General features: G+C 61.0%; 409 protein-coding genes, 15 tRNA genes, 3 pseudogenes and 1 riboswitch (1 of these 428 only partly in view). Of the genes and pseudogenes, 291 read left to right on the top strand and 136 right to left on the bottom strand.

What is annotated here, in order from left to right:
• Positions 1 to 347 precede the first annotated feature (347 nt).
• Positions 348 to 421, top strand: a tRNA-Met gene (locus ACWICV_RS05010).
• 116 nt (positions 422 to 537) lie between these two features.
• Here ACWICV_RS05010 and ACWICV_RS05005 read toward each other — a convergent pair.
• Both ACWICV_RS05005 and ACWICV_RS05000 read right to left on the bottom strand, forming a co-directional pair.
• Positions 538 to 1,269 (bottom strand): PspA/IM30 family protein, encoded by a 732-nt coding sequence (locus tag ACWICV_RS05005; RefSeq protein WP_105656844.1) that lies wholly within the window; start codon positions 1,267 to 1,269, stop codon positions 538 to 540.
• Between the two features lie 70 nt (positions 1,270 to 1,339).
• The gene (locus tag ACWICV_RS05000) at positions 1,340 to 3,325 is read right to left on the bottom strand and encodes a TPM domain-containing protein (RefSeq protein WP_400288324.1); all 1,986 of its coding nucleotides are present in this window, start codon (positions 3,323 to 3,325) and stop codon (positions 1,340 to 1,342) included.
• Between the two features lie 319 nt (positions 3,326 to 3,644).
• Between ACWICV_RS05000 and ACWICV_RS04995 the strand changes: the two genes are divergently transcribed.
• The 4 genes from ACWICV_RS04995 to ACWICV_RS04980 all read left to right on the top strand — a co-directional run bounded on the left by ACWICV_RS04995 (position 3,645) and on the right by ACWICV_RS04980 (position 7,910).
• The gene (locus tag ACWICV_RS04995) at positions 3,645 to 5,183 is read left to right on the top strand and encodes a S1C family serine protease (RefSeq protein ID WP_400288322.1); all 1,539 of its coding nucleotides are present in this window, start codon (positions 3,645 to 3,647) and stop codon (positions 5,181 to 5,183) included.
• A gap of 190 nt (positions 5,184 to 5,373) precedes the next feature.
• A complete protein-coding gene (locus tag ACWICV_RS04990) occupies positions 5,374 to 6,195 on the top strand; it encodes an electron transfer flavoprotein subunit beta/FixA family protein (RefSeq protein ID WP_400288321.1) in 822 nt (273 codons plus the stop codon).
• A gap of 12 nt (positions 6,196 to 6,207) precedes the next feature.
• Complete coding sequence (locus tag ACWICV_RS04985) at positions 6,208 to 7,152, top strand: electron transfer flavoprotein subunit alpha/FixB family protein (RefSeq protein WP_400288319.1); 945 nt, start codon at positions 6,208 to 6,210, stop codon at positions 7,150 to 7,152.
• Positions 7,149 to 7,910, top strand: coding sequence for a PIG-L deacetylase family protein (locus ACWICV_RS04980; RefSeq protein WP_105661499.1), 762 nt, complete (start codon positions 7,149 to 7,151; stop codon positions 7,908 to 7,910). Before ACWICV_RS04985 ends, ACWICV_RS04980 begins: the two co-directional genes overlap by 4 nt.
• 91 nt (positions 7,911 to 8,001) lie before the next feature.
• Here the strand turns inward: ACWICV_RS04980 and ACWICV_RS04975 are convergent, their stop codons facing one another.
• The 3 genes from ACWICV_RS04975 to ACWICV_RS04965 all read right to left on the bottom strand — a co-directional run bounded on the left by ACWICV_RS04975 (position 8,002) and on the right by ACWICV_RS04965 (position 10,088).
• Complete coding sequence (locus ACWICV_RS04975; protein ID WP_400288317.1) at positions 8,002 to 8,559, bottom strand: hypothetical protein; 558 nt, start codon at positions 8,557 to 8,559, stop codon at positions 8,002 to 8,004.
• Positions 8,560 to 8,682: 123 nt separating this feature from the next.
• Positions 8,683 to 9,144 (bottom strand): tRNA (cytidine(34)-2'-O)-methyltransferase, encoded by a 462-nt coding sequence (locus ACWICV_RS04970; RefSeq protein WP_105656838.1) that lies wholly within the window; start codon positions 9,142 to 9,144, stop codon positions 8,683 to 8,685.
• 44 nt (positions 9,145 to 9,188) lie between these two features.
• Positions 9,189 to 10,088, bottom strand: a complete 900-nt coding sequence (locus tag ACWICV_RS04965) for a J domain-containing protein (RefSeq protein WP_454090658.1) — start codon at positions 10,086 to 10,088, stop codon at positions 9,189 to 9,191.
• Positions 10,089 to 10,205: 117 nt separating this feature from the next.
• On the opposite strand from ACWICV_RS04965, the gene ACWICV_RS04960 reads away from it, so the two are divergent.
• The gene (locus ACWICV_RS04960) at positions 10,206 to 11,105 is read left to right on the top strand and encodes a diacylglycerol/lipid kinase family protein (protein WP_400288315.1); all 900 of its coding nucleotides are present in this window, start codon (positions 10,206 to 10,208) and stop codon (positions 11,103 to 11,105) included.
• Here the strand turns inward: ACWICV_RS04960 and ACWICV_RS04955 are convergent.
• Positions 11,074 to 11,832, bottom strand: coding sequence for a pyrimidine reductase family protein (locus ACWICV_RS04955; RefSeq protein WP_105661497.1), 759 nt, complete (start codon positions 11,830 to 11,832; stop codon positions 11,074 to 11,076). The genes ACWICV_RS04960 and ACWICV_RS04955 overlap by 32 nt on opposite strands.
• Positions 11,833 to 11,844: 12 nt before the next feature.
• Positions 11,845 to 12,771 carry a dihydropteroate synthase gene (gene folP, locus ACWICV_RS04950; RefSeq protein WP_400288313.1) on the bottom strand — a complete coding sequence of 309 codons (927 nt, stop codon included), beginning with the start codon at positions 12,769 to 12,771 and terminating at the stop codon, positions 11,845 to 11,847.
• Between the two features lie 112 nt (positions 12,772 to 12,883).
• On the opposite strand from folP, the gene ACWICV_RS04945 reads away from it, so the two are divergent.
• Genes ACWICV_RS04945 through mnmA form a run of 3 tightly spaced genes read left to right on the top strand, consistent with a single transcriptional unit; the run spans position 12,884 to position 16,091 of the window.
• Entirely contained in the window at positions 12,884 to 13,693 is an 810-nt protein-coding gene (locus tag ACWICV_RS04945; RefSeq protein ID WP_400288311.1) for a hypothetical protein, read from the top strand.
• 29 nt (positions 13,694 to 13,722) lie between these two features.
• Positions 13,723 to 14,958: a cysteine desulfurase family protein gene (locus ACWICV_RS04940; protein ID WP_454090659.1), complete on the top strand. Its 1,236-nt coding sequence runs from the start codon at positions 13,723 to 13,725 to the stop codon at positions 14,956 to 14,958.
• Positions 14,955 to 16,091 (top strand): tRNA 2-thiouridine(34) synthase MnmA, encoded by a 1,137-nt coding sequence (gene mnmA / locus ACWICV_RS04935; RefSeq protein WP_332730890.1) that lies wholly within the window; start codon positions 14,955 to 14,957, stop codon positions 16,089 to 16,091. Before ACWICV_RS04940 ends, mnmA begins: the two co-directional genes overlap by 4 nt.
• 677 nt (positions 16,092 to 16,768) lie before the next feature.
• Here mnmA and ACWICV_RS04930 read toward each other — a convergent pair.
• Positions 16,769 to 17,128, bottom strand: coding sequence for a hypothetical protein (locus ACWICV_RS04930; RefSeq protein WP_402470775.1), 360 nt, complete (start codon positions 17,126 to 17,128; stop codon positions 16,769 to 16,771).
• Between the two features lie 227 nt (positions 17,129 to 17,355).
• Here ACWICV_RS04930 and ACWICV_RS04925 point away from each other — a divergent pair, with 227 nt between their 5' ends.
• From ACWICV_RS04925 to secA, 13 genes are all read left to right on the top strand, one after another.
• The gene (locus tag ACWICV_RS04925; RefSeq protein ID WP_332498154.1) at positions 17,356 to 18,987 is read left to right on the top strand and encodes an ABC transporter substrate-binding protein; all 1,632 of its coding nucleotides are present in this window, start codon (positions 17,356 to 17,358) and stop codon (positions 18,985 to 18,987) included.
• A 146-nt stretch (positions 18,988 to 19,133) separates the two neighbouring features.
• A complete protein-coding gene (locus tag ACWICV_RS04920) occupies positions 19,134 to 20,225 on the top strand; it encodes an ABC transporter permease (protein ID WP_105656828.1) in 1,092 nt (363 codons plus the stop codon).
• 2 nt (positions 20,226 to 20,227) lie between these two features.
• Entirely contained in the window at positions 20,228 to 21,214 is a 987-nt protein-coding gene (locus ACWICV_RS04915) for an ABC transporter permease (RefSeq protein ID WP_400288306.1), read from the top strand.
• Positions 21,211 to 22,905, top strand: a complete 1,695-nt coding sequence (locus ACWICV_RS04910) for an ABC transporter ATP-binding protein (protein WP_332498152.1) — start codon at positions 21,211 to 21,213, stop codon at positions 22,903 to 22,905. Before ACWICV_RS04915 ends, ACWICV_RS04910 begins: the two co-directional genes overlap by 4 nt.
• 110 nt (positions 22,906 to 23,015) lie before the next feature.
• Positions 23,016 to 23,387: a chorismate mutase gene (locus ACWICV_RS04905; RefSeq protein ID WP_105656864.1), complete on the top strand. Its 372-nt coding sequence runs from the start codon at positions 23,016 to 23,018 to the stop codon at positions 23,385 to 23,387.
• Positions 23,380 to 24,444 (top strand): hypothetical protein, encoded by a 1,065-nt coding sequence (locus tag ACWICV_RS04900; protein ID WP_454090660.1) that lies wholly within the window; start codon positions 23,380 to 23,382, stop codon positions 24,442 to 24,444. The genes ACWICV_RS04905 and ACWICV_RS04900 overlap by 8 nt, the downstream gene beginning before the upstream one ends.
• Before the next feature lie 136 nt (positions 24,445 to 24,580).
• The gene (mtrA, locus tag ACWICV_RS04895) at positions 24,581 to 25,261 is read left to right on the top strand and encodes an MtrAB system response regulator MtrA (protein WP_105656824.1); all 681 of its coding nucleotides are present in this window, start codon (positions 24,581 to 24,583) and stop codon (positions 25,259 to 25,261) included.
• Positions 25,258 to 27,078: an MtrAB system histidine kinase MtrB gene (gene mtrB / locus ACWICV_RS04890; protein ID WP_105656823.1), complete on the top strand. Its 1,821-nt coding sequence runs from the start codon at positions 25,258 to 25,260 to the stop codon at positions 27,076 to 27,078. The genes mtrA and mtrB overlap by 4 nt, the downstream gene beginning before the upstream one ends.
• Complete coding sequence (locus ACWICV_RS04885; protein WP_105656822.1) at positions 27,078 to 28,781, top strand: LpqB family beta-propeller domain-containing protein; 1,704 nt, start codon at positions 27,078 to 27,080, stop codon at positions 28,779 to 28,781. The genes mtrB and ACWICV_RS04885 overlap by 1 nt, the downstream gene beginning before the upstream one ends.
• 69 nt (positions 28,782 to 28,850) lie before the next feature.
• Positions 28,851 to 29,639 carry a ComF family protein gene (locus tag ACWICV_RS04880; protein ID WP_454090661.1) on the top strand — a complete coding sequence of 263 codons (789 nt, stop codon included), beginning with the start codon at positions 28,851 to 28,853 and terminating at the stop codon, positions 29,637 to 29,639.
• Positions 29,640 to 29,808: 169 nt separating this feature from the next.
• Entirely contained in the window at positions 29,809 to 30,507 is a 699-nt protein-coding gene (hpf, locus tag ACWICV_RS04875; protein WP_105656863.1) for a ribosome hibernation-promoting factor, HPF/YfiA family, read from the top strand.
• Between the two features lie 20 nt (positions 30,508 to 30,527).
• Positions 30,528 to 31,700, top strand: coding sequence for a winged helix-turn-helix domain-containing protein (locus tag ACWICV_RS04870; RefSeq protein WP_402470791.1), 1,173 nt, complete (start codon positions 30,528 to 30,530; stop codon positions 31,698 to 31,700).
• 133 nt (positions 31,701 to 31,833) lie between these two features.
• Positions 31,834 to 34,482, top strand: coding sequence for a preprotein translocase subunit SecA (gene secA, locus ACWICV_RS04865; protein ID WP_332594663.1), 2,649 nt, complete (start codon positions 31,834 to 31,836; stop codon positions 34,480 to 34,482).
• Here the strand turns inward: secA and ACWICV_RS04860 are convergent.
• On the bottom strand, positions 34,479 to 35,003 hold the full coding sequence (locus ACWICV_RS04860) for an Rv3235 family protein (protein ID WP_400288294.1): 525 nt from the start codon (positions 35,001 to 35,003) through the stop codon (positions 34,479 to 34,481). The two genes, secA and ACWICV_RS04860, sit on opposite strands and share 4 nt — an antisense overlap.
• A gap of 40 nt (positions 35,004 to 35,043) precedes the next feature.
• Positions 35,044 to 35,766, bottom strand: coding sequence for a hypothetical protein (locus ACWICV_RS04855; protein ID WP_146112239.1), 723 nt, complete (start codon positions 35,764 to 35,766; stop codon positions 35,044 to 35,046).
• Positions 35,767 to 35,822: 56 nt separating this feature from the next.
• On the opposite strand from ACWICV_RS04855, the gene ACWICV_RS04850 reads away from it, so the two are divergent.
• From ACWICV_RS04850 to ACWICV_RS04830, 5 genes are all read left to right on the top strand, one after another.
• Positions 35,823 to 36,449 carry a hypothetical protein gene (locus tag ACWICV_RS04850; protein ID WP_454090662.1) on the top strand — a complete coding sequence of 209 codons (627 nt, stop codon included), beginning with the start codon at positions 35,823 to 35,825 and terminating at the stop codon, positions 36,447 to 36,449.
• A 90-nt stretch (positions 36,450 to 36,539) separates the two neighbouring features.
• On the top strand, positions 36,540 to 37,205 hold the full coding sequence (locus ACWICV_RS04845) for a CpaB family protein (RefSeq protein WP_400288290.1): 666 nt from the start codon (positions 36,540 to 36,542) through the stop codon (positions 37,203 to 37,205).
• Complete coding sequence (locus ACWICV_RS04840; RefSeq protein ID WP_332594667.1) at positions 37,202 to 38,449, top strand: AAA family ATPase; 1,248 nt, start codon at positions 37,202 to 37,204, stop codon at positions 38,447 to 38,449. Before ACWICV_RS04845 ends, ACWICV_RS04840 begins: the two co-directional genes overlap by 4 nt.
• Before the next feature lie 125 nt (positions 38,450 to 38,574).
• Positions 38,575 to 43,368, top strand: a complete 4,794-nt coding sequence (locus ACWICV_RS04835; protein WP_400288288.1) for an NAD-glutamate dehydrogenase — start codon at positions 38,575 to 38,577, stop codon at positions 43,366 to 43,368.
• A 9-nt stretch (positions 43,369 to 43,377) separates the two neighbouring features.
• Entirely contained in the window at positions 43,378 to 44,865 is a 1,488-nt protein-coding gene (locus ACWICV_RS04830) for a sensor histidine kinase (protein ID WP_105656813.1), read from the top strand.
• A gap of 76 nt (positions 44,866 to 44,941) precedes the next feature.
• On the opposite strand, the gene ACWICV_RS04825 is transcribed toward ACWICV_RS04830, so the two are convergent.
• A complete protein-coding gene (locus tag ACWICV_RS04825; protein WP_454090664.1) occupies positions 44,942 to 46,669 on the bottom strand; it encodes a LysM peptidoglycan-binding domain-containing protein in 1,728 nt (575 codons plus the stop codon).
• Between the two features lie 206 nt (positions 46,670 to 46,875).
• Between ACWICV_RS04825 and ACWICV_RS04820 the strand changes: the two genes are divergently transcribed.
• Positions 46,876 to 47,229 (top strand): Rv2175c family DNA-binding protein, encoded by a 354-nt coding sequence (locus tag ACWICV_RS04820; protein ID WP_105656811.1) that lies wholly within the window; start codon positions 46,876 to 46,878, stop codon positions 47,227 to 47,229.
• Positions 47,230 to 47,329: 100 nt separating this feature from the next.
• On the opposite strand, the gene ACWICV_RS04815 is transcribed toward ACWICV_RS04820, so the two are convergent.
• Positions 47,330 to 48,436: a polyprenyl synthetase family protein gene (locus ACWICV_RS04815; protein WP_400288285.1), complete on the bottom strand. Its 1,107-nt coding sequence runs from the start codon at positions 48,434 to 48,436 to the stop codon at positions 47,330 to 47,332.
• A 162-nt stretch (positions 48,437 to 48,598) separates the two neighbouring features.
• Between ACWICV_RS04815 and dinB the strand changes: the two genes are divergently transcribed.
• From dinB to nrdR, 24 genes are all read left to right on the top strand, one after another.
• Positions 48,599 to 49,765 (top strand): DNA polymerase IV, encoded by a 1,167-nt coding sequence (dinB, locus tag ACWICV_RS04810; protein WP_400288283.1) that lies wholly within the window; start codon positions 48,599 to 48,601, stop codon positions 49,763 to 49,765.
• A 182-nt stretch (positions 49,766 to 49,947) separates the two neighbouring features.
• Positions 49,948 to 50,331 carry a DUF3040 domain-containing protein gene (locus ACWICV_RS04805; protein ID WP_105656808.1) on the top strand — a complete coding sequence of 128 codons (384 nt, stop codon included), beginning with the start codon at positions 49,948 to 49,950 and terminating at the stop codon, positions 50,329 to 50,331.
• A 529-nt stretch (positions 50,332 to 50,860) separates the two neighbouring features.
• Positions 50,861 to 51,274 carry a division/cell wall cluster transcriptional repressor MraZ gene (gene mraZ, locus ACWICV_RS04800; protein ID WP_038990697.1) on the top strand — a complete coding sequence of 138 codons (414 nt, stop codon included), beginning with the start codon at positions 50,861 to 50,863 and terminating at the stop codon, positions 51,272 to 51,274.
• A gap of 170 nt (positions 51,275 to 51,444) precedes the next feature.
• The gene (rsmH, locus tag ACWICV_RS04795) at positions 51,445 to 52,437 is read left to right on the top strand and encodes a 16S rRNA (cytosine(1402)-N(4))-methyltransferase RsmH (RefSeq protein WP_454090665.1); all 993 of its coding nucleotides are present in this window, start codon (positions 51,445 to 51,447) and stop codon (positions 52,435 to 52,437) included.
• A 1-nt stretch (position 52,438) separates the two neighbouring features.
• The gene (locus ACWICV_RS04790; RefSeq protein ID WP_105656806.1) at positions 52,439 to 53,209 is read left to right on the top strand and encodes a hypothetical protein; all 771 of its coding nucleotides are present in this window, start codon (positions 52,439 to 52,441) and stop codon (positions 53,207 to 53,209) included.
• Positions 53,210 to 53,283: 74 nt separating this feature from the next.
• The gene (locus ACWICV_RS04785; RefSeq protein WP_332727142.1) at positions 53,284 to 55,098 is read left to right on the top strand and encodes a peptidoglycan D,D-transpeptidase FtsI family protein; all 1,815 of its coding nucleotides are present in this window, start codon (positions 53,284 to 53,286) and stop codon (positions 55,096 to 55,098) included.
• Positions 55,092 to 56,684 carry a UDP-N-acetylmuramoyl-L-alanyl-D-glutamate--2,6-diaminopimelate ligase gene (locus tag ACWICV_RS04780; RefSeq protein ID WP_105656805.1) on the top strand — a complete coding sequence of 531 codons (1,593 nt, stop codon included), beginning with the start codon at positions 55,092 to 55,094 and terminating at the stop codon, positions 56,682 to 56,684. The genes ACWICV_RS04785 and ACWICV_RS04780 overlap by 7 nt, the downstream gene beginning before the upstream one ends.
• 50 nt (positions 56,685 to 56,734) lie before the next feature.
• Positions 56,735 to 58,192, top strand: a complete 1,458-nt coding sequence (locus ACWICV_RS04775; RefSeq protein WP_400288277.1) for a UDP-N-acetylmuramoyl-tripeptide--D-alanyl-D-alanine ligase — start codon at positions 56,735 to 56,737, stop codon at positions 58,190 to 58,192.
• The gene (gene mraY, locus ACWICV_RS04770; RefSeq protein ID WP_105656803.1) at positions 58,189 to 59,292 is read left to right on the top strand and encodes a phospho-N-acetylmuramoyl-pentapeptide-transferase; all 1,104 of its coding nucleotides are present in this window, start codon (positions 58,189 to 58,191) and stop codon (positions 59,290 to 59,292) included. Before ACWICV_RS04775 ends, mraY begins: the two co-directional genes overlap by 4 nt.
• Positions 59,274 to 60,818 carry a UDP-N-acetylmuramoyl-L-alanine--D-glutamate ligase gene (gene murD, locus ACWICV_RS04765; protein WP_402470821.1) on the top strand — a complete coding sequence of 515 codons (1,545 nt, stop codon included), beginning with the start codon at positions 59,274 to 59,276 and terminating at the stop codon, positions 60,816 to 60,818. Before mraY ends, murD begins: the two co-directional genes overlap by 19 nt.
• Before the next feature lie 43 nt (positions 60,819 to 60,861).
• Positions 60,862 to 62,115 (top strand): putative lipid II flippase FtsW, encoded by a 1,254-nt coding sequence (gene ftsW, locus ACWICV_RS04760; RefSeq protein WP_400288274.1) that lies wholly within the window; start codon positions 60,862 to 60,864, stop codon positions 62,113 to 62,115.
• 99 nt (positions 62,116 to 62,214) lie between these two features.
• A complete protein-coding gene (murG, locus tag ACWICV_RS04755; protein ID WP_454090666.1) occupies positions 62,215 to 63,336 on the top strand; it encodes an undecaprenyldiphospho-muramoylpentapeptide beta-N-acetylglucosaminyltransferase in 1,122 nt (373 codons plus the stop codon).
• A gap of 4 nt (positions 63,337 to 63,340) precedes the next feature.
• A complete protein-coding gene (gene murC, locus ACWICV_RS04750) occupies positions 63,341 to 64,738 on the top strand; it encodes a UDP-N-acetylmuramate--L-alanine ligase (protein ID WP_454090667.1) in 1,398 nt (465 codons plus the stop codon).
• Between the two features lie 62 nt (positions 64,739 to 64,800).
• Positions 64,801 to 65,535, top strand: a complete 735-nt coding sequence (locus tag ACWICV_RS04745; RefSeq protein WP_332730616.1) for a cell division protein FtsQ/DivIB — start codon at positions 64,801 to 64,803, stop codon at positions 65,533 to 65,535.
• 219 nt (positions 65,536 to 65,754) lie between these two features.
• Complete coding sequence (gene ftsZ / locus ACWICV_RS04740) at positions 65,755 to 66,954, top strand: cell division protein FtsZ (protein ID WP_105656797.1); 1,200 nt, start codon at positions 65,755 to 65,757, stop codon at positions 66,952 to 66,954.
• 20 nt (positions 66,955 to 66,974) lie between these two features.
• Positions 66,975 to 67,697, top strand: coding sequence for a polyphenol oxidase family protein (locus ACWICV_RS04735; protein WP_454090668.1), 723 nt, complete (start codon positions 66,975 to 66,977; stop codon positions 67,695 to 67,697).
• A gap of 125 nt (positions 67,698 to 67,822) precedes the next feature.
• Positions 67,823 to 68,374, top strand: a complete 552-nt coding sequence (locus tag ACWICV_RS04730; RefSeq protein WP_105656795.1) for a cell division protein SepF — start codon at positions 67,823 to 67,825, stop codon at positions 68,372 to 68,374.
• A 23-nt stretch (positions 68,375 to 68,397) separates the two neighbouring features.
• Entirely contained in the window at positions 68,398 to 68,694 is a 297-nt protein-coding gene (locus tag ACWICV_RS04725; RefSeq protein WP_105656794.1) for a YggT family protein, read from the top strand.
• Positions 68,695 to 68,924: 230 nt separating this feature from the next.
• Entirely contained in the window at positions 68,925 to 69,674 is a 750-nt protein-coding gene (locus ACWICV_RS04720; RefSeq protein WP_105656793.1) for a DivIVA domain-containing protein, read from the top strand.
• A 97-nt stretch (positions 69,675 to 69,771) separates the two neighbouring features.
• Positions 69,772 to 70,353: a signal peptidase II gene (lspA, locus tag ACWICV_RS04715; protein WP_332485981.1), complete on the top strand. Its 582-nt coding sequence runs from the start codon at positions 69,772 to 69,774 to the stop codon at positions 70,351 to 70,353.
• A complete protein-coding gene (locus ACWICV_RS04710; protein ID WP_105656791.1) occupies positions 70,350 to 71,294 on the top strand; it encodes an RluA family pseudouridine synthase in 945 nt (314 codons plus the stop codon). The genes lspA and ACWICV_RS04710 overlap by 4 nt, the downstream gene beginning before the upstream one ends.
• Before the next feature lie 106 nt (positions 71,295 to 71,400).
• Positions 71,401 to 74,964 (top strand): DNA polymerase III subunit alpha, encoded by a 3,564-nt coding sequence (gene dnaE, locus ACWICV_RS04705; RefSeq protein WP_105656790.1) that lies wholly within the window; start codon positions 71,401 to 71,403, stop codon positions 74,962 to 74,964.
• 77 nt (positions 74,965 to 75,041) lie between these two features.
• Complete coding sequence (gene hisD, locus ACWICV_RS04700; protein WP_332727140.1) at positions 75,042 to 76,394, top strand: histidinol dehydrogenase; 1,353 nt, start codon at positions 75,042 to 75,044, stop codon at positions 76,392 to 76,394.
• Positions 76,395 to 76,478: 84 nt separating this feature from the next.
• Positions 76,479 to 76,967 (top strand): transcriptional regulator NrdR, encoded by a 489-nt coding sequence (gene nrdR / locus ACWICV_RS04695; RefSeq protein WP_105656788.1) that lies wholly within the window; start codon positions 76,479 to 76,481, stop codon positions 76,965 to 76,967.
• A gap of 82 nt (positions 76,968 to 77,049) precedes the next feature.
• Here nrdR and map read toward each other — a convergent pair whose 3' ends face one another.
• Positions 77,050 to 77,925: a type I methionyl aminopeptidase gene (gene map, locus ACWICV_RS04690; RefSeq protein WP_105656787.1), complete on the bottom strand. Its 876-nt coding sequence runs from the start codon at positions 77,923 to 77,925 to the stop codon at positions 77,050 to 77,052.
• A 133-nt stretch (positions 77,926 to 78,058) separates the two neighbouring features.
• On the opposite strand from map, the gene ACWICV_RS04685 reads away from it, so the two are divergent.
• Positions 78,059 to 78,253, top strand: coding sequence for an SPOR domain-containing protein (locus tag ACWICV_RS04685; RefSeq protein ID WP_454090669.1), 195 nt, complete (start codon positions 78,059 to 78,061; stop codon positions 78,251 to 78,253).
• Between the two features lie 110 nt (positions 78,254 to 78,363).
• Here the strand turns inward: ACWICV_RS04685 and panB are convergent, their stop codons facing one another.
• Positions 78,364 to 79,200 (bottom strand): 3-methyl-2-oxobutanoate hydroxymethyltransferase, encoded by an 837-nt coding sequence (gene panB / locus ACWICV_RS04680; protein ID WP_133834276.1) that lies wholly within the window; start codon positions 79,198 to 79,200, stop codon positions 78,364 to 78,366.
• A gap of 136 nt (positions 79,201 to 79,336) precedes the next feature.
• Between panB and glnA (ACWICV_RS04675) the strand changes: the two genes are divergently transcribed.
• From glnA (ACWICV_RS04675) to ACWICV_RS04660, 4 genes are all read left to right on the top strand, one after another.
• On the top strand, positions 79,337 to 80,677 hold the full coding sequence (gene glnA, locus ACWICV_RS04675) for a type I glutamate--ammonia ligase (protein WP_105656784.1): 1,341 nt from the start codon (positions 79,337 to 79,339) through the stop codon (positions 80,675 to 80,677).
• A gap of 52 nt (positions 80,678 to 80,729) precedes the next feature.
• Positions 80,730 to 83,756: a bifunctional [glutamine synthetase] adenylyltransferase/[glutamine synthetase]-adenylyl-L-tyrosine phosphorylase gene (locus tag ACWICV_RS04670; RefSeq protein WP_454090670.1), complete on the top strand. Its 3,027-nt coding sequence runs from the start codon at positions 80,730 to 80,732 to the stop codon at positions 83,754 to 83,756.
• An 8-nt stretch (positions 83,757 to 83,764) separates the two neighbouring features.
• The gene (locus ACWICV_RS04665; protein ID WP_454090671.1) at positions 83,765 to 84,247 is read left to right on the top strand and encodes a DUF1990 family protein; all 483 of its coding nucleotides are present in this window, start codon (positions 83,765 to 83,767) and stop codon (positions 84,245 to 84,247) included.
• Positions 84,248 to 84,352: 105 nt separating this feature from the next.
• Complete coding sequence (locus ACWICV_RS04660; RefSeq protein WP_454090672.1) at positions 84,353 to 84,823, top strand: nucleoside deaminase; 471 nt, start codon at positions 84,353 to 84,355, stop codon at positions 84,821 to 84,823.
• A 162-nt stretch (positions 84,824 to 84,985) separates the two neighbouring features.
• On the opposite strand, the gene glnA (ACWICV_RS04655) is transcribed toward ACWICV_RS04660, so the two are convergent.
• Positions 84,986 to 86,410 carry a type I glutamate--ammonia ligase gene (glnA, locus tag ACWICV_RS04655; RefSeq protein WP_400288257.1) on the bottom strand — a complete coding sequence of 475 codons (1,425 nt, stop codon included), beginning with the start codon at positions 86,408 to 86,410 and terminating at the stop codon, positions 84,986 to 84,988.
• A 274-nt stretch (positions 86,411 to 86,684) separates the two neighbouring features.
• On the opposite strand from glnA (ACWICV_RS04655), the gene ACWICV_RS04650 reads away from it, so the two are divergent.
• Positions 86,685 to 87,122 carry an RDD family protein gene (locus tag ACWICV_RS04650; protein ID WP_400288256.1) on the top strand — a complete coding sequence of 146 codons (438 nt, stop codon included), beginning with the start codon at positions 86,685 to 86,687 and terminating at the stop codon, positions 87,120 to 87,122.
• A 70-nt stretch (positions 87,123 to 87,192) separates the two neighbouring features.
• Here ACWICV_RS04650 and ACWICV_RS04645 read toward each other — a convergent pair whose 3' ends face one another.
• The 3 genes from ACWICV_RS04645 to lipB all read right to left on the bottom strand — a co-directional run bounded on the left by ACWICV_RS04645 (position 87,193) and on the right by lipB (position 89,816).
• The gene (locus ACWICV_RS04645; RefSeq protein ID WP_105656779.1) at positions 87,193 to 87,942 is read right to left on the bottom strand and encodes a DUF4191 domain-containing protein; all 750 of its coding nucleotides are present in this window, start codon (positions 87,940 to 87,942) and stop codon (positions 87,193 to 87,195) included.
• 166 nt (positions 87,943 to 88,108) lie between these two features.
• Positions 88,109 to 89,107, bottom strand: a complete 999-nt coding sequence (gene lipA, locus ACWICV_RS04640) for a lipoyl synthase (RefSeq protein ID WP_105656778.1) — start codon at positions 89,105 to 89,107, stop codon at positions 88,109 to 88,111.
• A 34-nt stretch (positions 89,108 to 89,141) separates the two neighbouring features.
• Positions 89,142 to 89,816 (bottom strand): lipoyl(octanoyl) transferase LipB, encoded by a 675-nt coding sequence (gene lipB / locus ACWICV_RS04635; protein ID WP_286134117.1) that lies wholly within the window; start codon positions 89,814 to 89,816, stop codon positions 89,142 to 89,144.
• 45 nt (positions 89,817 to 89,861) lie between these two features.
• Between lipB and ACWICV_RS04630 the strand changes: the two genes are divergently transcribed.
• Positions 89,862 to 91,406 carry a serine/threonine-protein kinase gene (locus ACWICV_RS04630; protein WP_454132754.1) on the top strand — a complete coding sequence of 515 codons (1,545 nt, stop codon included), beginning with the start codon at positions 89,862 to 89,864 and terminating at the stop codon, positions 91,404 to 91,406.
• A gap of 78 nt (positions 91,407 to 91,484) precedes the next feature.
• On the opposite strand, the gene ACWICV_RS04625 is transcribed toward ACWICV_RS04630, so the two are convergent.
• The 4 genes from ACWICV_RS04625 to ACWICV_RS04610 all read right to left on the bottom strand — a co-directional run bounded on the left by ACWICV_RS04625 (position 91,485) and on the right by ACWICV_RS04610 (position 96,987).
• Positions 91,485 to 91,835 carry a hypothetical protein gene (locus ACWICV_RS04625; protein WP_105656775.1) on the bottom strand — a complete coding sequence of 117 codons (351 nt, stop codon included), beginning with the start codon at positions 91,833 to 91,835 and terminating at the stop codon, positions 91,485 to 91,487.
• Positions 91,836 to 91,946: 111 nt separating this feature from the next.
• Positions 91,947 to 93,692, bottom strand: a complete 1,746-nt coding sequence (gene sucB / locus ACWICV_RS04620) for a 2-oxoglutarate dehydrogenase, E2 component, dihydrolipoamide succinyltransferase (RefSeq protein ID WP_402470847.1) — start codon at positions 93,690 to 93,692, stop codon at positions 91,947 to 91,949.
• A 117-nt stretch (positions 93,693 to 93,809) separates the two neighbouring features.
• Positions 93,810 to 95,189: a dihydrolipoyl dehydrogenase gene (gene lpdA, locus ACWICV_RS04615; protein WP_454090674.1), complete on the bottom strand. Its 1,380-nt coding sequence runs from the start codon at positions 95,187 to 95,189 to the stop codon at positions 93,810 to 93,812.
• 283 nt (positions 95,190 to 95,472) lie between these two features.
• Entirely contained in the window at positions 95,473 to 96,987 is a 1,515-nt protein-coding gene (locus ACWICV_RS04610; protein ID WP_105656772.1) for a leucyl aminopeptidase, read from the bottom strand.
• A 254-nt stretch (positions 96,988 to 97,241) separates the two neighbouring features.
• On the opposite strand from ACWICV_RS04610, the gene ACWICV_RS04605 reads away from it, so the two are divergent.
• From ACWICV_RS04605 to ACWICV_RS04590, 4 genes are all read left to right on the top strand, one after another.
• Entirely contained in the window at positions 97,242 to 98,204 is a 963-nt protein-coding gene (locus ACWICV_RS04605) for a proteasome assembly chaperone family protein (RefSeq protein ID WP_332485992.1), read from the top strand.
• Positions 98,201 to 99,463, top strand: coding sequence for an MFS transporter (locus ACWICV_RS04600; RefSeq protein WP_332594676.1), 1,263 nt, complete (start codon positions 98,201 to 98,203; stop codon positions 99,461 to 99,463). Before ACWICV_RS04605 ends, ACWICV_RS04600 begins: the two co-directional genes overlap by 4 nt.
• 85 nt (positions 99,464 to 99,548) lie before the next feature.
• On the top strand, positions 99,549 to 100,652 hold the full coding sequence (locus ACWICV_RS04595) for a DUF4192 family protein (protein ID WP_332594677.1): 1,104 nt from the start codon (positions 99,549 to 99,551) through the stop codon (positions 100,650 to 100,652).
• 254 nt (positions 100,653 to 100,906) lie between these two features.
• Complete coding sequence (locus tag ACWICV_RS04590) at positions 100,907 to 102,118, top strand: RNA polymerase sigma factor (RefSeq protein WP_400288249.1); 1,212 nt, start codon at positions 100,907 to 100,909, stop codon at positions 102,116 to 102,118.
• Between the two features lie 125 nt (positions 102,119 to 102,243).
• Here ACWICV_RS04590 and ACWICV_RS04585 read toward each other — a convergent pair whose 3' ends face one another.
• The gene (locus ACWICV_RS04585; RefSeq protein ID WP_105656767.1) at positions 102,244 to 102,468 is read right to left on the bottom strand and encodes a DUF7455 domain-containing protein; all 225 of its coding nucleotides are present in this window, start codon (positions 102,466 to 102,468) and stop codon (positions 102,244 to 102,246) included.
• A gap of 221 nt (positions 102,469 to 102,689) precedes the next feature.
• Here ACWICV_RS04585 and ACWICV_RS04580 point away from each other — a divergent pair, with 221 nt between their 5' ends.
• Positions 102,690 to 104,798 carry a DNA gyrase/topoisomerase IV subunit B gene (locus tag ACWICV_RS04580; RefSeq protein ID WP_400288247.1) on the top strand — a complete coding sequence of 703 codons (2,109 nt, stop codon included), beginning with the start codon at positions 102,690 to 102,692 and terminating at the stop codon, positions 104,796 to 104,798.
• Between the two features lie 70 nt (positions 104,799 to 104,868).
• Here the strand turns inward: ACWICV_RS04580 and ACWICV_RS04575 are convergent, their stop codons facing one another.
• Together ACWICV_RS04575 and ACWICV_RS04570 are read right to left on the bottom strand one after the other, a co-directional pair.
• Positions 104,869 to 105,831, bottom strand: coding sequence for a M56 family metallopeptidase (locus ACWICV_RS04575; RefSeq protein WP_454090675.1), 963 nt, complete (start codon positions 105,829 to 105,831; stop codon positions 104,869 to 104,871).
• A gap of 23 nt (positions 105,832 to 105,854) precedes the next feature.
• Positions 105,855 to 106,226: a BlaI/MecI/CopY family transcriptional regulator gene (locus ACWICV_RS04570; RefSeq protein ID WP_066144398.1), complete on the bottom strand. Its 372-nt coding sequence runs from the start codon at positions 106,224 to 106,226 to the stop codon at positions 105,855 to 105,857.
• A gap of 397 nt (positions 106,227 to 106,623) precedes the next feature.
• Here ACWICV_RS04570 and ACWICV_RS04565 point away from each other — a divergent pair, with 397 nt between their 5' ends.
• From ACWICV_RS04565 to cydC, 3 genes are read left to right on the top strand one after another with little or no spacing between them, the layout of a single operon-like run.
• On the top strand, positions 106,624 to 108,222 hold the full coding sequence (locus ACWICV_RS04565; protein WP_454090676.1) for a cytochrome ubiquinol oxidase subunit I: 1,599 nt from the start codon (positions 106,624 to 106,626) through the stop codon (positions 108,220 to 108,222).
• Positions 108,223 to 108,246: 24 nt separating this feature from the next.
• Entirely contained in the window at positions 108,247 to 109,272 is a 1,026-nt protein-coding gene (cydB, locus tag ACWICV_RS04560; protein ID WP_400288245.1) for a cytochrome d ubiquinol oxidase subunit II, read from the top strand.
• A 27-nt stretch (positions 109,273 to 109,299) separates the two neighbouring features.
• Positions 109,300 to 112,629 (top strand): thiol reductant ABC exporter subunit CydC, encoded by a 3,330-nt coding sequence (gene cydC, locus ACWICV_RS04555; protein ID WP_454090677.1) that lies wholly within the window; start codon positions 109,300 to 109,302, stop codon positions 112,627 to 112,629.
• Positions 112,630 to 112,700: 71 nt separating this feature from the next.
• Here cydC and ACWICV_RS04550 read toward each other — a convergent pair whose 3' ends face one another.
• Entirely contained in the window at positions 112,701 to 115,334 is a 2,634-nt protein-coding gene (locus ACWICV_RS04550; RefSeq protein WP_454090678.1) for a DNA gyrase/topoisomerase IV subunit A, read from the bottom strand.
• Between the two features lie 98 nt (positions 115,335 to 115,432).
• Here ACWICV_RS04550 and ACWICV_RS04545 point away from each other — a divergent pair, with 98 nt between their 5' ends.
• The 3 genes from ACWICV_RS04545 to ACWICV_RS04535 are packed head-to-tail and all read left to right on the top strand — an operon-like array spanning position 115,433 to position 119,919.
• The gene (locus ACWICV_RS04545) at positions 115,433 to 118,093 is read left to right on the top strand and encodes a bifunctional acetate--CoA ligase family protein/GNAT family N-acetyltransferase (protein ID WP_400288240.1); all 2,661 of its coding nucleotides are present in this window, start codon (positions 115,433 to 115,435) and stop codon (positions 118,091 to 118,093) included.
• A 51-nt stretch (positions 118,094 to 118,144) separates the two neighbouring features.
• Complete coding sequence (locus ACWICV_RS04540; protein ID WP_105656760.1) at positions 118,145 to 118,732, top strand: DUF5998 family protein; 588 nt, start codon at positions 118,145 to 118,147, stop codon at positions 118,730 to 118,732.
• A gap of 2 nt (positions 118,733 to 118,734) precedes the next feature.
• Positions 118,735 to 119,919: an alkaline phosphatase family protein gene (locus ACWICV_RS04535; RefSeq protein WP_454090679.1), complete on the top strand. Its 1,185-nt coding sequence runs from the start codon at positions 118,735 to 118,737 to the stop codon at positions 119,917 to 119,919.
• An 89-nt stretch (positions 119,920 to 120,008) separates the two neighbouring features.
• On the opposite strand, the gene sepH is transcribed toward ACWICV_RS04535, so the two are convergent.
• A complete protein-coding gene (gene sepH / locus ACWICV_RS04530; RefSeq protein ID WP_454090680.1) occupies positions 120,009 to 121,076 on the bottom strand; it encodes a septation protein SepH in 1,068 nt (355 codons plus the stop codon).
• 260 nt (positions 121,077 to 121,336) lie between these two features.
• Here sepH and ACWICV_RS04525 point away from each other — a divergent pair, with 260 nt between their 5' ends.
• The gene (locus ACWICV_RS04525; RefSeq protein ID WP_454090681.1) at positions 121,337 to 121,636 is read left to right on the top strand and encodes a DUF4193 family protein; all 300 of its coding nucleotides are present in this window, start codon (positions 121,337 to 121,339) and stop codon (positions 121,634 to 121,636) included.
• A gap of 87 nt (positions 121,637 to 121,723) precedes the next feature.
• Here the strand turns inward: ACWICV_RS04525 and ACWICV_RS04520 are convergent, their stop codons facing one another.
• Positions 121,724 to 122,257: a DUF3093 domain-containing protein gene (locus ACWICV_RS04520; protein WP_454090682.1), complete on the bottom strand. Its 534-nt coding sequence runs from the start codon at positions 122,255 to 122,257 to the stop codon at positions 121,724 to 121,726.
• 140 nt (positions 122,258 to 122,397) lie between these two features.
• Between ACWICV_RS04520 and dut the strand changes: the two genes are divergently transcribed.
• From dut to ACWICV_RS04500, 4 genes are all read left to right on the top strand, one after another.
• Positions 122,398 to 122,856: a dUTP diphosphatase gene (gene dut / locus ACWICV_RS04515; protein WP_400288234.1), complete on the top strand. Its 459-nt coding sequence runs from the start codon at positions 122,398 to 122,400 to the stop codon at positions 122,854 to 122,856.
• Positions 122,857 to 122,894: 38 nt separating this feature from the next.
• Positions 122,895 to 123,596 carry a DUF3710 domain-containing protein gene (locus ACWICV_RS04510; protein WP_402741168.1) on the top strand — a complete coding sequence of 234 codons (702 nt, stop codon included), beginning with the start codon at positions 122,895 to 122,897 and terminating at the stop codon, positions 123,594 to 123,596.
• 3 nt (positions 123,597 to 123,599) lie between these two features.
• On the top strand, positions 123,600 to 123,974 hold the full coding sequence (locus tag ACWICV_RS04505; protein ID WP_400288232.1) for a hypothetical protein: 375 nt from the start codon (positions 123,600 to 123,602) through the stop codon (positions 123,972 to 123,974).
• Between the two features lie 61 nt (positions 123,975 to 124,035).
• A complete protein-coding gene (locus ACWICV_RS04500) occupies positions 124,036 to 124,767 on the top strand; it encodes a DUF3159 domain-containing protein (RefSeq protein ID WP_454090683.1) in 732 nt (243 codons plus the stop codon).
• Here ACWICV_RS04500 and ACWICV_RS04495 read toward each other — a convergent pair.
• Complete coding sequence (locus ACWICV_RS04495) at positions 124,764 to 125,429, bottom strand: potassium channel family protein (RefSeq protein WP_105656752.1); 666 nt, start codon at positions 125,427 to 125,429, stop codon at positions 124,764 to 124,766. The two genes, ACWICV_RS04500 and ACWICV_RS04495, sit on opposite strands and share 4 nt — an antisense overlap.
• Before the next feature lie 16 nt (positions 125,430 to 125,445).
• Entirely contained in the window at positions 125,446 to 126,123 is a 678-nt protein-coding gene (locus tag ACWICV_RS04490) for a potassium channel family protein (protein WP_133834263.1), read from the bottom strand.
• 145 nt (positions 126,124 to 126,268) lie between these two features.
• On the opposite strand from ACWICV_RS04490, the gene ACWICV_RS04485 reads away from it, so the two are divergent.
• The 3 genes from ACWICV_RS04485 to acnA all read left to right on the top strand — a co-directional run bounded on the left by ACWICV_RS04485 (position 126,269) and on the right by acnA (position 132,516).
• Positions 126,269 to 128,263, top strand: a complete 1,995-nt coding sequence (locus ACWICV_RS04485) for an APC family permease (protein ID WP_426734040.1) — start codon at positions 126,269 to 126,271, stop codon at positions 128,261 to 128,263.
• A 30-nt stretch (positions 128,264 to 128,293) separates the two neighbouring features.
• Positions 128,294 to 129,616 (top strand): class I SAM-dependent RNA methyltransferase, encoded by a 1,323-nt coding sequence (locus ACWICV_RS04480; RefSeq protein ID WP_400288227.1) that lies wholly within the window; start codon positions 128,294 to 128,296, stop codon positions 129,614 to 129,616.
• A 191-nt stretch (positions 129,617 to 129,807) separates the two neighbouring features.
• Positions 129,808 to 132,516, top strand: coding sequence for an aconitate hydratase AcnA (gene acnA, locus ACWICV_RS04475; RefSeq protein WP_400288226.1), 2,709 nt, complete (start codon positions 129,808 to 129,810; stop codon positions 132,514 to 132,516).
• Positions 132,517 to 132,613: 97 nt separating this feature from the next.
• Here the strand turns inward: acnA and ACWICV_RS04470 are convergent, their stop codons facing one another.
• The gene (locus tag ACWICV_RS04470; RefSeq protein ID WP_400288224.1) at positions 132,614 to 133,228 is read right to left on the bottom strand and encodes a class I SAM-dependent methyltransferase; all 615 of its coding nucleotides are present in this window, start codon (positions 133,226 to 133,228) and stop codon (positions 132,614 to 132,616) included.
• Positions 133,229 to 133,412: 184 nt separating this feature from the next.
• Here ACWICV_RS04470 and ACWICV_RS04465 point away from each other — a divergent pair, with 184 nt between their 5' ends.
• The 6 genes from ACWICV_RS04465 to ACWICV_RS04440 all read left to right on the top strand — a co-directional run bounded on the left by ACWICV_RS04465 (position 133,413) and on the right by ACWICV_RS04440 (position 138,384).
• Positions 133,413 to 134,177 (top strand): phosphotransferase, encoded by a 765-nt coding sequence (locus ACWICV_RS04465; protein WP_400288222.1) that lies wholly within the window; start codon positions 133,413 to 133,415, stop codon positions 134,175 to 134,177.
• Positions 134,178 to 134,346: 169 nt separating this feature from the next.
• Positions 134,347 to 136,314 carry a 1-deoxy-D-xylulose-5-phosphate synthase gene (gene dxs / locus ACWICV_RS04460; protein WP_105656856.1) on the top strand — a complete coding sequence of 656 codons (1,968 nt, stop codon included), beginning with the start codon at positions 134,347 to 134,349 and terminating at the stop codon, positions 136,312 to 136,314.
• Positions 136,315 to 136,379: 65 nt separating this feature from the next.
• On the top strand, positions 136,380 to 136,931 hold the full coding sequence (locus ACWICV_RS04455; protein ID WP_454090684.1) for a DUF402 domain-containing protein: 552 nt from the start codon (positions 136,380 to 136,382) through the stop codon (positions 136,929 to 136,931).
• A gap of 28 nt (positions 136,932 to 136,959) precedes the next feature.
• On the top strand, positions 136,960 to 137,529 hold the full coding sequence (locus ACWICV_RS04450; RefSeq protein ID WP_133834259.1) for a hypothetical protein: 570 nt from the start codon (positions 136,960 to 136,962) through the stop codon (positions 137,527 to 137,529).
• Positions 137,530 to 137,535: 6 nt separating this feature from the next.
• Complete coding sequence (locus ACWICV_RS04445; protein WP_133834258.1) at positions 137,536 to 138,027, top strand: GNAT family N-acetyltransferase; 492 nt, start codon at positions 137,536 to 137,538, stop codon at positions 138,025 to 138,027.
• Positions 138,028 to 138,048: 21 nt separating this feature from the next.
• Positions 138,049 to 138,384, top strand: coding sequence for a hypothetical protein (locus ACWICV_RS04440; RefSeq protein WP_400288215.1), 336 nt, complete (start codon positions 138,049 to 138,051; stop codon positions 138,382 to 138,384).
• Between the two features lie 145 nt (positions 138,385 to 138,529).
• On the opposite strand, the gene argG is transcribed toward ACWICV_RS04440, so the two are convergent.
• Positions 138,530 to 139,957, bottom strand: a complete 1,428-nt coding sequence (argG, locus tag ACWICV_RS04435) for an argininosuccinate synthase (protein ID WP_400288213.1) — start codon at positions 139,955 to 139,957, stop codon at positions 138,530 to 138,532.
• 135 nt (positions 139,958 to 140,092) lie between these two features.
• Between argG and ACWICV_RS04430 the strand changes: the two genes are divergently transcribed.
• Complete coding sequence (locus ACWICV_RS04430; protein WP_400288746.1) at positions 140,093 to 141,067, top strand: aldo/keto reductase; 975 nt, start codon at positions 140,093 to 140,095, stop codon at positions 141,065 to 141,067.
• 74 nt (positions 141,068 to 141,141) lie between these two features.
• Here ACWICV_RS04430 and ACWICV_RS04425 read toward each other — a convergent pair whose 3' ends face one another.
• Positions 141,142 to 141,615, bottom strand: coding sequence for a Rieske (2Fe-2S) protein (locus tag ACWICV_RS04425; RefSeq protein WP_400288211.1), 474 nt, complete (start codon positions 141,613 to 141,615; stop codon positions 141,142 to 141,144).
• 997 nt (positions 141,616 to 142,612) lie between these two features.
• Here ACWICV_RS04425 and ACWICV_RS04420 point away from each other — a divergent pair.
• Complete coding sequence (locus ACWICV_RS04420; RefSeq protein ID WP_400288210.1) at positions 142,613 to 144,304, top strand: sodium:solute symporter family protein; 1,692 nt, start codon at positions 142,613 to 142,615, stop codon at positions 144,302 to 144,304.
• Positions 144,304 to 144,435 (top strand): putative transporter small subunit, encoded by a 132-nt coding sequence (locus ACWICV_RS04415; protein ID WP_219844114.1) that lies wholly within the window; start codon positions 144,304 to 144,306, stop codon positions 144,433 to 144,435. The genes ACWICV_RS04420 and ACWICV_RS04415 overlap by 1 nt, the downstream gene beginning before the upstream one ends.
• 200 nt (positions 144,436 to 144,635) lie before the next feature.
• Here the strand turns inward: ACWICV_RS04415 and ACWICV_RS04410 are convergent, their stop codons facing one another.
• The 8 genes from ACWICV_RS04410 to msrB all read right to left on the bottom strand — a co-directional run bounded on the left by ACWICV_RS04410 (position 144,636) and on the right by msrB (position 154,025).
• Positions 144,636 to 146,759 (bottom strand): 3-hydroxyacyl-CoA dehydrogenase NAD-binding domain-containing protein, encoded by a 2,124-nt coding sequence (locus tag ACWICV_RS04410; RefSeq protein WP_454090685.1) that lies wholly within the window; start codon positions 146,757 to 146,759, stop codon positions 144,636 to 144,638.
• A gap of 10 nt (positions 146,760 to 146,769) precedes the next feature.
• On the bottom strand, positions 146,770 to 148,020 hold the full coding sequence (locus ACWICV_RS04405; protein WP_402470893.1) for a thiolase family protein: 1,251 nt from the start codon (positions 148,018 to 148,020) through the stop codon (positions 146,770 to 146,772).
• 158 nt (positions 148,021 to 148,178) lie between these two features.
• Entirely contained in the window at positions 148,179 to 149,429 is a 1,251-nt protein-coding gene (locus ACWICV_RS04400) for an HRDC domain-containing protein (protein ID WP_332486048.1), read from the bottom strand.
• Between the two features lie 46 nt (positions 149,430 to 149,475).
• Positions 149,476 to 150,114: a DUF3000 domain-containing protein gene (locus tag ACWICV_RS04395; protein ID WP_400288204.1), complete on the bottom strand. Its 639-nt coding sequence runs from the start codon at positions 150,112 to 150,114 to the stop codon at positions 149,476 to 149,478.
• Between the two features lie 61 nt (positions 150,115 to 150,175).
• On the bottom strand, positions 150,176 to 151,237 hold the full coding sequence (locus ACWICV_RS04390; protein WP_402470897.1) for a threonine aldolase family protein: 1,062 nt from the start codon (positions 151,235 to 151,237) through the stop codon (positions 150,176 to 150,178).
• Between the two features lie 82 nt (positions 151,238 to 151,319).
• Positions 151,320 to 152,024 carry an SDR family oxidoreductase gene (locus ACWICV_RS04385; RefSeq protein ID WP_400288201.1) on the bottom strand — a complete coding sequence of 235 codons (705 nt, stop codon included), beginning with the start codon at positions 152,022 to 152,024 and terminating at the stop codon, positions 151,320 to 151,322.
• Positions 152,025 to 152,046: 22 nt separating this feature from the next.
• On the bottom strand, positions 152,047 to 153,432 hold the full coding sequence (locus tag ACWICV_RS04380; protein WP_332486054.1) for a DUF6421 family protein: 1,386 nt from the start codon (positions 153,430 to 153,432) through the stop codon (positions 152,047 to 152,049).
• A gap of 149 nt (positions 153,433 to 153,581) precedes the next feature.
• Positions 153,582 to 154,025, bottom strand: a complete 444-nt coding sequence (gene msrB / locus ACWICV_RS04375) for a peptide-methionine (R)-S-oxide reductase MsrB (protein ID WP_105656732.1) — start codon at positions 154,023 to 154,025, stop codon at positions 153,582 to 153,584.
• 62 nt (positions 154,026 to 154,087) lie between these two features.
• On the opposite strand from msrB, the gene ACWICV_RS04370 reads away from it, so the two are divergent.
• A complete protein-coding gene (locus ACWICV_RS04370; protein ID WP_332594949.1) occupies positions 154,088 to 155,311 on the top strand; it encodes an alpha/beta hydrolase family protein in 1,224 nt (407 codons plus the stop codon).
• An 85-nt stretch (positions 155,312 to 155,396) separates the two neighbouring features.
• Here the strand turns inward: ACWICV_RS04370 and ybaK are convergent, their stop codons facing one another.
• From ybaK to ACWICV_RS04355, 3 genes are read right to left on the bottom strand one after another with little or no spacing between them, the layout of a single operon-like run.
• Positions 155,397 to 155,900, bottom strand: coding sequence for a Cys-tRNA(Pro) deacylase (ybaK, locus tag ACWICV_RS04365; protein WP_400288198.1), 504 nt, complete (start codon positions 155,898 to 155,900; stop codon positions 155,397 to 155,399).
• A gap of 57 nt (positions 155,901 to 155,957) precedes the next feature.
• Positions 155,958 to 156,398 (bottom strand): SufE family protein, encoded by a 441-nt coding sequence (locus ACWICV_RS04360; RefSeq protein WP_105656729.1) that lies wholly within the window; start codon positions 156,396 to 156,398, stop codon positions 155,958 to 155,960.
• Positions 156,395 to 157,309 carry a sulfurtransferase gene (locus ACWICV_RS04355; protein WP_332594951.1) on the bottom strand — a complete coding sequence of 305 codons (915 nt, stop codon included), beginning with the start codon at positions 157,307 to 157,309 and terminating at the stop codon, positions 156,395 to 156,397. The genes ACWICV_RS04360 and ACWICV_RS04355 overlap by 4 nt, the downstream gene beginning before the upstream one ends.
• A 214-nt stretch (positions 157,310 to 157,523) precedes the next feature.
• On the opposite strand from ACWICV_RS04355, the gene zapE reads away from it, so the two are divergent.
• The gene (gene zapE, locus ACWICV_RS04350; RefSeq protein ID WP_400288195.1) at positions 157,524 to 158,564 is read left to right on the top strand and encodes a cell division protein ZapE; all 1,041 of its coding nucleotides are present in this window, start codon (positions 157,524 to 157,526) and stop codon (positions 158,562 to 158,564) included.
• 24 nt (positions 158,565 to 158,588) lie between these two features.
• Here zapE and ACWICV_RS04345 read toward each other — a convergent pair whose 3' ends face one another.
• The 9 genes from ACWICV_RS04345 to ACWICV_RS04305 all read right to left on the bottom strand — a co-directional run bounded on the left by ACWICV_RS04345 (position 158,589) and on the right by ACWICV_RS04305 (position 161,125).
• On the bottom strand, positions 158,589 to 159,776 hold the full coding sequence (locus ACWICV_RS04345; RefSeq protein ID WP_454090686.1) for a benzoate/H(+) symporter BenE family transporter: 1,188 nt from the start codon (positions 159,774 to 159,776) through the stop codon (positions 158,589 to 158,591).
• Positions 159,777 to 159,921: 145 nt separating this feature from the next.
• Positions 159,922 to 160,131, bottom strand: a complete 210-nt coding sequence (locus tag ACWICV_RS04340) for an antitoxin (protein ID WP_133834248.1) — start codon at positions 160,129 to 160,131, stop codon at positions 159,922 to 159,924.
• Between the two features lie 237 nt (positions 160,132 to 160,368).
• Positions 160,369 to 160,444 (bottom strand) — tRNA-Gly (locus ACWICV_RS04335).
• 19 nt (positions 160,445 to 160,463) lie between these two features.
• Positions 160,464 to 160,539, bottom strand: a tRNA-Gly gene (locus ACWICV_RS04330).
• A 45-nt stretch (positions 160,540 to 160,584) separates the two neighbouring features.
• A tRNA-Val gene (locus tag ACWICV_RS04325) sits at positions 160,585 to 160,656 on the bottom strand.
• Positions 160,657 to 160,710: 54 nt separating this feature from the next.
• Positions 160,711 to 160,783, bottom strand: a tRNA-Gly gene (locus ACWICV_RS04320).
• Positions 160,784 to 160,828: 45 nt separating this feature from the next.
• Positions 160,829 to 160,900 (bottom strand) — tRNA-Val (locus tag ACWICV_RS04315).
• 27 nt (positions 160,901 to 160,927) lie between these two features.
• Positions 160,928 to 160,998, bottom strand: a tRNA-Cys gene (locus ACWICV_RS04310).
• Positions 160,999 to 161,052: 54 nt separating this feature from the next.
• Positions 161,053 to 161,125 (bottom strand) — tRNA-Gly (locus tag ACWICV_RS04305).
• Positions 161,126 to 161,317: 192 nt separating this feature from the next.
• Here ACWICV_RS04305 and ACWICV_RS04300 point away from each other — a divergent pair.
• The 13 genes from ACWICV_RS04300 (at position 161,318) to hisF (ending at position 172,568) form a co-directional block, all read left to right on the top strand.
• Positions 161,318 to 162,160, top strand: a complete 843-nt coding sequence (locus tag ACWICV_RS04300; RefSeq protein ID WP_286172228.1) for a PD-(D/E)XK nuclease family protein — start codon at positions 161,318 to 161,320, stop codon at positions 162,158 to 162,160.
• A 93-nt stretch (positions 162,161 to 162,253) separates the two neighbouring features.
• Positions 162,254 to 162,817 carry a peptide deformylase gene (def, locus tag ACWICV_RS04295; protein WP_133834247.1) on the top strand — a complete coding sequence of 188 codons (564 nt, stop codon included), beginning with the start codon at positions 162,254 to 162,256 and terminating at the stop codon, positions 162,815 to 162,817.
• Positions 162,818 to 162,820: 3 nt separating this feature from the next.
• Positions 162,821 to 163,753: a methionyl-tRNA formyltransferase gene (gene fmt, locus ACWICV_RS04290; protein WP_454090687.1), complete on the top strand. Its 933-nt coding sequence runs from the start codon at positions 162,821 to 162,823 to the stop codon at positions 163,751 to 163,753.
• Complete coding sequence (locus tag ACWICV_RS04285; protein ID WP_434691063.1) at positions 163,750 to 165,273, top strand: transcription antitermination factor NusB; 1,524 nt, start codon at positions 163,750 to 163,752, stop codon at positions 165,271 to 165,273. The genes fmt and ACWICV_RS04285 overlap by 4 nt, the downstream gene beginning before the upstream one ends.
• A gap of 28 nt (positions 165,274 to 165,301) precedes the next feature.
• Positions 165,302 to 165,964, top strand: coding sequence for a ribulose-phosphate 3-epimerase (rpe, locus tag ACWICV_RS04280; protein WP_454090688.1), 663 nt, complete (start codon positions 165,302 to 165,304; stop codon positions 165,962 to 165,964).
• A gap of 41 nt (positions 165,965 to 166,005) precedes the next feature.
• Positions 166,006 to 166,143, top strand: a riboswitch (FMN riboswitch).
• A 115-nt stretch (positions 166,144 to 166,258) separates the two neighbouring features.
• Positions 166,259 to 166,960, top strand: a complete 702-nt coding sequence (gene pnuC / locus ACWICV_RS04275) for a nicotinamide riboside transporter PnuC (RefSeq protein ID WP_105661574.1) — start codon at positions 166,259 to 166,261, stop codon at positions 166,958 to 166,960.
• A 15-nt stretch (positions 166,961 to 166,975) separates the two neighbouring features.
• Positions 166,976 to 168,016, top strand: a complete 1,041-nt coding sequence (gene ribD, locus ACWICV_RS04270) for a bifunctional diaminohydroxyphosphoribosylaminopyrimidine deaminase/5-amino-6-(5-phosphoribosylamino)uracil reductase RibD (protein WP_105656720.1) — start codon at positions 166,976 to 166,978, stop codon at positions 168,014 to 168,016.
• A 34-nt stretch (positions 168,017 to 168,050) separates the two neighbouring features.
• Entirely contained in the window at positions 168,051 to 168,674 is a 624-nt protein-coding gene (locus ACWICV_RS04265) for a riboflavin synthase (protein ID WP_454090689.1), read from the top strand.
• Positions 168,674 to 169,921, top strand: coding sequence for a 3,4-dihydroxy-2-butanone-4-phosphate synthase (gene ribB / locus ACWICV_RS04260; RefSeq protein ID WP_454090690.1), 1,248 nt, complete (start codon positions 168,674 to 168,676; stop codon positions 169,919 to 169,921). The genes ACWICV_RS04265 and ribB overlap by 1 nt, the downstream gene beginning before the upstream one ends.
• A 36-nt stretch (positions 169,922 to 169,957) precedes the next feature.
• Positions 169,958 to 170,449 carry a 6,7-dimethyl-8-ribityllumazine synthase gene (ribH, locus tag ACWICV_RS04255; RefSeq protein WP_332594955.1) on the top strand — a complete coding sequence of 164 codons (492 nt, stop codon included), beginning with the start codon at positions 169,958 to 169,960 and terminating at the stop codon, positions 170,447 to 170,449.
• 72 nt (positions 170,450 to 170,521) lie between these two features.
• Positions 170,522 to 170,785, top strand: a complete 264-nt coding sequence (locus ACWICV_RS04250) for a phosphoribosyl-ATP diphosphatase (protein WP_038991810.1) — start codon at positions 170,522 to 170,524, stop codon at positions 170,783 to 170,785.
• Positions 170,786 to 170,927: 142 nt separating this feature from the next.
• On the top strand, positions 170,928 to 171,776 hold the full coding sequence (hisG, locus tag ACWICV_RS04245; protein ID WP_105656716.1) for an ATP phosphoribosyltransferase: 849 nt from the start codon (positions 170,928 to 170,930) through the stop codon (positions 171,774 to 171,776).
• Positions 171,777 to 171,797: 21 nt separating this feature from the next.
• Positions 171,798 to 172,568: an imidazole glycerol phosphate synthase subunit HisF gene (gene hisF, locus ACWICV_RS04240; protein WP_105656715.1), complete on the top strand. Its 771-nt coding sequence runs from the start codon at positions 171,798 to 171,800 to the stop codon at positions 172,566 to 172,568.
• 54 nt (positions 172,569 to 172,622) lie between these two features.
• On the opposite strand, the gene ACWICV_RS04235 is transcribed toward hisF, so the two are convergent.
• From ACWICV_RS04235 to ACWICV_RS04220, 4 genes are all read right to left on the bottom strand, one after another.
• Complete coding sequence (locus ACWICV_RS04235) at positions 172,623 to 173,423, bottom strand: hypothetical protein (protein ID WP_402470926.1); 801 nt, start codon at positions 173,421 to 173,423, stop codon at positions 172,623 to 172,625.
• A 110-nt stretch (positions 173,424 to 173,533) separates the two neighbouring features.
• Positions 173,534 to 174,175: a DUF6318 family protein gene (locus tag ACWICV_RS04230; protein ID WP_402470929.1), complete on the bottom strand. Its 642-nt coding sequence runs from the start codon at positions 174,173 to 174,175 to the stop codon at positions 173,534 to 173,536.
• A gap of 229 nt (positions 174,176 to 174,404) precedes the next feature.
• The gene (locus ACWICV_RS04225; protein ID WP_454090691.1) at positions 174,405 to 175,037 is read right to left on the bottom strand and encodes a hypothetical protein; all 633 of its coding nucleotides are present in this window, start codon (positions 175,035 to 175,037) and stop codon (positions 174,405 to 174,407) included.
• A 102-nt stretch (positions 175,038 to 175,139) separates the two neighbouring features.
• The gene (locus tag ACWICV_RS04220) at positions 175,140 to 175,781 is read right to left on the bottom strand and encodes a TIGR03085 family metal-binding protein (RefSeq protein WP_454090692.1); all 642 of its coding nucleotides are present in this window, start codon (positions 175,779 to 175,781) and stop codon (positions 175,140 to 175,142) included.
• 134 nt (positions 175,782 to 175,915) lie between these two features.
• Between ACWICV_RS04220 and hisI the strand changes: the two genes are divergently transcribed.
• The 12 genes from hisI to pyk all read left to right on the top strand — a co-directional run bounded on the left by hisI (position 175,916) and on the right by pyk (position 191,275).
• Positions 175,916 to 176,317, top strand: a complete 402-nt coding sequence (gene hisI / locus ACWICV_RS04215) for a phosphoribosyl-AMP cyclohydrolase (protein ID WP_105656852.1) — start codon at positions 175,916 to 175,918, stop codon at positions 176,315 to 176,317.
• Between the two features lie 103 nt (positions 176,318 to 176,420).
• Positions 176,421 to 177,992: an anthranilate synthase component I gene (locus ACWICV_RS04210; protein ID WP_332727224.1), complete on the top strand. Its 1,572-nt coding sequence runs from the start codon at positions 176,421 to 176,423 to the stop codon at positions 177,990 to 177,992.
• A complete protein-coding gene (locus tag ACWICV_RS04205; RefSeq protein ID WP_133834236.1) occupies positions 177,989 to 178,579 on the top strand; it encodes a Trp biosynthesis-associated membrane protein in 591 nt (196 codons plus the stop codon). Before ACWICV_RS04210 ends, ACWICV_RS04205 begins: the two co-directional genes overlap by 4 nt.
• A gap of 156 nt (positions 178,580 to 178,735) precedes the next feature.
• Complete coding sequence (locus ACWICV_RS04200) at positions 178,736 to 178,984, top strand: HGxxPAAW family protein (protein WP_105656709.1); 249 nt, start codon at positions 178,736 to 178,738, stop codon at positions 178,982 to 178,984.
• 1 nt (position 178,985) lies between these two features.
• A complete protein-coding gene (gene trpC, locus ACWICV_RS04195) occupies positions 178,986 to 179,810 on the top strand; it encodes an indole-3-glycerol phosphate synthase TrpC (RefSeq protein WP_454090693.1) in 825 nt (274 codons plus the stop codon).
• Positions 179,811 to 179,920: 110 nt separating this feature from the next.
• On the top strand, positions 179,921 to 181,252 hold the full coding sequence (gene trpB, locus ACWICV_RS04190; RefSeq protein WP_402470938.1) for a tryptophan synthase subunit beta: 1,332 nt from the start codon (positions 179,921 to 179,923) through the stop codon (positions 181,250 to 181,252).
• On the top strand, positions 181,253 to 182,035 hold the full coding sequence (gene trpA / locus ACWICV_RS04185; RefSeq protein ID WP_105656706.1) for a tryptophan synthase subunit alpha: 783 nt from the start codon (positions 181,253 to 181,255) through the stop codon (positions 182,033 to 182,035).
• Positions 182,035 to 183,033, top strand: a complete 999-nt coding sequence (lgt, locus tag ACWICV_RS04180) for a prolipoprotein diacylglyceryl transferase (protein WP_454090694.1) — start codon at positions 182,035 to 182,037, stop codon at positions 183,031 to 183,033. The genes trpA and lgt overlap by 1 nt, the downstream gene beginning before the upstream one ends.
• Positions 183,034 to 183,125: 92 nt before the next feature.
• Positions 183,126 to 183,290 carry a hypothetical protein gene (locus ACWICV_RS04175; protein ID WP_181149008.1) on the top strand — a complete coding sequence of 55 codons (165 nt, stop codon included), beginning with the start codon at positions 183,126 to 183,128 and terminating at the stop codon, positions 183,288 to 183,290.
• A 305-nt stretch (positions 183,291 to 183,595) separates the two neighbouring features.
• Complete coding sequence (gene gltB, locus ACWICV_RS04170) at positions 183,596 to 188,215, top strand: glutamate synthase large subunit (RefSeq protein WP_454090695.1); 4,620 nt, start codon at positions 183,596 to 183,598, stop codon at positions 188,213 to 188,215.
• Entirely contained in the window at positions 188,208 to 189,677 is a 1,470-nt protein-coding gene (locus ACWICV_RS04165) for a glutamate synthase subunit beta (protein WP_400288163.1), read from the top strand. Before gltB ends, ACWICV_RS04165 begins: the two co-directional genes overlap by 8 nt.
• A gap of 86 nt (positions 189,678 to 189,763) precedes the next feature.
• Positions 189,764 to 191,275, top strand: a complete 1,512-nt coding sequence (gene pyk, locus ACWICV_RS04160; RefSeq protein WP_133834232.1) for a pyruvate kinase — start codon at positions 189,764 to 189,766, stop codon at positions 191,273 to 191,275.
• A 181-nt stretch (positions 191,276 to 191,456) separates the two neighbouring features.
• On the opposite strand, the gene ACWICV_RS04155 is transcribed toward pyk, so the two are convergent.
• Positions 191,457 to 191,541, bottom strand: a tRNA-Leu gene (locus ACWICV_RS04155).
• A gap of 189 nt (positions 191,542 to 191,730) precedes the next feature.
• On the opposite strand from ACWICV_RS04155, the gene ACWICV_RS04150 reads away from it, so the two are divergent.
• The 4 genes from ACWICV_RS04150 to ACWICV_RS04135 all read left to right on the top strand — a co-directional run bounded on the left by ACWICV_RS04150 (position 191,731) and on the right by ACWICV_RS04135 (position 194,756).
• A complete protein-coding gene (locus ACWICV_RS04150; protein WP_105656703.1) occupies positions 191,731 to 192,348 on the top strand; it encodes an ANTAR domain-containing response regulator in 618 nt (205 codons plus the stop codon).
• A 290-nt stretch (positions 192,349 to 192,638) separates the two neighbouring features.
• Positions 192,639 to 193,871 (top strand): inorganic phosphate transporter, encoded by a 1,233-nt coding sequence (locus tag ACWICV_RS04145; RefSeq protein WP_105656702.1) that lies wholly within the window; start codon positions 192,639 to 192,641, stop codon positions 193,869 to 193,871.
• Positions 193,868 to 194,116, top strand: coding sequence for a hypothetical protein (locus ACWICV_RS04140; protein ID WP_105656701.1), 249 nt, complete (start codon positions 193,868 to 193,870; stop codon positions 194,114 to 194,116). Before ACWICV_RS04145 ends, ACWICV_RS04140 begins: the two co-directional genes overlap by 4 nt.
• 94 nt (positions 194,117 to 194,210) lie before the next feature.
• The gene (locus tag ACWICV_RS04135; protein WP_400288160.1) at positions 194,211 to 194,756 is read left to right on the top strand and encodes a dihydrofolate reductase family protein; all 546 of its coding nucleotides are present in this window, start codon (positions 194,211 to 194,213) and stop codon (positions 194,754 to 194,756) included.
• An 84-nt stretch (positions 194,757 to 194,840) separates the two neighbouring features.
• Here ACWICV_RS04135 and ACWICV_RS04130 read toward each other — a convergent pair whose 3' ends face one another.
• Positions 194,841 to 195,326, bottom strand: a complete 486-nt coding sequence (locus tag ACWICV_RS04130; RefSeq protein WP_454090696.1) for a hotdog fold thioesterase — start codon at positions 195,324 to 195,326, stop codon at positions 194,841 to 194,843.
• A gap of 85 nt (positions 195,327 to 195,411) precedes the next feature.
• Between ACWICV_RS04130 and polA the strand changes: the two genes are divergently transcribed.
• A complete protein-coding gene (gene polA / locus ACWICV_RS04125) occupies positions 195,412 to 198,024 on the top strand; it encodes a DNA polymerase I (RefSeq protein ID WP_400288744.1) in 2,613 nt (870 codons plus the stop codon).
• A 93-nt stretch (positions 198,025 to 198,117) separates the two neighbouring features.
• Here the strand turns inward: polA and ACWICV_RS04120 are convergent, their stop codons facing one another.
• Positions 198,118 to 198,339 carry a hypothetical protein gene (locus tag ACWICV_RS04120; RefSeq protein WP_400400540.1) on the bottom strand — a complete coding sequence of 74 codons (222 nt, stop codon included), beginning with the start codon at positions 198,337 to 198,339 and terminating at the stop codon, positions 198,118 to 198,120.
• Here ACWICV_RS04120 and ACWICV_RS04115 point away from each other — a divergent pair.
• The 4 genes from ACWICV_RS04115 (at position 198,326) to ACWICV_RS04100 (ending at position 203,644) form a co-directional block, all read left to right on the top strand.
• The gene (locus ACWICV_RS04115; protein ID WP_400288155.1) at positions 198,326 to 199,009 is read left to right on the top strand and encodes a polysaccharide deacetylase family protein; all 684 of its coding nucleotides are present in this window, start codon (positions 198,326 to 198,328) and stop codon (positions 199,007 to 199,009) included. The genes ACWICV_RS04120 and ACWICV_RS04115 overlap by 14 nt on opposite strands.
• 69 nt (positions 199,010 to 199,078) lie before the next feature.
• Entirely contained in the window at positions 199,079 to 200,392 is a 1,314-nt protein-coding gene (locus ACWICV_RS04110; protein ID WP_400288153.1) for a GNAT family N-acetyltransferase, read from the top strand.
• A gap of 218 nt (positions 200,393 to 200,610) precedes the next feature.
• The gene (gene rpsA, locus ACWICV_RS04105; RefSeq protein ID WP_013349277.1) at positions 200,611 to 202,086 is read left to right on the top strand and encodes a 30S ribosomal protein S1; all 1,476 of its coding nucleotides are present in this window, start codon (positions 200,611 to 200,613) and stop codon (positions 202,084 to 202,086) included.
• A gap of 247 nt (positions 202,087 to 202,333) precedes the next feature.
• Entirely contained in the window at positions 202,334 to 203,644 is a 1,311-nt protein-coding gene (locus tag ACWICV_RS04100) for a hypothetical protein (protein WP_454090697.1), read from the top strand.
• 28 nt (positions 203,645 to 203,672) lie between these two features.
• On the opposite strand, the gene ACWICV_RS04095 is transcribed toward ACWICV_RS04100, so the two are convergent.
• The 3 genes from ACWICV_RS04095 to ACWICV_RS04085 all read right to left on the bottom strand — a co-directional run bounded on the left by ACWICV_RS04095 (position 203,673) and on the right by ACWICV_RS04085 (position 207,267).
• Positions 203,673 to 205,349: an HNH endonuclease signature motif containing protein gene (locus ACWICV_RS04095; protein ID WP_400288150.1), complete on the bottom strand. Its 1,677-nt coding sequence runs from the start codon at positions 205,347 to 205,349 to the stop codon at positions 203,673 to 203,675.
• A 62-nt stretch (positions 205,350 to 205,411) separates the two neighbouring features.
• Positions 205,412 to 206,596, bottom strand: a complete 1,185-nt coding sequence (locus tag ACWICV_RS04090; protein WP_454090698.1) for a class I SAM-dependent methyltransferase — start codon at positions 206,594 to 206,596, stop codon at positions 205,412 to 205,414.
• Positions 206,593 to 207,267: an IMPACT family protein gene (locus ACWICV_RS04085; RefSeq protein WP_332595161.1), complete on the bottom strand. Its 675-nt coding sequence runs from the start codon at positions 207,265 to 207,267 to the stop codon at positions 206,593 to 206,595. The genes ACWICV_RS04090 and ACWICV_RS04085 overlap by 4 nt, the downstream gene beginning before the upstream one ends.
• A gap of 25 nt (positions 207,268 to 207,292) precedes the next feature.
• Between ACWICV_RS04085 and coaE the strand changes: the two genes are divergently transcribed.
• The 5 genes from coaE (at position 207,293) to ACWICV_RS04060 (ending at position 212,139) form a co-directional block, all read left to right on the top strand.
• The gene (gene coaE, locus ACWICV_RS04080) at positions 207,293 to 207,889 is read left to right on the top strand and encodes a dephospho-CoA kinase (RefSeq protein WP_400288147.1); all 597 of its coding nucleotides are present in this window, start codon (positions 207,293 to 207,295) and stop codon (positions 207,887 to 207,889) included.
• A 2-nt stretch (positions 207,890 to 207,891) separates the two neighbouring features.
• A complete protein-coding gene (locus ACWICV_RS04075; protein ID WP_105656691.1) occupies positions 207,892 to 208,140 on the top strand; it encodes a hypothetical protein in 249 nt (82 codons plus the stop codon).
• Between the two features lie 72 nt (positions 208,141 to 208,212).
• Positions 208,213 to 210,300 (top strand): excinuclease ABC subunit UvrB, encoded by a 2,088-nt coding sequence (gene uvrB / locus ACWICV_RS04070; RefSeq protein WP_133834225.1) that lies wholly within the window; start codon positions 208,213 to 208,215, stop codon positions 210,298 to 210,300.
• A 245-nt stretch (positions 210,301 to 210,545) separates the two neighbouring features.
• Positions 210,546 to 211,586: a TerC family protein gene (locus ACWICV_RS04065; protein ID WP_402470976.1), complete on the top strand. Its 1,041-nt coding sequence runs from the start codon at positions 210,546 to 210,548 to the stop codon at positions 211,584 to 211,586.
• A 100-nt stretch (positions 211,587 to 211,686) separates the two neighbouring features.
• Entirely contained in the window at positions 211,687 to 212,139 is a 453-nt protein-coding gene (locus ACWICV_RS04060; RefSeq protein ID WP_454090699.1) for a MarR family winged helix-turn-helix transcriptional regulator, read from the top strand.
• An 81-nt stretch (positions 212,140 to 212,220) separates the two neighbouring features.
• On the opposite strand, the gene ACWICV_RS04055 is transcribed toward ACWICV_RS04060, so the two are convergent.
• A complete protein-coding gene (locus ACWICV_RS04055; RefSeq protein WP_454090700.1) occupies positions 212,221 to 213,507 on the bottom strand; it encodes an alpha/beta fold hydrolase in 1,287 nt (428 codons plus the stop codon).
• Entirely contained in the window at positions 213,507 to 213,995 is a 489-nt protein-coding gene (locus ACWICV_RS04050; RefSeq protein WP_133834222.1) for a GNAT family N-acetyltransferase, read from the bottom strand. The genes ACWICV_RS04055 and ACWICV_RS04050 overlap by 1 nt, the downstream gene beginning before the upstream one ends.
• Before the next feature lie 62 nt (positions 213,996 to 214,057).
• Between ACWICV_RS04050 and ACWICV_RS04045 the strand changes: the two genes are divergently transcribed.
• The 3 genes from ACWICV_RS04045 to ACWICV_RS04035 all read left to right on the top strand — a co-directional run bounded on the left by ACWICV_RS04045 (position 214,058) and on the right by ACWICV_RS04035 (position 215,827).
• Positions 214,058 to 214,810 (top strand): metal-dependent hydrolase, encoded by a 753-nt coding sequence (locus ACWICV_RS04045; RefSeq protein WP_105656685.1) that lies wholly within the window; start codon positions 214,058 to 214,060, stop codon positions 214,808 to 214,810.
• A 78-nt stretch (positions 214,811 to 214,888) separates the two neighbouring features.
• Complete coding sequence (locus tag ACWICV_RS04040; protein ID WP_454090701.1) at positions 214,889 to 215,182, top strand: hypothetical protein; 294 nt, start codon at positions 214,889 to 214,891, stop codon at positions 215,180 to 215,182.
• Between the two features lie 15 nt (positions 215,183 to 215,197).
• Positions 215,198 to 215,827, top strand: coding sequence for a hypothetical protein (locus ACWICV_RS04035; RefSeq protein WP_454090702.1), 630 nt, complete (start codon positions 215,198 to 215,200; stop codon positions 215,825 to 215,827).
• A 16-nt stretch (positions 215,828 to 215,843) separates the two neighbouring features.
• On the opposite strand, the gene ACWICV_RS04030 is transcribed toward ACWICV_RS04035, so the two are convergent.
• The 3 genes from ACWICV_RS04030 to ACWICV_RS04020 form a co-directional block, all read right to left on the bottom strand.
• A complete protein-coding gene (locus ACWICV_RS04030; RefSeq protein ID WP_400288138.1) occupies positions 215,844 to 216,035 on the bottom strand; it encodes a hypothetical protein in 192 nt (63 codons plus the stop codon).
• A 74-nt stretch (positions 216,036 to 216,109) separates the two neighbouring features.
• Complete coding sequence (locus tag ACWICV_RS04025; protein WP_400288136.1) at positions 216,110 to 216,577, bottom strand: NUDIX domain-containing protein; 468 nt, start codon at positions 216,575 to 216,577, stop codon at positions 216,110 to 216,112.
• A complete protein-coding gene (locus tag ACWICV_RS04020; RefSeq protein WP_105656681.1) occupies positions 216,577 to 219,111 on the bottom strand; it encodes a DEAD/DEAH box helicase in 2,535 nt (844 codons plus the stop codon). The genes ACWICV_RS04025 and ACWICV_RS04020 overlap by 1 nt, the downstream gene beginning before the upstream one ends.
• A 77-nt stretch (positions 219,112 to 219,188) precedes the next feature.
• Here ACWICV_RS04020 and ACWICV_RS04015 point away from each other — a divergent pair, with 77 nt between their 5' ends.
• A complete protein-coding gene (locus tag ACWICV_RS04015) occupies positions 219,189 to 219,980 on the top strand; it encodes a trans-aconitate 2-methyltransferase (RefSeq protein ID WP_105656680.1) in 792 nt (263 codons plus the stop codon).
• A gap of 47 nt (positions 219,981 to 220,027) precedes the next feature.
• Here the strand turns inward: ACWICV_RS04015 and ACWICV_RS04010 are convergent, their stop codons facing one another.
• Both ACWICV_RS04010 and ACWICV_RS04005 read right to left on the bottom strand, forming a co-directional pair.
• Positions 220,028 to 220,669: a phosphatase PAP2 family protein gene (locus ACWICV_RS04010; protein ID WP_454090703.1), complete on the bottom strand. Its 642-nt coding sequence runs from the start codon at positions 220,667 to 220,669 to the stop codon at positions 220,028 to 220,030.
• A 112-nt stretch (positions 220,670 to 220,781) separates the two neighbouring features.
• Positions 220,782 to 221,435 (bottom strand): MBL fold metallo-hydrolase, encoded by a 654-nt coding sequence (locus tag ACWICV_RS04005; protein ID WP_454090704.1) that lies wholly within the window; start codon positions 221,433 to 221,435, stop codon positions 220,782 to 220,784.
• 82 nt (positions 221,436 to 221,517) lie between these two features.
• On the opposite strand from ACWICV_RS04005, the gene ACWICV_RS04000 reads away from it, so the two are divergent.
• The 3 genes from ACWICV_RS04000 (at position 221,518) to ACWICV_RS03990 (ending at position 224,017) form a co-directional block, all read left to right on the top strand.
• Complete coding sequence (locus ACWICV_RS04000; protein WP_105656678.1) at positions 221,518 to 221,895, top strand: GntR family transcriptional regulator; 378 nt, start codon at positions 221,518 to 221,520, stop codon at positions 221,893 to 221,895.
• Positions 221,896 to 222,935: 1,040 nt separating this feature from the next.
• Positions 222,936 to 223,322, top strand: coding sequence for a hypothetical protein (locus ACWICV_RS03995; RefSeq protein ID WP_402470993.1), 387 nt, complete (start codon positions 222,936 to 222,938; stop codon positions 223,320 to 223,322).
• A gap of 167 nt (positions 223,323 to 223,489) precedes the next feature.
• Complete coding sequence (locus tag ACWICV_RS03990; protein ID WP_454090705.1) at positions 223,490 to 224,017, top strand: hypothetical protein; 528 nt, start codon at positions 223,490 to 223,492, stop codon at positions 224,015 to 224,017.
• Positions 224,018 to 224,155: 138 nt separating this feature from the next.
• Here ACWICV_RS03990 and ACWICV_RS03985 read toward each other — a convergent pair whose 3' ends face one another.
• Positions 224,156 to 224,701: a GNAT family N-acetyltransferase gene (locus ACWICV_RS03985; RefSeq protein WP_454090706.1), complete on the bottom strand. Its 546-nt coding sequence runs from the start codon at positions 224,699 to 224,701 to the stop codon at positions 224,156 to 224,158.
• 730 nt (positions 224,702 to 225,431) lie between these two features.
• Between ACWICV_RS03985 and uvrA the strand changes: the two genes are divergently transcribed.
• From uvrA to secG, 12 genes are all read left to right on the top strand, one after another.
• Positions 225,432 to 228,302 (top strand): excinuclease ABC subunit UvrA, encoded by a 2,871-nt coding sequence (gene uvrA / locus ACWICV_RS03980; RefSeq protein WP_454090707.1) that lies wholly within the window; start codon positions 225,432 to 225,434, stop codon positions 228,300 to 228,302.
• 86 nt (positions 228,303 to 228,388) lie between these two features.
• A complete protein-coding gene (locus tag ACWICV_RS03975; RefSeq protein ID WP_332498358.1) occupies positions 228,389 to 229,093 on the top strand; it encodes an HAD hydrolase-like protein in 705 nt (234 codons plus the stop codon).
• The gene (locus tag ACWICV_RS03970; protein ID WP_105656671.1) at positions 229,094 to 229,765 is read left to right on the top strand and encodes a lysophospholipid acyltransferase family protein; all 672 of its coding nucleotides are present in this window, start codon (positions 229,094 to 229,096) and stop codon (positions 229,763 to 229,765) included.
• Positions 229,766 to 229,768: 3 nt separating this feature from the next.
• Positions 229,769 to 231,712, top strand: coding sequence for an excinuclease ABC subunit UvrC (uvrC, locus tag ACWICV_RS03965; RefSeq protein WP_454090708.1), 1,944 nt, complete (start codon positions 229,769 to 229,771; stop codon positions 231,710 to 231,712).
• A gap of 9 nt (positions 231,713 to 231,721) precedes the next feature.
• Positions 231,722 to 232,615: an RNase adapter RapZ gene (gene rapZ, locus ACWICV_RS03960; protein WP_105656669.1), complete on the top strand. Its 894-nt coding sequence runs from the start codon at positions 231,722 to 231,724 to the stop codon at positions 232,613 to 232,615.
• A gap of 5 nt (positions 232,616 to 232,620) precedes the next feature.
• Positions 232,621 to 233,646, top strand: coding sequence for a gluconeogenesis factor YvcK family protein (locus ACWICV_RS03955; RefSeq protein WP_105656668.1), 1,026 nt, complete (start codon positions 232,621 to 232,623; stop codon positions 233,644 to 233,646).
• Between the two features lie 27 nt (positions 233,647 to 233,673).
• On the top strand, positions 233,674 to 234,654 hold the full coding sequence (gene whiA, locus ACWICV_RS03950; RefSeq protein ID WP_105656667.1) for a DNA-binding protein WhiA: 981 nt from the start codon (positions 233,674 to 233,676) through the stop codon (positions 234,652 to 234,654).
• Between the two features lie 60 nt (positions 234,655 to 234,714).
• Positions 234,715 to 235,344 carry a superoxide dismutase gene (locus ACWICV_RS03945; protein ID WP_105656666.1) on the top strand — a complete coding sequence of 210 codons (630 nt, stop codon included), beginning with the start codon at positions 234,715 to 234,717 and terminating at the stop codon, positions 235,342 to 235,344.
• A gap of 184 nt (positions 235,345 to 235,528) precedes the next feature.
• Positions 235,529 to 236,536, top strand: coding sequence for a type I glyceraldehyde-3-phosphate dehydrogenase (gene gap, locus ACWICV_RS03940; protein ID WP_105656665.1), 1,008 nt, complete (start codon positions 235,529 to 235,531; stop codon positions 236,534 to 236,536).
• Positions 236,537 to 236,552: 16 nt separating this feature from the next.
• Complete coding sequence (locus tag ACWICV_RS03935; protein WP_400288116.1) at positions 236,553 to 237,782, top strand: phosphoglycerate kinase; 1,230 nt, start codon at positions 236,553 to 236,555, stop codon at positions 237,780 to 237,782.
• Positions 237,783 to 237,784: 2 nt separating this feature from the next.
• Complete coding sequence (tpiA, locus tag ACWICV_RS03930; protein ID WP_105656663.1) at positions 237,785 to 238,600, top strand: triose-phosphate isomerase; 816 nt, start codon at positions 237,785 to 237,787, stop codon at positions 238,598 to 238,600.
• Positions 238,601 to 238,622: 22 nt separating this feature from the next.
• The gene (secG, locus tag ACWICV_RS03925; protein WP_105656662.1) at positions 238,623 to 238,874 is read left to right on the top strand and encodes a preprotein translocase subunit SecG; all 252 of its coding nucleotides are present in this window, start codon (positions 238,623 to 238,625) and stop codon (positions 238,872 to 238,874) included.
• Positions 238,875 to 238,940: 66 nt separating this feature from the next.
• Here secG and ACWICV_RS03920 read toward each other — a convergent pair whose 3' ends face one another.
• From ACWICV_RS03920 to tkt, 9 genes are all read right to left on the bottom strand, one after another.
• A complete protein-coding gene (locus ACWICV_RS03920) occupies positions 238,941 to 239,636 on the bottom strand; it encodes a potassium channel family protein (RefSeq protein ID WP_400288113.1) in 696 nt (231 codons plus the stop codon).
• A complete protein-coding gene (locus ACWICV_RS03915; RefSeq protein WP_400288111.1) occupies positions 239,629 to 240,990 on the bottom strand; it encodes a TrkH family potassium uptake protein in 1,362 nt (453 codons plus the stop codon). Before ACWICV_RS03915 ends, ACWICV_RS03920 begins: the two co-directional genes overlap by 8 nt.
• A gap of 229 nt (positions 240,991 to 241,219) precedes the next feature.
• The gene (locus ACWICV_RS03910) at positions 241,220 to 242,203 is read right to left on the bottom strand and encodes an FAD-dependent oxidoreductase (RefSeq protein WP_400288109.1); all 984 of its coding nucleotides are present in this window, start codon (positions 242,201 to 242,203) and stop codon (positions 241,220 to 241,222) included.
• Between the two features lie 91 nt (positions 242,204 to 242,294).
• The gene (gene pgl, locus ACWICV_RS03905) at positions 242,295 to 243,035 is read right to left on the bottom strand and encodes a 6-phosphogluconolactonase (protein WP_400288107.1); all 741 of its coding nucleotides are present in this window, start codon (positions 243,033 to 243,035) and stop codon (positions 242,295 to 242,297) included.
• Complete coding sequence (locus ACWICV_RS03900; RefSeq protein WP_400288105.1) at positions 243,025 to 243,966, bottom strand: glucose-6-phosphate dehydrogenase assembly protein OpcA; 942 nt, start codon at positions 243,964 to 243,966, stop codon at positions 243,025 to 243,027. The genes pgl and ACWICV_RS03900 overlap by 11 nt, the downstream gene beginning before the upstream one ends.
• Positions 243,963 to 245,483, bottom strand: coding sequence for a glucose-6-phosphate dehydrogenase (gene zwf / locus ACWICV_RS03895; RefSeq protein WP_332594699.1), 1,521 nt, complete (start codon positions 245,481 to 245,483; stop codon positions 243,963 to 243,965). The genes ACWICV_RS03900 and zwf overlap by 4 nt, the downstream gene beginning before the upstream one ends.
• A gap of 6 nt (positions 245,484 to 245,489) precedes the next feature.
• Positions 245,490 to 247,064: a glucose-6-phosphate isomerase gene (locus tag ACWICV_RS03890; RefSeq protein WP_400288103.1), complete on the bottom strand. Its 1,575-nt coding sequence runs from the start codon at positions 247,062 to 247,064 to the stop codon at positions 245,490 to 245,492.
• Positions 247,065 to 248,168, bottom strand: coding sequence for a transaldolase (gene tal, locus ACWICV_RS03885; protein WP_402471021.1), 1,104 nt, complete (start codon positions 248,166 to 248,168; stop codon positions 247,065 to 247,067).
• An 18-nt stretch (positions 248,169 to 248,186) separates the two neighbouring features.
• Entirely contained in the window at positions 248,187 to 250,301 is a 2,115-nt protein-coding gene (gene tkt / locus ACWICV_RS03880; RefSeq protein WP_454090709.1) for a transketolase, read from the bottom strand.
• Between the two features lie 809 nt (positions 250,302 to 251,110).
• On the opposite strand from tkt, the gene ACWICV_RS03875 reads away from it, so the two are divergent.
• From ACWICV_RS03875 to ACWICV_RS03865, 3 genes are all read left to right on the top strand, one after another.
• On the top strand, positions 251,111 to 252,058 hold the full coding sequence (locus tag ACWICV_RS03875; protein ID WP_105656652.1) for a heme o synthase: 948 nt from the start codon (positions 251,111 to 251,113) through the stop codon (positions 252,056 to 252,058).
• 213 nt (positions 252,059 to 252,271) lie between these two features.
• The gene (locus ACWICV_RS03870) at positions 252,272 to 252,622 is read left to right on the top strand and encodes a PadR family transcriptional regulator (protein ID WP_454090710.1); all 351 of its coding nucleotides are present in this window, start codon (positions 252,272 to 252,274) and stop codon (positions 252,620 to 252,622) included.
• A complete protein-coding gene (locus tag ACWICV_RS03865; protein WP_454090711.1) occupies positions 252,606 to 253,562 on the top strand; it encodes a DUF1700 domain-containing protein in 957 nt (318 codons plus the stop codon). The genes ACWICV_RS03870 and ACWICV_RS03865 overlap by 17 nt, the downstream gene beginning before the upstream one ends.
• A gap of 61 nt (positions 253,563 to 253,623) precedes the next feature.
• Here ACWICV_RS03865 and ACWICV_RS03860 read toward each other — a convergent pair whose 3' ends face one another.
• Genes ACWICV_RS03860 through ACWICV_RS03850 form a run of 3 tightly spaced genes read right to left on the bottom strand, consistent with a single transcriptional unit; the run spans position 253,624 to position 256,309 of the window.
• On the bottom strand, positions 253,624 to 254,562 hold the full coding sequence (locus ACWICV_RS03860; protein ID WP_400288093.1) for a COX15/CtaA family protein: 939 nt from the start codon (positions 254,560 to 254,562) through the stop codon (positions 253,624 to 253,626).
• A 32-nt stretch (positions 254,563 to 254,594) separates the two neighbouring features.
• Positions 254,595 to 255,359, bottom strand: a complete 765-nt coding sequence (locus ACWICV_RS03855) for an ABC transporter permease (RefSeq protein WP_105656649.1) — start codon at positions 255,357 to 255,359, stop codon at positions 254,595 to 254,597.
• On the bottom strand, positions 255,356 to 256,309 hold the full coding sequence (locus tag ACWICV_RS03850; protein WP_454090712.1) for an ABC transporter ATP-binding protein: 954 nt from the start codon (positions 256,307 to 256,309) through the stop codon (positions 255,356 to 255,358). Before ACWICV_RS03850 ends, ACWICV_RS03855 begins: the two co-directional genes overlap by 4 nt.
• Positions 256,310 to 256,499: 190 nt before the next feature.
• On the opposite strand from ACWICV_RS03850, the gene ACWICV_RS03845 reads away from it, so the two are divergent.
• From ACWICV_RS03845 to ACWICV_RS03820, 6 genes are all read left to right on the top strand, one after another.
• Positions 256,500 to 257,285, top strand: coding sequence for a helix-turn-helix transcriptional regulator (locus ACWICV_RS03845; RefSeq protein ID WP_105656647.1), 786 nt, complete (start codon positions 256,500 to 256,502; stop codon positions 257,283 to 257,285).
• Positions 257,282 to 258,742 (top strand): Fe-S cluster assembly protein SufB, encoded by a 1,461-nt coding sequence (gene sufB / locus ACWICV_RS03840; protein WP_133834195.1) that lies wholly within the window; start codon positions 257,282 to 257,284, stop codon positions 258,740 to 258,742. The genes ACWICV_RS03845 and sufB overlap by 4 nt, the downstream gene beginning before the upstream one ends.
• A gap of 2 nt (positions 258,743 to 258,744) precedes the next feature.
• Entirely contained in the window at positions 258,745 to 260,025 is a 1,281-nt protein-coding gene (sufD, locus tag ACWICV_RS03835) for a Fe-S cluster assembly protein SufD (RefSeq protein WP_454090713.1), read from the top strand.
• A 61-nt stretch (positions 260,026 to 260,086) separates the two neighbouring features.
• Positions 260,087 to 260,845 carry a Fe-S cluster assembly ATPase SufC gene (gene sufC / locus ACWICV_RS03830; RefSeq protein WP_105656644.1) on the top strand — a complete coding sequence of 253 codons (759 nt, stop codon included), beginning with the start codon at positions 260,087 to 260,089 and terminating at the stop codon, positions 260,843 to 260,845.
• 10 nt (positions 260,846 to 260,855) lie between these two features.
• Positions 260,856 to 261,200, top strand: coding sequence for a metal-sulfur cluster assembly factor (locus tag ACWICV_RS03825; protein ID WP_454090714.1), 345 nt, complete (start codon positions 260,856 to 260,858; stop codon positions 261,198 to 261,200).
• A gap of 147 nt (positions 261,201 to 261,347) precedes the next feature.
• Positions 261,348 to 261,632 (top strand): metal-sulfur cluster assembly factor, encoded by a 285-nt coding sequence (locus ACWICV_RS03820; RefSeq protein WP_105656642.1) that lies wholly within the window; start codon positions 261,348 to 261,350, stop codon positions 261,630 to 261,632.
• A gap of 17 nt (positions 261,633 to 261,649) precedes the next feature.
• Here ACWICV_RS03820 and ACWICV_RS03815 read toward each other — a convergent pair whose 3' ends face one another.
• The 6 genes from ACWICV_RS03815 to ACWICV_RS03790 form a co-directional block, all read right to left on the bottom strand.
• Positions 261,650 to 262,813 carry a thiolase family protein gene (locus tag ACWICV_RS03815; RefSeq protein WP_400288084.1) on the bottom strand — a complete coding sequence of 388 codons (1,164 nt, stop codon included), beginning with the start codon at positions 262,811 to 262,813 and terminating at the stop codon, positions 261,650 to 261,652.
• Positions 262,810 to 264,249, bottom strand: coding sequence for a class I adenylate-forming enzyme family protein (locus ACWICV_RS03810; RefSeq protein ID WP_454090715.1), 1,440 nt, complete (start codon positions 264,247 to 264,249; stop codon positions 262,810 to 262,812). The genes ACWICV_RS03815 and ACWICV_RS03810 overlap by 4 nt, the downstream gene beginning before the upstream one ends.
• Before the next feature lie 4 nt (positions 264,250 to 264,253).
• Positions 264,254 to 264,835 carry a biotin transporter BioY gene (locus ACWICV_RS03805; RefSeq protein WP_400288081.1) on the bottom strand — a complete coding sequence of 194 codons (582 nt, stop codon included), beginning with the start codon at positions 264,833 to 264,835 and terminating at the stop codon, positions 264,254 to 264,256.
• Between the two features lie 45 nt (positions 264,836 to 264,880).
• On the bottom strand, positions 264,881 to 265,486 hold the full coding sequence (locus ACWICV_RS03800; protein ID WP_400288079.1) for an energy-coupling factor transporter transmembrane component T family protein: 606 nt from the start codon (positions 265,484 to 265,486) through the stop codon (positions 264,881 to 264,883).
• Positions 265,483 to 266,172 carry an energy-coupling factor ABC transporter ATP-binding protein gene (locus ACWICV_RS03795; RefSeq protein WP_454090716.1) on the bottom strand — a complete coding sequence of 230 codons (690 nt, stop codon included), beginning with the start codon at positions 266,170 to 266,172 and terminating at the stop codon, positions 265,483 to 265,485. The genes ACWICV_RS03800 and ACWICV_RS03795 overlap by 4 nt, the downstream gene beginning before the upstream one ends.
• A gap of 148 nt (positions 266,173 to 266,320) precedes the next feature.
• Positions 266,321 to 267,037 (bottom strand): LysE family translocator, encoded by a 717-nt coding sequence (locus ACWICV_RS03790; RefSeq protein WP_400288077.1) that lies wholly within the window; start codon positions 267,035 to 267,037, stop codon positions 266,321 to 266,323.
• Between the two features lie 155 nt (positions 267,038 to 267,192).
• Here ACWICV_RS03790 and ACWICV_RS03785 point away from each other — a divergent pair, with 155 nt between their 5' ends.
• Positions 267,193 to 267,639: an Lrp/AsnC family transcriptional regulator gene (locus ACWICV_RS03785; RefSeq protein ID WP_400288076.1), complete on the top strand. Its 447-nt coding sequence runs from the start codon at positions 267,193 to 267,195 to the stop codon at positions 267,637 to 267,639.
• Here the strand turns inward: ACWICV_RS03785 and ACWICV_RS03780 are convergent.
• Positions 267,636 to 268,853: an MFS transporter gene (locus ACWICV_RS03780; RefSeq protein WP_400288074.1), complete on the bottom strand. Its 1,218-nt coding sequence runs from the start codon at positions 268,851 to 268,853 to the stop codon at positions 267,636 to 267,638. The two genes, ACWICV_RS03785 and ACWICV_RS03780, sit on opposite strands and share 4 nt — an antisense overlap.
• A gap of 248 nt (positions 268,854 to 269,101) precedes the next feature.
• Here ACWICV_RS03780 and ACWICV_RS03775 point away from each other — a divergent pair.
• Positions 269,102 to 270,861: pseudogene (locus ACWICV_RS03775) on the top strand (FAD-binding dehydrogenase).
• 80 nt (positions 270,862 to 270,941) lie between these two features.
• Here ACWICV_RS03775 and ACWICV_RS03770 read toward each other — a convergent pair.
• Both ACWICV_RS03770 and ACWICV_RS03765 read right to left on the bottom strand, forming a co-directional pair.
• A tRNA-Arg gene (locus ACWICV_RS03770) sits at positions 270,942 to 271,015 on the bottom strand.
• Positions 271,016 to 271,035: 20 nt separating this feature from the next.
• The gene (locus ACWICV_RS03765; RefSeq protein ID WP_332486824.1) at positions 271,036 to 271,254 is read right to left on the bottom strand and encodes a hypothetical protein; all 219 of its coding nucleotides are present in this window, start codon (positions 271,252 to 271,254) and stop codon (positions 271,036 to 271,038) included.
• On the opposite strand from ACWICV_RS03765, the gene ACWICV_RS03760 reads away from it, so the two are divergent.
• From ACWICV_RS03760 to ettA, 3 genes are all read left to right on the top strand, one after another.
• Positions 271,253 to 272,017 carry a CPBP family intramembrane glutamic endopeptidase gene (locus tag ACWICV_RS03760; protein WP_454090717.1) on the top strand — a complete coding sequence of 255 codons (765 nt, stop codon included), beginning with the start codon at positions 271,253 to 271,255 and terminating at the stop codon, positions 272,015 to 272,017. The two genes, ACWICV_RS03765 and ACWICV_RS03760, sit on opposite strands and share 2 nt — an antisense overlap.
• 91 nt (positions 272,018 to 272,108) lie before the next feature.
• On the top strand, positions 272,109 to 272,558 hold the full coding sequence (locus tag ACWICV_RS03755) for a single-stranded DNA-binding protein (protein WP_454090718.1): 450 nt from the start codon (positions 272,109 to 272,111) through the stop codon (positions 272,556 to 272,558).
• Positions 272,559 to 272,671: 113 nt separating this feature from the next.
• A complete protein-coding gene (gene ettA, locus ACWICV_RS03750) occupies positions 272,672 to 274,354 on the top strand; it encodes an energy-dependent translational throttle protein EttA (RefSeq protein ID WP_105661447.1) in 1,683 nt (560 codons plus the stop codon).
• Positions 274,355 to 274,422: 68 nt separating this feature from the next.
• Here the strand turns inward: ettA and ACWICV_RS03745 are convergent, their stop codons facing one another.
• The gene (locus ACWICV_RS03745) at positions 274,423 to 274,929 is read right to left on the bottom strand and encodes a flavin reductase (protein WP_434690756.1); all 507 of its coding nucleotides are present in this window, start codon (positions 274,927 to 274,929) and stop codon (positions 274,423 to 274,425) included.
• Between the two features lie 132 nt (positions 274,930 to 275,061).
• Here ACWICV_RS03745 and soxR point away from each other — a divergent pair, with 132 nt between their 5' ends.
• Positions 275,062 to 275,568: a redox-sensitive transcriptional activator SoxR gene (gene soxR, locus ACWICV_RS03740; protein ID WP_454090970.1), complete on the top strand. Its 507-nt coding sequence runs from the start codon at positions 275,062 to 275,064 to the stop codon at positions 275,566 to 275,568.
• 109 nt (positions 275,569 to 275,677) lie between these two features.
• Positions 275,678 to 277,414, top strand: coding sequence for an MOSC domain-containing protein (locus ACWICV_RS03735; RefSeq protein ID WP_454090719.1), 1,737 nt, complete (start codon positions 275,678 to 275,680; stop codon positions 277,412 to 277,414).
• 25 nt (positions 277,415 to 277,439) lie between these two features.
• Here ACWICV_RS03735 and ACWICV_RS03730 read toward each other — a convergent pair whose 3' ends face one another.
• Positions 277,440 to 278,339: an acyl-CoA thioesterase gene (locus ACWICV_RS03730; RefSeq protein WP_454090720.1), complete on the bottom strand. Its 900-nt coding sequence runs from the start codon at positions 278,337 to 278,339 to the stop codon at positions 277,440 to 277,442.
• A 173-nt stretch (positions 278,340 to 278,512) separates the two neighbouring features.
• Here ACWICV_RS03730 and ACWICV_RS03725 point away from each other — a divergent pair, with 173 nt between their 5' ends.
• A complete protein-coding gene (locus ACWICV_RS03725; RefSeq protein ID WP_454090721.1) occupies positions 278,513 to 279,172 on the top strand; it encodes a hypothetical protein in 660 nt (219 codons plus the stop codon).
• A 56-nt stretch (positions 279,173 to 279,228) separates the two neighbouring features.
• Here the strand turns inward: ACWICV_RS03725 and ACWICV_RS03720 are convergent, their stop codons facing one another.
• From ACWICV_RS03720 to pepN, 3 genes are all read right to left on the bottom strand, one after another.
• Complete coding sequence (locus ACWICV_RS03720; protein WP_105659199.1) at positions 279,229 to 279,747, bottom strand: globin; 519 nt, start codon at positions 279,745 to 279,747, stop codon at positions 279,229 to 279,231.
• Positions 279,748 to 279,759: 12 nt separating this feature from the next.
• Positions 279,760 to 280,236, bottom strand: a complete 477-nt coding sequence (locus ACWICV_RS03715) for an OsmC family protein (protein ID WP_454090722.1) — start codon at positions 280,234 to 280,236, stop codon at positions 279,760 to 279,762.
• Between the two features lie 81 nt (positions 280,237 to 280,317).
• On the bottom strand, positions 280,318 to 282,873 hold the full coding sequence (gene pepN, locus ACWICV_RS03710; RefSeq protein ID WP_454090723.1) for an aminopeptidase N: 2,556 nt from the start codon (positions 282,871 to 282,873) through the stop codon (positions 280,318 to 280,320).
• A 289-nt stretch (positions 282,874 to 283,162) separates the two neighbouring features.
• Between pepN and ACWICV_RS03705 the strand changes: the two genes are divergently transcribed.
• From ACWICV_RS03705 to ACWICV_RS03645, 13 genes are all read left to right on the top strand, one after another.
• On the top strand, positions 283,163 to 283,636 hold the full coding sequence (locus tag ACWICV_RS03705; protein WP_105659202.1) for a ribose-5-phosphate isomerase: 474 nt from the start codon (positions 283,163 to 283,165) through the stop codon (positions 283,634 to 283,636).
• A 2-nt stretch (positions 283,637 to 283,638) separates the two neighbouring features.
• A complete protein-coding gene (locus ACWICV_RS03700) occupies positions 283,639 to 284,607 on the top strand; it encodes an Fpg/Nei family DNA glycosylase (RefSeq protein WP_454090724.1) in 969 nt (322 codons plus the stop codon).
• A 186-nt stretch (positions 284,608 to 284,793) separates the two neighbouring features.
• A tRNA-Gly gene (locus tag ACWICV_RS03695) sits at positions 284,794 to 284,867 on the top strand.
• 810 nt (positions 284,868 to 285,677) lie between these two features.
• Positions 285,678 to 285,752, top strand: a tRNA-Pro gene (locus tag ACWICV_RS03690).
• Between the two features lie 142 nt (positions 285,753 to 285,894).
• Positions 285,895 to 285,969, top strand: a tRNA-Pro gene (locus ACWICV_RS03685).
• Positions 285,970 to 286,125: 156 nt separating this feature from the next.
• Positions 286,126 to 286,200, top strand: a tRNA-Pro gene (locus ACWICV_RS03680).
• 87 nt (positions 286,201 to 286,287) lie between these two features.
• Positions 286,288 to 287,619: a trigger factor gene (tig, locus tag ACWICV_RS03675; protein WP_105658461.1), complete on the top strand. Its 1,332-nt coding sequence runs from the start codon at positions 286,288 to 286,290 to the stop codon at positions 287,617 to 287,619.
• Positions 287,620 to 287,842: 223 nt separating this feature from the next.
• Complete coding sequence (locus ACWICV_RS03670; RefSeq protein ID WP_286134321.1) at positions 287,843 to 288,466, top strand: ATP-dependent Clp protease proteolytic subunit; 624 nt, start codon at positions 287,843 to 287,845, stop codon at positions 288,464 to 288,466.
• 47 nt (positions 288,467 to 288,513) lie between these two features.
• Complete coding sequence (locus ACWICV_RS03665; protein WP_105658463.1) at positions 288,514 to 289,173, top strand: ATP-dependent Clp protease proteolytic subunit; 660 nt, start codon at positions 288,514 to 288,516, stop codon at positions 289,171 to 289,173.
• Positions 289,174 to 289,340: 167 nt separating this feature from the next.
• Complete coding sequence (gene clpX / locus ACWICV_RS03660; RefSeq protein ID WP_454090725.1) at positions 289,341 to 290,633, top strand: ATP-dependent Clp protease ATP-binding subunit ClpX; 1,293 nt, start codon at positions 289,341 to 289,343, stop codon at positions 290,631 to 290,633.
• Positions 290,634 to 290,673: 40 nt separating this feature from the next.
• The gene (locus tag ACWICV_RS03655; RefSeq protein WP_400342447.1) at positions 290,674 to 291,282 is read left to right on the top strand and encodes a mycothiol-dependent nitroreductase Rv2466c family protein; all 609 of its coding nucleotides are present in this window, start codon (positions 290,674 to 290,676) and stop codon (positions 291,280 to 291,282) included.
• An 898-nt stretch (positions 291,283 to 292,180) separates the two neighbouring features.
• Positions 292,181 to 293,188 (top strand): trypsin-like serine peptidase, encoded by a 1,008-nt coding sequence (locus ACWICV_RS03650; RefSeq protein WP_454090726.1) that lies wholly within the window; start codon positions 292,181 to 292,183, stop codon positions 293,186 to 293,188.
• A 70-nt stretch (positions 293,189 to 293,258) separates the two neighbouring features.
• Entirely contained in the window at positions 293,259 to 293,453 is a 195-nt protein-coding gene (locus tag ACWICV_RS03645) for a hypothetical protein (protein ID WP_146112904.1), read from the top strand.
• 56 nt (positions 293,454 to 293,509) lie between these two features.
• Here the strand turns inward: ACWICV_RS03645 and valS are convergent, their stop codons facing one another.
• The gene (gene valS, locus ACWICV_RS03640; protein WP_105658467.1) at positions 293,510 to 296,131 is read right to left on the bottom strand and encodes a valine--tRNA ligase; all 2,622 of its coding nucleotides are present in this window, start codon (positions 296,129 to 296,131) and stop codon (positions 293,510 to 293,512) included.
• Positions 296,132 to 296,590: 459 nt separating this feature from the next.
• On the opposite strand from valS, the gene ACWICV_RS03635 reads away from it, so the two are divergent.
• From ACWICV_RS03635 to ACWICV_RS03580, 12 genes are all read left to right on the top strand, one after another.
• On the top strand, positions 296,591 to 297,355 hold the full coding sequence (locus tag ACWICV_RS03635; RefSeq protein WP_332486850.1) for an SDR family oxidoreductase: 765 nt from the start codon (positions 296,591 to 296,593) through the stop codon (positions 297,353 to 297,355).
• Positions 297,356 to 297,385: 30 nt separating this feature from the next.
• Positions 297,386 to 298,126 carry a sirohydrochlorin chelatase gene (locus tag ACWICV_RS03630; protein ID WP_400288044.1) on the top strand — a complete coding sequence of 247 codons (741 nt, stop codon included), beginning with the start codon at positions 297,386 to 297,388 and terminating at the stop codon, positions 298,124 to 298,126.
• 67 nt (positions 298,127 to 298,193) lie between these two features.
• On the top strand, positions 298,194 to 299,894 hold the full coding sequence (locus ACWICV_RS03625; protein ID WP_105661442.1) for a nitrite/sulfite reductase: 1,701 nt from the start codon (positions 298,194 to 298,196) through the stop codon (positions 299,892 to 299,894).
• Positions 299,891 to 300,613, top strand: coding sequence for a phosphoadenylyl-sulfate reductase (locus ACWICV_RS03620; protein ID WP_454090727.1), 723 nt, complete (start codon positions 299,891 to 299,893; stop codon positions 300,611 to 300,613). The genes ACWICV_RS03625 and ACWICV_RS03620 overlap by 4 nt, the downstream gene beginning before the upstream one ends.
• A 10-nt stretch (positions 300,614 to 300,623) precedes the next feature.
• Positions 300,624 to 301,547: a sulfate adenylyltransferase subunit CysD gene (cysD, locus tag ACWICV_RS03615; RefSeq protein ID WP_105658472.1), complete on the top strand. Its 924-nt coding sequence runs from the start codon at positions 300,624 to 300,626 to the stop codon at positions 301,545 to 301,547.
• A 1-nt stretch (position 301,548) separates the two neighbouring features.
• Positions 301,549 to 302,844 (top strand): sulfate adenylyltransferase subunit 1, encoded by a 1,296-nt coding sequence (locus ACWICV_RS03610; RefSeq protein ID WP_454090728.1) that lies wholly within the window; start codon positions 301,549 to 301,551, stop codon positions 302,842 to 302,844.
• Positions 302,831 to 303,925, top strand: a complete 1,095-nt coding sequence (locus ACWICV_RS03605) for an ABC transporter substrate-binding protein (protein ID WP_454090729.1) — start codon at positions 302,831 to 302,833, stop codon at positions 303,923 to 303,925. The genes ACWICV_RS03610 and ACWICV_RS03605 overlap by 14 nt, the downstream gene beginning before the upstream one ends.
• A complete protein-coding gene (locus ACWICV_RS03600; protein WP_400288038.1) occupies positions 303,925 to 304,668 on the top strand; it encodes an ABC transporter ATP-binding protein in 744 nt (247 codons plus the stop codon). Before ACWICV_RS03605 ends, ACWICV_RS03600 begins: the two co-directional genes overlap by 1 nt.
• Positions 304,640 to 305,497, top strand: coding sequence for an ABC transporter permease (locus ACWICV_RS03595; protein WP_454090730.1), 858 nt, complete (start codon positions 304,640 to 304,642; stop codon positions 305,495 to 305,497). Before ACWICV_RS03600 ends, ACWICV_RS03595 begins: the two co-directional genes overlap by 29 nt.
• Positions 305,490 to 306,269 (top strand): uroporphyrinogen-III C-methyltransferase, encoded by a 780-nt coding sequence (gene cobA / locus ACWICV_RS03590; RefSeq protein WP_454090731.1) that lies wholly within the window; start codon positions 305,490 to 305,492, stop codon positions 306,267 to 306,269. Before ACWICV_RS03595 ends, cobA begins: the two co-directional genes overlap by 8 nt.
• A gap of 17 nt (positions 306,270 to 306,286) precedes the next feature.
• Complete coding sequence (locus ACWICV_RS03585; RefSeq protein WP_454090732.1) at positions 306,287 to 307,741, top strand: FAD-dependent oxidoreductase; 1,455 nt, start codon at positions 306,287 to 306,289, stop codon at positions 307,739 to 307,741.
• A gap of 212 nt (positions 307,742 to 307,953) precedes the next feature.
• On the top strand, positions 307,954 to 308,976 hold the full coding sequence (locus tag ACWICV_RS03580; protein WP_454152481.1) for an exonuclease domain-containing protein: 1,023 nt from the start codon (positions 307,954 to 307,956) through the stop codon (positions 308,974 to 308,976).
• A gap of 133 nt (positions 308,977 to 309,109) precedes the next feature.
• On the opposite strand, the gene ACWICV_RS03575 is transcribed toward ACWICV_RS03580, so the two are convergent.
• The 5 genes from ACWICV_RS03575 to helR form a co-directional block, all read right to left on the bottom strand.
• A complete protein-coding gene (locus tag ACWICV_RS03575; RefSeq protein WP_400288031.1) occupies positions 309,110 to 309,553 on the bottom strand; it encodes a DUF2871 domain-containing protein in 444 nt (147 codons plus the stop codon).
• On the bottom strand, positions 309,546 to 311,648 hold the full coding sequence (locus ACWICV_RS03570; protein ID WP_454090734.1) for an MMPL family transporter: 2,103 nt from the start codon (positions 311,646 to 311,648) through the stop codon (positions 309,546 to 309,548). Before ACWICV_RS03570 ends, ACWICV_RS03575 begins: the two co-directional genes overlap by 8 nt.
• A 112-nt stretch (positions 311,649 to 311,760) precedes the next feature.
• Positions 311,761 to 312,378: a response regulator gene (locus ACWICV_RS03565; RefSeq protein ID WP_454090735.1), complete on the bottom strand. Its 618-nt coding sequence runs from the start codon at positions 312,376 to 312,378 to the stop codon at positions 311,761 to 311,763.
• The gene (locus ACWICV_RS03560; protein WP_454090736.1) at positions 312,375 to 313,622 is read right to left on the bottom strand and encodes a sensor histidine kinase; all 1,248 of its coding nucleotides are present in this window, start codon (positions 313,620 to 313,622) and stop codon (positions 312,375 to 312,377) included. Before ACWICV_RS03560 ends, ACWICV_RS03565 begins: the two co-directional genes overlap by 4 nt.
• A 30-nt stretch (positions 313,623 to 313,652) precedes the next feature.
• The gene (gene helR, locus ACWICV_RS03555; protein ID WP_454090737.1) at positions 313,653 to 315,812 is read right to left on the bottom strand and encodes an RNA polymerase recycling motor ATPase HelR; all 2,160 of its coding nucleotides are present in this window, start codon (positions 315,810 to 315,812) and stop codon (positions 313,653 to 313,655) included.
• Between the two features lie 428 nt (positions 315,813 to 316,240).
• Between helR and ileS the strand changes: the two genes are divergently transcribed.
• The 4 genes from ileS to ndk are packed head-to-tail and all read left to right on the top strand — an operon-like array spanning position 316,241 to position 321,744.
• A complete protein-coding gene (ileS, locus tag ACWICV_RS03550; RefSeq protein WP_454090738.1) occupies positions 316,241 to 319,501 on the top strand; it encodes an isoleucine--tRNA ligase in 3,261 nt (1,086 codons plus the stop codon).
• A 56-nt stretch (positions 319,502 to 319,557) separates the two neighbouring features.
• A complete protein-coding gene (locus ACWICV_RS03545; protein ID WP_454090971.1) occupies positions 319,558 to 320,853 on the top strand; it encodes a bifunctional folylpolyglutamate synthase/dihydrofolate synthase in 1,296 nt (431 codons plus the stop codon).
• The gene (locus tag ACWICV_RS03540) at positions 320,853 to 321,287 is read left to right on the top strand and encodes a DUF4233 domain-containing protein (RefSeq protein ID WP_105658487.1); all 435 of its coding nucleotides are present in this window, start codon (positions 320,853 to 320,855) and stop codon (positions 321,285 to 321,287) included. Before ACWICV_RS03545 ends, ACWICV_RS03540 begins: the two co-directional genes overlap by 1 nt.
• 40 nt (positions 321,288 to 321,327) lie before the next feature.
• The gene (gene ndk, locus ACWICV_RS03535; protein WP_105658488.1) at positions 321,328 to 321,744 is read left to right on the top strand and encodes a nucleoside-diphosphate kinase; all 417 of its coding nucleotides are present in this window, start codon (positions 321,328 to 321,330) and stop codon (positions 321,742 to 321,744) included.
• 63 nt (positions 321,745 to 321,807) lie between these two features.
• Here ndk and ACWICV_RS03530 read toward each other — a convergent pair whose 3' ends face one another.
• Both ACWICV_RS03530 and ACWICV_RS03525 read right to left on the bottom strand, forming a co-directional pair.
• Entirely contained in the window at positions 321,808 to 322,014 is a 207-nt protein-coding gene (locus ACWICV_RS03530) for a hypothetical protein (protein ID WP_402473329.1), read from the bottom strand.
• 352 nt (positions 322,015 to 322,366) lie between these two features.
• Positions 322,367 to 323,656, bottom strand: coding sequence for an AI-2E family transporter (locus ACWICV_RS03525; RefSeq protein ID WP_402473326.1), 1,290 nt, complete (start codon positions 323,654 to 323,656; stop codon positions 322,367 to 322,369).
• A 243-nt stretch (positions 323,657 to 323,899) separates the two neighbouring features.
• Here ACWICV_RS03525 and ACWICV_RS03520 point away from each other — a divergent pair, with 243 nt between their 5' ends.
• Positions 323,900 to 324,118: a hypothetical protein gene (locus ACWICV_RS03520; protein ID WP_332489125.1), complete on the top strand. Its 219-nt coding sequence runs from the start codon at positions 323,900 to 323,902 to the stop codon at positions 324,116 to 324,118.
• 75 nt (positions 324,119 to 324,193) lie between these two features.
• Here ACWICV_RS03520 and ACWICV_RS03515 read toward each other — a convergent pair whose 3' ends face one another.
• Both ACWICV_RS03515 and ACWICV_RS03510 read right to left on the bottom strand, forming a co-directional pair.
• Entirely contained in the window at positions 324,194 to 324,781 is a 588-nt protein-coding gene (locus ACWICV_RS03515) for a GNAT family N-acetyltransferase (protein WP_332489126.1), read from the bottom strand.
• Positions 324,782 to 325,041: 260 nt separating this feature from the next.
• Complete coding sequence (locus tag ACWICV_RS03510; protein WP_332489127.1) at positions 325,042 to 325,665, bottom strand: vitamin K epoxide reductase family protein; 624 nt, start codon at positions 325,663 to 325,665, stop codon at positions 325,042 to 325,044.
• A gap of 606 nt (positions 325,666 to 326,271) precedes the next feature.
• Between ACWICV_RS03510 and ACWICV_RS03505 the strand changes: the two genes are divergently transcribed.
• The 15 genes from ACWICV_RS03505 (at position 326,272) to ACWICV_RS03435 (ending at position 341,497) form a co-directional block, all read left to right on the top strand.
• A complete protein-coding gene (locus tag ACWICV_RS03505; RefSeq protein WP_400288739.1) occupies positions 326,272 to 329,115 on the top strand; it encodes an Rne/Rng family ribonuclease in 2,844 nt (947 codons plus the stop codon).
• Positions 329,116 to 329,343: 228 nt separating this feature from the next.
• Positions 329,344 to 329,652: a 50S ribosomal protein L21 gene (gene rplU, locus ACWICV_RS03500; protein WP_013349163.1), complete on the top strand. Its 309-nt coding sequence runs from the start codon at positions 329,344 to 329,346 to the stop codon at positions 329,650 to 329,652.
• 48 nt (positions 329,653 to 329,700) lie between these two features.
• Positions 329,701 to 329,955 carry a 50S ribosomal protein L27 gene (gene rpmA / locus ACWICV_RS03495; protein ID WP_013349162.1) on the top strand — a complete coding sequence of 85 codons (255 nt, stop codon included), beginning with the start codon at positions 329,701 to 329,703 and terminating at the stop codon, positions 329,953 to 329,955.
• A 124-nt stretch (positions 329,956 to 330,079) separates the two neighbouring features.
• Positions 330,080 to 331,669 carry a GTPase ObgE gene (gene obgE, locus ACWICV_RS03490; RefSeq protein ID WP_400288012.1) on the top strand — a complete coding sequence of 530 codons (1,590 nt, stop codon included), beginning with the start codon at positions 330,080 to 330,082 and terminating at the stop codon, positions 331,667 to 331,669.
• 3 nt (positions 331,670 to 331,672) lie between these two features.
• Positions 331,673 to 332,830, top strand: a complete 1,158-nt coding sequence (proB, locus tag ACWICV_RS03485; protein WP_400288010.1) for a glutamate 5-kinase — start codon at positions 331,673 to 331,675, stop codon at positions 332,828 to 332,830.
• Between the two features lie 16 nt (positions 332,831 to 332,846).
• Positions 332,847 to 334,133 carry a glutamate-5-semialdehyde dehydrogenase gene (locus ACWICV_RS03480; RefSeq protein WP_332727761.1) on the top strand — a complete coding sequence of 429 codons (1,287 nt, stop codon included), beginning with the start codon at positions 332,847 to 332,849 and terminating at the stop codon, positions 334,131 to 334,133.
• Between the two features lie 118 nt (positions 334,134 to 334,251).
• Positions 334,252 to 334,464, top strand: a complete 213-nt coding sequence (locus ACWICV_RS03475) for a hypothetical protein (protein ID WP_105658498.1) — start codon at positions 334,252 to 334,254, stop codon at positions 334,462 to 334,464.
• A gap of 2 nt (positions 334,465 to 334,466) precedes the next feature.
• Positions 334,467 to 335,072, top strand: a complete 606-nt coding sequence (gene nadD / locus ACWICV_RS03470; RefSeq protein ID WP_105658499.1) for a nicotinate-nucleotide adenylyltransferase — start codon at positions 334,467 to 334,469, stop codon at positions 335,070 to 335,072.
• An 82-nt stretch (positions 335,073 to 335,154) separates the two neighbouring features.
• Positions 335,155 to 336,537 carry a hypothetical protein gene (locus ACWICV_RS03465; protein ID WP_332595295.1) on the top strand — a complete coding sequence of 461 codons (1,383 nt, stop codon included), beginning with the start codon at positions 335,155 to 335,157 and terminating at the stop codon, positions 336,535 to 336,537.
• A 57-nt stretch (positions 336,538 to 336,594) separates the two neighbouring features.
• Complete coding sequence (gene rsfS, locus ACWICV_RS03460) at positions 336,595 to 336,975, top strand: ribosome silencing factor (protein ID WP_105658500.1); 381 nt, start codon at positions 336,595 to 336,597, stop codon at positions 336,973 to 336,975.
• A 72-nt stretch (positions 336,976 to 337,047) separates the two neighbouring features.
• Positions 337,048 to 337,120, top strand: a tRNA-Ala gene (locus ACWICV_RS03455).
• A 111-nt stretch (positions 337,121 to 337,231) separates the two neighbouring features.
• Positions 337,232 to 338,968: an HNH endonuclease signature motif containing protein gene (locus ACWICV_RS03450; protein WP_332503153.1), complete on the top strand. Its 1,737-nt coding sequence runs from the start codon at positions 337,232 to 337,234 to the stop codon at positions 338,966 to 338,968.
• Positions 338,969 to 339,147: 179 nt separating this feature from the next.
• Positions 339,148 to 340,167: a magnesium and cobalt transport protein CorA gene (locus tag ACWICV_RS03445; protein WP_332488796.1), complete on the top strand. Its 1,020-nt coding sequence runs from the start codon at positions 339,148 to 339,150 to the stop codon at positions 340,165 to 340,167.
• The gene (locus ACWICV_RS03440; RefSeq protein WP_332595112.1) at positions 340,149 to 340,808 is read left to right on the top strand and encodes a GyrI-like domain-containing protein; all 660 of its coding nucleotides are present in this window, start codon (positions 340,149 to 340,151) and stop codon (positions 340,806 to 340,808) included. The genes ACWICV_RS03445 and ACWICV_RS03440 overlap by 19 nt, the downstream gene beginning before the upstream one ends.
• 14 nt (positions 340,809 to 340,822) lie before the next feature.
• Entirely contained in the window at positions 340,823 to 341,497 is a 675-nt protein-coding gene (locus tag ACWICV_RS03435) for a DNA alkylation repair protein (RefSeq protein WP_105658503.1), read from the top strand.
• 33 nt (positions 341,498 to 341,530) lie between these two features.
• Here the strand turns inward: ACWICV_RS03435 and ACWICV_RS03430 are convergent, their stop codons facing one another.
• The 3 genes from ACWICV_RS03430 to ACWICV_RS03420 form a co-directional block, all read right to left on the bottom strand.
• Positions 341,531 to 342,907 (bottom strand): amino acid permease, encoded by a 1,377-nt coding sequence (locus ACWICV_RS03430; protein ID WP_105658504.1) that lies wholly within the window; start codon positions 342,905 to 342,907, stop codon positions 341,531 to 341,533.
• On the bottom strand, positions 342,904 to 343,965 hold the full coding sequence (gene hisC, locus ACWICV_RS03425) for a histidinol-phosphate transaminase (protein ID WP_332499062.1): 1,062 nt from the start codon (positions 343,963 to 343,965) through the stop codon (positions 342,904 to 342,906). The genes ACWICV_RS03430 and hisC overlap by 4 nt, the downstream gene beginning before the upstream one ends.
• A 209-nt stretch (positions 343,966 to 344,174) precedes the next feature.
• Complete coding sequence (locus tag ACWICV_RS03420) at positions 344,175 to 344,708, bottom strand: Lrp/AsnC family transcriptional regulator (RefSeq protein ID WP_286172087.1); 534 nt, start codon at positions 344,706 to 344,708, stop codon at positions 344,175 to 344,177.
• Between the two features lie 108 nt (positions 344,709 to 344,816).
• Here ACWICV_RS03420 and ACWICV_RS03415 point away from each other — a divergent pair, with 108 nt between their 5' ends.
• From ACWICV_RS03415 to ACWICV_RS03400, 4 genes are all read left to right on the top strand, one after another.
• Complete coding sequence (locus tag ACWICV_RS03415; RefSeq protein ID WP_454090739.1) at positions 344,817 to 345,665, top strand: SDR family NAD(P)-dependent oxidoreductase; 849 nt, start codon at positions 344,817 to 344,819, stop codon at positions 345,663 to 345,665.
• A 75-nt stretch (positions 345,666 to 345,740) separates the two neighbouring features.
• Positions 345,741 to 346,616, top strand: a complete 876-nt coding sequence (locus tag ACWICV_RS03410; protein ID WP_105661415.1) for a VOC family protein — start codon at positions 345,741 to 345,743, stop codon at positions 346,614 to 346,616.
• A gap of 10 nt (positions 346,617 to 346,626) precedes the next feature.
• The gene (locus ACWICV_RS03405; RefSeq protein ID WP_105661414.1) at positions 346,627 to 347,625 is read left to right on the top strand and encodes an epimerase; all 999 of its coding nucleotides are present in this window, start codon (positions 346,627 to 346,629) and stop codon (positions 347,623 to 347,625) included.
• A gap of 9 nt (positions 347,626 to 347,634) precedes the next feature.
• Positions 347,635 to 348,261: a pentapeptide repeat-containing protein gene (locus tag ACWICV_RS03400; RefSeq protein ID WP_454090740.1), complete on the top strand. Its 627-nt coding sequence runs from the start codon at positions 347,635 to 347,637 to the stop codon at positions 348,259 to 348,261.
• Here ACWICV_RS03400 and ACWICV_RS03395 read toward each other — a convergent pair.
• Positions 348,245 to 349,165, bottom strand: a complete 921-nt coding sequence (locus ACWICV_RS03395) for a LysR family transcriptional regulator (RefSeq protein ID WP_105658510.1) — start codon at positions 349,163 to 349,165, stop codon at positions 348,245 to 348,247. The two genes, ACWICV_RS03400 and ACWICV_RS03395, sit on opposite strands and share 17 nt — an antisense overlap.
• A gap of 78 nt (positions 349,166 to 349,243) precedes the next feature.
• Between ACWICV_RS03395 and ACWICV_RS03390 the strand changes: the two genes are divergently transcribed.
• Both ACWICV_RS03390 and ACWICV_RS03385 read left to right on the top strand, forming a co-directional pair.
• Positions 349,244 to 350,968, top strand: a complete 1,725-nt coding sequence (locus ACWICV_RS03390; protein WP_402473299.1) for an FAD-dependent oxidoreductase — start codon at positions 349,244 to 349,246, stop codon at positions 350,966 to 350,968.
• Positions 350,969 to 351,067: 99 nt separating this feature from the next.
• Entirely contained in the window at positions 351,068 to 351,688 is a 621-nt protein-coding gene (locus ACWICV_RS03385) for an AmiS/UreI family transporter (RefSeq protein ID WP_454090741.1), read from the top strand.
• Here ACWICV_RS03385 and ACWICV_RS03380 read toward each other — a convergent pair.
• Positions 351,685 to 353,367, bottom strand: a complete 1,683-nt coding sequence (locus tag ACWICV_RS03380; protein WP_402473296.1) for an ABC-F family ATP-binding cassette domain-containing protein — start codon at positions 353,365 to 353,367, stop codon at positions 351,685 to 351,687. The genes ACWICV_RS03385 and ACWICV_RS03380 overlap by 4 nt on opposite strands.
• A 30-nt stretch (positions 353,368 to 353,397) precedes the next feature.
• Between ACWICV_RS03380 and ACWICV_RS03375 the strand changes: the two genes are divergently transcribed.
• Complete coding sequence (locus ACWICV_RS03375; RefSeq protein ID WP_332595379.1) at positions 353,398 to 353,808, top strand: hypothetical protein; 411 nt, start codon at positions 353,398 to 353,400, stop codon at positions 353,806 to 353,808.
• Here ACWICV_RS03375 and ACWICV_RS03370 read toward each other — a convergent pair.
• Positions 353,805 to 354,650 (bottom strand): 3-hydroxyacyl-CoA dehydrogenase, encoded by an 846-nt coding sequence (locus ACWICV_RS03370; protein ID WP_181148916.1) that lies wholly within the window; start codon positions 354,648 to 354,650, stop codon positions 353,805 to 353,807. The two genes, ACWICV_RS03375 and ACWICV_RS03370, sit on opposite strands and share 4 nt — an antisense overlap.
• A gap of 178 nt (positions 354,651 to 354,828) precedes the next feature.
• Between ACWICV_RS03370 and ACWICV_RS03365 the strand changes: the two genes are divergently transcribed.
• Positions 354,829 to 357,366 carry an esterase-like activity of phytase family protein gene (locus tag ACWICV_RS03365; RefSeq protein ID WP_454090742.1) on the top strand — a complete coding sequence of 846 codons (2,538 nt, stop codon included), beginning with the start codon at positions 354,829 to 354,831 and terminating at the stop codon, positions 357,364 to 357,366.
• A 73-nt stretch (positions 357,367 to 357,439) separates the two neighbouring features.
• On the opposite strand, the gene ACWICV_RS03360 is transcribed toward ACWICV_RS03365, so the two are convergent.
• Positions 357,440 to 357,787 (bottom strand): hypothetical protein, encoded by a 348-nt coding sequence (locus ACWICV_RS03360; RefSeq protein WP_105658525.1) that lies wholly within the window; start codon positions 357,785 to 357,787, stop codon positions 357,440 to 357,442.
• Positions 357,788 to 357,904: 117 nt separating this feature from the next.
• Positions 357,905 to 358,693: a hypothetical protein gene (locus ACWICV_RS03355; RefSeq protein WP_105661401.1), complete on the bottom strand. Its 789-nt coding sequence runs from the start codon at positions 358,691 to 358,693 to the stop codon at positions 357,905 to 357,907.
• A 59-nt stretch (positions 358,694 to 358,752) separates the two neighbouring features.
• Here ACWICV_RS03355 and ACWICV_RS03350 point away from each other — a divergent pair, with 59 nt between their 5' ends.
• Positions 358,753 to 359,814 (top strand): PLP-dependent cysteine synthase family protein, encoded by a 1,062-nt coding sequence (locus ACWICV_RS03350; RefSeq protein ID WP_332488758.1) that lies wholly within the window; start codon positions 358,753 to 358,755, stop codon positions 359,812 to 359,814.
• On the opposite strand, the gene ACWICV_RS03345 is transcribed toward ACWICV_RS03350, so the two are convergent.
• Positions 359,811 to 360,170: a cupin domain-containing protein gene (locus tag ACWICV_RS03345; protein WP_454090743.1), complete on the bottom strand. Its 360-nt coding sequence runs from the start codon at positions 360,168 to 360,170 to the stop codon at positions 359,811 to 359,813. The two genes, ACWICV_RS03350 and ACWICV_RS03345, sit on opposite strands and share 4 nt — an antisense overlap.
• 84 nt (positions 360,171 to 360,254) lie before the next feature.
• Here ACWICV_RS03345 and ACWICV_RS03340 point away from each other — a divergent pair.
• From ACWICV_RS03340 to ACWICV_RS03295, 10 genes and pseudogenes are all read left to right on the top strand, one after another.
• A pseudogene (locus tag ACWICV_RS03340) lies at positions 360,255 to 360,641 on the top strand (Cmx/CmrA family chloramphenicol efflux MFS transporter); the annotation flags it as partial.
• Between the two features lie 265 nt (positions 360,642 to 360,906).
• Complete coding sequence (poxB, locus tag ACWICV_RS03335) at positions 360,907 to 362,631, top strand: ubiquinone-dependent pyruvate dehydrogenase (RefSeq protein WP_454090744.1); 1,725 nt, start codon at positions 360,907 to 360,909, stop codon at positions 362,629 to 362,631.
• A 75-nt stretch (positions 362,632 to 362,706) separates the two neighbouring features.
• A complete protein-coding gene (locus ACWICV_RS03330; RefSeq protein ID WP_454090745.1) occupies positions 362,707 to 363,444 on the top strand; it encodes a YggS family pyridoxal phosphate-dependent enzyme in 738 nt (245 codons plus the stop codon).
• A 514-nt stretch (positions 363,445 to 363,958) separates the two neighbouring features.
• Positions 363,959 to 364,189: a glutaredoxin-like protein NrdH gene (nrdH, locus tag ACWICV_RS03325; RefSeq protein ID WP_013349130.1), complete on the top strand. Its 231-nt coding sequence runs from the start codon at positions 363,959 to 363,961 to the stop codon at positions 364,187 to 364,189.
• Positions 364,190 to 364,231: 42 nt separating this feature from the next.
• Positions 364,232 to 364,717, top strand: coding sequence for a class Ib ribonucleoside-diphosphate reductase assembly flavoprotein NrdI (nrdI, locus tag ACWICV_RS03320; protein WP_105658531.1), 486 nt, complete (start codon positions 364,232 to 364,234; stop codon positions 364,715 to 364,717).
• Complete coding sequence (gene nrdE, locus ACWICV_RS03315) at positions 364,714 to 366,852, top strand: class 1b ribonucleoside-diphosphate reductase subunit alpha (protein WP_105658532.1); 2,139 nt, start codon at positions 364,714 to 364,716, stop codon at positions 366,850 to 366,852. The genes nrdI and nrdE overlap by 4 nt, the downstream gene beginning before the upstream one ends.
• A 214-nt stretch (positions 366,853 to 367,066) precedes the next feature.
• A complete protein-coding gene (nrdF, locus tag ACWICV_RS03310) occupies positions 367,067 to 368,041 on the top strand; it encodes a class 1b ribonucleoside-diphosphate reductase subunit beta (protein WP_105658533.1) in 975 nt (324 codons plus the stop codon).
• 532 nt (positions 368,042 to 368,573) lie between these two features.
• Positions 368,574 to 368,933, top strand: coding sequence for a hypothetical protein (locus tag ACWICV_RS03305; RefSeq protein ID WP_133833298.1), 360 nt, complete (start codon positions 368,574 to 368,576; stop codon positions 368,931 to 368,933).
• Positions 368,934 to 369,383: 450 nt separating this feature from the next.
• Entirely contained in the window at positions 369,384 to 370,655 is a 1,272-nt protein-coding gene (locus ACWICV_RS03300; RefSeq protein WP_400289280.1) for an MFS transporter, read from the top strand.
• Positions 370,656 to 370,689: 34 nt separating this feature from the next.
• Positions 370,690 to 370,965 (top strand): FAD-dependent monooxygenase, encoded by a 276-nt coding sequence (locus ACWICV_RS03295; protein WP_400289278.1) that lies wholly within the window; start codon positions 370,690 to 370,692, stop codon positions 370,963 to 370,965.
• A 304-nt stretch (positions 370,966 to 371,269) separates the two neighbouring features.
• Here the strand turns inward: ACWICV_RS03295 and ACWICV_RS03290 are convergent, their stop codons facing one another.
• Complete coding sequence (locus ACWICV_RS03290) at positions 371,270 to 371,473, bottom strand: cold-shock protein (RefSeq protein ID WP_013349123.1); 204 nt, start codon at positions 371,471 to 371,473, stop codon at positions 371,270 to 371,272.
• 677 nt (positions 371,474 to 372,150) lie between these two features.
• Entirely contained in the window at positions 372,151 to 373,086 is a 936-nt protein-coding gene (locus ACWICV_RS03285; protein ID WP_400289275.1) for an NAD(P)/FAD-dependent oxidoreductase, read from the bottom strand.
• Positions 373,087 to 373,162: 76 nt separating this feature from the next.
• Between ACWICV_RS03285 and ACWICV_RS03280 the strand changes: the two genes are divergently transcribed.
• Both ACWICV_RS03280 and ACWICV_RS03275 read left to right on the top strand, forming a co-directional pair.
• The gene (locus ACWICV_RS03280) at positions 373,163 to 373,738 is read left to right on the top strand and encodes a helix-turn-helix domain-containing protein (RefSeq protein ID WP_332595150.1); all 576 of its coding nucleotides are present in this window, start codon (positions 373,163 to 373,165) and stop codon (positions 373,736 to 373,738) included.
• Positions 373,739 to 373,810: 72 nt separating this feature from the next.
• Complete coding sequence (locus ACWICV_RS03275; protein ID WP_105658249.1) at positions 373,811 to 374,629, top strand: thioesterase family protein; 819 nt, start codon at positions 373,811 to 373,813, stop codon at positions 374,627 to 374,629.
• On the opposite strand, the gene ACWICV_RS03270 is transcribed toward ACWICV_RS03275, so the two are convergent.
• Positions 374,626 to 375,240: a uridine kinase gene (locus ACWICV_RS03270; RefSeq protein ID WP_400289273.1), complete on the bottom strand. Its 615-nt coding sequence runs from the start codon at positions 375,238 to 375,240 to the stop codon at positions 374,626 to 374,628. The genes ACWICV_RS03275 and ACWICV_RS03270 overlap by 4 nt on opposite strands.
• Positions 375,241 to 375,335: 95 nt before the next feature.
• Here ACWICV_RS03270 and ACWICV_RS03265 point away from each other — a divergent pair, with 95 nt between their 5' ends.
• The gene (locus ACWICV_RS03265) at positions 375,336 to 376,073 is read left to right on the top strand and encodes a lipoate--protein ligase family protein (protein ID WP_448937294.1); all 738 of its coding nucleotides are present in this window, start codon (positions 375,336 to 375,338) and stop codon (positions 376,071 to 376,073) included.
• 59 nt (positions 376,074 to 376,132) lie between these two features.
• On the opposite strand, the gene ACWICV_RS03260 is transcribed toward ACWICV_RS03265, so the two are convergent.
• Complete coding sequence (locus tag ACWICV_RS03260) at positions 376,133 to 376,411, bottom strand: glutaredoxin domain-containing protein (protein WP_105658252.1); 279 nt, start codon at positions 376,409 to 376,411, stop codon at positions 376,133 to 376,135.
• A gap of 127 nt (positions 376,412 to 376,538) precedes the next feature.
• Between ACWICV_RS03260 and ACWICV_RS03255 the strand changes: the two genes are divergently transcribed.
• Positions 376,539 to 377,267 carry an SOS response-associated peptidase gene (locus ACWICV_RS03255; RefSeq protein WP_105658253.1) on the top strand — a complete coding sequence of 243 codons (729 nt, stop codon included), beginning with the start codon at positions 376,539 to 376,541 and terminating at the stop codon, positions 377,265 to 377,267.
• Here the strand turns inward: ACWICV_RS03255 and ACWICV_RS03250 are convergent.
• The 4 genes from ACWICV_RS03250 to ACWICV_RS03235 all read right to left on the bottom strand — a co-directional run bounded on the left by ACWICV_RS03250 (position 377,264) and on the right by ACWICV_RS03235 (position 380,208).
• Positions 377,264 to 377,776 carry a hypothetical protein gene (locus ACWICV_RS03250; protein WP_105658254.1) on the bottom strand — a complete coding sequence of 171 codons (513 nt, stop codon included), beginning with the start codon at positions 377,774 to 377,776 and terminating at the stop codon, positions 377,264 to 377,266. The genes ACWICV_RS03255 and ACWICV_RS03250 overlap by 4 nt on opposite strands.
• Positions 377,777 to 377,872: 96 nt before the next feature.
• Positions 377,873 to 378,502 carry an MBL fold metallo-hydrolase gene (locus ACWICV_RS03245; RefSeq protein ID WP_105658255.1) on the bottom strand — a complete coding sequence of 210 codons (630 nt, stop codon included), beginning with the start codon at positions 378,500 to 378,502 and terminating at the stop codon, positions 377,873 to 377,875.
• On the bottom strand, positions 378,502 to 379,587 hold the full coding sequence (locus ACWICV_RS03240) for an S-(hydroxymethyl)mycothiol dehydrogenase (RefSeq protein ID WP_105658256.1): 1,086 nt from the start codon (positions 379,585 to 379,587) through the stop codon (positions 378,502 to 378,504). Before ACWICV_RS03240 ends, ACWICV_RS03245 begins: the two co-directional genes overlap by 1 nt.
• 177 nt (positions 379,588 to 379,764) lie before the next feature.
• Positions 379,765 to 380,208, bottom strand: a complete 444-nt coding sequence (locus tag ACWICV_RS03235; RefSeq protein WP_181148903.1) for a DUF1772 domain-containing protein — start codon at positions 380,206 to 380,208, stop codon at positions 379,765 to 379,767.
• 80 nt (positions 380,209 to 380,288) lie between these two features.
• Here ACWICV_RS03235 and ACWICV_RS03230 point away from each other — a divergent pair, with 80 nt between their 5' ends.
• From ACWICV_RS03230 to ACWICV_RS03215, 4 genes and pseudogenes are all read left to right on the top strand, one after another.
• Positions 380,289 to 381,215: an AraC family transcriptional regulator gene (locus ACWICV_RS03230; RefSeq protein WP_454090746.1), complete on the top strand. Its 927-nt coding sequence runs from the start codon at positions 380,289 to 380,291 to the stop codon at positions 381,213 to 381,215.
• A 93-nt stretch (positions 381,216 to 381,308) separates the two neighbouring features.
• On the top strand, positions 381,309 to 381,617 hold the full coding sequence (locus ACWICV_RS03225) for a hypothetical protein (RefSeq protein ID WP_286134296.1): 309 nt from the start codon (positions 381,309 to 381,311) through the stop codon (positions 381,615 to 381,617).
• A 36-nt stretch (positions 381,618 to 381,653) separates the two neighbouring features.
• A complete protein-coding gene (locus ACWICV_RS03220) occupies positions 381,654 to 385,109 on the top strand; it encodes a DNA polymerase III subunit alpha (RefSeq protein WP_400289265.1) in 3,456 nt (1,151 codons plus the stop codon).
• A 103-nt stretch (positions 385,110 to 385,212) separates the two neighbouring features.
• Positions 385,213 to 385,593: pseudogene (locus tag ACWICV_RS03215) on the top strand (nucleotidyltransferase family protein); the annotation flags it as partial.
• 6 nt (positions 385,594 to 385,599) lie between these two features.
• Here the strand turns inward: ACWICV_RS03215 and ACWICV_RS03210 are convergent.
• Complete coding sequence (locus ACWICV_RS03210) at positions 385,600 to 386,040, bottom strand: VOC family protein (RefSeq protein WP_400289263.1); 441 nt, start codon at positions 386,038 to 386,040, stop codon at positions 385,600 to 385,602.
• Positions 386,041 to 386,299: 259 nt separating this feature from the next.
• Entirely contained in the window at positions 386,300 to 387,667 is a 1,368-nt protein-coding gene (locus ACWICV_RS03205; protein ID WP_400289261.1) for an MFS transporter, read from the bottom strand.
• Positions 387,668 to 387,747: 80 nt separating this feature from the next.
• Between ACWICV_RS03205 and ACWICV_RS03200 the strand changes: the two genes are divergently transcribed.
• From ACWICV_RS03200 to ACWICV_RS03170, 7 genes are all read left to right on the top strand, one after another.
• On the top strand, positions 387,748 to 388,383 hold the full coding sequence (locus tag ACWICV_RS03200; RefSeq protein ID WP_454090747.1) for a winged helix-turn-helix domain-containing protein: 636 nt from the start codon (positions 387,748 to 387,750) through the stop codon (positions 388,381 to 388,383).
• A gap of 120 nt (positions 388,384 to 388,503) precedes the next feature.
• Positions 388,504 to 390,519 carry a threonine--tRNA ligase gene (gene thrS, locus ACWICV_RS03195; RefSeq protein ID WP_105658264.1) on the top strand — a complete coding sequence of 672 codons (2,016 nt, stop codon included), beginning with the start codon at positions 388,504 to 388,506 and terminating at the stop codon, positions 390,517 to 390,519.
• 23 nt (positions 390,520 to 390,542) lie between these two features.
• Complete coding sequence (locus ACWICV_RS03190) at positions 390,543 to 391,109, top strand: HIT family protein (RefSeq protein ID WP_105661379.1); 567 nt, start codon at positions 390,543 to 390,545, stop codon at positions 391,107 to 391,109.
• Positions 391,110 to 391,263: 154 nt separating this feature from the next.
• The gene (locus tag ACWICV_RS03185) at positions 391,264 to 391,878 is read left to right on the top strand and encodes a hypothetical protein (protein WP_400289257.1); all 615 of its coding nucleotides are present in this window, start codon (positions 391,264 to 391,266) and stop codon (positions 391,876 to 391,878) included.
• Between the two features lie 197 nt (positions 391,879 to 392,075).
• Positions 392,076 to 392,978 (top strand): pyridoxal 5'-phosphate synthase lyase subunit PdxS, encoded by a 903-nt coding sequence (gene pdxS, locus ACWICV_RS03180; RefSeq protein ID WP_105658267.1) that lies wholly within the window; start codon positions 392,076 to 392,078, stop codon positions 392,976 to 392,978.
• Between the two features lie 686 nt (positions 392,979 to 393,664).
• A complete protein-coding gene (locus ACWICV_RS03175) occupies positions 393,665 to 394,681 on the top strand; it encodes a DUF4236 domain-containing protein (RefSeq protein ID WP_454090748.1) in 1,017 nt (338 codons plus the stop codon).
• 855 nt (positions 394,682 to 395,536) lie between these two features.
• Positions 395,537 to 396,157 (top strand): dihydrofolate reductase family protein, encoded by a 621-nt coding sequence (locus tag ACWICV_RS03170; RefSeq protein ID WP_400289256.1) that lies wholly within the window; start codon positions 395,537 to 395,539, stop codon positions 396,155 to 396,157.
• 73 nt (positions 396,158 to 396,230) lie between these two features.
• On the opposite strand, the gene ACWICV_RS03165 is transcribed toward ACWICV_RS03170, so the two are convergent.
• Together ACWICV_RS03165 and ACWICV_RS03160 are read right to left on the bottom strand one after the other, a co-directional pair.
• Positions 396,231 to 396,998, bottom strand: a complete 768-nt coding sequence (locus ACWICV_RS03165; protein WP_454090749.1) for a GNAT family N-acetyltransferase — start codon at positions 396,996 to 396,998, stop codon at positions 396,231 to 396,233.
• Positions 396,998 to 399,010 (bottom strand): M3 family metallopeptidase, encoded by a 2,013-nt coding sequence (locus tag ACWICV_RS03160; RefSeq protein ID WP_454090750.1) that lies wholly within the window; start codon positions 399,008 to 399,010, stop codon positions 396,998 to 397,000. Before ACWICV_RS03160 ends, ACWICV_RS03165 begins: the two co-directional genes overlap by 1 nt.
• A 76-nt stretch (positions 399,011 to 399,086) precedes the next feature.
• Between ACWICV_RS03160 and ACWICV_RS03155 the strand changes: the two genes are divergently transcribed.
• Positions 399,087 to 400,304, top strand: a complete 1,218-nt coding sequence (locus tag ACWICV_RS03155; protein WP_400289252.1) for a CapA family protein — start codon at positions 399,087 to 399,089, stop codon at positions 400,302 to 400,304.
• 1 nt (position 400,305) lies between these two features.
• Here the strand turns inward: ACWICV_RS03155 and ACWICV_RS03150 are convergent, their stop codons facing one another.
• Positions 400,306 to 401,001, bottom strand: a complete 696-nt coding sequence (locus tag ACWICV_RS03150; RefSeq protein ID WP_400289251.1) for a DUF6226 family protein — start codon at positions 400,999 to 401,001, stop codon at positions 400,306 to 400,308.
• Positions 400,985 to 401,818 carry an aldo/keto reductase gene (locus ACWICV_RS03145; protein WP_454090751.1) on the bottom strand — a complete coding sequence of 278 codons (834 nt, stop codon included), beginning with the start codon at positions 401,816 to 401,818 and terminating at the stop codon, positions 400,985 to 400,987. Before ACWICV_RS03145 ends, ACWICV_RS03150 begins: the two co-directional genes overlap by 17 nt.
• Positions 401,819 to 401,977: 159 nt before the next feature.
• On the opposite strand from ACWICV_RS03145, the gene pdxT reads away from it, so the two are divergent.
• From pdxT to ACWICV_RS03100, 9 genes are all read left to right on the top strand, one after another.
• Positions 401,978 to 402,589, top strand: a complete 612-nt coding sequence (gene pdxT / locus ACWICV_RS03140; RefSeq protein ID WP_105661372.1) for a pyridoxal 5'-phosphate synthase glutaminase subunit PdxT — start codon at positions 401,978 to 401,980, stop codon at positions 402,587 to 402,589.
• A gap of 3 nt (positions 402,590 to 402,592) precedes the next feature.
• Positions 402,593 to 403,351 carry a YebC/PmpR family DNA-binding transcriptional regulator gene (locus tag ACWICV_RS03135; protein ID WP_400289246.1) on the top strand — a complete coding sequence of 253 codons (759 nt, stop codon included), beginning with the start codon at positions 402,593 to 402,595 and terminating at the stop codon, positions 403,349 to 403,351.
• A 3-nt stretch (positions 403,352 to 403,354) separates the two neighbouring features.
• Entirely contained in the window at positions 403,355 to 403,954 is a 600-nt protein-coding gene (gene ruvC, locus ACWICV_RS03130; protein ID WP_105658276.1) for a crossover junction endodeoxyribonuclease RuvC, read from the top strand.
• Positions 403,955 to 404,062: 108 nt separating this feature from the next.
• Positions 404,063 to 404,680: a Holliday junction branch migration protein RuvA gene (gene ruvA / locus ACWICV_RS03125; protein ID WP_105658277.1), complete on the top strand. Its 618-nt coding sequence runs from the start codon at positions 404,063 to 404,065 to the stop codon at positions 404,678 to 404,680.
• Positions 404,681 to 404,706: 26 nt separating this feature from the next.
• Complete coding sequence (gene ruvB / locus ACWICV_RS03120) at positions 404,707 to 405,756, top strand: Holliday junction branch migration DNA helicase RuvB (RefSeq protein ID WP_105661370.1); 1,050 nt, start codon at positions 404,707 to 404,709, stop codon at positions 405,754 to 405,756.
• A gap of 187 nt (positions 405,757 to 405,943) precedes the next feature.
• A complete protein-coding gene (gene yajC / locus ACWICV_RS03115; RefSeq protein ID WP_105658279.1) occupies positions 405,944 to 406,354 on the top strand; it encodes a preprotein translocase subunit YajC in 411 nt (136 codons plus the stop codon).
• Positions 406,355 to 406,414: 60 nt separating this feature from the next.
• The gene (gene secD / locus ACWICV_RS03110; RefSeq protein WP_400289244.1) at positions 406,415 to 408,139 is read left to right on the top strand and encodes a protein translocase subunit SecD; all 1,725 of its coding nucleotides are present in this window, start codon (positions 406,415 to 406,417) and stop codon (positions 408,137 to 408,139) included.
• Positions 408,132 to 409,100 carry a protein translocase subunit SecF gene (secF, locus tag ACWICV_RS03105; RefSeq protein WP_105658281.1) on the top strand — a complete coding sequence of 323 codons (969 nt, stop codon included), beginning with the start codon at positions 408,132 to 408,134 and terminating at the stop codon, positions 409,098 to 409,100. The genes secD and secF overlap by 8 nt, the downstream gene beginning before the upstream one ends.
• A 238-nt stretch (positions 409,101 to 409,338) precedes the next feature.
• The gene (locus tag ACWICV_RS03100; protein ID WP_105658282.1) at positions 409,339 to 411,606 is read left to right on the top strand and encodes a RelA/SpoT family protein; all 2,268 of its coding nucleotides are present in this window, start codon (positions 409,339 to 409,341) and stop codon (positions 411,604 to 411,606) included.
• Between the two features lie 27 nt (positions 411,607 to 411,633).
• Here ACWICV_RS03100 and ACWICV_RS03095 read toward each other — a convergent pair whose 3' ends face one another.
• Positions 411,634 to 412,257, bottom strand: coding sequence for a hypothetical protein (locus ACWICV_RS03095; RefSeq protein WP_400289242.1), 624 nt, complete (start codon positions 412,255 to 412,257; stop codon positions 411,634 to 411,636).
• A gap of 60 nt (positions 412,258 to 412,317) precedes the next feature.
• Positions 412,318 to 413,676 carry a DUF349 domain-containing protein gene (locus ACWICV_RS03090; RefSeq protein ID WP_133833327.1) on the bottom strand — a complete coding sequence of 453 codons (1,359 nt, stop codon included), beginning with the start codon at positions 413,674 to 413,676 and terminating at the stop codon, positions 412,318 to 412,320.
• 143 nt (positions 413,677 to 413,819) lie between these two features.
• On the opposite strand from ACWICV_RS03090, the gene hisS reads away from it, so the two are divergent.
• From hisS to ACWICV_RS03070, 4 genes are all read left to right on the top strand, one after another.
• On the top strand, positions 413,820 to 415,142 hold the full coding sequence (gene hisS, locus ACWICV_RS03085; protein WP_400289240.1) for a histidine--tRNA ligase: 1,323 nt from the start codon (positions 413,820 to 413,822) through the stop codon (positions 415,140 to 415,142).
• A gap of 89 nt (positions 415,143 to 415,231) precedes the next feature.
• On the top strand, positions 415,232 to 417,019 hold the full coding sequence (gene aspS, locus ACWICV_RS03080; protein ID WP_105658286.1) for an aspartate--tRNA ligase: 1,788 nt from the start codon (positions 415,232 to 415,234) through the stop codon (positions 417,017 to 417,019).
• Between the two features lie 165 nt (positions 417,020 to 417,184).
• Positions 417,185 to 418,306 carry a hypothetical protein gene (locus ACWICV_RS03075; protein WP_454090752.1) on the top strand — a complete coding sequence of 374 codons (1,122 nt, stop codon included), beginning with the start codon at positions 417,185 to 417,187 and terminating at the stop codon, positions 418,304 to 418,306.
• Complete coding sequence (locus ACWICV_RS03070) at positions 418,299 to 418,628, top strand: PadR family transcriptional regulator (RefSeq protein ID WP_255164399.1); 330 nt, start codon at positions 418,299 to 418,301, stop codon at positions 418,626 to 418,628. The genes ACWICV_RS03075 and ACWICV_RS03070 overlap by 8 nt, the downstream gene beginning before the upstream one ends.
• Here ACWICV_RS03070 and dtd read toward each other — a convergent pair.
• Positions 418,625 to 419,062 carry a D-aminoacyl-tRNA deacylase gene (dtd, locus tag ACWICV_RS03065; RefSeq protein WP_400289236.1) on the bottom strand — a complete coding sequence of 146 codons (438 nt, stop codon included), beginning with the start codon at positions 419,060 to 419,062 and terminating at the stop codon, positions 418,625 to 418,627. The two genes, ACWICV_RS03070 and dtd, sit on opposite strands and share 4 nt — an antisense overlap.
• 55 nt (positions 419,063 to 419,117) lie before the next feature.
• Here dtd and ACWICV_RS03060 point away from each other — a divergent pair, with 55 nt between their 5' ends.
• The 27 genes from ACWICV_RS03060 to ACWICV_RS02930 all read left to right on the top strand — a co-directional run bounded on the left by ACWICV_RS03060 (position 419,118) and on the right by ACWICV_RS02930 (position 447,471).
• Complete coding sequence (locus ACWICV_RS03060; RefSeq protein WP_400289235.1) at positions 419,118 to 420,524, top strand: replication-associated recombination protein A; 1,407 nt, start codon at positions 419,118 to 419,120, stop codon at positions 420,522 to 420,524.
• 184 nt (positions 420,525 to 420,708) lie between these two features.
• Positions 420,709 to 421,335 (top strand): 30S ribosomal protein S4, encoded by a 627-nt coding sequence (gene rpsD / locus ACWICV_RS03055; protein WP_105658291.1) that lies wholly within the window; start codon positions 420,709 to 420,711, stop codon positions 421,333 to 421,335.
• A 125-nt stretch (positions 421,336 to 421,460) separates the two neighbouring features.
• Positions 421,461 to 421,832 (top strand): DUF948 domain-containing protein, encoded by a 372-nt coding sequence (locus ACWICV_RS03050; RefSeq protein WP_400289118.1) that lies wholly within the window; start codon positions 421,461 to 421,463, stop codon positions 421,830 to 421,832.
• Positions 421,833 to 421,912: 80 nt separating this feature from the next.
• Positions 421,913 to 422,122 (top strand): hypothetical protein, encoded by a 210-nt coding sequence (locus ACWICV_RS03045; protein ID WP_105658293.1) that lies wholly within the window; start codon positions 421,913 to 421,915, stop codon positions 422,120 to 422,122.
• Between the two features lie 19 nt (positions 422,123 to 422,141).
• On the top strand, positions 422,142 to 424,832 hold the full coding sequence (alaS, locus tag ACWICV_RS03040; protein ID WP_400289115.1) for an alanine--tRNA ligase: 2,691 nt from the start codon (positions 422,142 to 422,144) through the stop codon (positions 424,830 to 424,832).
• Positions 424,825 to 425,298 carry a Holliday junction resolvase RuvX gene (ruvX, locus tag ACWICV_RS03035; protein ID WP_219844133.1) on the top strand — a complete coding sequence of 158 codons (474 nt, stop codon included), beginning with the start codon at positions 424,825 to 424,827 and terminating at the stop codon, positions 425,296 to 425,298. Before alaS ends, ruvX begins: the two co-directional genes overlap by 8 nt.
• A gap of 45 nt (positions 425,299 to 425,343) precedes the next feature.
• Positions 425,344 to 426,798, top strand: a complete 1,455-nt coding sequence (mltG, locus tag ACWICV_RS03030) for an endolytic transglycosylase MltG (protein WP_454090753.1) — start codon at positions 425,344 to 425,346, stop codon at positions 426,796 to 426,798.
• 73 nt (positions 426,799 to 426,871) lie between these two features.
• On the top strand, positions 426,872 to 427,711 hold the full coding sequence (locus ACWICV_RS03025; protein ID WP_454090754.1) for a shikimate dehydrogenase family protein: 840 nt from the start codon (positions 426,872 to 426,874) through the stop codon (positions 427,709 to 427,711).
• 29 nt (positions 427,712 to 427,740) lie between these two features.
• A complete protein-coding gene (aroC, locus tag ACWICV_RS03020) occupies positions 427,741 to 428,940 on the top strand; it encodes a chorismate synthase (RefSeq protein ID WP_454090755.1) in 1,200 nt (399 codons plus the stop codon).
• A 13-nt stretch (positions 428,941 to 428,953) separates the two neighbouring features.
• The gene (locus tag ACWICV_RS03015; RefSeq protein WP_454090756.1) at positions 428,954 to 429,442 is read left to right on the top strand and encodes a shikimate kinase; all 489 of its coding nucleotides are present in this window, start codon (positions 428,954 to 428,956) and stop codon (positions 429,440 to 429,442) included.
• Between the two features lie 79 nt (positions 429,443 to 429,521).
• Positions 429,522 to 430,613, top strand: coding sequence for a 3-dehydroquinate synthase (gene aroB, locus ACWICV_RS03010; RefSeq protein ID WP_105661293.1), 1,092 nt, complete (start codon positions 429,522 to 429,524; stop codon positions 430,611 to 430,613).
• A gap of 4 nt (positions 430,614 to 430,617) precedes the next feature.
• Positions 430,618 to 431,148: a tetratricopeptide repeat protein gene (locus ACWICV_RS03005; RefSeq protein ID WP_105658301.1), complete on the top strand. Its 531-nt coding sequence runs from the start codon at positions 430,618 to 430,620 to the stop codon at positions 431,146 to 431,148.
• Between the two features lie 110 nt (positions 431,149 to 431,258).
• On the top strand, positions 431,259 to 431,819 hold the full coding sequence (efp, locus tag ACWICV_RS03000) for an elongation factor P (RefSeq protein ID WP_013349066.1): 561 nt from the start codon (positions 431,259 to 431,261) through the stop codon (positions 431,817 to 431,819).
• Complete coding sequence (gene nusB, locus ACWICV_RS02995; protein WP_105658302.1) at positions 431,819 to 432,229, top strand: transcription antitermination factor NusB; 411 nt, start codon at positions 431,819 to 431,821, stop codon at positions 432,227 to 432,229. The genes efp and nusB overlap by 1 nt, the downstream gene beginning before the upstream one ends.
• Positions 432,230 to 432,940: 711 nt before the next feature.
• Complete coding sequence (gene pyrR / locus ACWICV_RS02990) at positions 432,941 to 433,510, top strand: bifunctional pyr operon transcriptional regulator/uracil phosphoribosyltransferase PyrR (RefSeq protein ID WP_105658359.1); 570 nt, start codon at positions 432,941 to 432,943, stop codon at positions 433,508 to 433,510.
• Positions 433,507 to 434,469 (top strand): aspartate carbamoyltransferase catalytic subunit, encoded by a 963-nt coding sequence (locus ACWICV_RS02985; protein WP_105658303.1) that lies wholly within the window; start codon positions 433,507 to 433,509, stop codon positions 434,467 to 434,469. Before pyrR ends, ACWICV_RS02985 begins: the two co-directional genes overlap by 4 nt.
• Positions 434,470 to 434,480: 11 nt before the next feature.
• Positions 434,481 to 435,785, top strand: a complete 1,305-nt coding sequence (locus ACWICV_RS02980) for a dihydroorotase (RefSeq protein ID WP_454090757.1) — start codon at positions 434,481 to 434,483, stop codon at positions 435,783 to 435,785.
• Positions 435,778 to 436,284 (top strand): PH-like domain-containing protein, encoded by a 507-nt coding sequence (locus ACWICV_RS02975; protein WP_105658305.1) that lies wholly within the window; start codon positions 435,778 to 435,780, stop codon positions 436,282 to 436,284. Before ACWICV_RS02980 ends, ACWICV_RS02975 begins: the two co-directional genes overlap by 8 nt.
• Positions 436,285 to 437,454, top strand: a complete 1,170-nt coding sequence (gene carA, locus ACWICV_RS02970; RefSeq protein WP_400289104.1) for a glutamine-hydrolyzing carbamoyl-phosphate synthase small subunit — start codon at positions 436,285 to 436,287, stop codon at positions 437,452 to 437,454.
• The gene (gene carB, locus ACWICV_RS02965; protein ID WP_454090758.1) at positions 437,454 to 440,732 is read left to right on the top strand and encodes a carbamoyl-phosphate synthase large subunit; all 3,279 of its coding nucleotides are present in this window, start codon (positions 437,454 to 437,456) and stop codon (positions 440,730 to 440,732) included. Before carA ends, carB begins: the two co-directional genes overlap by 1 nt.
• The gene (pyrF, locus tag ACWICV_RS02960) at positions 440,725 to 441,567 is read left to right on the top strand and encodes an orotidine-5'-phosphate decarboxylase (RefSeq protein WP_133833341.1); all 843 of its coding nucleotides are present in this window, start codon (positions 440,725 to 440,727) and stop codon (positions 441,565 to 441,567) included. The genes carB and pyrF overlap by 8 nt, the downstream gene beginning before the upstream one ends.
• 147 nt (positions 441,568 to 441,714) lie before the next feature.
• Positions 441,715 to 442,050 (top strand): integration host factor, actinobacterial type, encoded by a 336-nt coding sequence (mihF, locus tag ACWICV_RS02955; RefSeq protein WP_013349055.1) that lies wholly within the window; start codon positions 441,715 to 441,717, stop codon positions 442,048 to 442,050.
• 3 nt (positions 442,051 to 442,053) lie between these two features.
• Positions 442,054 to 442,620 carry a guanylate kinase gene (gmk, locus tag ACWICV_RS02950; protein ID WP_105658309.1) on the top strand — a complete coding sequence of 189 codons (567 nt, stop codon included), beginning with the start codon at positions 442,054 to 442,056 and terminating at the stop codon, positions 442,618 to 442,620.
• A gap of 8 nt (positions 442,621 to 442,628) precedes the next feature.
• Positions 442,629 to 442,889 carry a DNA-directed RNA polymerase subunit omega gene (rpoZ, locus tag ACWICV_RS02945; RefSeq protein WP_286134300.1) on the top strand — a complete coding sequence of 87 codons (261 nt, stop codon included), beginning with the start codon at positions 442,629 to 442,631 and terminating at the stop codon, positions 442,887 to 442,889.
• Between the two features lie 102 nt (positions 442,890 to 442,991).
• Positions 442,992 to 444,218: a bifunctional phosphopantothenoylcysteine decarboxylase/phosphopantothenate--cysteine ligase CoaBC gene (gene coaBC / locus ACWICV_RS02940; RefSeq protein WP_332730725.1), complete on the top strand. Its 1,227-nt coding sequence runs from the start codon at positions 442,992 to 442,994 to the stop codon at positions 444,216 to 444,218.
• A 76-nt stretch (positions 444,219 to 444,294) separates the two neighbouring features.
• Positions 444,295 to 445,500: a methionine adenosyltransferase gene (metK, locus tag ACWICV_RS02935; protein ID WP_105658312.1), complete on the top strand. Its 1,206-nt coding sequence runs from the start codon at positions 444,295 to 444,297 to the stop codon at positions 445,498 to 445,500.
• 9 nt (positions 445,501 to 445,509) lie between these two features.
• On the top strand, positions 445,510 to 447,471 hold the full coding sequence (locus ACWICV_RS02930; protein WP_454090759.1) for a primosomal protein N' family DNA-binding protein: 1,962 nt from the start codon (positions 445,510 to 445,512) through the stop codon (positions 447,469 to 447,471).
• Here the strand turns inward: ACWICV_RS02930 and ACWICV_RS02925 are convergent.
• Both ACWICV_RS02925 and ACWICV_RS02920 read right to left on the bottom strand, forming a co-directional pair.
• On the bottom strand, positions 447,468 to 448,364 hold the full coding sequence (locus ACWICV_RS02925) for an alpha/beta fold hydrolase (protein WP_454090760.1): 897 nt from the start codon (positions 448,362 to 448,364) through the stop codon (positions 447,468 to 447,470). The genes ACWICV_RS02930 and ACWICV_RS02925 overlap by 4 nt on opposite strands.
• Before the next feature lie 10 nt (positions 448,365 to 448,374).
• Entirely contained in the window at positions 448,375 to 449,382 is a 1,008-nt protein-coding gene (locus ACWICV_RS02920) for a sugar-binding transcriptional regulator (protein ID WP_332486174.1), read from the bottom strand.
• 106 nt (positions 449,383 to 449,488) lie between these two features.
• On the opposite strand from ACWICV_RS02920, the gene ACWICV_RS02915 reads away from it, so the two are divergent.
• Genes ACWICV_RS02915 through glpK form a run of 3 tightly spaced genes read left to right on the top strand, consistent with a single transcriptional unit; the run spans position 449,489 to position 453,494 of the window.
• A complete protein-coding gene (locus ACWICV_RS02915; protein WP_454090761.1) occupies positions 449,489 to 451,168 on the top strand; it encodes an FAD-dependent oxidoreductase in 1,680 nt (559 codons plus the stop codon).
• A 59-nt stretch (positions 451,169 to 451,227) separates the two neighbouring features.
• Positions 451,228 to 451,956 carry an MIP/aquaporin family protein gene (locus ACWICV_RS02910; protein WP_105658317.1) on the top strand — a complete coding sequence of 243 codons (729 nt, stop codon included), beginning with the start codon at positions 451,228 to 451,230 and terminating at the stop codon, positions 451,954 to 451,956.
• 17 nt (positions 451,957 to 451,973) lie between these two features.
• Positions 451,974 to 453,494, top strand: coding sequence for a glycerol kinase GlpK (glpK, locus tag ACWICV_RS02905; RefSeq protein ID WP_454090762.1), 1,521 nt, complete (start codon positions 451,974 to 451,976; stop codon positions 453,492 to 453,494).
• A 120-nt stretch (positions 453,495 to 453,614) separates the two neighbouring features.
• On the opposite strand, the gene ACWICV_RS02900 is transcribed toward glpK, so the two are convergent.
• Positions 453,615 to 455,501 carry a hypothetical protein gene (locus tag ACWICV_RS02900; protein ID WP_454090763.1) on the bottom strand — a complete coding sequence of 629 codons (1,887 nt, stop codon included), beginning with the start codon at positions 455,499 to 455,501 and terminating at the stop codon, positions 453,615 to 453,617.
• A gap of 289 nt (positions 455,502 to 455,790) precedes the next feature.
• On the opposite strand from ACWICV_RS02900, the gene leuS reads away from it, so the two are divergent.
• The 4 genes in view from leuS to ACWICV_RS02880 are tightly spaced (at most 15 nt apart) and all read left to right on the top strand, a layout consistent with a single transcriptional unit that may run on beyond the window.
• The gene (gene leuS / locus ACWICV_RS02895) at positions 455,791 to 458,280 is read left to right on the top strand and encodes a leucine--tRNA ligase (protein ID WP_454090764.1); all 2,490 of its coding nucleotides are present in this window, start codon (positions 455,791 to 455,793) and stop codon (positions 458,278 to 458,280) included.
• Between the two features lie 9 nt (positions 458,281 to 458,289).
• The gene (locus tag ACWICV_RS02890) at positions 458,290 to 459,228 is read left to right on the top strand and encodes a DegV family protein (protein ID WP_454090765.1); all 939 of its coding nucleotides are present in this window, start codon (positions 458,290 to 458,292) and stop codon (positions 459,226 to 459,228) included.
• A gap of 15 nt (positions 459,229 to 459,243) precedes the next feature.
• The gene (locus tag ACWICV_RS02885) at positions 459,244 to 459,891 is read left to right on the top strand and encodes a helix-hairpin-helix domain-containing protein (protein WP_454090766.1); all 648 of its coding nucleotides are present in this window, start codon (positions 459,244 to 459,246) and stop codon (positions 459,889 to 459,891) included.
• Positions 459,888 to 461,373, top strand: the 5' portion of a protein-coding gene (locus ACWICV_RS02880; protein WP_454090767.1) for a ComEC/Rec2 family competence protein. Its footprint extends 782 nt past the window's final position; 1,486 of the gene's 2,268 nt are visible here — the first part of the coding sequence; its start codon is at positions 459,888 to 459,890; its stop codon lies off the right edge, out of view. Before ACWICV_RS02885 ends, ACWICV_RS02880 begins: the two co-directional genes overlap by 4 nt.

The following is a 461,373-nucleotide window of genomic DNA, read 5'->3' as shown; positions in this document are numbered from 1 at the left end:
ACGGAGATCCGGAAGGGTCTCCGTTTTTGGTTTAACCGGATTTCTCAGGACGGCGCCAACGGGTGAGCGTGGCCAAGCGCCAGTAGGCACATGATCGACTTCCCGATGGGGGAGCAACTAATATGTCCGCATCCACTGGGCCGAGGCGGACAGGCAGCGGACCCATGGCGTTGATTTTGTTTCGAGCCCGCCGGATGGTCCTGAAAAGTTTTCCCTTGCCCCTGGGGAGATGCCGTGGGGAGTGGGGCGATTTCCCTGCTTCACGAGCCAGGGGTCTCTTGGTGACGCAATGCACTATCCCAGGATTGGCCAAGTCATTCACTGATTGGTAATGTTGTATTTACCGACGCGGGGTGGAGCAGTTCGGTAGCTCGCCGGGCTCATAACCCGGAGGTCAGAGGTTCAAATCCTCTCCCCGCCACGAAAGTGGAAGCGGAGATCCGGAAGGGTCTCCGCTTTTGGTTTAAGCATTAATGAAGTTGGCTGGCAATGCTTTCGCACTGCCAGCCAATTGAGACAGTTCAGAGAGCAGAAAGTTTAGCTCTCCAAAGCATCGGTTTGTTTGGCCTTCAGAGCGGCCAGACGGGCTTCCACCTCGGTCTGCTCACCCAGATCTTCCAAAGACTCGAACTGGGAGTCCAGGCTTGATGCCTGCAATTCTGCAGCACCGCGAACGCGGGCTTCTTCGCGACGAACCTTTTCTTCGAAGCGACCAATTTCGCTGGACGGATCCATGATGTTCACGGACTTGATGGCTTCATTGACCTGGTTTTGAGCGTGTGCCGACTTGGAACGGGCGACCAGCTCGTCGCGCTTGCTTGCCAGTTCGGTACGCTTTTCCTTCATCATGTTCAAGCCGCTTTTGAGCTTGTCCACGATCTCGCGTTGCGAAGCGATCGTCGGCTCGGCGGTCTTCATCTCGGACTCGGCCTGCATCTGGCGCTGGATGGCGACCTTAGCCAAGTTGTCGAACTTCGAGGCATCATCGGCATTGCCTGCAACACGGAACTCTTCTGCCTTGTTGGATGCTGCCAGAGCCTTGTTGCCCCACTCGGAAGCTGCCTGCTCGTCTTCGCGGAAGTCGTCTTCCAGCATGCGCAAGTTGCCGATGGTCTGGGCAATCGCCTGCTCTGCTTCAGCAATATTGTCGTTGTAGTCGCGCACCATCTGATCCATCATTTTCTGGGGATCTTCAGCTGAGTCGAGCATTGCATTGATATTGGCCTTGGCCAACTGGGAAATGCGTCCGAAGATTGACTGCTTGATCATGGTTGGACCTTTCTGTCCGTCAAGAAAACACTATGAACTTGAAACCTTCTGGTGAAACTGGTCCGGCAAGCTAGAAGTTGCCGCCTCCTCCGCCTCCGAAGTCACCTCCTCCAAAGCCGCCTCCGCCGCCACCGAAGCCACCGAAGCCGCCCCCGCCAAAGAAACCTCCACCGTCGCCGCCATCGGAATGACCGCCATGGCCTCCGCCGCCGAGGATGGTATTGATCAGGATGCCTCCGAGCATCGCGCCACCGATGCCATCAAACATCCCGCCCCCGCGGCCACGGCCGTAGTTCCCGTAACCGCGCGAGTCGCCGAAGCCGTCGAATCCGCTAACGTCGCTTTCGGCCATCTGCGCAGCTTGGTCAGCTAGCTGAATGGCACGCTGTGCGGAACCTACAGCACGCAGCGGATCGCTGCCAGAAAGCGAGCGCGCCTCATCGAAGGTGCGCTGGGCCTCAGCAAGGCGGGTTCGAGCTGAAGAGCGGACGCCGCCGCGACGGGCACGGATGTAATCGTCGGTACCGCTGATGCGCGACGCTGCGGTGTGCAGCAACGAATCCAGTTGTGCACGGGCTGATTGTTCCTGCTGGGCCTGGTTACGCGTACTTGAAAGAGCTTCTGAAAGCGGGCGAACGGACTCATCGAGCTGGGTGATCAAAGCCAGCGGGTTGTATTTGCCGCTGCTCAGTGCTTGCTTGGTATTCGCCAGAGTGCTTTCGACACCGGCCGCGGCGCTGGAAAGGCGGGGATTTGCTCCGTTGCCCACGAAGGCGTTCGCTTGAGCCAGGTCGCGTTCGGCCAGCGCCATTGCGGACTTCAAGTCTTGCTGGGCCTGCCCCAAGGCTTCGCCAGCCTTGTTGATGGCCTTGAGCAGTACATCGGCCTGGTCGTGGGCTTCTTCCGCATTCTGGATCAAGATCGCGGCATTGGATCGGTCAGTGGCCAGTTTCTCTGATGCCTGCTTCAAGGCGGAAGAAGCAAAGGTCAGGCGCTCGGCGGCCTGGTCGGCGTTGTCCTTGATCTGCGATACTGCGCTGGCGTCATATTGGCCGGCAAGGCGTTCCAAGTCTGCCACGCGGGCCGACAGCCTCTGGTTGAGCGGTTCCTGGTTCGCCGATACCTCTGTAATGCGATCCTCGGCATTCTGCTCCAGCTGGCGCAATTGCTTGAACTCGTCGGCATGGGCCTGCAGGGAACTGTTGACCTTCTGGCAACGGTCGATGATTTCATTCAACCATGAACGCTGATCTTGCTCGGTATCGGGGATATCGTCATCCAACTGCTGCTGCAGGCGGAAAGATTCAGTCAGGTGGTTCTTGGCTTGTTCAATATCCTCCACATAGACCTGGACAGCCTGCTTGCCGTATTGTGCTTCGGCGAAGCCCAATTCTTGCTGCGAAGAACGGATCGAGTCATCTGCAGCCACCAGCAATTGGTCTGCCTGCAAACGGAGCTTGTCCAGGGGGACCAGTTGCTGCTGCGGAGCAGGGGCGCCGTACTGTCCTGGGTGTTGGCCTTGGCTCTGGCCGAGCTGCGCGCTCTTCTTCTTGCTGCGCCGTGAAAGGAAAAGGAACCCAACCACAGCAACGGCACCAATGGCCAGTACGACGGTTAGGAAACCACCGCCAGAGGATGAACCATCTGGGCTGCCTCCACCTTCAACGCTGCGCATGCCAGCGATGGCCCCCTCGACTGCACCGGCCCAGTTTTTCTCACTGAGTGCCGGGCTGATTTGGCTGCTGTAGATTTCAGTATCGGCTTTGGCAATCGGACCGCCTTCGGCGCCAGCAAAATATGCTTGGCGGGTCTCGGTTGCCACCACCAGGATGGAGTCAGCGCTGCCCAAACCCTTTTGGTTGGCAACTTCGGCAGCCCATTGATCTGCCTGGTCTGGGTTGGAGAACTCGTCGACGAATATCGCAAACAGGTTTAGTCCGGTATTGCTGCGAAGTTCCTTAATTTCGGATTCCAAACGCGCTTCGTCGGAGCCGAGCACGCCTGAAGAATCGACGACGAAGTCGCCAGGTGGAATCGTTACAGGCGATTCAGCCATCGCAGGTGCCGATAAGCCGAAAGAGGCTACCGTTGCCAATATTGCTCCAGCAATGAGCCGTCGAGCTTTCATACGCATGTCTTGTTCCCCACCTGAAATGCATCAGTCAATCTAAAATCGGGAGAATCCCGATCTGGTGATCCCCGAGATTGGGTTCACACTTATGATTGATTCTATTTGCCCTAATGAACAACGTCTACGACATTCAGCTGGCAGAATAGTTAACTCACAGCCGGTGCTCAGACACCACAATTCGATGCCACAGACCAGAGTTGGATAATAGAACTCAAGAGATTCGACAGTTCGAAAGAGGCAAGCCATGAGCCAGACACCGAATGAGCCACGTGGGAACGATGCGGGCGATTCAGCAGAGCCAGATTCAGCAGAGCCAATTAACGACACCAATAACGACCCAATTGCTTCGGCCGAACCTACGGTGCGCTACCCGCGAGTGAATCAGGCTCCAAGCGCCAGCGAGAATCCAACCAGCGTTTACCCCGCGCCGTCCGTTGACAGAACGCAGAACGCGGCCCACTCCCACGGACAGAATTCCGACGCCCAGCAAGTCCAGAGCGGCTCTCCCTACGGTTCCCCTTACGGCCTTCCGTCCAACGAGCCTGCGAATTACCCGATCCCGCCCGAGAAGCCTTCCAAGGACAAGAAGTCCTTCTCTGGCAGCACGCTCATCGCCGGAATGGTTGCCGCGGCCTTGGTAGGTGGCGTCACTGCCGCTGGCACGACCTACCTGATGAATGACGACGCGGGGTCTTCCTCGGTGAGCAGTTCGCCGCGTGAGGGCGTGGTGATCAACAACCCGGACAAGGTCACCGAAGTCACCGCGGCTGCCGCCAAGGCAAGCCCCAGCGTGGTGACCATCGAGGTTTCCGGCAACGGTTCGGGCGGTTCCGGATCGGGCATCGTCATGGACGACAAGGGCAATATTCTGACCAACACCCACGTGGTTACCCTGGGTGGCGAAGTTGCCAATCCCAAAATTTCGGTCCAGATGAACGACGGTTCAGTGCATAGTGCCACCGTGGTAGGCACAGATCCTCTATCGGACCTGGCAGTCATCAATATCCAGGCCGACGGCCTGGTGCCTGCCACCGTGGGTTCCTCGGCCGAGCTGAATGTCGGGGATACCGCTGTCGCTATCGGCGCGCCGCTGGGTCTAAGCGGCACCGTCACCGACGGCATCATTTCCACCTTGAACCGCACCATCTCCATCGCTTCTTCGGCCGTTCCGAAGGAAAGTGACCAGAGCGAGGGCGGGGATGGCAACCAATTCAACTTCCAGTTCCCGGGACAGGAACAAGAGCAGCAGCGTTCAAGCGGTTCGATCTACGTAAACGTCATCCAGACTGACGCGGCGATCAACCACGGCAACTCCGGCGGCGCATTGGTCAACGCCAATGGTGAAATCATCGGTGTCAACGTTGCTATTGCCTCGGCAGGTAACAGTGAAGAAGGCGGATCGATTGGCGTGGGCTTCGCGATCCCTATCGACTACGCAAAGCGTGTTGCCCAGGAACTGATCGATAACGGCGTGGCTACCCACGGCCTGCTCGGAGCCACGGTGACCCCGCAGGGCGCAGCTGGATCCAACCAGCAGAACGCTTCGGCGTTCTCGGTGGGTGCCCGCGTTGTTGAAATTAGCCCTGACTCGGCAGCTGATAAGGCCGGCCTGAAGTCCGGTGACGTGATCACCGGCGTCAACGGCCGTGCAGTCCAGGACTCGCAGACCGTGACCGCGGCCATCCGAGAGATTCCCGCCGGGGGAGAAGTGGAAATCAGCTACCTTCGCAATGGCAAGGAACAGACCGCAACAGCAACTGTCGGAGCGCTGTCAAATAACTAAACAAATCGTCATGATGACGCTGTGAAACAAGTGTCGCGGGCTGGTGATCGACTAGCCCGCGTCACTTGTTGATCTGAGAGCGATAAACACCCAGTGAACTGCATTGTGTCGATACGATAGACACTGAAGGAATTAGCCTGCCCCGGTGCCCCGCACCGGTGCGGGCATCGAAGCTCGTAGGAAGGCGCGAATGAGCGAGGAAAGCACCACTCCACTGAAAATAGTGGTCCTGGTCAAACACGTCCCAGATGTTCAATTTGACCGTCATATCGATTCGGGAACGCTGCGCCTTGACCGTGCAGAATCAGTACTCTCCGAACTTGACGAATACGCCGTGGAAGCTGCTGTTTCCATCGTGGAAGCCAACGGCGGATTCACCGCCGGGCATGAAGTCATCGCCGCGACCATGGGCGGCAAGGGATCGGGCAACTCCGTCAAGAAGGCCCTGCAGATGGGTGCCAGCTCAGGGCTGCATCTGAACGATGACGCCTTGGCCGGTTCCGACACCGTCGCCACGTCGAAAGCGCTTGCGGCGCTGGTTGAGCATGCCGGCAACGTGGACCTGGTTATTACCGGGATGTCCTCGACCGACGCTGAAACCTCGGTCGTTCCAGCCCAGCTCGCAGAACGGCTGGGCTTTGCGCAGCTGACTCACGCGCTGGCCGTTGAGTTCGATGCCGCACAGCGTGAACTGGCCATTAAGCGTGATCACCTGGACCGCACTTTGACCCTGAAGGCGAACCTGCCGGCAGTGCTCTCGGTCACCGACCAGGCCAACGAGCCGCGCTACCCGAATTTCAAGGCCATCATGGCTGCCAAGAAGAAGACTGTCACCGAGCTGGACCTGGCCGCTATCGGCCTGGATGCAGCCGCGGTCGGCGTCCTCGGCTCGAACACCGAAGTTATCGCAGCTGAAGCCCGCCCTGCGCGCGAAGCCGGAACGGTCATCAACGACAGCGGCCAGGCAGGTATCGCCTTGGTTGATTTCTTGGCCGAACAGAAGCTGATCTAAGGAATATTGAACATGCCTTCAGCACTAGTATTTTTCACTGAGCTTTCCGCGGCTCCCTCCAAAGCCCAGCGCGAACTGCTGACCCTGGTCTCTGGTTTCGAGAACCCGGCCGTGGCCGTTGCCAACCAAGTCAGCGACGAAGCCCAGCAGGTTCTCGCTTCCTATGGCGTGGTGAAGCTATTCACCGCCTCCGGCGATGCCCCAGTTTTCGGCCAGCACGAAATTTCTGTGCTTGACGCAGCCGTGCAGGCTACTGCCGCCGAATTGGTCTTGCTTGCTAATGACAATTTCAGCCGTGAGCTCGGTGCCCGTTTGGCTGTGCGCCGCAACGGTGCGATTATCACCGACGTCATTGGCATCAGCGGGGATCTTGTAGCTACCAAGGATGAACTGGCAGGAAGCTACAGCGTTCAGGCCAGGGCAACCAACGGCACCCTGTTTGCCACCTTGAAGCCGAACAGCATCGAAGACGCGCCAGCGGCCTCCAGCACCGCCTTGGCAGTTGAGGAATTGGCTTTGGAGAACTCCAACGATGCCAAGGTCCGGATTGCTGCGACGGAGGCGAAAGTCGCAAGTGATCGACCTGCCCTGACCGAAGCGCGCGTCGTGGTTGCTGGTGGTCGTGGTGTCAACGGAGACTTCGGCCCGGTTGAAGACCTTGCCGATGCCCTGGGAGCTGCCGTGGGCGCTTCTCGTGCAGCTACCGATGCCGGCTGGATCTCGCACGATGCGCAGATCGGCCAGACCGGTGCCACCGTCGCACCGCAGCTGTACATCTCTGCCGGCATCTCGGGAGCGATACAGCAGAAGGCCGGAATGCAGACCAGCAAGTTCATCATCGCGATCAACAAGGATGTCGACGCCCCGGTGTTCGAGATCGCAGACCTGGGTATCGTTGGTGACCTGGCCAAGGTCCTGCCGCAGGCCGCCAAAGAGATTCGACGTCGCAAGGCATGATCGATACAGCGCAATTCATTGGTGCAGGCGCCCAACGGGTCCTGGCCTTCGGCGCCCATCCCGATGATCTGGACTTTGGGGCAGCCGGGACGGTAGCGGCCCTGACCGCGGCGGGGGCAGAGGTTCAGTATTGCATCATGACTGACGGCGACGCCGGCGGTTTTGATGACCGGGATCCTGAGGAAACGGCTAAGCTGCGCCACGAAGAGCAGAAACAGGCCGCCGCCAAGGTGGGTGTGAAAACGGTCCACTTCCTTGGCGAACGCGATGGCTTCCTGGAAGCCAACCACGATGTCATGCGCAAGGTGGTCCGGCTGATGCGCCAGGTGAAGCCAACCATCGTGATTGCAATGCACCCGGAGCGCAAGTGGGATCGGATACAGGCCTCGCACCCAGACCATCTGGCCTGCGGTGAAGCGGTCACCCGTGCGATCTACCCGGCGGTGGAGAATCCGTTCTCCTACCCGGAGCTGCTGCATGGCGAAGGACTGGAAGCCTACAAGGTGCCTTGGCTCTGGTTGTGCGGGGCTCCGCAGGAACGCGAGAACGCCTATGTGGACATCACCGAATTCTTCGAGAAGAAGATGGACGCCTTGCGTTCGCACTTCACCCAGCACCCGGATGTTGCCGCCATGGAAAACTACGTTTTGCAGCAGTGCGAGGAAAACGCCGAGCGTGGCCAGCTGGGAAAGGGCAAGCTTGCCGAAGCATTCCACGCAGTTGCCGTGAACGCCCGCGACACGATAGCCGGGTTCTGAGTATCCAGGCAAAGCAGACCGGAAAAAGTTCGGGGCGAAGATCAAGAATTGATCTTCGCCCCGAACTTTTTGGCTGGCCAGAGGTGAGCTGCTAGCTCTCGTCTTCCGTTGCCTTGTCTTGAGCCAGTGGCAGGTCGACCGATGCTTCAGCATCTTCAGATGGAGCGTCAGGGATCTTGGATCCCTCAATGGTGATGTGGAGGGCAATCACATCTTCAGCTGGAGACAGCCCAGCCGCGGCATCTTCACCGGTGCTGGAAACGATCACGGAGACGCTGCCGGACTCATGCACGGCCCATGCAACGTACTGTTCCGAACCGTCCAGGGCAGGCAGCTCGGAGAGCTCGACACCCACAGCGCTTTCGGACTTCGACGAGCTGAGCACCGCTTGGCCGCCGCTCTTCAATTCGACGGTCTCGGTGACTGCATCATCGGCCTTGGATGCTTTGGACGCCTTGGTGCCTCCATTGAGCAGGGAGAAAATGACCACCGCTAGGACAACGATGATGGCAAGTCCCGTGACAGCGAAGATCCAGCGCTTAGGCTTTTTCTTGGCTGCACGTGAACTGCTGGCCACTTGGCTCACCAGATCTAGACCCAGGTTCTCGTCCTGGGGCTCGTCGCGGTGCTGAGAATAGCTACCGTTCATTGTCTTGGATTCTCCCGAAATGTAGTCGGCACAGTTCAATACCCGAAAACTGCGGGTACAGACTCGAGCCTACTTTATAAAGATTAGGTAAAGCTGTATGCGTGGCGCGGGCTGGCTGGTACTTTATGCGCCAGCGAAGCCGTGCTGGCGCCAAGCTTCGAATGCTACCACCGAAGCGGTATTGGCCAGATTCATCGATCGGCGGCCTGGAAGCATCGGCAAGCGGACCAGGTCGTTGATGCGCGGATGCTTCTTGTCTTCTGCGCTCAAGCCAACCGATTCACGGCCGAAGAGCAGGATGTCGCTGGCCTCGTAGCTGATATCCGAATAGACAGTAGTTCCTTCGGATGTGAAGGCAAAGACCCGGCCTTCTCCCAGTGCTTCAAAGGCTGCGTCAAGATTTTCATGCACCGTGACGTAAGCCAGATCGTGGTAGTCCAATCCTGCGCGACGCAGGTTGGCATCCTCGAAGTTGAAGCCTAATGGCTTGACCAAATGCAGTTCTGCGCCGGTGATGGCGGCTAGTCGGATAGCGTTGCCGGAATTACCCGGGATCTCTGGGGCATTGAAAACGATACGAAACACTCAACCAGTTTAAGCTCTCACCAACAAGAAATAGGCCATTGACCTTAGTACATCGCTTCACGTAACTGCGCCAGGGCTAGGCGATCGACGACATTCGGCGATGGGCCAGAGCCCAAGAAGAGTTTCAACTCGCGAATCAATCCCGCTGCATTGAGCACATTCGGAGTCGATGCAAGTGTTGGATCGGCATTGCGCCGGTACTCAATGACCGGGTCGTGGTGATTGCCGTTGGCAGAAAGCACCAAGGTGAACGCAACTACGTTCATCTGCATGAATTGCCGTTGCAAACCGGAGATGGAGAACTGCGGAGGCTGCGTCAGTTTATTGCCGTGGCGCAAGACATTGCCATCGAATGAATAGTAGCCATCGGGCAGAGTCATCGTATTGATCACCGCCATGCGGTAACCGGCAATCAGCACATGATCGTAGTGCCCCGACGCGGGCGAACGCAGGCCGTTGACCAAACGGGCAGCTGGCAAGATATTCAGGACGTTCTTGGAAAGCAGGCTGATGGTCTGCGCCTCGCGGATCAGCCGTGCACGGTTGGAGAACAGACCGCGTTTTCGGGGTTCTCCATGAACGCGCTGCTCACAGACTTTTCTGTCCAGCAATGTAGGAGACGTATCCGAGAACGGTGGAACATATTCGGTGGGCAACTGCGCCTTGGGCTGCTGAGGGCTCTTGCGCAGGCGCTCGTCAAAAGGACGGGCGCTGAACCCGGCGCGTGGAGCGTTGCCCGGAGACTGGAAGGTCTGCTCATAACCCAGCGGAGACGCCATCTCGCTGAGCTGCTGGAAAGCGCGCTGTACTTCTTTGAACTTTTCTTCGCTGCCACCGAGATCGGGATGGGTCGCGCGAGCGGCCCTTCGGTAAGCGACCTTGATATCTTCCATGCTCGCAGTAGGCGCGACACCAAGAATTTCGTATGGGCTTGGTGTACTCATTGAACGGAGGAATCCTCTCGGTGAAAAAGACCGGATGGCCAGTGTTCCCCAGTTTAGCGAATCCAACCCAGCAAATTCTTTGTAGAAGCGTCAAGTTGCTGGGTAATCTCTATGGTCATGAGCTCGTTTGGTCGCACCGCAGAAATCCGCGTCATCTTCCACCCCGCCTCAGGCCGAGGCCGGGGGATGCGCCTTGCCCAGCAGCTTGCCTACGCGCTTGGCAAGCTCGGGCTGGAACATGGGCTAGTTGATACTTCAAGGACGAGCGTGGAACTGGTGGGGGACCAGCTCAGAGCTTCGCGGGCGATCGTCATCATTGGCGGTGATGGGCTGATCCACCACTGCATCCAGCACGTTGCGGGAACTTCGATTCCCATCGGTGTCATCCCCGCAGGCAGCGGCAATGACTTCTGGCGCATGACAGGGGACGCGAATGCAGAAGAATCCTTGGCCAAGGTGATTGCGTTTTGCAAGCAGCCGGGAGCAACTATGCCCATTGACGTGCTGGAGCTGCGGTTTGACCAGGCCGGCAGAACACCGCGCTATGCACTGGGTGCCGTGTCCTGGGGATTTGAAGCCACCGTCAACGCGAAAGCCAACGCGTTGCCGCGGCAGCTGGGAGCACTGCGGTATATCGCCGGTTTGATCCTGTGCCTTCCCCAGCTGCGCGGATGCCCCAGTGAGGTGAGGGCCGACGGGCTGCGATTCAGCGGAAGCGTCCTGGCCGCCAGCGTCGCGAATATCAAGTCCCTTGGTGGCGGCATCAAGCTCTTCCCGCATGCTGATTTCACCGACGGTACCGCGGAATTGGCTATCGTACGCGGACCAAATATTCTGCGTGTCCTTCCGTATCTGGCAAGGATCCTCACCGGAGCGCCGCATCCATGGAAGGTCAGCGCAAACCTCACGCGGGCCCGCATCGAGACATCCCGGGACAGCTATGCTGACGGGGAATGCATGGGGGCCGGGTCCTTTGAGCTAGCTGTTATTCCCGCGGGGATCCAGCTGATTTCCTAAGTCGATAGTCGCAGAAGAGCATGCTGTCCTCTTCAAACAAGGAATGCAGCTCGAAGGCGTGGAACCCCTGCCGATCGTGAACCGCTATTCTCATGCCATCACCTGCCACAAGGACAGGGGAGTAGCTGATGCAAACCGAATCCACTGCGCCAGCCGAGGCGAACTGCCCAAAAACGTGAGGACCGCCTTCAGCGTGGATGAAGCCGTATCCCTTGGAATGCAGATATGCGATGATTTCGGTCGGATCACACCCGCCCTCGGTTTCGGAAACCTGCACGAGAGTGGCATTGGGTCCAAAGGACCGACGCTGTTCGTCGGTGACCTGAACGCTGGTGAAAAGCAGAACCGGAACCGGGGATTGGGCAAACACCGGGGCCGTTGGCTCCAGATGCAATCCTCGTGAAATGAGCGCCAGCACGGGCTGTGGCGGCAGGCCATGTTCGATACGCCACGCCATGTCCTCCGCGGACAGGAGCTGGCCTTCGTAGCCCTCGGCACGAACCGTTCCAGCACCCACCATGATCACGTCGGCAAGCCGGCGCAAGAGTGCGAAAACCCTCTGATCGCCTGGAGAGCCCAATGCTTTGGAGAGCCCATCAACCTGGGCACTTCCGTCAATGCTGCTGACGAAGTTGAAACGCACGAATGGGCGATGCTCGCTGGAATAGCGCTCAAGCAGGAACTGGTCATCAACCTGATCTGCTGGTTGGGGAAGCAGGGCACGCATCTGGGAAACTCCTTACTTGCTGACTTCGGGTTCTGGGTGAGCAGGAGGATTGATATCCCCCATGTTGTGTATCTGGTAGGCAGGCTCCCGCCACCCTTGTGCTGCTTCGAGCAGGCGTACTGTCTGCACCGATTCAGGAATATTGTGCATCCGCAATATGCGGGCACCGTTCATGGCACAGATCGTTGCTGCCACCATAGAACCAACCATGCGCTCAGCCTTCGGCAAGTTCAAGGTTTCACCGATGAAGTCCTTGTTCGAGACCGCTGCCAAGGCCGGATAGCCCAAATCAGCAAAGGCCTGGAACCCAGCGGTCAAATCCAGAGTGTGGCGGGTGTTCTTGTTCAGATCGTGCCCCGGATCAACAATGATCTTTGCCGGAGAAACACCAGCGTCCAACGCAATCTGGATTTTCTCCAGCAGATATTCGCGGATCTCGGCCACCACATCGTCGTAGCTAGGGCGCGGGTAAACGGTGCGGGGCTTGGCTAGCGAATGGGTGATCACCACATGCACGTTGTTCTTGGCTACCACCCGGGCCAAACCGGGATAGGAAAAGCCTGTGGTGTCATTGATGACATCAGCGCCGGCTTCAATGGCAGCCTGCGCCACCTGTGGATGGAAAGTGTCTGCAGAAATAATCACCGAACTGCGGCTACGCACTTGACGGATAACCGGCACAATTCGCTCTGCTTCCTCCTGCCACGGGAGCTCCGGGCCCGGAGAGAAGGGGACTCCGCCGATATCCACCCAATCAGCACCTGCCTCGACCGCACGCATGGCAGCGGCCACAGCATCATCCAAGCCAAAGGTCGACCCGGCATCGTAGAAAGAATCCGGGGTGCGGTTGATCACGGCCATCACCGCGATCCGCTGTGAGAAATCCAGGGAGCGCTGGGAGAAATCATGGACTGGAACCAAGAAATCAGGCTTGAACATGCAGGAAGGCTCCCTTAGCTGGAATCGACACGTCATCAGTTGTTCCTCTATTCATACCACCGACCACGGTTCGGAGGAGGAATCCGCCCGTTGCTCTCGCTAGGCTTGGACCATGCAGTTTTCACACCTCTCCGCAGCCCACGGGCAATGGATCGCCGCAGCTTGTGCATCAGCCGACCCCAGCACGGTAGTAGCCCAGATCCCGCATGGCTACGAACGCTACGTCCGCATCCTTCACCCAGCACTGGATGAAGATGACCAGTTGGTGCGCTGGGAGACGGTGGCACAGAGCCGCAAGCACATCATCACCGCCGCGGATCTTTTTGAAACCGTGGCCGGACTGGACGCGCAAGGCAATCCTGCGACCGAAGACGCCTGGGTAGATACCGACCTGCCGCTGGACCAGCTCCCGGAATCGCAATGGCAAGCACTAGCCGCCGAAATGGTCCGGGTTTCTGCCAAAGACCAGAAGTTCGTGGTGGGCTTGTGGGCCGGTTATGCATTTATCGAGGGCGGAGAACGCATACAGATTGAGCGCGAGCCGGATCCTGCATTGAGCGATGACGAGAACCAGCGGGTGTACGAGTTGGCGCTCGCCGAGGCGCAGAAACCTGCCTTTGGCCCCGAGATCATCCAGGCAGAACCGTTCGACCTGGGTGGCGGATACCGGAACTACCACCTGTTCGAAGCGGACGCGGAGTTCCTGGCGCAGCCCGAATGGGCGAGAACTGCCGACGGCGCCCAACGCCAGCGCCCGGCGCTGGCGTTTGCGGCGGACCATTCCTGGATGCTGTCGACTGAACCGTTTGATGATTGCACCATCCTGGGTGGTCCTGCTTCATTGATTGAGGCGGTCTTGAACAATCCGGCGCTGGAGGCCATTGAGGTTGGCCAATTCACACGGATCGGCCATTCAAACTAGGGCGCCCCACCCCGTACCATTGAAGTGTTATGAAAACTTCCGCCGTATACCTGGATCACGCGGCAACCACCGATCTGAATCCAGCAGCTCTGGCTGCCATCACCGAACAGTATTCCCGCACCGGAAACCCGTCTTCTTTGCATGGGGCCGGACGTCGCGCCAACCGTGCGGTGGATGATGCCCGCCAAGCTATCGCCATGGCCGCCGGGGCGCACTCCAGCGAATTGATCTTCACATCTGGTGGGACTGAATCGGATAACTTGGCGCTGAAGGGACTGTTCTGGAACCGCGTGGCGGCCAATGAACAGGCGCGGGCCATCGTGCTCACCGGCATTGAGCACCACGCGGTCCTGGATACGGCTACCTGGCTGCAGGACCATGAGAATGCCACCTTGCTGTGGCTCGCCGTGGATGAAGACGGTGTCGTTGATCTGCAGGCGGCCGAAAAGCTATTTGAAGAGCAGCACGAGCAGATCGCTTTGGCCACCTTGATGTGGGCCAACAATGAAGTCGGCACCGTTCAGCCGATCCGTGAATTTGCTGCCCTAGCTGGCAAGTACGGGGTCCCGGTGCATTCGGATGCGGTGCAGGCCTTTGGTGCGCTCGCGGTCGACTTCGGCTCCTCGAATCTGGCCACCATGGCGATTAGCGCGCATAAGATCGGTGGCCCGGTAGGCATCGGCGGGCTACTGGTTCGCCGCGATATTGTGCTCACCCCGGTCCAGCACGGCGGTGGACACGAACGCAAGCTGCGATCGGGAACTTTGAATGCTGCCCACGCGGCCGGCTTTGCCGCCGCGGCTACCGCGGTGCGTTCTGGATTGCGGCAGGAAGCTGCGCGGCTGAGCGAACTGCGTGAATATGCGATTGAGAAGATCACCGGCTTGATTCCGGAAGCGGTGCTGAACGGACCACGGGATCAGGGCAATGAGGGCCAGCGCCTCCCGGGCAATCTGCACTTCACCTTCCCGGAATGCGAGGGGGACTCCTTGCTATTCGGCTTGGACATGGTTGGCATCGCATCATCCACCGGTTCGGCGTGCACCGCTGGTGTTCCGCAGCCTTCGCATGTTTTGCTGGCTATGGGACGCGATGCGCGCAGCTCGCGCAGTGTGCAACGCTTCACATTGGGGCATACATCCACACGCGCCGACGTTGACGCATTATTAGAGGCTTTGCCCCAAGCGTATGCTCAGGCAAAGAAGGCTGGCATGGCAGCCGATGAAAGCAGCATCCACACGGCAGGAACAGGTTTTACACGATGAAAGTACTAGCAGCGATGTCCGGAGGCGTGGACTCGGCGGTAGCCGCGGCCCGCGCAGTTGAAGCCGGCCATGATGTGGTCGGCGTGCACCTGGCCCTGTCTCGCATGCCGGGGACCCTTCGCACCGGTTCGCGCGGTTGCTGCACCTTGGAAGACTCCAATGATGCATGGCGTGCCTGCGACAAGCTGGGCATCCCATACTACGTCTGGGACTTCTCGGACCGCTTCGCAGAAGACGTGGTGCAGGACTTCGTGGATGAATACGAAGCTGGCCGCACCCCGAATCCCTGCATGCGATGCAATGAGAAGATCAAGTTCGCTGCCTTGCTGGAAAAGGCATTGGCCCTGGGCTTCGACGCGGTATGCACCGGGCACTACGCCAAGGTGCTGCGCGATTCCGAGGGCAACCCGGAGCTGCACCGAGCCGCAGACTGGGCCAAGGACCAGTCCTACGTTTTGGGCGTGCTGACCCACGAACAGCTGGAACACTGCATGTTCCCGCTAGCCGAGACTCCCTCCAAGGCGGAAGTTCGCGCCGAAGCCGCAGCGCGCGGACTGACCGTGGCGAACAAGCCAGATAGCTATGACATCTGCTTCATTCCCGATGGCGATACCCGCGGTTGGCTGGCTGAACGCATCGAGATGAAACCAGGCGAGATCGTTGACCACGAGGGCAACCAGCTCGGTGAGCACGAAGGCGCCCAAGCCTTCACGGTTGGCCAGCGCAAGGGTCTTCGACTGGGTCGCCCGGCCGCCGACGGCAAGCCGCGCTTCGTCTTGGAAATCCGTCCGAAGGACAACAAGGTCATCGTCGGTCCAGAGGCCCTGCTGGCTGTGGACCAGCTGCGCGGCATCCGCATTTCCTGGGCTGGCCTGCCGATCGCTGAAGTTTTCAGCGGAGACAAGTTCGACTGCATGGTGCAGGTGCGCGCGCACGGCGATCCGGTCCCCGCGGTAGCTCACATGGAGCGCTCGGAAGAAGGCCGCGACGAGTTGGTTGTCAACCTTCCCGAAGGCATGCGTGGAGTCGCGCCGGGGCAGACCATGGTCGTCTACCAGGACAGCCGCGTGCTGGGCCAAGCGACCATCGATTCTGCTCGTTCCAGCGAATGGGACTCCAGCATGGTCAATTAATTAGCCATCCAAAAACCCTTGGTCCAGTTCAAGATAATGAACTGGACCAAGGGTTTCTTCGCGTCGTGATCCAAGTTAGACGAACGGCTGGTTGCAACGGACCTCGGCCGCCATCCGTTTCGGCCATGGGCGTCCGGCACGTATTCGCCCGGCATTGCCGGCGATTACCGGTGGTGTGTGGGATTCGGCCTGTCTTCAAGGGCCGCTTGGGGCTTGCTGGCTCACTGCATTGGTTCGACCCTCTTGGTCTCGCTATTGAAGTGGGCTGCCGACCCTGTTGCGCCACCGGATGTCCTGGCTTCCAATGCGCTCGCTGCGGTCTTCTCGAGAATGCTCACCAGCGATAGCTGGGCGGATAGGGGTGCATCGGCCAGAACAACGGATCATTCCAGTCGGCAGAACCAATTCGTACCAATCCGGAAGGCCTCAACGAGCTAGATGCCCGAGGGGCTCGGGTGGCAGTACTCAAGGCCTTCGCAAGCTCCGGCCGACGGCCGGTGCGTGGACCCTGCACTGGACGATGCTGGACTCTGTCTGGTTGCGCGCTGCTTGCATTCCCGCGGTGGAAATGACGCACAGGGGGATGAACCGAGTGAAGAGCACGAGCTTGCGCGACAGCGAAGGGTGCCGGACCAATATCGGTCCGGCACCCTTCGCCATTGTGTTGTCGTCAGCTTCTAGCCTTCGTCGACGATGCCGAACATATGAGCTGAAATATCTTGGTACTCCGCGCGGGTCTTGCCCTTTTCCAGCTTCGGAAGCTGTGCAGGGGAGTGGGTGTGGCAGTGCACGAAATCGAAGGCAGGCCACCACTTCTTGGGACGTTCGTACTCGCTGAAGCCGCAGACTTCGCAGACCAGATGAATCCACACAGGGCGTTTGCCGGTACGGTTGGCGCGCGACTGCTCCAACCAAGCTGGTGGATTGGTGTTCAGCTCACGGAATTCAGCCTCGCTCATTTTGGAAGGAATGCCGTGGCGCTTGGCCATTTCTACTGGGATATCCAACGCGATTGCCGCGTCTCTACGAGTCATCATTGACATCTAGCTTATGCCATCTAGCCAAAAGGCCGGAAGGAATCCCCGCGCATCTCACCGTTGAGCAAGGAGCGGTATGGGCTGAGGCACAAAAAGCGGGCGTCGAGACCGCGCTTTTGCCTGTTTCCGCCGCCCCCATTCGTATTTTGTGCCTTGCATCACTTAGGATATGTGAAGCATGTGCTAATCATCACAGCCCATGCATGTACCTAGACGAAGGATGACTCATGGCTCGCAAGAAGAACGGGCTGCGACTCGCAGCAGCCGTTGTGGGTATCTCTGCCCTGGCACTGACCGGCTGCACCCAAGCCGCAGACAGCGGCAATGAAGAGGGCGGCAATGGCGAAGCCAGCGCCCCAATCACCCTGGGCACCACCGACAAAGTGACCTCCCTGGACCCTGCCGGATCTTACGACAACGGTTCGTTCATGGTCATGAACCAGATTTACCCGTTCCTGCTCAATTCCGAGCCGGGCAGCCCGGACCCATCGATGAGCCTTGCCGAGTCCGCGGAGTTCACTACCCCGACTGAATACACGGTCAAGCTGAAGCCGGGCTTGAAGTGGGCCAACGGCCACGATCTTGACTCCAAGGACGTCAAGTTCACCTTCGACCGCCAGCTGAAGATCGCGGACCCTAACGGCCCATCCTCGTTGCTGGGCAACGTTGAATCCATCGAGGCTCCTGACGCCACCACGGTGGTCTTCAAGCTGAAGGTCGGCAATGACCAGACCTTCCCGCAGGTGCTGACCTCCCCGGTCGGCCCGATCGTCGATGATGAAGTGTTCTCCGCAGACGCAGTCATGGACGACCAGAAGATCGTTGAGGCCAAGGCCTTCGGCGGCCAGTACGTCATTGATTCGTACAACAAGAACAACCTGATCTCCTTCAGTGCCAACGAGTCCTACCAGGGCGTTCTGGGCCCTGCAGCCAACGACAAGGCAGCGATCAAGTACTACGCGGACGCCAATAACCTGAAGCTCGAAGTCCAAGAAGGCAAGATCGACGTCGCATGGCGTTCGCTGACCCCAACCGACATCGAAGACCTGGGCAAGGATGAGAATCTGGCGGTCCACAAGGGACCGGGTGGCGAGCTGCGCTACATCGTCTTCAACTTCGATTCCATGCCATACGGTGCCAAGACCGATGATGCTGATGAAGCGAAGTCACTGGCCGTACGCCAGGCCGCGGCGCACCTTGTGGACCGCGAGGCCATCGCGAAGAACGTCTACAAGGACACCTACACCCCGGCTTACTCGTACGTGCCGCAAGGCTTCACCGGCGCCACCGAGCCGCTGAAGGACATGTACGGCACCGACGGCAAGCCGGATGCTGCCAAGGCCAAGAAGGTTCTGGAAGATGCCGGAGTGAAGACCCCGGTCAAGCTCGCGCTGCAGTACAACCCGGATCACTACGGCCCGAACTCCGGTGACGAATACGCACTGGTTGAAAAGCAGCTTGAAGCTGATGGCCTGTTCGAAGTGGATTTGAAGTCCACCGAATGGGTGACCTACCAGAAGCAGCGCGTCACGGATTACCCGGCCTACCAGCTGGGCTGGTTCCCGGACTACTCGGATGCCGACAACTACCTCTCGCCGTTCTTTGCCAAGGAGAACTTCCTTTCGAACAACTACGACAACCCCGAGGTTGACAAGTTGATCTCCGATCAGCGAGGAATGGTCGACGCGGCGGAGCGCACCAAGGCCATCGAAGAACTGCAGACGATGGTGGCTGAGGACTTGTCCACGCTTCCACTGCTGCAGGGTGCCCAGGTGGCCATTGCAGGCAAGGACGTCAAGGACGTTGACAAGACCTTGGACGCATCGTTCAAGTTCCGTCTCGGTGTGCTGAGCAAGTAATTCGGCTCTCGCCTCGCAGACACCAAACCTGAGGGGATCTGCCACGCGCCAACCCTTGGCGCGCGCGGTGGATCCCCTTGGCATGCGCCGTCATTGACCGCTCAAGGCGGCGCATTGCCACGCATCCTGAACCATAAGGACAGACGATGACTATCACGTCGCCACCGGGCCAAGAAGCAAGCCCGCTAGCAACACCCAAACCAGCAAAGCAAAAAGGCGGAGGATTCCTCCGCTACTTGATTACCCGATTCTTGCTGATCATTCCCACTGTCTTCATCCTCATCACAGTGGTCTTCTTCCTCATGCGCGTGACCGGCGACCCGATCACCGCAGCCCTGGGCGGACGGCTCACCCCGGACCAGCTGGCCCAGCGCATCCATGAAGCCGGATACGACCGGCCGATCCTGATCCAGTACTTCGAGTACCTGGGCCAGATCTTCACCGGCGATCTGGGCCGCACCATGAGCGATAACCGGGCGGTCACCGAGGTGCTGGCCACCTACGGCGCGGCAACTTTGGAACTGGCCATCAACGCGGTCCTTGTCGCACTGCTGGTCGGCATCCCGCTGGGCCTGGTTGCCGCGAAGTTCCGCGACCGCTACCCGGATGCCGTCCTGCGCATCCTTGCAATCCTCTCCTACGCCACCCCGGTGTTCTTCGCCGGCTTGCTGCTCAAGCTGGTCTTCGGCGTATGGCTAGGCTGGCTGCCGATCAGCGGCCGTGCCGACTGGCAGACCGAGCTTGAACTGACCGGCCTGCAGAGCCCATCGGGCATTTACTGGCTCGATGCGCTGCGCAGCGGCAATAGCGCTGCCTTCTGGAATGTCACCGAGCATGCGATCCTGCCAGCCCTGGCACTGGGCCTGCTCACCGGCGGCGTGTTCCTGCGCCTGGTGCGCACCAACGCAATTGGCACGCTGGGCCGCGAATACGTGGAAGCCGGCCGTTCGCGCGGCGTCAGCGAATTCCGCCTCACCACCAAGCACGCCTACCGTCCGGCGCTGATTCCGATTATCACTGTCATGGGCCTGCAGATTGCCATGCTGCTCGGTGGAGCAGTGCTGACCGAGACCACCTTCGAATGGTCGGGATTGGGCTTCAAGCTCGCCGAATACCTCACCGCCCGCGACTTCGTGGCTGTGCAGGGCATCGTGGTGCTGCTGGCCATTATCGTCGCCGTCACCAACTTCATCGTTGACGTGCTGGCCGCCTTGATCGACCCGAGAGTCAGGTACTAATCATGAGTACAGCTACCTTGCCGGCTTCGAACAAGTCCTGGCTGGACCGGCTCCCGGTCATCTCCCACCTGCGCATGTCCTCGGGCCTGCAGCGGGGCATGCTGGTTGCCGGTCTGGCGCTCTCCGGCCTGTTCATCGTTACCGCCCTGTTCGCGCCGCTGATTGCGCCTTTCGATTTCGCGCAGTCTTCGGATGCATCCGGGGACTTCCCGCGCCAGGCGGCTCCGGACAGCAAATTCATCTGGGGCACCACCGCCACCGGCTATGACGTGTTCTCGCGGACCCTCTTCGGTGCGCAGACGGCCATCTGGGTGATCCTGGCGGCCGTGGTCATGTCCCTGTTCCTGGGCGTATTGCTGGGCTTGATCTCCGGCTACCTCGGCGGCTGGTTCGACCGCATCGCCGTGGTGTTGGCCGATGCAATCTACGCGTTCCCATCCTTGCTGCTGGCCATCGTGATGTCCATCGTGATTTCCCAGGGCCAGTCTTCGCTCTTCGGCGGCGTGATGGCAGCGGCCATCTCCATCACCGTGGTGTTCATCCCGCAGTACTTCCGCGTGGTCCGCGCCGAAGTGATGCGGCTGAAGGCGGAACCCTTCGTGGAATCCGCACAGGTGATCGGCGCCAGTCCATGGCGAGTGATGTTCGCGCACCTGCTGCGCAACGCCACCCGCACCTTGCCGCTGATCTTCACGCTGAATGCCACCGAGGCATTGCTGACCCTGGCGGGCCTGGGCTTCCTGGGCTTCGGCATCGAACCGACCAGTGCTTCGGAATGGGGCTACGACCTGAACCGCGCGATGTCAGATGCCACTAGCGGAATCTGGTGGACCGGCCTGTTCCCGGGCTTGGCCATCGTGCTCACCGTGATGGGCTTGACCCTGGTTGGCGAGTCCATGAATGACCTCAATGACCCGCGCCTGCGCCGCTTCAGCCGCAAGAAGGCCAAGCGCATCACCCAGTCCGGACAGGTAGGAGCAAGCCAATGACCAACAGTCCTCTCCTCGACTCCGAGGCCAACATCGGCACACCCGCTGTCTTGCGCATCGAAGACCTGAACATTGATTTCGTCACGGACGCCGGCGCAGTGCCGGCAGTGCGCGGCGTTGATTTGCAAGTCAGGGCCGGCGAGATCCTGGCCATCGTGGGCGAATCCGGATCCGGCAAGTCCGTCACCGCACGCACCGCCCTGGGCATCCTGGCTGAGAACGGTGCCTCGCACGGCGGGGTCTACCTCAAAGGCAAGAACATGCTCACCCTGCGCGGCCGCGAGCTGCGCGCGGCTCGCGGCCGGGATGTGGCCATGGTCTTCCAGGAACCATCCACGGCACTGAACCCGGTGTACACCGTGGGGTGGCAGATCATGGAGGGCATCCGCGCGCACAACAGGATTTCCAAGAAGGAAGCCAGGACGCGCGCCATCGAGGCGATGCGCCAGGTCGGCATCCCGGATCCAGAGCAGCGCGTGGACTACTACCCGCACCAGTTCTCCGGTGGCCAGAAGCAGCGCGTGGTCATCGCCGCGGCGCTGGCCCTGAAGCCGGAACTGATTGTGGCAGATGAGCCAACCACCGCATTGGACGTCACGGTGCAGGCTGAAATTCTCCAGCTGCTGCGCGACCTGCGTGATCAGCTGGGTACCGCCATCGTCATCATCACCCACAATATGGGGGTGGTAGCCGATATCGCCGACCGCGTGATCGTGATGAACCAGGGGCAGATCGTTGAGCAAGCACCATCGATCCAGCTCTTCGAAGCACCGCAAGAGGACTACACCAAGTCCCTGCTGGCTGCCGTGCCGCACCTGGGGCGCGAAAGCGCCTCGGAGGGACTAGTCGAACGTCCGAACCAGGATGCTGAATTGCTGGTGGAAGCCAAGGGCCTGAAGGTGCATTTCCCGGGACGCCTCGGGGCCCCGGGCTTCACCGCGGTCGATGAGGTGGATCTGAAGATCCACGCCGGCGAAGTCTACGGACTGGTGGGCGAGTCCGGTTCGGGGAAAACCACCATCGGACGCAGCATCGCGGGATTGAACCGCATCACCGGTGGCTCGCTGAAGGTGCTGGGCTACGAGATGGCCCACTTCAAGGAACGCACCTTCAAGCCGCTGCGTGAGCAGATCGGCTTCGTGTTCCAGGATCCAGCGGCAAGCTTCAATCCGCACTTGACCGTAGGCGAATGCGTGGCCGAGCCACTGGCCGTGCACCGTGATCTGAACCCGCTGCAGACCCGCAACAAGGTGGCCGAACTGCTTGAGGCCGTGCAGCTTCCAGCCGGTTTTGCCAACCGCTACCCGCACGAACTCTCCGGCGGCCAGCGCCAGCGCGCGTCGCTGGCCCGCGCACTGGCCTTGGAGCCGAAGCTGCTGATTGCCGATGAGCCAACCAGCGCACTGGACGTTTCGGTGCAGGCCAAGGTGCTGGAGCTGTTCCGCGAATTGCAGACCGAACTGGGCTTCGCAGCCCTGTTCGTCTCGCATGATCTGGCAGTGGTGGACCAGCTGGCTACCTGGGTGGGCGTCCTGTTCCGGGGCACCTTGCTGGAAGAAGGCTTGGGCTCCAAGGTCCTGGCCAACCCGCAGCATGAATACACCCAGCGCCTGATCGCCTCGCTTCCGGTTCCGGACCCGCGCGAACAGGCGCAGCGACGCAAACTGATTGAACAGCTGAACGCCTCCTGAGCAGCTGGCAATCAAGGAACAACGGGCATGCCCCGGGCACGGTCAGGCACCGTGTCCGGGGCATGTCACCTTGTGGGTAATCCGTCATGCGAACCCGTAAACTGGTGATCATGAACGAGCCGAAGAACACTGAGACCACCCAGTCATTCGACCCGCACGCCAGCTCGTTGCAGGGCGAGGTCCAGAATGAAGTCCTCGAAGAGCTGTACGCCATCCGCGGTAGCATCGACAACTTCGATGCGCAGCTGGTTTTCCTGTTGGCTGAACGCTTCAAGGCGACCCAGCGCGTAGGGGTCCTGAAGGCCGAGCACCAGTTGCCGCCGAGCGACCCTAGCCGCGAGAAGGCGCAGATCGAGCGCCTGCGCGCCCTGGCCCACGAAGCGCATCTTGATCCAGAATTCGCCGAAAAATTCCTGAATTTCGTGATCTCTGAAGTCATCCGCCACCACCAGAACATTTCTGACTCGCACAACAATGACTGAGCAGGAACACGAGGCCGCTGAACGCCGCGATGTTCACGCCACCGCTTTCTGCCAGTTCCCGGGCAGCGACCCGTCGGCCATCCACGAAGTGGTGCGCGGGGAATTGGGAGAACCCAACCTCGCGGTCTTCCCGCAGCTGCCGGATCGTGGCGTCGGCGCCGATGCGGTAGGGCGCAGCGCCACCTTGCTGGCAGACCTCGGCTTCGATCTGCAGCCGCACGGCTGGAGGATCGGTGCCAAGGACGGTATCGATGCCCGTCGTGCCCGCAGCATCCTGCGCAGTGACGAGAATCTGCTAGCTGATGTACTCGGCGCGGAAGCGAAACCTGCCCAGCGCCTCAAGCTCACCTTGCTCGGTCCGTGGACCTTGGCCGCCAGCCTGTACCTGTCGAACGGGGAGCGGGTGATCAGCGATCATGGGGCGCGCCGCGACATCATCGAGTCCTACGCCCACGGCGCACGCGAGCATCTGGACCGACTGGCCCGCATTACCTCGCTGGCGGACTTCACTATCCAGATTGATGAGCCGCTGCTGGGCGACGTGCTCGACGGCACAATCAGTACCGCCAGCGGATACCGGACCCTGCGCTCGATCCCACGCGCCGAAGTGCGAAGCGCCTATGCGCAGTTCTTCAAGGTGCTCGCTGGCGGGGCCGAAGGCCAACGGGTCACCTCGCTGCTGAATCTGCCTACCCAGGATGAACACTGGATTGAACGGGTGGATCTGCTGCACCAAGCCGGTGCCGGCGCGCTGGTCATCGACCCTGCAGGCTTGACGCACCGCAAGTGGGAGCGGGTAGCGGGACTTGTCGAAGGCGGGGGCCGCGTCTTCTTGCAGGTGCTCGCCCCCGGAACCCGGGCACCAGGTGTTGTTGAAGGGGTGAACTCCATTCTTCGTCCTTGGCGTCAGCTGGGCTTGGGCTTGGGGCAGCTAGGTGCACTAACCCTGATGCCGCGTGGAGACTTCTCGCGCAGCAGCTCGGCGCAGGCCATCGAGAACCTGCGACGGCTGGCCAGTTATGCCCAAGCGTTGGAGCAGACACGCGTCGATGCGTAGCTAACTGCCTGATTTCTGCCGGTCACAGCCCGAAAAGGGCGGTTGATCATGTATCTTAGGAATAGTGGGGTAGCGGATCTACCCGGTTTGGCCAGTTGGCTGAAACCTCAAACCTACGGTTTCAGGGGGACATGGGATGAAGGCACGGATTTTAGTCGTTGACGATGACGAAGCGTTGTCGGAAATGATTGGCATTGTCCTGCAAAATGACGGCTTCGATGCCTCATTCTGCTACGACGGTTCCGGTGCTCTGGAAGCATTCCGTGAAGCGAACCCCGACCTGGTGCTCCTTGACCTGATGCTGCCTGGCATTGACGGCATCGAGGTATGCAAGCAGATCCGCGCGGAATCCGACGTTCCCGTCGTGATGCTCACCGCCAAGTCGGACACTGCCGACGTTGTCCGCGGGCTGGAATCCGGTGCCGATGACTACGTGCCCAAGCCTTTCAAGCCAGCCGAGCTGGTGGCCCGCGTGCGAGCCCGTTTGCGTCCAAGCGAAACCCACGCCGCGGAGACTTTGCAAGTTGGCGAAGTGACCATCGACGTGGCCGGGCACCGAGTGACCCGCGGAACCGATGTCGTGTCGCTGACCCCGCTGGAATTCGACCTCCTGGTCACCATGGCCCGCAAGCCATGGCAGGTCTTCAGCCGCGAGCAGCTGCTGGAAGCCGTCTGGGGCTACCGGCACGCTGCAGATACCCGCTTGGTCAACGTGCACGTGCAGCGCCTGCGCTCGAAGATTGAAATTGACCCGGAGAAGCCGCAGATTATCGAGACCGTTCGCGGTGTCGGATACAAGGCTGGTTCGGCAAGTTGAGTTCGCACACGTCGACCGGTGCAGAGTTGGTTCCGGTCGATGTGCATGCCCAGTCGCAGTCCAAACCCGCCCGGTGGAGCAAAATCGAGCAGTGGATCAAGCGTCCTTGGCACACCGCCAAGCTGCGTTGGCAACGCCACCTGCTGTTCCGCACCGTCATTTCGACGCTGCTTTTCACCGCGCTGGCTTTGGTTGCCGCCGGCGCCTTCCTTTCCAACCAGATCGCCTCCACGCTTTTCGAAGAGCGCGTGAACCAGATATCCAAGGAATCGGAACGCGGCCTGGTCCAGGCCCGCTCCATTCTCGAATCGGCTTCCACCACCGATCGCGCCTCCACCCAGGCCCTGGTGAATTCGACCTTGGCTTCCCTGGAAGGCGATGGCGCAACCGTAGTCCGCGATTTCGTGCTGATGCCCATTGCCGGTGACCAAAGCCTTTATGTTGGGCCAATGGCTTCCGGTTCCCTGACCACCCGCGTGATCCCTGGCGATCTCGCGGAGCGGGTTGCAGGGGAGCAAGGCATCTATTGGCGTTCCATCGAGCTGGGTGCCGATACCGCAACCAAGCCCGGTCTCATTGTCGGCACCAAGGTACTGATTCCGCCTGGACGCGAGTACGGACTGTATCTGGTCTACGACCTGTCCAGCGTGCAGGATACCCTCGAATTCATCAATCGTGCGATGGCTTTCACCGGGCTGATTCTGCTGGCAGTGGTTGGCTTCGTTGCGTGGTCGGTCGCCCGTACCGTGGTCCGCCCGGTGGCCGATGCCGCGTATGTTTCGGAGAGGATTGCTTCTGGTGACCTCGACCGCCGAATGAAGGTCGCCGGCAAGGACGAGGTGGCCCGATTGGGTACGGCCTTCAACCACATGGCCCACTCGTTGCAAGAGCAGATCACCGCATTGAATAATCTCTCGGCCATGCAGCAACGCTTCGTTTCCGACGTCTCGCACGAATTGCGCACCCCGCTGACCACCGTGCGCATGGCTGCCGAAGTGATCCACGATGCCCGCGAGGACTTCGATCCGCTTACCGCGCGGTCCGCCGAACTGATGTACAACCAGATCGAGCGTTTCCAGCACCTGCTCAATGACCTGCTGGAAGTGTCCCGCTTCGATGCCGGCGTCGCGGTGCTTGACCGTGAGTCAACGGACTTGAACGTCATAGCCCGCAAGGTTATCGATACCGCCACCCCGGTGGCTGATGAATACGGTTCGCTCATCCGCCTGAACGCGCCCAGCGACGGTTGCGTCGCAGAAGTGGATCCGCGCCGCGTCGAGCGTGTGATCCGCAATCTGGTGCTCAACGCGGTGGAGCACGGTGAAAGCAAGCCAATCGATATCACCATCGGCGCCAACCAGAGCGCGGTGGCGATCACCGTGCGCGACTACGGCATCGGCATGTCCGAAGAGGCGTGCAACCATGTCTTCGACCGATTCTGGCGCGCTGATCCGGCCCGTGCACGGACCACCGGAGGTTCCGGCCTGGGCTTGTCGATCTCGATGGAGGACACCAGGTTGCACGATGGCCGATTGGAAGCGTGGGGCAAGCCGGGGGTCGGCTCGGTCTTCCGCCTGACCTTGCCACGCAGCGAGGACCTGGAGATCGCTTCGTCGCCGCTTCCACTGGAACCGCCAGTTCCTGAAAGCCTGGCTACGGTGATTTTGGGAGACAGCTTCCCGCTGACCGGTGAAGTGCCAAAGATCGGATACACGCCGCTGGTTCTTGATCCGGATTTGGATGCGGATTCGCCAGATGACGATGTCACCAATCCGAACCTGGGCAGCAACGAGCAGAAGAAGGAAGGGGAGAGCTGATGCGGAAGAAATTCTTTTCCAGCCTCGCGATCATCCTTGCTGCTGCGCTTGCGATCTCTGGCTGCGCCTCGATTCCCAGAACTTCCACCGTCCAGCAGATTGAAGCCGGAACCGACACCAGCGGGGCTGAAAGCTATAGCTATGCGGCCGATGGACCGGCAGCAGGTGCTGATGCCAGGGCCATCGTCGAGGGGTTCGTCGAGGCTGGGCGTTCGGTATCCGAAGATTATGCTGTCTCCCGCGAATTCATGGACGCGCAGCTGAGCAACACCTGGCGCGGTGATACGCAGACGCTGATCTACGATGCCTTCAATGTGGTCAACGGGGCCGATGCGAACAAGTACACCATCCAGCTCGAAATCACCGGTGAAGTCGACGCGCATGGCGTGCGCACCGACTACCCGGATCACTCGACCCGTGCAGTGGATATCGAAGTCGCCAAGGTAGACGACGAATGGCGCATTACCAAAGCCCCGGACGGCACGATGCTCGAAGCCTCGACGTTCACCAAGATCTTTGCCGCGCAGACCCTGTACTTCTACGATGCGAGCTTCGCCTATTTGGTTCCCGACATACGGTGGTTCACCTCGGGTTCGGGCACCACCACGTCGATGGTGGAAGCCTTGTTGGCAGGACCAGCCCCGTACCTGCAAAATGCTGTCGTCTCCGCTTTCTCGACGGCCAGCGGACTGGTGCGTTCAGCGGTGCCGGTGCGCGATGGCGAAGCGACCATCGATTTGAACTCCAATACCTTCGCAGATGCTACCGACCGGAGCATCTTGCTGATGAAGCAGCAGATGGAAGCCACGCTGACCAGCCTAGCTCCGGTGGACTCGGTTAAGCTGCTGCGGGAGGAAAACGAAGTCAACCTTTCGACCGAAGACACTAACTTCGAGCCGGCTACGTCCAACCCCAGCACGCAAGATACGCTGATCGGCATTTCGGACCAGTACTTGGTCTACGTCAAGGGACTCTCGATCATTCCGGTGGGCGGCGTCCCGGATATTTCCGGATACAACCCACGGGACCCGGCCATGTCTCCGGTCGGCAATCGCTATGCCTTCCTCAACGGCCGCCGCACCCAGCTGTGGGGGATTGACGACAAGGGCAGCCTGCGCCTTTCGCTGGAGGGCGAGGAGCTCATCCAGCCGTCCATGGATCTGGCCGGCTGGACCTGGACCGCGGATAACGGGGCAGCTACCCCGATCAGGGCGGTCCCTGCCGACACCGAAATGAAGGGTGAAGCCCGTCCAATCGATGTGGCCTGGCTGGAAGATGCCCAGATCGATTCCTTGCGGATTTCCCGTGACGGCGCGCGAGCGCTGATCGTGGCAACCATCGGCAAGACCACGTCGGTTTACGTCGCCGGCGTGATCCGCGATGCTGAAGGTGTGCCCCGCGGACTCACGGATTCGCCAATGAAGATCTATCCAGAAGTTCCGGTGAATACCGCGCTATGGGATTCGGACAGATCCATTATTGTTGCCGAGCTCGGTGACGACCAAGCTGTTGAAGCGGCCCAGATCACCTTCGAAGGCGGCAGCGAGCACCTGCAGCTGCTGTTGGGCATGGTCGGCATCGCTACCGGTGTCGGCAGCCGCCGCGAAGTGTATGCCGAGACCAACGAGAAGCTGTATACCCGCGTGGGCAATTCCTGGCACGAGCTTGAGGATTTTGCCCAGGACGTCGCCTATCCCGGCTAAGCAGGACCTTGCTCCACAACTCGTTGGCGACCAGACCGATCGACGCGGTTCATCGGCCAGTCTGGCCGTATGGAAATTCGCGAAGAGTGGCTGCGGTGCGTCGATGAGCTGTCACGCAGCAGGCCCATGCGCTGGCTGGGATTCGGCACCAGGGAAATCGCGAACTTCCTGCTTCCGGCCTGTTGCGCGGTCTGCGCCCGGGCAGATTTTCGGCTTTGCCCCGAATGCCGCAGTGAAATCCAACGCCAACTGAGCCTGCCGCCCCTGCCGGACACGCATCATCTCTATGTCGAGCTTCCCGTGCTCGGCCAGCAGCTTGCCGTTAGTTCCTGCGGCGCTTACGGCAAGGAGCTGGCTCGGGCTTTGCTGGCATTCAAGAACAAGCAGCGCTACTTCCTCGTCTCGCTCTTCGCCCCTTATCTTGCTGCCGCGCTGAACGCCGGATGCATCCCGCAGCGCGCGAATCTTCCTACCCTGGTGGTGCCGGTGCCCAGTTCGCTCAAGGCAACAGCGCAGCGTGGCTACTCTCCGGTGAAGACGATGCTCGACCACGGCTTCGCTCGCGGGCTGCTGTCGGCAGATCTAGAGTGCCGCACGCTGCTGCACTACCGCCTCGGTTCTGCCTTGGGCGGGGCGCAGAAAACCAAGAGCGGTTCAGACCGGCGCGGCGGCCGGACCCATTTCGTAGCCGAGCGTGCCAGCGCCAATGGCCAGCCGGTCATCCTGGTCGACGACGTCCTAACCACCGGTTCTAGGTTGCGGCACGCGGCCATGGCCTGCCATGAGGCAGGATATGATGTCACCAGCGCGGTGGTACTGGCTTTGACGAGACCGCCAAATAATGCACCTGAACAGTAATTACGCTTACCGCGATCGGAAATTGTGAGCCCGGATACTTGAATCTTGGCCACGGTGGCATAAGGTGAAGTATGGGATGCATCACAGATGCAGCTAAAAGCCCATCTTCAGTCCGAAAGGATGGAATTTTCGGACTGTTGTGTCACCCGACTCCCTATTGGAGGACACCATGGAGCTGAACTACAGCGGACGCAACATCACCATTTCGGATCGTTTCCGTGAGTATGTTGACGAGAAAATCACCAAGGTTGACCAGCTGGCCACCAAAATACAGCGCATCGACGTCAAGGTCCTCAAAGAAGCACACGCTCGTGATCAGAGCACTGCACTGTCCGTTGAATTGACCGTTGTTGGCCGTGGCCCAGCAATTCGAGCCGAGGCTCGCGGCGCTGACAAGTTCGCGGCTTTCGACATCGCGTTCGCAAAACTGCTTGAACGCCTGCGCAAGGCCCGCGACAAGCGCAAGGTGCATCGCGGCAACCACACCCCGCTGGCTGTCCACCAGGCAACTGGCGGCCTGCCTACCGCATCGAGCGGCAAGTCGTTGGTTGAAGAAACCATCGAAGCCCAGAAAGCCGCGGAAGCTGCCGAAGTCGAGGCCAACGCCGAGTACTCGCCAGTGGTCATCCGCCGCAAGTCCTTCCCTGCAGAAGTGATGAGCGTAGATGACGCAGTGGACCGCATGGAACTGGTCGGCCATCCGTTCTACCTTTTCATCGATGAAGCCACCGGCGAGCACGCTGTGGTCTATGGCCGCACCCAGTACCAGTACGGTGTCATCTCCTTGGATCCATCACTGAACTCCAATGAAGAAGCCACCAGGGAAACTCGCGGCTACCGTGACAAAGCCTTGGCAACAGAAGGCTAGTCATCGGAACCACAACTAGCGTGGGCGGCCAACGCATTCTCAGCCTCAAGCAGGCACGAAGAATCGCGTTGGCCGCCCAAGGCCTGTCCAAGGGCAGGAAAGAACAACCCGTCACCGCGCGGAGAATCGTCAGCGCTATCGGCAGTATCGCGCAATTGCAGATTGACTCGGTGAACGTCGTTCGCAGGGCCCATTACATGCCGATGTTCGCCCGGCTCGGCGCCTATGACACCAAGGTGCTGGACCAGCTTCTGGCCAAGCCGCTCAGCCCTATCACCGAATATTGGGCCCATGAGGCCTCGGTGGTCAGCTCCGAACTCATTCAAGACCTGCGGGTATGGCAGCGCCGAACCTGGATCGATAAATCAGATGGGTTCTCCGCCGAACAGCATGACCTCTCGGATCGCGTCCTTGAATACCTGTCCAATAATCCAGGCTCCAGCGCCCGGCAAATCAGCCAGGCTTTGGAGGTCGCCCCGGTCGGGGAGAAAAAGCATTGGGGGTGGAATTGGAATGACACCAAGTTCGTCACCGAGTCCCTTTTCGCCCAAGCCAAGATCTTGACGCTGGGACGCAACTCCCAGTTTGAACGCCGTTACGCACTAGCCGCGGATGTGGTGGGCAGGCAACAGGAACTCGATGCGGCGCAGCGGCACGAGGCCCTCGCCCGGCTGGTTGTCCGGGCCATGGATGCCCTTGGCATCGCCACCGCTCACTGCGTCGCAGAGTATTTCCGTCTTCCGGTGCGCGCGGCGAAAGAAGAGCTCGCCCAGCAGGCACGTGCTGGTCTCATCGAAGAAGTACAGGTTGCCGGCATTGCCGAGCCTTGCTATTTGCAGGCCGGCACCAAGATTCCGCGCAGGATCGATCCTGACCTGCGTTTGCTGTCACCTTTTGATTCGATGGTTTTCAATCGCCGCCGGCTGGAGAAGTTCTTCGGGTTCGAATACCGCATCGAAATCTACGTGCCGGAAAATCAGCGCCGCTACGGCTACTACGTTTTCCCGATGCTTTTCGGCGAAGAGTTCGTGGGCCGAGTGGATCTGAAAGCTGACCGGGCCAGGTCGGTGCTGCACGCAAAGCAGGTGCATTACGAGCCGGGTGTCGACGCCAGTGTCGAGGCTGGATTGCGAGCCGAGCTGGATCGCATGGCGCGCTGGCTGGAACTTGAACGAGTGGAAATCGGGCTGTGAAGGGCCTGTTGATCAAATCGCTGTTCGCTATAAGAACAGCGCAAATGGGATTGAAATAGCCAGATGTGCTGTTTTCCTCACGTAGACTGAAGACGCCAGAAATTACTGTGCTTGAGATATTGGGAGCTACCACGTGGCATCATTGCTAGAACGTATTTTGCGTACCGGCGACAAGAAGATTCTGAAGACTCTTCGTAAGTACGCCGACACGATCAATACGTTGGAAGTCGAAATTCGCGAACTTTCGGACGAAGAGCTCAAGGGTGAAACCGACAAGTTCCGCGAACGTTTGGCTAACGGTGAGACGTTGGATGACTTGCTCCCAGAAGCTTTTGCGGTGGTCCGCGAAGCCTCGGACCGGGTCCTTGGCATGCGCCACTTCGATGTCCAGCTCATGGGCGGTGCTGCCCTGCATCTGGGAAACATCGCTGAAATGCGTACCGGTGAAGGCAAGACCCTGGTCGCTACCGCACCGGCTTACCTGAACGCGTTGACCGGTGACGGCGTGCACGTGGTGACAACCAACGACTTCCTCGCCCAGTACCAGTCGGATCTGATGGGTCGCGTCTTCCGCTTCCTCGGTCTGACCTGCGGCTGCATTCTCTCCAGCCAGAAGCCTGCCGAGCGGCGCAAGCAGTATGAAGCCGATATCACCTACGGCACGAACAACGAGTTCGGATTCGACTACCTGCGCGACAACATGGCGTGGAGCAAGGACGAGCTGGTCCAGCGCGGACACAACTTCGTCATCGTCGATGAGGTCGACTCGATCCTGATCGATGAGGCGCGTACCCCGCTGATCATTTCCGGACAGGCTTCGGGAGATGTGAACCGCTGGTACACCGAATTCTCCAAGATCGTCTCGCGACTGAAGCGTGAAGACGATTACGAGGTCGACGAAAAGAAGCGCACCATCGGCGTGCTGGAGTCGGGCATCGAAAAGGTCGAGGACTACCTGGGCATCGATAACCTCTACGAAGCGAACAACACCCCGCTGATCGGCTTCCTGAACAGCGCCATCAAGGCCAAGGAACTGTTCAAGAAGGACAAGGACTACGTCGTTGTCAACGGCGAAGTCATGATCGTTGACGAGCATACCGGCCGTGCACTGGCTGGCCGCCGCTACTCCGAGGGCATGCACCAGGCCATCGAGGCCAAGGAAAACGTTGAGATCAAGGCCGAGAACCAGACTCTGGCCACCGTGACCTTGCAGAACTACTTCCGCATGTACGCCAAGATCTCGGGCATGACCGGTACGGCGCAGACCGAGGCCGCGGAATTCATGGGTACCTACAAGCTGGGCGTGGTGGAGATTCCCACCAATAAGCCAGCAATCCGCATGGACCAGTCGGACTACATCTACAAGAATGAAGTCGCCAAGTTCAATGCTGTGGTTGAGGACATTGCCGAGCGCCATGCGACGGGACAGCCGATCCTGGTGGGCACCACCAGCGTGGAAAAGAGCGAATACCTCTCCCGGCTGCTCTCCAAGAAGGGCATCCGCCACGAGGTGCTCAACGCCAAGCAGCACGCTCGCGAAGCTGCCGTGGTCGCGATGGCCGGCCGCAAGAACGCGGTGACCGTTTCTACCAACATGGCCGGCCGCGGTACCGACATCATGCTCGGCGGCAACGCTGAGTTCCTGGCCGTGGCCGAGATGGAGCGCCGTGGCCTGGATGCGGAGAACAACCCGGAAGAGTACAACACGGTCTGGGACGAAGTCTTTGACAAGGCGAAGGAAACCGTCGCCAACGAATCGAAGGAAGTTGCGGCGCTCGGCGGCCTGTACGTGCTGGGCACCGAACGGCACGAATCACGCCGCATCGATAACCAGCTGCGTGGTCGCTCCGGCCGCCAGGGCGACCCGGGCGAATCGCGTTTCTACCTGTCGATGACCGATGACCTGATGCGCCGGTTCAACTCCGGGATGGCCGAGCGCATCATGAACAACCCGTCGATGCCAGATGACGTGGCGCTGGAATCCAAGATGGTTTCGCGCGCCATTGAGTCCGCCCAGGCACAGGTGGAAGGCGTCAACGCCGAGCAGCGCAAGAATGTGCTGAAATACGATGACGTGATGAACCGCCAGCGTGAAGCGATCTACGCTGACCGCCGTTCCATCCTGGAAGGCGACGACCTCGAAGAGAAGGTCGGCCACTTCCTGGAAGATGTCGTCAAGGCAATGGTCCTGGAAGCGACCCAGGTCGGCGACCCGGACGATTGGGAGCTCAAGTCGTTGTGGACCAACCTCAAGCAGCTGTACCCGATCGGCATCACCATCGATGAAGTTCTCGAAGAGGCCGGCGGAGTGGGGCACCTCTCCGCGCAGTTCCTGGAACGCGAAATCCTCTCGGATGCCCAGTACCAGTACGAAGAGCGGGAAAAGCTTGTTGGTTCTTCCACCATGCGCGATCTGGAGCGCCGTGTAGTGCTCTCGACCATCGGTCGCAAGTGGCAGGAGCACCTGTACGAGATGGATTACCTCAAGGAAGGAATCGGACTGCGTGCCATGGCCCAGCGCGACCCGCTAGTGGAATATCAGCGTGAAGGCTACACCATGTTCCAGACCATGATGGAAGGCATCCGCGAGGAAAGCATCGGAACCCTCTTCAACTTGGAGATCCCCACCGGAGCTGAAGCAGCTGCCGCGCCAGCGGTTGACGAATCGGCGAAGCCGAAGAACCTGCAGTTCACCGGCCCGGATGAAGATGGCGAAGCCAGCACCACTCGCGCCCAGGCAACGTCGAGCAAGAAGAAGAACAAGAAGGCCAAGCGCAGCTAGATTAGCTCCACATCGGTCACCTGCCACCGTCCGTGCCAGGGCTCAATTTTCAGAGCCACGGCACGGACGCGGTATTTAAAGCCCAAGATGACTGTGCATTCCCAAGAACCTGATATGCACCGGTCCAGGTGCAATGAGATGATCTGCCCGTGTGCCGTGCCCGGCAGCGGCTCGAGCGTGTAGCACTGGGTCTCCAGGAGGGCCCGGCGCCGGAGCTTGGCAATGCAAGAGGGCTCCATCACGAATGCCAGCTGATTCACGGTGCGGTACCCAGCCACGATTTCGAAGACCGCGCGGGCTACTGCATGCGAAATCTCAACGATGGCCCGGTGCTCGCTGCGGTAGACAGCAGAGCGATGGAAGATATTGTCCATTGCCCGACGCAGGTGAGCCGGAGCCTGGCATGGATCGGCAGCCGAGGTGGCGCCAGCCGGGTTCGGGTCTGGGAGGTTGGCTGCGTAGATGTCCGGTTGATAGTAGCCGGTGTTGGCGCTAAGGGGGCTGATGGCGATGGTGCTCATGATGACTCCTAGTTGGGCGTGGGGAAGTTCTTGAATGCGCTTAGCCGGCTGGCGGTAGTTCAAGTACCGTTCCAACTCGCAGCAGGTCCGGGTCGGTGCCGATGGACTTCTTGTTGCGTTGATAGATCTTTGGCCAATAGGCAGAAATTTCTTCCACGGTGGCCTGGGCACCTAGATGTTCTGCCGCTATGGTCCACAGATTCTGCCCTTCAGCGACGACAACTTCTGTGCGTTGCACCGAACGTTGGCCTGGATTCCTGGCCCCGGGGGATACCAGTGGGCTCAGGGGAACGCTCATGGATTCGGGGAACCATTGCGGGCTCGGTACGGAGTTTTGCTGCGGGCCTGCATAGCTGGCTAGTTCTTGGCTGGCGTTTTCCGCCGGGACCTGTGCCAGGGAAACTGCCAGTGGTTCACCCGCGTAGGCTGCAGCGACTGAAGAGAGGGCAATCGAGGTCCCAAGCATTGAGCCTAGAATTCTCCTGCTCAGTGCGGGGGCTATTCGTTCGAAGAACCGCGCTAGCTTCGGCTTGCGGTGGGTGAAGGCCCAGCGGATCATCTGGGCCAAGGCCACGCGCAGCAAGTACAGCGTAAGTAACGCCAGGAACGAAAGGCTGACGAGAAGCCTTATGTGGTCCGCTGTGGCGAGCCCATCGACTGGGGACCGGAAGTAATCAGATATCCACTGGATGCCCACATAGATAATGACCAATGACGCTGCCGAAAAGAGCAGCAGCACGAATATTTGCCGTTGGCGAGACACCCGAATCACTTCCTTGAATGAATTTTGATGTCATTTGATGTTGTTTGATGTTAATAGTGACACTTAGAGATCGTTTTGTGAATAGGGTTACGCAACAATGTTTATTCTCGTACAGTGGGCGCATGCGGTGGGATTCACTCTTCGACGACTTGGAGGCTCAGCTAGCAGAACAGAGCCGGGCGCAGCTGCGTGAAGAAATTGCCGAAAACATCAGGGTTGAACGGGCAACTGCCGAACTGCTGCCTACTCTGATGCGGTTCTACGGACACGAATTGAGCCTCCGGCTGGCCGGGGGAACCGAACTCCGCGCGAAGCTCGGCCCTTGCGCGACCGATTACATCTGCCTGGAAACAGAGCAGGCCCAATGGGTGATCCGCAGTGGAGCGATTGAATCCTTTGCCCTTCCGCCGAGGCGCGCACCTGCGGTGGAACGGCGGGCGCCGGGCCGCTCGGTGAAGTTTTCCTCGGTTCTGCGGGGATTGCTCCGGGACCGCGCACGATGCCATGTTTTTGGCCGTGCGGGCAGCTCCATGGCTGAAGGAACTCTGACTCAGGTAGCCAAGGATTTTTTGATTATTCTGGTGCATCCTCGCGATGAATTCGCCAGAGCCCAGCAGGCCTCAACGCAACTGCTGATTCCACTGGATGCTATCGGATGGGTCGAAGCGATCACTCTTTCGTGATCCACAAGTGCACGCAAGGTCTTTCCAGCAGGACCAAGTTGTCGTAGGCTCACCATCCATAAGCACCTATGCTGGCGGAAGGTCAAAGCCTTGATCACAGAACAGATCGCCCAGGACGCGCGGACAACCTCGGCCTCGCGTGTGCGACGGCCTAGTTGGAAGGACCCACGCCTGGCTCTCGGCGCGGTGCTCGTAGTGGCTTCGGTCGCGGGAACCGTGTACCTGGTCGGCGAATTGCATCAGACGTCCACGGTGTATGTCGCCAGCACCAATATCACCCTCGGAGAAAAGCTGACCAGCGAGAACATGAAAACTCAAGAAGTCCAGCTTGGCGAAACTCTCGAGAACTACGTGCACACAGATGCGCAGCTCGGCCAGGACGCCCGAGCGAACACCTTTATCAGCGAAGGGCAGCTGATTCCAGTCACCTCGATAATGCACAGTGAAGTGGGATCGCGCAGGCCGGTCAATGTCGATCTTCCGGCAGACCTTTCTTCGTCGATTACCCCCGGTAGCTTCGTTGACGTATGGATTGCCAAACGCGAAACCAGCGGCAGCACCTACGGAGTCCCGGAAAAGCTCTCCTCCATGGTCGAAGTCGCCGCACGCGTTGAAAGCGGCGGGGGACTGGTGGGAACCCAAGGCACCAACCTGGAACTGCTGGTGGAACCGAATCAGCTTGAACCGCTGCTTCAAGCGCTGGCCAACGAATCGAGAATTATCGTCGTCTACAACCCGGCCGGGACCGAACAATGAGTATTTCGGTCGTAGTGCTCGGCGACCAGGAGAAAATCGTCCGGCAAATCGAAGGGTACCGCGGGGAACTGATGGTCACCCGCGTCTGCTCCGGCATAGCCGAAGCCATTGCCGCTTGCGATACCGGAATGGCTGATGTGCTGATCGTTGCCGACGCCCAGCTGGTGCCGCCCATGGAACAACTTGATGCGTTGCTGATGCGCCAGACAGCGGTTGTCCTGTTCTTTGACCGGCCCGAAGACTGGAAGCCATTGCCTGATGTCCTTCATCTGCCTGCGGATTCCGGCATGGCCGAGCTGGAAGGACGCATCAGGGGCGTAGTTCAGTCATTGAATCATTCTGGAACCGACGGAACGCTCGCGGTTCCCGAACCGGAGGACGACTCTACGGGCCGGAACGGAAGAATCGTCAGCTTCTGGAGCGCCCCTGGATCTCCCGGGCGCAGTACCGTCGCGCTGAATTATGCGGTGGAAACGGCGGCAGCAGGAAAAACCGTGGTGCTTCTGGACGCAGATACCTACGCCGCCAGCATCGCCATTCAATTGGGGCTCATGGACGAATCGGCATCCATCGCGCAGTTGTGCCGTGCCATCGACGCCGGCTCGTTGGATGTTGCCCGACTCAACGCTGCATGTTCCTTGGTCCAGGTCGGGGAGGCGACCATGCGCGTGGCGACCGGAATCCCGCGTGCTAGCCGGTGGCCCGAGGTCCGGGCCTCGGCGCTGCGGCGAGCGGCCATGCTGCTCAAAGTTCACTACGACCTGGTCGTATTGGATTTGGCTCCGTACATTGAATTGGACGAACAGCTCAGTTTCGATACCCAAGCACCACAGCGAAACGCTGTCACCGTCGAGATGCTCCAGTGCTCCGATGAGCTTTTCATGATCGTGCGTGCCGACAGCTTGGGAATTCCGCGTGCACTTCGCGCCATCGACGAATTGGAGGATGCACTGCCCGGGCTGAATCCTAAAATCGTCTTCAACCGCGTGGGAGCCAGCAGTACCGGGCGCAGCCCGAAGCGCAGGTTGATTGAAGCGTGGGACCGGTTTGGGCCGACGCACCAAATCGCAGGGTATCTGCCCGAGGACAGCGCCGCGTGCAACGCGGCAGTGCTGGGAGGAAGCCCATTGCTCGAAATCGCACCTCGGTGCCTATTGCGTATGGAAATACGGTCTTTGGCCGGCATAAATTCCACGGATTCACCCAAGAAATGGAATAGTCGTCGATTTCGCTCCGAAGCTTGAACCCCAGAGGTGAAAACCGAGTAATGTGGGTAAAACTAGAGATCCGCAAAGGCGCGGGTTGATCGAACTTTGTTCTTGGAGGCGTTCTTTTGAACTCGTCGGAATCCAGCATGTCAGAATCATTCATGGATGAGACACTCACCTCGAAATTGGTGAGCGAGTACTATGGCCAAATTGCGACCGAAGACGTGGCGGCCTACCGGCCAGACGAACTCGAAGCTCGCGTGGCAGCACATCTGGAAATCGGGTATCAGCGTGATGCTGAAAACGCTAATGTCGCCATTACCCGCAACAACGGAATTTCAGTGGTCCACATCGTCACCGATGACATGCCATTCCTTGTTGATTCGGTAACTGCCGCACTAGTGCAGCTGAATTCACCAATTCAGCTGGTAGTGCATCCGACGTTCGTTGTCTCCCGCAAGACCGAGACCGGCGAAATTTCAAAGATCAGCCATGCTGGTCTGCAGCATGTTGCCAGCGGTGACACCGCTGCGCTCTCGGATTTGAGCACCCTGATTTCGGCCGGTGCAGAAACCCGCGTCGAATCGTGGATTTCAGTCGAGCTCGCTCGCGAGCTCAGCGATGAGCAGGCCAAGGAATTTGTTGAGCGCCTCTATAGCGTTCTGGCAGATGTGCGTGTTGCAGTGAAGGACTGGCCGGCCATGCTGGACCGGGCCAAGGATATTGCGCAGAGCCTTCCGCAGACTCCGAAGGCTGAGGAAATCGCCGAGGTGCAGCAGGCATCGGAGCTGCTGGACTGGTTAGCTGACGGAAAGTTCACGTTCCTGGGCTACCGCGACTACTCGCTGGAAACCATCAACGGCGAAGACGTCCTGGTCGCCCGCCCAGGCAGCGGCTTGGGACTGATGCGCGATCTGGCGGACCAAGGTCCACAGCACCTGACCAAGCGCGGCCGCATCACCGCTCGCGACAAGCGTGCGCTGATCGTGACCAAGGCGAACTCCCGTTCCACCGTTCACCGTGGCGTGTACCTGGACTATGTCGGAGTCAAGAGCTTCGATGCCAATGGCGAAGTCAACGGCGAACGCCGTTTCATCGGCCTCTTCTCCTCCAGTGTTTACACCTCGAGCGTGAAGACCGTCCCGCTGGTACGCGAAAAGGTTGAAGCGGTGCTGAAGCGCACCGGCTTCGCGCCTGATTCCCACTCGGGCAAGGACATCACCACTATTCTGGAAAGCTACCCACGCGATGAGATGTTCCAGATCTCCGTCGACGAGTTGACCAAGATTGCCCTCGGTATCCTGCGCCTGCAGGAACGCCGCCGCACCTCGGTCTTCCTTCGCAAGGACGACTACGGCCGCTTCGTCACTGCCATGGTGTTCCTGCCACGTGATCGTTTCTCCACCGCAGTGCGCCTGCGGGTGGAGCAGGAGCTGCAGCGCAGCTTCAACGCAGAATCCGTTGAATATGAAGCGCAGCTGGGTGCGGGCGCGCTCGTTCGCTTGTTCTACCGGCTGCGCCTGCAACGCCACGGACTGGCCCCCGTGGTTGACCGCAAGGCACTGGAGAATCGTATTGCCAAGGCCGTGCGCTCCTGGTCTGACGCCATCGTTGACACCGCCCGCGCGCGTCTGGAACTGGGCGATGCCAACACGCTGTCCAACGCTTGGGCCGAAGCTTTCCCGGCTTCCTACAAGGTGCAGTTCGAAATCGAAGATGCGCTGAAGGATATTGACCTGCTCACCGAGTTGAGCAGTCCAGAAGTCGATGGCCCGGTTGTCTCCTTCTACGATGACGAGAAGCAGGATGAGGATTCTGCTGTTTCCAAGCGCATGAAGATCTATGTGACCAAGCCGCTGCTGCTCTCGCGCATACTGCCAGTTCTGCAGCATCTGGGTCTGGAAGTCGTCGATGAACGCCCCTACGAGCTGAATCCAGAAGGAATCGGCGAACGCTACATCTACGACATGGGCCTGAAGATCGATGAGGAGATCAACTTCCAGGCCGTGGAAGCCAAACTGGCTGAGGCCTACTGCGCAGTGGTCCGCAACCTCGCCGAATCCGACAGCCTTAACGCACTGGTGCTGCACGAGGGACTCACGTGGGAGGAAGTCTCGATGCTTCGTGCCTACGCCCACTACCTGCTGCAGCTCGGGGTTCCGAACTCCACTGGCTTCATCGCCAGCACCCTGGTTGGCAACCCGTCAGTCACCCACGCCATTGTGGAGCTGTTCCAGGCCACCTTCGACCCGCAGCTGAGCTCCGTGGCTTCGGAAGCTGCTCGGCAGAAGGCGCACGCAAAGGTCGCCGAAGCGTTGGAATCCGTGCCAACGTTGGATGCCGACACCTTGCTGCGCCGTTTCGTGAAGGTGATCGAAGCGACCAAACGCACCAACTACTTCACCACTTACCAGGCACTGGCATTCAAGCTGGCCCCGGAAGAGATCGATTTCGCGCCATTCCCGCGTCCGAAGCACGAACTGTGGGTCTACTCGCCGCGGGTTGAGGGTACCCACTTCCGCTTCGGCGCCGTGGCCCGCGGTGGCCTGCGCTGGTCCGATCGCCGAGAAGATTTCCGTACGGAAGTGCTGGGTCTGGTCAAGGCCCAGATGGTCAAGAACTCCGTCATCGTGCCAACTGGTGCCAAGGGCGGTTTCTACGCCAAGCAGCTTCCCAATCCAGCTCTCGACCGCGGTGCATGGATGGAAGAAGGCAAGGGCGCGTACAAGGTCTTCATCCGCACCCTGCTGGAGCTGACCGACAACATGGTTACCGACGAAAACGGTGAGCACATCGAAGCCCCTGCCAACGTGGTTCGTCGCGATGGCGATGATTCCTACCTGGTGGTCGCTGCCGACAAGGGCACCGCGAGCTTCTCCGATATCGCCAACTCGATCTCGGCTGACAAGGGCCACTGGCTGGGCGATGCCTTTGCTTCGGGCGGCTCGGTGGGCTACGACCACAAGGGCATGGGCATCACCGCACGCGGCGCCTGGGAATCGGTGAAGCGCCACTTCTTCGAGTTGGGCATCGACACCCAGAAGGACGAATTCACCGCCGTCGGCGTGGGCGATATGTCCGGAGACGTGTTCGGCAACGGTTTGCGCCGTACCCCCACCGTGAAGCTGGTGGCGGCCTTCGACCACCGTGATATCTTCCTGGATCCGAACCCGAATCCCCAGGTCGCCTTTGACGAGCGCCAGCGCCTGTATGATCTGCCACGCTCCAGCTGGGCAGACTACAACAAGGAGCTGCTCTCGGCCGGAGGCGGCGTGTACTCGCGCAGCCTCAAGTCCGTGCCGGTTAGCGCCGAGGTCCGCGAGGTCCTGGGCTTGGACGCCGGCACCACCAAGCTGAGCCCTAACGAACTGCTCAAGGCCATCCTCTCAGCGCCAGTGGACCTGCTCTACAACGGCGGTATTGGTACCTACGTGAAGTCAGCGGCTGAAACCCACGGCCAGGTCGGCGACCGAGCCAACGACGCCATCCGCGTCGACGGCGCAGATCTGCGCGTGAAAGTTGTTGGCGAAGGCGGCAACTTGGGCATGACCCAGCTGGGCCGTATTGAGGCAGCCCGCAAGGGCGTCCTGCTGAACACCGATGCCATTGACAACTCTGCTGGCGTGGACACTTCTGACCGCGAAGTGAACATCAAGATCTTCGTGGACCGCCAGATCAAGGCGGGCAATCTCACCGAGGCTGAACGCACGGAGTTCCTGCTCTCGATGACCGATAACATCGGTGATCTGGTGCTGACGACCAACTTCGAACAGAACGTGTTGCTGCTCAATGAGAAGCATGCGGCACTGACCTGGACACCAGCGTACGAGCGCCTGATGCAGTGGCTGGAAGCCCATGCTGACTTGAACCGTGGCTTGGAGTTCTTGCCAAACGCGGATCAGCTGGAAGAGCGCCGCGCCGCTGGCGAGGCGATGACCACCCCAGAGCTCTCGGTGCTGGCCGCATACGCGAAGATCCAGCTGGCGAACGCGCTGACCGAATCCGATCTCGCCGATGATCCGTACTTCACCCGGACCCTGCGCCGCTACTTCCCAACCAAGTTGGTAGAGCGTTTCGGGGATCAGCTCGAAAGCCATCCGTTGCGCCGAGAAATCATCGCGACCGTGATCGCCAACGACATCGTGAACATGGGCGGCATCACCTACGTCTTCCGTGCCATGGAAGAAACCAGTGCCAGCGAAGTCCAGATTGCCAAGGTCTTCTGCGCGCTGCGTGAGATCTACGGATTCGACCGCCAGTTCGATGCGATCAATGCACAGCCTGCCGGAACCGATCTGGAACACTGGGGCCGCCAGCACCACGACATGCGCCGCCTGCTGGACCGTGCCACCCGCTGGTTCATCAACCGCGTCGATCAGGAACTGCTGGTCACCGAAGCGGTCAAACGCTACGAAGCGACGGTTACCGAACTGCGTGAGGCCCTGCCAACCTTGGTTCGGGGCACTGACCTCCAGAGATTCCAGGAGTGGCGTGAAGAGGCCATGGACCAGGGGATCCCGGAGCGTCGTGCCAGCATGTGGGCGACTCAGTTCGAATCCTACGCGCTGCTGGACGTGGCAGAATATGTGCACCGCACCGGGACCGCTCCGGTCAAGGTCGCAGAAACCTACTACGTGCTCTACGACTTGTTCGATGTGGACAGCCTGCTGAATCGCATCACCAACCTTCCTCGCTCGGATCGTTGGCAGGCGCTGGCTCGTGCCGCAATGCGCGATGACCTGTACACCACGATCATCGACCTGACCGGCAACATCCTGGATGCCCACGGCGATATTGCTGACCCGGCAGAGCGTGTTGCTGCATGGGAAGAGGCAAACGCGGCTAACCTTGATCGTGCGAAGACTATGTTCGCGGAAGTGAACAGCCTGGAACGAGACGACATGGCTTCACTTTCCGTGGCACTTCGCCTCTTGCGTTCCATCGTCCGAAGGTAAATACCGCCAATGGCCCTCATCACCGAAGAATTACGTCAACGTGCTGCACTAGCGCCCGGTGATGAGGATTGGCTCCACCTCCTGGTGGGGGACTGGCAACTGGTCTCGGATCTAGCATTCGCAGACCTGGTGCTCTGGTTCCCCACCGGGGACGGTTCCTATACGGCTTTGGCACACGTGCGCCCTTCCACCTCGCATACCGCCTTCCATAGCGACTTCGTGGGAGAACGGATCCGCAAGGATCTGCGCATTATGGTGGACCGCGCTTGGGAAACCAAGCAAGTGCAACGCTCGGCCGAACAAGCCGGCAAAGATATCATCATGGGGTTGACCACGGTGCAGGCGATTCCGCTAGTGCGCCAGAACCAACCGGTTGCGGTCATCACTTCCCATTTCGATCCGAACCAGTCCCGCACACCCAGCAATCTGGAATTGGTCTACCGGCAAAGCGCTGATGACCTGTTGCAGATGGGTACCCAAGGGCTGTGGCCGGACTTCGCCAGCCCTACCGGCTCCCGCCGTGGCGCGCCGCGCGTCGGTGATGGTTTCATCCGGCTCAACGTTGATGGAGCCGTCGAATTCGCCAGCCCGAACGCTGTTTCAGCTTTCCGCCGATTAGGCGCAGCTGATGTCCTCCAGGGCCAGCCACTGGCTGATCTGACGATGGCACTGGTCAGCGACCGTCGTGTAGTCGACGAAACTCTTCCGCTGGTGCTCCAGGGCAAGATGCCATGGCGTACCGAGGTGGAACATCGCGGAGTCACCCTCTCCCTGCGTGCCATTCCGCTGCGCAACGAATCAAAGCGCTGGGGCGCACTGGTGCTGTGCCGCGATGTGTCCGAACTGCGCCGTCGCGAAAAAGAACTGGTCACCAAGGACGCTACGATCCGTGAAATCCATCATCGCGTGAAGAACAACTTGCAGACTGTCGCGGCGCTGTTGCGCATGCAATCGCGCAGGATGAGCTCAGAGGACGGCAAGCAGGGCCTGGAGCAGGCAATGCGACGAGTCTCCACTATCGCTTCGGTCCACGACTTCCTGTCCAAGGGCCTGAACGAAACCGTCAAATTTGATGATCTGATGGATCGCCAGTTCCGTCTGATCGTGGAAATCGCTTCTCCGGAGCAAAGGGTATCCACGCGTCGTGAAGGCGAATTCGGCATGCTTGACGCTGATTTGGCGACACCGTTGTCACTGGTGATCAATGAGCTGGTGACTAATGCCGTGGAACATGGACTAGCGCATCGCAACGGTGAAGTCGCGCTGGTTGCCGAACGCTACAAGGGTGCCGATAGCAAGGATTGGCTCCGGGTTGTCATTGAAGATGACGGCCACGGGTTGCCAGAAGAGCCACGCCGCGAGGGACTTGGGCTGCAAATTGTCCGCACTCTGGTTACCAGCGAACTATCGGGTGAAATCCGTTGGGTACAGAGCGAGAAGGGCGGGACCAAGGTGGTAATCGACATGCCATTGGATCTTGACCACCGTACAGGCTAGGAGCAGCCTGATCAGCTGCAACAAAAAAGAGGCGCTTCCAACACACCGTGTTGGAAGCGCCTCTCCTTTTGGCTATTTAGCGGTAATTCTTCATGTGAGCCTTGATGCTGGCTACATAATGCTTGGTGTCTTCGTACATGCCGTTGTTACGAACACCGGCCAGACCCTGGTAGTACGATGCGATTGCGTTGTCCAGGTTGTCGGTGTTGTCCAAATTGTAGGCAATTACTGCGACACCAGCGACAACGTTATCCCGTGGGTTCAGGACGTTCAGGTCCTGGCCAATGACCGATGCGATCCAGTCACCGGTGCTTGGCAGTACCTGCATGGCGCCAACGGCGTTAGCAGGGGAGACCGCACGCATGTTGAAGCCAGACTCCTGGTACGCGTGAGCCAACGCCAGAGCCGGGTCAACGCCCATGCTCTTTGCAGTGGAACGGATGAGGTCCTGCATCTCGCCGCGGCTCGGGACGCTGATCGAGTCAAGGTAGTCCTTGTTCGAGTTAGCATCTCGCACAACGTGATCTGCGTAGGTACGACCAGCGAAGCTATTGCCGATCTTCTGCTTCTTGACCTGACCCGACGGTGCAACCGAGGAGCCCGAAACCTTCAGCTTGGCGCCGATCTTCAATGGCGTGCTCGAGCTGTACTCGGGGTTCAAGTCCAGCAAGGTGGCCAGCTTCATGTCGTGGCTGGTCGCGATGCCACTGAGAGTATCGCCGGACTTCACGGAGTAGGCCGACGTCTTGGCCTTGGCCTTGGCCTTGGGCGCAGCAGTGCTCTTCGGCGAGGAGCTCGAAGACGACGTGCCACCCGAGACCTTGATCTTGCTGCCTGGGAAGATCGGCTTGCTGGCAGAGATGTCATTGGTCTTCAACAGATCGGACAAGCTCATGCCGTGCTTGGCCGCAATGCCGCTGAGCGTGTCACCGGACTTGACGGTGTAGCTTGAAGAACCGGAGGAGGAGGACTTCTTCTGGGAGGACTTCGACGAAGAGCCAGAGGACGAAGAACCCTTGACCTTGATCTTGTCGCCAGGGAAGATCACCTTGCTGGCCGAGATATCGTTCTTGCTAAGGAGCGAAGACAAGCTCATATTGTGCTTGATGGCGATGCTTCCGAGGGTGTCACCGTTCTTCACAGTGTAGGTTGAAGAACCCGACGAAGAAGAAGTTTTCTTCGTCTGCGTCGTATTGCTGGAGCTCGACGCCGAACCCTTGACCTTCAGCTTATTGCCGGGGAAGATTACCTTGCTTGCAGAGATGTCATTCTTCTTCAACAGATCAGACAAGCTCATGTCGTGCTTGCTCGCAATGCCGCTGAGGGTGTCACCGTTCTTGACGGTGTAAGTGGCGGTACTTGAAGATGACGAGCTCGAAGACTTGCCCTTGGAGCTGTTCTTCAAAGCATGACCGGAGACCTTGAGTGTCTTGCCGGCGACGATTGAATCATTCTTAAGATTATTGAGCTTCTTCAGCTCTGACACGGTTGTGTCATATTCCCGAGCGATGCTCCATAGGGACGCACCTGCCGGGATCTTGATTTCGGAAACATCTCGTTTAGCTGGCAATCCCAGCGTAGATACTCGCGAAGCGATCAGGTGGGCCTTGATCTGGTCTTCAGCGACCTTGATGGTCTCCGGAGTTACCGACTTGGCAAAGCTTCCTGAGGTGTTGGGAACAGTCATCGGTGCTGCCTGCGCTGCCGGAGCTAAGGCGAGGCTGCCAATGACCGCAGCGGGAATGGCCGCGCCTGCTACAACGCCTAACGCATGCTTGGAAGCATGTTTGGATTCGTGGGGCATGGAGTCAATCCTCATTTATACGGTGAAAATAACGGGCTTTGCTCCGCAGGTAACAGAGGGGAAGTGGTTCCCCATGTTGACTGTGATGCAATTGTTATCAAAGTGATACAAGAAAATTTACACTACTCCTGTGACTCATGGGAACTGCTGAGGTGAGTTTCATCCAAATTTCTGCGCGGATCAGGAATTTGTGGGAACCTTAAGGGGTGAAGGAAACCGTAGATCTCGTCGGCCAGTGGCTGACCCTGCCCGATGTGGCTGAAGAATTAGATGTAGATATTCGCCGCGTGCACCGACTGCTGGATGAGCGTGCCATTGTTTCGTTGAGAATTGGCGCTCGCAATGTCCGTTCGATCCCTGCAGATTTTCTCCAAGACGGAGTAGTGGTGGAAAGCCTGAAGGGCACTCTTTCGGTACTCTTGGATGCCGGCTTCTCCGATGAGGAATCGGTTATTTGGCTGTTCACCGAGGATGAATCGCTGCCCGGCACTCCAATGAATGCTCTGCGCACCGGACGTAAAACTGAAATCCGTCGGCGGGCGCAGGCCATGGGCTGGTAATGGCCCGGACGAACTAGCCTCAGTAATAACAAAAGGTCTCAACCGTATTCCATATCGCATGGATGGTTGAGACCTTTCGTTATGTCTTAGTAACGAATCGCTATTTACTTCTCTTTGTCACTGCATCACTGAGCTGCTGCATTCCCGCTAAGGCGAGGGGCGTGACGTGCAATGCGTTCAGGGCGAGATCTGATTGGGTGGTCAACTCACTAATGCTCTGCTCGGTGGCCGCCAGGGCCCCGCTATCGCGCAGAATACCGCTTAGTCTCAACACTTCTTCTTCGCTGAGATCCACTGCGCCGAGGCGACTCTGAATGAAGTCCTGTTCGTCAGAAGTTGATAGCAAGAGGGCGTGGGCAATCAATTCCGTGCGCTTGCCTTCTTGCAAATCGCCGCCGGTCGGCTTCCCTGTGACTGCTGGATCGCCAAACACGCCCAGAACATCGTCACGTAGCTGGAATGCCTCACCCAGCGGAAGCGCGAATGCGGAGTAGCGCTCCATAAGAGCCTCGCTGGCGTCGGCCAACGCGCCGCCAAGCAAGAAAGGGTTTTCAGTGGAGTATTTGGCTGACTTGAAGCGCACGATAGTGCGAGCTCGCTTGACCGCTTCCTTCGGATCGTAGGCGGGGCCCGCAGACTCTTCTAGAACATCAAGATACTGCCCGGCCATCACCTGGGTGCGCATCTGATTGAAGATGGTACGCGCCCGAGCGTTGAGGGAAGCAATACCTGAGAAAACTTCCTCGCTCAACGACAGGCATAGGTCGCCGGTAAGGATTGCGCTGGCCATGCCGTAGCTCGCTGCGCTCCCCGCAAGCCCAAGTTCTCGGTGCTGGGCCTCGAAGCGCTTGTGAACGCTCGGCTGACCGCGTCGTGTATCGGAATTGTCGATGATGTCGTCATGAATCAGCGCGGCTCCTTGGAAGAGTTCCAAGGCCACCCCGAGTTGGACGATGTCGCGTTCATCGGGCCGACCACCTGCACCGAGGTAACCCCAGAAAGCGAACAGGGCGCGAAGCCGCTTGCCGCCACGGGTCAGTGACGTGATCGCATTGACGATTTCGACGGCGCTGCTAGTAATCTGACCAACTTCAACGCTTTTCGCAGCCAGGAATTCTTCCAATAACTGAGCAACGTCAGAAGTGTAGGTACGGCTCAAGCTCTGGGCTTCAGTGTTGAGGTCCGGCACAGAATCAGGCATCGACATGCAAAATCATTTCTACGGGTAAACAACTAGTGGTTAGCAACAACTCTACCGGTGATTCCCGCCCGGCGAAGAAGGCACCCAAAGTACACGGGGTGCGAACGGAATCCGAATATACATTCGAGTAAGCTGGTGGTGCAGCCGAACGAGGGGAGAGGAATTGAAATGGTGGATCGTGCAATCCTCCATGTCGATATGGACGCCTTCTTTGTTTCAGTGGAACTGCGGGACCGCCCCGACCTAGTAGGCAAGCCAGTTATTGTAGGCCACCGTTCAGGCCGGAGCGTGGTGCTCTCTGCGTCTTATGACTGCCGAGCTCGCGGGATCCATTCGGCGATGCCGATGAGCCAAGCCATCCCGCTGCTACCACAAGCTACCGTGATCGAGCCGAGCCATCACAAGTACTCGCAAGCCTCGGCCCAGATCATGGCGTACTTCCGCACATTGACGCCTCTGGTTGAGCAAGTCAGTGTCGACGAAGCGTTCCTAGACGTTACTGGAAGCATGCGCATGCTTGGCGGGCCAGTGCAGATCGCTCAGCAGATCCGCGAATATATACGCAAAGAAATGGGACTGCCGGCCAGCGTGGGCATTGCAAGGAATAAATTCGTTGCGAAACTCGCTTCGACGTACGCCAAGCCTGACGGCATGGCGGTAGTTGCACCCGAGCGAACCGAAGAATTCCTGCACGAATTACCCGTGTCGAAAATGTGGGGCGTGGGAAAACGAACCGCTAGTCAGCTTCACTCCTTGGGGATTGAGACCGTGGGGCAACTCGCTGGCGAGCCAGAAGCAAGATTGATTAGCCGGTTGGGGGAACACGGCCGCGCCCTTTATTTGCTCTCGCGGGGGATCGATAACCGTCCGGTGGAGGTTAGCCGGGATGAGAAGAGCATTTCATCGGAACATACCTTTGCGGTGGATATCACCGATCCCCAGGTGCTTGAGGGCGAACTTTTGCGGCTGAGCCATAAGGTCGGTCAACGGCTGCGGCGGCACGGCAAATCAGCCAACGGTGTTGGGCTCAAGATCAAGTACAAGGACTTTTCTGGAATTACGCGTTCGAAGGCGCTCGCAGCTGCGACAGATTCTTCAACGAAAATTAGCGAGTCCGCGCTGGCCCTTCTGCGAAAATTGACCCCTATGCCGCAACCGGTCCGGCTGATCGGGGTGAAAGCTGAACGGTTGCAAGATTACGAGTTGGGTCTGCAATTTAGCTTGGACCCCCGCGAAGAGAAAGCCCGAGAAGCGGAACGCATCGCTGACCAGATCGGACAGAGATTCCCGCAGTCCATCGTGACCCCAGCACGTTTTCTGCGCCCCAAGGAATAAACACATTCTGTGTAGAACGTATGGATATCTGGACAGTGGGGAAGATCAACTAGCAGGGCGGGTGCAAAAGAGACTATCCTTGAATTAAGTTCGATCGAATTCAGGGAACTTTTCCCTTCGACCCGACGTTGAACTTGAAGACGGTGGACGACCGTCGAGATTGCCTTTGGAAGGAGAAGACGATGCCGCTATCGGAACACGAGCAGCGTTTGTTGGAGCAGTTGGAAAAGCAGCTGCATGAAGACCGTCGCTTCGCTTCGAGCATGAAAGGCCCATCGGGCACGGGACGTTTGTCGACCCGAAATATTGCTCTGGGTATCTTGCTGGTAATCGTCGGCCTAGCGGGACTCATCTTTGGAATCTCGCAGCACATCATCATCGTAGGCGTTCTCGGATTTGCGGTGATGTTCGCGGGTGTACTGCTTGCCCTGACTAAATCGGCTACTGGAAAAATTGGTCCGTCCAACGGAACGGGATCAAAATCTGCAGCCAAGAACAATTCGCAGTTCCTTTCCGGCCTGGAAGAAAAATGGAACCAGCGAAAGCGTGATCAGTCCGATAGCTGATCTGCATTGATATTGAGGTGTGACCCCTAGGGTTGCACCTCTTTTCTTGTTTAAGCCCGGCTTCTCACGTCCCTACGGTCACCGTGCACCTCATGCCGGGGCGCATGGGTTTCGTTCAATTCGGGAAGTTGGATGTCCTGGATATTCGGTGCGCCTATCTGAGGGCCGCGCGACTTTGCAAGTGATCTTGAATTCTCTGCAGATTCCAAGGTTCACGTCCACCTCGCCGGTCAGGCAGGCCCCCACTTCCCTCCCCAGGTTCCTCCACTTCCCACCACCGCGCCTAAAAATAGCTATATTCCGCGGATTTTGCGTGTGGAATCTCTGAAAAATACTGGATCATGCAGCGGGAGGATTCCCATCCCTCCACCTGAACATAGGCTGAGCATCCGCTAGATTCAGGTGTTTTTTAAGTCCAGACCCTCGCGAAACCACTGAAATTGCATTGACAGTGGAGGGTTGTGGAGTAAAGTGGAGGCAAGTAGAGGAGAATGGGGCTTCTGGCCACTTCACGGGAAAGGTGGTGTGCATGTTCCTTGGAACTTACACACCGCGTCTTGATGAAAAAGGTCGGTTGATTCTTCCAGCTAAGTATCGAGATGAGCTGTCCTATGGGCTGGTTCTCACTCGCGGCCAAGAGCGTTGCATATACGTTTTCAGCCAGCGGGAATTTGAGAAGCAGCACGAGCAGCTGGCGCAGGCATCCTTGACCTCCCGACGAGCACGCGACTATGCGCGTGTGTTCCTCTCAGGGGCCTCGGATGAAGTTCCAGATAAGCAGGGGCGCGTAACGATTCCGCAAGTGCTGCGCACTTATGGAGGCCTTGATCGGGAGGTCACAGTTATCGGTGCGGGTAACCGTATTGAAATCTGGGATTCGACCGCATGGCAGCAGTACTTGGATGAACAAGAAGACGTGTTCTCCGATACTGACGAAGATTAGGGCCTTGTGCCCTACACCGACAAAACACCACGTTTGTTGAGATGAGATCTCCAGCCACCTTGGGGTAGAAAATCGTCTGGCTTCACTTCCCCGGAGCCAGAAGGTTGGATCGCCACTCGGTTGGAGGGGGATCTGATCTCAACAGCAGATCGAAAGCGAAAGGGGGCGCAGTGCCAAATCAGGATTCCCAGCGACCAGCATCCGAACGCCACGTTCCAGTACTTCTGGACCGATGCGTTAATTTGCTAGCTCCAGGTATTGAGCGAGCCAATGCTGAAGGCCGTCGGGCAATTGTGGTTGACTGCACCCTCGGGATGGGTGGGCACTCCGAAGCCATCCTTAAGCGGTTCGACAATTTGCACCTGATCGGTCTAGACCGTGACGAGCAGGCTCACGAACTTGCCGGTGCACGGCTCGCCCCGTTCCAGGACCGCATCGACCTCGTGCACGCGGTGTATGACGAAATTGCGGATGTCGTAGAAGATCTGGGGTTCCCGGGGGTCGACGGTGTTCTGTTCGACCTTGGCGTTTCCTCGCTGCAGCTCGATGAGCGTGAACGGGGTTTCGCCTATTCGTATGATGCACCGCTGGACATGCGCATGGACACCTCTGTTGGCCCAACTGCCGAGGACCTGGTCAACGACTTGGAACGCGACGAACTGCTTCGAATTATTCGACAGTGGGGCGAAGAGAAGTTTGCTGGACGCATCTCGACGGCAATCGTCGAGGCACGCGCCAAGAGCCGCATCACTACCACTGCTGAACTAGTTGAAGTGATCCGCAGCGTTGTGCCCGCGGCGGCAGCTCGAAACCACGGACACCCGGCCAAGAGGACCTTCCAAGCATTGCGTATTGCAGTGAATGAGGAACTTGACGTCTTGGAACGTGCGATCCCGGCGGCAATGGGAGCTTTGAACGTCGGCGGAAGAGTCGTCGTGATGAGTTACCACTCTTTGGAAGACAAAATCACCAAGCGGCACTTCGTCCATGGATCTACCTCGTCGGCCCCTCCGGGATTCCCGGTGGAGCTGGACGAACACAAAGCTGAATACAAGGTGCTCACCAAGGGCACCGAGAAGCCAAGCGACCACGAAATAGCAGAAAATCCACGTGCAGCCTCAGCCCGCTTGCGAGCTGTGGAACGAGTGTTGAAGAGGAGCTAGCATGAGCCAACGAGCCCAGCGCCGCGTGCAGAAGACCGCAGCCGTGAACAACCAGCCTGTTGTCGACGGTAATACTGCGCGTGCAATGCGACCCGAGCCCGTCCCAGCTAGCAACCTGCCTAAAGGCGATTCGCGTCAGCGCGTAACTCTTTCGTTGGTTCCTAAGATGAACGAAACCAGCAAGCGCTCCATGTTCACAATGTCTGCGGTGCTCGTTGTCTTGGCATTCAGCGTGATCGTTACGTTGGTGCTGCTCAATACTTCTGTAGCTCAGCGGCAGTACGACATCGTGAACTTGCGTTCGCAAGAGCGTGCGCTTTCCCAAGAGAATCAGGCACTGCTGAAGGAGGCCCAGTCCTTGGCGGCGCCACAGGCACTGGCCGCCAAGGCAAAGGACCTCGGTTTGGTTTCGCCAGGTGCTCCAGGGCTGATCAGCCTGTCTGAGGGCAAGGTTGCCCAAGACGCTGAGAAGGCGGTCAAGGCAAAGAACAGCAAGCAGGAATACGGAACTATTCCGCTGCCGGGCGACAGCATCCGCAAGGGTGAAAGCAAAACTGAAGCCAACGCATCAAACACGCCGAAGACCACTGTGGGTAAAGCCTCAGCAGATTCACAGAAGGAGTCCGGTGCCACTGAAGGTTCCAAGGAACCAGAGGTGAAGCCGGAGAAAGCTGAACGTGAAGTTGCCAGTGATGGCCGCCCAGTGTTCAATGACGCTGAGCTTAACGGGGGCACGATCCCTGCACCAAGCATCAAATCCCCAGCAGAGTAGTTAGCCCTTTCTAAGCTAGATACAGGTGGCCTACGCTGCTGGAAAACCACGCTGAGGGAAAGTTAGGTTCTTTTGTGAGCTCGACGGCAATCGACACTGCGAAAAAGCGAATGCGCTTTGTGCTGCTCCTCTCCGTGGTTTTGCTGCTGGTGATCCTGGGCCGGCTGGTCTGGGTCCAGGGCATCAACTCGGCAACCATTGCCAACGCTGCACAGGAAAACCGCGAACGCGTTGAAAACATTGCGCCAAATCGAGGATCCATCGAAGACCGCAATGGCACCACCCTCGCCGTCTCAGTAGACCGCTATGATCTGGTCATCGACCAGCGCGAGCAGGGTGAGAACATTCGCCGTGCGAAGCGGGATGGAACCAATGGCCAGGAACGCATCACGTGGGACCAAGCCATTGACGAACTAGCCGATACCCTTGACCAGGACCGTGAGGAACTTGCCAAGAAGGTTCGCCCGCAGGGCGACGCCAAGCCTAAAGGGTACGTCATGCTCGCCAAGAGCGTGACCCCGGAAGTACGCAACGAAGTCCTCGAAATCGGCATTCCGCGACTTGCCTCATTGCTGCGCAGCGAACGCCAGTATCCGCAAGGCGTAATTGCAGGACCACTGCTGGGGTTCGTGCGCAACTCCGAAGACCAAACAGCCGTGGTGGGAGCCGAAGGCCTGGAACTGAGCCAGGAGGAACACCTGGCCGGCACGGCCGGCAGCCGCAAGTTCGAGATCAGCGCCGATGGCGTGCGCATTCCCGTCACCGAGGTCGAAGAAACTCCTGCAGTCGATGGCCAGGACGTCATCCTGACCATCGACTCGGACATCAACTACGTTGCCCAGCGTGCAGCAGAAAAGAAGCAAGCTCAGTTCAACGCTGAGTGGGTTTCCGTGGTCGTCATGAAAGCGGATACCGGCAAGATCCTCGCCATCGGCGACTCCGCTGAATTGGACCCGAATGATCCAGGCGCTACCAAGCCGGAGTTTCGCCGCTCCACCTCCATCACCCGTGCTTTCGAGCCAGGGTCCACAGGCAAGGCCGCGATCTTCGCGGCGGCTATCGACCAGGGCGGAGTGGATCCGCTGACCGAGATGCGTGTGCCGAATAAGAAGACGTTCACCAAGGAAACCATCAATGACTCGTTGGAACACCCAACGTACGACATGACGGTCTCGGGCATCTTCGCCCGTTCCTACAACACCGGCACCGTGATGGTCGGAAATACCATGAGCAAGCAGACCCGTTACGACTACATGCGTGCCTTCGGATTGGGTTCGCCCATCCGCGTCGGCTTGAATGGCGCTAGCGCTGGCCAATTGGCGCACCCCGATAATTGGGACCGCCGCCAGCAGTACACCACCATGTTCGGCCAGGGCTATTCGCAGACCGTGCTGCACACCGCTTCAATTTTCCAGTCCCTGGCCAATGGCGGCGTTCGCCTTTCGCCAAGCCTGATTGAGGGCTACCGCAACGAAGACGGTACCATCACCAAGATCCCCGCACCGGAAAAGAAGCGCGTGGTCAAGAAAAGCACCGCTGACGAAATGCTCAAGCTCATGGAATCGGTCGTTGACGACGGTACCGGATACAAGGAGCGTATTCCCGGGTACCGCGTGGGCGGCAAGACCGGTACAGGCCAGGCGGCAAGCGCCAAGGGCTATGACGGATATACTTATTCCTTTGCAGGTGTCGCTCCCTTGGAAGATCCGCAGTTCGTCGTCGTGGCAACCATGTACAGGCCAAAGGGCAACTGGAAAGACTTCTCGGTAGCTGACACGTTTACCGATGTTATGAGCCATACTCTCAACACATTCAATGTGCCACCGAGCACGACAAAGTCAGAGGCGTATGACGTCTTTGTAGGTGAGGATCAGAAGAAATCTTGGTAGTCCAGAACCCCGACACTCCGCGTGAGCTAGAACGGTACCTACGCCCAGAGAGCATCGCCGGTCTTGGCTTCGACCAGCTCTGCGGCACAGCTGGCGCGGTGCGAACTGGAGCGCTGCTCAATGCCGCTCCGCAAATCCTCGGCGTCAGCCTCAACCCGCAGATCGTACAGAGTGGTGACGTCTTCCTGGGTATTTCCGGCGCCAAGCGCCACGGTGCCGAATTCGTGGAAACCGCCATCGGCAACGGTGCTGTCGCACTGATCACCGATACTGCAGGACTCGAATTCCTCAGCGATGACCTCTCGATCCCGGTGGCAGTCGTTGCAGATGTACGCAAATCCGCAGCCGTGATCGCGCAGAGCGTCTACGGAACCGACCAGCGCAGCCCGAAGCTGTTCGCTGTCACCGGCACCAACGGCAAGACCACCACAACCTTCATGATCCGCGCGATCCTAGACGCACTGGGCGAAGAAACCGGCCTGATCGGCACGATTGAGATGTCCGCCCGCGGGCAGATCATCCCCAGCGTGCTGACCACCCCGGAGTCCACCCAGCTGCACGGCGTGCTCTCGCGCATGGCGCAGCAGGAAGTCACGTCGGTGGCCATGGAGGTATCCAGCCACTCGCTGAGCTATGGCCGCGTTGACGCCCTGCGCTTTGCCGTTTCCGGTTACACCAACCTGACCCAGGACCACTTGGACCTGCACGGCACGATGGACGAGTACTTCGAAACCAAGGCCGAACTATTCACCGCGGAACGCTCCGAGCGCGCAGTGGTCATGGTCGACGATGAATACGGCCAGCGCCTGGCCGAGCGCGCGCTGGTGCCTACCGAGACCCTGAGCCTCGACGGCGAGCACCCTTCGGCGCACTGGAGGGTTGCCGAACTGGCGCACTGCGGATTGGGCCACAGTTTCACCCTGGTGCACCGGGATGGGCGCCAGCTGCGGACCCGCACCCTGCTTCCAGGTATGTTCAACGTCGCCAACGGGGCGCTGGCGGCCTTGATGGTGCTGGCCGGCGGTGCGGACCTCGAAGCCCTGCAGCAGGCCTTGGACTCCAAGGATCCGCTGTCGGTCGCCGTTCCAGGGCGGATGCAGGTCGTAGCCGAATCTCCGGTAGCCGTAGTCGATTTCGCCCATAATTCGGATGCACTGGCAAAGGCTTTGGATTCCATCCGTCCGGGGGAGCAGGGACGCCGGATCGTCGTCTTCGGCGCCACCGGAGAGCGCGATAAGACCAAGCGCCCGGATATGGGAGCGGTGGCAGCCCGCCACGCGGATATCGTCATTGTGACCGACGACGACCCGCACAGCGAAGACCCGGCTCCGATCCGCGCCCAGGTTGCCGCCGGAGCACAGCAAGTTCTCGATTCCGAGCGTCCGCAGGTGCAGCTTCACAACATCGCGCCACGCGCCAAAGCCGTAGAGTTCGCTGTGAGTTTGGCCGAAGCCAACGACGCGATTCTCGTGGCCGGGCGGGGACATGAAGTCAGCCAAGACGTCGCGGGAATTGACGTGGAACTGGATGATCGAGTGGAACTAGCGAAAGCACTGAATCTTCATGGATTTGTGACCAATTCCTAGAACGTACAAGTCCACTATCGCCACCGCTCAAGTGTAAAGTCCTTATTGCCATGATTGAACTGTCTCTGACCGACCTGCTGGAAATCACCGGCGGAAAAGCGACTGCTACAGCCGCCTCCGACACGGTGATCACTTCCGTGACCACTGACTCGCGCGAAGTCGTCCCGGGTGCCTTATTCGTCGCCAAGCCCGGAGAATTCTCCGACGGGCACGCCTTTATCGACCGTGCACGCGCCGCCGGCGCAGTGCTGGCCCTAGCCGAACGCATTACCCACGATGAAGACCGCAGGGAACACCCGGCGATCATCATTGAAGACGCGGTAGAAGCAATGGGCAAAATTGCCGCGCACATCGTTGCCCTTCTCAAGGAAAAGAACGACGCCAAGGTCGTGGGAATCACCGGTTCGGCCGGCAAGACCACCACCAAGGACCTGCTCGCCGGTATTCTGTCGCAAGTGGCGCCGACCGTGTCGCCCATCGGTTCGTACAATGGCGAAGTCGGCGTCCCGCTGACGGTATTCAGCGCCACCGAAGAGACCAAGTACTTTGTCATCGAGATGGGGGCCACCGGCATTGGCCACCTGACGTACCTGACAGATATGGTGCACCCGCAGGTCGGTGTCGTGTTGTGCGTCGGTACCGCCCACGCCGGCGAATTCGGCGGGGTGGAGAACATCGAGAAGGCCAAGGGCGAACTCGTTGAAGCCCTGCCAGCCGATGGCACGGCCATCTTGAATGCTGAAGACCCCCGCGTGGCACGCATGGAGTTGCGTTCCGGGGGAGTCGTGCGCTTCTTCGGCACCGGAAAGAACAAGCCGGAAAACGCTGGGGTCTGGGCCACCGACGTTGTTGTTAATTCCCACGGGCAGCCAGAGCTCACTCTTGAATTCCCTGGCGGCTACAGCAAGCGCATCACCTCGGGCCTCCTGGGACGCCATCACGTCTCGAATATCCTCGCCGCGGCCAACGCTGCACTGGCCCTGGATATCGCACCGGAAGTGATCGCCGCAGGCCTGGAAGGCCGCGCTGCCGGCAGCCGCTGGCGCATGGAGCGCATCGAGCGCGCTGACGGCGTGAGCATCATCAACGACGCGTACAACGCGAACCCTGAATCAATGCGCGCTGCGCTGGTGACCCTGGCCGAATTGGGCCTGGGCGCCGACGGCGCACCGGGCCGACGCACCTGGGCAGTCCTGGGCGAAATGCTGGAACTGGGCGATGACAGCATCCACCAGCACGACCTGCTGGGCCGCATGGCAGTTCGCATGAACATCAAGAAACTTGTAGTGGTAGGCCGTGGCGCAAAGCCCGCCTACAACTCCGCTGTGCTCGAAGGCAGCTGGGGCGACGAGGCCTTCTACGTTGAAGACGTAGATGAGGCTCGCGCGCTGCTGCAAGAGCAGCTTCAGCCAGGCGACATCGCCTTGTTCAAGTCCTCTAACGGGGCCGGTCTACGCTTCCTCGGCGACGACATTGCAGCATTCGCGAAGGAAGGCGACAACGCATGATCGCATTGATTCTGGGGGCCGGCATTGCCCTCGTGCTGACCATGGTGGCCATGCCGCTGTACATCCGCCTGCTCACCAAGAAGCAATACGGCCAGGTCGTGCGCGACGACGGGCCGAACTCGCACGCCATCAAGTCCGGCACCCCGACCATGGGCGGAGTGGTCTTCGTCCTGGCCGTGTTCGTGGCGTACTTCGCCACCCATGGCATCCTTTCGCTCATGGGACGCACTTCTTCGGGAATTACCGCCAGCGGAATGCTGGTCCTGATGCTCTTCGGCGGCATGGGGCTGGTCGGCTTCCTCGATGACTTCATCAAGATCTTCAAGAAGCGCTCATTGGGCTTGCGCGCCTGGCAGAAGATTGTCCTGCAGGCATTCTTCGGCATCAGCTTCGCCGTGCTGGCCTTGCAGTTCCCCAATGACCAGGGCCTGACTCCGGGCTCTACCGCGATCTCCTTCCTGCGCGACACCAACATCGACCTGGCCTTCGCAGGCCCGATGCTGGGCATGATCCTGTTCGTGCTCTGGGCGAACTTCATCGTTACCGGTGCTACCAACGGCGTGAACCTGACCGATGGCCTGGACGGACTGGCTACCGGTGCCTCGATCATGGTCTTCGGCGCCTACACCCTGATGGGAATCTGGCAGCAGAACCAGGCCTGCAGCAACATGGACTCGCTGGACGTCTGCTACTCGGTACGCGACCCGCAGGACCTGGCCCTGCTGGGGGCCACCCTCTCCGGTGCGCTGATCGCCTTCCTCTGGTTCAACGCCAAGCCGGCGAAGATCTTCATGGGCGACACCGGATCGCTGGCCATCGGCGGCGCCGTGGCTGCCTTCGCGATCCTCTCGCGCACCCAGCTGCTGCTGGTGGTAATTGCCGGCCTGTTCGTAATCATCTCCCTGTCGGTGATCATCCAGGTGGGCTACTTCAAGCTCTCGGGCGGCAAGCGCGTGTTCAAGATGGCGCCGCTGCAGCACCACTTCGAGCTTTCGGGCTGGTCCGAAGAAAACGTTGTTATCCGATTCTGGATCCTTGCCGGCCTGTTCGTGGCCGCGGGCCTGGGTCTCTTCTACTCTGAATGGGTTGTCGCACTGTGAGCGTAGACGCTGGCAAATCTCTTGACTCGCTAACCAGCTGGGATGCTGATTGGAAAGGCCTGCGCGTAGTCGTCGCCGGACTGGGACTCTCCGGATTCTCTGCGGCCGACACCCTCATCGAGCTGGGTGCCATCGTCACCGTCATCGACGGCCGCGATGACCAGCTGAACCAGCAACGTGCCGAGACGCTGAAGATCGTCGGGGCCCATGAGGTGCTGCTGGGCGACGGGAACGTCCAGGCCCTGCCGTTGGTCGATGGCAAGCCGGCCCAGCTGGTCATGGTTTCCCCAGGCTGGAATCCCCGTAATCCGGTCATCGCAGAGGCCGAGTCCGAGGGCATCGAGATCTGGAGCGATATCGAGCTGGCTTGGCGCGTGCAGAACCGTGCCGGCCACACAGCACCACAGTGGCTGGCGATTACCGGCACCAACGGCAAGACCACCACTGTGGGCATGACCGAGGCGATCCTGCGCGCCGATGGGCTGAAGGCCATCGCCGTCGGCAACGTCGGCACCCCGATCCTGGATGCCGTACGCGAACCGGTGGACTATGACGTATTCGCCGTCGAGCTCTCCAGCTTCCAGCTGCACTACACGCATAGCATTTCTCCGCTTGCCTCGGTGGTCTTGAACCTGGCCGAAGACCACGTGGACTGGCATGGCGGCTTCGACAACTACAAGGCCGCCAAGGCCAAGATCTACGAACGCACCCAGGTAGCAGCGATCTTCAACGCCGCCGATGAGCGCACCATCACCATGGTGGAAAACGCGGAAGTCATCGAAGGCTGCCGTGCTATCGGCTTCACCACCGATACCCCAGCAGTATCGATGGTGGGTGTTGTCGAAGGCCTGCTGGTGGACCGCGCCTTCATCGAAGAGCGCAAGACCAGTGCCGTGGAACTGATCGCCCTGAAGGACATCGGCGAGATTGTTCCGCGCCACACCGCCGCGAACGCGGCTGCCGCGGCGGCGCTGACCCGCGCGTACGGAGTGAATGCAGAAGCTGTCGCTGCGGGTTTGGCGAACTTCGACTCCGGCGATCACCGGATCCAGGCCGTCGCCCGCAAGAACGACATCCTGTGGATCAATGATTCCAAGGCCACTAATCCGCATGCGGCCGATGCTTCGTTGGCCGCATTCACCCGTGTGGTCTGGATTGCCGGTGGCTTGTCCAAGGGCGTGGAATACGGCGACTTGATCGCCAAGCACGCGCAGCGCCTGGCCAAGGTCTTGCTCATCGGCACCGACACCGCCGGTTTGCGCCAAGCACTCGCTGCCCACGCGCCAGAGGTTGAAGTCATCGACATCACCGGAGCAGCGCAGGGCGGTGACGGTTCGGTTCCGAGCGGCGCCCAGGTCATGACGCGTGCGGTCTCCAAGGCTGCCGAAGTAGCCGAAGCAGGGGATACCGTGCTCATGGCTCCCGCCGCGGCCTCGATGGACCAATTCAGTTCCTACGCCCAGCGTGGCAACGCATTTATCTCTGCCGTCAGTGATCTGATGGATAAAACTGGCGAAGACCAGTAATCGAAAGCTGACCGAATAAACGACACCGAGGCAGGAGGCACCGATGGCGATGAAAATGAACAAGAAGCCAGCAGGTTCCAAAGCCGAACTCCCTTGGTACGTGAGATTCGGCAGGATGCTCGGAACCGTCGAGAACTCCAGCGGCCGCATGGCCTCCACCGACTACTGGCTGGTGCTCGTGGGCTCCATCGTGCTGGCCGTTTTCGGTGTGGTCATGGTCCAGTCATCGGCGTCGGTTGAAGCGATCGCGAAGGGCAGGGACGGTTTCACCGTGGCGCTGTCCCAGGGTGGCTTTGCCGCCTTGGGTATTCTCTGCATGCTGGTCATGCAGCGGATCAAGCCGGAAACGCTGAAGCGGCTGGCCTGGCCTTCCGTTATTGCGGCAGTGGTCCTGTTGTTCCTCGTGGCGTTCACGCCATTGGGCCATACGGTGCTCGGCAACCGAAACTGGATCCGCATCGGCGGCTTCGGCCTGCAGCCCAGCGAGTTCGCCAAACTGGCGTTGTCTGTTTTTGCCGCGTTCATGCTGGAAAAGAAGCAGCATCTGCTGCACGACATCAAGCATTTGGTCGTCCCAGTGGTTGCCCCGGTGGGGGTCTTCATTGTTGGCCTCATCGTGGTCGGCAAGGACGTAGGTACAGCGCTGGTCTTGTTGATGATCATTGCCTCGGCGATGTTCTTGGGCGGCATCCGGATGAAGTGGCTGGCGGCGTTTTCGGTGGTCGGTGTCCTGGGCCTGTCCGTGGCGATCTTCGCTTCCTCCAACCGCCGCCAGCGCATCCTCGCTTGGCTTGATACCGATTGCGGCCCGAGCAGCGACCTTTGCTACCAGGCCAGCATGGGCCTTCACGCCTTTGCCTCCGGCGGCTGGTTCGGTGTGGGCGCAGGCCAGTCCCGCATGAAGTGGTCCTATGTGCCTGAGGCGCAGAACGACTTCATCTTCTCCATCCTGGGTGAAGAGTTCGGCCTGATCGGCGTGCTGTTCGTCCTGGTCATGTTCATGCTGCTGGCCTTGGCGATGTATCGCATTGCAGCACGCGCCAAGGACTTGTACACCAAGGTGCTCATGGGTTGCCTGATGTCCTGGGTCATCGGCCAGACCTTCGTGAATCTGGGTACCGTCACCGGCGTACTTCCCGTGATCGGTGTTCCGCTGCCGTTCATTTCCTCCGGCGGCTCGGCGATGCTCGCCATCATGCTGGCAATGGGCTATGTCCTCTCCTCGGCCCGGGCACAAAAACTTGAATTCGAAGCAATGCTGGAAAAGAAACCGGCAAAGAGCAAGAAAACCAAATAGTGCGCCGCTATCGGCCGCTATCAGAAGCAGAGGCCCATCGCTGAATCTGCGGTGGACGTTGATCCTGCCCATTGGCAGGACGAAGGAGTACAGCAACAGATGAGCGAAGCACTTCGTCTAGTCGTCGCCGGCGGCGGAACTGCCGGCCATATCTCGCCCATGCTGGCCATAGCTGATGCCGTGAAGGCCGAGCATCCCGAAGCAATGGTCACAGCACTGGGTTCTCCCGGTGGTCTGGAAACCAAGCTGGTGCCGGAAGCCGGCTACCCGCTCGAACTCATCCCCAAGGCCCCGATGCCACGCAGCATCAACGTGGATCTGCTCAAGTTCCCTTTCCGTTTCATCAAGGCCATTAACAACGCCAAGAACGTTCTGCGCACTACCAAGGCCGAGGCCGTCCTGGGCGTCGGCGGTTATGTCTGCACCCCGGCATATCTTGCCGCGAAGCAGCTGAAGCTGCCCATCTTCGTGCATGAGGCCAACTCCGTTGCCGGCATGGCAAACAAGCTCGGGGCAAAGAACGCGGCATTCGTCGGAACCACTTTCGCCAACACCGGGCTGCCCGGTGAGATGCAGGTGGGCATGCCGATGCGCTCCAACGTTGCCACCATGGACAAAGCCGCGCTGCGAGGCGAAGCACGCGGGTACTTCGGTATCACCGGGCAGAAGCCGGTACTTCTGGTCACCGGTGGATCCTCCGGAGCACAGAGCATCAATACCGCCATCGAGCAGTCCCTGGACGAGCTGAACGCAGCTGGCATCCACACTATCCACATCACCGGACGCGGAAAGCAGATTCTGGACGCCTCGGGCAATCTGCTGTCCCATGAAGGCTACAGCCAGACCGAATACGTGGACCGCATGGACTACGCCTACGCCGTCGCGGATTTGATGATCTGCCGCTCCGGCGCGGGCACCGTCTGCGAACTGGCCGTAGCTGGCACGGCCTCGGTACTGGTTCCGCTGCCCATCGGCAACGGCGAGCAAAAGCTCAACTCCCGTGAACTGGTCGCTGCCGGGGGAGCCGTCCTGGTTTCCGACGCGGAGTTCACAAAGTCCTATATCAGCGAAAATGTCATCAATCTGCTGACCGATCAGCATAAAATTGAAAAGATGTCTCAAGCCGCTGCCTCATTGGGGCAGCGCGACGCCGCGCAGATCATGGCGCGACGGATTATTGATGAAGTTTCAACCCGCCGCCGTGCGGGTCAGGAAGGCTAGAACCATGGCACTGCGAGCCGACGAACTGAACGCCGATCTGGGCAAGGTACACCTGATGGGTGTAGGCGGGGTTGGCGTATCAGCGGTTGCACGGCTGCTGCTCGACTACGGCCTGGCTGTCTCCGGCACCGATGCCAAGGATCTCCCGGTGCTCGATGGCTTGCGTGAGCGCGGCGCGCGAATCCACGTAGGCTACGACCCAGCGAACCTCGGCGACGCCGACACCTTGGTGATCTCCTCGATCATCAAGGCCGGAAACCCGGAATACGACGAAGCCCTGCGCCGCGGACTGCGAATCTTGCACCGCTCCGAAGGCCTGGAAGCTACCATGCGCGGCCACGAGAAGATCGTGGCCATCGCCGGTACTCACGGCAAGACCACCACCACTTCGCTGACCGCCCATATGCTCAAGACCATTGGCGCGCGTCCGAGCTTCGCCGTGGGAGCGAATATTCCAAGCCTGGGCACCAACGCCGAGCTCGGATCCGGATCCTACTTCGTGGCCGAAGCGGACGAATCCGACGCTTCCTTCCTCAACTACCGGCCGGATGCCATCATCGTGACCAACGTCGAAGCCGACCACCTGGATCACTACGGTACCGCTGAAGCAGTGCACCAGGCCTTCGTGGACTTCGCCAGGCTATTGCCGGCAGACGGCTTGCTGATCTGCTGTGCAGATGATGAGGGTTCCAACGATCTGGCGCACAAGATGCGCGCAGAGCGTCCGGAAATCCGCGTGCAGACCTACGGCTTCAGCGATCACGCCGACCGCCGCCTTTCCGATGCCTGCGCCACCGAAGACGGCCGCTTCACCGCAACCATCGAATGGGGCAGCGGACAAAGCCGCATCCTGGATCTGGCAGTGCCCGGCCAGCACAACCTGCTTAATGCTGCCGCCGCATTGTCTGTCGGCATTGATGCAGGTGTGGACGTTGACGAAGCGCTGCAGGCGCTCTCCAGTTTCTCCGGGGCAGCTCGCCGATTCGAATTCAAGGGTGAAGCCGCAGAGGTCCGTGTCTACGACGACTACGCGCACCACCCGACCGAGGTGCAGGCAGCGCTGACCGCCGGCCGTACGGTGGCCGGCACCGGCCGGCTGCACATTGTCTTCCAGCCGCACCTGTTCAGCCGTACCCAAGAGTTCTTCCGCCAATTTGCCCAGGCCTTGTCCCTGGCCGATTCGGTGGCCGTGCTGGATATTTACCCGGCACGTGAAGAACCTATCGATGGCGTGGACAGCGAACTGATCGCATCGCGCATCGAGGTTCCTGCCCAGGTACTTTCGCCGGCAGCCGCTGTAGCGCACGTCGTTGAGCAGTCCGAGCCGGGCGATGTCATCATGACCATTGGCGCCGGCGATGTCACAGCGCTAGGTCCAGACATCGTCAAGTCGCTGAGCTGACGAATTCCGTCCCGAGTCCGAGGCCATCGCAGTTGGTCCACTTCCGTCTACCAAGGTGATCCATGGGTGAAGCAGCAAAAGTCGTAGAACTTCCGGAGAGCCCGGAGAAAAAACGGCGCAAGATCCTGATTATTCTCGCGGCATGCATCGTCGTGCTCAGCCTCGCTGCGGTTTTGATCTTGAGCTTCTCACCGGTGATCGCTGCCAAGAAGATCGAAGTAACCGGCACCAAGCTGGTCAATTCCGAGAAGCTGGGGAAGTCCCTTCAACCATTGAAGGGCGTTCCGCTGCCGCGGATCTCTGAATCGAGGGTCCAGGAGCTGATCGGCGAGCAGCCGGCTATCGACGAAATCGTGGTCAAGGCCCAGATGCCCAACACCTTGGTCGTTGAGGTAATCGAAGCTGTGCCGGTGGCCATCTTGCTGGAGGGCAAGAAGCAGTACCTGGTCTCCGAGACCGGCAAGAAGCTTCGCACCGTCGGCAAGAATGACAAGGACAAGTTGCCCAAGATCAAGGCCACCGACGTCACTGCTGATCCGGAGCAGTTCAAGCTGCTGACCGGAATCTTGAGCACCGTTGACAAGAAAGTGCTCAAGGAAGTCTCAACGGCATCCTTGTCCAAGGCAGGGTTCGCCGAACTGGCGTTGCCGAAGAACCGTACTTTGATTTGGGGAGACGCCAAGAAAGCGGCCCTGAAAAATGAAGTGGCGACGATCTTCTTGAAAGAGCTTGAGAAAAAGCACGCGGCCAAGACGACCATCGACGTCACCAACCCAGAAAATCCCGTGGTCTATTAAGTCGCGGTGCTCTGGGCGCGGGAAGACCAATAAGCCAAGAAATTCTGGAAAGATAGTTTTGAATAAGCGACACGCCTAGGCGGTCGTTGCAGAAAGACCACACGACTCATAGCGTTTCTAATAACGACAGCTTGACAGAATCTTAACCTTAAGGCTAAAGGTGAAGGTCTTTAGCTGGAGTCGTGAAATATGTAGCACATCTAACAAGGGAAGCGGGACGTGGCAGCTCCACAGAATTACCTCGCGGTCATTAAAGTCGTCGGAATCGGCGGTGGCGGTGTAAACGCAGTCAATCGAATGATCGAAGTCGGTCTCAAGGGCGTAGAGTTCATCGCCATTAACACCGATGCCCAGGCTCTGCTTATGAGTGATGCCGACGTCAAACTCGACGTAGGACGCGAACTGACTCGTGGCCTGGGCGCTGGCGCCAACCCTGATGTGGGACGCCAGGCAGCGGAAGATCATGTAGAAGAAATCGAAGACGTCCTGCGCGGCGCGGACATGGTCTTCGTGACCGCTGGCGAAGGCGGCGGTACTGGTACCGGCGGCGCGCCGGTCGTGGCCCGCATTGCCCGCTCGCTTGGCGCGCTGACCATCGGCGTGGTCACCCGTCCATTCACCTTCGAGGGTCGCCGCCGCGCTAACTCCGCCGAGTCGGGCATCGAAGCCCTGCGCGACGAAGTGGATACCCTCATTGTGATCCCGAACGATCGACTGCTGTCGATCTCGGATCGCAACGTATCGGTGCTCGATGCATTCCGCCAGGCAGACCAGGTTCTGCTCTCCGGCGTGCAGGGCATTACCGACCTGATCACCACCTCGGGCCTGATCAACCTCGACTTCGCCGACGTGAAGTCCGTTATGCAGGGCGCAGGCTCGGCATTGATGGGCATCGGTTCGGCGCGGGGCGAAGACCGTGCAGTGAAGGCAGCGGAGCTGGCTATTGCCTCGCCACTGCTCGAAGCTTCTATCGATGGCGCCCACGGCGTCCTGCTCTCCATCCAGGGCGGCTCCGACCTCGGCTTGTTCGAAATCAACGAAGCTGCACGCCTCGTGCAGGAAGTTGCCCACCCGGAAGCCAACATCATCTTCGGTGCCGTCATTGACGACGCCTTGGGCGACGAAGCACGTGTCACCGTGATTGCAGCCGGCTTCGACGAGCCAGACGTCACCAGCAAGCCAATGGCACCGGTCGCAGCAAAGCCAGCTGTCTCCGCGCGCCCGGCTGAGCAAGTGCCAGCGAGCATTCCAGAAACACCAGCACCTGCTGCAACCGAAGCTGCGAAGCCAGCCCAGGTTGCTCATGAGAAGCCAGCTGCCGCAGAGCAGGCTAGCTCCTTCCAGGACCTTCCAGATGTTGTCGACTCGGACCTGAACGGTTCGAACGACGACCTGGATGTCCCGGACTTCCTGAAGTAAAAACAGCAAGAAGCTGAGCAGTGCTACATTTCGCGTCGAACCTCGATCCGAGCATCCAACTGGCATTCACATCGCAGGCTGAGGGAAACCTCGCCCTGCACGTGAATGACGATCCCCGCCTTGTGGCGGAGAATCGAGCCAAATTGGAGGACTTGATCGGGGTTCGACGCTTCTCGCTTAACTTCATGAACCAGGTGCACTCCGCCGATGTATATGAGGTCACGCCGGTGCGGCGCACCTCGTGGCTAGAGCCGGCAGCGCCAACCTGCGATGGATTGCTGGACACAACTGGCACCCAGCCCCTGGCAGTGATGGTCGCCGACTGCCTTCCGGTGCTCTTTGTCGGAAGAAACACGCGCAATGGGCAAACCCTGAGTGCCGCAACCCACGCTGGCCGGCGCGGGCTGCTCGACGGGATCCTGGCAAAAACGGTCGAGGGCCTGAAAGCTCATGGTGCCGACACAGTGGAAGCCGTGATCGGCCCTTCGATCTGCGGCCGATGCTATGAAGTTCCAGAAAGCATGGCCCAGGAATCCGAAGAGTTGCGCACCGGGATTCGCACCACGACTCGCTGGGGGACCCATGGGCTGGACCTTCCGGCCTCAGCCGAACAAGAACTGCGCGGCCTCGGGGTGGACGTCCGGCAATCCGGTGTCTGCACCTTGGAAGACGAAAGCTACTATTCCTACCGGCGTTCAAGCCGTGCAGGACGACTTGCCGGACTCATCTGGACCGCCGCGTAGGCGTGCGCGACACACCGCCAAGAATTGATCGAATGAACGATGCCTGCATTATTTTGTGCGGTAGCGTCGAAGTAGCGGAAGCGTGCAATGGGGTTGCATGCATGGGATAAACGAGGAGAAACATCGTGGCTGACGGACTGCGTAAGGCAATGGTATATCTCGGCTTGGCGGACGCCGTCGAGCAGGAAGAGACCCAGACACAACACGCTGAGCCCAAGACCCAGGTTCGGGTAGTTGAGGACACAGCTCCAAAGCGACCTGCCGAAGCCCCACGCCCACAGCCTGTTGCAAGGCAGGCTGCGCCGCAAACTCAAGCTAGAGAACCAGAGACGGAATACCGTGCTCCGGTCACCCCTATTAAGCGTGCCCCTTCAGTACGGGATGAGGATTCCGAATTGCGTCAGATTACTACCGTCCACCCTCGTTCTTATAACGATGCCAAGATCATCGGTGAGAACTTCCGTGACGGCATCCCGGTGATTATGAATGTCACCGACATGGGTGAAACCGATGCCAAGCGCCTCGTCGACTTCTCGGCAGGACTTGTTTTCGCCCTGCACGGCTCCATTGAGCGAGTCACGAACAAGGTCTTCTTGCTCTCGCCAGCGACCGTTGAGGTCCTCGGTGAAGATCGCAAGCAGTCCGAAGCGCAAGCGACCTTCTTTAATCAGAGCTAAGACACCAGGAGCACAAGCACAAAATGGTGTTCGGGATCATCTATCTCGCCTTAGCCATCCTCCAGATTCTGCTCTTAATGAGAATTGTGTTGGATGTAACGGAAAGCTTTGCTCGCCACTGGCGACCCAAAGGCATCGCATTGATTGTCGCAAGTGCAATCGTGTCGATTACCGATCCTCCGCTGCGCTGGTTGCGCCGGAAGATCAAACCCCTGGATCTCGGCGGAATCCGTCTTGACCTGTCCTTTCTTGTGTTGTTCATCGTCGTAATCATTCTTAAAGCGGTGGTAGCCAACCTGGGCCTCAGGACAGGGATCTGATTAGGGCATTTCCGTGCTTCACGGGGATTGTCCTGAGCAGTCAAAAGCTGTAGATTCAAAGAATATGAGACTCGCGCGTAAGCTCGATTTCGTAATAATTGTCCAAATCGTTATATCCTTTAGGAAATGGTGCTCCGACTTCACCGGTCGCGACACTGACAAAAACGGTAAGTGTTTCGCAAGGCAAGACAATGGTCGTGCGGAAATGATCCCAGTATTGAGGTGACCCAATGGCTCTGACGCCAGAAGACGTAGTCAATAAGCGGTTTCAGCCGACCAAGTTCCGTGAAGGCTACGACCAAGACGAGGTAGATGACTTCCTCGACGAAATCGTTGTGGAGCTGCGTCGCCTAACCGGTGAGAACGAGGCTCTACGCAGCCGCCTTGCCGAACTTGGCGAAGATGCGGGTTCGGTATCGAAGGAGCAGGCTGTTCCTGCGCCTGTTTCGGCCGCGCCAGTTACTCCTGCTGCTCCAGCTGCTAAGCCAGCTGAAGAGAAGAAGGCAGAAGCTAAGCCTGCAGAGCCAGCGAAGGCAGAAACCCCAGCTGCCAAGCCAGCTGAGGAAAAGAAGGCAGAAGCTAAGCCAGCTGCCGCTGAGAAGGCACCTGCAGCTCCGGCCGCAGCAGCAGCGCCAGCTGCAACTCCTCGCTCCGAATCCGCAGAGTCGGCAGCCAACGTGCTGTCCATGGCTCAGCGTCTGCACGACGAGTACGTCGCTGCCGGTGTCGAGCAGCGCGACAAGATCATCTCCGAAGCGAAGACCGAAGCTAACACCTTGGTCACCACCGCTGAAGAGAAGAGCCGCAAGACCTTGTCGGCCTTGGAGCAGCAGAAGTCGGTTCTGGAGCGCAAGCTCGAGCAGTTGCGTGGCTTCGAACGCGATTACCGTGCTCGCCTGAAGACCTACATCGAAGGACAGCTGCGTGACCTTGAGTCCCAGGGTTCGATCGATGCTGGTGCGGCAGGCAAGACCAGCTAGTCGCTGACAGTTCATAACTTGATCTAGCTATCAAGTAAGATCAACGGTGGTGAACGGATACATTCCGATCACCACCGTTGACGTTTAAGAGGAAATAATGGGTACCACTGTGGACGCAGTTCAATCCGGAAACGCGGGCGCGAAGGCGAAGAAATACGTTGGCCTTGGCCTCGTGATCGCTCTGATCGCGCTGGTACTGGACCAAACCGTCAAAATTGCCGTTGAACAGAACATGCGGCTTGGCCAATCGATTGAAGTGATTCCCGGATTCTTCAACATCCACTACATCCTGAACCCTGGTGCCGCCTTCTCCATCGGCGAAGACTTCACCATAGTCTTCGCGATCCTGCAATCGGCAGTCGCGGTCTACGTCATTTACCTGTTTTTCCGCAAGGTGCTGTCCAGAAGCTGGGCCATAGCCCTGGGCTGCCTGCTCGGCGGTGTCCTGGGCAATGTCGTGGACCGGCTGTTCCGTGAACCGGGCTTCGGATTCGGCCATGTGGTAGACATGTTTTCCGTCACCCACTTCGCTATCTTCAACGTCGCCGACTCCTTCATCGTCTGTTCCATGATCGCGGTGGCGTACATGCTCATCCGCGGGCGCAACCTCGATGGCAGCATTGGCGATCCTCCAAAGAAAGACAAGTCCAACAAGGACGAAGCAGAACCAAACGCATGATCTCGAACGAAACCACCATTCACGAACTGCTGGTTGACCCAGCCGATGCCGGCGCACGCCTTGACGCCTATATCTCCCGGTCCCTGCAGATCCCGCGCACCTTGGCTTCGAGCCTTTGCAAGGATTCGCAGATCCAGGTCAACGGACGAACCATTGCCAAATCTCTGAAGATCAAGGCGGGGGACCAGCTGGTAGTCACCATCCCGCCGCAGGCAGACCCATTAGAAATTAAGGTTGAGAAAGTGGAAGAGCTGAAGATTATCGCGGACGACGATGACTATGTGGTCATCGACAAGCCCGTGGGTGTCGCAGCCCATCCATCCCCGGGGTGGGTGGGCCCGACAGTTGTCGGCGCACTCATGGCCGAGGGCTACAACATCACCACTTCCGGTGCCGCCGAACGCCAAGGCATAGTGCACCGCTTGGACGTGGGCACCAGCGGCCTGATGGTCGTGGCGAAAACCGAACGCGCCTACACCGAACTGAAGCGCGCCTTCAAGGAACGCACCCCCAAGAAGATCTACCATGCGGTTGTGCAGGGCCTGCCTGACCCGCTGGAAGGCACCATCGACGCGCCGATCGGGCGCCACCCGGGCCACGACTGGAAGTTCGCTGTCCTGGATGGCGGGCGGGACTCGGTCACCCACTACAAGGTGATCGAGGCCTTCGGCCGCGCCTCGCTGGTCGAGGTGCAACTGGAAACCGGGCGCACCCACCAGATCCGCGTCCACTTCTCAGCCTTCGGGCACCCTTGTGCCGGAGACCAGACCTACGGAGCGGATCCCAAGCTGGGTGCCGCCCTGGGCCTGACCCGGCAGTGGCTGCATGCAAAACGTCTTGGATTCTCCCATCCGGTCTCCGGCCAGTGGATGGAATACGAAAGCGAATATCCTGCGGATCTGGCAGGCGCCGTCGAGCTGCTGCGCGAAGGCGGATACTGAGTTCCAAGGTGCTGTTGGCCACTGGCCGGCAGCACCTTGTGTCGTGCTAGCCACAGCACCGCGCCGGGGTGGGCCCAAGTCCGGGTTTGATCGCTAGACTGGTTGGGTGAGTGCTACACGTGACGGATTTGTCCATCTTCATACCCACACCGAATACTCCATGCTGGACGGTGCGGCGCGCCTAGGCGAACTCTTCGCCGAAGCTAACCGGCAGGGCATGGAAGCCATGGCGATTACCGACCATGGCTACCTGTTCGGTGCCTTCGATTTCTGGCGCCAAGCCACCGGAGCTGGCGTTAAGCCGATCATCGGCGTAGAAGCCTATGTCACCCCGGGCACCGCGCGCGACGACAAGACCCGCGTGAAATGGCGTACCGACGAATCGCAAAAGGGCGATGACGTTTCCGGTGGCGGCCTGTACAACCACATGACCCTGCTCTCGTACAACAACAAGGGCATGGACAACCTTTTCAAGGGTTCGTCCCGCGCCTCGCTGGACTCCGTGTTCGGCAAATACCCGCGCTGGGACCGCGAGCTGCTCAACGAGCACCACGAAGGCCTCATTGCCACGACCGGCTGCCCTTCGGGTGAAGTCCAGACCAAGCTTCGCCTGGGCCAGTACGATGCGGCGAAGGCGGCCGCGGCTGAACTGCAGGATTTATTCGGCAAGGAAAACTACTTCTGCGAGATCATGGACCACGGTCTGGAGATCGAACGCCGCATCACCAAGGACCTGCTGCGCCTGGCCAAGGAACTGGGCATTCCGCTGGTGGCTACCAACGACCTGCACTACACCCATGAATCCGATGCCAAGGCCCACGAGGCGCTGCTGGCCATCAACTCCGGCTCCACGCTCGACGAGCCCACCTATGACCAGGGCGGCAGCCGCTTCGCTTTTTCCGGCACCGGCTACTACCTGAAATCGGCGCGCGAAATGCGCGATTTGTTCAAGGAATTTCCCGAAGCCTGCGACAACACCCTGGCGATCGCCGACCGGGTCGAGGTCTCCTTCGACACGAACGCCAACTACATGCCGAAATTCCCTTGCCCGCCGGGGGAGGACGAAACCAGCTGGCTGATCAAGGAAGTCGACAAGGGACTGCACTACCGCTACCCGAACGGCATCCCAGAAGCTTCGCGCAAGCAGGCAGACTACGAGCTGGACGTCATCATCAAGATGGGCTTCCCGGGATACTTCCTGGTCGTGGCCGACTTCATCAACTGGTCCAAGGACCACGGCATCCGTGTTGGCCCGGGGCGTGGTTCGGGTGCAGGCTCCATGGTCGCCTACGCCATGCGCATCACGGACCTCGATCCGCTGGTGCACGGCCTGATCTTCGAGCGTTTCCTGAACCCGGAACGTGTTTCCATGCCCGACTTCGATGTCGACTTCGATGATCGCCGCCGTTCCGAGGTCATCAAGTACGTGACCGAGAAGTACGGTGATGAGCGCGTATCGATGATCGTGACCTACGGTTCAATCAAGACCAAGCAGGCGCTGAAGGACTCATCGCGCGTGCTCGGCTACCCGTTCAGCATGGGCGAGACCCTGACCAAGGCGCTGCCGCCGGCGGTGATGGCCAAGGACATCCCGCTGAACGACATCGAGAACCCGCAATCCAAGCGCTATTCGGAGGCGGGGGACTTCCGCAACCTGGTGGCCAATGACCCGGAGGCGGCCCGCGTCTTCGAGACGGCCAAGGGCCTGGAAGGCCTGAAGCGCCAGTGGGGCGTGCACGCCGCCGGCGTGATCATGAGCTCGGACCCGATCATCGACGTCATCCCCATCATGCGGCGCATCCAGGATGGACAGGTCATTACCCAGTTCGACTACCCGACCTGTGAAGGCCTGGGGCTGATCAAGATGGACTTCCTGGGGTTGCGCAACCTCACCATCATTTCCGATGCCCTGGAGAACATCGAGTACAACACCGGCACCAAAATCGACCTCGAGACCCTGAGTATCGAGGACCCCGAGGCCTACAACCTGCTGGCCCGCGGCGACACCCTGGGCGTGTTCCAGCTCGATGGCGGTCCCATGCGCTCGCTGCTGAAGATGATGCGCCCCGATAACTTCGAAGACATCTCCGCAGTGATCGCGCTGTACCGTCCGGGCCCGATGGGCGCCAACTCCCACACCAACTACGCCCTGCGCAAGACCGGGTTGCAGGAAGTCACCCCAATCCACCCGGAGCTCGCTGAACCGCTGGCAGAGATCCTCGGCGGCACCTACGGCCTGATCGTGTATCAGGAGCAGGTTATGGCTATTGCGCAGAAGCTGGCCGGCTACTCGCTGGGCCAGGCCGATATCTTGCGCCGTGCCATGGGCAAGAAGAAGAAGTCGGAACTGGATAAGCAGTTCGCCGGCTTCAAGCAGGGCATGAACGACAACGGCTACTCGGACGCCGCCGTGCAGACCCTGTGGGACATCTTGCTGCCATTCTCCGACTACGCGTTCAACAAGGCCCACTCGGCCGCGTACGGCGTGGTCTCCTACTGGACCGCCTACCTCAAGGCGCACTACCCGGCCGAATACATGGCCGCGCTGCTGACCTCGGTGGGCGATGACAAGGACAAGCTGGCACTGTACCTTAACGAATGCCGCCACATCGGCATCACCGTGCTGCCGCCGGATGTCAACGAATCGGCGTTGAACTTCACCCCAGTGGGCAAGGATATCCGCTTCGGCATGGGCGCCATCCGCAACGTCGGCACCAATGCGGTGGCCGGCATGGTCGAGGCCCGCACGGAGAAGGGCAACTACAACGACTTCAACGATTTCCTGGGCAAGGTCCCGGCCGTGGTCTGCAACAAGCGAACCATTGAATCGCTGATCAAGGCCGGTGCCTTCGACTCCATGAAGCATCCACGCCGGGCGCTGGTGGCCATCCACGAAGAAGCCGTGGATTCGGTGATCCAGGTCAAGCGCAACGAGGCGGCCAACCAGTTCGACCTGTTCAGCGCCCTGGGCGCGGATGAGTCCTCGGAGTCGATGCACGTGGCGATCCCCGACATGCCCGATTGGGACAAGAAGGAAAAACTGGCCTACGAGCGCGACATGCTCGGCCTGTACGTTTCCGACCACCCGCTGCAGGGACTGGGCTCGGCCCTGGACCAGTACGCTGACATGCCGGTCACGCACGTGCTCTCGGATGACGGCCCGCAGGATGGCCACATTATTTCCATCGCCGGCATGATTTCCGGTCTGCAGCGGCGCATCGCCAAGAAGAGCGGCAACCCGTATGCGCGCTGCGAGATCGAAGACCTCTCCGGTTCGATGGAGGTCATGTTCTTCGGCCAGGCCTACCAGCCGATCGCCGAGATCCTGGCCGATGACCTGATCGTGGTCATCAAGGGGCGCGTGCAGCGCCGCGATGACGGCTCCATCACCCTGAACGCGCAGGAAATGATGATTCCGGAAATTTCCGAGGATGCCAACGGGGGACCGGTAGTCATCGGCATTCCGACACACAAGGCCACCGAAACCCTGGTGCAGAAGCTGGGTGATGTGCTGCGCACGCACAGTGGCAACACCGAGGTGCGGGTGAAGCTCACCGGCAGCCGCGGCACCTCGCTGCTGCGCCTGGGCATGAACTTCAGGGTAAACCCCAATCCTGCCTTGTTCGGCGATTTGAAGGTGCTGCTGGGCCCGCACTGCCTGGACGTATAGGTAATCGGATCACGGCTTGGATGACCGTGGAAGGTAACTAATGAACCTTCCCCGGTCATCGGCGTTAAACTAGGTAGGTGAGCACTATTCCAGAAACCGAATTCTCAGCACTCGCCACCCTTGATTGGCGCAACGAATCCCTGGGCTACGCACAGCTGAAAGCCAAGCTGCCGCGCCCGGAGATGAACTCCCAGACCGCTGCCGAAACCGTGCAGCAGATCATCGATGATGTCCGCGCCCATGGCATGGAAACACTCAAGGACCTGGCCCAGCGCTTTGACCACGTTGAGCTGGAACATACCCGTGTGCCGCAGCATGAGCTGGACCGCGCCCTGGAAGAACTGGATCCGCAGGTCCGTCTGGCGCTGGAAGAATCCATTGACCGCGCCCGCGTATTCGCCAAGGCCCAGCGCCCCGACGACGCCGAAGTCCGCTACGCTACCGGGGCAACTGTCACCCAGCGCTGGGTCCCGGTGCGCCGCGTCGGCCTGTACGTGCCAGGTGGCCTGGCCGTCTACCCGTCCTCGGTCATCATGAACGCCGTACCTGCCCAGGCAGCCGGCGTCAGCTCGCTAGCCCTGGCCAGCCCGCCGCAGAAGGAATTCGCCGGACTGCCGCACCCCACCATCCTGGCTGCCGCCAAGCTGCTGGGCATCGACGAGGTGCACGCCATGGGCGGTGCCCAGGCTGTTGCCGCGTTCGCCTACGGGGTGGACCTGCCGAACGATGAGCGTGGCGGGATCGAACCGGTTGACGTGATCTCCGGTCCAGGCAACGTGTTCGTGGCAACCGCCAAGCGCTTGGTCAAGGGCGTGGTAGGCATTGACGCTGAAGCTGGTCCTACGGAAATCGCGATTCTTGCCGACAAGGGAGCTAACCCGGGCTTCGTCGCTGCCGATATGATTTCGCAGGCAGAACACGATGCCAACGCCGCGGCCGTGCTGATTACCGATTCACCTGAACTGGCTGCTGGCGTGCGCAAGGAACTCATGGTGCAGGTTGCCGCCACCAAGCACTCCGCCCGTGTGACAGAGGCACTGTCAGGATCCCAATCGGCCGTCATCTTGGTCAAGGACCTGGAGCAGGGGATCGAGGTGTGCAACGCCTACGCCGCCGAGCACCTGGAAATCATGGTGGCCGAGGCGGAATCCACCGCGGCCCGCATCACCGCTGCTGGCGCCGTGTTTGTCGGCGCCTATGCCCCGGTTTCGCTGGGCGACTACTGCGCAGGATCCAACCACGTGCTGCCGACCAGTGGCACCGCGCTGCACGCCTCGGGGCTGAACGTGAATACCTTCTTGAAAGCCATCCAGGTGATCAACTACGACAAGGCCGCGCTGGGCGAAGTGGCCGCTCACGTGATTAATCTTGCCAATGCCGAGGACCTGCCAGCCCATGGAGACGCGGTCGCGGTGCGAAACGCGCAATAGACGCTAAACTGTTAGGTGACATGAGTTGATTCTTGCCACCATGGGTGAACCGAGAATGCTTCTTAGGCTACAGATGGAGGTGCCGTGAACTGCCCGTATTGCCGCAATGCGGATTCCCGAGTGGTCGATAGTCGAGTTGCCGACGACGGCGTCTCGATCCGCCGCCGACGCCAGTGCACGGCTTGTTCGCGCCGTTTCACCACCACCGAAACTGCCAGCCTCAACGTGCTCAAGCAGTCCGGTGCCGTAGAACCGTTCTCGCGCAACAAGGTCATTAACGGTGTTCGCAAGGCCTGCCAGGGCCGCCCGGTCACCGATCACGATCTTGCCGTCCTGGCCCAGGAAGTCGAAGAGGCAGTCCGGACCTCCGGGGCTGCTGAAATCCCGGCCCACCAGGTGGGCTTGGCCATCTTGGAGCCATTGTCGCGCCTCGACGAGGTCGCTTACTTGCGCTTTGCCAGTGTCTACCACAACTTCCAGTCGCTGACTGATTTCGAGACCGCCATTGCCCGGCTGCGCGATCGCCGTGGCAAGGTTCCGCAGGGAAACCAGCGTCCGCTCTCGGCCGACTAGCAGTTTTCGCATAGAGCAAACGCCAGTGCCCCAGACCTTTCGAGGTCGCGGGCACTGGCGTTTGGCGTAGGCGTCGCAGCGGCTATGGCAGGGTGAGAATTTCCGCGCCATCGTCGGTGACCAGCAGGGTGTGCTCGAACTGCGCGGTGCGCTTCTTGTCCTTGGTGGTCACGGTCCAGTCGTCTTCCCACATGTCCCATTCGACGGTGCCCAAGGTGAGCATCGGCTCGATGGTGAAAACCATGCCCGGCTCGATGGGAGTGTTGTAGGCCGGCGCCGCATCGTAGTGCGGGATGATCAAGCCGGAATGGAAGGCCTCGCCGACGCCGTGGCCGGTGAAGTCGCGGACCACGCCGTAGCCGAACCGCTTGGCGTAGGTTTCAATGCTTCGGCCGATCACATTGATCTCACGCCCTGGCATCACGGCCTTGATAGCGCGCTTCAGCGAGTTTTCGGTGCGCTCGACCAGCAGGCGCGATTCTTCATCCACGTCACCGACCAGGAAGGTGGCGTTGTTATCTCCGTGAACGCCACCGATGAAGGCGGTGATATCGATATTGATGATGTCGCCATCTTGCAACACGGTGGTGTCCGGGATGCCGTGGCAGATGACCTCGTTCAACGAGGAGCACAGCGACTTGGGGAATCCGCGGTAGCCCAGGGTTGACGGGTAGGCGTTGTGATCCATGAGGAATTCGTGGCCAAGCCGATCGAGCTGGTCGGTGGTGGCTCCCGGCTGGCAAGCCTTGCCAACTTCCTGCAGTGCCTGAGCGGCAATTCTTGAAGCTATGCGAATGCGTTCGATGACTTCTGGGCTTTTGATTTCCGAAGCCGTGTTGCTGGCAGGTTCCTTCTTGCCAACGTATTCGGGGCGTTCAATGTGTTTCGGTACCGGAAGTTCCGGGGAGACCGTGCCGGCGGTGAGATTTCCAAGGGGTGCAGTTGAAGCAATAGCCATGCTTTTATTCTAGCTTCACGTATCTGCCGCTTCGCTAGGAGATAGCCGATAGATCAGGTGGTGTTGCACCTATTTTCCGCCGGTTGGGATACCGTGGAAGAAGCAGCAAGAATCGAGAGTAGAGGAGTTTTCCATGAGCTCAGCTGGCACCCCGGGCGAGGGGCAGTACTGGTACAACGTCTCGACCAAGACCGTGGAGAATGGCCCGCAGTCTGATTGGTCGCAGTTGCTTGGCCCATATGACACGGTTGCTGAAGCCGAAGCGGCAATGGCGAAAGTCCAGGCACGCAATGAGGCGTGGGACGACGCAGAAGAAGACGACGAGTAGAAGTCAAGGGCACCGAGCCAGGCCGGTGCAGCGAATGGCAAAGCGGTGCGCTGCCACGATGGATGACATCGAGGCAGCGCACCGCTTTGCGATATGGCGTGAGCCGGCTTCTATTCCTTGAACTCGTACTCTGCCGAGGGGAAGGTGCCGGAAACTACGTCCTGGTGGTACTCGCGCACCGCGTTGCCGACAACTTCACGCAGATCAGCGTACTTCTTCACGAAGCGCGGGGTGCGCCCTCCGCCAAGACCCAGCATGTCCTGCCAAACCAGGACCTGTCCGGTGGTGGAGTTGCCAGCGCCGATGCCGATGGTCGGCACCTTCAGCGCGGCATCGATTTTGGCAGCGACCGGGCTTGGCACCATTTCCATCAGGATGCAGAAGGCGCCTGCATCCTGCAATTGCACAGCGTCGTGCTTCATCTGCTCTACAGCGTCGCCACGGCCCTGCACGCGGTACCCGCCCAATGCATGCTCGGACTGCGGAGTGAATCCGATGTGCCCGATAACGGGAACTCCGGCAAGGACCATGGCGCGGACATGCTCGGCGTATTGCGCGGTGCCCTCCATCTTGACCGCGTGGGCATGGCCTTCCTTCATCAGGCGCACCGCAGTGGCAACGGCCTGGGCAGGGGACTGCTCGTAGCTGCCAAACGGGAGGTCGGCAACGACCATGGCGCGTTTGGCCCCGTTGGCGACAGCTTTGGTGAACATGATCATTTCGTCGAGGGTAATGGGCAGCGTGGACTCGTAGCCGAGTACGGTATTGGCAGCGGAGTCGCCAACCAGCAGCATCTCGATCCCGGCCGAATCGAAAATCTCTGCCATCATTACGTCATAAGCAGTTAACATCGCGAATTTTTCGCCATTGTCCTTGGCCTGCTGCAAATGATGAAGTCGGATACGGGACGGGCCTTTTTCAGGGTTCCCTAGGTATGGTTGTGGCATGAATCGACTTTATCGCACTTGCACAGGGCGATGCTGATCGTTGGGACGGTTCTGAACCGATATAGTGTTGCCACAGGTCAATTTTCTTACCGGTTGTGATCAGCGCCGGATATCAGAATCCCAAAGGTGGTGGAAAATGGATCGTCAGCAGGAATTTGTACTGCGCACCATTGAAGAACGCGACGTTCGATTTGTGCGAATGTGGTTTACTGACGTCGTTGGTTCGCTCAAGTCGGTGGCGTTGGCTCCTGCTGAAGTTGAAGATGCTTTCGAAGAAGGTCTGGGATTCGATGGTTCCTCCATTGATGGACTGTCCCGGATCTCCGAGTCTGACATGTTGCTTCAGCCAGATCCTGCCACCTTCCAGATCTTGCCGTGGCGCGGCGAAGTCGAACCGACCTCCCGCATGTTCTGCGACATCCTGACCCCTGAGGGCCAGCCGTCCAATGCAGATCCGCGCCAGGTGCTCAAGCGCCAGCTGGCCGAAGCATCGAATATGGGTTTCACTTGCTACACCCACCCGGAGATCGAATTCTATTTGCTGGAGAACGATCAGCTGGATGCCAATGGCCGTCCCCAGCCGATCGACAACGGTGGCTACTTCGACCACGTGCCAGATGGCGTTGGGCAGGACTTCCGCCGTGCTTCCGTGACCACGCTGGAAGCGCTGGGCATTTCGGTGGAGTTCTCCCACCACGAAACAGGTCCAGGCCAGAACGAAATCGATCTGCGCTACGCAGATGCCTTGCAGACCGCCGACAACATCATGACCTTCCGTACCGTCATCAAGGAGATGGCGATGCAAAAGGGCATCCACGCAACCTTCATGCCCAAGCCATTTGCCGACCATCCGGGCAGCGGCATGCATACCCACTTCTCCTTGTTCGAAGGTGACGCTAACGCGTTCTTCGAAGCTGGCCGCGAATACCAGCTCTCCGATGTGGCCCGGTCCTTCATCGCCGGCATCTTGCACCATGCGCCGGAAATGACCGCCATCACCAACCAGTACGTGAACTCGTACAAGCGGTTGTGGGGTGGAGGGGAGGCGCCGAGCCACCGTTCGTGGGGGCACAACAACCGCTCGGCACTGGTCCGCGTGCCGCTGTACAAGCCAGGCAAGGGACAGTCCGCCCGCGTGGAATACCGCGGTATCGACTCGGCAGCCAATCCGTACCTGGCCTACGCAGTATTGCTGGGCGCTGGGCTGAAGGGCATCCGCGAAGGCTACGAGCTGGAAGAGCCAACCGAGGATGATGTCTGGAGCCTGTCCACGGCAGAACGCCGCGCCTCGGGCCACGTTCCGCTGCCTGGCAGCCTGCACGACGCATTGCGCGCCATGGAAGAGTCGGAACTGATGGCCGAGATCCTCGGCGAGCAGGTATTCAACTCGTTCCTGTCGAACAAGCGCACCGAATGGGAAGAATACCGCCAGGTCATTACCCCATACGAACTGAACAAGTATTTGGGAATCCTCTAGAGACTTCGCCGCGTGAAGCTGCGCGGCGAAATGCGGGAGAACACGAGACACCATGCCGGAAGTACCCTCGCGAGCATTGCTCAACGCTGGCTTCAGCGACATCGAAAGGGCCAAGAAATTCCTTCAGGCCGAGGAACTGTCCCGGATTGATCCCAGCCTGATCGTGAGCAAGATGGCGCATGCGCCAGATCCGGACCAGGCACTGCTGCTGGCCCTGCGGTTGGTAGATCGGCACCCGGAAGTCATCGATATCTTCCTGGAGCCCGATAGCTGCCAAGGGCTCGTCAGGCTTCTGGGCAGCTCTTCTGCGCTCGGGGAGTTCCTCATGCGTTGTCCCGAGGCGCTGGAGATCGTCCGCCACGCCCCACCCGGTGAATTCGTCCCCGTGCCCGCGGAACAGCTGGTCGAGGACTTGCTGGCATCGATCGAGGCCAAGCAATCAGACGGCGGGCACTGGGTCTCTTCCTGCACCGGTGCTGAAGCGCGTCAGCGCTTGCGCACCGCCTACCGCAAGGCATTGCTCTCGCTGGCCCACCGGGACTTGGGTTCCACCCAGCCTCAACGCATTCTGCCCCTGGTCGCCGCCGAACTGGCCGACATGGCTGGTGCCGCGTTGGAGGGGGCATTGGCCATTGCCCGGGCCGAAGCCGCCGAACAATATGATGCTGGCGACGTTGATCGGGTTAAGATCACCATCATTGGCATGGGCAAGTGCGGTGCACGTGAACTGAACTATATTTCGGACGTCGATGTCATTTACGTCCACGATTCCACGCTGGGAATCGATGACGATCTGGCGGCCGCGATCGCGACGGTGATCTGCGGGAACACGGCACGTGCACTGATGGTCTCTGGCCCTGAGCCGATGCTCTGGGAAGTGGATGCGAATCTTCGCCCCGAGGGCAAGGACGGGGCCTTGACCCGTACGCTCTCATCCCATGAAGCGTATTACCGCCGGTGGGCCCATTCATGGGAATTCCAAGCCCTGCTCAAGGCCCGCGCGATTGCCGGCGACAAGGAACTGGGACGCTCTTATGAGCGGATGGTTTCGCCAATGGTGTGGTCCAGTTCCGAGCGTGAGGGCTTCGTTGAATCCGTCCAGGCCATGCGCCGACGCGTCAGCGACAACATCGACAAGCAAGATGTTGCGTGGCAAATCAAGCTGGGCCCCGGTGGGCTGCGCGATGTCGAATTCACCGTCCAGCTGCTCCAACTCGTCCATGGTCGAGTCGACCCCGCCATCCAGGTGCCAACCACCACCCTGGCCATCCAAGCGATGAGCGATATCGGCTACATCGGCCGTGATGATGCGACGAATTTCGATGACTCATACCGTTTCCTGCGCTTGCTGGAGCACCGGATACAGCTCAGCCAATTGCGCCGTACCCACTTGATGCCCCGGGCAGAAAGCGCCCAGCGCGTGCTTGCACGATCGATCCGTGGTGCTGGAGACCTGCAGCTCAGCAGCCCGGAGAAGCTGATGCGCCGCTGGAATGAAACCAAGCGCATGGTGCGTTCGCTGCACGAGCGTATTTTCTACCGTCCGCTCCTGGTCAGTAGTTCCAACCTCTCGGCCGATGACGTCAAGCTCACCGCCGAATCGGCGCAAGCCCGCTTGCGCGCCCTGGGCTATCTCGACCCGAAGGCGGCGATGCGGCACATTGAAGCCCTGACCGGTGGGGTCTCGCGCAGTGCGTCATTGCAACGGCAATTGCTGCCGGTACTCCTGGACTGGTTTGCCCGCGGGGTTGACCCGGATGCTGGATTGCTGGGCTTCCGCCGGCTCAGCGAAGCACTGGGCAAGTCCCATTGGTTCCTCGGCATGCTGCGCGATACCAACGCTGCCGCTGAACGGCTGAGCCACTTGCTCTCCAATACGCGCTTCCTGACCGACCTGCTGGCCAACGAGCCGGCGGCGGCCGCTTGGCTGGGCTCCGACGCCTCCTTGACGCCGCAGACATTCGAGAACCTGCTGCAGCAGAACACCTCGATCATCCATCGCACGAAGCAGCCAGAAGCTGCCATCCGCATGATCCGCATGGTGCGCCGCCGCGAATTCTTGCGTGTCGCGCTTGCCGACGGCGCTGGCCTGCTGACCGTTGAGGAAGTTGGCGTAGCACTCTCGAACATCGACGCCGCCATGGTTGACGGGGTGCTGAAGGTCCTCTTGGCTGCTGACCAGGCCAAGCACGGGGAACATGCTGTCGTCTCGGTCATTGCCATGGGCCGCCAAGGCGGTCGGGAAATCGGTTACGGCTCTGATGCGGACGTCCTGTTCGTGCAGCGCCCGGTTCCTGGCGCCACGGCCCAAGCTGCTCAAGAACAAGCGCTTCGGGTAGTTACCGACCTGGTGTCGTGGACCGCCAAACCGTTGAAACCGGCCATTCCAGCTGAAGTGAAATTGAAAGTGGATTCGGATCTGCGCCCCGAGGGCCGCCAGGGAATGCTGGTCCGTTCTCTCGACGCCTACGCCACCTATTACCAGCGATGGGTGGAAATCTGGGAACGCCAGGCGTTGCAGCGTGCACGCTCGTTTGCCGGCGATGACCAGTTGGCTGAAGATTTCATGGAATTGATTAGGCCGGTGCGCTACGGCAAGGGACTGGACGAGTCGGAGATCCGGGATATCCGCAAGATCAAGGCCCGCGTTGAATCCGAACGGCTCCCGCGAGGTGCCGACCCCAACCGCCACCTGAAACTGGGACGAGGCTCGCTCTCGGACATTGAATGGCTGGTGCAGTTCTACCAGTTGCAATACGCCTGGAAGCACGAATCCCTGCGCACCACCTCGACGCTCCAGGCGTTGGAAGAGCTGGCGAAATTGGAGCTCATTGCGCAAGACGATAGCGAACTGCTGGCGATTGCTTGGCGGCTGGCTACGCAGATTCGCAGTGCTGAAATCATCACGTCCGGACGTTCCAGCGATGTCTTGCCGAGTTCGGCGCGCGATATGGAAGCCGTGGCTCGGTGGTGCGGCTATGAGCCGCACTTTGGCGTGGAACTCGAAGAAGACTACTTGCGTGCAACCCGGCACGCGCGTGGCATCTTTGAACTGCTGTTCTACGGCTTTGAGGACTAGGAACCGCGGTGGCCGTTGAAACGCTGCTGGAACGTTCCTGGAGCCCGCTGGCTGCTTCATCCATGCCATGGCAACGCCGCGTGCTGCTGGGCGGGGGAGCAGCCCTGTGGAACGATGCGTGCGTTGCTTTGCTCCGTTGGGAAGTCAAGACACGCAGCGGGTTCAGGCTCCAGCCGCAGTTGCCGGTCGCCGTGGGCCAGCAACCCTTGATCACCATCGGTGTCGGACCGTTGCGCATCCATGAACCTGTGGAGGTAGTTGACGTCATTGCGGAAAGTGATTGGGTAGGGTTTTCCTACCGGACGCTGCCGGGGCATCCGGTTCAGGGTGTGGAAGCTTTCATTCTTGAACGCGCGGACGAGCAAGTTTTCCTGCTGATCAGGTCGGTCACGGAACCTTCTGATGTGCCTGCTTGGCGTCGAGTCTTCAAGGTGCTGCTCCTGGCGCAGTGGGTGACACGTCAGCGTTACCTTCGTGCGCTGAAACCTTAGTCCGCAACCGGCAATTTCCTGCGCTTCCCGCCGGAACAGGATGCGGGGGACTAGGGTGGGGATTGTAATCTCTACGCGAATAATGAGTGCAGGGGAGCTTCGAAAATGCTGGACCCAAAGATGCTGCAGGCTGCCATTGATCAGTCCTTGCTGGCCCTGGAATCCAATGACAGCGGACCATTTGGCGCGGTGGTAGTCCTTGACGGAAAAGTCGTTTCCGCTGGCTACAACTCGGTGGTGGGTAGCCAGGATCCAACGGCGCACGCCGAAATCAATGCCATCCGCGCAGCGGGACAAGCACTGGGAACCTTCGATCTGTCGCAATGCGAGCTCTACACCAGCTGCGAGCCATGTCCCATGTGCCTGGGTGCCATCTATTGGTCCCGCTTCAAGCATGTCTACTACGCGAATACGCGCGAGGAAGCCGCGAAGATCGGCTTCGATGATGATTTCATCTACAAGGAGCTTGAGCTTCCCATGAGCGAGCGGAAAATTCCGTTTACCAAGGTTGAAGATTCCGGTGCGCTCAGGGCATTTGAGCTTTGGGAAGCAAAGAGCGACAAGCAGGAATACTAGTACTTGTTATCGGGGCGGCACTTGCCCTGAGCGCGATGGCCGCCAATGTGCGGGCCCGCACTGATGCTTAAACAGAGGAGTCCGCACAAGTGCTAGAACATAGTTCTTGCGCTTTGTGCGGACTCCTCTGCAAACTACACGGGGCGATGCCCCGTCAGCTGATTAGCAACCGTAGTAGAGCTCGAACTCGTATGGGTTCGGGCGCAGGCTCAATGGCTTGATTTCGTTTTCACGCTTGTACTCAACCCAAGTCTGGATCAGGTCTTCGGTGAAGACGCCGCCTTCGAGCAGGAACTCGTGATCAGCTTCCAGGGCCTTGAGCGCCTCTTCGAGGCTTTCAGGTGCGCGCTGGATTTCCTTGGCCTCTTCGGCAGGAAGCTCGTAGAGGTCCTTGTCGATTGGCTCTGCAGGTTCAATGCGGTTCTTGATGCCGTCCAGGCCAGCCATCAGCTGGGCTGCGAACGCCAGGTATGGGTTCGAGGAAGCATCCGGAGCGCGGAACTCGATACGCTTCGCCTTAGGGTTCGAACCGGTGATAGGGATACGGATACCGGCAGAGCGGTTGCCCTGCGAGTAGACCATGTTCACTGGAGCTTCGTAGCCCTTGACCAGGCGGCGGTAGGAGTTCACGGTTGGGTTGGTGAACGCGAGCACGGCGTCTGCGTGCTTCAGCAGGCCGCCGATGTACCAGCGTGCGGTATCGGACAGGCCAGCGTAGCCCTTTTCGTCGTAGAACAGCGGTTCGCCGTTGGACCACAGCGACTGGTGCACGTGCATGCCCGAGCCGTTGTCGCCGAAGACTGGCTTTGGCATGAAGGTTGCGGACTTGCCCCACGCGTCAGCGACGTTCTTCACGATGTACTTGAAGAGCATCAGTTCATCAGCGGAGTGGACCATGGTGTTGAACTTGTAGTTGATTTCTGCCTGGCCGGCAGCGCCCACCTCGTGGTGGCTGCGCTCAACCTCAAGGCCAGCCTTGTCCAGCTCGACGCAGATCGCGTCGCGCAGGTCAGCCTGCTTGTCAGTCGGTGCAACTGGGAAGTAGCCGCCCTTGTACGGGGTCTTGTAACCCTGGTTGCCGCCTTCTTCCTTGCGGCCGGTGTTCCAAGGTGCCTCGTCGGAATCGATCGAGTAGAACGCGCCCTGTGGCTTGGATTCGTAGCGAACGTCTTCGAAGATGAAGAATTCTGCTTCTGGGGCGAAGAACGCGGTGTCAGCGATACCGGTCGATTCCAGGTAAGCCTCGGCGCGTTCGGCAACGCCACGTGGGTCGCGGTGGTAAGGCTCACCGGTGCGTGGGTTGATGATCGAGAAGTTGAAGGCTAGGGTCTTTTCCAGGCGGAAGGGATCGATGAAGCCGGTGGTGACGTCCGGGATCAGCTGCATGTCGGAATCAGAGATGCCGGCGAAGCCGCGGATGGAAGAACCATCGAAGAGCTGGCCGTTGACGAAGAAGTCGGCATCCACGGACTTGGCAGGCACGTTGAAGTGCTGCTGTACACCTGGTAGGTCGGTGAAACGGATATCGACGAACTTGATGTCCTCTTCGGCAATATATGCCAAGACTTCTTCTGGACTGGTAAACATGTGCAGGTGACTCCCTGGTGAGATATAAGGTTTGGTAAACGGAACCGGTAGCCGGAATGATCCGGCTGGTCCTCTTGCTTACGTATCAAGCTTACCTATAATCCATTTCTGAATGGTGTCTCTATTGTTTCCAACCTGTTACAAGCGGAGAATCCGGGCGTGTCGTATCGCGCTGATCTGCGCTGATTGCCTGCTGTAACAATCTGACTTGCATACTTGCTACCTGGTTATCGCGTTCTAACTGGCGCACAGAATCGCTGGATAGACTGTATTGGTGGAAAGAAAAGACTTCAGCTCGTGGCTTGAAGGGCCGCCGCAGCATAATACGCAACAATGGCCCGGGCAGGATATGGGGCGCCCCGAGAAGGGCCCCGGCTCAATTGCCAGATTCCCGCGACGGGTCGGTGCACTGCTCTTGGACTGGGGGCTCTCGATGTTGCTGAGCTGGTGGCTGTTTGACAGCCACGATCTGGCAACATTGAGCCTGTTCTGCGCCGGGCAGATCATCGGTGTCGGATTCACCGGGCACACGATTGGGCACCGTACCTTTGGAATGCAGGTGCAGTCGCTGGATGGAACCGCAATCAAGCCGTTGCAAGGCCTGATTCGTTCCTTGCTGCTTTGCCTGGCTATTCCGGCCTTCGTCACCGACAAGGACCAGCGTGGACTGCATGATCGTTTGCCTAAGACCATCCTGGTGAATATCTCCTAGCAATAGATCCGGACAGCAAGAAAGAAGCCGCAACTAGAAATTCCAGTTGCGGCTTCTTTAGTAGTTGTCTTTAGCGTCCGCGCGTAGCGCGGCGGTTTGGACGGACGCGGTTCGGGTCTACGCCCTTGGGGATAGGCAGACGATTCGCGGTCAACGTGCTCAAGCGCTTGTCGATTGCGCTGACTTCCAGCTTCGTAATCGACTTTGGAAGCTTCTTCATTGCCTTGCCGACTTCAGCCAACGGAGTCTGGCCTTCTTCGGAACCAGCGTTGATGATGTGCACGGGAACGTTCGGCAGAACGCGGGCGATGCGCTTGCGCTCGGAAGAGGCAAGCTCACGAACCCGGCTCTTTGGTCCCTCAGTGACCAGGACGATGCCCGGGCGACCGATGCCGAGGAACACCAGATCCTGGTGGCGGTTGTAGGCAACTGGTTCCTGCTTCAGGATCCAGCCGCGACGCAGCACGCTCATGGCGGCGCCGGCAGCGCCAGGACGGCCCTCAAGCTGCGAGAACGCAGCTTTCTCTGCGCGGCGGGACATCACGAACATTGCAGCAAGGAGCGCCAGCGGGATTGCGATGATCAACATCGTGATCCAGTTTTTGATCAAGAAGCCGATGACCAAGCAGACAGCAATGACGGCCAAGGCTGCCAATGCCATCCACCACACGACCATCGGGTCATTGCGGCGAGTCATCTGGAAGACCTGGCCAATTTGCTTCAGGCGGCCCGGTTCTTTGTTCTTCTTCTCAGCTTTTGGTTTACGCGAAAACAAGCCACGCTTAGGCGCGGCTGCGTCGTTGTCGGAGTTTTTGGCCATAGTGCCTTAATTCTACGCGATGAAGTTGATAGTTCTAAGCCGAGCCGGATCGAACACGGCATTTTCAGCTGAATTGCCCATGGACGGGCAGTGGGAAAGCCCCGGAACCCTCGATGGATTCCATCAGGAGTTCCGGGGCCTTAGCCGTGGGGTCCACTGGACCGAGCTACTTGATCAGCGAAGCTGCTTCCTGGCGCGTGTTGCCCGAGGACTCGATATGTGCCAATGCCTCTGGAATTTCGCGGCCCTTCTTGCGCATGGCGCCGGCCCACAGGCGGCCAGCGCGGTAGGAAGAACGGACCAGCGGCCCAGCCATGACTCCGGCAAAGCCGAGTTCTTCGGCTTCTTGCTGAAGCTCCAGGAACTCCTGCGGGGTGACCCAGCGGTCGACTGGCAGATGCAGGTCGGTTGGGCGCAGGTACTGGGTCAAAGTCAGCAGATCGCAGCCTGCCTCATGGAGATCACGCATGGCCTCGGAAATTTCTTCTCGAGTTTCGCCCATACCCAGAATCAGGTTGGACTTGGTGATCAAGCCACGCTTGCGGCCATGGGTGATCACATCCATGGAACGCTCGTAACGGAAAGCCGGGCGGATGCGCTTGAACAGGCGAGGCACAGTCTCTACGTTGTGGGCGTAGACTTCTGGCTCCGAATCGCAGATGGTATCCAGGTTCTCCGGCTTGCCGCTGAAATCGGGGATCAGCAGCTCTACGCCGGTGCTTGGATTCATCTTGTGGATCTGCCGCACAGTCTCGGCATACAGCCAGGTGCCCTCGTCTTCGAGGTCATCACGGGCGACGCCGGTTACGGTGGCGTAGCGCAGATCCATCTTCTTCACGCTCATGGCGACCTTGAATGGCTCTGAGCGGTCAATTGCCAAGGGCTTGCCGGTGGCGATCTGGCAGAAGTCGCAACGGCGGGTGCACTCTGAACCGCCGATCAGGAAGGAAGCCTCGCGGTCTTCCCAGCACTCGAAGATGTTCGGGCAGCCTGCTTCTTCGCAGACCGTATGCAAGCCTTCGCTCTGTACGAGATTTTTCAGGCCAACGTATTCAGGGCCAATGCTCAACTTGGCCTTGATCCATTCTGGCTTACGCTCCACAGGTACGGCAGCGTTGCGCTTTTCTACGCGCAGCATACGGCGGCCTTCTGGTTCGACGCTCATTAAACAGCTCTTTCTTTGGTGAGGGCGTGACTGTCTAGACGACTTGAGGGGTGAGCAGACGCTCTATTTCGGTTTGTACGCGGTCAACGACGTCTTCGGGGGTGACGGTACGGCCGAGTTCTTCGGAAATGGTGGTGACACCTGCATCGGAGATGCCGCAGGGGATGATCTGTTCGTAGGCGGAAAGCGCGTTCGAGCAGTTCAATGCGAAACCGTGCATGGTGACACCGTGGTTGATGCGGATTCCAATGGCTGCGATTTTGCGGTCCTGAGCGCCATCTTTGCCCGGTACCCAGACCCCGGAGCGGCCCTTGATCTGGGCCGTCGGAATGCCTAGCTCGCTGACCACGTTAATCAGGGCTTCTTCCAAGGTCTCCACGTAAAGTCGGATTGCGCTGATCTTGCGTAGCTTGACGATGGGGTAGCCAATGAGCTGTCCCGGGCCATGCCAGGTCAACTTTCCACCGCGATCCACATCCACCACGGGGGTCCCGTCCATCGGGAGATCTTCAGGTTCAGTTCGCTTGCCTGCGGTGTAAACCGCTTCGTGCTCCAGGAACAGGACTTTTGGGGTTTGCGTGTCCGCGGCTACCGCATCATGCAGTTGGATTTGGTAATCCCAAGCTTCCATGTAGGGCACAAATTTTGAGCCTAGTCCGACTCGTTCGAATTCGATCGCCATGACGGCTAGCCTACGCTCTTGAACGATCGGTCGCTAATTCAGAGCCGTCGAACCCATCTGTGGATATCCAGCTTGCAATTTACGATTCTGGGTTACAACGGAGTCATGGATGATTCTACGAATGTTCTAGCGTGGCCGACAAGCCCCGGGCATGTCACGGTAAGGCCGCTAAGTTCCAAGTCACCGTGTAAAGTTTGGCTGATCCGGAGGGAAAGCGACCAGTTGTACCTCACGCTAAAACTTAGCCTGACTATGGAAAACATCATTTCGCTTCGCCAAGAGCAGGTAACGCAGTCAAGGAAATATGTCGTTGATTTCTACGGAACCCTGTCGACACAATTGGGCGAGGGGCTGGTTATGGAATATTGCCCCGGTGGCAGCGTGGCTGATCTTGTGGCAAGTCGAAGCGCCTTTGGCCTGGGGGAGTGCGTGACCGCGCTGGCACCCATCGCGCAGACACTTTCGGTGATGCATGCGCAGGGCCAACGCCATGGAGACTTATCGCCGGCCAATATATTGCTCACTGCCAAGGGAATGCCGAAGATCATTGACTTCCAGGAATCAGCTTCAGCACGGCAGGCGCTCACCGGCTCCGGTACGCCAGGATTCATGGCCCCTGAAATGCAGGCCGGGGTACGGGAAAGCCAAGTTGGAGAGCAGGACGTGTTTTCGCTGGGCGCCTGCTTGTGGTTTCTCCTATCCGGACGGATTCCCGAAGAGGAACTGATGCGTCCACCGGCAAGCGTGATGTTCCCCGGAATCCCTTCGATCATTCATGAACTCTTGATCGATTCGCTGAATCCAGATCCGCAAGCACGACCGACCGCAGATCAGTTTGCTCGAACGTTGTTCGCAAGCTGTCCGGCAGAGCCCATCAGCTGGGAAGGGCATGTAGCTCCAGAAGCTACTCATCTGATGGAGACCATCCATCCATCCGCGGAACAGAATGCTGCGCACAAGCGCTTCAAGCGCCAGGCCGATACCGCAAGCAGGCAGCGAAGCCCCAGCCGCGATGACTCCTGGCATAGCCATCGATTGCGCCGGACCCCCGGGGCCGTGAAATTGGCCGGTGCCGCAGCACTGGGCTCGTTGGTTATTATCGGGAGCCTCGTGGGCGTCAATCATTTCCGTGCGGCTGTGGCCACCGAAACGACTGCGGCTACGGCAGTACCGTCAGCAGAGCAAAGCTGCAGAATTGAAGACGGGGCGCACGTTCCAGCTTGTGCCTTGAATCGGGACACCGTGATCTCTGCATTCCTCGCGCTTTCAAGAGAGCGCGATGAAGCGATGGGGCAGCTGGCGGGGGAGAAGCTCAAGGGGCTCTACACTTCAGGAGCGGAGCAGCTGCAACGAGATCTCGAAACAATCGATCAGCTTCGGAAAATGGGTTTGGAATTTGCGGGATTGCGCACGAGACTCACGGACGTCACGGTATCGGCGCGTGGGCAGGGGGACTCTGTCATTCTTGCTGCCACTTCTAGCCAAGAGGAATACCGCTACGTGGATGCCCGCGGAGCCACGGTTCACGCCGTCCAGGCCGCGCAGCCGCAACGCATCGAAGTGGAACTAGTGCTGGAAGACGAGCGCTGGAAAATTGGCAAGGTATTGCGCCGTTAAAAGCGAAACGGCGGGAGGTGCAACCACAGCTTGCTCCAAGCTGATGGTTGCGGCTCCCGCCGTCAATGCTAATGCTGATTAGTTCCAGAGTACCGCGATGGCGATGTTGATCAAGGCCATGCCACCCACGGCGTGAGCGATCCCCGTAGGAACTTCCTCGCCGTTCTTCATCTTCTTCCGGCCAAGGAACGCTGCCACCAAGATAATGATTGCAATCAGCGACTTGATTCCAATCTTCATGTGGTTTGGCGAACCGTCGCCAGCCTCGAGAATACCGACCATGGCCAGACCCGTTACGACCTGAACGATAGCGCCATACCACTGCCATACGGAGACGGTTGGAGTCTTGAAATTAGCAAGCCAGCCGCCGAAGATAGCTGCTGCACCCAAGATATGCACGAAAATCAGGATTGAAAGAAGAATAGTCATGATACTAGCCTAATCTATTTTCGACTGATCGTAGAAAACGCAGAATCGCCCCTGTCGAATCAACGACAGGGGCGATTATCCACCTAGGCTGCGAAAGCGAAAGCTGTATCTTTACAGTCCCAGTTCGCCTTCGAAAGCGCCGCCTTCAAGGCGAGCCTTGACGGTCTGCAGGAAGCGGCCTGCATCGGCACCGTCTACCAGACGGTGATCGTAGGTCAGGCACAGGTACATCATGTGGCGGATGGCAATCGAATCGTTGCCCTCTGCGTCGGTAACGACCATTGGACGCTTCACGATCGCACCGGTGCCCAGGATTGCTACCTGTGGCTGGTTGATGATCGGGGTGTCGAACAGTGCGCCAACCGAACCGATGTTGGTGATCGAGAAGGTGCCACCGGAGAGCTCATCCGGACCGATCTTGTTGCTGCGGGTGCGTGCAGCAACATCAGCGATACGCGAAGCCATGCCAGCCAGGTTCAGATCGCCAGCGTTCGATACAACAGGAACCAGCAGGCCCTTGTCGGTGTCGACTGCGAATGCCAAGTGCTCGGCATTGTGGTAGGTGATCTTCTGGGTCTCTTCGTTGTACTCGGCGTTCAACTTAGGGTGTGCCTTCAGGCCCTCGGCAACAGCCTTGGCGATGAATGGCAAGTAAGTGAGGTTCACGCCGTTGGTGGCCTTGAAGTTGGCCTTTGCCGAAGCACGCAGCTTCACGATGCGGGTCATATCGATCTCGTGGACCTGGGTCAGCTGAGTCGATACGTCCAGGGATTCGCGCATGCGGCGAGCGATGACCTGGCGGATACGTGGAGCCTTCTCCTCGGTGCCGCGCAGCGAGGAAACCTCGACTGCAGGAGCAGCTGGCTTCGCGGCGGCAGGGGCAGGGGCGGCAGCTGGTGCAGCGGCTGGTGCAGCAGCTTCCTGGGCGGCAACAGCGTCCAGGACATCCTGCTTGCGGATGCGACCGCCAACGCCGGTACCCTTCACCGAAGCAATGTCGATGCTGTGCTGGTTAGCCAAGCGGCGGACCAGGGGGGTGACGTAGCCGGACTCATTGGTTGCCTCAGCAGCCGGTGCCTCTTCCTTTGCAGGAGCGGGAGCAGCCGGAGCGGCAGGTGCTTCTTCCTTAGCGGGAGCCGGAGCGGCCGGAGCCTCTTCCTTTGCAGGAGCCGGAGCAGCAGCTGGTGCTTCTTCCTTGGCTGGGGCGGCAGCTGGAGCAGCGCCAGCTGCACCGATAACAGCCAGAACAGCGCCAACTTCAGCGGTCTCATCTTCTGGAACGCGAATTTCCAGCAGGGTACCTGCAACGGGGGAAGGAACTTCGGTGTCAACCTTGTCGGTGGAAACCTCAAGCAGTGGCTCGTCGACGGAGACTTCCTCGCCAACTTCCTTCAGCCAGCGGGTGACGGTACCTTCGGTAACCGACTCGCCCAGAGCTGGAAGGGTCACTTCGGTGCCTGAAGCAGCGCCGGCGGCTGGTGCAGCTGCTGGAGCTTCTTCGGCTGCAGGTGCTGCTGGTGCTTCTTCGGCTGCAGGTGCTGCTGGTGCTTCTTCAGCGGCTGGTTCGGCAGGTGCTTCTTCAGCGGCCGGAGCTGCTGGTGCAGCTTCGTCAGCGCCGGAGCCATCGCCAATGCGAACCAGTGGGGCGCCAACTTCAGCGTCCTCGTCTTCGGCTACGAAGATTTCCTCGATGATGCCGGCAACCGGCGAAGGAACTTCAGTGTCAACCTTGTCGGTGGAAACTTCCACCAACGGCTCGTCTACCTCTACACGGTCGCCGACCTGCTTCAGCCAGCGGGTTACCGTACCTTCGGTAACGCTTTCACCCAGTGCGGGTAGGTTTACGGTTTCAGACATCGTCCCGTATCTCCTTGTTTTATAAAGCTTGAAAAGTGGTGGGAGGCGTTGCCTCCGAGCCTAGTGCATACAGGCAGCGCGTTGAACTAACGCGCTGCCTGTATGACCAAAGCGTGATTAACCGTGCAGCGGGGCGCCGGCCAAAGCCATTGCGGCTTCGCCCAGGGACTCGTTCTGGGTTGGGTGTGCGTGGATCAGCTGCGATACGTCCTCTGGGTAAGCTTCCCAGTTCACGATCAGCTGGGCTTCACCGATCTGCTCGCCAATGCGGCCGCCGATGCCGTGAACGCCAACGATTGGGCCGTTCTTGACGCGAACCATCTTGATGATGCCGCTGGTGCCCAGGATCGAGGACTTGCCATTGCCAGCCAAGTTGTACTCGGTGGTTTCAATCTGGTCGGCACCGAACTTCTCCTTGGCCTTCGGCTCGGAGTAGCCCACGGAAGCGATCTCTGGCTCGCAGAAAGTCACCTTCGGGATGTTGATGTCCTCGACGATGGTTGGCTTCATGCCGTGGATTTCCTCGGCTACGAAGCGGCCATGCTGGTAACCGCGGTGTGCAAGCTGTACGCCTGGAACGATGTCGCCGATTGCGTAGATGTTGCCAACGCCGGTGTGCAGGCGCTCATCGGTGATCACGAAGCCGCGGTCAATGGTGATGCCCTGCTCTTCGAAGCCGAGGCCCTCGGTTACCGGACCGCGACCTACTGCAACCAGAACGATCTCTGCTTCCAGGACCTTGCCGTCAGCCAGGGAGACCTTGGCGCCGTTAGCATCCTGCTCGACCTTCTCGAAGAAGACGCCGGTGTTGAACTTGATGCCGCGCTTCTTGAAAGCGCGCTCCAGGTTCTTGATGATGGCTGGGTCCTCGTTCGGAACCAGCGAAGGCAGGCCCTCGACGATGGTGACGTCGACGCCGAAAGACTTCCATACGGAAGCGAACTCGACACCGATGACGCCGCCGCCGAGCACGATGGCGCTCTTTGGCAGGTCTTCCATGTTCAGTGCTTCGGTGCTGGTCAGTACGCGGCCGCCGATTTCCAGACCCATGGTCTTGGAGGAGGAGCCGGTAGCCAGGATGATGTACTTGCCCTTGTAGACGGTGCCATCAACATCGATGGAATCCTGGGAGACCAGTCGGCCGTTACCGGTGATAACGTTGACCTTCTTCATCTTCAGCAAGCCCTGGAGACCCTTGTGCTTTCCAGCAACAATGTCTTCCTTGTACTTGCGCACGCCAGCCAGGTCGATCGACTCCAGCGAGGAGTTGATGCCGAACTTGGCACCCTCGCGAGCGTTCTCGGCCAGCTCTGCTGCGTGCAGGTAAGCCTTGGTTGGGATGCAGCCGGTGTGCAGGCAGGTGCCGCCCAGCTTTTCCTTCTCGATCAATCCAACGGTGTAGCCCAGCTGGATGGCGCGCAATGCTGCCGAGTATCCAGCGGATCCGCCGCCGAGGATGAGGACATCAAATTCTTGCGTTGCTGCCGAATCGGCCACGTGAACGCTCCCTCGTATTCGCTTAGTGAGGCCGGCTTAGGCCGACCAGGGGATCGGGTGTGGACTTCCTGGAGCGTGACACATGCGGGCGCGCACCATTAATCCACGGTGATGTTTCAAAACTTACCTTAGTACCGTCCAATGGTTGCAGTCACCTTCGGGGCATTAAAAGTCAGGTATGTCTCTTATTTTTAAACTCATCCCGGCATCGTGCAGATAGTTCCGGCGATACCGGGATGAGTTCCAGGACACAGGAACTGCCATTAGTCCTGCGTTGCTGCGGCTAGTTTGCTGCAGCGAGCTGCTCTGCGTAGGCAACCAGGGTGCGTACCTGGGAGCCGGTGCCGTTCTTCGGAGTGTAGCCCCAGGCGCTGCCTTCGTTGAACGCAGGACCAGCGAAGTCGATGTGGGCCCAAGGGATCTTCTTGCCGTCCACTTCACCGACAAACTCTTCGAGGAACACGGCGGCAGTCATCATGCCGCCCATGCGCTCACCGATGTTCGCCAGATCGGCAACCTGCGACTCGATGGACGGGCGCAGCTCCTCCGGAAGCGGCATGGCCCAAGCCAATTCGCCCACCTTGTCCGAGACGGCAACCAAGTCGCTGGCGACCTGCTTGTCGCCCATGACACCTGCGGTGCGCAGGCCCAGGGCCAGCATCTGCGCGCCGGTCAGCGTAGCGATGTCGATCATGACATCCGGCTTCTCCAAGCTGGCAGCTGCCAGGCCATCGGCCATGACCAAGCGGCCTTCGGCGTCGGTATTGAGCACTTCAACGGTCTTGCCGCCGAACATGGTCAGCACATCGCCCGGACGGGTCGAGGCGCCGCCAGGCATGTTTTCTGCCAGGCACAGCCATGCAGTGACCTTGACATTCAGGCCAAGCTCGGCGACTGCGGCAACGGTCTGGAAGACCGCGGCGGCACCGGACATGTCGGACTTCATGGCGTGCATGCCGGCAGCAGGCTTCAGCGAGGTGCCACCGGTGTCGAAGGTAATGCCCTTGCCGATCAAGGCGATGTGCTTGGCGGCCTTCGACGGCGCGTATTCGATCTTGACCATGCGCGGCTGGCGAACCGAACCGCCGCCAACACCGATCAGGCCGCCGAAGCCGTCCTTGGCAAGGCGCTTCTCGTCGAAAATGGTGACCTTCAGCGGCAGGGACTTGGAGTGGTCCTTCACTGCTGCGGCGAAGGACTCCGGGTACAGCACGTTGGCTGGGGCGTTGATTAGATCGCGGGTGCCGCGTACTGCGCGGCCCAGGATGGCAGCGCGCTTGAGTACTGCTGGCAGGTCCTTGGACGTCGCTACCGAGGTGACGATCTGGGCTTCGGCCAGTACCGGCTTCTCGCTCTTCTTCGAACGGTGGTTCTCGTAGCGGTAGCTGCCCAGCGCGATGCCTTCTGCGATGGCGGCCACGCGCTCCACGCTGTCAGCAGGCAGGGCGAAAATGGCGCTCTTGGCGTTGCTCAGCTGGCGGGCAGCCGAACCGGCGGCACGGCGCAGCTTCTCCTCGGTCAGATCAGCTAGCTCGTCAACGCCCAGGCCGATGAACTGCAAGGTCTTGGTCTTGGCACCGTCTACGCCTGGCAGCGCGGTGATTTCGTCGGCCTTCCCGGCAACGCCCAAAGCTGAAAGCGACTGCTCCAGGGAAGTGGTGGTTTCGGCGGTGAATGGGGATGCCGCGATGGACACCTTTTCGCCGTTCTTGAGTACACCCAGGATGAGGGTGTCAGCGCTCTTGCGCTTGATGTCGGCGCCAATGGCGCTCAAAGTGAGATCACTGGAGTTGATCACAAAATCATTCCTTCTATGCCTTTGTAGGGTCTAAGGTTGCGACAGCCCCTGTGGTTTTCCGGAACAGGTCATGCCGGCGGGCTGTGCGTCTCCTACCCCAAGGTTATCCGAGGTTCCGCGTCATCGTGCGTTACTTCACAGCGAGCGAAAGCCAAGTAGCGATAAGATGGACCATTGATCTGTACTTGAAGTGCAGTCCCAGCCGATGGTTGCCGCTCCCGCTTTGCCGGATGCCGACCCTGAATGAGGAGAAAATGTCCAAGGAATCGTTGATGACGCTGGTCGCAGACGACTTGGATGACTCGCGCCTTCAAGGTCTTGGCATGTTCGTCTCGCTGAAGAGCATCAGCGATGCCGGGCATAACCATTCGCAGGTCTCCAACGAGCTTTTCGGACGCCTCGACTCGGAGCTCTTCGCCACTTTCGACGCCGATGAGCTGATCGCCTACACCTCCCAGCGCCCGAGGGTCTCTTTCTTGGGTGACCACTTCGCTGGATACCAGGCTCCACGCATGGAGATCTACCTGATGACCGATGAGATGGACCGCAAGTTCTGGTTCCTCACCGGTGTAGAACCCGACTTGAAGTGGGAACGCGTGATCGCGGAACTGCATTCTTTCATTGAAGCCTTCAACGTATCGCTGGTTGTGGGGACCGCATCGTTGCCGATGCCGGTGCCGCATACCCGCCCGGTAGGCGTTACCGCACATGGAAACCGCAAGGATCTGATCGAGAACATCTCGACGTGGAGCCCTACGGTGGAATCGCCAGCAGGTCTGGCCTCGCTGCTCGAAATTCGCCTGAGCGAAGCTGGCCGTGATGTCGTGGGATACTCCCTGCACACCCCGCACTACCTCGCCGAATCCGAGTACCCGGCCGTTGCCGTTGCGACGCTGGAATACGTAGGAGCGGCACTGAAGCTGGCTTTGCCAACGGACAAGCTGCGTGAGGCAGGTCGACTGGTCGACCAGCAGCTAGCCGAACAGCTTGAAACCAATAGCGATGTTCGCCAAATGGTCGACGGATTCGAAGAACGGTTCGATGCGCATGCCAAAGAGCATGAACCGCGCTCGCTGTTGCTGGATGAAGACGAGCAGATGGCGGATGCCGAGGAATTGGGCGCCAGCGCCGAGCATTTCCTTGCGGCCATTGAGAACACTGAAGATTGGTTGAAAAACGGTCACATCGAACCGTTGCCAGGTGATCACGACCAGTGAGCCAGGCCCATCTGAATTCACCAAAGTCGTGGGTTGTCTTCGGCTTCGCAATTCTTGCCTACATTTCTGCAATTTCGCAGCGCACCAGCTTCGGCGTCGCTGGCATCCAAGCCACCGAACGATTTGATGCCAGCGCGCAGATTTTGGCGACCTTCTCCGTCGTGCAGCTGGTTGTCTATGCCGGCGCGCAGGTGCCCGTAGGGCTGCTGCTGGATAAATTCGGTCCGCGCATCCTGATTACCTGCGGCGCCCTGCTGATGGCCGCAGGTCAAGCGTTCCTTGCGATTTCAGTCAACGTCCCCATGGGGTTGGCCGGGCGCGTCATGGTTGGCATGGGCGATGCGATGGTCTTCGTATCGGTGCTCAAGCTGTTGCCCCTATGGTTCTCCGGCTCGCGAATCCCGGTGCTGACCCAGCTCACCGGTACCTTCGGCCAGCTCGGCCAGCTCATCAGCCTCTTTCCTTTCCATATGATCTTGCTGGGCGTCGGCTGGTCCGCGGCGTTCTCGGTCATGTCCGGTTTCGCTTTTGCCACCTTCATCACCACGATCGCTTTCGTGCGCAATGGCAGGACCTGGGAAGGGTCCGGCCAGGGGGAGCAGGAGACCGGCTCGCGGATCGCCCGGGCCTGGAAACAGCCAGGAACCCGTTTGGGGTTCTGGACCCACTTCTCCACGGCATTCATGATCAACACCTTCATGATGACCTGGGGCTATCCTTTCCTTGTCGAAGGCCAGGGCATAGACGGTGCGCTGGCATCGGGCTTGATGGCGGTGTTCGTTGTCGTTTCTATCGTGGTGGGACCGATCCTCGGCGCCCTGACCTCGCGCCATGCCAGCCAGCGTTCCAACTTTGCCCTGGGCATTGTCGGCTCAATCCTGGTGATGTGGGCAGTCGTCCTACTCTGGCCAGGGCAGGCCCCGCTATGGATTCTGGTGCTATTGATGATCGCCATTGCCGCCGGTGGCCCGGCCTCCGTAATCGGCTTCGACTTCGCCCGAACGTTCAACCCGCCGCAGGTGCTGGGAACGGCCACCGGCCTGGTGAACACCGGCGGGTTCATAGGTGCCTTTGTCACGATCTACGTCATCGGATTCATCATGGACATGCTGTATAAGGCCAACGGCTCGGTGGGCGAGCTCTACAATCTTCAGGCCTTCCGCGTGGCCCTGTCAGTCCAGTTCGCCATGGCATTGCTCGGTATGGTGTTCATGGTCGTTGAACGCCGCAAGGCACGCCGCTTCCTCGCCGAGCAGTAAGCCCGCACCGGGGCGATCCGAAAGGTTCTCCACAGCTCGCAGCCTCTGACCTCATGCGCCAAGCGCAGCGTTGCACCGTGGAGCCATGACAACTACACCGGAACGCCACCCTCTCTCGCTGTCCAGTTGCGAGGACATCTTGGCGTATGTGCCCCATGCCCTAGGTTTCTATCCTCAGAATTCGGCCGTGCTGATGCTGATAGACGAGGACCATCTGGAAGCGACCTTGCGAGTTGATCTGCCCGAGGAAAACACGGCTGCAGAGCGCGGGACGTGGACCGCGCAGCTGCTGAGCCTGCTAGAACGAATGCCCCATATCCAAGGGGTGGTTCTGGTGGTCTATGCGCCCGAAGGAACGTCGGCCGGCTCCGGTATTCCCTACGCGGATCTGGTCGCGCAGCTAGAGCAGGGGCTGACAAGCAAAAAGGTCTTGCTGCGTCACAGCTGGTGCCGGCAGGATCGTGTGGTCTGGAACTACGCGACCGATGATTATGCAGAGCCGACGCCCGTGCGCCCGGTGGAAACGAACGAAACGCATTTGTCGTTGGTCTTCGCCGGGTCGGCTCCGTTGGATATTCCATGGGACGGTAGCGGAATCCCGCAATGGCCGCAGGCTGCTGAGATCCTGAAGATCATCTCGAATCAGCAGCACAACGTCGTCAACTGCTTGGAAGCGTGGCTGCAGACCATGGACCTAGCTGAGCCAGAAGCCCGGGCCTGGATTCACGATGAGCATGAGCATGCCGCATTGCTACTGGGTTCCTTGGAAGTGAAAATCGTGCGTGACCTTCTTCCGTACCTGGCTGGTCAAGGACTTGAAGCATCACTGGATGTGTTGTTCGGCGTGATGCGCGGGGATCGCGAAGCTGCCGCCGCGCCATTGACCAACTATTTGCTGGGACGTGGTTGGCATGCTCCGGACTGGCAGAGGATTGACCGGTTGTGGCTGGTCGCCAGAGACCTGCTCGGCGTTGCTGAAGGCAACGCGCGGCAGGCCCTGCTGTGCATTCTTGCGTGGATCGAGTGGGCGCGAGGCAGGGGATCCATGGCGTTGTGCCTGTTGGGGCGAGCGGTCGAGGAAAACCCGAATTACGAGCTGGCCAGGCTGCTGCAAAAGCTGATGTCCCATGGAATCATGCCAGAATGGGCGACCGACCAATTGCGGGCATGGCGTGCTAGTTTCAGCTGAGCAGCAACAGCCGGAGTGTCTCAAGTGGTGTCCTGGCGGCAATTCATGGATAATGGGACAACAGACCCGGTTAGGTTCGAATTGCCTATGTCTTGAAATCTCCGGATTTCGGGAACATTAGGCGGGCTTGATGCGTTGATATCAATGTGCCAGCCCTCGGTGTTTAGTCAATGATTAAACGCCATCGGACTTGACAGGGTCATAGTGGTGTTACCGGCAGGTGCATCCGGAACGCATCGTTAGAAAGGTTATTCGTGTCATCTTCTGAGACGAACGCTAATCGCAAAGCAACTGAGGCCGAGGTTGAAGCGGCCGAGGTCGAGGCAGCCGCCCCTGCAGCGAAGAAGCGCGCTACCAAGGCCAAGCCTCGGACTAAAAAGGTCGCTGCTGAAACTGCAGCGCAAGACGAATCAACCGGAGCGTCGGCTGACGCCGATGACGATGTTGAGCAAGGCACCGATTCGAAGGACTCGAAGTCTGAGGATGATTCGAAGGGCTTCACCCTTTCAACCGGTGACGATGATGCTCCACAGCAGCAGGTCATGGTCGCTGGAGCGACCGCTGACCCAGTCAAGGATTACCTGAAGCAGATCGGCAAGGTCGCGCTGCTGAACGCTGAGCAGGAAGTTGACTTGGCTCTGCGCATCGAAGCGGGCCTGTTCGCAACTGACAAGTTGGAAAAGGACGACGGCTCGATGGACCAGCGCTTGCGCTGGGACTATGAGCAGATCATCCACGACGGCAAGATCGCCAAGAACCACTTGCTGGAAGCCAACCTTCGCCTCGTAGTTTCGCTGGCCAAGCGCTACACCGGCCGCGGCATGCTGTTCCTGGACCTGATCCAGGAAGGCAACCTTGGCCTGATCCGTGCAGTGGAGAAATTCGACTACACCAAGGGCTTCAAGTTCTCGACCTACGCCACCTGGTGGATCCGCCAGGCAATTACCCGTGCCATGGCTGACCAGGCACGTACCATACGTATTCCAGTGCACATGGTTGAAGTCATCAACAAGCTGGCACGTGTCCAGCGCCAGATGCTCCAGGACCTGGGCCGCGAACCAACCCCAGAAGAGCTGGCCAAGGAATTGGACATGACCCCTGAAAAGGTTGTCGAAGTCCAGAAGTATGGTCGCGAACCAATTTCCTTGCACACCCCATTGGGTGAAGACGGCGACTCCGAATTCGGTGACCTCATTGAAGACTCGGAAGCAGTAGTCCCAGCCGATGCAGTTTCGTTCACCTTGTTGCAGGAGCAGCTCCACTCGGTGCTCGACACGCTCTCAGAGCGTGAAGCAGGTGTGGTGGCCATGCGCTTCGGCCTGACCGATGGCCAGCCTAAGACCTTGGATGAAATCGGCAAGGTCTACGGTGTGACTCGTGAACGCATTCGCCAGATCGAGTCCAAGACGATGTCCAAGCTTCGTCACCCATCGCGTTCCCAGGTACTGCGCGATTACCTAGACTAAGAATCTGAGGATGTGGCCAGTAGTTCATTCATTGAACTGCTGGCCACATTTTTATTTGCCGTTAATGCAAGAAGAAGGTGACCCAGAATTGGGTCACCTTCTCGAATTAGTGGCTGGCCACGAGTTTAGTCGTTGGCGTCCACCTTGGGCTTTTCATAGAGTCGCGAGGACTCATCCTGCCAGACCGAAGTCTGCGGACGCAGTTTTGGTTCTACATCGCGGGCATGGTGAGCGCAGAAGAGCAACTCACCGCCTGTCGAAGCCAGCACGGCTCGCACGTAGGCCTGTGCGCCGCAGCGGTCGCACCGGTCGAGGGCGTTCAGTTCACGACTAGCGGTCGTAGTAGTCATTGCCAGCCTCCTAAAGTTGATGGTTACTCTATACAACCAGCTTGGGCTCCGACTTTATCCCGATTTGCCTGTTCTTTCGCTCACCGCGTAGCGCATGTGGATAAGGTCATAGGGGACCGGCGTGCTGGGCAGCACCGGAAAATAGCGGGTATTCGAACACATTAACGATTAGAATATGGAATAAGACGTACTTTCTCATGCAAGTAGGAGACAACAGCTCAGTGGCTTCATCCGACAATTACAGCGCCCGGCACCTTTCGGTCTTGGAAGGCCTGGAAGCGGTTCGTAAGCGCCCAGGCATGTACATCGGCTCCACCGACTCCCGTGGCTTGATGCATTGCCTCTGGGAGATCATCGATAACTCAGTTGACGAAGCGCTGGGCGGTTTCGGCCAGGCAATTGACGTCATCTTGCACTCTGACGGCTCCGTTGAAGTCCAGGATGACGGCCGCGGCATTCCTGTCGATGTTGAACCCAAGACAGGCTTGAGCGGTTTGGAAGTTGTCTTCACCAAGCTGCACGCCGGCGGCAAGTTCGGTGGTGGCTCCTACAGTGCTTCGGGCGGTCTGCACGGCGTGGGCGCCTCGGTCGTCAACGCCTTGTCGGCCCGTTTGGACGTCGAAGTTGACCGCGGTGGCAAGACCTACGGCCTGCAGTTCCGTCGTGGAGAGCCAGGCAAATTTACCGATAAGGGCCGCAAGAAAGCGGACGCTTCTTTCAAGGCTCATGAGACGGCGACGGCTCCGGGCGTTATCGGCAAAGCCAAGCGGGGCGTGACTGGAACGCGCATTCGCTACTGGGCGGATAACCATATCTTCACCCCGGATGCGAAGTTCTCCTATAAGGATTTGCAGGATCGAGCGCGCCAGACCTCCTTCTTGGTTCCTGGGTTGCGCATCACCCTGCGCGATGAACGTGGATTACCGGATACCCCGGGTGCGGACGGGCCTCATGAGGAAGTGTTCCAGCATGATGGCGGCATCAGCGAGTTCGTCGAATATCTGAGCAGCGACTCGCCGGTCACGGACATCTGGCGTTTCCATGGCAGCGGATCGTTCCATGAAAAGGTTCCGGTCATCGATGGCAGTGGTCGCAGCCATATTGAAGATGTGCAGCGTGTCTGCGAAGTTGACGTCGCGGTGCGTTGGGGAATCGGCTACGAAACCTCGCTGCGCAGCTTCGTGAATATCATTGCGACCCCCAAGGGCGGTACGCATACTGCCGGCTTCGAACAGGCCATGCTCAAGTCCTTCCGCAAGAACGTGGAGGCCAATGCGCGGAAGCTCAAGTTCGGCCAGAAGGACAAGCTGGAGAAGGACGACGTGCTGGCGGGCATGACTGCCGTGCTGACCGTCCGACTGGCAGAGCCGCAGTTCGAAGGGCAGACCAAGGAAATTTTGGGTACACCGCAGGTGCGCCAGATTGTTTCCAAGGTGCTGGAGAAGGCACTCAACGACCGACTGGGATCCAATAAGCGCAACGAGAAGGCTGAAGCGTCCACGCTGCTGGAGAAGGTCGTCAACGAGATGAAATCTCGCGTGTCGGCACGTATGCACAAGGAAACCCAGCGTCGCAAGACCGCTTTGGAGTCTTCTTCGCTGCCAACCAAACTGCTCGATTGCCGCAGCAAGGAAGTTGGAAAGTCTGAACTGTTCATCGTCGAGGGCGACAGCGCATTGGGCACTGCCCGTCTCGCGCGCTCCAGCGAGTACCAGGCGCTGCTGCCAATTCGAGGCAAGATCCTCAACGTGCAAAAAGCCTCGATTTCGGACATGCTCTCGAACGCGGAGTGCGCAGCGATGATCCAGGTGATTGGGGCCGGTTCGGGGCGCAGCTTCGACATTGAGCAAGCCCGATACGGCAAGATCATCTTGATGACTGATGCTGATGTTGACGGTGCGCACATTCGGACATTGCTGTTGACGTTGTTCTATCGTTACATGCGTCCCATGATCGAGCACGGTCGCGTCTATGCAGCGGTTCCGCCGCTGCACCGCATTGAGGTGATCAATCCGGGGTCGAAGCAGAATGAGGTTATCTACACCTACTCTGAGGCGGAAATGACCAAGCTGCTGGCCAACTTGGAGAAGGAAGGCCGACGCTACAAGGAGCCGATCCAGCGCTATAAGGGCCTAGGCGAAATGGACGCGGACCAGCTGGCTGAAACCACCATGGACCTGCGTCATCGTATGCTGCGCCGTGTCGGCATCGAGCATGCGCAGGCAGCCGAGGAGGTCTTTGATCTGCTGATGGGCTCCGACGTAGCGCCTCGCAAGAAGTTCATTATCGACGGCGCCGACGATCTTGAACGAGATCGTATCGACGTCTAGAGCAATGCAAACGGCGAAGTCCCTGGCCCTAACGGGGTCCAGGGACTTCGCTGTTTGCGCCAAGAGAGTGCTACCAGTCCAGCAACCGCGGTGCGATGAGCAGGACTGTCGGGCAGATCAGCAACATGATGGTGCTCAGGAGCACTAGTGCGCGCTGCGGGCGGCCCAGCGGATCCTGCGGGGAGAGCAAGCGTTGCAGCCGGCGGGAGGAGACTTCACCATCTGGCATGCCAACTAGGCCGGCACTGGACGAATGATTCTTTGACGACGAATCATCCATTGCTGCGGCGGTGGCGACAGTGACAATGGCTTTGAGCAACGTGTGCCTATTGACCTTTTCCAGTGCTTTGTCGTCGGCGAGCATTTCTATCAGTTGGCGCACTGCATCGAAGGCAAGGCGTGAAGTCGGTAGCCAAGGCAACGCTTCGTGCCACGCCGTGAATGCCAGGATCAGCAGATCATGCCGTTGATCCAAATGGGAGCGTTCATGGGCAATAACCGCCTGCTGCTCTTCGGCAGAGAGCTGGGTGAGCAATCCGCGCGATAGCACGGTCACCGATTGCGAAATCCCCGGCACGCAATATGCAACTGGCATGTCGTGATCAATCACTAGGGTATTTGGCCGCGTCTGGGACGGGTTGCTCAAGAGGCGCAGCAGATGCCGGTGCTTGGCTCGTTGGCGAGAGATGCGCCAAGCCGCTCGTATGAGGGTTAATACCAGGTGAAATCCGAAGAGCAGTGCTGCGCTCAAGGCGAACAGGTGCACTTCGCCGGGGTCGGGCACACTGGGATCTCCCATTATCAGGAGCCAGCCGCCATGAAGCGCGGAGATGAGGTCATCGCCCAATGGGGCCAAGCCCCAGACAAGCATCGAGCCGATCATGGAAAGTCCACCGCCTAATGCGATGGCTTGCCAAAGGAGTACCGCTTGCACTGGTGAGCGGGCGGTCCATTTAGCCTTGGATAAAGCCAACGGCGTCGGCCACGCCAATGCGATAGCCAACGCCGCTAGGAAATATGAGGTGAGAAGCACTCAGTCCCCGAAGTTCTTCTAAATTATGCGGACTTTACTGAGTCCAAGATAGCACGCAGGGATGCTGCCTCGTCGGGGGAGATGCCTCCGATGAATCGTGCCAGGACTGCTTCACGGTCCTGGGCGGTGCCCAGGGCGTCGTTGAGCAGTCCAACGGTGTGATCCTCACGGGAGGATGAAGCTGCGTACCGGTGAGGGCGGGTAGTGCGCTCGCGCTCTACCAAACCCTTCTTTTCGAGACGGGCTAGCACAGTCAGCACCGTAGTGACTGCGAGTTCTTTCGCGTCGGTGCCAAGCGCCGCCAAGTCATCACGAAGGTCATTCGCGGTGAGTGGTTCTGCAGAATCCCACAGAAGATCCATGACGGAGCGTTCCAGATCGCCAAGGCTGGCCACTAGGTCGTACCTCACTTGCATTAGTTTTGACGCGGTTGCTTGACTCATGGAGTGCAGGCACACTGCTTGGGTTCTTAATTGTAGCCATCTTTCCACAATATTTCTACGGCATGTAAAAGAGAGGGGTGAGTACATGCTTTACCCGTTTCGCCATGAGTTGCGAGAATGTGGCGGGTGAAACTTGTTGACTTGGGTTTTTTAAGAACCGTAGACACAACCCTGTCAATAGGCTTAATATTTGCGCCCACGTGCGCGCTGGCGAAGTTTCCAGTTTCGGAAATTGCTCATCGGCTCGATTTCTACACGCTGTCGAAATCGTCTATGGTGGCCTTGGAGAACTTTTCTACGGAGCGTAGAAAAGTGATTGAACTTCGATCCCACGATAGTTGAGGAATCCATGGATGCTCTAGAGATTGCCCGCTGGCAATTCGGCATTACGACGGTCTACCACTTCCTGATGGTGCCCCTGACCATTGGACTAGGCCTGACCGTGGCCACGCTGCAAACCATGTGGCATCGCACCGGCAACGAGCACTGGCTGCGAATGACAAAATTCTGGGGCAAGCTTTTCCTGATTAACTTCATCATGGGCATCGCCACGGGCATTGTCCAAGAGTTCCAGTTCGGCATGGCTTGGAGCGAATACAGCCGCTATGTAGGGGACGTATTCGGAGCGCCGTTGGCCATGGAAGCACTGCTGGCCTTTTTCGTAGAATCTACATTCCTGGGGCTCTGGATCTTCGGCTGGAAGAAGCTTCCCAAACGCGTGCACCTGGCAACCATCTGGTGCGCATCCCTGGCAACGATCTTTTCCGCGTACTTCATCCTTGTTGCGAACTCATGGATGCAGCACCCGGTTGGAACGAAAATAGTTGACGGCCGAGCCGTGATGACCGACGCATGGGCGGTGTTCACCAACAACACCGCGCTAGTGACGTTCCCGCACACTATTTTCGGCGCCTTCGCCGTTGCCGGCGGCTTCCTGCTGGGTATCTCATGGTTCCATCTCTACCGCCGACGCAAAGAAGGCATCGACACGGTGGATGCCAACGGATATGTTGTCGTGGGCGAAGATCCCAGCCGCGGTAAAAGCCGTGACAAGGTGGACTACCAAGTCTGGTTCAAGTCCCTGCGCATCGGCGCAGCGGTAGCAATGGTCGCGTTCCTCGGTGTGGCACTGAGCGGGCACGAACAAGCAAAGCTCATGTTCGAGCAGCAGCCGATGAAAATGGCTGCTGCGGAGGCAGCTTGCCATGATGGAACAGGCTTCTCGGTGCTGTCCTTGGGAGATATCACAGCCAAGGGTTCAACCAACTGCGACAACGTCGTAGCGGTCTTCGAAATCCCGGGCATTCTCTCGTATCTGGCCAATGGGGATTTCACCACCGAAATCAAGGGCGTGAACACGCTGATTCCGGAATACCAGGAAAAATACGGCAAGTACTATCCGAATGATGAATCCTTCGGCAAGTACGCAGGCCAGGAAATCAACTACCTGCCAGTGATGGAAGTGACCTACTGGGGCTTCCGCTTGATGATCACCCTCGGCGGGCTCTCGGCATTGGCTGCAGGCATTGCGCTATGGATCACCCGCAAGGGCACCGTCCCAGAAACCAAATGGCTCTCGCGCCTTGCCCTGCTAGGCATTGCCGCACCCTTCGGCGCAAACGCCACTGGCTGGATTTTCACCGAAATGGGCCGGCAGCCATTCACTGTAGTCCCCAACCCGCAGATGGGTGGCGTGGACCAGGTGTTCATGTACACCGCAGCATCGGTCTCTCCGACAGTGAGCGCAGGAGAACTGCTCTTCTCGCTGATCGCGCTCACGACAATCTACGGTGTGCTGCTGGTCGTGGAGCTGGTGCTGCTCAGTCGCTACATTCGTGGCGGCGTGGCATCGGCAATGCCAGAGCTTGAACCGTCAGATCATTCACCAGCGGACGGCCCATCGGGCCCGGGCAACGATGACGACGACGTACTGGCCTTCGCCTACTAGTGGCACGGACTAAGGAGAACATCAATGGATTGGCTTCCAACACTTTGGTTCATCGTGATCGCGCTGCTCTGGTGCGGCTATCTCTTCCTCGAAGGCTTTGACCTCGGGGTGGGCATGCTCATCGGTCTCGGCCGTTCCACCGAGAAGCGCAAGCGGCTCTTGCTCAATACCATCGGCCCGGTCTGGGATGGCAATGAGGTATGGCTGCTGACCGCCGGCGGTGCGACCTTCGCAGCGTTTCCGCACTGGTACGCCTCGCTGTTCTCGGCCCTCTACATTCCGCTGACCTTTGTCCTGCTGGCGTTGATTTTCCGTGCCGTTGCCATTGAGTACCGAGGCAAGGCGATTACCGCAGCAACCCGGAAAGCCTGGGACCTGGCCTTGGGGATCGGATCGCTGGTGGCCGCCTTCGGCGTCGGTGCCATGCTGGCATTGACCACCTTGGGTCTGCCTTTGAACGAGAACGGCGACCGAATCGGCGGGGCCTTCGCGTGGCTGAACTGGCATGCCGTCCTCGGCGGCGCAGCAGTGGTGGCGTTCTGCTGGATCCATGCGTTGGCATTCCTGCGGTTGAAAACCGACGGAAAGGTCCGCCATGAAGCAGGAAAGCTCGTAGGCCGCTGGATGCCGCTAGCAATCCTGCCCTTAGTCGCGTGGGTCCTGCTGGTGTTGCTGGACAACGATTCCACCATCGCCTGGGCGGTGTTGGGCCTGGCAGGGGTCTGCCTGGCTATTTCGATAGCCAGCGGCCGCGCTGGGCGCGAGGGACTCTCCTTCATCGCTCTGGGCGCTACCTTGCTCGCCGGGGTCGCAGCGATCTTCACCGCCGCTTACCCGGTAGTGCTGCCATCGACCATCGACCCGGCCTTCGACCTGACCGTGGCTAATGCGTCCAGCACTGCCTACACCCTGAAGCTCATGAGCGTCGTGGCCGCCTTCGGCGTGCCAATGGTCTTGGCGTACCAGGCCTGGAGCTACTGGGTCTTCCGCAAGCGCTTGCGCGAAGAGCACATTCCAGAAACTCATCGAGTCGTCTCCATCATCAAGTAACCGCATTTCCGAGGGAAAGAAGTAGTAATGCCAGCCCCGCGATTCCTGCCGCGTGAACTGATCACGCCACGACAATTCCTGGTTTTGGCGCTGTTCTCCGCGCTCAAAGTCGTCGGGCTGGTATTCGTCGCCTACGCGCTGGGCCAATGGATCGCCACCATGGCCGCTGGAGGCGCCAATGGATCGCACCTGCTGATCCTGGCCCTGGCCGGCGCCGCGCTTCGAGCGCTCAGCGCATGGGGATTGAACGCCGGCGCCCGCCGCATGGGCCTGGGCGCGAAGGAACGGCTACGGCTGAACCTGGTGCGCAGGCAAGCCGCGCAACCAGCCATCGTCCCCGCGGCGGAACAGCATTCCATACCGGTCACCGCCACCTTGGCCAGCCATGGCCTTGAGAAGCTCGATGACTACTTCACCAAATTCATTCCTGCGCTCATCGGCGCCCTGGCCGTCCCGCTGCTGCTTGGCCTCTACATTCTGCAGCTGGACTGGACCAGCGCGGTGGTGCTGCTCCTGACGATCCCGCTGGTGCCGGTGTTCATGGCATTGATCGGCATGCACACCCAGGACACCCTCAGCGAATCCCAAGCCACCTTGGATCGGCTTGCCCACCAGCTCTACGAACTCGCCCAGGGTTTGCCCGCACTGCTGGGCTTGGGCCGGGCACGGGCGCACGGCAGCGCCATCGCCGCCGTCAGCAGCAAATACCGGGCGGCCACCATGGCCAACCTGAAAACCGTATTCATGTCCAGCTTCTGGCTGGAACTGATCGCAACCCTTTCGGTGGCGGTACTCGCGGTGATGATCGGCGTGAGACTGGTCAGCGGGAATATGGATCTCGCCGCCGGGCTGATAATCCTCATTCTGGCACCCGAGCTGTTCTCGGCACTGCGCGAAGTGGGCTCTGCCTACCATGCGGCCGATGACGGGCTGGCTGCCTACCTGAAGTACACAGCCATCACCGCTGCCACCCCGGTCCATCAGCTTCGTGCCAGCACGGCCAGGAACGCAGATAGCGTCCTGGACGTCGCGGACCTGCGGATCAGCTACGATGGCATGCATCCAATCCACCAAGCCGTGAATATTCAGTTGCGCGCGGGGGAGCGCCTGGTATTGTCCACTGCCAGCGGTTCGGGCAAGAGCACGCTGCTCAAGCTGATCGCCGAGGCGCACAGCAGCGACAACACCTTCGATCCGGTCTTGGCCACCGGGCGGGTCTTCATAGCCGGCCAGCTTGCAGTGATTAGCCAGCATCCGCAATTCAACGCAGCAACCGGCAACGGGCAACTGGACCAGGACGCCCCCGCGGCATCGGCTGAACTGCGCCGAGAGCTCAGCTCCCGGCTATCGATGGAGTCCATGCTCGAGCGCCCGATCGGTGAATATTCACCCGGCGAGCTGCGCCGCCTGGAAGTGCTGCGCGCGTTGCTGCGGGTTCACAGCGACGACCACTGCACCGTGCTGCTGGCCGATGAGCCTACCGCGCACCTCGATGAGCGCAACGCCCAGCAAGTACGCGAACTGCTGAGTGAACTTCCAGCCCGCTGCGCGATGCTGGTCGCCAGCCACGACCCCGCCTTCGGGCAGGACGAACGTGCGGGCAGCATAGCGCATGGTGCTGGCCCTGCCCACCGTGAAGAATCCGCAGGCAACCGGTCGCGAGCCACCGCGGCAACGCAGCCTGGCGCCACTGGCCAACGGCCGGTGAAGTCCAAGTTCACCCCGATGCGCGACTTGCTTGCCGGGTACAAAGCTGCCCCCAAGGGCGTGCTCTGGGGGACAGTCAGCGTGCTATGCGCCGTGGCGCTCGCGGCCCTGAGCGGTTGGCTGATCGTTGAAGCCAGCTACCAGCCTCCCATCTTGCACCTGACCGTAGCCTTCGCGATGGTCCGAGGCCTGGGAATCGGACGAGCTGCCTTCCGCTACCTGGAACAGCTCGCGATTCACGACGCGGTGCTGGCCTATGCCTCGGATTTGCGCGAGAAGATGTGGAACGCGATGGTGGCCAACCCCGCACAGTGGGGCTTGCTGACCCGTTCCTCGGTCATCCTGCGATTCTTGCTGGCCGAGGTCGATGAACTGCGCGACCTATTGGCCCGGGTGCTGTTCCCGCCGCTGCAGGCAATCGTAGTGTGGGTTGCAGCAGCAACGGCCTTGTACTTCATCCAGCCCGAATTCGGATATCTGGCCCTCGGTGCGCTGCTGGTGCTGGTCTTCCCGGTGCGTTGGCTTGTGGAGCGCATTGAAGGCGAACACCTCGTGCATCAGCTCAGCCACCGGATGCAGATGAACCAGAGCGTGCTGGGCATCTTGCGGCACAAGTCCGCACTGCGCAGCAATCAGGCCATGGAACGGACCATTGGCCGGTTCCAGGACGCCGAAGCACGCAATACGCAGCGCGCTCGCCGGCATGCCCTGGGCCAAGGCAGCGCCACGGCCCTGGCCACGTTGACCAGCGTATTGCTTGCCATTGCCATCACCGCGCTATCGCACAGCAGCGCATCGTTTACGGCACTGGCCGTGCTCCTGGGCCTGGCCTTGGGGGAGAGCGCTGGCAATGCCCTGCTGGCGGTGCAGCAGGGGCGGGCGCTGAAGGTACTGTCATCGAAGCTGGAAGAACGCGGCATGCAAAGCCACGGCGCGCGAGCAGCGCAGCACAACCCGCCGGTGAAGCAAAGCAGGATCGCCGGCTTCGATGCGCAAGCGCTGAGCCTCGGGTACGAGCAGGGAACGCCAGTTCTGCAGAATCTGAACGCCCGCATCCCGGCAGGGCAATGGACGGCCATTACCGGTCCATCGGGTTCTGGCAAATCGACGTTGCTCACCGCGTTGCTGGGCGCGTTGCCAGCGCAGTCGGGCACGTTGAAGGGCATCGATGCCCGCGGGAACCTGCTGGATCTAGAGCAGGCAGACCTGTCATCGGTTGCCTGGTGCCCGCAAGAGGCGCACCTCTTCGACTCCTCGATTCGCCGGAACCTGATGCTGGGCGTCACTGAAGGCCAGCTGCGCAGCGATGCGCAGCTGGAAGAAGTGCTGGAGCAAGTCGGGCTGTCGGACTGGTTGGCAACACAGCCAGAAGGCCTCGAGGCACGCATCGGTTCCGGCGGGCACCAGCTCTCCGGCGGTCAGCGGTGCAAGCTCGCCGTGGCCCGTGCCATGGTGGGCGGCCACCAGATCATCTTGCTTGATGAACCGACTGCCCATCTGGGGGTGGATGAAGCCCAGGAGCTGCTTTCCACCTTGCATCTCGCCCTTGCCGGACGAACCGTCGTCTTGATCACCCATGACCAGATGCTTGCCGGGCAGTGCACCCACCGCATTGAACTGGGAAGCCAGAAGCCCAGGGTCAGCGCATAGGACTGCGGCGTCGCTTCCACCCACGGATAGGAGGTGGAAACGACGCCGCGTTCAGTTCTGGCGCTGCTGGATTAGAGGATTACTCCGCCGTCGTCGAAAGGCAGCGCGTCTTCGCCCGGCGTGATGGCCGGGGCCGCTTTTGCCTTGGTTGGCTCGGGAATCAACGCTTCTTGCCGCGCGGTTGCCTGGAGGTCCTGGGCAGCAGGTGCTGCAGGAGCATCGTGCCCGCCGGCAATGGTTCCGCCAATGATGTTCACTGACTGGGCCAAAGGCGCGCCCGAACCATCGCGCTTGCCATATTCGGTAGGCAAAGCACGGACTACGCCTGCCGTGGAGCTGGCACGCGCAGGACCCTGGCCGGCATAGCCTAGCTGCAGGTAGTCCTCACCCTTGACGAAACGGTGAGCGCGCACGCCCGCGGTGGCGCGGCCCTTCGCCGGGAACTCGGAGAAGTCGGTGAGCTTCACCGACTGGCCCGAGGTGCCAGGAAGGGTCTGCGAACCGGCAGCGATCGTGGCCACCACCGCGTCGCCAGCACCGGCAGGAACCACACCGAAGAAGATCACCTGGTCATCGGCTGCGAGCTTGATACCGGCCATGCCTTGTCCGGTGCGGCCCTGGGCACGCACCGCCGAAGCGCTGAAACGCAGCAGCTGAGCCTGCCTGGTCAGGAACACCAGCTCATCGGCATCCTCGGCCGGCGCCGCGGCAATCACGACGTCGGTGTCCTTGAGCGTGATCGCCTCGAACTCGTCACGGTTCAGCGGGTAGTCCGGGGTGACCCGCTTGACCACACCGTTCTTGGTGCCCACGGCAATCACCTGGTTCAGCGGAACCAGTGCCACCGCGCTTTCGCCCTTGCCCAGCTTGAGGAATTCGGAGATCGGCACGCCGTGGGCCAGCTGCGGGAAGCCATGGGATTCGGGAAGCACCGGAACATCGATCAGCGAGATGCGAATAATCCGTCCGGTACTCGTCAGCGCTCCGATCTCACCACGGGCGCTGGAGGCAACCTGCGAGGTGAGCACGTCGTGCTTGATGCGCGCCGAGGAGTAGTCCACGACGTCCCGATCAGGAGTCCGGGCGAGCTGCCCCGTGGCCGAGAGCAATACCCAGCACGGGCTGTCGGAGACTTCCATGGCCAACTTGGCCTTCTTGCCTGTCCCGACTTCTTCAGGCAACGCGGTGCCTTTCAGCGGGGCCAGCTGAGCAGACTTCAGTAGCTTGGTCCGGCGCGGGGTGCCGAAAGTGTCGGCCATTTCCCCGAGCTCATCGGAAACCAGGGTGCGCAGCAGCTCATCGGACTCCAAAATGGCGCGCAGTTCCTCAATTTCATTGCGCAGCTGCTCGGCTTCGGTCTCCAGTTCCAGCGTGGAGTACTTCGTCAACTGGCGCAACCGCAGTTCCAGGATGTGGCTGGCCTGCGGCTCGCTCAGGTCGAAGACCGTCATCAGGCGTTCGCGTGCTTCTGCGGTCTGCTCGGAGGATCGGATAATGGCAATGACATCGTCAATATCAACGATGGCAATCAGCAGGCCCTCCACCAGATGCAATCGGTCTTCACGCTTGGCCAGGCGATGCGCGGTGCGACGGCGTACAACATCCAGCCGGTGGTCCACATACACGGTGAGCAGCTCGCCCAGCCCCATGGTGCGTGGCTGGCCGTCGACCAGGGCAACGTTATTGATGCCGAAGGAGTCTTCCATCGGGGTGTACTTGTACAGGCTGGCCAGGACAGCGTTCGGGTTGAAACCGTTCTTCAGCTCGATAACCAGCTTCAGGCCGTGATGCCGGTCGGTCAGGTCGACAACATCGGAGATGCCGGAGATCTTCTTGCTGTTGACGCCATCCTTGATCTTCTCGATGACCTTTTCAGGGCCCACGCCATAAGGCAGTTCGGTGACTACCAGGCCCGACTTGCGTGCGGAGATCTTCTCCAGGGCCACGGTAGCTCGGGTGCGGAACAAGCCACGACCGGTGCGGTAGGCATCCTTGATGCCGTCCAAACCGGTAATGCTGCCGCCCGAGGGCAAATCCGGGCCCGGAATGAACTTCATGAGTTCTTCGACGGTGGCGTCGGGTTCCTTGAGCAGGTGTTGCGCAGCAGCGACAACTTCGCCCAGATTGTGGGGAGCCATGTTGGTGGCCATGCCCACGGCAATGCCGGTGGTGCCATTGACCAGCAGATTGGGGAATGCTGCCGGCAGCACTTCGGGCTGCATGAACTGGTTGTCGTAGTTCGGGACGAAGTTCACGACGTCTTCATCCAGGTTAGCGGTCATGGCAACAGCGGAGGCTGCCAGACGGGCCTCGGTGTAACGCGGGGCTGCCGGGCCGTCATCGAGCGATCCGAAGTTTCCGTGGCCATCGATCAACGGCAGCCGAAGGGAGAAGTCCTGGGCCAGGCGGACCATGGCGTCGTAGATCGCGGTGTCGCCATGGGGGTGCAGCTTGCCCATCACTTCGCCGACCACGCGGGCGGACTTGACATGGCCCTTCTCCGGGCGCAAGCCCATTTGCGCCATCTGGAAGAGGATGCGGCGCTGAACTGGCTTCAGCCCATCACGGGCATCGGGAAGCGCGCGGGAGTAGATCACCGAGTAGGCATACTCCAAGAAGGATGATTCCATTTCATTGGTGACGTCTATATCGACGATATTTTCAACGAAATCCGCTGGAATCTCTTCAGACTTCTTACGAGCCATTACTCTGTTCGTCCTTCATCTACTGTCTTAGGGCCGGAACTGCCGAATCTTCGTGTTGCATCTGGGCGCAACGCCGAACTGCCGACTATCCTAAGCCTATGGTGGATCGTAAACTTTCGGCGGCATATCCGGCGCATTGGGAAGCAGATGTTGTGCTTCGCGATGGGACAACTGCACACCTGCGGCCAATTACTCCGCAGGATGCCCAAGCGCTCCAGGAGATGCACAAGCAGCAGTCTGAGACGTCAGTCTACTTACGCTATTTTACGTATAAGTCGTCACTGACCCCTAAAGAGCTCGAACGGTTCACCAATGTCGACCATGTGAATCGCGTCGCCTTCACAGTGGTTCGTGGCGCAAGGATCATCGGCGTCGGCCGCTACGACCGCTTGGATGACCCGCGGGAGGCGGAAGTCGCCTTCAACGTCTCGGACGAATACCAGGGCACCGGTATCGGCTCGATCCTCTTGGAGCATCTGGCCGCGGCGGCCCGTGAAAACGACATCGAGAAGTTCTCGGCCGAGGTACTTCCAGAGAACCGGAAGATGCTCACCGTCTTCTCCGATGCCGGGTACGCGGTCGCACGGCATTTTGAAGACGGCGTGGTCATGCTCGAATTTTCCATCAGTCCCACCGAGAAGTCCCGCGAAGTGACCGAGGCGCGAGAACATCGCGCCGAGGCGAGCAGTGTTGCTGCTCTTCTGGCGCCTAGGTCCGTTGCCGTCATCGGAGCCAGCCGCACCTGGGGCAAGCTGGGGCACGACGTGCTGGAACAAATTGTGGAATCCGGGTACACCGGTGCCGTGTATGCGGTGAACGATGCGGCCTTGGAAGTGGGCGGCATGGTGGCCTATGGGAAGGTCACCGAAATCCCGGGACCGGTGGATGTCGCCTTCCTGTGCATTCCGCGCGAAGGGGTCATGGAAGCCATCGGGGACTGCGCCACCCACGGGGTCAAATCCCTGGTCATCATGACCACCGGCTACGAAACTCCGGAAGGGTTGAGTGCCCAGCGTGAACTTGTGTCGCTGGCTCGTGCCAACGGCATGCGGGTGGTCGGGCCGGGTTCCGCCGGGCTGATGAATACTGACCCGCAGGTGAAGCTGTATGCCACCGGAAGCCACCACGTTCCGCCATCCGGAAACGTCGGATTCTTCACCCAGTCGGCCGCCATGGGCACAATCATCCAGGGTGTGGCCTTGCAGCAAGGTGTTGGCCCCAGCAGCGCCATTTCCGCAGGCCTGCGCGCTGACGTATCCGGCAACGACGCGATGCAGTTCTTTGAAGACGACCCGCGTACCCATGTCGTCGCGTTGTACCTGGAATCCTTTGGCAACCCACGCAAGTTCGCACGCATCGCCCGGCGTCTGGCCCGCAGCAAGCCTGTGATCGTGGCTAAATCTGATGTGATGGGCCGCCGGCTTCCACCGGGCCACTCGGTGCGCGTAGGCCAAGCGCCACCAGGTGCAATGAACGCAATTCTTCGCCAGTCTGGCGTGATTCGCGTGCGTTCATCAGAAGAGCTGCTGGATGTCACGGCCCTGCTTTCGGTCTTCCCTGCGCCGAAGGGCCCGAACGTTGCGATCCTGTCCAACTCCTCGACCATCGCAGAGGTGGTGTGCGACGTCGCCGAGGACAGGAACCTGAACACCGTCGTGCAGAGCGAAGAGCTGGACTACAGCATTGGCCAGTCCAAGGCCATTCCGGTGCTGCGCGCCCGGATCAAGGAACTGGTGGAAGACCCGCAGGTCCACACCATCTTGCTGGCGCACCTGCCCTACTCGGAGCTGGATACCAGCGCAGTTCTGAAGGTCGCCAAGGAGTTCATTGGCCAGCCAAAACCAGTGGTGGCATTGGTTCCGGGCCTGGCGGATACGAAAATTACTGGCGGCCTGAAGCAGGGGATTCCGGTATACACCTCGCCAACCACCGTCATCGGCGCCCTGGCCAAGGCCTATGGATACCAGCAGTGGGTTGACGTTCCCTACGAGCCGATGAAGGATCCAGCTGGAATCGACGTGGACGGTGCCGCGGAGTACCTTGATGAATTGGTGCAGACCATCTCGGGGACCAACCTGCTGGAATTGGACGACGCGCAGGTGCAGAAGCTGCTGGACTTCTACGGGATCAAGTTCCTGTCCCATCGGGTGGTGCACACCGCAGAAGAAGCTGTTGCGGCGGCCGAAGAATTCGGCTGGCCGGTGGCACTGAAAGCCAACGACCCTGATCTGCGCCAACGCCTGGACTTGGGCGGCGTGCGCTTGAGCATCCCGGACAAGCAGAGCCTGGAAGCGAACTTCACGCATATGAAGTCGCTGATGGCGGTTTACGGCGTGGACTCCCTGGAAGTGCAGAGCATGGCTCCTGCTGGCCAGGCTTGCGTGGTCAAGGCCGTGGAAGACCCGTTGCTTGGTCCAGTCATTTCCTTCGGGCTCAGCGGCGATCCGGTAAACCTGCTCGATGATTGGGCCCACGGCGTGGCGCCGTTCTCCACCCATGACCTGGAACAGCTCATCCGCCGTCCGCGCAGCAGCGTGCGGCTCTTCGGCTACCAGGGATTGCCGGCGGTGGATCTTGATGCCCTGAAGGACTTCATCACCCGCGTTTCGCTGTTCAAGGACAACCATCCTGAAGTGACCGTTGCCAAATTCGCGCCGATCACCGTTGCCACCGATTCGTTGAGCGTGCTGGCGGTGAACATCCAGATCAGCAACGCTGAGCAACGCACCGATAGCGTCCGCCGGGCATTGCGTAACTGAGTGCAATCGCCGAAACGTGAATTGCCTGTGGCGACTGAGTAGAATTGGGGCATGAGTTCTCCAACGTATTCGACCACTCCTGGCGCTGAGCTTCAGCATGATCTGGTCCGTGCGGGTTTTTATCCGCAGATGGTCCAGGATGTACTGGCTGAAGCCATGATGGGCCAACCAGTGCTTGACCACTATGTACATCTGGAAACTCACTTCGACCATACCGAAGTGCACCGCCATATCACCGTTATGGTGATGAGTGAAAAGGTGCTTTTCATCGTGCACGTCGATGACCAGCAGCTTGACGACCACGGCAAGGACGTCATGGCGCAGGTCTCCGTCGAAATGATTTCCCTGGCCCGCATCGCCTCGGTTGCCACCAGTTACGTCTACCACCAGCCGCAGCATTACTCGGCCGCTGATCCAGTCAAGGAATTGACCTTTGGACTGTCCTGGAACGGAACCAAGCGGATTGATCTGGCCCCTGCCGCCTGCGCCGATCCGCAGTGCGATGCCGACCATGGGCTGAATGGCACCTCGCAGCCTGAGGACTTGGTCATCCGCGTCAGCGCCGAGGCCGACGGCCAGCAGGCCGTGAACAAGGCCCGGGAATTCGCTGTCCGCCTGCGCCTGGCCACGATCGCCTGAGCATGATCGAGGAACAGAAACGCAGCAACCTGACTGTCCCGGCACAGAAAATCCCGGACGCGCCGAAATACGGCCAAGCTACGCTGTCGGAGATCCTTCCGTCGGCAGCCGCTGCAATGGGCGTTCCGGGCTACGAGAACGCTTTGGGCTTTGCCCCGACAAAACGTGTGGCACTGATTATGGTTGACGGACTGGGCTGGAACCAGCTCAAAAGCCATCTCGGGCATGCACCCTTTCTGCGCGGCTTGTTCGAAAAGGGGCAGAAGCTGGGAACGGGATTCCCCTCGACCACCGCGACTTCCCTGAGCAGCCTGGCCACGGGCCTGGCTCCCGGTGAACATGGAATGGTTGGCTATGACGTCATCGATCCGGCCAAGCGCCGTGTAGTTAACCAGCTCGGAGGATGGCCAGGGGACTTGGACCCCGAAGCGTGGCAGACTCGCCCGACCGTTTTCCAGAAAGTCGCCGAGCACGGCATCCACGTGGCCACCGTGTCTATTCCGATGTTCGCCAAGTCGGCCCTGACTCGCGCGTCGTTGCGCGGCCCCAAATTCGTGCCGGCGAACCAGCCTGCGGCCCGTGCGCGTGCTACCCGAACCATCTTCGAGTCGAACCGCAATTCGCTGGTCTACACGTACTTCAATGAATTGGACAAGGCCGGACACAAATTCGGCGTGGACTCCAGCCAATGGCGGGACACGCTCGAAGAACTGGATTACGTCATTAAAAACCTGGTGTCCAAGCTGCCAGAAGAAACCACGGTGCTGATTACCGGTGACCATGGAATGGTGGACATCCCCGCATCCCAACGCATCGACTACAGCCAGCAGCCGGAGCTTATCGAAGGCGTGGAGCTGACCAGCGGCGAACCTCGTGGAGTCCAATTAACCTTCGACACGCAGACCGACGCGGCTAGCCGGTTACGCGTACGCGAGGCCTGGCAGCAGGCCTACGGCACTAAAGCCTGGGTGATGACGCGCGAGGAAGCCATTGAACTGGGCTACTTCGGCGCCATTACCGAAGAGCATGCAGCGCGGCTGGGTGATCTGATGATCCTGGCAGCGGAAGCTATCGCTTTCTATGACGGCCGGCGCGTTACGCCGATGGCGTTTGACATGGTAGGGCAGCACGGATCGCTCACCGCGGGGGAGCGTTTCATCCCGCTGCTGGTGCACCGCACCACCTAGTGCTCAACGGAACAAGCGCATACGGGTGCGGGAGCAGCATTGAATCAATGCTGCTCCCGCACCCGTATGCGCTCTAGCTCGGCGGCGCGTCAGGAATCGGTGTCCTTCTTGCGTTTGCCGAACATGATGTCATCCCAGCTGGGAACCGAAGACCGCTTGGCCTTGCGCGGAGCGGACTCCTCGGCAGTCTGCTCGGACGACTTGTCCTCAGTGCTGTTCGCACCGTCGGCATCCTGATCGGTGACGACCACCAGCTGCGAAGTGCGTGCCGAAATTCCTTGCGGAAGGTGCGGCAGCGAGTCCTCGTCGTCGGCGTCGTACTTGCTCATGCTGCGTTCGATGATCTCGTTGTAGCGTGACTCGCGCTCCGGATCCTGGTCCTTCGTGCGCTGCCCACGACGAGCGTTCAGCAACGTGACCAGTTCTTCGGTCTCATCCGGTTCCGGGGTGCTGGCTGCAGGAGCCGGCTCAGGCTCTGGCTGGTTCAGCGCAGAGACCGGGCGAAAGTATTCAGGGGCCACCTGTTCGCTCAAGGTTTGTGCCCAGCGGTTCAGGTTTTTCAACGACTTGCGTGCCGGGGTGAATGCCCACCGCGCACTGTTCGAGGAAGCTTCAGTGGAATCCGAGCCCAGGGACTCGACATTCTCGGTCAGCAGCGGGGAATCGAACTGCACGGTGACGATCCATTGGCCTTCTGGATCTTTCCAGGCGTTCCATCGAGCCGAGTCGGCGTCGATGTGCAGCTGGTGCAGGCGGTGGACCACCATGGAACCAAGATCCGCAGGCTCTTCGCCGAATACTTCGCGGTATTCGGCATCGGTTTGTGGTCCTGAGACCTCGACACGACGTGCTAGCTCGGCGATGTGCTCGCGCTCAGCCAGGACCGGACCTTCGTACTTGACGATGTCCTCGACTGGGATATCCCACTCTAGAGACAGATCGTAGGCGGAAGCACCAGCGCGCACTCGCGCTTGAATTTCGCGCGGCGAATGGACCGAGGACTCCTCACGGTTCCTTGGAGCCCGCGAACGGGCAATTTCGGCCATTGCACTGCGCAGTGCATCGTCAACAGGTAGCTCGAAGCTCATCCCGTCGTCACTGCTGACCTGCAGGCTGGAACCATTTTCATGAATTCCTACCAGTCTCAGCTGACGCATTCCTACCCTCCACACGCTCTATTTCCTGTGTAAAACTCTGCCACCTCGAGGCCTGAATTCCTACCACCGCGCAGGGTGTGGCGCAAGATTAGTCATCAACCTCACGCAGTAACTCCTTGAACCTTCCGCCCATGGCATAGCGTGGCAAGAACGGGAATGGATGACCCGGAATAACGCTATACTTCTATGCCGGTATAAGTTTTCACCTTGTGAAGCAGCCGGCTAGGACGAAGACCTGCAGGAAAGAGCGAAAAACGATTATGGCAAATGAATCTGCTGCACCCGTGGCAATGTCAGAAGCGGAACGAGCCAAGGAAATCGCTCAGCTCAAGGCAGGCAAGACCGCAGCCATGGCCAACCTGGTCGATGAAGCCGAAATACCCTTGGCTGAGGAATATGTTTTGCCCGGCGGCGAAGCATCGCAGGAAGAAGCGAGCATCGAGATCCTGCCGGAGCAGGCAGACGAGTTCACCTGCGCATCTTGCTTCATGGTGCGTCACCGCACGCAGCTGGCCCGTGAAGAAAACGGGCAGAAATTCTGCAGCGAGTGCGAAGGCTAGGAAGCTTACGCAACAGTTCTGACAGCGATGGCGTCCTGGACCGGAAGGTCCAGGACGCCATCGCTTTATTCCATGGAGCCGTGAATGCTATTCGCCTGAAGCGTCTTCTGCCTGCTCCTGCTTGGCTGCTTCGGCTTTGCCTTCCTCTGTGAATTCGTACATCACGCCCGAGAGTGCGGCAGCCAGCTCTTCGGGACTGCGGGTGGAAGTCAGCCAGTACGGCGTGGTGTCTCGCTCGTCGGTCACTTCCATGCGCACGGCACCGTCGATCCAGCCACGCAACAGCATGTAGGCCAAGCCGTGAAGCTTCTGTCCACGCTGCTTGAACGCCTCGTCGCCACGGTAGCCGACGACGTTGCCGATGTACTTGCGTTCAATGCTGGCACGGCCAACGGTGACCAGATCATCGGTGACTTCGATGGCTGGCACGCGCAGCAGGAACACCGCGACCAGTGAAATCAAAACTACGCCACCGGCAACCCATCCAAGGGTGCTGTTAATCGGTGCTACTGCGATACCTGCGGTGATGGAAATGATGATCGGCCAAATCCAGGTGCTGGCCGATGGCCAGAGCTTTTCGCTGTACAGGACGTTCGAACCCTCGGGGCTGGAATTACTCATGGTTCCAAGTTTAGGCAATATTTCCTGGTTCCATGACCTCGGGGCTGGCGGCAGGGGATTGCCCTGCGCGCGCGATAGAGTTAGCCACGAGAAACTATCGAGTGACTATTTCACATAACTCCGGGGGAAGACCTACACCGATGAGTGAGCCATCAATTTCCATTGCCATCAAGATGCTTGACACCGAACTGCCGGTTCCCAGCTACGCGCATCCGTCAGATGCCGGTGCTGACTTGCATGCTCGCGAGTCGCTGGTGCTGGAGCCTGGCGCCCGCGCGCTCATTCCAACGGGCATTGCGCTGGCCATCCCGCATGGCTATGTCGGTCTCGTGCATCCGCGCAGCGGCTTGGCTGCTAAGCACGGCATTACGGTTGTGAATGCACCGGGTACTGTTGACGCGGGGTACCGTGGTGAGATCATGGTCACCTTGCTGAATACCGACACGTCTGAGTCTTTCGAAGTCAGCCGAGGCGACCGAATCGCCCAGCTGGTAATCCAGAAAGTCGAGCAAGCAGCGTTCATCGAAGTCGATTCGCTGGACGACAGTGCTCGCGGTGCTGGCGGGTTCGGTTCGACCGGCGGATTCAGCTCCAAGTAAGTACCCTTGAGTGCAAGACGAGATTTTCTAAGGACACCATGATTTTCAAGCGCAAGAAAGCCCAAGACCAGCCAGTCGACGCACCAGCTGCTGAGGCAGGCCAGAGCGAGGCCGAGCCGAAAGACGGCCCATTCGACTACAGCGAGGTCGAGAATACGCAGGAATACCTTGACTTCGGCTCGATCCTGATCAAGCCAGTAGCAGGCTTGAAGGTCCGCATGGACGTTGAAGAGTCCAACAAGCGTGTCATCGCGGTGTCGCTGGAGATCGCCGAGTCGCGTATCCAGCTGATGGCTTTCTCTTCCTCGAAGTCCGAGTCGCTGTGGCCAGGCATCAGCGACAAGATCAAGAGCGATATCAGCGCCCAGAACGGCGAAATTTTCACCCGCGACGGCGATTACGGCCAGGAGCTGCTCGCCAAGGTGCCGCAGCAGCTGCCTGATGGTCGCGCCGGGCATGTCGCCCTGCGCTTTGTCGGCATCGACGGCCACCGCTGGTTCCTGCGTGCGGTCATTGGCGGCGCTGCCATTGGAGACGAAGAAGCGGCTGGCATCGTTGACGGGATCCTGCGCACTGTCGTGGTCAACCGCGGCGACAAGCCACTGCCACCGGCCGAACTCCTGCCCCTGAGTGTTCCGGCCAATGCGCAGGCCCGCCCGGCAGGCACTGAGCAGAACCCTGAGCAGAACTCTGAGCTGAAGCGTCCAGAACGCGGACCAGAGATCACCCAGATCGGCTAATGCATGTCGCTGAAGGACAAACCCGTCACTGCGCTGCTTGGCTCCTCGGGCCAAAAGCTCAGCTACCAGCGGCTGGACAGCTTGGAACAGCTGCCTGTCAAGGGCAGGGTGGAGCACACGGGCTACATCCAATCGGTTAGCTATTCCGCGCCACACGTCGCACCCACGCTGACCGCGGTGGTGGTCGACCGGCTCGGTGCGGTGTCTGCTCGTCGCGGGACTGTACCGCATGTGCGTTTGGCGTTCATGGGCCAGAAATCCGTTCCGGGAATCAAGCCGGGCGTGAAGGTGGAATACTCGGGAATGGTCGCTCCCGTGGATCAAGTTCCGACGATCTTTAATCCGCGCTACGTAATCGTGCCGGAGGCCCGCGGGTGATCCGCGCGTTCCCTCAAGGTCTTGGGAACGAGAGCATGCTGGCGCCTAACTGGAAGAAAACATGATGAACAACGACGAATCGCGTCCGGAAGATGGATCCACGCCGGAAGCAAAGTATCCAAGCTTCGCGGAAATGATTGGCTCGAACGCCAGCATCGCGCAAAATGCCGACGGCGGGATAGATCTGCTCTCCACCGTCGGTGGCGTGCGCGGAATCCTGGAAACGGTGCTTCCCGGTTTCGTGTTCATCATGGTCTTCGCGCTTACCTCCAATCTGGGCTGGGGGCTGATCGCTTCGATCAGTCTTGGCGTGATGTTCATGATCATCCGCCTAGCCAAGCGCTCGACGCTGATCCAGGCCGGTTCCGGGCTGATCGGCATCCTGATCTGCGCCTTCGCCGCACGCAATTCGGGCAATGCCAAGGACTACTACATTCCAGGGTTCTACGTATCGGCCGCCTACTTGGCGGGATTGCTGATTTCGGTGATGGCCCGCTGGCCGCTGATCGGCCTGCTCTTCGGGTTCATCCGCAATGAAGGCACCGAGTGGCGCAAGAAACCCGGGCGCTTGCGCCGCTACCAGGTGGCCACCTGGATCATCATTGCTGTTTTCGCGCTGCGCCTGGCAGTGCAGATCCCGATGTACATCGCAGATGACGTCGTGGCCTTGGGCTTGGCCCGCGCCTTGATGGGAGTGCCGCTGTATGCAGCGGGGCTCTGGTTTGCCTGGCTGGTCTCGAAGCCTGCAGCAGAAGCCAGCAACGGGACCAGCCCTCCAGCACAAGCCGTCTAGCGGGTGGCGTCGCGCAGCGTGCGGCGCAACAAGGCTTCGGCTTGCGGGGTGGTGATGAAGAAGATTTCATCGCCACCCTCAATCACATCATCGGCACTGGGCGGGAACGGCGTCTTATCGCGAACCACTGCCATCATGGTGGTGTCTTCGGGCCAGGAGATGCGCCCGATGCTGCGGCCAATCAACGCCGAATCGTGCGGGACGGTGAACTCGACCATGTAGACCTCGCCGGTCTTCAGCGTCAGCAGCCGCACCAGGTCGCCAACCTCCACGGCTTCTTCCACCAGCGCGGTCATCAGCCGCGGGGTGCTGACCGCTACATCTACGCCCCAGGCGTCATCGAACATCCACTCATTCTTCGGATTGTTCACGCGGCCTACGGTGCGCCGGATGCCGAATTCGCTCTTGGCCAGCAACGAGACCACAAGGTTCACCTTGTCATCGCCGGTTGCCGAAACGACCACGTCGTACTCTTCCAGCTGTGCCTGCTGCAAGACAGCTAATTCGCAGGCATCGCCAATCAGCCACTTCACCGCTTCCAGGTCGGCGCGCTCGGCCATTTCCGGCTGCAGGTCGATAAGCAGGACTTCGTGATGGTTGATCACAAGTTCGCGGGCAATGGAGGAACCGACCGAGCCGGCCCCGGCAATCATGACCTTCATGGGGGTGCCTCTCAGATTATTCGTTGGCCTGCGCAGCCGGCGGGCTGGCAAGGATCTTTTCGATGTCCTTGGACTCATCGAGCCGCATCATCACGTGCACCAGGTCGCCGCCCTGCAATCGGGTGCGGCTCTCGGGGATGGTGCCTTCGCCGAAGCGGGTCAGATAGGCCACTCGTACCCCGGCGGCCGCTTCCAGCTCCTTGACCAGCCGTCCATACCAGTCGCGGTGCAGGGCAACTTCGGAAAGCACCAGGCGCCCCGATGGCTCCCGGAAGTCACCGCGCATCGAATAGTCGGGCAGGATCCGGCGCAGCACCTGATCGGTGCTCCAACGGACCGCGGCCACGGTGGGGATACCCAGGCGCTGGTAGATCTCGGCGCGCCCTGGATCATAGATGCGGGCCACGACATGGGGGACGTTATAGGTTTCGCGCGATACGCGAGTGGCGAGAATGTTGGAATTATCACCGCTGGATACGGCGGCGAAGGCATAGGCCTCATCGATTTTGGCAGCTTCCAGGGTGTCCTTGTCGAACCCCATGCCGGTGACCGTGGAACCTGAGAAGCCTTTGCTCAGCCGGCGGAAGGCATGCGGGTCCTGGTCAATGACTGCCACGGAATGCCCCGCTGAATCCAGCGTGTGGGCGAGCGAGACACCGACGCGTCCGCACCCCATGATCACGAAATGTGCCACCGAGAACTCCTTGGGTCTACTGCTTGCTGCATGTCCAGTGGCGCACACAAGCTGTGTGCTCCGAATGCAACAATAGCGCTGATCGCACCCAGTTTATCGGTGGTGCAGCACCCATGTGCCTTGCACCCTGCGATAACGTTGTGTCGTGCCTGCATTATTTGACGGTCTGAAGCGGATCTTGGTGGGCCGGCCTTTCAGAACTGAACAGCTGAAAAAGAAGCCGTTGCCACCTAACGTCGCGTTGCCGATTTTCTCGTCCAGCGCCCTGTCGTCCTTGGCGTACGCGCCAGACGAAATCTTGCTGACGCTGGCCATTGCGGGCATCGCGGCCACCGCGCTTTCGCCGATGGTCGGACTTGCTGTCCTTGCCGTGCTGGTGGTGCTGGTGCTGTCCTACCGGCAATCGGTCATGGAGTACCCCTCTGGCGGTGGCGACTACGAGATCGTGAAGAAGAACCTGGGTGCGCGCCCGGGAACAGCGGTCGCCGCTGCGCTGCTGGTCGACTTCGTGCTCACCGTTGCTGTGTCCAGCTCATCAGCTGCCCTGTACCTCGCCGCCATTTTCCCTGCAGTGGCCGAGTACAAGGCTTGGGTGGCTGCTGGACTTGTCGCATTCCTCGTGGTCGGTAATCTGCGCGGCAGGGGACAAGGGCGCTGGACCCTGGCCATTCCGGTCTACCTCTTCGTGATCGGCATGCTGCTGCTGGTCGCTATCGGCGGGGTGATGGCGCTGACCGGTACCCTCGGGCTTGCCCCGAGCGCGGATTTCACGATTGTGCCGGAAGAAGAGTTTGCCAATGGGCTGCACGGTGTCGTCGGTGCATTGCTGATCCTGCGTGCTTTCAGTACGGGTTCGGCGGCGCTGACCGGTATCGAGGTCCCGATCTCGAACGTGCAGACCCTGGCCAAGCCGCGGGCCAAGAACGCGGCGCGGATCCTGCTGGTGCTGGGCCTGCTCTCCGGGGTGCTGACACTTGGCACGCTGATGCTTGCCCGTGCCACCGGCATCAAGGTCGTCGCCGACCCGCAGGCCTCATTCTTGCTGGACGGTGCGCCGATCCCTGAAGGGTTCGTGCAGGTCCCGGTCCTTGGCCAGCTGGCGCAAGCCGTGTTCGGCGATTTCACCTTCGGCCTGGTCATTGTTTCGGTGCTGACCATTGCCGTGCTGCTGCTGGCCGGAAACCAGGCCTTCAACTCCTTCCCCCTGCTGGCCAGCCATCTGGCTACCGACGGCTTCCTGCCACGCCAGCTGCGTACCCGCGGTGATCGGCTGGGCTTCTCCAACGGCATATTGTCCCTGGGCGTTGCCGCGATTGCACTGGTGCTGCTGTTCCAAGGCGATGTCACCTTGCTGGTCCAGCTCTACGTGGTGGGCGTGTTCGTTTCCTTTACGCTCAGCCAGCTGGCCATGCTCAAGCACTGGAAACGCGTGCTGGTTCCCATTGCCGACCGCAGGATCCGTGCGGCCAAGCAGCGCAAGCGCCTGCTGAACCTGGTGGGCCTGGTCCTGTCGGCGCTGGTGCTGGTGGTCGTCTTGGCCACCCGCTTGGTCCACGGCGCGTGGTTGGCCGTGCTGGGCATTGCGGTCTTGATGGTGATCATGGATTCGCTGCAGCGCCACTACCAGAAGGTTGACGACGAGCTGGCGGTGGATGAGGACGTTGCCGCCACGGCCTTGCCCTCCCGGGTGCATGCACTGGTGCTGGTCTCCACCGTGCGCAAGCCGGTGCTGCGGGCCTTGGCCTTCGCCCGGGCTTCGCGTCCCTCGAAGCTCGAAGCAATCATCGTGGATGTGGAACGAAGCAAAACCGAAAAGACCCTCCGGGACTGGGAACGCCTGCAGATTCCGGTGCCGATCACCGCCCTGGCTTCTCCGTACCGCGATATCCCCGGGGCGCTGATTGAGCATATTCGTTCCATCAAGCGTGAATCCCCGCGGGAACTGATCGTCGTGTACATCCCTGAATACGTAGTGGGCCACTGGTGGGAACAGCTGGTGCACAACCAAACCGCTTTACGAGTGAAAAACCGGCTGCACTATGAACCGGGCGTCTTGATCGCCTCGGTTCCATGGCGCTTGCTCAGTGCCTCGCATGCCCTGGGCGGCGGGCCGACCGAAGAATCCTCGGCACACCGCTGAATTCAATGCTTCTGATGAAAGACAAGATCGATGACTGAAATACCAATGCTCACCGTCCTCCTGGGCAAGATTGCCCATGGCGGCCACACCGTCGCCCGCCATGAGGGCCGCGTGATCTTCGTGCGCCACGGCATTCCCGGAGAGCTGGTGAATGTGCGCCTGACGGACAGTGCGCCGGAGGCCAAATTCTGGCGTGCCGACGTCGCCGAGGTGCTCGAAGCCAGCGAGCACCGCGTGCCTCACTTCTGGGATGCCGCTGATGCCCTGAAGCATCGTGACCCGGTGGGTGGCGCAGAGTTCGGCCACATCACCCTTGAACATCAGCGTGAGCTGAAGTCGCAGGTTGCTGCCGAACAGATGACCCGTCTGGGCGGCCTGAAGGCTGAGGACTACAACTTCCCTGCGGTGCAAGCGGTCAAGGGCTCGGCCGACGGCCTGGGCTGGCGTACCCGGATGTCCTATTCGGTGGACGCCCAGGGCAAGCTCGCGATGAGCGCATTCCGCAGCAACCAGTTGACCGGCATCGCGCAGATGCCCTTGGCCCATCCGGCTATCGAGGCCACCGGCTTGTACTCTGTGGACTACAGCGGAATCGAGCGTGTCGAGGCCGCGGTATCCAGCCAGGATGACCAGACCGTGCTGATCCTGCTGGCCGAAGCAAATGCCGGCGCCGCGGCAAAGGTGGCAAAGCAGTTCCCGGAGGGTGTCAATGTCGCCGCTTTCAGCCAGCGGGGCGGCTCGGCGGCTGACGGCAAAGGCAGCTTGCAGACGTTGGCCGGTTCGGCGTTCCTGACCGAAAAGGTACTGGGGGAGAAGTTCCGGATTACCGGTGAAGGCTTCTGGCAGGTGCATCGAGAGGCGGCCAGCCTGCTTTCCCAGCGCGTAGTTGAACTGACCGAGCCAGCCGCTGGCGAGCAAATCGCCGACCTCTATGCGGGTGCTGGCTTGTTCTCCGTCCCGTTGGCTAAGGCAGTTGGCTCCCAGGGCCGGGTCTTCTCAATTGAAGGCGCTCCGGGCACGCATGCCGATGCGAAGAAGAATCTGCGCTCCTATTCGCAGGCCACGGTGATCCGAGGCCGTGTTGAGCGAGTGTTACGGCAGGTCGCCGGGGATGCCTCCCTGGACGCCGTGGTACTTGACCCGCCCCGCACCGGGATCGATAAGCAGGTGGCTGCGGAGCTGGCTTCCATTGCTGCATCCCGGATTTGTTACGTGTCCTGCGACCCTGCGGCTTTCGCCCGTGATACCGCGCGTTTGATGGGCCGCGGCTACGAATTAGAGCATATGGAGATTCACGATTTGTACCCGCATACCCACCATATGGAGTCCATCGGGCTCTTCGTGCGCCGTTAAACACCTGAAATTGTCCGATTAGACACGAATTCGGATGAAAATTTATTCCGAGGAGTCTTTTTATGAGCTTAGGCGATAGACTGTTTTTAGCTCTGCCACGCTAGGAGCCTGACTATCTCAGTTAGGAACTCCTAACTGGAATTACAGTGTGCGTGTGCAACAGAATGAGTGTCTGGCGAGAGGAGTCCCACGTGAGCAATGTGGACAGCTTCGGTGCCAAGGGCGTACTTGACGTCAATGGAACCGAATACGAAATTTACCGACTAAATACGGTTGAAGGCTCGGACAGCCTTCCTTACAGCCTTAAGGTTCTTCTTGAGAACCTGCTTCGCACCGAAGACGGCGCGAACGTAACCAACGAGCACATCAATGCACTGGGTCAGTGGGATGCTTCGGCTCAGCCGAACACCGAAATCCAGTTCACCCCTGCACGTGTGCTGATGCAGGACTTCACCGGCGTGCCTTGTGTCGTTGACTTGGCAACCATGCGCGAGGCCGTCAAGGACCTCGGCGGTGACCCAACCCGCGTTAACCCGCTGGCACCTGCTGAAATGGTTATCGACCACTCCGTGCAGATCGACACCTTCGGTTTCGAAGGCGCTGTCGAGCGCAACATGGAGATCGAGTACCAGCGCAACGGCGAGCGTTACCAGTTCCTGCGCTGGGGCCAGACTGCGTTTGACGACTTCAAGGTCGTCCCACCAGGCACCGGCATCGTGCACCAGGTCAACATCGAGTACCTGGCACGCACCGTCATGACCCGCGAGGTCGACGGCGTATTGCGCGCTTACCCAGATAGCTGCGTAGGCACCGACTCCCACACCACCATGGTCAACGGCCTGGGCGTGCTGGGTTGGGGCGTTGGCGGCATTGAGGCCGAAGCAGCAATGCTCGGCCAGCCTGTCTCCATGCTGATCCCACGCGTTGTCGGTTTCAAGCTGGCAGGTTCGATCCCAGCTGGCGCTACCGCAACCGATGTGGTGCTGACCATCACCGAAATGCTGCGCAAGCACGGTGTTGTTGGCAAGTTCGTTGAGTTCTACGGCGAAGGCGTGGCCGCAGTGCCACTGGCTAACCGTGCAACCATCGGCAACATGTCCCCAGAATTCGGCTCGACCGCCGCAATGTTCCCAATCGACGATGTCACCCTCGACTACCTGCGCCTGACCGGCCGCAGCGAAGAGAACGTGGCACTGGTCGAGGCTTACGCCAAGGAACAGGGCATGTGGCACGATCCAAGCCGCGAGATCCGTTTCTCGGAATACCTCGAGCTGGACCTGTCCACCGTGGTTCCATCGATCGCCGGCCCGAAGCGTCCACAGGACCGCATCGAGCTGTCTTCCTCGAAGGAGCAGTTCCGCAAGGACCTGCACAACTACGTATCGGATGCCGAGGACACCCAGGGCGCTGGCCGCCCATCGGTAGCCGTCGAGGTCACCAAGGAAGATGGCACCCAGTTCACCCTGGACCACGGCCTGGTTTCGATCGCTTCGATCACCTCGTGCACCAACACCTCCAACCCTTCGGTCATGCTGGCCGCAGCCGTACTGGCTCGCAACGCAGCTGACAAGGGCCTGACCTCCAAGCCATGGGTCAAGACTTCGGTCGCACCAGGCTCGAAGGTTGTAACCGAGTACTACGAGAAGTCCGGCCTGCTGCCATACCTGGAGAAGCTCGGCTTCTTCGTTGTCGGCTACGGTTGCGCAACGTGCATCGGTAACTCCGGTCCACTGGATGCCGAGATCTCCGAGGCCATCAACGCCAACGATCTCGCAGCAACCGCAGTCCTGTCGGGTAACCGCAACTTCGAAGGCCGCATCAACCCGGACGTGAAGATGAACTACCTGGCTTCCCCGCCACTGGTCATCGCTTACGCACTGGCTGGCACCATGGACTTCGACTTCGAGACCGACGCACTGGGCCAGGACGCCGAGGGCAACGATGTCTTCCTGAAGGACATCTGGCCATCGCCGGTCGAGGTCCAGGAGATCATTGACTCGTCGATTGACAAGGAAATGTTCGCTAAGGGCTACGACGGAGTCTTCGAAGGCGACGCACGCTGGAAGGCGCTGGATACCCCAGAGGGTTCGACCTTCGCATGGGACGAGAAGTCGACCTACGCACGCAAGGCACCGTACTTCGACGGCATGACCGCAGAACCACAGCCAGTTGAGGACATCAACGGCGCTCGCGTGCTGCTGAAGCTGGGCGACTCGGTGACCACCGACCACATCTCGCCTGCAGGTTCGTTCAAGTCGGAAACCCCGGCTGGCCGCTACCTGATCGAGAACGGCGTGGATCGCAAGGACTTCAACTCCTACGGCTCGCGCCGTGGTAACCACGAAGTCATGATCCGCGGTACCTTCGCGAACATCCGCATCAAGAACCAGCTGCTGGACGGCGTCGAGGGTGGCTTCACCCGCGACTTCACCCAGGAAGGTGCTCCGCAGGCTTACGTCTACGACGCTGCAGAGAACTACAAGGCTGCCGGCACCCCGCTGGTCGTTCTTGGCGGCAAGGAATACGGCTCGGGCTCCTCGCGTGACTGGGCTGCCAAGGGCACCGCATTGCTGGGCGTCAAGGCCGTCATCACCGAATCATTCGAGCGTATCCACCGCTCGAACCTGATCGGCATGGGCGTTCTGCCGCTGCAGTTCCCAGAGGGCGAATCCGCTGATTCGCTGGGTCTGACCGGTACCGAGACCTTCGCTGTCTCAGGTGTGACCGAGCTGAACAACGGCACCACCCCGAAGACCCTGAAGGTTACCGCTACCGCACAAGACGGCAAGGTTACCGAGTTCGACGCAGTTCTGCGCATCGACACCCCAGGTGAAGCTGACTACTACCGCAACGGTGGCATCCTGCAGTACGTACTGCGCCAGATCGCCGCTGCCAACTAGCAGATCCACCTCGGCTCCGGTCGAAGCGAATCTCTAAGTAGTTCCGCATCGCGGGAAAACCTGAGACCCAAGGCAATTGCCTTGGGTCTCAGGTTTTTTAACCAGCCTTTTGCGCACTCAATTGACCATGGGTGCGGGCCGTGGATCGGGTGCGGGTGCCAACTTCCAGCACGCTGAAGCCTGACGTTTCCAACAGCAGCTCCAATTCCCCGGGCGGCCAATACCAGGCCGGGGCGACCTGGTGGCCAAAGGATTCTAGCTGATCCCCGGCAAAGAACCCGAGCAGCAGCTTGCCGCGTGGCTTGAGCACCCGGGCAAACTCGCCCAACAGCTGCGGAAGTTCGGCTGGAGGAGCATGGATTACCGAGTACCAGGCGAGCACCCCGGAGAAATGGTGGTCTTCGAACGGCAGCTGCGCCAGGTCTGCACGCAGGAAACCGGGCTTCAGGAAGTTGCGCCGTGCGAAGTCCAGAAACTCCGGAACGAGGTCAACGCCTGTAGCCGGCCGATGGGCATCGGCGATGAACTGTGTCCAATGCCCAGGCCCGCAGCCAGCGTCCAGGACCGGCCCCTCCAGCTGCCCCGCCCACGCCGCAATCAGCTCCCGGTCCTCAACCTCCGCCTGCTCGGGCGAAGCGAACAGATCGATATAGGCGCTGGCGAGACCCGAATAACTCGCTGAGACGTGACGAGGATCGAAGGAAGATGGCATACGCTCAGCTTAGCGTCGCCCGCAGGGAGCCTGGAGATCAATTGCTAGACTCGGGAATCACTTCCAGAAAACTGTTGACGGAGAGGAACTTCCGATGACGTCACCTGCCCTTGAAGATCTGCTGAATGCGGGCCAAGTGCACCAAGTGCGTTCCTGGCTCGGAGAGGCAACAGTCGTTTCGGACATGTCTTGGGGGCTGACAGACATTAAAGTCCTCCATTTGGATGCAACCGGAAAGCACTTCGTGCTCAAGACCGCGGGCGAAAGAAACCATCACATCATCCGGGAGCTGGAAGCACATCGCCGGTACACGCGTGTACTTGCCGAAGCTGGGCTGGCCGCGCGGCTGCGTTTTTCAAGCGATGCACACCGCTTGGCAGTGCTGGACTACCAGCCCGGAGAACTGTGCGTAGGGACAGAACATGAATACGCGCCGGATTCGCACCGACAGGCGGGACACGCGCTCAGGTTGCTGCACGATCAAGAACAGCGTGTTGCTCATGGCTACGAAGCCCGGCTGACGGCAAAATTCCTTCAATTGCTTGAACGCAAGCACCGCATCGGTGCTTCACGGTGCCGGCAGATCAGGGACCTGTTCACCAGCTACGAGCCTAAATCCGTGGCCGTCGTCCCAACGCACGGAGACTGGCAGCCTCGTAATTGGCTCGTAGACCAAGGAAAACTGAAAGTCATTGATTTTGGACGTTTCGATTTCCGTCCAGCTTCCAGCGACTTCGCGCGGCTCTCACTACAGCAGTGGGTGGGGCATCCGGAGCTGGAACAGGCCTTCCTTCAGGGCTACGGCTATGATCCGCGCGAAGAATTATCATGGAAAATGATGCAATTACGTGAAGGCCTGGGGACGGCCGTCTGGTCTTATGAAGTTGGAGATGAATCCTTCGAAGCGCAAGGGCTGCAAATGCTGGCCGATACGCTGGACCGCAACTAGGCTCGCACGCGAACGGGCACATGCGTTCGGGGGTAGTGAACGTCATTGCCAGGAAATTAGCACCAGCACGGACGTTGACGGATAATGAAAGAAGCCTTGAACGCGGTAAACTAGGTATTTCGCATGGGCTTTCCAGCCTATTGTCGGCGAATTTGTGAAGGGGATGAACGTGTCTTTATTGAAGACCATCAAGAAACCAAGTGACCTGCGGGCGCTTACCCTCGAGCAGCTCGACGACTTGGCGGAGGAAATCCGCGGCTTCCTCATCGACAATGTTGCTCGTACTGGCGGCCATTTGGGTCCCAATCTCGGTGTTATCGAGCTGACCTTGGGCATCCATCGTGTCTTCGATTCCCCAACTGACTCCATCGTCTTCGATACGGGACACCAGTCGTATGTGCACAAGCTGGTTACCGGACGCCAGAATTTCGAGACCTTGCGCCAGCAAGGAGGCCTGTCGGGCTACCCTGACCGCGGTGAATCAGAACACGATGTGGTTGAGTCCTCCCATGCTTCCTCCTCGCTGTCGTGGGTTGATGGAATTTCCCGCGCCAACAAGCTGATGAATAACAATGACCGCTACGCCGTAGCCCTGGTGGGCGATGGCGCCTTGACCGGCGGCATGGCCTGGGAAGCAGTCAACAACATCGCTGCCGACAAGGACCGCAAAGCAGTCATCGTAGTCAACGACAACGGCCGCTCCTACGCCCCGACCATCGGCGGCCTGGCCAACCAGCTTTCGGGACTGCGCCAGCAGCTGGACAAGTTCCGTACCCACCCGGCCTACGAGAACGCCATGGACAAGCTCAAGGTCAAGCTCAAGGGATCCGGGCCAGTAGGCGATTTCACTTACAAGTCCCTTCACGCCACCAAGAAGGGCATCAAGGACTGGTGGGCACCGCAAGGCCTGTTCGAGGACCTGGGCCTGAAGTACATCGGCCCGATCGATGGCCACAACCAGCGCGCAGTAGAAGAAGCGCTGCAGCAGGCCAAGCAGTACGCGGGCCCAGTGCTCGTGCATGCCCTGACTGAGAAGGGCCACGGCTACGCTCCGGCCCGCGCCGATGAAGCTGACCAGTTCCACGCCGTTGGCGTGATCGACCCAATCACCGGTCTGCCGGTTTCCAAGTCCAGCGCGCAGAGCTGGACCAGCGTCTTCGGCGAAGAGATCGCGGCGGTGGCCAACGAGCGCGAGGACATTGTGGCGATCACCGGTGCCATGCTGCAGCCAGTGGGCCTGAAGAAAATGTCCCAGGAACACCCTGAACGCGTCATTGACGTGGGCATCGCCGAACAGCACGCCATGACTACTGCCGCCGGCCTTGCCTTTGGCGGACTGCACCCGGTGGTCTGCGTCTACGCGACCTTCCTCAACCGTGCCTTTGACCAATTGCTGATGGACGTGGCCCTGCATAAGGCCGGTGTCACCATCGTGCTGGACCGCGCTGGAGTCACCGGCCCGGACGGCGCCAGCCACCACGGCATGTGGGATATGGCGCTGACCCAGATCGTGCCTAACCTGCACCTGGCTGCTCCGCGCGATGCCGACCGCCTGCGGGAGGAACTGCGTGAAGCCCTGGACATCAATGATGCGCCAAGTGTCGTGCGATTCTCCAAGGGCTCGGTGGGTGAACCCATCGAAGCTGTGGACCGCCTGCCAGATGGCGTGGATGTTCTGGCACGCTTGGGGGACCGTTCCGCACCGGATGTTCTCATCGTTTCCGTGGGCGCCATGAGCGAGCTTTCGCTGGATGTCGCAGAACGACTGAACAGCCAGGGCGTATCGGTGACCGTGGTGGATCCTCGTTGGGTTCTACCAATGCCAACCTCGGTGATTTCACTGGCAGCCCGCCACCGCATTGTGGTCTGCATCGAAGATGGCGTCCGAGCCGGCGGTGTGGGTTCGCGCTTGCGCACCGAAATGCGTGCAGCGGGTGTCGATACGGCTCTGAACGAAGTAGGTTTGCCTACCGAATTCTTGGCGCACGGAACTCGGGCTGAGGTCTTGGACCGCGTTGGACTGACTGCACAGCAGGTAGCCCGCGATACCCTGGCGCAGGTTCTGGGAACCAAGGTTCCATTCGCCCGGCCCCTCCCTGGACAAGACCTACCTACCGGTCAGATTCCGAAGCTGTGAGCCTACCGTCCGGCTGCCCGGTAGACCTGCCCCGTAGCCCAGAAACTATCGCCGAGGGTTCCTTGGTGGTAGCGCGCGCCTGGAAGTATGATTCCAGCCCGCACTGGGTGGTGCCCGGATTTTATCTCGGACAGGACAAATACGGACATTGGCTTCACCAGCCGGCCGGCGCACTGGTAGCCCGTCCGGGCACCGCACACTTGGCAGCGAGTAATGCGCTCTGCCTGATTCCACACTCGGGCCAGTGGATTGCCACCCTCTATGCGGATGCACTGGAAGATTTTGATGTCTACATCGACCTGTCCAGCAACATCGGATGGCGACGGATGAAGCGTGGCGCTTGGGAAGTCAACTCCATTGACATGGATTTGGACGTGATTCGTTCACGTAGCCAAGGCGTGTTCCTTGATGATGAAGATGAATTCGCCGCACATGAAATAGGCATGAACTATCCAGCTTCCCTAGTTCGTAGTATTGGAAGAGAAGCTGGACTGTTGCTCGGCACCGTGATCAACAACGATGCACCGTTCAATGCCGAACACCGCGCCACCTGGCAATCCAAGGCTGAGCGCCTAGCCGCACAGCTTGCCGAAGCCTCCAAAAATTTAGATAACTAAGCACACCGTAGACCCAAGGGGTAATCACATGGCGATCATTCGCACCTACCGGATGAACGAAAAGAACGAACTGGAATTCCGCGAAGCATGGTTCCAGCAGTTCGAGGACGATGAATTGGGTCAGTTCGTGATCAATCACGGCACCGTGGGACATATGTCCAAGACCAATGAAGTCCAGGACGTAAACACCGACCGCGCCGACGAATTGTTCGCTGGTTTCGCTGAAGCCTGTGCTGCCGAAGGCTATGCAGAGATCAAGGAAGAAGATCAGTCGTGGGTTATCGTGCAGTACGCGCTGAAATCGGCAAATGGCACCGAACGCGACCAGTACCTGGACAAGAAGGCCAAGGAAGCGCTGACCGGCCACTTGGCATGGCGCGGACTGGGCACGGTGGAGTCCAGCGATTTCGGTAACCGAAAGCTGAACATCCGAGTCCTATCGCCAGCTCCAAAGCTTGCAGTCGCTGCGATCAAGACGTGCATCCGCGAAGCCAAGCTGGACTTCACCAAGATGAGTATCGGTGTTGCGCCCTATGCGGAATTGAACAAGCTGAAGATGGCGCACCCGATGCCACCAAAGCCGATGTCCATCGACTGATCACGAATGATAAGCCCCATAGTTGCGACGCAGCCAATGCAGGCAGCGGACCACCCGGCCATCCGTCGGCTGTCGGAGAGTTTGGGGCGTCAGGCTGAACCTGGAAATTGGGGCGCTGGTGAATGCCAGGTAGTCGTCAAGAACCCGGCCGGAGAGCTGCTTGGCTGGGCTCGAGCCCATTGGTGGGAGCCTGCTGATCCGTTGGCGCCAGCTGGCTATTACCTTGCCGGGATCGAGGTTGCCTGCGGATACCGGCAACGGGGCGTGGCACGAAGCCTAACCGAGGCCAGGCTGTCATGGATTGCGCAGCGCGCTTCGACCGCATGGTGCGTGGTCAACGCGCAGAATACTGCGTCTTTGGCGCTTCATCGTGCCCTGGGATTCGAAGAAGTAGCCCGGGCTCCACGGTTCGGTACTGTGGTTTTTAACGGCGGCAGTGGCCTGCTGTTGTCCAAGGAAGTGGTGTCTTCGCGCGGCCCCGCGAAAGCACAGGTTTAAACGAGCAGGAAACAAGGAGAAATGATTCCACAAGAAGACCGGGACGAGACCCCCGGCGCCCAGCGTAAAGTCCCGCGGATGGGAGCAACCCGCACGCCGTTGCACCTGGTTTTCCAGGCTTGCGTCGGTGTCATCATCGGCATTGGAGTGGTGTCCCTGCTTTCTGGCCTCGCCCCAGTGCAGGTTGCCTTGACCGGTGTTGTCATTGCCATATTGGTGTGGATCGTTGAACAGGGCTTCCGCCTGCCAGAACCGAATACCAAGCAGGGAGCACGTGTCCGCATGGTACTTCGACTGATTTCCTTGATTGGTTTCACCATCGCGGTGAGCCCGCTGCTGTCCTTGATCGAGGGCTGACAGCCTGCAACCCAGGCTAGTCCCGGACGTTCACACGTCTGGGACTATTTTTTTGCGCTGACCGGTTTCCGGGCAGAATAAAAGATCGGCCAGGTTCTCCCCGTGATGGGAGAACCTGGCCGATCCTCTAGCTAGGCGTTGGCGCCTAGTCGGTGCCTGCGTCGAATGCAGCAGACTCGATAGCACGGTCGGTAGCCAGATCTTCGCTATCAACCGGGGTTGCGTTCACGATGTCATCAGCGCCACCGGCTTCCAGCGAGCCGACTAGTTCAGCGGTGGTGCCGCCAACCAAGCCCATGGTGGCGTACTGTTCCAGGCGGCCGCGGGAATCGGCGATGTCCAGGTTGCGCATGGTCAGCTGGCCGATGCGATCCACTGGGCCGAAGGCTGCATCGCCTACGCGCTCCATCGAGAGCTTGTCCGGGTGGTAGCTCAGGTTCTCGCCCTCGGTGTTGAGGATGGTGTAGTCGTCGCCGCGGCGCAAGCGGATGGTGACGGTACCGGTGATGGCCGAGCCAACCCAGCGCTGCAGCGATTCGCGCAGCATCAGGGCCTGCGGGTCCAACCAGCGGCCTTCGTACATCAGGCGGCCCAAGCGGCGGCCTTCGTTGTGGTAGCTGGCTACGGTGTCTTCGTTGTGGATCGCGTTGACCAGGCGTTCGTAGGCGATGTACAGCAGTGCCATTGCCGGTGCTTCGTAGATGCCGCGGGACTTGGCCTCGATGATGCGGTTCTCGATCTGGTCGCTCATGCCCAGACCATGGCGTCCGCCGATGATATTAGCTTCGTTGACCAGAGCCACCGGATCGGTGAACTCCTTGCCGTTGATGGCTACCGGGCGGCCAGCGACGAAGGAAACCGAGACATCTTCGGTCTTGATCTCTACGTTCTCGTCCCAGTACTTAACGCCCATGATCGGCTCAACTGACTCGATGGAGCTGTTCAGCAGTTCCAGGGTCTTGGCCTCGTGCGTTGCGCCCCAGATATTGGCGTCGGTTGAGTAGGCCTTTTCAGCCGAGTCGCGGTAAGGGAAACCGTGCTCCTGCAGCCACTCGGACATTTCCTGGCGTCCACCGAGCTCTGCAACGAAGTTGGGGTCGAGCCATGGCTTGTAGATGCGCAGCTTGGGGTTGGCCATCAAGCCGTAGCGGTAGAAGCGCTCGATGTCGTTGCCCTTGTAGGTCGAACCGTCGCCCCAGACATCCACGCCATCTTCGCGCATTGCGCGGACCAGCAGGGTGCCGGTGACGGCGCGGCCCAGCGGGGTGGTGTTGAAGTAGGTCTTGCCGCCGGTGCGGATGTGGAAGGCGCCGCAAGCAAGTGCTGCGAAGCCTTCTTCAACCAGAGCAGGCTTGCAATCAACCAGGCGGGAGTTCTCTGCACCGTACTCCAGAGCACGGCCAGGTACGGCGTCGATATCTGGCTCGTCGTACTGGCCGAGGTCGCCAGTGTAGGTGTAAGGGATGGCGCCCTTGTCGCGCATCCAGGCTACTGCCACCGAAGTGTCAAGGCCACCGGAGAACGCGATACCTACGCGCTCGCCTACAGGAAGATTGGTAAGAACTTTAGACATGTTTCCATCCTAATGGATAAATATGCAATGCAGTGAATTGTGCTGTGAAATGTTGAGCAGAACTACCTACCAGATAGCCTATGGGTATAACCTCGCTCAGTGAAGCGGATGAACAAACCAACAGATGAGGTGTCCATGGAATTCCGTCAGCTAGGCCGCAGCGGCCTGAGTGTTTCCGTCGTCGGGCTAGGCTGCAACAATCTTGGCCGCGCAGGAACGGCGACCGAAACCCAAGAAGGAACCGACGCGGTTATCCACGCGGCGCTTGACGCGGGTATTACTCTCTTCGATGTCGCGGATGTCTATGGCAAGGAACCGGGGCTATCGGAAATCCGTCTGGGCAAAGCGCTTGGGCAAGTACGCAATGACATCGTGCTGGCCACCAAATTCGGCATGGATATGCAGGGCGCAAATGGCCCGGACTTCAATGCGCGTGGTTCGCGCCGTTATATCGTCAAAGCAGTCGAAGCATCGCTCAAGCGACTCGGTACGGACTACATCGACCTGTATCAGTTCCATACCCCAGATGCGAACACTCCCATCGAAGAAACCTTGCGGGCCATGGATGACCTGGTCACCAGCGGCAAAGTTCGCTACATTGGCCATTCCAACCGGACCGGCTGGCAAATCGCCCAAGCGGAGTACGTGGCCCGTGAATTGGGAACCGAGCGATTCGTCTCGGCGCAGAATCACTACAACCTGATTGACCGCCGTGCTGAACTGGAAGTGCTTCCAGCGGCTCGTGAATTCGATCTGGGCGTCTTGCCCTACTTCCCGCTGGCAAACGGCCTGCTGACCGGCAAGTACTCCAAGGGGCATGCCCCTGAGGGCAGCCGGCTGACTCACGCGCGTCAGCATCTCGTGGAAACCAGCGATTTTGAGCAGTTGGATCAATTCGACGCCTTTGCTGCCGAACGGGATCTGACGCCGATCGAATTGGCGTTCTCCTGGCTGGCAGCGCAATCGCCGGTGGCCTCTGTGATTGCCGGTGCCACCCGTCCTGAGCAGATTCGAGCCAACGCTGCAGCTGTGCGTTGGGTACCGAGCGCTGCGGAACGGGCCAAGATGGATGAGCTCTTCCCGGCCCCAGAGAAGGTTGCACTGTTCTAGGAGTATCTCTAGCAAGCACTGAAGGCTGAACCCCATCCGGGTTCAGCCTTCAGTGCTTAAAAAGTGCTGGGAAACTACTCTGCGGCGGTGACGTAGGCGACGATGTCGTCACCTTCAATTGCCGCCGCGTAGCGTGGCAGTGCTGCGATAGCTGGACCTGCGTCCACGGTACCGTCAGCGGGTGCGAATCGTGAGCCATGGCAGGCGCAGTAGAAATCTTCCTTGCTGGACTTCGGGCTCACAGCGCAGCCCTGGTGGGTACAGACGTTCGAGTAGGCCAAAACGGTCTTCTCATCCTTGCGGAAGAGCAAAACGCCTACTTCTTTTCCGGAAGGATCCTTGGCTGGAGCGAGTGCACGCGATCCGATGGCAAGGTCCGTGGCCTTCATGAGGGCCTGTCCTTCGCCTGTTGGTTCAGGAATCGGCAGTGCCTCGGGGGTGTCGGCTTCAGAATGTCCATCGCCGCAGGCGGTGAGCAGTGCGGCGGAACCGAGTGCTGCCGAGGCGCACATGAACGTACGACGGGCTGGTCGGGCAATGTCAGTCATGCGCCTATTCTGGCAGAGATCTCTGTGCCGGCGCTAAGAGCAAAGCGCCCGTGTCGGGAGGATGCGGCATGTGGTGAGTTTGATCGGCGGAAAGCGGTCTGCATGCGTTCGCCAGGCGGTATCGAATGCTGTGAATATTTATGCAGTGTTTTCGAAGTCCCGAGAGTATCCATAGCGCCGGGTGCTCCCTCGGCATGGCTCTGAATCCCGCACTTTGGAGAGGTTAGTAATCCAGGTGGGGCATTTCGGGTGGTGTAATTGGGACATGCCCGCCCGTCTCCCAGTGGGGAATAGAACGGCCAGAACTAGATATTTTTTATCCCGGTTTTCCGCACTTATGTGCGCACCGTTACACGCATCTGCAAGGTAGTCCCGTGATTGATACAGGCGATGGGCTGATTCAACATCGTGCCCCTGCCGGCCGATCGGTGAGTGGGTTGCCCCGCTGCCTTGCGGCGGAGGATTCGAATATCTTTGCATTCATGCTAATATTTGTATGTAGTTAGTTGAAGCTACTAATTTCGGAGAGAGCTTTCGCTGTTTTCCGGTCCGGCGTTTTATCGCCGACTGAGTTACTCCGCGCAGTAATCGCGTGTTGAGTTCCGGGTAGCAGCCCTCCGATGGAAAACCGGCGGTATTCGCCAACGCGAGTACCGCGCCTGAACTGACCCGAAGCGCCATTGCGCGCCAATATGGATAGCCGCAAGTGCGATGCAGGCAAACCATGGGTCCGGATTCACGTTGTGAAGCCAAAAGCGCTAGGTCTGGAACGAATCCACGAGCTGGTGCTCCCCGTGACTAGGGATGAACGATACGAATGAGAAACGAACGAAACTTGAGTGTAGGGAAGTGGTTCATGGGCCCAGGGGCTTGTGCGCGTCGGCTGAAATTTACCCCTTGCGATGAATCTCGCAGGAAGACGTGCAGGATAAGTCGCCGGTTGAGCATTTAGCTCCCGGCGCGAATCTCATCACTGTCTATTAGAGGGAGGTGGCGCGTGAATAACGAAATAGTGCAGTTCAGCGCCCTAACTGTTGTCTTGCTATTGGTGCTCTTCTACGGAGGCACCTTCTTTATTTCCACCCGAATCGGAAAGAAAAAAGAGAACGCCGACGACTACATGACGGCGGGAAATAAAATTGGATTCGGCATTTCCGCTGCAAGTATGACGGCTACCTGGATCTGGGCTTCGTCGATGTACGCCTCAGCCACCTCCGGGTACACCTATGGAATCTCCGGTCCGATCCACTATGGGCTCTGGGGCGCGTTGATGATTCTGTTCATCTACCCATTCGGCAAGCGGATTCGCAAGGTCGCGCCCCGCGCGCACACCCTCGCCGAGGTCATGCATGCACGCCACGGCCGCTCCAGCCAGCTGATGCTGGCCGGGTCGAATATTGTCGGTTCGGTCATCTCCTTGATGTCCAACTTCATCGCCGGTGGCGTATTGATCTCGATGCTCTCGCCGTTCAACTTCATCCAGGGCGTGCTGGCCGTTGCCGGTGGCGTTCTGCTCTACACCCTGTGGTCCGGGTTCCGTGCCTCGGTACTGACCGACTTTGTCCAGGTCGTAGGCATGCTGGGCGCTGTAGCAATCATTGTCCCGGCGATCTTCTTTGCCGCAGGGTTCCCGGCCGCATTCGAAACCGGTGCGAGCAACTTGACCCCGCAACAGTCCAATTTCTTCTCCTCTGAAGCATTCCTGGGCCAGGGGGCACCCTACATTGCAGCCGTTCTGGCCTACGCAATTGGCAACCAGACTATTGCCCAGCGGCTCTTCGCAGTACGCGAGGACTTGATCAAGCCAACCTTCATCACTGCAACCATCGGCTACGGCGCGATGGTCATCGGCGTGGGCATGCTCGGCGTGCTCGCCCTGTACCTTGGGTTCGAGCCGTCGGGTGGAGACATGAACAACCTCATCCCCGAGATGGCTGCCAGCTACCTGCCAGGTGTTCTGCTGGCATTGTTCTTCATCATGATCATTGGTGCGCTGTCGTCAACTGCTGACTCGGACTTGGCGGCCCTGTCTTCGATTGTGATGGCTGACGTATACGGCCAGAACGTTGCCGGCAAGGACAAGGCCGATCCGAAGAAGATGCTGCTCATTGGCCGTGCGACCATGGTCGTTGCCACCGCATTGGCAGTCGCTTTCGCGAGCATGCAGCTGAACATCCTGGACCTGCTGGTCTTCGTCGGAGCTCTTTGGGGTGCTCTGGTCTTCCCGGTTCTGGCCAGCTTCTACTGGAAAAAGGTCACCAACAAGGCCTTCACCGTTTCGGTACTCGTTGCACTGGCGATCTTCATCCCTGTTCGCTTCGAACTGATCCCAGTCAATGGCGTCACCGGCTTGCTGATCGAGCTGCTGTCGGTGATTGGCATCGGCGTGGTCGTGGCGTTGATGAGCTTCGGGTTCTTCGGCCTGCGCGTTGCCAAGATTGTCGGTGTCGTCGCGATGCTGGCCAGCGCGCCGTTCGTATTCGGTTTCCTGCGCGACTACACGACCTTGAGCGCCTCGCTGGTTGCCTACTCGGTCAGTACCATCGTCTGCTACCTGCTGTCGTTCAGATCCAAGATGGAATTCGACTTCGATGTCATCGCTGTACGCACCGGCGACTTCGACGCAGTACCTGGAAAGCCTGACGCTGCAGATGCCGGACACGATGCCAAGAGCCTGGGAGGCAAATAATGACGACGTTTTTCTTGAGCCTGTACGTACTGGTATGGCCAGTTATAGTGGCCGGAGTACTGTTCTTCATCAGCAGGGGCTTTATCCAGGAATGGCTGGAAGCCCGCCGCAATGGTGAAGACATCATCTAGTAACCGGGCACGCGAAGCGGCGCTCCATGGAGCGCAGGAACCCCGTACAGCAGCATTTACCAGCTGTACGGGGTTCCTGCATCTTAACGGGGCAGCAAGAAGCCGGGACCAGCTTTCCTCATGAGGGAAGCGGTCCCGGCATTTCGCATGGTTCCAGCACTCAGGGAGAAGCACCGGAACCAAGAACGGCCCGGAAGGTACTAGCCGTTGAACCTCTTCCCGTTGACACGTTCGGAGGCGCCAACCTGGTCCAGGTACGGGGTGATGCCACCGAGGTGCATTGGCCAGCCGGCACCGGTGATCATGCATAGATCGACGTCGGCTGCTTCGGCAACGACGCCCTCATCCAGCAGCAGCCCGATTTCCTCGGCCAGAGCATCTTGAACACGAGCCAGGATCTGTTCCTTGCTCGAGTGCTGATCGCCGAAGGCCATCAGCTTTTCAGCCTCGGGATTCAGCACCTGGTTGCCTGCCTCATCCTTGACCCAGAGGGCAGTGATCTTGGCATCGATCAGTTTCTGCAGATTCTCCGAGACGGCAAATCGTTCGCCGAAAGCGGCGTTCAGCGACTCGTTGACATGCTGCGCGACCGGCAGACCTACCATCGCCAACAAGGTCAACGGGCTCATTGGCAGGCCCATGGGGGTCAGTGCCGAGTCAGCTGTCTTCGCGTCGGTGCCCTCGTCGAAAGCGGCCTGGACTTCACTCATCAGGCGAAGCAGTACTCGGTTGACCACGAATGCGGCAGAATCCTTGGTTTTCACCGTGGTCTTCTTCAGCTTCTTGCCCAGCACGAATGCAGTGGACAGCGAGGAATCGTTGGTCCACTCCGTAGCAGCAATTTCCAGCAGCGGCATCACGGCTACCGGGTTGAAGAAGTGGAAACCGACCAGGCGCTCTGGATACGACAAGTCGCGGCCCATCTCGGTGACAGAGAGCGAGGAAGTGTTGGTGGCCAGGATGCACTCGGGGGAGACCACCGCTTCAACCTCTGCGAAAACCTGCTTCTTCACATTCAGCTCTTCGAAGACGGCCTCGATGACGAAGTCGGCATCCGCGAACGCCTTCTTGGTGACCGATCCGGTAACCAGAGCCTTGGTGCGGTTGACCGCATCCTGGCTCATGCGGCCCTTGGCGTGCAGCTTGTCGATCTCGCCATGGATGTAGGCAAGGCCCTTGTCCACGCGCGATTGATCCAGATCGGTGATAACCACCGGAACGTTCAGGCGGCGGGCGAACAGCAGGGCCAGCTGGCCAGCCATCAACCCTGCGCCAACGACACCCACTTTGGTGACGGGGCGCGCGAGCTTTGGATCCGGTGCGCCGGCGGGGCGCTTGCCGCGCTTCTGGACCAGGTCCAGGAAGGCGTACACGGTGTTCTGGAACTGCGGGGTGCTCATCAGCCCAGTCAGCGCTTCGACTTCAAGGACTGCTGATTCCTGCTGCGAGATGGCCAGGCCCTTGCGGAAGACCTCAAGCACCTTGTACGGTGCCGGGGCCGCGCCGGACAGCTTCGCATCGACGAACTTTTCGGCAGCGTCGGCCGCATCCAGCCAGCGGCGAGCAACCTCGGGATCGGTTGGATCGACCGCATTGGGGCGCTTGACCTCTGTGGTTCCGGAGATGACACCGTCAGCGAAGGCAATGGAGTGCTCGATGAAGTCAGCTGGTTCGAACAGGGCGTCGGCCACCCCCATCTTGGCGGCTGCCGGACCGGAGAGGGTGCGGTTGCTGTTCAGCGGGTTCTCGATCATGACCTTCAGCGCGTTCTCGGGGCCGACTAGGCGGGGCAGGCGGTATACGCCGGCCCAACCCGGAATCAGGCCGAGGAAACCTTCTGGCAGGCCCAAAGCGCCCGCGGCGGTGCTGACCGTGCGGTAGTTGCAAGCCAGCGCGATTTCCAAGCCGCCGCCGAGCGCCAGGCCGTTGATGAAAGCGAAGGTCGGAACGCCCAAATCGGCAAGCAGCTCATAGGTGTAGTGGCCCAGCGAAGCCATGGCGGTTGCTTGATCCGGTGCGCTCAGGCGGGTGACGGCCGACAGGTCGGCACCGGCAATCAGGAAGTACGGCTTGCCGGTGATCGCCATGGCATCGATCTCGCCATTCTTGGCGCGTTCTGCTTGGACTTCCAGCGCGGCGCGCAGTTCCAGCAGGCCATTGGGCCCGAGGGTGGTCGGCTTCTTGTGGTCCAGGCCGTTATCCAGGGTCAGCAGTGCCAGTGTCTTGCCGCTTGGCAAGGCCACATCCTTCACGAAGGTGTGGGTGACAGTCTCATCGTGCATCAGCTGCGCGACAGCCTGGAAATCTTTGCTCATTGCAGTCATTGTCTCTTCCTTATGCCTTGCTGCCGAAGTCCGCGTGGTTTGGGTTCTCCCAGATCACTGTGCCGCCCATGCCCAAGCCGATGCACATGGTGGTGATGCCATAGCGCACCGAATGCTCCTCGGAGAACTGGCGGGCCAGCTGGGACATCAGGCGCACGCCGGAAGAGGCCAGCGGGTGCCCCACCGCGATGGCGCCGCCGTACCGGTTCACGCGGTCATCGTCCTGGTCGATTCCGTAGTAGTCGAGGAAGGACAGCACTTGCACGGCGAAAGCCTCGTTGATTTCGAACAGGCCGATGTCGTTGATGCCAAGGCCGGCCTTGGCCAGGGCCTTTTCGGTGGCCGGCACCGGCCCGTAGCCCATCACGTCCGGGTCCACGCCGGCGAAGGCGAAGGAGACCATGCGCATCTTCGGTTCCAGGCCCAGTTCGCGCACTGCCGCGCCGCTGGCCAGCAGGGCGGCGGTGGCTCCGTCGTTCAAGCCTGCTGCGTTGCCTGCGGTCACGCGTCCGTGGGCGCGGAAGGGGGTGCGCAGTTCGGCCAGCGATTCCATGGTGGTGCCTGGCCGTGGCGGTTCGTCAGCCGAGTTCACGGCCCAGCCTTCGCCCGGCCGCTTGGCTGCCACGGGGATCAGATCGGCCTGGATCTGCTGGTTCTCGTAGGCCTTGGCCAGCTTGGCCTGCGATGCGACAGCATAGCGGTCGGCGCGTTCCTTGGTGATCGCAGGGAAGCGGTCGTGCAGGTTCTCCGCGGTATTGCCCATGTTCAATGCTTGCGGGTCGACGATGCGCTCGGAGAGGAAGCGCGGGTTCGGGTCCGCTCCGGCGCCCATTGGGTGGTTGCCCATGTGCTCCACGCCGCCGGCGACCACTACGTCGTAGGCGCCGAAAGCGATGCCGCCGGCGGTCGCGGTGACGGCGGTCATCGCTCCGGCGCACATGCGGTCGATGGCGAAGCCCGGAACGGACTTGGGGATACCGGAGAGCAGGCCCACGGTGCGGCCCAAGGTCAAGCCCTGGTCGCCGGACTGCGTAGTTGCGGCCATGGAGATCTCGTCGATCTTTTCGGCAGGAACTTCCGGGTTGCGTTCCAGCAGGCCGCGTACGGCTTTGACGGCAAGGTCATCGGCGCGGGTACCGTGGTAGATCCCCTTCTCGCCGGCTTTGCCAAATGGGGTGCGTACCCCGTCGATGAAGACGACATCGCGGTCGTCGAGCGAAGGGCGCGCATTGTTGCGCACGGTCGAAGCGTTGGCACTCACCGTCGGGCTCCTTGGGGTTGGTTCATGCTGCCCGTGAAGACCGGGCAGTGGCCAGCATCACTGTGACCTGAACCATACGTTACTCAGTAGTAACTTGAAGTGCAAGTGCATCACCTCGCAAATCCGGGAACCCGCGGTGAATCCTTCTTGGAAACCGCCTAGGCCTGCTTCAACGCGATGGCCAGCTTGTCCGCAAGAAGTCCACGCTGCCACTGGCGGGCACCGAGATTTTCCAGCATGTCCGCTACGCTTGCCTCGCTGATGCGAGCCGGCGCATTCCAGCACAATTCACGCAGGTACTTCGGGGTCAAGAGATTCTCGCCGGGAATATTCCAGTGCTCGCTCACCTCATTGACGACCAGCTTGGCCGCGTCCAGCCGGTTCGCCGCGGCCGGGTTCTTTTCGGCCCATGAGCGGGGGTGCGGCAAGTCCGGCTTGGGGGCGCGCAGGTCGGGCAGGTCCCTGGTGCTATTGCCGCGCTTGATCGCGTCGACCCAGCGTGCGGCATCGCGTTTGGCATTGCGCGTGTGGAACCCGGGGATCTGCAAGAGCGCTGGAACGCTGGTGGCGCGCTGATCCACGGCGGCCATGATTGCGCGGTCGGGAATGAGCCGACCCGGGGCAACGTCGCGGCTCTGCGCCAGGGCTTCGCGGGAAAGCCACAGTTCGCGAGCTACCGCCAGGTTGCGTCGGCTCTTGAGCTTATGGATGCCGGACAATTTGCGCCACGGCACCTGTGCCGGGGAAGGGTCAGGCAGATTGCGTTCGTACTCGAATTCCTGGAAGGCGAAATCCAGCTTGCCCTGCTCTTCCAGCACCGCGGTGATGGCCTGGCGCAGCTCTTCGAGAACTTCCACATCCAGTGCGGCGTAGTTCAGCCATGATTCAGGCAACGGGCGGGTGGACCAGTCCACTGCCGAATGTTCTTTGGCCAACTGCAGCTCGAGCAATTCGCCCACCATGGTACCCAGCGAGACGCGGGGGAATCCCGCAAGACGGCCAGCCATCTCGGTATCGAACAGCGAGGTAGGGGACATGCCCAATTCGTGCAGGCACGGCAAATCCTGGGTGGCCGCATGCAGGATCCAGGGCTGCTCGTTGACGAACTCGCGCAGCGGGGACAGATCGTCCAGGGTTTCCGGGTCGATCAGCCAAGTACCCGCACCTTCTCGGCGAATCTGCAGCAAGAAGGCGCGCTGGCCGTAGCGGAACCCGCTGGCTCTTTCGGTATCCACGGCCAGATCGCCGGTGCCGGCTTCCAGTGCGCGCACTGCACGGCGCAAGGCAGGTGCGGTGTCGATGACTTCGGGGATCCCGTCGCGCGGCGCACTTAGTGGCGTCAGAACGGGTGCGGCGGCCTCGTTGGCAGTGGTGGATGATGCGGGAGCGGAAGAGTCAGAATTCGGCATGGTGCTTCCATTCTAGGACTATTCGGCTCCATCGCATTGATAATCGCTAGCTCAGGCGGCGATGAGGCAGCTGCTGCACGCCTTCGGGCAGGGGAGGCAGGCCGGCGAAAGTGCAAACCATATCGGCCCACGCGCTCAGATGCGCTCCCAGATGGTCAGAGTCCGGGGACCAGGAAGCACGCAGCTCAATATCGATATGGTCTTGTTCCCCGGCGAGATTGCCGAAGGATTCGGAAATTACCCGGGTCGCAGTACCGCCAGCGGAATGGTATGCGGCGTCGCGATCGCGCAGGGCTTCTTCGAGCCATGACCACGCGACGGAAGCCAGCATGGAATCCTGGCCCATTTCATGATCCAGGCGGGCCCGAATGTAGGTGACGATGCGGAATTGGCCATTCCACAGTTCTTGGCCTGCGGGGTCGAAGAGGAGGATGAAGCGTCCGGTGGCCAGCTGCTCGGCTGGTTGGAGGAACGGGGTGCGGCCAATCTCCTGGCCCTGGGGGCCGTGTCCGGGAGCAACCACATCCATCACGTCGCCGCTGAGTGCCAGCGCGAACGGCGCCAGCCTGCCAGGGGCCGGAATTTCGGTGAATTTCAGTTCCTTGCGCACCTTGGCATGCGACAACTCTTCAAGGGCCGTGGCAAAGGCCTTCGGAATGGCGGAAGCAGGGCGATCATTGGTCACAATTTGAGTCTAAGCGCGCCGTACCCGAGCATGGGTACGGCGCGCCGACCGCGGGTTCATGCTAAGCGGCGGCGTAGGCGCCGAGCAGCTCGTGCAGCTTGGCAATGAACGCTGCAACATCTTCCTCGGTGGTGTCGAACGAGCACATCCAGCGCACTTGGCTGGCCGCGCGATCCCAGTCGTAGAAGCGGAAGTGCTCGCGCAGCTGGTCGCTGACCTCGGTAGGCAGCTGGGCGAAGACGCCGTTGGCCTGAGTCGGGTAGACCAGCTGGACTCCGTCAATTTCCTCAACTGCCTGCGAGAGCTTGGCGGCCATGGCGTTGGAGTGGCTTGCCAATTCGCGCCACAGATCGGTGCCGTAAAGCTCGATCAGCTGTGCGGAGATGAAGCGCAGTTTCGAACCCAGCTGCATGTTCATCTTGCGCAGGTACTTCAGGTCCTGGGCCAGTTCGCTGCGCAGAGTCAGAATGCCCTCACCGAGCAGGATGCCGTTCTTGGTGCCGCCGAGGGAAACAATGTCCACGCCGACGTCAGTGGTCAGCGCGCGCAACGGCACGCCCAGGGAGGCCGCGGCGTTGGACAGGCGCGAGCCATCCAGATGCACTTTCATGCCCAGCTTGTGCGCGTGGTCGGTGATGGCCTTGATTTCCCCAGGGGTGTACAGGGTGCCCAGCTCGGTGGCCTGGGTGATCGACACGGCCAGCGGCTGCGCGCGGTGCTCGTCGCCCCAGCCCCATGCTTCCTGGTCGATCAGCTCTGGAGTCAGTTTGCCGTCGGGAGTGTCAACCTGCAGCAGCTTGAAGCCGCCGATGCGCTCCGGCGCACCGTTCTCATCCACGTTGATATGTGCAGAAGATGCGCAGATGACAGCGCCCCAGCGTGGAAGCAAGGACTGCAAGGCGATGACGTTGGCGCCGGTGCCGTTGAAAACCGGGAAGATCTGGGCTTCCGGGCCAAAGGCATTGCGGGCGACGTTGCCTAGTTCCTCGGTGTACTGGTCCTCACCGTAGGAGATCTGGTGGCCGCCGTTGGCGCGGGCAATCGCATCCATGATGCGCGGGTGCACGCCAGAATAATTATCCGAAGCGAATCCGCGAATCGAAGCGTCGTGGGTAAAAGTCATGCTGTGGAGGTCCTTAGTAGTTCAAGGGGTGAAGTCGAAAGCTATGCCAGTGCAGCGCCCAGAGGTGTGCACCGGCCAGTAATCAGGCCTTGGGCAATGCAACCCGGGTGCCGTTGAGCTCGCGGGCATCCTGGCCAAGCAAAGCCACTGCGGCCTGGGCAAGAAACTGCACCGGGGTCTGCCCGGAAGGCGTTTCTTCGGGAGACTTGTCGCTCAATGCCTTGACGACCCAACTCACCGCGGCGGCATTTTCTGCCTGCTTGGCGAACAGGCGGGCGATGGCATTGACCCAGTGTTCCGCTGCGGCCTTGACCGCACCGTAGTTGGCATTGGACGGGGTCGGATTCAGCACTGCCTCGGAACTGACTATCGCCAAGCGGCCTGCGGGGGAGGCGACCAGATCATCGACGAAGGCGCGGGAGGTGTTGCGCAGGGTGGTCAGCACGCTGCTGTGCAAGAAATCCCAGTCCTCGTCGGTTTGGCCGGTGATCGACTTACCGCCACGCCAGCCACCTACCAGGTGGATCAGCGCATCGATGCTGCCGTGCTCTTCATGAATCCGCAGCGCCAATTGCTTGACCGCTGCGAAGTCGCCCAGATCGCATTCATAGCGGGCATGAACGAACGGGAGGCGTTCGTCGAGGCGCTCTTGGTTGCTTCCCACTGCAAGCACACGCGCTCCGGCATCAACCAGCGCGGTGGCGCTGGCAATGCCGGAGGCGGAAGTAGCACCGGCAAGGAGCACTAGTCTGGATGTCTCGTTCAAGGAGATTCTTTCTTTGCTCACATTTTCTAGCCTAGAGGAAAGGCTAGATTTTCGTTGCCCCGGTCATGCCCTTGGTCGATTCGATGACGGTGGCCATTTTCTTATTCAGAGCTTCGTAGAACATCGACAGCGGGAATTCATCGTCCATGACCTGGTCGGTGATTTCACGTAGTGGTGCGGTCAGCGGCAGGGCATCCGGACCCTTGGCCCAGACCGACGCGGGGTTCGGGGTGACGGTGGCCGAAACCAGTTCGTAGGCAGCAAGCCAGTGAGCCAGCTTCGGACGGTCGATGGACTTCCAATACAGTTCGTCGATCGCATCCCCCAAGGCTGCAACCACCTCGGGTACCTGATCCCAATCGATGCTCAACTTGGTGTCGGTCCAGTGCAGTACATGGTGCTGGTGCATCCATGCGAACAGCAACTGGCCACCGAGACCGTCGTAGTTGCGTACGCGCGAGCCGGTGATGGCGAAGCGGAAGATGCGGTCGAAGATCACCGCGTATTGCACCAGCTTGGCCATCTTGGCGCTCTTCTGATCCGAAGCCGGGTTGGCGGCGATCTTCATGCATTCGCGGAACGCGGTCAAATCGCAACGCAGTTCTTCGAGCGAGTAAAGGAAGAACGGCATGCGCTGCTTGATCATGAACGGGTCGAATGGCAGATCGCCACGCATGTGGGTGCGGTCGTGAATCAGGTCCCACATGATGAAGGTTTCTTCGGTCAGGTGCTGGTCCTTGAGCAGCTCTGCGGCGTCATCGGGCAGTTCGAGGTTGGTGATGCGTGTAGCTTCCTGCAGGACCTTGCGGAAGCGTACAGCCTCACGATCCTGGAAGATCGCGCCCCAAGTGAATGACGGAGTCTGCCGAATGGCGACCGACTCCGGGAAGAGCACCGCGGAATTGGTGTTGTAGCCTTCGGTGAAGTCGATGAAGCGCAGCGGCACGAACAGGGCGTTGGCGTAGTCCTTGCTCTCCAGGTCGGCAATGAACTCAGGCCACATGACCTGCACCAGCACGGCTTCGAGGTGGCGGTTGGTTGAACCGTTCTGGGTGTACATCGGGAAAAGCACCAGATGCAGCAGGCCGTCAATGCGCTGGGCCTGGGGCTGGAACTGCATCAGCGAATCGAGGAAGTCGGGAACGCCGAAGCCTGCATCTGCCCACTGGCGCAGGTCCGTGACCAGCTGTTCGAGGTACTCTGCGTCGTGCTCGAAGTGCACGCGCAAGGACTGCACCGACTCGATGATGGAATCAACGAGCTTGGCAGCCTGTGGTGCAGATGCGCTGTCGGCCAAGGAACCGTCCTGTGCCTGGAGGCCCTGGAACTCGGTGGCGGCAGACTTCAGCGTCAGCCAAGCTTCCGAGTTTGCGATCTGCAGTACTTCTGCGTCGGTGGCCGGTACTGGCTTGGAGGAAATCTGAGTCATTTCATACACCTTCTTTTCATGTTTGGGGCAGCGCTCAAGTGCTTACCTTGAACGCTACGCTCAAACAACAGAAAAGGTGATGCTAAGTCGTCAGTGAATAAGCAACTCTTGCTCTAAATGTGATCCAGGCCTTGCCACCGACAAAGGCATTAGCCCTGAGCAGGACGCAGGGTCAAGCTCAAAGAGTTCATGCAGTAACGCAGATCGGTTGGGGTTTGGAAACCTTCACCCTCGAAAACGTGGCCCATATGCGAATCGCAATTGGCGCAACGCACCTCAACACGCTTCATGCCCATGGACTCGTCGCTGATATAGCGCACCCGATCTTCGGCCAACGGCGCGAAGAAGGAAGGCCAGCCGCAACCGGCATCGAACTTCGTAGTGCTGGCGAACAGTTCCGAACCGCAGGCTCGGCAGGAGTACACGCCCTCGGTAGTGGTATCCCAGTATTCGCCGGTAAATGGACGCTCGGTCCCTGCTTGGCGCAATACGCGGAATTCCTCGGAAGAGAGGATCTGCTGCCACTGCACATCGCTGCGCGCGGTTGCTTCGTCTGCTGGCTGTGCTGATTGGTTTACCGATTCATCATTCATGCAATGTAAAACGCTTGAGCAGGCTAGATGATTCCCGGGCCAGGTCATGGAAAGATGAAAACATGGCTCGGAACATCGTAGATACCATGCAACCCCGCAGCGCAGTGCCTGCAACCCTGATTGGGGTTGGGCTGGGACTGGGCGCTGGTTCCCTGGTGGCCGCCAGCGTATCAGCGCTCGCCGGTTACTTCGCCCGACGTGTAGTGACCCCGGAAGAACGCCGCACCGGCAACAGCATCATCCGGGAGGTCGTCACCGATGCCGAGGGCAAACTCTGGTTGCATTTCAACAAGGACGCCGATACCAGCGAACCTGGTCCGTGCAGCTTCCTCACCGAATTCGACTCCTGCGCGCTGCGGCTTTCCGCGCCGGAAGCCGTTCCGGGCAAATCCCGCCTGGTTGCGCGCAAAATCGAGAAGATCTATCACGGCACCCTCCAGGGAGTACGCCGCGGCAACCTATCCGGGGCAATTTACGAGCACCCCGCGGACCTGGGCTTTGACGCAGAAGACGTAGTCGTGCCCCTGGATGGCGGCGACGGTCCAGCCTGGCTGGTGCGTGGCTCCACGAACGAAGATGTCTGGGTGATTGGCGTGCACGGCCGAGGCGCCCGACGTAATGAGACCATTCGGGCGCTGCCTGCCTTGAGCGAACTCGGGGTTACGACCTTGCTGATGAGCTACCGCAATGACGGTTTGGCTCCGAGCGCCCCGGATGGCCGCTACGGTCTGGGCGATACCGAATGGCATGACGTGGAATCGGGTATCCAATTCGCACTGGACCGCGGAGCGAAGCAGATCATCTTGCTGGGCTGGTCCATGGGAGGTGCCATCAGCCTGCAGGCCGCCGATCGGAGCAAGCTGGCCCACCATATTGACTCGCTCATGCTGGTCGGCCCGGTAATCAATTGGGTAGATGTGCTTTCGCACCAGGCCCGGGCCAATAAGATCCCGCAATCGGTGGGCCTGTTTGGCCAGTGGCTGCTGTCCAATAAGGCAGGGCGCTGGGTCACCGGCCAAGCGGCCCCGGTCAATCTGCGCCGGTTGAATTGGGTGGACCGCGCGGACGAATTGAAATTCCCGACGCTGATAATGCACAGCCGTGATGACGAGTTCGTCCCTAATGGCCCGAGCTTGAAACTGGCGGCGCTGCGCCCGGATTTGGTCACGCTCAAGACCTTTGCCAAGGCAGGGCACACGCGTGAGCCGAATGTGGATCCACAGGGTTTTGCCCGGGCGATCACCGACTTCTTGAGCAAGCGCATGTCGCTGCTTCAAGTCCAGTAGTCCAAGGCGGCAAAGGGCCCTGCCCGCGAGAACGATCAACAGATCTCGATCCCGCAGGCAGGGCCCTTTTTTGGCCAATCGCTGTCTAGCCGGAGGCGATCGGCGCCCAAATGGCTCCGGTCGCCTTTGCGGCATCTCGCGGAGCGATCTCCAGGCTGAAACCGCGGCGCCCGCCAGAAATGAATACCGTCTCGAACTGCTGCGCACTGGAGTCAATGACGGTAGCGGTTTTCTGGCGCTGCCCGAACGGGGAAATCCCGCCCAGGACATAGCCGCTGCGTCGCTGGGCGGCAGCCTTGTCAGCCATCTGCGCCTTCTTCTTGCCCAACGCGGTGCCAATCGCCTTCAGATCCAGCTTCGCATTCACTGGCACCACTGCGACGGCCAGATCCTGGGTGGCGTTGGCTCCGGTGGAGACCATCAGGGTCTTGAAGACCCGGTCGCCACTGGCACCCAATTGCTCGGCTGCTTCGGCGCCGTAGCTTTCGGCCAAGTCGCTATGCGCATAGCTGTGCGCTACATAGCTGATACCTGCCGCATCCAGTGCGGCGGTCGCCGGGGTGGAGGCGGCCTGTTTCTTCTTGCCCACGTGCTTGGGGATCCTTAACTACTGCTTATTGGCTTCTAGCTGCGTTCGAGGCAAAACCTACGCAGGCAGCTGCTCTGAGATCTGGCGCTTAATGCGGCCGAGCATGGCGGTCATGCCGCGCATGCGCAACGGCGACAGCGCACGGGTCAGACCCAGCTGCTGGGGCATGTCATCGGGAACGGCGAGAATCGCTGCGGCCTCCGCGCCGTCCAGGCCGGCAGCCAGCACCGAGGCGAAGCCGCGGGTGGTTGGAGCCTCCGGGGGAGCGGAGAAGAACAGTCCCACCGGGTTATTCGCTTCGGCCGAGACCTCGACGGCCAAGAACAGCGGCGACTGGCATTCGACAACCTGCTCGAATAGTTCAGGATGATCAGCCAGGCGTGCTGGAAGCTCGGGCAGCTCGCGCGAGTACTCCAGCAGCAGTTCCAGGCGGTCGGCCTCGGGCACCTCGGTGAACTCCTCGACGATTTCGTTCAGTGCATCGGGGAGCTGGCTCATGCGCGGGCTCCGCGCTGTGCAGGCATCTCGCCGGCGGCTTCGCCGCGAACGATGGGCACGCCGACCGCGTTGCCCCATTCGGTCCATGAACCGTCGTAGTTGCGCACGGTTTCGAAGCCCAGCAGGTGCTTGAGCACGAACCAGGTGTGGCTCGAACGTTCACCGATGCGGCAGTAGGCCACCACATCGTCGCCCGGCTTCAGGCCGGCGCCGTCGAGGTAGATGGCTTCCAATTCTCCGCGCGAGCGGAAGGTGCCGTCCTCGGCCGCAGCCTTGGCCCATGGCACCGATGCGGCGGTTGGGATGTGCCCGCCGCGCAGAGCGCCTTCTTCCGGATAATTCGGCATGTGGGTACGTTCGCCGGTGTATTCCTCGGCCGAACGCACGTCGATCAGCGGGTTGCCCAGGTGCTTCAGGACCTCCGGAAGGAAAGCGCGGATCTCGGAGTCGACGCGCTCGATCACAGGGTATTCGGTGGCGGTCACGGCCGGCTTCTCGGTGCTCAGCTCGCGGCCTTCAGCGATCCACTTGTCGCGGCCGCCGTCCATCAGGCGTACATCTTCGTGGCCGAAAAGTGTGAAGACCCACAGCGCGTAGGCGGCCCACCAGTTGGACTTGTCGCCGTAGATGACCACGGTCGACTCGCGGGTGATGCCCTTGGCGGCCATCAGCTGTGCGAAGCCTTCGCCGTCAACGTAGTCGCGCGTGACTTCGTCGTTCAGCTCCGTGTGCCAGTCAATCTTCAGTGCGCCTGGCACGTGGCCAGTGGAATACAGCAAGATGTCCTCATCCGATTCCAGTACTACGAGATTCTCGGCTCCGAGGTTGTCTGCCACCCACTGGGTGGAAACCAGTCGTTCTGGGTGAGCGTAGGCTGCATATTTCTCGTTGGACTCGACGGGCAACGACATTCCTAATCACGATCCTTGCGGGTGTCAGTTTTTGCCACGCTGGAAACAGCGGGCACGGGCATTACTTCTAGCCTAGTCCTCATCCATTGCGAACCCAGTGTGCTCTACGACATTTTCGGCAATGATTCGCCGCGTTCAAGGTAAACTGGCCGATGGGAAAGCCACGGCTTCCCGACCATTTCCTGAGCAATCAACTGAAGGACTCCCACAGCCAATGGCGACGATCACCCACCTGAGCGAGACCAAGCCGAATCTTTCAATCGAAGAACTGCTGGCCGGATTCCACCCGTCCTACCGCTTTGGTGAAGTGTCCTTCAATACCTATCGCCCGGATCCTAACCAGCCTTCGCAGACCGAAGCCGTCAATAAGCTCAAGGCTTTCGCAGAAACCGTGGGCAAGAACAACTCCGGTTCGTTCTTCTCCAAGCTTTTCGGCAAGAAGAAGGAAACCAAGAACGGCATCTACCTCGATGGCGGCTTCGGCGTAGGCAAGACCCACCTGCTCGCCTCCCTGTGGCATGCAGCCCCGGGCCGCAAGGCCTTCGGCACCTTCGTTGAGTATACCAACCTGGTTGGCGCGCTGTCTTTCCGCCAGACCGTTGAAGTGCTCAGCCAATACTCGCTGGTCTGCATCGACGAGTTCGAACTGGATGATCCGGGGGACACCGTGCTGATGTCCCGGTTGATGCGCGAGCTGTCCGATGCTGGCGTGAAGCTGGCGGCAACCTCCAACACCCTGCCTGGTGCGCTGGGCGAGGGGCGCTTCGCGGCAGTGGATTTCCAGCGTGAAATCAAGACCCTGTCAGAGCAGTTCGACGTGCACCGCGTCGAAGGCGAAGACTTCCGCCACCGTGGCCTGCCCGATGCCCCCGAGCCCTTGGACGATGCGAGCATCAAGGCATTCGCCCTGGATCGCTACCCGGACAAGACCTTGGCCGATGACAACTTCGAGGATCTGGTGGCTCACCTTTCGAAGGTTCACCCGTCGCGTTACCGCCAGTTGCTTTCCGAGACTGATGTGCTGGTTCTGCACAACGTGGATACCATCACCGATCAGGCCATCGCCCTGCGTTTCGTGGTTCTTGCGGACCGCCTGTACGACAAGGACGTGCCAATCGTTGCCTCAGGCAAGCCATTCAGCGAACTGTTCACCCCGGAAATGATGTCCGGCGGCTACCAGAAAAAGTACTTCCGTGCCGTCTCGCGCCTGACCGCTTTGGCTCGTGAAGGCCAAGTTGGAGAACCAGCCCTCTAAGCCGGAAACACCTGTCCCGCCACTTCATCGTCGAGCCCTGCGCTCGACGATGAAGTGCGTTAAGAGCCCTGCCACCAAGGCCCAGAAGGCACCACCGATCCCGAAGAGCGTGAGATTGCCGGCAGCGACCAGGACCGTGGTCAATGCGCTCAACCGCCAGGAGGAATCGGCCATCGCTCCGAGCAGCGCATTGGCGAGTGTTGCCAGCAAGGCCAAGCCCGCCGCCGCCTGGAACAGCCCCTCGGGCGAGGCGCTGGCCACCGATACGATCAGCGCGCTCAAGGCACCGAAGACCAAGTAGAAGACGCCTGAACTCGCCGCCGCCCGCCAGCGCAGCCGGGGGTCCGGGCCGGCCTGCTCTCCGGCAGCCAGCGCCGCGGTGATTGCCGCCAGATTGATGGCATGCCCGCCGAAGAACGCGCCGCTAGCCGACCCCACTCCGGTCGCCAGCATGGTGGGGCGCCACGGCGCTGTGTACCCGAAGGAGCTGAGCACGGCCACGCCCGGAATATTCTGCGATGCCATCGTCACCACGAACAACGGAACGCTGATGCTGGCAATGGCCTGCCAGGAGAATTCAGGACTGACCCATTGCAGCTGCGGAAGAACTTCGAGCGAATCCCACGTCGCGGTGCGGCCAATATGCCATAGGCCGAAACCCACCGCCGCCAGCATGCTCAGCGCTACAGCGAATTTCGGAAGGATCCTGAGCCCGATGAAGAACACCAGGAGGATACCCAACGCGGGCAACGGGATGCTGGCCACGGCTGTAAATGGTTTCAGGCACAGCGGAATCAAGACACCGGCGAGCATGCCTTGGGCAATTGGGACCGGAATACGAGTGAGCAGCCGGTGCAAGGACGGTACCAGACCGGTCAACATGATCAGCGCGCCGCTGACGATGAATGCCCCCACTGCCTGATTGAACCCGAACACTCCGGGAGCCAGTGAGGCGAGCATCGCTGCACCGGGAGTGGACCATGCAATGCTGATCGGCTGGCGGTATCGCAGCGAAAGCGCAATGGTGCTCAGGCCTACGCAGAGGGACAGGACGAATAAGCCTGAGGCCGCCTGTTCGCTCGAAGCTCCGACCTGGAATAATCCGGCCAGTACGACAGCGAAGGATGCTACAAACCCCACCATGGTGGTGATCAATCCCGCAAGCACGGAATGGAAAAGGCCAGCTCCACCTGGGGGCGTGTGACGAGTCATACTCTTTTTCTACAGGGTGGCGCCGGTTGGCCGAAAATCGGCATGAATTAATTCCCCTGATATGACGTTAAAGCAGGGAAGGCACCGACCTCGGTCGGTACCTTCCCAGGATGCTCGGGCAAGCCGAGGGGAGTGCGTCGAGGAATTAGGCCTCGTTATTCTCGCCTTCGCCTCCGCCAAGGCCATTGAGGTAGTCGCCAGCGCCCTGCTGGACACCGTCTACCTGCTCGGCGAACTTGCCGCCGGTCTTGTCATCGACAAAATCACCAGCCTGTTCGATACCCTGGGATACCTGCTCCGGGTTCTCCTTGGCGAATTCCTCTGCCTTGCCACGCAGATCATCAAATCCTGCCATGCTGCACCTCCATTCGTCTGTGGGAACCCCTGTAGCTCCACAACTACCACCCACCCTAAAGGCTCAGGCCAACGCATGGAAGTGCATTAGGGACATTTCCCCAGTTGCCTAGGTGTTTTGCTGGTGGCTGTCAGATTGCACACAGGTTAGCTATTTACTAGTCAGGGAAGTGGTGGCCGCCTGGAACGATGGTTAAAGCAAAGATGGGAATCACGAAAAGTGATTCCCATCTTTATTTGGAGCGGTCAACGAGGTTCGAACTCGCGACCTCAACCTTGGCAAGGTTGCGCTCTACCAGCTGAGCTATGACCGCAAAACTATATTCAATTATTTGGAGCGGTCAACGAGGTTCGAACTCGCGACCTCAACCTTGGCAAGGTTGCGCTCTACCAGCTGAGCTATGACCGCATATATTTAATTAGTAGATCCATGGTCTGGAGAACCATGATTCCGTGCGCGATACTGGGATCGAACCAGTGACCTCTTCCGTGTCAGGGAAGCGCGCTACCGCTGCGCCAATCGCGCCGAAGATTCGCAAGGAATCTCGACAGAATTCAAAATTGCCTTATGAATTCACAGAGCGGTCAACGAGGTTCGAACTCGCGACCTCAACCTTGGCAAGGTTGCGCTCTACCAGCTGAGCTATGACCGCATATATTTAGTTATTAGATCCATGGTCTGGTGAACCATGATTCCGTGCGCGATACTGGGATCGAACCAGTGACCTCTTCCGTGTCAGGGAAGCGCGCTACCGCTGCGCCAATCGCGCAAAAAAGATCAAGCAATCTTCATTGCGAGGTGGGGACGGGATTCGAACCCGCGTATACGGCTTTGCAGGCCGCTGCCTCGCCTCTCGGCCACCCCACCATACTGACCGAAGTCAGAGTGACTAGTTTTACCTAGTCGGTGAATCTTTTTGCGAGCGGACAACGAGGTTCGAACTCGCGACCTCAACCTTGGCAAGGTTGCGCTCTACCAGCTGAGCTATGTCCGCAAAATGTGTTGTTTTCTGAACGTTTCCGTTCGCTCCAACGAGTAAAAACTCTATACGAGTTTTCGCATCCCCACAAATCGAAACGCTGAGATCTGGTTCACATGGCCTAAAAACCGCGGAACTACGCGGAAAATTGATTTTTCCGTCTCGACTAGGAGCGAAGCAATCCGAGTGCATGCCATGATCGTGTGCATGACGTCACCAAAACTGGCTATTCAAACAGACCTGGGCCGCATGTACAGCCGAAAAGTCGGCGGGGAAGCGATTGTCCCATCCATCACCACAGTCATCGGCATGGACAAGCTCGACCTCTCCGGCTGGGCCGGGTACATGGCGGCCAAGTCGCTTTCCGATGATCATCGGCTGGTGCAAGCGGTGGGGGACCCGCGCCAATTGCGCTCACTCGTGCGAGATGCAGCCGGTGCGGCCGAAGCTTATCGGGATTCCGCGGCCATGCGCGGGGACCGGGTGCATAACTACGCGGAGCAGCGCGCCCTGCAAGCGCTGGATCTGGAACATGACCTGGGCGCAGCTCAAGCCGCGCTCGAAGCGAATAAGGAGTTGGGCTTCGCACGCCACTTTGACCAATGGTGGGAAGACTACAACGTCCAGCCCATTGCCGCCGAGGTGACGGTTTGGAATCACAGCGTCGGCTACGCCGGCACCATCGACCTGGTCGCCAAGATTGGCGGTCGAACCTGTCTCGTTGACTACAAGACCAAAAACACCGACCGCGACGGCTTCGTCAAGCGTCCTGACGACAAGGTGATCATGCAGCTCGCGGCCGCATGCAAAGCCGAAGAGCAAGTAGTCGATGCCGAACAAGGCACGTGGAAAGGGTGGGAGCACGGGACCGATGCCATGCTGCTCGCCGTAGCCCTGGGCGAGACCGGGGCACGCACCTTCATGGCCCCACCTCCAGCTTTGCCCGACTACTGGTCCAAGTTCTATGCCTTGCGCCGGAATTGGGAAGCCTCATTCAGGATCGCGCAGTCGCGTGCCTCACTGGCCGAAATCACGCCGCCAGCTCAATAAAGTCGCACGCCCACCGCGTAGACTGGAACGGTTAGCTTTCGGCATTGCGAAACCTAATACCAATGTCCACGGCAGGGAAGGTACCAGCGGATTATGGCGATTTTGGGAATTCGGATCATCGGAGACCCCGTTCTACGCACCCCAGCGCAGGAGGTGACCGACTTTGGCCCGGAGCTCCAGAAGCTCGTCGAAGACATGGATCAGACGATGGAAAACGTCACCGGTGCAGGACTTGCCGCACCGCAGGTCGGTGTTTCCCTGCGTGTCTTCACCTACCAAATTGGCGAAAAACGCGGACATATCGTGAATCCGGTGCTGGAGCTCAGCGAGGATTACCAGGAAGACCAGGTGGAGGGCTGCCTGTCCATCCCGGGCATTGCAGCACCAGTTCGGCGCCGGCGCTATGTCAGGGCCACCGGCTTCGATAAGTTCGGCAACCCGGTAGAACTCGAAGGCGCCGACATGCTCGCCCGCTGCTTCCAGCACGAAACCGATCACCTGGACGGCATCTTGTTCCTGGACCGGCTGGCACCAGAAGAAAAGAAAGCGGCGTGGCGCACCTTGCGGGCCAACAACTACTCGCAGACCGCTAACGCCACCGTAAAGAAACGTTCCGGAGCCCTGGGCTCCAGCTTTGGCGCAGGATTGGGGTTCTAACTCATGCGTATTTTATTCGCCGGCACACCACAGGTCGCCGTCACTTCCCTGGATTACCTGCACGAGGCCGGTTTTGAAATTGCCGCAGTGCTCACCCGTCCCGATGCCCCGTTGGGACGCAAACGCGTGCTGACCCCATCGCCGGTTGCCGCTCGCGCCGCAGAGCTTGGCCTGCCGATCATCAAGGCTGCCAAGATCACCGAAGAAACTACCGCCGAACTTGCGGCCTTGGATCTTGAAGCCGCGGCCATCGTCGCCTATGGAGGGCTAGTGCCGGAGGCGGCATTGGCAGTTCCAACCTATGGCTGGATCAACCTGCACTTCTCCTTGCTACCGCACTGGCGGGGTGCCGCTCCGGTGCAGCATTCCATTATCAACGGCGATGACATCACCGGTGCAGTCACCTTCCAGCTGGAAACCGGACTGGACTCAGGTCCGGTATTCGGACAGGTCACCGAGAGAATTGGTGAACTGGACACCGCAGGCATCATGCTCGAACGGCTCAGCCGGTCCGGCTCGAACCTGCTGGTGCAGACCTTGCAAGCTCTGGATTGCGGGCAGGCCATTGCCATTCCGCAGTCCGGATCGCACACCTACGCACCGAAGATTACCGACGTGGATGCGGAGCTGGACTTCACCCGGACCGCCACGGAAATCCGTCGGCGCGCCCACGGAACCACCCCGTCCCCGGGCGCCTGGGTCAAGGCCGAAGACAAGCGCTTCAAATTCGGTCCACTGCGTGAGCACCGCGAGATCGCCGACCTTGCGCCAGGCGAAGTGCGCATCGAGCCAGGCAAGCAGCCGAAAGTATACATCGGCACCGCCACCTGGGCACTGCAGCCCACCGAAATCCAGCCTCCGGGCAAGAAAATGATGAACGCCAGCGACTGGGCACGTGGAGTGCTCACCCAGGGAACGAAAGTGAGCTTCGCATGAGCGGACAGGAACCACGCGGCGGATACCGCGACAATGAACGCCGCAATGAGCAGGGCCGTACCCGCAACCGCGGCCAGGCCGGCCCGCGCAAGTACTCGGCATCCGCACCCGGCCAGCGAAAGCGCGCGGCCGACCCGGCACGCCTGGTAGCTTTCAAGACCCTGCGTGAGGTATCCGGCGCGGATGCCTACGCCAACCTGGTGCTGCCGAAGATGATCCGCGAATACCAGCTTGACCGCCGTGACGCGGGCTTCGCCACCGAACTGGCCTACGGGGCACTGCGCGGCCAGGGGTTCTACGACGCGATCCTGACCACCCTGGTTGACCGTCCGCTGGCCGAGCTGGATCCGGCCATCCTCGATGCGCTGCGCCTGGGCGCCCACCAGCTGCTGGCCATGCGTGTGCCCAAGCATGCCGCCCTGGATGAAACCGTGTCGCTGGCTCGTGCGCAGATCGGTGCCGGCCCGTCCGGCCTGATCAACGCCGTACTGCGGCGCGTTTCGGCCAAGGAAGCCGACGAATGGACCGAACTGCTGGGCAATGCTGCCGCTTCGGAGTCCGAGCGGCTGGCCATCGAGCACTCGCACCCGGATTGGATTGTCCGTGCCTTGCGCGGCGCGCTGATTTCCCATGGCCGCGACGCCAGCGAACTTGAAGCCCTGCTGGAGGCGGATAACCTGGCGCCGTTGGTGAACCTGGTGTCCCTGCCAGGGCTGGGCGATCTGTCCGGCGCCCTGGAATCCGGGGCGGAACCGGGCACCTTGCTGGCTGATTCGGCCACCTACAAGCACGGCGACGTCTCGCGTGTGCCAGGGGTCAAGGAAGGCACCGTGCGTGTCCAGGATGCCGGCAGCCAGGTCATGGCCCGCGCCCTGGCTACTATCGAATTGCCCGAAGCCGGCGAGGACCGCTACTGGCTGGATCTTTGCGCAGGTCCAGGCGGAAAGGCGGCGCTGCTCGCAGCGATCGCCGTGCAGCGCGACGCCCGCCTGACTGCCAACGAGCCAACACCGCACCGCGCTCGCCTGGTCGAGAACTCGTTGGCTGCGGTGCCGCATGACTACTGGATGGTCACCGGTGACGACGGGCGCAGCTTCGGCGGTCTGGACTATGCAGGGGACTACGACCGCATCATGGTCGATGCACCTTGCTCCGGCTTGGGCGCATTGCGCCGCCGCCCGGAATCGCGTTGGCGCAAAGCCCCGCGCGACATTCCGGAACTGACCAAGTTGCAAGGCGAGCTGCTCGCTGCAGCCTTCAACGCGGTCCGCGTCGGCGGCGTCATCGGCTTCGTCACCTGTTCGCCGCATCAGGCCGAAACCCGCCTGGTTGTGGAAGACTTCTTGAAGCACCACGAAAACGCGGCACTGCTGGATACCAGCGCCGCGGTTTCCTCGGTGATGTATCAGGACGCGCCATCGGCAGGCCATGCACTGGGCGATGGGAGCACCGTGCAGCTGTGGCCGCACGTGCACGGCACCGACGCCATGTTCATGGCAATCCTGACCAAAAAAGCCTAGCCAAGACCGAGTATTCCAAGGAGCATCCATGCGTAATGCGCGGATCAACCCGTCGATCCTGTCCGCCGATTTTGCGAACCTCGCTAGCGAGCTGGACCGCATCCACACTGCCGACGCGGTCCACGTGGATGTCATGGACAACCATTTCGTTCCCAATCTGACCCTGGGCTTGCCCGTGGTTGATGCGCTGCACAAGGTCAGCAAGCTGCCGATCGATGTGCACCTGATGATTGAGAACGCGGATCGCTGGGCCCCGGAATACGCGCAGCTCGGCGTGGATTCGGTAACTTTCCACGCCGAGGCTTCGGCAGCTCCTGTCCGCTTGGCTCGTGAATTGCGTTCCGCCGGGTCCAGGGCCGCCATGGCCTTGCGCCCGGCCACGCCGATCGAACCCTACCTGGACATGCTCGGCGAGCTGGACATGGTTCTGCTGATGACCGTGGAACCAGGTTTCGGCGGCCAGAAGTTCCTGGATCTGGTCCTTCCCAAGATCGAGCGTGCCCGGGCTGCCATTGACGGCAGCGGCAAGCCGATTGCGCTGCAGGTTGACGGCGGCATTTCGCGCGACACGATCCTGCGCGCCGTCGAAGCCGGTGCGGATGTCTTCGTCGCCGGTTCCGCGGTGTACTCGGCCCAGGAGCCATCGGTGGAAATCGATGTATTACGCAATCTTGCGCTGGGCGGTCACTAGCGGCGCACAAAGTGTGTCAGAATAAACTCAGTAAACACGAATACGTGCTCCGGGGTCGGTGAAAGTCCGAACCGGCGGTGATAGTCCGCGACCCGCAACCAAAGCCACAAGCTGAGGGAACGGTTGAACTGGTGAAATTCCGGTACCGACAGTTAAAGTCTGGATGGGAGAAGCACGAATTTGATATGCCTACTGGTACTGCCGATAGCCCGCACCGGGTCTATCTCCTAAAGCAGAGCCACAGGCCCATCAAATGCACACCCCCGGAGCCGCCGCTTCGAGAAGGGTGGAATGATGGATTTCCTGCGGTGGCTCATTGAAGCTTTCAACTCACAAATTGCGATCGGCTCGTCGGCACTTTTGGTGCGCGAAGTCGTAGGCAATATCTTCGGCCTGGCCAGCGCCGTGGGCGGCATGCGCCGCAAAGTCTGGGCCTGGCCTATCGGAATCGTCGGCAACCTGTTGCTGCTGACGGTGTTCCTGGGCAGCATTTTCGATACCGGATACACTGCCAACCTCTGGGGCCAAGCCGGCCGGCAGATCATGTTCATCGCCGTCTCGGTCTTCGGCTGGTACCGCTGGAAGCAGGCCAAGAACGGCACCGGTAGCGCCGTCACCCCTGAATGGGCTTCCAACAAGGCTCGCCTGGGCCTGATCGCCGTGCTGATCCTCGGCACTCTCGCAGTGACACCGATCTTCCGCCTCCTCGGCTCCTATGAACCTGTCTGGGCTGATGCATGGACCTTCGTTGGCTCGATGCTCGCCACGTACGGCATGGCCAAGGGCTGGGTCGAATTCTGGCTGATCTGGGTCGCCGTCGACGCCGTAGGCGTGCCGCTGCTGTTCTCCGCCGGCTACTACGCCAGCGCGTTCATGTACCTGTTCTACGGGGCATTCACCCTGGTCGGCTTCTTCGTCTGGGCCAAGTCCAAGCGCGACGCGAAACCCCAGATTGAAACTGAAATGCTCGATCCAACCATCTCGCGCCAACGCTGAAAGGGGAGCAGCACCATGATTACGACCCAGCAGCTCGACGCCGCATTGCGCACCGCGCTGGAAACTGCCGGACGCGGCCACCGCGGGGCCAACCCGCTGGTCGGCGCCTGCGTCCTGGATGCCGAGGGAAATATCATCGCCACCGGTTTTCATATCGGGGCGGGGCATCCGCACGCCGAGGTCGACGCACTGCGGCGCCTGGGCAAGATGCCTCCTGCCAAGGCCCGCGAACTAACGATGGTAGTGACCCTCGAACCGTGCAACCACACCGGTCGCACAGGTCCCTGTGCCCGAGCCATCGTGGAAGCCGGCATCGGGCAGGTGTACTACGCAGTCTCGGATAACACCGCCGCCAGCGGAGGTGCCGACTACCTGCGCAGCCACGGAACCCAAGCCACCCAGCTGGAGGATTTCTCCGCGGCGAAGCAGCTGAACCACCGCTGGTTCATCGCCAAGGCTGAAGGTCGACCGTTCATCACGGTGAAAATTGCCCAGTCGCTCGACGGCCGGATCAACGCACCGGATGGCACGAGCCAATGGATCACCTCCGAGGCCTCGCGCAACCACGCGCACACCCTGCGCTCCCGCGTGGATGGCATCCTGGTCGGCACGAACACGGCGATCATCGACAACCCGCGGCTGACCGCCCGCACTCCCGAGGGGCAGCTGCACGAGCGCCAGCCCTTCCGCCTGGTCATGGGTGAACGCGATTTGCCAGCAGATCTGGCACTCGCCCAGGGAAGCGATTGGTCGCAGATCCGCAGCCACGATGTGCAAGAGGCCATCGCCCGGGCTAACGAGTTGGGCCTGGCCCATCTGCTGATTGAAGGTGGCGCCACGGTCGCCTCGGCCTTCATCGCAGCAGATCTGGCCGACGAAATCTACTGCTACCAAGCACCAGTGCTGATCGGCGCAGGCAGCTCATCGGTCAACATGCCAAGCACCACCACACTCAGTGACGCGCAGCGTTTCCGGCTGGATTCGGCCAGCAACGAATCGTTGACCCGGCTGGGCGATGATATTGCCCTGCATCTAGAACCGTTGCCCCGCGCCTAAGCGCCAGCAACCCCAAACTTTTCAAGGAGTAATCATGTTCACCGGAATTGTCACCGGCCGGGGAGTCATAGAAGGCATCGAGACCTTCAGCGGCAAGGATCTGGCAGTACTGACCCTGCGTGCCCCGGGCCACACCGAAAACCTGGGCCTTGGCGGTTCTCTTGCCGTCAACGGGGTCTGCCTGACCGCCACCGAGCTGGAAGGCGACACGCTCAGCGTCGACGTCATGGGCGAAACCCTGCGCCGCACCACCATCGGCGCCTTGAAAACCGGCGACCAGGTCAACCTCGAACGCTGCACCCCCGCCGGCGGCCGGCTCGATGGGCATGTGGTGCAGGGCCACGTAGACACCGTCGGCGAGGTGCTGGCCCGCGAAGACCACGGTCAGTGGACCACCTTCCGCATTGGAATCGACGCTGCTTACGCGCCCCTGACCGCGGAAAAGGGTTCCATTGCGCTGGACGGCATTTCGCTGACCATTACCGCAGTCTCCCCGGCAACGAATTCCGGTGGGCACTGGGTCGAGGTCGGCATCATCCCGATCACCCTCGCCGAGACCACCATGGGCACCCGCCAAGTGGGCGAGAAGATCAATATCGAGGTCGACGTGCTCGCCAAGTACGTGGCACGCCTGAATGAATTCGGTGGCCAGCAGTAATGGGCACCTCGACTTTGGATTCCATCCCTACCGCGCTGGCAGCCCTGGCCGCCGGCCGAGCCGTAGTGGTCGTCGACGACGAGGACCGGGAAAACGAGGGCGACATCATCTTCGCCGCCCAGCACGCTACGGCCGAGCTGATGGCCTTCACCATCCGCTACACCTCAGGGGTGATTTGCGTGCCCTTGGGCGCCAAGCGGGCCGACGCGCTGCGCCTGGCCCCGATGGTCGGCATCAACCAGGATGCCAAGGGCACTGCCTTCACCGTCACCTGCGACGCCGCCGAAGGGATCACCACCGGTATTTCCGCTGCCGATCGTGCGCTGACCAGCCGACTGCTGGCCGACCCGGCCACCGAACCGGCCCAGCTCTCCCGCCCGGGCCATATCTTCCCGCTGCGAGCTGCGGCCGGGGGAGTGCTGGAACGTCGCGGGCACACCGAAGCGGCGGTCGACCTGTGCCAGGCCGCCGGCTTGGAACCGGTTGGGGTGATCGGCGAAATCACCAAGGACGACGGTGAAATGATGCGCCTGGATGACCTGCGCGTCTTCGCAGCTGAACACAACTTGCCGCTGATCTCCATCGACGACCTGGCCCGCTGGCGCCGAGTCAACGACGAGATCGAGCTGACCGATCCGATCAAGCTGCCCACCGCCTTCGGGGACTTCACCGCCCGCGCTGCTACCGCAGAAGGCCACGAGCACGTCGTGCTCAGCCACGCCGGCCCCGACGGCGCTAAGCCCGGCAACCTGGTGCGCATCCATTCGGAGTGCCTCACCGGGGACATTTTCGGTTCCTACCGGTGCGACTGCGGCGAACAGCTGCATGCTTCGATGGAAACCATCGCCCGCGAAGGCGGTCACGTCATCTACATCCGCGGGCACGAAGGCCGCGGCATCGGCCTGGCCAACAAGCTGCGCGCCTACGCCCTGCAGGAAGGCGGCATGGATACCCTGGACGCCAACCTTCATCTGGGCTTCCCTGCCGACGCACGCGAGTACTTCGCCGTCGCTGCCATCCTCAAGGCCATGGGCATGGACGAAATACGATTGCTGAGCAACAACCCGGACAAGCAGGAACAGCTGAATGACGCGGGAATCAAGGTAGCAGAGCTGATCGGCCTGCAGATTGCACCGCGTGAGCAGAACTCGGCCTACCTGCGTACCAAGCAGACGCGCTTCGGCCACCACCTGGATCTGCCCGATGCCGACGATGACCAGCAGGCCGACGTCTACCACGGCGCCTGAACCCCACGAATCCAGAAGAATAGAAGGAGCATCAAGATGAGCAAGCATGGCGCACCTGCCGATGTCAGCGAACAGCTGAAGGCCCTGGCCGTTCAGGAGAAGTTCTCACAGCTCAAGGTGGCCATCGTGGCCGCGAGCTGGCACGAGGTGATCATGAACGGACTGATTGACGGCGCCGAGCGCGCCGCCAAGGATGCCGGTCTGGAATCGAGCACCACCCTGGTCCGTGTCCCGGGCACCTTCGAATTGCCGGTCGCTGCCTCCACCCTTGCCGGCGACTACGACGCGGTCATCGCGCTGGGCGTGGTCATCCGTGGCGGTACCCCGCACTTTGACTACGTCTGCTTGGCCGCGACCAATGGCTTAACCAATGTGAGCGTGGACACCAAAACACCAATCGGTTTTGGCGTGCTCACCTGCGATAACGAAGAGCAGGCCCTTGACCGCGCTGGCTTGGAAAACTCCAGCGAGGACAAAGGCTATGAAGCCTACTCGGCTGCCGTCATGACGGTAGCCGCACTGCCATAGCATTCGGGTGGCCCTGTCACAAAGGGCCACCTGAATACAGCCCCTGCAGAGAAAACAGCTAGGATAAGTTCCGTGAAAACTTTTGACGAGCTCTTCAGCGAACTATCGCTCAAGGCACAATCCCGCCCGGAAGGCTCACGTACCGTCACCGAACTCGACTCTGGTGTCCATGGCATCGGCAAGAAGATCGTCGAGGAAGCCGCCGAAGTTTGGATGGCTGCGGAGTACGAAACCGATGAGGCCGCGGCGGAGGAGATCTCCCAGCTGCTGTACCACCTTCAGGTCCTCATGATCGCCAAGGGAATGACCTTGGCCGACGTTTACAAGCATCTATAGCCGTCGCGCGATTGCGGCCTGATCCACTGCCGATCAGGTCGCAGTCAACGCACGGCGGCAGAAACAACGGCCAACGAATTAATCCTTGGCGCTTGTTTATGGCTAATCGCCGCAGCGCCATTCATGACGAAATGAGTCAACAATGCTCCGCGTAGCCCTACCCAATAAGGGTGCCCTATCCGAAATCGCTTCCACCATGTTCAAGGAAGCCGGCTACCTCCAGCGCCGCGATTCCCGCGAACTGGTCCTGGTCGATGAGGAAAACCAAGTTGAATTCTTCTACCTGCGTCCGCGCGACATCGCAGTCTATGTCGGCCGGGGAATCCTGGACGTAGGCATCACCGGTCGCGATCTGTACCTTGACGCAGATGTCGACGACGCTGTCGAAGAGCAGCTCTCGCTAGGCATCGGGAAATCGGCTTTCCGCTTCGCTGCCCCGGTTGGCGCCTTCAACGATGCACAGCAGCTCAATGGCAAGCGCATTGCCACCAGCTATGACGTGCTGCTGCGGCACTACCTCGAAAAGTCCGGCATCCAGGCTTCGATCGTGCGCCTTGACGGTGCCATCGAATCTTCGGTCCGGCTGGGCGTGGCCGATGCCATCGCTGACGTTGTAGAAACCGGCAATACCATCAAGGCCGCTGGCATGGAGATCTTCGGCGATCCGCTGCTGAACTCCGAAGCAGTCATGATCGGCCGTGTCGGCCACAAGCCATCCGGCTTGGACGTGCTGATCCGCCGCCTGAACGGTGTGCTCGTTGCGCGCCAGTACGTCATGCTCGACTACGACGTCCGCCGCGAGCTTGCCGACCAGGCTTGCGAGCTGACCCCTGGCCTGGAATCGCCAACCGTGTCGGACCTTGCAAACTCCGATTGGGTGGCCGTGCGCGCCATGGTCAAGAAGTCGCAGACCAATAACATCATGGACGAGCTGTACGAAGTTGGCGCCCGCGCCATCTTGGTCAGCCAGATCCACGCCTGCCGCATCTAAGTAGACAAGGAAAATTCGCTGATGAGCGTTGCAATTCGTGTTATTCCTTGCCTCGACGTTGACGCCGGACGTGTTGTGAAGGGCGTGAACTTTGCGGGGCTTCGCGATGCTGGCGATCCCGTTGAGCTTGCCCGTCGCTACAATGATGCAGGTGCCGACGAGTTGACCTTCTTGGATGTCACCGCATCCAGCGCGGATCGTGAAACTACTTATGAGGTCGTTCGCCATACCGCAGAAGAAGTTTTCATCCCGCTGACCGTAGGCGGAGGCGTCCGCGCTGCCGAAGACGTCGATCGCCTGCTGCGCAACGGCGCCGACAAGGCCTCGATCAATACCGCGGCGGTGAACCGTCCTGAGGTCATCAACGAGATTACCCAGCGCTTCGGCTCCCAGGTACTCGTGCTGTCGCTCGACGCCCGACGCACAGATGACCCGACGATTGCATCGGGCTACGAGGTTACTACTCATGGTGGTCGTACCGGCACGGGAATGTGCGCCGTAGCTTGGGCCAAGGAAGCTGCTGAACGAGGCGTGGGGGAGATCCTGCTGAACTCGATCGATGCTGATGGCACCAAGGATGGTTTCGATCTGGAAATGATCCGTGCAGTTCGCGCCGAGGTCTCGGTCCCGCTGATCGCATCGGGTGGTGCAGGAAAGCCTGAGGACTTCCCTCCAGCAATTGAAGCAGGTGCCGATGCCGTTTTGGCCGCCTCGATTTTCCACTTCGGTCCGAAGGACATGATCGCCAAGGTCAAACAGGCCATCCGCGAAGCTGGCTACCCAGTTCGCTAGGCACGTAAGCCGAAGGCCCAGCACCAAATGGTGCTGGGCCTTAGCTGTACCCGGCTAATCGTTGGCAATCAGTTCCTTCTCGGTCCGCCAGACGTCAATTTCAATAGGAACGCTGGCGACGGCAGCCTGGCCGGGTATAGCTTGCCACGCGCCACCATCGACGCTGAATTCTCCGCGGTAGAGAGTGGTCACCCCGACCTTGAAAGTTCCCGTCTCTCCATATGAGTGACTCGTGGGGGTTTCATCTCTCAGCGTATGGTGCGGCATCGGTTCGCCAGGGAAACTTAGATTTCGAGTCGTCCCATCCCCATAGTTCCAGTTCCACTGAATCGGTATCGCTTTGATTCGAACAGCGGATCCAGAAAGATCCGAGTTGAACGCTTGAGTTTCCGCGGTCGCCCAAAGATGCGTGTGGCCATTGCGTAGAGAAAATTCATTCGGCTCACTGTTGATGGAAGACGCTTTGATTGGATAAGACCTGAATCGTTCAATGTCGATTGAGATTTCGGGGATGACCTGTTCCTCGGGGATCGTGATTTTCGGGGGATCACCGAGACAATAACGATATTGTCTAATGACACGTCCGTTTTCATTTAGAAGCTGGCGTGTAATCGGAAAAGTACCATCATCACAGCGCGTCTGATCTGGAATACTGTCACAGATATTCACTGATTCTCGACCCGGTATGCAAGCGTCAAAGTCGCGGAACTTAAATTTCTTCTGTTTGGGAAGTACCTTTGGAGTATTTTCATTTTTATGTTCGCGATCATTCCGGTCGCTAATGTTAATTTTTGGGATACGGTCAGAGTATATTGTCTCCTTGTGTCTTTCTTCGATTTTATTATTATCGAACAAGACTCGGTCCTGGTCCGAGGAAGACTTCTCGGGGGATAGAACCGTATAAGAGTATGGAAAAACCCCGACGGAAATTGTGAGTAGGCTCGTCAATAATCCTGTCCTGAACCTCATCTCTCTTCGACTCCGATGATTGTATAAATTTTCCACTGCTTGTCGAATTCCAATCCGATTCCGGCTTCTGTGGCCTCAAGCTTTGAGAATTCAGAATCGATTTCATTCGGAAGTAGGTAAAATTGGGCAGCGTCGGCAGTGTATTGAACTGTAACCACAGCGAGATTTTTGCCTGAAATGTGGGAATCTAATATTTTCGGATGGTGTTTTCCACCAACTTGCCATTTTCCGCTTTTTTCTGCTCTGGTGGCAGAATCAATAATTGATTCTGTACAAACAGTGCAGTCAGGACTAGTTACGTTCTTGATTATCTTGGGGTCATTCGTCTCGATCGTGTAATTGAGCAATTCAAAGTAGTACTTGGTGAAGGCGGCTGCTCCGTCCACGCTGTACTCGTCCGCAAGTGCTGGCCGTTCCGGGACAGGAACATTTTCTGCGGGTCCATCGGCTGAGGCAGGCTTGTACTTGAGGTTTTCGGCCGGCGACGGTTTCTCTGCTGTCGAAACCGGATTCGGTGACGTCTCGATAGCGGCGGACGGTGAGCTCTTTGGCCCTTTAGCGTTCCCTGCGTTGCAGCCTGATAGTGCGAGTGCAACTGCTGCAACGGACGCGACAACTGCAATTTTCCGAGTGTCCATTCGAACTCTCCATGATCATTGGGAATGCCAGGTTGTGCGCCATCCTATGCCCGTGTTTCAAGAAAGTGGAGAGTCTTTGAGGAATCTGTGGAAAACTCAGGGCAGCTAAATCCCGAATCCCAATTACCTGTAACCACGTTTGATGACGGTCTGGAGTGAAACGATGCGACTGGCGACGTTTGATTTCAGGACTCATGGAATCGCCTAGCCTGAAATCAGGCACGTTCAATTAGCTGAGCGGTGCCTTACTCGGGAGACTCTCAAGCGCGATGGCAGAAACTTTCCATCCGTTGTCGGTGTATTCAAGTCCCATGGTGATTTCACCCAGATTTTGTTCTTCGACAATGATGTTTTCCTGATCGGGACGAAGGAGCGAACGTTCAGACAAGGTCAGCTCGCCCATCAGATAAGCAGAATTACCGTCAAACCGGACGATATAGTCCGTGTGCAGGAAGTAGTAGCCGCCGGTTTGCATGTCTTCCGGACCTGTTCGGAGGTCTTCTTGCTCGCGGAAGGTCTTCCAGCACTGTTCCGCTTTGCATGTTCCGGTAACTATCGGGGTGAAATCGGCGGAGTCCTGGTAGATGATTTCATAATTGAGCAAGTCGAAGAAGTACGTTGCGGCGTCCTGGACTCCGTAGTCCGATTTTTCATACGTGATATCTGCCGACTCCGGAAGCTCCAGTTCGCTTGATGGAGGTGCCTGCGTGGTACTTGAAGCCGTCGGCAATGAAGCCGAGGACGCCGGATCGGCGGGTGCGACTGAAACGAAGAGCGCTGATACCAGGGCAACCAAGACGGACGCGGGCACGATGGCGATAGCGACATTGGGGTAATGCTCAAGGACTCTGCGCGTGTTCATGGCTAAGCTCCAGACCTGTTGGATATCGATTGCTCGAAATCCTAGGCCGGTGCGACGCGAACTTGGACGGCACACCCACGAATGTGGATAACCAAGGGAGCTTTATAGCCCTGGCTTGAAGCCCTTGACGATTTCCAATGCGGTTTCCCCGCCTTCGAACAAGACCAGGCTCTGGTCGATGCGGCCGAAGGAGTACATCATCAGCTCGGTGACCGGGCCGGTAATCGAAACAGCGTTCGGAGCCTTCTTGGCGACATGACGCTGGCCATCGGGACGCGTCAGGATGATGCCAATTGGCGCATGGCGGAACAGCAGGCGAGACATGCGGGTCAGCGACTGCCAGAGCAGTTCGGTGTACTCGGTGTCCAGGACCCGCGGAGCCCACTGGCCGCGGGCACGCCGCACATCTTCGGTGTGGATGAAGAACTCGGAGAGGTTCGCCGACTGGTTGACCTTCTCGATGGCGAAGGGCGAGAAAGCGGGCGGACCCGATCGGAAGCTGCGGACCAACCCGGCATAGCCTTCGGGAGTCTGCGCCGCGATCACCATTTGGTTCTGCTTCGCCTCGAGCTTCTTGGACAGCGGTTTGAAGAACATGCCGGCAGAAAGCAGTGAGCTTTCGCGCAACACAAGGTGAGCGGCGAGATGGCGGGTCTGCCAACCGTCGCAAAGGGTGTCGGCGGTAGGTCCTGCCGCAAGCAGGGTCTCGGCCAACGCAAGTCTGGAAGCCTGAACTAAGTGCATCACCTCTGAAACTAGCACGCTCCAAGTGACTAATTGTGCAAGGTGAAAGAGGTGTCGCCAAGACGGCGTGGCGCGTCGACGAGCGGTACGTCACAGGTCTCTGGATTCCGCGGAAAACCAGTATGCTAATGGTGATGTCTACTTCTAACGACGGCTCGAATCCGAGCCCTGAATCCCACAGCCTCGACCCGGCTATTGCCCGGCGTCTCAAGCGAGATGCCAATGGCCTGTTTGCTGCCATCGCGCAGCAGTACGACTCCGGGAAAGTGCTGATGCTCGGCTGGATGGACGATGAAGCGTTGCACCGCACGTTGACCACTGGCCGGGTCACCTTCTACTCCCGTTCCCGCCAGGAATACTGGCGCAAGGGCGACACCTCCGGCCACTTCCAGTTCGTGAAGTCCGTTGCCCTGGATTGCGATGGGGACGCGCTGCTGGTGCAGGTCGACCAGGTAGGCGCCGCCTGCCACACCGGCACCGAATCCTGCTTCACCGATCGTGAATTGCCGGCCGTCGTGGGCCACCGCCCCGAGTAGGACTTTCGAAGCACCGGCACACGCGGTTGGCTAGCGCCGGGAATGCCGCGCCCAGCTGCGCATCGCAGCACGCGCTCGAAGAATACGTAGAAGAAGAACACAGATGAAAACCCTTGGCAAGATTTCCCCGTCCCGCGAGTCCTTCCGCGCCATGGCCGCGAACCGTCGTGTCATCCCCGTGACTATCACCGTGCTGGCTGACTCGCTCACGCCCATCGGCCTCTACCGCACCCTGGCGCAGGGCCGCCCGGGCACTTTCCTGATGGAATCGGCTGCCCCGGGCGGTGTCTGGAGCCGCTATTCCTTCATTGGAGTGAACTCCCCGGCAACGCTGAGCACCCGTGGTTCAGAAGCCTACTGGCAGGGCCATGCGCCAGCTGGCCTGCCTACCGGCGGTGCGGGCGTGGAGGTCTTGCGCGACACCGTGCGCGCGCTGAAGACCGAACCCGTTCCCGGCATGCCTCCCTTGACCGGCGGCATGGTCGGCTTCATCGGCTGGGAATGCGTGCGCCACTGGGAGAAGCTGCCCAACCCGCCGGCCGATGATCTGAACCTGCCTGAGCTGAGCATGAACCTGGTAGCGGACATGGCTGCCCATGATGCGGCCGAAGGCACCGTCACGCTGATCGCCAACGCGATCAATTTCGATGGCAGCGACGAGAACGTCGACGACGCCTACGACGGTGCCGTCACCCGCCTGCAGGCGATGCTCGACCAGCTCGCCGTGCCAGTGGATTCGGCCGCGGCGGTGCTCACCGGTACCGATGTGCCGCGCGAAACCCTGATGGAAGCTGTCACCCACTCCTGGGATGAAAACGAATACCTCAAGGCGCTGGCCAAGTCCAAGACCGCGATCGTGGACGGAGAGGTCTTCCAGATCGTCGTCTCGCGCCGCTTCGAGCTGGAAACGCAGGCCGACGCGCTGGATGTCTACCGCGTGCTGCGCGCGACTAACCCGAGCCCGTACATGTACCTGTTCAACTTCGTCAACGAGGACGGCGAACGGTTCGAGATCGTCGGTTCCTCGCCCGAAGCGCTGGTCACCGTCAACGATTCGCACGTGGTCACCCACCCGATCGCCGGTTCCCGCCCGCGCGGGGCGAACTACGAGGACGACCAGCTGCACGAGAAGTCGCTGCTCAACGACGAGAAGGAGCGCGCCGAGCACCTGATGCTGGTTGACCTTTCGCGCAACGACCTCTCGCGGGTCTGCAAGGCCGGCACCGTGGAAGTCACCCAGTTCATGGAGGTCGAGCGCTTCAGCCACATCATGCACCTGGTCTCCAATGTGGTGGGCAAGACCCGCGACGACGTGGACGCCTACGACGTGCTGGCCGCGACCTTCCCGGCCGGCACGCTCTCCGGCGCACCGAAGCCCCGCGCCCTGCAGCTGCTGGACGAGTACGAACCGTACCGCCGCGGCATCTACGGCGGCGTGGTCGGCTACCTGGACTTCGCCGGCGACATGGACATGGCCATCGCGATCCGCTCCGCGCTGCTCAAGGGGGAGCGCGCCTATGTGCAAGCCGGCGGCGGCATCGTCAATGACTCGAAGTTCGCCGACGAAGCCCTGGAAACCGTGAACAAGGCAGCCGCCCCGCTGCGCGCCGTCTGGGCTGCGCAGTCGATGCGTGCGGCCCACAACATCAACACCGAATCAGGTGAAACGAAGTGAAGAAATTGACCAGCGCCCGCACCCTCGCCCTCTTCGGCATGGCCGGCGCACTGATCGGCCTCTGGTCGGCCACCCGCACATGGATCACCGTCGATGTGGCCTCCAGTTCCGTGCAGATCCCGCAGATCGCCATCGACGGCGCCACCGCCGCCGCCTCGGTCACCGCGGTCTCCGTGGTGGTGCTGGCCGGTTCACTGGCGCTGCTGATCGCCGGGAAGATCGCCCGCTACATCATTGCGGCGATCTGCTTGCTCGCTGGTGCCACCGTGGTTGCCGCCGGCCTCGGGGCGCTGCGCGATCCGCAGGCCGTCGCCTCCACCACCGTGGCCGAAGCTACCGGACTGGCCCAGAACGTCGGCGAGTACACGCTCAGCGCGTGGCCAGCGGTCGCGGTGTTCGCCGGAGTGCTGATGGCGCTGCAGGCCGTGCTGGTGTTCGTCTTCGCCGGCCGCTGGCCCGCTAAGGCCAGCAAGTACGATCGGCAGGCGGCAAGATCCAGCGCGGAGCCCAAGGACCAGTCCTCGCGCAACATCGCCAGCTGGGAGCAGCTCTCGGACGGCGAAGACCCGACTGCTGGCCGGAAATAACCCGAGCGGATCGTGATTCGCACCACCGGCGCGAAACGTAGGCTTCCGGAATAGGAGGTTCTCGCGCGCAGGTGGCAGAATGGAACCTGAAGACCAACGTCCCGGGCAGCAACGCCCTGCCGGGACGCAGCATCACAACATGAGGAGACATCGAACATGTCGCAGAACACCGAGCTCGATCCGGTATACACCGAAGAGATTGGCCACGGTAACTCCATCGCAGCGTGGGCCTGCGTACTGACCATGATTGCCGGTTCAATCGTGGCCGGCATCGCCTTCGCCTACTTCGCCTGGTCCATCGTCTGGGTCGGTTGCGGCATCATGGTGGTTGGCCTGCTCCTGGGCTGGATCCTGAAGGCAGCCGGTTTCGGCGTGGGCGGCGCTCGCAGCGGAGCATCGCACTAAATTGACTGTTCTTGATGAGATCATCGCGGGCGTCCGGGAAGACCTGGGCGCCCGTCGCGCAATCACCAGCCTGGAAGCGATCAAGCAGGCCGCGGCAGCGGCAGCTCCTGCGCGCGATGCTTTCGCCGCGCTCGGTGGCCATGCCGACCAGGCCGCCCGCGACACCACGCTGCGTGTCATCTCCGAGGTCAAGCGCAAGTCCCCGTCCAAGGGTGCGCTGGCAGATATCCCGGAGCCTGCCGTACTGGCCGCAGAATACGAGGCCGGTGGCGCCTCGGTGATTTCCGTGCTCACCGAAGCCCGCCGCTTCGGCGGTTCGCTGCAGGATCTCGACGCGGTACGCGCTGCCGTGCAGATTCCGGTGCTGCGCAAGGATTTCACGGTCGACGAGTACCAGATCTACGAAGCCCGCGCCCACGGCGCTGACCTCGTGTTGCTCATTGTTGCGGCGCTGAATGATGAATTGCTGGCATCTTTCCTAGAATTGACTCACCAGCTGGGAATGAACGCCCTGGTGGAGACCCACACCGAGGAGGAAATCGCCCGCGCCAGCAAGGCCGGAGCGAAGATCATCGGTGTGAACGTGCGCAACCTGAAGACGCTGGACGTCGATCCAGCCACCTTCGGCAAGCTCGCTCCGCTGCTGCCGGCCCAGGCGGTGATCGTCGCCGAGTCCGGTGTGGAATCCACCGAACAGGTCGCCCAATACGGTGCGGCCGGCGCCGACGCGGTCTTGGTGGGCGAAGCGCTGGTGAAGCATGCCGATCCGCGCGCTACGGTCGCCGCGTTCATCAAGGCCGGTACCGGCGCCAAGCCGCAGCGCTAGCCGCGCACGGCGGTGAAGGACCCAGAACTGCTTTTCGTGCCCCGCAGGAGTTTCCGGCGGGGCACGAGACTTACCACGAATCAAGCTCCGTACGAGGAAAGAGGGAATCGATGAGCACTCCGGAAAACTCCGAGCACCGCCAGTCGATCGATGCACAGTCGCTAAGGCACGCAAGCGGCCCGTACTTTGGTGCCTACGGCGGGCGATGGATGCCCGAGTCCCTCATGGCCGCCATGGACGAGCTGAACGAGACCTTCGAAGCGGCCAAGAACGACCCCGAGTTCATCGCCCAGGTCAAGGACCTGAACAAGAACTACTCGGGGCGCCCCTCGCTGCTCACCGAAGCCAAGCGCTTTTCCGAGCAGTACTGCGGCGGGGTGCGGATCTTCCTCAAGCGCGAGGACTTGAACCACACCGGCAGCCACAAGATCAACAACGTGCTCGGCCAGGCGCTGCTGGCCAAGCGCATGGGCAAGACCCGCATCATCGCCGAGACCGGTGCCGGCCAGCACGGCGTCGCCTCGGCCACCGCCGCGGCCCTGATGGGCCTGGAATGCGTGGTCTACATGGGCGCGGAGGACACCCGCCGGCAGGCGCTGAATGTCGCGCGCATGCGCCTGCTCGGCGCCACCGTCATCCCGGTCACCGTCGGCTCCCAGACGCTGAAGGACGCGATCAACGAGGCGCTGCGCGACTGGGTGGCCAACGTGGATAACACCCACTACCTGCTGGGCACCGCCGCCGGCGGCGCCCCGTTCCCGGCCATGGTCCGCTACTTCCACGAGGTCATCGGCGACGAGGCCCGCGAGCAGATCCTGGCCCAGGCCGGCCGCCTGCCCAACGCGGTGACCGCCTGCATCGGCGGCGGATCGAACGCGATCGGCATCTTCCACGGCTTCCTCGACGATCCCGAGGTGGAGATCTACGGCTACGAGGCCGGCGGCGACGGCGTGGACACCGACCGCCACGCCGCGACCATCACCCTGGGCCGCCCGGGCGTGCTGCATGGCGCGAAGTCCTACCTGATGCAGGACGAGGACGGGCAGACCGTCGAATCGCACTCCATCTCCGCGGGCCTGGACTACCCGGGCGTCGGCCCGGAGCACGCCTACCTGGCCGACATCGGCCGCGTGAAGTACGAGCCGGTCACCGACACCGAGGCGATGGACGCGTTCAAGGCGCTGTGCCGCACCGAGGGCATCCTGCCGGCGATCGAGTCCGCGCACGCCCTGGCCGGCACCATCCGCCTGGCGGCGCGCAAGATCGCCGAAGGCGCGGTCCCCGAAGAGACCATCATCATCGCGAACCTCTCGGGCCGCGGGGACAAGGACGTGGGCACCGCTGCCGCCTGGTTCAACATGATCGACGAAAAAGACGCCGAGGCCGAAATCAACGCGGCCACTGCGCAGAACTCCGGCTCGCAGAAATCCGAGGAGAAGTAGATGACCCGCGTGACCAGCGCCCAGAAGATCGCCGCAGCCCGCGCCGAGGGCCGCCCGGCCCTCATCGGCTACCTGCCTGCCGGCTTCCCAGACGTCGCCACCAGCATCGAGGCCGCCGTGGCGCTGGCCGAGAACGGCGTGGATGTCATCGAGATCGGCATCCCGTACTCCGACCCGGTGATGGACGGTTCGGTGATCCAGGAAGCAACCGTGCAGGCGCTGGCCAACGGCTTCAAGGTCCCGCAGATCTTCGACATCGTGCGCGGAATCACCGAACGCACCGACGTGGCAGTAATGGTCATGACCTACTGGAACCCGGTCTTGCGCCTGGGCGTGGACGAGTTCTCCCGGCGCTTCGCCGAAGCCGGCGGCGCCGGCCTGATCACCCCGGATCTGGTGCCCGACGAGGCCGCCGAATGGATCCAGGCCAGCGAGAAGCACGGCCTGGAGCGCGTGTTCCTCATTGCCCCTTCGTCCACCGAAGCGAGGGTGCAGCGCACCGTGGATGCGTCCTCCGGCTTCGTCTACTGCGTGTCGCTGATGGGCGTCACCGGCGCCCGTACCGAGGTGTCCTCCGCCGCGCAGGCAGTGGTCGCCGCCGCCCACAACGCCGGCGCCGAGAATGCCTGCGTGGGCCTGGGCGTCTCGCGCCGCGAGCACGTGGAAGAAATCGGCGCCTACGCCGACGGCGTGATCGTCGGCACCGCGCTGGTCGCCGCCCTGCGTGACGGGGGAGTGCCGGCCGTGGGCGCCCTGGCCGCCGAACTGAGCGGACGGGCCTGATGGCTTTTGCCGCGCAGCTGGCGCTTGCCTTGCCCGCCTCCATCCCTTCGCCGCCGCCGGAATTCGCCAGGATCTCGATCGGCCCGCTGACCATCCACGCCTACGCGCTGTGCATCCTCGCGGGCATCCTGATCGCGCTGTGGCTGACCAACAAGCGCCTCGGCGCCCGCGGCGGCAACTCCGACATGCTCTGGGACATCGCCATCTGGACGATCCCCTTCGGCATCATCGGCGGACGCCTCTACCATGTGCTGATCACCGACCCGATGTACTACTTCGGACTCGGCGGGCAAACCGCCCACCTGGCCGAGATCCCGCAGATCTGGCTGGGCGGGCTGGGCATCATGGGCGCGGTGTCGCTCGGCGCACTCGGAGCGTGGATCGGTTGCCGGAAAGCCGGCATCCGGCTCTCGGCCTTCGTCGACGCGGCCGTGCCCGGCCTGCTGCTAGCGCAGGCGGCCGGGCGCTGGGGCAACTGGTTCAACCAGGAGCTGTTCGGCGCGCCGACCGACTTGCCGTGGGGCCTGGAGATCGATGCGGACAACTACAACTTCCCGGCCGGGCTGCCCGCGGACACGCTCTTCCACCCGACCTTCCTGTACGAGTCGCTGTGGAATGTGCTGGGCGCCTTCGTGCTGATCGCGCTGGACCGGAAGTTCAAGCTGCGCCGCGGCGCACTGTTCTGCTGCTACATGATCTGGTACGGCATCGGCCGCACCTTCACCGAATCGCTGCGCCTGGACCCGGCCGAAATCATCGCCATCGGGCCGCTGGCCCTGCGCGTGCACCAGTGGCTGGCGATCGGCATCGCCATCGCCGGCATCCTCGCGCTGATCGTGGTCCTGGGCAAGCTGCGCAAGCAGCAGGTCGATCCGTTCTACCTGCCAGGCAGGGCCCCGGCGCAGCCGGTCGAAGCAGATCGCGCCAAGCCCGCCGCGCACTCACCGGCGGAGTCCAGCTCCGATCCGGGCAGCGACGCCACAGAGCGGCAGCAATAATTCCATAGCACCATTCCGGTGGCCGGCAAGCATCCACGCTTGCCGGCCACCGGTGGTTTAAGCCGCGCCAGCAGCTGCCCGGATCCGCTTTCATGACGCGCTCTGGCCCCAATATGGCGAAATGTCCGGAAAATCTGGGCAGTTTTCCGTCCCTCGGGCGCAACATGCCCGAAACATTGGGCGGCTATCAAAACCGGCTGGCAAAACCGGTTTTCGCGATCCCCGCCCGCAAAAAACTGCTTTTTCCGCGCCGGTAGCGGCAGAAGTTTTTAACATTCCTGAAACACAAGCACGCGCATGCGAGAAACAAAACCTGCGTAACGTGTGATCCACGCGCCACGCTGGTCGATCGACCCCTGGAAAGGCCAGCTGGTGCAGCACCACAACGAGGTGGGAAATGTTCGTCCCCGAAACCTCGATGCGCAAGCAGACCCCGCTTAGCACTGTCGAAAAGTTTCAGCTAGATGAAACATCCAGGCGGCCGGAAGCCCTTGCCAAGAATAAGCCCTTTACCGGGGGCTGCCGCGCGCCTATCCTGCATGAACCACAGAAAGGCACGCTCATGAGCATGACCGGAGTCCAGATGAACGCCTCGCCAGGTTTTGGCGAGGAGGTCCCCTCGCCCTACACCCGTTTTTCCGCGCTGCCTGGCGCGCAGGGTCTGTATGACCCAGCGGCCGAAAAGGATGCCTGCGGCCTGGCGATGATCGCGTCCCTGAAGAACGATGCCAGCCACGAGATCGTCGCCCACGCGCTGACCGCCCTGCGCCGGCTTGAGCACCGCGGCGCCATCGGCGCCGATGAAGGCACCGGCGACGGCGCCGGCATCCTGCTGCATCTGCCCGATGCCTTCCTGCGCAGCGTCACCGCATTCGATCTTCCCGCCGCCGGCTCCTACGCCGTGGGCATGGGCTTCCTCCCGGCCGACGCCGGCGAACGTGCCTTCGCCCAGGAAGAACTGGAAACCATGGCCGCCGAGGAGAACCTGGCGGTGCTCGGCTGGCGCGAGGTACCGGTTGATTCCGACGTGCTCGGCGCCTCGGCCCGCAAGGTGATGCCGTACATCGCCCAGATCTTCATCGGCGCCCACGCCGGCGCCCCGGCCGCCACCCGCCGCGAGCTGGACGCCGCCGCCTGGCGCATCCGCCGCCGCGCGCATAACAAGATGGGCGTGTACTTCGCCTCGTTCTCCTCGCAGTCCATCGTCTACAAGGGCATGGTCTCCACCGCGCAGCTCGAGCCGTTCTACCCGGACCTGTCCGACACCCGCTTCACCAGCCGCTGCGCCATCGTGCACTCGCGCTTCTCCACCAACACCTTCCCGTCGTGGCCGCTGGCCCAGCCTTTCCGCACCATCGCGCACAACGGCGAGATCAACACCGTCAAGGGCAACCGCAACTGGATGCGCGCCCGGCAGTCGACCCTGGAATCCGAGCTGCTCGGCGAGGTGCCCGAGGAACTGTTCCCGATCTGCACCGCCGGCGCCTCGGACTCGGCTTCCTTCGACGAGGTCGCCGAAATGCTCATGCTCTCGGGCCGCAACGTGACCGAGACCATCATGATGATGATCCCGCAGCCGTGGGAAAACGACGATCAGATGGACGCGGACCTGCGCGCCTTCTACCAGTACCAGTCCATGCTCATCGAGCCGTGGGATGGCCCCGCCGCCGTCTGCTTCACCGATGGCGCGATGGCCGGCGCGGTGCTGGACCGCAATGGCCTGCGCCCAGCCCGCTGGTGGGTCACCGACGACGGCCTGGTGGTCCTGGCCAGCGAGGTCGGCGTGATCGACGTCGACGAAGAGCACATCGTGAAGAAGGGCCGTGTCGCCCCGGGCAAGATGTTCGCCGTGGACCTGGACGCCCAGCGTATTGTCGAGGACGCCGAGATCAAGGCCGAAGTGGCCGCCGCCAAGCCATGGCGCGAATGGGTTTCGCAGAACCTGAAGACGCTGGCCGACTTCCCGGACCTGGAGCACGTGCGCCACAACTCCGCCTCCGTGGCCCTGCGCCAGCTGACCTTCGGCTACACCACCGAGGAGCTGCGCGTGCTGCTCGCTCCCATGGCCGCCACCGGCGCCGAACCGCTGGCCGCCATGGGCACCGACACCCCGATTGCCGCCCTGGCTGACCGGGCGCGCCTGCTGTTCGACTACTTCACCCAGTCCTTCGCCCAGGTCACCAACCCGCCGCTGGATGCAATCCGCGAAGAGCTGGTCACCTCGATGGGCACCGCGATCGGCCCCGACGGCAACCTGCTGTCCCTGGACCGTGTCCCGCAAACCCAGATCGCGCTGGACTACCCGGTGCTGACCAACGACCAGCTGGCCAAGATCGTGCACCTGCGCGACGAATCCGGGTCCAAGTACTCGCTGAAGGTGCGCGGCCTGTACCGCCCGGCCGGCGGCGAATCCGAGCTGCGCGCCCGCCTGCAGGAAATCTGCGAGAAGGTTTCCGCCGCGGTGAACCGCGGGGTGCGCTACATCGTGCTCTCGGACCGCGATTCCTCCGCGGCCTGGGCGCCGATCCCGTCGCTGCTGCTGACCTCCGCGGTGCACCACCACCTGCTCAAGAGCTCCAACCGCACCCGCGTTTCGCTGATCATCGAGTCCGGCGACGCCCGCGAAGTGCACCACATCGCCCTGCTCATCGGCTACGGCGCCAGCGCCATCAACCCCTACCTCGCCCTGGAATCGGTCGAGCAGATGGCCGAGAACGGCGAGCTGCCCGGAGTTGACGGGCACCAGGCCAGCAGCAACCTGATCAAGGCGCTGGGCAAGGGAGTGCTGAAGATCATGTCCAAGATGGGCATCTCCACGGTCTCCAGCTACTGCGGCGCGCAGACCTTCGAGGCCGCGGGCCTGTCCCAGCGCGTGGTCGACCAGTACTTCACCGGCACCGCCACCAAGCTCTCGGGCATCGAGCTGGATGTGGTGGCCGCCGAGGCCGCCGCCCGCCATGCCCGCGCCTACCCGGAGATCGACGGCGGCGCCCAGCCGCTGGAACTGGAAACCGGTGGAGAGTACCAGTGGCGCCGCGAAGGCCCGCCGCACCTGTTCAACCCGGAAACCGTCTTCCGCCTGCAGCACTCCACCCGCACCCGCCGCTACGACGTGTTCAAGGAGTACACCAAGGCCGTCGACGACCAGGCCGCACAGCTCAAGACCCTGCGCGGGCTGCTGAAGTTCAAGACCCAGGGGATCACCCCGATCGCCATCGACGAGGTGGAGCCGGTCAGCTCCATCGTGAAGCGCTTCGCCACCGGCGCGATGAGCTACGGCTCGATTTCGGCCGAGGCCCACGAAACCCTGGCCATCGCGATGAACCAGCTGGGCGCGAAGTCCAACACCGGCGAAGGCGGGGAGGATCCGGAGCGGCTGCTCGATCCGGTGCGCCGCAGCGCGGTCAAGCAGATCGCCTCGGGCCGCTTCGGCGTGACCAGCTTGTACCTGGCCAACGCCGATGACATCCAGATCAAGATGGCCCAGGGCGCCAAGCCCGGCGAAGGCGGCCAGCTGATGAGCGCCAAGCTCTACCCCTGGATCGCCAAGACCCGCCACTCCACCCCGGGTGTCGGGCTGATCTCCCCGCCGCCGCACCACGACATCTACTCGATCGAGGACCTGGCCCAGCTGATCCACGACGCGAAGTGCGCCAACCCTTCCGCCCGCGTGCACGTGAAGCTGGTCTCCGAGTCCGGCATCGGCACCGTCGCGGCCGGCGTGGCCAAGGCCAAGGCCGACGTCGTGCTGATTTCCGGGCACGATGGCGGCACCGGCGCCTCGCCGATGAATTCGCTGAAGCATGCCGGCACCCCGTGGGAAATCGGCTTGGCCGAAGCGCAGCAGACGCTGATCCTCAACGGGTTGCGCGACCGCGTCACCGTGCAGGTCGACGGCCAGCTGAAAACCGGGCGCGACGTGCTGATCGGCGCCCTGCTGGGTGCCGAGGAATTCGGCTTCGCCACCGCGCCGCTGGTGGTCTCGGGCTGCATCATGATGCGCGTATGCCACCTGGACACCTGCCCGGTGGGCGTGGCCACGCAGAATCCTGCGCTGCGCGAACGTTTCACCGGCAAGGCCGAGTTCGTGGTGAACTTCTTCGAGTTCATCGCCCAGGAGGTGCGAGAGCTGCTCGCCTCGCTGGGGGCGCGCACCCTGGACGAGGTGATCGGCAAGGTCGAACTGCTCCAGGCCGATCCCGCCCAGTTCGCCGCGCACGACAAGGTCTCCGGGCTGGCCCTGGATGCGATTACCCACGTGCCGGATACCGAGCTGGCGGCGCGCCGCCGCCGCATCGGCCAGGACCACGGGCTGGACACGCACCTGGACCAGCAGCTGCTCGCCGCGGCCGGACCGGCGCTGGCTGACCGCCTGCCGGTCAGCATCGACGCGGCGATCGTGAATACCGACCGCTCCACCGGCACGCTGCTGGGCCACCATGTGACCAAGACCTTCGGGCTGCAGACCCTGGAGCGGGACACCATCAAGGTGAACCTCTCGGGCCGCGCCGGCCAGTCGCTGGGCGCCTTCCTTCCCGAGGGCATTACACTCAAGCTCTCGGGCGACGCGAATGACTACGTCGGCAAGGGATTGTCCGGCGGCCGGATCGCGATCCACCCGCCGCACACCACCCTGTCCAAACCCGAGGAGCAGGTCATCGCCGGCAACGTGGTCGGCTACGGCGCCACCAGCGGGGAGCTGTTCATCAACGGCATGGTCGGCGAACGCTTCGCGGTGCGCAACTCCGGGGCCACGATTGTCACAGAAGGCATCGGCGAGCACGGCTGCGAGTACATGACCGGGGGACAGGTGCTGATCCTAGGAGCCACCGGCCGCAACTTCGGCGCCGGGTTCTCCGGCGGCGTGGCCTGGGTGCTGGACTTCGATGCAGCCAAGCTGAACCCGCTGGCTGCCGGGCAGTCGGACGTGCTGGTAGCGCCGATTACCGATGCCGAAGCCGAACGCATCCACGAGCTGCTCACCGAGCACATCGCATTGACCGCATCCCCGCTGGCCTCCCGCCTGCTGCTGGACTGGGAACGAACCCGCAGCCGGCTGACCAGCATCACCCCGCGCGACTTCGCCGCCGTGCAGCAGCTGCGCAGCGACGCAGTAGCCAACGGGCAGAACCCGGATTCGCCGCAGGTATGGAACAAGATTTTGGAGGTGACCCGTGGCTGATCCACGTGGATTCCTGAAGGTGACCGAACGCGTCACCCAGCCCAAGCGCCCGGTGCCGGTGCGCCTGATGGACTACAAGGAGGTCGTCGAGCGCCAGAAGTCCGGCATCCTGGAGGAGCAGGCCGGCCGTTGCATGGACTGCGGCGTCCCGTTCTGCCATTCGGGATGCCCGCTGGGCAACCTGATCCCGGAGTTCAACGACCTGGCCTACAGGGGCCGGATGGATGATGCGGCCGCCCGGCTGCTGAGCACCAACAACTTCCCGGAGCTCACCGGCAAGCTGTGCCCGGCCCCGTGCGAGTCCTCCTGTGTGCTGGGCATCAACCAGCCCGCGGTGACCATCAAGCAGGTCGAAGCGGAACTGGCTGTCCACCTGATGGACGCCGGCGACTTCGTGCCGCAGCCGCCTGCCCGCCACACCGAGCACCGCGTGGCGATCGTCGGTTCGGGGCCGGCCGGATTGGCCGCCGCCCAGCAGCTGACCCGTGCCGGGCACACCGTGGCCGTCTACGAGCGCGACGAAGCCATCGGCGGCCTGCTGCGCTTCGGCATCCCGGACTTCAAGCTCGAGAAGCAGGTCATCGACCTGCGCCTGGCCCAGATGGAAGCCGAAGGAACGATCTTCCGCACCGGCATCGAGATCGGCAAGGACATCTCCTGGAAGCAGCTGCGCCGCGACTACGACGCGGTCATCGTGGCCACCGGTGCCACGGTGCCGCGCGAGCTGCCGGTGCCGGGCAACAAGCTCGACGGCGTGCACCATGCCATGGAGTTCCTCACCGAGAGCAACCGCGTGGTCGCCGGCCAGCTCGATGCCCCGCGCATCGATGCGGCGGGCAAGCACGTGATCGTGCTGGGCGGCGGAGACACCGGATCGGACTGCATCGGCACCGCCCTGCGCCAGGGAGCGGCGAGCGTCACGACGCTGGCCATCGGCCAGCAGCCGGGCACCGAGCGCCGCGAAGACCAGCCGTGGCCGATGATGCCGGTGCTTTTCGAGGTGCAGACCTCCCATGAGGAAGGCGGCGAGCGAACCTACCTGGCTTCGACCGTGAACTTCATCTCCGGCGAGGGAACTGAGCAAAACAAGGTGATCGGTGTTACAGTTGCAGAGACAGAATTTGTTGCTGGCAAGCGCCTCCCGAAGCCTGGAACCGAACGCGTAATCAAAGCGGATCTGGTTCTGCTTGCCCTCGGGTTCACCGGTCCGGAAGTTTCCGGATTGGACGAACAGGTCAGTATCGAATTCGACAACCGGGGCAACGTCGCCCGAGATGGCTACTACATGACGAACACCGAATCGGTATTCGTCGCCGGAGACGCCGGTCGGGGACAGTCGCTGATCGTGTGGGCTATCGCCGAAGGACGCGCTTGCGCGGCCGCGGTCGACAAGTTCCTCATGGGTTCGACTACCCTTCCTGCACCGGTTGCTCCAACCGATAGGGCCATCAGCATCATTTGAGTGACATAGGCTTGAATGCGGCGCACCCGGATGCCGGGTGGGCCGCATTTTGCCTATGTGAACATGAAAGGCATTTGGCTGACGGAATGAGACGCGCAAAGATTGTGGCAACCTGGGGCCCGGCCCTGGCAAGTTATGAAAATACTGTAGCGGTACTGAAGGCGGGCGTAGACGTAGCCCGCCTGAACATGAGCCATGGAGACCACTCCATGCACGCACAATCCCTGGCGAATGTGCGCAATGCGGCCGCGGAGATCGGCCGCGCGGTTGGCATCTTCGCCGACCTGCAGGGTCCGAAGATCCGCCTTGGCCGCTTCAAGGACAACGCCAAGTACATCCTCGAGGCTGGTGAGGAATTCACCATCACCATCGAGGACATCGAAGGTACCCGCAACCTGTGCTCCACCACCTTCAAGGGCCTTCCCACCGATGTCCAGCCGGGCGATTTCCTGCTGATCAACGACGGCAAGGTCAAGCTCAAGGCGCTGGCAGTTGACCAGACCTCGGTGCGTTCCGAGGTCGTCGTCGGAGGCGAGGTGTCCAATAACAAGGGCATCAACCTGCCAGGCGTCGCGGTGAACGTTCCCGCATTGAGCGAAAAGGACGAGGACGACCTGCGTTGGGCACTGCGTGCCGGCATCGACATGGTCGCGCTGTCCTTCGTGCGCAACGCCGAGGACATCGAGCGCGTGCACGAGATCATGGACGAAGAAGGCCGACGCGTGCCGGTGATCGCCAAGATCGAGAAGCCGCAGGCCGTGGCCGCGCTGGAAGAAATCATCAATGCATTCGACGCCATCATGGTCGCCCGCGGGGACTTGGGCGTGGAGCTGCCGCTGGAAGAAGTTCCGGTCGTGCAGAAGCGTGCCGTGGAGCTGGCACGCCGCTGGGCCAAGCCGGTCATCGTCGCCACCCAGGTGCTCGAATCGATGATCGAATCGCCGACCCCGACCCGCGCCGAGGCTTCGGACTGCGCCAATGCGGTGCTCGACGGCGCCGACGCGGTCATGCTCTCGGGGGAGACCTCCGTGGGCGCGTACCCGGTGGAAACCGTGGAGACCATGTCGCGCATCATCTCCTCGACCGAGCAGCACGGCCTGGATCGCATTCCCCGCTTGGGTTCCCAGCCGAAGACCCGCGGCGGCGCGATCACCCGTGCCGCGGTGGAGATCGCCGATCAGCTCGACGCGAAGTACATCGTCGCCTTCACCCAGTCCGGCGACTCGGCACGGCGCCTCTCGCGCCTGCGCCCGAAGAAGCCGGTCCTGGCTTTCACCCCGCTGCAGCAGACCTACAACATCATGACCCTGATGTGGGGTGTGCAGGCACGCCTGGTGGCCTACGCCGACCACACTGACAAGATGACCGCCCAGGTGGACGAGGCGCTGCTCTCCGAAGGCCTGGCGGAGCTCAACGATATCGTGTGCATCGCCGCCGGGTCCCCTCCGGGACAGGCAGGGTCCACCAACTCGCTGCGCGTGCACAAGGTCGGCGACCTCGCCGATGCCGGCCAGCTGGTCAATGGCAAGCCGATGCCTGCTCGCGAGAAGGTCGGTCCGTGGGCACCGGAAAACGTCTCCACGCCGAAAAACCTGTAGACGCTCTTTCGCGCACTAGCTGAAGCAAGAAAATCTGCCCTGCTCCAGAATTCTGGAGCAGGGCGGATTTTTTGCCTTGGCGCCCGCAAAGCGCGATTGTGAACTCGAGCACGTGCCCTGTGGTTGCGCGCGCAAAAAAGGCCGTTGAACCGGAAAATTTCCGATCCAACGGCCTTCATGCTGGTGCCCAAGGTGGGACTCGAACCCACACATCTTTCGATACCGCATTTTGAGTGCGGCGCGTCTACCGATTCCGCCACTTGGGCTGGCACTTTGACTACTTTACTAGAGGTTTTCCAGATTTCCTAATCAGGAACCTCGCGTCTTCGCCTCAACAAGAGTACATGCCAGTAGGCTTAGATGTGAAACCGAGGCAACGTGGCTTCGCTGAACTGAAACCATCTAGATACTGCCCATTCAGCGGGCAGGATTTCTGACCATGGAGGAAGGCGCCAATGAGCGAACTACCTGAAATCACCCGCATCCCATCCGAGGTGCAATCCACTCCGCGTCGAGTGGTCGTTGCCGAGGATGAAACCCTGATCCGCTTGGATATCGTCGAAATTCTCCGTTCCGAAGGGTACGACGTCGTCGCCGAAGCCGACAACGGCCAGACCGCCCTGGAGAAGGCGCGCGAATTGAAGCCCGATCTGGTGCTCATGGACGTGAAGATGCCGGTCATGGATGGCATCACCGCCGCCGAAGCCATCGTCAAGGAACGCATCGCCCCGGTCGTCTTGCTGACCGCCTTCAGTCAGAAGGAACTGGTGGAGCGTGCCCGAGAAGCCGGTGCCATGGCCTACGTGGTCAAGCCGTTCACCCCGGCAGACCTCACCCCGGCCATCGAAATCGCGATTTCCCGCAATGACGAGCTGCGCGCGCTGGAGGAAGAAGTCAGCAACCTGGCCGAGCAGTTCGAAACCCGCAAGCTGGTTGATCGCGCCAAGTCGCTGCTCATCACCAAGATGGGCTTGACCGAGCCGGAAGCGTTCCGCTGGATCCAGAAGACCTCCATGGATCGCCGCCTGAGCATGCGCCAGGTAGCCGAGACGGTCGTCGACCAGGTCAAGTAGGGACCGCCAAGCACTGGATTGTGCGCCAAGCCACTTATGGTTTGGCGCACATTTTTTATGCCTGCGATGCGCCGATACCGCGCTTGGAGGCTAGTTAACCCTCTGGTAACCAGTTGTTCATCCGAGTTTTCCCCGGATGGGGTTGAAGTTCCGGATTGACGTACTGCGCCGTACGCCTAAGATGGAAATTGCGCTTAGAACGAAGTCCTGCACGCCAATGCCTTTCGCAGGATCCTATTTCTGGCCCGTTCTCTTTTTCCTTGCCGTTCGACCCCTCAGGCTGGTATTCAATGGATTTGACGCTTATCGTCGTCCTGGTCATTGCCTTGGCGTTGTTTTTCGACTTCACCAATGGTTTCCATGACACGGCCAATGCGATGGCCACCCCAATCGCAACCGGAGCAATTTCCCCTAAGAAGGCAGTTGCCCTCGCCGCAATTCTGAACCTGGTTGGCGCATTCCTCTCCACCGAGGTAGCGAAGACCATTTCAGGTGGCATCATCAACGAAGACCCGACCTCGGGCGTGGCTATTGGGCCGGCGATGATTTTCGCCGGCCTGATGGGCGCCGTGATCTGGAACCTGTTCACCTGGTTGCTGGGACTGCCTTCGAGCTCCTCCCACGCATTGTTCGGCGGCCTGGTAGGCGCCGCGATCGTCGGTGCAGGCTTCGCCTCGGTGAACTACAGCGTGCTGCTCTCCAAGGTGCTGCTTCCGGCCCTGTGCGCGCCGGTGATCGCCGGCATCTCCGCGTACCTGTGCACCAAGCTGGCCTACGCGATCACCAAGCGCGAGAATGGCGCGGCGCCCAAGCGCGGCGGCTTCCGCTACGGGCAGATCTTCTCTTCCTCGCTGGTCGCGCTGTCCCACGGCACTAACGATGCGCAGAAGACCATGGGCATCATCACCCTGACCCTGGTGGCTTCTGGCCTGCAGGATTCCGACTCCGGCGTGCAGTTCTGGGTTGTTGCCACCTGTGCCTTCGCCATCGCGCTGGGTACCTACACCGGCGGCTGGCGCATCATCGCCACCATGGGTTCGGGCCTGACCGACGTGAAGCCCGCGCAGGGCTTCGCAGCCGAGATGTCCACCGCTTCGGCGATCCTGACTTCCTCGCACCTGGGCTTCGCGCTGTCCACCACCCAGGTAGCTTCCGGCTCCGTGATCGGTTCGGGCATGGGCCGCAAGGGCGGCGAAGTCCGCTGGGGCACCGCGGGACGCATCGCGTTGGGCTGGCTGTTCACCCTGCCAGCAGCCGCGGCCGTCGGCGGCGTGGCCGCAGCGATCACCCACCTGGGCACCATCGGCATCGTGATCGTCGCGATCGCCGGCACCGGCGCCATGCTGACCATCTGGTTCCTCTCGCGCAAGCAGCCGCATGACCACGAGTCGAACATTTCCGACATCGATAACTCGGGTGCAGCGGTGAACATCCTGACCAAGAAGGAGCGCCGCGCCAAGGCCAAGGCGGAAGCCAAGCTGGCCAAGGCTGCCGCAGCGCAGAAGGAAGCCGATAATTCATGATTGACTGGACAGCCTTTCTCATCGTCGCCGCCATCACCTGGTTTTCCGCGATGGCGATCGTGGCGGCCTACTCCTTCGGCGTCCGCCTGTTGGCAGTTGCCAAGGACGAGGGCCGCAACCAGAGCCTGAGCAATGCCGGAGCCTACGCCTGCTTCGCGATTTGCGGCCTGATCGTCCTCTTCGGCGTGGTGCTGATCGTGCCGCAGCTGAGCGAAGCGATCCTGGGCTTCTCCTCGAGCCACTAGGAACTGCTCGCGGCTGCGGGCGGATCCGACACGATTTTCGGGTCCCTCGACAACTTGATATTGCCTTCGATGGAGGCACCCCTAGACTGGAGCCATGACTAGCTTCAAGTACTACGTGGGTGCCTCCATCGATGGTTTTATCGCCGATCGCAGCGGAAGCGTCCAATGGTTCATCCCCTATGCCACGCAGCCGGGAGTGAAAAAGCATTTCGACGAGTTCTTCGGGAGCGTCGGCGCCGTAGTGATCGGAGGCAAGACCTACGAGAACATCGTCCGCGATGCTGCCGAGGGAACCGTGCCGTGGGTGTTCGGCGAGAAGCCGGTGTGGGTCTTCACACACCATGAACTGCCGACACTGCCCGGAGCGGACCTGACCTTCATCCGCGGCGAGGTGGGCTTCTGGAGCCGGGACATCGCCCAGAGCGCGGGGGCCGGGGACGTGTGGGTGGTTGGCGGTGCCGACCTGGCTGGGGCGTTCGTCGAAGCCGATGCGCTCGATGAGCTGCTTCTGGTCACCGTTCCGGAGGTGCTGGGCGACGGGGCCAATATCTTTGGCCGCGGGATCAGCACGCGGCTCTCGGCCCTGGGGATCACCGAGCTCGGCGCGGATATCTTCCTCTCGCGCTACGCGATCGGCTAAACGGCCAGGGGGACCTGCTGGCCAGGGCCAGCGTTCCGGAAAAGCCGGATCCGCCGCGCTTGGCGCGAACGGCGCCTGCGGGGATCAGTTTTCGACCGGCAGCAGCATATTGGTGATGCGAGCGGTCGCGACACGCTGGCCCTGCTCATTGCTGATCACGATCTCATGGCAGGTGCTGCTGCGGCCCAGATGCACCGGCGTGCATACCCCGGTGACCAGCCCGGTGCGCCCGGCCTTGTGGTGGGTGATGTTCAAATCCACGCCGACCGGGTTGGCCCGGCCGGCACCGTGCAGCGCAGCGGCCATCGAACCGAGGGTTTCGGCAAGTGCCGCCGAAGCGCCGCCATGCAGGATGCCGTAGACCTGGGTGTTGCCCGCCACCGGCATGGTGGCGGCAACGCGCTGGGGTTCGAACCCGGTGAAGATGATTTCCAGTTTCTCCACGAGTTCGCCCACGCCATTGTGGAGCAGGTAGGGCAACATGGATTCGGGAATACCGTGGCGGGCCAGCTGCGCGTCAAACGGATGTGCCGAAGATTGCGTGGTTCGAGAAGTGAAATTGTCGCTCATGGCAACTAGGCTTTCAGGTGTGAGCGAAACTACCAAACCGACTGCCTCGTCGGACAAGAGACTGCTGATTATTGACGGACACTCCATGGCCTTCCGCGCGTTCTATGCGCTGCCTGCAGAGAACTTCGCAACAAGCACCGGCCAGCACACCAATGCCGTGCACGGATTCGTATCGATGCTGCTGACGATGATCCGCCAGCAAAAGCCCACCCACGTTGCGGTGGCCTTCGACTTGGACACCCCGACTTTCCGCTCGCTGGAGTACACCGAGTACAAGGGCGGACGCAATAAGACGCCCGAAGAGTTCTACGGGCAGATCGATCTGATCCAGGAAGTCATGAAGGCGATGAACATCCCTTCGATCACCCTGGAGAGCTTCGAGGCCGATGACATCCTGGCCACGCTGGCCACCCAGGGCGAAGCGGCCGGTTTCAACGTGCTGGTGGTGTCCGGCGACCGCGACGCCTTCCAGCTGATCACCGACAAGACCCTGGTGCTGTACCCGAAGAAGGGCATCAGCGATATCCCGCCGATGGATGCCGCAGCGGTGGAAGCCAAGTACTTCGTGCGTCCCGAGCGCTACTCGGATTTGGCGGCTCTGGTCGGCGAAACCGCGGATAACTTGCCCGGTGTGCCAGGTGTGGGGCCGAAGACCGCCGCCAAATGGATCAACCTCTACGGGGACCTGGCTGGCATCCTGGAGAATGTGGAGAACATCAAGGGCAAGGTCGGCGAGTCGCTGCGCGAGCACGTGGACAACGTGACCCGCAACCGCCGGTTGAACCAGCTCAAGCACGACCTGGAACTCCCGGTCACGCTCGATCAGATGGAACTCGAAGCCCCGAACCGCGAAGAGATCGAGAACCTGTTCGACGCGCTGGAATTCAACACCCTGCGCAAGCGCCTGTTCGACCTGTTTGCAGCCCAGGAAGAGGAAGCGGCACCCGAAGTTGCCGAATTCTCCCGGGTGCTCGGCGCCGATGCCGACGCACTGGACGGATTCATCGGGGCCGGGAAGGGCGCGCCGATCGCAATCCAGCCTGCTGCGGTTGACGGCGAAGCCGTGGGTCTGGCCCTTTTCCGCGGGTCGGAAGCCCTCTGGCTGGAACTGGCCGAACTCGATGAAGCCACCGAAGGCGTGCTTGCGCAGTTCCTGGCCGATGAGAACGCGCCGAAGCTCTTCCACGATGCCAAGGCCGCCATGCACCTGCTCATCGAGCGCGGGCTGCGGATCGCCGGCATCAAGGACGACACCTTGATCAGCGCCTACCTGATCCAGCCCGATCGCCGCAGCCACGACCTGGTGGACGTGGTGCAGTACCACCTGAAGTACGCCGTGCCGGTGCATCAGGCCAAGAAGGGCGAACTGGATCTGGGGCTCACTTCGGATCTTGCCGAGCCAACGTTGGCCCAGGCGCAGGCCATCCACGACCTCTCCGCCTACCTGGCTACCAAGCTGGCCGAGAAGCACGCGGACAAACTGGCTGCCGAGATGGAGCTGCCGCTGATTCCGGTGCTCTTCGAGATGGAACGCGCCGGCGTGGCAGTGGACGTGGATCGCCTGAACGAACTGCGTGCCCACTTCACCGAGCAGGTGGACCAGGCCACCAACGACGCGTTCGCCGCGATCGGCCACGAAGTCAACCTCTCCAGCCCGAAGCAGCTGCAGGTGGTGTTGTTCGAAGAGCTGGATCTGCCGCGCACCAAGAAGATCAAGACCGGTTTCACCACCGATGCCGAGTCGCTGCAGGATCTGCTGATCAAGACCGGGCACCCGTTCCTGGTCGCGCTGATGGCCTACCGCGACGCGATCAAGCTGCGCCAGACCGTGGACGGCCTGCTCAAGGCCACCCACGATGATGGCCGGATCCACACCACCTATGCGCAGACCGTGGCCGCGACCGGGCGCCTCTCCAGCCTGAACCCGAACCTGCAGAACATCCCGGTGCGTTCGGAAGAGGGCCGGCGCATCCGCGACGTCTTCATGGTCGGGGCCGGCTACCAGAGCCTGCTGACAGTGGACTACTCGCAGATCGAAATGCGCATCATGGCGCACCTGTCCGAAGACGAGGGGCTGATCGAGGCCTACCAGAACGGCGAGGACCTGCACCGCTATGTCGGTTCGCGCGTGTTCAACGTCGAGCCGGAAGAGGTCACCTCGGAGATGCGCTCGAAGGTCAAGGCGATGAGCTACGGCCTGGCCTATGGGCTGAGCAGCTTCGGGCTGTCCAAGCAGCTGAAGATCGGCGTGGACGAGGCCCGCAAGCTGATGAAGGACTACTTCGACCGCTTCGGTGCCGTGCGCACCTACCTGCGTTCGGTCGTCGACCAGGCCCGCAAGGATGGCTACACCGAAACCATTTTCGGACGCCGCCGCTACCTGCCGGAGCTGAACAGCTCGGATCGCCGGCTGCGCGACATCGCCGAGCGTGCCGCGTTGAACGCCCCGATCCAGGGTTCGGCCGCCGACCTGGTGAAGGTGGCCATGCTGCGCATCGATGAGGGACTGCGCGCCGGGCAGTACAAGTCCCGGATGCTGCTGCAGGTCCATGACGAACTCATCCTGGAGATCGCCGAGGGGGAGCTGGAGGCAGTGCAGGAGCTGGTGACCCGCGAAATGGGACAGGCCGCAGATCTGCTGGTGCCGCTGGACGTCCAGCCGGGCATCGGCCGGACCTGGCACGACGCCGCGCACTAGGGGCGGCAATCGAAAGGGGCAGGGGCACCGCGGGTGTTCCTGCCCCTTTCGGCAGGATCGAATGGGCTTGGGGAAAGAGACGAACTTGGAGCACTACTCGCGCCGTTGGGCGCTGAAAACCGGAAGCCTGGGGCTGGGGGCGCTGGCCGCCGCGCTGGTCTCCGGTTGCAGTACCGGCGGACCGGCGGAACGAGCCGGGTCCGCGTCGGCCTCGGGAACGGCGAGTCCTTCGCCCACCGCCACTGCTTCGCCCCGGCCTACCGCCAGCCTCCAGACGGTGTATCCGAGCCGGAGCCAGGTCATGGCAAAGTTCAAGAATGTTCCTGCAGGGCAGTTCGGGCTGGAAGTCCCGGGCATCGAGCTGGGCCTGCCCAAGGGCAATGCCGCCGCGGCGTTGACCTTCGATGCCTGCGGGGGACCCCGGGGCTCGGGGGTGGATGGGGCCCTGCTGGACGCGTTGCGCGCCAAGCAGGTGCCCGCGACCCTCTTCGTGAACCAACGCTGGGCACGCGCCAATGCGCGGCTGATGGACGAGCTGGTAAGCGACGAGCTGTTCGAGATCGCCAACCACGGAACCAGCCACGCCCCGCTGGCCACTTCCGGGCAGGCAGCCTACGGCATCGGGGGCACGGAGTCGATCGGCCAGGCCTACGACGAGGTGATGGGCAACCAGCGGTATCTGGCCGACCAGTTCGGCATCACCGCGAAATTCTTCCGCTCCGGCACCGCCCATATGGACGAAGCCGGCGCGGCAATGTGCCGGGACCTGGGCGTGGTGCCGATGAACTTCACCGTCAACCTGGACGCCGGGGCGACCTTTGGCGCGCAGGCCGTGGCCGCCCAGGTCCGCCAGCTGGCCGCCGGGGACGTCGGCATCGGGCACTTCAACCAGCCCGCCTCGGGTACTGCCAAGGGCGTGGCGCTCGGGCTGGGGCAGGCGCTGGATTCCGGCCTGCGGTTCACCACGCTCTCCGAAGCCTGGTGAATGCACCCCTTGCGCCGGCCGGACAGGCGCATAGACTGTGATCAGCCGATTTCCTCGCCAAGGAGCACGATGAGACCAGAGACCCCGCCGCAGCTGGAAACCCGGACCTGCCAGGCTGCGATCCGCAGTCCTGAACTCGACGAATCGATCAAGTTGTTCCATCAGGCCACCGGGATCGGCTTCTACGAGCAGCTGCCCGAAGAGCCCAATTGGACGCACTACCTGGACCTGACTTATGCGCAGAAAATGCGCTTCTCCCTGGTGTTCGATCAGCAGGCCGAACCGCACTCGCGCCATGCAACCTACCCGGTGCACACCTATGGAGCATTCCCCGGGCTGCTCAATGCCGGCGGCGAGGCGCCGGTGGCAACGCACAAGATCTCCGCGGTCACCGTCGCGCCGAGCTATCGGCGCCGCGGCATCCTGTCCAGGCAAATCACCGCAGACCTGGCCTATGCCCAGCAGGCGGCTTTCCCTATTGCGGCTTTGACCGCGTCGGAAGCGACGATCTACGGGCGGTACGGCTTCGAGCCAGCTACCTACCAAAGCCGGTTCACGCTCAAGTGCGCCCACGGGGTGAAGCTGCGCGTGCAGGTACCCGGCCGGGTGGTGGACGCCGATCCGCAGCATTTCGGGCCCGGCTATGCCGCGCTGGCCGTGCGCGCGCTCGAGCAGACGTTCGGATCCGTGGACAGCACCGAATTCGACAATGGCTTTGCCTTGGGCCGCTGGGACACCTGGGAGACTCTGGAGAAGCCGAAGAACCTGCGTTTTGCCGCCTACTACGATGACGCTGGCCAGCTCGGCGGATTCGCCACCTACAAGTTCGGCGGGTGGGACGAGCCCAAGGCGAAGCTGGTGGTGCATAAGCTGGTGGCCACCAGCGACGCCGCGCGCATCAAGCTCTTCGAGTACCTGGGCAACCATGATCTGGTCGAAGAAGTGCATGGCCAAGGCCCGGTGGCCGATCCACTGCGCCAAGTGCTGGAGAACGTGCGGGACTACCACGTGCGTTCCATTGACGATGTGCTGTGGCTGCGCGTGCTCGATGTTGTTGCCGCCTTCCAAGCGCGCGGCTACCAGCGCGATGCCCGGCTGCTATTGAGCGTGAGCGACCGGCTGGAGCTGATCTCCGGAACCTACCTCTTCGAGGTGTCCGATTCCCGCGCCACGGTGAGCCGGATCGAGGACGGGCAGGCCGACTCCGGGCTGCCGCGTGTGGCGCTTTCGGAGCGGGAGCTGGCGGGACTGTACCTGGGCACCGTGCAGCTGGACCAATTGCTGGATTCGGGACGCGCCGAACTGGTCGGCGGGGGAACTGCGGGGGACTGGGTGCACTTGTTCAACGTGGCTCGCGAGGGTTTCACGCCGCACGGTTTCTAGTGGGACGGGTCGCATTATCCGGTTGATATGACGAAGTTCACAAAATGCTGGCGAGGATGTTAGCGGGTTACGCTTTGACCCGCGGTGTGCTAGGCGCGTAGACTTGAACAGCGTGCCATGGCTTCGTCATGTCCGCATTCATGTTCTACCCCCTTCGAAATTCCGGGACTTCCGGGGTTTCGACTGATCAAATCTATCCACATCGGAGTCCCTACTACATGACCATCACCTCGAACGAGAACAACAGCGCACCAGTCGTCGCAATCAACGACATTGGATCTGCTGAGGACTTCTTGGCCGCAGTCGACGCCACCATCAAGTACTTCAACGATGGTGACCTCGTCGAAGGCACCGTCGTCAAGGTTGACCACGACGAAGTTCTGCTCGACATCGGTTACAAGACCGAAGGTGTCATCCCTTCCCGCGAGCTTTCCATCAAGCACGACGTTGACCCAGGTGAAGTTGTCACCGTTGGCGACAGTGTCGAAGCCTTGGTCCTGACCAAGGAAGACAAGGAAGGCCGCCTGATCCTGTCCAAGAAGCGTGCGCAGTACGAGCGCGCTTGGGGCGACATCGAAAAGATCAAGGAAGAGGACGGCGTCGTTACCGGTACCGTCATCGAGGTTGTCAAGGGTGGCCTCATCCTGGACATCGGCCTGCGTGGCTTCCTGCCAGCATCGCTCGTCGAGATGCGCCGTGTGCGCGACCTGGCTCCATACATCGGCCAGGAAATCGAAGCCAAGATCATCGAGCTGGACAAGAACCGCAACAACGTTGTGCTTTCCCGCCGTGCATGGCTCGAGCAGACCCAGTCCGAGGTTCGCTCGACCTTCCTCAACAAGCTGGAAAAGGGCCAGGTTCGTCCGGGCGTTGTTTCCTCCATCGTCAACTTCGGTGCATTCGTGGACCTGGGCGGCGTAGACGGCCTGGTACACGTTTCCGAGCTGTCCTGGAAGCACATCGACCACCCATCCGAGGTTGTCGAGGTTGGCCAGGAAGTAACCGTAGAGGTTCTGGAAGTCGATCTGGACCGCGAGCGCGTTTCCCTGTCGCTGAAGGCTACCCAGGAAGATCCTTGGCAGACCTTCGCCCGCACCCACGCACTGGGTCAGGTTGTACCGGGCAAGGTTACCAAGCTGGTTCCATTCGGTGCGTTCGTACGCGTCGAAGACGGCATCGAAGGCCTGGTTCACATCTCCGAGCTTGCAGTTCGCCACGTTGAACTGGCTGAGCAGGTTGTCTCCGTTGGCGACGAACTGTTCGTCAAGGTCATCGACATCGACCTGGAGCGCCGCCGCATCTCGCTGTCGCTCAAGCAGGCTAACGAAGGTGTTGACCCAGAGGGCACCGAGTTCGACCCAGCACTCTACGGCATGGCTGCAGAGTACGACGAGGCCGGCAACTACAAGTACCCAGAGGGCTTCGACCCAGAGTCGAACGAATGGCTCGAGGGCTTCGACACCCAGCGCGCTGCATGGGAAGCACAGTACGCTGCTGCCCAGGAGCGTTGGGAAGCACACAAGAAGCAGGTTGTTGCCGCTATCGCTGCCGACGCAGAAGCAGAGCCTGCTGCTGCCGGTGGTTCCGAGCCAGCTCCAGCTTCGTACTCCTCGGAGGCGCCAGCCACCGATGCAGGCACCCTGGCTTCGGACGAAGCACTGGCTGCACTGCGCGAGAAGCTGACCGGCAACTAATTCCGGCTTCTGCCTCGTGCAGAGATCGTGATTAGCTTTAGCTGATTCACGAAGGTCCAACCCTGCAAGGGTTGGACCTTCGTTTGTTTAACTGGTTTTTTGCTTGCCGGCATGGCTGGCGCGTCATTATTTCTGCTGACATCCGCCGGGCAGGAATAGCTCCGAAGGAGCACTGCTCTTAATACTTGCTGAGGTTAGACTAAAAGTGCACCGATCAGGTGGACTCACTAACGGCAGGTAGTAGCACATGGCAACGACAGGAAATTCGCCGGCAGACTATGCGGCAGGCGCAACTGCCGGGCAGCAGATCCCGGTGCGCCAGGTCAGCCACGAGGAGTGGGAGACTGTACCGCGCACTATTCCCAATTTCTGGGTTGCCGCAGCGACCTGGCTTCCGCTGGTTGCACTGGTGGTCCTCGTCCGTTCGGATCTTCTGCATTCCCCGTACCTGGACAAGGGCTTCATGGACATCCTCTCCTTCTGCATGGTCGCTACCGTCCTGGCCATGATCTTTGGCGGCGGACGGCAATCACCCTGGATGGGCTTGGGCGTAGCCGCCGGAATCTATTTCCTGCTGGCTCCGGCCGGGGACCTGCAAAGGATCCTGATGCTGGCGCTGGGCTATTTCCTGCTGCTCGCACTGTCCGTAGGTCTCATGGACGCACGGTTTCGACGCCTGCTGAGAACCTGGAAGCGTGAAGCCTCAGGAGGCATCGCCTTGGCGCCGGGGCAAGAGAGCGATTTTGGAATCACCAAGCAAATGTCGCCCATGGTATGGAAGCTTGCGGTAGGAGCACTGATCTACCCGCTGCTCCGGCTGGGCTGGGAATTGGTCAGCACGGAAGTTCATTCGCTGCATGACTTGGATGAAGGCTACCGTCTTGACGTGTACGCCGCGGCCGTTCTCCTGGGCATCAGCCTGCTGCTGAGCATGCTGCGCTGGATGCGCTTGAAATCGATGGGACTTTTCGCACTCGAAGTTCCAGCGGACCACCGAATTGGTCCAACGTCATTGCGGGCCTATGGCAACGCGATCCTCATCGAAACGGAAGAAACCGGGGCCTGCCTGTGCCGCAACGACGACAAGAACGGGTCCAAGCAGAAATTTGAGGATCCGCGATTCATTTTCTGCTCAGAGGTGTGCCCGGTGCACGGGGTGCATGCGGTCAACCAGCGCTCTGCCGAAGAGTTCCTGGGCATCGCGTCCCAGCCCTGGGTCTATGGGGAGAACCTGAATGGGAAACTGCTAGAGGCAACCGGCCAGCGCTTGGTCATTGCAGGGCTCAGCGGCTGGGGCTCACGCCCGGTCGCGGTGCGCGCTTCATGGCTCTACGGCGGAGGGAAGCAGGCCAGCGCCTACTACGTCCCGGCATCGGCACGCGAGCCTCTGGCCAGAACCAAGCGCCGCCTGGCGGTCCAGACCCCTGCCGGTGATTCGGTTACGGCTGATACTTTCGAGAATAATGAGCGGGGCGAGATCGACCGGATCAACCTTCGTCCATTGGGGATCAACGCCCAAGCCGTCCGCGTGCACGGTGGACGCCCTTTCTTGATCTAGCCGGATGGCCCCGGCGCATTGCCGCGAACTAGGCGGCCTTGGCCATGTGGTAGATGTTGCGCACCGGGGTCTGGGTGGGATCGACGAAGCTGGGCAGGATGACCTTGGGTACGCCATCGTCGGCAATGACCTTGATCAACCCGGCATGAACGTCATGATGATGCGTGTCGCAGAGCATCGCGCTCCAGTAGACCGCAGTGACACCGCCCTCGGACCAGAACCAGATGTGGTGGATGTTGCAGCGTTCGGGATCCATGGTGCACCCGGGAACTATGCAGCCGCGATCGCGCACCGCAACACCCAGGCGCATGTAGTTCGGATGCTTGCGCTGGCTGCGCCCGATATCAAGGAGCTCGCCCCTGCCGCCGAGCACCATCGGGATGATGCGTGCCCTGGCCAGGGTCTGGCGCAGGTCAGTTGCATCGAGCTTGAAACCGTGCTGGGTGATGCCATGGGTTCTCGCGCGGCCTTCCAACTCGTCCAAGGTCAGCATGACCACGACCTGCGGGGTGATGGTGGGGACATCCACGGTGCCTGCATCATTCCCATCGGCGCCCTTGGGGGTCCCGCCATTGCGCGCGGCATCCAGCAGCTCCTGGAGCCGCTTCGTGTTGATCTCCAGCAGATTCATCAGGCCATTGAGGCGGCGTGCCGCGGGAGAAAGCGGTGGGGAAACAGGATCTTCGCTGGCGGCAGCTTCCTCATCGGTCAAGAAGTCCGGATGGCCTCCGGCGTCGGCCTGGTAGGAAGTGCCAGGGGCAGCATCCTGCTCTGTACGCTGTCCCGGAGACTGGGCAAAAGCCTCCCGTGCGGCTTGGCCGGAACCGGAGCGGGGATTGTCGCTTTGCGAAATGCCCGATTCGAAGAGTTCTGCCCGCGTAGGGCGCAGGGCGAGGTCGTAGTGGACCAGGCCGCCGCGTTCGCCCCGCCGGTACAGGCCTTCCTGGGCTTCGGGCCGCTTCTTGCCCAAGCGTTCCTTCTGGGATTTCAGGAAGCTGTTGACCAATTGCCTGCGGGTGCCGGGGTCGGGCTGGTCCAATTGCTGGTTGACGATGGATTCAAGCAGCTCGCCATCTTCGGTGAGCGCCGAGGCGGTGGCCGGTGCGGCGTATTCGTCGCGTTGGGGTTCCAGAGCGCCCAGGCGGCGGGCCGCGCTGAGCACTTCGGCTGGCGGCTGGCGCAGATCGGCAAAGCGCCGCGCCAGCAGCGGGAACTGTGCCTGGTGCCGCTGATGCTGGTAGTCGTATTGCGCGAAGACATGGTTGGCGGACTGGATGCGGCGCTTGGCCTCGAAATGGTCGGTGCGCAGCCAGGATGCCAGCAGTGCCGCAGGGCCGGTGAAGCTGGGCCGCTTTCCGGTGCGCTGGGCAGGGACGGAGAAATCGGTGGTGCCCTGGCGGGCCGCGGCGAGTTCAACCTGGGCCAGGGTGTGCGCCGCGGTGTCATCGACCAGGTGGGCTGCGTAGATCTGGGTGCGAAGGGCCTGGTGGGCCGAAGCTTCAGCCGCGGTGGCCAGGGCCAAGGCGTAGCGCGGATCGTGCAGGTAGTGGGACTCGGGGCCGGTGGCTGGATCGGCGCAGAGCAGGGTCTGGTGCAGGACGGGGATGAACGCGGCGACGGCCAGGGCGTCGTCCACCGCGAGGGCCGGCGCGTCCTTCATCGCTTGGGCAAGCCCGGCTAGCGCCTGGCTGACAGTTCTGTTCATGGCCCCAGCATGCGCCAGGCGGTGCGCGGCGTGCCGGCCGGCAATACGGCCTGTGGAAAAGCCTAGTGCGCGCGGGTTGATGCAGTCACGGTGAAGGTCCTGTCGCGGGCCAGCTGTTCGGTGGGGCCAACGCGGCGGGCCAATTCGCTGCGGTAGCGCAGGTGCGAGTTGAACACGCACAGCAGGGTGCCTCCGGGAGCGAGCACGCGGGCGGCGTCGTCGATCAGCTTGAACGCGATGTCGGCGGTGACGGTGTTGCCGATGTGGAAGGGCGGGTTCAGCGTGACCAGTGTGGCGCTGGCGTCGGGCAGGCGGCCCAGGGCGTCATCCTGCACGGCGGTGATGCGACCGGCCAGGTTGTTGCGTTGTGCGGCGGCCAGGGTGGAGGCGACCGCGGAGGCCGAATGGTCCGAGGCGTCCACGCGCAGCTGCGGGTTTTCCAGTGCTGCGCAGATGCCGATCGCGCCGTTGCCGCAGGCCAGATCGACCAGCGTGGCGTGCCCGGAGAGATCCGGAAGGTTTTCCAGCAGCAGCCGGGTGCCCGGATCCAGCCGGGCGGCACCGAAGGTCCCGGCACCGGCATGCAGCGTGAAGCTGGTGCCGCGCACCTGGTGGGTGGCAGTGGCCGGGAAGCTGCTGACGGGCTGTTCGGCGCGCGGGGTGCTGGCGGTGAGCACCCGGGATTTCTGCCGGGCCAGCGAGACATCGACGCGGGTGAAATGCGCCGCGAGCACCTCGTTCATGGAACGGCTCATGTGCTTGATGCGGCCACCGGCGAAAAGCTTCGCGCCGGGATCGGCGACGGCAGCTGCCGCGGCGGCCTGTTCTCCCAGCACGTCCAGTCCGCGAGGCAGGGCCAGCAGGATCGAACTGGCGCCCTGGGCGACCTGTTCCAGGGTGCAGAATTCGAGGTCTCCGGCCCGCTCGGGCATGAGCCGGGCGAGGTTGGCCTCGATGGCCCGGCGGGCGGTGAGCGAATCGGTGTGCACGCGCACGCTCGTGCTGCCTAGTGCCAGCGCGCCCAGGGCCAGCGCGCCGTAGTGGTCGCCGATGACCGCGATGGCGGCCGGCCAGCGGTCCGAGGGGCCGGCCGCGGCGGCGCAGGTGTCCAGGATGAGCCGGTCGCAGGCGTCGGCGGCGTAGAGGTTGGCGGCTTCGACATCGGGCCAGCGGCGCAGGGCGGGGAGCAGGGCCTGGAGGCTGCTGGCGGCAGCGGGCGTGCCTTCGGGATTGGCGGCGGAGTTCAAATCAGATCAACCCATTGCGTGTTGGCGGCGGCCAGTTCCCCGGCGCCGGAGGTGAGTGCGGCGATGCCGGTGCGCAGCTGCGCGGCGGCTTCGGGAGTGTCCGGGATGCCGATCTGCACGATTGCGGCATCGGCCTGCCAGAGGGTCGGTTCGACCTGGTAGCCGGCGGCGCGCAGCTCGTTCTCGTAGCGGGCCGCGTCGGCGTGGGCGGCGGCGAAGGTGAAGATCCGCATGCGCTGGCGCAGGTGCAGCTGCGCATTGTCCAGCCCGGAAGATACCGCCTCGGAATATGCGCGGACCAGTCCGCCGGCGCCAAGCTTGATCCCGCCGAAGTAGCGGACCACCACGGCCAGCACGTCCGAGAGCACGCTGCCGTCGGCGATTTCGCGCTTGGCCAGGGCATCGAGCATCGGGATGCCGGCGGTGCCCGAGGGCTCGCCGTCGTCGTTGGAGCGCTGGGCCATGCGATCGGGGCCCAGGATGAACGCGCTGCAGTGGTGGCGGGCATCGAAGTGGGTCTTGCGCAGGGCCGCGATCTGCGCGCGGGCGGCGGCCTCGGTTTCGACCCGGTAGAGGTAGGTGATGAATCGCGAACGCTTGATTTCCAGCTCGTGCACGCAATCGCTGGTCAAGGTCGTGTACCGTGTCGCGGCCGAGTCGTTGGTGTTCATCCCTCTTAGTTTATAGGGTGGGAACATGATGCATGTGGGACTGACCGGGGGAGTGGCCTCCGGAAAATCTGCGGTCGCGGCCAAATTGGCCGCCCTGGGAGCCGTAGTCATCGATGCCGACGCGTTGGCGCGCAAGGTGGTCGAACCCGGCACGCCCGGGCTGGCTGCGATCAAGGACACGTTTGGCGAAGCCGTTTTGCTGGCCGACGGGTCGCTGAACCGTCCCGCATTGGGCGCGATAGTCTTCGCCGACGAGGCGGCGCGGGCCAAGCTCAACGCGATCGTGCACCCGCTGGTGCGGGAGCAAGCGGCGAAGTTGCGCCAAGGAGCGCCAGCCGGCTCGCTGGTGGTCGAGGACATCCCGCTGCTGGTCGAGACCGGCCAGCTGGACAGCTTCGACGCGGTGGTCGTCGTGGCCGCCCCGCACGCCGAACGCATTCGCCGCATGGTCCAGGACCGCGGCTGGACCCGGGAAGACGCCGAGGCCCGGATGGCCGCGCAGGCCACGGATGACCAGCGGGCGGCCGTAGCCGACTACCTGCTGGATAATTCCGGTACCTTGGAAGAACTGGAGGTGCAGGTTTCTGCCCTCTACCGCCAATTGGCGCCAGCACAGGAGTAGGAATGTACAAGATCTGCAAGTGGAGCACCCTGATCGCTTTCGCCGTCGCCTTGGTGCTGTGGCTCGGTTTTGGCGGCCGCGCCGAATTCGTTGCCAGCGAATCCGGGCCGTATTCGCCGGTGGTCTACATTTCCGGCTGCCTGGCCTTGCTGGGGCTGATTGCCGCCACCATCATGACCGTGGGATTCTTCGGCAGCAGCATCCAGCGCACCGTCAAGCGCAATGCGATCCGCTACGGGATGCGCAAGTAGCACCCCGGATTTAAGCTGAAAGCTGGCTAGGGCGCAGCCCCAACGGTCGGGGCAAGTGGATATGCTGGAAGCATGAGTCTTGCACAGCCGATCAAGCGCGTGGTCGCCCCCTTCGAAGTCATCAGCGAGTACCAGCCTGCCGGCGACCAGCCGCAGGCCATCAAGCAGCTGACCGAGCGGATCAACGCCGGCGAGAAGGACATCGTGCTGCTCGGTGCCACCGGTACCGGCAAGTCCGCGACCACCGCCTGGCTGGTGGAGCAGGTGCAGCGCCCCACCCTGGTGCTGGTGCAGAACAAGACCCTGGCCGCCCAGCTGGCCAACGAGTTCCGCGAGCTGATGCCCAATAACGCGGTGGAGTACTTTGTCTCCTACTACGACTACTACCAGCCCGAGGCCTACGTCCCGCAGACCGATACCTTCATCGAGAAGGACTCCTCGATCAACGAGGAAGTCGAGCGCCTGCGGCACTCGGCCACCAACTCCCTGCTCACCCGCCGCGACACCATTGTGGTCGCCACCGTCTCGTGCATCTACGGCCTGGGCACTCCCGAGGAATACGTGGCCGGGATGGTCACCGTGCGCACCGGCGAGGAACTGAACCGCGACGCGATGCTGCGCCAGTTCGTGGCCATGCAGTACACCCGCAACGACATGGACTTCCACCGCGGCACCTTCCGCGTGCGCGGGGACACGGTGGAGATCATCCCGATGTACGAAGAGCAGGCCGTGCGCATCGAGTTCTTCGGCGACGAGGTGGAAGCGATCCACACCCTGCACCCGGTCACCGGCGAGGTGATCCGCGAGGAGACCGAGATGTACATCTTCCCGGCCAGCCACTATGTGGCCGGTGCCGAGCGGATGCACAAGGCGATCAAGCGGATCGAGGACGAGCTGGCGGTGCGCCTGAAGGAGCTGGAATCGCAGAACAAGCTCGTCGAGGCCCAGCGGCTGCGCATGCGCACCACCTACGACCTGGAAATGATGGAGCAGATGGGTTTCTGCAACGGCATCGAGAACTACTCGCGCCATATCGACGGCCGCGATGCCGGCAGCGCCCCGCACTGCCTGATCGACTATTTCCCCGATGACTTCCTGCTGGTGATCGACGAGTCGCATGTCACCGTGCCGCAGATCGGCGCCATGTACGAGGGCGACATGTCCCGCAAGCGCACGCTGGTGGAACACGGCTTCCGCCTGCCAAGTGCCATGGACAACCGCCCGCTGAAATGGGATGAGTTCCTTGAGCGCATCGGGCAGACCGTGTACCTATCGGCCACCCCGGGCAAGTACGAGCTGGGCAAGTCCGACGGGTTCGTGGAGCAGATCATCCGCCCCACCGGGCTGATCGACCCCGAGATCATCGTCAAGCCCACCAAGGGCCAGATCGATGACCTGCTCGATGAGATCCGTACCCGTGTGGATCGCGATGAGCGCGTGCTGGTCACCACGCTGACCAAGCGCATGGCCGAGGACCTGACAGACTACCTCACCGAGCACCAGGTGCGGGTGCAGTACCTGCACTCCGATGTGGACACGATCCGCCGCGTGGAGCTGCTGCGCGAGCTGCGCATGGGTTCCTTCGACGTGCTGGTGGGCATTAACCTGCTGCGCGAGGGCCTGGATTTGCCCGAGGTTTCGCTGGTCGCGATCCTGGATGCCGACAAGCAGGGCTTCCTGCGTTCGGCCACCAGCCTGATCCAGACCATCGGCCGTGCCGCGCGTAACGTCTCGGGCCAGGTGATCATGTATGCCGACAAGATCACCGATGCGATGGACCAGGCGATCGAGGAGACCAATCGCCGACGGGCAATCCAGGAAGCGCACAACAAGGAGCACGGGATCGACCCCACGCCGCTGCGCAAGAAGATCGCTGACATCACCGACCAGCTGGCGCGTGAGGATGCCGACACCCAGGAACTGCTGAACAACAACCGGTTGGCGAAAAATGCCAAGCGCACCAAGGCCTCGTCCACCGTGCGCAAGGACGGGCTGGCCGCCGCCCCGGCCGAGGACCTGCTGGCCCAGATCGGGGAAATGACCGAGCAGATGCACGCCGCGGCCGCTGAGTTGCAGTTCGAGCTGGCCGCCCGGATCCGTGATGAAGTGTCCGAGTTGAAGAAGGAATTGCGCCAGATGAAGGCTGCCGGGCACGCGTAGCCCTGCTGCTGTCCAGCGCAGTTTTGGGACATGCGCCAAGCCTGTGCAGTTCCTGTGCGCTACACTTGATCACTGGACGTAGGGGAGTATCCCAATGCTGTGGACGTCAACACGCGAACCAATGATGTTTCGCCGGGCACAGCAGCCGATCACTGAGCCAGCTATCGAAGTGTTTCGAATTCTGGTGTGGCGGCGGAGAGACTTGCGGCGATTTTCCATACCCTCCAACGAAAGGTCGCTCGTCCGTGGGCACTAATGGGTTAACTATTCAATTCGAGATCATCGCGCTGATTGTTCTGTGCGCGGTGCTCATCGCAGACCTGCTGTACGTCACCAAGCGTCCGCACATTCCTTCCATGAAGGAAGCAGGCATTTTTGTCGGCATCTACATCTCCTTGGCATTGATCTTCGGTGCCGTGATCTGGACGCAGGCTGGACCCCAGCTTGGCCAGGAATTCTACGCCGGCTGGGTCACCGAATACGCGTTGTCGGTGGACAACCTGTTCGTCTTCATCATCATCATGGCGCGCTTCTCGGTACCGCGTAAGTACCAGCAGGAAGTGCTGATGTTCGGCATCATCATCGCGTTGGTCCTGCGCGCAATCTTCATTGTGCTCGGCGCCGCGATCATCGAGCAGTGGTCGTGGGTCTTCTACATCTTCGGCGCCTTCCTGCTGTGGACCGCATGGAACCAGCTCAAGGACGACGATGAGGACGAGGAAAGCGGCTTGGTTAAGAAGCTGACCTCCAAGCTGCCGATTTCCAAGGACTTCGATGGCGCCAAGCTGCGCACCGTGGTCGACGGCAAGAAGCTGTTCACCCCGATGGTGCTGGTCTTCGTGACCATCGGCATGACCGACCTGCTGTTCGCCTTCGACTCGATCCCGGCCATCTTCGGCCTGACCAAGTCCGCGTTCATCGTGTTCACCGCGAACATCTTCGCGCTGATGGGCTTGCGCCAGCTCTACTTCCTGCTCGGTGGCCTGATGAACCGCCTGGTCTTCCTGAAGCACGCACTGAGCTTTATCCTCGCTTTCATCGGCGTGAAGCTGGTCTTCCACGCCCTGCACGAGAACAGCCTGCCGTTCATCAACGGCGGCGAGCCGCTGCATTACGCGTGGCTGGACATTTCCGTGGGTGTTTCGCTGCTGGTCATCCTGGGCGCGATCGTTATCGCAACCGTGCTGTCGCTGTGGAGCCCATGGGGCAAGCGCGCCGCTGCTTCGGCTGAAGCCGCGGAGCTCGCCGGCGCAGCGGAAGCTGCAGAGCAGGACGCCGCTAAGTAATCCGCACAATTACCCGCCGGGACCAGTTGCTTCCAACTGGCCTCGGCGGGTTTTCCGTACCCGCATAGTGTGCCTATGCTGTTCTGCTAAGGTATTTTCCATGAGCGACCTATCGACAGAAGCCAGTGGCATTGCCACCGGCGTAGCACTAGCGTCGGGCACCATGTCCCGGCTGCTTGGACGCGCGGCCGGGCAAGGCCGATCGGTGACCGCTTGGCGGGTGCTTTCCACCCTGGACCGGTTGGGCCCCCAGCGCGTGGGCGACTTGGCGATCGAGCAGCGCGTGGCCCAGCCGACCATGACCGGTCTGGTCATCCGCATGGAAAACGACCAGTTGGTCCAGCGCCAACCGGACCCTGGAGACGGGCGCGCCAGCCTGGTGAGCCTGACCGACGACGGCAAGGAGGCCATTGAAGCCTACCGGCAGCGCGCGATTTCCTCGCTGGCCGGCGGCATCGATTCCTTCAGCGCCGAGGAACGGCGGATTCTGGCGCAGTCCGTGCCGCTGCTGCAGCGGTTGAATGACCAGGTTGCCGCGAAGCTGGACCATTAGCAGCACAAGGCTTAACGCGCAGGGCGCTTGAATCCCCGTGGGATTCAAGCGCCCTGCGCGTTAACCTAGCCGGTGCGCGGGCTAGCTGTCCTGGGCCGCGGCGTCCGGGTCTTCGCCGTTGGCCATGGCCAGCAGCCGGCGGAAGATCGCCGGCCCATCGTCGCCGATGCCGTCATGGTGGAATTGATCGGTCACCCAGGTCTGCAACCCGGCCACCTGCGAGGCGGTGCGCAGCGAGAGCTCGCGGTCCACATAGACGTCGTCATGGTAGACCGCGGCGGCCACCGGCACGGTGTTCTTGGCCAGGACGTCCAGATCGTAGAGCGGGCCGAAGCCTTCGTGCTCGGCCAGGATGCGGGCCACATCCTCCAGGGGGCGCAGGGCAGGATCTTCGGCGAAGTGCCAGCTGTAGATCATCTCGCCGGTCAGCAGCGGGGTCGCCGCGTGGCGGGTGAAGTCGGCGAATTCCGGCAGGACTTGTTCGGCCGCGAAATTGGTCGGCTCGCCTTGGGCATAGATGGTTTCATGCATCAGCGCATAGAGCGGGTTCGAGGCGAAAGAGCTCTGGGCCAAGAGCGCTTCGAGGAAGCTATCCGAGAGGCGGTCGCCGCCCGGGGTGTGGCTGAAGGCCTCCTCGAAGATGTGATGCAGCAGGTGCACCCGGGTGTTTCCGCCCAGGTACAGGCCCAGCATCTGCACCATCGGCACGGTGACGCGCTGGCCGTTGGGCAGCAGCTCATCGTCATTGGTGCGCACATGCTCGTAGATCCTGTGCAGGGTCTGGAAGTCCTCGGGGTACCAGGAGAAGTACTCGCGGTTGCGTTCTGCCATCCGCTGGTAGGTGGCGCGGTAGACGGTCTTCGCATCGGCATCCAGCGAGGCCAGCCCGCCGGTGACCAGGCAGCGGGTGAGCGACTGCGGGAAGAGCGAGAGATAGGTCAGGGTGCAGAACCCGCCGTAGCTCTGCCCCAGGGTGCTCCACTGCTCGATGCCCAGGTGCTCGCGCAGGGCTTCGGCGTCGCGCACAATCGAGTCGGCGCGGAAATGCGAGAGGTAGCGGGCCTGGGCGGCCGAGTCCCCGCGCAGCGGCAAGGACTTGCGGTTAGCCGGGGTGGACAGTCCGGTGCCGCGTTGGTCCAGCAGCAGCACGCGGAAGTGCTTGGTGGCTTCGGCCAACCACCCCGACAAGGAACCGGGGCGCGGGGATTTGCCCCCTGGACCGCCCTGCAGGAACAGCAGCCAGGGCTTGGCCGTGCCGGTGCTGATCTCGCGGGCGAAGACCGAAATCTTTTCGCCCTGCGGATCGGCGTGATCCAGTGGAACCTCGATGCGATGGTCGGTGACATCCATACCGCGGTAGTGGCGCATTAGCTCGCTCCTTGCATGCCAAGTTGTTGCAGTGCTTCGCCGTCCAGGCGCCGGGTGCTCCAGCCATCCATGGAGCTGGAACCGATGGCGTCGTAGAACCTGATGGCCGGCTCGTTCCAATCCAGCACTGACCATTCCAGGCGCTTGTAGCCGCGTTCGACGCAGATCTGCGCCAGCGTGCGCAGCAACGCGGTGCCGGTGCCTGAACCTCGCTGGGATTCGCGCACATACAGATCCTCCAGATGGATGCCGTGCCGGCCTTCCCAAGTGGAGTAGGTCAGATACCACAGGGCCATGCCCCTGAGCGTCCCGGTTTCATCCTCGGCAACATGGGCGAAGACCTGGGGATTGGGGCCGAACAGATGGGATTGGAGGTCTGCTGCGGTGTTGAGCACCGCATCAGGTTCCCTTTCATAGTCGGCCAATTCCTGGATCATCGCCAAGATCTGCGGGCAGTCGCCCGGAACAGCTTCACGTACAATACTCATGTGTTCCAGCTTACCTCCGTCGCACCGCTAAAACGTCGGTGACCAGACCTAAGGTTGAATGCATGATGGGTGGACACCACGCGGTGAGCGGCGCAGCCGCATGGTTGGCAATTACAACTGACGTCACCGTGGGTTCGGTGAACCTGGGGCTGGGAACTTTCCAGATGGACCGCTGGGAAACCCTGGCCGGCGCGATCGTCTGCGCTGGCGCGGCCCTGCTGCCCGACGCGGATCACCATGGGGCCACGATCGCCCGCTCGCTGCCCCCGTTCTCCAGCATTTTCACGCGGATTGTCGGTTCGGTTTCGGGCGGGCACCGCAACGGCACCCATTCGCTGATCGGCATCGCCTTCTTCATCTTCCTGGCCTGGCTGGCCAACGGCTGGGATGTGCAGACCGCGGCGTTGGGCACGGTCTACCCGGCCGCGGCGCTGTTCGCGATCCTGCTGATTTCCTTCGCGGTGAAGACCATGAAATTCATGCCGCCGCTGCTGTGCTGGATTATCGCCTTGGCCGCCGGGACTTTCGTCGGGATGAATGCGCCGGAGCAGAACCTCTGGTTCCTGATGGCAGTCTCCCTGGGCGCGATCGTGCACGTGCTGGGCGACATGCTGACCATCGGCGGCTGCAATCTGCTGTGGCCGATCAAGATCGGCTCGCCGCGCTGGTTCCGCCGGCTGCCGCTGATTGGCGGCTGCTGGAAGTCCAATGGGCGGGTGGCATTGCCGATTCTGGCCGAGACGGGCTCCACCGCAGAATGGCTGCTCGCGACGCTGCTCACTACCTATGTGGGCATCGCGCTGATCGTCGCCTGACGGCCCCCGGCCCGCTGCCGGCTCGCCGCAGTGCAACGCGCTTTGGCTGGCAGCCGGTGATCTGGCATGATCCGAACCATGCAGTTTCAATTCACCCGGCGCATCACCTGGGATCAGCTTCCCGGCGAACTGCGCGCGCGGATCGAATCGCACCTTGGATCCCGGGTGATCCGGGCGCTAAGCCAAGCCTCGGGGTTTTCCCCGGGCAGCGCCGATCGGCTGCTCACCGCCGATGGCCAGCGGGTCTTCGCCAAGGCGGTGCATCCGGGCCTCAGCGCCCCGGCCACGGCATTGCACGCCCGCGAAGCGGCAATAGCGGCCAAGCTCCCGGCGGCCTTGCCGGTTCCGCAGTTCCTGGGGCGCATCAGCTAGCAAGGCTGGGAGGCCTTGGTCTTCGCTGAAGGCCCAGGGGCCAGCCCGCAGCTTCCCTGGCCGGCCGGACAGCTGGAACGGGTACTGGACACGCTGGCGCAGCTGGCTCATCAGGCCCCCGATTCCCTGATTGAGCTGCTGCCGCCGCTGGAGGAGGAACTGCGCGAGGACGTAGCCGGTTTTGGGCGGATCATGCAGGACGGCTGGCTTCCAGCTGATCCCTGGGTGGCACAGAACCTGGAAGAACTCCATGGGCTGGCCATGGACGGTATCGGGGCGCTGGCCGGAGACCAGCTGGTGCATTCGGATCTGCGCTCGGACAACATCCTGCTGGGAGACGGCGGAGAAGTGCTGCTGGTGGAGTGGCCCTGGGCTTCGCGGGGCGCCGCATGGTATGACGCGTTGACGGTGCTGGTTGAAGCGCGGATCTTCGACCCGGCGCTGGATGCGGATGCCATTGCCGCCTCCCACCCGATCTTCGAATCGGTGGGCGCTGACGCGGTCAGCGCGGTCTTAGCTGGACTGGCCGCCTACTATGTGGACGCGGCGCGCAGGCCCGAGGTTCCCCGGCTGCCCACGCTGCGCAGCTATCACGCGAAGCAGGCGGCCGCCACCGTTGGGTGGCTCAAGGCGCGGCTGGCCTAGCTGGCTATTGCAGGGGCTAGCTGAACCGGGCCGGCGTGGCATTTTCCCCGCGGTAGACCAGGGCCAGGCCCAGGACCAGCGAACCGAGCTGGACCAAGGTCGCCAGCCACGCGCCGGAAGCAAAGAGCTCGGACCAGCCGCTGAGCAGCCCGACCAGGACCAGCAGCAGGAGGCCTGCCCCGAGCAGGCGAAGCTTGTGCCCGTTCATGGCCATACCCTACGGCACTGTCCGCGGCATTGCCACCGGACTCCGGGAAGATGCCTCGGGCATCGAGTGCGCGACTAGCCTCGATGCCGGGGCTGGTCCAGCGCCGTGCCGGATCCCATGCAGATAATTGGCGGCAAGCCGGAATCCAGCCGGGAAAGTACCAGCTGTTCCTGCGCAACGAGGTTCTGCGGCAGGGCATCGAGCGGGAACCAGCGAAGCTCGCGGGCTTTCTCCGGTTCCATGAGGCGTGGAGTACCGTCCCACTGGCGCGCCAGGAAGAAGAAATCCACAGGGGATTGGGCGCCGCTGCCCGCTTGCAGGTAGCGGTGCACCGTGCACAGCGGCTGGAGCTGGTCTGCCGCGATCCGGATGCCCAGTTCCTCACGGGCTTCGCGAACGGCGGCGGCAACGGCAGCCTCGCCGGGCTCAACGTGCCCGGCGGCCGCCGTGCTCCAGAACCCGTCCATGTAGCCGGTTCCCGACCTCAGTTGAAGCAGGACTTCGTCGGCGCGCCGCAAGATGGCGTAGCTGATGGCGGGCATCAGGAGTCCAGGCGGCCCACCGAAGTCACCTTGACCACAGGTTCGCCGGCCTCGTCCGAGTCATCCAGCGAGATGGTGGCGGTGATGCCCCAGTCGTGGTGCTCGGATGGGTCGGCGAAGATCTGGCGCACCTCCCAGGTGCGCTGGGGCATGTCCTTGATGATGAACAGCTTCGAGCCGCGTCCGGCGGGACCGTCGTCGATGTCCTCGTGCTCGTCGAAGTAGTCGTCCATGGCATCGGCCCAGGTGTCCGCGTCGAAGCCGCTATGCCCGTCGAGCTCGCCTAGGGCCTTGTCCTGCTCGTCGGCGAACAGCTTCACGCGGCGGAACATCTCGTTGCGGACCATTACGCGGAAGGCGCGCACATTGCTGGTCAGCTTTTCCGGTGCCGGAGGCGGTGCGGTTTCGGTTGCCTCGCTCAGCTCGCCGCGGGAGAGCTCTTCCCATTCGTCCAGCAGCGAGGAGTCGATCTGGCGGATCATCTCGCCGAGCCATTCGATCAGGTCTTCGAGGTCCTCGCGCAGCGCGTCCTGGGGAACGGTCTGTCGCAGGGCCTTGTAGGCATCGGTGAGGTAGCGCAGCAGCACGCCCTCGGAGCGGGCCAGCTGGTAGTACTGGACGAAATCGGAGAAGCCCATGGCGCGTTCGTACATGTCGCGCACGATCGACTTCGGCGCCAGTTCGAAGTCCGAGAGCCACGGCGCGCCGGAGCGGTACTGCTCGAAGGCGCTTTCCAGCTTCTCGGCCAGCGGCATCGCATAGGTGATTTCATCCAGTGCGTTCATGCGGTCGTTGTAGTCCATGCCTTCGGCCTTCATCGCGGCGATGGCCTCGCCGCGGGCCTTCTTCTCCTGGCCGGAGAGCACCTGGCGCGGCTTTTCCAAGGTCGCCTCGATCACCGAAACGACATCCAGCGCGTAGCTGGCCGAATCCGGATCCAGCAGGTCCAGGGCGGCCAGCGCGAAGGGCGAGAGCGGCTGGTTCAGCGCGAAGTTCTGCTGCAGGTGCACGGTCAGCTCATAGTAGTTGCCGTATTCGTCTGGCTCATTGCGGCGCACGACCACCTCGGTGGCGATCAGTTCGCGCAGGATTCCCAGGGCGCGCAGCTTCAGCTTGCGCTGGGACGCCGGGGTCTCGTGGTTTTCGCTGAGCAGGCGCTGGGCGGCCTCGAACGAATTGTCCTCGCGCTCCAGCAGGTTCAGCAGCATCGAGTGCGAGACCTGGAATGAGGACTTCAGCGTCTCGGGGGCGGCCTCGACGATCTTCTCGAAGGTCTTCTCGCCCCAGGTCACGAAGTTCTGCGGCGGCTTCTTCTTCGGGATCTGCTTGAGCTTGGAAGAGCCCTCGCCGTGCTTCTTCAGCGCCTTTTCCATGGCCTTGTGGTTCTCGATCGCATGCTCCGGAGCCTGCACCAGCACGGTGCCTGCGGTATCGAAACCTGCGCGGCCCGCGCGCCCGGCAATCTGGTGGAATTCGCGGGCGTTCACGATGCGCGTACGGGTGCCGTCGAACTTGGACAGCGCGGTGATCACCACGGTGCGGATCGGCACGTTGATGCCCACCCCCAGGGTGTCGGTGCCGCAGATGACCTTGAGCAGGCCGGCCTGCGCCAGCTGCTCGACCAGGCGGCGGTACTTGGGCAGCATGCCGGCGTGGTGGATGCCGATGCCGTGGCGCACCAGGCGGTTCAGCGTCTTGCCGAACCCGGCGGCAAAGCGGAATCCGCCGATCATCTCGGAGATCTTTTCCTTCTCCTCGCGCGTGGCCACATTCACGCTCATCAGCCCGGTGGCGCGGTCGATGGCATCGAGCTGGGAGAAGTGCACGATGTAGATCGGCACCTGCTTGGTCTTGATCAGTTCCTCCACGGCCTCCTGCACCGGCTCCATGGAGTAGTAGAAGTGCAGCGGGATTGGGCGCTCGGTGTGCGCGACGGTCACCGTCGGGGTGCCGGTGCGCTCTTCGAGTTCCTGCTCGAAGCGGGTGACATCGCCCAGGGTGGCGCTCATCAGCAGGAACTGCGCCTGCGGCAGTTCGATCAGCGGCACCTGCCAGGCCCAGCCGCGCTGCGGATCGGCGTAGAAGTGGAACTCGTCCATGATCACGCAGCCCACGTCCGCCTTGGAGCCTTCGCGCAGGGCGATGTTCGCCAGGATCTCAGCGGTGCAGCAGATGATCGGGGCGTCGGCGTTCACCGAGGAATCACCGGTGACCATGCCGACGTTCTCTGCGCCGAAGATCTTGCACAGGTCGAAGAACTTCTCGGAGACCAGCGCCTTGATCGGCGCGGTGTAGAAGCTGATCTGGTCTCGGGCCATGGCGTAGAAGTGGGCTGCGATGGCAACCATGGACTTGCCCGAGCCGGTGGGGGTGGCCAGGATGACGTTGTTGCCGCCGGCCAGCGCCATCGACGCTTCGTCCTGTGCGGGGTAGAGGTTGATGCCACGGGTTGCGACCCATTGGCCGAAAGCCTCGTAGATTTCGTCGTCGGATACGTTCTTGGCGTCTGCTGGCAGATAATCGGTGAGCAACATGATGTTCCTAGCCTATCGGTTGAGAACTATGACTGGGGGCTAGTTGTTGCGTGCGCCTCTCGTTTAGGCTCGGGAACATGAAATGGGATCCGACGAAATACACCGAATTCTCCGATTACCGGGGCCGCCCGTACCTGGATTTGCTGGGGCAGCTGGTCTCGGTTGACGCGTCGAAGGTCATCGATCTGGGGTGCGGGCCGGGAAATATGACCCGGCTGCTGGCCCAGCGCTGGCCGCAAGCGCAGGTCACCGGACTTGATTCCTCACCGGAGATGATCGCCAGGGCCACGCAGAGCGAGCACGAGGAAAACCTGGGCTTCGCGCTGGCCGATGCCACGGCCTGGACCCCTGACTCCGACACGGACCTGCTGTTCTCCAATGCGATGCTGCAATGGCTTCCGGGGCACCGCGAGTTGCTGGCCGGTTGGCTGGAGCACCTGAAGCCCGGAGCGAACGTGGCCATCCAGGTCCCGGGCAATTTCGGCTCTCCGTCGCACGCGGTGATGCGCGCAGTTGCCGACAGCCCGAAGTGGTCCGGCCAGCTGGCAGGGGTGCTGCGCCATGACGACGTGGTGGGCGAGCCCGGCGAATACCAGCGGATCTTCCTGGACGCGGGGTTCCAGGCTAATGTCTGGGAAACCACCTACCATCAGCTGCTCGCGGGGGAGGACCCGATCCTGAACTGGGTTCGCGGGACGGCGCTGCTGCCCATTCGCCACACGCTCAGCGACGAAGACTATCGGGAGTTCGAAAACGACTACCGGGCCGAAGTCTCCACGCACTACCCGTCATTTGCTTCGCAGGACGGTACCGTCCTGACGAACTTCCCGTTCCGCAGGATTTTCATGATCGGGCACAAGCTCGGCTGATTTGCTCCAGGCTCGGCATCGGCAGAGCGCTTCGAGGGTGAGCTGGCTCAGCGATTGCTTCCCGCCAGGCACCTTTGCACGATGCCGGGCAGCACGCGGACGCAGACCAGGACAACCAGGATGCCCAACGCCACCCCGGAGAAGACATCGTGGACGAAGTGGGCGCCTACGCCCACGCGGGACAGGGCAATGAGCAAGACGGCCGGTATCGCGTACTTGGCCAGCTTCGGAAGGGCCAGCGTGCAGGCTGCGGCGACGCCGGCGGCGACGACCGAATGCTTGGAGGGCCAGGACCAGTCGCCTGCTTCCGGGCATGCCACTGCGGTGAGAGCATCCAGGGCGCGGCAGGGGCGTTCCTCGGCGGCCAGGATCTTGGCCAGTTCGCTCAGGCCATAGGCCGCTACGGCGCCAATCGCGCCTGAAACCAGGCGCCAAAACGCAACTCGATTACGGAAGCAGCACAGGACGGCGAGCGTGCATGCCTCGGCCATCAGCAGCAAGAGCAAGGTCTCGGAAAAGAACGCAGCCGCTGCGGAGAGCGGTGCCGACTTGGCAACAGGTCCTGAAATCCCCAGGTACAAGGCATCACGCAACGGATAGGAGGCCATCGCCAGCACGGCGAGAACCGCGACGATGATGGCTGGCCGCGAGGGGACGACGGAAATTGGTGCGGAGGACCGTGACTTCACAAGTGGTGATTATACGGATCTGATCCGGCGGCAGGCATCAGCTGGAAGAGGTCCCGCACCATTAAACGCTGCTGCCAGCGGCACGGATGCCGCTGGCATTGCAGTCAAAGGGCTACCACCCGCGTTCGCGCCACTGCTCCAAATTCGGGCGTTCTGCCCCCAGTGTCGTCGAATCTCCGTGCCCCGGCAAAACCTTGGTTTCGTCCGGGAAGCGGTCGAAGATGCGTTCGGTGACGTCGGTGAGCAAAGAGAGGAACCGCTGCGGGTCCTTCCATGTGTTGCCCACGCCTCCGGGGAACAAGCTGTCGCCGCTGAGCACCGCCGGCTGGCCGGAGGAATCAACCAGCGCATAGCCGATCGAACCCGGCGTATGCCCTCGCAGGTGGATCGCCTCGATGATCACATCGCCCAGCTTCAGCTGGTCGCCGTGGTTCAGCGCATGGTCGATCTTGACCCCGCATTCTCCAGCGATGCCGGCCACGTCGTCTGCACCGGCGTAGGTTTGCACCGGGTACTTCTCCACGGCTTCGGCCAACGCGCGCACGTGGTCCCAGTGCTGATGCGTCGTGGCGATGCCGATAATGCGCGGGTCGCTCGCGTCTTCACTGGCCGCCTGGATGAGCCGCTCGATGGCCGGCATGTCATCCGCCGCATCTACCAGCAGCTGTTCGCCGGTCTTCCGATTAGTTACCAGGTACACGTTGTTTGCCATGTCGGATACTGAGACCCAACGGACGGTCACATCGTTCAGCAATAGTTCGTTCATGCAACCAGACTACGGTGCAGATCCCGGCTGACGCGATAGGCTCGGATAAATGCCAAACACAGTCCAAAGGATGGAGTGCAGGATGACCGAACTGGAATTCATCAAGATCGAGCCGAACTCGGGCGTGGCGCCGTATCAGCAGGTCCGTGAGCAGATCCTCTCAGCAATTGCCAAGGGCAAACTAGCTCCGGGCACCAAATTGCCGTCGGTTCGTGCGCTCTCGGGCACCTTGAACCTCGCGGTGAATACCGTCGCCAAGGTCTACAAGGAACTTGAGCTGCAGGGTGCAGTGGTCACCCGCGGCCGCCATGGAACCGTGGTCCAAGCCGCGGAGAATCGTGCAGAGCAGGAAGTCAGCGATGCGGCCGCCGATTTGGCCCGCATCGCCCAACTGTGGTCGGTCGACGAAGCAACCGCGGTAAAGTACCTGCGCGCTGCGTTCAGCTCCCTGCCAAGGTAGCCCGACGCGGTCCTGGAGTCGGTCCCGAATCCCGGCGGGGGGATGGAGCCTGGTGAATGCGAAATGGCATAGTGGTACGTTTTGCTGTGGACAGCTCCAGTATTTCCCGGGGTTGATTAGCTGCCAGCAAGGTAACGGGTGATCGATTTGTCGCATCGCCAACTTTACGACCGCCAGGGTGCCGCCGCTCGCCGTGCCTTCAGCGGGACTCCACCGAATGCTGTCGGGTTGGTGAACCGTAATGGTTCTTGAGTATCTCTATACGGTGTGTCGCGTTGCCTAGTTTTTCAGTTTCCGAAGTCGCCAGCACTGCTGCCCGTAGCCCTCGACACTGCACCTTCCGCAAGCGATAGGGTAAGTGCGAATTACCCACTTTCCCGATGGCGATTCACTTGGAGTTACGGTTGGCGGGTTTTCCCGGTATGACCTTATCGCCGTGCTCAACTCGCAATAGATACAGCTCAACGCCCACGCAGAGCATTTGCTCGGCGCTGCGGTGTTTGGAGATGCCAACAAGCAACACGTTATTAGCCTGGTTGAACGCGGTGTGAGTAACTTAGGCTTGCCAGATGGCGGAACACTTAAGCAAGTATTCGACGCGGCTCTAATGCGCCGATCGAAGCTTTGCCCTCCGACCGCTGGCCCATGTCCCCGTCTAGCTATGGACAAAATCGTCCACACACTTCGTGATGCGTCGACGGCATGCACCTGAACGTTCTTTCACAGTGGCTGCTCCGACGCTTGGCGACGACGATGAGTATCCAAGAGGTTTCTACCTCCGTGCAGTGAATGGGCAGCTCCGGGTTCGAGGCTACTGTTGCGAAGGCCCGCAGCGTTGGTTTCCTGATGACCAATTCATTTTCCACTTGCATCCGTAGCGACACGATTTCCAGGTTCGCCTTGGCATCGACTCCGCATCGATATTTCTCAGATTCTCGTGAGAAGAACAACTTGAGGAGCGCCCGCAAGTGGAACGACCAACGGGACTTAGGATTGCTAGCGACCGCTAGACCTAGTATTCACTCTGGTAGAACGGATGCATGCGATGGCTTGCGAAATGGTTCGACGAAACTGACTGGCCGAGGGACCCTCTCCTGGATGAATTCCGCGATTCAGTTTGGGAGCTCACGCTCGCCGGAGAGACCAGAGGGTGGCTGACCACCTCGATCACTATTATGCGATCGTTCCCGTTTTTCTGGGACAAGCAAGAGAACATGTGGTTCCAAGTGCACTGGTTAGAGGGCGAGCATGAATTACCGGAGGAGGACTACGCGCCAGGGTGGTACACAGTCGAAGAACTGCGGTACGGGCATTTCGTCACCGATGACCCCAGGAATGGTCAAGAGACCAGCTTTAGTGCCACCAGAGTCATCGGTACCGAGCGCGACCAATTGTGGAATCAACTGGATCACGGTGTAATTCGATAAACCGTGAGATGCCCAGATTGCTGTCCTGTTCAGGAACCTTCATCGAGACGCCAAGGACCAGATGTTTGCAGAATGAAGCGGGAGCACACTGGACTAGTTGCCATCCGCGCCTAGCGACACGGAGCGGTTGCCCAGTGACTGGAGACACCTCGGCAATAATGGTCTGCATGATCGAACGTGAACGGTGGAGCATGCGATTCCCGAATAAGTACCAGTCAGCTGGTTGGGGCATCGTCAGTGCGGTGATGTGCGCAGGCCTCTTGGCGGGATGCTCCGTAGTCCCGGATTATTCGGGTGATACCTGCGATGGACGTAAACCGGTTGGCTCTCTGGAGCAAGCCGGCAGGGACCTAGTGGCTGCCGCCTACGCCGCCGATCGGGACGGTGTATGCCGAGTGACCGCACCTTTCCCAGGCGGAGTTCTGGACGATTCAATGGTCGCCATGACTCGGGAAATCCTGGCCGAACGGGGCATCACCCCACAGAACGTCACTGTGGTAACTGGAGAACAGATGGGAAGTGGTGTGGCCGTCCAATTGACAGACGGCAGCAATAACGCTTCCCGCGCGATCGACATCAGCGGCACGGTCGTCCGCGACGACGGATTCACGGTGGGCCTGCCGCCAGAGCTGTATCCCGAGGTTCCGGAGCACCCTGCATCACCGTCTGCATCGACAGATTCTGCTTCCCGATAGCGCCAGTTACACAGTGAAACGTCCAACGCGACGTCCGTAACCGGAACCCGTACCGGCACGTAGAGGAAAGTACTATAGGGGAGGCGTGCGGTGATGTCATGCTTCACTTATCCGAAGCATGACACCAGCGTTGTTCGGTTAGGCCAATTCGCGGAACCCAAGTCGCTTATATAGATTTAGTGCAGCACCGGAAGTTCCATCTCCGATCCGCAAACTCAGGGTGTCCGCCCCATGCTTCTTGCATGCAGACACGGCAGCGGCAATCAAGGTGTGGCCCAGGCCATGCCCTTGATGGAGGGGATCAACGAAAAGATCGATGATGAATGGGCCGAATAGATCCTCATCCCAGATCGATTTCTCGACAACAAAGATCGCCCCAATCGGCCTTCCCTGTCGCAACGCGACAAAAGAAGCATTTTCGAGGAACTGACCAAACTCGTTGGCAAAAGTTTCTTCCATCTCGGATTGCGCTTCTTCAAGAGTCCCGGCCGCAATTCCGGGTGGGTACGCTGCGAAATACGGATCAGCTAGCTCTGTCGCGGATGAAGATTCTGTATGGCAAATTTCTGCGTACGGAGAAACAGCGGGAGCGAAATCTGCGTTCTGAAGAACAGCTTGTAAAACATCAGAGGGCATGGCAAATCCATTCGTAGGTCTTCTGAACTGATTGAGAGAAAACTTCATGAATGGAACATGACTTGAATCTAGCATCCAAAAAATCAGTGGTCTACAGAAAATTTTCCAATACTTTTGACGTGTTGAGTAGGCTCAGCTGGCTTTCGACGAAAGTGTCCCGAAAGCCGGTCACAAATAGGATCGCGCCACGTGCTGACTCGCATCGCAGAAGTTTCATGGATTTACAGGAACACCGGCTGTTCCGTATGCCCCGTCCGTGTAGTGACCGGTGAGGGGGCGCGAAACGGAACGGTGTGGCGCTGCCTCATGATGTCGAATGCTTGCACAGAAAACAATTGCTGTCGGATGGCATGCACCGCGGACGATGCCATTGCGCGGAACATTTGGCCAGGTTCGCTATGTTGTTGCATTGCGGATCAGCGGTTGCGGTGCCCCTGGTTGGCGGCGTGAACCGAACGTCGAATTTTATCCGTTTTCCCGCTCGTGCAACACAGAGCATGCGCTCGCCGCTCATTGGCATCTACGAGATAGCTGCGAACTTGGGGAGGGGACGCACACGTGACAGGCACAAGCGGGAATCCAAGGGCCCGGTACCTCGAATGGGACGTCGTGGTCCGATCTGGATTCATGGGGACGCTGGCTCACCGGTCGACATTCCGGGTGGATGGACGAGCACGCATTGCGCTCGCCGTGCGCAGGATCAGGGGTTTGGAGAATTAACTGTGAGTTGCGTCCATTCGTACACGTATTCGAAGTAGTTTTCGATTAGTATGGCCTCGTGGCTATTTCATCGCAGAGTAAAAGAACTGATCTGACTCGCCTGGTCGTCAAGGGTGCACGCGAGCACAACCTGAAAAACGTGGACATTGATCTCCCGCGTGACGCAATGATTGTCTTTACCGGCCTTTCCGGTTCGGGCAAGTCCTCCTTGGCCTTCGACACCATTTTTGCCGAAGGCCAGCGCCGCTACGTCGAATCGCTCTCTGCCTACGCCCGCATGTTCCTCGGCCAGGTGGACAAGCCCGATGTGGATTTCATCGAGGGCCTGTCGCCAGCGGTGTCCATCGACCAGAAGTCGACCAGCCGCAACCCGCGTTCCACCGTGGGCACGATTACCGAAGTGTACGACTACATGCGCCTGCTCTGGGCCCGCGTGGGCCGTCCGCATTGCCCGATCTGCCACGAACCGATCTCCAAGCAGACTCCGCAGCAGATCGTCGACCAGCTGATGGAGCTACCGGAGAAAACCCGCTTCCAGATCCTCGCCCCGGTAGTGCGCTCGCGCAAGGGCGAATTCGTCGACCTGTTCGCGGAGCTCTCTTCCAAGGGCTTCGCCCGTGCCCGCGTTGACGGCACCACCATCCAGCTGAACGATCCGCCGAAGCTGGCCAAGCAGGTCAAGCACACCATTGAGGTGGTCGTCGACCGCCTGGCCATCAAGGAAGATGCCCGCCAGCGCTTGACTGACTCCATCGAAACGGCCCTGGGCATCGCCGAAGGACGCGTGCTGGCCGACTTCGTGGACCTGGACGAGGATGATCCCCAGCGCCTGCGCGCGTTCTCCGAGAACCTGGCCTGCCCCAATGAGCATCCACTGGCCATCGATGAGATCGAGCCGCGTACTTTCTCCTTCAATAACCCGTTCGGTGCCTGCTCGGCCTGTTCCGGCATCGGCACCAAGCTGGAAGTCGATGAGCACCTGATCGTCCCGGATACCGAGGTCACCCTGGCCGAGGGTGCGATCGCCCCATGGTCATTGGGCAAGGCCACCACCGAATACTGGAACCGCCTGATCGAAGGCCTGGGCCATGAGCTGGGCTTCACCATGGACACCCAATGGCAGGACCTGCCGGCTGCTGCCCGCGAAGCGATCCTGAACGGCAAGGACCACAAGGTGGTCGTGCAGTACAAGAACCGCTTCGGCCGCGAGCGCAAGTACTCCACCGGCTTCGAGGGCGTCATCTCCTACGTGCACCGCAAGCACCAGGAAACCGAATCGGATCACGCCCGCGACCGCTACGAGCAGTACATGCGCCAGATTCCGTGCCCTACCTGCGGCGGCGCGCGCCTGAACCCGGCGTCGCTCTCGGTCTTGGTGGGCGGGCGTTCCATCGCTGAAGTTGCCGCCATGGACCTGCGTAGCGCCGCGGAATTCCTCTCCACGATCGTGCTCACCGCACGCGAGGCGCAGATCGCCGCGCAGGTGCTCAAGGAAATCGACGCGCGCATGAAGTTCCTGCTGGACGTCGGGCTGGAGTACCTGACCCTGGAACGCGCTGCTGGCACCCTGTCCGGCGGCGAGGCGCAGCGCATTCGCCTGGCTACGCAGATTGGTTCGGGCCTGGTCGGCGTGCTCTACGTTCTGGACGAGCCGTCCATCGGCCTGCACCAGCGCGATAACCGCCGCCTGATCGACACCCTGCTGCACCTGCGATCGCTGGGCAACACCCTGATCGTGGTGGAGCACGACGAAGACACCATTGCCGAAGCTGACTGGATCGTGGACATCGGTCCGGGCGCCGGCGAGCACGGCGGCGAAGTGGTGCACTCCGGATCCCTGGAGGGCCTGAAGCAGAACACCAAGTCGCTGACCGGAGACTACCTTTCGGGCCGCAAGCAGATCGACATCCCGTCCAAGCGCCGCAAGATCGACAAGGAGCGCAAGCTCAAGGTGGTCGGTGCCAACGAGAACAACCTGCAGAACGTGTCGGTGGAGTTCCCGCTGGGCGTGCTGACCGCGGTGACCGGCGTGTCCGGCTCGGGCAAGTCCACCCTGGTCAACGACATCCTGTACAAGGTGCTGGCCAACAAGCTCAACGGCGCCAAGCAGGTGCCCGGCCGCCACACCCGCGTGCAGGGCCTGGAACACCTGGACAAGGTGGTCCACGTTGACCAGTCGCCGATCGGCCGGACCCCGCGTTCGAACCCTGCGACCTATACCGGCGTGTTCGACCACATCCGCAAGCTGTTTGCGGAGACCAATGAGGCGAAGCTGCGCGGCTACCAGCCGGGCCGTTTCTCCTTCAACGTCAAGGGCGGACGCTGCGAATCCTGCTCGGGTGACGGCACGCTGAAGATCGAGATGAACTTCCTGCCGGACGTCTACGTGCCCTGCGAGGTCTGCCAGGGCGCCCGCTACAACCGCGAAACCCTGCAGGTGCTGTACAAGGGCAAGAACATTGCCGATGTGCTGGATATGCCGATTGCCGAAGGCGCCGAGTTCTTCAGTGCCTTCACCCCGATCGCCCGCCACCTGCGCACGCTGGTGGACGTGGGGTTGGGCTACGTGCGCCTGGGTCAGCCGGCAACCACCCTCTCCGGCGGCGAGGCCCAGCGCGTGAAGCTGGCTGCGGAACTGCAGAAGCGTTCCAATGGCCGCTCCATCTACGTCCTGGACGAGCCGACCACCGGTCTGCACTTCGAAGATATCCGCAAGCTGCTCAAGGTGCTGCAGGGATTGGTCGACAAGGGCAACACCGTGTTGACCATCGAGCACAACCTGGATGTCATCAAGTCGGCTGACTGGGTCATCGACCTCGGCCCGGAAGGCGGCTCAGGCGGCGGCACGATCCTGGCTGCTGGCACCCCGGAAAAGGTGGCCAAGGTGAGCGAATCGCACACCGGGAAGTTCCTCTCCGAGATCCTGTAATGCCTGGCGGAGAATGTTCGACATATGCGATTTCAGTTATGGATTGCTAACCCGCGTCCGCTTCATGGGAAGATGGCTAGGTGAATATGTCGGTAACAAGTGTGCTCTTCGATCTGGATGGGACCCTCGTGGACCCTGCCGGTGCCATAACTTCGGGTATCCGCCACGCGGTCACCTCCCATGGTTTGGCCGATCCGGGCGAAGCACGAGTTGAAGCGCTGGTAGGCCCGCCCCTCCAAATCGGGCTGCGTACGCTTGACGGCGTCACCGACGAGAACATCGACTCCATCATCGCGGCCTACCGCGCCCGCTATGCCGAGGTGGGCATGGCCGAATCCGTGATCTACCCGGGCATTGTGGCGCTCCTGGACGCGTTGCGCGCGGCCGGGATCTACGTCGCAGTGACCACGGCCAAGCCCATCAACATTGCGCGCCAGCTCATTGCACGCAAGGGGCTGGATGAGCATCTCGATGCGATTCACGGCAACGCGGATGAGCACGGGAGCATGGGTTCGAGCAAGACGCACATTGTCGCTGAGGCTTTGGAGCACGGGCAGCTGGACCCGGCGAGCAGCGTCGTTGTGGGGGACCGGTACTACGATTGGGATGCCGCCCGCGAGAATTCGGTGGCTTCGGTCGGTGTCGCGTGGGGCTTTGCCCAGGACGATGAACTGCAGCAGGCAGGCGCAACTGTGGCGACAACCCGGGACCTTGCTGAGCTCCTGCTCGGAGCACAGCTGGCAAACACGCTGAACCTCGACGATGACCTCATGCAGGAAGGTGCAAAGTAGATGAGCATCTACACCATGACCCGTTCGTCGATTCGGGGCGTCATCCACGGTGTCTGCCGTGCGGAAGTGACCGGGCTTGAGAACGTTCCCAAGGAAGGCGGCTTCATTGTCGCCTCCAACCACCTGTCATTCTTCGACTCCTTGATCATTCAGGCGCTGACCCCGCGCGACGTGGCGTTCTTCGCCAAGGCGGAATACTTCACCACCCCGGGACTGAAGGGCAAGGTGATGAAGACCTTCTTCGAATCCGTGGGATCCATTCCGGTGCAGCGTGGCGAACAGGCAGCTTCGGTTGCCGCCCTCGATTCCCTGGTGGAAATCGTCGAAGGCGGCAAGGGCATCGGCATCTACCCCGAGGGCACTCGCTCGCGCGATGGCAAGTTGTACCGCGGACGCACCGGCGTGGGCTGGCTGGCGCTGACCACCGGTGTACCAGTGGTACCGGTGGGCTTGATCGGCACGGAGAAGCTGCAGCCTGCTGGTTCAAAGGGTTTCCGTCCTGCCAAATTCCATATCCACTATGGCGAGCCGCTGTACTTCGACCAGCTCGGACGCAAGCACCCGTTGCCGCAGCGCCGCCAGGCCACGGACCGGATCGTTGATGCGATTGCCGAGCTTTCCGGCCAGGAACGCGTCGATTCCTACAACCAACTGCCACCGGACGCGAAATAGACCATGGCTGATCCGGCAAGTTACCGTCCGAGAACTTCGGACATTCCCACGAAACCGGGCGTGTACCGTTTCCGCGATGAACACGGCCGTGTCATCTACGTTGGCAAGGCCAAGGTCCTGCGCAACCGCTTGACCTCCTACTTCGCCAATCCTGACCGGCTCACGCCCAAAACCCGGGCCATGGTATTCACCGCCGGCAGCGTGGAGTGGACCGTGGTGGGTTCCGAATTGGAAGCGCTGCAGCTGGAGTACTCCTGGATCAAGGAATACAATCCCCGGTTCAATATTGTTTTCCGTGATGACAAGACCTACCCGTACCTTGCTGTCACCTTGAACGAAAAGTACCCGCGCGCCCTGGTCATGCGCGGGGACAAGCGCAAGGGCGTGAAGTATTTCGGGCCGTTCTATCCGGCCAAGGCCATCCGGGAAACCCTCGATACGCTGTTGCGGGTCTTTCCTGTGCGCAGCTGTGCGCCGGGCGTGTTCAAGCGTGCCGAAGCATCGGGTCGCCCTTGCCTCTTGGGGTACATAGACAAATGCTCGGCGCCCTGCGTGGGGCGCATCAGCGAAGAAGACCACCGTCAACTGGCTGATGACCTATGCACCTTCATGAGCGGTGAGGCTACTAAGTTCACCAAGGCCCTGACAGCCAAGATGCAAGAGGCGGTGGCAGAACTCGAATACGAGAAGGCCGCCCGCTATCGCGATGACATTGCCGCACTGAACAGAGTTTTTGAACGCAACGCCGTGGTCCTTGATGACCGTACCGAAGCTGATATCTTCGGCATTCATGGCGATGAATTGGAAGCCGCCGTGCAGGTATTCCATGTCCGCGACGGCCGTATCCGTTCGCAACGAGGCTGGGTCGTCGAAAAGGTTGCGGATACCACCGGCGCTGAATTCGTCGAGCAGCTTCTCACCCAGGTCTACGCAGATCACGCGGACCGGATTCCCAAGGAAATCCTGGTTCCGACTCTGCCCGAAGACATTGAGGATGTCACGACCTGGCTCACTGAGCTGCGCGGTTCCAAAGTCTCCTTGCGCGTCGCCCAACGCGGCGACAAGGCGGCACTGGCATCCACCGTCGTGGAGAACGCCGAACAAGCGCTGCGCCTGCACAAATCGAAGCGAGCAGGTGATATCACCACGCGTTCGCTGGCGATGCAGGAACTGCAGGATGCACTGGGAGCCGAACAAGCACTGCTTCGCATCGAATGCTATGACGCGTCGCATACCCAAGGCACCAACGTGGTTGCTTCCATGGTGGTCTTTGAAGATGGATTGCCCAAGAAGAGCGAATATCGAAAGTTCTCCATCACCGGTGATGCAGCACGCGATGATACCGCCAGCATGTACGACGTGATCTACCGTCGCTTCAGCCGCTATCTGAAGGAGAAGATCGACCCCAAGAGCTTTGCAACCGGGGAAATGAATGAAGAAACCGGTGAGCAGGAAAAGAAGCGATTCTCCTACCCGCCATCTCTGGTGATCGTTGACGGCGGACCGCCCCAGGTGGCCGCGGCGCAGAAGGCCATGGACGACCTGGGAATCAATGACATTCCAGTGGTCGGCCTGGCTAAGCGCTTGGAAGAACTGTGGCTGCCCGACGATCCGTTCCCGGTGATCCTGCCGCGTGCCTCAGCTGCCCTGTATTTGGTGCAGCGGCTTCGCGACGAGGCGCACCGTTTTGCGATCAACTTCCACCGCGCCAAGCGTGCTAAATCCATGATCGCCTCGGATTTGGACGCGATCCCGGGGCTGGGCAAGTCCAAGCAGGCTGCCCTGCGCAAGCACTTCGGGTCGATGAAGAAGATCCGTGCGGCGAGCATCGAGGAGCTGATGGACGTGCCAGGAGTCGGTGAAAAACTTGCGACTTCCATCAAAGAGTCCCTAGAAGACGCTTCATTAACCGGTGTGAATATGACTACAGGCGAAATTGTCGACTAGCCTTGTGGTATGACCGCTGAGTATGAAGCAGTAAAACCCCCTGAGTCCGAACTCGTGATCGTAACCGGCATGTCAGGTGCCGGTCGCACCACAGTCGCGCATGCTCTGGAAGACCAGGGCTGGTACGTAGTGGAGAACCTTCCACCGGCCATGCTTGGACCCTTGACGGAGATGATGAGCCGTTCGCAGGGCTCCATCCCGAAGATGGCTGTCGTGATGGACGTGCGCTCCAAGGAAATGTTCCCGGAAATCCGCGATGCCTTGGCGAACCTGACAGCCAGCGGGGTGAAGTTCCGCCTGGTCTACCTCGACGCCAGCGACGAGGTGCTGATCCGCCGCTTCGAGCAGGGTCGCCGGCCGCATCCGCTGCAGGATGACGGCCGCATTGTCGACGGCATCAAGCGCGAACGCGGGATCACCGATCAATTGCGTGAAGCTGCCGAAATCATCTTGGATTCCACGACCATGTCGGTGCACGACCTGGCACGTGCAGTCAACGAACTGTTCAGCGAATCCGGGCCGATCATCCTGCGCATCAACGTGATGAGCTTCGGGTTCAAGTACGGCCTGCCCGCCGATGCCAACTACGTGGCAGATGTCCGTTTCATCCCCAACCCCCATTGGGTACCTGAACTGCGCCCGCAGACAGGCAAGGACAAGGAAGTGTCGGACTATGTGCTGAGCCAGGAAGGCACGAGCGAGTTCATCGAGAACTACCTCAAGGCATTGGAACCGGTCTTTGAAGGCTACCGCCGCGAGAATAAGCACTACGCGACTATTGCCGTGGGCTGCACCGGCGGCAAGCACCGCTCGGTAGCAACCACCATCGAGCTGGGCCGGCGCCTGGCGCAGTTCCCGAACGTCAGGGTGAACATCAGCCACCGTGATCTGGGGCGTGAGTAGCCGCCATGGCCTTTGCTACAGGTCCGATCCCGATTCAGGGACTGACTCGAAGTGATGATTACCGCAACCCATCGGTGGTTGCCTTGGGCGGGGGACACGGGCTGTCCTCGTCGCTCTCTGCCCTGCGCCGTCTGACTACCGACCTCACTGCCGTCGTAACGGTGGCCGATGACGGCGGCAGTTCCGGGCGGCTTCGGGGATCCTTCGATGTGCTGCCCCCGGGAGACTTGCGCATGGCGCTGGCTGCGCTGTGCGACGACAATGACTGGGGCCGTACCTGGCGCGATGTCATGCAGTACCGCTTTGAATCGACCGAAAACGCCGACGAGCCACTGAACGGTCATGCCGTTGGCAATTTGCTGATCCTGGCGCTGTGGGAGTTGCTCGATAACCCGGTGGCTGGCCTGCGTTGGGCAGGTGCCCTGCTTGGCGCGCGCGGGCAGGTCCTGCCAATGAGCACGGTTCCGCTGTCCATCCATGGCGAGGTTCTTGAATCCGACCCGGTGAACGACACCTTGGTGCGTCGCCGAATCGATGGGCAGGCCAAGCTGGCTCGTGCCGGTTCCGGCGGCCTGGTTACCCACGTGTACCTGGAACCGTCCGATGCGCCGGCCTGCTCCGAAGCGCTGGAATCCATCGATCTGGCGGACTGGGTGATTCTCGGTCCCGGATCCTGGTACACCTCGGTGCTCCCGCATCTGCTGCTGCCGGATATGCGCCAGGCCCTGGCATCGACCACGGCCAAGAAACTGCTGACCATGAACCTGGCCTTTGATACGGCAGAGACTTCCGGGATGGACGCCGCGGCGCACTTGGAGGTGCTGGGACGTTACGCACCCGAGGTCAAATTCGATGCAATTATTGCCGACGAATCAAAGATTCTTAACAGGGATCGATTTGAGCTGGCAGCGCAAAAACTCGGTGCGCGTGTCTTTTTTAGTACAGTAGGAGTATCTGACGGTCGTGCTGTGCACGACCCGTTGCGACTAGCGGCGGCCTATCACGAGGTGTTTACCGCGATCGGGTCTTAGGAAGATCCAAGTAAGGGAGTTTGATTCATGGCATTGACGGCTTCCGTCAAAGACGAGCTGTCGCGGGTAGAGATTCGCAAGCCATCGGTCCGCAAGGCCGAGGTTTCGACCATGCTCCGCTTCAGCGGCGGGCTGCACATCGTCTCCGGACGAATTGTCATCGAAGCAGAAGTGGACCTCGCGGCGACGGCCCGGCGGTTGAAGATTGCTATCGGCGAGCTGTACGGCCACGATGCCGAAATCGTCATGGTTTCCGGATCGGGCATCCGCAAGGGGAGCCGCTACATTGTGCGTGTTTCCAAGGACGGCGAAGTGCTTGCACGCCAAACTGGCCTGCTTGACCAGCGCGGCCGGCCGGTACGCGGCCTGCCCTCGGTGATCGTCAACGGTTCTACCGCCGACGCTGAAGCTGTATGGCGCGGCGCATTCCTGTCCCACGGATCGTTGACCGAACCCGGGCGCAGCTCCGCTTTGGAAATCACCTGCCCTGGGCCAGAAGCCGCTTTGGCGCTGGTCGGTGCTGCTCGCCGCCTGGGACTGACGGTCAAGGCGCGTGAAGTGCGCGGTGTGGACCGCGTTGTGATCCGTGATGGCGATGCCATCGCCCAACTGCTGACCCGCATGGGCGCTCACGATGCGCTCATGGTCTGGGAAGAACGGCGCATGCGCAAGGAAGTGCGCGCGACGGCGAACCGCTTGGCGAACTTCGACGACGCCAACCTGCGGCGCAGCGCCCAGGCAGCGGTAGCTGCCGGTGCCCGCGTTGAGCGTGCACTGGGCATCTTGGGCGACGAGGTTCCCGAGCACTTGCGCTATGCGGGACTGCTGCGCCTTGAGCACAAGCAAGCCTCCTTGGATGAGCTCGGCCGCATGGCCGAACCGCCAATGACCAAGGACGCCATCGCTGGCCGAATCCGCCGCCTTTTGGCTATGGCGGATAAAAAGGCGAGCGATCTGGGAATACCAGGTACGGAGTCCAGCGTTCCAGGAGATGAACTGGAACATTAAAATGTCCCCGCGGGAGCCCTCCCGCGGAGATTCAACCAATTGAGAAGATTGAGGAGAATCATGGCTGTTTATTCACTGCCAGAACTGCAGTACGACTACGCCGCACTGGAGCCGAACATCTCGGCTCGCATCATGGAACTGCACCACTCCAAGCACCATGCAACTTACGTTGCTGGCGCAAACTCGGCACTGGAGCAGTTGGCTGAAGCTCGCGAAAAGGGAGAATTCGGCAATATCCCTAAGCTGTCCAAGGACCTGGCGTTCCACCTGGGTGGCCACACCAACCACTCGATCTTCTGGAACAACCTGTCCCCAGAGGGTGGCGACAAGCCTGAGGGCGAGCTGGCAGCGGCCATCGACGACTTCTTCGGTTCGTTCGACGCTTTCCGTGGCCACTTCACCGCTTCGGCCATGAGCCTGCAGGGCTCGGGCTGGGCAGTGCTGGCTTACGACGCACTGGGCGGCCAGCTGGTCATCGAGCAGCTGTACGACCAGCAGGGCAACATCCCAGTGGCAACCACCCCGCTGCTGATGCTGGACATGTGGGAGCACGCCTTCTACCTGGACTACGTCAACGTCAAGGCTGACTACGTCAAGGCATTCTGGAACATCGTGAACTGGGCAGATGTCCAGGCTCGTTTCGAAGCTGCCCGCAACGGCGCAGCAGCGCTGATCCTTCCAGGTAAGTAAGACTTATCTGGTAAGTTAGCTCACATTCTGCGCTAATGTAGCGTAGTATGTTTCAAGTGTGTTGCGGATCCCGGCAATTCGTTGGGATCCGCAAGCACGGCACAACGGAGTGTCCTCTTAAAGAAGGCCACCTCCGCTCGCGTGCGGTCGTGGCATCATCATCCCATTTAGAGGAGATAGTCACGTGACAACCCGTGTTGGAATCAATGGTTTCGGTCGTATCGGACGCAACTTCCTGCGTGCAGTTCTGGCCCATAAGGCAGACATTGAAATCGTCGCCGTCAATGACCTTGGTTCAATCGATTCGCTTGCTCACCTGGTGAAGTTCGATTCCGTGCTCGGCCCAGTGGGCGAGCCGGTATCCGTGGACGGCGATACCATCGTCGTCGGAGAACGCCGTATCAAGGTTCTGTCTGAGCGCGAGCCAGCCAACCTTCCATGGGGCGAATTGAACGTCGATGTCGTCATTGAATCGACCGGATTCTTCACCAACGCAGAAGACGCCAAGAAGCACGTAGCTGCTGGCGCAAAGAAGGTCATCATCTCGGCTCCTGCCAAGAATGAAGACATCACCATCGTGATGGGCGTTAACCAGGACAAGTACGATCCTGCAAACCACGCCATCATTTCGAACGCGTCATGCACCACCAACTGCCTGGCTCCAGTAGCCAAGGTGCTGAACGAAGAGTTCGGCATTGTTGATGGCCTGATGACCACCATCCACGCTTACACCGCAGACCAGCGCCTGCAGGATGCACCGCACAGCGACCCACGCCGTGCCCGCGCCGCGGCGCTGAACGTCATCCCGACCTCGACCGGTGCCGCAAAGGCCATCGGCGTGGTGCTCCCAGAGCTGAAGGGCAAGCTGCACGGTTACGCTATGCGCGTACCAGTTCCAACCGGTTCGGCCACCGACCTGACCGTGAACCTGGCCCGCACCGCAACTGTGGAAGAAATCAACGCAGCATTCGAGAAGGCAGCTGCCGAGGGTGCATTGAGCGGATACCTTGAGTACTCCACCGATCCACTGGTTTCTTCGGACATCGTGACCAACCCCCACTCGGCAGTTTTCGACTCCGGTCTGACCACCGTGATGGGCAACAGCGTGAAGGTCGTCGCGTGGTACGACAACGAGTGGGGCTACTCCTCGCGACTTGTTGACCTCGTTGAATTCGTGGGATCCAGCCTCTAGTCGATAACCTAGAGACATGTCTTCTCACACCATTGACGAATTGATCGCTGACAACGGCGTCCGCGGACGGTACGTTCTGGTCCGCAGTGACCTGAACGTACCGCTCGACGGTGCAACTGTGACCGATGATGGCCGCGTCCGCGCGTCGCTGCCAGTCATCGGCAAGCTGGCTGAAGCTGGCGCAAAGGTCATCGTAATGGCCCACTTGGGACGCCCCAAGGGCCAGGTCGATGCCAAGTACTCCATCGCTCCTGCGGCTAACCGCCTGGACGAACTGGCTGACTTCGACGTAGCTGTTGCCGAAGACGTGGTGGGCGACTCCGCTCGCCAGTTGGCGGCAAACCTCGAAGAGGGCTCCGTGCTGGTTCTGGAGAACGTCCGCTTCGATGCTCGCGAAACCTCCAAGGATGATGCGCAGCGCGAAGAGTTAGCCAAGGAATTGGCTGCGCTGACCGGTCAGAACGGCGCTTACGTGAACGACGCTTTCGGTGCTGTGCACCGGAAGCACGCTTCGGTCTACGACATCGCCAGTCTGCTCCCTAGCTACCAGGGCGACCTGGTTGCTACCGAGGTCAAGGTCCTCAAGACCCTGACCGAGGCCCCGAAGCGCCCATACGTTGTGGTGCTCGGAGGGTCCAAGGTATCGGACAAGCTCGCTGTCATCGACAACCTACTGGGCAAGGCCGATCAGCTGCTGATCGGTGGCGGCATGGCCTTCACTTTCCTCAAGGCGCAGGGCTTCGCCATTGGCAGCTCGCTGCTTGAAGAAGACCAGATCGCGACCTGCCAGGAATACCTGCAGCGGGCCGAGAAGCTCGGCTGCGACATCATCGTGCCTAGCGACGTCGTCGTGGCAAGCAAGTTCGGTGCCGACGCAGAGCACGAGGTGCTGGCCGCAGACAAGATCGAAGAAGCCAGCTTCGGCTCCAACGGCCTTGGCCTGGACATCGGACCAAAGTCCGCTGAACTCTTCGCAAGCTACATCACCAGCGCAAATACCGTGTTCTGGAATGGCCCGATGGGCGTCTTCGAGATCCCTGCTTTCGCCGAAGGTACCCGTACCGTCGCGCAGGCTCTGGCGGACTCGGAAGCGTTCAGCGTCGTAGGCGGCGGCGATTCCGCTGCAGCCGTGCGCGCACTGGGCTTCTCGGAGGATGACTTCGGCCATATCTCCACCGGTGGCGGCGCTTCGCTGGAGTACCTCGAAGGCAAGACCCTGCCGGGTGTTGCCGCATTGGAAGGCTAATAATGACCATTTCGCAGAACGGCGCCTTTGTGCGCCAGCCGCTGATTGCCGGCAACTGGAAGATGAACATGGACCACGTCCAGGGCATCACCCTGGTGCAGAAGCTGGCGTGGACCTTGAAGGACCACGAGCACGATTACGATCGTGCCGAGGTCGCAGTGTTCCCTCCCTTCACCGACATCCGCGGCGTGCAGACGCTGACCCTGGGCGACAAACTGGATATTGTTTACGGTGCCCAGGATCTGTCCGCACAGGACTCAGGTGCGTACACTGGTGAAATTTCGGGGCAGTTCCTCAAGAAGCTCGGCTGCACCTACGTATTGGTAGGCCACTCCGAGCGTCGCGAGTACCACAATGAAACCAACCAGGTGATTGCCGCCAAGCTGGCTGCTGCCTACCGCCACGACCTGACCCCGATGCTCTGCGTCGGCGAAGGCCTGGAAGTACGCAAGGCCGGCGAGCATGTGGCATTCACCCTGGACCAGTTGGCTCAGTCGCTGGAAGGCGTAACCGCTGAGCAGGCCGCAAGCCTGGTCATCGCCTACGAACCAGTCTGGGCCATCGGTACGGGTGAAGTTGCCGGACCAGCTGACGCGCAGGAAATGTGCGCCGCAATTCGCGGTGCGCTGGCTGAACGCTTCGGTGCAGAGATTGCCGAGAAGACTCAACTGCTCTATGGCGGTAGTGTTAAGGCAGCAAATGCCGCATCGATCATGCGCGAACGCGATGTTGATGGCGTGTTGGTTGGCGGTGCCAGCCTGGATGCCGAGGAATTTGCTAATATTGTCAGGTTCGAGCATCATCTCGTCACCGACTGAATCTAACTAAGGAACCGTCGACTTGGATATTATCAAGATCATTTTGCAGGTATTGCTGGGCATTACAAGCGTCCTGCTGACCCTGCTGATCCTTTTGCACAAGGGCCGTGGTGGCGGTATGTCCGACATGTTCGGCGGCGGCATGACCAGCTCAATGGGATCTTCGGGTGTAGCCGAGCGCAACCTGAACCGCATCACCATTATTCTTGGTCTGATCTGGGGTGCCGTGATTATCGGCCTCGCTCTGGTCCTGCGATTCAGCATCGAAGCCTAGGCAGTACCGTTCCGTAGCAGTCAATAGGCGCCTTCCACATTATGTGGAAGGCGCCTATTGCGCGTCTCAGGCCAGTTGCCCGAACTTCTCGGTATCGGCAATCGATCCCAGCACGAGGATCTTGTCTCCGGTCTGCAGGACGGTGTTTCCGTCCGTGTTCTTCCATTCGCCGGCCGCATTGGTCGTGGCAGCGATGGTCACCCGGTATTTATTGCGTACCGCGGCATCACTGAGTTTCACACCGTGCAATGTGGCTGGTGCGCTCATTTTCACCATGGCATAGCCTGGATCGACTTCCAGGTAGTCCATCATGGATCCGCGCACCAGGTGGGCGACTCGCTTGCCCATGTCCTTCTCCGGGTAGACGATGTGGTGGATTCCGAGCTGCTCCAGGATCAGCCCGTGCCGATCGTCCTGCGCCTTGGCCCAGATCTGCGGGATCCCCATGCTGACCAAGAGCGAGCAGCACAGGATGGATGACTGCAGGTGGCTGCCTACGGCAACCACGACGCGGTCGAACTCGTGGATCGCGAGCTGTTCAAGGATTTCCCGGCTTGAGGCGTCGGCGCGAACCACCTGAGTCAATTCCCCGTTCAGGGACTGGACGATGTTCTCGTGCACGTCAATGCCCAGGACATGGGTACCGGACTTCATCAGTTCCAGGGCCAGGGATTCGCCAAATCGTCCGAGCCCGATCACGGCAACGGAGTTCGCTTTTGACAGCCCCTTGGCGTCATTTCGAAAATTCAGTAGCTTAGCCAATTGAAGGCCTTTCCTTGGGGAGTTCGTAGAGCGCTTTTCGATCGCGCAGGGCCAGCGCGGAGCCCAGCGAGAGGACCCCGACGCGGCCCAGGTACATCAATGCAACGAGGATGCCCTTGGCAGGGTCCGGCAAATCCGGGGTAATGCCGGTGGACAGCCCGACGGTGCCAAATGCGGAGGTGGCTTCAAAGAGGCAGCGGTCCAGGGAATAGCCGGTCAGCAGCAGCAGGCCCATGGTGCCGACGAATACGGCAGCTACGCCCATCAGCGCCACCGTGATGGCCTGCCGGTGCACCGAGCGGGACAGGCGCTTGCCCAGGACATTGACGGCGGTCTCGCCGCGAAGTTCGGTCATGATGATGAACAGCAGGATCGCAGCCGTGGTGATCTTGATGCCGCCGGCGGTGCCGGCCGGCCCTCCGCCGATGAACATCAGCACATCCATGCCCAGCCAGGAGGCTGGATGCATCGCGCCGATATCGATGGAATTGAAGCCAGCGGTACGCGTCTGCACCGATTGGAAGAATCCAGCCAGGATCCGCTGGGCAGGTTCAAGCTCGCCCAGCGTCTTCGGATTGGACCATTCCATGGCGGTGATGAAGATGGTGCCGCCAAGCAGCAGCAATGCGGTCATGAGCAGGACCAGGCGAGTGTTCATCGTCCACTTCAGCGAATTCCGCCAATGATGCCTGAGCTGGACCAGAACCGGGAAGCCCAAGCCGCCGAGGATGATGGCGATGCTGATGGGGATGCATAGCCATGGATCCGCCACGAAATCCATCAGGTTATTCGTGTAGAGGGCGAATCCCGCGTTATTGAAGGAAGAGACAGCATGGAACAGGCCATGCCAGATCGCCCTGACGGGTTCGTAGTCGTAGGCCAGCCAGAAGCGGAGGGCCAAGACGAGGGCCACTGCGGATTCGATGGCCAGCGACAGCTTGATGATCATCAATGCCGAGGTGCGCACGTCGGTGCCGGAAACGGCGGAGCTTTCGCGCTGGGTGGAGAGCCGGGTCAGGTAGCCGATGCGGCCCATGACCAGCATGCTCAGCAATGATGCGACGAGCATCAGTCCCAGGCCGCCGACCTGGATCAGGACCAGGATGACGATCTTGCCGAAGAGGGTGTAGTGGGTTGCCGTATCCAAGACAGTCAGGCCGGTGACGCACACCGCTGACGTCGCGGTGAAGATCCCGTCCACCAAGGATGTGAAGGTGCCTTGCGTGCTGGCCGCCGGTGAAGACAGGAGCAACCCGCCTATGAGGATTGCGCCGGCAAAGGCGAAGGCCACTGCGCGTGCGGGTTTGGCCAGCACGCTGTGCTGCGCGGCGGACCGCGCATTGGGAAGATTCATGGAGATCGCAATGGTCGAAATAACGTCTCGCGAAACCGTGGGACGAGTAGTACGAATGAAATAATACGCTCGGAAAAGCCGGTGTCAATGGTGATTCCCGTCACCTGGCCCGGTGTTAATAGCGCGCCTGCGGGAGCGATTGGGCGGATCTGCCACAGCCGCGCCGCCGGTTAAAGCAGACCGGCAGCCACGCGGAAAACGCGTGGCTGCCGGTTGGACGCTGGTACTGCTAGGTTTCGAGCAATTCCACGACCCGCTGTGCGGTACCCCAGGAAAGGGTGACCCCAGCCCCGCCGTGGCCGTAGGCCGCAATGACAGGCACCGCGTGCCCGTCGACGCGCTCCAGGCGGATCGTCTCGCGTGCCGGGCGCAGCCCCACCTTGTGCTCCAGGATCTCGCAGCCGGCCAGCTGGGGGACCAGGCCGATGGCACGGCGCAGCATGTCGGTGGCGGTCTGCGGGTCGACCTCGGCGTTGAAGTCGTTGGCCACGTCGGTACCGCCAACAATGATGTCATCGCGGCGCGGAATGATGTAGGTAACGCCCTGGGGATGCTCGTCATAGCAGAGCCAGTGGACCAACCCTGCGGTGTTTGCCAGGCGGATCACCTGGCCTCGGATGGGGTAGACAGTGCCGTCATCCCCGGTGAGTTCGCCGCCACGCAGACCCGTGGCCAATACGACGGCGTCGGCCTCCTCCTGCAACTCGTCGATGGATTCGATGGTGCGCTGGATGAACTTGACGCCCTTGGCCAAGGCTTGTTCATGCAGCCAGGACAGGTAGAGAGGCATAGTGATCACCGGGACGGTGGCACGCATGCCGGCGGCGGCAATGCGCGGGATGTCTTCTGCCGGGGCTTCGGCGGCGTCGGCGACGATCTGCGCCCAAGAGCGGTCTTGCTCCGGGGACGCTTCCAGATTCAGGCCGCGGCGCAGGTCGATGCCGGTTTCCTTGATGCCGGAGAGCTCCTCGAAGCGTGCCAGTGAACGGGCGAGCAGCAGATCGGCGGCAGCGGAGTTCTCCGAGTGGTACGGGAACCAGATGGCTGCGGCCACCGCGGAGACCGTCTGCAGCGGCAGCTGGTCGGCGATGACGGTGACCTGGTGGCCGGCGGCAGCCAGCTCATGGGCGGTGGAGAGCCCGATGACGCCGGCGCCGATCACCGTGACCTTGCGGGATGGCTGCGCGGCATCGGGCAGCGGGGCGGAATGCATGGGAACCTTTCGGGCAGGTGGCGAGGGGAAAGCAAAGGCCGGTGCCGCGATCCTGGAGTGCAGGATCGCGGCACCGGCGATGCGGTGCAGGCTAGAGCAAGGTGGCCGCGGCGCGGTCGATGATCCAGCGGGTCGCTTGGGTGCCGTGCACGGCCGAGGCCGGGACAGCGGTCTCGTTGACCTCGTGCTGGGCCTTGGCCAGCGCCGGCGCCTTGTCGGCACCGGCCACGATCAGCCAGACCTCCTTGGCGGTGTTGATGGTGCCCATGGTGAGCGTGACGCGGTGCGCAGGCGGCTTGGGGGAGTCGTGGACCGCGATGACTCCTGGCTCATCGGACCGGGTGTGGTTCGGGAAGAGCGAGGCGACATGCGAGTCCGGGCCCATGCCCAGCATCAGCACATCGAACGCGGGGTTCAAGGAGCCGTCTTCGGCTTCCCCGGCCAGTTCCTCGGCGTAGGCCGCGGCGGCCTGCTCGGCGGACTCGTACTTGTCGCTGGCGCCCATGGCGTGCACGGTGGCGCGGTCCAGGCCCAATTCATCCAGCGCGTCGAACAGGGCTGCGGCCTGCAGCACGTTGCGATCTGCTGAATCGGTGGCGACAAAGCGCTCGTCGCCCCACCAGAAGTGCACCTGCGACCAGTTGACCGAGGCCTTGGCGGGGTTGGCCGCGACGGCTTCCAGGGCGGCGATGCCCAGCGAACCGCCGGTCACCACCACGTGGGCAACTCCGCGGGCGGCCAGTGCATCGGCGATCGAGGTGATCAGCCGGGCCGCAATGGCGTGGGCGGTAGCTTCCGGGTTCTCATGGATCAGTATTTGCCTAGCGATCACTGGATCTGATGCTCCTCAGGTTGGTCAGGTTCAGGCCCTTGGTGATGACCTCGCCGAAGACGTCATCGGCGTCCAGGCGGCGCATCTCTTCGGCCAGGCATTCGGCCACCGAACGCCGAGGCAGGGAGATGCGCTGCGGGGCCGATCCGGGCAGGTAAAGGTGGGCTACCGCGCCGGAAGGCCGCGAAAGCTCCACGTCGCCGGCTTCGCGCGCCAGCCGGACGCTGGAGAGCCCGCCATTGGACTTGTCCGCGGCGATGGTCACCGGGACGTCCAGGCACAGGGTCAGCCAAGCGGCCAGCAAGGTGGTGGACGGGGAATTATCCGAGCCCTTCACGGTGATGCCCGAGAGCCCCTCGGTGCCGATCAGGTCGATGATGCTCGCCAGCTGGGCACGCCACAGGGTCAGCCGCGTCCAGGCGAGGTCGGTGTCGCCGGCCTGGTAGGTCTCGATGCGGCTGAACAGCGCGGCGGTGGGGTCTTCGGTTTCCGCCGAATCGGTGATGCGGCGGTGCGCCAGCTTGCCCAGCGCGGTGCCGGCCGGATCCTGCGGCACGCCATGCGGCCACCAGGCCACGATCGGCGCATCGGGCAGCAGCAGTGCGGAGATCAGCGCCTCGTCGGCCACGACATCCGGGCCGTAGGTGCGCATCACGATCACCTCGGAGGCGCCGGCGTCCCCGCCCACGCGGATTTGCACGTCCAGGCGGTTGGCCTCGGACTTGCTGCCGCGGACCACCACGATGATCCGGCAGGGATGCTCGCGGCTGGCCAGGTTGGCCGCCTCGATCGCGTTCTCGGCGAACCCCTCGCGGGTGATGACCACCAGGGTCATCACGCGGGAGAGCGCCACCACGCCGTGGGTGCGGCGCGAGGAGATCAGCTTCTTGGCCACCTTGGAGGTGGTGGTGTTGGGAAGATCGATCATCATGGTCGTCTCCAGGTCCTTCCATCCTTGGCCATCAGCTCATCGCTGCTTTCGGGTCCCCAGGAGCCCGGAGCGTAGGGATCGGGCTGGGTGGGCTGCGAGGCCCAGTACTCCTCGAAAGGATCCAGGATGCGCCAGGACTGCTCGACTTCCTCATGTCGCGGGAACAGCGGCGGCTCACCGAGCAGCACATCGAGGATCAGCCGCTCGTAGGCCTCGGGCGAGGATTCGGTGAAGGCGTTGCCGTAGCCGAAGTCCATGGTCACATCGCGGATCTCCATCTGGGTGCCGGGCACCTTGGAGGAGAAGCGGATGGTCGCGCCTTCATCGGGCTGCACGCGGATCACGAACGCGTTCTGGCCGAATTCATCGTCCTTGTGGTCGGTGAACAGCAGGTTCGGCGCCTTCTTGAAGACCACCGCGATTTCGGTGACGCGGCGGCCCAGGCGCTTGCCGGCACGCAGGTAGAACGGCACCCCGGACCAGCGGCGGGTATTGATGTTCAGGCGCACCGCCGCGTAGGTCTCGGTCTTGGACTTCGGGTTGAAGCCCTCCTCGTCGAGGAAGCCGACGACCTCCTCGGCGCCCTGCCAGCCAGAGGTGTACTGGCCTCGGGCACTGGCCGCTCCCAGGTCCTCGGGCAGCTGGACTGCGGTGAGCACCTTCTCCTTTTCGCTGCGCAAGTGGTCCGCGTCGAAGGAAATGGGTTCCTCCATGGCGGTCAGCGCCAGCAGCTGGAGCAGGTGGTTCTGGATGACGTCGCGGGCCGCGCCCACACCGTCGTAGTAGCTGGCGCGGCCGCCAATGCCGATGTCCTCGGCCATGGTGATCTGCACGTGGTCCACGTACTTGTTGTTCCACAGCGGCTCGAACATCTGGTTGCCGAAACGCAAAGCCAGCAGGTTCTGCACGGTTTCCTTGCCCAGATAGTGGTCGATGCGGAACACCGCGTCCGGCGGGAACACGGACTCCACGATCTCGTTCAGTTCGCGGGCGCTCTGCAGGTCGTGGCCGAAGGGCTTCTCGATGACCACGCGTTCCCAGCCCGGGTTCTTGTCCTTGGCCAGCTTGTGCTCGGAGAGCTTCTGGCAGACAACCTCGAACCAGCTCGGCGGGATCGAGAGGTAGAAGGCGTGGTTGCGCCCGGTGGACCGGGATTCGGCCAGTTCGTCCAGGGTCGCGGCCAGCTTCTCGTAGGCGCCATCATCGTCGAAGGCGCCGGAGATGAAGCGCATACCGGCGGCCAGCTGGGCGAACACGGTTTCGTTGAAGGGGGTGCGGGCGCTGGCGAGGATCCATTCGCGGGCCTGGTCGGCGAAGTCCTGTGCCGTCCAGTCGCGGCGGCCGAAGCCGACAATCGCAAAATTCGGGGGAAGCAGTCCGCGGTTAGCCAGGTCGTAGACCGCTGGCATGAGTTTCTTGCGGGCAAGGTCGCCGGTGATTCCGAAGAACACCAGCGCGCCCGGACCGGCAATGCGGTTAAGCCGCCGGTCGCGGGCGTCGCGTAGTGGGTTGCTCATAGTGCCTTACTTCGCTGCCTCTAGCAGGGCAGCGATTCCGGCGGCGCGGTCCGTGAGGTTCACGCGCAGCACTGGGCGGTTATGTTCGGCGTCAGCCAGTACTGCGCCATCGCCGATCGCCTGGGCGGTGATCAGGCCGCCGAAGGTGTACGGACGCTCCGGGATCCCAAGGTCTTCCTTGTGATTCGCGGTGACCTGCAAGAACACGCCCTGTGCCGGGCCGCCCTTGTGGTACTGGCCGGTGGAGTGCAAGAAGCGCGGACCCCAGCCGAAGGTGACTGGACGGCCGGTCTTCTTGGCGAGCAGATCGCGCAGTGCGGCAAGCTCCTGGTCCGCATTGCGGTTCAGGTATGCCTGGATGGCAAGGTAGCCGTCTGCCGGAAGCTGCGCGGCGAGCTGCTCCACAGCCGCCTCCAAGGTCTTGGCCCCGGTGCCGTAGAGCTCAACTGGTCCGTCCACTGCATCCGGTGCGCTCTGCGCCGGAGCATCGAGCATGGAACGGGCGGCGATCTTCGCGGCCTCGACATCAGGCTGGTCGAAGGGGCTGATGCCCAGCAGGTAGCCGGCCACGGCGGTGGCGTACTCGAAGATCATGAAGGCGGTGCCCAGCGGTGCACTGAAGTGCACGGCGGTGGCGTCCTCGTCGAAATCCTCAGGCAGCGCGTCGTAGACGAACAGCGGCAGCACGTCCTGGGCCGGGTTCGCCAGCTCCGGTGCATCCACATGCGCGGCAACAGGCAGCACGCCCTTGCCTTCCTTGCCGGTGGACTCGGCGATCAGCTGCTCGGCCCAGTCGCCGAAGCCCGGCAGTGCATCGCCCACACAGGCAATCAGCAGCTTGTCGCGGCCCGCGGTAGCCATGGCGGCACCCAGGTGCAGCGCGAGGTTGTCCTCGTCGTCCAGGGCCAGCACATCGTTGATCAGCCCGGATTCTTCAACCAGGGCTTCGATGTCCGCGCCGGCCAGGCCCGAAGGGACCAGGCCGAAAGCGGTCAACGCCGAGTAGCGCCCGCCGACGTTCGGATCCGCAGTGAATACCGCGCGCACGCCATCAGGATTATCCATGGGCGAGCCCGGATCGGTGACCAGCACCAAGCGGGTCGCCGGATCAATGCCGGCAGCCTGGAACGCAGCGGTGAACGCACGGCGCTGCGAATCGGTTTCCACGGTGGAACCCGACTTGGAAGCAACTACCACGACGGTGCGCTGCAGATCGGTTTCCACGATCTGCTTGACCATCGACGGATCGGTGGTGTCGCAGATGACCAGTTCCACCTCGTCATGGGCGGTGATGACCTCAGGAGCCAGCGAGGAGCCGCCCATGCCGCACAGCACGATGCGGGTCAGGCCCTCTTCTTGCAGCTCATCGCGCAGATCCAGGATCTGCGGGATCAGTTTGCCAGCTGCCTCGAAGGGGTTGACCCAACCGAGGCGGATGGCCGATTCAGCTTCTGCTTCAGGACCCCAAATGGTCGGGTCCTGGGCGGCGATGCGGCTGCCGATCTTCGCTTCGATCAGCTTCGGGAGCAACGCATCGACGGAGGCCAGGGCCTCGCCGGAGGTTACCAGACCAAGCTCCATCTACTTGGCTCCCTTCAGTGCCACAGCCATGTCCTCAAGCAGCTCGTTCCATGCGACGTCGAACTTCTGAACGCCTTCGACCTCGAGCAGGTCCACGACCTCGTTGTAGTCGATGCCCAGTGCAGCGAGCTTGTCCAGCACGCGGTTGGCCGCATCGTAGCCGCCGGCGATCGCGTTGCCGCGCACCTCGGCTTCAGCCACGGTGGCGTCCAGGGTCTTCTCCGGCATGGTGTTCACGGTCTGCGGTGCGACCAGTTCGGTCACGTACAGGGTCGATGGGTAGGCAGGATCCTTCACGCCGGTCGAAGCCCACAGCGGACGCTGGACGTTGGCGCCGGCAGCTGCCAGCACCTCGTAGCGTGCCGAAGCGAAGGACTCTTCGAAGACCTGGTAGGCCAGGCGGGCATTGGCCACGCCGGCCTGGCCGCGCACGGCGGCCGCGGCATCGGTGCCGATGGCGTCCAGGCGCTTGTCGATTTCCGAATCCACGCGGGAAACGAAGAAGGAAGCGACCGAGTGGATCTTGGACAGGTCCACGCCGGCAGCGTGGGCCTTCTCCAAGCCCAGCAGGTAGGCGTTGATGACCTCGCGGTAGCGTTCCAGCGAGAAGATCAGGGTGACGTTCACCGAAATGCCGGCGGCAATGGTTTCGGTGATGGCTTCCAGGCCCTCGACGGTTGCCGGGATCTTGATCAGCACGTTCTCGCGGTTCACGCGTTCGTACAGGGCCTTGGCCTGGGCGATGGTCGGTGCGGTCTCGTGAGCCAGGCGGGGATCGACCTCGATGGACACGCGGCCGTCGAAGCCCTGGGAGGACTCGTAGACGCCCTTGAACAGGTCGCAGGCAGCTGCCACGTCGTCGCTGGTGATCTCGGTGATCGCGTCTTCCACCGAGCGGTGCTTCTGCTCGGCGATGGCCTCGCCGTACACCTCTGCCTTGGACAGCGATGCCGCGAAGATTGCCGGGTTGGTGGTCACGCCGACCACGTTCTTCTCTTCGATCAGCTTGGCCAGCGAGCCGCTGGTCAGCCGTTCACGCGAAAGGTCGTCCAGCCAGATGGAGACGCCGGCATCGGACAGGGCCTGGGTATTCGGGTTGCTCATAATCTTTACTTCGGTTCCTTACTTGGCAGCGTTCTGCATGGAGGTTTCGGCAGCGGCTACAACAGCCTCGGTGGTGATGCCGAACTCGGAGTACAGCTTCTTGTAATCGGCGGAAGCGCCGAAGTGATCCAGCGAAATGATTTCGCCGTGCGCGCCGACCAGCTCGCGCCAGCCCTGGGCTACGCCGGCTTCAACCGAAACGCGGGCGGTGATGGCTGCCGGCAGGACCTCTTCGCGGTAGGCCGCGTCCTGCTTGGCGAACCATTCCAGCGAAGGCAGGGATACCACGCGGGCAGCGATGTTCTTGGCTGCCAGTGCTTCACGGGCCTCAACGGCCAGCTCGACCTCGGAACCGGTAGCCAGCAAGATGACATCCGGAGTGGTCTCCGCGCCATCGCGCACAGCCTCTGCGAGGATGTAGCCGCCCTTCAGGGTGCCTTCGGCGCCGCGGAAGCCGGTGGCCGCGCGGTCGTAGATTGGCAGGTTCTGGCGGGAAAGCACGATGCCCGACGGGGTGTCGGTCAATTCCAGCATGCCGCGCCATGCGTAGGCGACCTCGTTGGCATCCGCCGGGCGGACCACATCGAAGTTGGGGATGATGCGCAGCGAAGCGAGCTGCTCCACTGGCTGGTGGGTCGGGCCGTCTTCGCCCAGGCCGATGGAGTCGTGGGTCCACACGAAGATCGAGGGGACACCCATCAGCGCGGCCAAGCGGATCGCCGGGCGCTGGTAGTCCGAGAAGATCAGGAAGGTTCCGGAGAATGCACGGGTCGGGCTGGAGAGCACGATGCCGTTCACGATCGAGGCGGCGGCGTGCTCGCGGATGCCGAAGTGCAGCACGCGGCCGTACGGGCTGGCGGACCAGGAATCGGTGGAGCGGCGCTCGGGAGCGAAGGACTTCGCGGTCTCGATGGTGGTGTTGTTCGAACCGGCGAGGTCGGCAGAGCCGCCCCAGAGTTCTGGCAATTCATCGGCGATCGCGTTGATGACCTTGCCCGACGCGGCGCGGGTAGCCATGGTGGAGCCTGGCTCGAAGGTCGGGATCTTCTCGGTCCAGCCCTCTGGCAATTCGCCAGCCTGCAGGCGCTCAAGCAGGGCGGCTTCTTCCGGATTGGCGGACTTCCAGGCCTCGAAGGTCTCGTTCCACGAGGCGTGCAGCTGCGCACCGCGGGTTACGACCTCGCGGGCGTGAGCCAGTACATCGTCCTCGATCTGGAAGTTCTTCTCGGGGTCGAAGCCCAGGATCGTCTTCAGGCCGGCAACTTCGTCGGTACCCAGCTTCGAGCCGTGGATGCCGCCGGTGTTCTGCTTGGTCGGCGATGGCCAGCCGATGATGGTGCGCAGGCTGATGATCGACGGGCGGGAGGTCTCGGCCTTCGCGGCGCGCACAGCAGCATCCAGTGCGGCCATGTCCTCGACGTATTCTCCGGTGACGGTCCAGTCCACGCGCTGGGTGTGCCAGCCATAGGACTCGTAGCGGCCCAGCACGTCTTCGGTGAAGGCGATGTCGGTATCGTTCTCGATGGAGATCTTGTTGTCATCGTAGATCACAACGAGGTTGCCCAGTTCCTGGTGGCCGGCCAGCGAGGAGGCCTCGGAGGTGACGCCTTCCTGCAGGTCGCCATCGGAAGCGATGACGTAGACAGTGTGGTCGAACGGGCTGGTCCCTGCCTCGGCAGCTGGATCCAGCAGGCCGCGCATGCGGCGCTGGGAGTAGGCGAAACCAACGGCGGAAGCCAGGCCCTGGCCCAGAGGACCGGTGGTGATCTCAACGCCGGCGGTGTGGCCGAACTCGGGGTGGCCCGGAGTCTTGGCGCCCCAGGTGCGCAGCGCTTCGATGTCTTCCATCTCCAGGCCGTAGCCCGAGAGGAACAGCTGCAGGTACAGGGTCAGCGAGGTGTGGCCCGGGGAAAGCACGAAACGGTCTCGGCCGATCCAGTTCGGATCCTTCGGATCGTGGCGCAGGTGCTTCTGGAAAATCAAGTAGGCGGCCGGAGCCAAGCTCATTGCGGTACCGGGGTGGCCATTGCCAACCTTTTCGACGGCGTCGGCTGCCAGGACACGGGTGGTGTCGATGGCCTTACGGTCCAACTCGGTCAGTGAGAATTCTTCAACTAAGGATTCAGTCGCCACAGCGGCGTTCCTTCCATTCAGGCTTGGACGGGAGATATCTCCCGCTGACACGCAATACGCCGTCGCCTCCTGCTTCCTCCGGCTGTGCTTTATTCAGAGGGATGCAGGTCGCGACGGCGCAATCTGAGTCAACTCTATCGCGAAAAGGCGTATTGGGGCGTTGGATTTAGCAAGATGACACAGAATTATTCGGTTTGCGCAGAAGGTGGACTTGATACGGCTATTCATGCCACGGCGTGAGCGAATTGCTCAGGCATTCTGCGCATCCGTGCGCAGGTGGCAGCCGGGGGATATGGGTGGCCGGGCACTTCTGCCAGCCGGTGCACGGCAACCAGCCAACGCTACAAGGAATAAGATTTGTTCAGCTGGCGGACATCAGTTGCCATCTTTGTTCATTTGGGAGCAGGGTCCGGGGGACCACGCGCGATCTGCCGAAATGCTGTTGGGCATTTGGGACCGGATGAGTTCTCCCGCCGCGCGGGGTTATTCCATCGAAGGCTCCCGGCTCGTCGACTTTGACGTGCTGCAACGGTTCGCGGGAAACGCTGGTTGGGGCGGGGGCCGCCTGCAGAAGATCGGTTCGAAGAGCAGAATCCGATGGGAGCGCGAAGCCGCAAAGGTGCATGGCTAGCCGCCGGGCAGGTGATTGTAGCGTCTTGAATTGAGCCAAATCACCATTTTTCAACTGTGATCCTCTCCGTGGGGAGTTTCAATCAATTTCTATCCAGCGTAGAATGACAGTGTCTGTCTTGTACCCGTGAAGAACTGAGTGCGTTTAATTGAAGACTCAAAGTGTCGCCGCAGCATCAGTGCCCCGCGCATCGCGTCAGCCTGATGAAAATGCCGGCGATTTTCTGAAGCGCAAGGCCAATGCCTATGTGGCGTTGACGAAGCCTCGCGTAATCGAGTTGCTGCTAGTGAGCACCCTTCCGACCATGATCTTTGCCGAACGGGGTTTCCCCTCCGTCTGGCTCATGATCTCCACCCTTGTTGGTGGAGCTATGGCCGCAGGTGCTTCTGGTGCATTCAACTGCTATATCGATCGCGATATGGATAAGTTGATGAAGCGTACCAAGGGGCGCCCTTTGGTCACTGGGGACCTCACCCCGAGGGAAGCACTGGTCTTCTCTTGGGTATTGGCCATAGCCTCCCTGGTGGTTCTCTGGGTTGGCACCAATCCGCTGACGACCGCCTTGGGCCTGGCTGCAATCCTCCTCTACGTCGTGTTCTACACTTTGATCCTCAAGCGCCGTACCGCCCAGAACATTGTCTGGGGTGGCATCGCCGGCTGCATGCCTGTGCTGATCGCTTGGGCCGCAGTGACCAACACAATTGAATGGCCAGCGATCATCCTGTTCCTGGTGATCTTCCTCTGGACCCCGCCGCATTACTGGCCGCTGTCCATGAAGTATGCGGATGACTACAACGCGGCTTCAGTGCCTATGCTGGGCGCGATCGCTAACGCTCGCCGCGTTTCGGTGCAGGTTGTGCTCTACGCTTGGGCCACTGTCGTTTGCTCGATGCTGCTGGTCCCACTGGGTAGCGCAGGAATCGTTTACACCGCAATCGCTGGCGGCGCGGGCATTTGGTTCGTCTACGAATCGCACGTGCTCTACCGCGAAGCGCAGAGCGACCATAAGCCGGCTGAGATCAACCGCAAGGCCATGAAGGTCTTCCATATCTCCATCACCTACTTGTCGATCGTATTCCTGGCCTTGGCCATTGACCCGTTCGTGGGTAGCCCGCTGTTCGGCTAGGTTCAACGCCGCAGCTGAGCGTCGGTTAGCGCCCTTCCTGGAATCCAAATGAAAATGGATTCCAGGAAGGGCGCTTTTCTGCGTTCGAGCGTAGTTGCCCTTCGTATCGGCCAATGCATGCGCACTATGCGTTTAGGCAGAAATTACTCTCATCGAGGGAAATAAGACTAGATCTTGCTATGCAAGTCTTGCTACGCAAGGTACGGTTATCGCATGTCGGATCAACGCGAGAAAATCGCCACGAATATACGCAAGGGCGTCCTTGAGTACTGTGTGCTGGCTTCGTTAGCCAGCGCAGATAAATACGGGTTGGAGCTGGCAGAAGAGCTCACCGCGCGGAAGCTTACCGCCGGCGAGGGGAGCCTGTATCCGTTGCTGGCGCGCATGAAAGCCACTGGGCTGGTAGAAACCTACTGGGAAGAAAGCGCGTCGGGACGCAAACGGAAGTACTACACCATTACCGAGCACGGGCATCTGATGGTTGGCGAGTTCCGCGGGGTATGGGAAGCAATTTCAATGCAAGTCACCGATCTACTTGGAGAGCAACGTGGCATCGACAGCTGAGCAGTACAGTGCGGAAGCGTATTTGCGGGAATTGGGGAAGCTCCTGCGCGGTGCTCCAAGGGATATGGGCTTAGAGCTTCTGGAGGATGTGGCGCAGCATATCGAGGATGGCCGAGCCCTAGGCAGGGATGATGACCAGATCCTCGCCGCGCTAGGCAGTCCTGAAGCTGTTGCAGCCCCTCTGGTGGCCGAGTACGCGGCTCCGCAAGAGCGGGCCATCCTACGCAGGAATAGCTTGGTGCTCGGTGCGGTGGCACTGGTCCTCGGTGTCCTTGTCTCCATCATCGATACGACTCTGGCAGATATCCTGGGTGACCTGCTTTTTGGCGCTTCTGTGCCAGGAGGTGAGGGCAGTAGCTACGACTCGATATATGAGCAAGGCGCATTGCAACTGCTGATCTTCGCAATATTCGGACTTGGCGTAGCGGCCACCGCGGTCATGAAGGGAAAAGCGGCACGAATCTGCGGCTACGCGGCGGCCTTGTGCATGACAGTGCTCGTTGCCGGATTCATTACCAGCAGTGGAATCTTCTATATCCCGTCAATGATCGCAGCATGGATGCTTGTCGGAATCAATGGGCGTTCTTCCAAATCGGTGAATCGAGAACCGCGTTCGAAATTGATCCGCATCATTGGTGGCACTGCTCTGCTATTGCCAGTCGTGTTCCTGGGAGCCGCATCGTTCACGGGTATCGAGCCGAACGTCGCCGTATACGCATACCTTGCCCTGGGCTTGGCCTGCGGCATCGGGTTCTTGTCCAATTCCCGGATTGCTCTATGGGCTACCTGCGCTTGCGGTGCTGCCCTCCTTGCGGTTTCCGTCGTGGATCAAGGGCTGCTGCTTGCGTCATTCTGGCTAGCCGGAACAGTCTATTTCTTCTTTGGGCTTTATGGTTTGATGTGGTTCACGCGCCGTGGAACGGCCGGGGGACAGCGTTAAGCATCTGGGGGTTGCCCTGCACATCGAGTGCAGGGCAACCCCCAGTCATTTACTCAGGATTCTAGTAATCGTTGCGCTGGTATTCCGGAAGGATGGCAGCCCGATCCCAGACGTTTGCCGAGGCGGCAAGCAGCAAGCTCGCGCCGAGCATGTGGGAGAGTACCAGGGCGACAGGCAACCCATTGAAATGCTGGATGTAGCCAATTGCTGCCTGGACCGCAATTGCCGCGACAAGCCACCAGATGGCGATGCGAAGCTGGGTGTTTCCGCCCTGCTTGTAGGCCAGGATCAGCACCACGATGGTTGCGGCAACGAGCAAGTACACCGGAGCAGTATGCATGCGGGTTACCAGCAGCGGATCGAACAAGTGGCGCGGGGCATCGGCATCGCCTGCATGCGGTCCGGTGCCGGTCACGATAGTTCCGAATGCCACTGCGAGCAGGGAGAAGATCCATGCGGCGAAGGAGAGCTGGCGGATCGACTTGCTGCTCTGATCGAACTTGCGGTTCTTCAGTTCCTTGGCGGTGCGGTTCACCTGGAATGTTGCCATGATGACCAGTGCGCCGGAAATCAGGAAGTGCACCGAAACGACCCAAGCGTTCAGTCCGGTCCACACGGTGATGGCTCCGATGAGCGCCTGCAACGCGATGCCGGCGAGCAAGCCGATGGACAGCTTGAACAGGGTGCGGTGGGTCGGGCGCATCTTCCAGATGGAGATCAGGAACGCGACAGCGATGACCAGCAGGACAAAGGTCAGCAGGCGGTTGCCGAACTCGATGATTCCATGGATGCCCATTTCCGGGACAGGGGTCATCGAACCGGGAACGCAATTGGGCCAGTGGGAGCAGCCGAGGCCCGAATTTGTCAAGCGTACGGCTCCACCGGTGACGATAATGCCAATCTGCGAGATCAGGGATGCGATCGCGAGACCATGCACGAGGCGAGTGACCTTCGTGGGCAGTTTATCGGCCCAGCTCTGGGTGGCTTGGGCTGAAGACATTGAAATCTCCCTTTTCGGAATTTGGGTGGTGGTCAGCTCCATTTGAACAGCTTGATGGCTGCAAAGGAGCCAACTGCTGACCAAAGGATCAAGAAGATGAGGCCAGCAATGCTGAACTGGCCGTGGATCAGGGCATCGCGCATGGCATCGCCCAGCGCTGCTGATGGCAGCGCATTCAGGGTTGGCTGGGCCCAATCAGGGGCCATGCTCAAGGGGTAGAGGACACCGCCGGCACCGGCCAGCAGGATCCAGGCAAGGTTGGTGATCGCCAACGTCGCTTCAGGGCGGACGGTGCCGGCAATCAGCAGGCCCAGCGCGGTAAACGCGGCTGCGCCCAGGAGCAGGAAGAGTATAGCCGGAGCAATGCCCCAGGGGTTCGGATGCCAGTCCAGGAACAACAAGGAGACAGAGCAGATTAAGACGACCTGGATCAGCAGGACCGACAGTACGGCAATGACCTTGCCGAAAATCAGTCCGGTTTTCCCCAGCGGCGTAGTGGAGAACATGGTCAGCACGCCATAGCGGCGGTCAAATCCGGTGCCAATTCCCTGCCCGGTGAAAGCCGTCGAAATGACGCACAAGGCCAAGACGCCAGGAACGGCGGCATCAATGCTGCGGTCTGCGACATCCTTGACCAGATCGGTCAGGGTGAGCACGAAGAGCGCAATGAGCGGCATGACAACAGCGAGAATGAGCTGTTCGCCATTGCTGAGCATCTGGATGGATTCGTATTTGCCCTGGTTCAGGATTCTGCGCAGTGGCGAGACAGCATTGGAGCGTGCCTGTGTTTGGCTCATGCCCTTCCCTCCTTCTGTGCGATTTCAAGGAAAACGTCTTCGAGGCTTCGTGACTGCAAGTTGAGCTCGGTTGGCAAAATGCCCTCCTGGAGCCACCAATGGGTTAGCCAGTTCAAGTGTTCGGGGGAGTTGACCCCGTCGAGCCGGTATTGGCCGGCTCCGGTCTCCTCCAGATGCAATCCTGCCGGTGGTTCAGGTAGGCGCAGCCCTGCTGGGGCGCAGAAGGACACCGGGCGGGTGTCCTGGTCTTCGGCAGCGCGGGCCGTCAGCTCGGCCACGGTGCCTTGCGCCACGGTGCAGCCCTTGTCGATGATGTAGACGTAGTCGCTGAGTCGTTGCGCGTCATCCATGAGGTGGGTGGTGAGGATGATGGCCTTTCCTGCATCGCGAAGTTCGGCAATGAGGTCGAAGACTACCTGGCGGGACTGCGGATCCAGACCAGCACTTGGTTCATCGAGGAAGAGCACTTCCGGATCTCCGGCCAGCGCCAGGGCCAAGGCGACGCGCTGCTTCTGGCCACCAGAGAGACGGCGGATCGTGCGGGTGCCAAATGATTCGAGATCCAACCGTGTGATCAACGCATCAATATCAGTGGGCTTCTGATAGAGGGAAGCGACGTGCCTCAAGAGCGGAACCGGGCGCATTGAGGGTGGCAACCCTCCGTCTTGGAGCATGACTCCGACGCGGGAACGCAATTCGGGATTGTCGCCGAAGGGGTTCTGGCCCAGGAGTTCGACGGTTCCGCCTTCGGGCTGAAGCAGCCCCTGGGCACAAGCGAGGGTCGTGGATTTGCCGGCTCCGTTAGATCCTAAAAGCGTGGTGACCTGACCCGGATAAGCTTTTAGGGACACCGACTCCAGGACTCGCAACATGCGATTGTCCAAGGCGGGGACCGGACCTAAATCTTTAGCCAGCTCGTTGATGACAAGGCTGGGAGTTACAGAAGACACTGAAACATTCTACGACATGTCGAACTGGCTGAGCTGAGTGTTTTGTCACCAACCCTCGAGTTCCGTTGAGGTGGGCGGGACAATGGAAGTGTCAGAGGTTCGATTCAAGTAACGCACTAGTCGGGCAAGCATGTCCTTAGTAAGTCCTTCCTTACTAGACCTAGAGCAAAAATTTACGCATGATTGTGTTGTGTATTCATCAAATTCAGAATCAGCTAGTGGCTCCACTGCCGCGACAGTTGGCGCAGTTGGGGATACCGAGGAGCGTACGCGCGACCGCGTCCTGTACGCAGTACTCGAGGACGGGCCGGTCAGTGCTGCCGAGCTTGGAAGCAAGCTGGGCTTCACGCCTGCTGCGGTCCGCCGTCACCTCGACGCGCTCTCAAAATCGGGACTCGTAGAGGTGAAACTGGTAGCCAACCAGAAGACCGGTGCTGGACGTCCGTCGCGTCGCTACGTGCTTTCGCACCGCGGGCAGACGAAGTTGGGCAACGATTACCTGGAGATTGCTTCCGACGCATTGAAGATGCTCGGCGATGCGGCCGGAGAGGACGCGATTCGCAAGTTTGCGCGTAACCGCTTCGCATCAATGGAAGACCGATACGCTAAGGCGCTGGTCGGCGTTGAAGGGCTGGAAGCACGAGCCGAGGTGCTGGGCAATTTGCTCAGTGCAGATGGATTCGTGGGATACACCCGAAAAGTGGATACCAAAGTGGCAACTGCCCTGATGCATAGCGTGCAGCTATGCCAGGGACACTGCCCGATACAAGACTTGGCACGAGAGTTTCCAGTGTTTTGCGACATGGAAACGGAAATGTTCGCCCGCTTGCTAGGCGTCGACGTCCGACGACTGTCGACCTTGGCCGGTGGAGGACACGTGTGCACGACCCACATCCCTGTGGGGCGTGAAAAGGCGCCAATGCGCGCTGAGAAAAGAACTCGAATTCAGTTCACGAAGCAGGAGAGGCCGCGATGACGGATCAGATTGCACAGGAGTCTGCCGACCCGGGTGTAATTTCCGAAATTCTGGAGAAGAACCCCGAACTCCACGGAATCGGCAATTACGAATACGGCTGGTCAGACAAGAACGACGCGGGTGCAAATGCGCGCCGTGGCGTCGACAAGGACGTAGTGGCGAATATTTCCGCCCTGAAGTCCGAGCCAGAATGGATGCTGGAGCGTCGCCAGAAGGCGCTGAAGTACTTCGATCGCAAGCCAATGCCTACCTGGGGTCCAGACCTCTCGGGTATTGATTTCGACAACATCAAGTACTTCGTGCGTTCCACCGAGAAGCAGGCGACCTCCTGGGAAGAACTTCCAGAAGACATCAAGAACACCTACGACAAGTTGGGTATTCCAGAGGCTGAAAAGCAGCGTCTGGTGTCTGGCGTTGCCGCCCAGTACGAGTCCGAGGTTGTTTACCACCAGCTGCGTGAAGACCTTGAAGCCCAGGGCGTCATCTTCCTTGACACCGACACTGGACTGAAGGAGCACCCGGAGATCTTCCAGGAGTACTTCGGCTCGGTCATTCCAGCGGGCGACAACAAGTTCGCTTCGCTGAACACTGCCGTGTGGTCCGGTGGCTCGTTCGTGTACGTCCCGAAGGGCGTCCACGTGGAGATCCCGCTGCAGGCTTACTTCCGCATCAACACGGAAAACATGGGCCAGTTCGAACGCACCCTGATCATCGCTGATGAGGGCTCCTACGTTCACTACATCGAGGGTTGCACCGCACCGATCTACCAGTCGGATTCGCTGCACTCTGCCGTTGTGGAAATCATCGTGAAGAAGGACGCCCGCGTTCGCTACACCACGATCCAGAACTGGTCGAACAACGTCTACAACCTGGTGACCAAGCGTGCCGTCTGCGAAGAAGGCGCCACCATGGAATGGGTCGATGGCAACATCGGCTCGAAGGTCACCATGAAGTACCCAGCCGTTTACCTCGTTGGCGAACGCGCCAAGGGTGAGACCCTGTCCATCGCCTTCGCCGGCGAGGGCCAGCACCAGGACACCGGATCCAAGATGGTCCACATCGCTCCGAACACCTCTTCGGCCATTGTGGCCAAGTCGGTGGCTCGTAACGGTGGCCGCTCGGCTTACCGCGGCCTGGTCCAGGTCCAGGAAGGCGCCAAGGGCACCAAGAACTCGGTGGTCTGCGACGCGTTGCTGGTCGACCAGATCTCGCGTTCGGATACCTACCCGTACATCGACGTCCGCGAGGACGACGTAACCATGGGCCATGAGGCGACCGTCTCGCGCGTTTCCGAAGAGCAGCTGTTCTACCTGATGTCCCGCGGCATGGCCGAGGACGAGGCCATGGCAATGATCGTGCGCGGCTTCGTTGAGCCAATCGCACGCGAGCTGCCTATGGAGTACGCGCTGGAACTGAACCGCCTTATTGAACTTCAGATGGAAGGATCGGTCGGCTAAGAATGTCGGAGACCACCACCCATATCCCAGCAGAGAAGGCGCGCATCGGCGCACCATCGATTCCTGGTTTCACCGAAGAGGGCGAAGACCTTTCGCCGATCAACGACAACGACAGCTCGCCGCTGGCCGGTGCCTCCACCAAGGCGCACAGCCACGGCGGCGGAGTTGGAGTTCCCGATTCATCGCGTGCCGGTCGACTGACCAGCACCAACGTAGATGACTTCGCCAAGCTGACCGGTCGTGAAGAGGACTGGCGCTTCACCCCGCTCAAGCGCCTGAAGGGCCTGCACAGCGATGACCTCACCGGCGCGGCTCCGAAGATAGAGCTCGCCGGCAACGGAATCGCCAAGCTGTCGGTTGTTCCGGTTGGCGACGCGCTGAACGGTGTTGCGCATACCCCGGATGACCGCGTGTCGGCCAACGCTTGGAAGTTCGCTTCCGAGACCCACGTTGTGACGATCCCGAAGAACGCCGAAGGTGCCAACGCAACCCTGCGCATCACAGGCGAGTCGCTGGCAGCGGCGGCTCAGCACCTCATCGTTGTTGCCGAGGAAAATTCCGAAGCTACTGTTGTGCTGGACCACGTTGGTTCGGCAGTGCTGGCACAGAACGTCGAGTTCGACGTCCAGGCCAACGCCCGCCTGACCGTGATCTCCCTGCAGGCTTGGGAAGATGACGCCGTTCACGCTTCCTCGCAGCAAGCGCTGGTAGCTGCTGGCGCTTCGTTCAAGCACATTGTAGTTTCCTTCGGTGGCGACTTGGTTCGCGTGAACCCATCGGCTCGCTTCACCGGCGAACGCGCTGAGATCGAGCTCTACGGCTTGTACTTCGCAGATGCCGGCCAGCACCTGGAGCACCGCTTGTTCGTTGACCACGCTGTTGCCAACTGCAAGTCGAACGTGCTGTACAAGGGTGCGCTGCAGGGCAAGGACGCACACACCGTGTGGGTTGGCGATGTGCTGATCCAGAAGGCTGCTGTGGGTACCGACTCCTACGAAGCCAACCGCAACCTGGTTCTGACCGATGGCGCCCGCGCTGATTCGGTTCCGAACCTGGAAATCGAAACCGGTCTGATCGATGGTGCTGGCCACGCATCGACCACCGGCCGCTTCGACGATGAGCACCTCTTCTACCTGATGGCTCGCGGCATCGATGAAAAGACCGCACGCCGCTTGGTAGTTCGCGGATTCCTGAACGAAATCGTTCAGCAGATCGGCGATGAGGCTCTGCAGGAGCGACTGACCGACACCATCGAAGAAGAATTGGCTGCTACCGAGAACTAGGTAGTGCTCGCTTCACCAGCTTTTTAGCCTTAGCGCTTTTTAGAAAGAAACGGAACGACGTATGTCTACTCTGGAAATCAAGGACCTGCACGTCTCGATTGACACCGAGCAGGGCGAGAAGGAAATTCTCAAGGGTGTAACCCTGACCATCAAGACCGGCGAAACCCACGCAATCATGGGCCCTAACGGCTCGGGCAAGTCGACCTTGGCTTCGACCATCGCTGGCCACCCGCGCTACAACGTCACCTCCGGCTCCATCACCCTCGATGGTGAAGATGTCCTGGAGATGAGCGTCGACGAGCGCGCCAAGGCTGGCCTGTTCCTGGCTATGCAGTACCCGGTAGAGGTACCAGGCGTAACCATGACCAACTTCCTGCGTACCGCCAAGACCGCCATCGACGGCGAAGCTCCAAAGCTGCGTACTTGGACCAAAGACGTCAAGGAAGCTATGAGCAAGCTGAAGATCGATGCCGACTTCGCTGGCCGTAACGTCAACGAAGGCTTCTCCGGCGGCGAGAAGAAGCGCGTCGAGATCCTGCAGCTGGAACTGTTCAAGCCCAAGTTCGCAGTACTGGACGAGACCGACTCCGGCCTGGACGTCGACGCTCTGAAGGTTGTCTCCGAGGGCGTTAACCGCGCACAGGACGAGAACGAAATGGGCACCCTGCTCATCACCCACTACACCCGCATCCTGCGCTACATCAAGCCAGAATTCGTGCACGTGTTCGTGGATGGCCGAGTTGCAGAACAGGGCGGCCCGGAACTGGCTGACCGTCTGGAAGAAGAAGGCTACGACCGTTACCTGAACGTCAAGGCCTAAGGTTACAGTCATGAGCGAATCGACCGAACAGGGCACGGGAGCCGCTACGACTCCTCTGGAAGACGTTGAGGAAGCGCTCAAGGACGTCATTGACCCTGAACTGGGTGTCAATATTGTCGACCTGGGTTTGCTGTACGGCCTGAAGTACGCGGATGACGGCGTACTTTTGCTGGACCTCACGCTGACAACCGCCGCTTGCCCGCTCACCGATATTATCGAAGAGCAGGTCGGCCAGGCGCTGGAGAGCGTTGTGGACGACCACCGTTTGAACTGGGTCTGGATGCCGCCTTGGGGTCCAGAACGAATCACCGATGACGGTCGCGATCAGATGCGAGCCCTGGGCTTCAACATCTAATTTAGACTGTTTCAAGCAGAACCGCTTGCTCCCTACGGGGGTGAGCGGTTCTGTTCGTTAACGCCCGAGGGGCCTGCATTCCTTCTGGTATCTCGTGGAAGAGCCGAAAGCGAAAGGGGTACCCGGGGCAGAATCGGGGAGCAGCGCATGTCCGAAGCTGCAAACGGTGCACATGAGAGCGCAACGTGGCCGATCGCAGAAATCGACGAAGCACCCAAGGACGTGAATGACCTCGAGCTGGGAGTCAACATTGTTGGCCTGGGCCTGCTTTACGGACGGTGTTTCGACGGCGATTCAGTCCTGGAAATCGACCTGACGTTGACGACGCCTGCCTGCCCGCTGACCGATCTACTCGAAGCGCAGATTGATGAAGTGCTGAAGAACCTTGTCGACGGCCGGAATCAGATGCAGGCCTTGGGGTTCAACATCTAGGCCAATGCCCCAAGGGCTCAATGCGGTACTGACTCGAAAGCAACCGCGCTTCCGGTGCCACCCGCGGCGGCCATGAGCGCGATCGCCCTTTGCCCAGGTATCCGGGCCTGGTTGGCCTGCCAGAACAGCCGAGTCGCAAGAATCGCGCCGCTAGCACCGTAGGGGTGTCCCAACGCCAAGGCCCCGCCACCCTGGTTCACCGTCACCTCGGTGATCCCTAGCTCATCGAGGCATGCCAGGGCCTGGACGGCAAAGGCTTCGTTGAACTCGATCAGTGGAGTGCTGGAAGCAGCAGCGGATGGCAGCAGGCCGATGAGCTTGCGGTACGCCGGTACCGCCGCCATGCCGAGAATGCCGGGATCGCAAGCACCTGAAGCAGAAGCAAGGTAGCGCATTGCGAAGGTTGGGTTCAGTCTCTGGCGCATTTGTTCGCTCACCAAGATCACCGCGGCTGCACCATCGTTAATCGGGCAGGAGTTTCCCGCAGTCACGGTGCCACCGGGTACGAATGCCTGCTTGAGCGCGGCGAGCTTGCGAAGTGTCAGTCCGGGCCTGGGGCAGGTGTCGGCCGCTACTTGCCCGTTGCTTGTATCCACGGTGACAAGCTCGCGATCAAAGAGCCCAGCCGCTTGAGCGCGCAGCGCACGCTGGTGGCTCTGCAAAGCGAAAGAATCTTGCCGCTCTTGTGCGATGCCGTAGGACTGGGCAATATTCTCCGCAGCTTCGCCCATTTCGGGGTCCGGGTCTCGTACTGGAGTGAATCGGGCACGCGAGTAGAGGCGCGGAGGCTGGATTACGGAGGTTTGCTTTTCAACCCGCCATGGCGCGGTACTCACCGACTCCACGCCACCGGCCACCACGACATGCGCTTCACCGCAACGTATCATCCGCGCAGCGGCGGCAATTGCGTCCAGTCCACTGGCGCATTGGGCATCGATGCTGGTCGCGCTGACGGTATTGGGCAGCACCGACGCCAAAGCAGACACTCGCGCTATATTTCCGCCCGGTCCCGCCGCATTGCCGGCAAATACGTGGTCTACATCCGCAGGGGAGATGCCGCTTCGATCTATTAGCGCGTTGATCACCTGAGCCAGCAGTTGGTCTGCGGTAATGCGGGAATACTCCTTGCCTGCTCTGACGATGGGCGTGCGTGCTGCATTGATAATGAAGGCGTCATTCATCTGAGCCAGTCGCTCCGTTCAATGTCCAGATCCTGGAAGTCCAAAGCCGAGGCATTCAATTTTCCGCTGAAGGTCTCGGGCCACGATCGCAAGTAGATGATTTGGTGCGGGATCTTGTACTGGGGCAAATGCTTCTGCAGGCCGGTGAGAAGCGCGGACGGATTGCGGGGTGGCGAAACCGTGTAGGCCAGCAACTTGGCTGGTGCGCTCGATGCATCGATCCGCACTACGGCATTGGCCAGCCCCTCGGCATTAAGCGCTGCGCCCACTTCGCCCGGGTGGATATTGTTTCCGTTGAGATTCATCATCCCGTCGTTGCGACGGGACAGGACGATGCGATTTGAACCCAGGAGCTTCGCCTGATCACCAATGCCGATTGCTGTGCCGCACCGAGAGATGACAGAGTCCGAGCTAAGGTCGTACCCTTTGGCGTTGAACGGGCTATCGATATAGAGCGAGCCAAAGCCTGAACCCGGCGTTGCCTCATGGGTGTGAGCCTGCACCCCGGGAAACAGCTGGCCGTCGAAGTACGGAGTTCGCGGCTGGTTGGCCAGCCGCTCGCGATACGCGATGAGGCTGTGCTCGCTGCTCCCGAAATATTCAACGCAGCGCGCCGAGGGAGCCATCTGGTGAAGAGTTTGCATGGTCTCCTGGTCCAGGAATTCCCCTCCGCTGATGACCAATCGCAGGCTGGAGAACCGTGCCGGGTCATCCAGGGCCAGCACCTTGCCTAGAATTGTCGGTACGCTGACGATACGGGTGCAGCTGACGCGCGCCAGCAATGATGCAACGCCCTTTTGATCCCATTTTCCGGAAGCCAGGAAGGTGCCGCCAGCATGCAGGGACTCGACCATCGCGTAGAGGCCCAGACCGTGGGAAATGGGACTCGGGCAAAGAGTGGAATCATCTGGCGAAGCGCCCAAGATCGTGGCGCCGGCACTCAGGGACGCTTCCCACGATGCAGCACTCCGGAGCACAGCCTTGGGACGCGATGAGCTTCCAGAAGTACAAATGATCAGCAGGTCTTCAGCGCAATGAGTCTTGGTCGCGGGCGCAACGTATTCACCGGGCTCGGGCGGCTCGGGCGGCAAGGCGAATCTTGGGACGCCGGGCAAAGGCCGCGGAACCGTCGATTCAAGCACGAAATCGCATTGAAGAGCGGTTGCCATGGAAGTGGCCAGTTTTCCGGGCCAAGCAGGGTCAATCACCACCAATGTCTTGCCACTGCGCGCGATCGCATAAAAAGCGATGGCCATCTCAATCGGATCGCTGGTGTGCACGGCGATCCGATTGCCTGGAACGGATTCTAGCCGCTTGGCCAGAGCACCGCTTCTGCTGGCCAACTGCGCATAAGTCAGCCGGCTTTCAACCGTGAGCAGGGCAAGATGATCCGGTCGTTGATTGGCCCACCTTGCCAGTGCCTGCCACAGTTCCATCGAGCTACTTCATCAACCCGCGGTAGCTACGGTGCACAGTCAGGGCCACCAGGGTGGCGACTACGGCTTTGAGGACGTCCCCGGGCAGGAATCCGAGAGACCCCAGCAAGGATGTGCCCAGATCAAGCCCGGTAACAGCAGCGGTCCACGGAACGCCAAACAGATAGATGACGACGATTCCGCCAAGGAGAGCCGAGGCCAGTCCGGACATGAATCGGGCGACCTTGTTTTCGTTGCGCAGAACCCAGTATTTGAAGAGGGCTCCAATGACGAGTGAGCCGAAAATCCATCCAATGAGATATCCGCCGGTCGGCCCGAACAGGACTCCAAGCCCACCACGCCCACCAGCCAACAAGGGCAGCCCTGCCAAAGACAGGACTACGACAACCAGTGAGGCCAATGAACCTCGCCAAGGTCCCAATAAGGCGCCGGCCAGCATGACACCCAGGGTTTGCAGGGTAATGGGTACCGGGATGATCCCCAATGTAATAGGGGGAAGGAGCCCCATGGCCGCGATCATGGCGGCAAAGACTGCGACGTATACCGTATTGCGAGTTTGCGAAGTTGAGTCGGTGCGAGTTGGCATTGTGTTTCCTTGGAAGTGCGAGCGAGATGGAAGTAGATGACGCGCTTAGCGTCGGTAAGGTGCTGAATCGTAGCCGCGGGCGTCTAACGCTTCGGCTGTCTCGTCAGCGATTTTTAGTGATCTGATAACTAATGGGACACTCACGGCCAACGGATTGTTGCCCAGACCCCGAGCATGCTGGGCTTCGCGGACTTCGAGGTATACCTTTTTCAATTCCGGAATGAACCGTATTGTCATGGACAATCCCAATGCGATTTGCGCTGGATTAGCTCCAAGGAATCGTAATGGAGAGGCAACCTGTTGGAAGAGCTCGAGCATCGCGTCAAAGCTTGTGGTGAGGCTGACGGCGTAGGCCATCAGGCACATGGTCAGCAGCCGCAGGACCGAGACCACGGCGTTGGCCCAATCGGTTTGCAGGCCGAGAAGAATGAAGACGATGCCGAGAATCATGGCCAATGAGAACAGTGGCATGCGCAGTTGCTTGAGGTCGACCCTAGCCGAAAGCAGCAGTATCGCACTGAGAATGAACAGGGGCAGCAAGACCTGCCACGAGCTAATCAAGTAAAGCCCGATGCTCAGAACCAGCAATGTTCCGAATTTCCATCCCGGCTTAACACGCGCTAGATACGAAGTATTCTTGGCCGCGATCATGCGTGGCTCCATTGGCGGTAATGGGCGATTGCTTCTTCCGGTCGGCCATCGAATGCGATAGCTCCGTCGGTGACCACGAGAACGCGGTCGAAATCTTCAAGTATTTCCAAATCGTGCGTCACCACAATTGCACGTTGCGCCAGCTTGGCAATTTCGCGTTGGAACGCGAGTCGATTGCGCAGATCCAGCATCGTAGTGGGTTCATCGAACACAATCGTTCGTGGCCGCATGGCAAGGACGGAAGCGAGTGCGACCATTTGCTGCTCGCCGCCGGAAAGAGTGTGGCTTTCGCGATCTGCCAGATGCGAGATGTTGAGCTCTGCCAGTGTCTCATGCACGCGCAATTGGCGCTCTGCTTTGGGAATTTGCAAATTCTTCAGTCCGAACGCAATGTCTTCATAGACCAGCGGCATGATGATTTGATTTGCTGGATTCTGGAAGACAAAACCCACATCGCGGCGGATCTGCTTTGCATGATTCCGAGTGTTCAGGTCGCCAACGTGCACGGATCCTTCAGTAGGCAAAACGAGGCCATTGATGAGCCGGGAGAGCGTACTCTTCCCAGCACCGTTTGCCCCGATAATGCCGATGCGCTGTTCGTTGAGAGTCAAGCGCGCATCTTTGAGGACATCGCGCTCTTCAAAGCGGACAGTGACATTCTCAAATCGAATTGGGGGTAGTTCCACGAGTGCTCCAGCGCAAGGTTCGTAGCTTGAACGGCGGGCTCCATGATCGGACAGCCATTCATGCTTGCGTTACAGATGACCGAAGAGCCATCGATTAAGAGCATACTTGATCACCGTTCAATTGTCTTGATCAGTGTTCAATAAATTCTTATGCGACGAAGAATTGTTCGTAGACCAAGCCCAGGGCCAAGAGGATCATTATGGTTCCGGAGCACATGGTTACGATGCGTGCCGCCATGGGCCGGGAACGAAGCAGCACCCTGGCAGCCAATGCAACGGAGAAGTACACGAGGATCGATACCGCGAAATGAGTAAGCCCAAGAGCGCCGGTTTGCAGGGAGAGCGGAAGATCCAGGGACGAATCCAGGTACTGCGGGATGAGGGCCACATACAGCAGTAGTGCCTTGGGGTTAGTGCCGCTGGTGAGCAGGCCCTTGAGGAATTGGCCGCGTCGCGATCGATGCCGGACCTTGTCCAATAGCGCGACGGTGCTATCGGTAGGTTCGGGTTTGCTCCGAGTGTAATCGCCATCGAGTGCTTCAATCTCCGAGGTAGATGGAGCATCGGCATCAAAGAACCTGGCGTTCCTGCAAGAACGCAGGGTCGCGATGCCTAGCCACAGCAGATAGACCGATCCGGCTGCCGTGAGCCAGAGGAGAAGTGACGGGGAACTCGCGACCAGGGCCGCAATTCCGCACACCAGCAATGCAGTATGAACCAGGTATCCCGAGAGCAATCCCCATACGGCTGGGCGATAGCTGGTTTTGCCCAGTGCAGAGGAAATGATGTACGCCCAGTCGGCGCCGGGCGTGCACGCCAACGTCACCGATACCAAGAGGAATCCGGTGAACTGCGAGAGATCCATTGCTTCTCCAAAATCTAGAAACCTGTGCTCTGATAACAGTAAGGAAAAAATCGTGAAATGTGCTTGCCGATTCTTTGGGGATATCCGTCCCTACGGCAAGAAAAAATTGCTCTGGCGTTAAATGGCGCAAATTATTTGTGCTGTAGTCTAATTTCATGGATGAACTAGACCGTGCGATCTTGGCCGAGTTGCAGAATGACGGACGGATGAGCGCTACCGCGGTAGCTGCAAAAGTTGGGCTATCGGTGGCTCCCTGCCATCGCCGGATCAAAGATCTTGAGCGCAGGGGAGTCATCAGCGGCTACCAAGCGGTGATTGACCCGGAGAAGGTTGGACTGGGATTCGAGGCCCTGGTTTTCGTCACGTTGAAAGACAGAGCGCAGCTTAAGCATTTTGAATTAGCGGTAGAGAGCGAAGAGCTAATAGTTGATGCGCAGCGCCTTTTCGGCGAGCCAGACTTCCTATTGCGAGTCTTTGCCAAGGATCTGCCGCATTACCAGCGTGTATACGACGAGGTCCTAGTTGACCTACCGGGCGTGGAAAAATTGACGAGCACCATAGTCATGCGAAACATCAAGGAGCGGGCGGTTCTGCCCGTCTAGGACGTCTTGTTGGACGGCTTCCAGTTGCGGGTTACCGCCGGCGTCAAGGACAACGAAATAATCAGAACTACCGCGCAAATCCATAAGGCCTGAGGCAACTTCAAGGTATCGACGACGAAACCAATAAATGGCGGACCGCCAAGCATTGCTCCATATCCAAACGCACTGACGATGCTCACCGCTTTTGGACCCAGGCGTTCTCCGCGGGAAGCCGCGATGCTCATGCCCAAGGGGAAGCCGAGCGAGCTACCGAGGCCCCACAATGCTGCACCGAGGCCTACTAGGGAGGGGCTTGTGCCGGTGATGAACAAGCCGACGCCGAGAAGGCCGATAATTCCCATGATCAGGAGTGTATTTTTCGTGCCGAAGCGGTCCACAAGGCGACCACCGACAAAGCGTCCCAGCGTCATTGCTGCGACGAACAAGGTGAACATGAGCGCGCCAATTTGATGCTTGAAACCGTGCCCGTCAACCGAAGTAACGGCAATCCAATCATTGGCCGCACCCTCGCTGAAACTTAAACCGGCGACCATTATGCCAAGCAGCAGCAAGAGTCCCATTTTGTGCGTTGATTGAGTTCGGTTCTGGGGGACATCCTTGTTGATTGGAACCAAATTTTCGTTTTCCCAGCAGGTAATACCTCGATGGGCAACGTAAGCGAGAAGAAGAATGATGACCGCGACAAACGAGAAGTGCCAAAGGCTCGAGATATTCAAGGAAATGGTTGCTGTTGCCACCCCGGCGCCAATTAGGGTTCCCAGGCTGAAGAACCCATGAAGGGAAGGCATGATGCTGCGGCCGACACGACGTTCAACCTGTGCGCCGCTGACGTTCATCATGATGTCCAAACAGCCAAAAGTAAGCCCGTAAAAGAACAGGGCTACGTAGGCAAGAGTGGCTTCCTCGGTTATCGAAATAGCTATGCCCAGTACGACCAAGCATGCTGCTAATCCGATGGGCAAACAGCACAACAGGCGGCGTGTTGGAACGAATTTGCTCACCGACGGAATAAGGGAGATTCCGAGCAAAGTTCCGATGGTACTGCAAATCAAGAACGATCCGAGGTTCAAGCCAGAGAAATCGAAAACAGCGTCGATAATGGAGAGGCGGCCTGCCCAAGTCGCAAAAGATAATCCTGCAAGAAGGAATATTAGATTGATGCTGGTGCGTTCCGTGATTCTCTGTCGCGCGAGGTGGGCGACCAGTTGGGTCATCGGGCACTGTCCCTTTCGATTTCTACAATTCCTAGAGTTTATCTCAAATTAGGGGGATAAGTTACTGTTCAGTCGGGATTCTGAGTGATTATGCGCCGCTGCACGGCTCACGATCATGACATTCACAGATTCGACGGCCGGACCAGGAAAAGAAACGGTGGTGAAGAACGAAAGTTCTCGCTCGTCAGCAGATTTCTTTGCGGAAAATACGGGTATGGTGGCATTGCCCACCGGGAAGTACGCTCGAGATGAAAACTCGTAAATTTCTTGCGTGCAGAGGTGGGATCGTGAAGTTGAGTTCCGAACAATGCGGAGTGATCATCGTGAGTGCTGGATTGGCCGGGTTGGTTGCAGCGTCCGAGGCACTTGATGCAGGACTGAGAGTCCGAATCCTGGATCAGGAAAACAGGGGTAATCTCGGCGGCCAGGCTTACTGGTCTTTTTGGGGGGACTGTTTCTCGTTGATACTCCTGAACAGCGCCGCTTGGGAGTTCGTGATTCTTTTGACCTTGCCTGGTCGGATTGGCAGCATAGTGCACAATTTGACCGGTTGGACGATGAGGACCTGTGGGCGCAACGTTGGGCCAAAGCCTACGTGGAGTTCGCAGATACTGAAAAACGGTCCTGGATCAAGCAAAAAGGCATAGATCTGACTCCAGTTGTGGGCTGGGCAGAGCGCGGCGATGGTCGCGCCGAAGGGCATGGGAATTCTGTACCCAGATTTCACATCGCCTGGGGAACTGGCACCGGGGTATCGATGCCATTTGTGAATAGGGTGCTCGACGGACTGCAAACGGGACATGCCGAGTTGCTCAACCGCCACAGGGTTACTGGATTGGTGACCACTGACGGTTCAGTTACCGGCGTTCGCGGTGAGGTCTTGTCGCCTGATGACGCTCCACGCGGGCAACAGTCGTCAAGAAACGTGGTTTCGGAGTTCGAGTTTTCGGCTGAAGCAGTGGTGATTGCAACCGGGGGACTAGGCGGAAATCAGGACCTGGTTCGGAAATTCTGGCCCGACAGGCTCGGCATCGCGCCGGGGCGCATGATTACCGCCGTTCCGAATTATGTTGACGGCAGCGGCATTGAACTATCGCAGGAGGTGGGGGCGCGTCTTGTTAACCGCGATCGAATGTGGCATTACACAGAAGGAATCCAGAATTGGAACCCAATTTGGCCCGCTCATGGAATTAGAATTTTGCCCGGTCCAAGCCCGATGTGGTTCGATGCCGAAGGGAACCGCCTTCTTCCTCCTTGCCTTCCCGGTCACGACACTTTGGGCACCTTGAAATACCTGCGCAGGGATCCCACTGCGCGAAAGGACGACTATTCATGGTTCGTGCTGAATCAGCGAATTATCGAGAAGGAGTTTGCGCTGTCAGGGTCGGAGCAAGATCCAGATCTGACTAATCGGGATAAAGCCGGAGTTATCAAGGACCGGATCTTTGGCAAGGGTGCTCCGGGGCCGGTCACGGATTTCTTGAACAAAGGTGCGGATTTCGTTTCAGCGACTACCGTCGAGGAGCTCGTGACGAAGATGAATGCAATCGCGCCGGAAGCACATATTGATGCGATGCGGCTTCACCAGCAATTAATGGTTCGTGATTCGCAAACTGAAAATCCATTTAGCAAAGATCGCCAAATTCAATCTATCCGCAATGCCCGAAAGTACATCGGAGACCGATTGACCCGAGCAGTTGCTCCGCACAGGATACTCGATCCTGCGGCGGGGCCATTGATAGCTGTGAAGCTGCACATTCTGACGCGAAAGTCATTAGGTGGACTGCAGACAGACCTATCTGGGCGAGTCCTCAAATACGACGGAACAGTTCTTGACGGGCTTTATGCGGCCGGTGAAGCATCTGGATTCGGGGGCGGCGGGATGCATGGGTACAACGCGCTGGAAGGAACTTTCTTGGGCGGGTGCTTATTTAGTGGCCGGCAAATAGGACGAGGGCTGGCTGACAGGCTCGGCCGGAAAGGGCCTCAAGCTAGAAAAGAGGCCTAACACTGGTCAAATTCCTAGATCTGGATAGATGCGAAAACCGCCGTTCACTTGTATTACCAAGTGAACGGCGGTTTATTTCGTACCCCCGGCCGGATTCGAACCGGCGACCTAGAGATTAGAAGGCTCTTGCTCTATCCAGCTGAGCTACGGAGGCATAACCGAAAATAGTTTAGCTCATTGATCACCAAAAATACGACTTGAGGCCGATAGGCTGGAGAAGCGAATGTAGATCATCATCTGATTAGGAGTAGTTAAGTTGCCGAAATTGAGAATCGGTAGCGTGTTGAGCATCGTGTGCTTCTGTGTGCTAAGCGTGGTTTTAGCTTGGGCCGTAGCGTTGCCGCTTTGGATGGGAGAAGGCATAAATGATGCCAAGCTTCCAGGAATCGCCATGGCAATGATGTTTACCCCGACCATCGCTGCTCTAGTGATTGCCATTGTCGAACGCCGGCTAACGAGCTTCACCTCCGAGGTTGGGCTCTGGCCAATCAAGCGTCCGGGGAAGTTTGCCATCGCACTGGTGCTGTCCTATGTGATTCCGCTCGGGCTCATACTTCAAGCGCCCTTCATCGGAACATGGCTAGGGGTCTTCCCTGGTGATCTGCAGAATTTCACCGTACTGCGCGTTGTCTCCGGCCAGGAAGGCCCGACAATCTATCTTCTCGGACAGGCGGGGTTGATAGTTGTCGCTGGCCTCATGAATTCCTTGTTTGCTTTAGGAGAGGAGATTGGTTGGCGGGGATGGCTTTGGATTCGCCTGCAGCCTTATGGGCAGCTTGTATCAATTCTTGTATCCGGCGTCGTCTGGGGGATCTGGCATGCACCATTGGTGCTTCTGGGCTACAACTATCCGATGGCTGCGGGCGTGTGGGGAGTCATGGCTATGTGCGGCATGTGTACCGTATTTGGCGCCTTCCTTGGCTGGTTGCGTACCTACAGTGATTCCGTATGGCCAGCGGCTTTGGCGCATGGAGCCTTCAACGCCAGCGTCGGATTGGTTTCACTGTTTATGGTGATGGGAGTTCCTTTGGACGCAACAAAAGCATCAATCATGGGTTGGTCCGGGTGGATCTTGCCAGGAATCGTCATAGCCGCCATGCTATTGAAAGGCGCATTCAAACCTCAACGGGCTAAAGGTTTATCCACAGGCCGTTGACATTGCGTCCGACCGGATCTTGCGGTGCGCCATCATCGGATTCAATGGCAGAAAAGGCTTCTGCCATTTGTATCCAATAGGAGGCAGTCCAATGAGCGATCTTGTGACAATCCGCGGAATTGTCGGAACGGAACCTCAACTCAGCATTACGCCCAAGGGCGTTTCCATCTTGAAATTCCGAGTAGCGACGCATGAGCGAAAACGCGATCTTGAAACAGGGCAGTGGGTCGACGGGCCGACCAATTGGTATGCGGTCTCGGCGTTCCGTGCCCTGGGAGAGAATTCCATGGAATCCCTGGGGCCAGGCGACCATGTAATGATTTTCGGAAAGTTGCAGATCCGAGAATTCGAACGAGCAGATGGCTCGCGAGGGAATAGCGCAGATATCGAGGCTTATTCAATTGGTCACGATCTGCGTTTTGGAACGAGTTCCTTCAACCGTGTACGGACAGATACCGGCGAAATGGAGCGTGTGCAGCACCCGTCACGTTCGTCCGACACTGAAGCGAGCTGGCAAAGCGAGGATGGCGAAGCGGCCTGAAGACGCGTGTTCTGGTGGTGTTTGAGGGTTTCGTGTGAATCCGGGCACCACCAACCCAAAATAGTGGTGTGTGGATTCGGAAATGACCCCCGCAACAGACTAGCCTTAAGGACATGGCGGAATTCATTTACACGATGACCAAGGCTCGCAAGGCCGTTGGCGACAAAGTCATCCTTGACAATGTCAGCATGTCGTTCTTCCCCGGTGCCAAAATTGGCGTCGTGGGACCCAACGGTGCTGGTAAGTCAACGATCCTAAAGATCATGGCGGGGATCGATACTCCCTCCAACGGTGAAGCGCGTCTTTCACCGGGCTACTCGGTAGGCATCCTGCTGCAGGAACCCCCACTGAATGAAGAAAAGACCGTCCTGGGCAACGTCCAGGAAGGTGTTGGCGAGATCTATGAAAAGATCACTCGCTTCAACGAAATCTCGGAAGAGATGGCACAGGACGGTGCCGACTTCGACACGCTCCTGGAAGAAATGGGCAAGCTGCAGGAAGCGATTGACGCTGCCGACGCTTGGGACATCGACAATCAGCTCGAACAGGCAATGGACGCGCTGCGCTGCCCACCAGGCGACGAGAAAGTTACCCACCTCTCCGGTGGTGAACGTCGACGTGTAGCACTGTGCAAGCTTCTCCTGCAGAAGCCGGACTTGCTGCTGCTCGATGAGCCTACTAACCACTTGGACGCTGAGTCCGTACTGTGGCTGGAACAGCACCTGGCATCTTACCCGGGCGCTGTGCTGGCCGTAACCCACGACCGCTACTTCCTGGACCATGTCGCCGAATGGATCTGTGAAGTTGACCGCGGTCGCCTGCACCCATACGAGGGCAACTACTCCACTTACCTGGAGAAGAAGCGCGAGCGCATGGAAGTTCAGGGCAAGAAAGACCAGAAGCTTGCTAAGCGTCTGGCAGAAGAACTCGAGTGGGTTCGTTCGAACGCCAAGGGCCGTCAGACTAAGTCGAAGGCTCGTCTGGCGCGCTACGAGGAAATGGCTGCGGAAGCCGAGCGCACCCGCAAGCTGGACTTCGAAGAAATCCAGATTCCGCCAGGCCCGCGCCTGGGCCAGCTGGTAATCGAAGCCGAAAACTTGAAGAAGGGATTCGGCGATCGTGTATTGATCGATGGTCTGTCCTTCTCGCTACCACGCAACGGCATCGTGGGTGTCATTGGTCCCAACGGCGTCGGCAAGTCGACCCTGTTCAAGACCATCGTTGGCATGGAAGAGCTTGACGGCGGCACACTGAAGGTCGGCGACACGGTCAAGATTTCCTATGTCGACCAGAATCGCGAGAATATCGACCCAGAGAAGTCGTTGTGGGAGGTCGTTTCTGACGGCCTCGATTACATCAACGTCGGTCAAGTTGAGATGCCATCTCGTGCCTACGTTTCGGCGTTCGGGTTCAAGGGCCCAGACCAGCAGAAGAAGGCAGGTGTTCTCTCCGGTGGTGAGCGCAACCGTCTGAACCTGGCACTGACCCTCAAGCAGGGTGGCAACCTGTTGCTGCTCGATGAGCCTACTAACGACTTGGACGTTGAAACCCTGTCGTCGTTGGAAAACGCGCTGCTTGAGTTCCCGGGTTGCGCTGTAGTGGTCTCCCACGACCGTTGGTTCCTGGACCGAGTCGCGACCCACATCTTGTCGTACGAGGGCACTGAGGAGAACCCATCGAACTGGTACTGGTTCGAAGGCAACTTCGACTCTTACGAGAGCAACAAGGTTGAACGATTGGGTGCCGACGCGGCTAAGCCGCACCGTGTTACCCACCGTCGCCTGACCCGCGACTAATCCACGGGCATGAAAATAGCCGCCACATTTGTGGCGGCTATTTTTATGCCGCAGGAGGCATCGTTCAGTTAGCTCGTTGTCGAATCGGCACGCAATCCGGACAATTTCAGGTACTCGCGATCCTGGTAAAGCAGGTGTTGCTGTTGCGCATGCCCGAAGAGTACCTCATGGACTTCAGCAGCAATCAGGCGGGAGCCTCCAACGCTGATGGAGGAGTGGATACTGGCGCGGAAAGCAACGGGAGCCTCGATGAAGTGTGGCTCGCCGGTGGGCAAGACCCGGAAATGTTGATCGCTGGTAAATCGTGGGGCACCCGGGCGCGCGAAATTATTTGCCAGCTCGTGCTGGTCTTCGCCGAGCATATGGATCACGAAACTCGGTGCTGCTAGCACAGCGCCGGCAGCGCCGGATTCTTTGGCCAGCGAGAACGAAACGGCAACGGGATCAATGGAAAGCGAAGCGAGGGAAGAGATAGTTAAACCGTAGAATGCCCCGTCGACCGCTGCAGTAATCACTGCTACTCCAGCAGGATGGTGACGGAAGGCTGCACGGAATCCATCTGATAATTCGCTCACTGAGCCGCTCCTTTGCCTGGAGTTGGAATGAAACTCCAGTAACTGATGCAAAAGCCCGAGCTTTTGCCAACAACTTTGAATACTTCCACCCTAAGACCTCAAGTAAACTTGAGGTCAAGGAAAGGGGTGGTGATGCTTCACACAACGGAATCTGGGGATTGCGAAAAAGATTTTCCCGGGCGTGAACTTCTAAGCATCGGGCAGGTTAGCGAACGCACTGGTGTGGCCAGATCCGCACTGCATTATTACGAAGATATTGGGCTGATCGCTTCCACGCGGACAGCGGGGAATCAGCGACGCTATCCTCGCCACTTGCTGCGTCGTATCTCGTTGATCAGTGTCGGCAGTAAGTTGGGCATCCCACTCAGCGACATCAAGCGTGCTTTGGCACCAGTGCCGATGGGAAAAATCCCCGAGGAAAGAGACTGGCTTCGCGCGACAGAGGAATGGAAGAAAGTACTCGAAGCGAGGCGGCGTGCCATCGAGGAATTAGAAGATCGGCTTATGGGATGCATTGGATGCGGCTGCCTGTCGATGCAGGCCTGCAGCCTCCTGAATCCGGAAGACCAATTGGCGCGTGAAGGTGTGGGCGCGCGGCGATTGGAAGCACCCGCAGATGCCGGGGAGCAGTCCATGTAGCCGGAGGGGCAGAACATTACCTGTTTTGAAATTCCGATATCCTCTGGCGCCTTCGGTTGGCGCCGCCTCGAACTCCCGTACTGAACTCGGCACTTACTAGAATGTAATCATGAAAATTGCTCAAATATATCGCTTTCCTGTTAAAGGGCTACCAGGCGAAGCAGTCAGTTCGGTCGCAGCCAAAATGGGAAGCGGGCTAGAAGGCGATCGCTGTGTCGCCTTCGGAAACGGCACAATTGAGCACCAGGACGGGCAGTGGCAGAGCTGCCTAAGCTTCACTATTCTCAAGAACAACAAGAGCCTGCAAAAGTGGCAAGTTGAATCCAGTTTTCCACTTATCACCATGACCGCGCCAGCATCTACAGGTGCGGCACCATTGACCTTTGATCCCAGTAGCCAGCATGGCAGGGATGCCGCCAGCGCCTATCTGTCGAATCACTTGCCGGCGCAGGGGCCAAAACCGCGAAGATTGGTGTCTGCACCGCACGGAATGTTCGATTCGCGACTGTCGGGCATTTCGATTATTAACCCCAATACGGTTGCGGAGCTGTCGCGAGTATCCGGGGTGCACTTGGATCCCCGGCGGTATCGAGGCAACCTTGTGGTGGAAGGCCTGCCCGCATACTCGGAATATGGGCTTATTGGCAAAGTGCTGCGCATAGGCGAAACCCGTATTGCCATTACCAAATCAATCGCCCGTTGCTCAGCAACCTCGGTAAATCCGGATACTACCGAAGTCGATACCAACGGACCCCGTTTGCTGGCAACGCACTTTGGCCACGTTCACTGTGGCATTTATGGAACCGTTCTGGAATCCGGGGTCTTGGAGACTGGCGCCTCAATTGAAATAGAAAACGAAGCAACAGAGGCCGAAGAACTGGTTCCAGTGAAGATCTCTCCACGGTTCATGACCATACTTCGAAACGAGGACTTGGGCTCAGGAGTAGTCGAACTGCTGCTTCACGATCCTTACGGATGGATTAAGTCTGAGTATGAACCGGGCATGCATCTAAGGGTTCACTTGCCAGATCCGCTGTGGAGAAATTACACCATCACCTCGGTGAGCGACCGGGGCATTAGTATCGCCGTTCGCATCCAAGGTGAAGCTTCAGCGAAAATAGCACAGCTGCAGGAGGACGAGCAACTTCTTGTCTCAGGGCCGTACGGTGTGCTGACCTCGGCTAATGTACTAGGCTCCAGCACTGCCATCGTCAGCGCTGGAATTGGCATCACTCCTGCTTTGGGGCTGCTCGGGGATGCTGCAGCGGTGACTGGCAGCCAAGATCTGAGGTTCATCCATGTCGAACGTGGCGGAGCCAGTGCCTTGTACTGCCGGCTGGAACAGATGGCTGCCGGGCTGAAGGCGCCAATCAGCTTGGATCGCATCGACACCTCCGAGGGGCGGCCAGCGGCTGCTGCGATCGCAGCACGACTACGCGGTTGCAGCAGGGTGGTGGTGTGCGGGCCTGAAGAGTTCACCAAGATGGTATTCGAGGCGTGCGAGCAAGCGGGAATTTCTGCTTCGCAGATTTACAGCGAAACCTTCGCATCACCGGCGACCGATCTGGAACGCCTTTTTGAGAACTATCCGCCCGCAGAAGTCTCTTGTCGCAGGAGCGAAAAGAATTTCACCTGGAGTGCGGAGAATGGAGTGCTGCTTGATGCGCTGGAAGAGCAAGGGCTTGAACCGGCTAGTCTTTGCCGCTCGGGTTCTTGCGGCGAATGCGCCGTTAGCCTGCTCAGGGGCAGGATTTCCTACCCGTTGGAGCCGAGCGCCCGCGTAGCACCGGGCCAGATCCTCGCCTGTATGGCCGTACCAGCAGGCGATATTGAACTGGACGCATGAACCACGCGGGCGGTGCGCTATCGATTCAGGACGAGTGCCCCTCTGCGAACTCAGGCAGGCGGATCATGCCTTCCTGGGCGACGGTCGCGACGAGCTCGCCTGCCTTGTTGTAGAACTTTCCCGCACCAAGTCCGCGGGCCGACGAGGCCGATGGCGAATGAAGTACGTAGAGCAGCCATTCATCGACTCGGAAATCCCGGTGCCACCACATTGCGTGATCGAGGCTGGCGATGCTCAAGCCGCGATGTACCCATGGCACTCCATGGGCTCGCAGGGCAGGCTCAAGTAGCATGTAGTCGCTCGCGTAAGCCAAGGCAGCTCGGTGCAGGGCGGGCTCATTGGGCATTGCCGAGGTGGTGCGCAGCCAAACCGCACTATCGGCAAGCTTGGCCGAATTTCCTGGAAGGTAGATCGGTTCCGAAACATGCCGGACGTCGAAAGGCCGTTCGAAAGCCCATTCCTTTGCCACTGGATGGTCCAGGTGCCCCACGAGATCTGCGGTAGTCGGAAGCGACTCGGGATCCGGGATTCCGGCAGGCATTGGATCATGGTGTTCGAGGCCGTTTGCCGGTTCCTGGAATGAGGTGATCATTGACAGGATCGGTTCGCCATTTTGGTAGGCGTGCACTCGACGTGCGGAAAATGAGCGGCCATCGCGCAGGCGCTGTACGCCGAAAGTGATGTTCTGGTTCGGATCTCCCGGACGCAGGAAGTAACCGTGCAGGGAATGGATCGCACGGGTCGCTTCAACTGTACGCGTGGCGGCCATGATCGATTGGGCCAGAACCTGCCCGCCAAAGACGCGAGGTCGAGTCTGCCCAGGGGTATGGCCGATGAAGATATCCTCATCCGTGCGCGCCTGGTCTTCTCCATCCAGATTCAACAGATCCAGCAGGATCTGGGTGGTGCCTAGGTCTTCGGTCACTGTGCGGGCTCCTTGGAATGCGATAGCGGAACAAAACCAAATTTAATGCTACTCGAAAGTAATATTTTCAGTTGAGATTCGGGCTCATAGGAAAACTATACGTTTCACGGAGCAGCATCACGCCATGAGCAAAGTCGCCACGCGTAGTTGCCGCTCCGTGAGACGATAAATATATGGCTAGTGATGCGGTGATTTTCGACGACAGTAATTCAGTAAGCGACTTAGCGAACTTTATTAGCCGGGCGAAAACAATTGAAGATGATGCGGCCCAATTCGTCGCTCGAAATACGGCCTTGGCTGTCTATGTACCTGTTTTGGTCCCTTCCGACCTCGGTCAAGGCGGCTATACCATCCTCGGAATGCGAGTTCATCGCTTGGCGCAGCCTGCAGATCTCAAGGCCAGCTATTCCTTGGCATCGATCCAGGATCGCCTTGCTCGCATGGGGGAGTCAACCGTCGACTTCGCGCTCCCACCGGTTGAAGAGAACCCTAAATGGGCTGGGATCTCCGTGCCGGTCTCAGGCTGGGAAGATGCAGGAGCCGTAGCGAACGACATGCTATCTTCCTCAGCTCAAAACGGCATCGACGCCGTCGCCCAAGCATTGCCGGAAAACCCGGGATTGCCTGTGCTTGTGCAGATACGGCAGCGAATTTGGGCTGCGGATGTGCCAGGAGAAGATTTGAAGATTCCTATGGGCTCCGCATTTGCCATGCATGCCTTGGGTTTCCTGGCGCCTGGCGGGCAAAGCCGAGTATTCCGCAATGGCAGTTGGACTCGACTGAGCAACGAGCGAGGGCATGTCCTTGTCCGCAAAGCCTCTTTGCTCGGCTAAGCAGTAATAAGGATATGGACTAGAACGCGCCCGTGGCGGTTCTAGTCCATAAATTCTTAGAGCAGATTCCGGTGTTCATCCGGAGTGTTCAGCAGCGAGTGGGCTGCACGCTCAAAGTAGTCCCGAAGGGTTTCGGCCTGCAGCATTGGCAGCTCTAGCTGGTCTATAGCCTTGTTCATATGGCCCAGCCAGACATCACGGTAGTGGCCGTTCACCGGGTAATTTGCATGACGCATGCGGAGCCGAGGGTGGCCACGATGCTCGGAGAACGTTGTCGGACCACCCCAGTATTGTTCCAGGAACAGCTGGAGGCGAACTTGGGCAGCCCGAAGCTCCTTCTCTGGGTACATCCGTCGGAAATCCTCGTCTTCGGCAACGGAACTGTAGAAATTCTTGGTCAGCTGCGCGAAGATTTCGCGACCGCCAACCTCTGCGTAGAAGGTACCGGGATAGTTGGCAACGTCGATCGGCGTTTCGGCGGCATCCAAGAATTCTTGGCTGGATCGGCCTAGAACCAGGGGATTGCTGAAGGGATCTTTTTTCGGGTCATGTGCAAGTGGCAGGTTTTCAGTCATTCGTAAAAATCCTCAGGAGGAGCTAGGGAATACCGGCTCGTGGAGAACCGGGAAGTTGACGGACCGGGCGATGAAGCAAACCTTGTTCGCTTGGGAGTGGAGCGAATCGGCAAGTTCTCGTTGGGATTCATCGGCAAGGTAAACGACGGGCCGCAAGATGGCTTGGGTGAATTCACCGCTGTTATCCCGATTGAGACGCAGTGTTCCAGAAGCATCGTCCGTATAGCCAGTGATATTCACGCCGTGGGTAACCGCTACATGCAGATACGAGAGCATGTGGCATTGGCTCAGGGCAGCAAGCAGGAGTTGTTCTGGATTCCAGCGATCGCGATCCCCATGGAATGTTGGATCCGCGGTGCCCGGCAAATCTGGCAAGCCCGATGCGCGCAATACATGGTCCCGGCCGTAGCTGCGGTAGCTTTCCGTTCCGGTTCCACGATTGCCTGTCCATTCGAGCCCTACCCGATATTCATGTTGCGAGAGGTCCATAGGTCTATTCTCCCACTTTTAACCGAAAGGTGGCGGCGGCTTCCGCATTGAGCAGAAGCCGCCGCCACCATACGAGCGACCCTAGATTTCTAGTGCCTCGGCGTCCGCCCGACGCGCAGCGAGAGCCCGGACCACGTCGGCACGCGATTCCACCAGCAGACGGCGCATCGCCGCGTGCTTGGATCCCAGGGATTCCAGGAATGCATCCGTCTGGTCCAAAGTTTCCTGCGAGACGTTGGAGCTGGGGTAGAAGCCGATCACAATCTGCTTGGCCATCTCATGCGAGTAGGATTCCCACGCGTTGACCAGCAGCCCGAAGTAGTCCTCGGCGTATCCGGAGATCAACGCGTTCTGATGCACGTTGTTGAAACCGGAAATGACCGCGCTTTGCTGATCGTTGGACAAGGTAGCAGCGGTTGCCGCCCCGAATGCCTCTGCCTTGGCTTCTGCAGTTGGGCGGGAAGCTCGCGCGGTGTACCACGAGGCCTTGCCCTTGGCCGTGTCGTCGCTGGCCAGAACTGCGTCGAGATCAGCATCGCTCAGGTAGCCGCCGGCACTCAGCGCAATTGCGAAGGACCAGCGCAAATCGGTGTCAACGGCCAGGCCTGGCAAGCTTGCCGAGCCGTCGAACAAGTTCCTGACGCGATCCAACTGGGCGGCGGCGCGCGAGCGGTGCGCGAAGGCCTTGACGAACTGCAGCTGCGCGTCGGAGCCTGCTTCAGCATTGGAAGCCAGCTGCCACAGCTGGTCGGCAGCCTGCACCGAAAGTTCTTCGCTGCGTTCTGCAGCAACATAAAGATCCAGCGACGTGTTCAGCTGGCGCAACAGCACCATGATCACCGTGGAATCCACCTCGTGGCCAATATTGTTCAGCAGCAACTGGACGTAGGTGCTTGCAGGGGCTTCGGCATCACGTACAGAGTCCCACGCGGCTGACCAAACAAGAGTGCGCGGCAGCGACTCCTGGAAGTCCTTCAGATGCTCGGTGGCAGTCGCCAAGGAAACTTCATCCAGGCGGATCTTCGCGTAGGTCAGGTCATCGTCATTGAGCAGAACCAAATCCGGGCGCTTCATGCCGGCCAGCGCGGGAACGAAGGTGAGCTCGCCATCGATATCAAGTTCTTCGCGGTGCACGCGCTGCAGCGCTCCGGCCTCATCGAGCGAGTAGAAGCCAACAGCAAGTCGGTGCTGGCGCAAAGTCGGGAACTGAGCAACGGCGGACTGGCGAATGGCAAAGGACGTAATAGCGCCGTCATTGCCGGTTTCAATTTCGGCCTTGAGGGTGTTCACACCAGCGGTTTCCAGCCAGGATGCGCCCCAGCCGCTGAGATCGCGGCCGCTGGCGGCTTCCAGTTCCTTGAGCAGGTCTGGCAGCTCGGTGTTCTTCCAGGCATGCTTGGCGAAGTACTCGCGTACGCCAGCCATGAATTCTTCCTGGCCTACGAAAGCTACCAGCTGGCGCAGAACGCTGGCCCCCTTGGCATAGGTGATTCCATCGAAGTTGACCTCTACGTCTTCAAGGTCATTGATCTCCGCGACAATGGGGTGGGTGGAAGGCAACTGGTCCTGGCGGTAGGCCCAGTTCTTCTCCAACGTATTGAAGGTGGTCCAAGCGCTGGTGAACTCGGTGTTCTGCGCGGCCGCCAGAGTGGACATGAATTCTGCGAAGGACTCATTGAGCCACAGATCGTTCCACCACTTCATGGTGACCAGGTCACCGAACCACATGTGTGCCAGCTCATGCAGGATGGTGATCGCGCGGCGCTCAATCATGGCACCGGTTGGACGGGAACGGAAGATGTATTCCTCGAGGAAGGTCACCGCTCCAGCGTTTTCCATGGCGCCTGCGTTGAATTCGGGAACGAACAACTGATCGTACTTCTCGAATGGGTATGGGGTGCCGAAGTTCTTCTCGTAGAATTCGAAACCCTGACGGGTCACGGTGACGATGTTCTCGACGTCCAGGTACTGCATCATGGATGCGCGGGCGAAGACACCCAGCTCGATGGTGCGGCCGCTGGAGGAAACCAGCGAATCGCGGGCGACCTGGTAGGGGCCTGCGATCAGGGCAGTGATGTAGCACGAGATGCGCTGGGTTGGGGCAAAGGCCCAAGTTGCTGAATCGCCGTTTTCCTCTGGCGCAGGAGTCGGGGCGTTGGAAACAACGTTCCAGTATTTTGGCGCGGTGACCGAGAACTGGAAGGTGGCCTTCAAATCAGGCTGCTCGAAGACGGCGAACATGCGCCGGCAGTCCGCGACCTCGAACTGGGTGTACAAGTAGACTTCCTGGTCCACTGGGTCCACGAATCGATGCAGGCCTTCGCCGGTGTTCATGTACAGCGCGTCCGCGTCGATCACGAGTAGGTTTTCTGCGGCGAGGTTCGGCAACTGGATACGGATGCCATCTGAATGCTGCGCTGGGTCCAGCTCGACGCCATTGAGATTGATGGAGCGTACCGAGTCGGTGACTGCATCAATGAATGTCGAAGCGCCGGCGATGGCGGAGAACCGCACCGTAGTCTTGGAAGTGAAGACGCGCGCACCGCGAGTAAGATCCAGGCTTACCTCATAGCTGTCAACGTTGAGCAGATTTGCGCGTTCGCTGGCCTCGGCGCGAGTGAGGTTCATTCCTGGCATGGGTTCTCCAATTCTTGGTGATGGCTATCCACCGGTGGAAGTTGTGAAATGAATATTGAATATCTGTCTATTGTGTCACCTTTGACCGGGCATTGCGCAAGTCATCGGGCCGAACAATTTACTCAATTTTCCAATAGCGTCCCGAAATTGCACGCTTTGGGACGCCTCGGAGACATATTCGGTTCATACTCCGTGATGCGCAGCTGAGAAGTAGCCGGAGCGCGTGCAGCGGTCGCTATCCTAGATAGGACAGTAAAAGAACCCTCCCTAGTAAATGAGGCAATCGACTATGCGCGTGCATATCGCTACTGACCATGCAGGACTTGAGCTCAGCGACTACCTGGTAAAGCACCTGACCGCCAAGGGCTACGAAATGGTCAACCACGGCCCGAAGTCCTACGACCCGGAGGATGATTACCCGGCATTCTGCATCAACGCGGCACAAGCTGTTGTTGATGACCAGCGCGCGGGCGTGGACGCACTGGGTATCGTCCTGGGTGGCTCCGGCAACGGCGAACAAATTGCTGCCAACAAGGTCGAAGGGATTCGCGCCGCACTGGCGTGGAACATGGATACCGCGAAATTGGCCCGTGAGCACAACAACGCCAACGTCATAGCCGTTGGCGGGCGCCAGCACTCAGTAGAAGAAGCTGCGGAACTTATCGAGGCCTTCCTCGCTGAACCATTTAGCGAAGCGGAGCGCCACGTACGCCGCATCGGCAAAATCGCCACGTATGAAACGACCGGCGAGGTCATCGACTAGTCGTGCCTGAAGGTCATTCCCTTCACCGTCTTGCCCGCCAGTTCGACGATGTCTTTGGCGGGCAAACGGTCCTGGTTACTTCTCCGCAGGGCCGTTTCAGCTCCGATGCCGCGCGCATCGACGGCCATCAGCTGGAACAGGCCTTTGCCAAGGGCAAGCAGCTCTTCTGCCGCTTTTCCAACGATCTCTATCTGCGAGTGCATCTGGGGCTCTATGGCGCGTTCAATTTCGGGGGAGACAGCTACTTTACGGGTGCTTCCTCTATTGGCGCCCCTCGGAAGATTGGTGAAATCGAAGCCAGTGCCAGTACGGATGCTGAGAAGTACACCGGCCCGCCCGCACCGGTAGGAGCAGTTAGAGCGCGGATCGTTTCCGAACACGGCTGGGCTGATTTGCGCGGGCCAACTGCATGCGAGGTTCTGGAGTACGAACAGGTCCAGATTCATCTGGATAAGCTCGGCCCGGATCCATTGATTGGGTCCGCAGTGCGTTTCAGGGCAGCCAAAGGCCAGGCTGATTTAGCGGACGCAGATATTCGGCTTGAAGCGGGCTTCAAGGAATTCCGGGCGAACCTGATGAAGACCAAGACAGCCATTGGCATCGTGCTCATGAACCAGGCGCTCATTTCTGGTGTCGGCAATATCTACCGAGCGGAAGCCCTATTCCGGAATCGAATCGCTCCGGAATTGCCGGCGAATGAACTCAGTGCTCAAAAGGCCAAATCACTTTGGTGGGACATCGTATCGGTAATGGAAGACGGCGTTCGCGATGGCAAGATCATCACTACCTTGCCCGAAGACCGCGACCCACAGGGCGTGGTTTGGCCCGATAACGCGTACTACGTTTATCAGCGGCAGGGACTGGGGTGCCGGAAATGTTCGGCGCAGATTTCCCTGGCCGAAATCGCGGCCCGCAAGCTGTACTGGTGCCCTCGTTGCCAGAAGCTTCCGCGCAAACATGTGAAGGCATAAGCTGCAGATTCGTCGATGGGACGAGCGGAGTTCTTTTCGTTCAGGCTCGTCGGCGTGTTTTGCTACCCATCACCGTACGGCAGTGATAAGGGAGAGGTGCCAAGTGAGACATGGAATCCCCGATTTGCAAAGCAAGAGTTTTGTGGTCTAGACTGAATCTTGTTCGAAGCGCAGAAGCTTCGAAATGGGGATGTAGCTTAGTGGTAAAGCCTTAGTCTTCCAAACTAATGATGCGGGTTCGATTCCCGTCATCCCCTCCAAATGAAAAGGTCTCGCCGTGCGAGGCCTTTTCGCGTATCTGGACGAATGTCTCTCTTTTCCTGGCCTCCTCTGCGTAGTGCAGCCATTTCGGGTCACTGCAGGAATGAGGCTACGAGAATGTTTGCGGCTTCCATTTTTCTGCTCCTGGACGTCAAATCGCATTCTTATGCATCGGCGGGGAGCGTTTTTCCAAGGCCCGTTCACTTCGTCAGCGGCGGAGAAGAGTCGTCGCCGAACGTCGCTAATTGATTCGATGAGCCTCGGGTTCCGGGGTGCAGCTTCGGGAAATGGCGGTTTCCCGCTTTCAAATTTGCCAAACTCGCGCCCTCCTAACGCCTGCCTGGGAGCTGTTGGCATGGCGTCAGGTTTGCAAGCGTGACGCTTGGTTTCGACCGGGGTTCAGTCCAGCAGCCACGGATTATGTGCCGGGTCGCCGAGCAAAGCAACAGTTGCTGCGTGAACACCTGGAAAAAATAATCGGCCGCATCTGGGTCCCAGTCAATGCTTCAAAGGAGAATGGGTGGATCCCGTCTTCCAGTCGGCCGGCGGCACTGGTGTTGCGGTCGCTCGAAAATCTACCTGTAATTCAACTCACGAAAAAGCGAGTTTTGGCTAAATTCTGACTTGTGAAACGAGGAAAACCGCTAAATCATGCGGATGTCTTTCTGCAACATGCAAAATCCTCGATTTTGCTTTTGGTTCGAACCCGTGTAACTTAGTTTCTTGTGATCAGCACGGGAAACAAAACATTCCCGGACCGATTGCAAAACGGTTAGTCCAGATGAAACAAGCTTTCTTCTGAACTTTACCGGGGTGTAGCTCAGCTTGGCTAGAGCGCGCGCTTTGGGAGCGTGAGGTCGCAGGTTCGAATCCTGTCACCCCGACTTTATGGCTGAAGCAATTCAGCCGTAGAATTGAGAACTGAGAGATCAGTGCTCGTGAGTGGCGGAAATTGAAAAATTCTCGGTATTCAAGCAAAACGGTTAGTTGGAGCAAAGCATCGCTTGATGCGGCTTCCTGGCTAATCGGGGTGTAGCTCAGCTTGGCTAGAGCGCGCGCTTTGGGAGCGTGAGGTCGCAGGTTCGAATCCTGTCACCCCGACTTTACGAGTGAAAATCTTCGGATTCAGCTCGTGAAATTTGAGAGCTAAATATAATTTAGATCTTGTGATCACTAAGAACCGTAAAAAGTAACTAGTAAGCATCACAAACGATTAGTGGATACAGGATAACTCGGGTTAGACTGTTCACTGCTAATCGGGGTGTAGCTCAGCTTGGCTAGAGCGCGCGCTTTGGGAGCGTGAGGTCGCAGGTTCGAATCCTGTCACCCCGACTCTGTCGAACAACCCCGCAACGCCACCATGTTGCGGGGTTTTTTGCAGATTAGACCTAATATTAGACAACTCAGGAGTACAACGCTGTGAAGAGCGCCGTCGAAAACGTCAACCCGACCCGGGTTAAGCTGACCGTTGAAGTTCCTTACGAGGAACTGAAGCCCCGCGTCGATGAGGCGTACAAGACCATCGCTCAGCAGATTCAGATCCCAGGCTTCCGCAAGGGCAAAGTTCCTGCAAAGATGATCGACCAGCGCGTCGGTCGCGGCCATGTCATCGAGACTGCCGTCAACGAAGGTCTGAACGAGTACTACCAGAAGGCAATGGTTGAGAACGAACTCACCCCGCTGTCCCGCCCAGAGGTAGACATCACCGAATTGCCATCCCTCGAAAAGGAAGGCGAAGGCCAGCTGGTCTTCACCCTCGAGGTAGACGTACGTCCGAAGGTTGAACTTCCGGACTACAAGGGCATCGAAGTTTCTGTTGAGGCCAAGGAAGTTGCTGACGAGGACATCGAGAAGGCTCTCGACGATCTGCGCGGCCGCTTCGGCACCCTGAAGGAAGTTGAAGCTCCAGCAGCTGCAGACTCCTTCGTGACCATCGACCTGACCGCTGCTGTAGAAGGCGAAGAAGTCGACTCCGCACAGGGCCTGTCCTACCAGATCGGTTCCGGCAACATGCTTGAGGGCATGGACGAGGCCGTTACCGGCCTGTCCGCCGGCGAAGACGCAACCTTCGAGACCACCCTGGCTGGCGGCGAGCACGCCGGCAAGACCGCAACCGTCAAGGTTGTCGTCAACGCTGTGAAGCAGCGCGAACTGCCAGAAGCTAACGATGACTTCGCTCAGCTGGCTTCGGAATTCGACACCATCGCCGAACTGCGCGAGAACCTGTCGAAGGACGCTGCAGAGGGCAAGGTTGTCGAGCAGGGCGTAGAGGCTCGCGAGCTGGTTCTGGACAAGCTGGTTGAACTGGTTGAGGTTCCTGTTCCTGCATCGGTTATCGATGAGCAGATCGAGCAGCACTTCAACGCACCAGACGCTGAAGCAGACCACGACACCGAAGAGCACCGCGCAGAGGTTCGCGAGAACACCGAGCGTGCTTTCAAGAACGAGATCATCCTCGACGCTGTTGCAGACGCTGAAGAAGTTGGCGTCGAGCAGTCCGAGCTGATCGACTACATCGTTCAGACCGCAGGCCAGTACGGCATGGAGCCAAACCAGTTTGCACAGATGCTGGACGGCGCAGGCCAGGTTCCAATGCTCATGGGCGAAGTTCGCCGCCGCAAGGCACTTGCAAAGGTTCTCGAGTTCGCTAAGGTTACCGATTCCAACGGTGCCGCAGTTGACCTGACCTCCTTCGTCAAGCCAGCCGGTGAAGAAGAAGCTGCTGAGGTTGAGGCCGAAGAGGCCAAGTAGTCTTCACTAAACTCTGATGGCCATCGGCCGCTTGTTCAAAACAAGCCGCCGATGGCCATTTTTGTTCGCTGCGGGCGTGCATCATGCGCCGTGAGCGAAACAGGGGCATGAAACGGCCCAAGAATGGCTTGAAGTAAGTAATCTCAAAGTAACCAGTTGTAGCTATGGGATTAGAAACAGAGATTCCAGAAACTGATCTACACGTTTGGAAGAGGTAGAGAACATGTCAAATGATTCGCGCACTCCCACTATGGCAGCCGCAGAGCCGGCCGGCCGTGATGACTACATCTACAACCGCCTGCTCAAGGAGCGCATCATCTGGCTGGGCTCCGACGTCCGCGACGACAATGCGAATGCCATTTGCTCGCAGTTGCTGCTGCTCTCGGCAGAGGATCCTGAGAAGGACATCTACCTGTACATCAACTCGCCAGGTGGATCGATCACCGCTGGCATGGCCATCTACGACACCATGAACTTCATCCCGAATGACGTCGTGACCGTAGCAACCGGTCTGGCCGCATCGATGGGCCAGTTCCTGCTGTCCTCGGGCACCCCGGGCAAGCGTTTCGCTACGCCGAACGCCCGCATCCTGATGCACCAGCCATCGGGCGGCATCGGCGGTACCGCCTCGGATATCAAGATCCAGGCTGAACTGATCATGCACATGAAGAAGGTCATGAGCGAGTTGACTGCAGAACAGACCGGTCAGACCGTGGAGCAGATCCTCATCGACAACCAGCGTGATAAGTGGTTCACCGCAGAAGATGGCTTGAAGTACGGCTTCTTCGATCAGATCGCAACCCACGCAGGCTCGGTCAACGGTTTCGTAGGCGACGACAACAAATAGTCGCACCGCATCGCTTGATACCCAAAGATTTGTCCTAGGAGAAAACCATGAACTTCAATCCGGAAGCCGTTAGCGGTCAAATGCCGTCGGCCCGCTACATCCTGCCACAGTTCGAAGAGCGCACCCCATACGGCTTCAAGCGCCAGGACCCATACGCAAAGCTATTCGAAGATCGCATCATCTTCCTCGGCGCCCAGGTTGATGACGCATCGGCCGATGACGTGATGGCCCAGCTGCTGGTCCTGGAATCCATGGACCCTGAGCGCGACGTTACCCTGTACATCAATTCGCCAGGTGGTTCCTTCACCGCGATGACTGCAATCTACGACACGATTCAGTTCATCCGCCCAGAGGTCCAGACCGTGTGCCTTGGCCAGGCGGCGTCGGCAGCAGCAGTACTGCTCGCAGCTGGTACCCCGGGCAAGCGTTTGGCCCTGCCTAACGCGCGCGTATTGATCCACCAGCCAGCAATGGGTGGCGGCGAACGCGGCACCGCGACTGACCTGCAGATCCAGGCCGAGGAAGTTATGCGCATGCGCAGCTGGCTGGAAGAGACCATTGCCTCCCACTCCGGCCAGGACGTTGAGAAGGTGCGCGGCGACGTGGAGCGTGACTTGTTCATGACTGCTAGCGAAGCCAAGGTGTACGGCATCGTAGACGAGGTATTGACTCCTCGTAAGCTGAACCGTGCTCAGCTGGGAAGCTAGCGCATACTTGGAATAATCCATGATGAATGGCGGTTTACCTAGTTGTTGGTCTGTCCAAAGGCATACGGCACAACACAGGTAAACCGCCATATTCATCTAATTTGGGGGACTACTAGCCTAGAATTGAGTAAGTCCACAGCTACTCAAGTAAACGGGAGAATGGTGCGATGGGACGCATGGGTGAAGGCTCGGATCTGTTGAAATGCTCTTTCTGCGGGAAGAGCCAGAAGCAGGTTAAGAAGCTAATTGCAGGCCATGGTGTCTACATTTGTACTGAATGCATCGAACTTTGCAACGAAATCATCGCTGAAGAGTTCGCCGAAGAGCAGGTGAACGAAGAGTTCTCCTTGGCTAAGCCACGCGAGATCTTCAACTCGCTGCAGGAATACGTCATCGGCCAGGAGAACGCCAAGCGTGCTCTCTCGGTCGCTGTCTACAACCACTACAAGCGTATCCACGGCAACCAGGACCACGGTCCTGTTGCGGCGCTGACTAACGATGACCCGCTGGATGATGTGGAAGTCTCGAAGTCCAACATCATGCTTATTGGTCCTACCGGATGCGGTAAGACGTACCTGGCGCAGTCGCTGGCGAAGAAGCTGAATGTTCCTTTCGCTGTCGCCGACGCTACAAGCCTGACTGAAGCAGGCTACGTGGGTGAAGATGTGGAAAATATTCTTCTCAAGCTGCTTCAAGCTGCCGACTATGACGTCAAGAAGGCCGAGACCGGCATCATCTATATTGACGAGATCGACAAGATTTCCCGCAAGAGCGAGAACCCTTCGATCACCCGGGACGTTTCCGGTGAAGGCGTCCAGCAGGCGCTTCTGAAGATCCTTGAAGGCACTGTCGCTGCGGTGCCGCCCCAGGGTGGCCGCAAGCACCCTCACCAGGATTTCATTCAGCTCGACACCACCAATATCCTGTTCATCGTTGCCGGTGCCTTTGCCGGACTGGAAGAAATTATTTCTTCACGGGCAGGGCAGAAGGGCATCGGTTTCGGTGCTCCGCTGAAAGCGCTGAAGTCGGAGACCGCTTCCTACTCGGATGTTCGGCCGGAAGACTTGCTCAAGTTCGGCCTGATTCCAGAATTCATTGGTCGCCTGCCGGTGATCACCACGGTGGAGCATCTGGATAAGGACGCGCTAGTGCGCGTACTGACCGAACCAAAGAACGCACTTCTCAAGCAGTACCAGAAGATGTTCCAGATGGATGGCGTAGCTTTGAGCTTCGACCAGTCGGCACTGGAAGCAATCGCAGAACAGGCTATTGCGCGTGAGACCGGCGCGCGTGGTTTGCGGTCGATTCTTGAGGAAACCCTTGGCGGCGTAATGTTCGACCTTCCAAGCCGCGACGATGTTGCCGAGGTGGTCATTACTCGGGCAACCGTCATTGACCGTGAAGATCCCACGTTGCTCTCTCACGCGATGGTGGCCAAGCGCGATATGAAGTCCGCCTAGCCGTATTCAAAAATTCTCTTCGGAAGAAAGTTGGTAGTTCATGGCTGAACGTCAGCAAGTTGATTTTTGGTTCGATCCAATCTGCCCGTTCGCTTGGGCGACGAGCCGCTGGATCAAGGAAGTGGAAAAGGTCCGCGACATCGACGTGAACTGGAACGTCATGAGCCTCTCGATGCTTAACGAAGGCCGCGACCTTCCAGCTGACTACCGCGCCAAGATGGACATCTCATGGGGGCCGGTGCGGGTGGTCACGCGTGCTGCCCAGGAACACGGCGAGGGAGTCAAGGACAGCTTGTACACCGCCATGGGTGAACTGTTCCATTACGAGAAGATCGAAGATCGTGATGAAGTCATCGCCAAGGCGCTGCAGAAGGCGGGATTGCCGGCGGAACTCGCTGAAGCTGCGCATACCGATGCCAACGATGACGTGCTGCGCTCGAGCCACGAGGCAGGCATCAACTTGGTGGGGCAGGATGTAGGCACGCCAATCGTCGCCGTTGATGGCGTTGCTTTCTTCGGTCCGGTCATTACCCGTATTCCAACTGGGGAAGATGCAGGAAAGATGTTTGACGCTGCGGCGCAGCTCGCATCCTTCCCGTACTTCTTCGAAATGAAGCGCACTCGTACCGAAAGCCCGGTTTTCGACTAAGCGGGAAGTTTCTGTTCCAAGGACGTTGTCTCATTGCGAGGCAGCGCCCTTGGTTTTTAATCAGTGAAGGCGCTTGGCATGGAGGGCCGGGTGTTCGCCCTCCGATGCCACTAATCCACGGGACGATTGGCTATCCGCCGACGGAGGAAGGCGCGCCATCAAGGTGCCGATCCGCATGGGCCGGACCAGTATTCTGTGCATCCGCCATTCGTTGCACCGGTGCTTCACCTTCTCGTCGGATCGCGGAGCACGCGGTTCATAATGGCCAGAGACGGTTCCGCAGTCCAATTGGTGCGTCGTTCGAACCTCCGTTTCTTAGGCTCGGATGATGACTCATGAATCCAGGGCAACGGCGCGCGGCGGGCGGACAGTTCAAGCTGCCTTTGCAGAGTGCGCAGGCGTCATCGGATCGCAAGGCAAGTCGTGGAGGTAGGCCGTCGGCATCGGCAACCGGCTCTATTGGGTGTCGAATAAGTCCAATTTTAAAGCCTAATTAATGCATATTTTTTCCTACAGGGCAGACATCGCGAAGCCTGGAAAGTATCTGTTACCGAAGCTTCTATTTCATATATTCAGACACGCTGCTCCGGTCTCGCGCGGCAAGGCCGGACTCTGGGCGTGTGATTCGGCTCACTGGCATTTAGGGGCTGGTTTGAAATCACCAGAAATGCACGGGCTCATTCGAAGGGGAGTCGTGGCGCCGGGGAATCGATTGAAAGTATCTGTTTCAAAACTATTTCGCTTCACAACTTGGTGGCCGTTGCAGGTCGGTGACGCGGCGGGCGGAGGAAAATATTCCTGTAGAAAATGCTTGAAGTGTGTGTTTGACTGTTTCCCACGAGTGCAACAGCACCCCCATCAATAGTGGCAAAGAAGCCACTGGACAAGGAGTTAAATCGTGCAGATTCGTTCTCTAATTACGGATTCATCCAAGGGCAAGGGGCGCCGCAAGCTGGCAAGCGCCGCGGTTCTTGCAGGCGCGCTGATGCTCGGCGTGGCACCGATGGCCTCGGCAGCGCCGACGACCACTGGTGGCGACGTTGAGTCAATCAAGATCTCGGAACAGAAGGCTGACGCAGCGGTATCCTACTGGACCGCGGATCGGATGAAAGCCGCAAAGAACGCAGATTCACTCGTAGCTGGCAAGTCGGGTTCGGCTGCCAAGGTTGAAGCCGGCAAGCCGGCCAAGGTCGCCGGTCATGGCGCGCAGGCGGCAGCCGGAAAGCAGGCCCAAACGAAGGGTGGCAAGACTCGCGCTACCCAGGAAACACCGGTTTCGCACATCGGCAAGGTGTTCTTCACTCTCGGCGGATCAGACTATGTGTGCTCTGGCAACGCTGTCGTCTCCGCCAACGAGTCGACGGTCTCCACCGCTGGCCACTGCCTGAATGAAGGACCCGGTTCATTCGCAACCCGTTGGGTCTTCGTTCCAGCCTATGAAAACGGCAAAGCACCCTACGGTTCCTACGCAGCGACCGAGCTGGTGGCACCAACTGAATGGTCAAATGGCGGGGACATCACCTATGACACAGGCTTCGCCGTGGTCAGCTCCAGCGGTGGTGCGTCCTTGACTGATGCCGTTGGCGCTTCGGGGGTCGCCTTCAACCAGGCGCGCGGACAGTACTACACTGCTTACGGCTACCCAGCTGCTTCGCCATTCAACGGCGAGACCTTGCAATCGTGCAGCGGATACTCCAGCGACGATCCGTTTGGCCAGTCCCAGTCCCAAGGCATTCCATGCAACATGACCGGCGGCTCGTCCGGTGGCCCATGGTTCCTGGGGAGTGGATCTAACGGCTACCAGAACTCTGTGAACAGCTTCGGCTACAGCTCGGTGCGCGACACCATGTTCGGACCGTACTGGGGGTCGGTGATCCAGCAGGCATACCAGAGCGCGCAGAACTAAGCACTAATAACCCAGCAGCTGGACATCGATGGGGATCCAGCTGCTGGCTGCAAGTAGATGGGAAGAGAAGATGACCGACGGAAATTCGCCAGCTGCCGGGTCAGAAGACTCGGTCCAGAAGCATCGTCTTGAGTCCAGCGCGGAAGACCAATTGGAACACTTCACCGGCGAACGTCGACGCGCGGCTCGGCCCATGGAGAAAACCGTCCAGTCTCCACCCGAGACGGATGACCCTGATGCGGGGGAGGAGCAAGGGCAGAAATAGCAAAACCGGTTGCCATCCCGATGACGGGATGGCAACCGGTTTTTCTGGTTCAACTGCTATTCGGTTTCTTCAGCCGGAGCCAATTCAACGTTGGTGACAGTCATTTCACCGTCGGCTTCAACCAGGGTCAGCTCACGGGCGTTCGCCGCGGACTTCAAGTCCTCGAATCCTGCCTTGAGCTGCGCAACCTGAGACGCTGGAGCGTGGATCTCGCCCGAGAGCACTTCGGTACGCTGCTTGACCTTCGCATCGGACTTGGCCTTGCGGATGCCCGAGAGAGCGACGCCAACCAGTGGCAGTACCGCCGGGTCGGAGCCCTCCACTGCAGCGGACAAGTGCCCGGTGCTTGGCCACTGGGTCAGGTGCACCGACCCGGTGCGCCACCAACCCCAAACCTCTTCGGTAGCGAATGGCAGGAATGGCGCGAACAGCCGCAGCACGGAATCAAGGGTGGTGGCCAGGGTAGCCAGAACCGACGCCTGCTCGGCTTCGCCGTGGCCGCCGTAGGCGCGGTCCTTGACCAATTCGACGTAGTCGTCGGTGAACGACCAGAAGAACGACTCGGTGATATCCAGCGCGCGAGCATAGTCGTAGTTGTCGAAAGCGCGCTGGGCGTCTTCGATAACGGTCGACAGGCGAGCGAGCAGCGAACGATCCAGCCCGTTGGTGACTACCGAAGCGTCATCGGTCAAGACGTTGGCGTCGGTCGCGCCCAAGTTCAGCACGAACTTCGAGGCGTTGAGGATCTTGATGGCCAGGCGGCGGCCGATCTTCATCTGGTTGATTTCATACGCGGTATCGGCACCCAGCTTGGCACTGGCCGCCCAGTAGCGTACGGCGTCCGCGCCGAACTTATCCAGGACTTCGTTAGGTACAACCACGTTGCCCTTGGACTTGGACATCTTCTTGCGGTCCGGATCCAGGATCCAGCCCGAAATCGCAGCGTGCTTCCACGGAGCGTTGCCGTGCAGGGAATCTGCGCGAACCGCGGTGGAGAACAGCCAAGTACGGATGATGTCGTGGCCCTGCGGGCGCAGGTCGAAGGGGTAGACCTTCGAGAAGAACTCGTCGTCACGGCCCCAACGGCCAGCGATTTGCGGGGTCAGCGAGCTGGTTGCCCAGGTGTCCAGGACATCGGCATCGCCAATGAAGCCGTTAGCGGAGCCGCGCTGGTCCTCGGTGTAGCCGGTCGGCGCGTCTGCTGCCGGGTCAACCGGAAGCTGGTCGATGGTCGGCAACAGCGGCGCATCGTAGTTCGGTTCGCCGTGCTCGTTGACCTGGTACCACACTGGCACTGGTACGCCGAAGAAGCGCTGGCGGGAAACGAGCCAGTCGCCGTTCAGGCCCGAAACCCAGTTTTCGTAGCGCGAGCGCATGAACGACGGGTGGAAATCAATTTCCTGGCCGCGTGCGATCATCTGGTTGCGGCGTTCTTCATCACGGCCGCCGTTGCGGATGTACCACTGGCGCGAGGTCACGATTTCCAGCGGCTTGTCGCCCTTTTCGAAGAAGTTCACCGGACGGGAAATCTTCTTCGGCTCGCCATCAAGCAGGCCCGCGTCGGAAAGCATCTCGACGACGGTTTCCTTGGCGGAGAACACGGTCTTTGCCGAAATCTGGGCGTACGCTTCCTTGCCGGCCTCGGTGGTGATCCACTCGGGGGTGTCTGCAAGGATGCGGCCGTCGCGTCCAATGATCGGACGGGTTGGCAGCTGCAGTTCGCGCCACCAGGTCACGTCGGTCAAGTCGCCAAACGTGCACACCATGGCAATGCCAGAACCCTTGTCGGCCTGGGCCAATGGGTGCGGGTGGACGGTGACGGGAACTCCGAAGATCGGCGAGGTCACGGTCTTGCCGAACAAGTGCTGGTAGCGCTCGTCATCCGGGTGGGCCACTAGCGCGGCGCAAGCAGCGAGCAGTTCCGGGCGGGTGGTCTCGATGAAGACCTGCTCGCCGTTTTCAGCGTCGAATGCATAACGGTAGTAGGCGCCGGGCATTTCCCGGTCTTCGAGTTCGGCCTGGGCCACTGCGGTACGGAAGGTCACGTCCCACAGGGTTGGAGCTTCAGCCATGTAGGCGTCGCCCTTTGCCAGGTTGTCCAGGAAGGCGCGCTGCGAAGTTGCACGCGAATTGTCGTCGATCGTGCGGTAGGTCATGCGCCAGTCCACCGAAAGGCCCAGGGTGGTGAACAGCTGCTCGAAGACCTTTTCGTCTTCGACCGCCAGCTCTTCACAGATCTCGATGAAGTTCTTGCGGCTGATGACATCCCAGTCGCGCTGGTTCTTCGCAGGCTTTTCCGGTGGACGGTAGCCCTCGATGTAAGGCTTGGTCGGGTCGCAACGGACGCCGAAGTAGTTCTGCACGCGGCGCTCGGTAGGCAAGCCGTTGTCATCCCAACCAAGTGGGTAGAACACGTTCTTGCCGATCATGCGCTGGTAGCGAGCCAACACGTCGGTCTGCGTGTACGAGAACATGTGTCCTACGTGCAGCGAACCCGAAGCGGTTGGCGGGGGAGTGTCGATGGAGTACACGGCTTCGCGAGTCGTGTCCTCATTGAAGTGATAGGTGCCCTCGGTGCGCCACCGGGACGAAAGACGTTCTTCCAAGCCTTCCAAAGCGGGCTTGTCAGGAACGGAAACCGTTGCGGGCGTGTCTGTGCCCAAGTTTTCTTCTGCCATGCGTCTATTCTTCCATGTTTTGCCCGGCGCACAGTCATTGTTGCCCATGGCTTGCACCACGCCGCTGTCCAGCCGGGACCAGCTGGATCAAAAGCCTGTGCCGGACCGGCGGCCCTTGGCTCAGCCGTCCTGCCGCGAACGCCGAATCACCTTGTCGCCCGCACCAGCGGCACGGTGCACCCGGGCATAGCAGCGCCGTCTGGCGTTGGCGCATTCCTGCATGGCTCCGCTTACGCAAGATATTCCCTCCGATTGCATTCCTCCGGCAGCCGCGCCAGCTGCACGTTGCCGCCGCGCAGTAGGCGCAGACGGGACAGCATCGGCCATGGCCCTGGCGGCACCGCCGACGCACGCCGCCCTGGATTCCAGGCCCTGGCCCGGAAGAAAATCTTGCCGCATGAAATGTAAGAGAAATTCATGCCTTACCAACTGGTAATGATCTGGTTCTACAGTTGACGTATGACAATTACAGATAAGACTTCTTCCCGTTCGGCCGTTGTTACCGGAGCTTCCAGCGGAATCGGCCAGGCAACAGTCCGTGCGTTGCGCGCACAAGGATGGACCGTCTTCGCAGTAGCCCGCCGGGCCGACCGCTTGGAAAAGCTCGCCGCTGAATGCGGTGCGATCGCGGTGCCAGCAGATGTCAGCGTGCAGGCAGATGTCGACGCACTGGTAGAAACGGTCACCGCGCAAGGCGGCGCAGATACGCTGGTCAATTGCGCCGGCGGTGCGCGTGGAACCGAAACCTGGGCCGACGCGGTCGATGAAAACTGGGACTTCATGTGGCAAGCCAATGTCATGGGAACCATGCGCTTGACCCGTGCACTGCTGCCCCAGCTTCGCGAGGCGCGAGGCACCGTCTTGAACGTTACCTCCACCGCCGCACTGGCCAGCTACGAAGGCGGCAGCGGCTACAACGCGGCAAAGGCCGCTGAACGTGCCATGACCCAGGCGCTTCGTCTTGAAGAAGTCGAGAACGGGCTGCGGGTAATCGAGATCCTGCCCGGCCTGGTGCAGACAGAAGAGTTCGCGCTCCGTCGTCTGGGAAGCCAGAGCGCCGCCGACAACGTCTACGCCGGTGTGGAGAATCCCTTGACCGGTGAAGACGTTGCCGAAGTCATCCGCTATGCGGTCAGCGCCCCGGCCCACGTGAATCTGGATGAAATTGTCATCCGCCCGCAGGCGCAGGCCGCCAACCACAAGCTAGTGCGCAGCGCCAAATAGGCGCCCAACAACATCGGTGAGGATCAATTCATGAGTCAAGCGACCCAGCAGAAGATACATGTTGTCGCAACATCCCACGGCACGGACAACGCCAACGGGCAGCAACTAATCCATGATCTGCGTGCCGACCTGGAACGGCGGAGCGAAGAGCGATTCCCGGTGCAGCTTGTCTGGCACGAAGCCTATGTGGATGTCCAAGAGCCCCGGCTTGAAACGGTTATCGCCGGTTTGCCTGAAGGCGAGCCGGCAGTGGTCTTGCCGCTGCTGGTCTCCGACGGCGTTCATACGACGCACGACATTGCGCAGGCGGTCTCCTCGCGCGCGGGAACCTCCGCCGCCCTGCCATTGGGTCCGCTGCCGGAGCTGGCCCAAGTCCTGGCGCAACGCGCCGCAGGGCACCTGGCCAACGACCCGCTCGTTGTCTTGGCGACGGCGGGCACGAGATTGGAAGTCGGCCAAAACCAGGTCAAGAATCTCGCCGAGCAGCTCGCTGTCCTATTGGAGCGCGAAGTGCAGGTGGGCTACTGCGCAGGGGCCCAGCCGCGGATCGCTGACGTCGTGGGAAATGCTGCCGCGCGTCCAGTGCTCGTGCTCAGCTCGCTGCTCGCCGACGGATTCTTCCAGCAGAAGCTGGCTAGCACGGGGGCAGGCGTGGTGACAAGCCCCCTGCTTCCTGACGTAATGATTGCTCAATGTTTCCTTGTGCGACTGCAAAAGGCGCTCGAAGAGGAGCTTTTCATGTCTCCAGATGACGAAGTCCTAACTCGTTAGGCAACGCGTAGCCATGTGACACCGGCAGGTTGCCGACCCCCTGGGGGCAGTTCCTACGCTGGTGGACATGACGCAGACAACCACACCAGTTCGCTCCACAAGAGCGGCAAAACCCAACGGCCAATGGAAAATCGACGGCCCTGCCCCGTTGAATGCCAACGAAGAGATGAAGGCCGCCGACAACGGCCTGAACGTGCGCCAGCGCATCGAGGAAATCTACTCGAAGCAGGGCTTCGATTCCATTGAACCCGAGGATCTGCACGGCCGCTTCCGCTGGTGGGGCCTCTACACCCAGCGTGCCCAGGGGATCCCCGGCGGCAAGACGGCGACGCTGAGCCCAGAAGAACTTGAAGACCGCTACTTCATGCTGCGCGTGCGCATCGACGGCGGCGCCCTGACCACCGAGCAACTGCGCGTCATCGGCCAGATCTCCACCGACTTCGCCCGCGACACCGCCGACCTGACAGATCGCCAGAACGTCCAGCTGCACTGGATCGACGTCGTCGATGTCCCGGAGATCTGGCAGCGGCTGGAAGCCGTCGGCCTGCACACCACCGAGGCCTGCGGCGACGTGCCCCGTGTCATCCTCGGCTCTCCGGTGGCAGGCATCAGCAAGGACGAGATCATCGATCCCAGCCCGGTGATCGCCGAAATTTCCCGCCGCTACATCGGCAAGCCGGAATTCGCGAACCTCCCGCGCAAGTTCAAGACCGCCATCACCGGCCACCCAAGCCAGGATGTCGTCCACGAAATCAACGACATCGCCTTGATCGGCACCGTCCACCCGCAGCTCGGCCCCGGATACGACCTTTGGGTCGGCGGCGGGCTGTCGGCAAACCCCCGCCTTGGCGAACGCCTCGGCGCTTTCGTGACCGAAGAGCAGGCCCCGGATGTCTGGGAGGGCGTAGTTTCCATCTTCCGGGACTACGGATACCGCCGCTTGCGCAACCGCGCACGCCTGAAGTTCCTGCTGGCCGAATGGGGCACGGAAAAAATGCGCCAGGTGCTGCAAGATGAGTACCTGGGCTATGAGCTGCCCGACGGCCCGTTGCCGGAGCAGCCCACCGAAGCAGGAGACCACAGCGGAGTCAACGAGCAGAAGGACGGCAAGTTCTACATCGGGTTGACCGCTCCGGCTGGCCGCGTATCCGGTACCGCGCTGACCGGCCTTGCCGATTTGGCCGAAGCCCATGGATCCACCCGGCTGCGCACCACCCCGCACCAGAAGATCATCGCCCTGGACATCGCCGAAGAGCAGGTGCAGGACTTCGTCGCTTCGGCCCGCGCCCTGGGCCTGGAGGCATTCCCCAGCTTGTTCAAGCGTTCGGCCATTGCCTGCACCGGTATCGAATTCTGCAAGCTGGCCATTGTGGACACCAAAGACACCATGATTGACGCGGTAGCAAAAATCGAGGATCGCCTGGCCGACCACGAGGGCAAGCTGCCTCGCCAGCTGTCTCTGCACGTCAACGGCTGCCCGAACTCCTGCGCCCGCATCCAAACCGCGGACCTCGGATTCAAGGGGCAGCTGATAACCAACGACCAGGGAGAACAGGTCTCCGGATTCCAGGTTCACCTCGGTGGCACCCTGGCCGGTTTCGAAAATGGCGAAGCCGCCCTGGGGCGCACGGTGCGCGGGCTCAAGGTCGCGGCTGATGAATTGCCCGAATACGTGGAGCGGGTAGTGAAGAACTACTCTGCCTCGGCTGCCGAAGGGGAATCCTTCGCTGCCTGGGCCCACCGAGCTGAAGAGGATGAGCTGAAATGAGCAAGCCGACCCCAGTACGTACCCGCAGCGAGGCTGAACTGCGGCGCATCGCCAAGCTGGGCGCCGCCGAGCTGGGCTGGGATGCCACAGCGGACCAGGTCGTCGCTTTCGCAGCTGAGCACCTCGACGCCGACGAGGTAGCGGTGGCCTGCTCGATGGCCGATGCCGTGCTGCCGCACCTGGTCTGCGCGCAGCTGCCCAAGGTCGATGTGCTGTTCCTGGAAACCGGATACCACTTTGCCGAAACCCACGGAACCCGCGACGAAGTGGCTCGCACGCTGGAGGTGAACATCGTCGACGTGCTGCCTGCCTTGACCGTGGCCGAACAGGATGCGAAGTTCGGCAAGGACCTGTTCTCCCGGGATCCGGCCGCCTGCTGCCAGCTGCGCAAGATGGACCCGCTGGCCAGATCCCTGTCCGGATACAGCGCGTGGTTCACCGGGGTACGCCGTGACGAAGCTGAGACCCGCATCAATACGCCCCTGGTCGCTTTCGACGAGAAGCACGGACTGGTCAAATTCAATCCCGTGGCCCCCTGGAGCTTCGATCAGCTGATCGACTACGCCACCGGGCACCAAGTACCCGTGAACCTGCTGCTGTCCAACGGCTACCCGTCCATCGGATGCCAGCCTTGCACCCGGCCGGTAGCCGAGGGCGAGGACCCGCGGGCTGGCCGCTGGGCCGGGCTGAATAAAACCGAATGCGGAATCCACGTCTAAGGAGCGAATCATGACCATCACCGCTAACGCGCCCGCAGGCACCCAGCGCAGCGTCCTGGACGCCCTGGAAGCCGAATCAATCCACATCATCCGCGAAGTGCTCGCCGAATTCGACAAGCCCGGACTGCTGTTCTCCGGCGGCAAGGACTCCGTAGTCGTCCTGCACCTGCTGGCCAAGGCCGTCTCCCCGGGCCGCGTGCCCATCCCCGTCGTGCACATCGATACCGGCCACAACTTCGCCGAGGTGCTCAACTTCCGCGACGCGGTCGTGGAAAAGTACGGGCTGAACCTCGTCGTCGGCTCCGTGCAGGAGTACATCGACCGCGGAGAGCTGGCCGAGCTGCCCGACGGCACCCGCAACCGCCTGCAGACCCGGGTCCTGCTGGACACCATCGAATCCAACGGCTTCGACGTGGTCTTCGGCGGGGCGCGCCGCGATGAGGACAAGGCCCGCGCCAAGGAGCGCATCCTGTCCCTGCGCGACGAGTTCGGCGTCTGGGATCCGCGCAACCAGCGCCCGGAAATCTGGAGCCTGTACAACGGGCGGCACGAGCCGGATTGGCATGTGCGCGCCTTCCCGATCTCCAACTGGACCGAACGCGATATCTGGGCCTACATCCAGCGCGAGAACATCGAGCTGCCGCCGATCTACTTCGCGCACTGCCGCCAGGTCTTCGAACGCGACGGCATGTGGCGGGCACTGACCAGCGTCAGCCAGCCCAACGCCGATGAGCCGGTCGTCGTCAAGCAGGTGCGCTACCGCACCGTGGGCGACGCCAGCTGCACCGGTGCGGTGCTCTCCGCCGCCGACACCGTGGCGAAGGTGCTCGATGAATTGGCCGTCGCCACCATCACCGAACGCGGAGCCACCCGCGCCGACGACCGTATTTCCGCCGCGGGAATGGAAGACCGCAAGACCGAAGGGTACTTCTAAGATGACCACCACACTATTGCGCATCGCTACCGCCGGTTCGGTCGACGACGGCAAGTCCACTCTCGTGGGCCGCCTGCTCCATGACGCCAAGGCCATCCTCGCCGACTCGCTCGATGACCTGGCCCGTACCAGCGCCGAACGCGGCTTCGGCGGCAGCGCCGGAACCCTGGACCTCGCGCTGGTCACCGACGGGCTGCGCGCCGAACGCGAGCAGGGCATCACCATCGACGTGGCCTACCGCTACTTCTCCACCGACAAGCGGTCCTTCATCTTGGCCGATTGCCCCGGACACGTGCAGTACACCCGCAACACCGTCACCGGCGCGTCGACCGCAGACGCGGCGATCGTGCTGGTTGACGCGAGGCACGGCGTGCTGGAGCAGACCCGGCGCCACCTTGGCGTGCTCGCCTTGCTGCGGGTTCCGCAACTGGTCATCGCCGTGAACAAGATGGACCTGATCGACTGGGACGAAGCGGCCTTCAGCCAGATCGAGGCCGAAGTACTCGCGCTCGCCGGAGAACTCGGCCTGAAGTCAACCACCGTCATCCCGGTCTCCGCGCTTCAGGGAGATAACATCGTCGATCCTTCGGCTTCCGCGCACTGGTATGCCGGCCCGACTTTGCTGGGGCTGCTCGAGGACATCGAGCCGCGGCTCGGCGGGGGCACTGCCCGTCTGGATGTCCAGTACGTGATCCGCCCGCAGGGCGCCTTGGCTCCAGGCCTGGACCCGGACGCGTACCGCGACTACCGCGGATATGCCGGAACTCTGGTTGACGGCAGCTTGGCCGTGGGGGAGTCCGTGCAGGTGCTCTCCAACGGCCAGCCGGTGAGCAGCCGGATCAAGGCCATCAGCACCCCTGCTGGTACCGCGCACCGCGCCCAGACCGGCGACGCCATCGTTGTCGAGCTGGAGACCGACTTGGATATTGCCCGCGGCGACACCATCGTCGCCGGCGAACTGCCAACCGCGCACCGGGAGTTCCAGGCGAACATCTGCGTATTGGATCCAGTGAAGCTCACTAGCGGCCAACGGCTGTTGATCAAGCACGGTACCAAGGTCGCCGCAGCCAAGCTGTCAACCATCGACTACGTCATCAACGTGGCCGACTATTCGCAGCAGCCCGCCCACTCCTTGGAGCTCAACGACCTGGGCCGGATCACCTTGCGCAGCCAGGCAGGGTTGGCCATCGAGCAGTACGCCACCTCGCGCACTGGCGGAAGCTTCCTGCTAATCGATCCAGCTACGGGGCGCACCCTTGCGGCGGGGATCATCGAGGAAAATAATGAAGCAGCCTGATGTTGGCCAAACAGGAAACCAAGGGCGGGTCCGGCTGACGGCTCATGGGCAGAAGACCGGCTTCCGAGGACGCTTCCTCGGGCTGGCGGCGGTCGGAGCATTGAGCGCAGTTGCTGTGGCGACGACGTTTCTTCCGGGACCAAATGAAGTACCAGCGCAGGCGGCACATCACGGACCGGCAGATGAGCTGAAGATTGGCTATTTCGCCAACCTCACCCATGCTCCGGCCTTGATCGCCCAGTCCGAAGGTCTTCTCCAAGATCACCTTGAAGAAGACGGTACCAGTGTCCAAAGCCAGATATTCAACGCGGGACCGGCAGCCGTAGAAGCCTTGAACTCGGGGGCCATCGACGCCGCATATCTGGGGCCAAACCCGGCGTTGAACAGCTACCTGTCCAGCGATGGCGAGTCGTTGAACGTGGTGTCCGGCGTCGCCTACGGCGGAGCCAGCCTGGTTGTCGACAAGAAGATCACTGAGCCCGAGGAACTGGCCGGCAGCAATCTGGCCAGCCCGCAATTCGGCGGAACCCAGGATGTTGCCTTGCGCAGCTACCTGAAGGGCCTGGGCTTGAAACAGGACGCCACAGTAACCCCGAGCTCCAATGGAACCGTCGCACAGCTTTTCGGCCGCGGTGAAATTGACGGTGCTTGGCTTCCGGAGCCCTACGCTTCATTGCTAGTCGAGAAGAACGGGGGACACCGCTTGGTGAATGAAGCCGAGCTCTGGCCCGACGGCAAGTTCCCGACAACGGTTCTGGTGGTCTCCAAGGAATTCATGGCTAGCCATCCGCAAACCGTCCAGAAGCTGGTCGATGCAAATACCCAAGCCATCGATTGGCTCAATCATGCGGACGGAAAACAGAAGTTGGCGGCTGTGCAGAAAGCTTTGGTCGAAGCCAACGGAAGTTCCTTTGACAAATCAGTGATCGCTGAAGCCTTGAAGCAGGTGCACTTCAGCGAGGACCCCCTGCCTGAAACCTACCAGTCGCTCGTGGACCACGCATTGGCCGTAGGAGTGGGGTCTGGCGGTAACGCAGACGGACTCGTGGATACGCGTTTTCTTGAACAGCAGGAGAAGTAATGGGAGTACGGCTGAATGAAGTTTCCCTGAGCTATCCAGGCACTGGCTTGGTCATAGATCGCCTCAGTGCAGAAATTGAAGACGGGGAGTTTATCGCTGTCTTGGGGGCCTCAGGCTGCGGCAAGTCGTCCTTGCTCAACATGATTGCTGGGTTACTGCCGCCCAGCTGCGGCTGGCTTGAAGTACCTGAAGACGGCGCGGCATTCATGTTCCAGGATGCCAACCTCCTGCCGTGGCTCACTGCCAGCGAGAACGTTGACCTGGCGCTCAAGCTCGCGGGGAAGCCAGCTCCGGAACGCCAGCAACGCGTCGAGGAACTGCTCAACCTCGTTCAGCTGGGGCACGCAAGCGGCAAGAAGCCGCATGAACTTTCTGGCGGCATGCGCCAACGCGTAGCTTTGGCCAGGGCTTTGGCTCAGGACCGCCAGGTTCTGTTGATGGATGAGCCATTTGCCGCCCTGGACGCCATCACGCGTGACATGCTCCATGAGCAGTTGCGGGCCTTGTGGAGGCAAACGGGCAAGACCATCATCTTCGTCACCCACAATGTGCGTGAGGCGATTCGCCTCTCCGGCCGCATTCTGGTGCTTTCTTCGCACCCCGGGCGCATCCTTGAGACTCGCCGGATCACCGGCGAACTCCGCAATAACCCGGCCGAGGCCGCCGCATTGGCCGATGAACTAACCACGATTCTCAGAAAGGAGCAGCGGAAACATGAGCTCACTGACAGAATCTCGAACTAGGTTCAAACCCGTGCGCGTTATCAAGCTACGCCCGAACAACCAGCTCGATTCATGGGTTGCCCCCTTGCTCACTGTGGTTGTGCTTCTGAGCCTGTGGCAAATTATTTCCTGGGCAAGCCCACTGCGCGAAGACCTTTTTCCCGGTCCACTGGTTGTCGCGGCTAAGCTTCCGCAACTGCTGGCAGATGGATCATTGGTTGCGGCCGTGGGCAATTCGTTGTTCCGCGCCGTGAGCGGGTTCGCGATTGCCGTGATTATTTCCACCCCGCTGGCGTTGCTGCTGGCGCATCAGCCGCTGTTGCGCAAGGGGGTGGGGCCCCTGGTATCGGCCATGCAGGTATTGCCCTCTATTGCGTGGGTTCCCGCAGCCATCATTCTTTTTGGCCTGAGCGATGCGACCATCTACACGGTTCTGCTGCTCGGCGCGATTCCATCCATCATCAATGGCCTGCTCGCCGGGATCGACATGATTCCAGCGCAGTACAAGTCCTTGTCCAAGGTGCTCGGTGCCTCCAAGTGGGAGCATGTGCTGCACATTGAGCTGCCAGCTGCCATGCCAGGGTATGTAGCCGGACTGCGTCAGGGCTGGGCTTTCGCTTGGCGTTCGTTGATGGCTGCCGAATTGATTGCCGTGGGCGGTTCGCTGGCCCTAGGCGTCGGTTCACTGCTGCAACGGGGCCGCGATCTGGCAGACCTGCCATTGGTCATGCTGGTGATCTTGACCATCCTGCTGGTGGGTGTGCTGATCGAATTGGTATTTTTCGCTCCGATTGAACGCAAGCTGTTGCGCGATCGAGGAATGACCCGAACGGGAGAAAACAATGGCTAAAGGGCATATCACCCTGATTGGCGGTGGGCCGGGGGATCCCGAGCTGATTACCCTCGCCGGCTATAAGGCCCTGCTTGCCGCGGAAGTGGTTTTGGCCGACAAGCTGGGACCTACCGCGTTGCTGGCAGAACTTTCCGATCATGTGGTTGTCATCGATGTGGGCAAGTCACCAGGCTGCCACGTCAAAACCCAGGATGAAACCAATGAATTACTGGTCAAGTACGCTTTAGAAGGTAAGCGGGTAGTTCGCCTCAAAGGTGGCGACCCGTTTGTACTTGGACGCGGCGGCGAGGAACTGCTCTACGCCGCGAAATACGGGATCCCTACGCGTGTGATTCCCGGAATTACCAGTGCAGTCTCCGTGCCCATGGCCGCTGGCATTCCCGTCACGCACCGGGGAATAGCGGCCGGTTTTACCGTAGTCAGTGGCCACAGCGAACTCGCGGACGTGCCGATCCGCTCCGATCACACCCTTGCGGTGCTGATGGGAGTATCGAATTTGCCACAAATTGTTGAGACATTGCTTACCCGTGGTTTACCGTCAAGTACACCGATTGCGATAGTTGAGCGAGGTTACTCACAGACGCAGCGCACAACTATCGGTACGCTAGAAGGGATAGTAAAGCGCGCCCGCAAGGCCGCAGTGGCGAATCCGGCCGTTATCGTTATTGGTGACGTCGTTCGGCTAGCCCCGGAAGCCTCCGACCAACTGGTAGACCTCCTGCCGCTAGAGAATGCCGATGCCACCGCGCCGGCCTCATTCGTTGACTAAGAAAGAGAAGTTGTTTGATGAGTGAAATTATCGTCCCTGAGCACCTCCATTCCCGGGCGCTGCGTGTTGCCATCGTTGGTGCCGGTCCGGCCGGCATCTACGCCGCTGACCTGCTCAACAAGAGCCAGCCGGTCGCATCGGGCGAACTGAAGCTGCACGTTGATCTCTTTGACGAGCTTCCTACGCCATTCGGTCTGATCCGCTACGGAGTTTCCCCGGATCACCCGCGTATCAAGGGCATCATCAACGCCCTGCACAAGGTGCTGGACAACGACTGGATCGACTTCTACGGCAACGTCGGCTTGGGCCGCGACATCTCGCTGGAAGACCTGCATACCCGTTACGACGCAGTGATCATCTCCACCGGTGCCCAGAAGGACGCTGACCTGAACATCCCAGGTGTCGATCTTGAAGGGTCCTTCGGCGGCGCCGACTTCGTGTCCTGGTATGACGCACACCCAGATGTTGACAAGAACTGGGACCTGTCCGCCAAGGAAGTTGCTGTCATCGGCAACGGCAACGTTGCCCTGGACGTGGCCCGCATCCTTTCCAAGCATGCTGACCAGCTGCTGGAAACCGAGATCCCTGAGCACATCTACGAGCAGCTGAATGACTCGGCCGTCACCGACGTGCATGTCTTCGGCCGCCGTGGCCCGGCCCAGGTGAAGTTCACCCCGCTGGAACTGCGCGAACTCTCGCACTCCAAGGATGTTGACATCGTCCTGTACCCAGAGGACTTCGAGTTCGACAAGGCTTCGGATGAAGCCATGAAGACCAATAACCAGACCAAGACCATGGTCTCCACCTTGACCAACTGGCTGATCGAGCAGGAAGAGCGCGAAGAAGCTCCAAGCGCCTCGCGCCGCCTGCACCTGCACTTCCTGCAGTCGCCAGTCGAGGTACTGGGCGAAGACGGCAAGGTCACCGGCTTGAAGGTGGAGCGCAACGAGCTCGACGGAAATGGCGGCGCACGCGGCACCGGCGAATTCGTCGAGTACCCGCTACAGGCCATCTACCGTGCCGTCGGCTACTTCGGTTCGGCAGTCGACGACATCGAATACGACGGGGCCAAGGGAGTTTTGCCCAACGTGGAAGGCCGCGTGCTGAACGCGTCCGGCGCTCGCGTTCCCGGCCTGTATGCCACTGGCTGGATCAAGCGTGGCCCGATTGGGCTGATTGGCCACACCAAGGGCGATGCCCTGGAGACCATTACCCACTTGCTTGAAGACCTTACTAAGCTGGCGCAGCCGGATTCTTCCCAGAAGATCTCGGAACTGCTCGAAAGCCGCGGCGTGAACTTCTCCAACTGGGATGGCTGGAAGAACTTGGACGCGCACGAGAAGGAACTGGGCGCCGCAGCCGGCACCGTTTCGACTCGCTTCGGCGAGATCACTCGCGACCGCGTCAAGGTCGTAGAGCGCGAAGCGATGATGGAATTCTCTTCGGCAAAAAAATTGGTTGAGAGCCTGTAAGTTTCACCCCGGGCTCTAGCACTGAATGGGCGGTGTCCCTCGGCAAATTTGCCGAGGGACACCGCCCATTAGTGTTATCAGAAGTGCATTCAGGAACTCTATCGATCAGTGGATAAGCTGGGCTTCATCACGGATCTGGAGGGACATGCCATCTTGGGCAGAAATTTAATTTTCAACTAAATATGCTCATTTTGTCTCTCGCTTGATGCAGAATGGCCTTAACGGAGCAAAGATTATTTGAGTGTATGGAGCATTCGATGTTGAACTTCACTGCCATTGATTTCGAAACTGCGAATTCCTTTCGAGGGTCACCATGTTCAGTGGGACTTGTACGCGTCCGCGATGGACGGACCGTGGAGGAACGTCATTGGTTAATTAAGCCACCAAAAGGTGCCGATCACTTCGACCCGTGGAATGTCTCAATCCACGGAATCACCTCTGACATGGTTCAAGACGCGCCTCGCTGGAACGAAGTTCTACCACGCATCGTAGACTTTGTTGGAGGCGATATTCTCGTCTCGCACAATGCTGCATTCGATACGGGCGTTATCCGTTATGCCTGTGCAGCTGACACCATTGAATGCCCGGAATTCAACTTCTTGTGCACACTGGTGACTGCCCGAAGGGCCTTGCAACTTCCTTCATATCGGCTTCCTTACGTCGTCGAAGCGCTGGGATTGTCGATGAAGAATCATCACGACGCGTTGGCTGATGCCAGAGCAGTGGTAAATATTGTCGACAGGCTTTCAGAGCAGCATGCGGCCGCTGACCTTCAAGAATTAGCCGACACTGTTGGCGTCCGACTAGGGTACATGGCTCCCGGGATTTACCGGGGAGGGCAAGCTCGTGCCAAATCAACATCTAAGCCATTGACCGATGTCGAGATTAATACCGAAGCGGATCCGGACGGATATCTATACGGACGTGTCGTGGTCTTTACTGGGGGACTGAAATCGATGCCGCGTGAAGTAGCCAGGCAAGAATGCGCCCGTCTTGGTGCGATTCCCGAAGCAAACACAACAAAACGAACCAACGTTTTAGTCATCGGCGATATTGATCCGACAGTTCTCCGTCCTGGATCCGAACTGACAGGAAAAGCTCGCAAGGCGTTCGAACTTCAAGATAAAGGGCAATCGATAGAAGTCATGACAGAAGATGACTTCTTACGGTGTCTCGATGGAACTCAACTTGATGGTGTCGAAGTCCTGCTTCCTAATTCCTCAACGGGGTCGTAGAAATAAAATATCGTAGCGTTGCAATGAATGGATACCGTGGATCGCACAGGTAACGAGGCATCTGCGAATAGTTGTAGAGATGGCCCAGCGCATTACGCTCTGGGCCGCCTCTATACGTTCTACGCGCGATGGGCTAGCCGGCCAGCTCAACCTTTTGGGTTGGCTTCTGGGCGCCGACACTGCGGCGCAGCATGATGAACAGCAAGATCATGCCTGCGGTGATCGACATGTGGCCAAGGCCCGCGATGCCCGAGATCATCTTGGACGACTCAATGCCTAGCACGGTCATGATGCCGTGGGTGAGCTGCATGCCCGCGGTTAGGATCACGCCCGCGTTGTAGGTGCCCATGAACCACGCGAAGAGCTTGCGGTGCTGGCTCAGGCCGAAGGCCTTTTCCAGAAGGAGCACCAGCAGCAAGATGATGAAGCCCAGCACCAGCAGGTGGGTGTGGACTACGGAGAGCTGGGTCCACTGGCCTTCAGGGAATCCGTTCATCTTGGTGAATTCACGGTAGAAAAGACCGGAAGCTACACCGAGGACCATGTAGGCGAAGGAGAAATTCACGAGCTTACGCATTGATTTTGTTTTCTTTCTGAACGGTTGGTTCTGCAGTTGCTTCTGCAGCGGAGGAAGTTGTGCCGAAGAGTGGATGCTTGCCTGAGCCCAGGACTGCGAACATCGCCGGGAGCAGCAGGGTGCGAACGACGAAGGTGTCCAGCAGGACGCCGAGTCCGACGATCAGGCCGAGCTGGCCTAGTACCGTGATCGGCAGTGTTGCCAGTGCCGCGAAGACACCTGCCAGCACGAGCCCGGCACTGGTGATCACCGAACCGGTGCGGCTTGCGGCCAGTACCACTGCGTCGCCCAGCGCCAGCACCTGCGAGTCTTGGCGAACTCGCTGGGTCAAGAAGATGGTGTAATCCACGCCCAAGGCGACCAAGAAGACGAAGGCCAGCAGCGGCACCTGGACATCCAGGGCGTTGGCCTCGAAGACCACCGAGGAAACCAGGGAACCCAAGCCGACGGCGGCGCCCGCGCTGAGCAAATTCACCAGACCCAAGGCAAGTGCGGTTCGCCAGGAACGGGTCAGCCAGCCGAGCATCACGAAGCAGATGACCATGATCAGCGGGGCAATCACGAACAGGTCGCGCAGGTGCATCTGGTGCGAATCAAGCTGTTCGGCGCTCTGCCCGCCAATGAGCACCTGCCCGGTACTGCCGGTTGCCGCAGCACCGCGCAGGTCCGCTACCAGGTCCTGTGCCATGGCCGAGCTGGGATCGACAGCCGAGATGACAGAGAACTGCTGCCATGGCGTGGTGCCGAGCTGGGAGGATTCGCCAACACGCTTGACGTTGTCGACTCCGGAGAATTCATCTCGCAGGACCTGGACATCGGTTCCCTGCGCCAACACGGTGATCGGCTGGGTTTCACCTGCGGGGAAGTGCGCGGCCAGGGTCTGCATGGCACTGGAAGACTCGGTGGCGGTGCGGAATTGCTGGGTCTGGTCCAGGCCGATACGGGTGCCGATCAACGCTCCAGCCAGCACCATGAGCAAGACCGCCAATGCTGCCAGGTTCAGACCCGGACGGGTCATCACAGCACGAGCAGCACGTCCGAAGAAGTTTTCCTTCTTGCTTTCCTGTCCCGGACGGGGGACCAGCGGCCAGAACGCCTTGCGCCCGGCAAAGGCTAGGATCGGTGGCAGCGCAAAGAGCACGAAGAACGCAGCGATCAGCAAGCCAGCGGCGCAGACGATGCCCAGCCCGCGGGTATCTTCCATGACGGCCAGTCCCAAGGTCAGCAGGGCCAGCACTACGGTGAGGTTGGAGGTCAGGATCGCTTCGAAGCTGGCCGCCCACGCCTTGGACAGCGCCTGGCGGTGATTAGCATTCTTCTGCAGTTCATCGCGGTAGCGGGAGATCAGCAGCAAGGCGTAGTTGGTACCGGCGCCGAAGACCAGCACGCTGAGCACGCCGGAGTCGAAGTGCAGATTGAAGGCGTTGCCCAGCAGGTTCGCCACCAGGGAGGCGCTGCGATCGGCGAGGGCAACAACGACCAGCGGGATCAGCCAGAGTACCGGCGAACGGTAGGTGAGGATCAGCAAGACTGCCACGATGCCCACCGTGACGGCCAGCAGGGTGAAGTCCGCCCCGGCGAAGGCATTGGTGATATCTACTGCGAAGGCGGTAGAACCAGTGACCTGCACGGCCAGCCCCTGAATGGGATGGGCCTGGATCCAGTTGCGGACCTCATCCAGCTTCTGGCGGTCGGCCGTATCGGAGACCGTATCCCAGGTGAGCGGAACCATGGCTGCCTGCTGGTCTTCGCTGGCCATGGTGCGGCCGGCGGACACCTCCGCGTCGTGGGCTAGCGCCGCGGTCTGCTCATCAAGGGCAGCGGTGTCGGCATTGCTCAACGCATGGCCATCGGCGCGGTTGGCCACCAGCAAAGCCGAGCTCTGGGAATCGCTGGTGTTGGCATCCAGGATTTCGGCGACCTGTGCCGATTCGGAGCCTTCGACCAGGGAGCTGGCCGCACGGGTTGGGGCTTGGATGCTGCTCAGCGCACCAAAGAGAACGAGAACTACTGCAAAGATGCCGGCGGCCCAAATGCGGGCTCCGCGGCGGTTGGTCAGCGAATCGCCGATCCAGGGGATAACTGGAACTTTCATAGTTCCAGTTAACGAGATTTCGCAGGTCAGGCCATCGTGGAAAGGGGTGAATAAAACTTCAACCGAAAGGTTGAGATGCACCCCGGCGTGTCACCGGGATTCTGTTGATCAGCTACAGCAGTCCGTGGTCTTTGGCCTTGTTGATCGCGTCGGTACGCGTGGTTGCTTGGAGCTTGTCGAAAATGTGGACCAGGTGGGTTTTGACCGTCGCCTCCGAGACGAACAGGGCCTTGGCGATCTGCTTGTTGCCGGCACCGGTAGACAGTTGGGCCAATACGTCCTTTTCGCGCTTGGTGAGCTCGATTTTGGGACGGCGCATGCCCTCGACAACGCGCTGGGTCATCTTCGGGGCCAGGACCATGTGCCCGGCGGAGGCTTGGCGGATGGACTCGACGATGGTCTGGGCACTGACATCCTTGAGCAGGTAGCCGGCAGCTCCAGCTTCGATGCAAGCGAGCAGCTCTGAGTCCTTGTCGAAGGTGGTCAGGATCAGCACATAAGGCGGTTTGGCCAGTTGGCGGATCGCCGCGGTGGTTTGTGCACCGTTCATCCCGGCACCCAAGCGCAAGTCGCAGAGCACCACATCGACGGTGTTGGCCTTGACGAATTCCACCGCTTCCTCGCCGCTGGATGCTTCGCCAATGACAACGATGTCGTCGTAGTTCTCGAACAGCGCGCGCAGGCCGGTCCGCACGATGGGGTGGTCGTCGACCAGCAGGATCCGGATCATGAGTTGTCCTTTGCTAAGCGAAGCGGAAGGTGGGCGCACAGGGCGGTGCCTTCACCGGGTGAGCTCTCGACATCCAAACCGCCGCCGAGTTCGCGCAGGCGCTGGTTCATTGCGGTCAGGCCGAAGCCTCCGGTGTGCGTACTGGTTTGCACGCGACCAGTTTTGGGAACGAATCCGATGCCGTCATCGACAATATCCAAACGTACCTCGTCGCCGCTGGACCCCAGGCTGAGCGCCACCGTGGAGGCCTGGGCATGGCGCAGCACGTTGGACAGGGCGGATTGGGTGGTGCGCAGCAGCGCGATCTGCACATTCGGATCCAAAGTGGGCAGCCCCGGTTCGATATCCAATCGGGTCTCCAACTTCGAATCGGCCTTGAAATTCTCCAAGACGCGGCCCAAGGCTCCGGCGAGCGCCTGGGAATCGAGTTCTGCCGGAGCCAGGGCGGCGATGATGCGACGCAAATCGGTCAGCGCTTGCCCGGAAAGCTCATCGATGCGACTCAGAGCCGCCGAGGCAGACTCTGGGTCTTTGGAGGCTTCTGCCGCCTTGGCATGCAATCCGATGGAGGAGAGCTGCTGGGCCACGGTGTCGTGGATTTCGCGGGCCAAGCGGGTGCGTTCGGTGGCGATGCCAGCCTCATGCTGGGAGCGGGCCAATTCTCCTTGCAGGTCTGCCATTTCCTGCTGGGCTCGCACCAGGGAATTCACCAAGGATGTGCGCACTTCGGCATCGCGTTCCATCTGCAGGTATCCGCGGGAGATGCCCCAGGCGAATAGCCCGCCAACCAAGGGGCCGGCAATGGCGGCAATGCTGAGCTCGGCATTGTGCAGGTAGGGAGCGAGCAAAGTAAAGGCGTAGACGACCACTGACCACAATATTGAGGGAAGAAATGGCAGCTGGTGGCCCAGAAGAAGCCAAAGGCTGAAGGCCAACCACATGAATTCAGCGGAAACGAAGAGGCTTGCAATCCAGATCCCTAGCAGCAGCGCCAACCACCACGCGGGCTTGGCGAAGACTCCTTTCTTGGCACGGGAAACGAAGCCGAGGCTGTACCAAGTGGCGAAGAGTACCGAGACGAGGATCGCGGGCAGGACATTTCCTTGCGCTGAAATCTGTCGCAGCAACGCGATGGCAAGCAGGATTGCCGTCACCAGGTGCTGCCCCCAGCGCAGCACCACTGGCGAGGCCAACGAGTGCTGCTGATTCTGGGTGTCCAACCACTGCGGCTCGTAAGTACTCATGAATGCCAGCCTACTAAAGGCTGCTGCCGGTTATTGATCGGCAAGTATTACCAGTTGAGCTGTCGCTCTGGTCATGGCCACGTATCTGCGCACGGCTCCGCTTAATCCGGTGCCGAAGGAGCGTGGCTGGCAGACGAGCACCAGATCGAATTCCAGGCCCTTGGCGTTCTCTGGCGAAAGAAAGCGGACCCTGCCAGAGTCGTGGAAGCCAGAGGCCCCGATAACTGCCGCCGTGCCCTCGGCATTTTCGCCTAGCCAATCATCGAGTATTAATTCCAGTTCGGTCAGGCGGGCATAACGCACCGGTGCACCATCCGTGCGCAATGATCGCGGCACGTTCGCCTCGGGCATCTGTGCCTGGATCTGTTCTGCGGCTGCTTCCATGATCTGTGCCGTGCTGCGGTAGTTGACCCGCAAGCGGGATACGGAGATGCCGCGAATGCCAATCCTGGCCAAACGCTGTTCCCATGTCGTGTTGAAGCCGTGAACGGCCTGGGCCCTATCGCCCACAAGCGTCAGGCTCCCTGATGGGCAACGGCGTTGGATCATTGCCCATTGCGCATTGGTCAGGTCCTGGGCTTCATCGATGATGACATGCGAAAAGGGTCCGTCGTAATTGAGCGAGGCCAAATTGTTCTCCGGAGCTCCGGCGAGAAGCTGCTCCTGGAGATCGTGGTGGATGAGCTGGGATGCCAGATCCTCGCTGTCGTCAACCGAGTCCATCAGATCATCAACGACGTTTTTCCATCGAGTACGCTCGGCGTGCACTCTGAACTGTTCATCACGACGTTTCGCTTCGCTGTGCGGGTCGCCAATGAGAAAGCGCGCAAGGTCAATCAGCGGAATATCCGACGTGGTCCATCGGCCAGAAGCCGAACTTGCCAGTAGCTTTTCGATCTCTTCGTTGCCAAGGTCTCTGCCGCTGTAGCGGAGCAGTTCCGGGGTTGAATAGAGCGCCCGCAGCAGCTTGCATGGATCCAGGACAGGCCAGTGCTCATCTAGCAACCCATTCAGTGCTGGATTTCTCTCCCACTCCGAGCGCGGCAGTGGCTTCGTGTCTTCGCCTCTGAGGGCTTGGGGGAGCAATTGATCAATGAGGGCATCACGCAATTCGATGCGTGCTTCATTGTGCGGCGTTGCTTCGCCAATCATGGTGACCGCAGTGCGCCACAGCTGCGTTGTCAGAGTGGCTTGAGCTTCCCCAAAGTCGATTTGAACGTCAACGGAGGGAGGCTCTTCAAAGACCTGCACGGCCCTCTTGACTGCATCCAGCATTGCCAGACTGGATTTAATGCGGTGGACTCCGTGATCCGGTTCCGAGGGCAAATCATCGCCAATCGAAACTATGTTCGAAAGCGTTGAAATGAGCACCTCGTCCTCGCCGAGATTCGGAAGAATGTCAGCGACATAGGAGCTATAGGCCTCGTGCGGGCTTACCACCAAAACCTTGCCGCCCTGGCGTTGAAGCCGTGGGTCCGCATGCAGCAAATAGGCGGCTCGATGCAGGGCGACCACCGTCTTGCCGGTACCCGGCCCGCCATCAACCACCAGCGCGCCTTGCGAGCTTCTCCGGATGATCGCGTCCTGGTCCGACTGGATGGTTGCGAGCACGTCGTGCATTTTTGGTGAACGCTTGCTGCCAAGGGAAGCGAGAAATGAAGAGTGGTCATCCAGGCGGGCGTGGGAAGCCAGCTGGGAGGAATCAAACACTTCATCCCAATAGTCACAGATGCGTTGCCGGCGCCAACGGTAGCGGCGTCTCATGGCCAACCCATGGTCCTTCTCATGGGTGGCGGCGAAGAATGGTTCTGCTGCCGGGGCTCGCCAATCAAGCAGCAGCTGCTTGCCCTGGTCGTCGCTCAAGCCACTGCGGCCAATGTATAGGCGCTCGCCGGTCCCGGCTATTTCCATGAAGCCTAAGCAGGCGTAGGGACCCATGCGGTCCAGCTGGCGCAGCCGCTGTGCTAATTCGCTGAGTTCAACATCGCGTTCAAGGGATTGCTGCAGCACGCCGGCCTGGTCTTGTCCTCGTCGGGCAATGCGCTCCATGATTTCGGATCGAAGCTGCCCAACCCGTTTGGCAATTTCGCAGAGCCGTTGCTGGTCCTCGCCAATCTCGGCCGAGTTCTCCGGTGCTGGACTGTGCTCGATGGCATCGAAATAGCTGGTGTTTGCGATTTTGGTAGGCACGCGGGCTCCCTGGTCTGGCTAGTTCTCGTGGGGAAGATATTGATTATGGACCCTCTGCGGGGCCTTGCGGCAAGGCCCCCTGGGCGCGCTATCCTGAAAATGCAGGGAATGGCGTTTTCGGTTTTCCAGCTGCGCACTGTGAGCCTGCGCTCACTTGCATTTCGAAGGCTGCCGGGAATTTTCAGCTGGGGCATCACGCGGTAGGATATAAGGACTGCGACTTTGATCCGGCTATCACCGGTGAGTCTTCGGAAGAACCGCGAGCATCATGAACGCCAAGTAGAACCGAACGGGACCAGCCCGTCACAGCTGAAGATAAGCGATTCCCCATCATTGCGGCGGGGGATAAGCGGGGTGGTACCGCGGCATTCGTGCCGTCCTCGTAGGCAAGGATTTATCGACCCTACGCTTGAAGGACGGCCCATTCGATGAGCTTTTACCCGAAGGTCACTACAGACCCAACCGGTTCGACCCCGGCTTCACCGCGATTCCCAGATCTTGAGAAGCGCGTCCTCGAATACTGGAAGAACGACGACACTTTCCAGGCCTCCATTGACCAGCGCGAGGGCGAAGAATTCGTCTTCTACGATGGCCCTCCCTTCGCCAACGGCCTGCCACACTACGGCCACCTGCTCACCGGCTACGTCAAGGACCTGGTAGCGCGCTACCAGACCCAGCGCGGCAAGCGCGTGGAGCGCCGCTTCGGCTGGGACACCCACGGCCTGCCAGCCGAGCTGGAAGCTATGAAGCAGCTGGGCATGACCGACAAGAAGCAGATCGAAGCCATGGGCATCGACAAGTTCAACGACGCCTGCCGCACCTCGGTGATGAAGTATGCCGATGAGTGGAAGCAGTACGTGAACCGCCAGGCTCGCTGGGTCGACTTCGAAAACGACTACAAGACCCTGAACGTCGAGTTCATGGAATCGGTCATCTGGGCTTTCAAGCAGCTTTCGGACAAGGATCTGACCTACAAGGGCTTCCGCGTGCTTCCGTACTGCTGGAAGGACGAGACCCCGCTGTCCAACCACGAGCTGCGCATGGACGACGACGTCTACAAGAACCGCCAGGACCAGACCGTCACCGTGGGCTTCACCATCCTTGCCGGTGAAACCGAAGCCTCCAAGGCACTTGCCGGCGTGCAGGCCCTGGCGTGGACCACCACCCCGTGGACCCTGCCAACCAACGCCGCACTGGCCGTGCACCCGGCGATCGACTACGTCGTGGTTCCTGCAGGCGAGGCCGGCGTGAAGGCTTCGGCCGCCGCCGGGCCATTCCTGCTGGCCCGCGACCTGCTCGGCTCCTACGCCAAGGACCTGGGCTACAAGGATGCCAAGGAAGCCGCTGCGGCCATCACCGCCAGCTACACCGGTGAGCAGCTTGCCGGCGTGCGCTACCAGCCGCTGTGGGACACGTACACCGACACCGAGAAGTACGGCACCGAAAACGCCTGGCAGATTCTCACCGCCGACTACGTCACCGTGGCCGACGGCACCGGCATCGTGCACCAGGCTCCGGCCTACGGCGAGGATGACCAGAAGGTCTGCGAAGAGCACGGCATCCCGGTGATCCTCTCGGTAGACGAGGGCGCCAAGTTCCTTCCTGTCTTCGGCAACGGCCCGCTGGCCGAGATCGCCGGTGTGCAGGTCTTCGACGCCAACAAGACCATCACCAATGTGCTCAAGGACGAGGCCAAGCTGGTCAAGCAGGCCTCCTACGAGCACTCCTACCCGCATTGCTGGCGCTGCCGCACCCCGCTGATCTACCGCGCGATCTCCTCGTGGTACGTCGAGGTCTCCAAGTTCAAGGACCGCATGGTCGAGCTGAACGAGCAGATCAACTGGATCCCGGGCAATGTCAAGCACGGCCAGTTCGGCAAGTGGCTGGAAAACGCCCGCGACTGGTCCATCTCGCGCAACCGCTACTGGGGTTCGCCGATCCCGGTGTGGGAATGCACCGGTGCCGAATGCGAGCACCGCGAAGTCTTCGGCTCGCTGCAGGAAATGCAGGACTTCTTCGGCCGCATGCCGGTCAACCACGAAGGCCAGCCTGACCTGCACCGCCCATTCATCGACGAGCTGACCAAGGCCCATGAGGGCTGCGCCGAATCCGGCACCCTCAAGCGCGTGGAAGACGTGCTCGATGTCTGGTTCGACTCCGGCTCGATGCCGTACGCCCAGGTGCACTACCCGTTCAACAACCAGGAATGGTTCGATTCCGGCCACCACCCGGCGGACTTCATCGTGGAGTACATCGGACAGACCCGCGGCTGGTTCTACACCATGCACGTGCTCTCCACCGCGCTCTTCGACCGCCCGGCCTACACCAACGTGATCTCCCACGGCATCGTGCTGGGCTCGGACGGGCAGAAGATGTCCAAGTCCCTGCGTAACTACCCGGATGTCACCGAGGTCCTGGACCGCGACGGCTCCGATGCCATGCGCTGGTTCCTGATGGCCTCGCCGATCCTGCGCGGCGGCAACCTGGTCGTGACCGAACAGGGCATCCGCGATGGCGTGCGCCAGGTGCTGCTGCCGCTGTGGAACGTCTGGCACTTCTTCAACCTCTACACCAACTCCGCCAACAACGGGGCCGGCTACGAGGCCAAGCGCTCGATGGACTCCACCGACCCGCTGGACCAGTACATGCTGGCTGCCACGGGCCAGCTGGTGCGCGAAGTCACCGAGGCACTGGATTCCTACGAGGTCTCCGATGCTACCGAGGCCGTACGCCAGTACATGGACACCCTGACCAACTGGTACGTGCGCCGTAGCCGCCAGCGTTTCTTCGATGAAGACACCCAGGCCTTCGACACCCTGTACACCGCGCTGGAAACCCTGGTGAAGGTCACCGCTTCGCTGCTGCCGCTGGCCAGCGAAGAGATCTTCCGCGGGCTGACTGGCAAGCGCTCGGTGCACCTGGAGGACTGGCCGGACGCCAGCGAATTCCCAACCGATGCCGCGTTGCTGGAAACTATGGAAACCACCCGCAAGATCTGTTCCGTGGGCTCCTCGCTGCGCAAGGCCAAGAACCTGCGCGTGCGCCTGCCGCTGGCCGAGCTGAAGGTCGTGCTCACCGGCGCTGCCCGCCTGGAAGGCACCTACGCGTCGATCATCAAGGACGAGCTGAACCTGAAGGCCGTCACCCTGATCGATGCCGAAGGCGTCGACGCCGCCAGCTACGGCATCAGCCAGCAGCTGGTAGTGAACGCCCGTGCGGCCGGTCCGCGCCTGGGCAAGAACGTGCAGCAGGCGATCAAGGGCGCCAAGTCCGGGGACTGGTCGGTCACCGACGGGGTGGTCACCGCGGGCGGACTGGAACTGGCCGAGGGCGAATACACCCTGGACACCGTGGTGGATGCAGCAGGCGAAATTGCCGCGGCAGTCATCGACGGCGGCTTCCTGGTGCTGGATACCGAGGTCACCGAGGCACTGGCTGCCGAAGGCACCGCACGCGACATGATCCGCTCCATCCAGTCCGCCCGCAAGGACGCGGACCTGCAGGTATCGGATCGCATCCACACCGTGGTCACCGCCAACACGGCCGCCATCGCGGCACTGGAAGCGAACCGCGAGCTGGTGGCAGCTGAAACCCTGACCGCGCAGCTGGAACTTGTCGCCGATGATTCGGTAGATGGCGAGCAGGTCACCGTGGCCAAGCTGGATTCTGGCAAAGTCGAGGCCAACTAGTGAGCGAATTGGACCGCGTCTACGCGCAACTTCTCTCCCGTGCGCCGGAAAACAAGATGGAACCGCGCATGGATCCGATGTTCCGCGCGATGGAGATCCTCGGCGAGCCGAACAAGGCTTGCCCGGTCATCCACATCACCGGCACCAACGGCAAGACCTCGACCGCACGCATGATCGAGTCGCTGCTGATGGCGCACGACTTGCGCACCGGCCGCTACTCCTCGCCGCACCTGATCTCGGTCACCGAGCGCATCGCCATTGACGGTGCCCCGGTAGACGACGGGACCTTCGTGCGGGTGTGGGATGAAATCAGCCCGTTCCTTCAGATCGTGGACACCGAGCTCGTCGAGCGCGGCGAAAACAAGCTGACCTACTTCGAAGCTGTCACCATCCTGGCCTTCGCGGTTTTCGCCGAGGTTCCGGTGGATGTCGTGGTGCTCGAAGTCGGCCTGGGCGGCATCACCGACGCCACCAACGTGGCAGATGCCGACGTTTCGGTGATCACCCCGATCTCCTTGGACCACACCGATCTGCTGGGGGATACCCCGGGCGAGATTGCCGAAGAAAAGGTCGGCATCCTCAAGCCCGGCGGCTACCTGGTCTCTTCGGTGCAACCGGTGGATGCCGCCGACGTGCTGCTGGCTCGCGCCCGCGAGCTTGAGGTGCCGGCAGCTTTCGACAGCCTGGACTTCAAGCTCCTGGAACGCCAGCATGGCGTGGGCGGGCAGCTGCTGTCCATCCAGGGCCAAGCGGCGCGCTACGACGAGATCTTCCTGCCATTGTTCGGTGCCCACCAGGCGCAGAACGCCACCGTGGCCTTGGCTGCGGTGGAGGCCTTCCTGGGCGGCGGCCAGCGCGAGCTGAATGCCGCTCTGGTCCGCGACGGCTTCGCGGCCGCCACCAGCCCGGGCCGCCTGGAACTGGTCCGCGCGGCACCGAGCATCCTGGTGGATGCCGGCCACAACCCGGATGGCATCCGCGTCACCGCAGAGGCGATCAAGGAATCCTTCGGCTTCACCCGCCTGGTGCTGATGGTTGGCATCTTGCAGGAGAAGGACGCCGAAGCAATGCTTTACACCATGCGCGAGCAGTACGGTGACATGGTTGAGGACATTTGCATCACCCAGTCGTCCTCGCCGCGGGCCATCCCGGCCGGCGAACTGTCCACCATGGCGATCGACGCTGGCTGGCCGGAAGAGGACATCCACGTCACCGAGGACCTGGAAGATGCCATCGAATGGTCGGTGGGCCGCGCCGAGGCAGGCAACGACTTGTCCGGCGGCGTGCTGGTGACCGGTTCGATTACACTGGTGGGCGAGATTTCACTGTTGCTCAAGGGAGGCGAATCCTGATGGCTAAACTCACCCGTGCCCAGCGCGAGTGGCGTCCTGGGATGAAGAAGAAGCAGCGCTCCACGAAAATGATGTTCGCATCAACAGTGCTGGTCTGCGAGGCGCTGCTGGCGGTGTTCGTCACCCTCGCGGCCTTCGGGCTCAAGCGTGGCGGAGAACCGGTGGTCGTGCTCAGCCTCGGCGCTGCCGTGGCGCTGCTGTGCATCTTCAACTGCGCCCTGCTGGGCAAGAAGATCGGCTACATCATCGGCTGGATCCTGCAGGTAGTGTTCTTCCTGTGCGGCTTCATCCTGCCGGACATGTTCTACCTCGCAGCGGCCTTCGCCCTGTGCTGGTGGTATGCGCTGAACAAGGGCGGCGAAATCGACGCAGTGAACAAGCGCCGCGCCGCCGCCCAAGAAGCCTGGGAAAAGGCGAACCCCGAGCAAGCCTGAGAACCTAAGAAGTACATCAACGATACGAAGAGGTAGTCACATGACTGAACGTACCCTGATCCTGGTCAAGCCAGATGGCGTCAAGCGCGGTCTGACCGGACAGATCCTTGGCCGCATTGAAGCCAAGGGCTACACCATTGCCAAGCTGCAGCAGCTGGAAGCTACTCGCGAGCTGCTCGCCGAGCACTATGCAGAGCACGAAGGCAAGCCATTCTACGAGCCGCTGGTTGAGTTCATGCTCTCCGGTCCGGTGGTGGCGATCGTGGCTGAAGGCCAGGGCGTTATCCCCGGCTTCCGTTCGCTGGCTGGCACCACCGACCCGACCACCGCGGCTCCAGGCACCATCCGTGGCGACTTCGGCCGCGACTGGGGCCTGAAGGTCCAGCAGAACCTGGTCCACGGTTCGGACTCCGTCGAGTCCGCCGAGCGCGAGATCGGCATCTGGTTCGGCAAGTAGATCGAAACGCGAAAATCCCGGCAGTTGGAAACTGCCGGGATTTTTCATGCCTGGAAGCGGGTCCTAGAACCAGTCATCCAAACTGTCCCGGGCGAGCATAGCTCCTTGCGGGCTAGCTGCCTGCTGCACCGAACTTCCGAGCGCCTGTGCGGTCGAGTCCAGCGGCAGCTGCTCTGCAGCGCCGATCCTGACCACCTGGTGGTGGTCGGTGATAGGGCCGACTATGTGCGAAAGATACTTATCTGCTCCGTCATTGCTGAATTCCAGCACGTGGATACCTCCCAGTCTTCAGTGCGCGTTAGCACATTGATTGCGGGCGAAGCGTGGCGCGGGTTTTCCCTGTTGGGGAAAACGAAGACATGCAGCAAAACTTCTCAAGGCGATTGCGCATCCCGCGTCGCTCCACTTCCATCACTTCAGTCACATTAAACACACAAACCACATCCACGGCAACGCGGGATCGGGTCCACCGGTCTTGTCCCCAGCGCGAAAACCCCGGGAAGCCGGGGCTGGATGAGGGTGTGAACTCTTTGAGAATTAATCGGAAATAATTCGATCAAGAGCATTTAAGTGGCAAAAGGAAGGACGCCCCTGACGTGCAGGAGCGCCCCAGCCGCAATAGCTACTCGGAATCCTTGAGGGATTCCTGGTGCTGTTCCTTCGCTTCGAGTTTGTCGAAAGCCGCTTGCTCTTCGCTGATCTCGACTTCAGACTTGATGTCCTCGCTGGCTTCAGCCACCGCATCGGATTTGTCGCGCCCGGTCCATACCTTGATCACCGCCCATGAAGCGGCCACCAGTGGCACCGCCAGGACGGCGCCAACGATGCCTGCCAGGACGGTGCCTGCGGTCAGTGCCATCAGCACGACCAGTGCATGCAGGCTCAGGGCGTTGGCCATGACGACCGGCTGCAGGAAGTTGCCCTCCAGCTGGTTCACCAGGATCACCGCAGCCAGCACGATCAGCGCCACCACAGGTCCGTTGGTAACCAATGCAATCAGCGTGGCCAGGATGCCGGCAACGGTGGCACCTACCATCGGCACGAAGGAACCGAGGAAGACAATGACGCCTAGCGGGATGGCCAATGGAACCTGCACGATCAGCAGCGTCGCGGTGATGCCCAAAGCATCCACCGCGGCCACGGTGGCAGTACCGCGGATGTAGCCGCCGAAGGTGCGCAGCGCGCGGTCGCCGGAAAGAATCCACTTGTTGCGGTAGTGGCGTGGAGTCCACGACACGGCAAAGGCCCAGATCTTGTCGCCGTCCTTCAGGAAGAAGAACAGGATCACCAGCAGCAGGACCAGGCCGGTCACGAAGCTGCCTGCTGCGCTCAGCGTGTTCAAAGCGCCGGTGCCGAACTGGGAACTGGTCAAGAAGCCGGTTACCGTTTCGACAACATTATCGATCTGGCTCTGGTCGACGCTGAAAGGCATCGTGCCGATGAAGCCCTGAACCATGTCGTTGAGCTGGTTGAAGCCCTCAACAGCTTGGTCAACGAGCTTTGGCCATTCCTTGATGACCGAGAAGACCAGGCCGGTGCCAATGCCTCCGAGGACCAATAGGGATCCGAGAAAAACGATCCATGCTGCCAGCATCGGGGAAACAAACTTGCGCAGCTTGACCACCAGGGGCCACAACGCACAGGAAATGATGACGGCCAGCAACGTCGGGATCACGATCATGGTCAAGCGGAGCATGCCGATGATGAGGAATGTTGCCAGCGCGCCAACTACCAGCAGCTGGGCGCTTCGAATGCCTAGGCGTCCTAGCAAGTCGGTCCACAGGCTGGTGACCGTGAAATCTGGTTTGGCGTCCCTGGCCGGAACACGGTGGTGCTCGGCAGGTGTCGGCTTGTCGTCCGGAGGTTGCTTTTTCAACAACGCGGCGGGCCTGACCTTACGGAAAAAAGCCATAGTCGCTCCTTGTAGCTGGTTCTGATAGCTCTAACAATAGGCTAACGACTTGACAAGGTCCCAAGGCAACACCGAAATGCTGATTTTTTGGCGTTCACACTGGCCACTAACCCGTTTTCGTGCCCGAATGCATCGATTCGTGCACCCACGGGCTGATTTCCCCGGCATTCCTGCGGCGTCGTCTCTGCAATGATGCTGGGCTTGAACTAGCGGGGGATCAATGCCGACGGGCATCGAAACCCGGTGGTCTTCTTTGAAACCAGTGGAAATAGCAGTGACGGAAGCCTCGGGCAGAAGTCCCGCGGCAAGTTGATTCGCCAAAATGTTCTTGCGCTCAAGGAATTGCTGCTCGGAATGGCATCGGGCGAAGTCCAACAAGAAGATCCAGAACGCTGGGAGGAAATCCCTCACCAGCCGGTGACGGGCTATCAGACCGATTATGCGGGTCTGGTCCAGAAGTGAACTGACGCAGCAGAGCTGGGGCCGCGCAATGCGCGGCCCCAGCTCTGTTAAGGTCTCGTTCTCTGCCTGTGCGGACTACTTGGCGTTGAAGTACTCCTTGGCCAGCAGGCCCATGATGATCTTGTCGTGGAACGACCCATCGTGGAATCCAGCCTGGCGCACTCGGCCCTCTTCGCGGAACCCTGCGCGGTTGAAGGTGCGCAGTGCGCGCTCGTTGTACGCCCAGGCGTTCAAGCCGATGCGGTTCAAGCCCATCTCGCGGAAGCCGTAGTCGATGATCATCTTGGTGGCCATGGTGCCATAGCCTTGGCCCACATTTGAACCACCGATCATGATCATCAATTCGGCGGAACGGGCCGGCGCGTTGTAGTCGTACAAAGCGGTGTGCCCGATCAGCGTGTCGTCGGGAAGCGTGATGGAAAGTCCCACGCCGTCGGTAGTGCCACGGTTGACGCTGCGCGACTTGAAGAGTTCTGCGGCTTCGGTGATCGGGTGGGGAAGTACCAGGTTGCCCTGCAGGGCCATGAATTCTGGGCTATTCCACCATTGGGTGAGGAACGCAAGATCTTCCTCTTGTAGTTCACGGAGCCGAAGGTGTTCGGAAATCAGCAGGTTGATTCCGTAGTCCTGGGCATTTTCTGTGTTCCATATGTCACTTGCCATGCTTCTAATCTACCGGGTCTAGCTGGACAGTATCCGGAAGATCGTTGACGGCGAACCCTTTCCGGCCTTGCCGATGGACGTTTTGACGCGGATCGGAGGCCGAAGCGGGATGTCTTGGCACCGGTGGCGCGCCGGGGTGCAACAAGCAGTGACACAAGGCCGGCCGACCTGGTTGGCGGCGGGGTGGGGGAGCGCCAGGAACAGCACTGCGGGGCCGCTACCGAAGTAGCGGCCCCGCAGGTGGGCATGGAAGCCGGGCTCTAGCCGAAGAAGGCGAGCGGGAAACGCAGGACGACCGATGCGGCAACGAGCGCCCAGATGACGGCGGTAATGATCCAGCTCCACTCGGCGAAGAACTTTTTCACGCCGGCTCCAGCAGGAATCACGCCGGTAAGCACATTGCGTGCGGTCGTGAACACGAACAAGGGAATCGTCATGGCCCACACGACCATGCAGTAAGGGCACAGGGCGTTGATTTCATACAGGGCCTGGGACCAGAACCAGATCACCACGCCCATAGCGGCGGTGATGCCCAGCTGGAAGCACAGCCAGAACCAGCGCTTCAGGTTTGTTGCGCCGGCCAGCAGGGCGAAGCCGATGGCGATAACAACAGCGAAGCAAACGATCCCGAAGAAGGGATTGGGGAATCCGAAGATTCCTGCCTGCTCGGATTTCATCACGGTGCCACAGGAGATCCAGGGATTGACGTCGCAACTGGTGATGTAGTCGGGGTTCTTGTACAACTCCAAGCGTTCCAGGACCAGGATTCCGGCGGCGAGCCAAGAGATCAATCCCGTAACGATGATGAACAGCCCGAAGCCGCGTTCCTTAGCCCACCAGGGCAACACGCCCGAGCCGTGGCTATTTTCTTGTGATGAAACCATGTTTTGACTATTCCATAAGTTCATAGGAAAGCGGGTTATTCCGCCAAGGCCTTTTTCATCCTAGGAAGCATTTCTGTGCATCTGGTGAGAAGCAATGAACAAGGCGTGAACGAAATATGAGAGAATGGGAGTGGTTGTTCGCGGATCCACAGTCTGCTTTCAACCCGACGATAGACTTTTGAAACAACAGATCGACAGGCGATGCATCGCTTCGGTTGAGTGCCCAATATGTGCGCCTCCCGGGGGAATACCGCGGATCGTAGGGCTGCAAAGGAAAGCAGCCGGTTTTCTTAGGCCACGTTGATCCGCAGGATTTGCGCCTGGTTCAGAAATTTGGACCAGCGTCGAACCCGCGGAAAATAGCGAGCTTTTGTGTCCGGACTACTGGAAGATAAGTAGGCCAAGCGACACGTGATGATTGTAGTTTCAGCAACGGCGCCGTCTGTGGAGGATGCCCGAGCGGGACATAGTAGGAGTACGCGAATTTAAATGAGCGCAGCAAATCAACGAAAGGGCGGAACGCAAGGTAATAAGCGGGGCAACCGTTCAACACGAGCCCGCCGTACCAGTGTTTCAACCACACCCGCGCGACCACTGCGTCGCGCCATGACCTTGGCCGAACTCAATGCCGCTGCCGGCGTCGAGGAAAGCCCATACCGCTGGCGGGCCACCCGCCGCACCCAGATTTCCACCCCTGATTCCACCAAGCGGGCCAGCCGCCAGGCCGAACGCCGGGCGCAGGCAGTGCGCAATACCGCGAATGACGAGGCCGTAGAGGTCGCCGCGGCCAAGCAGGAAGACGTCCAGGACAAGCAGGAAGACGTCCAGGAGCAGAGCGCTGAAATCGCTGCCCCGGCCGAGCAGGAAGTTGCACCGGTTGAGGAAGCGAACGACGTTGACCAGACCGGCATGCTGCTGGCCGAACACGGCAGCACCATGATCTTGAATCCTTTCGCCGTGCCGGAAACAGCTCAGGCTGTTCTGGCCCAGGCTGTTGCGAAGAAGCAGGAACCTGCTCGCCGCGCAGCTGCCGCAGATCCCGAGGCAGACGCCGATGCCGACGACGTGACTTCGCGCCGCCGCCGCCGCCGTCGCCGCGGGGAAGTGGATCTGGAACTTGAGGGCGGCTCGCAGGATGATCCGCCGAACACCGTTACCCGTGTGCGCGCCCCGCGTGGCAGTATCGAAAGCCACAGCTCGGTCAACGACAAGGTCGCTTCGGTGCGCGGTTCCACCCGATTGGAAGCCAAGCGCCAGCGCCGCCGCGAATCACGCGAAACCGGTCGCCGCCGCCAGGTGATCACCGAGGCCGAGTTCCTGGCCCGCCGCGAATCCGTCGAGCGCAAGATGATCGTGCGCCAGCGCGAGGACCGCATCCAGATCGGCGTACTGGAAGATGGAGTGCTTGCAGAGCACTTCGTCTCCAAGACCCAGCAGGATTCGCTGATCGGCAACGTGTACGTCGGCAAGGTGCAGAATGTGCTGCCATCCATGGAAGCTGCTTTCGTGGATATCGGCCGCGGCCGCAACGCCGTGCTGTACGCAGGCGAAGTGAACTGGGACGTAGCGGCTCTCGAAGGCGCGCCGCGCCGTATCGAGAACGCCCTGAAGGCTGGCGACTCGGTCCTGGTGCAGGTCACCAAGGACCCGGTAGGCCATAAGGGCGCCCGGCTGACCAGCCAGATCTCCCTGCCTGGCCGCTACCTGGTCTACGTGCCAGGTGGTTCGATGACCGGCATCTCGCGCAAGCTCCCTGATGTCGAACGCCAGCGCCTGAAGAAGATCCTGAAGGACCACCTGCCGGAAAACGCGGGCGTCATCGTGCGCACCGCCGCCGAAGGCGCTTCCGAGGAAGAACTGACCAACGATATCAACCGGCTGCGTGCGCAGTGGGAAGGCATCGAAGAGCAGGCCAACTCCACCAAGACCCTGGCTCCGGAACTGCTGTACTCGGAACCCGATCTGACCATCAAGGTGGTCCGCGACGTCTTCAACGAGGACTTCACCAAGCTGATCGTCTCCGGTGACCACGCCTGGGACACCATCGAGGCCTACGTCATGTACGTGGCGCCGGATCTGATGGGCCGCCTGGAGAAGTGGGAAGCCGAAGAGGACATCTTCGCCAACTTCCGTGTGGACGAGCAGATCGCCAAGGCGCTGGACCGCAAGGTCTTCCTGCCTTCGGGTGGTTCGCTGGTCATCGACCGCACCGAAGCGATGACCGTCATCGACGTGAACACCGGCAAATTCACCGGTTCGGGCGGCAACCTCGAAGAGACCGTGACCAAGAACAACCTGGAAGCGGCCGAAGAAGTGGTCCGCCAGCTGCGCCTGCGTGACATCGGCGGCATCATCGTCATCGACTTCATCGACATGGTCCTGGAATCCAACCGCGATCTGGTGCTGCGCCGCCTGGTGGAGTGCCTGGGCCGCGACCGGACCAAGCACCAGGTTGCTGAAGTGACCTCGCTGGGTCTGGTCCAGATGACGCGCAAGCGCATGGGCACCGGCCTGCTCGAAGTCTTCGGTGAAGAGTGCGAGCACTGTGCAGGTGCTGGCTTCATCACCCACGAAGAGCCAGTTGAATCGCGCAAGACCTTCAACTCGCAGGGCGAAGCGCACAGCAAGAAGTTCAACGACAAGCCAAGCCGCAACTCCCGCCGCCGTCGTGGCGGCGAGAAGGACGAGCAGAAGCCAGTTGAGAAGCAGGAGCCGGCAGCAGGGGAGAAGGACGAAGCCACGCGCAACGCCCTGGCCAGCATTGCCGCCGCTTCGCACCTGGATGCCGCTGCTGAAAACGCAGTGAGCATCGAGGGCGAACAGATTCCTGTGGCCAAGTCCGCGGCGTCTGCGCAGGGCACCGAGGCCTCGGTTACCCTGGAAGCGCTGGAAGCAGCGTTGCCGGGCCAGGATGAGTCCAGCGACGAGCAGGACGGCAGCCGCAAGCCGCGCCGCCGTTCACGCTCCCGTGGACGCGGACGCAACCAGTCCGAGGAAAACGCTTCGGGCAACGAGGAAGCTCAGGCCAACCAGGAGCAGCAGGCTGCTCCTGAACCTGTTGCCGCCTCGACGTCCCAGGAGCAGCCGCGCAAGCGCTCACGCCGTGCTTCGCGTCCGCAGGAAGCGGCACAGCAGGACCAGCCGGTGCTCACCGGCCTGGCCATGCCTGCTGCCAGCGCGCCTGCTGAGTCCAGCAGCCCCGCGGCTTCCGTCCCAGTTGCCGCCACCGCGGCAGCCCCACAGAATTCCACGAAGCCAAAGCGTCGCAGTCGTCGGGCCACCTCGGTCCAGGGCGATGCGACTGCAGAGGTTCTCGTGGCAGAGGTATCCGCCGCTACCGGTTCGGTAGTTCAGATGGATTCCTCCGGTTCGCAGAAAGATAAGCCAGCTGAGCCTGCCGGGCAACCGGTAATGCTCGGTGTGGGTGTTCCAGTACGCGAACTGAAATAGATGAACTTGATCACGCTTCCCTCGCTGGGGCAGTTTGTATTTGCTCCAGCGGTGTGGACTAGCGTAATCTAGTTGATCGGTGCTAAACGCCAAGATCACGGACTTTTGGTCCGCTCGGCGTCAAGGCACAAGCGCATGAGATCCCCGGGATCGCATCCACTTTGTGGGTGTTCGGGTCGATATCTGCGCCGGTAAGACAATAAACGTCGAGTAGAAGTGAGTACCCACGTGGTGTACGCAATTGTCCGCGCAGGCGGCCACCAGGAGAAGGTTTCCGTTGGAGACCTCATCACCGTTGACCGTCTTCAGGCTGCCCCAGGCAGCTCCATCGAGCTTCCAGCTTTGCTGTTGGTAGATGGCGAGAAGGTAACTTCCGCAGCTGCCGATCTGGCTAAGGTCACGGTCACCGCTGAGGTTGTAGAAAACCTTCGCGGCGAGAAGATCGTAATCCAGAAGTACAAGAACAAGACCGGTTACAAGAAGCGCCAGGGCTTCCGTGCCGCTCTGACCAAGGTCAAGGTCACCTCGATCGCCTAATTCAGGCAATCGTAGAATCCATTTTTGTAGCGAAAGAGGCTAAAAGGCATGGCACATAAGAAAGGTGCGAGTTCCACTCGCAACGGTCGCGATTCCAACGCACAGTACCTAGGCGTAAAGCGCTATGGTGGACAGGAAGTCAAGGCAGGCGAAATCATCGTTCGCCAGCGTGGCACCCACTTCCACCCAGGCGCCGGCGTAGGCCGTGGCAAGGATGACACCCTGTTCGCATTGGCTGCTGGCGCAGTCGAGTTCGGCACCCGTCGTGGTCGCCGCGTGGTGAACATTGTGGCTGCTGCCTAATTCAGGCAACAGGCAAATTTTTTAGTACACAAGGGGTGGGCCGATTTCGGTCCGCCCCTTGCGTGCATAGTTAGACTTTTAAGCGAGTATCCCTCGCAACCCCGTACTAGGAGAAGATGGCCCCGTGGCTGCATTCGTTGATCGCGTAACCCTTCATGTCACCGCAGGTAATGGTGGCCACGGTTGTGTGTCCATCAAGCGTGAGAAATTCAAGCCGCTTGGCGGTCCCGACGGCGGCAACGGCGGCAAGGGCGGAGACATCATCCTGCGCGTCGACCCCCAGGTCACCACGCTGCTGGACTTCCACCACCTGCCGCACCGCAAGGCTGGCAACGGCGAGCCGGGCAAGGGCGGTCTGCACCCGGGCAAGAGCGGCGAGGACCTGGTCCTGGGCGTACCTGCCGGCACCGTCATCAAGACCAAGGACGGCGACATCCTCGGCGACCTGGTCAAGCCGGGCGATGAATACATCGCCGCAATAGGCGGCATGGGCGGCCTGGGCAATGCGTCCATCGCCTCGGACAAGCGCAAGGCCCCGGGCTTCGCGTTGCTGGGCATTCCCGGAACCGGCCAGGATATTGTCCTGGAACTGAAGTCCATGGCGGATATCGCGCTGGTGGGCTACCCATCGGCCGGCAAATCCTCGCTGATCGCCGCCCTGTCCGCGGCACGCCCGAAGATCGCCGACTACCCGTTCACCACCCTGGTGCCCAACCTGGGTGTCGTCGAAGCAGGCGAAACCCGCTTCACTGTCGCCGACGTGCCTGGCCTGATCCCTGGAGCCTCCGAAGGCAAGGGGCTGGGCCACGAGTTCCTGCGCCACGTTGAGCGCTGTGCCGCCATCGTGCACGTGCTGGACTGCGCCTCGCTGGAAGCGGACCGCGACCCAATCAGCGACCTGGACATCATCGAAGCAGAGCTGGCCAACTACGAAGCCGACTCCACCTTCGCCGGTACCGACGGCACCATCGTGCCGCTGATCGAGCGCCCGAAGCTGATCGCACTTAATAAGGTTGACATGCCAGACGGTGCCGACATGGCTGAATTCGTGCGCCCTGAGTTGGAAAAACGCGGTTACCGCGTCTTCGAGATCTCCGCGCTCTCGCGTAACGGATTGCGTGATCTGTCCTTCGCTATGGCTGAATTGGTAGAGCAGGCACGCGCTGAACAGGTTGTTGAAGCCCCAGTAGTCGAGGTGCCTGTGATTCGTCCACGTACCACCAAGCGTGCCGAGTTCACCATCCGCCGCGAGGAGCAGAACTTTGAGCCAATGTGGCGAGTTATCGGTGAAAAGCCGGAACGCTGGATTATGCAGACCGATTTCCGCAACGATGAAGCTGTCGGCTACCTGGCTGACCGCCTGGCCAAGCTGGGCGTCGAAAACCAGCTGTTCAAGGCCGGTGCCAAGCCAGGGGACGCGGTAATCATCGGCGCCGAGGACAACGCAGTGGTCTTCGATTGGGAGCCAACTATGGCAGCTGGCGCCGAACTGCTCGGCGGCAGCCGACGCGGCGAGGACATCCGCCTCGAGGATCGCGGCGATCGCAAGACCCGCGAGGAAAAGCGTGCCGAGCACGAAGAGCGCCGGGCGGCCAAGGCGTCGGCTCGCGCCGAACTGGAAGCCGAACGCAAGGCCGGCGTCTGGACCGAATCGGTTGACTCCAAGTACGGACGAAAGACTGCGGAACCAAAGGCAACCCAGGAGGAAAATTAAAGTATGAGTGAAAGTGCCACCAAAACAATTTCAGCCATTACCTCGCCCCACCAACTGCCTCAAGCCAAGCGCTTAGTGGTCAAAGTTGGATCCAGCTCGCTGACCACGGTCAGCGGCGGGATATCCCACGAGCGGTTGAAGTTCCTGGTGGACACTCTCGCTGAAACTGTCGACAACGGTACCGAGGTCATTCTTGTATCCTCAGGTGCCATTGCCGCCGGTCTGGCCCCGCTCGGGTTGGCCAAGCGTCCCAAGGACCTTGCCACCCAGCAGGCCGCGGCGGCCGTAGGCCAGGGTCTGCTGCTGGCGCAGTACACCCAGCTTTTCGATGAGTACGACCAGCGCGTAGGCCAGGTGCTGCTCACCGCCGACGACCTGATGCGCCGCTCTTCCTACACCAACGCGCTGCGCTCCCTGGTTCGCTTGCTGAACCTGGGCGTGCTGCCCATCGTGAACGAAAATGACGCGGTCGCCACCCGCGAAATCCGCTTCGGCGACAACGACCGCCTCGCCTCGCTTGTGGCCCACCTGGTCAAGGCCGACGCGCTGCTGCTCTTCTCCGACGTGGACTCGGTCTACGACGCGCACCCTGATGACGGCGGCAGCCGCATCACCACCATCGAGCACCCCGACGAACTCGAAGCGGTGGACCTGGGCACCCCGGGGGCAGCCGGAGTCGGCACCGGCGGCATGATCACCAAAGTCGATGCCGCGACCCTGAGCTCCTCGGCGGGCATTCCTACCCTGGTGACCAGCACCGACAATGCCGCCAAGGCGCTGCGCGGACAGGATGTAGGCACCTGGTTCGCCGCCCGCAACTCCCGCCGTTCGGCCCGCGACGTCTGGCTGGCCTACCTGGCTTCCATCGAAGGCAAGCTGATCCTGGATGCCGGCGCAGTCAAGGCCATCGAAAAGGGAACCAACTCGCTGCTGGCAGCCGGCATTACCGCCGTCCGCGGGGAATTCGAGGCTGGTGACGCCGTAGAGATCTGCGACGCGGAAGGAACCCCCTTCGCTCGCGGGCTGGTGAACTTCAGCTCCCATGAACTGCCCGAGATGCTCGGACACAACACCACGGATCTGGTTGAAGAGCTGGGCGAAGGTTACGACAGATCAGTAGTGCATGTTGACGACCTAGCTTTGATCGAACCCATTTTCTAGAATGAGGAGCATGAGTATGGATGCCGTAAACACCGAAGAAACGACCACCGACGTCACCACCTCGGTCCACCAGCTGGCCGACCGTGCACGCCGCGCCGCACGGATCCTCAAGCGCGCCAACCGCGACTGGAAGGACCGCGCCCTCGCGGCCATGGCTTCGCGCATCGACCAGAACCGTGCGATGATCCTGCGCGCCAACGAGAAGGACCTGGCTGCCGGCCGCGCCAATGGCACCTCCGAGGCCCTGCTGGACCGGTTGAAGCTCGATGGCAAGCGCATCGACGGCTTGATTTCCGCGCTGCATGAACTCGCTGGCCTGCCCGACCCGGTCGGTCGCGTGGTGCGCGGGGAAACCCTGCCCAACGGCCTGCGCATGCGCCAGGTCAACGTCCCGCTGGGCGTCATCGGCACCATCTACGAAGCGCGTCCGAACGTCACCGTGGACATCGCCGGCCTGGCGCTCAAGAGCGGCAACTCGGTGCTGCTGCGTGGCGGTTCGGCGGCGCTGAACTCCAACCAGGCGCTGGTCGCGGTGATCCGCGACGCACTGGAGTCCGTCTCCCTGCCCCGCGACATCGTGATCTCGGTCGACGAATTCGGCCGCGCCGGTGCCGACGCCATGATGGGAGCGCGCGGAAAGATCGACGTGCTCATCCCGCGTGGCGGCCGCGAGCTGATCCAGCGCGTGGTCACCACCGCCAAGGTCCCGGTAATCGAAACCGGCGAAGGCAACGTGCACATCTTCCTCGACGCGAGCGCCGACGAGGAAATGGCCGTCGATATCCTGCTCAACGCGAAAACCCACCGCCCCAGCGTCTGCAACACCGTGGAGACCCTGCTGGTCCACAAGGATGCCGCTGTGGCCCCGGCAGTGCTGCAGGCCCTGGCCGCAGCCGGCGTGAGATTGCACACGGACGACCGAGCCGCCGCGCTGGTTCCGCAGCTGCCGACCATCCCGGCGGGGGAGGATGACTGGCGCAACGAGTACCTGGACTTGGATATCGCGGTGAAGGTCGTCGATGGCATGGACCAGGCCCTGGAGCACATCCGCGCCTACTCCACCGGCCATACCGAGGCGATCATCACCTCCACGCTGGCTGCTTCCGAGCGGTTCGTGGCGGAGATCGACTCGGCCGCGGTGATTGTCAACGCCTCGACCCGGTTCACCGACGGCGGGCAGCTGGGCCTGGGCGCAGAAGTGGGCATCTCAACCCAGAAGATGCACGCTCGCGGCCCGATGGGCCTGGCCGAACTGACCACGACCAAGTGGATCGTCCAGGGCGACGGGCACATTCGCAAATAGTTTCTGACCGCCCTTTTCGGTACGATGTAGAAGAAACGTACCGTTACTTTTCGAGCTACTGATCCAGCCGCCCAGGTTGCTGGCTTAGCGAACTCGTGAAAACGACTGGAGAATTATCTTGAACGCGCTGATTTTGGCTTCAGAAGCCGCTTCCACCGGCATGGATCCTCACACTTTCGCTGTGATCGTCGGTGGTGGCATCTTCGCAGCACTGATGGTCCTGCTGCTGATTACCGTTTCCTACACCAACGTAGGCAACCGCCACGAGGCAAAGCCTGAACCAGAGGACACCCACCGCCAGTTCAAGACTCACGTACCACATAGCCACTAGTCTTGGCAGAGCAAAAGCCTCAAGACCGCCCATTGCGCCTCGGCGTGATGGGCGGTACTTTTGACCCCATCCACAATGGCCACTTGGTCGCTGCCAGCGAGGTAGCCGCCGAGTACGGCCTGGATGAGGTCGTTTTCGTGCCCACCGGCCAGCCGTGGCAGAAGGCCGATCGCCAGGTCACCAGCGCTGAGCACCGCTACCTGATGACCGTGATCGCCACCGCGTCGAACCCGCGCTTCACCGTAAGCCGGGTCGACGTCGACCGCGAAGGCGCCACCTACACGCGTGACACCTTGCTCGATCTGCGCGCCTTGCGCCCGGATGCGGAGCTCTTCTTCATTACCGGTGCCGATGCGATGAGCCAGATCATGAGCTGGCGCGACATCGACCAGGTCTTCGACCTCGCCCACTTCGTTGGCGTGAGCCGCCCTGGCTATGTCATCGCGGATGTGGGTCGCGACAATGTCTCGCAATTGGAAATTCCGGCACTGGCAATTTCCTCTACCGATTGCCGGGAGCGTGTCGCCGCCGACAAGCCGGTTTGGTATCTTGTGCCGGACGGTGTGGTGCAGTACATTGCAAAATATGGGCTGTATACCGAGTCGTAACCTCACATAAGGTGGGGTAGCACGGCATAATCTCTAGGTAAGGGTGACGGTATTTGTCTATGCGGTCGGGAGAAGTATCAGGATGAGCGATAACTCGCAGCCGGTTTCAAGCAGGCGAGCTCTGCGCGAAAAACGACGTGCTGAGATGGAAGCTTTGCTGGCCAACAGCAAGGCCGAGCAGGCAGCCAAGGAGCACGCGTCGAAAAGCGCGGAAAAGGCCGAGGATTCGGCGAAGCCAGCGAAATCTGACGCGACCCCAAAGGCCAAGCCGGCACCCAAGGCAGAGCCAGCCAAACCAGCTCCAGCCAAGCCGCAGCCGGCCAAGCCTGCACCCAAGCCAGAGCCGGCAAAACCAGCTCCAGCCAAGCCGCAGCCGGCCAAGCCAGCCGCCAAGGCCGCAGGTGCCAGGCCAGAAACGGCCAAGCCGGCTGGAGCCCCAGCCAAGGCTCCCAGCGCAAAGCCTGCAGCTGAGCCAGCTAGCGCACCACAGTCCGAAGAGTCCCTGGGTGAACGGGCGTCGTTGCGCCGTGCCCGTGACCGCGAGGCCTTGCGCGAGCGTCGTCGACTGGAAGAAGAGGTCGGCGCGCTGACCACTAATATTCCAACGGTCGCCCCCGCGGAGGAACCTAAGCCGCTGACCCGCCGTCAACTGCGCCTCCAGGCGCTGGCAGACCAAGGCAAGGCCGAGCCGAAGGCCCCGGCCGCCAAGAAGCCTGCGCCCAAGGAAGACGCCCCGGAGACTACGGTCATGAGCGTCGAGCAGGCGCTAGCCGCCCGCCGTGCCCACGCGCCGAAGACCCCGGTCGATCCAAACCTGCTGGGGGAGGACGACTCCGAGATCGATCTCGAAGTGCTCGCCCACCAGCGTGAAATGGCAGCCCGCGCGGCCATCATTTCCCGCCGTGCCGCGGAACGTGAACGCCTGCGCATCCAGAATGCCAACCAGGGCAAGGACGACAAGGCCTCCGATCCTTTCACCGGCGCCATGGGCAACATTCGCGAGGTCGAGGACCGCATCGCCAAAACCGGCGTGCAAGGGCCCAAGACCCAGAGTGTTTCGCTGGACTTCAACGCCGGCGGCAAGCTCAGCTCCAAGAAGGACGAAGCGGCACCAGCAGCCAAGAAGCCTATGGCCAAGCCGGCGCCCAAACCCGCAGCGAAGGCCCCCGCCAAGCCTGCGGCCAAGGCACCGGCCAAGCCTGCAGCCAAGCCAGTTGCAAAACCAGCCGCTAAGCCTGCGCCAAAGGCGCCGGCGGATCAGAAGGCTGAAACCCATACGGCCCAACCGGCCCCGGACGTTGACATGCCACGCATCGATGCGGTCAATGCACAGGGCTTGCAGCCACTTGACGTGCAGGCGCACGGCCTCCGCCGCGCCAATAACATGCTGATCGCGATGATCGTCGCCCTCAGCGTGGGCGGTGCAGCATTGATTGCTGGCTTGATCATGTTGCTTGGCAACTAGTTTTCGTAGGACAATTAGGTTCTCGATCTACACCTCTATAAGGAGACACTCCACTCTATGGGAGCACACGCAGAATCAATTGCCCTCGTGAAAGTTGCCGCGCACGCGGCTTCCGAGAAGATGGCAGAAAACATGGTCGCGCTGGACGTTGCCGACCGCTTGGGCGTCACCGACGCTTTCTTGATTGTCTCTGGTGGATCAGAACCTCAGGTGAACGCAATCGTCGATGAAATCGTCGCTGAGGTGCTCGACGAGTACAGCATGCGTCCGATTCGCCGTGAAGGCTTCGGCCAGGGCCGCTGGGTCCTGCTGGACTACGGCGACGTAGTCGTCCACGTTCAGCACCAGGAAGACCGCATCTTCTACGCGCTCGAACGCCTGTGGGCCGACTGCCCAGTCATCGAGCTGCCTGAGGAACTTTCTGAAAACCAGAAGTAACCCTCAATTTGCATCCTGATCAGGTAGTCATCTATGATTATGGAGTTGCCTGATCAGGGCAGCAATCCTTTTGGGGGTATGGCGCAGTTGGTAGCGCGTCTGCATGGCATGCAGAAGGTCAGGGGTTCGAATCCCCTTACCTCCACAAATTAAAATCCTGAAATTTCGGTTTATCCGAGATTTCAGGATTTTTTGTTTTCCACAAACCGTGTTGCCCACCGCCGGTGCCCGCGATGCCCACGGCATGCTGTATCCCATGAGCACAGTGACGGCACAAGCACTATCGAATCTGGTCGAGGCGGGCAAGCTAATCGCCTTGGCTACTTCGATCCTGTCCGGCGACGTACCGGCCGGCCACGCTGCGATATTCGCGCTGTATGTCGAGGAAATCAACCAAAAGCTCAGTCGGGCACAGATCCACGCAGCTCATGCCCTACGCCGCACCGGTGCACACAAACTTGATCAGGCCTCCTTCCAAGCGATCAGCGATGCTGGTGTCGATCCCACGCTGGAACAACTTGAAGCCGCCGAAGGACATGCCACTACCGGGCGCACCCATTTCAAAGACGCCAAAGGCATGATGACCGACTGGCTGAATATTCCGCGCGGCACTGCAGGAACTCGGCTAGTCCAAGCCGACTGCCTGCTAGGTGGTGTCGATCAAGCAGGGCAACCGGTAGAGCCGTGGCTCCCGGAGCTAGCCGCGCAATTCGAAGCCCCGAATGTGGACCCGCGATTGGTAGCTTCTACGGCCTTGAAGCTGCATTCGGCACGTAATGATTTCGGCGACGATGAAACCGGCCAGGCGGAGAAAGCGCGATTGGAAGCAGAATCAGTCGCTTTCCTGCGCTCAGAACCCAAATCGGCTCGTAAGCACATCAATGACTTGGTGGCTCAGGTGAAAGCCGGCAAACGCCCGCTGAAAGCTCTGCTGGAGCGCATTGGCATCTTCAAGAAGGGCATGCGCCAGGGCCTGATCGAGTATACGCTTCGTGTGTTGCCCTCCCAGGCGGCGTATATCGAGGCCTACTTCGCGCAACTGGACAATCCTGCCACCGTGGCCGGGAACAGGGACGGCTTGAAAGACGCCGAGGCTCAATTCACGGGCCAGCAGGACTCCGGTTGGGACGATGCGGAGTCCAAACCGGACTGGGCAAAAGACGATCCGGTGGCGGACGAAGAAACCGAAGACGATAGTCCGCCGGCAGACAACAACGAACAAGTTTCGGAGACCTCGGATGACGAGGAAGAATGTTGCCGGCCGGGGGATCCTGAAGAACGTAATACTGAATCAGCTACCAATGGTGCAGTCACTCCATGGGAGGATTTGAAGCCCGAGCGACGCCGTTTAGTTGGATTCATGGCAATGCTGATGAGTGACAGGACGAGCACCAGTGACCCGCCGGGTCAACGTGCTGGGTTGGTCGCACCGCAGGTGAGCATCATTCTGAATTGGGACAAGATGCAAGAGCAAGCACAAGACTTCGCGGTCACCAGCAGTGGGATGTCCTTGTCTGCTGGTGAAGTCAGAACTGCGCTGTGCAATGCCGGAGTGTATCCGGTAGTGCTCAATGGCCAGAGCCTGCCCCTCGACTTAGGCCGGACGCAACGACTGTATTCGAAGTCCCAGCGCCGTGCGATCCGAGCCGCCTACCGGGGCTGTTCCTATCCTGGATGCAGCATGCCCGTAGAACGGTGCGAAATTGATCATCTGGACGCGTGGGAAAAGGGTGGACGAACGGATATCAAGTCTGCCGGGTTGAATTGCCTGATACACCACACTGCCCGGCATTGCGGGTTGTTCCACGCGGTGAAGATTCCGGAGAGCAGGCCGATGGTATTGCTTTCACCAGAATTGGATCCGGAACAGAAATTGCGGATCAATACGTATTTCATGACTCCCGCAGAGGCATTGGAAGCTGAAGCGTTGGCGGATGAAACGACAGCGAAGTGGCGCGCGGGGGAGCTGGACGTAGAAATCGTCGAACCTTGAGATCCCCCTAGCAAGATTCAGCCGCCGACGAGCGGAGGACCGTTTCAGCGCCGATATTCTCGCCGGAGTTGCGATACTTGAATGAACGAAGATCATTCAGGAGCAATATGTCACGTGTTCAACGCCGGGCTGCGAATTCCCGACCATTTTTCGGTACCCAGAATTCGTCGCATACCTCGATGGCTGTTCGCTATATTGATGATGGCAACGTGGAATCCGCTCCGGAAGGCACGAGCGCGGCCGATGCGCTGGCGTTCGGCCAGACTGGTGATCAGCGCATTGCTTTGTCCTTGTATCCCACACCAGATGAAGCTGACATCCACGATCTCACCGAGGCGTGGGAACTGCATCCAGTGCTGGCCGAAGACCTCGTGCACGCCCGCCAGCGGCCTAAACTCGAACGCTACGGCGAGGTGCTCCTACTGGTAGTTCGCTCAGCGTTGTACCTCGATGAATCCGAAGAAGTCGAGCTGTCCGAGTTCCACATCCTGATGCGCAAAGGCGCTGTGGCGGTGCTCTGCCAGGACCACCGGTGGATCGACGGCACAGACGGCGAGGAATTCGTCGAGTCAATCAGGAACGGCAAGCTTCGCAAGGACCAGGTGCTGCTCAAAGACCCGGAGCTGCTCCGGTTGGGCGCCGAAGCAGTGCTGTACCGGATACTTGATGCGATTGTTGATGGATACGCCCCCGTGCTCCACGGCCTGGGGATCGACAAGGAGCAGATCGAACGGCAAGTCTTCAGTGGCGATGCCGCAGTCACCGAACGCATTTATCGCCTCAGCCAAGAAGTGATCGACATGCAGCATGCGACCGCGTCATTGCTGGAGGTCGTGCAATCGCTCGACGACGGGTTCAAGAAGTACCCGGTGCCCGCTGAGCTGGAAACCTACCTGCAGGATGTCACTGACCACCTCACCCGCGCGCATACCCAAGCCGTGGAATACCGGGATGCGCTATCGCAGATCTTGAGCGTCAATTCCACCCTCGTAGCCCAGCGCCAAAACGAGGACATGAAGAAGATTTCCGGTTGGGCAGCGATCCTCTTCGCCCCGACCTTGATTGCAGCGATTTACGGGATGAACTTCGAGAACATGCCAGAACTGCATTGGACCTTCGGCTACCCGATTGCGGCCGGCCTCATGCTGGGATTTGCTGCCGCACTATATGGTGTATTCAAATGGCGCAAGTGGTTCTGAGCGGAAAGATTCCAGGGGAGACATTGACGGCGAAAATCGACTTCAAGAAGTCGCTGGACAGCTATCGGTCCGTGGCCGGGCAGTTCCGTGTCCTGCAGCTGCCAGCGATGCACTACCTGATGTTCGATGGATCAGGTGACCCGAATACCAGCAACTTGTACCAGCAAGCCCTGCAAACCTTGTATCCGGTGGCCTACAAACTCAAATTCGCGAGCAAGGCGCAGGGCAAGGACTATGTCGTCCCGCCGCTGGAAGGCTTGTGGTGGGCCGAGGACATGGCGGTCTTTACCGAACGGAGAGACAAGGAACAGTGGAGCTGGACCATGATGCTGATGGTCCCGGCGTGGATCAACGAGGACGACTACGCGACGGCTCTGGAAACCGCCCAGGCGAAGAAGCCGTTGCCTTGCCCTGGGCGCATCCGGTTCCAGTCGCTTGCTGAAGGCCAATGCGTGCAGACGCTGCACATTGGCCCCTACGATGCAGAAGCCGAAATCCTGGCCGCGATGCACCACGAATTCATACCCGGCCAGGGACTGCGCATGACTGGCAAGCACCACGAGATCTACCTCGGCGACCCTCGTAAGGTGGCACCGGAAAAGCTTCGCACGATCCTGCGCCAACCCGTTGAGCCCAACTAGCGAGAGGAAAATAGATGGAACTGGCACCCCAGAGCACAGTTGCCCAAGTGCAACAGGCACTGGCCGAGCTCGAAGACCCCAAGTACCGCGCGGTCAATGAGAAGCACGGCGATGATTTCGGCGTGAATCTAGGCAAGCTCCGCGCCTTGGCCAAGTCGTTGAAGAGCAACCAGGAGCTTGCCGAGGAACTCTGGGCCACCGGCGAAACCGCAACCCGGCTGGTCGCGCTGCTGATCGCCAAACCACGGAGCTTTACCTTGGAGCAGCTGCAGGTGTGGAGCCAAGGCGCCAGCACTCCCAAGGTCCAAGCATGGTTCCTGAGCTACATCGTCAAGAAATCCAAGCTGCTCGAGGAGCTCCGCCTGCTGCTCATGAGCCAGAGCGACCCGGTACAGCTGGCTGCCGGCTGGGAGCTGACTGCCCACCAGGTAGTCAAGGCCCCGGAACTGCTGGACCTGGAACAGCTGCTTGACACGATCGAAGCCCGAATGAGCGCCGCACCGGATCGCCTGCAGTGGGCGATGAATACGACCCTGGCGCACATCGGCATCGAGCATGAGCATTTGCGCCGACGTGCCCTGGCCATCGGCGAGACCTTGCAGGTGCTGGCGGACTACCCGACCTCCGCCGGGTGCATTTCACCATTCGCTCCCATATGGATCACCGAAATGGCCAAAAGAAAAGCCTAGGTCCAGCAATCGCTGGACCTAGGCTTCCGGGAGCTAGGCGTCCGCCGGTTCCTCGCGCTTATCGCGCAGCGCGATCTTGGAGATCACCCAGATCACGGCGGTCAGCCCGCCGGTGAGCAGCAGCTGGGTGCGCGCCGCGGGATCAGTCATCGCGATGGCGACAATCGCCGCAAGGACGATGATCGTAGCGATCGACAGGCCCGGGAAACCCCACAGCCGCAACGGCAGATGCCCGCCATCGCGGTCCGCGCGGCGACGCAGGATCAGCTGCGTCACGGCAATGAACGCCCAGATGAAGATGATGGTCGAACCCACCACGTTCAGCAAGATCGGCATCACAGCCTCGGGCCAGATCCAGTTCAGGCCCACGGCCAGGAAGGAGAAGGCCACGGAGGCGATCACGGCCTTCGACGGCACGCCCTTGCCGGTCACGTGGGTGACGGCGCTCGGGGCGAGCTTGCGCTGGCCCAGCGAGTACAGCATGCGCGAGGAACCGTAGATATTCGCGTTCATCGCCGAAAGCAAGGCGACCACGACCACGGCGTTCATCAAGAAGCCCACGCCTGGAATGTGCATGACATCCAGTGCAGCCGCAAATGGGCCGTCCACGATCGCCGGATCATTCCAGGGCACCAGGGCGACAATGACCAGGATCGAGCCGAGGTAGAAGAACAGGATACGCATCATCACGGATTTGACCACGCGCTTGATGTTGCCGGCCGGGTCCTTGGACTCGGCGGCCGCGATGGACACCACCTCGGTACCGCCGAAGGAGAAGATGACGATCAGGACTGCGGCGGCGATGCCGGCCATGCCACCGGGGGCGAAGCCGCCATGGGCGGCCAGATTGGCGAAGCCAACTGGTTCCGGCGTCGGGATCACCCGGGTCAGCACCAAGGCGCCGAAGACCAGGAACGCGATGATCGCAGCCACCTTGATCACGGCAAACCAGTATTCGAAACGGCCGTAATTCCTTACGCCGAGCAGATTCGCTCCGGTCAGGACCACCACGAAGCCGAGCACCCATGCCCACTGCGGGAAGGCCGGAACCCAGCCGGCAGTAATAGCCGCGGCCCCGGTAGCCTCGGCAGCGATCACCACGACCAGCTGGATCCAGTAGAGCCAGCCCAGGGTGGACCCTGCGCTGCGCCCCATGGCTTGGCCAGCGAAGGTGGAGAACGCGCCGGAGGACGGATTGGCGGCTACCATCTCCGCGAGCATGGCCATGATCACGATGATCACGGTTCCAGCGATCAGGTAGGAGACCAGCACTGCCGGACCAGCGATGGAAATGGCCTGGCCGGAGCCGACGAACAGGCCAGCGCCGATCGCGCCGCCCAGGCCCATCATGGAGATCTGGCGCCGGGTCAGCCCGGTATGCAGCTGCTCGGGGGCTTTGACTGCGCTCACGCGGTGGCCTCCTGGACGGACAGGGCCGCGAGCACGCGATCGACGTCGTGTGCGGTACCGGAGGAAATCCTCAACCCGTCTCCGGGGAAGGCGCGAACCACTACACCGCCGGCGGCGAGCTTGGCTTCAAGCTGTTCGGTTGACTCTCCGGCATCCACCCAGACGAAGTTCGCCTGCGACTTCACGACCGGGTACCCGGCAGCGGCCAGGCCCTCGTACATCCGCTCGCGCTGGGTGACGACTTCCTCGATGCGCAGCGACAGCTCGCCGATGGCGGCCAGCGAGGCCACCGCCGCGCGCTGTGCCAAGTCGGAGACGCCAAATGGCACGGCCACCTTGCGCAGGTTCCCGGCAACTTCCAGCGGGCTGATGGCGTACCCGACGCGCAGGCCAGCCAGGCCGTAGGCCTTGGAGAAGGTGTGCAGCACGGCCACATGCGGGTACTTGCGGAACAGCTCGATGCCATCGGCCCGCACGGCCGAGCGGTCGAAGTGCACGTAGGCTTCGTCGACGACGACCAGCACGTTGCGCGGCACGGCATTGATGAACTCATCCAGCGCGCGGGCCTCCACCACCGTGCCGGTCGGGTTGTTCGGGTTGCAGATGAAGACCAATCGGGTCTTATCGGTGATCGCGGCCAGCATGGCGGGCAGATCGTGGCGGCTATCGGCATCCAGGGGCACCTCGACCGGGGTTGCGCCGGCGATCCGCACCAGCGAAGGATACGCCTCGAAGGAGCGCCACGCGTAGATGACTTCGTCGCCCTCGGCGGCAACCGCATGGATGATCTGGGCCGCGACCTCGACCGAGCCCGCGCCCAGGGTGATGTGCTCCGCCGGGACGCCGAACTGCGAGCTGAGGGCGCCGGTCAATTCGGGCGCCGCGATGCTCGGGTAGCGGTGGATCGTGGCCAGGCCCTCCTGGATGCTGGACAGCACCGAGGGCAGCGGGCTATGCGGGGATTCGTTGGATGAGAGCTTGGAGGCTCCAGCGGCTGCGGGCTTGCCCTGCTTGTAAGCGGGCACTTCCTGCAAGGAGGGGCGCTGGTGAAGGGTCATGAGTTTCCTCTCTGACTGCCAGAGCTGCACGAGGTTGGCAATCGTTCGTATGGCAAAGCCGTGGTGCGTGGTCAGCGGTGGCCCTGCTCATATCCTCGCGTGTCGCGATTCACAAGCATCGACTGTAGGTTGAATGAATCTGCCGGCGCAATCGCAAACTCTGTTTCTATGCAGGCTGCATAGCAATCGCCGCCAATCAACCCATTTTACTAGTCAATCTGCCCAGTGTTTTCCACTTCTGCCTCGGCCCTAGCGCACGCTGCGACCAGTGGCAGTGTCCTTCCCTGGAAATGCTCGTGCAGGGCGAAGGAGGATGAGGTCCTTGCCACACCCGGCACCTTGTTGATGCGGTTGAAAATCGCCTGCAGGTCCTCGGGGGTCCGGGCCACAACGCGCAGCTGCAAGTCCGAACTGCCGGTCACGGTGTACATGTCGAGGATTTCCGGGATGGATTCCTCCAATGCGCTCGCGACCGGATCGTGCCCGTAGCGCTGGATGATCTCCACCTGGCAGAACGCGACCAGCGTGTACCCGAACCCCGCAGGCTTGACCCGCGGGACGATGCCCTGGATGACGCCAGCCTCGTGGAGCCGGGCCAGCCGGCTGCTGATCGTGCCGCGGGCGACACCCAAGCGCCGGGCGCACTCCATCACCGGAAGCATCGGCGATTCGGTGAGCAGTTCGATCAAATCCGCGTCCAGGCGGTCAATGCGCACGGTCGTCCTTTCGACGAGTCGGTCCAATGATCCAAGGCTAGCGGTGTTTGCTGGGCGCGCTCGATGAAAATGAGCCAAGTGTAATCCGCGCCACAGGCTAGGCTGTTGCCATACTGATCCTCAAGGAGTTCACTGATGGGCAAGACACCTCTCCAGTCGGTAGCCGGTTTGCACGTCCTTGTCACCGGGGCCGCGCAGGGCATGGGTTTGCTTTTCGCCAGGCAGGCTTGCCTCGAGGGCGCGGCACGGGTGGTCATCTGGGACATCGACGCGGCCAAGCTCGACGCGGCTGCCGAGGAGCTGCGCCAGCTCGGCGGCACTGTCGAGACCCATGTGGTGGACCTTGCCGACCAGAGCCAAATCCAGCGCTACGCCGCCACGGCGGTGGAGGGCGGGGGAATCGACGTGCTGGTCAACAACGCCGGGGTGGTCACCGGCACCTCCTTCGCGAAGCACAGCACCGCGCAAATCACCGCGGCCATGCATGTGAACGCGCTCGCCCCGATGTACTTGACCCACGCCCTGCTTCCGCAGCTGGGCCGACGGGGCAAGGGCCGGGTGCTGACCATCGCCTCGGCGGCCGCGCTGGTGTCCAACCCGAATATGAGCGTCTACGCGGCCTCCAAGGCCGCGGCCCTGTCCTTCAGCGATTCGCTGCGGCTGGAGCTGGAAGGCAACGACCAGATCGCCGTGAGCACCATTTGCCCGACCTATATCAGCACCGGCATGTTCGCGGGCGCCAAGCCGTTGCTGCTGACCCCGATCCTGGAGCCGGAAGTCGTGGTGGACCGGGCGTGGCGGGCGATGCTTGCCGGCACGCCGCTGGTGCTGATGCCGTGGACCAGCAAGCTGGGCCAGCTGCTGCGCGGCGTGCTGCCGCGACCGGCCTGGGATTTCGTGGCCGGCAAGGTTATCGGCGTATACCGCTCGATGGACGAGTTCACCGGGCGAACAACGCGGGACGAGCAGATGAATCGGGGCTGAAAGTTCGCTGGCCCATCTGTTGCTGGAGGGCCCTGCGGGGTAGCTTTGGAGCATCGCCCAGCTAGGAGGACCGTCATGCAAAAGCTCACCGTCAATTTATGGATGCAAGGCACTGCAGAGGAAGCGGGGGAATTCTATGCCCGCGCCCTGCCGGAGGCAAAAACCGAAGTCGAATCGCGCTATCCCACCGAGGGCCTGCTGGAATTCCAGGAACCCTTCGCCGGCAAGGCGCTGACCGTTTCGCTGTGGGTGCGGGGAACCAAGATCACGCTGATCAACGCGGGCCAGGAATTCATGCCCAATCCGGCGATCTCGATCATCGTGGTCTTCAACGCCGGCCAGCGCGAGTCCCTCGATGCCACCTGGGCCGCGCTGCTGGAGGGCGGCACGGCGCTGATGCCGCTGGACACCTACCCGTTCAGCGCGCGCTACGGCTGGGTGAACGACAAGTACGGTGTCTCCTGGCAGCTGATGGAGTCCGATGAGCCCGTTGAGCCGCGCGCCTCGGTCTTTCCTGCGCTGATGTTCGGCGGTGCGGCCCAGAACCGCGCGGTCGAGGCCATCGAGTACTACAGCCAGGTGCTCGGCGCGAAACTGGACAGCGCCTTCCCGTACGGGGAGCCGACCGAAGCCGCTACCGCCGAAGCGCTGATGTACGCCCAATTCACGCTCGGCGAGGATTGCGTTGCGGCCATGGATTCGGCCGTGCCACAGGACTTCACCTTCACTCCCGGCGTCTCGCTGGAATGGCCATGCGATGGTCAGGCGGAGATCGACCGCGTCTGGGAGGCGCTGTCCGCGGTGCCTGAAGCCGAGGCCTGCGGCTGGCTGACCGACAAATTCGGGGTGAGCTGGCAGATCGTGCCCTCGAACATGGGCGAGCTGATGGAGCGACCCGGCGCATTCGAGCATATGCTGAAGATGAAGAAACTGGTGATCAACGACTTCTGAGCGGGGAACGATGCAGAGCGCTGCACGGCGGGCGGTAGTGGCAGGAGCCAGCGGGTTCATTGGCGAACGGCTGATCGCGCAGCTGCGCGGGGCTGGATACCAGGTGGCGGTCATCGGCCGCGGCCGTACAGCGGATGCGCAGTGGGGCGATGGCCCGGCGCTGGCGGCACTCATCGATGGTGCAGAACTGCTGGTCAATCTGGCCGGGAAGAATGTCGGCTGCCGCTATCACGAGGCGGCGCGCAACGAGATCCTCGCCTCGCGCGTGGACACGACCCGCGCGCTGCACGAGGCAGTGTCCCAGGCCGCTGATCCGCCGGCCCTGTGGCTGAACGCGTCCACCGCGACCATCTACCGGCACAGCATGGATGCGCCGAACACCGAGGACGGCAGGATCGGCGAAGGGTTCTCGGTGGATGTGGCGCGCAACTGGGAACGCGAGTTCTTCCGCGGCGAGCTGCCCACGCGCCGGGTCGCCCTGCGCATGGCCATCGTGCTCGGCGACGGCCCGGCCACGCGCAAGCTGCTTGCCGTTGCACGGCTCGGGCTGGGCGGGGCGCAGCATGATAGCTGGTGGCCGGCGCATCGGCGCTACCGCGGCATCGGCCCGGATCCGAGCGGAGCCGAACGCAGCGGCTGGCACCGCACGCGCGGGAACCAGCGCTTCAGCTGGATCCACGTCGATGATGCGATCGGCGCGATCGGGCATATCATCGACCACCGCGAAATCACCGGCCCGGTCAACCTCAGCTCGCCGAACCCGGTTGCCAACCGGGCGCTGATGGCCTCGCTGCGCCGCGCCACCGGCGCGAAATTCGGGCTGCCCGCGTATCGTTGGATGCTGGAGCCGGCCATGTTCGTGCTGCGCGTGGAACCGGAAATGCTGCTCAAGTCCCGCTGGGCGCTGCCCGGGGTGCTGCAGGGGACCGGGTACGAGTTCCGCTGGCCGCACCTGGATGCGGCGCTGGATGACGTGGCCGGGAACCTGGCTGCGAAGCAAGCACTTTAAGGACGCGCATTGGCACCGAGAATCCGACGCTTCACCCTGCCCGAACTGGCCCCTGGCTACCGCGGGGATCTGGGCGATGACTACGTTGAACTGCTGCACTTCAGGGATTTCGATGAGCCGCTGGCGGCCGATGGCGCGCGGCTGGAGGAATGCCGTTTCAGCTCCGTGCAGATCGAGGCCTTGCGCAATGCCCGGCTGATCCAGTGCGAACTGGACCAATCCGGGGCTCCCGCCCTGCAAGCCGCTGGTGCATTCCTCAACGATGTGCGGGTGACCCACAGCCGCTTCGGGTCTGCGGATTTCGCCGAGGCCCAGCTCGATGGCGTGGTATTCGAGAACTGCAAATTCGGCTGGCTGAATTTGCGCGGTGCAACGGTGCGCGATGTGCTCTTCGTCAATTGCCAATTCGAGGAGATCGACCTGGGCGGGCAGATCCAGCGCCTGGGCTTCGTCGATTCGCGGGCCGGGCAAATTACCGCTGCCGGGGCGCAATTGCGCGAGGTCGACCTGCAAGGGCTGGACTTCGCCCAGGTTGAGGGGGTCGACGGGTTGCGCGGGGCACGGATCAGTGCGCTGCAGCTGAGCCCGCTCGCCGAGGCGATGGCCAGCCACCTGGGGATCAAGCTAGGGAGTTGATTTGCCCGTGGCCGGCGGCCAGCTGCTGCGCGGTTTCGGCCAGCAGCTGCGCCATGGCCGCGGCGGCTCGGGTCAATGAGACATCGCGCCGGTGCGCCAGCCCGATGGTGCGGGCCAGCGGTTCGCGCAAGGCAATGGAGCGCACTCCCGGAGCGTCCAGCGCCACGGTCGCCGGAACCACGGCGACTCCGAGCCCGCGCTGCACGAAGCGCAGCACCGCGTCCATCTCCCCGCCTTCCACGACGATATTGGGCACCAGGCCGGCGTTCTTGTAGGCCAAGGCGGTGCTGGCGCGCAGATCGTAGCTGTGCGAGAAGGCCAGCTGGGGCACCGGAGCCAACGCGCGCAAATCAAGCTCCTGGCCAGCCAGGTGCGGGTGCTCCAGTGCGTCGATGACCACCAATTCCTCTTCGAGCAGCGGCAGGTTCTCCAGATGGTTGTCGTTCACCGCATGCTCCGAGGTCACGATGAGCGCCAGATCCAGTGCGCCGCCGTCCAGCTGCTCCAGCAGCTTGTGCGAGCCCGCTTCGAAAATCTGCAGTTGCACCCCGGGGTAGCGGGTGCGGAAGATGGACAGCGCCTCGGCGACCAGCGACACGCACAGGGTAGGCGGGGCGCCCAGGCGCACCCGCCCGCGATGCAGCCCGGCCAGGTCGGCCATTTCGGTGCGGATGGACTCCTCGTCGGCCAGCATCCGGCGCGCACGGGGCAGCAATGCCTGCCCGGCGGCGGTGAGCGTGATGTTGCCGCGGGCCCGGTGGAACAGCTCGGAGCCCAGTTCCTGTTCCAGCGTGGCGATCTGCCGGCTGAGCGATGGCTGGGCCAGGTGCAGCTGCTCGGCGGCCCGGGTGAAGTGCCCCACTTCGGCGATGGCGGTGAAGCCGCGCAATTGCTCTAGGTTCATGGTGCATAGCCTACTGCTATCAACATCATGCCAATAATTCATTGGACGTATTCTGGGCGCGGGGTGATGCTGGAAACCATGAGAAACGAACAGCAGATATCCACCTCCGTACTGGTCATCGGCACCGGTGGTTCAGGCTTGCGCGCGGCCATCGAGCTGGCAGAATCGGGCACCGACGTGCTGGCCGTGGGCAAGCGCCCGCGCCACGACGCGCACACCGCGCTGGCCGCCGGCGGCATCAACGCCGCACTGGGCACGATGGACGCCGAGGACAGCTGGCAGCAGCACGCGGCGGACACCATCAAGGAAAGCTACTACCTGGCCGATCCGCGCACCGTGCAGGTGGTCGCCCAAGGCGCGGCCCGCGGCATCGAGGACCTGGAACGCTACGGCATGAACTTCGCCCGCGAAACCGACGGCCGGATCTCCCAGCGCTTCTTCGGTGCCCACAAATTCCGGCGCACCGCCTTCGCCGGGGACTACACCGGGCTGGAAATCCAGCGCACCCTGGTCCGCCGTGCGCAGCAGCTGCAGGTCCCGATCCTGGATTCGGTCTATATCACCGAGCTGCTGGTCGCCGAGGGGCGGATCTTCGGCGCCTACGGCTTCGACGTCAACGACGGCACCGGGTACCTGATCCATGCCGACGCGGTCATCCTGGCCGCCGGCGGCCACACCCGCATCTGGCGGCGCAGCAGCTCGCGGCGCGACGAGAACACCGGCGACGCCTTCCGCCTGGCCGTGGAGGCCGGTGCCCGGCTGCGCGATGCCGAGCTCGTACAATTCCACCCCTCGGGCATCATCGAACCCGAATCGGTGGCCGGGACCCTGGTCTCCGAGGCGGCCCGCGGCGAAGGCGGGATCCTGACCAACGCCCTGGGCGAACGCTTCATGGAGCGCTACGATCCCCAGCGCATGGAATTGTCCACCCGCGACCGGGTCGCCCTGGCCGCCTACACCGAGATCGCCGCCGGGCGCGGCACCGCCAAGGGCGGGGTCTGGCTGGATGTCTCGCACCTGCCCCGGGCCACCATCATGGAACGGCTGCCCCGGGTCTACCAGACGCTGCTCGAAGAGCAGATGCTGGACATCACCGAGCAGAAGATCGAGATCGCCCCGACGGCGCACTATTCCATGGGCGGGGTGCAGGTGGACCCGCTCACCCACGAGACGGCGGTCCCCGGCCTGTACGCGATCGGCGAAGCCTCCTCGGGCCTGCACGGGGCCAACCGGCTGGGCGGCAACTCGCTGATCGAGCTGCTGGTCTTCGGCCGGATCGTCGGGCAGGGAGCTGCCCGGTATTCGCGTGCGCTCACTGCCCAGCCGCGTTCGCAGGCGGCCATCGAGAAGGCGCGCGGGGAAGTGGACCGGCTGCTGGCCGCCGATGGGCAGGAAAATGTCCGGTCCCTGCAGCGGGCGATCCGCGACATCATGACCCAGCACGCCGGAGTCGTGCGCGAGGAGGCGGGGCTGAAGCTGGGGCTGGAGAAGCTGGCAGAGGTCGAAGCGCGGATGGCGCGGGTGGGCATCCACCCGGACATCGCCGGCTACCAGGACCTGTGCCACGCCTTCGACCTGAAGTCCTCGGCTCTGGCCGCGCGCGCCACCTTGGAGTCGGCGCTGGAGCGCCGGGAAACCCGCGGCTGCCATAACCGCAGCGACTATCCGCACACCGATCCGCAGCTGCAGGTGAACCTCATCTGGTCGCCTGAGGGCATCACCCGTGAGCCGATCCCCGAAGTGCCTGCGGAAGTGGCCGCGCTGATCACCGAGGTATCGCAGGCAGGCAAGCTCGTGGAGTAATGAACCGGTGCGAACTTGCCAAAGCCCGGCGGCTGCGCTGAAACTGAGCTCAGTGGGCGACCGGCCAGGCGTGGGTGCCCTTCGCGAGTGGAGGATGAGATGGCCCATGTGGGGCTCGTATTCGTAGGACTGATTCTGAGTGTGAATGCGCTGGTGGGGCTGGGCCGGATTCCGGCCCGCTCGGCGGCGGTGCTCAACCTGATGGTCGGCGCGCTGCAGATCATGTTGCCGACCTTGATACTCAGCCAGGCAGGCAGCGATATCGCACTGGTCAATGCCACCTGGCCCAGCTACCTGTTCGGGATGACCTATCTGCTGGTCGGGTTCAACACCCTGTCCGGTTTCGACCCGGCCACGCTGGGCTGGTTCAGCGCGTTCGTGGCCGCGATCGCGCTCTACAAGAGCGTGCTGTCCATCGGCCCGGACCCGCTGTTCGCGGTCATCTGGCTGGCCTGGGCGCTGATGTGGCTGGGCCTGTTCCTCTCCGACGGGCTGGGGCTGCGCCGGCTCGGCCCGGTCCAGGTGCCTGTGGCCACCGCATGGTTGATGCTCAGCGCCGGCATCCCGAGCAGCACTATCCCGGCGCTGTTCGCGCAGAACGAGCGGTGGTCCACGTCGCCGGCTGCGGGTTGGGCCGCCCTCTGCGTGCTGGCCGCGGCCGCCGGATTCAGCTGCTGGAAAGCCCGCAGCACCTGGCGCTCCATGCAGGAGGCAGCCTAGCGCTTGCGCTGCACCCGGGCCTCGTCCCAGACCGGCTCGTCGGACTCGTAGACGGTGCCGTCGGAGCCGAAGACCAGGAAGCGGTCGAAGCCGCGGGCGAACCAGCGGTCGTGGGTCACCGCCAGCACCGTGCCCTCGAACGCGTCGATGGCACGCTCCAGGGCTTCGCCCGAGTGCAGGTCCAGGTTGTCGGTGGGCTCATCGAGCAGCAGCAGGGTTGCCCCCGAGAGCTGCAGCAGCAGGATCTGGAAGCGCGCCTGCTGGCCTCCGGAGAGCGATTCGAACTTCTGCTCGGACTGCGCTGCCAGCCCGTAGCCATCCAGCGCTCCGGCCGCTGCCTCGCGCGGCATTCCGGAGCGGTGCTCGTCGCCGCGGTGCAGGATTTCGAGCAGGGTTCGGCCAAACAGGTCCGGGCGGCTGTGGGTCTGGGCGAAGTAGCCCGGGCGGATGCGCGCTCCCAGCTTCACCGTGCCGGCATGCGCCACCGGGGCGATCACCACATCGGAGACCGGCAGGTGCTCGCGCTCCGGATCGGATCCGCCGGAGGCCAGCAGGCGCAGGAAGTGCGACTTGCCCGAGCCGTTCGAACCCAGCACGCCCACCCGGTCGCCGAACCAGATTTCGGTATTGAAGGGCTTCATCAGGCCGGTCAGCTCGAGCTTTTCGGCCACGACCGCGCGCTTGGCGGTGCGCCCGCCCTTCAGCCGCATCTGCACGTTCTGCTCCAGCGGGATCGCCTGCGGCGGGCCGGCCTCCAGGAACTTCTCCAGCCGGGTGGTGGCCGCCTGGTAGCGGTTGGCCATGTCGGAGCGGAACGCGGCCTTGGTCTTGTACATGTTGACCAGTTCCTTGAGCTTGGCGTGCTCCTCGTCCCAGCGCTTGCGCAGCTCCTCGAAGCGCTCGTTGCGCTCCTTGCGGGCTTCCACATAGGAGCCGAACGCGCCGCCGTGCACCCAGGCGGTGGCCCCGCCGTGGCCCGGTTCCAGGGTCACGATGCGGGTGGCGGCGTTGTCCAGCAGCTCGCGGTCGTGGCTGATGAACAGCACGGTCTTGTTGGAGCGGGACATGATCTCTTCCAGCCAGCGCTTGCCGGGCACGTCAAGGTAGTTATCCGGCTCGTCGAGCAGCAGCAGTTCGTCGTTGCCTTCGAAGAGCGCTTCGAGGACCAGGCGCTTCTGCTCGCCGCCGGACAGGGTGCGCGCCAGCCGGTCCCGGGCCTTGTCGAACCCGATGCCCAAGGCGGCCATGCAGACCTTGTCCCAGGTGGTTTCCAGCTCGTAGCCGCCGGCGTCGCCCCACTCGATGATCGCCTCGGCGTAGCGCATGTGGACTTTCTCGTCCTCGCTGGTGAGCATCTTGGCTTCGTACTCGGCGACCTTGGCGGCGGCCTGGGCCAAAGCCGGTGCGGCGGTGGACAGCAGCAGGTCCTTCACCGTGGAGTCGTCGCGCACCTGCCCGACGAATTGGCGCATGATGCCCAGGGTGCCGGTGCGGTTGATGGAGCCTTCGTCGGCCTTCAGGTCTCCTGCGATGATCTTGAACAGGGTTGTCTTGCCGGTGCCGTTGGGTCCGATCAGCGCGGTCTTGGAGCCGGCGGTGACCTTGAAGGCCGCACCGCCCAGAAGCTGGGTGCCGTCGGAAAGGAAATACTGGATGTCTGTCACGTCTATATGGGCCACCTGGCAATCCTATCGGGTAGATTGCCGAACATGCAGATCACAGTAGAAATCTACGGAGCGCTCCATGCCTGCTGCCATTCAGCGTTTTCGGTAGGCGATCACGTGCGCTGGCAGCTGGCCCAGGTGCGCAATGGGCGCGGGGAAATTTCCTTCGAGCTCGATGACCACGGCACCTTCGATGGCACGGGGGTGCCCGTGGCAGCAGTCGCCGCCCGGGTGGTGCGCATCCAGTACCGGGATCATGAACGTGCGGCGAAGGCCGGGGGACTGGCAGGTGGCCCTGTCCCGGTGGTCGATACCCTGCATGTTCCCGAAGGCACGGATTTCGACCACGACTGGATCGTGGTGGGACTGGAAGTAGCGGATCCGAAGAGCCTTCCGCCGCTGGCCGACTGGGATGAGGGCGCGCCCCTGCCTGGTGGCGCGCCGCGCGGCGGCTAGTTGTACTTGTAGAACCCTTCGCCGGCCGCCGCGCCGAGCTTGCCCTGGTCGATGTACTGGGTCTTGAGCAGCTCGGCGAACTTCTGGCTGGTTGCATCGCCTGCACGGGAAATGTTGTAGGCGGTGTTCAGCCCCACGATGTCGTAGATCTCGAACGGCCCATGCGGTGCCCCGGTGCCCAGCTTCCAGGTCTTGTCGATGGTCTGCGCATCGGCGACCCCGTTGACGAGCAGGTGGCTGGCGGACTGCAGGAAGGGGACCAGCAGCGAGTTCAGCACGTAGCCCGGCTGCTCCTTGAGCACCCGGATCGCGACCAGCCCGGTACGCTCGGCGAAATCGACCACTGCTTCGTAGGCTTCGGGGGAGGTTGCTGGTGTGCCCATGACTTCGCCGGTGTTGTTGGACCAGATGTGGTTGGCATAGTGCAGGGCGAGGAATTGTCCGGGGCGGCCAGTGAATTCGGCGATATCCGAGGGCAGCAGGGTCGATGAATTGGTGGCGAATATGGCCTGTTCGGGGGCCAGCACGGCCAGCTTCCGGTAGGTCTGCGCCTTGATCTCCAGATTCTCGGGCACCGCCTCGATGACCAGGTCGGCCTCCCGCACCGCGTCGGCCAGATCGCTGGTCAGTTCGATGGACTCGCGGGCGGATTGGGCCTTCTGCGGGTTCCCGAAGTACTGGGCGTACTGCGCAACCAGGGCATCCAGCCGCTGGTTTGCGGCGGCCAGCGCTTGCTCGCTGATGTCGTAGCCGATGACAGGCAAGCCGTGGTAGGCGGTTTGGAAGATGATTTGTGCGCCGAGCACGCCAGTGCCCAGAACGGTGATGCGTTGCAGTTCCATGATTCTCCTTGGGGTACAGCTTCACTCTCCGCTTTTAGTTGCGCAATTTCAACTAAATGTGAGCGGGAGAACGCCCGACACCTGCTGGTTGGCTGCCAGTTGCCGAAGATTCACTTTCTGGCTAGGTGGTGCTGGAACTCTTGGGGAGTCATCCGCAACCAGCATGGGGGAGAATTACGTGCACCGCATATCCAAGAAGGCCCCGGGAGTCCTGGCCGCCGCCGTCATCGCCGCGAGCCTGTCGCCGCTAGCCGCCGCCGCGGACCCGCGTGAGTACTTCGAACGCGAGGCCACCTACCCGGTCTACCAGAACCACCCCGAGGGCGCCGCGGCCCAGACCGCCGCAGAAATCTCCACCGTATCGGCGGACGGCAACACGCTGATCTACTCCGATGCGCTCTCGCGCAGCGTCGGCTTCCTGGACATTTCCAACCCTGCCGCACCGAAGGGCCTGGGCCTGCTGGGCCTGCACCAGCTGGGCAGCGCCGAGGACGAGCCCACCAGCGTGGCCGCCTACGGCGACTACGTGTTCGTGGTGGTGAACACCTCGGCCAGCTACAGCGACCCCTCGGGACGGGTGGATGTGGTGCGGATTGCCGACCGCACGCTTGTGCACAGTTTTGCGCTGCCAGGCCAGCCCGATTCCATCGCGCTGTCTGCCGACGGTGCCTACGCGGGCATCGCCATCGAGAATGAACGCGACGAGGATGCCGGCGAAGGCGCGCTGCCGCAAGCCCCGGCCGGATCGATCGCCATCATGGACCTGCAAGGCGCGGACCCGGCCGGCTGGAAGCTGCGCGAAGTCCCGCTCACCTCCGGTTCCCGCACCGAACCGATTGCGCTGCCGCTGCTGGCCGCGGCCGGTCTCGACACCCCGCAAGACCCCGAGCCCGAGTACGTCACGATCAACGAGAAGAACCAGCTGGCGGCAACCCTCCAGGAAAACAACGGCGTGGTGCTGGTGGACCTGGCCTCGGGCGGGATTACCGGCGCCTTCAGCACCGGGACCGTGGATCTGGCGGGGATCGACACCGAAAAGGACGGCGTGCTCGATCCCAGCGGGGAGCTGAAGGGCGTGCCGCGCGAGCCCGATGCCATCGGCTGGATCCAGGACCGCTATCTGGCCACGGCCAATGAGGGCGACTGGAAGGGCGGCAGCCGCGGATTCACGATCTTCGATTCCGCCACCGGCGACGTGGTGTGGGATGCCGGCAATAGCTTCGAGCACCTCGCGCTATCCCAGGGCTTGTTCCCGGAGCAGCGCGCAGGGAAGAAGGGCGTTGAGCCCGAAGGGCTGGCCATCGCCGAATTCGGCGGCGTGGACTACGGATTCATCGCGGCCGAACGCGGGAACTTCGTGGCCGTGTACGACCTGTCCGAGCCATCCAGCCCGCGCTATCTGCAAAGCTTGCCGACTACCAACGGCCCGGAAGGGATCTTGCTGATCCCCGGGCGCAACCTGCTGGCCATCGCCTCGGAAACCGATGAGGGCCAGGTGCGCTCGGCGGTGTCCCTGTACTCCTTCGGTGCCGCCGCGCCGCAGTTCCCGCAGCTGTCCTCGGATGCCGCCGATCCGGTGCCTTTCGGTGCGCTCAGCGGCCTGTCGGCCAACCCGGCCGATGCTTCGCAGCTCTTCGCGGTCAGCGACAACGCGTACCAGCCGCGCATCTACACCCTGGAAACCGGGACCCCGGCCACCGTTGAATCCTCGATGGCGGTCACCTCGGCCAGCGTCGAACTGGATCTGGAAGGCATTGCCGCGCGCGCGGACGGCGGATTCTGGGCCGCCCATGAAGGGGAAACCGGGGCGGACAACCTGCTGGTGCTCATCGACGCGGCCGGTGCGGTGCAGGAAGAAATCGCGCTGCCTGCACTTTCAGGGCTGGGCAAGCACGGGCTGGAAGGCATCGCCGCGACCGGGTCCGGGAAGCAGGAAGAAGTGGTGTTCGCGGTGCAGCGCGAACTGCCCGGCGAGGACGTCGTCCGCCTGGGCAAATACCTCCCGTCCACCGGCGAGTTCAGCTGGTACGGCTACCAGCTGGACCCGGCAGCCGAAGGCGCATGGCATGGCCTGTCGGAAATCACCGCGCTGCCCGATGGCTCCTACGCGGTGATCGAGCGCGATAACCAGGTGGGGCCGGACGCCAAGCACAAGGCGGTCTACCAGTTCCGGCTTCCGCAGGCCCAGGCAGGAGAAGTGCCGCTGGTGCAGAAGAAGCTGGCGGCCGATGCGCTGCCGGTCCTGCAGGAAACCAGCGGCTGGACCCAGGAGAAGCTGGAGGGGCTGGCGGTAGCCGATGGCCAGGTCTACGTGGTGACCGATAACGATGCGGTGGATGAGGCCACCGGCGAGACCGTCTTCGCGAACCTCGGTGCGACGGATGAAGTGTTCGATCTGGCCGGCCAGGCACCCAGCGAGGAGCCCGGCGAAGAAGAGGGCAAGGACCAGGACGAAGAGCTAGCCGCGGAACCAACCCGGAACCCGTCGCCGCAGCCGAGCGGGGAATTCCCTGCACAGGTCCCGGAGCCGACCCGGGAAGCCGGCCAGTCCCAGGCGCCCCAGGCGCCGCAGGAGACGCGGCCAGCCCAGCCGGAAGCCGGCGAAGAGCTCGCAGCCACCGGTGCGAACAGCTTCTGGCTGATTCCGGTGGGTGCAGTGATCGCGCTGCTCGGCGCGGCGGCGGCCCTCAAGACCGCACGGGCCCGCGCGAAGTAGGCCGCACGGAAGGTACCGGGAAAACAGCGAAGGCGTGGCACCTATGCAGGTGCCACGCCTTCGGGATTGACAGCTAGTTCTTCTTCTGCGAAATCACGACCGCGGCCACGACGGCGATGATCAGCGAGATGACCAGGAACTTGCCGCCATTGCCGGACTTCTTGTCCTGGGCGGCGAGGTTCTTCTGCGCGGCCTGCACAGCGCTCTCCACCGAGGCGCGGGCACGCTTGGCGGCCTTGGAATTCCCGCCGACATTCTCGATCAGGTTGGCGCCGGCCTTGCTGATGGCTTCAGTGTTGACACCGGAGACGGCCTCGTTCCAGCCGCCACGGATTTCCTTCGGCAGCTCTTCCTTGGCAGCCTTGGCGAGTTTCGCCAGCGACTTTTCAACTTGCTTCAAGCTCTTGGCAGTCTTCGACATGTTGTTCCTCTCTGATGGACCTTGAGTCTGGTGGACCTTGAGGTCTCAGCTCCCAGCCTAGCCATCCGGGGGTGGGCACTCAAGGCCGCGCCGTTGCGCTGACTGCGAACTGGGAATTTACTGGGAGGCTGCGGGCGGGCGCAGCTTGCGAATGCGGGTCCGCAGCGCGCTGAGCAGGCACAGCAGCATCAGGATCGCCGCGATCGAAAGCACCGTGGCAAACCCGGGAGAGGTGGCGTGGCCGGTGTAGCGGTCCACGATGATCCAGCCGATCACCCACAGCGCGCCGGCGTTCAGGTAGATCCCCATGGGATTCTTGAAGCTCACCGCGCTGAGGAACAGCGCCAGGAGCAGCACCGACAGGGCGCAGGCGCCCTTGAACATCAGGGAGCTGGCGTCGGCCCCGGACAGGGCGGCGAAGGCGACGGTTTCGGCCAGCACGATCACCGAAAGCCACCCGGTGAACAGCCCGAAACTGGCGCGGGTAATCCACCGGTCCACTTGCTGCAGGGCAGGGGTCTTGCCGATCATCACCACGATGCGGATCAGCAATGCCAGCAGGAGCAGGCCGAACACCAGCGAAGTGCCGATGCGGTCGCGCTCCAAGAACGCCACCCACAGCGCATTGCACAGCACCGCGCCGAGCACCCAGGGGCGCAGCCGCCGATGGAACCCGGTGCGTTCTTGCGGCAGGCATTGCCAGATCGCGTAGAACGCCACTGCGGCCATCAGCCCGAACCAGGGCAGCTGCCCGATGCGCGGCACCGAGGTGACGGTGGCGTCCTGCCCCATCCACCCGCCGGCGAGTGTTTCCAGCCCGGCGGCGGAAAGCACTGCCCACGCCGCCCAGCCCAAGCCGAGCAGGATGATGGCGGCATAACCGCCGGTAACCAGCCTTCTTTTCACGATTCCGAAGGTACCACGCCGCCAAGGTTAAAACCGTTCGCCACGGTTAGAGTGGAGGCATGACAGATCTTTGGGTACGCCGTGCCATTTCCCTGCTCGACGCTGACGCGAACCGCAGCGCCGACACCCACCTGCATCGCTTCGAACTTCCCGCCCACTGGGGGATCGAGCTCTATTTGAAGGATGAGTCGGTGCACCCCACCGGTTCGCTCAAGCACCGGCTGGCACGCTCGCTGATCCTCTACGGGCTGGTCAACGGGAAGATCGGCGAAGGCACCACGCTGGTGGAGGCCTCCAGCGGATCCACGGCCGTTTCCGAAGCGTACTTCGCGCGGATGCTGGGGCTGGACTTCATCGCGGTGGTGCCCAAATCCACCAGCGGCGAGAAGATCGAGCTGATCGAGTTCTACGGCGGGCGCTGCCACCTGGTGGACGCGGCCGGCCAGGTCGATGAGGCGGCCCGCGCGCTGGCGGCCGAAACCGGCGGCTACTACCTGGACCAGTTCACCTATGCCGAGCGGGCGACGGATTGGCGCGGGAACAATAACATTGCCGAGTCGGTGTACGCGCAGATGGCCGCCGAAGCCCACCCGATACCCAGCTGGATCGTGGTCGGCGCCGGGACCGGCGGCACCAGCGCCACCTTCGGGCGCTATGCGCGCTACAAGCGGCACGAAACCAGGATCTGCGTGGGCGATCCGGAAGGCTCCTCCTTCTACGGGGGATGGCGCACCGGGGACATGGGCTACGCGACGGGGCAGGGATCGCGCATCGAGGGGATCGGCCGGCCCAGCGTGGAACCGAGCTTCGTGCCAGGGGTAATCGACCAGATGGTGCAGGTGCCCGATGCCGCCTCGCTGGCAGCCATGCATTTCCTGCGCGCCAAGACCCGCTACTTTGCCGGCGGCTCCACCGGGACCAACCTCTATGCGGCGTTCGGGATCATCGCCCAGATGCTCGAACGCGGCGAGCAGGGCTCGGTGGTGACGCTGATCTGCGACTCCGGCGAGCGCTACGCGAACACCTACTACAACGAGCAGTGGGTGGCCGAGCAGGGCCTGGACCTGGAGCCCTACGCCGCGCAGCTGGAGCGCTTCATCCAGACCGGGGCCTGGAGCTAGCTGCCACGCAGTGCGGGCATGAGCCCGGCCCGCTTCTTGCGCTGGTGCACCGAGAAGTAGCCCAGGCCCGCTTCGCCGGCCACGAAGCGCCGTTGGGAGCGGGCGGGCAGGTAGATGATGTCGCCGATGGCCAGCTCGATGGATCCGCTGGCGGTATGCAGCACCCCGGAGCCGGCGAAGACGTGCATCACCACGTCCAGCTCCGGGCCCTGATGCTCCCCGATCTCTCCGGACGGGGCCAGCGAGATCACGTTGGCGTCGAGGTCGCGTTGCCCGGGTTCCAGCTTCCAGATCGCTCCGTTGGTTTTTCCTGCGGCCAGCTCGGTGGTATTGGCCATGCGGCGCGGTTCGGGCATCGTCTCTCCTTGAAGTTCTCTGCTGAAGCTTCCAGCCTATCCAATGGCGGGCAGCGCCCCGGTCCACCCGGCGGTGCCGCGGTGCGTGCCGAACTGAGCCAGTTGGCCACGCGGCCGCTCATCCTGGCCATGGCACTGGGAGCGCTGGTCAACGGGGGCACCTTCGCGGCGTTCACCTTCATTGCGCCGGTTGCGGCTATCACCGCCGGCGTGGCCGAGGGATGGGTTTGGGCCGCGCTGGTCCTGTTCGGGCTCGGATCCTTCCTCGGCGTAACCAGCGCAGGGCGCCTATCGGATCGGCGACCGGGCCTGGTGCTCTTCTCCGGAGGACCGCTGCTGCTGGCCGGTTGGGTCGTGTTGGCTTGGACCGCGTCGCATCCCATGGCGCTGCTCTGCCTTGTCTTCATCCAGGTTTTCCTGATTCTCGGCGTCGGCAGCACCGTGATTGCGCGGGTGCTCTACGCGGCCTCGGCATTGTCGGCGGCCGCTCCCTTGGCCATGCTGCTGAGCCGGCGCATGCTGTTGGATACCACGGCTGGCTCCCATCGATGATCCGCCGCGGGGTGCACCGGTGCGGGGTAGCCGGCGTTGCCCCGTAATTTGCGCTCGTTGCGTGCGCCACCTGCCGGTGTGTTGGGAGGAACCTGCGGCAGCGTCAAAAACCCATGACACAAGGTGGCTGGCGCAGTAGGGTGAAGAATAGACCCACTGGAAAATTGTGTGCAGGAGGAATGTTTTGCCTACCGTAGCCGACCACCTGATTGAACAGCTCGATACCCAGGGAGTGCGCCGGATTTACGGCCTTCCGGGGGATTCCCTGAACGGCTTGACCGATTCATTGCGGGAGAACGGGCGGATCGAATGGGTCCACCACCGCCATGAGGAAGCCGCTGCCTTTGCCGCGGCGGCCGAAGCCGGAATCACCGGAGAGCTGACGGTATGCGTCGGCTCTTGCGGACCGGGGAACCTGCACCTGATCAACGGGCTGTACGACGCGAACCGCTCGCGCGTGCCGGTGCTGGCGATTGCAGCGCACATCCCTACCGAGGAGATCGGTTCCAACTACTTCCAGGAGACCCACCCGGTGGAAGTCTTCCGTGGCTGCTCGGTCTATGCCGAACAGGTTGCCGACCCCAAGCAGATGCCGCGCATGCTGCGCATTGCGATGCGCGAGGCCATCGAGAAGCGCGGCGTGGCAGTACTGGTGATTTCCGGCGATGTCGCGTTGGCGGAGATGGAACGCACGCCCACCCAGGAAATCACCAAGACCAACCCGCGGGTGCTGCCCAATGAAGACGAGCTGGAGCGTACCGCAGAGATCCTCGAAGGCTCGCGCAAGGTCACCATTCTGGCCGGTGCGGGCGTGGCAGGAGCTCATGACGAGGTGATCGCGCTGGCTGGCAAGCTCGGGGCGCCGATCGTGCATGCGATGCGAGGCAAGGAGCATATCGAGTACGAGAACCCCTTCGATGTGGGCATGACGGGCCTGCTGGGTTTCGCTTCGGGCGCCAAGGCGATTGCCGAATGCGACGTGCTCCTGATGCTGGGCACCGACTTCCCCTACCAGCAGTTCTACCCGCAGGACGCGACCATCATCCAGGTGGATATCCGCGGCGAGCAGATCGGCAAGCGCACCCGGGTGGACATCCCGCTGGTGGGCACCGTGAAGGACACCGCGGCGGCTCTGGATGCGCTGCTGCCGGTGCAGACCCACCGCAAGCACCTGGAGACAGCGGTGGAGCATTACCGCAAGACCCGTACGAAGCTCGACGAGCTCGCCACGCCCTCCAAGCCGGGTGCTGCAATCCATCCTCAGTATCTGGCCCGGCTGATCGACCAGCACGCAGATGAGGATGCGATTTTCACCGCCGATGTGGGATCCCCGGTGATTTGGGCGGCCCGCTACCTGACCATGACCGGCAAGCGACGGGTGCTCGGCTCCTTCAACCACGGTTCCATGGCCAACGCACTGTGCCATGCCCTGGGCGCCCAGGCAATTGACCGGCAGCGTCAGGTTATCGCCTTCGCCGGGGACGGCGGATTGGCCATGATGCTCGGTGAGCTGCTGACCGCCACGCAGAACAAGCTGCCGATCAAGATCGTGGTGTTCAACAACTCCTCGCTGAATTTCGTGGAACTGGAAATGAAGGCCGCCGGGTTCGTCACCTACGCCACCGATCTGCACAACCCCGACTTCGGGGCCGTGGCTACCGCCTCGGGGCTCAAGGGCTACCGGGTAGATGATTCGGCGCAGCTTGAAGCCACGGTGCAAGAATTCCTGGCCCATGACGGTCCTGCGCTGCTGGATGTAGTGACCGACCGCCAGGAGATGTCGATGCCACCGGAAATCAAGTTGGAACAAGCCAAGGGATTTGCCTTGTATGCCATACGCACCGTGCTCTCCGGGCGTGGCGACGAGCTGCTGAATCTGGCTAAAACCAATTGGCGGCAATTGTTCTAGCCCTTTTATGCCTATGCTTGTTGCTGGTGCCCTTGGCACCAGCAACACGTTTGTGACATCAAGAAAGTTGGCGCTTTGGCTTCGCAACCTGCCGCTACCCACGCGGCCACCATCGAGGATTTCACCCGCAACCTGACTGCTGTCAACCAGAAGATCGCCGCGGCGGCGCTGGCCGCCGGCCGCGACGCTGGCTCAGTTCGGCTGCTGCCGGTCACCAAAACCATCGATTTCGATCGCTTGGCATTGGCCATTGCTGCCGGTGTGGACACGCTGGGGGAGAACAAGGTCCAAGAGGCCCAAGGCAAGTACGAGCACTTCTGCGAGGATTTCCCGCACCTGCGTTATGCGATTATCGGTCCCTTGCAGACCAACAAGGCGAAGTTCGTGGCGAAGTTCGCTGATGAATTCCATGCCTTGGACTCGCTGAAACTGGCACAGACCCTGCAACGCCGTTTGGAGGCAGAGGATCGGACGCTTGAAGTCTTCATCCAGGTCAATACCTCCGGCGAGGAAAGCAAATCAGGCATCGAAGCTGCCGGGGCAGCGGACTTGCTTGGCGGCTTGGCGCCGCTGGATCGCTTGACGCCAGTGGGCTTGATGACCATGGCCGCAAATACCAAGGACGAAGCATCCATCCGTGGCAGCTTTGCGTTGCTGCGCGAAACTCGTGACCAATTGCAACAGGATGCTCCTGAAAGCTTCCAGCACCTGTCCATGGGCATGAGCGGCGACTACGAGCTGGCCATCGCCGAGGGGGCCACCGTCGTGCGTGTAGGCCAGGGAATCTTCGGTGCCCGCGCCTACCCGGCCTAAGACGCTTCTGCGTCGCCACTGAGCTTCGTTGCAAGGGCAGCTGGCAAATCGCCAGCTGCCCTTGCTGCGCGTTCTCCACAGCCGGCCGCGCGTCGGCCAAACTGTGGGTGCCAGGGGCGACACTACATGTAGTGGTGCACACCGTGTACCCCGAACTACATGGAGGGTGCAGAACACGCCGACGAACATCTCACAAGAAGAATTTTTAACCCACAGCGGACTTCTGCCAACCTGTGGACAAAGGTCTCGAGTCCGCGAGAAATCGCGGTTTAATCGGGGGTTAATATCCACAGTTCCTGTGGACGTTGCCGTGGATGAATGACATACTTGTAATACATCATGTTGTGGCCGCTTGACCCGCCAAACACAAGATGTAGTATTGAACCCGTCGGTGCGGCTCGCACCAGAAGCACCTCGAAACAGTGGTTTTGAGGCATCCGAGAGGATGGCTAGGACTTTTCCGAAAATCCGGGATCCTAGCCGAAACAAAGACTTTTTAAAGGGGATCAGGGACATGGCCATCACGGTTTACACGAAGCCTTCCTGCGTTCAGTGCAACGCTACGTACCGCGCGCTGGATAAGAAGGGTGTCGAGTACAACAAGGTAGACATCTCTCAGGATGCGGCAGCCTTGGAGCACGTTCGTGGCTTGGGCTACATGCAGGCACCAGTCGTAATCACCGATGACGATCACTGGTCGGGCTTCCGCCCAGACAAGATCGAGCTGCTGGCTCCAGCCAACTAATCAAGAATTCCATCCGCTAGCTTGTAGTGGAGGCGAAAAGCAATGTCACCTGCAGCGCTTGCCGATAGGCAAAATGCTGAGGCCCAGGAACCGCTGGAACTCACCGATTCGAAACTGATCTATTTTTCATCTGTTTCGGAGAACACCAAGCGTTTCGTGGACAAACTTGAGATGGATGCCGCACGGATTCCGGTCTATGCGACCGAACCGCAGCTGATCTCAACTGCACCATACGTGCTGCTCATACCCACTTATGGCGGAGAGCGTGGCAAGCGCTCGATCATGCCGCAGATCATGAAGTTCCTGCGGCATGAAGCGAACCGCGTGAATCTTCGCGGCGTGATCGGTGCAGGGAACACAAACTTTGGCGAGTACTACTGCATTGCGGCAAAACGCATTGCCGAGAAATGCAACGTACCCGTGCTTTACACATTCGAAATTATGGGAACCTCAGAAGACGTTCTCAACGTCAAAGAAGGGCTTGAAACCTTTTGGACACCAGCGTCGCAGAACCGGCAGCAACGATGAATAGCTCAAAGGAGCTCCCAGCCCAGTTCCAGGGCTTGAGCTACAACGACCTCAACGCCATGCTGAACCTTTACGGACCAGATGGAAAGATCCAGTTTGAGGTGGACCGCTACGCGGCTCGCCAGTACTTCTTGGACCACGTGAACAACAACACCGTGTTCTTCCATGACCTCGATGAGAAGCTTGAATATCTGGTCAAGCACGAGTACTACGAGCGTGAAACCCTCGATCAGTACTCGATGAACTTCATCCGGGATTTGTTCAAGCACGCCTTCGGCAAGAAGTTCCGTTTCGAAACCTTCTTGGGCGCCTTCAAGTTCTACACCTCGTACACGCTGAAGACCTTCGATGGCAAGCGCTACCTGGAACGCTACGAAGACCGCGTATGCATGGTTGCCCTGCACCTGGCACGTGGCGATGAAAAGCTGGCCATGCACCTGGTCGATGAAATCATTGAAGGCCGCTTCCAGCCTGCCACCCCAACCTTCCTGAACGCCGGCAAAGCACAGCGTGGCGAACTCGTCTCCTGCTTCCTGCTGCGCATCGAAGACAACATGGAATCGATTGCCCGCGCAGTCAACTCGTCGCTTCAGCTGTCCAAGCGCGGAGGTGGCGTTGCCCTGTCGCTGACCAACCTGCGTGAGCACGGTGCGCCGATCAAGCAGATCGAGAACCAGTCTTCCGGCGTCATCCCGGTGATGAAGCTTCTTGAAGATTCCTTCTCCTATGCAAACCAGCTCGGTGCACGCCAGGGCGCAGGTGCCGTTTACCTGAACGCACACCACCCGGATATCTACCGCTTCTTGGACACCAAGCGCGAAAACGCTGATGAGAAGATCCGTATCAAGACCCTGTCCTTGGGTGTTGTTATTCCGGATGTCACCTTCGAGCTGGCTCGCAAGAACGAAGACATGTACCTGTTCAGCCCGTACGACGTCGAGCGCGTCTATGGCGTACCGTTCAGCGAAATCTCCGTCACCGAGAAGTACTACGAGATGGTAGACGACGCTCGGATCAAGAAGACGAAGATCAGCGCCCGCGAGTTCTTCCAGACCCTGGCCGAGATCCAGTTCGAGTCCGGTTACCCGTACATCATGTTCGAAGACACCGTGAACAAGGCCAACCCGATTGCCGGCCGCATCACCATGTCGAACCTGTGCTCGGAAATCCTCCAGGTTTCCTCCGCTTCGGAGTTCTCTGACGATCTGAGCTACAAGACCGTCGGCAAGGACATCTCCTGCAACCTCGGTTCGATGAACATCGCCAAGGCCATGGACGGCAAGGATCTGGCTACCTCGGTAGACATCGCCATCCGTGCCCTGAGCGCAGTCTCGGACATGTCCTACATCGCCTCGGTTCCTTCGATTGCTGACGGCAACAGCAAGTCGCACGCCATCGGCCTGGGCCAGATGAACCTGCACGGCTTCCTGGCCCGCGAGCACATCTACTACGGCTCCGAAGAAGGCATCGACTTCACCAATATCTACTTCTACACGATCCTGTTCCATGCACTGACTGCATCGAACAAGATCGCCATGGAGCGCGGCGAGACCTTCGATAACTTCGAGAACTCGAAGTACGCCTCCGGTGAATTCTTCGACAAGTACACCGAGCAGGAATGGGCTCCAGCTACCGAGCGCGTCCGCGAGCTGTTCGACGGCATGCAGATTCCTACCCAGGAAGACTGGAAGGCGCTGAAGGCTTCTGTCATGGAGCACGGCATCTACAACCAGAACTTGCAGGCAGTTCCTCCCACCGGTTCGATCTCGTACATCAACAACTCGACTTCCTCGATCCACCCGGTCGCAGCGAAGATCGAGATCCGCAAGGAAGGTAAGATCGGCCGCGTTTACTACCCGGCTCCTTACATGAACAACGAGAACATCGACTTCTACGAAGACGCTTACGAAATCGGCTACGAGAAGATCATTGACACCTACGCTGCCGCAACCCAGCACGTAGACCAGGGCCTGTCGCTGACCTTGTTCTTCAAGGACACTGTCACCACCCGTGACATCAACAAGGCTCAGATCTACGCATGGCGCAAGGGCATCAAGAGCCTGTACTACATCCGCCTTCGCCAGCTTGCGCTGGAAGGCACCGAGGTTGAAGGCTGCGTTTCCTGCGCACTGTAAGACCTTGATCCATTGACCGGTTGGCCGGGCAATGGCATCACGCAACAGCTGCCGCATGGTTTCGTCCAACGGCAGCTGTTGCATATCAAAACGACCTCAGATCGTGTCAGCGATCTGACAATAACTTGGGGCCTTGCTGTACAGGTGGCGTTCGAAAGAACGGTAGAGTTGTAAGCAAAGTTCTTAATACGATTTAGCTTTTCGATGAGGGGCAATGACCGAGAAGATTCAGCTCACCAACAAGGTTGAGGCAATCAACTGGAACCGTATCCAGGACGACAAGGACGTAGAGGTCTGGAACCGTCTCGTCAATAACTTCTGGCTGCCGGAGAAGGTGCCGCTGTCCAACGACATCCAGTCGTGGGGAACCCTGACCGAAGACGAGAAGCTGCTGACCATGCGCGTCTTCACCGGTCTGACCCTGCTTGATACCTTGCAGGGCACCGTTGGCGCTGTTTCGCTGATTCCAGATGCGATCACCCCACACGAAGAAGCCGTGTACACCAACATTGCCTTCATGGAATCGGTACACGCAAAGAGCTACTCCTCGATCTTCTCGACCTTGGCATCGACCAAGGAAATCGACGAAGCCTTCCGCTGGTCCACTGAAAATGTGAACCTGCAGAAGAAGGCTCAGATCATTGAGAGCTACTACCACGGCGAAGATCCACTGAAGCGCAAGATTGCTTCGACCCTGCTCGAATCGTTCTTGTTCTACTCGGGCTTCTACCTGCCAATGCACTGGTCCTCGCATGCGAAGCTGACCAACACTGCAGACCTGATCCGCCTGATCATCCGCGACGAAGCTGTTCACGGTTACTACATCGGATACAAGTTCCAGAAGGGTCTGGAAAACGAGACCGAGGAGCGCAAGCAGGAGCTGAAGGACTACACCTTCGAGCTGATGTATGAACTGTACGAAAATGAAGTCCAGTACACCCACGATCTCTATGATCCGGTAGGCCTGTCCGAGGACGTCAAGAAGTTCTTGCACTACAACGCCAACAAGGCGCTGATGAACCTGGGCTATGAGGCAATGTTCCCGTCGACCGTGACCGATGTGTCGCCAGCGATTTTGGCTGCGTTGAGCCCGAACGCTGATGAGAACCACGACTTCTTCTCCGGTTCCGGTTCGTCGTACGTGATCGGCAAGGCAGTGAACACCGAAGACGAAGACTGGGATTTCTAATCTAGAAAATCTTCAGCCTAATTGGTGATGGCCAGCAGGCCTGGACTCATGCAGAGTCCGGGCCTGCTGGCATTTAAACAGTTCCGAACTTGACGTATCCGGCTGGGCTAACGGTACGTCAGCGGTGTACCGAGCAAGAACTTGGGGCTCCTGTGGTGTTGGAACCGCCAATAGTTATCACGTGCGAACCCGGTGCGTGGACAAATGTCCCGTTTCCGCGGTGAGCAGCGGTTATGAAATCTGGAACTCGTTCTCGCAGTATCCCCATTGAGGCAAGGACAACCGCCAGATCGCGGGGAATTATGGCATGGGCGGAAGCAACCTGGCCCGCAACCGCAGATGAACGCGAACTGGCGAGATTTCGCAGGTATCGTGAGCAATGAGGTTTGACTAGCATCCACGCGAGTCCAGCCTCTTACGGCAAAAACTCCTTCGGGCACAAAAGCAGAAGAGAGCGACCTCAGCACGGCGGCCGAATAATCAGATCGCTGCATCATTATGGTTCTCTGCCAAAGCAAGAATGGGGGTCCAAATGCCTAGCTTGTCAGGCAAACTGGAGCGATTGAAACACCAATTATCGGGGCTTGGCGAGGTCTTTATTGTGCCTCCTGCTGAAGATGGATACGTATTCTTGCGGTATGCGGACTCCCAAGAGCTATATGCATTCGACTGCACTTTCGAAGAAGTGCTCAATCACGCGGTTCAATCTGGTGGCGAAGAGTTCTGGCCTCAACTGGAACCATTTGAAGCTCAAGTGGCGCTCTTCGCGGTGCACGTCATGGAAACGATCGAGACTGCGCCGGACAAGGCACGTATTTTGAGCTTTGGAGGCAGTGGTCTTGAGGCAGCGAAAGGTAAGCTGCCTGCGGCAGCGATTCGTGAAAACGAGTAACTTGAGTAGGCGTAATAGCAATCTCGGTATGCTTCCACAGAAGCATGCGTCGCCGTTGCCCTATTCGGAAGGACCGATCTCACATACGGGTCCGAAATTTTGCGCCTTCGCCGACGGCTCAGCCAAACTGGGGTCTGAAGACCGCGAGATGGACTCCAATCCGGAGCCGCAGAGGTGTTCGCTGTTGATGTGAACCGTGAACTTAAAGTGGGACTGTCTGCTGACCCGGCAGAGCGATACGCCAGTATTATTCGAGCGTCGACAGATGCGGATCCGCAATCAAGGTGAGTTACCTAGCCCATTGAATTGGAAATTCATGGGGATGCGACCACTCCGGCTATAGCCCAGCTTCGGTGGGTCCATAGTTATGCACAGCGGCGCAATCAACGCTCGGAGATAAATAGTAGATACTTAGACAGTACAGGTAGCTATAAATGCGGGGGAGTCAATGTGCAGATCGAATCCACTTCGGATGAACAGCGTTCATTGGACGACCAGCAGATTCAGCGGATTCGACGCAAGTCGATTTCCGTCCTCGCTGCGGGACAAATTCTTGGAGGTCTAGGCGGTGGCGCAACCCTGACTTTGGGGTCGCTGCTGATCGTAAGCATTTCCGGACTCGATGCATTGGCTGGCATGGCCGCGACCATGAATACTTTAGGTGCTGCCATCATGGCGTTGCCTTTGGCATTGCTTGCCCAGAAGTTCGGCCGGCGTATTTCGCTGTCGACCGGCGCATTGCTGGCAGCCAGCGGTGTTGTCGTCATCATTGCCGCAGCTTTTCTGAGATACTGGCCATTGCTGCTGCTTGGAATGCTGGTTCTGGGAACAGGTTCGGCAATGAACCTCCAATCTCGATTCGCCGCCACCGACTTGTCCACCACGGCTACACGAGGCCGTGACCTTTCCCTGGTTGTGTGGTCAACAACTGCGGGTGCAGTCATCGGCCCGAATTTATTTGAACCTGGAGAAGAGCTAGCGCAGTTCATTAGCCTTCCACCGTTTACCGGTGGCTTTCTTATTGCGATGTGCGCCCAGCTGGTAGGGGTTCTTGTTTATTGGCTGGGCTTGCGTCCCGATCCGTTGCAGATCGCACAGCGTCAGGCGGCTGCCCAAGCGAGTGAGGTTCAGCTTCGCCGCCGCGGCTGGAGCATCCTAAGAAACACTTCTGCTGCCAGGCGTGCCGTGCTTACCGTCGCCTTGACTCATCTTTATATGGTGTCCATGATGTCGATGACTCCAATTCACATGCAGCATCAAGGGGCAAGCCTCACGCTCATCGGGATCACCATTTCGGTCCATGTTGCGGGGATGTATGCGCTCTCACCAGTCTTTGGCTGGCTCACAGATATGCTAGGTCCACGAACGGTCATCTTTACCGGGCAGGCGTTGCTAGTTACCGCAAGCATCTTGGTATGGAGCAATGCAGAGAACCATACCGTGACAACTTTGGCGTTGCTTAGCCTAGGCCTCGGTTGGTCGGCGTCGACGGTTGCAGGCGCAACGATGATTACTGGATCAGTTGGCCTTGCCGAACGTCCGAAGTTGCAGGGCACGTCGGACCTCTGCATGAATCTGGCTGGTGTGCTTGGCGGTCTCACCGCTGGCCCAATTTTGGCAGCTGTAGGGTTCCGCGGACTGGCCGTGGTGCTGTTGATTTTCGCGATGTTCATGATCGCTGTGAATATGAAGTCTAATAGCGCTGGAACTGTTCACGAGTAGGCTGCAAATCCAATTCGGTAATAGGCATTTTCAAATGCAGGAGAGCATATTCATGGCAGGCAGAAGGCGGTCAATCAAAGTTGGGGGAGGGCCGGCTGGAATGGCCGCCGGTTTAATGCTTGCTCGCAGCGGTGTGCCAGTAGCGGTTTATGGCAAGCACGGTGAGTTCCTCAGGGACTTTCGCGGTGGCACCATCTGTCCGTCAACTTTGTACGTGCTCGATGAACTGGGACTGGTGGGCGAATTCGAAGAATCGGGTTCAGCAAAGTTACCCAGGCAAGTAGTCCGGTCTCCAACGGATCGCCGGTAACCGTTCCTAACCTGTCGCGAATGCAGCTCCCTTGTCGATTCATTGCCGTGGCGCCACAGTGGAGTTTCCGCAATCTACTAGCCCGTGCAGTTGATAGTCGAATTCCGAGCTGAATTCCGGCTGCCGATGCCGATAGCTGCTGCTTTCCGCTTGCCCCGAAGCAGACGGAACTGCCAGGTAGATTGCTTGGCGTTGGGGTTCTTCGGGAACGTCCTCCGGTCGAAGCCTGCAGCTAAGAACCGGTTAAAAGCAACAAAGGTGCAGTTCCAACCTTGCGGGGAACTACACCTTTGAAGAAAGTCTCTTAGCGAGCCTGGATGTTGGTTGCCTGTGGGCCCTTTGGACCAGCTTCCAGGGTGTACTCAACAGTCTGGCCCTCTTCGAGGCTACGGAAACCGAAGCTCTGGATTGCGCTGTAGTGTGCGAAGACGTCAGCCGATCCATCCGAAGGAGCGATGAAGCCGAAGCCCTTTTCAGCGTTGAACCATTTCACGGTGCCAGTGGCCATAGTGTTATATCCTTATTTATTGATTGGCCACGATGTGGCCTGGTTGCCGATCCGAAGTTCCGAATCGGAAAATTTAGGGGTTACCTCGCGCAGAGCTGCCGAGAACGATTCGCCTGCCGTCGATACGGAGAATCGAATACTGATTTTGCCGGTATCGGCCAAAACGGGGGTCGCTGCACTTGCTTAAACATCGTCGGATTCCAGGCTGCTAACGGGTAATGACCCCACGCTAGCGGAGTAGAACAAGGAATCCACAGAAAAGTGACGTACGGAGTCGTCGAGATGTTTTATCTGCAGTGAAGAAGAGAAGATGAAGAATTCGTTTCGATAGGAGCTCATTCGATCTGAAGATCGATGAACCGATTTGTAAAGCACAGACGATTTGTTGGCTGTGCTACAAATCCTACTGCTAACAATTACTGGCGGGGACTCACACCTGCAACCGTTGAGGTAACAAATCAAGCGTACCATTGATCGCTGGTCCGTGGGGCGTGATGCGTGATACTTGGGCGTTTTGGCAATGCAAATCGTTGCATCGACATTCGTTATTTGTTTGTTGACTAGTGTTTTAGTAAATATTATTTTTCCGGAAAATTGATGCGGGCTATTTTCATGCTCACCCTGCGGCCCTGGCTCTACCCCGTTTGGGCCGGTGCCCGAAGGGGTAGAGCCAGCAGTTACGGATTCGCTTGCGCCTGGACCTTAGCTAGCTGATGTCCGAGCAGATCCGCATTTATGGCTGCTCCGGCGATCGTTCCGGCTGCGGCTGCTGCCATGACCATCGCACCTAGGTTGCTGGCATTCCCTGCCGCATAAACCCCTGGCAGGGCTGTGGCACCCATTTCATTGACCTGGATGAAGGTGCCAAGCGGGTGCTCGGCAAGCTGTCCGCCGAGCTTCAGATAGAGCGAGGCTTGTGCGTTCATTCGGCTTGCTACGACCAGAGCTTGAGCGCTGATCTTCTGGCCGTCTGCCAGTGTGACTGAATCCAGAGTCCCTTGGGTATCGAAATCGATTGCTTTCACTGGCTGCTCAACCACCGGTATTCCCAATGCGGCAAGTGTCGCGCGATTTTCATCATTCAATGCATCCGGGGTGTGGTTGACGAAGGTGATCTTCGAGCTGAGCTGGCTGAACATCATTGCTTGGTGCGTGCTCATGGGGCCGATTCCGAGTACCAGGATCTCCTGGTCACGCACTTCCCAGCCGTGGCAGTATGCGCAATGGATCGCGGTATCACCCCATGCTTGGGCCAGCCCCGGAATCGACGGCAAATCATCAATGAGGCCCGTTGCCAGCACGATTCTTTCGGCACTAAAGGTATTCCCTGCAGCAGAGACGCTGAATCCGGTGTCCAGCGAACCGGTGAGGTTCTCCACCCCGCCTTCGATGATCCGCGCACCATAGCCAATCGCTTCCTGCCGTCCGCGGGCCAGGAGGTCCAGCGGGTTGATGCCCTCGTTTCCCAGAACGTTGTGGGCATGCTGCGCTGCCGCGTTTCGCGGATTTCCCTCGTCGATGACCAGGACGGTACGCCGTGAGCGGCCCAATGTGACTGCGGCCGCGAGCCCGGCACTGCCGCCGCCGATAATGATCGCTTCGAAATGTTCCATGATTCCTCTCCCTGCTATTTGTGATGTTGTGTCCACGGTATCGACGTTTTGCGCTGTGGGGTGTACCGTTTTGCGCATGACGCAAGAATTTGAAGTTGACCAAGTCATCCGCCAGCGCATAAGAACGTTGCGGCAGAACCTAGGCTGGTCGTTGGAATCGTTGGCGAGCAAGGCTTCCCTGAGCGTTTCCACGCTCAGCAGGATTGAAACGGGAGGCCGGCGTATTGCCCTTGACCAGCTGGTTCCAATAGCCAAGGCACTGAATACCAGCTTGGATGAGCTCGTATCGACCTCTGAAGCCGAGATTATTATCCGCCCGGAGCCGATTTCGATGCCCGGGATAACCATGTGGAAGCTGTCCACCGATGACGCAGTTAACGGGGTGAATGTGTCGAAAATGCGTTTCGACCCTTCGCAGGCGCCTGCTCCCACCGAGCTGCGTATTCATCCGGGCAAGGAATGGTTCACAGTGCTCCTCGGAGAAATCCAGCTAAAGCTAGGAGATCGCACCTATCACGTGAAGGCGGGGCAATCTGCACAGTTCGACACAATGACTCCTCATGCCCTGTGGGCGGTCAATGGCATTGCCGAGGTGCTCGGAATCATGGATCATGCAGGCCAACGAGCCCATGAGCACGACACAGCCAGCTAGTTTAGTGATTTCAATTACTCTTGGATAACCTGAGGGCAGAGTATTGAACACTGCGAGGCCAGGAGGGCAACGATGACGCACCAGCTCAACGAGGAGCTTGAACAGGTCCTAGCTGATGGCAATTTCTATTTCGAAGCACTCGGTGAAGGTCGCTATCGATCGTCGTGGCATTCCCAAGGTGCGTGGAATCCCCAGGAGCAGCACATGGGTCCTGCCTCTGGAATCTTGGCCTACGCCTTGGAAAATTTCCAGCCTCGTGAAGACATGCGCATCGCACGGATCAGCTATGAGATCCATGGCCTTATTCACGCCGGAGAATTCGAGATCTCAACGCGAATGGTCCGTCCCGGCCGGACGATCGAATTGATCGAGGCCGAAATGACGGCCAAGGGCCGCACCAGCATCGTTGCGCGCGCATGGCGGGTGATTACGGGTGACACCAGTGCTGTTGCAGGGGTTGAAGACAAGGAAATCCCAGGCCCAGAGGCCTGCGCGGTGCGCGAAATCAGTGAGCAGTGGCCCGGCGGCTACATCAAATCCATCGAGATGCGCGCCAATGATGAGCTGCGGCCGGGTCGAGGTTTTGCGTGGCTGCGTACTCCTCATGACCTCGTCGACACAGGAGACGCCACAGCGTTGTCCAGCTTGGTGGGAATGATCGACACGGCAAACGGTGTGGTGCCGCGCGTGGATCCGGGGGAAGGAACCTGGATCTACCCGAACGTGGATCTGCAGATCCACATGTACCGCAAGCCCGAGGGCAAGTGGCTGGGCCTGGATGTCCAGCAGAGCTTCGGCACTGACGGCATCGGCCTGACCTCAACGGTATTGCACGATGAAGCAGGCCCTTTCGGCCGTGCTGAACAGATCCTGACGGTCCGTTCGCGCTAGCTCGATGCGCCGGTTGAAAGCTTGGCCAGCAGCTTCTTGAGCTCAGGCTTGGACTTCAGCGTGAACTGGCGCTGGCGGTACTTTTCCCGGTCTGCACCGTGGGCCCGGAAAAGTGCATAGCCGCGCTTGACCAAGAACAGGACCGGTTTCCGGCGCTGTGCTACATCGCGCACGAACCGTCGAAGAGCAGTTACCAATGCCGGTTCGTCCACGTAATACGCTTGGACGTTAATGCCCTTGGCGCGCAGCGGCTCAAGAATTTCGTAGAGGAAGATGCCTTCGGCGACAATCGGCCCGTCTGCGCAAGCGATTTCACGATGCCCGTTGTAGCTCGAGGTCGTGATCGAGTAGTTAGGGACCCGAGTGGTACCAAGGTAGAGCAAATCATCGATAGCCTGCAGTGCGGCTTCCTGATTCCAGGTAGCCGAATTGTCCCAATCGATTTCGCCGTAACCGGTACGGGGGAAATCAACGGGATTCCCGTCTTCGCTGATCTGGCGGTAGAACTCGTCCAGCGGCAGGTGGGGTCGGCCGAATTTCGACGCGAGATAGGACTTGCCGGAGCCGGACGGTCCGCCGATCAGGATGACAGGGGTAGAAGAATTTGGCACGCCTTTTATTATGGCCCAGAAACCTCGGCCATCGGCAATCGGATGCTGTGACATCTGCTCCGCCTGGAGCGAATTGCTGAATTAGACTCAGATTTATGAGTTTGTGGAACCCCCAGTCAGATGCGCCGTTATCTGTGGAAATCGAAAATCCTAGCGGAGACCCGGCTGCTGACCTAGAACGTGGAGTGCAACTGCTGCGCAGCGTCCAATCTGGCGAAAGCGGCGCGCTGCTACGGCTCTATCGTCCGGACCCGACCCTGGCCTTCGGCCAGCGCGATGTGCGGCTAGAGGGCTATGAGGCGGCTCGTGACGTAGCGCAGCAGCAAGGCTTTGCTCCCTTGGTGCGCAAAGCTGGAGGCCGGGCCGCCGCGTATCACCGGGGTACATTGATCGTTGATCATATTGAGCCCGAAGCCGAGGCGGTGATGCGCCAGCAGAATCGCTTCGAGGTCTTCGCGAGGGTGTATGCCAACGCTTTCCAGCGCCTTGGCGTGAATGCGCAAGTCGGGCCAATCCCGGGGGAGTATTGCCCGGGAGATCATTCGGTGCATGGCCTCCCTGATGGGAAATCGCCGCGCAACTATCCAGTGAAGCTGGTAGGCACAGCTCAGCGTGTGGTTTCCGGGGCATGGCTGTTCTCTTCGGTCTTTGTTGTCGAGGATTCCGCGCCGTTGCGGCAAGTCCTCGATGGGGTCTACCAAGCAATGGGCATTCCAATGGATCCCACGACGGTAGGCGCGGCTAATGATCTGCTCGCCGCTGTCACCACCGAAGCATTTATTTCAGCGCTGCTCGACGAATATGGCGAGCACGCCACGCTGCAAGGCATCTAGCACAGCTTAAAAAAGAATCGGCACCCGATACGGGTGCCGATTTTGGTTCGCGGCCGGATCTAGGCGCCGACTCGCTCAACAACCTCGTCAATGCGCGGGTTGGTGGCTGCGGTGCCGTCCGGGAAGATCAGGGTTGGCACGGTTTGGTTGCCGTTGTTGAACGCCTCGACGATCTCTGCGGTGCCTTCGACTTCTTCGATATTCACCTCGGTGTATGCGACACCCTTCTGGTCCATCAGGCGCTTGAGGTTGCGGCAGTAGCCGCACCAGCTGGTGGTGAACATGGTGACTCCGCCGGCAGCGGGAACGTACTGGTCAAGCTTCAATTCGTTGCTCATACATGGTGTAACGGCAATGATGTTTACTTTGTTCCCGGAGGGGTAGAAAAAGTTCGCTGGATTCTTTTGCTCCGCTCGCTAGACTGGGGAGCAGATTTTCCTTGATGCCGGTTCTAAGGGGTAGGCGATGTGCGGACGATATGTGATGGCCAAAGCCATCGGCGATCTGGTGGCAGAGGCCGAGGCGGAAGCGGACGCCAATCTGGAACTGCGCCAGTCCTGGAACATTGCTCCGACTACCGACGTGCCGGTTGTGCTCGAGCGGCTGATCGACGATGAGCTGCACCGCCAGATCCATGTAGCACGGTGGGGGCTGGTGCCAGGATGGGCCAAGGAGCTCGCGGTCGGGGTGCGCGCCTTCAATGCGCGCAGCGAGACGGCCAGCACCAAGCCGACCTTCCGTTCGGCGGTGAAGAAGCGCCGTGCCGTCGTCCCAGTGGAAGGGTATTACGAATGGAAAAAGGAAGGCAGCAAAAAGCGCCCCTTCTACGTGCATCGCGAGGATGGAAAGCTGATCTTCTTCGCCGGCCTCTACGAATGGTGGAAGGACCAGGACGGGTCCTGGATTCTTTCCACCTCGATCATGACCATGGATTCACCTTCGGCGGAAGAGCCCGGGGTGCTCGGCGAACTTGCGGGCCTGCATGATCGCCTGCCCATTCCGTTGGGCAAGGAGATGATGGGCCGGTGGATGAACCCTGCCGAGGAAGACGGTGAAGGGCTGATCGAGCAGATTCGCGCCGAAGCTTTCGATGTGGCTTCCCAATGGACCATGCATGAGGTCGATACCGCTGTTGGCAATGTGCGCAATAATTCGCCGGAGCTGATTGCGGCGCACAGCAACTCGCTGTTTTAGCCGCGGATGGCTGAGCCGCTGGGCTTGGACCCGAGCCGGAACCCCAGGTAGCTGCTGGCCAGCAGGGTTCCTGCCACAAGTCCCAGCTCGCCCATGACGTGGGCTGCGCTGTCAGGAACGAATGCTGCTTCGCTCAGCGGGGCATAGGCGAACCAGCCGAAGGTTCGAACCTGGTTGTAGTCCCATAGCAGTGCTCCGATGCCACCTGCTGCCAACAGCAGCCCGGCGATCAGGAACCAGGCCTTGAACCGAGCGAGCTGGCGAAGCGATAAGCCGCCGGCAACCCCCAGCGCGCCAACGCCGAGCAAAGCCAGCACCCAACCGAGAACTTCGGCGGGACCCGGGCCAAAGTAGATTTCAGAGTCTTCGACCAGCGGTACATAGGATCCAGAGTAGAAAACTACTTCTTGTTGACTGTCCCACCACAGCACGACGATGCCGACGATGATGAATACTGCTGCGCCCAGGAATAAGGCAGTGGCGGACTTGTAGCGTTTATCTGAAGGCATGTATTTAATCTTGCCATCACCAGATGTTTTGCGCATCAACTTTAAACACGAGCGGCAGCCGGCTCTAAAGGCCTGCTGCCGCTCGATGCGTGGTGCTTAGTGACCGCGCTTGATCCATTCATCCAGGTTCGGCGCTTCTGCACCGATGGAGGTGGCATCGCCGTGGCCGGTATTGACCACGGTTTCAGCTGGCAGGACCAGCAGCTTGGTGCGGATCGACTCGACGATCGTCTCGAAGCTGGAGTAGCTGCGACCGGTAGCACCCGGGCCGCCGTTGAACAGGGTGTCGCCGCTGAACAGTACACCGAGGTCTTCAGCGTAGAAGCAGGTTGAGCCCGGAGAGTGCCCCGGGGTGTGCAGGGCGGTCAGCGTGGTGCCGGCGATGGTGAATGAATCGCCTTCGCTGATTTCTGCGTCCACATCGCGCTCGGGGTAGACAGCTTCCCAGAGCATGCGGTCTTCCGGGTTCAAGAACAGCGGTGCATCCACGGCGTCGGCGAATTCGCCAGCCGCGCGGATGTGGTCATCGTGCCCGTGGGTAAGCAGCACGGCCATGACTTCTCGATCGCCCACAGCTTCGCGGATCTTGGCTACATCATGTGCCGGGTCGATGACCATCACCTCGGAATCATCGCCGACGATCCAGACGTTGTTATCGACATCCCACGTCCCGCCATCCAGGGAGAAGGTGCCGGAAGTGACGACGTTCTCGATGCGGGCGGCCACTAGAGCTCCACCACCGAACGAAGCACGGTGCCTTCATGCATCTTGGTGAACGCGTCTTCGATTTCATCGATCGTGATGCGTTCGGTGACAAAGGCATCCAGATCCAGGCGGCCGAGCTTGTACTGCTCGACGAGCATCGGGAAGTCGTGGCTCGGCAGGCAGTCGCCGTACCACGAGCTCTTCAGCGAGCCGCCGCGGCCGAAGACATCGAGCAGCGGCAGCTCGAGCTTCATCTCCGGAGTTGGCACGCCTACCAATACGACGCGGCCAGCAAGATCGCGGGCGTAGAAGGCCTGCTTGTAGGTTTCCGGGCGGCCCACCGCGTCGATGACGACGTCGGCGCCGAAGCCGCCGGTCAGCGCCTGGATGGCTTCCACGGCGTCGACCTTGGAGGAATCCACGGTGTGGGTGGCGCCGAACTTCTTGGCGCCTTCCAGCTTGTCCGGGTTCACGTCCACCGCGATGATGGTGGTTGCGCCGGCCAGCTGCGCGCCGGCGATGGCAGCAGCGCCGACGCCACCGCAACCGATCACTGCGACGGACTCGCCGCGCTTGATCTCGCCGGTATTGATCGCTGCCCCGATGCCGGCCATGACACCGCAACCGAGCAGGCCTACTGCGGCCGGGTCGGCTTCTTCATCCACGATGGTGCACTGGCCGGAGTGGACCAGGGTCTTTTCGGCGAAGGACCCGATGCCCAGCGCCGGGGAAAGCTCGGTGCCATCTTCCAGGGTCATCTTCTGGGTGGCATTGAAGGTGTTGAAGCAGTACTTCGGCTCGCCCTTGGCGCAAGCGCGGCACTGGCCGCAGACTGCACGCCAGTTCAGGATCACGCGGTCGCCGACCTTGACGTTGGTGACGTTCTCGCCGATCTGGCTGACTACTGCGGTGGACTCGTGGCCCAGCAGGTACGGGTACTCGTCGCCAATTCCGCCGAGCTTGTAGTGCAGGTCGGTGTGGCAGACACCGGTGGTGAGCACATCGACAACTACTTCTCCGGGACCCGGATCCGGAACGATGATGTCTACGACCTCTACGGGTGCGTCCTTGACGCGGGAAATAACGGCTTTGACCTTATGGGACATGGGATTTAGCTCCTGGAACGATTGGCTAGTGCTCTCTCGATGCTATCGGTGTCTCAGGTGCTAATCGAGCATTCGAGACACAATGACGCAGGCAGTTTCGCGCAGAGCCAATTTGTGCAGGTCGATCACGGGTTGCCCCCGGAATGGATGTGACGGGGCAGGAGTGCTGCATCCAGCTCAAACACCGCTGAGCAGGAGGACAGCGCCTAGGCCGGAACCCAGTGCTCGCGCGGCATTGGCCCTGATCCACCGTGGCTCATATTTCGCCCAAGCCAACGAATTCTGTTCCAGTCGCCGATTGAGCGGAACATTGACTCCGATGGTGAGCAGGGCACCGCTAAGCACCAGTGCCGCTCCGATCGATATGCGGATATTCTCGTGGACGATGGAGAGGGCAAGGCATCCAGTGCTGGCGAGCAAGCCGAGGAAGAACAAGCTCAGGAATGGGGGCCGTTGGGCGTATCTGTTCACGTGGACCATGAACGTGCTTGCGGAGCGATTATCCATTCGCGCTAACGCAGGGAAGACCACGAGGGTGAAGGAAACGTAGAATCCGGCAATGATCAAGCCGGTGGCAATTGTCAGCAGCGGCAGGAAAATAGTAAGCAACGGCAGGTTCATGATTTCATTCAACAGATGTTGGGCTGGATTTTGAATGCTCAAGGCTCGACAATGCATACGCAATCGTCCAGAGTGGTGGCGTGAGACCCGATGCATTTTTCCCTTCTGGCCCACGGGCTCGTGAAGCCTTCATTCTCCGCATGTGCATGGAGGGCCAGTGGAGTGTTGCTGTTCGCGATCATTGCCCGCTGACGATTTTGGCGGTGCGCTCGGGATCCTGCAGGGTGCAACGAGGACAAAAGTCCGTGGTGGCGCGGCAAGGGGAACTGGTCGTCATTTGCGGATCAGCCTCCTATGAGGTTCGCTCGGCCAGCGCCCAGACCCTTCCGGGCGCGGCGCCTTGTAATTATGCCATTGCCCCGGGCCAGCAATGCCTGGGGCCATCGGGCCGAGCCATGGTCCAAGAGTTGCGCCATGGGGTGCGTGCATGGGGCAATTCGCCTAATGGCCCCGACCAGCTACTGGTTGGCACCTTCACTACGACCAGCGCTGTCGCTGATCTTGTCTGCGAGGGTACCGATCTGGCAGTTATCGATGACGACGCGGCGTGGCGATGGGCTGAACTGCTGGCGACCGAAGCCGAAAGTGCGGGTCCCGCCCAGCAGGTGGTATTGGACCGGTTGCTGGATATTCTGGCGATCTGCGCCTTGCAGCACTTGCCGGGAACCGGGGTGCTTCGCTCGGCGGCGCCAGGCATTGGGGTGGCGGTGGGGGCGATGTGGGCGCAACCAGCTAGAGCGTGGAGCGTGGAGGGGCTGGCCAGAACAGCTGCGATGTCCCGTTCGGCTTTTTCGCCAGCCTTCCGCCAGGCCATGGGCACCGCACCCATGGGGTACCTCACCAAATTGCGTCTGGCATTGGCTCATGATGCGCTGCTCGCCAGCGATGCACCGCTGTCGCAGATTGCCCGGGATGTCGGATATTCTTCACCCTTTGCGCTCAGCGCTGCCTTTCGCAGGGCTTATTCAACCAGTCCGTCGGCGCTGAGATCCGCTGCACTTGGCTAACCCAAACTGTCGGTCGCGCTGACTAGTGTAACTGTCATTCGAACACGTGTTCGAATAGAATGGTTCTACTAAGTAAGGAGTGCACACGTGGGGATGTTCACCGAGTCGATCGAGGTTACTCGTGCAGCTGATGGAATGCCGTTGCGCGTGAGCTGGCAAGGGCAGGGCTATCGCTTGGTGGCCGAGCCTCAGCGCTGGTTCGAACGCCGCAAATGGTGGGATGAAAACCTGCGGATTCCTCGCGGCGCCGGTGCGGGGATTGCCGACTATGAGATGTGGCGCCTGCAACTGGTCGCGGTGCGCGGATCCCGGCAAGTGCACAGCGTTGATGTGAGTTTTGATGCGCAAACCGAACGGTGGCGTCTGGTGCGTGTGCATGAGTCGCTGGCCCGCAGCGCCTAATTCCCCTGCAGGGGAACATATATTCGAAGGACCTCCATGAGCTTCACCCACCTGAACGTCAGTTCTTCCTATAGCGCCCACTACGGAGTCTCGCACCCAAAGCGGCTGGCCCAAGCGGCCAAAGCGCAGGGTGCCCAGATGCTCGCGCTGACTGACCGGGATGGGCTCTATGGAACGGTCAAGCATGTGGCGGCCTGCATGGCAGAAGGGCTGCACCCGATTCTCGGGGTGAACCTTGCCGTGCTCGATAACCACGGAGAAACCCAAGGGCGGATTGTCCTGCTGGCCCGTGGGCGCTGCAATGGCGCAGGGTATGCGGCGCTGTGCCGAGCCATCACCCTCGCGCACAGCACTGCGCACGGGGTTCCGGGGCTGAAAACCGAGCAGCTGGCACACCTGGGTGCTGCCGGGAACCTGATGATCCTGCTCGGCGGCGAATCAGACGTGGCCCGCGCAATCCTCAAGGGAAGCTACGCCCAAGCCCGGGCACTGCTTGCCAGCTGGAAGAAGCGGCTGGGAAAGATGCTGCGAGTGGAAATCACCACGCACCTCTCCAGCCCTGGATCGCGCTACAGCCTCGGTGAAGCAGCCCGCTTGCTGCGCTACGCCCAGGAGCGGGGGATCAGGGCCGTGCTCACCAACGCCGTGCGCTACGTGGACCCCGATGGAGCGGTTACCGCAGACATCCTGGACTCGGCGCGCGCCCTGCATAGCCTGAAGAACCTGGACTCCTGCCAACCCAATGGCCAAGGGTGGCTGAAAACCCCGCCCCAGATGCGCCAGCTGGCCAAGGAGATCGGCCAAGCCACAGAAAGGAGCTGGGCGCAGCAGCTTTTGCGGGAAACTGAAGCGCTCGCCGAATGGGCAGCGGCGGACCCGGTAGCCGATCTTGGATGGAAGCAGCCGGTGATCCCCGAAGCGAAGATCATCGGCCTGCACCGTCCGGCCATGCAAGAACTCACCGAGCGAGTCCATGCAGCGGTGCCTGGGCTCTTGCCGCACGCCAATCCCAGCCTCATTGAAAGACAGCTGGCTCTGGAACTTGGGGTGATCGACCGGCTGGACTTCGCCGGGTATTTCCTGACCGTCGCCGAAACCGTCAAGCTGATCACCGGCATGGGAATCCGCGTGGCCGCCCGCGGCTCCGGTGCTTCCTCGCTGGTGAACTACCTGCTGGGCATCAGCCAGGTGAACCCGCTGGCCCACGACCTGGTGTTCGAACGCTTCCTCTCCGATACCCGCACCACCCTGCCGGATATCGACATCGACGTGGAATCCGCACGCCGCCACGAGATCTACCGCGAGATCTTCTCCAGCTTCGGGGAAGAGCGCGTCAGCCTGATGAGCATGCAGAACGCCTACCGTGCGCGCGGCGCGGTCCGTGATGCAGGAGCCGCCCTCGGGGTAGAGCAGGAGCAGGTGGATGAGATCGCGAAGCAGCTCTGGCGCTTCTCCGCATCCTCTTTCCGCGAAGCGCTCACCGAGAAGCCGGAGCTGGCCGCATTGGCAGAACGCATTACCGATGACACCCAGCTCGATATCCTCATCGACGCTACCGAGCGCCTGGACCGGCTGCCCCGGCATATCTCCATGCACCCCTGCGGGGTGATCCTCTCCGACGCGAGCCTGCTGGACCGCACCCCGGTCCAGCCCTCGGGCATCGGACTGCAGATGAGCCAGTTCGACAAGCATGACATGGACCTGATGGGCTTGATCAAGCTCGACGTGCTCGGTGTGCGCATGCAATCGGCCATCGCCTACACGCTCGAGGAGATCGCCCGCATGCACCCGGATAAGCAAGCGGCCGCCCGCGCCGGAGGGCACGCCGACGACAGCTATATCTCCGCTACCGGAGCGATAGACCTGTCCAGGGTGCCACTGGATGACGAACCAACTTTCGAATTGATCCGCTCCACCCATACGCTGGGCTGCTTCCAGATCGAATCCCCGGGGCAGCGCGAACTGATCGGCAAGCTCGCGCCCCGAGAATTCAACGACCTGATCATCGATATTTCCCTGTTCCGCCCGGGTCCCATGCAGTCGAATATGGTCAAGCCCTACCTGGAGCACCGCCACGGATTCGCCCCTGCCCAATACCTGCACGAGGATCTGATTCCGGCGCTCGCCGAAACCCACGGGGTGACCGTCTTCCATGAACAGGTGCTGCGCATGCTTGATGTGCTCACCGGATGCGGATTGGGCATGGCCGATGTCTACCGGCGCCTGCTGGGCAACCCGGAGAAGGAACCAGCCGTAGAACGTTATGTGCGCGCTGAAGCGGCCAAGCGCGGTTATAGCCAGGAAACCATTGACCAAGTCTGGGAGGTGCTCTCCGGCTTCGGCTCCTTCGGATTCTGCAAGGCCCACGGGGCTGCCTTTGCCGTACCCACCTACCACTCAGCCTGGCTCAAGGCGCACCACCCCGAAGCTTTCCTTGCCGGGATCTGGGAGCACGACCCGGGCATGTACCCCAAGCGGCTGCTGGTTGCCGAAGCACGCAGAATGGGCGTTCCCATCCTTCCGCTGGATATCAACCGATCCACCGGGCACTACCGAGTCGAACGAATATTCGAATCCGCTCCAGCGAAAGTTCCTGTGGTGCCCCGCGCACCCAGCTCGCTGCGCCCTGGGCGCTATGGAATCCGTCTGGCCTTCCGCGATATCCACCAGATGAGCGAACGCGAAGTACAACGCCTGGTCGCAGGCCAGCCCTATGAGCACCTCGCCGATGTCCGCGCCCGCGCAGGACTCTCGCGACGCACCTACCAGAACCTTGCAGCACTCGGAGTGTTCGATTCCCTATTGGCCGGGACCTCCCGTGCCGACACGATCGCCCACACGCAATCCATGGCGCACAGCTCCCTTCCGGCCAAATACCGGCCGGGACCCGGGCAACTTGCCCTGGATCTGGGGCAGATCGAATATATCGACCAGACCGGCAAAGCACTGGATCCCGCGGAAGTAGTACGTACCGAATTGGACCTCATGCATCTGGACGCCAGCGAGCATCTGATCACCTCGTACCGCCAACGGCTGGCGCACCTGCCCATTACGCAGGCAGCCGAGCTGCTGCACCTGCGCAACGGAACCGAAGTTCTGGTCGCCGGAGTACGGGTGGCCACTCAGACTCCTCCCATGCGCGGAGGCAAGCGTGTGGTCTTCATTTCCGTGGATGATGGGACTGGCTGCATCGACGCCACCTTCTTCGATGACACGCAGCAGCGCACAGCGCCCTTGCTCTTCTCCACACGCATGCTGCTCATCCACGGGGTCACACGCCGTACCGGACCGCGCGGCATCTCCCTCCAAGCGCTGAACGCCTGGGACCTGCATCAGCCGGAGACCCTGCCTGCTGCAGGCTACCTCGCGGAGCTCACCCGGCCGCAACCAAACTATCGGCCAAACCTCGGCGAGGGAGCACGCAAGATCGAAAGTGTCGGGGAACTTGCCAAACGGATGGAAGCTGAAGGCCTGGACCAGAGAGGGGCCTGATGAGCTAGTTCGCTGACAGGGTTTACCTAACAGATACATCGGGTCCAATAGGAGAGATACCTGATGTGAGGGGAGAACGGGCGTAAGCGCAGATGATTGGTGGCTCACTGCAGCTGCACTATCCCAAACAGTTTGGAACGTGCTCGAAGGCAAAGATCCGCAAAGAGGAATTCGTGACTACGACTTCATCTACTTCGATGAAGATACGTCCTGGGAGGCCGAAGATGCGCTCATTCGTGGAGCCAAAGTACTCTTCAAGGGCATGGACGCAGAAATCGAAGTACGCAACGGAGCATGCGTCCAACTTTGGTACGAAGAGCCCTTTGGGGCGCCGGCTATTCCATTCCTCAGCGTCACGGACGCCATCGACCATTTCGCAGCGAAGGCCTGCTGCTTTGCAGGCACTAGTGATGAGCCTGGGCAAATTAGCACCTATGAACACTGGCCTGAACGGGAGGCATCAAGGAAGATCACTGAAAACTGATAATTCTCAAACCGAGGAAACATGCCCATCGGCGTCGACGACAAATGATGGGTTGTGCACAAAATCCCAGCGGAAGCCATCCGGATCAGCCACACAAGCACTCTTGCCACCCCACGGCTGCACCGTCGGTTCGGTGACAGAAGTCGCTCCCGCATCCAGCGCTCGCCGGTAGTGTCGGTCCACTTCTGCGTCAGAGTGCACGTTGTGTCCCAGTGAGATCGGTGGCGCCAGCTGGCTATGCCCGACGTCGCCGTACTCGCTGGGTATCTGCTTCACATCCCAGAGGGCGAGCATCAAGCCATAGCCGGCACGGACAAAAGCGATTTCCGGGTGGGCTGGCTGAACCAGCTCAAACCCCAGGCCCTCGGTGTAGAACTTCGTGGAAGCACCGACATCGCGCACTCCGAGGGTAATGGCACTGATGACAGGTGGGGCCGGTTTGTTCATATTCCTAGGGTAGGAGGGGTTGAAAATGAAAGCCATGGGTTAGCGGATCTTCCAAGACTTTTCCTGCCTCCTTATAGATAGATCCATTGCTCGTTGCGCAGCGCTTGATACCTCGCCTGGGCAACTGCATCGTCGGCTTGGTGCGTCAACGCAGAAGCATGGCGGTATCTTTTTTCGCTGCTGAAGATTCGCTTCCGGGCTGATCGCTTGAGCCGGGAATCGCTGGGCGACGTGGGATCGGAATTCACTTTGGATACTCCTATTCGGTGGAGGCCGTTGGGGCGGGGGATTGTTGAGGGGCGGATGCGCTGGTGAGTTCGGGCGATGCCGCCATCCAATGCTCAGGACGGGGTATGCGCCGTACCTGCGGTGAGAGCCAGGCCAAGACTGCTGCTAAGGAAACGAATGCCCCGAAAAATATCAGCGTTGGTCCCATGCCGACCGATTCCAGACCAAATCCGGTAAGCAGCGGAGATAAGGGCAAAGCGGCCAGTGCCATAAAGGTGATTAGGGAATTAGCGCGCCCAGACATTTGCTTCGGAATGGAGGCCATGAAGTATCCACCCACCGCAGCGTTGAGAGCTGGAACGCTGAGGAAGCTGATCATCAGCATGGTCCCCATCCAGAGCAGGTTCGTATTAAACCCGATGAGCAGCATGGCTACACCCAAAATGGTGAGACAGGTGCAGGTCAGTAAACCACTGCGGAATTTATCGATGAGCTTCGTTGCGACCAACGATCCGAGCAGCATTCCAACGCCCATGAAGGTAGAAGTTAACCCGATAACCCAGGGTTCTTCGGAACGCTGTTGAAGTCCGTAGATCAGCGTTGTCATCAGCCCGTTGACGCCGATGTTGACGACCGTAATCAAAATCAGCAGAGCGCGCAGCTGTGGCCGGGAAAAGCACCAGTGCATGCCTGCCAGAATTCCGTGGGCCACTTCCTCTTCGGAATCATTGCTGGTGCCATTGGAATCTTGCCCAGATAGCTTGGCTGCCCGCAATGGACGACGCAGTGCAAATCCACTGGCCGCAGCGATCAGATTCAGGACACTGACGATGAGCAGGGCAATGCCACCGCCTAATCCCAGAAGCACGCCGCCCAGGGGAGCGGAGCCGAGCATCAGCACCGAGTCGCGGCCTTGATTCGCCGCCATCGCGCGGCCGAGCTGTTTGGGGTGTACAAGATCCTTTAGGGCGGCATTAGTTGTCGACCCAAAGTACCCGCCGCGCAGTTCCATAAGGATGTGGGCAAGGCATAAGGAGGCAACCGGCAGTGAACCGACGCTGCTGCCCAGGGCCATGGCTGCCGTGATTGCAGCACCGGCGAAACTTCCTATGAGAATCATCCGAGCCTTGTCGGTACGATCCGCCATGGCTCCGCCGGCCAAATTTACGCTCGCCCGTGCTGCCATTCCCACTGCGGCCAGGGTTCCGGCCAAAACCGGGGACCCCGTAGCGGACAGCAAGATCAAAGGAAAGATGAACCCGTAAATACTGCCCGACAGCAAAGCCGTTGAGTCCGCCAGCAGCCACATCCGGTAGTTGCGCTGCACGCGCAAAGGCGGCAAAGGCTCCGTGATAATCGCTGTGGTGCCTGATGGATCGTTGGCCTGGATGCTGGTCATGGCACCAACTATAGATTCGCAAATAAAGTTGCGCAATAGAATTTGCGCAACTTTATTTGTGGGATTGCTATGCTGTGCTTATGAGCAACCATGAGCCACCCGTCACATTCACCACCCCCATGCTCAAGGCCATCGCAAACCCCTTGCGTCGGCAAATCCTTGACGCGCTTTCGGCAATGGAAACCGCACGCGCGGCAGACCTCGCGCAGGCTCTTGGCGTACCCGCGAACAAGGTCAGTTTCCATCTGCGTGAGCTGGCCAAAGCCGACATGATCGTTGAAGTTCCGGAACTGGCGCGCGATAGGCGTGACCGCGTATGGAAACCTGCGGCACGCGGCTATACGACCGGCAAAGTGGGAGAGCGCCCGGAGGACCAGACCGGGACGGCTATGGATGCCTACCTCAGCCAAGTGGTCCATGACGAGCAACGCCGCCTGCAAGCGACGCTTCGGCATGCAGAAAGGCACTATCGCGGCGAAGAGACCGGGGAGATTAAAGCGCAGATGCAAACGAGCAACCTGATGCTTACCCAAGATGAATGCGACGAACTCATGCGTCGCATGGAAGAAGTGATTCCGGCTTTCCGCGAGGATCTGAAAAACGGTAAAGTCACCAGTTCGCAGCCCGCGGGCGATCGTGAAATCTGGCATGTCATGAGCCTGTTCAACGCAGATTCGCTGTTGAACAAGTCACAAGAGGGCGATCAATCTTCGTAAAACCCGAGGTAAACGCACGCTGAGGTGGGGTCCTGAACTAAACTGGATTCTGGCTGGCTGTGGCCAAGGTATGCCACAAGCTATGAAGCCATCACAGATTGAAAGGTAGAACCCGATCTCATGAGCGAGCAGCTGACTCTCACCATTGACGGCGAGCAGGTACAGGTGGACGCGGGAACGACCGGTCTGCAGCATTTTGCCAACGATAAAGACGTGGTTGTCATGCACGTCGATGGCGTATTGCGCGACCTGGCCCGCGAACTGGAAGCCGGAACCACTGTCACCCGCGTAACCATCAATGATCCAGAAGGATTGGAGGTGCTGCGCCACTCGACCGCCCACGTGATGGCCCAGGCTGTGCAGCAGCTGCGCCCGGACTCCAAGCTGGGAATCGGCCCCTACATCACCGACGGTTTCTACTTCGACTTCGATGTCGAGGACCCATTCACCCCAGAAGACTTGAAGCAGCTGGAAAAGATGATGCAGAAGATCATCAACCAGAACCAGCTCTTTGTCCGCCGCGAAGTTTCCCCGGAGGAAGCCAAGGCTGAAATGGCCAACGAGCCATACAAGTGCGAGCTGTTGGCCAAGGCCGACTCCGCCGACACTTCCGGCGAAGGCGTCACCGTTGAGGTGGCCGCTGGCGAAACCACCATCTACGACAACGTGGACCGCAAGTCCGGCGACACTGTCTGGAAGGACCTGTGCCGCGGACCGCACCTGCCGAACACCAAGCTGATCAAGAACGCCTACGCGCTGACTCGCTCGGCTGCCGCCTACTGGCTGGGCAGCGAGAAGAACAAGCAGCTGCAGCGCATCTACGGCACCGCATGGCCAACCAAGGACGACCTGAAGGCCTACCAGGAGCGCCTGGCCGAAGCTGAGCGCCGCGACCACCGCAAGCTCGGTGCCGAACTGGACCTGTTCTCGTTCCCCGATGAGCTGGGCTCGGGCCTGCCGGTGTTCCACCCCAAGGGCGGCATAATCAAGCGCGAGATGGAAGACTACGTGCGCGACCGCCACGTCGAAGAAGGCTTCCAGTACGTGGGCACCCCGCACATCTCCAAGGATGGGCTGTTCCACACCTCGGGCCACCTGCCGTACTACGCGGACACCATGTTCCCGGCGCTGCACATCGATGAAGAGCGCGATGAAGATGGCAACATCACCAAGCAGGGCCAGGAATACCGCCTGAAGGCCATGAACTGCCCGATGCACAACCTGATCTTCCGCGGCCGCGGACGTTCATACCGTGAATTGCCGCTGCGCCTATTCGAATTCGGCCACGTCTACCGCTACGAGAAGTCCGGCGTGGTCCACGGCCTGACCCGCGTGCGCGGTTTCTCCCAGGACGACAGCCACTCCTACGTCACCAAGGAGCAGGCACCGGCCGAGGTTGAGCACCTGCTGAACTTCATGCTCTCGCTGTTGCGCGACTTCGGCATGGACGACTTCTACCTGGAGCTGTCCACCCGTGATCCGGAGTCGGACAAGTTCATCGGCTCGGATGAGCAGTGGGATGAAGCTACGGCCGTGCTGGAGCGCGTCGCCACCGAATCCGGCGTCGAACTTGTTGCCGACCCAGGCGGAGCCGCATTCTACGGTCCGAAGATCTCGGTCCAGGCCAAGGATGCCATCGGCCGTACCTGGCAGATGGGCACCGTGCAGTACGACTTCAACCAGCCAGCGCGCTTCGGTTTGGAGTACCAGGCTGCCGACGGTTCCCGCCAGGAACCAGTGATGATCCACGCTGCGAAGTTCGGTTCCATCGAGCGCTTCCTGGGCGTGCTCACCGAGCACTACGCAGGTGCCTTCCCCGCATGGCTCTCGCCGGTACAGGTTCGCGCGATCCCAGTGGCCGAGGCTTTCAACGACTACCTCGGTGAAGTTGTTGCCAAGCTCAAGGCGCAGGGTGTCCGCGTGGAACTGGATGACTCGACGGACCGCTTCCCGAAGAAGATCCGCAACGCGTCCAAGGACAAGGTTCCATTCGTGCTCATCGCCGGTGGCGAAGATGCCGATGCAAACGCCGTGTCCTTCCGCTTCCGCGATGGCAGCCAGGAGAACCAGGTTCCAGTCGACGATGCGGTAGCCCGCATCGTTGAAGCCATCAAGAGCCGCGACAACAACAACTAGTTCGGATAGGGAGTCCACCAAGCATGCAGGAACAAGCAGACCGGTCCGTCACCGACGACTTTGAACTCGCCGGAGTGCCGGATTCGTTCCAGCGCCTGTGGACTCCCTACCGGATGGCTTATATCAAGGGCGGACAGGACCAGGTCAAGGATGAGGCCAGTTGCCCATTCTGCGCCGGTCCTGGGCGTACCGACGAAGAAGCGCTGATCGTGCACCGTGGCAAAACCTGCTACGTGATCCTGAACCTGTTCCCGTACAACCCGGGCCACCTGCTCGTGTGCCCGTACCGCCATGTGCCCAACTACACCGATATCACGGTGGAGGAAACGGCCGAAATGGCAGCGTTGGCGCAGCAGTCAATGCGCGTGCTGCGCAAGGTCTCCAACCCCGCCGGTTTCAACCTGGGCATGAACCAGGGCGAAGCCGGGGGAGCAGGCATCGCCGCGCACCTGCATCAGCACATCGTGCCGCGCTGGAACGGGGATGGGAACTTCTTCCCTATCATCGCGCAGACCAAGGCGATCCCGCAGACCTTGTCCGAGGTTCGCAGTGCCATTGCCGAAGCGTGGGACAGCGAAACCCCGAACTAGGCAATAGCTGGTACTTGGGCCCGGCAGAACATGGAAATGTTCTGTCGGGCCCAACGTCATTTAATGCAAAAGCCACGATGTTGGCCTGCTGCAATGCAAGACCAAATAGACTGTTGCGGCATGTTGGAGCAACTTCTTTCTGAAATGAGCATCATTGAATATTCCCAGGTCCCCTGAACCAATCGGCACCATCGAAGAAATCCGCGACTGGATTATTAGTGGATCCGAGCATGAAATGCGTTTCGCCATCCAAGGTGCAGCCCGCTACTCAATCGGCATGATTGATCAGCTGCTTGAAGACCTGTGCTACGAGCATGATGCAAACTGCGACAGGTTCCTGCGCGGTTGGCTCGATACCCTGGATCCGCTGGAACGGCTCGCGGCGGCTGTGGCCACCGAGCACCACTACCAATTGAGCCTAGTTGCGATCTCGCAAGCGGCGGACCGGGCATTGGTGCAGGTGATGGAGTCAGTTAAACCGGCAATCGAGGACCTTGCCAAAAATTTTGAATCCGTCCATCAGCGTGCCAGCGACCCGGACCCCTCCTACACCAAACACTTCACTCCGCGATTGCTGGCATATGCGCAGCAATTGCGCTCCGTAGCCGAAGATATCAACGGCGACGTTCCGCTGGTGCAATTTATGTCTGAGGAAGTGGCGCGCATTGAAGCAGCTAATCCTGAAGGCTACGGTCAGCCAGCAAAATATCAAGTGTCGGATGCAATAGCGTCACGCCAAATATTCACCGGCAAAAAGCACTCTGACTAGTTGTTTAGTAGAGATTGCCAATGTTACGCACTAACTCGTAACTGATGGATAAATCTACTATCTGCCAATTATGACGCAACACGCGAGGTAATAAAGCAAAGCGATCCTACGATTACTGGCGTACCACCTCGCTTATATCCCCGAAATTCTGGGGCAAAAACGAGTCACCGCAGTGTCGAAAGGAACCCCTCCTCACCATGTCTACGAACAACCAGAACTCCGTCGTCGGTTCGGACCGCGTCAAGCGCGGCATGGCCGAAATGCTCAAGGGCGGCGTCATCATGGACGTAGTCACCCCAGAGCAGGCACGCATCGCTGAAGATGCAGGTGCCGTGGCCGTCATGGCTCTGGAGCGCGTTCCTGCGGACATCCGTGCCCAAGGCGGCGTCTCGCGCATGAGCGACCCGGACATGATCGACGGCATCATCGCCGAGGTCTCCATCCCGGTAATGGCCAAGGCGCGCATCGGCCACTTTGTCGAGGCGCAGATCCTGCAGTCCCTCGGCGTCGACTACATCGACGAGTCCGAGGTCCTTTCGCCAGCAGATTACGAGAACCACATCGATAAGTGGCCTTTTACCGTTCCATTCGTTTGCGGTGCCACCAACCTCGGTGAGGCATTGCGCCGAATCAACGAAGGTGCCGCAATGATCCGCTCGAAGGGCGAAGCCGGCACCGGCGATGTTTCGAACGCCACCGGGCACATGCGCAAGATCCGTGCAGAGATCGCCAAGCTGGCCGCATTGCCGGAAGATGAGCTGTACGTGGCCGCCAAGGAGCTGCAGGCACCGTATGAGCTGGTCAAGGAAATCGCGCAGACCGGCAAGCTGCCGGTAGTGCTGTTCACCGCTGGCGGCATCGCCACCCCGGCCGACGCTGCGATGATGATGCAGCTGGGCGCCGACGGCGTGTTCGTCGGCTCGGGTATCTTCAAGTCCGGCAACCCAGTGCAGCGCGCCGAGGCCATCGTGAAGGCAACCACCTTCTTCGACAACCCGGACGAGCTGGCTAAGATCTCCCGCGGTCTGGGCGAAGCAATGGTCGGCATCAACGTCGCCGACGTGCCAGTGCCTCACCGCCTTTCGGAGCGCGGCTGGTAAGCCCTGAAGTATCAGACAATTCGGGCCCACGTCACCGAGAATTTGGTGGCGTGGGTCTTTGTTTTTAGAGGTCGATTTGGGGCTGGTGCCGTGGACTAAGATTGAGAAGTGCTCCGTCACGGCCAGAGTTGGAGACCACAACCATACGATAGAGGTCATGACGTTAGGCAAGATTGAGCGCGGCGCGGATGGCCATGACACCTCGCATGTTAATGGATGTAACTACTCTTCCAGGCCTGGCGTAGTTGGAATCGTTTGTTGAAATGCTCATCGACTAGTGTCCGCACCAGGCCCCGGCCCCGAAGAAAATCAAAAAGCGCCGAAAGAACATCCAAAGAAGTCTTGAAGAGTCAATCGCTCAGTTCCTAGCGACACGCGCGGAATTGTCGGATGAAGCTCATAGGCAGATCGCCAAAATTCTCTTTCGCGATCGAGCAAAGGACCGGCATGTACTTCGAGGTCTTGATGATGCCCCGCATTATCCCCAGATTGATTGAGCAGCCTCGAGCAAAAAAGACCGCCTGAAATATTCTGCTCAGCAGGGAGGTAAGCCTGTTTAGGCGTATTACCATCGAATTGAAGTCACTGCCCGTCGCGCTACTTACGAGCAATTACAGTTCAGTGTGGCTGATTGCAATACGGGCAGCAACTCCGACCTAGTTGATGGGGGACCCTTGGGTTTCAGAATGCGGAAGTCTTTCAAGATCGCGCCCGGCGTGCGGATGAACGTTTCGACGAAGAGCCTCGGGCTCTCCGCCGGTGTGAAAGGCGCTCGGATCAGCGCCAATAGTTCTGGTCGGGTCACCAGGACGGTCGGAATCCCCGGAACGGGGATCTCTCATGTGAAAACCGTCCAAGCCGGCGGGCGCTCACGTGCCAGCAAGGCCTCCTCCAGTACCACCGCCGCCGCTCGTACCACACAGGCCCTGGCTAAACCGAAGAAGCCCAAGCCTGGGCTCTTTGCTCCGGCATGGGAGAAGAAGCTGTACAAGCAAGTCGAGGGCGCTGCGAACTCTGCGATGCTCCAGCAAATTGGCAAGGACCATCCAGAAGCAGCTCCGTCGGTAGCAATGGTTGAACTACACCGAGTCTGCCTACCAGCCAGCGATGCCGAGCGATCGCGAGCGATTCTTGACTGGCTGTGGACTGAAGGCTATGACCCAGCAACGGATAAGTTCTTCATCTCCCATGTGGCCGACGGCGAGGTCACAGTCCCGATTGCGACGGGCGTCACCGTCACATTGCCGTTGGAGCGTCAAACGCTAGGCCTCATTCTGGCAGAGTTGGAACAGGACGCAGGCAATGCAGACCGAGCCATCAGCATCGTCGAAGGCCTTGAACCCACTACCGTGGCGGCGGTGTCACTCGCGGAACTCTACGCTGAGACTGACCGGTGGGAAGAGATCATTAACATGACGGACGGGCTCACGAACGATGATGAGCCGTCCACTTACCTGTTGATCCAACGAGGCACCGCGCTGCGGGAACAAGGCTTCTACGAGGCCGCGCGTACTGCTTTTAAAGAGGCACTTCGTATGAGGTCGCGCCCAGCGGAGCTGCGGCACCTGGCGCTGGTGGGGCGAGGGATGAGCTACGCCGCGGATGGGAAGAAGGCCTTGGCCCGTAAAGACTATGAGCGCGTCCTAGCGGAGAACTCTACGTATTCTGGCTTGATGGACCTTCTGACGCAGGTAGCGAACTAAGTTGAATTGACTGACGGTTCCAAGCGGGATGCTGTGTCGACTCGTTCCAAGGTTCGACCGGAGCAGTCAGATCATTGCAGAATGGGCAATGTGAACCCTCGCTGCGGTCGTTGGTGATGCCAGCATGGGTGCAGAGAGCGACTCAACCACCGACCGGGGACACCCTGTGCACACTCGAACGCCTATAAGTTCTCGTGTACGAGAGCCATGGCAGACAAATTTCAATCAACCCGACCTCAGCGCCGCAGTACTCGGATCCCAGTGGCCATCCGTCGACGCGCCTGTCGACAATCGGCTTGCCATCGACAGGCTCGTCGCTTCTGTGGGCATAGAAGAGATCTGAGCAAGGGTACTAGCGAGTCGTATCCAAGAAAAATATCCTTGCGTCGCACATAGCTCACATACAAAGTAGCCAGTGGATCAGGATTCCAGACTAGGCCGGACACCGCTCAATCTTGCACACGGCATCAACGTCGCCGACGTGCCAGTGCCTCACCGCCTTTCGGAGCGCGGCTGGTAGGAACTGCGCTGAGCAGCTGATGACGAGGCCGAAGAAGTGGACAGATCAGTCCATTTCTTCGGCCTCGCTGCTTCTGTGCTGCCGGTAGTGATGCAGGGGCCCGATACGGCACGAGACTGCGATCTAGCCTTTGCCTCCAAGTGTTCTTCCCAGCCAGCATGAATCAACTGATTCCAGGTGGTGCGTTTACGAGCAGCAATCCGTCTCCGGCTCCGCCCAACCAGATTCGCTGCCTGGAATCGCGAGTATCTTGGCGCAACCAGATCACTTACTGCTCGACCGGAGCCGGTGGGACATTGATGGCGACCTGCTAGTGGTGCAGCCCTGGAGCAGGCATGCCGGTAGCGAAGTGCACCCGGAGCCGTGAGCAATTTTCCTGTGGCAGACTATGTGCCATGAGCGAGATTACCTTCGATGCCGCCGTCACTCTCAATGGATACTTGGCCGACGAGAACCATAGCCTGCAATGGCTCTTTGATGTTCCGGGGTCCCAAGAGCCTGATCCGGAACTATTGCCTGAAAACGTTGGTGTGCATGTCGAAGGCGCGAACACCTATATGTGGATGATCGAGAATGAACAGCTCATGGAAAATCCGCAAAAGTGGCATGAATACTATCCGGGGGTCAAGACCTATGTCTTCACTTCGAGGGAGTTGCCCATTCCAGAAGGGGCTGATGTGCAGCTGCTGAACGGGCCAGTTGCGCAGTTCTTGCCGGCAATTCGTGACAGCGCAGGGGAGAAGAATGTTTGGGTACTTGGCGGCGGTGAACTGCTGGGGCAATTCCTGGATGCCGATGCCCTCGATGTCTTGGCATTGACTATCGCCCCGGCCGCGCTATCGTCGGGTGCGCCCGTATTGCCACGAACTATTTCCAGCGAACGCCTCGAACTGGTTGAAGCGCGGCAAGCCGGACCTTTCGCCCGGCTTGTCTTTCGAGTCAACAAATCGCGGTAAGGCCATTCGAGAAAGCCCAGCCGGTCACGGAACGTCCCGTGACCGGCTGAGCTTTCTCGTTATCAGTGGCTGGCTACTGGTTCCAGGAGCGCAGAACCATATGGCGTCCTCGTCCCAGCAGCTTCAGGCCGTTCGCACTGAAGAAATCGGCACTAGACGGAGTCGCCGCTGCCAATAGCTCCTGAGGTACCTCATCGTCTGGCGGCGACAGCGGATTGATCATTGATCGCGACAGGCCATGAAGCAAGGCAGTGCCAACGCCATGGCGGCGATGTTCCTTGCCTACGGCCAAGGAATGCACCATGAGCTGGCCGTTCAGGCCCTGCTGGGCAAAGCCCCGGCCCACGATCTCTCCCTCGTCGGTACGAGCCAAGGCATGCTCGACGCGGCGCAATGCCGGATGCCCGCTGGAGAGCTGGGTGCTGGTCTCGCGCCAAAGGTTCGTCACGTTCAGCTCGGCCGCATCAGCTCCCGTGGCCTCAGGCACGTTATTGCCCAAACGGATCTTGCCGGTCCAACGATCCATTGGAATGGCCAATGGGCCAGCATGCCAGGAAATCTGGGCATTATCGGAGAAACCGGTCGCCCTCAGCTCATCTGCGTGGGCGCCTGAGTTAACCCAAGCTTCCACGCGCCGGGCGCCGAGCCGATGGCCTTCGGCTAGCGCCGGACGCAGGCCCGCCTGTTCTGGCTGTTCGGGGAACAGCAGGATCAGCCGCTTGCGTACTGGCTGCCATGCCCATGAGCATCCGTGGGTGGTAAAGATCTTGCCGCCGGTGGCGACTGCAAGTGCCTGATGCCAGTGGCTTAGTGCTTCCTGTGCGGAGGCAATAGTGGTCATTATTCTGCGTTCACCAATCCTCGACGGCGCAACAACGGTTCAACCAATGCGGTGCGGCCACGGAATAATTCGTAGGACTCAAGGGGATCGCGCGTATTGCCGCGCGAAAGCAGTTCCTCACGGAACCGATTACCATTTTCGCGCATTAAGCCCCCATTTTCCTCGAACCACTGCACAGTGTCGGCATCGAGCACCTCACTCCAGATGTAGGAGTAGTAGCCAGCGGAGTATCCATTGGCGAAAATGTGCTGGAAATAACCGGTGCGGTAGCGAGGCGGAATCATTGCGGAGTCGAAGCCGGCGCCCTGAAGCACGTCCTGTTCGAACTGCAGCGGATCCTCGATAACAGTCCCGGCGCTGATGGTGTGCCAGGCCCAATCAAGGACACTGGCGGCAAGGTACTCAGTGGTTGCAAAACCCTGGCCCCATAGCGAAGCCGCGCGGATCTTCTCGATCAGCGCATCGTCCAATACTTCGCCGCTCTGGTGGTGGATAGCATAACCGGATACGACATCCTCGTGGAGCATCCACATCTCGTTGACCTGCGATGGGAACTCCACGAAATCGCGGGGGACCGAGGTGCCAGAAAGCGAAGCGTACTTTCCGCTGGAGAACATCCCGTGCAGCGCATGGCCGAACTCGTGAAACAGAGTATTTGCCTCATCCATGGACAGCAGAACCGGATCACCCGGCGCAGGCGCGGTGATGTTCAAGGTGTTGGTGACGATTGGCCGCTCGTCCAGGAACGAAGCGGCATCGCGCAGGCTGGTCATCCATGCACCGCCCTTCTTGGTATTCCTGGTCAGGTAGTCGCCGGTGTAGAGCGCCAGCGGCTTGCCATCGGCGTCGAAAACTTCGAAGACGCGAACATCCTGGTGGTAGGTGGGAAGGTCGAACCGCTCGCTGAAGGTAATGCCAAACAGCTTGGTAGCGGTCGCGAAGACCCCATCGACCAGGACCCGGTCTAATTCGAAGTAGTTGCGCAGTGCCTCGGAATCCACCGAGTACTCCTCACGCAAGACCTGGTTGGAGAAGTATTTCCAATCCCACGCGTTGATTTCGGCACCGGCGATCTTGCCCAGCACCTGGGCTTCCTGGCGGGCATTTGCGGTGGCGGCCTTTGTTAGCTCGGCCAGCCGTTCTTCCACCGCAGCGGTGGAAGGTGCAGTGGCCTGGGCGAGCACGGTTTCTGCATGGTTGGCGAATCCGAGCAGAGCGGCGCGTTCAGCGCGAAGCTGTGCCATTTCGGCGGCCACATGGATGGTCGCGTTTTCCTCGGTGCCACGGCTGATCGAGGCATTGAACACCTTGCGGCGGGACTGGCTTGACGCGAGCGACTCCAGGACCGGTTGCTGGGTAGGCGAAACCAGCGTCAGCAAGTATCCCGATGCGTGGCCTGCTTGCTTGGCGGCTTGCGCAGCGGACTCGATCGCTTGGCTGGAAAGACCTGCGAGTTCCTCATCATCGTCGAAGTGCACAGCGTGGGCATTCTGATTTTCCAGGACGAGGTCAGCGAACTGCGTGGAAAGCTCAGCGAGTTTGGCGTTCAGTGCTTTCAACTGGTCCTTTTCGACGTCGCCCAAGCCTGCGCCGGCCAACTGGAAATTCTTCAGCGTTTGCTCGGCTAGACGGGCATCTTCACCCTGGAGACCCTCATAACTAAAAGCTTGTAGACGCAAGTACAAGGTTTGGTTTAGGTGAATCTCATCTTCTTGCCTAGTCCAGATCGAAGAAATCTCCGACTGAATCGCCCGCAGATCTTCGGTGCCGTGGGCGGAAATCACTGAGAAATACGTCATGAGCGCACGGCGCAGGGTCTGCCCGCTGGCTTCCAGCGCCAAGAAAGTGTTCTCAAAAGTGGGAGCCTGGGCATCGTCGATGATGCGCTGCAGCTCCTCACGCTGTTCGGCTGCGCCGAGCCGGACTGCCTCCAGGTAATGCTCAGCGGTGAGCTGGTCGAAGGCTGGCCATTGGTAGGGCCTGGTACTGGGAGTCAGAAGCGGGTTTTGCATAGGCCTAGGTTTTCATGGCAAACGTGATTTAGCTTGCATTTACACCCCAGATGCCCAGCTGAGCTAGGCTCGATGCATGCCCCAACGTGCACTGCCTGCATTTCTTCCGCTGAGCTCAACGCTGCTGGCCGCATTGCTGATTGGCGGTTGCTCTGCAGTCCCAAGCGATCACGCAGAACCAGCAACCCCGCAGCCTTCCGTCCAGGCCAGCGTTCCTGCCTCGCCGGAACCGGCTCCGAGTTCAGCCATAGCGGATGCCTCGGCCGCACCTTCGGCGCCCGAAGAGCTATCGCTGATGGTTACCGGCGATGTACTGCTGCATCCGCAGCTATTGGATGAAGCGAAGCAAGCGGCTGGAGCGGAAACGGGCAACGGCGGCGACTACGATTTCAGCCCCTTGCTTGCGGGCCTGGCACCCTATGTCCAGGACGCAGATGTGGCGCTATGCAATCTGGAAACACCGATTGGTGTCCCTCCGTATTCGGGGTATCCGCGGTTCACGGTCCCAGATCGAATCCTGGCCGACCTCGGCGCTATTGGCTACGACGGATGCACCACTGCCACCAATCACACGGTAGATGCCGGGACGGCCGGAGTAGAGCGAACGCTGGACGCTCTGGAAGCGAATGGGCTTTTCGCGACCGGCTCCTACCGCAGTGAAAAAGAATCCGAGAAGCCATCGATCCTGGACATGGAAGGCGTGAAGCTCGGTGTAGTAACCAGCACCTATTCGCTCAATGGCTTGCCGGAAGAAGCTGACTGGCAAGTCGATACCGGGGTGGATGCGCAGCAACTGATCGCCAGGGGCAAGGCAACGCGCATGGCGGGAGCGGACATCGTCGTGGCTGCCGTGCACGATGGGGCTGAATACAGCACCGAACCGACAGCGTCCCAGAAAAGGCTCGGTCGAGCCTTGGCAGAGTCCGGTGTCTTCGATTTCATCTACATGCACCACACCCACTCGGTATTGCCCATTGAGAAGCACGACGGAACCTGGATCGTCTACGGTTTGGGCAATTCCGTGGCAAAACACGCCACACCAACCATTCTCAACCGCGAAGGCATCAGCGTAAAGGCAACGTTTACCCAGGGAGCGCCCGGCGAATGGGATGTCAGCGAATTGCGGTGGGTACCGCACCAGCTCTCAAATGAACCTGTGGCCTGGTGCCAAGTCTTCGATGCTGCTGGATGCATACGGGAAGATGAAGCAAAAGCCTCCTTGAAGCGCAGCGAGGCCACAGTGAATGCCTATGGCGCATTCGACGACGGACTTCGAGAGTGGACGCTGGACTGACCTAGCGCAATGGCCAAGGTGCCCACACGCGGCTTGAGGGAAGAATTGCGCGTGCTCTGGCTAGCCGTGCCGGCGATATGTCTTCGAGGCCGCGGGACTGCTCGCCGAATCCTGTCCCGTCAACGTCGAAACAGTGCACGAGGCGGTCCATGCCTCGATCCAGGAACTCGCCGAATCCTCCGGACGCGGCGGCACTCACCTGGATCTCGAGTTCCTCAAGGATTTCTGGGACAACTTCGTCGCATCCATCGCAGCCGCACGGCGGAAATGTCGCGCGGTACAACGCGCCGAGCTCCAGGTGCACCGCGGGAAACGTGGTGAAGACCATGCCCAGTGGCGCGCAGCGCGAATCCATCGGAAATACGCGAACAGAGCGCACCACATGGCCCGGTTGAATCCGCATTTGCCTGGCCAGCCCGGGATCTTCGAAGCAACGCACCTCGAACTGCTCGCGCAGCCAATCCAGCAACGCCTGGGCTACCTGCGGCACCGGGGCGAAACGTTGCACATGGGAGGTCAGCGAATAGCTGTCCGCTGGAGGCAGCCCATCCCAACGCTGGCCATAGGGGATCAGCGCACCGTGCTCGTCGAAGTAATCCGCCACTTCGATATCTGGGCGCTGGTAGCCGTGAAGCATGTTTGGGTTCTCCGTTTCTGCCGCATACAGGTATTGCGGGAATTCAGTGCCCGAACTCATCCGAATCGGTGAAGGGGCCAGCACCAGTATCCATGGCATTGATGGCGGCCATTTCCGCCTGGGTGAGCTGGAAGTCGAAAATGTCCAGGTTCTCGCTCTGCCGCCGCTGGTCTGCCGATTTCGGTGCCGCTGCCCGCCCGGACTGGACATGCCAGCGCAGGGTCACCTGCGCGCTGCTCTTCCCCTGCGCTTGGGCGATCCGGACCAGGGCAGGATGTGAAAGGAGTCCAGATTTCTTGCGTCCGAGCGGGGAATAGGCTTCGGTCCGAACGCCATGCTCGGTGTTGAAACCTTGCCAATCGACGCTTTGCCGTTCAGGATCAACCTGGATCTGGTTCAGCGCCGGCACGAGCCCCGAATCCAGGACGTTCTGCAGCTGGTAGGGCTTGAAGTTCGAGACTCCCGCAGCCCGGATCTTGCCCTCGTCTACTAGTTTGCCCAGCTCAGTGAAGGCTTCGACATAGGTGTTCTGCTGGGGGTTGGGCCAGTGGATCAAGAACAGATCCACATACTCAAGACCCAAGCGGTCCAGGGAGTTCTCCAACGCCTGGCGCACGCCTTGGGTCGAATGCCATTGCTTGTTGAATTTGGTGGTTACGAAAATTTCATCGCGATGAAGCCGGCTCTGTGCCAGGGCCTTGCCCACGGCGTCCTCATTCTCGTAGTTCTCCGCTGTATCAATGCGGCGGTAGCCCACGTCGAGGGCGGACAGCACCGCTGCGGCCGCCTCTTGTCCACGCATGGGCCACGTGCCCAAACCGATCGAGGGCATGTTCACGCCACCGGCAAGTTCGAGGGAAGAAATATCAGCAATCATGTCCTTGAACCTACCAAGTTCCACCACTTGCCGGGAGGCGGCGTCGAAGAATCCGCGACACACCGGGAAACAAAACAGGCGCACGGCGTCTCTGGGTTTAACGTTATTTCGGCGCATTTTTCGTGCTGCCAACCACTGAACACCATGAAGGTTAGAACCATGCCGAAAATAGGCGTCCTCGCTCTGCAAGGGGATTTCCGCGAACATCTGGCCTCTTTGGAACGGCTCGGGCAGCGCACGCACATGGTGCGCACCGTCGTCGATTTGGAGCAGGTTGACGCGCTGGTGATTCCCGGCGGCGAGTCCTCGGTGATTGACCGGCTGTCCCGCAACTACGGGCTAGCTGGTCCCATCAAGGAGCGCATCGCAGCAGGCATGCCAGCCTACGGCTCCTGCGCCGGAATGATCATGCTGGCCGATCGCATCGAGAACCCTGCAATCTCGCGAGATGGCGCGGTACAGCAAAGCTTCGGCGGCATCGACATGACGGTCAAGCGCAACGCGTTCGGGCGCCAGATCGACTCATTCGAGCACCAGCTGGACTTCAACGGGCAAAATCTCGAAGCGGTGTTCATCCGCGCACCGGAAGCCGTGCAAATTGGCCCGGACGTGCAAGTGATCAGCACCGTTCAAGCGGGGACGGATCACGAACAGGGTAGAATTGTTGCAGTACGCCAGGGAAAATTGTTGGCAACCAGCTTTCACCCGGAAGTCACCGGCAGCACCGCTATCCACCAATTTTTCATCAATCTCACGCGAGGAGACGCTTAAAGCATGTCAGGCCACTCCAAATGGGCAACTACCAAGCACAAGAAGGCCGCGATCGACGCCAAGCGCGCCAAGGCCTTCGCAAAATTCATCAAGGGCATTGAAGTTGCCGCCCGTGCCGGCGGCGCCGACATGGCCGGCAACCCGGCACTGGAACTTGCTGTCAGCAAGGCCAAGAAGAACTCCGTGCCGATCAACAACATCGACCGCGCCGTCAAGCGCGGCGCAGGCCTGACCGGCGAGGTCGTCGACTACACCGAGATCATCTATGAAGCACGCGGCCCGCAGGGCTCGGCCCTGCTGATCGAGTGCCTGACCGACAACAAGAACCGTGCAGCCTCCGAGGTGCGCGTGGGCATCACCCGCAACGGCGGCACCATCGCCGACCCGGGTTCGGTCGCCTACCTGTTCAACCGCCAGGGCGTTGTCCGCCTGCCCAAGGGCGAGTTGACCGAAGACGACCTGCTGATGGTCGTGCTGGACGCCGGTGCCGACGAGATCATGGACGAGGACGAGAACTTCGCCATCGTCTGCGATCCTTCGGACCTGCGCGCTGTGGCCACTGCACTGGATGAAGCGGACATCGCCTACGAGTCCGACGAAATGGAATTCATTCCATCGATGAAGGTCGACCTGGACGTTGATGGAGCTCGCAAGTTCCTCAAGCTCTACGACGCGCTGGAAGAACTGGATGATGTCCAGGGCATCTACACCAACGCTGATCTGTCCGACGAGGTTCGCGCCGCGCTGGACGAAGAGCAGTAAGGCTTGGCCTTACGTGTTGTTGGCGTCGATCCCGGCCTGACCCGTTGCGGTCTTGCCGTGGTCGACGTCGCTGCAAACAGGCAAGTTTCGCTGGTGGACGTCACCGTCGCCGGCACCCCTCCGGGCACTCCGCTCGATGCCCGGCTCTTGAAGATCGCCAACGCCATCGACGAATGGCTGGATCTTCATCAGCCCGATGTGCTCGCCTTGGAACGCGTGTTCGCTTCGGCGAACGTCTCCACGGTCATCGGCACCGCGCAGGTCACCGGTGTTGTCATCACCGCGGCAGCGCGACGCGGGATACCCGTGGCCCTGCACACGCCGACCGAGGTCAAGGCGGCGGTTACCGGTTCGGGACAGGCCACCAAGGCGGCGATCGGCAAGATGGTTGCCAAGATCTGCCGGCTCGATGAACCGCCTAAGCCTGCCGACGCCGCTGATGCGGTGGCTTTGGCGATTACCCACGGTTGGCGCGGTGCGGCCACCGGCTCGAATGCCTCGGCCTCCGCGGCTAATGCCGGTGGTTCGTCGCAGCTGACCGGTGCGCAGCAGGCGTGGATTGCCGCCGAGGCGTCGGCCAAGCGCCGCGCAGTGCGCCGCTAGCCGGCCAGCACGGCAGCGGCCTCGACCCACCGGGGAACGCGGCGGATCGATATTCGTAGGTATCTTCGATAAACTGGGTTCGATCGAACATATATCCCAAGGAGTGGCATGATCAGCTCATTGACCGGCACCGTGCAGGCGGTAGCCCTGAACACCGCGGTAATTGACGTTAACGGCTTCGGGATGCTGGTCAATGCCACCCCCGGGACGCTGTCCACCCTGCAGGCAGGACGCGAGGCTACGGTATTCACCTCCATGGTGGTCCGCGAGGATTCGATGACCCTCTTCGGCTTCGCTACCGCTGAGGAACGCGATGTCTTCGAGGTCCTGGTTTCCGTATCGGGCATCGGGCCACGCACCGGCTTGGCCATCTTGGCGGTGCACTCTCCGGAGGAAGTCCGCATCGCGGCGAACACCAAGGACACCGCCGCTTTCACCAAGGTATCGGGCATTGGCCCCAAGGGCGCGAGCCGCATCGTGCTGGAACTGAACGGCAAGCTGATCCCGACTGGCGCGCCAGCGGCCCCGGTTTCTGGCGGCGGCAACGCGAGCGTCTGGGAACCGCAGGTGATCGAGGCGCTGACCGGCCTGGGCTGGAGCGAAAAGGATGCAACCAGCACCCTGAAATCGCTGTCCAAGGCTGATCCAGATGTCGTTGCCACCGGCAACGTCGCAGAAATCTTGCGTGCTGCACTGCGCAGCATGTCCAGCGGAACCCGCGCCTAAGCGGTCTGCGAGAGGATCAACTGATCATGAATGACTCTACCGGGCTCACGAATGCCGGCAGCGAACCCGAGGAACGGGTAATCGAAGCGGCCCTGCGCCCGCGGAACCTCGACGACTTCGTGGGCCAATCCCGAGTGCGCCAGCAGCTCTCGCTGGTGCTTGAAGCAGCGAAAATCCGCGAACGCACCGCGGACCACGTTCTGCTCTCTGGCCCGCCGGGCCTGGGCAAGACCACCTTGTCGATGATTATCGCCGCCGAGATGAACGCGCCATTGCGCATTTCCTCCGGCCCAGCGATCCAACACGCCGGTGACTTGGCCGCGATCCTCTCGTCGTTGACCGAAGGCGAGGTGCTGTTCCTCGATGAAATCCACCGCATGTCCCGGCCGGCCGAGGAAATGCTCTACATGGCCATGGAAGACTTCCGCGTAGATATCATCGTCGGAAAGGGCGCCGGCGCCACGGCCATTCCGCTGGAGCTTCCGCCCTTCACCCTCGTTGGCGCAACCACGCGCGCCGGACTATTGCCCGGCCCGTTGCGTGACCGCTTCGGCTTCACTGGCCATCTGGAGTTCTACGCGGTCAAGGAGCTTGAACTGGTTTTGCGCCGTTCGGCCATGATGCTTGATCTGAGCGTCACTTCGGCCGCGTTCACCGAGATCGCCGGACGCTCCCGCGGTACGCCCCGTATCGCCAACCGCCTGCTGCGTCGCGTGCGTGACTGGGCGCTGGTGCATAAGCTCGAAGAGATCGATGCCCAAGCGGCCGAGGCCGCCTTGGATATGTACGAGGTCGATGCACGTGGCCTTGATCGCCTGGACCGGGGTGTGCTCGAAGCCTTGTGCACCAAATTCGGCGGGGGACCGGTGGGGCTATCGACCCTGGCCATCGCCGTGGGTGAAGAAACCGAAACCGTCGAGACCGTCGCAGAGCCATACCTGGTGCGCGAAGGGCTGATGGGCCGGACCCCGCGCGGTCGTATTGCCATGCCCGGGGCCTGGGCGCATCTGGGCTTGGCGATGCCAAAGGATGCGATCTTCGCCAGTGCGCAAAGCTATGAAAACGATGAGGATTAGGCAGGCATTACTTCACTGCCCGCGTAAATGGTCTGCCGGTTCACCGTGACGCATTAGACTAAAGACGCCCGACCTATGCCCGTTTCGGGGCGAGGTGGGGCGTCTTTGCTGTATTACGCCAGAAATAGCCGCAACAGCATCCCAGAACTTCAGATCAAATCGCAACAATTCGTTAGCAGGTAAATACGTGAATCCCCTCGTAATCGCTCAGGCCGCTGGTGGCGGCTTCAACCCTTCGCTGATCCTGATGGTCGCGCTGTTCGCAGTGCTGATCTTCATGATGTTCCGTGGCCGCAAGAAGCAGTCCGCCCAGCAGGAGAAGCTGAAGAACAACACCGTGCCAGGCGCCAAGGTGATGACCAACTCGGGTATCTTCGGCACCGTCGTCGGCGTTGACGCAGAGGATCGCGTCCAGGTCGAGGTCGCACCGGGCGTAGTGCTGAACCTGCACCGCCAGGCCATTGCCACCTTCCTGGACAAGGATGCAGCAACCCCGGCCGTGGCCGACGGCGCAGCAGAATCCGCCAGCACCACCGAAACCCCGGAAGAGTCCCTGCGTCGCCTGAACGATGAGGGCAAGGACGAGCGCAACGCCTAAGTCCCGGGCAGCATAGCGGTGGCCTGAAGGCTAAGCCACCCAAACCAGAAAGCACAATAGATGTCATCAATCAGACCTGTTAAGCAGGCGCGCAAAGCGTTGCTATGGTTGCTGATCGTCTTCATCATCGCAACTGGCGTGTTGATAGCCGGTGCAGCGAACGGTAAAACCGGATGGGGACCGAAGCTCGCCCTCGACCTCGAAGGCGGTACCGAGATGATCCTGGCCCCTCGGGTCCAGGGCGACGAAGCAATCAACCAAGAACAACTGGACCAAGCGGTGGAGATCATCCGCCAGCGTGTGGACGGTTCCGGTGTTACCGAATCGGAAATCACCACCCAGTCCGGTCGCAACGTTGTGGTCTCGATGCCCGGCACCCCGGACCAGACCACTCGCGATTTGATCCAGGCCTCGGCCAACATGGAGTTCCGCCCGGTGCTGATCACCGGCAGCTACGCAGCCACCCCTGAGGAAGATCGCACTCCCAAGGAAGAACTGCCAAAGCCTGAGGGCAAGCCAGAGAACCCATCGGACACCAACTGGATCACCGCAGAGCTCTTCCAGGAGTTTGAAGGCTACGACTGCGAAACCGAGCTCAAGGACCGCGGCGGGGACGCTGCGGACCCAGCCAAGCCAATGATCTCCTGCGATACGGACATGGGCGTCAAGTACATCCTTGGCCCACAGGAAATCTCCGGCGACAAGATCAAGGACGCATACGCGCAGCTCGCTCGCGGCGTCAACGGTTCGGTCACCGGCGAATGGGTTGTCGTGATCGAGTTCAATGCCGAAGGCACCAAGATCTTCGCCGACACCACGCAGCGTCTGATTGCCCTGCAGGGTTCGCAGAACCAGTTCGCGATCGTGCTTGATGGCGAGACCATCTCGGCGCCAACCACCAATGCGGTGATCTCCGATGGCCGTCCGCAGATTTCCGGTGGCTTCACCCAGGACACCTCGCAGGCGCTGGCCGAGCAGCTGAAGTACGGCGCACTGCCAATCAGCTTCGACATCCAGTCAGAGCGCCAGGTTTCTGCAACGCTGGGTGCTGACCAGCTGACCGCGGGCCTCATTGCCGGTGTTATCGGCCTGGTCCTGGTATTTATCTACTCGCTGTTCCAGTACCGCGCCCTGGGCTTGGTGACCATCGCTTCGCTGCTCGTCGCCGGTGTGCTGACCTACCTCTGCCTGGTCCTGCTTGGCTGGGGCATGAACTACCGCCTGTCGCTGGCGGGCGTGGCTGGCTTGATCGTAGCGATCGGCCTGATCGCGGACTCGTTCATCGTGTACTTCGAGCGTGTTCGAGATGAGCTGCGCGAAGGCCGGCCATTGGCAAGCGCCGTGGATATCGGCTGGAAGCGTGCCAAGCGCACCATTCTGGCCTCCAAGGCCGTGAACGTGTTGGCTGCAGTAGTGCTCTACATCGTTGCCGTGGGCAACGTGCGAGGCTTCGCCTTCACCTTGGGCCTGACCGCAATCGTTGACCTCGTGGTCGTGTACGGACTGACCCATCCAACCTTGGTCCTGCTGGCACGCACCAAGTTCTTCGCCAACGGCCACCCGCTCTCGGGCATGGATCCATCGTTGCTTGGCGTCAAGCCGCTGTACCAAGGTGCAGGCAAGGTTCGCCGCTTCGATGAAAACGTTGTGGCAAACCGCGGCAAGAAGAATGCGAAGGCCTCGGCTGAGGCCGCCAAGCGCATGACGATTGCCGAGCGTCGCCGTGCACAGGCCGAACAGCCAGCCAGCACGCAGGCCAAGGCCCAGGAGGAGAACAATGAATAAGCTAGTCACTTGGGGCAACGAGCTCTACACCGGCAAGCGTTCCTACCCGTTCACCTCCAAGTACCGGTTGTGGTTCCTGATCGCCGGTATTCTGGTGATGCTGTCGATCCTGCTTCCAGTGGTCAAGGGCGGCTTCAACCTGGGCATCGACTTCCGCGGTGGTTCTGAATTCACCGTTTCGGATGTGCAGAACACTGATATCTCGATTGGTGAAAAAACTGTTAGCTCGGTGGCTTCGGGTTCCGAGGCAACGGTCACCAACATTGCTCCGGGCACCATGCGCGTGCAGACTGAGCGTTTGAGCGATGACCAGACCTTGGCCATCGCCGGCCAGCTCGCGGAGAACTACGGCGTCTCCAGCGATGAAGTTACCAGTAACTTCATCGGCCCAACCTGGGGTGAAGACGTTTCGCGCCAGGCACTGGTTGGCTTGGTAGTCTTCGTGGTCCTGGTGGGCTTGCTGATGGCTGCCTACTTCCGAACCTGGAAGATGTCGCTGGCAGCGATCGTCGGACTGATTACCGTGGTGATCGTGACTGCGGGCATCTACTCGCTGTCCGGTTTCGAAATCACGCCCAGCGCGATCATCGGCTTCCTGACCATTCTGAGCTACTCGCTGTATGACACCGTGGTGGTTTTCGACAAGGTCCGCGAAAACACCAAGGACTACACCCAGCAGTCCAAGCGCACCTTCGAGCAGCTGGTGAACCTCGCTGTGAACCAGACCCTGGTTCGCTCGATCAACACCTCGGTCGTTGCCGTGCTTCCAGTGGCCGCGATCCTATTCATCGGCTCCTACCTGCTGGGTGCCGGTACGCTCAAGGACCTGTCCTTGGCGCTGTTCGTCGGTATCATCGTCTCGGCCCTGTCGACCTTGTTCGTGCAGGCGCCAATGTTCCATTGGCTCCGCCACAAGGACGACGACGTGGTAGCGCACGATAAGAAGATGGCTGCTGCCTAAACCGATCCGAAGATCTGAATTTGGTGCTCCCAGCATTTGCTGGGGGCACCAATTCGCTTAAGCGGGAAGATGCGTAATTAGTTGTCACCGCCCGAACGTGCTATAACGTTTGAACTAAAGAAGGTGTTTTTTCAGTGCACGGCTACCAGTGATCTGGTGGCCCGGAACTACCGTTGGATTCCGTCGGGCTTCACGCAGGCTCGGGAAAGAATCCAACGGCAACGGGAAGGAGCGGGGCATGGCGAATACGCCTAACCTGAACAATTCGAAACGACGCTCTATCTCTCGTTTGGTGCGCTTTGCTGGCCGGGGGAGCACCCCGAGCACATCGCCGACCCTTGAACCGCTATTGCGCACGGTCAAGTCCAAGCATCCGAAGGCGGATCTGGACCTGCTGGTCCACGCCTACGAGGTCGCCGAAAAGTACCATGAAGGCCAGAAGCGCAAGAGCGGCGACCCGTACATAACGCACCCGGTCGCCGTCGCCACGATCCTGGCGGAGATGGGGATGACCGGCTCGATTCTTGCCGCCGCCTTGCTGCACGACACCGTTGAAGACACCGATTACTCCCTGGAGTCGGTTAAGAAGGAATTCTCCGAGGAAATCGCCATGCTGGTCGATGGCGTGACCAAGCTGGACAAGGTCACCTATGGCGATGCGGCCCCGGCAGAGACCGTGCGCAAAATGGTCGTGGCCATGTCCCGCGACATCCGCGTGCTGCTGATCAAGCTGGCCGACCGCCTGCACAATGCCCGTACCTGGCGCTACGTATCCCCGGAATCTTCCTCGCGCAAGGCGAAGGAAACCCTGGAGATCTTCGCACCGCTGGCACACCGTCTGGGCATGAACACCGTCAAGTGGGAGCTGGAGGACCTGTCCTTCGCTGCCTTGCACCCGAAGGTCTACCAGGAGATCGTCCGCATGGTGGGCGATCGCACTCCGGAACGTGAAAAGTACCTCTCCTCGATCCGCCAGACCCTTTCGGGCGATCTCGGCGATGTCGCCATCCATGCCTCGGTTTCCGGACGGCCAAAGCACTACTACTCGATCTACCAGAAGATGATCGTGCGCGGCAAGGACTTCGACGATATCCATGACCTCATGGGCGTGCGCATCCTGGTGGATACCGTCAAGGACTGCTACGGCGCCCTGGGCGTCGTGCACGCGGAGTGGAATCCACTGCCTAACCGCTTCAAGGACTACATTGCGATCCCGAAGCTGAACCTCTACCAGTCGCTGCACACCACGGTGATGGGTCCTGAAGGCAAGCCGGTAGAGATCCAGATCCGCACCCACGATATGCACGTACGCGCCGAATACGGCGTAGCAGCGCACTTCCAGTACAAGCATGGGCAGACCGATAACTCCATGCTTTCGCCGGAACAGAATATGGATTGGCTGCGTTCCTTGATGGAGTGGCAGGCGGATACCGCCGACTCCGAAGAGTTCCTGGACGGCCTTCGCTACACGATCAGCTCCGCTGAAGTCTATGTGTTCACCCCCAAGGGCGACATCATGTCCTTGCCGGTTGGTGCCACACCGGTGGATTTCGCCTACTCGATCCACACCGACGTCGGCCACCGCACCATCGGCTCCCGCGTCAATGGCAAGCTCGTCCCACTGCATACCGAGCTCAAGCAGGGCGATGTGGTGGAGGTCTTCACCTCGAAGGCCGAAGGCGCTGGCCCATCCCAGGATTGGCAGAACTTTGTCCGCTCGCCTCGTGCCAAGGCAAAGATCCGCGGTTACTTCTCCAAGGAACGCCGCGAGGAGGCCATCGAAAAGGGCAAGGAGCTGCTGACCAAGGAACTGCGTCGCAACCAGCTGCCATTGCAGAAATTGATGACTCACGACCTGCTCACGGCGGTAGCCAACGAACTGCACCACACGGACATTTCGGCCCTGTACCAGTCCGTGGGTGACGGCCATACCAGTGCACAGAACGTCATTGAGCATTTAACGGCCCTGATTGGCCCTCCAGAAGCCGAACAGGTCGATGAGGAAGCGGTAGTCCGCCCAATGGCTCCCAGCCCGGCTACGGGCAACGACGCCGGCGTGATCGTCGAGGGCCTGGGGGATGTGCTGGTGAAGCTGGCGCGTTGCTGCACCCCAGTGCCGCCAGATGAAATCCAGGGTTTCGTAACCCGTGGCGCCGGAGTCTCGGTGCACCGCACCGACTGCCTGAATCTGACGCAGCTCGCCGAGCAGCCGGATCGACTGGTCAATGTCACGTGGGCCACCAAGCACCATGGCGTGTTCCTGGTGGAGATCCAGGTCGAAGCATTGGACCGCAAGTCGCTGCTCTCCGACGTCACCCGGATCCTCTCCGAAAGCCACTTGAACATCCTTTCGGCCAGTGTGCAGACAAGCAAGGACCGTGTGGCAATCTCCCGTTTCTCCTTCGAAATGGGCGACCCCAAGTTCCTGAGCCACGTGCTGAACCAAGTACGCCGCATCGATGGCGTCTACGATGTCTACCGCACCACCGCAGGGTCCCGCCGCTAATAGCGCGGTGCACCCCGCGGCGGCAGCCTAGGCCGCTTGCGCCGTATCGGAGAAGGACTGGACCAGGCGCAGGGCTCGGGATCGCTCGGGTGAGGGAACCTCGGATGCCAGGGCTTGTTTGATGGCGTCCAAAGTCAGGTAGGGATCTGCCAGGGCCGCGACTGTGCCCAGAACGCGGCTGGCAATGGGCAATGGATCGTATTTCGCGCAGTCGCAGGCGCTGCGCAATGCGGTGGTCACCCTGATGCGGCTGCGGAACACCATGTCCGTATCCGGCACCTGCATTTGGGCGAATTCCGCCCTCAGCCCGTGCCCGGGGTAGAACGGCCGATGGTAGCTCTTGGCGTAGATGCACAATGTGGACACTGACGGCAAGAGCCCATGGATCCAGGCTGCAGTTTGGCGAGCTAGCACCGCATCGCGGGCCAGCTCGCGGCCACAGGCGAAACCCGCAATCCGTGCCCGCACCGACGCGTTGACTCGGATGCTGCTGGGCAAAAAATAATCACCGAGGACCTCGAGCAGCAGGCCGTTGTGGGCCATGGCGTGCAGCTCGTTGCGGGTGAACATCTCACCAGCGATCCACAGGTCCCCGGGAATGCGCAACGCGGCGGCGCGAGGTCCGGTAGCTGGGGAATTTCTCGTTTCCATAGAGCTACTGAACCAGTTCGCGCCGCCGCGTTGGCGGTGTGCAAGCGATCTGTGGATTACTTACTGGAAGTCGGCAGCCGACTTCTCCAAGGTGCTCAGCCACATGCGGCGTGCATCCAGGGCCTCCTGGGCTGTCGCGATCTGCTTGGCGTTGCCCTTGGCCTGTGCTGCTGCCAGATCATCTTCCAAGGCGGAGATGGTGTCCTGCAGCTGCGAGAGCATCGAGTTGGAGCGGGCCTTGGTCTCCGGGTTGGAACGGCGCCACTGCTCGTCCTCGGCCCCCTTGACCGCGTCCTCGACCTGGCGCAGAGCCGACTCGATGCGCTGCAGGTCATTGCGCGGCACCTTGCCGGCAGCTTCCCAACGGGTGCGGATCGAATCCAGCTTGTTCTTGGCAACAGCCAGATCCTTGATGGGAAGCAGCGCGCGCGCTTCTTCCAGCAGGGCTTCCTTCACCACGAGGTTCTGGGAGTACTCTTCATCGATCTTGGCGTTGGCCGCGGCGCGGGCCTGGAAGAAGACATCCTGGGCGGCGCGGAAGCGGCTCCAGAGCTGGTCGTCGTCCTTGCGCGAGGCACGGCGCGACTTCTTCCACTCGTCCATGAGCTTGCGGTACTCGGCGGCGGTAGCGGTCCAGTCGGTGGACCCCTGCAGCACCTCGGCGCGAGCGATCAGCTCTTCCTTCACTTCCTTGGCGGCCGCGTTGGTTGAATCCAGCTGCGAGAAGTAGGCCCGGCGATGGCGGTCGAAGGTGGTGCGGGCGGAGCGGAATCGCTTCCACAGCGCGTCTTCGGTGGACCGTGGCAGGCGCACCGAGGACCGCTGCGAACCCTTCCAGGCGTCGAACAGCTCGTTCATCGCCGCCGAAGCGGTCTTCCACTGGATCTGCTCCGGGCGCTTGCCGGCCAGCTCTTCAGCCTGTTCGACGATGGCTTCGCGGGCAGCGAGCTGTTCCGCGCGAGCTTCGTCGTTGGCCTTGCGCTGTTCGCTGGTCAATGCCTCGACGGCTACGCGGGCATTCTCGAGGCGCGTTTCCAGCGCCGGGATGTCGCCGACCATATGGCGTTCGGCAACGGTGGCCGAGAGCGCCTGCACAGCCTTGCTGAGCTCGCCGGCCGGGGCCTTGGCAACGACGCGCTGCTCCAGGAGCATCAGCTGCGAGAGCGCGTCGTCGTATTTGCGCACGAAGTAGCCCAGGGCTTCGTCCTGGGTTGCGTCGGGGTATTGGCCCACTGGGAATTCGGCGCCGTCAATGATCACGAAGACGTGGCCGTCCTCGGTAACACGGGCGAACTTTGCCGCTTCGTCGAGGGGAGTGGTATGTGCGACGCTTGGCGCTACAACCGGCTTTGCGGCAGGCTTCTGGGCCTGTGGCAATGGGGTCTTCTGGCTGTCGTCGGATTGCTGACTGGTGGTCACCGCTGAAACTCTTTCACTTTACGAGCACTTGCTTTAGCCAACTCTACCTGTGACCTCCGCTTCTTAGTAAGCCGACGTGCACAGGTTTCTCGGGTTTCGGGCTATAAGATGGGTAGGTAGCCCAATTTGCACTAAGGAGTTTCATGGCACGCAAGGCCTCACTATCAGGTTTCCCGGAATGGCTTCCCGCCGAACGGGCAGTTGAACAGCATGTGCTCGATACCTTGCGCCACGTCTTCGAACTGCATGGATTCGCCAACATCGAGACCCGTGCGGTGGAAACCCGAGCGCAACTTCTGCGCAAGGGCGAAATCGACAAAGAAGTCTACGGACTGTCCCGGCTGGCCGCGGAGGATGAGAAGAACGATCCCAACGCGTTGGCCCTGCACTTCGACCTGACCGTGCCTTTCGCACGCTACGTGGTGGAGAACGCAGGCCACCTGGCCTTCCCCTTCCGCCGCTACCAGATGCAGAAGGTCTGGCGTGGCGAACGCCCGCAGGATGGCCGCTTCCGCGAATTCACCCAGGCCGACATCGATGTCGTGGGCGATGGCACCTTGCCCTTCAGCTACGACGTGGAGCTGGCGCTGACCATTGCTGACGCGCTGTCCGCCCTGCCGATCGGCGATTTCCGCCTGCGGGTGAATAACCGCAAGCTGGCCGAGGGCTTCTACCGCGGCCTGGGCCTGGAAGATCCGGATGCAGTCCTGCGCGCCATCGACAAGCTGGAAAAGATCGGCGATGACGCCGTCGCCAAGATCCTGGTCGAAGAAGTCGGCGCCACCGCGCAGCAGGCCGCCGCCGCCCTGGCCCTGGCCAAGATCCGCACCATGGACACGTCCTTCGTGGAGCAGGTCCGCGCACTGGGCGTCAGCCACGAACTGCTGGAAACCGGCTTGGATGAGCTCTCGCAGGTCATCGATGCCGCATCCAAGCGCGCACCGGGCAAGGTCATGGCCGATTTGTCCATCGCCCGCGGGCTGGACTACTACACCGGCACCGTGTACGAAACCGTGCTGGTGGGCCACGAATCCCTGGGTTCGATCTGCTCGGGCGGGCGCTACGAATCGCTGGCTTCCAAGGGCAAGAAGAACTACCCGGGTGTGGGCTTGTCCATCGGCGTCACCCGCCTGGTCTCGCGCATCCTTGCAGAAGAGTCCGTGACCGCAAGCCGTTCGGTGCCTTCGGTGGTATATGTCACCTTGGCCAACGACGAGTCCTGGCACGAAGCGCAGGATGTAGCCTCGCAGCTGCGCGAGCGCGGCATCGCCTGCGAGGTAGCAGCCAGCGCGGAGAAGTTCGGCAAGCAGATCAAATTCGCTGATCGACGCGGGATTCCGTTCGTCTGGTTCACCCATGCCGATGGCGCCCACGAGGTCAAGGACATCCGTTCCGGCGAGCAGGTCGCCGCGGATCCGTCCACCTGGATGCCGGCCGAAGCGGACCTGAAGATCGCCATCAGCTAGTTCTCGGGCTTGATCGCCCGCCCGCGCACCAATCACGGTGCACTAAACTTCATGGGAAGAAACTTTCCCAACCGACCGAAAGGATCGTAGTGCTACGCACTCATCAGCTGGGCGTCTTGAACGCCGAGCACATTGGACAGCAGGTCACACTCACCGGTTGGGTCGCGCGTCGCCGCGACCACGGTGGTGTCGCCTTCCTGGATTTGCGTGATGCTTCGGGCGTGGCCCAGGTCGTCGTGCGCGATGAAGAGGACTTCCATCCGCTGCGCAATGAGTTCGTGCTGCAGATTCTCGGCACCGTCGAGCGCCGCCCGGAGGGCAACGAGAACCCGAACCTGCCTACCGGGCAGATCGAGGTCATCGCTGAGACCGTGACCGTGCTGAACACCGCAGCCCCGCTGCCATTCCAGGTCGACGAGCACGTCGAGGTCGGCGAGGAAGCGCGCCTGCGCCACCGCTACCTGGACCTGCGCCGCCCGACCCCGGCCCGCAACATCCGCCTGCGCTCCGAGGCCAACCGCGTGGCACGCAACCTGCTGCACGACCAGGGCTACATCGAGATCGAAACCCCGACGCTGACCCGCTCCACCCCGGAAGGCGCCCGCGACTTCGTCGTGCCGGCCCGCCTGACCCCGGGCAGCTGGTACGCCTTGCCCCAGTCCCCGCAGCTGTTCAAGCAGCTGCTGCAGGTCGGCGGCTTCGAGAAGTACTACCAGATCGCCCGCTGCTACCGCGATGAGGACTTCCGCGCGGACCGCCAGCCGGAGTTCACCCAGCTGGACATCGAAGCATCGTTCGTCGAGGAAGATGACATCATCGAGCTCGGCGAAAAGCTGGTCACCGAACTGTGGAACCTGATCGACGTGCAGGTCCCGACCCCGATCCGCCGCATGGCGTACTCGGAGGCCATGGCCAAGTACGGTTCGGACAAGCCGGATCTGCGCTTCGGCCTGGAACTGACCGAAATGACCGAGTACTTCGCGAACACCTCCTTCAAGGTCTTCCAGTCCGAGTACGTCGGCGCCGTGGTCATGCCTGGCGGCGCATCGCAGCCGCGACGCACCCTGGATGCCTGGCAGGAATTCGCCAAGCAGCGCGGTGCCAAGGGCCTTGCCTACGTGCTGATCAAGGAAGATGGCGAGCTGGCTGGCCCAGTGGCCAAGAACCTGTCCGACGAAGAGAAGGCCGGACTGGCCGCAGCTACCGGCGCAGCCGCCGGAGACTGCATCTTCTTCTCCGCCGGCAAGAAGAACGAATCCCGCGCACTGCTCGGTTCGGTCCGTGTCGAGATCGGCCACCGCACCGGCCTGATCAAGGAAGGCGACTGGGCCTTCGTCTGGATCGTCGACGCACCGATGTTCGAAGCTGCCTCCGACGCTGTCGCTTCGGGTGACGTGGCCGTGGGCGCTGGCGCTTGGACCGCTGTGCACCACGCGTTCACCAGCCCCAAGCCGGAGTTCATGGACACCTTCGACACCGATCCTGCATCGGCCCTGTCCTACGCCTACGACATTGTCTGCAACGGCAACGAAATCGGCGGCGGTTCGATCCGTATCCACCAGCGCGACGTCCAGGAACGCGTCTTCAAGCTCATGGGCGTAACCCAGGAGCAGGCTGACACCCAGTTCGGCTTCCTGCTCGAGGGCTTCAAGTACGGCGCCCCACCGCATGGCGGCATCGCCCTGGGTTGGGACCGCGTGCTGCAGCTGCTGACCAACTCGGAGTCCATCCGCGACGTCATCGCCTTCCCGAAGACCGGTGGCGGTTTCGATCCGCTGACCGCGGCTCCTGCACCAATCACCCCGCAGCAGCGCAAGGAAGCAGGCATCGACTTCAAGCCTGAGAAGAAGAAGGCCGAAGAGACCGAAGCCAAGTAGGCTCACGCAGCTTCGCAATGCCGGATGGAACGCTTGAATGCGTTCCATCCGGCTTCTTTTTAACCTGGAATTAGCTCTTTTGGTGGACTATGAGTATTTTTAATACTAGGTTTGTTTTTGACTTAGTTTGCAGAACCAGTTCTCACGACCACTTTGGAGCGATACGTGCCAGCAGAAGAACCACACGATATCATCGAACGTTACCCAGAAGCGGACCAGGAATGGGCTAAAACCTTTTTCGCTTCAATGGTGTGGAACGACCTCACCAATGCGCAGGTGGCGCTCGAACTGGACCGCACCCTGAGCATGGTTCGCGATAGCGGGCAGCGGGCCGAGGAACTCTTTGGCCATTCGGGCGAATATGGTGCGACGCGGGCTCAATGTCTATTGACGCCAGAGCAGCGCGCGGACGCGGAACTTCCCGTCGAATCAAGTACTGCGCTATTGGCGGTTGTTGGGATGCTTGTTGGCCTGCTGTGCACTGGATTTGGAATCTGGATTGGGTTCCGCGATGGGTGGACCTCGAGTTCGTGGCACTACTGGCAGCTTTCTGCTCTAACTGCCGGGGCAGGGATCGCACTATCGGGATACCTGTGGTGGTTTAACCGATTGAAGGGGAAATTCGGCCTGTCCTGGATACTGGGACCGGTAGGTATCCTCGTGTCGGTTGGAGCTGCCGCTCTAATCGTGCAGATAGGAGGAAGCAATAATCTGCTGCCCCTGCCAAATTGGTTAGCTCCAATTCTTGGCGCAGCGCTGGTGGTTGCTTGCTTCTATCTGATGCCTGCCTATAAAGCGCAGAAAGCCGCTGGCGGGCAACAAATCCTTCTCGGCACCGACGAGTGGTTCGCGGAAACCACCAGACTGCTGCGCGGACGCTACGGCATGAGTCACAAGGAAGCCAACGAGTCGCTGAGTACTGCGCGAGAACATCTCGATGATGCGGCGACCCGAGGCGAAAAAGCTGACCCAAACCTTGAATTCGGAACGCCCAATGAATTCGTGATTGGGCTGGCAGTGAACACCGAAAAGGCGCTCAAGCGTCGTTGGCTTCTACGCCGCATGGCCACCTTGGCCGTAGTCGCTTTATTCGCGGTCGGCGCGGTCGCTGGCCTGATGGATCCAGCGCGAAATGGCGGGGATATTTTCTTTGGGGTCGCAGTGCTGGTGTTTGCCGCGGTGAGCGTTTACGAGCTGCGTCCGGCTGACCGCAAGGCCTACGTCCAAGAGAAGCTCAAGGAACGAGCAGCCAATGCCCGGGCACTGCAGGAGCGCGACGATGACTAAGCCCGAAGGCTTTCCGGGTAGCTGGCAACGCGCCATGTTGCCGATGCTCTTACTCGCCGAACTCTCGGCTGGCCAGGCCCACGGTTATGCACTGGCGAAATCCCTGCAGGAACGCGGTTTCGGGCCGATCAAGGGAGCCACGCTCTACCCCGCATTGGCCAAACTCGAGGCCTCGGGTTTTGTTGAAACCCGCTGGGAAGAAGGCCAAGGTGGCCCGGGGCGAAAGGTCTACGAACTCTCCGCCACCGGCCGGGTGGAACTAGCCGAGCAACGAGCCAGCTTCGAACAACTGACCCAACTGGTACAAAGCACCGGCCGCTAGGGGAGGTCTGCCGAGTCTACGATCATCGTGAACGGTCCGGTATTGGTCAGCGAGACATTCATCATCGCGCCAAATACACCGGTCTGAACGCTCGCACCCAATTTGCGCAGGTGCTCCACGAAGTAGTCGTACAGAGGTTCGCTGATAGGACCGGGTGCCGCATTGGACCAGGATGGGCGGCGGCCCTTGCGCACCGAACCGTACAGGGTGAACTGGCTGATCACTAGCAGTGGTGCATTCACCCCGGCTGCGGAGGTTTCATCCTCCATGATCCGCAGCTGCCAGATCTTTTCGGCCACCTTGCGTGCGATCGCCTGATCATCCTCATGGGTCACCCCAAGTAGGATCACCAAACCGGGGGAGTCGAGCTGGCCGGTAATCTGCCCTTCAACCTCAACATGGGCGGTGGAAGCGACCTGGACGACAGCGCGCATATGGCGGACCTTTCAAAAGACGGTGGGGCTTCCAGAATATCGGTAGGCTTAGGGGGTGAGCGATTTGTTCGATTCCCTGTCCGATGAGCCACGCGATGCGCGTGAGCCCCAAGTCAACCGGCCCCGTCCGCCACTGGCGGTGCGCATGCGCCCGAAGACCTTGGATGAGCTCGTCGGCCAACAACACCTGCTAGGCCCGGGTTCACCCTTGCGGCAGCTGGCCGAAAACCCTGAAACCGGGTTGGCTGGACCTGCCAGTGTGATCCTCTATGGCCCTCCGGGAATTGGCAAAACCACCATCGCCCACGTGATCGCCCGCGCCACCGACCGCAAATTCGTGGAACTTTCGGCCATCACCGCCGGTGTCAAAGATGTCCGGCGAGTCATCGAACAGGCCAAGGATGACCGCGATCTGCGCGGGATTACCACCGTGCTCTTCCTCGATGAGATCCACCGCTTCAACAAGGCCCAGCAGGACGCACTGCTGCCCGGCGTGGAAAACCGTGTCGTCGTCCTGGTAGCTGCGACGACGGAAAATCCCTCCTTCTCGGTGATCTCGCCGCTGCTTTCGCGCTCTTTGCTGCTGACCTTGCGTCCGCTGACCGACGGCGACCTGTCCACCTTGCTCGAGCGCGCTGTGGCCGACGAGCGGGGTTTCGACGGCCAGGTGCTCCTCAAGGAGGAGCAGCGCGACGCCATTGTCCGCCTGGCCCAGGGTGATGCCCGACGCTCGCTGACCGTGCTGGAAGCAGCCGGCGCGGTGGCTTGGAACGCCGCGGGCGCCGGCATCGATCCACCGGTGCTGATTACGGACGACCATGTGCAGCTGGCCATGGACCAGGCGGTCCAGCGCTACGACAAGGATGGCGACCAGCACTACGACATCATCTCCGCGTTCATCAAGTCCGTCCGCGGTTCGGATGTGGACGCGGCCCTGCACTACCTGGCGCGAATGCTCTCTGCGGGGGAGGACCCCCGGTTCATTGCCCGCCGCCTGATGATCTCGGCCTCGGAGGATATCGGCATGGCCGATCCCACCGCACTTCCCGTTGCCGTAGCAGCCGCCCAATCGGTGCAGCTCACCGGCATGCCGGAAGCACGGATCATGCTCGGGCAGGCAACGGTTCATCTGGCTACGGCCCCGAAGTCCAACGCCTCGTACAATGCGATCAACGCCGCCCTGGCCGACGTATCCGAAGGCAAGGGATCGCTGGTTCCCGACCACCTGCGTGACGCGCACTATCCCGGCGCCAAGCAGCTGGGCCATGGCGTGGGCTACATCTACGCCCATGATGCTCCGCACTCCATCGCAACCCAGCAGTACCTGCCCGATGATCTGGTGGGCACCGACTACTACACGCCGACCAATAACGGTGCGGAAAAAACCATAGGGTCCCGCCTGTCCCGTTTGCGTGAAATTATCCGGGGCAAGGATCCGCAGCGCTCCAAGGGCAAGCGCTGATTGTGCGCTAGGCCTCAGAGAAAGCTGCTGCCGTTTCGTGTAAACTTGATCTTTGGCTGGCAAGCCTTGTCCCGCATTCGAGTCATCGAGCGTGGAGGCAGGGTTGAAGTGAAGCAGGGACGCGACGCCCACACACTCTCCCACCTGGAGGCCAGTAGATACCGTCGCTAATCGAAAGGGACACATTATGGCTAACGCCCGTGCCCGCCGCACCGTACGCCTTTCGCGTGCGCTCGGCCTTGCATTGACTCCAAAAGCTGAAAAGTACATGGAGCGCCGTCCATACGGTCCAGGCCAGCACGGCCGCGCCCGTAAGAAGCAGGACAGCGACTACGCAGTACGTCTGCGCGAAAAGCAGCGTTTGCGTGCCCAGTACGGCATCCGCGAAGCTCAGATGCTGAGCGCCTTCAAGGAAGCTAAGCGCCTCGGCGGCGAAACCGGCGGTAACCTGCTGGCTCTGCTCGAGTCCCGTCTGGATGCCCTGGTTCTGCGTGCAGGCTTCGCCCGCACCATCCAGCAGGCCCGCCAGATGGTTGTTCACCGCCACATCCTGGTCAACGGCCAGCGTGTAGACCGTCCGTCCTTCAAGGTACAGCCGGGTCAGCTGATCCACGTACACGAGAAGAGCGAGAAGATGGTTCCATTCCAGATGGCTGCAGCAGGTGAGCACTCGAAGGTGCTGCCAGCCGCTCCTGCTTACCTGGACGTAAAGCTGGAAGCCCTCCAGGCTACCTTCGTGCGCACCCCAGAGCGCACCGAAATCCCAGTGACCTGCGAAGAGAACCTCGTGGTCGAGTACTACGCACGCTAAATCCGTGCGCTAGTTCCAAGCCCGCAACCGGAAACGGTTGCGGGCTTGTCGCTTAACTACCTATCTGGGCTCTGACTTCGATAAGGTGGACTGGCACCAAAAACCCAAAGCAGAAGAGGAAGCACATGTCGGGTTCGGATATTGCAGGGCTCATCGCCGCCGGCGCGTTTGTTGTACTAGTTGTGCTGCTGGCAGTGCCGATCATTAAGTTGGGCAAGGTGTTCGACGAGCTGCGCAAATCGATCAAGGACCTGGCTGACGGAACCACTCCGCTGATCGGCGAAGTCGCCAACACCGTGGCGACCACCAACGACCAGCTCAAGAAGGTCGATGCCATCACCAGCAACGTTTCTGACACCACCGCCAATGTGTCCGCGCTGTCCTCGCTGGTAGCAGCCACCGTTGGCAAACCGCTGATCAAGGTTGCCGCGTTCACCGAAGGCGTGAAGGTCGCGATGAACACCAAGCCAAGCGGCAAGGCTCGCCGCAGCCGCTAAGCAAGCAACGCTGTTTGATCGAACACGTATCGGCGCGCTGAATAGGATACGGCCAACTGGTGGCCGCCAAGGAGACTAGAATGAAAAAGCTCTTGTGGGTTTCGATTGGAGTGGGCGTTGGCGTGCTCGCGTCCAAGAAATACGCTGAAGTTTCATCCGGGGCGGCGCTAAACCGCCAGGTCGGCAAGTACACCGACCGCGCCTCGGAATATTGGGAAGCCTTCCGCCAAGGAATGAGCTCCCGCGAAGAAGAATTACGTTCCGCCTTGGGCGTGGACGCCGCTAAGTGAAGGGATCATCCGTAACACGATGAAAACGCAGGAAATTGCCCGTCGTTGGGTCGACTTTTTCGTCTCGAAGGGCCATACGGCGGTACCTAGTGCCTCGCTGGTCTCGGCCGACCCTTCGCTGTTGTTCACGGTGGCCGGCATGGTCCCGTTCATCCCTTACCTCACCGCGCGCGAAGAGCCCCCGTACTCCCGTGCGACCTCCGTGCAGAAGTGCATCCGCACCGGCGATATCGAAGAAGTGGGCAAGACCGCGCGTCACGGCACCTTCTTCCAGATGTGCGGCAACTTCTCCTTCGGCGACTACTTCAAGAACGAAGCCATCCACTTCGCCTGGGAGCTGCTGACCAGCTCCGTCGAAGACGGCGGCTACGGCCTGGACAAGGAACGCCTGTGGGTCACCGTCTACGAAGACGGAGACGAGAAGGACCTTGAAGCCCGCCGCATCTGGGAAGAAGAGATCGGCATGCCTACCGAGCGCGTCGTAGGCACCGGCAAGGAAGACAACTACTGGAATACCGGCCAGCCCGGCCCCGGCGGTCCATGCTCCGAGATCTACTACGACCGCGGCCCCGCCTACGGTGTCGAGGGCGGCCCAGCGGTCGACGAGACCCGCTACGTGGAAATCTGGAACCTCGTGTTCATGCAGTACCGACTCTCCGCGGTACGTTCCAAGACCGACTTCGATGTGGCCGGCGAACTGCCCAAGCGCAACATCGATACCGGTCTGGGCCTGGAACGACTAGCCATGATCCTGCAGGGCGTCGAGAACATGTACGAGACCGACCAGGTCCGTCCGGTGCTCGACAAGGCCGCCGAGCTTGCCGGCGTCGCCTACACCTCCACCGAGGATCCAGCCGACCCGAACCACGCCACCGACGTGCGCCTGCGCATGATCGCGGACCACATCCGCTCCTCGCTGATGCTGATCTCCGACCAGGTCACCCCGGGCAATGAAGGCCGCGGCTATGTGCTGCGCCGGCTGATCCGCCGCGCCGTGCGCGCAATGCGCCTGATGGGCGTGGACACCGAGGTGCTCCCTGAGCTGCTCCCGGTATCGCGCGACGCCATGAAGGGCGTCTACCCCGAGGTGGAGGCCGATTTCGAGCGCATTGCCCGCATCGCCTACGCCGAAGAGCGCGCTTTCCGCCGCACCATCGCTTCGGGCACCACCCGCCTGGACGAGGCACTGGGCCACGCCAAGGAGGAAGGCAAGAACCTCTCGGGCGATGACGCCTTCACCCTGCACGACACCTTCGGCTTCCCGATCGACCTCACCTTGGAGATCGCCGCCGAAGCTGGCCTGTCCGTTGACGAGTCGCGTTTCCGCGAACTGATGAACGAGCAGCGCACCCGCGCCCAGAAGGACGCCAAGGCCAAGAAGGCCGGCCACGCCGACCTGTCGGTGTACACCCAGCTGGCCGAGGCCGGCAACGTGCACTTCACCGGCTATGACACCCTCGAAGGCGAATCCTCCATCCGCGGCATCATCCGCGATGGCCAGGTTGTGCCATTCGCCGAGCAGGGCCAGGAAATCGACCTGGTGCTGAACGAAACCCCGTTCTATGCCGAGTCCGGCGGCCAGGCAGGCGACAGCGGCCTGATCACCGGCGACGGCTTCGTGCTGGAAGTCACCGACGTGCAGGCCCCGGTCAAGGGCCTGAACGTGCACAAGGTCATCGTGCGCGAAGGCGAATTGCCAGCCGAAGCACTGGTTCGCACCCAGGTCGACGCGGTGCGCCGCCGCTCCGGCGAGCAGGCGCACTCCGCCACCCACCTGGTGCACGCCGCGCTGCGCGAGCTGCTTGGCCCAACGGCCACCCAGGCCGGTTCCTTCAACAAGGCCGGCTACCTGCGCTTCGACTTCTCCTGGGCCGAGGCGCTATCCGCCGCGGCACGCAGCGAAGTCGAGGAGGTAGTGAACCTGGCCATCGCCTCGAACTACCAGGTCGTCACCAATGAGATGGCACTGTCCGAGGCGAAGAAGCTGGGCGCCATGAGCCTGTTCGGGGAGAAGTACTCCAACGACGTGCGCGTGGTCGAGATGAACGGCGACTGGTCGCGCGAGCTGTGCGGCGGCACCCACGTGGACACCACCGCGCGCATCGGCCAGCTGACCTTGCTCTCGGAGGCTTCGGTCGGTTCGGGCAATCGCCGCGTCGAGGCCCTGGTCGGCATGGAAGCCTTCCGCCACGGAGCCGCCGAGCGCGCCCTGGTTTCCGAGCTCTCGGGCCTGTTCCGCGTTCCATCCAGCCAGGTGTCCGAGCGCGTCAACGACACCGTTGCCAAGCTGAAGGCCGCCGAGAAGCAGATCGCCGAGCTCAAGAGCCAGGCCATGCTGGCCCAGTCCGCAGCGCTGCTGCAGAAGGTCGCCACCATCGGCAGCACCCGACTGCTGGCCCACAACGCCGGGCAGATCGACTCGGCTGACGCCCTGCGCACCATGGCACTGGACCTGCGCGCCAAGCTGGGTTCCGAAGCCGCAGTCATCGTGCTGATCGGCGTGGCCAACGGCCGCCCGCTGGTGCTGGCTGTGACCAACGACGAGGCCCGCGCCAACGGCTTCAAGGCCGGCGCGCTGGTGCGCACCGCTACCGGCGTGCTCGGCGGCGGAGGCGGCGGCAAGGACGATATGGCACAGGGCGGTGGCCAGGACGCATCGAAGATCGATGACGCACTGGCTGCAATCCAGGCGGCACTGGCCAATGGCTAATGCCGCTCTCGGCGTCGACGTGGGCCTGGCCCGCGTCGGCGTCGCCGCATCTGATCCCTCCGGAATCCTCGCCACTCCGGTGATGACCCTGCGCCGGGATGCGAAGAAGAACTCGGATCTGCGGATGCTTCTGCGCATCATTGCCGATCGCGGCGTCACCGAGGTATTCATCGGGGAGCCGAAATCACTGGCTGGAAACGCGACCGAATCCACTAAAATGGCACGTGACTACGCGATTGCCTTGGCCCAGGAAGCTGCAAGCGCTAATATCGAGCTTGAGGTTTTCATGGTCGACGAACGCCTGAGCACCGTGAACGCGCATCGCTCGTTGCACGCCTCGGGCAAGAAGATGGAAGATCACCGCAAGGTGGTCGACCAGGTCGCGGCCACTGAGATCTTGCAGCAAGTGCTGGAAATGCGACGCAACAATGTGCGCGTACAAGCCAGCCGGATTGTGCTGCGCTAGCCCACAACCGCTAGGGCACCACAAAGACCCGAGAGATGAGAGTTGATGCGAGAAGAAGCCCGCCATGAACGGCAACGCGAAACGCATCGCGCGCTATACGAACGCTTTGCCGCCGGCACTGGCTTGCCGATCGAACAACCCTCAGAACCGGAACTGACCGGCACCGGGCATTACCGCCAATCGCTGGCGGCGGCCGAGGACAGCTGGCAGGAGCCCGCAGACCAGGAAGCCCCGGACAGGGAAGGAACCGACACCAGGTTCCTCCCCGCCCAGTCAGCCGCCGCCTCCGATGCGCCAGCATTTGCCGGGCACGAGGATGCCGCCCAGGAGCACTACTCGCACGAGGCCGACGCCGCGCAGCAGGCCGCGGTGCTCAGCGTCGATCCCCACGATGACCAAGCTGCCCAGGCCGCCGCCGCCGGCAAGGCCCAGCGGCGCAAGCGCACCAAGCGCAAGCGCAACCTGGTCATGCTGGCCACCGTGCTGATCTTCGCACTGGTGGTCGCCGGTTCGGTCTACTTCGTCAAGTCCGTGCTCAAGCAGTTCAACCCGGACGACTATCCAGGCCCAGGCGGCGCCGCGGTGGAATTCACCGTGGAAGATGGCTGGGGCTTGAAGATCATTTCGCGCAAGCTCGAAGAGCTCGATGTCGTCTCCAGCGACGGCCTGTTCACCGACGCCGTCGCGGACTCCGAAGCGCAGAGCAAGCTGATCCACCCCGGCACCTACCTGCTCAAGAAGCAGATGCCAGCGGCCGACGCGGCAGATATCCTCGTGAACCAGCGTCCAGACAAGGTCTTCTACATCGGGCTGAAGGCCAATATGCGCCTGGACGCGGCGATCAAGGAGATTGCCAAGGGCTCGGGCCTGGCGGAAAAGGATCTGCAGGAGCTGGCCAAGAAGCCGCAGCAATTCGGCCTGCCTGCCTCGGTGCCGAGCCTCGAAGGCTGGCTGCACCCGGGGGAGTACCGCTTCCCGCTGAACGCCGACGCCGAAGAAGTCCTGGGCGAACTGGTCAAGGCCACCAAGGCTTCCCTGGAGCAGGCCGGCATCACCGACCTCGAAGAGGGCTACCGCACCCTGAAGGTCGCCTCGATCCTGCAGGCCGAGGCACGCACCCCGGACTACGCCACGGTCGCCGGCGCGATCGAGAACCGCCTGGACCCGGGCAACCGCGAAACCCACGGGCTGCTGCAGGTCGACTCCTCGGTGATCTACGGGCTGGACCGCTACTCGCTGCAGTTCAGCGCCCAGGAGAAGCAGGACGCGTCGAACAAGTACAACACCTATGTGCACACCGGCCTGCCGCCAACCCCCTTGGGCTCGCCGGCGAATTCTGCGATCGAGGCTGCTGCCCATCCGGAAAGCAACGGCTACTACTACTGGGTGACGGTCAACATCGAAACCGGTGAAACCAAATTCGCCTCGACCTACGCTGAGCACCGGCAGAACCAGGCAGAATTCCGCGCCTGGTGCAACCAGAATCCAGGAGTCTGCTAGCGCGGATTCCCGTGCTTGCCAGCCGCACTGCTGCCGCTGTGCGGGCAGCCACAAGCAGAAAGTCCATGAAGCCATGAAGCAGGCAGCCGTTCTCGGCCACCCCATCAGCCACTCCAAGTCGCCGGTGCTGCACCGCGCCGCCTACCAGCTGCTCGGCGTGCCGATCAGCTACAGCGCGATCGATCTGGAACCGGGGGATGCTGCCGGGCACGCGGTCGAGCTGCGCGCAGGAAACTGGGCGGGCTGCTCGGTCACCATGCCGCTGAAGGATGCGTTCGTGCCGCAGATGGATGAGCTGTCCGCCCGCGTGCAACGCCTTGGTGCGCTGAACACCGTGGTGGTCCGCGAAGACGGCACCCTCTACGGGGAAAACACCGACATCGACGGCCTGGTCCAGGCCCTGGCGGATTTCGGGCTCGCCCGCAGCGCGCAAGCGATGGTCCTGGGTTCGGGCAACACCGCGCTGGCCGCCATCGAGGCCGCCGCAGAAATCGGCGCCCGGCAGCTGACGCTGGTGGTGCGCGCAGCCTCCCGTGCCACCCGCGCTGTCGAATTGGCCCGCGAGCTCGGGATGGAAACGTCCGTCCACGAGATTTCGGGCATCGGCCAGGAGCTGGCCACCACGCTCAACGAGATTCCGCTGGTCTTCTCCACCCTGCCGCCGCACGCGGCCGATGACTGGGTGCCGGCGATCGGCGCAGGCACCGGAATCCTGCTGGATGTCGCCTACGATCCGTGGCCTTCGGCCTTGGCCCGGTCTTGGCAGGGAACCGTGATCAGCGGGCTGCACATGCTGGTGCACCAGGCGGTGGAACAAGTGCGGCTCTTCAGCGCCGGTGCATGGGAGGAATCGCGTCGCATGGACGTCACAAATGCGATGTATGACTCTTTGGGTCTGGCCCGACACCAGTAATCAGTTCGTGCCATGGCAAAATAGATGACATGTTGCGTTGGTTGACCGCGGGCGAATCGCATGGCCCGGCACTTGTTGGAATTCTCGAAGGACTACCCGCCGGAGTATCGGTGGATAGCGAAGCAGTGCGAGAGGCACTGGCGCGCCGACGCCTCGGCTATGGCCGCGGCGCGCGCATGAAGTTTGAAAAGGACCAGGTCACCTTCCTTGGCGGTGTCCGCCATGGCAAGACCCAGGGCGGCCCGGTAGCCATTGAAATCGGCAATACCGAATGGCCCAAGTGGGAACGCGTGATGAACGCGGATCCGGTGGACCTGGATGAACTGGCCTCGATGGCGCGCAATGCGCCACTGACCCGGCCGCGTCCGGGGCACGCCGATTTCACCGGCATGCAGAAGTACGGCTTCGAGGACGCCCGCCCGATCCTGGAGCGCGCCAGCGCCCGCGAAACCGCGGCCCGTGTCGCCTTGGGCACCGTGGCTTCCCGTTTCCTGAACGACTTGGGCATCCAGCTCGTTTCGCACACCACCGCCGTCGGCTCCGTGGCTGCACCAGCCGATGCGCCGCTTCCCACGGCCGCCGACGTTGCGGCGCTGGATAACGACCCGCTGCGCTGCTTCCGCCAGGAAACCAGCGAGGCGATGGTCGCCGAAGTCGATGACGCGCACAAGGCAGGGGAGACCCTGGGCGGCGTTGTCGAGGTCCTGGCCTACAACCTGCCTCCGGGCATCGGCTCCTACGTGCACTGGGACCGCCGCCTGGACGCACGCCTGGCCGCGGCCCTGATGGGCATCCAGGCAATCAAGGGAGTGGAGGTCGGCGACGGCTTCGCCACGGCCGCCCGCCGCGGCTCGGCCGCCCACGACGAGATCGTGCACGCCGAAGACGGCAGCATCAAGCGCAACTCGAACCGCGCCGGCGGCATCGAGGGCGGCATGAGCATCGGCGAGGTGCTGCGCGTGCGCGCCGGCATGAAGCCGATCGCCACCGTGCCCCGCGCCCTGCGCACCGTGGACACCGCCACCGGCGAGGACACCACCGCGCACCACCAGCGTTCGGATGTCTGTGCGGTGCCGGCAGCCGGCGTCGTGGCAGAAGCAATGGTCGCCCTGGTGCTCGCCCAGTCCCTGCTGGAGAAGTTCGGCGGCGACTCGGTGGCCGAAACCAAGCGCAATATCGAGTCCTACCTGGCGAACATCCCGGGCAACCTGGGTTCGACCGGCGTCTAGGAAGCGCGCTTCAATGATCTACCTCATTGGTCCGATGGCCAGTGGCAAGTCCACCGTGGGCAAGTCACTGGCCACGGCCCTTTCTACGAGCTTTGCGGATTCGGACGCGGCCATCGTCGCCCACCACGGAACCATCGCGCAGATCTTCGCCGAGTACGGCGAAGCGCATTTCCGCGACCTGGAAGTCCAGGCGCTGTGCCGGCTGCGCACCGGCGTGGTCGCCACCGGGGGAGGCGCAGTGCTGCGCGAAGAGAACCAGCAGCTGCTTTCGCGCGGGACGGTGATCTACCTGGAGCTGGGTGAACAGGCCGCAGCCGAGCGCATCAAGGGCGACGGGCACCGCCCGCTGCTGGCTGGTGACCAAGCCCTCAACAGCTGGATCTCCGTTTACGAAAAACGCCGCCCCATCTACGAAATGCTCGCTGACGTGCACGTTCTGGTGGATGGAAAGTCCGTTCCGCAAATTATCGACGAGCTTTTGCCGCAGCTGGACGCCCTGTGATTAGCCTCACGAGATGCAACTTCTGGCCGAACGCACGCGTACGCTAGAAAAATCACCACCATCAGGAGGAACTAGACTGATGCCTATCGCACCGACCACTCTGAAGGTCACCGGAAGCACCCCAGGGGAGTCATACCCTGTCATGGTCGGCAACGGCCTGCTGGGCCACTTGCCCGAACTGCTTGGCCCCGCGGTCAAGAAGGTCCTGGTCATCCACCCGCGGGCCCTGCGCGCCACCGGCGACGTCGTGCGCGACGAACTGGCGAAGTCCGGCCTGGAAGCATTGACCGCAGAGATTCCGGACGCCGAAGAGGGCAAGCACATCCAAGTCGCCTCCTTCTGCTGGGAAGTGCTGGGCAAGAACGATTTCACCCGTTCCGATGCCGTGATCTCCGTGGGCGGCGGCGCCGTCACCGACGTCGCAGGTTTTGTCGCAGCCACCTGGCTGCGCGGCGTGAAGGTCATCCATATCCCTACCTCGCTGCTGGCCATGGTCGACGCTGCCGTAGGCGGCAAGACCGGGATCAACACCGCCGAAGGCAAGAACCTGGTTGGCGCCTTCCACCCGCCAGCAGGCGTGCTCGCCGATCTGGACGCGCTGGCCACCTTGCCGAAGAACGAGCTGGTGACCGGCATGGCCGAGATCGTCAAGTGCGGATTCATCGCCGACGAGCGCATCCTGGAACTGATCGAAGAAGATCCAGCCGATGCCATCGACCCGGCCAGCGACCGCTTGCGCGAACTGGTCGAGCGCACCATCGCGGTGAAGGTCGACGTGGTTTCCCGCGACCTGAAGGAAGCCGGCGACCGCGAATTCCTGAACTACGGCCACACCCTGGCCCACGCCATCGAGCTGTCCGAACGCTACCAGATGCGCCATGGTGCCGCCGTGTCCATCGGGCTGGCCTTCGCCGCCGAATTGGGCCGCTCGGTTGGCTACACCTCCGACGCGGTGGCCGATCGCCACGTCGCGATCCTCAAGTCCCTTGGCCTGCCGACCACCTACCGCAATGACCGCTGGGCTGCACTGCTCGATGGCATGAAGCGTGACAAGAAGGCCCGCGGCAGCCAGCTGCGCTTCGTCGTGCTGGAAGAAATCGGCAAGCCGCGCATCTACGAAGTCCCCGATAACTCGCTGCTCTTCGCCGCCTACCAGGAAATCGGAGAGTAACTACATGGTCGACTACACCGCATACGCCATTGACGTCGCATCGGTAAACCGCGAAGGTGTCGGCACCGCCGTAGAGGGCGTGCTGATCGACCCCCAAACGCTGAAGCCCTACATCGCCGACGAGGCCGCGGCCGAGCAGCAGCTGCTGGTCGGTTCCCCTACCGACCAGGTCATGGTGCTGCTGGCGCGTGGGGAGCTGGTGAAAGCCGGCGAGCTGATCGCGGAATCGCGTTTCGTGGATCCAACCAACGCCCACCTGCGCGTGCTGGACACCGAGCTGACCCGCATGCAGGGCGACTTCGATCGCGCGATCAACCGCCTGCGCAAGCTGGCCGAGGAATTCGCCGGCACGGCATACGAGCCGCTGATCCACCACCACGCTGGCCTGTCCTTCTTCGCGAAGGGCGATTTCAAGGCGGCGGCAACCCGTTTCCGCAAGGCCCTGGATCTGCGCATCGCGCTGGACGACGACGCGTACCTGGTCAACGCCGCAAGCACCTGCATGCAAATTGCCGAGGAGCGCGCCGCGCAGTAATGCGCGCCACCGTGTGAAACCCTTTGTACCGCATGGTGCGTAGGGTAAACTTGGAGATGGATTTTTGATAATGCCGGCGCTAGCTGGCGAAAATAGAGGATTGAGGAACCGTGGCGGATACAACTGACATCAAGAATGGACAGGTCATCAAGATCGATGGCCAGCTTTGGACCATCATTGACTTCCAGCACGTCAAGCCAGGCAAGGGCGGCGCATTCGTTCGCACCAAGATGCGCAACGTCATGTCCGGCAAGGTCTTGGACAAGACCTACAACGCTGGCACCAAGATCGAGCTGGCCACCGTTGACCGCCGCGACTACCAGTACCTCTACCAGGATGGCGAAGACTACGTCTTCATGAACCTGGAAGATTACGACCAGATCACCGTGTCCGGCACCACCGTTGGCGATGCAGCAGGCTTCCTGCTGGAGAACCAGGAACTGACCATCGCCATGTACGATGGCAGCCCGCTGTACCTGGAACTGCCAGCTTCGGTCATCCTGGAAATCACCTACACCGAGCCAGGCCTGCAGGGCGACCGCTCGTCGGCTGGCACCAAGCCGGCAACCCTGGAAACCGGCAAGGAAATCCAGGTTCCGCTGTTCGTTGAGCAGAACACCAAGGTCAAGGTCGACACCCGCACCGGCGACTACCTGGGTCGTGTCAACTAGTGAGAGCCCGCGCCAAAGCCCGTCGCCGAGCCCTTGAGTTCCTGTTCGAAGCCGAAGCCCGCGATGTCAATCCGCTGGCCGTAGCCATCGCACGACGGGAAAACTCGGATATCGTACTCAACGAGTACTCGCTGACGATCATCGAAGGCGTTACCGCACACCTGGACCGCATTGACGAAGTTCTCGAGAGCTACGTCAAGGACTGGACCATCGAGCGCATGCCAGCGGTTGACCGCAGCGCACTGCGCATCGGCGTGTGGGAGCTGCTTTACAACGACGACGTTCCCGATGCAGTAGCCGTGGCTGAAGCCGTGGTGAACGTCCGGGAATTGTCCACCGATGAATCGCCGGAGTTCGTCAATGGCGTTTTGGGTCGCATCCAGAGCGTCAAGGACACCCTGGTCGACTAATTCGATCCTCATCATTCCGAGCCCGGGCCGGAACCCCTTTCATGGGGTTCCGGCCCGGGCTTTTTTGCGTTCAGCCGTTGCCCGTTGCGGCTCGGCCCGCGCAGGATCACGGCGAAGCAGGCGAAGCGGGCCCGGCAGGGGAGCGGGCCACCTGCACGGCAACCGGCTGGCCACGGGCTCGAATGCCGGGGGCTGGATGCTTTGCTGCTGTCCACGCGTTCGGTTCTGCTTTCCACGCTCGGACTGCTTGTCCTGCCGCACCATCTAGGTGAAGCGGAGCGGAACTGGGACCTGGATATCCCGGGCTGATCCGGCGGGCAGGAACTCGGGTCCGCCGGGATCCGAGTTCGACGGAGCGGCGCAAATCCTGCACGAGCAGTACGCGCGGCATAGCGGGCCTGCAGATCTGCTGCGCGAATGCCTTGCCCGGGCGTGCGGGCCGATCATGCACGAGGAATCCCGGGCCCACGCCACTTCGCGGGTGTGTCGATCGCAACACATCTGCGCGCGGGGCCAAGGCCAAGCGCAGGGATCTGCGTGGTTCTGCCGGTCGCACGAAGCCGCCGGCCGATCGCTGTGACCGATCCCATGCCCTATTCAGTGTCATGCATAGGTTTCCGCTAGGGAATCAGCTCCCGCTCGTGATAATTTGAGTTAGCAATATTCCTTTAAATCCCGTCCCGTGAGGCGGAGAAGGGAGAGGTGCACAGCATGAATGAAAATTCAGTGCCAGATGCTGCCCGCACGGTATTAACCGGCGACGACATCGAACGTGTACTCACTCGCGTAGCCTTCGAGATCATCGAGGCCAACAAGGGCACCGACGACCTGGTGCTCCTAGGCATTCCCAGCCGAGGTTTCCCGCTGGCACAGCGGCTGGCAGCGCGAATCGCGGCTACCGCCCCGGGCAACCTGGACCCGGCATCCCTGGTAGGCCAGCTCGACATCACCATGTACCGTGATGATCTGCGCCACTCCACTACCCGCACCCCGTCGCCGACGCGCCTGCCAGCAGGCGGCATCGAAGGCAAGGTCGTGGTCCTGGTTGACGACGTCCTGTACTCCGGACGCACCATCCGCGCCGCCCTGGATGCCCTGGCAGACTGGGGCCGCCCCCGCATCGTGCGGCTGGCCGTCCTGGTTGACCGCGGGCATCGGGAACTGCCGATCCGCGCCGATCATGTGGGCAAGAACCTGCCGACAGCCAAGAGCGAAAAGGTGCGCGTGCACTTGGCGGAAATCGATGGGAAAAACGAAGTCGTGATCGAGGGCGCCGCGTGAAACACCTGCTATCCACCGCGGACCTGACCCGCGAAGAAGCCATCGCCATCCTTGATATTGCCGAAGAGATGCGCGAGTCCTCGACCCGTGCCATCAAGAAGCTTCCGGCCCTGCGCGGTCGCACCGTGGTGAACCTCTTCTTCGAGGACTCCACCCGCACCCGGATTTCCTTCGAGGCCGCCGCCAAGCGATTGAGCGCGGACGTCATCAATTTCTCGGCCAAGGGCTCGAGCGTTTCCAAGGGCGAGTCCCTGAAGGATACCGCCCAGACCCTGTTGGCCATTGGTGCCGACGCAGTGGTCATCCGCCACCCGGATTCCGGCGCCCCGGCCCGGCTAGCGGCCACGGACTGGATTGGCCTGCCCATCGTCAATGCAGGCGACGGCACGCACGAGCATCCCACCCAGGCGCTGCTGGACGCATTCACCCTGCGCCGCCAGGTGGCATTGCGCGATGGCACCAGCCCGGCAGGCCGCGGCCTGGACGGACTGAAGGTCGCGATCGTCGGGGATATCCTGCATTCACGCGTGGCCCGCTCCAACCTGTGGCTGCTGAACACCCTCGGTGCCGAAGTGACGATGGTGGCCCCTCCGACCCTGCTGCCTTTCGGCGCCGGCTCCTGGCCCTGCGCCATCAGCTACGACCTGGATGCAGTGATCGCCTCGGGCGTTGACGCGCTGATGATGCTGCGCGTGCAGGGCGAGCGGATGAACGCCGCCTACTTCCCGAACCCCCGCGAATACTCGCGCTACTGGGGACTGGACGATGCGCGCCTGGCGCAATTGGACGCCTCGGGCGCCGAAACCCTGATCATGCACCCGGGCCCGATGAACCGCGGCCTGGAAATCTCCTCGGCTGCCGCGGATTCGCCGCGCTCCACCGTGCTCGACCAGGTCACCAATGGCGTGGCCGTGCGCATGGCCAGCCTCTACATGCTCCTCTCCGGCGACCTGATCTGAAGGAAGAAACCATGAACTACTTGATCCAGCAGGCCTCCATCCTCGGCGGCGAACCGGTCGACGTGCTGATCGCCGACGGCAAGATCGCCCAGCTGGGCAGCATTGCTGCCGCCGGCGATGCCCAGGTCATCGACGCGCGGAATCTCGTGCTCCTGCCCGGGCTCGTCGACACCCACACTCACCTGCGCGAACCAGGCCGCGAAGACGCCGAAACCGTGGAAACCGGTTCGCAGGCAGCGGCCCGCGGCGGCTACACCGCCGTGCACGCCATGGCCAACTCCACCCCGGTAGCCGATACCGCCGGCGTCGTCGAGCAGGTCTACGAATTGGGCCGCAAGGCAGGCTGGGTGGATGTCCGCCCGGTCGGCGCGGTGACCGTCGGGTTGGCCGGCAAGCAGCTGAGCGAAATCGGCGCAATGGCCGATTCCCGTGCCCAGGTGAAGATGTTCTCCGATGACGGCATCTGCGTCTGGGATCCGCTGCTGATGCGCCGCGCCCTGGAATACGTGAAGGCCTTCGACGGGGTCATCGCCCAGCACGCCCAGGAACCGCGCCTGACCGAAGGCGCCCAGATGAACGAGGGCGAAGTCTCCGCCATCCTGGGCATGCCCGGCTGGCCAGCGGTCGCCGAGGAATCGATCATCGCCCGCGATGTGCTCTTGGCCGAGCACGTCGGCGCCCGCCTGCACGTGTGCCATGTGTCCACGGCCGGCTCGGTGGAGATCATCCGCTGGGCCAAGGCCCGCGGCATCCAGGTCACCGCGGAGGTCACCCCGCACCACCTGCTGCTCACCGATGAGAAGGTGCGCACCTACGACCCGGTCTTCAAGGTCAACCCGCCGCTGCGCCGCGAAGAAGACGTGATGGCGCTGCGCGCGGGCGTTGCCGACGGCACCATCGACGTGATCGGCACCGACCACGCCCCGCACCCCTCCGAGGCCAAGGACTGCGAGTGGGGCGCGGCCGCCATGGGCATGACCGGCCTGGAGACCGCGCTGTCCATCGTGCAGCACACGCTGGTGGACACCGGGCTGATGGGCTGGGAGGGCGTGGCCCGCATTACTTCGCAGGTGCCCGCGCAGATCGGCCGCGTTGCCGACCAGGGCCGACCGATCGCCATCGGCGAAGCTGCCAACCTGGTGCTGGTCGATCCGGCAGCCCGCTGGATCGTCGACCCGGCCGCCATGGCCACCAAGGGGCGCAACTCGCCGTTCGCCGGCATGGAGCTGCCAGGATCGGTGCGCACGACCTTCTTCCACGGCCATGCCACCGTGCTCGATGGCCAGCTGGCTACCCCGAGGACGGCCAATGCCTGAGGGAGCCCTGACCCCGTTGATCTGGACGATTGTCGCGATCGTCGCAGGCGTGGGCCTGATCCTTTTCGGCTGGCGGAACCTCAAGGCCAGGCAGTCAGCGATTCCCGAGCCCTTCGAGGACTTCGCCGATGAGGTGGAGCACCATTTCGCAGGCATGTATGTGGTCACCACCCGGTTCGACGACTGGCTGGCGCGCATCGCGGTCCATGAGCTCGGGGTGCGCACCAACGCCACCTTGGAACTGGGACGCGAAGGGCTGCACCTGATCCGTTCCGGAGCGCGCGACGTGCACATCCCGTGGGAGCACTACGAGGACGTGAAGCGCAGCAACGGGATGATCGGCAAGGTCGTGGAGAAGAACGGCCTGATCGTCATCACCTGGAACAAGGACGGCTTCACCTTCGACACCGGATTCCGTCCCCGCTACCACGAGGACACCCCAAAGATCTATCAGTTGCTGGCGTCGCACAACGACGTAAGCCGAGCAGGAGACAAATAAGTGAATTCCCTGAGCAACCTACCAGCCGTGTTGGTACTTGAAGATGGCCGCATCTTCCGCGGGCGCAGCTATGGCGCCGTGGGCACCACCCTGGGAGAAGCAGTGTTCACCACCGGCATGACCGGCTACCAGGAAACCCTGACTGACCCGTCCTACGCGCACCAGATCATCGTGCAGACCTTCCCGCACATCGGCAACACCGGCGTGAACTCGCAAGATCCGGAATCCACCCGCATGTGGGCTGCCGGCTACGTGGTACGCGACGCCGCCCGCCGGCCAAGCAACTGGCGCAGCGAGCGCACCCTTGATGCTGATCTGGTCGAGTACGGCATCGTGGGCATCCAGGGCGTGGACACCCGCGCGCTGACCCGCCACCTGCGCGACGCCGGCGCGATGAAGTCCGGCATCTTCTCCGGCGATGACGCCGCGAAGACCGACGCCGAGCTGGTGGCCCTGGTCAAGGCGCAGCCGTCGATGGCAGGCCGCAACATCTCCGCCGAGGTTTCGGTGGACGCCGCCTACATCGTCGAGCCAACGGACCACGGCTACGACGGCGAGGCCAAGCACACCGTGGCCGCGATCGACCTGGGCATGAAGTCGATGACCCCGCACCGCCTGGCCGAGCGCGGCCTGCGCGTGCACGTGCTGCCGTACAACGCCACCCTGGAAGATATCAAGGCCACCGGCGCTAACGGCGTGTTCTTCTCCAACGGCCCCGGCGACCCTGCCACCGCCACCGCCCAAGTGGAATTGGTCCGTTCGGTGCTCGATGCCGGCATCCCGTACTTCGGCATCTGCTTCGGCAACCAGATCCTGGGCCGCGCGCTGGGCTTCGACACCTACAAGCTGCGCTTCGGCCACCGCGGAATCAACCAGCCGGTGATGGACAAGGCCACCGGCCGCGTGGAAATCACCAGCCAGAACCACGGCTTCGCCGTCGACGCGCCCATCGAGGGCGCCGTCACCGCTCCGGTCGAACGCTTCGGCAAGGTCGAAGTCTCGCACTATTCGCTGAACGACCACGTGGTCGAAGGCCTGAGCTGCCTGGACATCCCGGCCTTCTCCGTGCAGTACCACCCAGAGGCAGCATCCGGCCCCCACGATGCCGCCTACCTCTTTGACCGCTTCATGACCGCGTTGGATTCCGCCGCAGAAAAGGACAGCAAGTAATGCCTAAGCGCACCGATCTGAAATCAGTTCTCGTTATCGGTTCGGGTCCGATCGTCATCGGCCAGGCCGCTGAGTTCGACTACTCTGGCACCCAGGCACTGCGTGTGCTCAAGGAGGAAGGCCTGCGGGTCATCCTGGTCAACTCCAACCCGGCCACCATCATGACCGACCCGGAATTCGCCGACGCCACCTATGTGGAGCCGATCACCCCCGAGGTCGTCGAGAAGATCATTGCCAAGGAACGCCCGGATGCGATCCTGCCGACCCTGGGCGGGCAGACCGCGCTGAACACCGCCATCGCCCTGGACAAGTCCGGTGCCTTGGAGAAGTACGACGTCGAGCTGATCGGCGCGAACATCGAAGCCATCGAGCTGGGCGAGGACCGCGAGAAGTTCAAGGGCGTCGTGGAGCGCTGCGGCGCCGAATCCGCCCGCTCGGTCATCGTGCACACCCTGGACGAGGCCTTCGCTGCCGTCGAGGAGCTGAACTACCCGGTAGTCGTGCGCCCGTCGTTCACCATGGGCGGCCTGGGCTCGGGCATGGCCTACAACCCGGAGGACCTGCGCCGCATCGCGGGCGCCGGCCTGCAGTACTCGCCAACCACCGAGGTGCTCCTGGAGGAGTCCATCCTGGGCTGGAAGGAATACGAGCTGGAGATGATGCGCGACAAGAACGACAACGTCGTGGTCGTCTGCTCCATCGAGAACTTCGATCCGGTCGGCGTGCACACCGGCGACTCGATCACCGTGGCCCCGGCCATGACCCTGACCGACCGCGAATACCAGAAGCTGCGCGACATCTCGATCGCGGTCATCCGCGAAGTCGGCGTGGACACCGGCGGCTGCAACATCCAGTTCGCCATCGAGCCTGACACCGGCCGCGTCGTGGTCATCGAGATGAACCCGCGCGTCTCGCGCTCCTCGGCACTGGCCTCCAAGGCCACCGGCTTCGCGATCGCGAAGATCGCCACCAAGCTGGCCGTGGGCTACACCCTGGATGAGATCCCGAACGACATCACCCAGAAGACCCCGGCTTCCTTCGAACCGGCCCTGGACTACGTGGTAGTGAAGGTTCCGCGCTTCGCCTTCGAGAAGTTCCCGGCAGCGGACAAGACCCTGACCACCACCATGAAGTCGGTCGGCGAAGCGATGGCCCTGGGCCGCAACTTCACCGAAGCGCTGCAAAAGGCGCTGCGCTCCCTGGAGCAGAAGGGCTCCGAGCTGTCCTTCGAGCCGATCCCGGAATCCGAGCACGAGGCCGTGCTGGCCTCGATCGTCAAGGGCTCGACCGAGCGCCTGTCGCTGGTCCAGCGCCTGCTGTTCTCCGGCGTATCCCTCGAGAAGCTGTTCGAGACCACCGCGATCGACCCGTGGTACCTGGACCAGCTGCAGCTGATCAACGAGGTCGCGCAGCTGGTGGCCGCGAACAAGCACCTGCCGGAGCACGTGCTGCGCGAAGCCAAGCGCCACGGCTTCTCCGATGTCCAGCTCGCCCAGCTCACCGGCAAGGCCGAATCGGTCATCCGCGGCATCCGCCATGCCCTGGGCGTGCGCCCGGTCTACAAGACCGTGGACACCTGCGCCGCCGAATTCGAGGCCTTCACCCCGTACATGTACTCCTCGTACGACGAAGAGACCGAGCTGGAGAGCCACGAGAAGAAGTCGGTCATCATCCTGGGCTCGGGCCCGAACCGCATCGGCCAGGGCATCGAGTTCGACTACTCCTGCGTCCACGCGGTGATGGCGCTGCGCGCCGAGGGCTACGAGACCGTCATGGTCAACTGCAACCCCGAGACCGTCTCCACCGATTACGACATCTCCGACCGCCTCTACTTCGAGCCGCTGACCTTGGAAGATGTCCTGGAGGTCATCCACGCTGAAGAGGAAACCGGCGGCGTGCTGGGCGTGTTCGTCCAGCTTGGCGGCCAGACTCCGCTGAAGCTCGCCGCCGAGCTGAAGGCTGCCGGCGTGCCGATCCTGGGCACCTCGCCCGAGGCCATCGACCTGGCCGAGCACCGCGGCGCCTTCCAGCAGGTACTGGATAACGCCGGGCTGGTAGCGCCGAAGAACGGCACCGCGGTGTCCTTCGCCGATGCCAAGACCATCGCCGACTCCATCGGCTACCCGGTACTGGTTCGCCCTTCCTACGTGCTGGGCGGACGCGGCATGGAGATCGTGTACGACGAGGCCAACCTCGAGCGCTATATCACCAACGCGACCGAAATCACCGTGGACCACCCGGTACTGGTGGACCGCTTCCTGGAAGACGCCATCGAGATCGATGTCGACGCCCTGTTCGACGGCACCGACCTGTACGTCGGCGGCATCATGGAGCACATCGAGGAAGCCGGCATCCACTCCGGGGACTCGGCCTGCACCCTGCCTCCGATCACCCTGGGCGCCGACGTGCGCGACCGCGTTGCCGCGGCAACCCGTGCGATCGCCGAAGGCGTGGGCGTGCGTGGCCTGATCAACATCCAGTTCGCCCTCGCCAGCGACATCCTGTACGTGATCGAAGCGAATCCGCGTGCATCGCGCACTGTGCCATTCACCTCGAAGGCTACCGGCGTGCAGCTGTCCAAGGTCGCCGCGCTGATCGGCGTGGGCCGTACCCTGGCCGAAATGCGCGGCAGCTACCTGCCAGCATCCGGCGATGGCGCGCACCTGCCGGAATCGGCGGCGATCGCCGTCAAGGAAGCAGTCATGCCGTTCGCCCGCTTCCGCACCCCGGAGGGCAAGGTCGTCGACTCGCTGCTCGGCCCAGAAATGCGTTCCACCGGCGAAGTCATGGGCATCGACAAGTACTTCGACACCGCTTTCGCCAAGTCGCAGGCCGCAGCGAACAACCCGCTGCCAACCGGCGGCAAGGTCTTCGTCTCGGTCACCAACCGCGACAAGCGCTCGATCGTCCTGCCGGTCAAGCACCTTGCTGACCAGGGCTTCGAGATCATCTCCACCGGCGGCACCGCGGAAGTGCTGCGCCGCAACGGCATCCCGACCCAGGTGGTCGGCAAGCTGCACGAAGGCGGGGAGTCCATTGTCGATTTGATCGTAGCCGGCCAGATCGGCCTGATCCTGAACACCCCGTCGGGCTCGGATGCACGTGGCGATGGCTACGAAATCCGCGCCGCCGCGACGTCTGTCGGCACCCCGGTCATCACCACCGTGGCGGAGTTCAACGCTTCGGTCCAGGCGATCGATGCCCTGCGCGAGTACGAGTGGGATGTCACCAGCTTGCAGGTGCACGACGCCAACCTGAACGCAGCGCGCAATGCCTGAGCCGACCCCATTCGGTCAGCGGCTTCGTTCAGCCATGCAGGCTTCCGGCCCGCTGTGCGTGGGGATTGATCCCCACCCGGCGCTGCTGGAAGCCTGGGGGCTGGAAAATACGGCCGAGGGCGTGCGATCTTTCTCACTGACCGTCGTGGAAGCGATGGCCGGTGCGGCGGCAATCCTCAAGCCCCAGGTGGCTCTGTACGAGCGTTTCGGGTCCAAGGGATTTGCCGCATTGGAAGAAACCTTGAGTGCTGCGAAGTCCGCTGGACTGCTCACGCTGGCCGACGCCAAGCGCGGGGATATCGGTTCGACCATGGCAGCGTACGCGAGCGCATGGCTCGATGATGCTTCTCCGCTGGCCGCTGATGCCGTGACTCTGAGCCCGTACCTGGGTTATGAATCGCTGCGTCCGGCATTGGATTTGGCTGCTGGAACCGGCAGGGGAGTGTTCGTTCTCGGACTGACTTCCAACCCCGAGGGGCCATCGGTACAGCACGTAGGCGGGGAAAACTCGGTTGCTAAATCAATTATTGACCAAGTCACTGCGGATAATGCATACGCAGGAGATTTAGGACATGTCGGGCTGGTTGTTGGTGCGACCATCGGGGATGCACCGTCCAAGCTCGGAATCGATCTGGCAGCTTCCAAGGCTCCGCTGCTCACACCAGGGCTCGGCGCCCAGGGTGCCACGGCCGCGGATATTGCCAAGTCATTCGCCTCAAGCTACGGCCAGGTACTGGGCACGAGCAGCAGGGACATCCTCAAAGAGGGGCCGAGTAAGGCCGCTCTCAGGGAAAAAGCCCTGCGGGTTAGGGACGAATTGCTGGCAGCTCGCTAGCAAAAAATTCGAATAAGTGACATAGGCGCGTTGTGGCTATTAGAGTTTCTAGTAGCCACAACGCGTTTAGTCTTGCAAAAGCAGCGTTAGCTCGCTATGTTTCTCAACATAAGCCTTAGTCCACTACAACTGAAGGATGGCTGAACGATGGTACTGCGAGAACTCTCTGACGAAGATCGTATCCGCGCCCGCGCCAAGGCACTCGCCGCACGCACTCGTCGTGCAGAAATCAAGGCCGAGTTCAGTGCCGGCAAAATTTCCATCACCGAGGTACTAGACTTGGTATACGAAGATGAAGCCGTGGGACGCATGCGTGTCATGGACCTTCTGGAATCGGTACCGGGCGTAGGTGAAGTACGCGCGGCAAATTTGCTGGAGCGACTTGGCATTTCCCCTTCCCGCCGTCTGCGCGGACTGGGACGCAAGCAGCGCACCGCAATCACCGAGCACTTCAAGCAAAGCCCGCCAAAAACGAAAGTGTAGTCAATGACCGCTGCGTCGGTAACTGTTCTAGCCGGCCCCACGGCAGTAGGCAAGGGCACCGTCTCTACCTACATCCGCGATAACTATCCAGATGTCTGGCTTTCGGTGTCCGCAACGACCCGCAACGCCCGGCCAGGGGAGCAGGATGGAGTCCACTACTTCTTCGTGGGCCCCGAACGCTTCCAATCCCTGGTCGAGGAAGGCCAGATGCTGGAATGGGCTGTTGTCCATGGCCAGAACAGCTACGGCACGATTCGATCGACGGTTGAAGATGCAGTGGCAGATGGCAAGAAGGTTCTGCTGGAAATCGATCTGCAAGGTGCGCGCCAGGTCAAGGAGTCGATGCCCGAGGCAAAATTCGTCTTCTTGGCACCGCCATCATGGGAGGAATTGGTGCGCCGCCTTGTGGGACGCGGCACTGAAACGGCCGAGGAACAGCAGCGCCGCCTAGAAACCGCTAAACTAGAACTTGCAGCGGAATCTGAATTCGACGTGACCATCGTCAACGACGATGTCGCACGTGCCGCCGAAGAGCTTGTAGCCCTCATGGGGCTAAAGAACGACAAATAGGGAGTCCTGTGTCCAACCCAGAGGGAATCATTAACCCATCGATCGACTCGTTGCTTGAGACCAACGACTCGAAGTACGCCATTGTGCTGAACTCGGCCAAGCGTGCACGCCAGATCAACGCCTACTACGCGCAGCTGAACGAAGGCCTGTTCGAGTACGTAGGCCCACTGGTGGAAACCAAGCTGAACGAGAAGCCGCTGACCATCGCTTTGCGCGAGCTGGACGATAACCTGCTGAAGGTAACCGCAGCCGAGGTCATCGAAGACTAATCGAAAAGTCGGCGCCCCTGAGCGGGCGCCTTCTTTTTCGTTAAGCTCCTTTTTCTCCCGCACCCACCTCATTGCCGCACCGAATCCTCGAGGAAGTACTTCGTGAAGCGAATTGTCCTAGGCGTTTCCGCTGGTATCGCCGCCTACAAGTCCGTACTCCTGCTGCGCTTGCTGCGCGAAGCCGGGCACCACGTCGACGTGATCCCTACCCGGAACGTCACCAACTTCGTGGGCAACGCCACCTGGGAGGCCCTGTCCGGAAATCCGGTCACCTCGAACGTGTTCGACGCGGTGGATTCGGTCAATCACGTGCGCCTGGGCCAGCAGGCCGATCTGGTGATGGTCGTGCCGGCCACCGCGGACGTCTTAGCCAAGGCCGCTGCGGGATTGGCTGACGATCTGCTCACCGGAACCCTGCTGGCCACGCGGGCGCCGGTAGTGATGGCCCCGGCCATGCACACCGAAATGTGGCAGCATCCGGCCACTGCCGCGAATGTGCAGACCCTGCGGGATCGCGGCGTGCGGGTGATCGAACCCGCTTCCGGGCGGCTGACCGGCAAGGACTCGGGACCGGGCCGGCTTCCAGAACCCGATGAAATTTTCGCCGCAATCCAGGACCTGCTCGCCGAACCGGTGCTGGCCGGAGCCAAGGTGCTGATCACCGCCGGCGGCACCCGTGAACCGCTGGACCCGGTGCGCTTCCTGGGTAACCGCTCCTCGGGCCGCCAGGGTGTCGCGCTGGCACAGGCCGCCAGAGATGCCGGGGCCGAGGTCACGCTGATCGCCACCCATCTGGAAGTGCCCGCGCCGCATGGCGTGCGGCTGGTGCACGCCTCCAGCGCACTGGAGCTGCGCGAGGCGGTCTTCGACTGCGCCGAGGGCCAAGACGTGCTGATCATGAATGCCGCGGTCGCCGATTTCCGCCCGGCAAGAATCGAGAACTCGAAGATCAAGAAGCGCGATGAGCATTCGGCTCCGGTCATCGAACTGGTGCGCAACCCGGACATCCTCGCCGAGCTGGTCGCCGCGCGCGGACAGAATCCGCAACTGCCGCCGTTCATTGTCGGTTTTGCCGCCGAGACCGGCGATGAGCAGGGGACCGTGCTGGAGTACGGCCAGGCCAAGCTGAACCGCAAGGGCTGCGAAATGCTCGTGGTCAACGAGGTGGGCGCATCCCTGACCTTCGGGCAGGAAACCAATAGCATCCAGGTTCTTTTCGCCGATGGCGCCGACTCGGTGCAGGCCTCGGGCAGCAAGCTCGAGGTGGCCCGCGTGGTCATCGAACAGATTTCGAATGCAACAAAAAGTCATGCAGCTGTAACAAAGTGAGTGGCGCCATACGGTGCTTGTTCACGAAACGTACCAGATCTGCTTACCGGTCCCAGAGACCAGATAGAGTTATACGGTGACTTCAACAACCCCTGAACTTCGTCTTTTCACCTCGGAATCCGTGACCGAGGGCCACCCGGACAAGATTTGCGACCAGATTTCCGACGCGATCCTCGACGCCATGCTGGCGCAGGATCCGGACTCGAAGGTCGCCGTCGAGACCCTGACCACCACCGGGCTGGTGCACGTTGCCGGCGAGGTGACCACCAATGGCTACGTGGAGATCCCGGAGATCGTCCGCAAGACCATCCTGGACATCGGCTACGACTCCTCGGCCAACGGCTTCGACGGTGCGCGCTGCGGCGTGTCCGTGTCGATCGGCCAGCAGTCCCAGGAGATCCACGACGGCGTCTTCAACTCGCTGGAGTCGCGCGAAGGCACGGCCAAGGATCCCCGCGACATGCAGGGTGCCGGCGACCAGGGCCTGATGTTCGGCTACGCCTCGGATGAGACCGACTCGCTGATGCCGACCCCGATTTTCCTGGCGCACCGCCTGTCCGAGCGCCTGACCCAGGTCCGCAAGAACGGCCGCATGCCGCTGCTGCGCCCGGATGGCAAGACCCAGGTCACCATTGGCTACGACGGCGACAAGCCGGTCTCTGTGGACACCGTGGTCGTCTCCAGCCAGCACGCCGCCGAATACGAGCTGGCGACCCTGAAGGCCGACCTGCACGAAGAGGTTGTGACCCCGATCCTGGAGCGTTCGGGCCTGGACATCTCGAACACCAAGATCATCCTGAACCCATCGGGCCCGTTCATCATCGGCGGCCCGGTCGGCGATGCCGGGCTGACCGGCCGCAAGATCATCGTGGACACCTACGGCGGCTTCGCCCGCCACGGCGGAGGCGCCTTCTCGGGCAAGGACCCTTCGAAGGTCGACCGCTCGGCTGCCTACGCGATGCGCTGGGTGGCCAAGAACGTGGTCGCCGCCGGCCTGGCACGCCGTGCCGAGGTCCAGGTGGCCTACGCGATCGGCGTTGCCCGTCCGGTGGGCCTGTATGTGGAGACCTTCGGCACCGAAACCGTTGATCCGGCCAAGATCACCAAGGCCATCAACGAGGTATTCGACCTGCGCCCGCTGGGCATCATCGAAGACCTGGACTTGAAGCGCCCGATCTATCGCAAGACCGCTGCCCACGGCCACTTCGGCCGCGAGGACAACGACTTCACCTGGGAGAAGCTGGACCGCGTCGAGGCCCTGCGCAGCTGGTTCAACGCCTAGGACCTGAGCGTGCAGCAAGACGCCCTCATCTCAGCACCCGAGCCGGCCCGCCTCAAGCGGGTTGCCCGGGTGCTGATTGATTCTTCCGTCCCGCACCTGGACCGCTTCTTCGATTACGAGATTCCTCCCTCGATGGCCCAGGATGCCGTGGCGGGGGTGCGCGTGAAGGTGCCCTTCGGGCCGCAGCTGCTCTCCGGATTCATCGTCGCGGTGCTCGAGGACCACGCCCCGGAGATGAAACTGCGGCCGCTGGCCAAGCTGGTCAGCACCCAGGTGGCGCTGTACCCGGAAATCGTGGCCGCCGCGCAGGAGATCGCGACCCGCTATGCCGGAACCCTGTGGGATGTGGTGCGTCTTGCGGTGCCCGCCCGCGCGGCCAAGGTCGAAAAAGAGGAAATGGCCACCGTCGCGCCGTTGCTGCCCGACGCCCCGAACCAGCTCTCCCGCTACGAGCACGGCGCCCAAGCGCTTGACGCCTGGGGAAGCGGCGAAACCCTGCGCGCCGTTGCCACCTGGGTGCCGAATTTCCACGGTGCCTGGCCAGGTTTCTTGATGGATGCGGCCCGTCCGGTGCTTGAGCGCGGCAAGCGCGTGCTGCTGATCGTGCCCGACGCGCGCGACCTGCGGCTGCTGGGTGGCTATCTCGATGAGCACTTCGGCGCCGAATCCTATGCGCGGCTGCAGGCCGACGACGGGCCGACTCCGCGCTACCGCAACTTCCTGCGTGCCATCGGAGGGCATGTGCAGATCGTCATCGGCACCCGTTCGGCGGCGCTATGCCACGTGCCCGGGCTGGAACTGATGATCGTGTGGCAGGACGCGGACCAATCGCACCGCGAACAGCGCGCACCCTACCAGCACAGCCGCGAGGTGGCGTTGCTGCGCAGCCAGCAAGCAGGCATCTCCCTGCTGATCGCATCGCCATCGCGCTCGGTCGAAGCCCAGCGCCTGGTGGCGACCGGCTGGGCCACCGAACTGAAGGTTCCCCGCGACCTGTTGCGTGCGCAAACCGCCCGCATTGTGGCCACCACAAACGATTTCGAGCTCGAGCGCGACCCGGTGCTCGCCCGGGCGCGCATCCCTTCGCTGGCCTGGCGGGAAGCTAGCAAGGCGCTGGAATCCGGCCCGGTGCTGGTGCAAGTGGCGCGCACCGGGTTCATGCCGGCGCTGGCCTGCCAGGACTGCCGGACCCCGGCGCGCTGCACTGCCTGCCAAGGCCCGCTGCACATCGCCGGCAGAGGCTCGCATGTGGCTTGCCGCTGGTGCGGCGAGCAGTACCACGACTACCGGTGCGTGCACTGCGCCTCACCGAGGATCCGGGCCGCCAGCATCGGCGCCGACCGCACCGCCGAAGAACTCGGACTGGCCTTCCCCAAGGTCAGCGTTATTTCTTCCACCGGAGCAAAACCCGTGGACAAGATTCCCGGCAAACCGGCGCTGGTGGTCGCTACGCCAGGGGTCGAACCATTTGCCGAATCCGGCTACGCCGCGGTTCTGCTGCTCGATGCCGACAAGATGATGGCCCCCGATTCGCTGCGCAACCCCGAAGAAGTCATCTCCCGCTGGTTCACCGCTGCTTCCATGGCGCGTGCCGACGGGGTAGTGGTGCTCACCGGCAATCCGAGCCCCGCCGGGGCCGCGCTGGTGCGCTATGACCCGGCGAGCTTTGCCGAACGCGAATTGGCCGAGCGCCGCGAGGTGGGGTTGCCTCCGGCAGTGCGCAGCGCAGTGATTTCGGGCCTGGGCGCCGAACGGCTGGTCGCGAACCTGGATCCGCAGACCCGGCAGTGCGTGCAAATCCACGGCCCGACGGTGATAGACGGGCCCCCGGCCGAGCACCGCTACGTGCTCTTCTTCTCCTACGCCGACGGGCCGGCAGTGACCATGGCCCTGCGCCAGCTGCGCGCGAGCATGTCCGCGGCCAAGGACCCGGTCGTGAATATCGCTATCGACCCGGACGACGCGCTCTAGGAGCCCGCCGCGGGATCCTCGGCCTGGCCGGTTGCCAGCAGCTGCAGGAAGCCATCGATGGCGGCGGCGGTTTCGGGAGCCTTCTCGTAGTGGATCAGGTGCCCGACGTTCTCGAGCATGACCAGTTGGGCGTTGGCGAAGCTGGCCCGCAGCGCCTCCTGCGTCTGCGCGGTGCCCAGTTCGTCTTGCAGGCCGCCGACCATCAGCGTCGGCAAGCCCAGCGCAGGGGAGTAGTCCCCGACCGTTGCGCTGACCGAGGCGCGGTACGACTGGGCCAAGGCGGCCCGCGAGTGGAAGCCGCCGAAGTAGGCGCGGTGCTGCTCGCGCACGTAGCGGCGGATTTCCGGGTCCCTGCTCTTGGTCATCACCAGGCTCATGGCATCGCTGAACAGCCTGGAACGCAGCAACGGTTCGCCGATGCGGGCCGGAAGCTTGGCGCACACCTCGTAGTAGCCGCTGGTTAGCTTGGCCAGCAGCGCCTGGTCGGACTCCAACGCCGGCTCGGAGATCGGGTTGAGTAATACCAGCGAGGCAAAGCCGCGGACGGTGGCCAGCTTGGCGGCCACGATCGAGCCGAAGGAATGCCCCAGCAGGTGCACGGAGGATTCCAGCTGCAGCTCTTCGGCCAGCTCATTGAGCACCGCAGCGTACCCCTCGACGTCATGGGGCAGATCCGCCATCGAGGTCGAAGTGCCAAAGCCGGGAAGATCGGGAACGATCACCGTGTAGTGCTCCAGGTGCGAGACGATGCGCGCCAGCCCGTGGTGGTCTCCGCGGAAACCATGCACGGCGTAGATCACCCCGCGGGAGGGCTGCTGGGCCGGGTGGGTGTAGACCCGGATTTCTGCACCGTTCAAATGATGGGTGGTCACTAGCTGCTGTCGTGGGGCCATGGCTTTAACCCTACCCGTCCAGCAGCGCCAGAGCGGTGCCCTCGTCGATCACCAGATCGGTGATCAGCCCGCCTTTGAGCGCACCGCGCACGGCCTGGAGCTTGCCGCGGCCGGCGACCACGCAGAAACGGGTCGGCACCTTGCGAAGGGCATCGAGGTTCGGGCCGGTGGAGCGGGCATTAAGCGAAATGTTCGAGCTGTTCCCGTCCTTGTCGAAGAACACCGTGGCCACGTCGCCGACCACGCCGATCTCGTTGAGCTCTTGGGTTTCCGCCTTGGTCAGGTAGCCGCCGCGGTAGACCTGCGAAGCCACGGCGGAGCCGGCCGAGCCCAGGGAGAATACCGCGAGACTCATCTCCTTCTGCACCTGCAGTACCCGGCGGATCGATGTTTCCTCCCACATTGCGTCGCGGGTGGAGGCCCGGTCGAAGAAGGCCGGGACCGGGAACTGCTCGGTGCGGGCGGTGAAGGCTTGGCCGAAACGCGTGAGGATGTCGCTGGCATAGCGCACGCCGCTGGTCACCGGATTAGCCGCTCCATTGAGCTGCACGATTTTCGTGTCATGGGTCGGGTGGGAGCCCAGCGCCGTGGACACCGACTGCATGGTCGATCCCCAGGCAACACCCACCGTCATCGAGGAGGAAACCATGCCGCCGAGCAGGTAGGCCGCGTGCGCAGAGACCCGGGCCAGCAGCTCGGAGTCATCCATGTTGCCATCGGTGGGTACGACGTTGAAGCTGATCCCGTAGTGCTCGGAGAGCTGGTTTCCCAGCAGCGCCGACATGTTGGCGCTGGGGGAGATGCTGATCGAAACCATGCCGGTGCGCTTGGCGTGGGTGAGCAACCGGGAGACCGTGGACCGCGAGGTGCCCAGCTCCTTGGCGATCACTTCCATCTTCATATCCTGAAGGTAATACAGCTGGGCGGCGCGCAGCGCATCCTTGGCCTTGGGGGTGCTGTGCACAGATGTGCCAGTCGTTGCCCGCTTGTAGGTGCCCCCGGACGAGGATTTCATCATGATTCAGACCACTTCTGCACGTTTGTGCATTTTGTTTGACCGCTTTGCCGTTCAGTAACAAGACTAGCTTCAGACTCATTCAATATTTACATAAGGGGCACAAATCGTGATTCGGGAACAGCTAGCCAAACTGCGCGAACGTCCGCAGGCGCAGGTTCTGGTTGTTGGCGGTGGCATCAACGGCGTAGCGACCTTCCGCTACCTGGCCATGCAGGGGATTGATGTAGCCCTGATCGAGCGCGGCGATTACTGCCAGGGCGCTTCGGGTGCCAGCTCGCACATGATCCATGGCGGAATCCGCTATCTGGAGAACGGCGAGTTCCGCCTGGTTCACGAGTCGGTGCAGGAGCGCAACTCGCTGCTGGAGATCGCTCCGCACTACGTGAAGCCGCTGCAGACCACCATTCCCATCTTCTCCACCTTCTCCGGCATCCTCAGCGCACCGATGCGCTTCCTGTCCCACAAGTCGGGCAAGCCAACCGAACGCGGGGCGGCGTTGATCAAGGCCGGGTTGATCATGTACGACGTGTTCGCAGGGATCGGCGGACGCAACACCCCTTGGCATAACTTCAAGGCCGGCAAGGCTGCCCGCCAGGATCTGCCAGCACTGCGCGATGACGTCAAGTACACCGCCACCTATTTCGACGCCTCGGTGCACAACCCCGAGCGGCTGACCCTGGATGTGCTGCGTGAAGGCCTGAACGCCAACGACGAGGCCCGCGCCAGCAACTACGTTGAGCTGGCCGGCGTCGACGGCGGCACCGCGAAGCTGCGCGATATGCTCTCCGGCGAAGAATTCGACTTCGACGCCGATGTCATCATCAACGCCACCGGCGCGTGGGTGGATCTGACCAACAAGGACCTGGGCCGCGATACCAAGTGGACCGGCGGCACCAAGGGTTCGCACATCGTGCTGGATCACCCGGAACTGCTCGCCGCTACCGGAGGCCGCGAAATCTTCTTCGAGCATGAAGACGGCCGAATCGTGCTCATCTACCCGATGCTCGGCCGCGTGCTGGTCGGCACCACCGACCTCGAGCACGACATGAACGAGCCAGCGGTATGCACCGACGAGGAAGTCGACTACTTCTTCGAGCTGGTCCACCATGTCTTCCCGGGCATCAAGGCCACCAGGGAACAGATCGTCTACAAGTTCTCCGGCGTGCGCCCCCTGCCCAGCCATGACGACACCGCGCCAGGCTTCGTATCCCGCGATTACCAGATCAAGGAAACCCGCCTGACCGACGCGACCACCATGCTCTCGCTGATCGGCGGCAAGTGGACCACCTTCCGCGCATTGAGCGAGAACCTCGGCGGCAAGGCCCTGGAATTCCTCGGCGCCTGTGAAGTGAAGTCCACCGCCGGCGTAGCCATCGGTGGCGGAAAGAACTTCCCGGCCAACGAGGGCGAACTCGCCGCTTGGTATGCCGCGCGCGAGTCCAAGGCCGGCCGCGAACGCTTGCGCGTGCTGCTCGAACGCTACGGCACCGGAGCCGATGCCCTGCTGGAGACCCTCGGCGGCAACGAAACCATGCTAGAGCACACCAACGAGCTGTCCTGCCAGGAGTTGGCCTACATGGCGAACCAAGAGCAGGTGGGCCGGTTGATCGATGTCTTCATCCGCCGCACCAACCTGGCCTTCCGCGGCCTGGTCACGAAGGATTTGGTAATCGAGGCAGCTAATTGCCTTGCAGAGCCGATGGGTTGGGACCAGTCCCAGACCCAAGCCGAGATCGACCATTCGCTCTCGGTACTCGCAGAAGCCCACGGAGTCACCCTGGTCTAACCTGCATCCAGGCCGGCGGCAAGGCGCCGCTGGCACTCGAAACCACTAAGAGGTCAACGTTGTCCACTCACGTGTTTCTCGCCGAATTAGCCGGCACTTTCATTCTCCTGCTGATGGGCGGCGGCGTCTGCGCGAACGTCGCCCTGAAAGGCACTCTCGGCAGCGCCGCGGGCTGGGTAGCCATCAGCTTCGGCTGGGGCCTGGGCGTCTATTGCGGCGTCTGGATAGCTGGGATCTCCGGAGCCCACCTGAACCCGGCAGTCACCCTGGGCCTGCTGGTCAACCCGGACGTTGCCGAGTACGCCCCCGGCGTTGCCAAGACCATGGCCAATACGCTGCTCTACTTCGCGGCGCAGTTCATTGGCGCCTTCCTGGGTGCCGTGGGCACCTGGCTGTCCTACAAGAAGCACCTGGATGATCCGCAGAACGCGGGCACGCAGCTGGGCGTCTTCGCCACCGGACCGGCCATCCGCTCCTACGGCTGGAACCTGGTCTCGGAAATCTTCGGCACCTTCGTCCTGGTGTTCGTGATCGCCGGACTGGGGCATACTCCTCACGAGCTTGGCCCGCTGGCTGTCGGCCTGCTGGTTGTTGCCATCGGCCTGTCCCTGGGTGGAGCCACCGGCTACGCCATCAACCCGTTCCGCGACCTCGGTCCACGAATTGCCCACGCCATCCTGCCGATCAAGGGCAAGGGCTCCTCCGACTGGTCCTACTCGTGGGTTCCGTTGGCTGGTCCAGCCATCGGCGGTATCCTTGGCGGACTTGCCGCCGCGCCAATGTTCTAGAAAGAGAGCAGTGAATCATGAGTGAAAAATTCGTCATCGCCATTGACCAAGGCACGACCAGCTCCCGCGCAATTGTCTTCACGCACGCCGGTGAGGTGCATTCGGTAGGCCAGAAGGAACACGAGCAGATCTTCCCGGCTGCCGGATGGGTCGAGCACGATCCAGCCGAAATCTGGAGCAACGTGCGCGAAGTGATTGGCCAGGCCCTGTCCAAGGCCAACCTGACCCGCCACGACATCGAGGTCGTCGGCATCACCAACCAGCGTGAAACCGCGGTGGTGTGGGATAAGAACACCGGCGAAGCCGTCTACAACGCGATCGTCTGGCAGGACACCCGTACCCAGGACATCGTCGACGAACTGGCAGCCGATGGCGGCCTGGAACGCTACAAGCAGACCGTTGGCCTGCCCCTGGCGACCTACTTCTCCGGCACCAAGATCAAGTGGATCCTGGACAATGTCGAAGGTGCCCGGGAGCGTGCCGAAGCAGGCGACCTGCTCTTCGGCACCACCGACAGCTGGGTGCTGTGGAACCTGACCGGCGGCGTGGACGGCGGCGTGCACGTCACCGACGTGACCAACGCATCACGTACCCTGTTCATGGACCTCAAGACCCTGGACTGGGACGAGAAGATCCTGGCTGACTTCGGCGTGCCGCGCTCGATGATGCCGCAGATCCGCTCTTCTTCGGAGGTCTACGGCTCCGTGCACACCAACCAGCTGCTGCGCGAGGTGCCCGTTGCAGGCATCCTGGGCGACCAGCAGGCGGCGACCTTCGGCCAGGCGGCCTTCACCGCAGGTACCGCGAAGAACACCTACGGCACCGGTTGCTTCCTGATCTTCAACACCGGCACGGAGATCGTGAATTCGACCAACGGCCTGCTGACCACCATGGCCTACAAGCTGGGCGAAAACGCACCGGTGTACGCCTTGGAAGGTTCCATTGCCGTGGCCGGGTCGCTGATCCAGTGGCTGCGCGACAATATCGGCATGATCGTTACCGCTCCGGAGATCGAGGAACTGGCAGCAAAGGTGGAGGACAACGGCGGCGTGTACATCGTTCCGGCCTTCTCCGGGTTGTTCGCACCATATTGGCGCTCGGATGCCCGTGGCGCGATCGTGGGCTTGACCCGCTATGCGAACAAGAACCACATCGCCCGTGCGGCCCTGGAGTCCACCGCATTCCAGACTCGCGAAGTCCTGGATGCGGTCAACGCCGACGCAGAGGTTCCGCTCACCGAACTGAAGGTCGACGGCGGCATGGTGGCCAACGAAGCCCTGATGCAGTTCCAGGCTGACATCCTCGGCGTGCCAGTGGTTCGCCCGAAGGTCACCGAGACCACTGCACTGGGTGCAGCCTACGCTGCTGGCCTGGCCATTGGCTTCTGGAAGGACCTGGGCGAACTGGAAGACAATTGGGCCGAGGACAAGCGCTGGGAGCCAACCATGGATGAGGCTACGCGTGAGCGCAGCTTGCGCCTGTGGAAAAAGGCTGTCACCCGCACCTTCGACTGGGTCGACGAAGATACCAAGGCCTAAGCGCAACCGTGGCTTGGCCGGTTCCGAGCCGGCCGCAACCGGCAACGCCCGAATCACCCGGATGGGTGGTTCGGGCGTTGCCGGTTTAACCCGCGGGGCAGCTCAATCGCCTCAATCGCCTCAATCGCCTGATGCGGCCTCAGGGGTGTCTTCCTGGCCTGGACGCGCGGTTTCCTGCGCGGCGGGTCTGCGGCGCGCGGGGGACTCGCCGGCTTGCCGGGCGTCCCAATAGGTATTGCGGCGGGGCTTTTGCTCCGGATCGACATGTGCAGGCATGACCACGTGCGGCAGCCCATCGACATCGACGACCTCGAGCTGTCCGGCATGGCGCTTGTGGTGATCGGACGTGCACATTCCCGCCCCGGACCAGACACTGGTTTCGCCGCCTTCGGACCAGGGCTTCTGGTAGTGGTCGGTTTCGACATGATCCGGCGGCGCGGTGCAGTCGGGCACGATGCAGCCGCGATCCCGGGCCATGATCGCTTCGCGGATCCGGCCTTTGTGGCAGCGCATCTTGCGCCCCATATCCAGTACTTGGCTGTTGCCGCCAAGGACCATCGGGATGATGTTCGCCCTGGCGAGCAGCTGCCGGAGTTCTCCGGGCGGGATGTCGATGCCATTTGCGGTCATGCCGTGCGCGTCCGCCAGGTTCTGCAGATCCGCGAGCCACAGGTAGACCACGAACTTCGGGATGACGACTTTTCGCTCGCCGCCAGCAAATGGTGCGCGCAACAGCGCCATGAACGCGTTGAGCCGGCGACGATGCAGATCGGGCTGCCCGGCGGGGGAGTCCTGCAGGTGCGGCTCGTCTTGCGCCTCGTCTTGAGCCTCGTCTTGAGCCTCGTCTGGGGCCTCTGCCTGCTTTGCGGTGCGGCCGCCGTCCGGGTTCTGGCCATCGTGAGCTTCTGGTTCCTCTTCGGCCCACGGCGGCATGGGCTGATCGCTGCGCAGCCACGACGGCGGCTCGGGTGCGGCTCCACTTCCGTTGCCAGCGTTCTGGCCTGCCGTGGACTCCTGGTCCGCTTGGGAGTCCTGGCCCTCTCGTGGGCCGCCGCTGGCGCTGGATCCCGAACCCGCCGGGCGCTGCTGCTGGGGATCGCGATCGGCCCGGCCGGCCTTGGTTCGTGGGTTGCCGGCCTGCGTGAGCACCGAATGAACCAGCTGCGCATCGGTGGCATCGGTGCGCAGCGAGAAGAAATGCACGCCGTTTTTCACCGGGCCGATGAACATGCCGAGCTTGGGAGGCAGCTGCTTGCCCTGCAGTTCTTTGTAGGTCCTGATTGAGGTGCTGATCTGCTTCTGCGCGGCGGCGGGGCCCAGCTCCCGCAGGGAGTGGGCCGCGGCTTGGTCCAGGCTGCGGCCATCGGTGCCATGCGCCAGCAGCGGCACGGGCACGCCGTCAAAGATGGTGTCCTGCGGTTCGAGCCGTTCAAGGCGCCGCGCGGCGGAAGCGATGGCCCGGCGGTTGGCTGCGCCCTGCCCGTAGAGTTCGGCCAGATGCTTGAAACAAGGCGCGCAGATGCCGCCATCGGGGGTGCGCCGGCCAATGAGCAGGTGCGCGTCGGCAATGCGCCGTTGGGCTTCGAAGTAGCTGATGCCCAGCCATGCGGCCAGCAGCTGGGCGGTGTCCTTGTAGCAGCAGCGCCCCGGGGCAAGGTCCGGTTCCCCGGCAAAGAGCCCGTCGGTGATGGCGTCGGGGTCATCCGCAGGCAAACGCAGGGCCGCGTAGCTGTCCAGTGCCAGCGCCCGGGCGCCGGTGGCCTCGGCATGCAGTGCGCCGGCGTGTTGCTCGCAATGGACTTGCTGGGCGAACCTTTCGGTGAGCTGCAGATGCGCCAGGACCAGGCGCGGGTCGCCCGCATCGCGCACCAGCTTGCCCAGCGCGGCATACAGGGCCAGGCACAGGTAGCCAAGGCGCAGCACCATGGCACCGGACAAGGCCGGTCCGAGGTGCATCGGGGCCTGACATGCGGTGCGCAATGCGGCGATCAGGGCTGGCGCGTTCATGGCTCCATGATCGGGCGCTGGAAGCTCCTGCCCCTGCGGGCAGCTGCGGGATGTGGATAACTGCGGTGGCGCCGCGTTTGCCGCTGTGTGCAATCTTGCGCTTCATCGATGCGCGCGTGGGCAGGGGATATGCGATAGAATCGCGATATGAATCCGAAGCGCAACCTAGCCTGAGCACGGCCCGTTGGCCGTACCCCCGAGTGGAAATTTGGGGGCTTTTGTTGTGTCTGGAACCAAGAACAAGTTTTTCCTATCGGAAATTTTCCGCAAAGCGTGTGAGAAGAGCAGCGTGACATCATCGACGAACGAACCCAGGACCTACGACTTCAAGGACATCGAGTCCAAGTGGCTTCCGGTGTGGGACGAACTACAGGTGTTCAAGCCCGCCGATGATGGCAGCCGCGAACGCCGCTATGTGCTGGACATGTTCCCCTACCCATCGGGCGATCTGCACATGGGCCACGCCGAGGCCTTCGCCATGGGCGATGTGGTCGCGCGCTACTGGCGCTTGCGCGGCTATGACGTGATGCACCCGATCGGCTGGGACTCCTTCGGCCTGCCCGCAGAGAATGCCGCGATCAAGCGCAATGCCCACCCTGCCGAGTGGACCTACAAGAACATCGATACCCAGGCCGCCAGCTTCAAGCGCTACGCGATCTCCGCCGATTGGGATCGCCGCTTGCACACCTCGGATCCGGAGTACTACCGCTGGACCCAGTGGCTGTTCAACAAGTTCTACGAGAAGGGCCTGGCCTACCGCAAGGACCACCCGGTGAACTGGTGCCCGAAGGACCAGACCGTGCTGGCCAACGAGCAGGTCGTCAATGGCGCTTGCGAGCGTTGCGGCACTGCGGTGACCAAGAAGTCGCTGAACCAGTGGTACTTCAAGATCACCGAATACGCTGACCGCCTGCTTGAGGACATGGAGCAGCTCAAGGGCCATTGGCCTGAGCGCGTGCTGCTGATGCAGAAGAACTGGATCGGCCGTTCCGAAGGCGCCGAGGTCACCTTCGGGATCGAAGGGCACGAGGACAAGCCTGCGCTGCAGATCCCGGTCTTCACCACCCGCCCGGACACCCTGTACGGTGCTACCTTCATGGTGGTCGCCGCCGACGCGCAGCTGGCTGGCGAACTGGTCACCGATGAGCACCGCGCCGCCTTGGAGGAATACCAGGAGCAGGTCAAGGCCCTGTCCGAGATCGAGCGCCAGTCCAGCGAACGCGAGAAGACCGGCGTATTCACCGGCCGCTACGCGATCAACCCGCTCTCCGGGGAGAAGCTGCCGGTCTGGGCGGCGGACTACGTGCTGGCCGACTACGGCACCGGAGCCATCATGGCCGTGCCTGCGCACGACCAGCGCGACCTGGACTTCGCCAAGGCCTTTGACCTGCCAGTACGCGTGGTCGTCGAAACCGGTGAAGAAGACCCGAACGAAACCGGCACCGCCACCGCGGGCGAAGGCCAGCTGGTCAATTCGGGGCAGCTGTCCGGTTTGGAGAAGACCGAGGCGATCGCCAAGGCCATTGAGATCGTGGAAGCTGCCGGCACCGGCAAGCACACCATCAACTTCCGCCTGCGCGACTGGTTGCTGTCCCGCCAGCGCTTCTGGGGCACCCCGATCCCGATCATCCACTGCGCCGATTGCGGCGAGGTCCCGGTTCCCGACGACCAGCTGCCGGTGCGCCTGCCCGATAACCTGCGCGGCGAGCAACTGGCCCCGAAGGGCACCTCCCCGCTGGCCGCCGCCGAGGAATGGGTCAACGTGGCCTGCCCGCAGTGCGGCGGCGCCGCCAAGCGCGACACCGACACCATGGACACCTTCGTGGATTCCTCCTGGTACTTCCTGCGCTTCGTCTCCCCGCAGTACACGCAGGGCCCTTTCGACCCGAAGGCCGTGCGCGACTGGATGCCGGTAGGCCAGTACGTCGGCGGGGTCGAGCACGCGATCCTGCACCTGCTGTACTCGCGCTTCTTCACCAAGGTCATCCACGACCTGGGCCTGATCGACGCGACCGAGCCGTTCTCCGCGCTGCTGAACCAGGGCCAGGTCCTGAACGGCGGCAAGGCGATGAGCAAGTCGCTGGGCAACGGCGTGGATTTGGGCGAGCAGCTGGACAAGTTCGGCGTCGACGCGGTACGCCTGACCATGGTCTTCGCCTCCCCGCCGGAGGACGACGTGGACTGGGCCGATGTCTCCCCATCGGGCTCGCAGAAGTTCCTGGCCCGCGCCTGGCGCATCGCCCAGGACACCACCAGCGAGGCCGGCGTGGACTACGCGGCAGGGGACAAGGCGCTGCGCCAGGTCACCCACCGCACCGTGCATGAATCCGCCGCGCTGCTGGATTCGGGCAAGTTCAACGTGGTCATCGCCAAGACCATGGAGCTGGTCAACGCGACCCGCAAGACCATCGACTCCGGTGCCGGGGCAGCGGACCCGGCAGTGCGCGAGGCCGCCACGGTGACCGCCCAGCTGCTGAGCATGTTCGCCCCGTACACCGCAGAGGACATGTGGGAAGCGCTGGGCTATGCGCCCTCCGTGGTCACCAGCGCCTGGCCTGAAGTGGACGAGTCGCTGCTGGTCGATGACACCATCACCGCGGTCGTGCAGATCAAGGGCAAGGTCCGTGCCCGCCTGGAGGTTCCGGTGGACATCACCGAGGAGCAGCTGCGCGCCCAGGCCCTGGCCCACGAGTCGGTGATCCGGATGCTCGATGGCAAGGAGCCGCTGAAGGTCATCGTGCGTGCGCCGAAGCTCGTGAACGTGGTTCCCGCCCCGTAAGCTCGGCTCATGACTGAACGCCAGAAAAGCTCGCGCGCGGGCTGGCTGCCCAAGTGGCTGGCCCCGCGCGGGCTTTCGCGTACCCGCATCGGGGTCGTCTCCGATTCGGCGTCCTGCCTGCCCGGGCATTTCGGGCCGCATCCGGACTTCATCGAAGTGCCGATCCCGATCATCGTGGACAACCATGTGCACGGCGAGGACCTGCAGGCGCTGATGATGGGTCTGGCCATGGGCAAGGCGGTGAAAACCTCGCGCCCGGCGCCAGGCGAGTTCGAACGCGCCTACCGGCAGCTGCTCGACGCCGGCTGCGAGTCGATCATCTCGATCCACATGTCCGGGGCGCTGTCGGGCACCGTGGAGGCGGCCCGCTTGGCGGCCCGCAGCTTTGACGAACCAATCACCGTGGTCGATTCGCGCACCGTGTGCCTGCCCCAGGGATTTGCCGTGGCCGATGTGCTGGCTGCCCGCGCCGCCGGCGCCCCGCTGGAGATGCTCGAGCAGATCGCCGGCACGGCCACCGCCAACACCGTGTACTTCGCGGTGCCAAGCCTTGAGCAGCTGCGCCGCGGCGGCCGGATCAGCGCGCTGTCCTCCGTGGTCGGCAGCTTGCTGAATTTCAAGCCGATCCTCGGGATTGCCGAGGGCTCGATCGTCGCCCTGGAAAAGCCCCGCTCCTTCGCGCGCGCCACCGCACGGCTGGTCGCCCTGGCCCTGCGCGACGCCCGCGACGCCAGTGGCGAGGTGCGGCTGGGGGTGATGCATTTCGGCGCCGAGGAACTGGCCGAGGAAATCGCCACCGAACTGGCACCGTTCAGCGCCATGCCGGTCGTGGTCGAGTCCCTTCCGGCGGTGCTGGCCGCGCATACCGGCCTGGGCGTGATCGCCGTGTGCGTCGCCCCCAGCTATCCACAGCCGGCGTCCATCCTGGATCGGCCGCCGGCGCCATAGCCCAGACTGTGGCCCATGGGCCGCCACGACTTCTTCAGCAAGTACGCGCCACGTCCCGGTCACCTGAGATTCGCGATCTCGCGCGTGGCCGTGCTGGTGCTGGTCATTGTGGTGCTCGCCTGGATTGCGATCTCCATCCTGCTCGCGCCACCGCCGGTCGCCCAGGAGCTTGAAACAGTTCCGCTGGTATCCGACCCGTCCGCTTCGGCGCCGGAGGACCGCCAGTCCCCGAGCCTGGCCGCACCCGAGGTCACGGTCCACGTGGTCGGCGCGGTGAAGAAGCCCGGCGTCTACCAGCTGCCCGTGGATTCGCGGATTGCCGACGCGGTGGACGCCGCCGGCGGGCTGGCCAAAGGCGCACGTGCGCAGATGGTGAACCTGGCGGCCAAGCTGGTCGACGGCCAGCAGGTGGTCCTTCCGGGCGCCGAGACGGCCACGGAACTAGCCGCGGCACCGAGCGCGGCGGCGGGCGGGAAGATTTCGCTCAACAGTGCCGATTCCCAGACCCTGCAGGAGCTTCCGGGGATCGGGCCGGCATTGGCAGCCCGGATCATCGACTTCCGCACCGAGAACGGCCCGTTCAGCTCCGTGGAAGAGCTGGATGCGGTACCGGGCATCGGTCCGGCGCTGCTGGGCCAGCTGAGCGAACTGGTGATCCCGTGAACACCGATTTCCGCGGCCTGTGGCTGCTGGGCGGCGCGTGGACCGCCGCCTATTTCACCCTCCCGGTATGGTTGCTGTGGGTACTTTCCGCGCTGATGGCTGTCCTGTTGTTCCTGCTTTTGCGGCCCCGGCACGACCGCGCCTACGCGGCGCCATGGTTTACCGGTCCTATTATCCTGCTCCTGGGGGTGGTGGCCGTCAGCAGCCTGGCCTTCACCGACCCCCAGTGCCAGCTGCCGGGCGCCGGCGAGCAACAGCGCCGTGCCGTGGTCCGCTTCGAGGACCCGGCCACCGCGCAGGGCCAGGGGGCTGCCGTCGGCCGGGCGGAAATCCAGCGGTACTGGGCCAACGGCCAATGGGTGCCATGCCGGGTGCCGGTCTTCCTCACCATTGATTTCGGGGTGCCGGCCACTGCGGGCGAGTTCGAGACCATCCTCGACTTGGAAGCAGCAGCTGCCGGCGCCTTCGATTGGTGGGCGCATGCCGCCAGTGAACCGCAGGTGAGCTCCTGGGTTGAGCCTACCGCCGCGGATTACCTCAAGGAACGGTTCACCCAGGGCCTGCGCGGCCTGCCGGACAATGCCCAGGCGCTGCTGCCTGGCATGCTCTATGGCGATCGTTCCGGACAGGACGAAGCGTTGAGCGAGGCGATGAGATCCAGCGGGTTGAGCCACCTGACCGCGGTGAGCGGATCGAACATTGCCCTGATCGGGGCCATTGTGCTGGTGCTGCTCCGGCTGTTTTCGGTGCCACGGGCACCCAGCGCGATCTTGATGATTGGCGTGGTCGGGCTCTTCGCCTGGTTTGCCGGGCCGGATCCCAGTGTCCTGCGCGCCAGCCTGATGGGCAGCATTGCGGTCATCTCGGTGCTGCTGGGTCGTGGCCAAGGCTCTCTGGGAATACTGTGCCTGAGCGGAACCGCCTTGCTGGCTATCGATCGCTCGCTGGGTGCCGAACCGGCCTTCGCCCTGTCGATGCTGGCGACCCTGGGAATCATCATGCTCGCCCCGGCCCTGACCGAAATTCTTCTCCACATATTCCCGGCCTGGTTCGCGCAGCTGACGGCCATTTGCTGCGCGGCGCAGTTCACCTGCCTGCCGGTGGTCATCGCGTTGAATTCGGATTTCAGCCTGTACTCGCTGCCCGCGAACCTCGTGGTCGCGCCGTTGCTGCCCTTGATTACTGCGCTCGGCATGGCCTGCCTGCTGCTGTGCACGCCGTGGCCAGCGCTGGAATCGGTGCTGATCTGGGTTCCGGGGCTGCCGGCAGAAGCCATTGGCCAGGTGGCCCATTTCGTTTCCGGGCTCCCCGGTGCCGCCCGGCCGTGGCCCGAAGGCCTACCCGGAATCGTCTTGGCAGTGATGCTCTCCCTGGTGCTGTGCACCCTGCTGGTGCTGGGCCGGGAAACCGAGAGGCTCCGGGTCAGGCAGGTGTCCCTTAGCGTGCTGGGAGCGATCCTGGTATTCGCCGTAGCGCTCGTTC

The organism is Glutamicibacter sp. NPDC055354 (genome assembly GCF_053644955.1).
This window is presented reverse-complemented; position numbering and strand designations above follow the sequence as displayed.

What these genes read in the sequence shown, in the direction of transcription:
- ACWICV_RS03815 (WP_400288084.1), bottom strand. Translation starts at nt 262,813, where the DNA reads ATGAATGACGCCTTCATTATCAATGCAGCACGCACGCCCATCGTCAGA.
- aroB (WP_105661293.1), top strand. Translation starts at nt 429,522, where the DNA reads ATGCCTATCGCACCGACCACTCTGAAGGTCACCGGAAGCACCCCAGGG.
- ACWICV_RS04595 (WP_332594677.1), top strand. Translation starts at nt 99,549, where the DNA reads ATGACAACTACACCGGAACGCCACCCTCTCTCGCTGTCCAGTTGCGAG.
- hpf (WP_105656863.1), top strand. Translation starts at nt 29,809, where the DNA reads ATGGAGCTGAACTACAGCGGACGCAACATCACCATTTCGGATCGTTTC.
- rpmA (WP_013349162.1), top strand. Translation starts at nt 329,701, where the DNA reads ATGGCACATAAGAAAGGTGCGAGTTCCACTCGCAACGGTCGCGATTCC.
- ACWICV_RS04685 (WP_454090669.1), top strand. Translation starts at nt 78,059, where the DNA reads ATGAGCTCAGCTGGCACCCCGGGCGAGGGGCAGTACTGGTACAACGTC.
- ACWICV_RS03800 (WP_400288079.1), bottom strand. Translation starts at nt 265,486, where the DNA reads ATGATCGCGGCCAAGAATACTTCGTATCTAGCGCGTGTTAAGCCGGGA.
- ileS (WP_454090738.1), top strand. Translation starts at nt 316,241, where the DNA reads ATGAGCTTTTACCCGAAGGTCACTACAGACCCAACCGGTTCGACCCCG.
- ACWICV_RS03595 (WP_454090730.1), top strand. Translation starts at nt 304,640, where the DNA reads ATGAGCTCACTGACAGAATCTCGAACTAGGTTCAAACCCGTGCGCGTT.
- zwf (WP_332594699.1), bottom strand. Translation starts at nt 245,483, where the DNA reads ATGAGCAACCCACTACGCGACGCCCGCGACCGGCGGCTTAACCGCATT.
- ACWICV_RS04565 (WP_454090676.1), top strand. Translation starts at nt 106,624, where the DNA reads ATGGATGCTCTAGAGATTGCCCGCTGGCAATTCGGCATTACGACGGTC.
- ACWICV_RS03545 (WP_454090971.1), top strand. Translation starts at nt 319,558, where the DNA reads ATGGAACCGCGCATGGATCCGATGTTCCGCGCGATGGAGATCCTCGGC.
- thrS (WP_105658264.1), top strand. Translation starts at nt 388,504, where the DNA reads ATGAGCGAGCAGCTGACTCTCACCATTGACGGCGAGCAGGTACAGGTG.
- ACWICV_RS03200 (WP_454090747.1), top strand. Translation starts at nt 387,748, where the DNA reads ATGAGCAACCATGAGCCACCCGTCACATTCACCACCCCCATGCTCAAG.
- ACWICV_RS04025 (WP_400288136.1), bottom strand. Translation starts at nt 216,577, where the DNA reads ATGCCCGCCATCAGCTACGCCATCTTGCGGCGCGCCGACGAAGTCCTG.
- ACWICV_RS04200 (WP_105656709.1), top strand. Translation starts at nt 178,736, where the DNA reads ATGTCGCAGAACACCGAGCTCGATCCGGTATACACCGAAGAGATTGGC.
- cydB (WP_400288245.1), top strand. Translation starts at nt 108,247, where the DNA reads ATGGATTGGCTTCCAACACTTTGGTTCATCGTGATCGCGCTGCTCTGG.
- ACWICV_RS03790 (WP_400288077.1), bottom strand. Translation starts at nt 267,037, where the DNA reads ATGGATCTCTCGCAGTTCACCGGATTCCTCTTGGTATCGGTGACGTTG.
- ACWICV_RS04140 (WP_105656701.1), top strand. Translation starts at nt 193,868, where the DNA reads ATGATTGACTGGACAGCCTTTCTCATCGTCGCCGCCATCACCTGGTTT.
- ACWICV_RS03165 (WP_454090749.1), bottom strand. Translation starts at nt 396,998, where the DNA reads ATGACCACTATTGCCTCCGCACAGGAAGCACTAAGCCACTGGCATCAG.
- ACWICV_RS03605 (WP_454090729.1), top strand. Translation starts at nt 302,831, where the DNA reads ATGAAGCAGCCTGATGTTGGCCAAACAGGAAACCAAGGGCGGGTCCGG.
- ACWICV_RS03435 (WP_105658503.1), top strand. Translation starts at nt 340,823, where the DNA reads ATGGAACTGGCACCCCAGAGCACAGTTGCCCAAGTGCAACAGGCACTG.
- ACWICV_RS04670 (WP_454090670.1), top strand. Translation starts at nt 80,730, where the DNA reads ATGCCGGAAGTACCCTCGCGAGCATTGCTCAACGCTGGCTTCAGCGAC.
- hisC (WP_332499062.1), bottom strand. Translation starts at nt 343,965, where the DNA reads ATGACCCTTCACCAGCGCCCCTCCTTGCAGGAAGTGCCCGCTTACAAG.
- ACWICV_RS03760 (WP_454090717.1), top strand. Translation starts at nt 271,253, where the DNA reads ATGGCAATGATGTTTACCCCGACCATCGCTGCTCTAGTGATTGCCATT.
- ACWICV_RS03645 (WP_146112904.1), top strand. Translation starts at nt 293,259, where the DNA reads ATGACCGACGGAAATTCGCCAGCTGCCGGGTCAGAAGACTCGGTCCAG.
- cobA (WP_454090731.1), top strand. Translation starts at nt 305,490, where the DNA reads ATGGCTAAAGGGCATATCACCCTGATTGGCGGTGGGCCGGGGGATCCC.
- ACWICV_RS04115 (WP_400288155.1), top strand. Translation starts at nt 198,326, where the DNA reads ATGGCAAAGTTCAAGAATGTTCCTGCAGGGCAGTTCGGGCTGGAAGTC.
- ACWICV_RS03575 (WP_400288031.1), bottom strand. Translation starts at nt 309,553, where the DNA reads ATGCGTAAGCTCGTGAATTTCTCCTTCGCCTACATGGTCCTCGGTGTA.
- panB (WP_133834276.1), bottom strand. Translation starts at nt 79,200, where the DNA reads ATGCCACAACCATACCTAGGGAACCCTGAAAAAGGCCCGTCCCGTATC.
- ACWICV_RS03005 (WP_105658301.1), top strand. Translation starts at nt 430,618, where the DNA reads ATGGTCGACTACACCGCATACGCCATTGACGTCGCATCGGTAAACCGC.
- rsfS (WP_105658500.1), top strand. Translation starts at nt 336,595, where the DNA reads ATGGGAGCACACGCAGAATCAATTGCCCTCGTGAAAGTTGCCGCGCAC.
- ACWICV_RS03375 (WP_332595379.1), top strand. Translation starts at nt 353,398, where the DNA reads ATGCAGATCACAGTAGAAATCTACGGAGCGCTCCATGCCTGCTGCCAT.
- nrdH (WP_013349130.1), top strand. Translation starts at nt 363,959, where the DNA reads ATGGCCATCACGGTTTACACGAAGCCTTCCTGCGTTCAGTGCAACGCT.
- ACWICV_RS03825 (WP_454090714.1), top strand. Translation starts at nt 260,856, where the DNA reads ATGAGCGAATCGACCGAACAGGGCACGGGAGCCGCTACGACTCCTCTG.
- ACWICV_RS03095 (WP_400289242.1), bottom strand. Translation starts at nt 412,257, where the DNA reads ATGGAAACGAGAAATTCCCCAGCTACCGGACCTCGCGCCGCCGCGTTG.
- ACWICV_RS03785 (WP_400288076.1), top strand. Translation starts at nt 267,193, where the DNA reads ATGGATGAACTAGACCGTGCGATCTTGGCCGAGTTGCAGAATGACGGA.
- nrdI (WP_105658531.1), top strand. Translation starts at nt 364,232, where the DNA reads ATGTCACCTGCAGCGCTTGCCGATAGGCAAAATGCTGAGGCCCAGGAA.
- ACWICV_RS03445 (WP_332488796.1), top strand. Translation starts at nt 339,148, where the DNA reads ATGGCTGTTCGCTATATTGATGATGGCAACGTGGAATCCGCTCCGGAA.
- ACWICV_RS04710 (WP_105656791.1), top strand. Translation starts at nt 70,350, where the DNA reads ATGATCTCGAACGAAACCACCATTCACGAACTGCTGGTTGACCCAGCC.
- ACWICV_RS04825 (WP_454090664.1), bottom strand. Translation starts at nt 46,669, where the DNA reads ATGCCCCACGAATCCAAACATGCTTCCAAGCATGCGTTAGGCGTTGTA.
- ACWICV_RS03665 (WP_105658463.1), top strand. Translation starts at nt 288,514, where the DNA reads ATGAACTTCAATCCGGAAGCCGTTAGCGGTCAAATGCCGTCGGCCCGC.
- ACWICV_RS03385 (WP_454090741.1), top strand. Translation starts at nt 351,068, where the DNA reads ATGGCCCATGTGGGGCTCGTATTCGTAGGACTGATTCTGAGTGTGAAT.
- ACWICV_RS03975 (WP_332498358.1), top strand. Translation starts at nt 228,389, where the DNA reads ATGTCGGTAACAAGTGTGCTCTTCGATCTGGATGGGACCCTCGTGGAC.
- ACWICV_RS04525 (WP_454090681.1), top strand. Translation starts at nt 121,337, where the DNA reads ATGGCAAATGAATCTGCTGCACCCGTGGCAATGTCAGAAGCGGAACGA.
- hisS (WP_400289240.1), top strand. Translation starts at nt 413,820, where the DNA reads ATGGCACGCAAGGCCTCACTATCAGGTTTCCCGGAATGGCTTCCCGCC.
- ACWICV_RS03620 (WP_454090727.1), top strand. Translation starts at nt 299,891, where the DNA reads ATGAGCAAGCCGACCCCAGTACGTACCCGCAGCGAGGCTGAACTGCGG.
- ACWICV_RS03190 (WP_105661379.1), top strand. Translation starts at nt 390,543, where the DNA reads ATGCAGGAACAAGCAGACCGGTCCGTCACCGACGACTTTGAACTCGCC.
- ACWICV_RS02975 (WP_105658305.1), top strand. Translation starts at nt 435,778, where the DNA reads ATGCCTGAGGGAGCCCTGACCCCGTTGATCTGGACGATTGTCGCGATC.
- ACWICV_RS04930 (WP_402470775.1), bottom strand. Translation starts at nt 17,128, where the DNA reads ATGATGACTCGTAGAGACGCGGCAATCGCGTTGGATATCCCAGTAGAA.
- hisG (WP_105656716.1), top strand. Translation starts at nt 170,928, where the DNA reads ATGCTCCGCGTAGCCCTACCCAATAAGGGTGCCCTATCCGAAATCGCT.
- ACWICV_RS03655 (WP_400342447.1), top strand. Translation starts at nt 290,674, where the DNA reads ATGGCTGAACGTCAGCAAGTTGATTTTTGGTTCGATCCAATCTGCCCG.
- ACWICV_RS03995 (WP_402470993.1), top strand. Translation starts at nt 222,936, where the DNA reads ATGCGATGGCTTGCGAAATGGTTCGACGAAACTGACTGGCCGAGGGAC.
- ACWICV_RS04945 (WP_400288311.1), top strand. Translation starts at nt 12,884, where the DNA reads ATGCAGTTTTCACACCTCTCCGCAGCCCACGGGCAATGGATCGCCGCA.
- ACWICV_RS04110 (WP_400288153.1), top strand. Translation starts at nt 199,079, where the DNA reads ATGAGACCAGAGACCCCGCCGCAGCTGGAAACCCGGACCTGCCAGGCT.
- ACWICV_RS04340 (WP_133834248.1), bottom strand. Translation starts at nt 160,131, where the DNA reads ATGGCAGGATTTGATGATCTGCGTGGCAAGGCAGAGGAATTCGCCAAG.
- ACWICV_RS03350 (WP_332488758.1), top strand. Translation starts at nt 358,753, where the DNA reads ATGACAGATCTTTGGGTACGCCGTGCCATTTCCCTGCTCGACGCTGAC.
- ACWICV_RS03205 (WP_400289261.1), bottom strand. Translation starts at nt 387,667, where the DNA reads ATGACCAGCATCCAGGCCAACGATCCATCAGGCACCACAGCGATTATC.
- lipA (WP_105656778.1), bottom strand. Translation starts at nt 89,107, where the DNA reads ATGAGCGTCGAACCAGAAGGCCGCCGTATGCTGCGCGTAGAAAAGCGC.
- ACWICV_RS04480 (WP_400288227.1), top strand. Translation starts at nt 128,294, where the DNA reads ATGACTGAAATACCAATGCTCACCGTCCTCCTGGGCAAGATTGCCCAT.
- ACWICV_RS03160 (WP_454090750.1), bottom strand. Translation starts at nt 399,010, where the DNA reads ATGCAAAACCCGCTTCTGACTCCCAGTACCAGGCCCTACCAATGGCCA.
- mihF (WP_013349055.1), top strand. Translation starts at nt 441,715, where the DNA reads ATGGTACTGCGAGAACTCTCTGACGAAGATCGTATCCGCGCCCGCGCC.
- ACWICV_RS03395 (WP_105658510.1), bottom strand. Translation starts at nt 349,165, where the DNA reads ATGAACCTAGAGCAATTGCGCGGCTTCACCGCCATCGCCGAAGTGGGG.
- ACWICV_RS04415 (WP_219844114.1), top strand. Translation starts at nt 144,304, where the DNA reads ATGACGACGTTTTTCTTGAGCCTGTACGTACTGGTATGGCCAGTTATA.
- ACWICV_RS03145 (WP_454090751.1), bottom strand. Translation starts at nt 401,818, where the DNA reads ATGATTGCTGATATTTCTTCCCTCGAACTTGCCGGTGGCGTGAACATG.
- gmk (WP_105658309.1), top strand. Translation starts at nt 442,054, where the DNA reads ATGACCGCTGCGTCGGTAACTGTTCTAGCCGGCCCCACGGCAGTAGGC.
- ACWICV_RS04955 (WP_105661497.1), bottom strand. Translation starts at nt 11,832, where the DNA reads ATGCGTGCCCTGCTTCCCCAACCAGCAGATCAGGTTGATGACCAGTTC.
- ACWICV_RS04660 (WP_454090672.1), top strand. Translation starts at nt 84,353, where the DNA reads ATGCTGGACCCAAAGATGCTGCAGGCTGCCATTGATCAGTCCTTGCTG.
- ruvB (WP_105661370.1), top strand. Translation starts at nt 404,707, where the DNA reads ATGAATGACTCTACCGGGCTCACGAATGCCGGCAGCGAACCCGAGGAA.
- ACWICV_RS03985 (WP_454090706.1), bottom strand. Translation starts at nt 224,701, where the DNA reads ATGAAGTTTTCTCTCAATCAGTTCAGAAGACCTACGAATGGATTTGCC.
- trpA (WP_105656706.1), top strand. Translation starts at nt 181,253, where the DNA reads ATGACCCGCGTGACCAGCGCCCAGAAGATCGCCGCAGCCCGCGCCGAG.
- ACWICV_RS03070 (WP_255164399.1), top strand. Translation starts at nt 418,299, where the DNA reads ATGACTAAGCCCGAAGGCTTTCCGGGTAGCTGGCAACGCGCCATGTTG.
- ACWICV_RS04130 (WP_454090696.1), bottom strand. Translation starts at nt 195,326, where the DNA reads ATGAGCGACAATTTCACTTCTCGAACCACGCAATCTTCGGCACATCCG.
- glpK (WP_454090762.1), top strand. Translation starts at nt 451,974, where the DNA reads ATGAGTGAAAAATTCGTCATCGCCATTGACCAAGGCACGACCAGCTCC.
- ACWICV_RS04135 (WP_400288160.1), top strand. Translation starts at nt 194,211, where the DNA reads ATGACTAGCTTCAAGTACTACGTGGGTGCCTCCATCGATGGTTTTATC.
- ACWICV_RS03600 (WP_400288038.1), top strand. Translation starts at nt 303,925, where the DNA reads ATGGGAGTACGGCTGAATGAAGTTTCCCTGAGCTATCCAGGCACTGGC.
- ACWICV_RS04545 (WP_400288240.1), top strand. Translation starts at nt 115,433, where the DNA reads ATGGTGGATCGTAAACTTTCGGCGGCATATCCGGCGCATTGGGAAGCA.
- glnA (WP_105656784.1), top strand. Translation starts at nt 79,337, where the DNA reads ATGGATCGTCAGCAGGAATTTGTACTGCGCACCATTGAAGAACGCGAC.
- ACWICV_RS04285 (WP_434691063.1), top strand. Translation starts at nt 163,750, where the DNA reads ATGAGCGGACAGGAACCACGCGGCGGATACCGCGACAATGAACGCCGC.
- ACWICV_RS03225 (WP_286134296.1), top strand. Translation starts at nt 381,309, where the DNA reads ATGTTCACCGAGTCGATCGAGGTTACTCGTGCAGCTGATGGAATGCCG.
- ACWICV_RS02980 (WP_454090757.1), top strand. Translation starts at nt 434,481, where the DNA reads ATGAACTACTTGATCCAGCAGGCCTCCATCCTCGGCGGCGAACCGGTC.
- ACWICV_RS03570 (WP_454090734.1), bottom strand. Translation starts at nt 311,648, where the DNA reads ATGAAAGTTCCAGTTATCCCCTGGATCGGCGATTCGCTGACCAACCGC.
- rpsA (WP_013349277.1), top strand. Translation starts at nt 200,611, where the DNA reads ATGACCATCACCTCGAACGAGAACAACAGCGCACCAGTCGTCGCAATC.
- ACWICV_RS04085 (WP_332595161.1), bottom strand. Translation starts at nt 207,267, where the DNA reads ATGAACACCAACGACTCGGCCGCGACACGGTACACGACCTTGACCAGC.
- ACWICV_RS03135 (WP_400289246.1), top strand. Translation starts at nt 402,593, where the DNA reads ATGTCAGGCCACTCCAAATGGGCAACTACCAAGCACAAGAAGGCCGCG.
- ACWICV_RS04880 (WP_454090661.1), top strand. Translation starts at nt 28,851, where the DNA reads ATGGAAATTCGCGAAGAGTGGCTGCGGTGCGTCGATGAGCTGTCACGC.
- def (WP_133834247.1), top strand. Translation starts at nt 162,254, where the DNA reads ATGGCGATTTTGGGAATTCGGATCATCGGAGACCCCGTTCTACGCACC.
- pdxS (WP_105658267.1), top strand. Translation starts at nt 392,076, where the DNA reads ATGTCTACGAACAACCAGAACTCCGTCGTCGGTTCGGACCGCGTCAAG.
- soxR (WP_454090970.1), top strand. Translation starts at nt 275,062, where the DNA reads ATGCTTCACACAACGGAATCTGGGGATTGCGAAAAAGATTTTCCCGGG.
- ACWICV_RS04265 (WP_454090689.1), top strand. Translation starts at nt 168,051, where the DNA reads ATGTTCACCGGAATTGTCACCGGCCGGGGAGTCATAGAAGGCATCGAG.
- ACWICV_RS04050 (WP_133834222.1), bottom strand. Translation starts at nt 213,995, where the DNA reads ATGAGTATTGTACGTGAAGCTGTTCCGGGCGACTGCCCGCAGATCTTG.
- ACWICV_RS03910 (WP_400288109.1), bottom strand. Translation starts at nt 242,203, where the DNA reads ATGCATTCCGCCCCGCTGCCCGATGCCGCGCAGCCATCCCGCAAGGTC.
- ACWICV_RS02885 (WP_454090766.1), top strand. Translation starts at nt 459,244, where the DNA reads ATGGGCCGCCACGACTTCTTCAGCAAGTACGCGCCACGTCCCGGTCAC.
- ACWICV_RS03015 (WP_454090756.1), top strand. Translation starts at nt 428,954, where the DNA reads ATGATCTACCTCATTGGTCCGATGGCCAGTGGCAAGTCCACCGTGGGC.
- ACWICV_RS04920 (WP_105656828.1), top strand. Translation starts at nt 19,134, where the DNA reads ATGACTATCACGTCGCCACCGGGCCAAGAAGCAAGCCCGCTAGCAACA.
- ACWICV_RS04450 (WP_133834259.1), top strand. Translation starts at nt 136,960, where the DNA reads ATGGCGATCATTCGCACCTACCGGATGAACGAAAAGAACGAACTGGAA.
- pyk (WP_133834232.1), top strand. Translation starts at nt 189,764, where the DNA reads ATGAGACGCGCAAAGATTGTGGCAACCTGGGGCCCGGCCCTGGCAAGT.
- ruvX (WP_219844133.1), top strand. Translation starts at nt 424,825, where the DNA reads ATGGCTAATGCCGCTCTCGGCGTCGACGTGGGCCTGGCCCGCGTCGGC.
- ACWICV_RS03630 (WP_400288044.1), top strand. Translation starts at nt 297,386, where the DNA reads ATGAGTCAAGCGACCCAGCAGAAGATACATGTTGTCGCAACATCCCAC.
- ACWICV_RS04830 (WP_105656813.1), top strand. Translation starts at nt 43,378, where the DNA reads ATGGCCCTCATCACCGAAGAATTACGTCAACGTGCTGCACTAGCGCCC.
- ACWICV_RS03890 (WP_400288103.1), bottom strand. Translation starts at nt 247,064, where the DNA reads ATGGAGCTTGGTCTGGTAACCTCCGGCGAGGCCCTGGCCTCCGTCGAT.
- ACWICV_RS04900 (WP_454090660.1), top strand. Translation starts at nt 23,380, where the DNA reads ATGACTGAGCAGGAACACGAGGCCGCTGAACGCCGCGATGTTCACGCC.
- ACWICV_RS02890 (WP_454090765.1), top strand. Translation starts at nt 458,290, where the DNA reads ATGACTGAACGCCAGAAAAGCTCGCGCGCGGGCTGGCTGCCCAAGTGG.
- ACWICV_RS04410 (WP_454090685.1), bottom strand. Translation starts at nt 146,759, where the DNA reads ATGACTGCAATGAGCAAAGATTTCCAGGCTGTCGCGCAGCTGATGCAC.
- ACWICV_RS04040 (WP_454090701.1), top strand. Translation starts at nt 214,889, where the DNA reads ATGCAGTTTCAATTCACCCGGCGCATCACCTGGGATCAGCTTCCCGGC.
- ACWICV_RS03260 (WP_105658252.1), bottom strand. Translation starts at nt 376,411, where the DNA reads ATGAGCAACGAATTGAAGCTTGACCAGTACGTTCCCGCTGCCGGCGGA.
- ACWICV_RS03860 (WP_400288093.1), bottom strand. Translation starts at nt 254,562, where the DNA reads ATGTCTTCAGCCCAAGCCACCCAGAGCTGGGCCGATAAACTGCCCACG.
- ACWICV_RS03050 (WP_400289118.1), top strand. Translation starts at nt 421,461, where the DNA reads ATGTCGGGTTCGGATATTGCAGGGCTCATCGCCGCCGGCGCGTTTGTT.
- ACWICV_RS04380 (WP_332486054.1), bottom strand. Translation starts at nt 153,432, where the DNA reads ATGACTCAGATTTCCTCCAAGCCAGTACCGGCCACCGACGCAGAAGTA.
- carB (WP_454090758.1), top strand. Translation starts at nt 437,454, where the DNA reads ATGCCTAAGCGCACCGATCTGAAATCAGTTCTCGTTATCGGTTCGGGT.
- tal (WP_402471021.1), bottom strand. Translation starts at nt 248,168, where the DNA reads ATGAGCAACCCGAATACCCAGGCCCTGTCCGATGCCGGCGTCTCCATC.
- mraZ (WP_038990697.1), top strand. Translation starts at nt 50,861, where the DNA reads ATGTTCCTTGGAACTTACACACCGCGTCTTGATGAAAAAGGTCGGTTG.
- ACWICV_RS04925 (WP_332498154.1), top strand. Translation starts at nt 17,356, where the DNA reads ATGGCTCGCAAGAAGAACGGGCTGCGACTCGCAGCAGCCGTTGTGGGT.
- rapZ (WP_105656669.1), top strand. Translation starts at nt 231,722, where the DNA reads ATGACCGCTGAGTATGAAGCAGTAAAACCCCCTGAGTCCGAACTCGTG.
- ACWICV_RS04370 (WP_332594949.1), top strand. Translation starts at nt 154,088, where the DNA reads ATGGCTCGGAACATCGTAGATACCATGCAACCCCGCAGCGCAGTGCCT.
- ribD (WP_105656720.1), top strand. Translation starts at nt 166,976, where the DNA reads ATGATTACGACCCAGCAGCTCGACGCCGCATTGCGCACCGCGCTGGAA.
- ACWICV_RS03390 (WP_402473299.1), top strand. Translation starts at nt 349,244, where the DNA reads ATGAGAAACGAACAGCAGATATCCACCTCCGTACTGGTCATCGGCACC.
- sufC (WP_105656644.1), top strand. Translation starts at nt 260,087, where the DNA reads ATGTCTACTCTGGAAATCAAGGACCTGCACGTCTCGATTGACACCGAG.
- folP (WP_400288313.1), bottom strand. Translation starts at nt 12,771, where the DNA reads ATGTTCAAGCCTGATTTCTTGGTTCCAGTCCATGATTTCTCCCAGCGC.
- ACWICV_RS04000 (WP_105656678.1), top strand. Translation starts at nt 221,518, where the DNA reads ATGACCGAACTGGAATTCATCAAGATCGAGCCGAACTCGGGCGTGGCG.
- ACWICV_RS03735 (WP_454090719.1), top strand. Translation starts at nt 275,678, where the DNA reads ATGAAAATTGCTCAAATATATCGCTTTCCTGTTAAAGGGCTACCAGGC.
- ACWICV_RS03295 (WP_400289278.1), top strand. Translation starts at nt 370,690, where the DNA reads ATGCAGGAGAGCATATTCATGGCAGGCAGAAGGCGGTCAATCAAAGTT.
- ACWICV_RS04960 (WP_400288315.1), top strand. Translation starts at nt 10,206, where the DNA reads ATGAGCTCGTTTGGTCGCACCGCAGAAATCCGCGTCATCTTCCACCCC.
- ACWICV_RS04360 (WP_105656729.1), bottom strand. Translation starts at nt 156,398, where the DNA reads ATGAGCCAGCTCCCCGATGCACTGAACGAAATCGTCGAGGAGTTCACC.
- sufB (WP_133834195.1), top strand. Translation starts at nt 257,282, where the DNA reads ATGACGGATCAGATTGCACAGGAGTCTGCCGACCCGGGTGTAATTTCC.
- ACWICV_RS04510 (WP_402741168.1), top strand. Translation starts at nt 122,895, where the DNA reads ATGATTTTCAAGCGCAAGAAAGCCCAAGACCAGCCAGTCGACGCACCA.
- mraY (WP_105656803.1), top strand. Translation starts at nt 58,189, where the DNA reads ATGATCGCATTGATTCTGGGGGCCGGCATTGCCCTCGTGCTGACCATG.
- clpX (WP_454090725.1), top strand. Translation starts at nt 289,341, where the DNA reads ATGGGACGCATGGGTGAAGGCTCGGATCTGTTGAAATGCTCTTTCTGC.
- ACWICV_RS03360 (WP_105658525.1), bottom strand. Translation starts at nt 357,787, where the DNA reads ATGTCGAAGACTGCCAAGAGCTTGAAGCAAGTTGAAAAGTCGCTGGCG.
- uvrC (WP_454090708.1), top strand. Translation starts at nt 229,769, where the DNA reads ATGGCTGATCCGGCAAGTTACCGTCCGAGAACTTCGGACATTCCCACG.
- ACWICV_RS04145 (WP_105656702.1), top strand. Translation starts at nt 192,639, where the DNA reads ATGGATTTGACGCTTATCGTCGTCCTGGTCATTGCCTTGGCGTTGTTT.
- ACWICV_RS04175 (WP_181149008.1), top strand. Translation starts at nt 183,126, where the DNA reads ATGACGCGCTCTGGCCCCAATATGGCGAAATGTCCGGAAAATCTGGGC.
- ACWICV_RS03715 (WP_454090722.1), bottom strand. Translation starts at nt 280,236, where the DNA reads ATGGACCTCTCGCAACATGAATATCGGGTAGGGCTCGAATGGACAGGC.
- fmt (WP_454090687.1), top strand. Translation starts at nt 162,821, where the DNA reads ATGCGTATTTTATTCGCCGGCACACCACAGGTCGCCGTCACTTCCCTG.
- ACWICV_RS03580 (WP_454152481.1), top strand. Translation starts at nt 307,954, where the DNA reads ATGGCCTTAACGGAGCAAAGATTATTTGAGTGTATGGAGCATTCGATG.
- ACWICV_RS04005 (WP_454090704.1), bottom strand. Translation starts at nt 221,435, where the DNA reads ATGAACGAACTATTGCTGAACGATGTGACCGTCCGTTGGGTCTCAGTA.
- ACWICV_RS03765 (WP_332486824.1), bottom strand. Translation starts at nt 271,254, where the DNA reads ATGGCGATTCCTGGAAGCTTGGCATCATTTATGCCTTCTCCCATCCAA.
- ACWICV_RS04230 (WP_402470929.1), bottom strand. Translation starts at nt 174,175, where the DNA reads ATGGACACTCGGAAAATTGCAGTTGTCGCGTCCGTTGCAGCAGTTGCA.
- ACWICV_RS04440 (WP_400288215.1), top strand. Translation starts at nt 138,049, where the DNA reads ATGATTCCACAAGAAGACCGGGACGAGACCCCCGGCGCCCAGCGTAAA.
- ACWICV_RS03255 (WP_105658253.1), top strand. Translation starts at nt 376,539, where the DNA reads ATGTGCGGACGATATGTGATGGCCAAAGCCATCGGCGATCTGGTGGCA.
- ACWICV_RS03525 (WP_402473326.1), bottom strand. Translation starts at nt 323,656, where the DNA reads ATGGCTTTTTTCCGTAAGGTCAGGCCCGCCGCGTTGTTGAAAAAGCAA.
- ACWICV_RS04495 (WP_105656752.1), bottom strand. Translation starts at nt 125,429, where the DNA reads ATGAAGGTCATGATTGCCGGGGCCGGCTCGGTCGGTTCCTCCATTGCC.
- ACWICV_RS03415 (WP_454090739.1), top strand. Translation starts at nt 344,817, where the DNA reads ATGGGCAAGACACCTCTCCAGTCGGTAGCCGGTTTGCACGTCCTTGTC.
- ACWICV_RS03855 (WP_105656649.1), bottom strand. Translation starts at nt 255,359, where the DNA reads ATGAGCCAAACACAGGCACGCTCCAATGCTGTCTCGCCACTGCGCAGA.
- ndk (WP_105658488.1), top strand. Translation starts at nt 321,328, where the DNA reads ATGACTGAACGTACCCTGATCCTGGTCAAGCCAGATGGCGTCAAGCGC.
- ACWICV_RS03820 (WP_105656642.1), top strand. Translation starts at nt 261,348, where the DNA reads ATGTCCGAAGCTGCAAACGGTGCACATGAGAGCGCAACGTGGCCGATC.
- sepH (WP_454090680.1), bottom strand. Translation starts at nt 121,076, where the DNA reads ATGCGTCAGCTGAGACTGGTAGGAATTCATGAAAATGGTTCCAGCCTG.
- ACWICV_RS03155 (WP_400289252.1), top strand. Translation starts at nt 399,087, where the DNA reads ATGCCCCAACGTGCACTGCCTGCATTTCTTCCGCTGAGCTCAACGCTG.
- ACWICV_RS03635 (WP_332486850.1), top strand. Translation starts at nt 296,591, where the DNA reads ATGACAATTACAGATAAGACTTCTTCCCGTTCGGCCGTTGTTACCGGA.
- ACWICV_RS04985 (WP_400288319.1), top strand. Translation starts at nt 6,208, where the DNA reads ATGCCTTCAGCACTAGTATTTTTCACTGAGCTTTCCGCGGCTCCCTCC.
- dinB (WP_400288283.1), top strand. Translation starts at nt 48,599, where the DNA reads ATGGTGGATCGTGCAATCCTCCATGTCGATATGGACGCCTTCTTTGTT.
- ribH (WP_332594955.1), top strand. Translation starts at nt 169,958, where the DNA reads ATGAGCAAGCATGGCGCACCTGCCGATGTCAGCGAACAGCTGAAGGCC.
- ACWICV_RS03970 (WP_105656671.1), top strand. Translation starts at nt 229,094, where the DNA reads ATGAGCATCTACACCATGACCCGTTCGTCGATTCGGGGCGTCATCCAC.
- pnuC (WP_105661574.1), top strand. Translation starts at nt 166,259, where the DNA reads ATGGATTTCCTGCGGTGGCTCATTGAAGCTTTCAACTCACAAATTGCG.
- ACWICV_RS03440 (WP_332595112.1), top strand. Translation starts at nt 340,149, where the DNA reads ATGGCGCAAGTGGTTCTGAGCGGAAAGATTCCAGGGGAGACATTGACG.
- mltG (WP_454090753.1), top strand. Translation starts at nt 425,344, where the DNA reads ATGCGAGAAGAAGCCCGCCATGAACGGCAACGCGAAACGCATCGCGCG.
- ACWICV_RS03585 (WP_454090732.1), top strand. Translation starts at nt 306,287, where the DNA reads ATGAGTGAAATTATCGTCCCTGAGCACCTCCATTCCCGGGCGCTGCGT.
- ACWICV_RS03565 (WP_454090735.1), bottom strand. Translation starts at nt 312,378, where the DNA reads ATGATCCGGATCCTGCTGGTCGACGACCACCCCATCGTGCGGACCGGC.
- ACWICV_RS03275 (WP_105658249.1), top strand. Translation starts at nt 373,811, where the DNA reads ATGACGCACCAGCTCAACGAGGAGCTTGAACAGGTCCTAGCTGATGGC.
- pdxT (WP_105661372.1), top strand. Translation starts at nt 401,978, where the DNA reads ATGCCGAAAATAGGCGTCCTCGCTCTGCAAGGGGATTTCCGCGAACAT.
- ACWICV_RS03220 (WP_400289265.1), top strand. Translation starts at nt 381,654, where the DNA reads ATGAGCTTCACCCACCTGAACGTCAGTTCTTCCTATAGCGCCCACTAC.
- trpB (WP_402470938.1), top strand. Translation starts at nt 179,921, where the DNA reads ATGAGCACTCCGGAAAACTCCGAGCACCGCCAGTCGATCGATGCACAG.
- ACWICV_RS04430 (WP_400288746.1), top strand. Translation starts at nt 140,093, where the DNA reads ATGGAATTCCGTCAGCTAGGCCGCAGCGGCCTGAGTGTTTCCGTCGTC.
- ACWICV_RS04055 (WP_454090700.1), bottom strand. Translation starts at nt 213,507, where the DNA reads ATGCGCCACTACCGCGGTATGGATGTCACCGACCATCGCATCGAGGTT.
- hisI (WP_105656852.1), top strand. Translation starts at nt 175,916, where the DNA reads ATGTCTACTTCTAACGACGGCTCGAATCCGAGCCCTGAATCCCACAGC.
- ACWICV_RS03235 (WP_181148903.1), bottom strand. Translation starts at nt 380,208, where the DNA reads ATGAACCTGCCGTTGCTTACTATTTTCCTGCCGCTGCTGACAATTGCC.
- pyrR (WP_105658359.1), top strand. Translation starts at nt 432,941, where the DNA reads ATGAATGAAAATTCAGTGCCAGATGCTGCCCGCACGGTATTAACCGGC.
- ftsW (WP_400288274.1), top strand. Translation starts at nt 60,862, where the DNA reads ATGGCGATGAAAATGAACAAGAAGCCAGCAGGTTCCAAAGCCGAACTC.
- ACWICV_RS04220 (WP_454090692.1), bottom strand. Translation starts at nt 175,781, where the DNA reads ATGCACTTAGTTCAGGCTTCCAGACTTGCGTTGGCCGAGACCCTGCTT.
- ACWICV_RS04910 (WP_332498152.1), top strand. Translation starts at nt 21,211, where the DNA reads ATGACCAACAGTCCTCTCCTCGACTCCGAGGCCAACATCGGCACACCC.
- gltB (WP_454090695.1), top strand. Translation starts at nt 183,596, where the DNA reads ATGAGCATGACCGGAGTCCAGATGAACGCCTCGCCAGGTTTTGGCGAG.
- ACWICV_RS03480 (WP_332727761.1), top strand. Translation starts at nt 332,847, where the DNA reads ATGGATGCCGTAAACACCGAAGAAACGACCACCGACGTCACCACCTCG.
- ACWICV_RS04585 (WP_105656767.1), bottom strand. Translation starts at nt 102,468, where the DNA reads ATGACTACTACGACCGCTAGTCGTGAACTGAACGCCCTCGACCGGTGC.
- uvrB (WP_133834225.1), top strand. Translation starts at nt 208,213, where the DNA reads ATGAGTCTTGCACAGCCGATCAAGCGCGTGGTCGCCCCCTTCGAAGTC.
- ACWICV_RS03505 (WP_400288739.1), top strand. Translation starts at nt 326,272, where the DNA reads ATGACCTTGGCCGAACTCAATGCCGCTGCCGGCGTCGAGGAAAGCCCA.
- ACWICV_RS04975 (WP_400288317.1), bottom strand. Translation starts at nt 8,559, where the DNA reads ATGAACGGTAGCTATTCTCAGCACCGCGACGAGCCCCAGGACGAGAAC.
- ACWICV_RS03540 (WP_105658487.1), top strand. Translation starts at nt 320,853, where the DNA reads ATGGCTAAACTCACCCGTGCCCAGCGCGAGTGGCGTCCTGGGATGAAG.
- ACWICV_RS04020 (WP_105656681.1), bottom strand. Translation starts at nt 219,111, where the DNA reads ATGTTGCTCACCGATTATCTGCCAGCAGACGCCAAGAACGTATCCGAC.
- ettA (WP_105661447.1), top strand. Translation starts at nt 272,672, where the DNA reads ATGGCGGAATTCATTTACACGATGACCAAGGCTCGCAAGGCCGTTGGC.
- ACWICV_RS03670 (WP_286134321.1), top strand. Translation starts at nt 287,843, where the DNA reads ATGTCAAATGATTCGCGCACTCCCACTATGGCAGCCGCAGAGCCGGCC.
- cydC (WP_454090677.1), top strand. Translation starts at nt 109,300, where the DNA reads ATGCCAGCCCCGCGATTCCTGCCGCGTGAACTGATCACGCCACGACAA.
- tpiA (WP_105656663.1), top strand. Translation starts at nt 237,785, where the DNA reads ATGACCATTTCGCAGAACGGCGCCTTTGTGCGCCAGCCGCTGATTGCC.
- ACWICV_RS03465 (WP_332595295.1), top strand. Translation starts at nt 335,155, where the DNA reads ATGAGCGATAACTCGCAGCCGGTTTCAAGCAGGCGAGCTCTGCGCGAA.
- ACWICV_RS04840 (WP_332594667.1), top strand. Translation starts at nt 37,202, where the DNA reads ATGAGTATTTCGGTCGTAGTGCTCGGCGACCAGGAGAAAATCGTCCGG.
- ACWICV_RS03900 (WP_400288105.1), bottom strand. Translation starts at nt 243,966, where the DNA reads ATGATGATCGATCTTCCCAACACCACCACCTCCAAGGTGGCCAAGAAG.
- ACWICV_RS03045 (WP_105658293.1), top strand. Translation starts at nt 421,913, where the DNA reads ATGAAAAAGCTCTTGTGGGTTTCGATTGGAGTGGGCGTTGGCGTGCTC.
- ACWICV_RS03810 (WP_454090715.1), bottom strand. Translation starts at nt 264,249, where the DNA reads ATGGAACTGTGGCAGGCACTGGCAAGGTGGGCCAATCAACGACCGGAT.
- zapE (WP_400288195.1), top strand. Translation starts at nt 157,524, where the DNA reads ATGGCGACGATCACCCACCTGAGCGAGACCAAGCCGAATCTTTCAATC.
- argG (WP_400288213.1), bottom strand. Translation starts at nt 139,957, where the DNA reads ATGTCTAAAGTTCTTACCAATCTTCCTGTAGGCGAGCGCGTAGGTATC.
- ACWICV_RS04500 (WP_454090683.1), top strand. Translation starts at nt 124,036, where the DNA reads ATGATGAACAACGACGAATCGCGTCCGGAAGATGGATCCACGCCGGAA.
- murC (WP_454090667.1), top strand. Translation starts at nt 63,341, where the DNA reads ATGGCACTGCGAGCCGACGAACTGAACGCCGATCTGGGCAAGGTACAC.
- ACWICV_RS03370 (WP_181148916.1), bottom strand. Translation starts at nt 354,650, where the DNA reads ATGGAACTGCAACGCATCACCGTTCTGGGCACTGGCGTGCTCGGCGCA.
- mnmA (WP_332730890.1), top strand. Translation starts at nt 14,955, where the DNA reads ATGAAAGTACTAGCAGCGATGTCCGGAGGCGTGGACTCGGCGGTAGCC.
- ACWICV_RS03150 (WP_400289251.1), bottom strand. Translation starts at nt 401,001, where the DNA reads ATGAGTTCGGGCACTGAATTCCCGCAATACCTGTATGCGGCAGAAACG.
- ACWICV_RS04790 (WP_105656806.1), top strand. Translation starts at nt 52,439, where the DNA reads ATGAGCCAACGAGCCCAGCGCCGCGTGCAGAAGACCGCAGCCGTGAAC.
- ACWICV_RS04745 (WP_332730616.1), top strand. Translation starts at nt 64,801, where the DNA reads ATGGGTGAAGCAGCAAAAGTCGTAGAACTTCCGGAGAGCCCGGAGAAA.
- ACWICV_RS03515 (WP_332489126.1), bottom strand. Translation starts at nt 324,781, where the DNA reads ATGGCAAGTGACATATGGAACACAGAAAATGCCCAGGACTACGGAATC.
- pepN (WP_454090723.1), bottom strand. Translation starts at nt 282,873, where the DNA reads ATGCCAGGAATGAACCTCACTCGCGCCGAGGCCAGCGAACGCGCAAAT.
- ACWICV_RS04550 (WP_454090678.1), bottom strand. Translation starts at nt 115,334, where the DNA reads ATGGCTCGTAAGAAGTCTGAAGAGATTCCAGCGGATTTCGTTGAAAAT.
- ACWICV_RS04300 (WP_286172228.1), top strand. Translation starts at nt 161,318, where the DNA reads ATGACGTCACCAAAACTGGCTATTCAAACAGACCTGGGCCGCATGTAC.
- ACWICV_RS04940 (WP_454090659.1), top strand. Translation starts at nt 13,723, where the DNA reads ATGAAAACTTCCGCCGTATACCTGGATCACGCGGCAACCACCGATCTG.
- ACWICV_RS04645 (WP_105656779.1), bottom strand. Translation starts at nt 87,942, where the DNA reads ATGGCCAAAAACTCCGACAACGACGCAGCCGCGCCTAAGCGTGGCTTG.
- alaS (WP_400289115.1), top strand. Translation starts at nt 422,142, where the DNA reads ATGAAAACGCAGGAAATTGCCCGTCGTTGGGTCGACTTTTTCGTCTCG.
- ACWICV_RS05000 (WP_400288324.1), bottom strand. Translation starts at nt 3,325, where the DNA reads ATGGCTGAATCGCCTGTAACGATTCCACCTGGCGACTTCGTCGTCGAT.
- murD (WP_402470821.1), top strand. Translation starts at nt 59,274, where the DNA reads ATGGGTTGTCGCACTGTGAGCGTAGACGCTGGCAAATCTCTTGACTCG.
- ACWICV_RS04625 (WP_105656775.1), bottom strand. Translation starts at nt 91,835, where the DNA reads ATGACTATTCTTCTTTCAATCCTGATTTTCGTGCATATCTTGGGTGCA.
- ACWICV_RS03280 (WP_332595150.1), top strand. Translation starts at nt 373,163, where the DNA reads ATGACGCAAGAATTTGAAGTTGACCAAGTCATCCGCCAGCGCATAAGA.
- ACWICV_RS04445 (WP_133834258.1), top strand. Translation starts at nt 137,536, where the DNA reads ATGATAAGCCCCATAGTTGCGACGCAGCCAATGCAGGCAGCGGACCAC.
- rpe (WP_454090688.1), top strand. Translation starts at nt 165,302, where the DNA reads ATGCGTAATGCGCGGATCAACCCGTCGATCCTGTCCGCCGATTTTGCG.
- ACWICV_RS03305 (WP_133833298.1), top strand. Translation starts at nt 368,574, where the DNA reads ATGCCTAGCTTGTCAGGCAAACTGGAGCGATTGAAACACCAATTATCG.
- ACWICV_RS04075 (WP_105656691.1), top strand. Translation starts at nt 207,892, where the DNA reads ATGTACAAGATCTGCAAGTGGAGCACCCTGATCGCTTTCGCCGTCGCC.
- ACWICV_RS03945 (WP_105656666.1), top strand. Translation starts at nt 234,715, where the DNA reads ATGGCTGTTTATTCACTGCCAGAACTGCAGTACGACTACGCCGCACTG.
- ACWICV_RS03610 (WP_454090728.1), top strand. Translation starts at nt 301,549, where the DNA reads ATGACCACCACACTATTGCGCATCGCTACCGCCGGTTCGGTCGACGAC.
- secD (WP_400289244.1), top strand. Translation starts at nt 406,415, where the DNA reads ATGTCATCAATCAGACCTGTTAAGCAGGCGCGCAAAGCGTTGCTATGG.
- ACWICV_RS02925 (WP_454090760.1), bottom strand. Translation starts at nt 448,364, where the DNA reads ATGGCCCCACGACAGCAGCTAGTGACCACCCATCATTTGAACGGTGCA.
- ACWICV_RS03345 (WP_454090743.1), bottom strand. Translation starts at nt 360,170, where the DNA reads ATGCCCGAACCGCGCCGCATGGCCAATACCACCGAGCTGGCCGCAGGA.
- lspA (WP_332485981.1), top strand. Translation starts at nt 69,772, where the DNA reads ATGGGTACCACTGTGGACGCAGTTCAATCCGGAAACGCGGGCGCGAAG.
- ACWICV_RS03725 (WP_454090721.1), top strand. Translation starts at nt 278,513, where the DNA reads ATGGCTAGTGATGCGGTGATTTTCGACGACAGTAATTCAGTAAGCGAC.
- ACWICV_RS03290 (WP_013349123.1), bottom strand. Translation starts at nt 371,473, where the DNA reads ATGGCCACTGGCACCGTGAAATGGTTCAACGCTGAAAAGGGCTTCGGC.
- hisF (WP_105656715.1), top strand. Translation starts at nt 171,798, where the DNA reads ATGAGCGTTGCAATTCGTGTTATTCCTTGCCTCGACGTTGACGCCGGA.
- ACWICV_RS03170 (WP_400289256.1), top strand. Translation starts at nt 395,537, where the DNA reads ATGCCGGTAGCGAAGTGCACCCGGAGCCGTGAGCAATTTTCCTGTGGC.
- ACWICV_RS04210 (WP_332727224.1), top strand. Translation starts at nt 176,421, where the DNA reads ATGAAAACCCTTGGCAAGATTTCCCCGTCCCGCGAGTCCTTCCGCGCC.
- ACWICV_RS04015 (WP_105656680.1), top strand. Translation starts at nt 219,189, where the DNA reads ATGAAATGGGATCCGACGAAATACACCGAATTCTCCGATTACCGGGGC.
- nrdF (WP_105658533.1), top strand. Translation starts at nt 367,067, where the DNA reads ATGACCGAGAAGATTCAGCTCACCAACAAGGTTGAGGCAATCAACTGG.
- ACWICV_RS04045 (WP_105656685.1), top strand. Translation starts at nt 214,058, where the DNA reads ATGATGGGTGGACACCACGCGGTGAGCGGCGCAGCCGCATGGTTGGCA.
- ACWICV_RS04505 (WP_400288232.1), top strand. Translation starts at nt 123,600, where the DNA reads ATGTCGCTGAAGGACAAACCCGTCACTGCGCTGCTTGGCTCCTCGGGC.
- ACWICV_RS04470 (WP_400288224.1), bottom strand. Translation starts at nt 133,228, where the DNA reads ATGCCATCTTCCTTCGATCCTCGTCACGTCTCAGCGAGTTATTCGGGT.
- pyrF (WP_133833341.1), top strand. Translation starts at nt 440,725, where the DNA reads ATGCCTGAGCCGACCCCATTCGGTCAGCGGCTTCGTTCAGCCATGCAG.
- ACWICV_RS04815 (WP_400288285.1), bottom strand. Translation starts at nt 48,436, where the DNA reads ATGTCGATGCCTGATTCTGTGCCGGACCTCAACACTGAAGCCCAGAGC.
- sucB (WP_402470847.1), bottom strand. Translation starts at nt 93,692, where the DNA reads ATGTCTGAAACCGTAAACCTACCCGCACTGGGTGAAAGCGTTACCGAA.
- ACWICV_RS04995 (WP_400288322.1), top strand. Translation starts at nt 3,645, where the DNA reads ATGAGCCAGACACCGAATGAGCCACGTGGGAACGATGCGGGCGATTCA.
- ACWICV_RS03240 (WP_105658256.1), bottom strand. Translation starts at nt 379,587, where the DNA reads ATGTCCCATAAGGTCAAAGCCGTTATTTCCCGCGTCAAGGACGCACCC.
- ACWICV_RS04775 (WP_400288277.1), top strand. Translation starts at nt 56,735, where the DNA reads ATGATTGAACTGTCTCTGACCGACCTGCTGGAAATCACCGGCGGAAAA.
- ACWICV_RS03870 (WP_454090710.1), top strand. Translation starts at nt 252,272, where the DNA reads ATGTCGGATCAACGCGAGAAAATCGCCACGAATATACGCAAGGGCGTC.
- ACWICV_RS03405 (WP_105661414.1), top strand. Translation starts at nt 346,627, where the DNA reads ATGCAGAGCGCTGCACGGCGGGCGGTAGTGGCAGGAGCCAGCGGGTTC.
- ACWICV_RS03285 (WP_400289275.1), bottom strand. Translation starts at nt 373,086, where the DNA reads ATGGAACATTTCGAAGCGATCATTATCGGCGGCGGCAGTGCCGGGCTC.
- ACWICV_RS04100 (WP_454090697.1), top strand. Translation starts at nt 202,334, where the DNA reads ATGGCAACGACAGGAAATTCGCCGGCAGACTATGCGGCAGGCGCAACT.
- ACWICV_RS03100 (WP_105658282.1), top strand. Translation starts at nt 409,339, where the DNA reads ATGGCGAATACGCCTAACCTGAACAATTCGAAACGACGCTCTATCTCT.
- nrdE (WP_105658532.1), top strand. Translation starts at nt 364,714, where the DNA reads ATGAATAGCTCAAAGGAGCTCCCAGCCCAGTTCCAGGGCTTGAGCTAC.
- ACWICV_RS04835 (WP_400288288.1), top strand. Translation starts at nt 38,575, where the DNA reads ATGGATGAGACACTCACCTCGAAATTGGTGAGCGAGTACTATGGCCAA.
- ACWICV_RS03450 (WP_332503153.1), top strand. Translation starts at nt 337,232, where the DNA reads ATGAGCACAGTGACGGCACAAGCACTATCGAATCTGGTCGAGGCGGGC.
- ACWICV_RS05005 (WP_105656844.1), bottom strand. Translation starts at nt 1,269, where the DNA reads ATGATCAAGCAGTCAATCTTCGGACGCATTTCCCAGTTGGCCAAGGCC.
- ACWICV_RS04725 (WP_105656794.1), top strand. Translation starts at nt 68,398, where the DNA reads ATGGTGTTCGGGATCATCTATCTCGCCTTAGCCATCCTCCAGATTCTG.
- ACWICV_RS04915 (WP_400288306.1), top strand. Translation starts at nt 20,228, where the DNA reads ATGAGTACAGCTACCTTGCCGGCTTCGAACAAGTCCTGGCTGGACCGG.
- ACWICV_RS03625 (WP_105661442.1), top strand. Translation starts at nt 298,194, where the DNA reads ATGACGCAGACAACCACACCAGTTCGCTCCACAAGAGCGGCAAAACCC.
- ACWICV_RS04520 (WP_454090682.1), bottom strand. Translation starts at nt 122,257, where the DNA reads ATGAGTAATTCCAGCCCCGAGGGTTCGAACGTCCTGTACAGCGAAAAG.
- ruvA (WP_105658277.1), top strand. Translation starts at nt 404,063, where the DNA reads ATGATCAGCTCATTGACCGGCACCGTGCAGGCGGTAGCCCTGAACACC.
- ACWICV_RS03915 (WP_400288111.1), bottom strand. Translation starts at nt 240,990, where the DNA reads ATGAATCTTCCCAATGCGCGGTCCGCCGCGCAGCACAGCGTGCTGGCC.
- aroC (WP_454090755.1), top strand. Translation starts at nt 427,741, where the DNA reads ATGTTGCGTTGGTTGACCGCGGGCGAATCGCATGGCCCGGCACTTGTT.
- ACWICV_RS04355 (WP_332594951.1), bottom strand. Translation starts at nt 157,309, where the DNA reads ATGTCGTTGCCCGTCGAGTCCAACGAGAAATATGCAGCCTACGCTCAC.
- ACWICV_RS02920 (WP_332486174.1), bottom strand. Translation starts at nt 449,382, where the DNA reads ATGATGAAATCCTCGTCCGGGGGCACCTACAAGCGGGCAACGACTGGC.
- map (WP_105656787.1), bottom strand. Translation starts at nt 77,925, where the DNA reads ATGGCTATTGCTTCAACTGCACCCCTTGGAAATCTCACCGCCGGCACG.
- whiA (WP_105656667.1), top strand. Translation starts at nt 233,674, where the DNA reads ATGGCATTGACGGCTTCCGTCAAAGACGAGCTGTCGCGGGTAGAGATT.
- ACWICV_RS04400 (WP_332486048.1), bottom strand. Translation starts at nt 149,429, where the DNA reads ATGCCGAATTCTGACTCTTCCGCTCCCGCATCATCCACCACTGCCAAC.
- ACWICV_RS04885 (WP_105656822.1), top strand. Translation starts at nt 27,078, where the DNA reads ATGCGGAAGAAATTCTTTTCCAGCCTCGCGATCATCCTTGCTGCTGCG.
- ACWICV_RS03560 (WP_454090736.1), bottom strand. Translation starts at nt 313,622, where the DNA reads ATGAGTACTTACGAGCCGCAGTGGTTGGACACCCAGAATCAGCAGCAC.
- ACWICV_RS04965 (WP_454090658.1), bottom strand. Translation starts at nt 10,088, where the DNA reads ATGAGTACACCAAGCCCATACGAAATTCTTGGTGTCGCGCCTACTGCG.
- ribB (WP_454090690.1), top strand. Translation starts at nt 168,674, where the DNA reads ATGGGCACCTCGACTTTGGATTCCATCCCTACCGCGCTGGCAGCCCTG.
- ACWICV_RS03510 (WP_332489127.1), bottom strand. Translation starts at nt 325,665, where the DNA reads ATGGTTTCATCACAAGAAAATAGCCACGGCTCGGGCGTGTTGCCCTGG.
- mtrA (WP_105656824.1), top strand. Translation starts at nt 24,581, where the DNA reads ATGAAGGCACGGATTTTAGTCGTTGACGATGACGAAGCGTTGTCGGAA.
- ACWICV_RS04030 (WP_400288138.1), bottom strand. Translation starts at nt 216,035, where the DNA reads ATGAACGGGCACAAGCTTCGCCTGCTCGGGGCAGGCCTCCTGCTGCTG.
- ACWICV_RS04720 (WP_105656793.1), top strand. Translation starts at nt 68,925, where the DNA reads ATGGCTCTGACGCCAGAAGACGTAGTCAATAAGCGGTTTCAGCCGACC.
- ACWICV_RS04540 (WP_105656760.1), top strand. Translation starts at nt 118,145, where the DNA reads ATGAGTTCTCCAACGTATTCGACCACTCCTGGCGCTGAGCTTCAGCAT.
- ACWICV_RS04060 (WP_454090699.1), top strand. Translation starts at nt 211,687, where the DNA reads ATGAGCGACCTATCGACAGAAGCCAGTGGCATTGCCACCGGCGTAGCA.
- murG (WP_454090666.1), top strand. Translation starts at nt 62,215, where the DNA reads ATGAGCGAAGCACTTCGTCTAGTCGTCGCCGGCGGCGGAACTGCCGGC.
- ACWICV_RS03990 (WP_454090705.1), top strand. Translation starts at nt 223,490, where the DNA reads ATGATCGAACGTGAACGGTGGAGCATGCGATTCCCGAATAAGTACCAG.
- dut (WP_400288234.1), top strand. Translation starts at nt 122,398, where the DNA reads ATGAGTGAGCCATCAATTTCCATTGCCATCAAGATGCTTGACACCGAA.
- ACWICV_RS03210 (WP_400289263.1), bottom strand. Translation starts at nt 386,040, where the DNA reads ATGAACAAACCGGCCCCACCTGTCATCAGTGCCATTACCCTCGGAGTG.
- lgt (WP_454090694.1), top strand. Translation starts at nt 182,035, where the DNA reads ATGGCTTTTGCCGCGCAGCTGGCGCTTGCCTTGCCCGCCTCCATCCCT.
- ACWICV_RS04150 (WP_105656703.1), top strand. Translation starts at nt 191,731, where the DNA reads ATGAGCGAACTACCTGAAATCACCCGCATCCCATCCGAGGTGCAATCC.
- ACWICV_RS03410 (WP_105661415.1), top strand. Translation starts at nt 345,741, where the DNA reads ATGCAAAAGCTCACCGTCAATTTATGGATGCAAGGCACTGCAGAGGAA.
- ACWICV_RS03935 (WP_400288116.1), top strand. Translation starts at nt 236,553, where the DNA reads ATGTCTTCTCACACCATTGACGAATTGATCGCTGACAACGGCGTCCGC.
- ACWICV_RS04860 (WP_400288294.1), bottom strand. Translation starts at nt 35,003, where the DNA reads ATGAGCACCATCGCCATCAGCCCCCTTAGCGCCAACACCGGCTACTAT.
- ACWICV_RS04425 (WP_400288211.1), bottom strand. Translation starts at nt 141,615, where the DNA reads ATGACTGACATTGCCCGACCAGCCCGTCGTACGTTCATGTGCGCCTCG.
- ACWICV_RS03955 (WP_105656668.1), top strand. Translation starts at nt 232,621, where the DNA reads ATGGCCTTTGCTACAGGTCCGATCCCGATTCAGGGACTGACTCGAAGT.
- ACWICV_RS04980 (WP_105661499.1), top strand. Translation starts at nt 7,149, where the DNA reads ATGATCGATACAGCGCAATTCATTGGTGCAGGCGCCCAACGGGTCCTG.
- ACWICV_RS04605 (WP_332485992.1), top strand. Translation starts at nt 97,242, where the DNA reads ATGTCCAAGGAATCGTTGATGACGCTGGTCGCAGACGACTTGGATGAC.
- ACWICV_RS03805 (WP_400288081.1), bottom strand. Translation starts at nt 264,835, where the DNA reads ATGCCAACTCGCACCGACTCAACTTCGCAAACTCGCAATACGGTATAC.
- sufD (WP_454090713.1), top strand. Translation starts at nt 258,745, where the DNA reads ATGTCGGAGACCACCACCCATATCCCAGCAGAGAAGGCGCGCATCGGC.
- ACWICV_RS04225 (WP_454090691.1), bottom strand. Translation starts at nt 175,037, where the DNA reads ATGAACACGCGCAGAGTCCTTGAGCATTACCCCAATGTCGCTATCGCC.
- ACWICV_RS04905 (WP_105656864.1), top strand. Translation starts at nt 23,016, where the DNA reads ATGAACGAGCCGAAGAACACTGAGACCACCCAGTCATTCGACCCGCAC.
- ACWICV_RS03755 (WP_454090718.1), top strand. Translation starts at nt 272,109, where the DNA reads ATGAGCGATCTTGTGACAATCCGCGGAATTGTCGGAACGGAACCTCAA.
- dtd (WP_400289236.1), bottom strand. Translation starts at nt 419,062, where the DNA reads ATGCGCGCTGTCGTCCAGGTCGCTTCCACCGCCCATGTTGAGGTTGAA.
- ACWICV_RS04465 (WP_400288222.1), top strand. Translation starts at nt 133,413, where the DNA reads ATGTCTTGGGGGCTGACAGACATTAAAGTCCTCCATTTGGATGCAACC.
- ACWICV_RS03780 (WP_400288074.1), bottom strand. Translation starts at nt 268,853, where the DNA reads ATGACCCAACTGGTCGCCCACCTCGCGCGACAGAGAATCACGGAACGC.
- ACWICV_RS03250 (WP_105658254.1), bottom strand. Translation starts at nt 377,776, where the DNA reads ATGCCTTCAGATAAACGCTACAAGTCCGCCACTGCCTTATTCCTGGGC.
- ACWICV_RS04535 (WP_454090679.1), top strand. Translation starts at nt 118,735, where the DNA reads ATGATCGAGGAACAGAAACGCAGCAACCTGACTGTCCCGGCACAGAAA.
- ACWICV_RS04095 (WP_400288150.1), bottom strand. Translation starts at nt 205,349, where the DNA reads ATGAACAGAACTGTCAGCCAGGCGCTAGCCGGGCTTGCCCAAGCGATG.
- secF (WP_105658281.1), top strand. Translation starts at nt 408,132, where the DNA reads ATGAATAAGCTAGTCACTTGGGGCAACGAGCTCTACACCGGCAAGCGT.
- ACWICV_RS03720 (WP_105659199.1), bottom strand. Translation starts at nt 279,747, where the DNA reads ATGACTGAAAACCTGCCACTTGCACATGACCCGAAAAAAGATCCCTTC.
- msrB (WP_105656732.1), bottom strand. Translation starts at nt 154,025, where the DNA reads ATGAATGATGAATCGGTAAACCAATCAGCACAGCCAGCAGACGAAGCA.
- ACWICV_RS03265 (WP_448937294.1), top strand. Translation starts at nt 375,336, where the DNA reads ATGAGTTTGTGGAACCCCCAGTCAGATGCGCCGTTATCTGTGGAAATC.
- cysD (WP_105658472.1), top strand. Translation starts at nt 300,624, where the DNA reads ATGACCATCACCGCTAACGCGCCCGCAGGCACCCAGCGCAGCGTCCTG.
- glnA (WP_400288257.1), bottom strand. Translation starts at nt 86,410, where the DNA reads ATGTTTACCAGTCCAGAAGAAGTCTTGGCATATATTGCCGAAGAGGAC.
- ACWICV_RS03025 (WP_454090754.1), top strand. Translation starts at nt 426,872, where the DNA reads ATGAAGCAGGCAGCCGTTCTCGGCCACCCCATCAGCCACTCCAAGTCG.
- ACWICV_RS04805 (WP_105656808.1), top strand. Translation starts at nt 49,948, where the DNA reads ATGCCGCTATCGGAACACGAGCAGCGTTTGTTGGAGCAGTTGGAAAAG.
- proB (WP_400288010.1), top strand. Translation starts at nt 331,673, where the DNA reads ATGAGTGAAAGTGCCACCAAAACAATTTCAGCCATTACCTCGCCCCAC.
- polA (WP_400288744.1), top strand. Translation starts at nt 195,412, where the DNA reads ATGGCCTTCCGCGCGTTCTATGCGCTGCCTGCAGAGAACTTCGCAACA.
- ACWICV_RS04390 (WP_402470897.1), bottom strand. Translation starts at nt 151,237, where the DNA reads ATGACTTTTACCCACGACGCTTCGATTCGCGGATTCGCTTCGGATAAT.
- ACWICV_RS02900 (WP_454090763.1), bottom strand. Translation starts at nt 455,501, where the DNA reads ATGAACGCGCCAGCCCTGATCGCCGCATTGCGCACCGCATGTCAGGCC.
- ACWICV_RS03175 (WP_454090748.1), top strand. Translation starts at nt 393,665, where the DNA reads ATGCGGAAGTCTTTCAAGATCGCGCCCGGCGTGCGGATGAACGTTTCG.
- ACWICV_RS04990 (WP_400288321.1), top strand. Translation starts at nt 5,374, where the DNA reads ATGAGCGAGGAAAGCACCACTCCACTGAAAATAGTGGTCCTGGTCAAA.
- valS (WP_105658467.1), bottom strand. Translation starts at nt 296,131, where the DNA reads ATGGCAGAAGAAAACTTGGGCACAGACACGCCCGCAACGGTTTCCGTT.
- ACWICV_RS04345 (WP_454090686.1), bottom strand. Translation starts at nt 159,776, where the DNA reads ATGACTCGTCACACGCCCCCAGGTGGAGCTGGCCTTTTCCATTCCGTG.
- ACWICV_RS03705 (WP_105659202.1), top strand. Translation starts at nt 283,163, where the DNA reads ATGCGCGTGCATATCGCTACTGACCATGCAGGACTTGAGCTCAGCGAC.
- coaE (WP_400288147.1), top strand. Translation starts at nt 207,293, where the DNA reads ATGATGCATGTGGGACTGACCGGGGGAGTGGCCTCCGGAAAATCTGCG.